We start from the raw sequence: 452,380 nt of genomic DNA, 5'->3' as shown, positions 1-452,380 counted from the left end.
AGGCGTTCACGCCGTTCAGGGTCCTTGGCGGCGAACTGCCAGGAAAGGGCGACGGCGGAGGCGACTTCGATGACCGAGTCCAGTCCGAAGCCGATCAAGGCGGAGGAGTCCGCGACCCCGCCGGCCCGGAGCGCTACGACGGCTTCGATGACGTTGTAGGTGATCGTGGCGGCCGCGAACAGGCGGATGCGACGGCTGAGGACGGCGCGGCGGGCCAGGCCGGGTGCAACCTGGAGCGCGGTCATACCAGGCACTCACCATCCGGCGCACAGCAGGCCGGGTCCACGGCCAGCACGACGCCGATCAGGTCCGTGATCGCATGGCCCAGCTTCGCATCGGCAAGCTCATACCGGCTCCGTCGTCCGTCCGGGACCGCCACCACGAGACCGCACCCTCGCAGGCAGGTCAGGTGGTTGGACATGCTTTGCCGTGACACCCCAAGGGAGTCGGCAAGATCGGAGGGGTAGGCAGGTTCGGCGGCCAGGGCAAGCAGAATCCGTGCCCTGGTCGGATCCGACACGGCGTAGCCGAACCGCGCGAGCACAGGAGCATGCGTGAGGGTTTCCATTCCCTTAAAGTACATCCAACCGTGTATTCACGCAATTGTGTACGCAGCGTGCCGGTGCGGTCCTGCATTTACTTGCAGGATCTTGAGGACCCACCGTTGGGTACGTCGACGCTTACCGAGCGGCGTCGTCGAGCAGCTGCCGGAACTGGGCTTCGGTGTTGAGGGTGAGTTTTTCGCCGTTGAGGAAGAACGTCGGGGTGCCGGTAACACCCAGGGCTTTCCCATCCGCGATGTCCCGGCGGATCCGTTCCTTGGTGTCCTCGGCAACAACATCCTGATCGAACCGGGCCATGTCGAGGCCGAGGCCTTCCGCGTAGGTCCGGAAGAGGGCGGCCTGGGAGTCCTGCTTTTCGCCCCATTCGGGCTGGGTCGCGAACAGCTTCGTGACCATCGGTTCGTAGTGCCCCTGGCGCGCGGCGGCTTCGACAGCGAGCGCTGCGGTGCCGGAGTTCAGGTGTCCGGGCAGGGGGAAGTAGCGGTGGGTGAACGTGATCCTGTCCCCGTACTCCTCCTTCAGCTCCGCCACCAAGGGCTCGGCGGCGCGGCAGGCCTCGCATTCGAAGTCCAGAAACTCGACCAGCTGGGCTTTTTCGGCCGGTGGGCTGGTGAGCCGGTGACTGTCTTCCCTCGCCACCTGGGAATCAGCGGACGCCGGCGGCACGGGCGTGGCAGGTTTGTTTGCGGTAAACACGGCGAACCAGATCACGCCCCCAGCCACAAGGACCGCCATAATAGTCCAGATAGCGACGCGGACGTTGCGCGCGACAGTGACGGCACTCATCGGCCAGTGTTCCCCCTCAGCTCAGAACTCAGTCCCTCGATCATAGCCAGAGCGCCACCGCGCCGACTGCTCTGACCTGCGGCGATTCCGATTCGCGCTACGCGCCGAGGCGCTCCACTAGCCGGCGCGCCACCGCAGCGCCGCGCGTCTCAGGCTTCCCCGCATCCCGGACGTCGGCACCAACCTCCGCGCCGCCGTCGGCCAACACCCGCTCCCACCGGTGCAACTCGTCGACGACGAACCGCCACGCCGCGGGCGGCAGCGCAACGGAAATCTCGTCATCAGCAGGCGGCCAGCCGCCCCAGCCGTCCTTATTCCGCGGGTGGGCGCGGGTTGCCGCCCAGCCCGCCTCACGGATTGCATGGCCCTGCTCGACGACGGAGTCAGCGCCGTCTTCGGCAGCGATGGCGACGGTGTTGTCGATGGTCCCGTCGATGAACAACCAGTCCTCAACGCGCATGGTCAATGCGAGCAGATCCTCCTCGGGGTTGTCCGCTCCGGGGTTCGTCACTGCGTCACTCCAACTATTCGCATGCCAAGAATCTAGCCCAACATCATCCTTCAAAGCTCGAACGGAAACGTGCATCCAGGCCCCGCATGCAAACTCACAAGACACACACCAATGCCGGTCCGAGCATGATCCGCTTCGCACATCACGCCCGGACCGTCTGGGTTGAGCCGTCAGAGAACTTTGGAGAGGAACTCCTGGGTGCGGGCCTGCTGCGGGTTGGTGATGATGTCGCGCGGGTTGCCGCTTTCGACGACGACGCCGCCGTCCATGAAAGTCAGGGTGTCTCCGACCTCGCGGGCGAAGCCGATCTCGTGGGTCACCACGATCATGGTCATGCCGGACTTGGCCAGGTCTTTCATCACGCTGAGCACTTCGCCCACGAGTTCCGGGTCCAGGGCCGAAGTCGGCTCGTCGAAGAGCATCAGTTCCGGTTCCATCGCCAATGCACGGGCGATGGCCACGCGCTGCTGCTGGCCACCGGAGAGCTGCGCGGGATAGTGGTTGGCGTGGTTGGCGAGACCGACACGGTCCAGAAGTTCCATCGCGCGTGATCTAGCCTTCACCTTGGATTGCCGCTTGACTTGGGTGGGCGCCTCGACAATGTTCTGTAGCGCCGTACGGTGCGGGAAGAGGTTGAAGCGCTGGAAGACCATACCGATCTCCCGGCGCTGGGCGGCGATCTCTTTGATGGTCAGATCATGCAGGCGGCCGCGGGTCTCGCGGTAGCCGATCAGTTCTTCGCGGACGTGGATCCGGCCAGCGCTGATGGTTTCCAGCATGTTGATGCAGCGCAGCAACGTGGACTTGCCGGACCCGGACGGGCCGATGAGGACGGAGACCTCGCCCTGCCGGACCGTCATGTCGATCCCGCGGAGCACATGGTGCTCTCCGAAGTACTTATGGACCCCGTCAATACGGACGAGGGTCTCCTTCGTCATGACGTCGTTGGTGATGGTCACGGTAGCTCATCCTCTTTTTTGGGTGCTTTGGCTGCGGCGGCCGCCGGGGTCAGCTTGACCGGGGTCAACTTGACCGGGGCAGGGACGAGGTTGTCCACGCCCTTTCCGAAGTGGCGCTCAACGTAGTACTGGCCCACCATCAGGAGGCTGGTGATCACCAGGTACCAGAGGGCGGCCACGATCAGCAACGGAATGGGCAGGTAGCTGCGGTTGGCGATGCCGTTGGTTGCGAATGTCAGGTCCAGGGTGAATGGCACCGCGAGCACCAGCGAGGTGGTCTTGAGCATCCCGATGGCCTCATTGCCGGTGGGTGGCACGATGACGCGCATGGCCTGGGGCAGAATGATCCGCCACATGATTTTGGACTTGCGCATCCCCAGGGCCTCGGCGGCTTCCATCTGGCCGGAGTCGACGGACTTCAGGCCGGCGCGGAAAATTTCGGCCAGATAGGCTGACTCGTTCAGCCCCAGTCCCAGGATTGCTGCCATGAAGGCGGTGATCACGTCCTGGGTGCTGAAGCTGAACAGTCCCGGTCCGAACGGAATCCCCAGGGCGATCTTGGGATACAGAACGGAAATGAGGCCCCAGAACACCAGCTGGGTGTAGACCGGTGTGCCGCGGAAGAACCAGACCCAGGTCCAGCTCACGCCGCGGAACAGGGGATTGTCCGACTGGCGCATGAAGGCCAGGAGAATGGCCAGCACGATGGCGATCACCATCGAGAGGACTGTCAGCAGCAGCGTCCAGCCGATGCCCTGGATGACGAGCACGTCCATGAAATAGGTGCCGACGATGTCCCAGCGGAAATTGGTATTGGTGACCAGGCTCTGGCCCAGCAGCGCGGCGAACAGCAGGATGAGGACGGCGCCGGCCCAGCGGCCGGGATGGCGGACCGGAACGGCGTCGATCAGTTCCGGTTTCCGGTGCTCGGCACCGGTCCTGCGGTCGCTGGTATCGGTGGGTGCGAGGGTGCTCAATTGCCTACCGCCGGGTTCACTTCAGACTTCGTGACGGCGCCCTTGGTGTTGCTCCAGGTGTCCAGGATTTTCCCGTAGGTCCCGTCGCTGATGAGTTTGTTCATGACGTTTTTCATGAGCTCGGACAGGGCGGTGTCGCTCTTGGCGACCGCGATACCTTGCGGTGCCGCAGCGTAAACATCGCCCAGGGCCTCCAGTTTGCCGCCGGTCTGCGAGAGGGCATAGCCGATGATGGGGGAATCGGCGGCCATGGCGTCGATGCTGCCGTTCACCAGACGGGTGGTCACATCTGTCTGCGTTTTCAAAGTGACGACGTTGACGCCCGGTTTTCCGGCATCCGTGCATGCCTTGGACCGGCCGGAGACGTCGGGGTCCTCTTGGGTGGTGCCGGTCTGCACCCCCACGGTTTTGCCGCAGATGTCATCGACGCTGAAATTCTTCGGGTTGCCCGTCTGGACGGCCCACAACGTGCCGGCATTGAAGTAGCTGACCATGTTGACGGCCTTCAGACGCTCCGCGTTGATGGTGAAGGAGGAGATTCCCAGATCGTACTTGGCACCGAGAGCGGGCAGGATTCCCGTGAATTCCGACGTCTGGACCCGGACCTTCAGGCCGAGGGTCGCCGCGATGGCCTTGGCGAAATCCACGTTGTAGCCCACCGGGGTCTGGCCATCGGCGCCGCCCAGGGATTCGGCCGGTGCGTACGTGGTGTCGGCACCCACCGTGAGGGTGCCCTTGCTCCTGATGGCCTCAGGGACGCTCGCGGCGAGGGCATCGTCCCTGGCCACAGAGGCGGGATCAAAACCAGTGGAACCCGGGGCAGCTCCCCCCATGGTCTGTGATGCATTGGTGCAACCGGTCAGAGAAAGAAGGCCGATGGCGAGACTCGCCAGTGCCTTTGTCCTCTTGGACGGAGAAAACGACATTGTTTACCTCTTGGTTGGTGTGGCCCATGAATGGGATTGTTTTCTGACTGCCTGCACGCAGCTCGGCGTGCGGGCGCGCCTGTACTGGCGCTTGGTCGATCTCCCTACCTGTTTCCGGGTCTGGATGGGTGAAAGATCAGGCCAGGGGTAGGCGGGAACCGTTGAGTTCGGCAGCGGACCTGCTGAACAGGGCGGCCGAAGCGGCTCCGAGATCCTTCACATGGGTGAATCCCGGGAATTTCCGGTCGGGCTGGGAAGCCTTCATCTTGTCGTCGACGAGGGCCTTGACCACGAACACGACGGCAGCCGACCGCTGCGGTTGGGCGTGGTTCGTGCTGCCGGATTGTGAGCTGCGGAAGCCGTCGGCGACCGCCAGCGTCCAGGCCTCGGAAGCGGCCTTGATCGCTGCGTAGGCGGCACCACCTGCTGAGGGATTGGCAGCTGCCTGGGCAGACACGATGGCCAGTCGTCCCGCCGGGGACTTTTCAAGGTCGTCGTAGAAGGCGCGGCTGGTGTTTCGCAGTGTCGTCAGGACGCTGGTGTGCAGAAAGTCCCAGTCAGAGTCCTCCTGCCCCGGTATGCCGTCGCCGCCGCGCCAGCCGCCCACCAGGTGGATCAGGCCATCGAGGGGTCCAAGGTCCCGGCGGACCGAGGACGCCAGTTCCCGCACGGCCGCGGGTTCTGCGAGGTTGCAGGTGTAGCCGGTGACGTTGGGGCAGGACTGTGCGAGGTTCTGCACGCGTTCAGTGTCCAGGTCCACGGCGGCTACGCGGAATCCGGCACCGCTGAGGGCCGATACGACGGCGGTCCCGGCCTCGCTGGTGGAGCCGGCCACCATGACGGTCCTGGGTCCGTCGGGAGCCGTCATGCCGCAGCCTTGAGGCTGTTGCGGCCGTTGGGCTCACCGGTGATTCCGGCCGTGGATTCGATGACGTTTCTCATCTTTTTCTCCAGTGCTTCGTAGAACATTGAAAGGGGGAACTCGTCATCCAGCACCTGGTCGGTCAGGCCCCGAGGTGGGCCGTCTAGGGCCAGCGCGTCGGGGCCCTTGGCCCAGAGGGATGCGGGGTGCGGGGTGACTGTCGCGCTGATGAATTCATAGGCCGCAAGCCAGTGAGCGGTTTTCGGGCGGTCAATTGAACGCCAGTACAGCTCCTCGATCCGCTTGCCAAGTTCGATAACTACTTCGGGCGCTTCCGACCAGTCGATAGACAGTTTCGAGTCCGTCCAATGAAGCACCTTGTGCTGGTGCATCCAGGCGAAAAGGAGCTGACCGCCAAGGCCGTCGTAATTGCGGACCCGGTTGCCTGTCATCGCGAACCGGAAAATCCGGTCGAAGATGACGGCGTACTGGACGAGTTTCGCGTGGTTTCGCGCCTCCGGCGCCGCGTTCTCATCCCTCTCGATACGGACGGATTCACGGAATGCCGTCAGATCGCACCGCAGCTCTTCCAGGGTGTAGAGAAAGAACGGCATCCTCTGCTTGATCATGAACGGATCAAACGGCAGATCCCCGCGCATGTGCGTCCTGTCATGGATCAGATCCCACATCACAAAGGTTTCCATGGCCAGCTGAGGGTCTTCAAGCAGCCGCCGCGCTCCGTCGGGGAGCGTGAGGGACGTGATGTCGCTGGCTGCGGCCACCACCCTCCGGAACCGCTCAGCCTCGCGATCCGCGAAAATACCACCCCAGGTGAACTGCGGGGTTTCACGGACGGCTACGCTCTCAGGAAACAACACGGCCGAGTTCGTGTCATAGCCCGGTGTGAAGTCGATAAAGCGGATGGGTACGAACAGCTGGTTCGAATACTCTGCACCTTCGAGGTCAGCGATGAACTCCGGCCACACTACTTCGAACAGCACGGCCTCCACGAAGCGGTTCGGGCTGCCGTTCTGCGTATACATAGGGAAGACCACCAGATGCGGCAGCCCGTCGATTCGGTGCTGCTGCGGCTGGAATGCGAGCAGAGAATCCAGGAAGTCCGGCACCCCGAACGAGGAAGCAGCCCACCGCTCGAAGTCAACCTCGAGCCGGGCCAGATAGTCCGCATCGTGTGGGAATGAGGGGGCCAAATCCCTGACTGAAGCCGTGATCGTGGCGACCTCGTACAGGGCGCGGTCATGGTCCGCCGGATCAGGTATCGAGCCGTCCTTCACCTGGATCTGCTGCAGTTCTCCGGCGGCCCGTTTCAGCTCGGTCCAGGACGAGTTTGAGGCAAGCAGGGCCCCTATTGAGGAGCGGGATACGTTTTGTGCTTTTGTTGCAGCCATTGCTACGGCGTCCTTCCTTCTCTGTGACCCGCGTAACACTAGTGAACAGAAAGACACCTTTATCTAAAAACACGTACACAGTAAGCAAGTCTTAGCCTACATCCGGGAAATAGAGCTGGTGGCCAAGAATTTCCTGTCATAGACCTCCCGGCGTCGTGTCTACAATAGGTGCATAAGTACGCACATGTTGTTTCGATTGGGGAATCCTCATGATTGAAGTTCTGGCCGTCCGCGCCTACCGGAAGCTCTTCTCTGCCCAGATTGTTGCGTTGCTGGGGACCGGTTTGCTGACTGTGGCCCTCGGACTGCTGGCGTTCGACCTTGCAGGAGCGCAGGCCGGGGCCGTGCTCGGGACAGCGCTGACCATAAAAATGCTGGCCTACGTCTTCGTCGCGCCCGTCATGGCGGCACTGGTGGAAAAGCTGCCAAAAAAGCCGGTCCTGGTTGCCGCGGACCTGATCCGTGGAGGAATCGCCCTGATGCTCCCCGCGGTGGATCAGGCCTGGCAAATCTATATGCTGGTCTTTGTCCTGCAGAGCGCCTCCGCTACGTTCACGCCCGCCTTCCAGTCCCTGATCCCGGCTGTGCTTCCCGATGAACGGCAGTACACGCGGGCCTTGTCACTCTCCCGGCTCGCCTATGACCTGGAATCCCTGGTCAGTCCGGCCCTGGCCGCAGGACTGCTGTCTGTACTTTCCTTCCACGAACTTTTCCTCGGCACCGTGGCAGGCTTTATGTTCTCCGCGGCCTTGGTGGTGACCACCAGACTGCCTGCAACACCGGCAGCCCGTCAGGAAGGATCACTCTGGCGGCGGACCACGCTCGGTGCACGGATCTTTGCGAAGACGCCGGAACTGCGCGGCCTCCTCGCTTTGAATCTGGCCGTTGCGGCCGCTACAGCCCTGGTGCTGGTCAACACGGTGGTATATGCCCGGGACCTGTTCGCAGGTTCCAACGCCGACGTCGCCATCGCCCTGGCCTGTTACGGCGCCGGCTCGATGGCTGTCGCGCTCAGCGCACCCAGGGCGCTGGACCGAATAGCCGACCGTTCGTTGATGATGTCCGGAGCTGCGCTGATTGGCATTGGCCTCGCCGGCACGTTTGCCCTGCTGGCGACAGCCGGGCCGTGGCTCATGCTGCTGGGGCTCTGGGTTGCTCTGGGGGCCGGGACCTCGATGATCAGCACCCCTTCGGCCCGGCTGCTGCGCCGCTCCGCATCGGAAAGCACCCGGACCTACATCTTCACCGCGCAGTTCTCCCTCTCCCACGCGTGCTTCATCATCACTTACCCTGTAGCTGGCTGGATCGGCGCGTCCGCTGGCCAGCCCGCGGCCGCAGCAGTCCTGGCTGTGGTGGCTATGATCAGTACAGCAGCGGCCCTGAAATTCTGGCCGGCTGCCTCCAGAACCGGCTCAGAACCGGCCATCAGGAAAGGGTGATCCGGTGCAAGAGGCCCAGGGCGTCAACACACCGAGCCTTCACCACCCCAGGCTCCCCGATGCCCGCCGGCTGGATGCCGCGACGGCCACGTTCCGGATGCTCTCCGATCCCACCCGCCTGCACGTTCTCTGGCTCCTGACACAGGAACCGGCGGACGTCACCACCCTGGTGGAACGCACCGGAGCCTCCCGGACCTCAGTCAGCCAGCACCTCGCCAAACTCCGCTTCAGCGGCCTCGTCAGCACGCAAAAGGTCAGCCGCAGGGTGGTCTACAGCATCGCGGACGGCCACCTGGCCCGGCTTGTCCTGGAAGGCTTGAACCACGCCGACCACACCGTCACCGGGGAACCCAGCCACGGCTGACTGAAGTGTGGGCATCGGCACATTGCAAGATATACCCCATGGGGGTATTCTCGGGGTGTTGCCAGTGAAGTGGTTTGTCCAGGCCAGCGCGATTCCGGCCCTCACAGCCGTTCAACCCCAGCACCTCATCACGACCTCTCTTGCAAAGGACAGAACTGATATGCGTGCATCCGTGATTCGGACCGAACTGCCCATCGTTGCAGCTGAAAACGCAGGGTGTAGCTGCTGCTCCACCCCTTCGACGGAGCAGCCGTCACCCCAGGCAGAAGGGACGGACTACTCCGTCAACGGCCTGACGTGCGGGCACTGTGTCCAGACCGTTGAAAAGGCAGTCACCGCGCTCGACGGCGTGACGTCGGCCTCCGTCGGACTTGTCGCCGGAGGGACCTCACGCCTGAGCGTCTCCGGACCCCACACGGAGGCATCCGTCCGGTACGCCGTCACCGCCGCCGGGTACAGCCTCAGCGGCAGATAGTCCACCTCCAGCCCTGAGGACACCTTTGCTGACGCCGTCAGGGAACACTTCCACACCGGAGGGCAATAATGGAAAATCACCACGAACACCACGGCGGGGAAGACCACGCCGGCCACCAGGCACCGCAGACCCTACCGGGCCAGGCTACGTCGGTGGCAAGCCCGCCCACAGATCACGCCGGACACGCCCACCAGCAGCATGGTGCTCACGACGATGACCATGCAGTCCACAGCCACGGGCAGCACGCCGGGCACAGCACCGCCATGTTCAAGAACAGGTTCTGGCTCACCCTGGTCCTGTCCGTGCCGGTGGTCTACTTCAGCCCGATGGTGGGCCACCTGCTTGGCTACATGCCACCGGCATTCCCCGGCTCAACTTGGATCCCGGCTGTGCTGGGAACGGTGATTTTCCTCTACGGAGGACAGCCATTCCTCAAAGGCGGCGTCCAGGAGTTGAAGAACCGTCAGCCGGGGATGATGCTGCTGATCGCCATGGCCATCACCGTGGCCTTTGCCGCGTCCTGGGTCACCACCTTAGGCATCGGCGGGTTCGACCTGGACTTCTGGTGGGAACTGGCGCTTCTGGTCGCGATCATGCTGCTGGGCCACTGGATCGAAATGCGGGCCCTCGGTTCCGCGCAGGGCGCCCTGGACGCCCTCGCGGCCCTGCTCCCGGATGAAGCAGACCGCATCACCGACGCTGGCACGGAGACCGTACCCGTCTCCGAACTTCGTGAAGGCGACATCGTCCTGGTCCGATCCGGCGCCCGTATGCCCGCCGACGGCACCGTCGTGGACGGGCAGGCTGAGTTCGACGAGTCCATGATCACCGGCGAATCCAAAACCGTGCCCCGCGCTCCAGGGGACTCCGTGGTGGCCGGTACCGTCGCGACAGACAACACCGTCCGGGTCCAGGTGACCGCCGTCGGGGAAAACACCGCGCTGGCCGGCATCCAACGCCTGGTGGCCGAGGCGCAGGCATCCTCGTCCAGGGCCCAGGCGCTGGCCGACCGTGCCGCGGCGTTCCTGTTCTACTTCGCGGCCGGCGCGGGCCTCATCACGTTCATCGTCTGGGCGCTGCTGGGCAGCGTCCCGGAGGCCGTCACCCGCACCGTCACTGTCCTGGTCATCGCCTGCCCGCACGCCCTGGGCCTGGCCATCCCACTGGTCATCGCGATCTCCACGGAACAGGCCGCGCGGGCGGGGGTGCTGATCAAGAACCGGATGGCCCTGGAACGCATGCGGACCATCGACGTCGTGCTCTTCGACAAAACCGGGACCCTGACCACGGGCGAACCGGATCTGAAGGACATCGCCGCCGTTGCGGGCGGGGATACTGACCGCCTGCTGGCCCTAGCCGCGGCGGTGGAATCCGACAGCGAACACCCCGTCGCACGGGCCATCGTCCGTGCCGCCCGCCGGCGGACCGTGACCATCCCCGATGCCACCGGATTCTCGTCCCTCACCGGCCGCGGCGTCCGGGCCACCATCGACGGACGGACAGTTCACGTCGGCGGGCCCGCGCTCCTGCGCGAGCTCGGCGCCGTCGAGCCTGAACCGCTGGCCCGCTCCACCCGAACCTGGATGGAGCGCGGCGCGGCCGTCCTGCACGTGATCGACGGGAACACTATCCTCGGAGCCGTCAGCCTCGAAGACGCCATCCGACCGGAATCCCGCCAGGCCGTGGCGGCCCTGCAGAACCGGGGCATTAAGGTTGCCATGATCACCGGTGACGCCCGCCAGGTGGCCCAGGCCGTCGCCGAAGAGCTGAACATTGACGAGGTTTTCGCCGAAGTCCTTCCGGCGGACAAGGACAAGAAGGTCGCCGAGCTCCAGGGCCGCGGGCTGAAAGTGGCGATGGTGGGCGACGGCGTCAACGACTCCCCGGCGCTGGCCAGGGCTGAAGTCGGCATCGCGATCGGCGCCGGCACGGACGTGGCGATGGAATCAGCAGGTGTGGTCCTGGCCGGCAATGACCCCCGCGCGGTGCTGTCCATGGTGGACCTGTCGCGGGCCAGCTACCGGAAGATGTGGCAGAACCTGATCTGGGCCACCGGCTACAACGTCCTGTCCGTCCCGTTGGCCGCGGGCGTGCTGGCCTTCGCCGGGGTGGTGCTGTCCCCCGCGGCCGGCGCCGTGCTGATGTCAGTGTCCACCATCGTGGTGGCGTTGAACGCCCAGCTGCTGCGCCGCGTGAAACTCAATCCCGCACAGGTACGTTAGAACCATGGGGATCCTCCACCGTGCAGTGCTGCTGACCGGGCTACTGGCTGTCATCGCCGGGATTTTCGGGATGCACATCATGTCAGGCGCCCACACCATCATGCCCACGGCTTTCTTGGTCGGCACGGACATGACCCTGACGCAGATCCAGGGGCCCCACACCGGCCACGGAGGGCATACGGCCGCCCAGTCCCCCAACGCCGATAGGCCGGCGGCACCGCTGGATCCAGCGGCACCGGTGTCCGGGACGGTGTCTCCCTGCACGACTCCCGGCAGCTGCCCGGCGATGGCGGGCATGGACGCGGCCTGCGTCCTGTCCCCGGCCAATACCTCCCTGTCGGCGCCGCTGCCCGGCACCACGCCGTTCCCTGCCCTTGACGTCACCGCCACAGCCCTGGCCACCGACAGCTATTCCTATCTGCCGGGCAGTCCTTCCCCCGGCGACCTCTGCGTCAGCCGGACGTAGAACTGCCCTGCGCCGCGTCCTGCCCGGCGCCCCCACACCCACACCGCACACATCCGCAACGGCGCCAGACGCCTGCTGATCCTTCCGAAGGACCCTGATTCTCATGAAAAAAACCCTGACCTTGTCCGCCCTTACCATCGCCGCAGCGATTGCCCTGGCCGGCTGCTCCACCGGTTCCGCCGGTTCCGAAGGAACCGGCATGCCGGGCATGACCCACGGCGGCTCCGGAATGCCCTCCAGCTCCGCGCCGGCAGCTGCCGAGTTCAATGAAGCCGACGCCGTATTCGCACAGCTGATGATCCGGCACCACGCCCAGGCCGTGGAAATGTCGGACCTGATGCTGGAGAAGGAAGGCATCCCCGCGACGGTGACCGGCCTGGCCACCAGAATCAAAGCTGCCCAGGGACCCGAAATCGAGAAAATGACCGCCTGGCTCAAGAGCTGGAACCAGCCCACCGAAATGCCCTCCGGCATGGCTGGCGGGCACAGCATGTCCGGCATGATGGGGCAGGAGGACATGACCGCCCTCCGTGCAGGCCAGGGCACTGAAGCGGCCAAGCTGTTCCTGACCCAGATGACCGCCCACCACGAAGGCGCCGTCACGATGGCCAAGACCGAAAGCACCGACGGCAAGTACCCCGAAGCGGTCCAGCTGGCCAAAGACATCGTGACCGCCCAGGAAACCGAAATCCAGGAAATGAAGGACCTTCTGGCCACCCTCTAGCAGCAGCCCCTGAGGCGGCGGTACCAGCACGTGTTAAGTTGAAAGGTACGACGGGCCGCACCGGGTCCGGCGCATCGGCTGGAAAGAGAAGTTCCGTGGAATCCCCCGCATCTGCCCCCGCACCCGTGAGGATCCTGACGGTCTGCACCGGCAACATCTGCCGTTCTCCCGTGGCCGAAAGGCTGTTGCAGGCCGGGCTGGACCAGGTAATGCCGGGCGGATTTGAGGTCACCAGCGCCGGAACGCGGGCCATGGTGGGCGACCCCATGCAGCCGCTGTCCGGCGACATCGTGCGCACCTTCGGCGGGAACCCGGACGGTTTCGTCTCGCGGCAACTGACCAGCAGGATCCTGCGCGGCGTGGACCTGGTCCTCACCATGACCTCGGGCCACCGCGGCGAAGTGCTCCAGCTGGACGCCTCCCTGCTCAAGCGCACCTTCACCATCCGCGAGTTTGCCCGCATGCTCGACGTCCTGGACGAGCGTGCGGACAGTGCCGCAAACGTTCCGGTAGCGGACGACGGCGGCAGTCCCCTCAGTGCCAACACCGCCTTCTGGCGGGGGCTGCCCGCGCGCGCCGCGTCCGTCCGGCACCTGTCACTGCCCGCGGATTCTTCCGAAAACGACATCATCGACCCCTACCGGCGCAGCCCCGAGATCTACCACCAGATGGAGGACGAACTGGCCCCGGCCATCGTTTCCATTCTGCGGCATGCGCGCCTGAACACTCCCGCCTAAACGCTCCCGGGCAAGCCGGCGTTAGCGAGGGGCAGGCGCGGCCTCGGGAGTAACTTCACGCACTTCCACGAACGTGCCGTCTGCCTTCAGCCCCAAGGCAAGATGAGCCCGGCGCACCAAATGCCGGTGAAGAAAGCCGTTCCCGGCGTAGAGCACGAAGGATATGGCGCCGATCAGCAATGCCGTGTCGCTTGCCGCGCGGTACCAGTAGTAGCCCGGGTGGCCAAACGCAATGTCCCCTGCAACCAGGGGGAAGAGCACACCTGCCAGAAAAAGCAGGCTGGTCAGGAATGGGATGAAGAGCAGCCCCTGGACCGTATTCAGCCGCTTGCCCATTCGCCTGTAACGCTCGTACTGCTTCTCCCAGGCCGCCCGGCTGGTGACAAGCAGAATCGGCTTCGTATTTTCCATCAGATCCCCCACAGATATCCCGTTCCTGACCAAGAGCCTAGTCCGCCCCGCACTGCGGGGCTTCCCACTGAACCCGGCGAGCCGCCGTCGTACGTTACGGCTCGGAAACGACACGCTCCGCGTTGTAGCCGGAACCGGGTCCGAGGGCGGACACTAAGTCATGGCGAGCACCCCAAGCGGTCCTGATCCGATCGGCCCGGCCCCTTCCGGCCCCGAGCCTGCTGCGCCTGCCGCGCTGAAACGGCGCCGCTTGATCGCGGTGGTGCTGTCGCTGGTGCTGGTGGCCTTCGTCGCGGTTTCAGCCCTGCTGTTCACCCGGCCTGCCGCGGAAGTTGCGGCCCCGGTGCCCACCATCACTGACACCGCCACCCCCACTCCGTCGGAGACGACACCGCCACCGCCCCCGGCACCGGCCCCTCCCCCGCCACCCGAACCCATCGCGGAACTCCCCGCGGCGCCCATGAACATCCTGGTGATCGGCAGTGACAGCCGCGCGAACGCCCGGGAGCAAGCAGCCCACACCGCCGCCACGGGCGAAACGCAGGACCACCGCGCCGACACGCTCATGCTGGTCCACATCCCGGCCGACCGCCGCAGTGTGCACGTGGTCTCCCTCATGCGGGACCTGTACGTAAGCATCCCCGACTACGGCTTCTCCAAGATCAACGACAGCTTGCAGGTGGGCGGCATCCCGCTGGCCACGCGGACGGTGGAGTCCCTGATGGGGACCCACATCGACCACACCCTCATGCTGGACTTCCACGGTTTCAAGACGCTAACCGACGGGCTGGGCGGAATTGACGTGAACGTCACCCTGCCGTTCCAGTCCACTCACGAAACGCAGCACGTCTTCACACCGGGGGTGAACCACCTCGACGGCCAGGCGGCACTGGAATTCGTCCGCGAGCGCTACGCCTTCGTCGACGGCGACTTCCAGCGGGTCAGGAACCAGCAGACGTTCCTCCGCGCCATCCTCGCCCGGCTCACCAGCGACGGCGCCCTGCATGACGTGACTGCGGTGCGGGCCCTGGTGAATTTCGCATCCGGCTACCTCACGGTGGACCAGGGCTTTGATCCTGTGGGCGTCGCGATCCTGGCCTACGGCATGCGCGGCATTGACCCCAACGCAGTTGTTTCGCTCACGCTGCCGACAGCCGGGGTAGGCACGGCACCAGGAGGGGCGTCGGTGGTGTTCCCGGACTATGGCGGGATCGCCCAGGTGGCCGCGGCAATGCGCGAAGGCCGGCTGCCCGAGTACGCGGGCGGGTAGTACGCCGGGCAACACGGTCCGGGTACTAGCGGGCACCAAGTGAAACGGCCCCCGGCTGTGCCAGGGGCCGTTTCATTGGTGACTTAACTCCGGGTGGGGTCCGGGCGCAACGGTGCCGGCCCCGGATCCGGGACGGGCAGCGGGCCTGGCGGTTCCGGCGTCGGGATGGGGCTGGGCCTGTCCGGTCCCGGGTGGCCGGGATGGGTGGGCTCCGGATTGAAGGGGTCCGGCCCTGGTTCCGGCGGGAACGGCTCTGGTTCGTGCACTGGCGGGATGGTCATGGAACTTCCCCTCTCACGCTGGGCGGGTACGCCTTTGCGTGATCAGGATACCCCCGCGCGCCCACCAACGCTCTCTCACTTCCTGCAGAAATTTCCCGAACGCTCTCTCAATCCCTGCAGTAAGTGCGTACTTGATTGGCCTGCTTCTAGGCCGGCCGGCGCAGTCGGACCGGTCGGGAAACCGGCGCCTTGGCTGCTTCGCCGGCTTCCCGCATCAGCGGGACGGCGAAGCTCACCACCAGGCGAGCGTTGGCGTCGTCCGTGGACCTGATGGTCAGGCTTCTGGTGCCGGGCGGCACGGACGGGGTGAATACCTGCAGGTTCCGCGAGCCCACACTGGCCGAGTCCCGGAACGTGTATTGCGTGCCCCAATGGTCTTCGATGGCAATTTCCGGGATGGCCCTCCCGGCAGCGGACTCCACGTGGATGTTGACCACCAGGCACGTGCTCCAGACTTCGACGGAGAGCACCGTGAACTCAGCGCCCCGTGTCAGGTGCAAGCCGTACGTGGGCGGCAGGAGCACCTTCCGGAGGATGCCTTTCGGAATTAGGTTTCGCATCATCGCCCCCAAAAATTACTAAGAGTGCTTCCAATTAGCCCGCGATTATGACGCCCTGTCAAGGTCCCTGCTCAGCCTTCTGTGGCAAGCCACAACAGCATTGCCAGGGGCGCGAAAAAGTGGTCCCCGGCGAGGCCGGGGACCACCGTATCGGAAGGGTCGCCCGCAGACTGCCGATGCGCTGGCTGGCGCTGTGGCGTGCCGAAACGGCTAACCGCCCTATAAAGGCAGATGAAAAAGAACGCGTCCGGATCCTCCCGGTAATGCCGTTCTAGCACCCGGCGGAGGACGGTTCAAGGGGTTCCGGCCGGTAACTTAGCGGCCCGCCCGGCCCGGCTGCTCCGTTGATCAATCACTTACAGTCGCTTTGCCCCCGGTTTAGGGCCCACAAGTGATAGATCAACAGGGCCGGAGGGCGCTACCCCGGTAGCGAACGGCGGCCATTTTGTCCGCCCGGCTCTATATATTGAAGGCATGACCCAGACTCCGCTGCAGGATTCCGCCACTTCGTCCGCCGCCTCCTCCCCCACGCCCCCAGTGGCCAAGAAGGTCCCGCACGAGCGGACGCACCACGGCGACACTTTCGTGGACAACTACGAGTGGCTGCGCGAGAAGGAATCCGCCGAAGTGGTTGAGCACCTGAAGGCCGAGAACGCCTACCAGGAGGCCGTCACCGCCCACCAGGAGCCGCTGCGCGAGGCCATCTTCCAGGAAATCAAGGGCCGCACGCAGGAGACAGACCTGTCTGTCCCAAACCGCAAGGACGGCTGGTGGTACTTCAGCCGCTCGGTAGAGGGCAAGGAGTACGGCATCCAGTGCCGCGTCCGTGCCCAGGACTCCGGCAACCCCGTGGCCGACTGGACTCCCCCCGCAGTGGAGGCCGGCGTCGACATTCCCGGCGAGGAAGTGCTGCTGGACGGCAACATTGAAGCCGAAGGCAAGCCGTTCTTCTCGGTGGGCGGCTCGGCCGTCACGGTGGACGGAACCCTTTACGCCTACGCCGTGGACAACTCCGGCGACGAACGTTTTACCCTCCGCATCAAGGACCTCCGCACGGGTGAACTCCTGCCGGACGTCATTGAGAACATCTTCTACGGCGTCAGCTTCTCCCCCGACGGCACGCGCATTTTCTACACCGTGGTGGACGATTCGTGGCGCCCATACCAGGTCAAGTCCCACGTCCTGGGCACGCCGGTCACCGACGATGAGGTGATTTACCAGGAGGACGACGTCGCCATGTGGCTGGGCTTTGAGCTCTCCTCTGACAGGCGGCACCTCGTGCTGGGCATCGGCTGCTCCGAGTACAGCGAGACCCGCCTGCTGCGTTTTGATGACCCGACGGCGGCCCTCACCACGGTGATTTCGCGGGACGAACGCGTCCTCTACGAGGCCGAGCCATTCCTGCTCACCGGTCCTGACGGCGGAAAATCAGAACGCATTCTGCTCACCCACAACCGCGGTGCCATCAACTCCATGGTCTCCCTGGTGCACCCCGCCGAACTCACCAAGCCGTTGGCGGAGCAGCACTGGAGTACCGTCGTCGAGCACTCCGACGACGTCCGCGTCAACGGTGCCGGCGTCACCTCCACGCACCTGATTGTGTCCGTCCGCAAGGACACCATCGAGCGCGTCCAGGTGATGGGGCTGGCCGCCCTCGGTACACCCGCGCAAGAAGCTCCGGTGGAGCCCGCGTTCGACGAGGAGCTGTACACAGCCGGCGTCGGCGGTTCGGACTACGAAGCCCCGGTCATCCGGCTGGGCTACACGTCCTACTTCACGCCGTCGCGCGTCTACGACTTTGTGCTGCCCACCCCGGCGCAGCCCGCCGGCGAACTGCTGCTCCGCAAGGAAAGCCCGGTGCTGGGCGGCTACGACGGCAGCGACTACGTGGCCACCCGCGAATGGGCCGACGCCTCGGACGGCACGCGGATCCCACTGTCTGTGCTGCGGCACAAGAACGTGAAACAGGATTCGACGGCGGCGGGCCTGGTCTACGGGTACGGCTCCTACGAGCTGAGCATGGATCCCGGTTTCGGCATCGCGCGGCTGTCACTGTTGGACCGCGGCTTGGTGTTTGTGATCGCGCACATCCGCGGCGGCGGCGAGCTGGGCCGGCACTGGTATGAGGACGGCAAGAAGCTCACCAAAAAGAACACCTTCACCGACTTTGTGGACGCCACCGACTGGCTGGCCAAGTCCGGCTGGGTGGATCCGACCCGGATTGCGGCGCTGGGCGGCTCTGCGGGCGGTCTGCTGATGGGTGCCGTGGCCAACCTGGCACCGGAAAAGTACGCCGCGGTGGTGGCGCAGGTGCCGTTCGTGGATGCCCTCACCACCATCCTGGACCCGGAGCTTCCGCTGTCCGCCCTGGAATGGGAGGAATGGGGCAACCCCATCACGGATCCCGACGTGTACGCCTACATGAAGTCCTATTCGCCGTACGAGAACGTGCATTCAGTTGCTTACCCCAAGGTGGCTGCGGTGACCTCGTTCAATGACACCCGCGTGCTCTACGTGGAGCCGGCCAAGTGGGTCCAGGAACTGCGGAACAAGACCACCGGCACGGAGCCCGTGGTGATGAAGATCGAGATGGACGGCGGCCACGGCGGCGCGTCCGGGCGCTATGTCCAGTGGCGCGAGCGGGCGTGGGACTACGCGTTCATCGCCGATTCCCTCGGCGCCCAGGACCTGCTGCCCGGGGCCGGCCTCAAATAAGCCATCGGACCCCTGGATCTCGACAGGCTCGATCACCGGGCCGAATCCGGTGATCGAGCCTGTCGAAACCCGGATCTCGCGGCTCAGCCGTCATCCCTGCCGTATTCCGGGTGCTCGGCCAGCAGTTCGGCCAGTGTCTCGAGATTGGCGCGGACCGTCCTGGCCTGGGCTTGTTCCACGAACCGATCGGCCAGTTTGCCGAACACCCCGCCCAGGCCAGATGCCGCATCGATCCGGAAGTTCAGGCGGGTCCCGTCACCCTCAGGTTCCAGGACATTGGTGACAGTGAATTCCAGCTTTCCTTCCACCGAGCGGGATACAAAGCGGGTTGGAGGCTGGAATTCGATGACCTCCGTTGTCCAGTCGAACTTCCTGCCCACCACCTTGCTGGCGCCCTTGACCCGGGTGCCGACCGCAACGGGCTCGGTCCCGACCGTTTCGGCATGGACCGCCGAGGAGTCCCAGACTGGAATGTTTTCGCCCTTTGACAGGAAATTGAAGACTTCCTGTGGCGGGCGGGCAATGTAGACGTTTTCTTCCACGGTGGGCATCGGATTCTCCTTGGACACGCCTGTTGCCAGCGCGGCACGGCCGGCAGCTAGGCACAGGAAAAGTCTGTGCCCGGCGCTTGAGGCCGTCAATGGCCATTCGTTTCACCTACGGGCGCTGCGCCCGCCATTCGTCCTCGAGGATCCCGTAGAACACCTCGGTGGCCCACTGGCCTTTGTAGTGCCACTTGTCCACCAGCCGGGCTTCCAACCGCATGCCCAGCCGTTCGCACAGGGCGGCGGAGGCGGTGTTCAGGGCGTCGAGCTTTGCCTCGATCCGGTGCATCCCCAGCTCCTCGAACCCCAGCTTCAGCACCGCATCCGCGGCCTCTGCCCCGTAGCCCTTGCCCCGCGCGGCCGGCGCCAGGGTCCATCCGACTTCGCCCTGGCCGCGCCCCGGAAGCCACTTCAGCACCACTTCGCCCAGCAGCCCCGGCGATCCCTTCGCCTCGATGGCCAGGCATACCCAGTCGTTCTCCTTTTCGAAGACGAAGTTGGCGTACTTGCCCACGGACTCCATGCACTTGGTGTAGCTCTTGGCCTCCCCCGGCAGGAAGCGGGCCGTTTCGGGCAGCGAATGGTAGGCATGGAAGGCGTCCAGGTCCGCAGCTTCGAACCGGCGCAGGATGAGCCGCTCGGTGCGGAGGGGCAAAGTGATCTCAGGCATGAACTGAGGCTACCCCGCAGCCCGGTGATCGAACTCGCCGAGATACGGGTTTCGACAGGCTCAACCACCGACGACGGCGGCAGTTGCTTCTGCGATGGCGCGCTCCTCGTCGGTGGGCACCACCAAAACGGGAATGACGGACGCTGCCGAGGAAATCACCCGCGGTTCCTTGGACCGCTGACTGTTCAGGCCGGCGTCGAGCTCTATACCCAGCGCATGCAGCCTGTCAGTCACCAGTGCGCGGAACTGGTGCGAGTTTTCGCCGATCCCCGCCGTGAACACGAGGGCCTTGGCACCCCCGACGGCCACGTGGTAGCCGCCGATGTACTTTGCCAGCCGGTAGGACGTGACCGCGAGCGCCATTGAAGCCTTGGCGTCGCCAGCCTCTGACGCCTCCACCACCGAGCGCATGTCGTTGTTCCCGGCGATCCCCTTCAGCCCCGATTCGCGGTTGAGCATGGCGTCGATGTCCTCCGGCGTCCACCCGATCCGGCCGAGGAATACCAGGATGGAGGGATCGAGGTCGCCTGAGCGGGTGCCCATGACCAGGCCCTCCAGCGGGGTGAAGCCCATGGACGTGTCCACCGAATGACCGCGGCGGATGGCCGTGACGGAGGCGCCGTTCCCCAGGTGGGCGATCACGCCGTCGAACTCGTCCACGGGCACGTCCAGCAGCGCGGCGGCGCGGTGGGTGACGTACTCGTGCGAGGTGCCGTGGAAGCCATAGCGGCGGATGCCGTGGTTCGTGTAGAGCTCGTCCGGGACGGCGTAGCGCCACGCGTGCTCGGGCAGGGTGCGGTGGAAAGCGGTGTCGAACACGGCCACCTGCGGCAGGTCCGGCCACTTCCTGCTGATGGCGCGGATGCCCAGGACGTTGGCGGGGTTGTGCAGCGGCGCCAGCGGATTGAGGCGCTCGATGGCGCGGGTGATCTCGTTGTCGATCAGCACCGGCTCGGCGAAACGTTCGCCGCCGTGCACCACGCGGTGGCCCACCGCAGCCAGCTCAAGGTCGCCGAGCTCGGCATGGATCGCGGCATCTACCAGTTCCAGCGCCTCCGCATGGTCCCGGGGGCCCTCGATTTCGCCGTCGCCATCACCGCCGTTGCCCATGCCGATCTTCTCGATCAGCCCTTCGGTCAGCACAATCCCGGCGGCCACGTCCCGGACCTGGTACTTGAGCGAGGACGAACCGGAATTGATAACGAGGACAAGCATGGGGCCTCCTGAAGCCTTGGTGCCGCGGGCACAGCTGACGAGGGGTGGTGCTGGAGCCTGGCGCAGCGCTCCCCGGAATCCACTCTATAAGTTGCCCTCCTGGCACGTGAGCTTGGCGACTTGTTTTTGCGAATGATTCTCATTAGAGTGATCGGCATGCATATCACTGTGATCAGCTCCCTGGACGCTCTGTGCCGCCAGCAAGCCTGCCAAGACGCGGCCGCGGCCAATCCCGGCGCCGTGGTGGTCCTGCACGACCTGTTGGAGAACGGCGTGGTCATCCGCCGGATCTCCAGCCAGTCCGGGCTTGTGGAGCGCGCCGAGACGCAGCTGGAACACGGCTGCCTGAGCTGCACCGTGCGGCTGGACCTCGTGCCCACCATCGAGCGGCTGCTGGAACGCGGGGAGACCCAGGCCATCATCGGGCTCCCTCCGGCCGTGTCCGCGGAGGCAGCGATCGGCGCCCTGCGGCGTGGCCTCTCCCGCCCGGTGACGATTGATTCCGCTGTCCTTGCCTGCGCCCCTGACACGCTGGAGGACCACATTTGGGACCACCACACCCTCTTTGAGTCCGGGTTCACGCCGGTCCCGGAGGACCAGCGCACTGCGGGTGAATTCCTTATCGGCGAGCTATCGTTCAATGACACCGTCCTGCTGGCGGAGGTGGACCTGTTTCCGGCCGACCCCGCCCTGCGTGTTCGCGGCGTGCAATTGGTCAGGGAACTGGCCCCTCATGCTGACGTGGCGGAAAACGCCGGCCTCATCCGCCCGGGCCGCCACAACTACCACGACGCGCTAAGCCGGACGGTCCCCGGTTCGGTGCGGATCCCGGCGTCGTCCTCAACGTCACCCTTCACTACCGTCACCCACCGGGCCCAACGGCCGCTGCACCCTGAGCGGTTCCGGCACGCCCTGGCGTCCCTCGCGGAAGGGTGCTGCTGGTTGCGGGGACGCCTTTGGATCGCCGCCGCACCGCAGTGCCGGATCGCCATCCAGGGCATCGGCCCGCGTGTCTGGCTCGAAAATACCGGGCCGTGGCTGGCAGACCAGGACGCGGGCGCCGCGCCCGATCCCCTCAACCATGTGGACGCCCACCTGGACTGGCATCCGGAACACGGGGACCGCGGAAGCGTGCTGGCCGCGACCGGGGAAGGCATGGACCCGGCGGAAATTGCGCAACTGCTCTCCGCCTGCGAACTCACCGATGCGGAAATGGAGGCCGGGTTCGCCGGTCTGACCGACCCGTTCCAGCTCGACCCCGCCCCGTCCTGAACGGCCCCGGCTTCACGCTGCACCTACCCGCAACCGTAAACCTCCAACCGCCACCAACAACAAGGAGCAAACCCATGAAAGTCAGAAATTCCCTCCGCGCCCTGAAGAAGGTTCCCGGCGCCCAGATCGTCCGACGCCGGGGCCGCACCTTTGTGATCAACAAGAAGAACCCGCGGATGAAGGCCCGTCAGGGCTGAGGCTGCGGACCGGCTCACCCCGCGCCTGCCGTTGCGTCAGCCGCGGCAGGCGCTTAGAGTCGGCGGACACGTTGCACTACGCAGAGAGGGACTTCCATGCCGACCGACACCACTCAGCCCGACAACACCGAACCCGGGACCGCAGAACCCGCCCCCGGCACCAAGGACCCTACCGGCGTCGAGGGTTCCAACCCGGCCCTGGACGACACCGGAAGTCCCAAGGTCGACGAAGTGGGCGAGGCTGCTGAGCAACCCCAGGATCCGCAGAACCTGGACCTCACGCCCGAAGGACTCTCCGACGAGCCCGCCAAGGAAGAGGACCCAGACAGCCTGGCCAAGCCGGAAAACAGCTAACTTTCAATCTCCGCGAGACGGCATTTCGCGGCAGTGTTTTCGAGGAACTTTGCCGTGAAGTGCCATCTCGTTGTCAGGAATCCGGCACCTGCGCCTGGATGGCCGTGATGGCCACCGTGTTCACGATGTCCTCCACGGTGCAGCCGCGCGAGAGGTCGTTGACCGGCTTGCGCAGGCCCTGCAGGACGGGCCCGACGGCGACCGCCCCGGAGCTCTGCTGCACCGCCTTGTACGTGTTGTTGCCCGTGTTGAGGTCCGGGAAGATGAACACGGTCGCCTGTCCTGCCACCGACGAGCCGGGCATTTTGGACTCCGCGATGGAGGCGTCCACGGCGGCGTCGTACTGGATGGGGCCTTCGACGGCGAGATCCGGGCGGCGTTCACGCACCAGTTCGGTGGCCTGCCGGACTTCGTCCACGGCCTCGCCGGAACCCGAGCCGCCTGTGGAGTAGGACAGCATGGCCACCCGCGGCTCCACCCCGAACTGCACCGCCGTTTCGGCCGAGGCGAGGGCGATGTCCGCGAGCTGCTCCACGTTGGGATCGGGGTTCACGGCGCAGTCGCCATAGACCAGCACCCGGTCCGGCATGAGCATCAGGAACACCGAGGACACGATCTTCACGCCGTCGCGCGTTTTGACGAACTCCAGCGCCGGGCGGATGGTGTGCGCCGTGGTGTGGGCGGCGCCGGACACCATGCCGTCCACCACTCCCAGCTGGACCATCATGGTGCCGAAGTAGCTGCCGTCCTGCATGATTTCCAGCGCCTTCGGCAGGTCCACGCCCTTGTGCGCGCGCAGCTCGGAGTACTTCTCGGCGAAGCCCTGCCGCAGTTCCGAGGTGGCCGGGTCCACGATGTTGATCCCGGCCAGGTCGACGCCGTTGGCCGCCGCCAATTCCCGGACCTGCGAATCCGGTCCCAGCAGGGTGAGGTCGCAGACATCGCGGCGGTGCAGGATTTCGGCGGCCTGCAGGATCCGGACGTCCGTTCCCTCCGGCAGCACCACGTGCCGGCGCTGGCCCCTGGCCCGTTCGATGAGGTCGTGCAGGAACCGCAGCGGGGTCATCCGCTCCAGGCGCGGCAGGTGGAGGCGTTCCACAAGTTCGGCCTCGTCCACCCGTTTGGACCACAGGCCCAGGGCGGAGGCCACCTTGCGGCGGTGCCCGGACCAGATTTCGCTGCGGACCTCGGAGACCCGCTTGGCGGTGGTGTAGGTGTCCTGGCTGGCGGCAAACACGGGGAACGGCGCCTGCGCCAGGAGCGGGTAGATGTTGGCATCCGGGGACAGTCCGCCGGTCAGGATCAGCGCCGACGGCACCGGGAATTCCGGCGAGAACGACGACGCCAGGCAGGCCACCATCACGTCCGCGCGGTCGCCGGGAACGATCACCAGGGCGCCCTCGTCCAGCACGTTCAGGAAGTTGCCCACGTTCATGGCCGCCACCTTGATGTCCCGCACGTCGCGTTCCATGTCCGCGAGGCCGGCGATCTGGCGCACACCCAGCGCCGTGGCAACCTCGCCGGTGGTGGGCCGGGCGATCTCCTCCAGCTCCGGCAGGACGTACACGGGCCGGTTGGATGCACCGGGCTTGATGGCGGCCGCGATTTCCTCCACCAGGTCCGGGTCCGCGCGGTTCACCATGATGGCCAGCAGCGTGCACTTTTCTGCCACCAGTTCCTTGCGGGCAACCTCCACGGCGGCCGCGGCCTCCGCGACGCTGAGCCCCTTGGCGCCCACCACGGCAACCACCGGCGCGGCCAGGTTGTTGGCCAGCCGGGCGTTGAGGTCAAACTCGACGGCGGCGTCCTGGCCGGTGAGGTCCGTCCCCTCCACGATCACCACGTCGCAATGCTTGGCAATCTCCGCGAAGATCTCCACGCAGCGCGCATCGATGTCGGCGCGTTTTCCGTCTGCCAGGAGGGCACGCACTTCGGTGGACGTCAGGCCGCCACGGCAACGGTCGTCGTCGAGCGCGAAGCGTGATTTCATCAGCGCCACCATGGGGTCGCTGGCGGCGTCCGGGCCGTGGACCACCGGTTTGAAGAAGCCGATCCGGTCCGCGTGCCGGTGGAGCGTGTCCGCGAGGCCCAGGGCCACGAGCGATTTGCCCGACCCCGGGGTGGTCGCGCTCACGTAGATGCCTTTGGCCATGGTCCGCCCTTTGCTGTGCGTGGTGCCGGCCCCTCCATCCTTGCACTTCCGGGCCGGGGGTCCCACCGATCAGGGGCACCCACAGACCGGTCTGCCCTTGACACCGGACCCGCATCTGGGATTACCTAATGAACATTCGGTAAATAAAGCTGGAGGCAATGACGCATGGCTGAAGCAGCACTCTCCGGGGCCACCCACCCCATCCTGGAAAACGACTACGCCTCCGAATGGATGGGCATCGAGGTCCTCGCCGTGAGCGACGGGCACGCCACCATCCGCATGACGCTCCGGCAGGAAATGCTCAACGGGTTCGGCATGGCGCACGGCGGAATGATCTTCGCCTTCGCCGACTCCGCCTTCGCCCTTGCCTGCAATCCGGTCAATCCCACCCCCGAAGAGGCCGACAGCATCACCGTTGCCGCCGGCGTCGACATCAATTTCCTCAAGCCCGCCTACCGCGGCCAGGTGATCACCGCCATCGCGGACCGCCGGTCCAGCTCTGGGCGCAGCGGGCTCTACGACATCCAGATTTTCGCGGCCGACGCCGACGCCCAGCCCGGTGCGCAGCCCGATTCGTTACCCAGCTCCGGCAACCCGGGGGAACTCATCGCCGAGTTCCGCGGACGCAGCCGCACCATTCCCAAGAAGTAGGAAAACCATGACCCTCCACGCCCCCGAAACGCCCAGGCCGCAGTCCACGTCCCAGGGCACAGATCCCATCCTGGACCGCGAGGAGACCATCTCCCGCGACGAACTCGAGGCCCTCCAGCTCACCCGCCTGCAGCACACCGTTGCCTACGCCTACGACCGCGTGCCCCTCTACAAGCGCAAATTCGACGACGCCGGCATCCACCCCACGGACCTCCGCGAACTCAGCGACCTCGGCAACTTCCCCTTCACCACCAAGGAAGACCTGCGCGCCGAATACCCGTTCGGAATGTTCGCCGTGCCGCAGAGCGAAGTAGCCCGCGTGCACGCGAGTTCGGGCACCACAGGCCGGCCCACCGTCGTCGGATACACCAAGCAGGACCTGGCCGACTGGGCCAAACTGGTGGCGCGCTGCCTCCGCGCGTCCGGCGTCCGGCCCGGCATGAAGGTCCACAACGCCTACGGCTACGGCCTGTTCACGGGCGGACTGGGCGCGCACGCCGGCGCCGAAGCGCTGGGCTGCACCGTCATCCCGATGTCCGGCGGGCAGACCGAACGCCAGATCCAGCTCATCCAGGACTTCCAGCCGGACGCCATCCTGGCCACGCCCACATACCTGCTCACCATCGCCGACGCCATGGCCCACATGGGCATCGACCCGACGTCGACCTCGCTCAAGTACGCAGTCCTGGGCGCCGAACCGTGGACGCAGGAGATGCGGCACGAACTCGAAGTCACCATGAACATCAAGGCCTGTGACATCTACGGCCTGTCCGAAGTGATGGGCCCGGGCGTCGCCGGCGAGGCCGTGGAAACCCAGGACGGCAGCCACATCTGGGAGGACCACTTCCGCCCCGAAATCATCGACGCCTTCAACCCCGTAGTGGGCAAGGAAAACGTCCTGCGCGACGGCGAACACGGCGAACTCGTGTTCACCTCGCTCACCAAGGAAGCCCTGCCGATCATCCGCTACCGCACCAAGGACCTCACCCGCCTGCTGCCCGGCACCGCCCGCCCCGCGCACCGCCGGATGGGCCGCATCACCGGCCGCAGCGACGACATGATCATTCTCCGCGGCGTGAACCTGTTCCCGTCCCAGATCGAGGAAATCGCGCTGCGCATCCCCGAGCTCAGCCCCCACTTCCAGCTCGAACTCACCCGCCCCGAGGGCCAGCGGATGGACCAGCTGACGGTCAAGATCGAGCGCCGGGACGCGGTGACAGTTGAGCAAAGTACGACGGCGGCACGCACCCTGCAGGAGCAGATCAAGATCCACGTGGGTTCTTCGTGCGCCGTTGACGTGGTGGAGCCGGGTTCACTGGAGCGGTCAAACGGCAAGCTGCGCCGGATCTACGACCTGCGTCCCAAGGCGTAGCGCGAACGGACACTTGAGGCCCCAGCTGCGCCGCTACAGGGATTACCGAACGTTCGTGGGAAAATAGCCGGTATGCCCACTACAGCAGTCCCCAGCAAGCGCGGCCGTCCCGGTTACGACCAGCAGTCGGTGCTGCTCATCGCCGTCGACGTCTTCAACCGGCACGGCTATGACGCCACGTCCATGGGCATCCTGGCCGAGAACCTGGGCATCTCGAAATCGGCCATCTACCACCACGTGCCGTCCAAGGGCGACCTCCTGAGGCTCGCCCTGGACCATGCGCTCGGCGGACTGGAATCAATCCTCGAACAGCCCGGGGCGCAAAGCGGCGCGGCGGACGCACGGCTGGAATTTGTCCTGCGTCAGACCGTGGCCGTGCTGGTGGAGCGGCTGCCGTTTGTCACGCTGCTCCTACGGTTGCGGGGCAACACTGACATTGAGCGCGACGCCCTGGAACGCCGTCGCGCGTTTGATCACGAGGTGGCCGCCCTGATTTCCGCAGCCCGCGACGAAGGCTCGCTGCGCCAGGACATCGATCCGCGCACCGTCACGCGCCTGCTGTTCGGCACCATCAACTCAATCGTGGAATGGTACAAACCGGGCGGCTCCCTCACGCCGGAAAAACTGGCCGACGACGTCATCACCATCGCGTTCGACGGGCTCCACGCGCAGCACTAGGGAATGCTGCGGCCTGCTGAGTGCGACCTGCTGAGGCGGTCAGAGCTGGTATTCGGCCTGCATTCCCAACGTCTCATGAACGCAGAGGATGTTGTGCTCCGTGTCCATGAACCAGGCGCATTTCTCTGAGTCCGTGGTGCAGATGTGGTTCTCGGTCTTGAGGTTGGGCAGGTCGTAATCCTGGAAACGGACGCCCCTGGCCTCCATGTCCTGCACGATCCGCTCAATGTTGCGCACCTCAAAACTAAGGGCGGTGTGCTCGGAGTGCTTCCCGTCCGAGACCGGCAACAACTGCAGCATCGGGCCGCCGTCGCTACCGAGTAATTCGCTTCCATTGTCTGTCATTCCGCGGTGCGGGAGGCCCAGTTTTTCGGTGTAGAAACTGCGGGCGCGCGCTGCGTCATCGACGGGCAGGATGGTTGTGGCTGTGTTCAGGGCTAGGTTCATTTGGCCACCTCCTACGGTGGAAATTTTACGCCGCAGCAACCCGGAAAGATCCAAACGCTCTCTCACATAATGCGGGAAAACCCCCGACGCTCTCTCACCGGTGCGAGAGCGTCGCCGGAAAACGCACATTGAGTGAGAGAGCGTCCGGGGGTGGGGCTACTTTTCGACGAGGGTGAGGACGTCGTAGGTGGCCACGATCTCGTCGTTCTGGTTGGTCAGGAGCGCGTCCCAGGCCACCTCGCCGTACTCGTCGGTTTCGCGCGGGGTGATCTTCTTGGCCGTCAGGGTGACCCGGATGGAATCGCCGGCAGCCACGGGCGTGATGAAGCGGAGGTTTTCCAGGCCGTAGTTGGCCAGGACAGGACCCGGCGCCGGCTCCACAAACAGCCCGGCGGCCCAGCTCAGCAGCAGGTATCCGTGTGCCACGATGCCCGGGAAGAACGGGTTGGCTTCGGCCGCTTCCTGGTTGGTGTGGGCATAGAAGGTGTCGCCCGTGGAGTTGGCGAACGCGGTGATGTCCGCCAGTGACACTTGACGCAGGTCGGACCGGACGGCGTCGCCGATCCGCAACGAAGCCAACGACTTCCGGAACGGGTGCGTTCCCTCGGTCTCCACGGTAAAGTTCCGGTCCGCCCCGGCGTGCCAGAGGCCGGTCACGGCGGTGAGCATGTTGGGCGAACCCTGGATGGCGGTGCGCTGCATATGGTGCATGACCGAGCGGATGCCGCCCAGCTCCTCGCCGCCGCCGGCGCGGCCGGGACCGCCGTGGACCAGGTGCGGCACGGGCGAGCCGTGTCCGGTGGAGCTGCGGGCGTCCTCGCGGTTGAGCATCAGGACACGGCCATGGTGGGCGGCGATCCCGGTGACGAGTTCGCGGGCTACGGCCGGATCGTTGGTGCACACCGATGCCACGAGGGAGCCGCCGCCCCGGGCGGCGAGGCGGACGGCGTCGGGCAGGTCCTGGTATCCGATCACGGAGGCTACCGGGCCGAATGCCTCCAGCGAGTGGATCGCGTCAGTCTCCGCGTCAGCCCAGCTCAGCACCACCGGCGACATAAAGGCGCCGGCATCCACTACGCCCGTGGCGCCGCCGGCAGAGGTGACCGACGGCGAATCGAGCGTCCCGTACGCGAGCTCACCGCCGGCGTCGAGCATTGACTGCACCGCGGCGCGGACGTCGGTAAGCTGCTCGAGCGACGCCAAAGCGCCCATCGTGACGCCGTCGGCGCGGGGATCGCCCAGCACCACACGCTCATCCACGCGCCTGCCGACAGCGGCGATCACCGCCGGCACCAGCTCCTGCGGGACGATGGCGCGGCGGATGGACGTGCACTTCTGGCCCGCCTTGACCGTCATTTCGGTGACCACTGACTTGATGAACGCGTCGAATTCCGGGGTGCCCTCCATGGCGTCCGGACCAAGGATGGCGGCGTTGAGGGAGTCCGTTTCGGACGTGAACCGGACGCCGCCCTGCACCACGTTGGGATGCGATTTCAGTGACAGCGCGGTAGACGCGGAGCCGGTGAAGGCCACCAGGTCGCGGTAGTCCAGCACGTCCAGAAGGCCGCGGACAGAGCCGGAAATCAGCTGCAGCGAGCCCTTCGGCAGGATGTTGGATTCGATGATCGCCTTCACCACGGCCGCGGCCACGTACCCGGTGGGGGTGGCTGGCTTGACGATGGTGGGGACCCCGGCGATGAATGCTGGCGCCAGTTTCTCCAGCATGCCCCAGACCGGGAAGTTGAACGCGTTGATCTGCACGGCGACGCCAGGGATGCGTGTGTAGATGTGCTCGGCCACGAACGAGCCATCCTTGGACAGCACCTCCATGGGACCGTCCACCACTACCTGCGAATTGGGCAGCTCGCGCCGGCCCTTGGAGCCGAACGTGAAGAGGACGCCGATGCCGCCATCGATGTCGATCATCGAGTCGATCTTGGTGGCACCGGTCTGCGCCGAAAACGTATAAAAGTGCTCGCGCCGGGCGTTCAGGTACTGCGCCAGCTCCTTGAGCTTGAGCGCGCGCTGGTGGAAGGTCAGCTTGCCCAGTTCCGTCTGTCCCGTGGTGCGGCCGTAATCCACGACGGCGGCAAGGTCCAGGCCGTCGGTGCTCACCTTGGCCAGGACTTCCCCCGTGCTCGCGTCCCGCACGGGGACGGCGGAAGCTGCCGAACCGGCGTCGGGAGTCCACCAGGAATCCTGGATGAAACTGGGAACGGTCTGGACGGTGTCGACTGTGGTTTCTGCAGTGGTGGTCATCGTTGACGGGTCCTTCCAAGGCGGGGACAAAACGCGGCCAGGGCTTTACTGACCGTCCGTTCGGTAATATGTCTACAGTACATGACTGTGCCGTGCCGCACACTGGAAGTTCAGCCTCGCCAAAGGAGACCCATGACTGCACCATCCCCCGACGCTGCGCCGGACACCACCCCGGGCGCCACGCCGGTCGCCACACCGGTCGCCACACCGTGGAAGATCGTCCTCGGCGAGCTCGACGAGAAGATGGGCGTGAAGATCCTGGAGGAATCGGTCGAGCGCGTGGTGGCGACGATGCCTGTGGAGGGCAACAGGCAGTCGTTCGGGTTGCTGCACGGCGGCGCGTCGCTGGCGGTGGGCGAGGCGGTGGGGTCCTGGGCGGCCGTGATCCATGCCAGCACGTTGGGGAAAACTGCCGTGGGGGTGGACGTCTCCGCGACGCACCACCGCTCGGCGCGCGAGGGCCAGATCACCATCACCGCCACTCCCATCTACCTCGGCGGCACCCTGACCACGCACGAGGTCCTCATCACCAACGACGCCGGCCAGCGCCTCTGCACGCTGCGCATCACCAACCTGCTGATGAAGCCGAAGAAGCAGCCGTCCCACTCTCCGGTTGCTCTATCACCTAACGTCGCTATTCGACGCTGATGACGACGTTTAGTGATAGATCAACTTGGGGTGGGGCGCTGCCGCTTCCGCCGCCGCTTCGCCAACACCAGGAACACGCCGCCGACGGCGAGCGCACCAGCCGCCAGGCCGGCGAACAGAATCAGCCCGGATGCGCCGGTGTTGGCCAGGTTAGCGGCCCGGCTGTCACCCATCGGAAGTACGACGGCGGCGCTGTCACGTTTTGGGGGCAGCGCACCGTTCGCGGGTGGTACCTCCGCCGGCACGGCAGCAGCAGCAGCAGCAGGGAAAACTACCGGCGCCGGGGCATCAATGACGAACGTCGCAACGGCCGGGGCGGAAGCGATCCCATCAACAGCCTCCGTCACAGACAATGTATGCGTACCGAGAGCCAACCCGGCCGGGAACGGCACGCTCCATCCTCCGCCAGCTACAAGCACCAGCGGAGCCACGGTACGAGCCACAGACCGCGTCCCGGTTCCGCCCCCCGCGGTTGCACTGGGCAGGGGAATGCCGTCCATGGACACTGTCACCTCTGCGCCGCTAACGCCGCTTCCTGAAATGGTTTCCGGCAGGGCGTCCTGCCGGAGGTGTAGCCCGTTAGAGATGCTGGAAACGATTGGGGCCGGCGGGGTTACGGTAAATGTTCCAGTTGCGGGCGGGCTGTCGGCTATTCCGGTGTATGACAGCACTGCCGTCACGTCCACCCTCCCGAAGACGGCCGGGCCGGTCAGGGGAACTGACCAACGGCCCTCCGGTCCGACAAATGCGGACCCTGTCACGTCGCCTGTGAGAGTCACGGTGGCCCCGGGTGTTCCCGTGCCCGCAAGACTCTTCAGCTCTGGCAGCGGTGCGGCTGCCGGCGTCGTGATTGTGGGCGTGGAAAGGGAGGACGGAGCGACGATGGCAGTCAGAGTTGCGGCGCCCGAGCGGCTGAAACCGTTGACGGTTTCAGCCGCGAATGTAAAAGTTCCGGGCGCCTCAGGCGCTGTGAAGAACCAGTTACCTGCGGCATCCACCGGTACCTCGAGTGGCTGCTGGCCTGCCACCGTGATGCGGACCTTCGAATTGGCGGCCACGGTTGAAGCAGGCGCGGCGGCAACACGTCCTGTGACATCTGCCCCGGCAGCGAATGTCAGGTTCACGGGTGCAACGAGTTCGGGCTTGTTGAGGAACAGTTGGAGCTGCACTCCACCAGGGATCGTGGCCATGGAGTCCTGGAGGGTGGCGGCAATGGCCAGGGTCTGTGTTCCATTGAGACTTTCGGCTCCGGTGTGGGTTCCGACGGCAAAGTTGCCACTGATCCACGGGCCGCCGGAGTCGCCGCCGGCTGACTTTACCGACGTCGAATCGAAGGCGCGGACTGGCCGAAGGTCGTTGTCAAAGTTCGGAGGGACGCTGTTCCGTCCCGGCATCATCCAGATACCGACTGAACCAACGGTGCCGCACTTCCACCCCGTTGTGCGCCCGGACCGACACACCTCCTGGCCCTGGAACGGCGCCGTAGTGCCGATGATCCTGACCGGATCCGGGGTACGTGGGTTGCCCCACGTGGTGGCAGCCGGCTGAAGGTTGAGCCCGGGGGCGATGTCCTGGATGACAGCGATGTCGGTGCCCACACTGGATCCGCCCGCCGTGGCTGCCGAGTTGTTTGGACCACCGAACTGGCTGAAGCCGAAAGTGCCGAGCGGGGCCAGTATCGACGGGCGCTGAATAGCGGACCCGCCAGCCGGAGCGGAGGTGGGGGGTTCGATGCCGGCGGCTTTGGCTAAGCCGTCTTCGGCGCAGTGTCCGGCGGTCAGGACCAGCGGCAGTCCGGTGGGGCTGTACGCGCCAAAGCCCGCCGAGCAAATGGCCATGTTGTCAATGAAGTAGCCCTGTCCGCCGAAGATGTCATCTTCCGTCTTGATCGCGGCGCCCTTTTCCAAATGAACGTTGGCGTAGCGCGCCACGAACTCGGCGGGCGTCACCTTCCCGGGGGCTGCAGACGACGACGGCGATGCAGACGCCGTCGGGGCCGTCTCTGTCGGCGCACTGGCGGTTGGGGCGGGGACCTCTGATTCCGGGGTGTTGACGGACCCTGCGCGGATCACAAAGTGCCCATCGGTGTAGGAAACGGCCTGAAGGCCTTGGACTCCGACGTCCCGGACGTAGGCCTGGAACAACTGATCTAAATCCCCCGCAACCAACGCCGGCGTAGCGGGTGCAACAGGTGCGGGAGGACCCACCAGCACAAAATCAGCCGGACCGGGATGGTTCAGCTCATTCACCCTTGCCTGTAGGGCAGGGCCGCCGCCTTCGACCAGGATTTTGCCGGCATTCAGGCTGATACCCACATAGCCCGGCAGTAACTTCAAGGAGCCCGCGGCGTCTGCTGCCCGCCGGCTCAAAGCGCCGGCAGCGTTGAATTCCGTCAGGCTCATGCCGAGGTCACGAAGAACCGCTTCCGAGAGGCCCGCAGCTGAGGGGCCGACCCACGTCGGGACCTCTGTCCCTGTCGATGGTCCAGCTGACGTCTCAGCCGGTGATCCGGCTGCCGGCACTGCCACTGCCGCAACGGCAGGCGAAGCAACCGGAGGCGGCTCAACGACCGGCTGCTCAACCGCGGGCTGTTCAACAGCCCAGGCCGGCACGGCCCCGAGCCCCACCGAAAGTGCCACTCCGGCAGCCGCTGCTGCCGCAAATACGCGTTTCAAACTATGTGCCGTCGCTTTCGTTCTATTCATCTGCATCGCTCCGCCGTGCCATATACGCGGCCACCACCGCGGCCAGGCACAAGACTGCCCCGCCCACCATGAGGAAGATCTGGCCCGGGAGCCACCCGCCGTCGACGGTCCCGTCGCCGAGCCCGAAGTTCTCCTCCGTAGTCCCGAAATCTGAAGCGAGGACGGCCCAGAACGGCCCGGCGACAAGCATCACCACTCCCGCCACCGCGAGCGACGCCGCCACGTACTTCATGGAATTCATGGCGCCACCCGGCTGCCGAGCAGGCTCAGGACAGCGCCCAGATCGGCCTCGGACAGGCCGTTGCGCAGCAGGAAGGTGCGGGTGTCCAGCTCCCGGACAAACTCCACCACGGCCCGGCCGCGCCGCTCCAGCAGGGGTGTCAGGTCGGCGTCGTCGATGTAGCGTTCGCCAGCATGGGGCGGGCCGTGCGTCCGGAAACGTTCGTTGATGCCTCGGGCGGCTTGGGCGTAGCCGTCCGCAATGAGCTGGTCCGGGTCGCCGGCGAGGTCCTGCAGCATGGCCGCCACCATGCCGCTCCGGTCCCGTCCCGCCGCGCAGTGAATGACGATGGCACCGGCCTCGGCTGCCGCGACAGCGCGGAACACCGCCACGAACTTCTCCGGGTAGAGCCGGACGTTGTGCAAATAATGGGCGGGATCATTGAGGTACGGTCCGCAGACAGCGGTGAACCGCGGATCATCGGGTTCTTCAGTGGGTGCGGCGACGATCGTGACGCCGGACCAGGCCGCTTCGGTCACCGCAGGGTCGGTGTCCCGGCGCTGCGCTTCACGGGAGTTACGGAGATCAATCACGGTGCGGACGCCGTCGTCGTACGCCTGCCGCCAACCTGCCTCGGTGAGCCATTCGCGGCGCCCCATCCGGTAAACCCGGCCGGCAACGTGCCAGGCATTCACGGCTCCGTCCCAGCTCACGGCTCCCCCTGTCGTCTCCACCCGGACAGCTAACCACACAGCCGCCACCGCCCGCACGCGATGGGCAGGTACCGGACAGTGTAGCGGCGCAGAAAATCGAGTACTCCGGGCCCGTGACCTGCCTTTGAGCGAGGCGTACGGTGGCTGTTACATGCCTGTGTTAGTTACTCAAATAGATAGTCAAAAGGGGAAAATTCAATGGCACGTTCTGGAGTACGACGACGACGCTCGGCTTTTGCGGCCGGCCTCGCCACCATGGCAATGGCTTTGGGCTTCACGGTCATCCCGGCCGAAGCGGCGACCACGCCACGAATCGACTATGTGGCGCTGGGCGATTCCTACGCCGCGGGGCAGGGCGCGGCACCTTACACAGACCGGACCTGCTTTGTGAGCCGTAAGGGATACCCGGTCATTGCGGACAACCTCCGGGGACTGGAGCTAACGGCGAATGCAGCTTGCTCGGGGTACACGATTGGAGCAGTTGCCGGCAACCTCCCGGCCAGCCTCGCCGGCGCCGAGATCATCACGATCACCGTCGGCGGTAATGACCTCGACACTACGGGTTTGTTGGCCACCTGCTTCGCAGCTCCGGATGCATGTCTGGGGGCCGCTGCAGTTCGTGCTGCAATGCTTCAGGACGCACGCGACAATCCCAGCACAAGCGCACTCGTGCAAGGCTTGGCTGGCCTTAGCCTAGCGGTCGACGCGCAGGCACCTGGCGCACGAATCGTGTTTACCGGCTATCCGATGCTGTTTGATCCGACCTTTCCGGATCCCCGGGCAGGCGTGGTCAATCAACTGACTGCTGGGCTGAACGATGTTATCCGCTTGACCGCACTTGGAACTGGTGCTGAGTTCGTCGATGTCGCACCGGCCTTCGCAGGCCATGGCATTGGCTCAGCCGAGCCCTGGATCAACTTCAATGCCGCCACCATTCAGAATCCCGCCAATTTCCACCCCAACGGAGAGGGCTATCGGCACGGCTACTTTGCATCATTGGCCAGCCAGGGTGCCTTCAGTCGGAACTAGCCCCTCCCGAGTTTTTGTCCAGATAACGCCACTTTGCCCTCGGCTGAGGCGTTTATCTGGACAAAAACTCGGAGATCCGGCCGTCACGCGTGCTTGGCGAGTCGGTGCTCCAGCCCGTTCCGGACCATCGGCCACTCGTGCTCCAGGATAGAGAACACCACGGTGTCGCGCAGGACGCCGTCGCTGGTCCGGCTGTGGCTGCGCAGCACGCCGTCCTGCTTCGCACCCAGCCTGGCGATCGCTTCCCTGGATTGGTGGTTCAGCCAGTGCGTACAAAACTCCACGGCCACGCAGCCCAGGGTTTCGAACGCGTGCCGCAACAGCAGCAGCTTGGAGTCAGGGTTGGTGCCGGTGCCGTGGACCGACGCGGCGTTCCACGTGTAGCCGACCTCCACCCGGGGCGTGCCGGCGTCGATATTGCAGTAAGTGGTCATGCCGATGATCCGGCCCGGGCCGCCGGTGGCAGGATCGATCAGCCGGGTGGTGAACGGCAGCATGGACCCCTGCTCCTGCATGGCCAGCCTGCGGTCGATCTCCGCCGCCATCCCGTCCGGCGCCGGGACGGAGGTGTACCAGAGCTTCCACAGCTCGCCATCCTGTGCGGCCGCCACCAGGCCGTCATGGTGATCGTGCTTCAGCGGCTCAAGAATCACGTGCCGGCCGGTCAGGGTGATGGGTTCAAAGAGGGTCACCCGGAAATCCTACTCAGCCCAGTCGAAGAATCCCTTGCCCGTCTTCCGTCCAAGCTCTCCGCGGGCCACCTTATCCTTGAGGATCTGCGGCGGTGCGAACCGCTCCCCCAGCGTGGAATGCAGGTACTCGGCGATGCCCAGCCGCACGTCCAGGCCCACAATGTCCGTGGTTCGCAGCGGCCCGGTGGGGTGCTTGTAGCCCAGCACCATCGCGGCGTCGATGTCCGCCGCCGACGCCACCCCCTCCTCCACCATGCGCATCGCCTCCAGCGCGATGGCCACGCCCAGCCGTGACGAGGCAAAGCCGGGTGCGTCATTGACGACGACGGCGGTCTTACCGAGTGCCTCGACCCACCGTTTCGCCGCCTCGGCCAGATCCGGGGACGTCTGCTCGCCGAGCACCACTTCGATAAGCGTGGAGGCAGGAACGGGGTTGAAGAAGTGCAGGCCGAGGAAGTTCTGCGGCCGCCTGAGTTCGCGGGCCAAGCCGTTGACGGACAGTGACGACGTGTTGGAGGCCAGGTAGGCGTCGTCGGCCAGGCGCTCCTCGATGCCGCGGAGCGAGGTGACTTTCAGGTCCCAGTCTTCGGGAACGGCCTCCACCACCAGCTGGCGGTCCTTGAAGTCGTCGTAATCGACCGTGATGGCGAGCCGCGACACCATCTCATCCAGGTTGCCGTCAGTGGCTCCGCGTTCGATGCTCTTGGCGGCGGCGGATTCCACGCGTTCCCGGGCGGCTTCGGCGGACGCTTCATCGCGCTCCACCACCAGGACGTTGGCCCCGTTGATCAGGAAGGCGTGGGCGATCCCCGCGCCCATGCGGCCGCCGCCAAGGACGCCGACGGTGGAGGGAAGGTTCGGGTTCGTCATGGTTTCTTCTTCTCTGATTTCTTGTCGAGGAAAGCCTGCATGCGGTCAAACTTGGCCTGGGATTCAAAAAGGATCCCCTGTGCCAGCTGGTCAATCAGCGGGTGGGCTTCGGCCGGAGCGTGGAACACGGACTTTGTAATCCGCACGGCCAGCGGGTCCTGGCGGCCGATCCGGTCCGCCAGGTTGTGCGCGGCATCCATCAGTTCCGGTGCCTCGTGGATTTCGGTGATGAGGCTAGCGGCCAGAGCCTCCTCGGCGCGGAGGACCAGGCCCGCGAGCAGGATCTGCTTGGCCAACGGCTCCCCCACTAGCACCTTGAGGCGCCAGCTTGCCCCGGCCGCAGCGAGGATCCCCAGCCCTGTTTCGGGGTTGCCGATCCGGACACTGGGCGTTCCGATCCGGAAGTCTGCGGCGTAGGCGAGCTCGGCGCCGCCGCCCAGGCAGTACCCGTCCAGGGCGGCAATGACCGGCATGGGCAGCTTCGCGATCCGCACGAAAATAGTGGAATTGATGCCCTGCAACGCATCATCGCGGCGCCGCTCGCGCAGCTGGGCGATGTCCGCACCCGAGGCAAAGACGCCGTCGACCCCTGCAATGATCAGGACTTTGGGATTCTGCTCCAGCGCAGCGCAGACCACGTGCAGTTCGTCCACCATCTGCTGGTCGATGGCATTCCGGACTTCCGGTCGGTTGAGGAGGACCACCACGCGGTCCTCACGCTCCTCGACCAGGAGCGTGCGGAAGTCGCGGGTGCTTAAGTGTCCGTTCGCGCTTTCCGGAGGGGTGCTTAAGTGTCCGTTCGCGCTTTCCGGGGCGGGCATCAGATGCGCTCCAGCAGCATCGCGGTGCCCTGGCCGACGCCGATGCACATCGTTGCCAGCCCGATCTTGGCGTCCTCGCGTTCCATCCGGCCCAGCAGGGTGATGGCAATCCGTGAGCCGCTGGAACCGAGCGGATGCCCCAGACTGATGGCGCCGCCGTCGTTGTTCACGGTGTCCGGGTCCAGCCCGAGCCGGCGCATGCTCGCGAGCGACTGCGTGGCGAACGCTTCGTTAAGCTCGACGGCGCCCAGGTCACCAGCGCTGAGGCCGCTCCGTGCGAGCACTTTCTGCGTCGCCGGGACCGGGCCGATGCCCATGATTTCGGGTTCGCAGCCGGCTGAGGCGCCGTCGATGATCCGGGCCCTCGGCGTCAGGCCCAGCCGGGCGATGGCGGCCTCGGACGCGACGATGATGGCCGAAGCGCCGTCGTTCAGCGTGGACGAGTTCCCGGCCGTGACCACGGACCCGCCCGGAACCACGGGGCGCAGCCCGGCGAGGACCTCCAGGGTGGTGCCGGCCCGCGGGCCTTCGTCAGTGTCCACCACCGTTTCGGCCTTGCGGGACTTCACCGTCACCGGGACGATCTCGTCCCTGAAGCGCCCTGCGGCAATGGCGGCGAGGGAACGCTCGTGGGAGCGGACCGCGAAGGCGTCGGCGTCCTCGCGGGTGATGCCGTCCACGCGTGCCACTTCCTCTGCGGTTTCCGGCATGGAGTAGGTCATCTTGCCGTCCCGCGCCAGCTGGCCCTTCTGGAACAGCGGGTTGACGAAGCGCCAGCCGATAGAGGTGTCAAAGATCCGTCCCGGCTTTGCGAACGCCGTGGCGGGCTTCTCCTGGGCCCACGGCGCGCGGCTCATGGACTCCACGCCACCGGCGATCACCACGTCCGCGGCGCCGGACTTGATCATGTGGCTGGCCTGGATGATGGCGCTCAACCCTGACGCGCACAGCCGGTTAACCGTGATGCCCGGGATGTGGAGGGGAAGCCCGGCCAGCAGGACTGCCATCCGGGCCACGTTGCGGTTCTCCTCGCCAGCGCCGTTTGCGTTGCCCAGGATGACTTCCTCGATACTGTCCGGGTCTAGGCCCGCACGGGACACGGCCTCCCGGATCACCAGTGCAGCCAGATCATCAGGGCGGACCGCCGATAACGCACCGCCATATCTACCCACGGGAGTGCGGACGCCGCCAACAAGAAAAGCCTCGACCATAAGAACAAATCCTTTACGCCAGGGAGCCGGAATCTTCGGGGCCGTCCAGTGACCGCCCTATTTACCGACCGTTCGTTCTATAAAGACTACACTCACAGGACAAGGACGCCGAGGTGCCCGGCCAGGAGCGGCGCCAGCAGGCTCAGCTGATAGTCGTCGATCACCACGCCGGCCAGGCTGCCGAGGCCGCTGATGGTCCGGAAATCCGTGCCGCGAAGATCAAAATCCTTCAGCCGCGAGCCTGTGAGATCCAGGGTGCCGATAGTGCAGTTCTTCAGCGCCACGCGCGTCCCGGAGGCGGAACCGAGGTCCAGTTCGTTGATGATGCAATCGCTGATGACAACGTCCGTCAGCTTGGACCCGCGCAGATTCAGGAAGTCCAGCTTGCCGCCGTCAATCCGGACCGACTGCCAGCCCGTCTCATACAGCTCAGCCGAGCCCAGCCGGGGATTGTTCAGCTGCACGTCCCGCCACGTGGAGCGGGCGGCCCGGAACACCGGCGCGTACAGCTCGGACAGGATACAGTCCCGGAACGTGGCCCCGCGGAGCTGGGTGTCATTGAAGGAGACGCCCTGGAACTCACACTCGGCAAAATCCGTGCCGCTCAGCTCCAGACCATCGGCGACCGCCCGGCTGTACCGGACGCCGTCGTACCTTTCACCACGCTGGAAGTCCGGGGCCGGATCATCCGTGACATCCTGCAGGCTGACCGGCGAGAGCCGGGGAGCCGTTACCTTGGGGGCCTTTGCCGCCACTAGAGCGATTCCGCTTTGGCGGCGATTTCCGCCAGGTCCTTAGCGAGCGCCTTGCGTGTCATGCTCATGCCCAGCTTGCCGAAGAGGGTCATGCCGACCTTGCTGAGCAGGGTGGGCTTGACGACGTCGGCGCCGAAGGTCAGCGTCAGGTCCGTCCCGCCGTCGCGCTCGGCCAGGCTGAAGCGCGACGTGTAATCGGCGCCGCCCTGGAGGGCCTTGACCGTGGTGCTTCGGGGAGGATCGGCCTGCGTCACCCACATCTCCACAGTTTCCGAGCGGCCCATCATGGTCCGCGTTTCCTTCCAGCGCGTTCCCTCGCCGTAGGGCCCGTCGCTGAGCATCTGCACGGCGTCGATGCCGGACAGGGTGGAGGCGGAACCCGGGATGTCCGAGATGACCGCCCAGACCTTTTCCGGCGTGGCATGAATGTGCTGGGTCAGGCTTGTGCTGTGTTCCATGCATCGAGCCTAGCCGGGGGCACTGACATTCGACAGGCCGCCGGAAATCGGGTCCCTGAAATGGTAAGCATGCTTTGTGTTAGGCTGAAAAAGCATTGTCAGATCACGGGAACGAAAGGCGGCCAGACTCATGGGCCTCGGAGATAAGATCAGCAACGAAGCAGAGCACCTGGGCGGCAAGGCCAAGGAAGCGGCCGGCAACGCCACGGACAACGACAAACTTAAGGCCGAAGGCCAGGCGGACCAGGTCAAGGCTGACGCCAAGAAGGTCGGCGAAAACGTCAAGGACACCTTCAAGGACTAGTCCTTCCACATTCGAGCGGCGGCGGATTCCCATGGGGGATCCGCCGCCGCTCTCGCGTCCGCCGACCGCGTCGATGGAGGGGATCGAGGGGCGGCGGCTACCCTTGGCCCATGACTTATGTGGACCTGAGTGCCCAGAGTGCCGCTGCCGGCGGTTCGCCTTCGCTCGGCGGATATCTCGCCACGCCTTCCGGGCCAGGTCCGTTTCCCGCGGTCCTGGTGATCCACGAAGCCTTCGGGCTGAACGACCTCGTTCGCGGGCATGCAGACCGGATGGCCCGCGCCGGGTACCTGACGCTCGCGGTGGACCTGTTCAGCGACGGCGGCCCGCGCCGCTGCCTGGTCAGCACCATGCGGAGCATGCTCCGGGGAAGCGGCCGCGCGTTCACCGACCTCGCCACCGCCCGGTCCTGGCTGGCCACGTCGCCGCTGTCCACCGGCAAGACCGGGGTGATCGGGTTCTGCATGGGCGGCGGATTCGCGCTGCTGGTGGCCCGCGACGGCTTCGACGCGGCCTCGGTCAACTACGGCCGCCTGCCCGGCAACCTCGAGGAATCCCTCCGCGGCGCCTGCCCCATCGTGGCCAACTTCGGCGGCCGGGACCTCACCCTTAAGGGCGCGGCCGGCAAGCTTGAAACCGCCCTGGACAACCTCGGCATCGAAAACAGCGTCAAGGAATTTCCCACCGCAGGCCACGCGTTCCTCAACGAAATCGACCTGGGCCCGGCGGTTTTCCGGCCGCTGATGCGGGTCATGGGCATCGGACCTGACCCGGAGTCCTCCCCCGAAGGCTGGCAGCGGATCGAAGACCACTTCGCCCGGCACCTCAAGAGCGTGGACGCCAACCGACCTCCATCGGTTGCTCCGTAGGCGCCCTTTTCAGGCCCCATAACGGCCCAGGGCCCACGCCTGGGCCCACGCTACCGAGGGGCCCCAATCGAGCTTGCGAGATTGGGGAGGTAGCGGGGAGGGTTCCCTGGCCGAACTTGTGAGGCGAGGGAGCCGGTGGGGATCAATCGATGGGGGTTTCGACATGCTCCGCCGACGACGACGGCGGGCCGCCCCCGAAAGGGTGACCCGCCGACGTCGGAGTTCTCAGCGTCCGCCCGCAGAGCGTCCGGCTGCTGAGGCGAAAAGACCTAGCAGAAGAGCTCGCTCTTGGGCTCGTTGTGCTTGACCTTCTGCCAGCCCAGCCACAGCACCAGTGCGAAGAACGGGATGGTGGCCAGGGTCCAGAGACCGAGGTGGAATACCTCGCCGGTCTTGCTGGTCATGGTGTCGAAGCCGATGAGCACGGTGATGGCCAGCAGGGCAATGAGTCCGGCCCAGCTGCTCCAGGTTCCGCCGGGCGCGGGCAGGGAGGAGACCTTGCCCTTCTTGTGGCGCAGCGCGATCTGGCTGGCGAAGATGGCGCCCCAGGTGAAGATCACGCCGATCGATGCGGAGTTGAGCGCGAGGTCGAAGGCGTGTGAGCCGCCCAGCCAGATGTTCAGCAGGATGCCCACGAGGTAGACGGCCCCGATGGCCAGGATGGCGGCGTACGGCACGTGGCTCTTGGACATCCTGGTCAGCCACTCCGGGGCGTGCCCGTTGTTGGCCATGGTCCGGAAGATCCGGCCGATCGAGTACAGGCCCGAGTTGCAGGAGGACAGCGCGGCGGTGATGACAATCATGTTCATAACATCGCCCATCCACCCGAGGCCCATCTGCCCGAACACTGTGACGAACGGCGAGGTACCGGCCACGTACTGGTCCGAGGGCAGCAGCATCGCCAGGAGGGTCACGGAACCGACGTAGAACACCACGATGCGGAAGACGACGGCGCGGATCGCCTTGGGAACTTCCTTGGCGGGGTCCTGCATTTCGCCGGCCGTGATGCCGACGAGTTCAATACCGTTGTAGGCGAAAATCACGGCGTTCAGGACCAGGATCATTACCAGCGCACCCTTGGGGAACATTCCGCCTTCGGCTGCGAAGAGGTTGTTCACCGAGGCGTTGCCGTCGCCCACCTGGGCGTTGGTGACCACCATGAAGGTGCCCACGGCCAGGAAGATCATGATGGCGCCGACCTTGAGGCAGGAGGCCCAGAATTCAAATTCGCCGAACGCCTTGACGCTCATGAGGTTGACGCCCACGAGCAGCAGCAGCGCTGCGATGGCGCTGAGTTCGACCGGCACGTTGGGGAAGAAGAACTGGAAGTACAGTCCGATCGCGATGAGTTCGGCGATGCCGGTCATGGCCCAGTTGATGAAGTACATCCAGCCGGACAGGTACGCGCCCTTCTTGCCGAACATCTCACCGGCGTAGCTGACGAAGGAACCCGACGTCTGGCGGTACATGATCAACTCGCCCAGGGCCCGCATCAGCAGGTAGGCGATGACGCCGGCAATGGCGTAAGAGAAGATGAGGGCGGGGCCAGTGGAGGCCAGGCGTCCGCCGGCACCCATGAACAGGCCGACGCCGATGGCGCCGCCCATGGCAATCATGGTGACCTGGCGGCCGGTCAGGGACTTCTTGTAGCCCTCGGCGCTGAGGGTGGAGTCGACGACGGCGGATTGCGCCGTCGGGCTCACGAGTTCTGTGGGGGTACTTTGAGGCACAACAATTCCTTGTGGGTAGGGGATTGGCCGGCACCCTTGGCAGGGACATCTCCATCCCGAAAATTCGGTTTCTTGATGCTTCAAGGAATTTTCTGTATGGAAAGTCACAGTACGTCGAAGTTCGCGCGGCCTGTCTATCCTACAAGACTCAAACCGCAGCAAGTGACGCGGGCTACACCCAGCCGGGTTAAGCCAAACTATTGCCACCGATGTGGGGACTTTGCAGAACAATGTTCTGCTCAGCATTTTCCACAACGCTGTACGTGCGCAGAGGTTCGGCACCGGTGCTGGAGCAGCCGGTTTCCAGGCTGAACGCGTGCTGGTGCAGCGGACACAGGACCACGTCCCGGTCGATGGTTCCGTCCGCGATGGGACCGCCCCGGTGGGGGCAGACGGCGGACAGCGCGCGCAAACTGCCGTCCCGCAGCCGGAAGACGGCCACCTGCTCGCCGTCCACCCCGAAGGCCCTCCCCTCACCGAACGGGATCTGGTCCACCGGGCCCAGGATGTGGCTGGTGGTGCTGACGGGTTCGGTGCTGACGGACTCGGTGCTGATCGGGTCGGCGCTCATCGGACCGGCACCTGGGGCAGGACCGTGAGCGGCAGGGAGGTGCGGAACTGGCCCGGTGTGAGTGGATCGTCGCGTTCGCTCCACGGGTCCGCGTAGCTGTCCACGGATGCCTGCATGGCGGCGTCCAGTTGCGCGGCGACACCTTCGGAATCCTCCACGATGACGGCGCGGAGATGCTCGATGCCCACCCGCGGCACAAAGGAGTACGTCCGTTCCAGCCAGTTGGCCTGCTCGCGGTAGTACTGCATGAACCGGCCGGTGAGGACCTTCACCTCGTCGGGGTCGTCCACGGTGGCCAGCAGGTCGCCCTTGCGGATGTGGGCGCCCGCCGCTCCCCCGACGTAGAGTTCCCACCGTCCGCCCTCCACAGCCACCACACCCACGTCCTTGACCAGCGATTCCGCGCAGTTCCGCGGGCAACCGGACACGGCCAGCTTCAGCTTGGCCGGCGACTCGATGCCCTGGAACCGGGACTCGATCTCGATGCCCAGCTTCGTGGAATCGCCGGTGCCGTACCGGCAAAAATCCTTGCCCACGCAGGTCTTCACCGTGCGGAAGCTCTTGCCGTAAGCGTAGCCGGACGGCATGTCCAGGTCCGCCCACACCTGCGGCAGGTCCTCCTTGGGGATCCCCAGCAGGTCGATCCGCTGCCCGCCGGTCAGCTTGATCAGGGGCACGTTGTGCTTTTCGGCGACGTCGGCGATTCGGCGCAGCTGCTGCACCGACGTCACACCACCCTTCATCTGCGGGACCACGGAGAACGTGCCGTCGCGCTGGATGTTGGCGTGCACCCTGTCGTTGATGAAGCGGGCGTCGCGTTCGTCGATGTACCGGTCCGCGAGCATCATTTTCAGCAGCGAGGCCAGACCCATCTTGGACTTCGCATCCTCGGCGCTCCCCGGAGCCAGGGCCGTGAACACCTGGGACACGGAGCGCAGGCCCTGTTTCCGGATGGCGGCCATCAGGGCCGGCTTGTCCAGCGGGATCCCGGGCACGTAGTAGCTGGCCGCCGGATCCTCCTCCACGGCGCCGTCCGCTGCCCATTCCACGACCTGCCGGACCAGGAGTTTGCAGGAACCGCAGCCCTTGCCGGCCCGGGTGGCATCCATGGCGCCGGACACCGTGGAGCAGCCGCCCTTCACAGCGGCCACGAGCGCCCCCTTCGAAACGCCGTTGCAGTTGCAGACCTGGGCGCCGTCGTCGAGCTCGGCCACACCCACCGCCTCACCCGGCCCGCCGACGTCGAACATGAGGGCGATCCGTTCGTCGGGCAACGGCAGCCCGCGGTCGTAGGCCTGCGTCAGGTAGGCCACCTTCCGGCTGTCGCCCAGGAGCGTGGCGCCAACCATTTTGTTGTCGCGGACCACGATGGACTTGAAAATGCCGCGGCTGGGCTCTGAGAAGACGATGTGCTCGTCGGTGTCGAACTCGGGACCGTGCAGTCCCATGGATGCGACGTCGACGCCGGCAACCTTCAGCTTGGTGGCGGTCCGCGAGCCGAGGTAGGCCGAGGATGTGTCGACGCCGGTCACGTGGTTGGCAAGCACCATGGCCTGTTCCCACAGCGGCGCCACCAGCCCGTAGACCTCGCCGCGGTGCTGGACGCACTCCCCCACCGCATAGATATCGTCTTCGTCTTGGACCCGCAGCCGGTCATCCACCACAATGGCCCGCTCCACCGGCAGCCCGCTCAGGACGGCCACGTCCACGTTCGGCCGGATGCCCGCGGCCACCACCACCATGTCGCAGGCGATGTCCTCCTGGTCCCGGAGGCTGACGCCGCTGACCATGTCCCTCCCGAGGACGGCAGTGGTGCGGCTGGACGTGTGCACTCGGATACCCAGGGCCTCCACGCTCCTGCGCAGCACCGCGCCGCCGTCGGGCCCCATCTGCGCATTCATGAGGTGCCCGCCGGAGTGCACCACCTCCACATCGATCCCGTGGCTTTTCAGGCCATAGGCCGCCTCCAAACCAAGCAGGCCGCCGCCGATCACCACCGCCCGCCGGTGGTGCTCCTGCTGCGCATGCTGGACCATCCGTCGGGTGTCATCGATGGTGCGGAACCCGAACACACCGTGCTTCACGGACCCGCCAGGTGTGTACAGCCCGTCCATCGGCGGCATGTGGGAGCGGCTCCCGGTGGCGATGATGAGGGTGTCGTACGGTGTCACGCGGCCGTCATTGGAAAAGACGTGCTTCGTGAACTTGTCGATCCGGTCAACCCGGACCCCGGCGTGCAGCGTGATGCCGTTCTCGCGGTACCAGGGCAGGGAGTTCAGGAAGATGTCGGCGTCGCTTTCCTCGCCGGAGAGGACGTGGCTGAGCATGATCCGGTTGTAGTTGCCGTACGGCTCGTCGCCGAACATGGTGATGGTGAACTGCTCGGCGCCGCCGCGGGCCAGGATCTCCTCCACGGCCCGGGCGCCCGCCATCCCGTTGCCCACCACCAGCAGCCGACGGCGCGGCGCGGCACCTGAGTGCCTGCCTTGCGGCCGCTCCAGCACGCTGGTCATCAGTGCTCCACCATGCCGAGGTCCACCACCACGGATCCCCCAACACCATCCGGGGCGGCAAGATAGAGCTCCACCACCGATCCGCCGTCGATGTCCTCCACCACCCGCAGCGGCACATGCACATCACTCTTGGCGCCGATTGGGAAATAGCGCATGGGCACGCCATTGCGCATCAGCACCACCGTGATGAGTTCACTGCTCGAGTTGCCGCCCCGGAAATACAGCGTCTGGTTAATGACGCCGTCAGGAACGTAGTGCGAGAGTTCGCGGTGGATGGGGACGGGTTTCTCCAGCCCGGTGCCCACAAACGGGAAGATGCCCTGCAGGAAAAGGTTCTTGGTGATCACGGACAGATCCTTTCGGCCGGCGGGAGACTGCCATAGGCCTATCTTCCGCCGCCGATGTTTCCGCCGGCCGGTCGGTGCGTAACTTTTCCTTTGCGCAAATCTCACCGTTTGCGGGCATGGCGGAGTCAGGCCGGAGCCAGCACGCCCTTGTCCATCGAGTACCGGATCCAGCGCCCGGCGTCGTCCGTCCGCGAGGTCTCGCTCTTCTTCGCGCACCGGGCAAACCAGTCCCGGAGGGCGCGGTCGTGGCTGACCATGACCAGGGTCCCGGCGAAGCCGGCGAGCGCCTCCTCGAGCTGCTCCACCAGGACCGGCGCCAGGTGGTTGGTGGGTTCGTCCACAATCAGTGTGCCGTAGCCGCCCAGCAGCAGCCGGGCCAGGGCAAGCCTGCGCTGCTGGCCCGCGGACAGGCTGCCTACCGGGACGTGGAACTCGCTGGTGCGGAACAGCCCCAGGCGCAGGAGTGCCTCGGCGTGCTCGTCGATGTTGCCGCCGAGGCCCGCCGCGAAGGCCGGCAGCAGGCGGAGGGTGGGCCGTTGCGGCAGTTCGAGTTCCTGCTGCAGGTAGCCAATCCGCGCAGGCCGCTGAACGAGTCCTTCGGTGGGCTCCAGGGTTCCCGCCAGCACGGAGAGCAAGGTGGATTTGCCGGCGCCGTTCGGGCCGGTGATGAGTATCTTCTCGCCCGTGCCGGCCGCGAAATCAGTGACGCCCAGGCGGCCGGGAACCGCGACGCCGCGGGCCACGAGGACCGCCGAAGCCGCCAAGTCGTAATCGTCCCCGGATGCGGTGGTGGCCACGGAGGCACCCGAAGGAGCCTCCGGTTCCACGGCCAGCTCCGCCGCAAGCCGCAGCGGCACCGGCGGGCGGTCAATGGGGCTCGCTTCCAGCCGACGGAGCCGTTCCTGCGCGTTGCGGACCTTGCTGGTGGCCGCTTTCTGCCAGGTGCCGGCTTTGAAGTCGAAGCCCACCTTGTCATTGTCGCGCTTGCGGGCATAGCCCATCCTGTCGGTGACGGTGTCCGCCTGCCGCTGCTCGGCGTCCATCGCGTCGATCCACTCGTGGTACTGCTGGACCCAGCGCTGGCGTTCGGCGGACTTCTCGCGGAGGTAGCCGTCGTAGCCGTTGCCGTAGCGGGTCACGGCCAGGCGCTCGGCATCAACCTCAATCACTGTGCTGGCCACTTTGCGCAGCAGCACACGGTCGTGGGACACCACCACCACTGTGCCGCGGTGTGCCGCCAGCCGGTCCTCCAGCCAGGCGGTTCCCCGGGCATCGAGGTGATTGGTGGGTTCGTCCAGGAGCAAGATGTCCGCCGGATCGGCCAGGACACAGGCCAGCGCCACGCGTTCCTGCTCGCCGCCGGAGAGCGACCCCAGCGTCCGCTTCCGGTCCAGGCCGCCCAGGCCCAGCCGGTCCAGCGCCGCCTCCACGCGGGATTCCGCGGCGTAGCCCTCACGCAGCTGGTACTCGGTCTGCAGCCGGCCGTAGGTTTCAAGCTCGTCGTCCTCGGCATCGGCGAGGCCTGCCTCCAGCCGGTCAAGCTCGGCTTCGAGGGCGCGCAACGAGGCCAGGGAAGCGTCGACGGCGGCTCCCACGGTGAAGGATTCGGGCAGGCCGTGCGTCTGGGCAAGGTAGCCCACGCGGCCGTGGCTGGCCACAGTTCCTTCGTCGGGCGCTTCCAGCCCGGCCAGGATCCGGAGCAGCGTGGATTTGCCGGCGCCGTTTTCGCCGACGATGGCAACATGCTCGCCGGCCGTGATGACCAGGCCGATTCCGTCGAGCAATTGCCGGTCGCCGTAGCCGTGGGAGACGCCGGAAAGGTTCAGGTGTTCAGTCAAGGTAAGTCCTCGCAGGATTCCGCAGTGTGGCCGCAGGAGCTGGTGCTCGACGGCGGCCCTGGATTCGGGGAACAGTCCGGCATTGCCGGGCTGTTGCTCAGGACTTCATCGCTCCAGCTTCCCCGTCGGAAGCCGCAGCGTCAAGCCGGGACACCACCGGCGACACCACTTTTCAATAGACGGTCTTGACGCGACACCACTCTGACGTCAGAATGGTGTCATGCAATTGAACCAGTACGTTTCCACCGTCCAGCAGCAGCTGGGCGTCGCCGCCGAAGCCGGCGGCCCTGATGCCAGGGAACTCAGCGACCGCCTTACCGCCGCGCTCGAGTCCACCGTCCGGCTCGTCCTCCTCGAAGCCCTCTCCGACGCCGCCAGCGAGATCACCCTCGAGCTGGCCCCGGCGTCGGTGGAAGTACGGCTCCGGGGGCGCGATCCGGAATTCGTGGTCACCAGCCCGCCCGCCGCCAGCGACTTCGAAGCGGTGACGGAACGCTCCGGCCAGCCGCTTCGGCAGGCCCGGGAAGAGCTCGACGGCGGCAGCACCTCCCGCACCACGCTCCGCCTTCCGGACCACCTCAAGCTGCAGGTCGAAGTGGCGGCGGGCGTCGAGGGCCTGTCGGTGAACTCATGGCTGATCCGGGCCGTCGCGGACGCCCTCAACGGGAGCATATCCCCCCAACGGACCAATCGCCGCGATCCCGGCGAGCAGCACTTCACAGGATGGGCACGCTGATGACAACCTTCCAGACCCCCCAACCAATCGCCGTCGTGGTGGACGTGTCCGTCCGTGCCGACATTCTTGTTGTGGCCGGCAACCGCACCGACACCGTGGTCAACGTCCGGCCCCGCGAAGCAACCCGGGCCCTGGACATCAAGGCGGCGGAGCAGACCACCGTGGACTATACGGATGGACGCCTGCAGGTAAGGCTGCGTCCGCAGCGCCGCCACACCTGGTTCAGCGACGGCGGCGCCGTGGACATCGCAGTTGAAGTGCCCATCGGCTGCAGCCTGGAGTTGAAGTCCGGAATGGGCGACCTCCGCTGCGAGGGTGAATTCAGCTCCGCCGAACTGAAGACGGACCTGGGCCACGTCCACCTCGACCACTCCACGGAACTCCGGGTCCACACGGGCATGGGCGACGTGACCGTGGAACGCGTCGCTGGCCGGGCCGAAATCAAGACCGGCTCGGGCAAGATCCGGATCCGTGAAATCGATGGGACCGCCAGCGTCAAGAACGGCAACGGCAGCACTTACATAGTGGATGCCGCTGGTGAACTCAAGGTCAGTGCCGCCAACGGGGACGTCTCCCTGGAACGCGCCGGCGACTCCACCACCATCAAGGCCTCCAACGGCGACATCACCGTGGGCGAGGTGGCCCGCGGAACCCTCACCCTCCAGACCGCTGCGGGTTCGTTGGCCATCGGCGTCCGCGAAGGCAGCGCCGCATGGCTGGACCTCAGCACCAAGTACGGTCGCGTCCGCAACGGACTCGATGCCACCACCGGGCCACGCGAGACGGACCCCAAAGTGGAGATCCGCGCCCGCAGCGCCTACGGCGACATCACCGTGCGGCGCTCCCCCGTTCCCACGGCGTAACCCCGGATAAAACCGGAAAACCCAGGGAAGGCCCAAGCAGCACCCAAAAACAAAGGAAAAGTCATGGCAAGCACCCCAACGGCCATCACCGTGGCCGGACTGCGGAAGGCATACGGCAGCAAACAAGTCCTCGACGGCGTCCACCTCACCGTGCCGAACGGATCCGTCTTCGCCCTGCTGGGTCCGAACGGAGCCGGCAAAACCACCATCGTCCACATCCTCTCCACGCTGATCCCCGCCGACAGTGGGGAGCTCGCCGTAGGAGGGTTCGACGTCGGGCGCCAGGCCGATGAGGTGCGCGGCAAGATCGGCCTTACCGGGCAATTCTCGGCCGTGGACAGCCTGCTCACCGGCGAGGAGAACCTGGCGCTGATGGGCAGGCTCCGGCACCACCCGGCGGCCGAGATCAGCCGCCGCACCGCGGAGCTGCTCGAACGGTTCGACCTCGTGGAGGCGGCGAAGATGCCCCTGGCCACCTACTCGGGCGGCATGCGGCGGCGCCTGGACCTGGCCATGACGCTGATGGGCGATCCGGAGATTATCTTCCTGGATGAGCCAACCACCGGCCTGGATCCGCGCAGCCGCCGCACCATGTGGGACATCATCCGGAGCCTGACCGAACGCGGCGTCACGATCTTCCTCACCACCCAGTACCTGGAGGAAGCCGACCAGCTGGCGGACAGGATCGCAGTGCTGGACCAGGGCAGGATCGTGGCCGAGGGCACCGCGGCCGAGCTCAAACGACTGGTCCCCGGCGGACACATCCGCCTCACCTTCGGCGACATGGCCGCCTTGGAGCGGGCCGCCGTCGTACTCGATGCAAAGAACCGCGACGACGACTCCCTCACTTTGGAGGTGGCAGGCGGCGACGGCGTCCGGTCCCTGAAGGACGTGCTGGACCGCCTGGAGCGCGCCGCGATCGAGGTCAGCGACCTCTCCGTCCACACCCCCAACCTGGACGATGTCTTCCTCGCCCTCACGAGCCAGAAGGAGAACGTACGATGAGCACCCTCAGCTATGCCGCGTCCGATGCGGCCACCATGCTGCGCCGGAACCTCAAGCACGTGCAGCGCTACCCCTCGATCCCGCTGTTTGTGGCCGGGACCCCCATCATTTTCCTGTTGCTGTTCGTGTACGTGCTCGGCGGGACCCTGGGCTCGGGCCTGGGCGGCACTCGGGATGACTATCTTGCCTACATCGTGCCGGGCGTGCTGATGCTGACCCTCACCGGGGGCGCCACGGGCACCGCCATCTCGGTGGCCACGGACATGACCGAGGGCATCGTTGCACGCTTCCGCACCATGGCGATCTCCCGGGGTGCAGTGCTCACCGGCCATGTCCTGGGCAGCCTCATCCAGACCATGGCCGCCATGGTGCTGGTGGCCGCCGTGGCGCTGCTGATCGGTTTCCGGCCCACCGGCTCACCGGCCGGCTGGCTCGGAGCCCTGGGCGTGCTGACGCTGATCGCGTTCTCCGTGACGTGGCTGTCCGTGGCCATGGGCATCAACGCCAAGAGCGTCGAAACGGCCAGCAACCAGCCCATGATTTTCCTGCTGCTGCCGTTCCTGGGCAGCGGCTTTGTGCCCACGGATTCGATGCCGGATGCCCTGCGCTGGTTCGCCGATATGCAGCCCTTCACCCCCTTCATCGAAACGGTGCGCGGGCTCCTGATGGGCACGCCCGTGGAAGCCGGCACCCTGCTCGCGGCACTCATCTGGTGCGCGGTCATGAGCCTGGGCGGATACGTGTGGGCGCTGTGGCTCTACAACCGCAAGTCCGTCCGGGCCTAACCCACCAGAACCGCGGCGGCCTTCCGGCGGCGGGCCTTCGCCAACCTGGTGCCGATCAGTCCCTGCCGGGGGCTGAACAGGTAGACGGCGGCGAACACCACACCCTGCGTGAGCACCACCATGGCGCCCGACGCCGTGTCCAGGTAGTAGCTGAAGTAGATGCCGGCGATGGAGCACACCGCTGAAATCACCGGGGCGATCACCAGCATCCGGTTGAAGCGGTCCGTGAGCAGGTAGGCCGTGGCACCGGGGATGATGAGCATGGCCACCACCAGCACCACACCCACGGTCTGCAGCGCCACCACCGACGTCAGCGCCAGCAGCCCCATCAGCAGCGCCCCCAGCCGTTTCGGGGAGAGCCCGATCGCGTGGGCGTGGGTGGGGTCGAACGCGTAGAGGGTCAGGTCCCGGCGCTTCAGGATCAGGATCACGAAGGCGACGACGCCGAGCACCAGCACCTGGATCAGGTCCGGGATGCTGACGCCCAGGAGGTTGCCGAAGATGATGTGGTTCAGGTCCGTCTGGCTGGGGGTGACGGAGATCAGCACCAGGCCCAGCGCAAACAGCGAGGTGAACACAATGCCGATGGCGGCGTCCTCCTTCACGCGGCTGGTGTTGCGGACGACGCCGATCAGGGTCACCGCGATCAGCGCGAACACCAGCGCACCGAGCGCAAACGGGGCGCCAACAATGTAGGCCAGCACAACTCCGGGCAGCACGGCGTGGGAGACGGCGTCGCCCATGAGGGACCAGCCGATCAGCACCAGCCAACAGCTGAGGACAGCACAGACGACGGCGGCGAGCGCGGTGGTGACGATGGCGCGGACCATAAAGTCGTAGCTCAGCGGTTCGAGCAGAATGTCGAGGAGTTCCATGGGTCAGCCCCTGCTCTCGGTGCCGGCGGGATGGACGGTGGCGGGGTGGGCAGGTTCCGGGAGATCGCGGTTCAGGACGTCCAGGCCGAACGCCATGGCCAGGTTCTCCGGCTGCAGCACCAGTTCCGGGGCGCCGTGCATCAGGACGCGGCGCATGAGCAGCACGGCTTCGTCGCACAGGTTGGGCAGCGCGTGCAGGTCGTGGGTGGAGATCAGGATGGTGCAGCCGTCGGAGGCGAGCTCGCGCAGCAGCCGGGTGATGGTGGCCTCGGAGCGCTTGTCCACGCCGGCGAACGGCTCGTCCAGGAGCATCATGGTGGCGCCCTGGGCGATGCCGCGGGCCACAAAGGCGCGCTTCTTCTGCCCGCCGGACAGCTGCCCGATCTGCCGCTCCGCGTACTCGCCCAGTTCCACGCGGTCCAGCGCCAGATCGACGGCGGCGCGGTCCGCCTTGGAGGGGCGCCGGGTGAAGCCCTGGTGCCCATAACGGCCCATCATCACCACATCCCGGACGGACAGCGGGAACTGCCAGTCCACATCCTCGCTCTGCGGCACGTAGCCGATCCCACCCTCCTTGCGCGCCTTGGTAGGTGACTGTCCGCCGATCAGCACGCGGCCGGCGTCGGGCTTGATCATTCCCATGATCACCTTGAACAGGGTGGATTTCCCGGACCCGTTCATGCCGATCAGGCCGCAGATCCGGGCGGCGTCCACGGTGAGCGAGGCGGAATCAAGCGCCAGGACCTCGCCGTAGTGGACGGTGACGTTTTCAACGAGGATGGCCGGGGAGCTCATTACTTCGCCCCTGCCGGGGCCCCGGTGGAGGTGCCGGCCAGGGCCTTGGTGATGACATCGGCGTCGTGCCTGATCAGGTCCAGGTAAGTGGGTACGGGACCGTCGGCTTCGGACAGCGAATCCACGTAAAGGGTGCCGCCGAACTTCGCTCCGGTGGCGCCCACCACCTGCTGCATGGGGGCATCGGACACTGTGGATTCACAGAACACCGCGGGAACCTGGTTGGCCTTGACGTACTCGATGGCGCGGGTGATCTGCTGCGGCGTGGCCTGCTGTTCGGCGTTGACCGCCCAGATGTAGACCTCTTTAAGCCCTGCATCGCGGGCAAGGTAGGAGAAGGCGCCTTCGCAGGTCACCAGGGCGCGCTGGTTCTCCGGGAGGCCGGCGAGGCTTGCCTTCATCTCGTCCTGCACACCCTGCAGTTCGGCCTTATACGCGTCACCGTTGGCTTGGAATACCGCGGCGTTCTCCGGGTCAAGCTTGCTGAACGCCGTCACCATGTTGTCCACATAGATCTGCACGTTCACGGGTGACATCCACGCATGCGGGTTCGGTTTGCCCTGGTAGGAGTCCTCGCTGATGGACATGACCTCCACACCGTCACTGACCACGGCGTGCGGCACGTCCAGGCCCTCCACGAACTGCCCAAACCAGGCCTCGAGGTTCAGGCCGTTGTCCAGGATGAGGTCCGCCTTGGCTGCCTTGCGGATGTCGCCGGGGGTGGGTTCGTAGCCGTGGATTTCGGCGCCCGCCTTGGTGATGGATTCCACCGTGAGCTTGTCCCCCGCAACGTTCCGGGCGACGTCGGCCAGCACCGTGAAGGTGGTCAGGACCACGGGCTTGTCACTGTCGCTGTTGCCTGACGCCACACCCCCGCACGCGGTAAGGGAGAGGGACAGAAGGACGACGGCGGCGGCGCCGGCAGCGCGGAACGCCGCCGTTCCCCGGGCGAGGGTTCGGGCGGCGACTTTGGCGCGCCGAAACAAAAATTTAGGCATACCGAACATTCTACGCGACGCCGATCCGGCCCCGCAATGTGACGCTCACCCGCACTCAGCCCACGAACCCCGGCGGCCCCACTCCCGTTGCTCTATCACTTTTGGTCGCTTTGCCCCCGGCTTGGGGACCAAAAGTGATAGAGCAACGGGTGGGAAGTGGGGAGCTAGGCTGACTGTATGGCCACCACACACCGGAAACCACCCGCGCCGCAGCCCGAGCTTTACCGGTTTTCCGCCCTTGATTTCACCGCCGTCAGCCTCTATGTGGCCGCGGCCGGGCTCTTCGCCGTGGCCGGGGAACTGCTGGTCCCGTTCATAAGCCAGCTTGCCCCCAGCCCGGCCGCGGCGTCGTACGCCGTGAACCTCATCTTCTACGGCTCGATCGGGATCCTGGCGCTGGCCGCCGCCCGCCGGGTCGTGGCCCGGGACCTGCGCGTGCTGGCCACCCGTCCGTGGTTCACGCTGCTGATGGTGCCCGCGGCGGTGGTGGCCATGATGATCCTCACGGCCGCGGTGGTGTCGGCCGGCGGCGGAGTGGAGACCTCGGCAAACCAAGCCGGGCTGCAGGCGCTGATGCAACAGGTCCCTGCCTGGCTGATGGTGCCGGTCCTGGTGGTGGTGGGCCCGTTTGTGGAGGAGTACATCTTCCGGCACCTGCTGATCGGCAAGCTCAGCCGCCGGCTCAATATCTGGCTGTGCTGTGCCCTCTCTGTGGTCCTCTTTGCCGGCATCCATATCGCAGGCCAGGAAGCCATCACGCTCAGTGCGTTGCTCCCCTATCTGGCCATGGGCGGCACGCTGGTGTTTGTCTACGTGTGGACCGGGAAGAACCTGATGTTCTCCTACTTTGTGCACGCGGCCAAGAACCTGCTGGCGGTCATCTTCATCTACGCCATCCCGCCCGAGCTATTCGAGCAGTTGCAGCAGGTCCAGCCCTGACAGCTGCCCAGCCCGGGGGCAACGAGTTCTGCATCAGCTGACCCGATTACTAGACTTGTCCGGTGAGCAACCAACTTCCCGCCAAGGTGTCCGACGTCTTTGACCCCACCCGCTGGCGCACCGTGTCCGGTTTTGATGACTTCCAGGACATGACGTACCACCGGCAGGTGGAGCGTGTTTCGACGGGCTCAACAACCGGCACGGAAACCAGGGACCTGCCCACCGTCCGCATCGCCTTCAACCGCCCGGAAGTCCGCAACGCCTTCCGCCCCGGCACAGTGGACGAGCTCTACCGCGCCATGGACCACGCCCGCATGACCCCGGACGTCGCTACGGTCCTGCTCACCGGCAACGGCCCCTCCCCCAAGGACGGTGGCCATTCATTCTGCTCCGGCGGGGACCAGCGCATCCGCGGCCGCGACGGCTACCGCTATGCCGACGGCGAGACCCAGGAAACCATCGACCCCGCCCGCGCCGGGCGCCTCCACATCCTCGAGGTCCAGCGGCTCATGCGGACCATGCCCAAGGTGGTAATCGCCGTCGTGAACGGCTGGGCTGCCGGCGGCGGGCACTCCCTGCACGTGGTCTCGGACCTGACCATCGCCTCCCGCCAGTACGGCAAGTTCAAGCAGACGGACGCCACGGTGGGAAGTTTCGACGCCGGATACGGCTCTGCGCTGCTGGCCCGCCAGATCGGCCAGAAGTCCGCCCGCGAGATCTTCTTCCTGGCCCGCGAGTACTCCGCGGACGACATGGTCCGCATGGGCGCCGTGAACGAGGCCGTGGACCACGAACGCCTCGAAGAGGTAGCCCTGGAATACGCCGCGGACATCGCCCGGCAGTCACCGCAGGCCATCCGGATGCTGAAATTCGCCTTCAACCTTGCCGACGACGGTCTGGCCGGCCAGCAGGTCTTCGCCGGCGAAGCCACCCGCCTGGCCTACATGACGGACGAGGCGGTGGAAGGTAAGGAAGCCTTCCTAGAGAAACGGGACCCGGACTGGTCCCGCTTCCCGCACTACTTCTAGGCACCACGCCTAGGCACAAACTTCCAAGCCGGCCGGCCCCAGGCCCCGGCTGACTTCAAAGGCAGGACGGCACATGAATCTCGGAACCCAGACCATCGGTCCCACGGACATCGACCCGGTGCTCAAAGCCCTGGCCGCCGCCCTCCACGGTGAGGGACCCGCCGTCGAACTTTCCGCGGGCCCCAACGGCGAACTGGTGGTGGGGCACACCGAGACGCCCGGCTGCGATGACGCCGTGGCGGTGGTCCGCACGTCCGGCTCGACGGGCGCGCCGAAGGCCACCATCCTGACCGTCGAGGCGCTGGCGGCCTCATCCATGGCCACCGCCCTGGCGCTCCAGGGCGAGGGCCAGTGGCTCCTGGCCCTTCCCGTGCAGTACGTGGCAGGCGTGCAGGTCCTGGTGCGGTCGCTGTTCGCCGGCACGCGCCCGTGGGTGATGGACATGTCCGGCGGTTTCACCTCCGAGGCGTTCACGGCCGGCGCCCTGGAGCTGACCGACAAGTTCCGCTTCACGTCGCTGGTGCCCACACAGCTTCAGCGCCTCCTGGACGCACCGTCGCCGGAGACCCTGGCCGTCCTGCGGCGGTTCAACGCCATCCTGCTGGGCGGCTCACCGGCGTCGGCTGAACTGCTGGACGCGGCCCGCGAGGCCGGCGTCCGGGTGGTCACCACGTACGGGTCCGCGGAAACCTGCGGCGGCTGCGTGTACGACGGCGTGCCGCTGGAAGGCGTCCAGGTCCGGGTAGCCGAGGACGGCCGCATCCTGCTGGGCGGCGACACCGTGGCCGCCGGGTACGTGGACGCGCCCGAAGCCACGGACACCTTTTTCGAGGAGGACGGCGTCCGCTGGTACCGCACCAATGACCTCGGCACGCTGGACGCGGACGGCCGGCTCACCGTGCTGGGCCGCGCCGACGACGTCATCCTCACCGGCGGGGTCAAGGTCTCCGCCGCGCATGTGCAGGAAGAGCTGGAAAAGTCCGACGGCGTCGCGGCGGCTTTTGTGGCGGGCGTCCCGTCCACGGAATGGGGCCAGGCCGTGGCCGCGTTTGTTGCGCTCGACGCCGCTGCCTCTGGCGCCACCGCGGACTCGGGTGCGGCGGGCACCCCAGCAGGGGATCACGCCGTCGTACTCAAGGAGGAATGGCACCGGCGGCTGGGCCTCCTGGCGCCGAAAACCGTGCTGGCTGCCCCGGAACTGCTGATGCTTCCCAACGGCAAGCCGGACCGCCTGGCGATGATCGAACGGCTCAACGCGCTGCATCAGGGAAAGTAGAGTAGAGCTGCACCGGCGGCCCGTTCGCGGCCGCCGACACCGTTTCACCGTTCTCCCGACCCAACACGAGGTACTGACCGTGGCCACAGCCGCACAATGGATCCAAGGCGCCCGCCTCCGCACTTTGCCGGCCGCCATCGCCCCGGTACTTATCGGCACCGCCGCCGCCTACGAGCTGGATTCGTTCCGCCCCGTTAATGCCGTGCTGGCCGCCCTGGTGGCGCTGCTGCTGCAGATCGGCGTGAACTACGCCAACGATTATTCCGACGGCGTCCGCGGCACCGACGAGGACCGCGTGGGACCGCTGCGGCTGGTGGGTTCCGGCGCCGCCCAGCCGGAACACGTCAAATATGCGGCGTTCGGCGCCTTTGCCGTGGCCATGCTGTTCGGCCTGGCGCTGGTGGTGATCACCCAGAGCTGGTGGCTGATCCTGGTGGGAGTCGGCTGCGTTATGGCCGCATGGGGCTACACCGGCGGCAAGAACCCGTACGGCTACATGGGCCTGGGCGACGTTTTTGTGTTTGTCTTCTTCGGCCTGGTGGCAACACTCGGCACCACCTACACGCAGGCCGGCCAGGTCAACCTGCCGGCCGTTATCGGCGCGATCGGCACGGGTCTCATTGCCTGCGCCCTGCTGATGGCCAACAACGTCCGCGACATCCCCACCGACATCCAGGCCGGCAAAAAGACCCTGGCCGTGCGCCTGGGCGACAAGCACGCCCGCGAAAGCTACGTGCTGATGCTCGCCGTGGCCATCCTGCTCGTGGTCATCCTGGCTCCCGGGCGGCCGTGGATGCTGATCGTGCTGCTGCTGATCCCGGCCTGCCTGATGCCCGCCTGGCTGATGATCAACGGCCGCAAGCGCAAAAGCCTCATTCCCGTGCTGCAGCAGACCGGCCTGATCAACCTCGGCTACAGCCTGCTGTTCTCACTGGGATTGGTGCTCAGCCACGGATTCTAGGCCGAATCGGGGCGGGGTCCAGGACTCGGGCTCGAGGACTCGGGTTCTAGGACTCGGGGGCCTTCGGGGCCGGTGTTCCGGTTTCGGGTGCCTTCGGGCCGCTGTTCCGGATGGTGACATCCGGGTTGGCGTCCAGGAGGCTGTCCTCGGCTTCGGCGTCGGCCACCTCGCTTTCACTGCGCAGCGGCTTGGCCTTGCCGGAGAGCCGGCCGTGAATGGCGGCAGCGGCGGCGTCGCGCTGCTTCTGGAAGAAAAGGTAGCTGACCGCAAACGCGATCAGCGCTGCGCAGATGACTGACAGCACCGCCCCCAGCTGCAGGAACATAAAGAGCACAAAGAGCGGCGCAAACAGCGCCAGCCGGATCAGGGAGTATTTCAGAAAAGCCACGGTCCAAGTTTAGCCGCCCTGCCTGAACGTCCCCGGCCTGCGGACGATAGACTTAATGCCATGCTCTTCCGTGTGGTTCTGGCCGTTGCAATACTCGTCATCTATGTGTATGGCCTGGTGGACGTGATCCGTACTGACCGCCGCCTCACCCGCGGGATCTCCAAGCCGGCCTGGCTCATCGTGGTGACTGTCCTTCCGGTGATCGGCGCCATCCTGTGGCTGCTGATCGGCCGTCCACGTGACTCAGCCCCGGTCCGCCAACCGCGCAGCCACCCCACCGCGCCGGATGATGATCCCGATTTCCTCCGCAACCTGGAAATGCGCCGCCGCAACCAGGCCGACGCTGCCCGCCTCAAGAAGCTCAAGGATGGCCTTGAGGCGAAAGCCAAGGCGGACGGCGGTCCCGCTCGCACCGGACAGGACAATGCCGGTACGCGGGGCAAGGATGGGATCGGCCACGACGAAGCCGGCGGTGCCAGCACGGGAGACGCGGACACCCACGATACCGGCGACGTAAAGTAGGCAAAACATGGCCCAGCACCCCGACGGAGAATCCCAACAGCCAGTTGTATCCGCCGGGGCTGCGACGCCCCCACTGCCGCCGCCGCGGCCCGGGCTGTCCTACGCCGCGCCGGCGCCCATCGTTGTCATTCCGCCGGCACCGCGGAGCGTCCGCCTGGCACGGACCTTTTGGCTGCTCAGCTTCGTTGCCGGCCTCGCCGTACTCATCGGCTCCTTCCTCACCCTCGACTCACACCTGGAGCGGCTCCGCACCGTGGTGGACCAGATGTCCCCCGGCGGCGGACCTGACGCTGTGACCACGTCCGCGGCCATTGTTTTCTGGGGCAGCCTGGCCGCCCTGCTGCTGGTGATCCTGTTTGAAGCGGCGGCGCTGGCTATTTTCTCAGCGCGCCGCGGCTGGTCCCGCTGGCTGATGATCCCGCTGCTGGCCGGGCAGGTAATGGTCATGGTGGTGGCCGCGGCTTTCCTCGTCCCTGAGGGCGACGCCGGCAGTTACGTTGTGATGCTCTGGGGATCCCAGCTACTCCTTGCGTTCTTCGGCCTGGTGGCAGTTTTTATGCCGTCGGCGGGCAGGTGGCTCAAGGCAGCGCGGATCCAGTCGGCGCAGGTCAGGCCGGCACGGACGCGGCAATAAGGGCTGACCTCAGGCGGACTGCGGGTGCAGCTGCAGGGCCGAGCATTCAGCCACGACGCCCTCACAGCTGCGCATCACCACGCGGCAGGCCTCCACGGCTGAGCGCTCCGTCAGCGGGTTTTCCGATACCGTCCGCCACCGGTTTAGGAAGCGGCGGGCTTCGGCCAGGACTACGTCCGGTCCGGCATCCGGAACCAGCCCCATCCTCAGGGCGGGCGCCGCACCCCAGCCGCCGACCAGCATTTCAGCCTCCGCCGCCAATTCATCACTGAGGGATACCCCCGTGGTACGGATCGTGGCCAGCAGGCGGAGCTCACGGAACTCATGGGCGTTGGCCTGAAGGCGTTCCAAGGCTGCCGCCAGGCGGCCGGCCCCCTCCCTGGGTGCGGTGCGCAGCAAGCTTTCCACTCCCACCAACGCAGTGCGGGCTTTGAGGGCATCCCCGCGGGCCTGGAACTGCCGGGCCACAAGGTGCAGCAACGGGTCCAGCCCGCTGCGCCGGGCCAGCTCATGCGCCAGCGGCGTGGGTTCCGTGAAGCCACTCCGAATCAGCACCACGCCCAGCCGTATCCCAAACAGCCCGAACCGCTCAAGAAGGGAGGCACGGGCTTCGGCGCCCAGGCCTTGCGGGACAGTGGCCCTGATGAACCTGTCCGCCGAGAGCAGCATCCGCTCCCGGGCCGACCGCTCCATGCTGGCCAGGACCTGCATGGACTCGAAGTCCGACTGGCGCATGCTGCGTGCGCTTTGCGCCAGCAGCCCGGCCACCGGGACCACCCCCAACGCCAGCTTCCGCAGGCTGTGGTCCCGGCGGTACCGGTCAGCGATGTCACCCGCGGAGAGCAGCGAATCAATGCGGCCCGCACCGATCTCGTCGGCACGGGACAGCACGGCAAGGGCATTCACGGTTCCCGACCTACCCGCCTCGGTATCCCTGAAGGATTCGAGGAACCGCAGGTCCGAGGCGTGCATGTGGCGCATCAGGTAGATGATGGCATCGGCCTCGGAGGGCGCGTCCGCGGGGATGAGGAAATCGGTGGACCGGGCAGAGACGTCTTCGGACAACGAGGCAATTCCCGGGGTGTCTATCAAGGTGAGCTCGCGCAGGGCCGGCGAGGGCCACTCCACCACCAGCCGTTCCATGTCCTCGGCGCGGGCGTTGCCCAGGACAAACACCAGGCGGCCGTCCACGCGCTTCAGCGGCAGGATATGCGGTTCCCCGGCAATGGGGTAGGCCGTGATCCGCGGCGTGTGCCCGTAGCGGTACCAGGTCACAATCTTTGTGCATTCCCCGGTGTCGGTCGGGGCGATCTCCTCCCCGATGATGGCGTTCAGCAGCGTGGATTTTCCCGCCTTGATCATGCCTGCCACCGCGAGCCTGAGGGGCTCGGACAGCCGCCGGGCATAAGTCTCCAATGCCGCAGCCGCAGCGGGGTCGTCCGCATACACAAGCAGGGCGTCCTGGATCAGGTCCGCCACACCCGCGCTGATGGACTCCTTCATCTGCCCACCGCACCTACCGGCGCCGTGCCCACCGACTGGCTGCCCACCGACTGGCTGCCCGTCGTCGGACTTCCCGACGCCGGACTTCCCGACGCCGTGTTTCCCGACGCCGTGCCGCGCCCGGACGGAGACTGCGCGGCCTGCGGCCCCGGGGATTGGGCCACTTCGGCGGCCACCAGGCCGGCGGCATGGTGCAGGGCGTCCACCTTCTTGAGCTCGGCCTTGATCTCGCGGATGCGGATGTCCTTTTCCAGCGTGTAGGTGGTGGCTGCCTTCTGGGCCGCCGCCACCGAATCCGCCAGGGAGCGATGGTGTTCGTCCGCGATTTCCGTGAAGTGGTCCCGGGTTGAACGCTGCACCAGCCGGAGCCGGTCCTTGAGCTGCTTGCCCACCTGGAAGGTGACATCGTCCAGCTGCCGGCGGACCAGCGCCTTGGCTTCGGCCTGCCGGCGCTTCAGCCGTGCTTCCTTGTCCTCGCGGTACGCCTTGCGGCCCAGCAGCAGGCCCGCGCCCACTGACAGGGGATTGATCAGGGCCATGCCGAAAATCCCGGTCAGGAGCCCGAACATCAGCACGCCGCCGTAGGATCCGCGCATGCCGATCAGGACCTTCTGCAGGGGGTTGATGTGCCCGTCGTCGAGCCTTGGCATGTTGTCCACCGGGTCCAACGCGTCGTCGGTGTCCGAGATGTGGAGCACCGGCAGGGCCACTTCGTCCTCTGAAAAATGCTCCGCCACCTGTGCGGCCAGCCACTGCGCGCGTTCGCTGGTCCACACAAACGTGTCCGAGATCGCGGCGGCGGCGCACTCCTCGAGCCACGCGGAAAACTGGGTCCAGGTGGGGCCGGGATCGCCCTGGTCAATAGCGGCCTCGGCTTCGCGCTGGATGCGCCGCAGGCGGTCCCGGAGGTCGTACTCCATGTCCGCGATCAGGTCGCCGATGCCGTCGTTGAGCGTAATCTGCCACCTGGCGGAACGTTTGCGCAGCTCATCGGCCTGTGACTTCGCCTCCTCCAGCCCTGCAATCATCCGCGGCGTCCCCTCCGGATCCTCAAGCGCTCCCAGCTCGGACCGCAGGGACAGGCGCAGGTTCTCAGTGACGGAGAGCAGGTCCTGGCTGACGGAGCGCCGTTGCAGCCGTTCCGCCTTGCCCACAATTTCATTCCGGAGGTGGCCGATCAGTACGGGGAAACCCGACTCGGCGTTGAGTTCGCTGTCCTGCAGGCGTGCAGCCTCCAGCCGGAGATCCGAGGAAACCGCGAACAGCGGGATGTCCGGCGCCACCTGTGCGAGCTGGGCACGGTCCATGGCCTCCACACGCCGCCAGTCCGGATACAGGTCCGTTTTGGACAGGATGCCCGCAACGCTCGGGGTGATCCGCATGGCCTGGCGCAGGAACCGCATTTCAGGCTCGGTGTATTCCTGCGAGGCATCTGAAACCAGCAGCATGGCGTCCGCTGTGGGCAAGGCTGTGAGGGTGGTCAATGTGTGCGAGGAGCCCAGTCCCCCCACACCGGGCGAATCGATGACCGTCAGCCCGCCGCCCAGGACCTTGCGGGGCAGAAAAACTTCGGCCGCTACCAGCTTCTTAACGTTTCCGGGGTTGCCCCGCTCGGAAACGTAAGCCGCCAGATCCGCTATGTTGATGGGCTGCCGCTCCAGCGCGGCGTCGTCGCCGGGCTCTGTGCCGGCTTTGGGCAGCAGGATGGCGGCGGACGCGGGTTCCCCGTGGCGGACCACGGTGGGCACCGAAGTGGCGATGTCGTCGTCGACAGGGCACACCGGGGCGTTCACCAGGGCGTTGATAAGTTTGCTTTTTCCTTGCTTGAATTCCCCCACCACGATCACGCGGATACTCGGATCCTTCAGCCGGCGCAGGGTCTGGTCCAGGCGTTTCCTCAGGTCCGCGCGGTCCCCTGTCCCCACCAGCTCGATGCCCTGCTCCACCAGCAACGCCAGCTGGCCGGCGTTCATCGGCACCGGCGCACGTCCAGGGCCTCCCGGTCGTTGCGATTCAGCCATGATCTGTCCTTTGCAGCAGGGGTGCGGGTGGGGCGGGGGATAATCCGCGAAGAGCCCGGCAGGAGGTCGATGGCCTCCTGCCGGGCGCTCCCGGTACCCGGAACTTGATGTTTATAGGCTGATCTCCGAATCTTCGACCGTGACGTCGGTCTCCACAGCCACGTCAGTGTTCGTCGAGTTGTCTTCGGTGGAGTTGTCCTGGAAAGAATCCTCAACCACAACCTCAACCGGGTTGAAGGAATCAACCACCGCCACCTCGGTGGTCTCCGCCTGCGAGTTGTCGTTGAAGGAGTCCTCAACCACAACCTCGGTGTTGGTGGTGTTATCCGAGTTGTCCTGGAAGGAATCCTCAATCGCAACATCGGTGTTTGTGGAGTTGTCTTCGATGGAGTTGTCCGAGTTGTCGTTGACTTCGACGGTGTTGTCCTCGGTGGAGTTAGCGGAGTTGTCCTGGAAGGAATCCTCAATCGTCACCGAGTTGTCTTCCGAGTTATCCACGGAGTTATCCGAGTTGTCCGAATTATCGGAGTTATCGGAGTTGTCCGAGTTGTCGTTGAACGAATCAGCGACATCAAGGTCAACGTCGGTGTTGAACGAATCGGCCACATCCAGATCGCTGTTGCCGATGTTGACGTCGCCGCCGGCGGTGATCGAGTTGTCCGTGGAATTGTCCGTGGTGTTGTCCGTGTTGTAGGAGTCGGTGGTGTTGTAGGAGTCCCGGACGTTGTTGTCGTCGCCGGCAGCCAGGGCCTGATCGCCGGATGCGATGACAGCCTCGTTGTCGAACCACTGGTTCACGTCGCCGTCGGCCCAGATGTTCTGGTTGACCGACTGGTCCGTGATCGTGTCCCGGTCATCCACCGTTGAGGTGTAGGAGTAGTTGTTCACCACGTGGTGCAGCTGCTGGACGGCGTGGGCGTGGTCGTCATGGTGGTCGTGCCCCGGGATGTGTCCTGCGCCGCCGCCTGCAGGAGGCGGGGTGTGGCCGGCGCCGCCGTTGCCGCCGGTCCACGAGGTGTTCCCGCCGGTGTTGTACTCCCGGTCGAAGGAAGAAGCGTTGACAGTGATGGGTGCGTAGTCCAGGACAACCGGCATAGCGGCGTCAACATCGGCGGAGCAGATTTCGCGCAGGCCGGCACCCTCGAGTGAACGCTCCGGATCGTTCAGGAACTCCTGTGCAGCGGCGGGGTTGTTGAACAGGCCCATCAGGAACTGGACGAGCTGGTTTGCGAGTGTAGGCATTGGATGGTCCTCAAATCTTCTCGGAGTTGTGGATCGCCAGGCCTCGGTGCCGGGCTTAAATCAAACCTAAGGTCCTTCGTAGGGGCCGGGCATCGGGTTGTGTCCCCGTACCCGGATGCCCCGCATTAGGGGTTTGCCTGTTTCGTGGCTAGGGGCAGCAGGGCTCAGTCCGGGCCCTGATGATCTGCACTTAGCGCCAGCCTCAGGCGCACCAGCAGATCGGAGCGGTTTTCGGCCCCAAGCCTCCGCCGCATCCTGGCAATGTGATGTTCAGCGGTCCGGGGGGAAATGTAGATGGCTTCGCCGATTTCCCGGTACGTCTTCCCTTCCAGGACCAACCGCGCCACTTCCTTTTCGCGTTCGCTGAGGCCCGAGGCGTCAGGGTGCGCGCCATGGTTGTTCTCGGCGGCGCTGCGGCGTACTTCCGGTGACAGCCCGTCGGGCGGCCCGGTGGGTCCGCCCTGCGGGTGGAGGTCCCTGGCGCAGGCAAGGAGCCGCACCATGTCCCTGCGCTCGTCTGCCTGCGCGGCCGCATGTCCTGCCAGCCGGGCCCCTTCCCATGGCATGCCCACCGCTTTCAGTCCCCGGGCTGCGTTCTCCACATCCGTCGCCTGGAACCGGCCGGCGAGGACGCTGACCCAGGCCTTGCCTGCGGCGGCGAACACAGCGGCCATGTGACTGTATTCCGAGGCCCGCACCAGCGCTGCTGCGTGCGGGGCAAGGTCGGCCGGGCTCTTGTTCAGCAGGGCAGCCTGGACCGCCGCCCAGTGAAGCGGAACGGCCCACAGGGGCGGCTCCCCCAGCTTGGTCAGCAGAGCCCACGCTTCATCCAGATAGTGCGCGACGCGCCGTGTCTCCCGCAACCGGGCGGCAGCAATCATCAGTTCGCCCCACGGCAGCAGGCTGTAAAGGTCGACGGCGGAGTGCAGCATCGCTTCGCGGGCGCGCTCCCAGGCCATCACCAGGTCATGGACGTCGCCGCTGCGCCGCGCAAGGCCCACTTCCAGGGCCGCGCACAGGAACTCGTCCCTGGGCACCAGCGGCCAGTGGTTGGCTTTGGAGGCTTCGTTGATGGCTAGCCGTGCTTCGCCAGCATCGTCCTGCTGCATGGCCGACCACGCCTGCAAGAGGTGGAGCCGTGGCTTGGCGGCGTCACCGCCCTGTCTGGCTGCGACGGCGGAGCGGATGATGGTGTCCGCGACGTGGGATTCACCGCTGTGGAGGGCCAGTAACGCGGCCAACGCTCCAGGGGTGTCCGGAAGGGGCAGCGCTGAACCGGACGCGTTGAGCATGTCCGAAGCATGGATCAGCAGGGGAAGGCCCTTGTGTGGATCCCGCTCCATCGACTCCATCACGCCTTTGCCCGTTTGCGTAAGCGCCACCGCCAGTAAGGTGGGCGACACCGGTGCCGACCCGGCGGGAAAGGCCTCTTCCGCGCCTGCCCGGTCGCCGCTGCCGATCATGGCCACCGCGGCAAGCGGGGCGGACCGGCCCATGTTCGCCGGACCAAGCCAGGCATAGAGGTCGGCACTGCGGACCAGCAGCCCGCGCTGTGCCCAGACGGAAGCAGCAACATCCACGCCAAGTCTGACATCCGGCGGATCAGAGCTCACCAGGAGCCCGTCAATAATCCGGCCGGCGGCGTCGAGGTCGCCCGTGGCGGCTGCGGCCTGGGCGCGGCGGGCAGCGATGCGCAGTTCGTTCGCCCCTGCCAGCAGCGCTTCGCTGTACAGCTGGGCGGCCAGACCGGGGTTGTGCGGCAGCGCTTTGTCCGCTATGGCTTCGAGTTCGTCGGCGACCCTCGGGTCCGACAGTCCGCCCCTCGCCAGCTCGCGGGCAAGGTCGCCGAAGGGCCGGCCCTCGGCCGAAACAAAACCGACGAGTTCCCGCTGCAATGCATGCACACGGGCTGTGGGGGTGCCGTTCAGGAGCGCGTGTTGCGCGGGGCCGACGACGGTCCCGTCGGCAAGCAGCAGGCCCGAGGCCTCGGCGCGGTTTACCACGCCGTCCAGGCCCGGACTGTCCGGGCTTTCCAGCTTGTGCGCCAGCTCACCGGGCAGCGGACCGGGCAAGGTGAACCCCACGGACAGCGCCAGCAGGAGTTCACGGACTGCCGCATTCTCGCCCCGCAACTGCTGCGCCATGTCAGCGGCTCCGGCGGGAGCCGAGGTCCCTGCCTCGTGCAGTTCCCGTTCGGGCTGCGTATGATCGGCGGCCATGCCTCAGACCGCCGGTTCGGTGGTTGGAACAGGATCCGTGGTGGGGGACGGTTCCGCGAACGGGTCGGGCACCGGCGCAGAGGCCGTTGTCGGATCGGGCTCCGGCGCAGGTGCCGACGACGGCTCGGGAGCCGGGTCGGTGGTCGGATCGGGAGCCGGGTCAGTGGTCGGATCCGGCGCAGGGTCGGTGGTCGGATCCGGCGCCGGGTCAGTGGTCGGATCAGTGGTCGGATCCGGCGCAGGGTCGGTGGTCGGATCCGGAGCCGGATCGGTCGTGGGATCCGGGGCCGGGTCAGTGGTCGGATCAGGTACAGGATCGACGGGCAATGGGACCGGGCCCGGCGCCGGTTCTGTCGTCGGGTTGGTCACCGGACCCGGGGTGGAGCCTCCGGAACCCTGTGCAGGCTCACCAGACGTGCCCGTCCCGGCAGCGGCCCCGCCGGCGGCTGGCTGGACTGCTTCGGTAAGTGGCCTGCTGGTGGACGAGGCAACAATGTCCAGTCCCGTGGAACCGGCCGGCGCGCCGCTGTCCTGCAGCTGAGCGCTGGCTTCAATCCCCTGCACGGGTAGCTGCGCCGCGCCTGCTCCTGCCGCGGGGCCACCGGAGCCAGGTCCGCCGGTTCCGTCAGGAGGAGCAGCGCTTGGGGTGTCCTTCGCCGCATCTGCCGGCGGGGCGAGCATCGCCGAGAGGCTGCCGAGTCCGTCCGGGCTCTGGGCTGCAGTCGCTGTCAGCCCGGTGAAGAGCGCCACTACCGCTGCTACCGCAGTCAGCCGCACGGTCGGACGTGGCCCGTGCGCGCCGCCCTTGCGCCCAGGAGCATGGGCGCCGGCGGCATGGGCGCCGACGGCGAGTGCTGCAGCACCGGCGTCGGCATGCCGGGACCAGCTGGCTCGTCGGCCAGCAGTTCCATGATGCCCGTCAGCCTGCGTGAGCACGACGGCGTCAGCCAGCGGTGCGGTCAGGGCAGCGGGCTGCGCGGCCCCCTCCGGCTGGGCACGGAGAGCGGCAACCGCCGCGCCGAGGCAGATGGATGACTTCGGATCGGCGTCCACGGCGATCGGCCGGTCCAGCTGCTCCGAAATCAGCTGTGCCACCAGAGGAATGCGCGATGAGCCGCCGATGAGAAGCACCGCGGATAGGTCGTCCGGCGTGAGTCCCAGGTCCTGCAGGGAACGCTCCAGGGCGTCCACTGTTTCCCGGATGGGCTCGCTGATCATCGCCTCGAAGTCGGACCGGACCAGCCGCACCTGCTGCTGGATTCCCGGCAGCAGCACCGAAATGCTCGCCTCGCTGTCCGCGGACAGCGCCTCCTTGGCTTCCACACACTCCCGCCGCAGGCGCGACAGGGCCGCCAGGGCGCCGGGCGCCGACGGGTCAAGATCGGCCAGGCCCTGCCCGGCGTGATCGGCAACGTACCGCAGGACGGCTGCGTCGAAGTCGGCGCCGCCCAGCCCCTCGATCCCTTCGGGCCGGCCCAGCAGTTCAAAGTGGCCGGCGTCCGTTTTCTTCAGGACGGCGGTGTCAAAGGTCCCGCCACCGAGGTCGTAGACGGCGATGGTACTGCCAGCCTCCACCCGCACCTGGGCGGCGTAGTGCAGCGCCGCTGCTTCCGGTTCGCTGATCAGCGTGACCTTGGTCAGGTCTTTTGAGGCCAGGGCAGCGAGGATGAGCTGCGTTCTGTGCACACCCCAGGAGGCAGGGTGGGAAAGGATAATGTCCGACGGCGGGGCTCCCTCGCGTTCTTCAGCCCGGTCTGCGACCCATCGGGCCATAGTGGCGAAGACGTCCTCAGCTGGGAGGGAAAGCGTGCCGACGGCAATGGGGACGTCGTCTCCGACCCGCCTTTTGAACTCCCGCACCACGCGCTCCGGGGTGTCAAGGCCGCGGCGCTCGGCCGCCTCCCCCACCAGGATGGGGCCTTCCTCGGGGTAGTAGACCACCGAAGGCACAGCCGTTCCGCGGAGCCCCAGCGGCAGGCTCTCCGGAACGCGTGAAGCATCGTGATCAATTCGGACTATGGCGGCGGCGGTGAAACTGGTCCCGACGTCAACGGCGAGGACATAGTTCATGGGCACCTCGGCAAAAACGCAACTAGCTGTCTGCGAGCTTCATCACTGACAACTCCCACCAAGGTAGCATCACCGTCTGCGGGGCAACACCCTTATTCATACATCGATTGGCGTATCAGTGCACTGTTGCCAAGGCGAGCCGGAGAAACCCCAGTTCAGAGGCCCGAATAGGAGTGCAGACCGTTAAAGAACTGGTTGACGATGGTGAAATTGAAGACCACGCAGAGGTAGCCGACGATCGACAGCCACGCGGCGCGGGTGCCGGTCCAGCCACGCGTGGCGCGGGCGTGCAGGTAGCCCGCGTAGACCACCCAGATCACGAACGTCCAGACTTCTTTGGTGTCCCAGCCCCAGAACCGGCCCCAGGCTTTTTCAGCCCAGATGGCACCGAACATGAGGGTGAAGGTCCAGCCGATGAAGGCGATGGCGTTGATGCGGTAGGACAGGTTTTCCAGGCTCAGTGCCGACGGAACCAGGCGCATAAAACCAAGCTTGTCCGCACCACCGGCTGCCACCGTCTTTTGCCGGTGGGACTGCACGAGTTGCAGGGCGGACATGGCGAACGTGAGGGTGAAGAGCGCGGAGGAGAGCACCGCGATGGAGACGTGGATGATCAGCCAGTAGCTCTGCAGCGCAGGGACCAGGTGGCCCACGGGGGTCCAGTAAGCAACCGAGGCGGCCACCAGCATGATGATGGCCAGGCCCACCACAAACGTGCCCAGGAACCGCAGGTCGCGGCGGATCAGCACCAGCAGGAAAACCGCCACGGCCACAAAGGCGCCGGTGGTCAGGAACTCGTACATGTTGCCCCACGGCACCCGGCCTGCACCCACGGCACGCGTGATGACGCCGGCGGCATGGATCAGCACGCCGAGGACGGTGAGGGCAACGGCGACCCGCGCCGGAACGCGGCGTTCCGCCGCATAGCGCATATCGGCGTCGGCCGTCTGCCCTGCCCCGGAAGCGTCGCCGCCCCGCTTGGCCACGGACGACGACGGCCGCTCGGCCCGGCCCACAGGTCCGGCCAGGTGCGAGTCCACCCTGTCCGCTGCCACATTGCCGGCTGCCGCGGCAGAACCAGCAGACGCACCGGCGCCGGCCATCGCGGGCACCTTGGTCCCGGCAACCTCGGCCGCCTTCAGGTCAATGGCGCGCAGCGCCTTGCTGCTCTTCGCGAGGTCCCAGGCGAAGGCGATGAAGGCCACGGTGTACGTGCCGGCGGCGAGCAGCATAAACAGCTCGCTGTACTGGCCCATGGTTTCGTTGATGGCGAACGGCATTACTGGTCCTTTTTCGGCCCGGTGGGGCCCGCTGGGGTGGTGACAGAGTCTGCGCCATTATCGCCCTGGCGGCTGGGAGTTTGCTGGGTGACGCTGGAATCGGAACCGTCAGCAGATTCGCCGGAATCGGAATCCGCAAGCTGCCACTCTTCGGACAGCAGCTTCCTGACGGCAACCGCTTCCGCGGCGAGCCGGTGGTCCTCACCGCGGGCAAGCAGGCCGTACTCCACCATGGTGCGGCCGTCCTCGTGGGTCCCGGTCCGCACCCAGACGCGGCGCCGGTTGACGTAGAGCGAGACGATCAGGCCGCCCACGGCCAGCAGCGCGAAAATTAGGGCGTAGAGCTGGCCCGGGTTGTGGTGGATGTCCACGCCCACGTACCGCTTGACGCTGTCAAAGCTGATGCTGCCCTTGCCGTCCGGCAGGGTGTAGGTGCTGCCCGGAGCCAGGGTGATGCCGCCGGCGTCCAGGTTGCGGGCGTTCAGCGGCGTGAGGTCACTGACGTCGAGTTCAAAGACGTTCTGCGGCGAGCCGGCGTCCAGGCCCAGGTCCCCGAAGTAGGAGTTCAGGGTCAGCTGCGGGTTGAACAGGTCCGGATCGCCGCTGAAGGACACGCCCTCCTCGGTGATAAACGCCGTGGGCAGGAAGAACCCCACGAAGCCCAGCTGGTCGGGCCGGGCGTCGGGGACCTTGATCACCAGGGACGAGTAGTAGTTGTCGCCCTGGAGCTTGGCCACCACGGGACCCTGCATGGCCACGTTGCCGGCGCCGTCACGGATGGTCACCACGGGCGCGTAGCCGTTGCCGGTGAGGTAGATGCTGGTGCCGCCCAGGGTCACGGGATCGTTGACCTTCAGGACTTCCTGCTTGGCGGGCGAGTCCGGGGTTTCCCGGGTGGTGACTTCGGCGTTGAAGTCGATGGGCTGACCGATTTTGCCCGGTGATTCGCGGTCAAACAAGACGTCGAATTTGTCCAGCTGAATGGAATACGGCTGCAGCTGGCTGGACTGGAAGTTGGTGCCGGGGGTGAACTGGTCGTAGCCCACCAGGGTGTTCACGAAGGTGTCGCCCTCCACCAGGATGCGCTGGCCGCTGTAGCCGAACAGGCCGCCCACGGCCACCGAAACCAGCACGCCGATCAGCGACGTGTGGAACACCAGGTTCCCCACTTCCTTGGCAAAGCCGCGCTCGGCACCCAAAGACGGCCGCGCGCCGTCGTCCCTCACTTCAACGCGGTAGCCGCGCTTCTTCAGCACCCCGGCGGCGCTGCGGATGGCGTCCGACGCCGGGAGGCCGGCGTCGGCGGGAACCACCAGTGTGCCGTACTCGGGAAGGCGGGAGAGACGTTTGGGGGTCCGCGGCGGCTGGGAGCGCATCGCCTTGTAGTGGGCGATGGCGCGCGGGACCACACAGCCGATCAGCGAGATGAACAGCAGGATGTAGATGGCCGAGAACCAGGCCGAGGAGTAGACGTCGTAGAGTTGCAGGATATCCAGCAGCTTCCCGTAGTCCGGGTTGTCCTTGATGTACTGCGTCACGATGGACGGGTTGGCCGGGCGCTGCGGGAACAGCGATCCGGGCACCGCGGCGACGGCCAGGAGCAGCAGCAGGAACAGCGCCGTGCGCATGCTGGTCAGCTGGGTCCAGGCCCAACGCAGCATCTCCACCGGCCCCAGGACTGGCAGCGCCGCCTCAGTTTTGGCGGCGGCAACGGGTGCCGGGGACTTTTTGTTTGCTTTCACGCGCTCGCTCATCAGATCGGCAACTTCACATCGGTTTGGAACCAGTACTGCAACTCGGTGACCCAGGTGCCCCAGACGCCGCTGGCCATCAGCAGGCCCAGCACCACCAGGATCCCGCCGCCGATCCGCTGGATGGCCAGGCGGTGCGTGCGGAAGAAGGACATCACGCCCATGCCGCGCCGCACTGCCAGGGCGATCAGCAGGAACGGGATGCCCAGGCCCAGGCTGTAGACAAATGCCAGTAAGGCACCCTTGGCTGCGGAGGAACCGCCGGACAGGCTCAGGAGCTGGACGGCAGAGTAGGTGGGCCCGATGCACGGGGCCCAGCCCAGGCCGAACGTGAGGCCCAGCAACGGCGCGCCCCACAGGCCGGCCGGCGGCTTGGCATGGATCTTCGCATCACGCTGCAGCCAGCCGAAACCGCCCATAAATACCACGCCCATGAGGATGACCAGGAGCCCCAGCAGCTGGGTGATCCAGGCATTCTGCGAGCCGGTGATCAGGGTGCCGAGCTGGCCGAACGCGCCGCCCAGAAGCACGAAAATCACCGAGAACCCCAGCACAAAAAGCCCGATGCCCGCCAGCATCCGGCCGCGCTTCTGCTTCTCCAGGTCCACGCCGCTCAAGCCGGTGACGTAGCCCAGGTAGCCGGGCACCAGGGGCAGCACGCACGGCGACAGGAAGGACACCAGACCGGCGAGCAGCGCCACCGGGATGGCAAGCAGGAGCGAGCCGTTCAGGATGGTTTCGGCGAAAGGGCTGTTCACGGTCCGGGGCCGCCGCTACTCTGCCACGGCGGCGGTGATGAGGGCTTTGAGGGTGCCCTTCTGGATTTCGCCCAGCACGCGGGAGGCAACGCGGCCCTGCTTGTCCAGGACAAGAGTGGTGGGGACCGCACCCGGCGGGACCAGCCCGGAGACGGCCAGGAGCACGCCGCCGTTCTTGTCGTCGAAGCTGGGGTAGGTCAGGTTGAAGGTCTTGTCGAAGGCCTCTGCGGTGCCTTTTTCATCGCGGAGGTTGACGCCAAAGAACTGCACGCCCTGGTCCTTGAAGTCCTGGTGCAGCTCTTCCAAGATGGGTGCTTCAACGCGGCAGGGTGCGCAGGCGGCGAACCAGAAGTTCAGGACGGTCACCTTGCCCTGGAAGTCCGCTGGGGCTATCTGGGTGCCGTTGAACAGCGTGCCGTTAATCGCGACGGCGGCCTTGCGGTCCGCCGCGGTGAACTCGGTCACCGAGCCGTCCCCGGCCACGTAGTTCTTGTTGTCGCCGGCCTTGGCCTGCTTGGCGAGGGCGTCTTCCTGCGCACAGGCGGACAGCCCCAGGGTCAGGGCGGTCAGGGCGGCGCCGCCGGCCGCGAGAACGGCACGGCGGGACGCCGTGCCTGAAATTGCGCGGGATGTTGCGCGAGGGTCAGCCATGTCAGGCTCCGGGGGTGCTGGCGGCACCGGGAAGAAGTACGGCAGCGGGCTCACTGTACTCAACGCGCAGGAGCGAGCCGTCGTCGTCGAACACCAGGGAGGTGATGGACGTCAGCGTGCACTCGCGTTTGCGCGGGTCATGCCACAGCGGCCTGCCTTCGGCGCTGAGGCGGGTGGCCCAGATGGGGAGCTGGTGGCTGACCATGATGGCTTCCGGGCCGCCGGTTCCGTAGTCGCCGGCGGCCAGTTCGATGGCCCGGAGCCGGGCGTCCTCAACAGCTGACATAACGCGCGCGGCCTGCGCCTTGTACGGTTCGCCCCAGGACGGCCGGAACGGGTTGACCAGGTGGGGCCAGTGCTTGGGCTTCCGGAGCTCGGCCTTGGTGACCTTCATGCCCTGGAAGTAGTTTTCCGCTTCAATGATGCGGCTGTCCGTGTGGAGTTCCAGACCAAGCGCCTCTGCCGTGGGGGCCGCTGTTTCCTGCGCCCTGACCAGCGGCGACGCCGCAAGATAGACGATCCTGGCCCCGCGCGCGGCACGTTCGGCGAAGTGTTCGGCGAGCATCTGCGCCATTTCCCGGCCTAGCTCGGAGAGGTGGAATTCGGGCAGCCTGCCGTACAGAACGCGGTCAGGATTGTGGACCTCGCCGTGGCGGAGCAGATGGACAGTGGATTGGGGCATGTTTACCAGTTTCTCAAAGATGGCGTGCGATCCGAAATCTTCTACATCCAGTAGAACTCAAATTTTTGGAAAAATGTTCCGGAACCGGGAACAAAACATGCAAACGCATGTTTATACTGGATGCAGCGGATAGTTGATGATTCAACAGATGAAGCGTCAAGCTATCCGGAAGCACCACCCGACAAACCCAAGGAGAAACACCATGGCTCTTCCCGCAGACGTCACCACCGGCACCTGGACCCTCGACAACTCGCACAGCGAGATCGCCTTCACCGTCCGGCACGCAGGCATCAGCAAGGTCCGCGGCCAGTTCAAGGATGCCGCGGCAACCCTGGACCTCGCCGACAACGTGGCCGATTCCAAGATCAGCGCCACCATCCAGACCGCCAGCTTCGACTCCGGCGATGTCAACCGCGACGGCCACGTCCGCGGCGAAGACTTCTTCGACGTCGAGACCTTCCCGGAAATCTCCTTTGTCTCCAACGGCCTCGTGGCCAAGGGCAACAGCTACGAGCTGACCGGGGACCTCACTATCAAGGGCGTCACCCGCGCCGTTGCCCTCGAGACCGAGTTCAACGGCGTGGCCGTGGACCCGTTCGGCCTGACCCGCGCCGGCGTCTCCGCCGAAACCACCATCAGCCGCAAGGACTTCGGCCTGACCTGGAACGCTGTCCTGGAAGCCGGCGGCGTGCTGGTCAGCGATAAGGTTGCCGTCAATCTGGAGCTCGCGTTCATCGCGCCCGCAGCCTAGCTTTTCTCCCGAAGCACCCCGGCCGCCACTTCCCCGGAATCTGGCGGCCGGGGCGCTTTGTTTAATCCCCTAGATACAGGCGGACACGCGGTCTACAGTGAGACCCATGAGCAACAGTGAAGTACCGCAGCCACAGCAGCCCCAGCAGCCCGGCGCCCAGCCGCCCGGCGCCCAGCCGCCTATCTCTCAGCCGCCTGTCACTAACGTTCCCCCTGCCGGCAGTGTTCCGCCGGCGGGCTACCAGCCGCCGCAGGCCTACCCGCAGCCGGGCCCGACTTATCCCCAGCCGGGACAGGCCTACCCGCAGCCCGGCCAGCCATACAACCAGCCCGGCCAGCCATACAACCAGCCGGGCCAGCCGGGCGGCTTCCGCTTTGAGATGCCAACCGACGGCCCCCGCAACTTCAACGACGTTATGCCCAAGGCCGGGTTCTCCGGCATGTTCAGCGTGACCGGGCTGCCCACCGAGCTCAAGGTCTCGTACTGGATCTGGCTCATCGGCGGCATGCTGGGTGTGTTGGGCGGCCTGTTCGGAGGGCTTGTCACCCTTGCAATGTTCACCGTGGCGCCCGGATTGGCTGCGGTGATCCTCCTTCTGGTCCTGGTGGCACTGGCCCTGGCGGCGGCCCAGATTGTCCTGGTCCTGAAGATGAAGGAGGGCAAGGAATGGGCAAGACTTGCGCTCACCATCGTGGCCGGCGTTTCGCTGGTGCTCGCCGTGCTTGGCGGCAGCGTGGGCGGCGGCGGCATGGGCCAAGGCATCGGCAACAACTGGCTGGGCTTCCTCATCAGCGCCGCGGCAACGGTGCTCATGTGGCTGCCGAACTCGCAGGCCTGGTTCAACTCCGTCAAGGGCCGCGCGTAGACCGGATCCAGTAGAAACACAGTCTTGCGCAACCCCGCTGAGTTCTGTGGGAATACCTCTCCGGAATGATCCCCCGCGGCACGCGCCGGGGGTACGGTGGGAACTAAGCCGTACTGGGGGCAGGCCAGTTGGACTGCACCCAGCAGCCGAACTGACATCCGACCTGCAAAGGACCGCTCATGAGCACGCCCGTCCCGCCTCCCGTCCCGAACGAGCCCGAGCCCGGCAACCAGCCGCCGGCGCCGCAGTACGGGCAAAACGCCCCGCAGTATGGCCAGCAGACTCCCCCGGCGCCGCAGTACGGGCAGAACGCCCCGCAGTATGGGCAGAACACCCCGCCGCAGTTCGGCCAGCCCACACCTCCGCCCTATGGCCAGCAGCCGTACGGACAGTCCCCCTACGCGCAGTACCCGTCCGAACAGCCGCAGGCCGCGGGATCCAACGGGATTCCCCAGCTGGTCAACATCTCGTTCTGGCTGCTGATCGGCGCGGGTGCTGTGTATGTCATCAGCCTGCTGATGGGCATTGGCATGCTCGATGACCCGGCGATGCGCCGCGCCTTCGAAGACGCCATGCGCAGCGGTGGCGCTACCGGCACGGAGTTTGCCTTCGACGATTTCAAGGGTGTCCTCGCCGGATCGCTCGTGGTCTTCGCCATCATCGGCGCTGGGTTGTACGCGCTGGTGGCGTTCTTCGTCCGAAAGGGCAAGAACTGGGCCCGCATCCTCGGCACCGTTTTCGCGGCACTGTCCATTTTCGGCCTCTTCGGACCACCGAGCCTCGGAACCGTGGGGACGCTGGCCGGGATCGCAGCTATCGTGCTGCTCTACCTGCCGGCCGCGGCCCCGTACTTCCGCAAGCAGCAGCCGTTCGCTAACCCGTACGGCGCCCCGGGCACCACGCCTGGCAACCCCTACGGGCAGTAGTACCAACGAGCCGCATCCACACCCTAACGGGCGTGGGCCCCATCAGCCGCCGACGAACTAGGCGGTCTGGTCTGGGGTCTGCGCCCGTTGTGCGTGATAGGCGAGGATCTGCAGTTCAGTGGCCATATCCACCTTGCGGAGGTTGACGCCCTCGGGGACCTGCAGCATAACGGGGGCGAAGCTCAGGATGCTGTGGACACCCGCCGCCACCACGCGGTCGCACACGGCCTGCGCCACGTGGGCCGGAAGTGCCAGGACCACCATGTTGGCGCCCGTCCGCTGCAACACGGCCTCCATGTCCGCAGCGTCGCTGACGCGCAGCCAGCCCACCTCATTGCCCACCACCATCTGGTCGGCGTCGAAAATTGCCACGACGTCAAACCCGCGGGACTCGAAGCCGCCGTAACGGGCCAGGGCCTTGCCGAGGTTACCCGCGCCAACAATGGCGACCTTCCAGTCATGGGTCAGCCCCAGGGCCGCGGAGATGTGACGGCTCAGGTACTGCACTTCGTAGCCCACTCCGCGCGTGCCGTAGGAACCCACATAGGAAAGGTCCTTGCGCAGGGTTGACGAGCTCACTCCTGACGCTTCCGCCAGCGATTCCGAAGATACCCGTTCGATGCCGTCGGACAGCAGCGTGTTAAGGGCGCGCAGGTAGATGGTCAGCCGGGCCACTGCTGCGGGCGGTATTTGCTTGGTGGACTCGGCGCCATGGACGGGCTGTGTACTGTGGCCAGCCTCTGCACCTTGGACAGCATGGGGAGATGAATCCAGTGAAGTCACTATCCCCTCCATTCCATCGCGTCGTGACTCCACTCTAGAGCCCCGCCGCTGGTGCCAACAAAGCCGGTGTCATTCTGCGTGGCCGCTTTCCTATTGGGCCATGGCGCGTTTGAGGACGCGCTCCAGCCGGGCTTCGTCGATCTTCCAGAAATCGCGTTGGATTCCATCCACCAGGACTACGGGGATTTCCTCCGCGTACCGCTCACGCAGTTCCGGCAGCTCGTCCACCTGCTGTTCCGTCCACCCGAGTCCCAGCGATGCAGTAACGCGTCCGACGGCGTCGCGCGCCCCTGCACACAGGTGACAGTCTGCTTTGGTGATGAGGACTACCTCGGGTTTTGCCATGCATTAACCGTATCGCCCTTCAGGGCAGAGAGCAGGGCAGAGGACTGCGGCCGACGGCGAGGCGTACGGCGACGCGGGTATCCGGGCGAGCGCTGGCACTCGTGCTGCACTGAAATCCTGGTCACCGAGTATTGACTAGACTCGTGGACATGCCCGAGGAGAAGTACGTCGCTGTGGTGACCCAGCCGGATGCGTTGATGCAGACCGGCGAAGCCGCCTTCTTCGACGTCGATAACACCCTCATGAGGGGCGCCAGCCTCTTCCATGTTGCCCGCAAGATGCACCAACGCGGCGCCTTCACCCTGACGCAGGCCGCGGGGTTCGCGTGGAAGCAGTTCAAATTTGTGGCGCGCGGCGAGAACATGGACGATGTCCACGCTGTCCGCGACTCCGCCCTCACCCTCGCCGAAGGCATCACCGTGGAGGACGTCAAGGCCCTGGGCGAAGAGGTCTACGACGAAATGATCGCGTCCAGGATCTGGCCCGGCGCCAAGGCACTGGCGCAGCAGCACCTGCGCGTGGGCCGGCGGGTCTGGCTGGTTACCGCAACCCCCATCGAGGTTGCCGCGGTCATTTCCACCAGGCTCGGCCTGACCGGAGCCTTGGGCACCGTGGGCGAGGTTGCCGACGGCATGTACACCGGCCGGCTGGTGGGCGACATCCTGCACGGTTCCGCCAAGGCAGTGGCAGTGCAGGCCCTGGCCCACGCCGAAGACCTGGACCTCAAGCGGTGCTGGGCCTACAGCGACTCATACAACGACATCCCGCTGCTGACCCTGGTGGGGCACCCGGTAGCCATCAACCCCGATGCCAGGCTCCGCCGCCACGCGCGGGACAACAACTGGCCGGTCTACGACTTCCGTTCCGGCCGCCGCGCCGCCACCCTGGGGCTCAAGGCAGCAACGGCCGGCGGCGTAATTTACGGACTTTGGAAAGGCTTCGCCCGCATCCGCGGCCCCCGGGCGTAGAAGGCACTGCCCGCCAGCTGCTGCGCCTCGCGTAGGAGCGCATCGCGGCCGAACGCGGGACGAAGGTCGCTCAGCGACCGTAGGAGCGCCTTTCGGACGTGTCTAAGCGACGGCGAGGCACAGCCGCTGGCACCAGACACAAAAAAATGCCCGCTGCCGGGAAGGCAACGGGCATTTCACGCTTGTCGAAGTATCTCTACTTCTTATTGCGGCGCTGGTGACGGGTCTTACGAAGCAACTTGCGGTGCTTCTTCTTGGCCATACGCTTGCGACGCTTCTTAATAACTGAACCCACGAAAGTTCCTCACAAACTAGATGCAGTACCTGTCTGATGGAAATGGTCCGTGGACAGAGCTACAGACTGAAACAACTGACAGATTCTTACAATGACGTAAAACGTTCCTTAACAGGGTACCGCTTCTTGGCGATGCCCACTGACCGCAGGTAATGCTCAGGCGGTTTCGGAGTGCCCGTCCACCACAGCACCCTTGAGGTACTGCTCGACGGCGCTCTCCGGCACCCGGTACGACCGGCCGAAACGCACCGCAGGCATTTCGCCTGAGTGGACCAGCCGATAGACGGTCATTTTGGAGACGCGCATGACCTCGGCCACTTCGGCCACGGTCAGGAACTTCGCGTTCGAGAAGTTCTGTTCTGCGGACATTTCCCTATTCCTTTGCTGATGGATGACGACAGTACCCCAGCTTTGATTCATATGCGGTGTGCCGATGCTGAGCCATCCACCAACCATGTGTTAGATACTCTAGAGGTTCATGGGGCTGTAGTGAAAGTCATCCGGGCAATCATTAAGCGGTCCGGCGCTTCCGGGCGGACGCCGCGAGCTGATCGAGGACCGAAACGGAGACGTCCCAATCCATGCACGCGTCCGTGACACTCTGCCCGTAGACCAGTTCCGCCCGGCCCGCCGCATGCTCGCCGACATCAAGGTTCTGGGCACCGCCCACCAGGAAGCTCTCCAGCATGACACCCGCGATGGCCTGAGCCGCCTCGCCGCCGTCCTCCAGCTGTGCGCCGATTTCCAGCGCCACTTCCGCCTGCCGGTGGTGGCTCTTGCCGCTGTTGGCGTGGCTGGCGTCCACGATCAGCCGGGGGTTGAGCCCCTTGCCGGCCAGCTTGGCGGAGGCGCTTTCGACGTCGGCCGCTGAGTAGTTGGGCCCCTTCCGTCCACCGCGGAGGATGACGTGGGTGTCCGGGTTCCCGGCGGTGGCCACCAGCGCGGCCCGGCCGTCGCCGTCGATCCCCAGGAATGCCTGGGCGGCAGCGGCGGCGCCGCACGCGTCGAGCGCTACCTGGAGGTCGCCGTCGGTCCCGTTCTTGAAGCCGATGGGCATGGAGAGACCGGAGGCAAGCTGGCGGTGGATCTGGCTCTCGGTGGTGCGCGCCCCGATGGCTCCCCACGAGATGAGGTCCGCCATGTACTGGGGGCTGATGGGTTCCAGGAATTCGGTGGCGGTGGGCAGCCCCAGCGCGGTGACCTGCTGCAGGAATTCCCTGGCGGTCCGGAGCCCGGTGACCATGTCATGGCTGCCGTCCAGGCGAGGATCGTTGATCAGGCCCTTCCAGCCCACCGTCGTGCGGGGCTTTTCGAAGTACGTGCGCATCACGATCAGGAGGTCGTCACGGTGCTTCTCGGCCTGGCTGACCAGCCGGCGGGCGTATTCCAGCCCAGCCTTGGGGTCGTGGATGGAGCAGGGGCCCACGATGACCAGCAGCCTGTCGTCCACGCCGTCCATGATGGCCCGCACTTCGTCGCGTCCACGCTCGACGACGTCCGTCACCCGGGCGTCCATGGGCAGCTCGGCGATGAGCTCCTGGGGCGAGGGCAGCGACGTGAATTCGCTGACGCGCAGATTGGACGTGGATTTCGAGGGAATGGCTGTCGCGGTGCTCATGTTCGGGTCCTGTTCCAGATAGGAAAGCGGGCCCAGATCAGAACCCGCCGGAGAAATGGCGAAGGGCAGAGAATGATCTCTGCCCTGTTGGCTCTGAAGGAAGATGGATGCGTGTCAGTTAGACGCGGGCTCCTCCAGAGCCAACGAAAAATACGCATACCAACGGTTTGTCATAGGCAAACCATAACCGCGCGCTGCGACCGCCGCAAAATCACGGCCGTCACACATGGAAATCCGGGGCGGGCGCCTTGTTTCAGCCCAGGAGCTCGCGGAGGTACTGCAGTTGCCTGATCCAGTGGTGCTCCTGGCCGCCCTCGTGGTTGTTGAACCGGTAGACCTCGATGTCCTTTTGTGCCGAGGAGTCGCTGCCGTAGGCATTGAAGCTGGCGAACACGGTGGAGGGCGGGCAGACATCGTCCATCTGCGCCACCGAGTACAGGGCCGGTACGGTGGCCGCCCGGGCGAGGTTGACGCCGTCGAAATAGTTCAGGACCGCCAGCATCGGCTCGTACCGGTCACGGTGCCTGCCCAGGAACGCCGCGATTTCCGGATAGGGGCCGCGGGCCGCGATGTCTATGGACCTGGGAAAGTCCTGCAGGAAGGGGACGTCGGGCAGCGCGGCGATGACGCCGTCGAGCCTTCCCGCCACCAGCCCGGCAACCGCCACCGCAATGCCGCCGCCCTGGCTGATCCCGGCCACGACAACGCGCGCAGGATCGACCTCCGGGTGGGACTGCGCCGCTTCCACCGCGCGGAACGCGTCCACGTATACGCGGCGGTAGTAGTAGTCCTCGCGGCTGTTGGCGCCCCTGGTCATGAGCCCCGCGTAGGCCACCTCGCCCGCAGACGGGTGGGGATCCGCCGTCTCGCCGAGGATCCCGCCGTAACCCTGGCCGCGGGTGTCCATGATGAACTGCGCATAGCCGGCCTGCGCCCATTTTGTGTCCTGGTTGACCAGCCCGCGGCCGCCCGAGTAACCGATGTACTGCACGACGACGGGCAGCCGGGTTCCGGCGCGCCGGTTCGCCGGGAGGTGCAGCCAGCCCTTGATGGGTGCACCTCCGTAGCCGGCGAACGTGACGTCGAAGGTGTCGACGACCGACAGGTAGTTCTCAACCGGCTCGAATGTTGCGTTGAGCGGGAACGTCCGGGCCTCGTCGAGGGTGACGTCCCAAAAGTCCTGCAGGTCGGCGGGCGGCGTGACCCTCGAGGTGTAGCTGCGGAGCTGGTCAAGGGGAAGGTCGAAGAGGGGCATACTGCTGTCCGGTCCTGTCTCGTCGGGTTGCTTTCGGAGATCCTACGTCACACAAGCCGCGTAGGGGCACCCGGCCTGACTCGAAAGGATCCTTCTATGGTTGTCAAGCGTGGCCGGGGTCTGGGTTTGCGGCGTTGAGTATTCGGTAGATCCGTCGGGCGAGATAGCGTTTCAGGCACCGGCGGATCTCCTTTTTTGTTCGTCCTTCGGCTTGGCGTTTCTGGACGTAGTCGATGGTGGCGGGCTCGAAGGTCATCCGGCTCAGGGCGATGATGTGCAGGGCTTTGTTCAGGGTTCTGTCGCCGCCGCGGTTGAGTCTGTGCCGGACGGTGTTCCCTGACGAGGCGTGGATAGGGCTGGCTCCGGCCAGGGACGCGAAGGCGGCCTCGGAATGGACGCGTCCCCGGTGGGACCAGACGCTCAGGCAGATGGCGGCCGTGACGGGACCGATCCCGGTCTCCTTGAGGAGGGGTGCGGCTTCGCTGATTTCGACCAGTCCGGTGATTTGGTCGTTGTTGGTTTTGATGTCCGCGTCGAGTTCGGTGATGTGTTTGGCCAGCCGGACTGCTTCGGCGCGGGCAACGGACTGAGCCAGCGGTTCTTCCCGGGCCCGCCAGCGGGAGGCTTCGGTGATCTGGGTTCCGGTCAAGGGTTTGCGCGCATCCAGGCCAAGGTCGTTGACCCGGAGCAGGGCGGTCAACGCGTTCACGCCCCGGGTACGGTCGGTGGTCATGGATTCCCGTGCGGTGACCAGGATCCGCAGGGCAGCTCGGACTCCTTCGTTCAGCCGTGGCTGGCGCAGTTGCTGCTCATCCAGGGGCAGGACGGCTGCGGCGATCCGGTGCGCGTCGAGCGGATCTGATTTGCCGACCCCGTGATGGGCTCGGGCATCCATGCGTGCGGCTTCGGCGACCGTGTAGCCGGCGGCGCCGACGGAACCGGCCAGCAGAGCGCCGTAGGAAGCAGCACCCTCGATCACCCACAAGGTCGCCAGATCAGCGCCGGTGCGGCGCGCGACCCAGGCGATTGCGCGGGTAATGCCGGCCCCGGTGGTGGGGAAGTCCCGGGTGGCGGTCAGCTCACCGGTGTTGCCGGTGATGATGGCGTAGACATGGTTCTTGGCGTGCGTATCGACGCCGACGACAAAAGGGCGGGAATGAGCAACGATAGTCATAGCGGTTCTGGCACCTTCCTCTATTCGCGGATATGGTCAGGGCCGCGCACGGCCGGTACCAGTCCGGGTAGAGGTCACTTCGGAACAACACTGTGACGAGCCACGCCCCCAAAGAGGCGGACAACCTTCTGATCAAGTTACCGAGGTGGGCCGGGTGGTACCGGCCGCCACCCCCGCGGATGGACAGATCCATTCAAAGACACCCCTTGCAGGGCCAAACACTTGATGAGTCACATCCACGGGGCTGAACGGCCAATACCCACTCTGCCAGCCAGTCCCAGACCAGCCACTAAAATCCTCACAGACACTTGGGGCCTCCACCCTTCAGGCGTGAACCGGCAGCTAATAACCTCAAATCCGCAACTTGAGGTCATTAGCTGCCTGTTCGCGCGGGCTGGTGGGGGCTTACAGGCGGGAGAGCTGCGGCGTGAACGTCTGCAGCTCGTGCGATGACACCACCAGCCGGCGCAGTTCCGCGAGCCCGCCGCTGACGTGCCCGGCAGCACGGGCCTGCACCAGGACATTCCCGACGGCGGTGGCTTCTACGGGGCCTGCCACCACTTTCTTGCCGGTGGTGTCGGCCGTGAGCTGGCAGAGGAGCCCGTTCTGGGAGCCGCCGCCAACGACATGGACCACGTCCACGCTGCGGTCCGCCAGGCGTTCGGCGTCCGCGATGGCCCGCGCGTAGCCGGTGGCGAGGCTGTCCATGATGCACCGCGTAATGGCCGCCGGGTCATCAGGCAGGAGGCCCCCGGTGTGGCGGACCGTGGCGCGGATGCGGTGGGGCATGTTGTCCGGGGCGATGAACGCGGAATCGTCCGGATTGATCTGCGGGCCGCCCGGGGGCAGCGCCGCTGCGGCGTCGAGCAGATCAGTGAGTTCCGGGGTGAAGCCTTCGGCGGCCCAGGTCCGCTGGCATTCGCTGAGCAGCCACAGCCCGCCCATGTTGCGCAGGTAGCGGATGGTGCCGTCCACGCCGCGTTCGTTGGTGAAGTTCGCTTCCCGGCTGGCCTCGGTCAGGACCGGATAGCTCAGTTCCAGCCCCACCAGGGACCACGTGCCGGAGGAGATATAGGCAAAGTTCTCCTCCTGCGCTGGGACGGCGGCGACGGCGGAGGCCGTGTCGTGCGAGCCGACGGCCACCACCTTGGTGCCGGCCGGCAGTCCCACCCTGGACGCGATCTCCGGCAGCAGCGTGCCCACCGTTTCGCCGGGCTCGATCAGCGGCGGGAATGAGTCTTTCCGCAGGCCCAGAGCGCTGAGGAACTCGGTGGCCCACTCCCCCGCGACGGCGTCATACAGGCCTGTGGTGGAGGCGTTGGTGGATTCCGTGCGCCGCTGTCCTGTCAGGAAGAAGGCGATGAGGTCCGGGATGAGCAGCGCCTGCAGACCGTCCAGGTCCCGCTCGGTGGCCAGCTGGTACAGGGTGTTGAACTGCAGGAACTGCAGCCCCGTGGTGCCGTAGAGCCGGGCAGGGTCCAGTTTCCGGTGCACGGCCGCGACGGCGGCGCGGCTCCGGTCATCACGGTAGCTGTACGGCTGGGCCGTCAGTTCGCCCGCGGTGTTGACCAGGCCGTAGTCCACCGCCCAGGTGTCGATCCCGATGCTGGTGATGGTCTCGTCCTGCAGCGCCGCCACGGTGCCGGCGGCAGTGAGTCCCTTCAGCACCTCGGCGAACAGGGCGTCGAAATCCCAGCGGAGGCCGCCGTCGAACTCCACCACACCGTTGGGGAAACGGTGCACGGTTTCCAGCTCCACGCTGGAATCCCTGACCCGGCCCAGGATGACCCGGCCGGAGGAGGCGCCGACGTCGACGGCGGCGAACACCGTACCGCCGTCGACACCGCCCTGTGCATGGGATGCGGTGGCGTTCATCGCAGGAAGGCTGCGGCCACCCCGGCGTCCACGGGGATGTGGAGGCCGGTGGTGTGGGACAGTTCGTTGCTGGTCAGGACCGCGGCGGCGTTGGCCACGTGCTCGGGCAGGACTTCGCGCTTGAGCAGCGTGCGCTGGGCGTAGTACTTGCCCAGTTCCTGCTCGTCCACACCGTAGACGGCGGCGCGCTTGGCGCCCCAGCCGCCGGCGAAGATACCGGAGCCGCGGACCACGCCGTCGGGGTTGATGCCGTTGACGCGGATGCCGTGCTCGCCGAGCTCGGCCGCGAGAAGCCGGACCTGGTGCGCCTGGTCGGCCTTGGTGGCCGAGTAGGCGATGTTGTTCGGGCCCGCGAACACGGAGTTCTTGGAGGAGATGTAGATGATGTCCCCGCCCATGTCCTGGCCGATCATGACCTTCGCCGCGGCCTTGGAGACCAGGAAGGAACCCTTGGCCATCACGTTGTGCTGGAGGTCCCAGTCCTTTTCGGTGGTTTCCAGCAGCGGCTTGGAGATGGACAAGCCGGCGTTGTTGACCACCAGGTCCAGTCCGCCGAACGCCAGCACCGCTTCCTGGATCGCGGCCGCGATCTGTGCTTCATCGGTCACGTCTGCCTGGACACCGATGGCGACGTCCGCGCCGCCGAGCTCTGCGGCGACGGCCTGGGCGTTCTCCAGGTTCAGGTCGGCAATGACTACGCAGGCGCCCTCGGACGCCAACCGGGTGGCGATCGCCTTGCCGATGCCCGACGCCGCGCCGGTGACCAGCGCGATGCGGGAGGCGTGGGACTTCGGCTTGGGCAGGCGGGCGAGCTTGGCTTCCTCCAGCGACCAGTATTCGATGCGGAACTTCTCGGATTCCTCGATCGGGGCGTAGGTGGAGATCGCCTCGGCGCCGCGCATCACGTTGATCGCGTTGAGATAGAACTCGCCGGCAACACGGGCGGTCTGCTTGTTCGCGCCGTACGAGAACATGCCCACGCCCGGGACCAGGACGATGGCCGGGTCCGCGCCGCGCAGTGCCGGTGAATCAGCAACCGCATGGCGGTCGTAGTACGCCTGGTAATCCTCGCGGTAAACGGCGTGGAGTTCCTTCAGCCGGGCCACCGAGTCCTCGATGGAGGCATCGGCAGGCAGGTCCAGGATCAGCGGCTTGACCTTGGTGCGCAGGAAGTGGTCCGGGCAGGACGTGCCGAGCGCGCCGAGGCGCGGGTGTTCGGCGGCTTCCAAGAAATCAAGCACGACGGCGTCATCACTGAAGTGCCCCAGCTGCGGTTTGTCCGTGGATGCCAGGCCGCGGATCACCGGGGCGAGTGCGGCGGCCTTCGCTTTCCTTTCAGCTTCGGGGAGAGCGCCGTAACCGGCCAGTTGCGCTCCGAAGGGTTCGGCCTTGCCGTTCTCTTCGATGAACTTCTCGGCCTGTTCAATGATCCACAGCGAGTTCTGCTCGGCTTCTTCGCTGGTGGCGCCCCAGGCGGTGATGCCGTGCCCGCCGAGGATGGTGCCGATGGCCTGCGGGTTGGCGTCCTTGATCGCGGCGATGTCCAGGCCAAGCTGGAAACCGGGACGGCGCCACGGAACCCAGAGAACTTTGTCGCCGAAGACCTTGGTGGTCAGGGCCTCGCCGTCCACGGCGGTGGCAATCGCGATGCCGGAGTCCGGGTGCAGGTGGTCCACGTGCGCGGCGTCCACCAAGCCATGCATGGCCGTATCGATCGAGGGAGCGGCGCCGCCCTTGCCGTGCAGGCAGTAATCGAAGGCGGCCACCATTTCGTCTTCACGCTCGACGCCGGGGTAAACGGCCTTGAGTGCCTGCAGGCGGTCCAGGCGCAGCACGGCGAGGTTGCCGGCCGTCAGCGTGCCCAGGTCCCCGCCGGAGCCCTTGACCCAGAGCAGCTGGACGTCCTCGCCCGTGACCGGGTCCTTCTCGGTGCCCTTGGCCGAGGTGTTGCCGCCGGCAAAGTTGGTGTTCCGCTTGTCCGCCCCGAGGCGGTTGGAACGCGCAATCAGCTCTTCAACAGTCGTGTTGCCCGTGTTCAGGGTCTCTGTGTTCTGCGTAGTCATTGTTAGGCGCCCCATCCGGCTTGCTGGCCGCCGACGCGGTCCTCGTTGATCTGTTTCTGGTAACCGCTGGCCTTGAACGCGGCCATCGGGTCCGCGGGCAGGCCGCGGGATTCACGCCATTCGGCCAGGATGGGCCGGACGTCGGTGTAGAAGGCGTCGTTGAACACGCCGTTGGCGGCCAGGACATCCCCGGTCCGCTGGGCCTCGCCCAGGGCGGCGGTGTCAACCAGCAGGGCGCGGGCCGTCATTTCCTGGACGTTCAGGACCGAGCGGATCTGGCCCGGGATCTTCTCCTCCAGGTTGTGGCACTGGTCCAGCATCAGGGCCACACCGGAATCCTTGCCAAAGCCGCCGCCACGGATGACCTCGTACATGATCCGGAACAGCTGGAACGGATCCGCGGCCCCCACGATCAGGTCATCGTCCGCGTAGAAGCGGGAGTTGAAGTCAAACGAGCCCAGCTTGCCCAGACGCAGCAGCTGCATCACGATGAACTCGATGTTGGTGCCCGGCGCGTGGTGGCCGGTGTCCAGGCAGACCATCGCCTTCTCGCCCAGCGCCAGGGTCTGCGCGTAGGAGGTGCCCCAGTCCGGAACATCGGTGTGGTAAAAAGCCGGCTCGAAGAACTTGTATTCGAGGACCAGCCGCTGGTTCTCGCCCAGGCCGGCGTAGATCTCCTGCAGCGACTCGGCCAACCGGTCCTGACGCCCGCGGAGATCGTCCTGGCCCGGGTAGTTGGTGCCGTCCGCCAGCCAGATCTTCAGGTCCTGCGAGCCCGTGGCGTGCATGATCTCGATGCACTCCAGGTGATGGGCGATGGCCCGGCGCCGCACCGACCCGTTCGACGACGTCAGGGAACCGAACTTGTACTCGTCATCCTGGAACGTGTTCGAGTTGATGGTGCCCAGGCCCACACCCAGGCCGGCCGCGTACTCCTTGAGGGCGGCGTAGTCATCCACCTTGTCCCACGGAATGTGCAGGGCCACCGTCGGGGCAAGGCCGGTCAGCTCGTGCACCTTGGCGGCGTCCGCGATCTTCTCCTGCACAGACCGCGGTGTACCCGGCGTGCCGAACACCTTAAAGCGCGTGCCTGAATTGCCATAAGCCCACGAGGGGACCTCGATGGCAAGCTCCCCGAGCCTGCCCAGCGCCGTTGCTACGTCATTCATGTTGGTTCTTCCCGGTCTTGGTGATGTGGTCTGTTGTTCTGTGGTCTGTCTCAGGTGCTGTGATCCGAGTATTTGCGTCCCGCCAACGGGGCCAAGTGCGTCAGCTGCTGGTGTACTCCGCCGCCGCGAGCTGGTCGTCAAGATTGAACACTTCCTCGAGGACCTGGAAGCCTTCGTCGGGCGCCTGGTCCGGATTGTCGAACAACGTGGCCATCTCGGCCTGCCAGCGGGTGTTGACCTCGGTCAAGGCCATCCGCGCCCGGACGGCGTCGAAATCGTCGCATTCCAGGTAGCCGATGAGGAGCCCGTCCGCGCCCAGGAACAGCGAGTAGTCGCGCCAGCCAGCGTCTTGGAGCGCGCGGAGCATTTCGGGCCACACAGCCGCGTGCCGCCGTCGGTATTCGTCGATCAGCCCTGGCTGGACTGAGGAGCGGAAACACACCCTCATCTGCAACTCCCCTGAACTTTCCATGTTTTGAATCGTTTCATTAATACGATTCAAAGTACCCTTGAGACAAGTAGGTGTCAAGCAATTTCCCGGCCCCGGTCCCGGGACCAGCGAAAAGTACAGCACGCGGGCATATCAGCACGGAGAAACATGAATCGCTCAGCCAGCATCAAGGACGTCGCCAACCATGCCCAGGTGGCCGTGGGCACGGTATCCAACGTCCTGAACTACCCGGACAGGGTCTCGCAGCGGACCAAGGAACGGGTGCTGCGGGCCATCGAGGAGCTCGGCTTCGTCCGCAACGACGCCGCCCGTCAGCTGCGCGCCGGCCACAGCAGGACCATCGGGCTGATCGTGCTCGACGTCGGCAACCCCTTCTTCACGTCGGTGGTCCGTGCCGCGGAGGATGCCGCGGCACTCCAGGGCAGCGCCGTGCTGCTGGGCGACAGCGGCCACGATGCCAGCCGGGAATCCAACTACATCGACCTGTTCCAGGAGCAGCGCGTGCAGGGCCTCCTCATCTCGCCCGTGGGTGACGTGACCGCGCGCATCGACCAGCTCCGCGAGCGCGGTGTCCCTACCGTTCTGGTGGACCGGCTCGCCGATGAGAGCAAGTACAGCTCCGTTTCGGTGGACGACGACGCCGGCGGTTACCTCGCCGCCCGGCACCTACTGGACACCGGCCGCCGTCGGCTCGCCTTTGTGGGCGGCCCCACCTCCATCCGCCAGGTGGCGGACCGACTCCAAGGCGCAGAACGTGCCGTGAAGGAGGAATCGGATGCCACTCTTGAAGTCCTCGATTCCGACGGACAAACGGTGCTGGCAGGCCGGAGTGTTGGCAACCTGCTGGTGGAGCGGGGGCCCGGCGAGCTGCCGGACGGCATCTTCTGCGCCAACGATCTGCTTGCCCTGGGTGTGATGCAGTCACTGACCATGACGCACACGTTGCGGATCCCGGAGGACATTGCGCTGATCGGGTACGACGACATCGACTTCGCCGTCTCCGCCGTGGTCCCCCTCTCCTCCATCCGGCAGCCAACCGAGGCCCTGGGGCGCACAGCCATCGATCTGCTGGCCGAGGAACTCGAGTCCGGGAATCCAAAGCACCGGGCGGTCATCTTCACCCCCGAACTCGTGGTGCGCCAGAGCACCGGCCGGGCGAAGGGATCCTCCGCCGGCTAGGGACCTCCGCTTCCATCAGCTCCGGATTCGGGCAGTTTTGTATTCGAGCAGTTCTGGAGAAGCCTCCTTGACGCCCGGACACTAGCGTGGACCCCAAGAGACCGCCAAGGAAGGAACCCGCAATGACGGACACGAACAAGACCGGCACGAGCACCAAGTCGTACGACGGCTTCGATGCGGAGGAACGCGCCGCAATGAAGGAACGGGCCCAGGAGCTCAAGGCCGCATCGCGAAAGGATGCCCGCGCCGCTAAGCCGGATGGCGAAAGCGATGTGCTCGGGAAGATCGCCGAGATGTCGGACCCGGACCGCGCAATCGCCGAACGGCTGCATGCCATCATCAAGGAGAACGCGCCGGAGCTCGCGCCGAAGACCTGGTACGGGATGCCTGCCTACGCCAAGGACGGCAAGGTGGTTTGTTTCTTCCAGCCCGCCGACAAATTCAAGGCACGGTACCCGACGCTCGGATTTAGCGACCCCGCAAACCTCGACGACGGCAACATGTGGCCCACCTCGTATGCCCTGACCAAGCTCACTGCCGCCGACGAGGCCAAAGTCATTGAGCTCGTGAAGAAAGCAGTCAGCTAGCGGCTCAGCCTGCTCCGGACGGGGCGCCCGGGCTGCGGCAATTTCCTCTTGCCAGTTCGTGCCAACGGTGGGACTCTGCTGGAAGAGCGAGAGGTCCGTGAGTCCCATGGCACAAAGCACGGAGATCGACGGCGTTGCGGTCGATGAATTACAGACATCCTTTCGGGGCGACCTCGTCCGTCCGGCTGACGCTGGTTACGATCAGCATCGCAGGGTGTGGAACGGGTCGATTGACCGCCGTCCCGCACTTATAGCCCGCTGCACCGGCGTCGCAGACGTGCGAGCCGCCATCCGGCTCGCCCGCTCGCAGAACCTGCGGGTCGCCGTGCGGGGAGGCGGTCACAGCTTCCCCGGGCTGTCAGTGTGCGACGACGGAATGCTCATCGATCTCGGGCCCATGAAGGGCATCCGGGTGGACCCCGAGGCGAGAACGGCACGTGTCCAGGCCGGCGTACTGCTCGGCGAGCTCGACCGGGAGACGCAGGAGTTCGGCCTCGCCGTACCGTCAGGAATCGTCACCCATACCGGGGTTGCGGGCCTGACACTGGGCGGCGGCATCGGCTGGGTCATGCGGAAGTACGGACTCGCGATCGATCAGCTGCTGTCCGTGGACGTGGTAACCGCCGACGGCGAGCTGGTCAGGGCGAGCGAGAACGAGAACGCGGACCTTTTCTGGGGCGTGCGGGGCGGCGGCGGGAACTTCGGCATCGTCACAGACTTCGAGTTCCGGCTTAACCCCGTGGGCCCGTACGTGATGGCCGGCCCCGTGTTCTGGCCGATGGAAGATGCCCCGAAAGTTCTCCGCTTTTACCGGGATTGGATCGGGGACTGCCCCGACGAACTGATGACCATCGCCGTGCAGCGGCGGGCGCCGGCACTGCCGATCGTCCCGCCGGACCTGGTGGGCAAGCTCGTCCTTGCGGTCACCGCCTGCTACGCCGGCCCGGTTGAGGAGGGCGAACAGGTCTTGCGCCCGCTCAAGGACTTCGGTTCGCCCGTGCTCGATTTTTGCCGGCCCAAGCCGTTCCTGGAGCATCAGCGAACCTTTGATCCGTCGTTCCCGCACGGCTGGCATTACTACGTCAGGTCCTGTGACGTTGCAGCCCTCAGCGACGACGTCATCGACGTAGTGGTGGAGTACGGCAGCCGCATCACCTCGCCGGTCACGAGCGTCGCCCTGTGGCAGATGGGCGGCGCTGTGGGCAGGATCGACGACGGTGCTACCGCCTTCAACGGCCGCCAGGCCGGGTTCACGTTCAACATCAACGGCAACAGCAAGACCGCCGATGGTTTCGCCGCCGAGCGCCAGTGGGCCCGCGACTATTGGTCTGCCCTGGCGCCCCACCACACCAGCGTCTACGTGAACTTCCTGATGGAAGAGGGCGAGGAACGCGTCAGGCACGCGTACGGCGCCGCCAAGTACGACAGGCTGAAGGCACTCAAGCGCACCTACGATCCCACGAACTTCTTCAGGCTCAACCAGAACATCAGGCCCTGACTGATGACCTTGCTATCGGATCGGAGAACATCATGCTCAAAACCCTGCTCTGCAAGATGAACCTGCGCGACGATTGGCACATCCAAACCACGGACGACGGCGGCCGCTACCGGCGCTGCACACGCTGCGGTAAGTACCAGGAAGGCGGCAGTGGCGGCCGGAACGGCAACTGGGCAGCGCCACTGGGAATGTAACAACAGCCTGCAGGACGCACTGGACTATCACCATGGTTATGCCGCACACTGGATTCGGGAAAGCGCTTACCCAACCTTAGTGTCCTCCGGGGCAGGAACGGAGCCCCATGGCAACACCACCTTCCGCCGCGTCACAGTCCGGCCATCACGGACACGCCGGACACGCGGCATCAGCGGCGAGGGTGGCGCTGGTAGGCGTCCACGGCTTCGGCGCCCACCACCTGGGCAACCTTGAACGGCTGCAGGCCGCCGGCGTCGTCGACCTCGTAGCGGTAGCCGATCCCCAGCCGCCGGAACCGGGGTCCGTGCCGGCAGCAGCCGCAGTGTTTCCTGGGCTCACGGAACTTCTGGCGGGCACCCCGGACCTGGACGTGATCATCGTGGCCACCCCCATCCAAACCCATGCTCCGCTGGGCCGCGCCGCCCTGGCCACAACAGCGGACCTCTATCTGGAGAAGCCCCCGGTCGCTTCCCTGGCTGATTTCAACATCCTGTGTGACGCCGCACAGGCGTCCGGGCGAAGCGTGCAGATCGGCTTCCAGAGCCTGGGCTCGCACGCACTGGCGGCCCTTGAGGAACTCGTCGCCAGCGGCACCATCGGCACCCTCGAAGGCATCTCGGCAACCGGCCGTTGGGTCCGCGACAAGGCCTACTACAAGCGCTCCCGCTGGGCCGGGAAGCGGAGCATTGACGGGATCGACGTGGTTGACGGGGTCGCCACCAATCCCCTGGCCCACGCCGTGGCCACCGCGCTGCGGATCGCCGGCGCCCGGACCACGGCCGACGTTGCGTCGGTGGAAACAGACCTGTACCGCGCCAACGACATCGAATCCGACGACACATCCGTGATCCGGGTCCGCACCGCAACGGGGCTGCCCATCACCTGCGCCCTGACCCTCTGCGCCAGCGAATCCGTGGAGCCCTATGTCACGCTGCATGGCTCGGCGGGCACAGCTGTGTTCCACTACACCGAAGACCGCCTCACCGTGACCACTCCTGCCGGGCAGACCGAGCAGGTCTTCGGCCGGGACGACCTCACAGAGAACCTGCTTGCGCACCGCCGCGAAGGCAGCGAACTCATCAGCCCCATCACGGACAGCGGCGCTTTTATGCTGGTCCTCGAAGCCATCCGGACGGCACCGGCGCCCACGCCGATCGGGCCGCAGTACCTGCGCTGGGAGGGCGACGGCGACGCGGCCCACGCCGTGGTCATCGGCATCGAAGGCGCCCTGGAGCGTGCCACGCGTGAGCACGCAACCTTCAGCGAACTCGGCGTGCCCTGGGCCGTTTCGGCAGTACTTCCGCCGCCGGGTGCGGTTCGCATCCGGCGTCGTCCGTTTCTGGGTCGTCCGTTTCCGGAGGGTCGTGCCTCGCCTAGTTGAGCGAGCTCTTGATCTCCTCGATCGATTTCCTCGCCGCGTCCTGCGGGGAAATCCTGCTGAAGTGAACCTCGTTGGCGTACCGGGTCAGGACTTCGGAGACCGAACTGGATCCGGCGGGAGGCACGGCAGGGGCCTCCCCTACTTCATCGGCAATGTCATCGATGAACTTTGCCGTCAGCGCATCCGTGGGCGTCAGCTTCGGGCCCACGGCCGCGCGGACTTCCGAGTTGCCCGGGATGCCGCGGTCTGCCAGCCCGATTTCGCCGGCTTCGACGCTGTTGGCCAGGAAGTCGATGAACTTCTGGGTTTCGACCGGATGCTTGGACCGCGAACTGGCAGACCAGAACTGCGATGCCTTGTAGAACTGTTCGGCCTTGGACGCATCGCCCTCGACGCTCGGCGGCCGGTGGATCTCCAGCGCTTGCCCTGACGCCTTGGTCAGCGCAGCCAGCTGGTTGGACCACACCCAACCCATGGCGAAGCGGTTCGTTGCCAGGCCCTGCTGGTCCAGCGGTGCGCTGCCGTCTTCGGTCATCACCGACGCGGGCGGAACAGCTTTGGCGTCCCGCATCTTGGCCTGCATCTCAAAGTACTTGGTGGCGTCGGCCTCATCAAAGCCCAGGCCGCCGTCCGTGGCGAAAAGGGACTTGCCATGCTGGCGCATCCAGAGGTTGAAGGAGGCGTCACCTGTAAAGGCCCCGGAGCCGTAGATGCCTTCCTTGCTCTTGCTGGTGATGTCGGCCGCGGTCTTCATGTATTCGTCCCAGGTCCAGCTGGAATCATCAGGCAGGGACACCCCGCTGGCGGACACCAGCGCGGGATTGGCCAGGACCACCAGGGCATTCATGCCGGCGGTCACGGCGTACTGGCCGCCCTCGGTCTTTCCAGCATCTGCGGCGGCCTGGTCAAACTTGGACAGATCCACGTCTTTCAGCTCCAGCAGCGCCCCCCGTTCGGCGTATTCACCGAGGTACTGGGCATCCATCTGGATGATGTCCGGCGCGTCCTGGGAGGCCACCTGGGTGGCCAGTTTGTCCCAATATCCGGACCAGTCGCCGTACTCCCCCTCGATCTTGATGTTCGGGTTCTTCGCTTCGTAAGCGTCGATCAGCTTCTGGGTCATCTTGTGGCGGGTATCGGAGCCCCACCAGCTGAAACGCAGGGTGACCGGTCCGTCGGAGGCAGCCGGCGAGCTCCCGGCGCAGCCCGAAAGGGCCAGCGCCAGGACGGCCATGGCAGCCGCAACTTTGGGAATTCTGGATTTTCGGGCACGTGAAAGCATTCGTTGGTCCTTTGATCTGACAGTCGGGAGCGTCTCAGAAACCGCTTTCTCACAGAGTAGGTGTGAGCCGCACCACGCGTCAAGAACTCACACAAAGTTACTTTTCCTCACAGGACTGTCAGTTCCGCACCCGCCGCGAATTCAGCCACAGCAAGAGTCCCACAACGGCCGCGGACAGCATGGCCAGCGCACCGGTAACCACCAAGCCTGTCCGCACACCAAATTCCTCTGTCAGCCAGCCCGCCAGCAGGCCACCCAAGGCATGCCCGCCCAGCAGCAACGGCAGGTAAAGCGCCATCACCCTCCCCCGGACTTCGGGGCCTGCCTCCACCTGGACGGCCGTGGCGGCGCTCGTCAGGAACACCAAGGTCATTAAGCCCACCACAGCAAGCATCACGGTGAAAGCGACCAGGTTGGGCATCAACGCGGCAACCAGCTGCGAAAGCCCAAAGAGCCCGGCCGCGGCCACGATTCCCTTGCGGCCCATGGTCCTCAGCCGCGCGGCGAGCAGCGCACCGGCCAGGGCGCCGACGGCACCCACGGTGTTGAACAGGCCGAACCCCGCCGCACCGTTGTGCCACACCCGCTCGGCGAAGGCCGTCAGCACCACCGGACCGTTCATGCCAAAGGCCCCCAGCAGGCCGGCAAGGACGATGATCAGCAGCAGCGATGGCCGTTCCCGGACGTACCCGAAGCCGGCCAGCAGCTGGCCGCGCCCCCGGGATGCAGGGGCCGTCAGGTGCAGGAGCGCCGGCCGGACGGCGGCGATCATGACCAGCACCAGCACGGAAAGCAGGGCGTTCGCGGCGAAGGCGGCGGCGGATCCGGCCTGGGCGATCACCATTCCGCCAACGGCCGGTCCCACCATGGCGCCAAACTGGCCGATTGCGTTGTTGACTCCGATGGCCGGCCTCAGCCCGGCGTCGCCCACCACTTCGTTGATAAACACCTGGCGCGCCGGACCGTCGACGGCGGACGTCACTCCCAGCGCAATGCAGCTTCCGTACACGGCCCACACGGTGATGTTTCCGCCGGCGTCCCACGCAGCAAGTCCCAGGGCCAGCAGCGCGATCACTGACTGGCACACCATCATGACGCTGCGTTTGGGAAACATGTCCACCAGCAGGCCGCTGAGCGGACCGATGACCAGCATCGGCAGGAACTGCAGCGCCACGGCGATCCCCACGGCCGCCGGGCTCCCGGTCAGCTGCAGCACCAGCCAGTCCTGGGCCAGCCTCTGCATCCACATACCCATGCTGCCGGCGAAAGTCATGCCCATGTACAGGCGGTAGTTGTGCTGCGTCAGCGGCTGGAACCAGCGGAGCGGAGTTTGGGAGGTTTGTAGGGATTCTGCGGACTGCGGGTTGTCGGAAGACACGTCTGGCTCAACTCGGTAGTAAAGGTGAAATGCAGAGAAATGCTAGGCGCGGCTGGACCGCATCTTGACGGCAGCGGAGGCCAGGATCAGCATGCCGGGCACCACCACAAACCGGGCCGCGAGCATCCAGACAAAAACCACGGACGCGAACAACGCCGCGGCAAGGAGGAGCGAGCCCGTCCAGTCACGCAGCGAGAGTGCTTTGGCGGTGCCAAGGGCCGCGGACCAGGTTCCCGGCACAGAGGATTCCTCGCCATCAACGTCGGACCCGGCAACGTCTCGCCAGGCAGCAGCGGTGCGCAGGAGCAGGACCGCTCCGGCCGCCGCCAGGATCAGCGTGGCCGGAAGGACAACCGCACTGCCCGGCAGCTGACCCACTGTTGCGAGCAACAGGTTAAGGACAATCACGACGGCGGCTCCCGCCGTCGTGATTCCCAGCTTCCAGCTGCCCGGGAGGGCGGACCGGAACGTGCCCCAGAGGCCGCGCAGGGAATCGTCGCGGCCGGCGAGGTGCCGTTCCAGGTGCGCGATCCCGGCCGCGTACGCCGCGGGGATGGTGACCAGCGGGATGGACAGCACAAGCACCAGCACCCCGGCCAGGAGGGTCTCGGAAAACAGGGCGAAGCGGTTGACCGGGATGGGTTCATTGCGGCCGGATGCGGGTGTGGCGCTGTCCATGATGCTCATTTTCTGTATCCGTCAGCCCTTCAGGCCCTGGGTGGAGACGCCCTCAACAATGTAGCGCTGGAACACCAGGAAGAACACCAGCACGGGGAGCAGTGCCAGGACGGACATGGCGATCATGGCTCCGTAGTCCGAGCTTTGGGTCTGGTCCACGAACAGGCGCAGGGCCAATGGCAGCGGGTACTTTTCGGGGGTGTTCAGGTACAGCAGCGGGCCCAGGAAGTCGTTCCAGCTCCAGATGAAGGAGAAGATCGACGTCGAGATGAGCGCCGGTTTCATCAGCGGCAGCATGATGGAGCAGAAGATCCGCACGTGGCCGGCACCGTCGATGCGGGCCGCCTCGTCCAGTTCGGCCGGGAGGTTGCGCATGAACTGGACCAACAGGAAGACGAAGAAGGCGTCGGCCGCGAGGAACTTGCCGATGAGCAGCGGAACATAGGTGTCCACCAGGCCCAGCTGCTGGAACACGATGTACTGCGGGATGATCACCACGTGGAACGGCAGCAGCAGGGTGGCGATCATCATCCCGAACAGCACGCTCCGGCCCGGGAACTTGATCCGGGCGAAGGCATAGGCCGAGACGCTGGCCGAGAGGATGGTGCCCACCACCGCACCGATGGCCAGGACCAGGGAGTTGGTGAAGAACTGCAGGGTGGACACCCCGCCGATCCCGTCCATCGCCGTGACGAAGTTGTCCAAACTGAAGTTGTTGGACCACAGCGACGTGTTGGCGCCGCCGATCTCGGCATTGGGCTTGAAGGCCGAGGCCACCATCCACAACGCGGGGTAGAGAACCACGGCTGTCAGGCCGAGCGCCACCAGGTGGAAAATCAGGCTCTTCACCCGTTTGGCCACCACGGATTCGGACTTCGGGTTGTAGTCCTGCGCCTGGAGCATCGGGGCCGACTGCTTGGGGGTTGCCATAATTGTCATTTCGAATCACCGCTGTAGTGGACCCAGGACTTGGAGGTTTTGAAGAAGATCAGGGTAATGATGCCCACCACGATCACCAGGAGCCAGGCCATCGCCGAGGCGTAGCCCATCCGGAAGTCGCTGAAGCCCCGCAGGTACAGGTAGAGGGTGTAGAAGAGGGTGGAGCCGGCCGGGCCGCCTTCACCGTTGGAGATGATGTAGGCCGAGGCGAAGATCTGGAACGCGTGGATGGTTTCCATCAGCAGGTTGAAGAAGATCACCGGGGAGAGCATGGGCCAGGTGATATTGATGAACTTCCGCACCGGGCCGGCACCGTCCATGGACGCTGCCTCGTACAAGTCAGCCGGGATCTGCTTGAGGCCGGCCAGGAAGATCACCATCGGGGCGCCGAACTGCCAGACGGTCAGCAGGATCATCATGGGCATGGTCATGGAGGGGTTGCCCACCCAGCCGCCCAGGTTGATCCCGAAGAAGGACAGGCCCTGATCCACCGGGCCGGAATCGCCGAACATCGCCTTCCAGACGATCGCGATGGAGACGGACGCGCCAATTAGGGACGGAGCGTAGAACGCTGAGCGGTAGAACCCCTGGCCCTTGCGCTTGCTGTTGAGCAGCATCGCCACTGCCAGGGCCGCCGCCAGCTTCAGCGGGGTGCCGAAGACCACGTAGCTGAGGGTGACGCCCACCGACTGCAGGAACCTTTCGTCCTGGAACAGGGTGGCGTAGTTGTCCAGCCCGATCCACTTGGGCGGTTCGAAGAGGTTGTAGTTGGTGAAGGACAGGTACAGCGAGGAGATCATCGGGCCCACGGTCAGGGCGATGAATCCCAGCAGCCAGGGCAACAGGAAGGTGTAGCCGGCGCGGGCATCCGCACCGCTCCGTTTTGATTTCAGCTGCCGCGGCGTGCGCTGCGGCTTGGGAGCGGACGACGACGCACGCCGGCTCAAGGTTGGGCTTTGGGTCACGAGATTAGTCCGTCAGTTGGGGCCTGGATCAGGCGTTCTGCTTGATGAGGTCTTCGGCTTCCTTGAACCACGCGTCCGCTGCGCCGTCGATGGTCACTTTGCCGTAGTTGAGGTCGGAACTGACCCGCTTGAACGATGCTTCCAGCGTGCCGAATCCAACGATGGGCGGCTCGGGCGCGTCCTTGAGGTACTGCTCGATGGACTTCTCGTAGTCAACAACGAGCTTGTCGGTGCCTTCGAACGTGGTGCCGTCGCGCTGGGTCTTGGAGGCCGGGACACCGCGGGAGGTCTTGAAGATCTGGCCCACCTGGGGATCGTTGACCATAAAGTCGATGAAGCGGGCGGCAGCATCCTTGTTCTTGGTCTTGGCGCTGGCCACCATCAGCATGGAGGGCTTCAGGAACAGGCCCAGGTTGTCCGGGTCATCGGACGGAACGGGGACGAGCTTGAGCTCCTTGGCGCCGCTGTCACCGAGGTAACCGGCCATAAAGTTATCCCAGGTGACTTCCGTGGCGGTCACGTTCGAGCCAAAGGGTGACTTGGGTGCCAGCTGGGTCACGCGCTCCTCGGAGACGACGGCGGAGGTTCCGCGGAGTTCGCCGGTCAGGTTCCACCACTTCTTCAGGTCGTCCTTGGTAAAGCCGAGCTTGCCGTCCTCGGTGAAGGCTTCAATGTTGCTCTGGCGCAGCCAGATGTTGAACATCCACCAGACAGAGGTGTAGTCGGTTGACCCGAAGAGTGTGCCGTTACCCTTGGCGCCCACTTCGGTCAGGAAGGCGTTGAAATCCTTGTAGGTCCAGGAGCCGTCCGGCTCGGCAATGCCGAGGGTGGCGAGCTTGGCGGGATCGTAGTAGACGGCGAACGCGTTGGTGCTCGTGGGGATGCCGTAGGTCTTGCCCTTGATCTGGCCGGACGGCAGGAGGGACTTCTCGAAGGCGGAGGTATCGATCTTGACGGTGCCCAGGTCCAGGAGCTGATTGCGCTGGCCGTAGTCCCGGAGGTAGGAAAGGTCCCACTGCATCACGTCGGGGAGGCCTCCGCCGGCAGCTTCCGTGGCCCGCTTCTGCCAGTAGCCGGCGAAGTCCGTGAAGTTGCCGTTGACCTTGATGTCCTTGTTCTTTTCCTCGAACAGGGCGATCGCCTTGCGGGTCCGCTCGGCGCGGTCATCGTTGCCCCACCAGGTGTAGTTGATGGTGACCGGGTTCTCCGCTGAACCGGTCTGGCTGGGTGCGGGTGAGCCGCATGCTGCCAGGGCTGCCGCGGATGCGGTGCCAATGGCCACGGTGGTGAGGAAATGCCTTCTGTTGATCATGGGAGCCTCCTTGCTCGATTGGTACAGGCCGCTCGCTTCTACAACGTAAGTAGTGAGCTGGCTTACACGCTCTGAAACGATACAATATCGGTATTCCCGGAATTGGGCAAGCGTTTTCCCAAGTTCGGTTCTCAGGTACGTTTAGTCCATCCCGTAGACAAAGGAGTCCCATGAGCGCGCAGCGTAATTCCGGCCCGGCCAGCGTTTGGAGCAACGTGGAAGGGATCGCCTACGGCGGTGATTACAACCCCGAACAGTGGCCCGCGGACGTCCGGCTGGAAGACCTGGAGCTCATGAAGGAAGCCGGCGTCAGTTTCCTGAGCGTGGGCATTTTCTCGTGGGCCCTGCTTGAACCGGCTGAGGGCGAATACAACTTCGGCTGGCTGGATGAAGTGATGGACAACCTCGCCGCCAACGGGATCAAGGTTGCCCTGGCGACTGCCACCGCTGCTCCCCCGGCCTGGCTGGTCCGCAAACACCCGGAAATCCTGCCGGTCACGGCTCACGGAACGGTGCTGGGACCGGGCTCCCGGCGGCACTACACACCGTCGTCGGCCGTTTACCGCCGGTATGCCACCGGCATCACCCGGGTGATCGCCGAGCGATACAAGGACCACCCTCCGCTGGCGTTGTGGCATGTGGACAACGAGCTCGGCTGCCACGTCTCCGAGTTCCATGGCGCGGAGGACGCCGCTGCCTTCCGCACCTGGCTGGAACGCCGGTACGGCAGCATCGAGGCGCTCAACGCCGCCTGGGGCACGGAGTTCTGGTCCCAGAACTACGGTTCCTTCGAGGAGATCCTGCCGCCCGGCGTCGCCCCTTCCACGCTGAATCCGGGCCAGCAGCTGGACTTCCAGCGGTTCAACTCGTGGGCGCTGATGGACTACTACCGCGAACTTGTGGCGGTCCTGCGGGAGGTCACGCCCGGGGTCCCCTGCACCACCAACCTGATGGCGTCCAGCGCCACGAAGGCCCTGGACTATTTCGAGTGGGCCAAGGACCTGGATGTCATCGCCAACGACCACTACCTGGTGGCAGCGGATCCCGAGCGGCAGATCGAACTCGCGTTCAGCGCGGACCTGACCCGGGGAATTGCGGGCGGTGACCCGTGGATCCTGATGGAACATTCGACGTCGGCCGTCAACTGGCAGCCACGCAACCAGCCCAAGATGCCCGGCGAAATGCTGCGCAACTCCCTGGCCCACGTGGCCCGCGGGGCGGATGCTGTGATGTTTTTCCAGTGGCGGCAGAGCTTTGCCGGATCCGAGAAATTCCACTCCGCGATGGTCCCGCACGGCGGCCGTGACACGCGAGTGTGGCGCGAGGTGGTAGAGCTCGGGTCTGTGCTGAAGCGGCTCGCTCCGGTGCGCGGCTCGCGGGTGGAATCCCGCGTGGCGATCGTCTTCGACTACGAAGCCTGGTGGGCCAGCGAAATCGACTCCAAACCGAGCGAGGACGTGAAGTACCTGGACGTGCTGCGGGCGTTCCACCGGTCGCTGTTCCTGCGCGGGATCGCGGCGGATCTGGTCCATCCTTCTTCGCCCTTGGAAGGCTACGGCCTGGTCCTGGTGTGCACGCTTTATTCGGTGACTGACGCGGCCGCTGCGAACATCGCTGCCGCGGCGCGGGCCGGAGCCACGGTGCTGGTCACGTATTTCAGCGGGATTGTGGACGAACAGGACCATGTCCGGCTGGGCGGCTATCCCGGCGCCTTCCGGGAGTTGCTGGGGATCCGCGTGGAGGAATTCCACCCGCTGCTGGCCGGCGGGCAGTTGAAGTTGAGCGACGGCGGGGTCTCGTCCGTGTGGAGTGAGCACGTTCACCTCGCCGGCGCTGAGGCCGTGCAGACTTTCACCGAGTATCCGTTGGAGGGCGTGCCGTCCGTGACGCGGCATGCGGTTGGTGCGGGCGCTGGTTCCGGTGCGGCCTGGTACCTCGCGACGTTCCCGGACCGCGACGGCATTGAAGCGGTCGTGGACCGGCTGCTGGCCGAGTCCGGCGTCGCTCCTGTTGCCGCCGCCGACCGCGGCGTGGAACTCGTACGTCGACGGACCGACGACGGCGGCAGCTTCCTGTTCGCGATCAACCACTCACGCTCAGCCGCGGCGGTGGAGGCCGCCGGCGTTGACCTGCTGACAGGCGCGCCGTTTGCGGGGACCGTTGAGGCCGGTTCCGTTGTGGTGATCGCGGAGGACTGATGTGGCGTAGCTGATCAGAGGAGGGACTCCTGGTGCCTTGTGGTTGAGCCGAGTTCCGGCTGTGCCCTCAGTTCCAGTTCCAAGCCAAAATTCTCGAGTTCCAAGACGACGATGGTGTTCTCGCCGGGTGACAGCAGCGGGCCCGGAACGTAGAGGGTGACTTGGGGTCCCTCCTGCCAGTAGCGGCCAAGCAGTACACCATTGATCCATAGGAACCCCTTAGCGAAGCCGGGCAGGGCAATGAACGTGTCGGCCGGTTCATCGATGAGGAAGGTGGCCGTCGCCAGGCCGTTCGGGGTATGGGTCTCCGGCGTCTGAGTCTCCGGGGTGGAACCGCTTGCTGCCGTCTGGAGTTCTGCCAGCCGTACGGCGTCGAAATCGGCGAGGGCAACCGGCGTCTGGTCCCAGTGGAACACATAGCGTTGGTCAATGAGGACGCCGCCCAGAATGCCCTTCCGCTCTCCGTAGCGTGGTCCGTAGTTGATGTAGCCCTGGTTCTCGACCACAATTTCGAGCTCCACCGGGGATCCGTCGCCCCTGACGGTTACACCGTCCCAGCCGCTGTTGGCGTCCAGCAGACCAACGAACTGCCCGTTGACATGGACGTAGGCGCGGTCGTGCAGGTCCACGATCCTGATGGTGGTGTCGCGGTCAGGCAGGGTGGCCTGAGCTCGATAGAGGATCAGGCCGGCGGGCAGCCCCAGGTCTTCGAAGCTGAGTGGCCGAAGACTCCGTACCGGGGCGGCCGCATGGCGGACCACGTCCAACATCCGTGGCCCGCGGGCGATGGCCAGCTTCCGGGGAGCGAGCGTGGGCGCCGGGGCGAGGAGCTCGGCTGGTATGTCCTGGCTCCCTGTTCCCAGCCGCTGGAACTCGGCCCGGAGCGCGTGGAACTTCTCTGTCAGTGCACCGTGTTCGGCCACCGGAGCGTCCGAATCATAGCTCGTCACGGTGGGCTGCAGTTTGGTCCCGTCGTGGTTGCTTCCGGAGCCGAGGCCAAAGTTGGTGCCGCCGTGGGCCATGTACAGGCAAATCGAACCGCCGCCGTCGAGGATCTTGCGTATTTCCGCTGCGGCATCCGCAGCGTCGCGGGTGTTGTGCTTTTCGCCCCAGTGGTCAAACCAGCCGTTCCAGAACTCGATATTCAGGAAGGGCTCACCGGGGCGGCGCCGTTTCCAGATTTCGATGGCCTCGTCCCCGCGGCTGCCCAAGGTGGCTGCCGCCAGTGTGCCTTCGATGGCGCCGCCGTCGAGGTAGTAGTCGGTGCCCCCGTCCGCGGTGAAGAGGAGCTCGGTAATGCCGCGGTCCCGGAGTGCGTCGCGGTTCCAGCGGATATAGCTGTGGTCATCCCCGTAGCTGCCGTATTCGTTTTCGATTTGAACGGCGACGACGGGGCCCCCGTTGGCGGCCTGCTGGCGTTCGATGATCGGGAGAAGGTGGTCGAACCACTCTTCGACCTGGGACTGGAAAACGGGGTCACTGCAACGCAAGGCGATGTCGTCGCGGCCTGTGACCCAGTTCGGCAGGCCTCCGTTGTCCCATTCTGCGCAGATGTACGGACCGGGCCTGACGATGACGTCCATGCCGAGGTTTCCCGCGAGTTCCATGAAGCGTTCCAGATCGCGCCAGCCGCTGAAGTCCGGCACGTCGGTTGCGCGCGGCTGGTGGAAATTCCAGGCTACGTAGGTATCGACGGTGTTCAGGCCCATGGCCTTGAGCCTGGACAGGCGATCCTCCCATTGGCCGGGATGGACGCGGAAGTAGTGGATGGCCCCGGCCAGGATTCTGTGGGATCGGCCGTGGCGGAAGAATCCGTTCCCGTCATACGTGAGCGCGGCCGCTGTTGGGAATTGTCCGAGCTCGCCCGTGTTCGGTTCATCGCCGAGGTTTGGCCGGGTGGATGTGGTGGTGCTGGTTGTCATTTGACAGCTCCCGCGGTGAGTCCGGCCCGCCAGAAGCGCTGGAGGCACAGGAAGGCGACGATGAGGGGAATGATGGACAGCAATGCGCCGACGACAACTGTCGCTTGGGGTACATTTCCGTTGCTGCCGTTCCACGCAACGAGTCCTACCGTGACTGGTTGCAGGGCCGAGTCGTTCAGCACCATGGCGGGCAGCAGGTAGTTGTTCCATATTTCAACGAAGTTGAAGAGGAAAATCGTGACGAGTGCTGGCGCCATGACGCGAACGGAGATGTCGGAAAAGATCCGGAATTCACCCGCTCCGTCGAGCCGCCCGGCTTCAATGAGCTCATCGGGAACTGACTGCGCAGCAAATACCCGCGAAAGGTATACGCCGAAAGGGCTCACGATGCTCGGGAGCAGTACTGCCAGGGGGTTATTGATCAGGCTGACGTTGCTGAACATCATGAACAGCGGAAGCGTAAACATGATCTTGGGAATCAGTACTGCTGCGAGGATCGTGGAGAAGATCAGGCCGCGGCCCGGAAAACTGTACTTCGCAAGCGCATAGCCGGCCATGGCGGACAGGACCGTTCCGACGGTGGCTCCCAGCCCGGCATAGAGAATACTGTTCAGCATCCAGCGCAGGAAGATCCCATCCCCCTCCGTCATGAGGATGCGGACGTTTTCGATGATATGGACGCCATCGAACCAGAGCCCGGATCCGGAGAATTGTTCTCCATGCTTTTTGTTGGCGGCAACAACAAGCCACCAAACCGGCAGGAGGAAATAGAGGGCGGAAACGAGCATGACGGCAAGGACACCAACACGGCTGGTCAGGGTGGTTTCGCGGTCTGAACCCTTGCCGGTCTTCCTTGGCTTGCTTGGACGGATGTTTGACGGGGTCGAAGCGATGACCCTGTCCCTGGTGCGCAGAGTCACTTTTCACCTCGGGTGGTGAGCTTGAAGAAGGCAAAGGAGAGAACACCAACGAGAACGGCAAGCACCACGGACTGGGCTCCGGCGTAGGCATAGTCCTGGGACTGCACTGCGGCGCGGGCCGACATCAATGGTGTGAATGCCGAGTTGATGGAGCCGCCCGAAATTGCCTGGAGGACCGTTGGTTCGTTGAACAGTTGCGCGGTGCCGATGATGGAGAACACCGCCGTGAGGACGATCGCCGAGCGGACCATGGGGATCTTGATGTTCCAGGCGATGCGCGCGGGTGAAGCCCCGTCGAGCCTGGCAGATTCCAGCACCTCGGCGGGAATGGTCTGGATGGCTGAATAGATGATGATCATGTTGTAGCCGGTCCATCCCCAGGTCACGATGTTGGCCACCGCCCACAGAACCAGTTCCTCGCTCATGAAGGCGATGTCGATTCCCAGTGGTGCGAGCGCGTTGTTAATGGGGCTCGAGGACGGCGAGTAGAGAAAGGACCACATGAGGGCGGCGATGACACCGGGCACGGCGTAAGGCATGAAGCTGGTCAGCCGGAAGAACGACTTGCCGCGGATCGACTTTGAATCGAGCAGCAGGGCAAAGCCCAACATGAGGGGGACCTGCACCACGCCGAAGAGAAGCACTCGCCCCATGGATGCAATGAATGCCTCGTCAGTGAAAATGCGGCCGTAGTTGAACCAGGGGTCGAAAACAGGAGTGGACGGCCCGCCCAGCCCCAAACCCGAGCGCTGGGTCCTAAGAAAGCTCTGCTGGAGGGCAAATCCGATGGGAACCAGGTACATGGCTACGAAGATGACCAGGAACGGTGCCAGGAACATTACGGGCGTGCGGAGGCTTCCGCTGGTTCGTGCCTTTGGCTTGGGCCTGGGCTTCATGCCCGAGGCATGGCCCAAACTGGTCGACGCACTCATGGTGCCTCCCCTTGGTAGAAATCGTGATGGCTTTCAGCGGCGGTGTGGCCGGCCGCACTCTGGAGGCCGGCCACACGTCGTCGGCCGTGTTTACTTGACGCTCAGGCCCTGGGCCTTGAGGGCATCGACTGTCTTGGTTTGTGCGGCGCTGAAGGCGTCGGCGAGTTTTCCGGTACCGGCCCAGGCCTTGGCGAGTCCGTCGTCCAGGTCTTTGGTTGTCTGGGGCATGTTGGGTCCCCAGACCCAGCTGGTGTCCACGTTGTTCGAGGCTGCCTTGAAAACGTCAAAGATCTTTTCGCCGCTGAAGTACTCATCGGGCTTCGTCAGGGACGGCAGGTCAAGAAGTGCTTTCGCGGCCGGGTACAGGGCGGCCTCTTCAATCAGGGCAGAGTAGGCGTCCTTGTCGGTGCTCATCCAGTGGGCGAAGGTCCAGGCAGCCTCAGGAGTGTCGCAGCCCTTGAGTACTGCGGTGGCCGAGCCACCCGCATTGCCCACCTTGTCCTCGCCGGCCGTCCACTGGGGCATAGGCGCTACAGCCCATTTGCCGGCACCGGCTTTGGCGTCACCCTTGATGACGCCGGCTTGCCATACGGGGCCCACGAGCGTGGCGATGGAGCCGTCACCCAGTCCCTTGAACCAGGCAGGATCGTACATGGGTGCCTCGCTGATGACCTTGGCGTCCACCAGACCCTGCCAGTAATCGGCAACCTTCTTGTTGGCGTCCGAGTCGAGCGAGACGTCCCAGCTGTCGCCGTCGATTCCAAACCACGGCGCTCCGGCCTGCCAGGCCAAGCCGGCGTAGTCGTAGTTCAGGTAAGGCGAAGAGATGGAGATGTTGCTGTCCGAGGCTTTGAGCTTCTCCGCGGCCTGCTTGTATTCATCCCACGTTGTGGGCATTGCGACGCCGTGCTTGGCAAAGAGCTCCTTGTTGTAGAAAAGCGCCATCGGAGCCGTGTCAACAGGTGCGGCGTAGACCTTTCCGCCGGGGCTGACCGCCTTCCAGGTCCAGTCAACGTACTCGCCCTCGTTCTTACTGGCGTAGTTGGTGACGTCTTCCAGGGCGCCTTGGGCTGCGAAGCTTGTCAGGGTTTCATACCCAACCTGTCCCAGGCAGGCTGCGCTGTCGGCTTTGACGGCGTTGAGCATTTTCTCGTAGCCGCCCTTGGCGCCTGGCTGGACCTCTTCGTAAACAACTTTGATGCCGGGGTGGGAGGCGTTGAAGGCCTTGACGGCGTCAGCATAACCCGGGGCCCAGCCCCAGAATTTTACTTCCTGAACGCTCGCGGTCGAGCCGGACGATGCTGGCTCCCCGCTTCCCCCGGCACCGCAAGCCGTCAGGGCCAAGGCTCCGACTGCGGCCACACCCGCAGCCCAAATGGTTGACTTCTTCATGTTTTCTCCTTGTGACCGCAGCAGGACAGCCCAAACGGGCCGAAGTGGCTTGAGCAGCAGAATCCGGAACGGTTCCAGTTTCGTTGGCTGAGGGTACTGGCAGATTCAGCCGGTCCCTGTAAGTGATGAGTATTACACGCAATGTTACCCATAACAACCCCTGCTGATAGGACTTTGCGATCACTTCTGCGCCAACAGGGTTACGGATAACAACTGTCTTATACTGGCTGGGAAGGCTAAAACTAGGGGGAAACGTTGACAGCACAGGCAGGACGACGCGGCGTTGCCATGCGCGATGTGGCTCTGGCTGCGGGGGTTTCGGCACAGACCGTTTCCAGGGTTCTAAGCGATCACCCCAACGTTCAGGAGCGCACCCGCACTAAGGTCCTGGCCGCGGTTGAACAGCTGGGATACAGGCTCAACCACATGCCCCGCGCCCTCGCCACTGGGCGTTCGATGACGGTCGGGTTCGTCACGCTTGCTTCAGGTTTTTACTCCCGGGCCGCTTTGGCCCTCGGGGTTGAGCAGGCTGCTCGGGAGTCAGGCTATACCGTCAACACGGCCACGACAGCCTCGCTGGATGCATCGGCGGTGAGTGTGGCCATCAACAGACTCATCGAACAGGGTGTTGACGGCCTGATTGTTGCTGTCCCGCTCATCGATCTCGACGAGGCGCTGGAAAAGCTCATCCGCGTTCTTCCCACGGTCACCTTGGACGGATCCCACACTTCCTCGGCCGACGTTGTCGCAATTGACCAGTCCGTCGCTGTCCGCCTCGCGACCGAGCACCTCCTTGGTCTTGGACACCGCACCGTCTGGCATGTGGCCGGACCGCCCCAATGGTCGGATGCGATCAGCCGCGTTGCCGGCTGGCGGGCGGCGCTGAATGAGGCAGGACGTGAGATTCCCCCGGAACTTTACGGAGACTGGACCCCCGAATCGGGCTACCGCAATGGCCTCCTGCTGGCCAGGATGCCGGACGTCACCGCTGTTCTGGTTGCAAGCGATGAGATGGCTTTTGGCCTGATGCGGGCCATGAGCGAGCTGGGTCGGCGCATCCCTGAGGACGTATCGGTTGTGGGAATCGACAACATTGCCCTGGCCGCCTACGCGAATCCGCCCCTCACCACGGTGAGCCAGTCCTTCGAGCAGACAGGGCGCCGGGCTGTTGTGCACCTGCTGCGTCAACTGCAGGAGCCGGGGACCACTTTCGAAGCCGAAGTCGTGGCACCGGAGCTGATCATTCGCGCCACCACCTGCCCTCCCGGACGTTGATCTTCGGCTCTACGTAGGCCTGGCCTCCTCCTCGGCTCCGCGCGGTCCATCCGCATCGTTCGAACACGACCCCTTGCCAAATGAGTTTTTGACCCGCACTCTTTTAACGATGCAAGTGCATGAGCGATATTGCCCCTAAAAAATCGTTAAGGATCATTTATGACCAATATTTTGTCGCCGCGACGGCTCACCAGTTTGAGCTTGGCGTGCGTTTTGGCCTCTGCTTCCCTGCCATTCCTGCCGATCTCAGCCGCTCAAGCTGCTCCGCTGCCGGGAACCGAAACAATCACCTCCGATCAGATTTCCGTCCTGGTATCCGATTCGTTTCCGCAGGTGCTCACGTACACGGATGTGCGCACTGGCGCCATACTGAGCGGCACCGAAGAGCAGCTGAACACGATCACCATCAACGGCACGGAACAACCTGTTTTGACGACGTCAGCGAAGACCGACGCCGGGTCGGTGAACTATGTCATGACCGTTCCCGGAATGGGTGGCATCACGCTGGAGGCCCGCCTCTCGGTAGAGGGGAGCGCCGTCAACTTCAACGTTACGAAAATCAATGACACCGCGGAGAACAAGGTGTCGACGCTGCAGCTGCCCAAGCTGAATCTTGCAACTGTGTCTTCGGCTGAACCCTCGGCGCAGGTCTCTGCGGCCAACCTTTCAGTGGACCGGGGCGCCACCGGTGATGAATTTATTCCGGTAACCGGTGCAACTCCCCTGGATGCTGTTGCCAGGAGTTCCGCCTACGTGCTTGCGAACACTTCCCAAATCGCGGCCGCGTTCGAATCCAACGCCCTTTACGACACTTCCTCCGGCCCCGGCGCCAAGGACAAGGGGCGCTTTTGGCGCCAAGCGGTCAGCGACGGTGCCGGCGGGGTGAAAATCGGCGTTGCCAGCGGACAGTGGCTCTACCGGACCGCCGGTTCCGATAAGACCGAGGAACTGCCGTGGACACGGGTGGCCATCACCGCGGACGCCAATGCGGATTCCGTCGTTGACTGGCAAGACGCGGCGATCGCCATGCGGTCGATTGAGGTCAAGGCCTTCAAGGGCGAACAGACTCCTGACAACGTCATCACGCACATTCCCTTCAACTTCGCTTCGCAGGCGACGCACCCGTTCCTGCGCACCCTCGATGATGTCAAGCGCATCTCCCTGGCCACCGACGGCCTCGGACAGGTGGCGATGCTTAAGGGCTTCACCAGCGAAGGCCACGACTCGGCCAACACGGACTATGGCGACAACTTCAACACCCGGGCCGGCGGCCTGGAAGACCTCAACAAGCTGGTCTCGGCAGGCAAGGCCTGGAACGCCCGGTTCGGCGTGCACATCAACGCCACGGAGATCTACCCCGAGGCCAAGTCCTTCAGCGAAGATCTCCTGACGGCGGACAAGCGCCTCGGCTGGAACTGGCTGGATCAGTCCTACATGATCAACCAGCGCCAGGACATCAACTCCGGCAAGCTGGCCCAGCGCATCAAGGAACTCGCCGACGCCACCGACGACAACCTCGACTTCGCCTATGTGGACGTCTACTACGAATACGGCTGGCTCGCGGAAACCCTGCAGAAGGAGCTCGTGAAGAACGGCTTCCGTGTGGGCTCCGAATGGGCCGACAAGCTCTCCCGCAACAACACCTGGTCGCACTGGGCCAACGACGAGAATTACGGCGGCAGCACCAACAAGGGCGTCAACTCCCAGATCCTGCGCTTCATCAACAACACACAGTCCGACGTCTGGAACCCGGACGCCAAGCTGGGCGTCTCGCACATTGTGGAATTCGAAGGCTGGACCGGGCAGAACGACTTCAACGCGTTCTACAGCAACATCTGGACCGCCAACCTGCCAGCCAAATACCTGCAGCACCACGAGATCACCAAGTGGACCGCCGACCGCATCGACCTCGCCGACGGAGTGGCAGTCACCGGCGACACCGCCGCGGCCCGCGACATCACCGTCAAGGGCGTCTCCGTGCTTCAGGGCGACAAGTACCTGCTCCCCTGGGCCTCCACCCCGGGCGGCGCACTGGACAAGCTCTACCACTACAACCCGGCCGGCGGCAGCACCATCTGGACGCTCACCGATGCCTACCGCAACGCCACCAGCCTCCAGCAGTTCAAGCTGACGGACAACGGACGCGTCAAGGTGGCCGACATCCCGGTGGTCAACGGCCAGGTCACCCTCGCCGCCGATCCCGGCCAGCCCTACGTGCTGACCACCAACGCCGCCACCGTCAGCGTCCCCGCCGACGCCTCCTTCGGCGAAGGCACCCGGATCAAGGACCCCGGCTTCAACGCCGCGGACCTCAAGAAGTGGAGCCCCAACGGCACAGCCGCGATTGTCCGCGATGCCAAGGGCCGCCGCTACGCCGAACTCGGCGCGGGCGCATCCTCCATCTCCCAGCAGCTGCTGCCGTTCAATGCGGGCACGTACTCCGTCAGCGCCCTCGTCGAAATCGAGCCCGGCCAGACCCGCCCCACCACCTTGAAGGTAGAGGTTCCGGGAGGCAAGACCGAGACCATCACCGTGGACAGCTCCAACGCGACGAACTCCGTCGCGGCCGATGAAAAGACCGGCACCAACTTCCAGCGCCTCCGTGTGCTCATCGATGTCCCCAAGAACGGCACCCGCCCCACCGTCATCTTCCAGGCCGGGGAGGGCACAGCGAAGGTCCGCGTGGACGACTTCCGGGCCGTGGAAACGAAACGTGTTCCCACCACCGGGGTCCTCAGCGAGGACTTCGAGAACGTCGACCAGGGCTGGGGCCCGTTCGTGAAGGGCGATGCCGGCGGTTCCACGGATCCGCGCACGCACATCACCGAACGCAACGAACCCTTCACGCAGAAGGGCTGGAACACCAACGTCATCGACGAGGTCCTGGGCGGCACCTGGTCCCTCATTGCGCACGACGAGAACCTCGGCCCCAACGGCGGCCCCGGCATGGTCTACCGCACCACCGGATACACCATGCCGTTCCAGGCAGGCCACAAGTACAAGGTCTCCTTCGACTACCAGAACTCCAAGGCAGGGCAGTACGCCTGGGTTTCCGGCTACGACTCCCAGGCAGGTCCGGCAGTGACCGGAAGCCAGCCCCTCGGCGAGCAGACCACCACGGCACGCTTTGAGCAGGTCCTGGACACCGGCTTCTGCGGCGACTACTTCGTTGGCCTGCAGCGCACCGGTTCCGCGAACGGTTCGGACTTCACCCTGGACAACCTCCTGGTCGAAGACCTCGGCGCGTCCGAGGCCGTGCCGGCCTGTGCCCAGCTCAGCGCGACCCTCCAGGGCGATGTGGTGCAGCAGGGCAAGGCCCAGGACTTCGTGACCACGTTCGTCTCCGATGAACCGGCCGCGATCGCAGGCCTGGCCGTGGAGCTCGAACTGCCGCAGGGCTGGACGGCGACCCCGGCCACTCCGGCCACCGCGGCCACGCTCCCCGCCGGCGGACGCCTGGCCACCACGTGGAAGCTGACCGCCCCGGCGGATGCCGATGGCGACTACACCGTCAAGGCCACGGCCCGCTACGCCACCACTACGGAGCCGGCCGGTGCCCGCACCATCAGCACGAGCACCTCGGTGCGCACGCTGCCTAAGCCGCCGCAGGCCACGATCTTCGCCAGCGACCACCCCTGGGTGAGCGCCACGAATGGCTGGGGCCCGGTGGAGAAAGACATGTCCAACGGCGAACAGGGCAGCGGCGACGGCCGCCCGCTGAAGCTCAACGGCACGGCCTTCGCGAAGGGCCTCGGCACGCACGCCAACAGCACGGTCCGCTACTACCTCGGCGGCTACTGCACCTCCTTCACCGCCGTGGTGGGCATCGACGATGCCCAGGCCACGCGCGGCAGTGTGAAGTTCTCCGTGGTGGCCGACGGCGCCACGAAGGTCACCACCCCTGTCCTGGGTGCGCTGAGTGCCCCGCTGCCGCTCACCGTGGATGTCACGGGAGCCGCCTACGTTGACCTGGTGGCCAACGATTCAGGCGACTCCAACGGCAACGACCACGCCGACTGGGCGGACGCCACGTTCACCTGCTCCACGACGCACCACGATGTCCCGGCTCCCGGCCTGAGCGGCACCGTGTTCGCCTCCGACCTGCCCTGGACGGCCAGCACGAACGGCTGGGGGCCCGCCGAGCGGGACCGCGCCAACGGTGAGGCGAACGCCGGCGATGGTCCGGCACTCCGCCTGGACGGCGTCACGTACGCCAAGGGGATCGGCGCCCACGCCGACTCCCAGGTCGCCATCGCCACTGAGGCGAAGTGCAGCGCCTTCACCGCCCTGGTGGGTGTTGACGACGCCAAGCTGAACAAGGGACTTCACGGGTCCGTGGTGTTCATCATCAAGGGTGACGGCCGCGAGCTGCTCCGGACCCCGGTCCTCAGCGCGGACTCGGCGGCGCACCCGGTCTCGGTGGACATCACCGGCGTCCAGAGCGTTGAACTGATCGCCGACAAGAACGGTGACGACGCCGGCGACGACTGGGCAGACTGGGCAGACGCCAGGTTCGTCTGCAATACCTAAACACGAACAGAACGCAAAACGCTCGGCTGGGTTACCCCAGCCGAGCGTTTTGTGTGTGCGGCCGGGCGCCAGCCGCGGCTGGTTCACCGCGGCCTGCAGCCCTGAATCCCTATGAAGCGACGGACACTTTGGTTCCCGTGGCTTCGAAGGCGGCACGATCCTTGGCCGAAATGCCCGCATCCGTGAGCAGCCGCGCGAACGTATAGCCGGCCATGGTTGCAAAAGCTCGCTTGCCGACCTTGGATGAATCAGCGAGTACGTAGGACACCGCTGCCCGGCGGGCCATCAGGATGTTGATTGCGGCTTCACCTTCGTCGGAGATTGTGGGACCCAGGACGGGATCGATGCCGTTTACCCCAATAAATGCCATGTCAAGGGCGATCCGATCCATCAGGAGCTCGGTGTACGGACCGACGAGTTCGTAGGAGCGCGGGCTCAGGATCCCTCCGGTGACCATGACCTTGATGTTTGGCCGGACAGCCAGGCGTGCCGCAATATTTATGGCATTCGTTACCACCGTCAGCATCGGACGGTCCGATCTGACGCTGAGGTCCGGCCGGGTGGCCAGCACCTGGGCAAGGGCCGTCGTCGTGGTTCCGCCCGAAAGACCAATGACCGACCCCGGCACAACAAGGGCGGAAGCTGCCAGGGCGATACGTTGCTTGGCGTCGGCGTTGTCGTCCCTGTTGTAGCGGCCAGGCAGGTCGTAGGCAACCGAACCGGTTGTTGCTCCCCCGTGGGTGCGGGTGAGGAGCTGCTGCTTGGCGAGGCTGTCAAGGTCGCGACGGGCTGTGGCCGGTGAGACACCGAGTTTCTCAACAACCTCTTCGATCTCGATTTCCCCCGACTCGGCGAGCAGATCAAGTATCGCTGCGAGCCGATCGGTGCGGGTCATTCGAAGCCTTTCAGGCATGGGGCCTATCCGCGAACAGCCTCAACAGCCGGGAAACTTCCGGCACTAAGGCTGCGCGTCCGGCCTTGAAGTATTTTCGCGAGTCTACAGCCGCCGGGTCTGCGACCAGATACTCTCGGACGGCCCGGGTGAAGAACCCGTTCAAATGGGTGGACACATTGATCTTAGTCATGCCGGCGGTGATGGCGGCGACGATGGCCGCGTCGGAGACGCCGGACGAACCGTGCAGCACGAGGGGGACGTCCAGGGCCGCTTTCAGCCGGGCGATGAGCCCAAGGTCCAGTGAAGCACTTCGTTCTGTCATGGCATGCGATGAACCGACTGCGACAGCCAGCGAGTCCACGCCGGTCGCTGCCACGAAAGCCGCGGCCTCGGCCGGGTCCGTGCGCACACCGGGGGCATGAGCCCCGTCTTTCCCGCCGACCTTGCCCAACTCAGCCTCGATATATACACCGCGGGCACGGGCATAGTCACTGACGCGACGGGTAGCTGCGACGTTTTGCTCATAGTCCAGCTGGGATCCGTCGAACATCACGGAACCAAAACCAAGGTCAACAGCCTGGCGCGCGAGCTCTTCAGACTCGGCGTGGTCCAGATGGAGGGCAACGGGAACGGATGCCTTGTCGGCGGCTGCCAGCGACGCCAGGGCCAAGGGTTCAAGGCCGCCGTGGAAATTGGCGCAATTTTCGGAGATCTGGAGGATCACTGGGAGATCGGCTTCCTCCGCTCCAGCAATGAGAGCCTCCAGCGTCTCCAGGTGGATGACGTTGAACGCACCCTGTCCGGCCCCGCGCGTTGCGGCATGGTCCATCAGCTCGCGGGTGGTGGCCAGTGTCATGGGATCTCCTTCTGCGTCACGATCAGTTGATCGGCAAGTTCTGCGTATTGGGGTGAGATTTCCCCCGCGGCCGGCATAAGGACGGCCGCGGCCGACCATGCGGTCGCCGCCCGGAGAATGCCGTCGGGGCTCGAGATGCCCTCGGAAAGGCATGTTGCTGCGGCGGCCACGGCTGCGTCCCCGGCGCCAGTGGGATTGCCGCCCAGGCCGTAAGGAAGCCGGGCATGCCAATACGTGGCCGGATCAGCCGCGTCGAACATCATCATTCCTGCCGCACCGGAGCTGACCAGCACCCGGCGGGCCCCCATCTGGATCAGCTGGCAGGCGGCCAGGACTGGGTCGTCTTCGCCCGTGGCCTCCCTCAGTTCGTGATGGTTCGGCTTGATCAGGTCAGCTCCTGCCCTGGCAGCTGACACCAGGCCTGGGCCCGACGTGTCGATGATGGCCCGTACACCTGTGTGATGTGCCAGCGTCACCAATGAGGCATAGAAGTCAGGGTCCGCCCCGGTAGGGAGGCTCCCCGATCCGACGAGGATCCCTTCGCCCGGAACGAGGGAATCCTTCACCGCCGCCCGAAGGCACTGCCATTCGGCGGCGCTGAGGTGGTGCCCCGGTTCGTTCAGGATGATGGTGTCGGCTTTCGCCGAGTCCACGACCGCGATGCTCCGCCTGGTGTCTGCTTCGACGGCGATGATCCGGTGGGGCATCCCGCTGGATGAAAGTTCGGCCTTGAATTCAGTGCTGGTGGCACCCTGCCCTGCCGGGGCAAGTGCAAGGACCGGAAACCCCAGTTGGTGGGCAACCCGCGCCACGTTGAGGCCCTTCCCTCCAGCCCTGACCAGGGCGGTGGCTACGCGATGGGTAGACCCGGGCGTGATCCGCTGGACGTGGTATGTCATGTCCACGGCCGGGTTCGGGGTGACGGTAACTATGCGCCTCATGCTGGTCCTGACTCGGCGGCCAAGAGTGACCGTGCACCCAAGGCGGCGCCGATGAGGCCGGCGTCCTGGCCAAGCCTGGCCGGGAGGATCTCGGGGCGCCGGTGAAACGTCAGGTGCTCCCCGACCCTGCGGCGCAGCGGTACCAACAGCTCATCACCCGCCTCGGACAGGCCGCCGCCGACGATGACTGCTTCCGTGCCGAGGACGGTGATGCATTGTGAAACAGTGAACGCCAATGCGTCGATGGCTTCGTCCCAGGCTTGTCTGGCAGCGATGTCGCCGGCCTGCATGCGTGTCAGGACCTCCCTGGCACCATCTACGGCATTGCCGGAAATTCGCGTGTACCGTCGGGCGATGGCAGCAGCGGACCCCACCGATTCCAGGATGTCGGTCCCGGTTCCGGAGGGATCGGGAACTAGGGAATGCCCGAATTCTCCCGCATAACCACCGGCGGTCACCGGCAGTCCGCCGGCAAAAACAGTTCCGGCAATTCCTGTACCGATGATGATCACCACCACGTCGTCGAATCCGCGGCCGGCACCCAGCTCGAATTCAGCTATGCCTGCCGAAGTCACGTCGTGGCCGAAGGCGACGGGCAGCCCTACGCGTTTTTCGCACTCTGCCCTGAACGGGAAGTTGGTCCATCCGAGATTCGCGGAGAAGACGCCAACTCCTGCACGCGCGTCCACGATCCCCGGAACGACAAGACCTGCAGCTTTCGCCTGCAGCCCGGGTGAGCGCTCAGAGAGTTCCTTGCCCAGCTCGCGGACCCGGTCCAGGACAGCTTCCGCCGTCCGCGCTCCGTCCCGCGGTGTGGGGACACGCAGTACATCAAGCAAGTCACCCGATGCGCTCAGCATTGTTCCTTTGATGTCGGTTCCCCCGACATCAAAGGCCATAACATCGGCCGGGGCAGGTCCGAGCAGGTTTCCTCGCTGCGGCATCAGATTAGGGACCATGACCTGCCTATCCGGCGGTGGCAGCAAGGATGACGGAGCGTGACAGGTTCCGCGGAACATCAGGGTTCAGGCCGCGGGCCCGGGCTCGTTCCAGCGTGACTTTGTGCACGCGGGCCAGCTGTGCCAGGGGGTGCTGTCCGCCATGGATGTACAGTGCGCCGGTCTCGGCCACGTCAGCCTCGAGCCCGGCCGGCTCATCCCCCAGCAGCCAGACGACCCGTCCCGGCGCGGCGATGGAAATGGGACCGTGGCGGTACTCCATGGCCGGATAGGACTCCGTCCACCCCTGGACTGCTTCGCGCATCTTCAGCCCGGCCTCGTGGGCCAAACCGACCGTCCACCCGCTGCCAAGGAACGTGAACTGCTCCGCGTCCAACAGCTCATGCGGAACGTCAGCGCTGACAGCATCCCGGGCGTCGGCGACTGCCTCGGCCAGGTCGACGCCGAGGTTGGTCAGCAGGTACGCCAGTGCAGCGGTAGCGAACCGCGTCTGCACGACGGATTTTTCGTCGGCGTAAGGCAATCCGATCACTGTATCGGCGAGACCCACCAGGGGTGAATCCACATCGCCGATCAGAGCCACCGTGGGGGACCTTCCCACGCAGGCCGGAGACTACCTCCAGCACCTCGGAGGTGGTGCCGGAGCGCGTAATAACGACTACGGCGTCATACTTCCGGGCAGCACTGTTGTGATTGAGGAAGGCTTCGGAGGCAGCAAACGCATCCGTCAGTCCTTTGCCCAGCCGCTCCCGCATGGCCGCATAACTTTGGGCCATGAACCAGGACGTTCCGCAGCCGATGACAGCCACGGCAAGCCCATCTGCGGGCAACAGGGCTTCGGACGTCGACTGGTTGATGGCCCGTGTCCAAATTTCGGGTTGGGACAGCAGTTCCTGCTCCATAAACGTCCCCAGCACGGTCTCAACCATTGTTTTCTCCTAAGCGAACGCCGATCCGGACGCAGTCCAGAATCAGCTTTGAGTAGTTATGACTTTTTTACAGCATATACGCTCATGAAATGTCTAGGCAATAGCGCTTCCGGATTGACCAAGCGCAGCCGAACAATCGCGATAAATCGCCAGCTGGAGCCGCCAAACACCGTCAGCGCGGCCACTTACCTCGGATGACCGTCAGTGAACCTGGCCGCCAAGCCCGGCCAGGCTCATGACGAAACGTGATCTTTTTAAGTAAATACGATCATGATCTTGCACATGAGACATGGATCACTTATGTTGGTTAAACGATTAAAGACCAGCCGTGCACAACAACGCACGGCTACACAGCAATCCAGTACCCGAGGAGACGTATGAAATCGACGACGGAAGAACGTCCGGCACCGCCGGTAGTGCGTCGGCCGGGAGGACAGGCGCCGGAAGCCGGCATACGCAAAGTCAAGCCCGGCAAAGTGCCCGCGCAGAGTTTCCGGTCCCGACTGCGCCGTGACAGGCAGATGGTGCTCATGATGGTGCCGGGGGTGGCGTTCCTGCTGCTGTTCTTTTACATCCCCATCCTGGGCAACGTGATCGCGTTCCAGGACTACCAGCCCTACCTCGGCATTGGCGACAGCCTCTGGGTGGGGTGGCAGAACTTCGTGGACCTCTTCGGCAACCCCGATTTTGTCCATGCGTTCTGGAACACGCTGTACCTGGCGGCCTGGCAGCTCGTCTTCCTGTTTCCTGTACCCCTGGTGCTGGCGCTGGTGGTCGATTCGCTGGTGAGTACCCGGGTCCGCCGGGTCTTCCAGAGCATCGCCTACCTGCCGCACTTCCTGTCCTGGGTCCTGGTGATCGCCTTTTTCCAGCAGATGCTCGGCGGAGCGGGCTTTGTTAACAACACCCTGCGGCAACTGGGCATGGAAGCCGTGCCGTTTATGACCAACCCGGAAACATTTCCCCTCCTGGTAGTGGTCCAAATGATCTGGAAGGACGCCGGCTGGGCCATGATCATCTTCCTGGCCGCCATGGCCAGCATCGACAACTCCCTTTACGAGGCGGCAGCAGCCGACGGCGCCGGGCGCTGGCGCCGCTTGTGGCACATCACGCTGCCGGGGCTCCGCCCGGTCATCGTCCTGCTCCTGATCCTGCGGATCGGCGACATACTCTCGGTGGGCTTCGAACAGTTCATCCTGCAGCGCGACGCTGTTGGGGCCGGAGCCGCCGAGGTCCTGGACACCTTCACCTACTACACCGGCGTGGTGGGCGGAGGCTGGAGTTCCGGCGCCGCGGCAGGCCTGGCCAAGGGAGTGGTCAGTGCCCTGCTGATCTACGCCGCCAACAAACTTGCCCACCGCTTCGGCGAAGACGGAATTTTTGCGAAGAAGGTCGGCTAGCCAGCCCGGCTGCCGGACAAGGAGAGCACACGATGGCAACCACACTATCCACCAAGAAACCCCAGGCCATGCGCAAGGTCAAGGCACTGAGCTACAACCCCAAGCGCCCTGTCTGGAAAGAGCGGCCCTCGCCCCTCTACCAATCCGTCAAGGCCCTGGTGCTGATCGTCTTCAGCATTTCCATCCTGACCCCGATCCTGCTGGTTGTATCCACCTCCCTGGCGGACAACGAACAGCTGACGCGGGCCGGCGGCTTCGTCCTCTGGCCCGAACGGCCCACCCTGGAGGCCTACACCATCATCTTCAGGGGCCCCCATGGTCATCCAGTCCCTCGGCGTCAGCCTGTTCATCACCGTGGTGGGCACCCTGCTGGCCCTCTTCCTCACCATCACCATGGCGTACGCCACCAGCCGGTCCGTGCTGTTCGGCCGGCCGGTGATCCTGGCGATCCTCTTCACGCTGCTGTTCGCCCCGGGCCTCATTCCGTCGTTCCTGATGATCCGCCAACTGGACTTGCTGGACTCGCTCTGGTCGCTGATCCTGCCCGGCATCTTCGGGGCCTTCAACTTCGTGGTCATGAGGTCCTTCTTTATGAACATTCCCGGTGAGCTGATCGAAAGTGCAAGGATCGACGGCGCCAGCGACTGGCAGATCCTCTGGCGCATCGTTATGCCGCTCTCGAAAGCCGTGATCGCCGTCGTCGGGCTGTTCTATGCGGTTGGCTTCTGGAACTCCTTCTTCAACGCGCTCCTCTACATCAACGACCACAGCAAGTGGCCCATCCAACTGCTCCTGCGCAACTTCGTTGTCCAGGGCAGTGGCGCTGCGGAACAGCTCGGCATCAGCACAACGCCGCCGCCACAATCCGTCCAGATGGCTGTGGTGGTGGTGGCCCTGGTTCCAATCCTCATGGTTTATCCATTCCTGCAGAAGCACTTCGCCAAGGGCGTCATCACCGGGGCCGTCAAGGGCTGACCCTGGCTGCGCCCACCTCGAGCTATGCCCTCCACGCAAGAAGCACCCCTTTAGAAAGGTTCCTTCCATGACCAGCACCATCTCAGCCGCGGCCGGCGTCAGCCGCCGCGGATTCCTTGGCCTCGCAGGCCTTGCCATTACCACCGCAGGACTCGCCGCATGCGGCGGAGGCGGGGGCTCCACCAGCGGAGGCGCCTCTGCCTCATCCTCGGTCAAGTTGCCCACGTACAAGGAATTTACCGGCCTGACCCCGGACCTGGCGGGCAACGCCAAGGGCCTGCAGGCTGCCTACTTCAAGCTGCCCAAGCCTGTGCAGTCCGTCAAGAACGCACCGCTCAAGGGCAAGGTGACGGGGCTGACCGAAACCTTTGACACCATGAGCCCGGCCATGAAGGACAACCCCTTCTGGCAGCGGCTGAACGCCAAGCTCGGCGGCGACCTGGAACTGCAGATCGCCGAGGACATCGGCGACGGCTACCCTGCCAAGTTCGCCACCGTCCTTGCCAGCAACGACCTTCCTGACATGATGTGGGTGCCGCCGAACCAGGGCATTCCCAACATCGGCCCCATGCTGGAAGCCAAGTTCCAGGATCTGACCCCGTATCTCTCCGGGGACGCAGTGCTTGAGTACCCCAACCTGGCGGCCCTGAAACCGGACTCCTGGAAGACCGCCGTCGTCAACGGCAAGATCTGGGGCGCACCGATCCCCAGCACCCCGTTCGGACAGGTCTACATCGGCAACCGCGAGACCTGGGCCGAGGTGGGCGGCTTCGGGGCCAGCAATGCGGAGGAATTCCTGGCGAAGGCCAAGGAAATCACCCGTCCCGGCGAGCAGAAGTATGCGCTGGAGCCGTCCTATATCAACGCCCTGCACATGGTGGGTGAATGGTTCGGCGCCCCCAACGGCTGGGCCGTGAACAAGGACCGCACCCTGACCAACCTCTACGAGACGGACGAGTACGCGGCCAGCGTGGAATTCGTGGCCAAAATGTTCGCGGCCGGTGTGTTCTACCCTGATGCCCAGGCCACGGACATCCGGGCCCGCGTTGCCAACGGCAGCGTCGGCGCCCAGGTGGTCAGCGGACCACACGACCTCAACGACTACCGCGCCCTCAACGAATCCGCCGGGTTCGAGATCCTGGTTCCCTTCAGCGCCGACGGCAAAGTCACGCCGACCTACGACATGGGCTACGGAACAGTGGGCTTCACCCCGTTCAAGAAGGCCGACGAGGCCAAGATCCGTGAGCTCCTCGCGCTGATGGACTACCTCTCCGCCCCCTTCGGCACGGTCGAATACCTGCAGAAGAACTACGGCGAGCTGGGCCAGGACTACACCCTGGACGGAAACGGCAACCCGATCCGGACCGAAACGGGCACCACCAACGCCCCGGGCCTGGTCTCGGCGCTGACCATCATGTCCAGCCCGGAGAACGTCAACTTCAACCCCGGTTTTGACGATGACACCCGCTACGTGAACCAGCAGCAGCAAAAGCTGCTCGAGATCGCCTGGCGCAACCCCACCAACGGGTCCTACTCGGACACCAACGCCAAGGTTGGCGCCAAGATCGGAAAGCAGCTGCGCGACAAGATCACCGACGTTGTCACCGGCCGCGCCAAGATCAATGAACTCCAGAACGCCGTCAAGCGCTGGAAGAGTGAAGGCGGGGACAAGATCCGCGACGAATACCAGGCAGCCCTGGCCTCCGACGCACCCGTCTTCCGCACCTAGTCCGGTCCCCGCGGCAGCGGGCACCAGGACCAGCAATGACCGGCAAGCCAAGGAACGATCAAGGGGAAACCATGGCAAAGACAACAGGCACGGGCCAGCGGCCCACCATCCGCATGGTGGCGGACCTCGCGGGGGTGTCGACGGCCACGGTCTCCTATGTCCTGTCCGGGCGCAGCGGAGAAGGCGGGCCCCGGGTTTCGGACCCGACGGCGGACAAGGTCAGGTCCGCGGCCGAGAGGCTGGGCTACCGGCCGAACCAGGCAGCACGCGCCATCCGGACCGGACGCACCAACACCGTGATCCTGTCCTTGACCATGCTCTCCGACCCGTGGTCGCTCTCGGTCATCGAGGCCGTGCAGCGGGCCGCCGCACCGTTGGGAATCACGCCGATGATCCTCGGCGACGCCGAGTGGGTCAAGGTCCTGGCCACACACAACGCGGACGCCGTCTTCGTGGACGCCGTGGGCGAGCGGGACCGGGATGAACCGCGCCGGCTTGCCGCCCACGGAACCACCCTGGTGGTCTTCGACGAGCTGCTGGAACCGGACGGCTTCGACGTGATCCGTTCGATCGCCGGACCCGGCTGCGCCCTGGTGATGACGCATCTGCTTGAGGGACACCGCAAGATCGGCTGCCTGACCACCTCGACGGCGTCCGGCTCGCGGGGTGCCCCGCGTTACCTGGCCTACGTCGATGCCCTCCAGGCTGCCGGGCTTCCGGTGCAGGACGAGTACGTGGGTGTCTTCGACGGCACCATGGCCGGAGCGTATGCGACAGCCACGCGCTTGCTCGGCCAGCGGGACCGGCCCACAGCGCTCTACGTCACGACGGACTACGCGGCCATCAGTGCCATAAACGCCGCCCAGCGGCTGGGCCTGACCGTGGGTCAGGACGTGGACATCATCGGTGTCGGCAACACGGTCGAAGGCGAACGGATGTCCCCGTCGCTGAGCACCGTAGGTCCCGTGGACCTGTTTGACCGGCTCGCGCGGCTGCTGCTTCACCGGGCCACCGGTACTGGTCCGGACACCGAACCCGGGGTCCTGGACTTCCCCTGGCAGCTATTCGTCCGGGAATCGGCACCGCACCGCGGCGCCGCAACAAGACTTTACTGAGAATCGACAGAAGGTATGCACACCATGGAGAAGGATTTGAAGGTCGGCATCGTAGGATTCGGGCTGCGTGCCGGGCTGTGGCGCCACGCGCATAAACCGGGCCAAGGCTCGGAAGTCACCATCGTGTGTGACGCGAGCGAGCGTGGCCGCGCAGATGCGGCGGAACGCATTCCCACCACACGGATAACGGCGGACCTTGAGGAGTTGCTGAGCAGCGGCATTGACGCCGTCCTGGTGCTCACACCGGACAACCAGCACGCCGTCGTCGCGGTCCGCACGCTAAGGGCCGGAATTACCACGTTCTGCGAGAAGCCCCTGGATGTCACCATCGAGGCTGCGGACCTCATCCTGCAGACCGCCTATAAGACCGGCACGCGGCTCTACGTCGGCCACAACATGCGGCACATGCCGGTGGTGGTCCAGATGCGCGAGCTCATCGAGGAAGGCCGGATCGGCGAGGTCAAGGCCATTTGGTGCCGGCACTTCGTTGGCCACGGCGGAGACTTTTACTTCAAGGACTGGCACTCCGAGCGCAAAAACGTCACGTCCCTGCTGCTGCAAAAGGGCGCGCATGACATCGACGTCATCCACTGGCTCGCCAAGGGTTACACGCAGCGTGTGTCCGCTGTCGGCGACCTGGCAGTCTATGGCTCGGTGACCACGCGCAGCGACAACAGCGGTAAGCGGATGGGTGACTGGTATTCGCTGGGGAACTGGCCGCCGAGCGAGCAGCAGGACCTGGCCGCGACAATCGACGTCGAGGACATCTCCATGATGAACATGGTGCTGGACAACGGCGTGCTTGCTTCCTACCAGCAGTGCCACTTCACGCCCGACTACTGGCGGAACTACACCATCATCGGAACCAAGGGCAGGATCGAGAACTTCGGTGACGGACCCGGCGACAAGATCAAGGTCTGGACCACTCGCACGTCCGGTTTCGCGGAGCCCGATGATGTCATCGACATCCTGGACGGCGAAGGCGGCCACGGCGGCGCCGATCCAAACCTGATCGCCGAATTCCTGCGCTTCGCAGCCGACGGCGGCCGGACCCAGACCAGTCCCATCGCGGCCCGGCAGGCGGTGGCCGCGGGTGTCCTTGCCGCCGAATCGCTGCGCGGCAACGGCTCGGCCCGGGAAGTTCCTGCCCTTTCCGCAGAGCTCATGGACTACTTCGACGCCGGCCAGCCGTCCAGGAGCCCGGAATTGGTGCTGTGACCGGAAAATTGAGCGCGCCGCCCGAGTGGGTCCGGTTCCGGACAGCTACTCGGCCGCGGCCAGGACTGCGCCCGCCCGTTCACCCATAGCGCCGCCGGCCGTGAAGCCCATGACCTCTATCAGGACTTCTTCTTCGCGGTGCACATCTGTGACGTTCACGGAGCGGGCCGATCCCTCACGCATGCCTGCCGGGATACCGTCAACAGCCACTCCCCATCTGTAAACCGCGGGGTCACTGGATTCCCAAATGACTCTGATCTCACTGATCGTCCCCACCGTAGAGAGGACCTCGATACGAACGTTTGAGGCCGCTGCCAGATACCGGGGTGTAGTGCTGATGCGAACGGGGGTCTCCAAAACGTCGGTGCCGCCGGCAATCCCTGTCACCCGCAGGATCATGACTCCTTCAAACTCTGCCTCGTAAGTGTGTTTGAGGACAGGGTCAGTGGTGGTCCGGTCGTAGCTTCCGTCGCCGTCCAAATCCCAGTCATACTTGACCACGACGCCTGCGGACTCTGAGGCATCGTAAGTAACTTGCGAACCGGGAGGCCCGGAAAAGCCGCTGATGGACAGCCATGCCTCGACACCAGTCTGCTTCCGCTTACCCAGCGGGATGGTGATCGCTTGAACCGGCGCCCCTGAGGCCCGAGCGGATGAAGTCGGACCGACAGTGGGGACGGCACTGGGCGGACTAACTTCCAGTGTGTTCGGGGTCGGATGCCCGCTGGGCACACCATCTGCGCAACCGGTCAATATCAGCAGTGCCGCCGCAGCGGCGGTCCAAGCAGATGCCTTCATGTTCTCCCCCATGAATTGAATTGATCCCAGTGGACCACGCGGACTGGCACCCGTCTAGCACTCATGGCTGCCGGGAAAAGCAGGACCCAGTACACGGACCTTAAACGCCACAGTCCCGGCCGGAAACAAAGGTTCCAGTCGGGACTGTGGTGACCACTCGCCGTCGTACGCTTCCCGCTGAAGCTTCCTTCAGAAGCTGCACTCGGAAGAGCCCGACGGCGGCGCTGGACTTAGCTGATAGCGGACTTCATCTCGTCCACGGCCTTCTTGCCGGCCTCGTCTGTGGACAGGCGGTTGAAGAGGATCTCGGAGGTGTAGCGCTTGACGATTTCCTGGATGGCGCCGGCGCCCTTCGGCGGCGGGGCCGGAGCCTCGCCGAGTTCGCCCTTGATCTGGTCGATGAACTTGACCACCTTGATATCGGCGGGCGTCAGCTTTGGCTCGATGGCGGCGCGGACGTCGGAGTTCGGGTAGACGCCGCGGTCGGCAAGCAGGGCCTCGCCTGCCTTGGTGTTGTTGGCCAGGAAGTTGATGAACTTGGCCGTTTCCACGGGGTGCTTGGTGCGCGATGAAGCCGACCAGAACTGGGATGCCTTGTACCAGAGCTTGGCGTCGGCAGCCTTGCCTGTGGTGGACGGGAAGCGCAGGATCTGCAGCTCGCTTCCGGCGGCCTTCTCCAGCGCCGGCAGCTGGTTGGACCACCAGAAGGCGAGCCCGTTCTTGCCCGTGGCCAGGCCACTCTGGTCCAGCGCTGCGGCCTCAGCTTCCACAACTTCCGATGCAGACGGCACAGCCTTCTTCTCGCTGAGCTCCTTCAGGAAAGCCCACCAGTCGGCGATGTCCGAGGGCTCGAATCCCAGCTTGCCGTCGGACGTGTACAGGGACTTGCCGTTCTGCCGGAGCCAGACTCCCAGCGAGGCCTCGTCCGTTCCGTAGGCGGCAGAGCCGTACGTACCCTTCGGGGACTTCTCGGTGAGTTCGGCGGAGATGCGGCCGAAGTCTTCCCAGGTCCAGGTCTTGTCGTCGGGAAGGTCAACGCCTGCAGCCTTGAAGACAGCCGGATTGGCCAGGATGGTGGCCGCGTTGATGCCGGCGGGGATGCCGGTCAGGCCGTCTTCGCTCTTGCCGGCATTGAGGGCTGCTTCGTCCAGCTTTGACGTGTCGATCTGGTACTTGGAGAGGTCAAGCAGCGCGCCGCGGGTTGAATACTCCGTGATGTATTTTTCGTCCATCTGGATGATGTCCGGGGCGTCGTTGGCGGCGACCTGGGTGGCCAGCTTGTCCCAGTATCCGCTCCAGTCGCCGTACTCCGGCTTGATCTTGATGTTGGGGTTCTCGGCCTCGAACGCCGCGATGGCCGCCTGCGTCAGCTGGGCGCGCTTGTCGCTGCCCCACCAGGAGAAGCGCAGCTCAACGGGTCCGCCGTCGCTCTGCGGGGCCGCTCCTCCGCCGCAGGCACTCAGGGCAAGCACGACGGCGGCTGCGGCGGCAACCACACCCGTCTTGCGGAAACGGCGGGGTGCGCCGGTGGATGGCAACTCTGCCGTACGTTTTTTGGCATCTGACTCAGTGCGGTGAAAAAGCGCCACTGGGTACTCCGATCTTCATTGATCTGGCTAGGGGGAAAGTAAACGAGAAAGCGTTTTCTTAACTCTCATACTACAAGTACACGACTTGTATTACAAGATGTTTTTTTGCCTTGGCCTCGGTGGATCTTCGACGCGGCCCGGCACGGCAGGATACGCCAAATGGCCCGTCCTCGGGGGACGGACCACTGGCTGGAGCAAGGTGCTTCGCTGGATCTACTTGACTGGATCTACTTGATACCGGTGGTGGCGATGCCCTTGATGAGGAACCGCTGGCCGAAGAGGAAGACCAGGAACACCGGGAGCAGGGACACGATGGACATGGCGAACAGCGATCCCCAGCTGGTGGCGGACTGCGAGTCCACGAAGGCGCGCAGCGCAACCGGAACGGTGAACATGTCCGGATCCGTCAGGTAGATCAGGGCGCCGAAGAAGTCGTTCCACGTCCAGATGAAGGTGAAGATGGTGGTGGTGGCCAGGGCCGGAACCATCAGGGGCAGGATGACCCGCAGGAAGATGCGCGGGTGGCCGGCGCCGTCGATCCGTGCCGCTTCATCCAGGTCCTTGGGGATGCCGCGGATGAACTGGACCATCAGGAACACGAAGAATGCATCGGTGGCCAGCAGTTTTGGCACAATGAGCGGCCAGAAAGTGTTCACCCAACCGATCTGCGAGAACAGGATGTACTGCGGCACGATCACCACGTGGAATGGGAGCATGATGGTCAGCAGCATGATCCCGAAGAACAGCTTCTTGCCCGTGAACTGGAGCCGCGCGAAGGCGTAGGCGGCCATGGAGCAGGAGATCAGGTTTCCCAGGATGGAGCCGATCACCACGATGGCCGAGTTGAGCATGTAGTGCCCGAACGGGTGCGTCAGCGCGGACCAGCCGTCCGTGTAGTTGCTCATCTCCAGGCTGTTGAGCCACAGGCCAGGCTCGCGGAAGATCAGTTCATTGGCCCGGAGCGATGAGACAACCATCCACAGCAGCGGGTAGATCATCAGTCCGCCGGCGAGGATCAGGATGCCATGTTTGATCAAGGCCTTCGTGCGGGCAGCCCTGCTGAAGGCGAGCGTGCCACGGGATTCGCGGCGTTTGGTGGGCTTGCGGTGATTCGTTGGCTTACCGGGGCCGGCGGTCTTTTTGTCCGGGGCGGGCAGCGTCTCAAGCTTAGTCGTCATAGAAAACCCAATACTTTGCAGCGATGAAGTTGATGGCGGTGAACACACCGATGATGACCAGCAGGAACCACGCCATTGCGGAGGCATAGCCCATGTCGAACTGGCCAAAGCCCTTCTGGTACAGGTACAGCGTGAAGAACATCGTCGAATCCGAAGGGCCGCCATTGCCGCCGGAAACGATGAACGCCTGCGTGAAGGACTGGAAGGATCCAATGATCTGGAGCACCAGGTTGAAGAAAATGATGGGGCTGAGCATGGGAAGCGTGATGCGCCAGAACTGCTGGAGTGTGCTGGCGCCGTCCACCTTTGCGGCTTCGTAATACATCACCGGAATCTGGCGGAGTCCGGCCAGGAAAATGATCATGGGGGCGCCGAAGGTCCACACGTGCAGCAGGACGATGGAGCCCAGCGCGGTGCTCGGATCGGAAATCCAGCCGGGACCCTGAATGCCAAACATGGCCAGGGCCTGATTGACCAGGCCGGTGGTGCCGAAGATCTGCTTCCACAGGATGGCAACTGCCACGGAACCGCCCAGCAGGGACGGCAGGTAGAAGACCGAGCGGTAGAACGGCAGCCCGCGCAGGCCCTTGTCCAGCACGAGCGCGATCAGCAGCGCGACACCGAGCTGCAGCGGGACGCCTACAAAGACGTAGGTGAACGTCACACCCAGCGAGTTGTGCAGCCGTGCGTCGGCGAACATGCGGATGAAGTTGTCCAGCCCCACCCATTCCGGCGGCTGGAGCAGGTTGTAATCCGTGAAGGACAGGTACAGGGACATCAGCATCGGACCGACGGTGATGGCAACAAGGCCCACCAGCCACGGCAGCAAGAAGATGTACGCGGCCTTATTGTCCCGGCCGTTCGCTTTTTTCTCCGCTGCCGTCATGGGGCCTTTGCGGCGCTTGAGGGTGCTCAGTTCACTGATGGCACTCATTGCGGCAACTCCGTTTCACGCAGCAGACCCGCTGCAGCCGGCATTCTTGCCGGGCACGGCGTCCTGGGTATGTGTCTAGCGGCCATGTGGCCTCCTTTGGTCATCGTGGCCCTCCACGTCTGGGTTGATCGCACTGGGCGATCCATGTTTGCACCGTCTCCGGCGGCGGACTCACTTCATGTGCAGCTGTCCGGATCCGGCCTCCGTCACGCGGGACGTTGAAAGCGGCTCCGTACCAAAGTAAACGGTTTCTTGACTCCTGTATAGCCCTTTGTTAGTTTTTGAGAAAGCGTTTTCTGCAACCGGATCACTTTACCCACAGTTCAACATCCGTCCCGATCCGCCGCGCCTTCAACCCTCCCCGTCCACCCGAAGAACAGGCAGGTCAGTGAGCAAGGATTCCCGGCCGGTCCGGCCCAGCGCAATTGCAGGCTATGAGAACTGGCCTGGCTACGTCCGTGACCGGCCGCGCCACCAGGCAGCCACCCCGGCGGCGCAGGAGCTTTCGGACGCCTTGGGCGTTCCGGCAGTCGTTCCCCCGGCGGACATCACCGTCCACTGGGAGGAAACGTACGACGGCGTCACCACCTCCCAGCTCAGCTGGCAGTTGGGCTTCGGCCCCCGCACCACGGGCTGGCTGATGCGGCCGGCCGGGAGTTCCGGGCCGCTGCCCGGCGTGTTGGCCCTGCACTGCCACGGCGGAAACAAGTTCGGCGGAGCGGACCGGCTGGTCACGCTTCCCGAGCCCCACCCCTCCGCCGCGGAAGCCCCCACCGGGCACTACGGAGGGCGCGCACTGGCCACGGAGGTCGCCCGCGAGGGCTTCGCCGTCCTGGCCCACGACACCTTTACCTGGGGCAGCCGGCGCTTCGATCTGTCCACCCCGCCGTGGCGGACGGAATCCGCGCTGGTGGCGAGGAAGTCGCAGTGGCGGGAGGCCGGCGTCGTACCTTCCGATGCCGAACTGTACAACGCCGCCGCGGGAATCCACGAGGACACCGTGGCCAAGGCGGCGGGCCTGCTGGGCACCAGCCTGGCGGGGACGGTGGCCCACGATGACCTGGCCGCCCTGGAGATCCTTGCCGGCCTGCCCGGGGTGGACGCGGAGCGGCTGGGCTGCATCGGGTTCTCCGGTGGCGGCGGCCGGGCACTGGCTTTGGCAGTTCTCAGCCCGCGGATCCGGAGCTATGTGGTCACGTGCATGATGGCCACGTTCCAGTCGCTGCTGCCCGCCTACCTGGATGCCCATTCCTGGCTGCTCCAGACCCCGGGCCTCTGGAAGCTGGGCGACTGGCCGGAACTGACCGGACGGTCCGGCGCCGACGGACTACTGGTGCAGTACGCGCTGGCCGATGAGCTGTTCCCGGAAGAGGGGATGCGGGACGCCCACCGGATCCTGGAGTCCCTGCACCCGGCCGGCTCCTACACCGGGCGTTTCTGGCCAGGCGGGCACGTCTTCACGGTCGAGATGCAGAATGAAGCCATCAGCTACCTGTCCAGGACCCTGGGCGCAGCGGGACCCGCCCGCCCCCAGCCTTTCGCCCCTAGCAACCCCTTAGCCACCGAGGACCCCAGATGACTCAGCAATCCGCCCCCGCGGCACCCGCTAGCTCTGCAACGGCAGGTGAGGTTCCGGCAGCCCTCCCGCGCATTGCCCTCGTGGGTGTGCACGGTTTTGGCGAATCGCACCTGGCCAACCTCGCCAGGCTCGAGCAAGCCGGGGCCCTGCACCTGGTGGCAGTGGCGGACCCCAACCCACCGGAAACGGGCACGCTGGCCGGGTCCGTGGCCGTATTCAACACCCTGGACCAGTTGCTGGAAGCCGGGCCGGTCCCGGACGTGGTCATCCTGGCCACCCCCATCCAGACGCACGCTCCCCTGGCCGTGGCGGCGTTGGCCGCCGGTGCCGACGTGTACGTGGAGAAGCCGCCCGTGGCATCCATGGCCCAGTTCCAGGAAGTGCTGGCCGCCGCCGAATCCGCCGGCCGGCTCGTCCAGGTGGGGTTCCAGAGCCTGGGCTCGCTGGCCCTGCCGGAAATCCGGAACACCATCGAATCCGGTGATATCGGAGACGTGCTGGGACTCAGCGCCACCGGCATGTGGCTGCGGACCAGGGGCTACTTCAAGCGCTCCCGGTGGGCCGGCAAACGTAGCCTGGACGGCATCGATGTGGTGGACGGCGTGGCCACCAATGCCTTGGCACACGCCGTGGCCACCGCCCTGAACATGGCCGGCGCCCACACGGTGGCCGACGTCGCCTCCGTGGAAACGGACCTCTACCGCGCCAACGACACCCAGAGCGATGACACCTCGGTGATCCGCGTCCGCACGGTGGCCGGACAGACCCTGTTGTGCGCGCTCACGCTGTGCGCCCCCGAACAGCAGCGGCCTTCCGTCACGGTCCATGGGACGCGGGGCGAGATGACGTTCTTCTACACCGAAGACGAACTGGTCACCACGACGGCGGACGGCGAGCGCCGGGAGACCTTCGGCCGGACCGACCTGCTGGAGAACCTGCTCGCTGCCCGGGCGGCCGGCACTCCCCTGCCCGGCACTCCCCTGCTCAGTGCACTGCCGGATGCCGGCGCATTCATGTGTGTGCTGGAAGCCATCCGCACCGCCCCCGCGCCGCGGGAAATCGACGCCGGCCATGTCAGCTGGGAGGGCGACGGCGATGATGCCCACCCGGTGGTCCACGGCATTGCCGCGCTGATCGAGCGCGCCACCAAGGCGCAGGCCACCTTTGCCGAGCTAGGCGTCCCCTGGGCGCGCAGCCTGCCGCCGGTCCGGACCTTCGACCTTGCCGGGCATCCCGTGGCGGACTATCAGGGCGGCAGCCGCATCCGCGCCGTGTCCTCTCCCCGCCCGTACCTGCACCCCGTCCGCACGCTGGCCGGGACCGTTGTGACGGACCACCAGCCGCTGGACCACGTGTGGCACCTGGGCGTGGGGGTGGCCCTCCAGGACGTGGACGGCGTCAACTTCTGGGGCGGGCGCACCTACACCCGGGCGGCCGGCGAATACGTCTGGCGCCCGGACCACGGCAGCATCGACCGGGCCGGCGAACCAACCGAACAGGATGGCGAGCTGACCGAGAACCTCTCCTGGAACGGGCCCGACGGCGCTCCCATTCTGACCGAACAGCGCACCTGGACGTGGGCCGCCGTCGGGCCTTCCGTCTGGCGCCTCACCCTGGACTTTGCGCTCTCCCCCGCCGGCAACCAGCCGGTGAGCCTGGGCAGCCCGGGTTCCAACGGCCGGGTTGGAGGCGGTTACGGCGGGTTCTTCTGGCGCCTTCCCGAATGTTCCGGGGCGCGCGTCTGGACGCCTTCGGAGGCGGGTGAGTCCGCCGTGCACGGCAGTGTTACGCCGTGGCTCGCCTGGTCGGGCGGCTTCACGGGGGGAACGTTCGACGGCGGCACTGACGTTGGCGCCGTTCGCGACGGCGGCGCGGCCACACTCGTATTCGTCGCCGCCGCGGATTCAACGGACCCGTGGTTCGTCCGGGTGGACGGATATCCGGGAGTTGGCCAGTCGCTGGCCTGGGACGCGCCCGTCATCGCCGAACCCGGCACCCCGGTTCGCCGCAGTGTGACCGTGTTCGTTGCCGACGGGATTTTAGGTTCGGAAGACATCGAGACATTGATCAACACACAGGGGGACAACTCATGAGCCAGACAACCACCGCTGCAACACTGCCGTCGCAGCTGACTGAAGCCGCAACCTTTGCGGGCCAGGGCCGCCGCACGCCGCCCGCCTCTACGGCGGACCGTGCCATCAAGCGGCGACGCGTCCTGGACATTCTCGATGCCAAGGGGCAGGACTCGTTGCTGCTGACCACGCACACGTCGCTGGCCTGGTACCTGGACGGCAGCCGTGTCCACATCAGCCTGGCCGGCGACCCCATCGCCGCGCTGCTGGTGGACCGGGACGGCGACCACCTGGTGACTTTCAACAACGAGGCGGGGCGGGTTGCGGCCGAGGAGCTCCCCGCCGGGGTTGCCCTCCACGCCGTGCCCTGGTACGGGAACCTGCATGAGGTTGCAGCCGCCGTCGGACGTTCGTCCGGAGTGGGCTCCGGCACCCCGCTGGCCGAGGCTTCGGTGGCCACAGAACTGAGGGCTGCCCGGCAGCAACTGCTGCCCGGCGAGAGCGCCCGGTACGCCCACCTCTGCGCGGAACTGGCCGGCATCATGACCGATGTGCTGTCCACCGCCCGGCCGGACACCACCGAATTCGAACTGGTGTCCGCCCTGGCCGCCCGCGTGGTTGGAGCGGGCGCGGAGCCGCTGGTACTCCTGTGCAACGGCAGCTCCCGGAGCGACTACCGGCACCCGTTGGCCACACACGCGCCCCTCGGACGCCGCGCCATGGCCGTGGTGTGCGCTCGCCGGGACGGCCTGGTCGCGAACATCACCCGCTGGGTAAGGTTCGACGCCGGGACCCCCGAAGAGCGCGACGCCGAGTCCCGGATCGCCGCCGTGGAAGCGGACATCTTCGACGCAACGGTTCCCGGTGCACTGCTGGACCACGTCTTCGGCGAGATCAAGGCGGCCTACGTCCGCCACGGTTTCGGCGCCGAGCAGTGGGAGCAGCACCACCAGGGCGGACCGGCAGGCTATGCCGGGCGGGATCCGCGCGTCACCGCGGCAGCCACCGACACCGTGGTCCTGAACCAGCCGTTCACCTGGAACCCATCGGGACCCGGCGTGAAGATCGAGGACACGGTCCAGCTCACGGAGTCGGGCATGAAGGTCCTGACGCTGGATGACCGCTGGCCCGCTGCTACCGTGAACGGCCTTAAGCGGCCGGTGACGCTGCAGCTGTAGGCCCTGCCGTTAGATGGCATAAAGAAGCCCCGGGACGGTCGTCCGGGGGCTTCTCCAGGGTCGGTGATCGAACTGGGGGTCTTGTGGCACAGGCTGTCTTGAGCGAGACTCATTGAGCACGCGATGAACTCATCATTTGGATTGCAGGACAAAACCAGCGGGAAGGGGACGCAACGGCGCGTCCGTTTCTGCTCCGTGGCAACGACGCCGCGGGGCGGATTCCGCAGACCGGGAGGATTTGCTATGGCCGGAATGTTCGAACTGTTCATTGACGCGGAGTCGTATTTCAGGTTCCGTCTGACCGCGCCGGATGGCACCGTGATGGCAGTGTCCAAGGCCTTTGACAACAAGACCGCAGCTGTTGCCGGGATCGCCGCCGTGCGTGAGTACGCCGGCATGGGACTGATTGCCGATGTTTCCCCAACGGAAAGGCGGGCCACGCCGCCGGAGGCACGTGACGTCACTGTCCAGGTTCGTGAAGTCCGGCGCATTCCGGCTGCTGACCTTCACGCACGTTCCCGGGAAATCCATCGCGCCACCAGCGACCGTCGATTGGCCGGCGCAGTTTAACGCTCTCGACTCCGACAGCCCGGCCCGGCCCGGGGCAGCGTCAAGGACTCTACCTGGTTAGTGCGCGCTCCAGCCATCGGGCTGCAAACCATCTATGTCGGTGAATCCATACTCTCTGGCAAGTTGAGCCGAGCTGACCGACTGCTGATTCCATTTCGCGCGGTCAGGGTCCGCTGCCACCGCAGCTACGGCCCGACCGACATAGCGGGGTGACTCCGAGAAAGCGAAACCTGCGGGGGCGTCTGGGTATCCGCCCGCCAGGCCGGGGTCCAAAGCGTCGCGCCAGTTGGTTTCGGTGACTCCGAAGCGATCGAGCATCATCTCCGACCGTAGCCATCCAGGCGTGATGGCGATCGCTGTGACGCCGTGCGGTTCCAGTTCGTGGCCTTGAGAAAAGGCCAACCGATTGACCGCGACCTTGGCCAGGTCGTAGAACACCGAGATCCGGTACTCAGTGGCGTTGAATTTGGTAGTCCCATCGGTGACTTCAATGAGAAGACCCCCACGCTTGGTGATTAGCAGCGGAAGCAGATGGTGCGAGGTGATCAGATGAGTGTCAATGCCTAGTCGCAGGATGCGCAGCCCTTTGTCTAGGTCGTGCTCCCAGATAGGGGTGTTCCACTCGGCTGGGCCACCTTTCAGGACCTCAGCACCCCAGATGTCGTTGACCAGCACATCGAGACCGCCATATTCAGTTCGGATCCGTTGGGCCAATCTTCGGACCTCTTCGGAGTCGAGATGATCGACCTGGATGGCGACCCCGGCGCCGCCGAGCCGTGTGACCAGATCGGCTGTCTCCTCAATGGTCTCGGGCCGGTCGTAGTCCGACCTGCTTCTGCCGGCCGCGCTGCTGCGTCCAGTGCAGATTACCGTCGCCCCGGCCTCACCCAGAGCAGCGGCTATGCCGCGTCCAGCACCTCGGGTAGCTCCTGCAACAACTGCAACTCGGCCTCGCAGGGCATCAGGATCCGGGGACCATTGCATGGTTTCAGTGTGGCGACAGGATGCAGGGCAAGCAAGACCGCCTGCCTCATTGATGTTTCGGCGGCTGAGCGTCTTCATCGTTCCGTAAGCCCATCGGCTTGGGGCAATCGTCCCGGAACTTGTTCAGTCGAGTCCCGGCTCGCCACTGGAGCTAATCGGTCCGCCTTGGTAGCTTCAACGCATGGCCATCAAACTTGAGAACGTCGGTATCGCCGTTCGCGACCTCGAAGCTACCATCGCTTTTTTCACCGACCTCGGGCTCACGGTCGTCGGCCGTGACACCGTCAGCGGCGAGTGGGCCGACACCGCCGTCGGACTTGATGGCAACCACGCAAAAATTGCGATGCTCCAAACCCCGGATGGTCAGGGTCAACTGGAACTCTTCGAATACATCCACCCCAAAGCGATCGAGACGAACCCAACTCGTCCCAACGACATCGGCATGCACCGCGTGGCGTTCTCGGTCGACGACATCGACAAAGCCCTTGAGATAGCTGCGAAGCACGGATGTACACCGCTACGCGGCGTGGCGACCTACGGCGACGTCTACAAACTCACCTACCTCCGCGGTCCCAGCGGAATCCTCGTAATGCTCGCGGAGAAACTGAAGAAAGACTGACACCGCCGATCGGCCCAATTAGCCTGTGTTGAGGTTCCGCAGGATCACCCCCTGCGACGCGACCAGCGGTGATCATTCTTCTCTCGCGCCGGCGTCCCCACGGCATCCGTTGTGGAACGGTTCGAAGGGCCGAGCCGTAGCATTGGGCAGATGAAGGTTAGCAAGGTCCACGGACGCTCAGAGCGGAAACTGCAATGACCGGCGACAGGGATCGCGATGCTTCAAGCCGCCCGCGGCAGGCCCGGCCACGTGACGCTCTTGGACGGCCGCTGCCGTACGGAAGCGCTGGCGTGGAGCCGGTCTCCGAGGAGCCGCTGCCGCCGGCGGAGACGTTGGTCTCGGCCCGGAGCTTGGTGGAAGCGGGCCGGCCCTTCGCCGCGCATGAGGTACTTGAGGCCCGATGGAAAGCTGGGCCGGCCCAAGAACGCAACCTTTGGCAGGGTCTCGCCCAGATCTGCGTCGGGCTCACCCACGCCGCCCGGGGGAACAGCGTTGGCGCGCTCCGGCTCTTCGAGCGCGGTGCGGCCCGACTCGAGGAGTACGGTTCAGGCGACGGGCCGACCTACGGGCTCGATTTGTCCGCCGTTGTGAGCTGCGCGCGTGATCGGATGGACACCGCCCGCTGAGCTCGCGACCATCCTCGCGGCAGCTCGAGTGTGCGAAAGGGATCCTCAACGGGCTATCCCTTACGCGGTTCGCGTCGTCGGCATGGATTAGGGTGTCGGTATGGAGTGCCGGATTAACGAAGCCCTGGTCCATTACGTCGAGCATGGCGTGGGCGTGCCGCTCGTTGCGTTGCACGGCGCCGGTGTTGATCATCGCGAGATCGAGGCGGCGATCGAGGCCATCCTTCCCGACACGCGATACCGGCGGATCTATCCGGATCTGCCGGGGATGGGCCTCTCGACGGCCGACGGCCTGACCTGCAACGACGATGTGGTGACGCTGCTCGGCGATTTCATCGATAACCTGGGCGCGGGACCGGTGATGCTGCTCGGGCACTCTTACGGCGTCTACCTGGCTCGTGGAGTGGCCGCACGGCGACCAGACACCGTGCTCGGTCTGGCGTTGTTGTGCCCTGTCGCCGAGCGGTCGCGAAGCGTGCCTGGCCACGACGTGGTTCGCCAGGACGCCGACGCGTACGACGAACTCGAACCTGCCCAGCGGGCGGGGTTCGAGGACTACTTTGTCTTGCGCACACAGGCCACGGCTCGCCGGTACGGCGACCGCGTTGCGCCGAGTACGGCGCTTGTGGACGAGGCTGCGCTGGGGCGCATCTTCGCCGGGTGGACGGTCGACGTCGGGTCGACCGCGTTCTCTGCGCCGACCTTGGTCGTGGCGGGACGGCGAGATTCGGTCGTCGGGTATGCCGATGCGGCCGAATTGCTCGAGTGCTACCCGCACGCCACCCTGGCTGTCATCGAGGACGCCGGCCATGCGCTCATGCACGAGCGGCCCGAACTACTCGCCGCGTTGTTCGGCGACTGGCTCGATCGAGCTCGACCAGAAGACGAGTGACCCACCTTGCTGCAATTCATCAGGCCTGACTGACGACAAGAGGAACCCTAAACGGGACACGTCCGCCTCAAAGTATGCCAATCGCTAGGATTCAAGACACCACAGGTTACGGCCCGTTCCAATTGGGGGAGTTTTGAAGATGGTCATTCTTGCAATCGCCGCGTGGGTCCTGACCGGCCTCATCGCACTGCTTGGTATTACCGCTGGTGCCACCATTTGGTCCTACATGGAACCCGTCGTCGATAGAGTGCCTGAGCCAGGAAGCTACTTTGTCGCGGTCGCTGCCGGGTTCCTAGCACTGTTCTTTAGCTTGGTTGTCAGCATTGGCGCTACAGTGCACGCAGCTCGATGCAGCGCCAGCCGGATGCCGGATTCATCTGAGAACCGCCGTCTCGCTTAGGGAACCAACTACGGAACAGGGCTAAAGAAATCGATAGCCATTGGTCCTAATGAGTGGCCACAAGCTCAATTTCGAAGCCGTCTGAGTTCGTGAGGTAGGCGGCGTAATGGTCCGGTCCGCCTGCGTGTGGATACTTCTCCGGGAAGAGCGGCGCCCAGCCGTACTCAGCACTGTCAACAGCCAAGGCATCCACGCGTAATCGGCTACCAGCGTTGAATGCAAGGTGATTCAGACCGGGCGCTGTTCGATGATGATGCCTGCCACTCAAGTCCGGCGACTCTTCCAGAACTATGTAGGTTGAGCCTCTCATCCAACTGATTCCATGCGGCCAAGTCTGATAGGTCTTGTACCCCAAGGTGGACAAGATCCAGCCCCACTCAGACGTGGCTCTTTGGAGATCAGGCACCCACAGTTCGATATGGTGCAAGGCACCTTCTGACTCGTCATTCACTGTGCGAGTCTTTCACGCTGATTTGTCTGCTGCTCTCAGTTATGGGACCGAGCCATTCAATCGCTGGCTCCCCACGTCGGAGTCCCGGTGGGGAACCCCAACCGGGTATTTTAAGCGTTTGCTTCGGCACCTCGTCCAGGAGAGGGGGGACGGGCACCGATGCGTTCCCGAGTGGATGCTCCCGGGTGGTCCTTGACGCCGCCTTTAGGCGCAGTGCATGGCTATCAGGGGTAGGAACCAGGCGGCTAAAGGTCAGGCTTTGATGATGGGCGTGTTCGCGTCATTGCCATTCATCAGCCAAATGGTGGCGCTTTGCCGAACCCTCTACGGGTTCAATTTGTTACCGCCTCTAATCGAAGTTTCCATGCCGTTTTCGGGGCTTTCACATCCCTTGGCTCCAACCGCCAGGCTTGAGGAATCCATGGTTATTGTCTGGGAGCCTATTGCTGCCGGAGCCGAGATGGGGTTGCACGGTGTCGTGAGAGAAACGACTACCGACCCCGGCACCTGGTCCACGTGCAGGGTCACTGGCCGCTCCGCGACCCACTCCATAGTTCCGGATGCACTGACGCTTCTGTAAGCACCGCAGGCGACCATGAATTCATTCGGTATTGAACAAGCAACGGGCGGGGCAGTTCGTTGCGCTGTCGCCGGAGCCGTGTCACGTGCAGCGGGAGCCTCGGAAAGGCTTGTCCTACTTTCTGGAACGGACTGCATTGCGCATGCGGAAAGGCCCAGACCAAGGCCGGCCACTGCGCAGAAGGTCAGACGTCGGATACTCATAAAGCCCCCAATAGCCAGCATTGAGGCAATACTACGTCGGTGCGAGAACCGCGGCGAAGAAGAAACTCTCGCCGAGCGACCTTCCTGCGCAACAGTTACGGCAGAACCAGCTCGCCGTCCACGCGGCGCGGGATGCCCAGCGGGTTGCTTTCGCGCAGTGCCGGGTGCAGGACCGTTTCGGGGGCATCCTGGTAGGCGACGGGGCGCTGGAAGCGGCGGACCGCCGTCGCGCCTACCGAGGTGAACAGCGACGTGGTGGCCGGGTACGGACCGCCGTGCTGCTGCGCCCAGTTCACTGCCACGCCCGTGGGCCAGCCGTCGAAGAGGACCCTGCCGGCCAGGCCGGACAGCTGCTCCACCAGGTCCGCAATGTCCTCGCCCGGGTTGGCGTGGACGGTGGCGGTCAGGCTGCCGGGAACCGTGGCCAGGACCGCGGAAAGCTCATCCTGGTCAGCGTATTCGATCAGCATCGTGGTGGGGCCGAAGCACTCCTCCAGCAGCTCGTCCGGGCGCTCCAGGACGTTGGCGGCGGAGGTCGAGAACACCACGGGCGCGGCACCGTTGAGGGTGGCGTCCTGGTCCGCGGTGCCGCTGACGATGGTCACGTCGGGCAGCGAAGCCACGTTGCGCAGGCCCTCCGGGTACGCGTCGGAGATCCTGGTGGTGAGCATGGCCGCTGTCGGCTTGTCCTTGCTGGCTTCAGCCAGCTGTGCGGCGAAGCTCGTCCCCGCCGGAATGAAGACCAGGCCGGGCTTGGTGCAGAATTGGCCGGCGCCCATAGTGAAGGATGCGGCAAGTCCGGCCGCGAGCTGGCCGGAGCGCTCCGCCAGCGCGGCCGCGGTGATGACCACCGGGTTCAGGCTGCCCAGTTCGCCGTAGAACGGGATGGGGTCGGGCCGCGAGACCGCGAGGTCAAACAGCGCCCGGCCGCCGGGGCTGGACCCGGTGAAGCCCACGGCCTTGATGGCGGGATCCTGCACGAGGCCAGTTCCCACCTCTCGGCCGCTCACCAGGGCGAACAGGCCTTCCGGGGCTCCGGCGGTACGCAGGGCTTCGGTGACCACTTCGGCCGTCCGCTCGGACAGGTTCAGGTGGCCCGAGTGGGCCTTGACGATCACGGATGAGCCCACGGCGAGGGCTGACGCGGTGTCGCCGCCGGCCACCGAAAACGCGAACGGGAAGTTGGAGGCCGAAAAGACTGCCACCGGGCCGATGGGACGCAGGATGCGGCGCAGGTCCGGCTTCGGCGGGGTGGCGTTAGGGTCCGCGTGGTCAATCACGGCTTCGAGGTAGGAGCCTTCGGTGATCACGCGTGCGAACAGCCGCAGCTGGCCGGAGGTGCGGGCCACCTCGCCGGTCAGCCGGACGGTGCCGAGGCTGGTCTCCGAATCGGCGATCTCCACCAGTTCGGCCACGTTGGCGTCCAGGGCGTCGGCGACGGCGTTGAGCCAGCCTGCGCGTTCGGCGTCGGACGCGGCGGCCGCGACGGAGGCGGCCCGGGTGGCGGCGGCCGTGAGCTCGGAGAGGGAAAGGGTTGCAGTTGTCACTGGGGATACCTGTATTTCGTCGGGAGGTGTCGTGTCTGCGGTCAGTCGTGATTGCAAGCTGTCAGCCCTGCGGGTTCTCGGTGAACCGGAATCCCAGCCCCGGCTGGTCCGTGAGCGTGAGGCGGCTGTTGCTGAAGCGGACCGGTGCGGGCCCGGCCAGGATGCCCAGCTGTTCGAAGGACGCGTCTTCCACGTCCTCCACCAGCGTGGGTTCCGCGAGGGTAAGGGCCAGCTGCCCGGACAGCTCCGGCAGCAGGTGCGGCATCACGCGGATGCTGTTGGTCCGGGCCAGTTCCACAATCCGCCGGAAGGGCGTGATGCCGCCGACCCGGATGATGTTCGGCTGGATGATGTCCACCGCCTCCGCCTCAATGAAATCGCGGAACCGGTAGATGGTGTGCAGGTTTTCGCCCAGGGCGATGGGCACGGGTGAATGCTTGCGCAGCCTGCGGTAGGCCCAGAGGTCGTCCGCGCGGAGGGGCTCCTCGAGCCATTCCAGCCCGTACTCCGCGAGCACGTCCAGGGCCTTGAACGTGGCGGGCAGGTCCCAGCGCTGGTTGGCATCGATCATAAGCTTCCGGTCCGGTCCGAGGACGGAGCGGACTGCGGCGACGCGCTCGGCGTCCTCGCGGATATCGGGCTTGCCCACCTTGATCTTGACCGCCCGGTGGCCCGCGGCAATCCAGCGTTCGGTCTGGGCCACCAGCTCCTCCAGCGTGTAGTGCAGGTTCACCCCCGAGCCGTACACTTCGGCGGACTCCTGCCGCTGGCCCAGCAGGCCCGTGACTGAAGTACCGGCACGCCGTGCCTGGAGGTCCCAGAGGGCAAGGTCGACGCCGGCCATCGCGATGGTGGTCAGTCCCCCGCCGCCGGCCTCATGCAGCCGCTTCCACAACGAGTCCCATACCGTCTCGGGATTGGCAGGCAGCCCCGTAATGAAAGGCGCGATGTCGTAGTCGAGGAGCGCTTTGACGGCCTGCGGGCCGATGGTGGGCGTCCACGAAAAACCGTGCCCCGCGCCGCCGTCGTCCGTCTGGATCTCCGTAACGATCACGTGGTTTTCCGGTGCCTCCACTCCCCAGCTGCGGCGCAGCGGGACGGTCAGGAGGCGGGTGGTAATACCGGTAATGAGCGGAGCGGTCCTAACGGAATCGAGCGCGGGCGCACTCATCAGCGGCCGGCCAGCTCGTAGCCCTTGGCCAGGATGGCCTTCAGCTGGACCAGCTGGTCCTCGGTGGGGTCCACCAGCGGCGGCCGGACCGGGCCGACCGGAAGTCCGCCCAGCCGCAGGCCGGCCTTGACCAGCGAGACACCGAAGCCGGGGGTCTGGTCCCGCAGCCGCACCAGCGGGGCGTAGAAACCCTCCAGCAGGGCGTTGCGGCGGTCCTCATCACCGGACATGTAGGCGTCGTAATAGGCCTTGGCGATCTCCGGTGCCATGGCGAACGCCGCCGAGGAGTAGAGCGGAATGCCGAGTCCGCGGTAGGCGCCCTGGGTCAGTTCGGCGGTCAGCAGTCCGTTGAAGAAGGCGAAGTCCTCACGTCCCGTGGCCCGGACCGCGGACACGATCTCCTGGGCCAGGCCCACATCGCCCAGCCCGTCCTTGAAGCCGATCACCTTGGGGTTCGCCGCGAGGCGCACCATGGAGGCGGCGGTGAACTTGGCGTTGCCGCGGTGGTAGACGATCACCGGCAGGCTGCTGGCGTCCGCCACGGCCTCGATGTACGCCACCAGGCCGTCGGTGGGTCCGGCGACCAGGTACGGCGGCAGGACCAGGAGTGCGTCGGCGCCGGCTTCCTCGGCAACCCGGGCGGCAGCCAGGGCGTGGCCCAGGGGTCCGCCGGCCCCGGCCACCACGGGAACCTTGCCTGCTACAACCTCGACGGCGGCGGTCACCACGGTGCGCACCTCGTCGATGCTCAGGGCGTGGAATTCGCCGGTGCCGCAGGCAGGAAACATGCCGCCGGGTCCGAACGGAAGCCGCGACCCGATGTGCTCCTTGAGGAGCTCCACGTCAACGGTGCCTTCCGGCGTGAACGGGGTGACAGGGAAGAACAGTATGCCGTCGAATTTCATGATGTCTCCTTGGATCCGGCTCCGGCTGTGACCAGCTGGGCGGACGTCTCGTCGTTGAGGGTGGAATCGGTCTTCAGCTCGGTCCGCCAGCTGCGCTTGGGTTCCCAGCCAAGTAGTTGACCCGCCTTGGCGATGGAGAAGGCGGGGCTGGTGCCGGTCAGTCCGGCGGCCAGGGCCTCGCTTCCCGGCAGGAAGCGGGGCATAAGTTCGGCCAGGGGCGCCGTGGCGAGGGCATCCGCGGCTCCCACAAAGAAGGTTTCCCCGTTCGGGATGGTGTCCATCTTCTGCAGGAGCGCGTCCAGGAAATCCGCCACATCGCGGGCGTCCACATAGTTGAACAGCGCGGGCGCTGACAGTGCGGGATCGGCCAGGCGTTCGGCCAGGGTGTGGCCCTGCTGTGTGGGCGCGCCGTCCCATTCCTCCGGTGAGATGACGTAGCAGGGCCGGAAGGCGGCGTAGCGGATCTTCGCCCCCTGCGCCGCGGCGAACATCTGCACGGTCTGTTCGGCGATCAGTTTGGACAGCGCGTACGCGTTCCAGGGCTTTGGCGTGCTGCGTTCATCCAGCGGGAAGCCGTCCGGCAGCCAGCCCGCCGGGCAGCCGTAGCCGAGCACCGTGGGGCTGCTGGCCGTGACGATCTTGCCGATCCCCAGTTCCGTGGCCGCGCTGATGACGGCGAAGGCCATGCGGGTGTTGGTGGCGAAGATGACGTCCTCCGGCGCGCTGAACGGAACGGCAATCGCGGCGAGGTGGATGACGGCGTCGGGGCTGGTCTCCCGGAGGAGGCGCAACGCCTCGCCCGGGGCCAGCAGGTCGCCGGTTTCCTGCACAACGCCGGCCGGCAGCTGGTCCGCCGGGATGGCGTCGCGGTCCACCGAGATGACCTCGTGGCCCGCTTCGGCGAGCCCCGCCACAACGCTGCGCCCCAGCCGGCCGGAGCCGCCGGTGACAAAGATCCTGCTCATGTTTTTTCCTTTGGGATTTCGGGCGGCGGACTAGGCGTCGCGGCGAAGGTCTGCGCCGAGGTGGAGATCCTCGATGCGGACGGGAAGGGAGGACTCCAGCGACAGGTTGCCGGCGATGCCCACGGACACGGAGCGGAGGCCGTCGAGGTAGCCGGACGGACGGCCCAGCGGGTCCTCGCCGGGACCGTTAAAGAGGTCGGAGAGGAGCAGGTCGTCGCCGCCGCCGTGGCCGCCTTCGCCGTTAAGGATGGGCACCTCGTAGGCTGCCTCCCAGTGGCGCTGGACCACCAGGCGTTCACCGTTGCGGCGGACGGCGTCTTCCTCCTCGATGGGGGTGGCGCTCGGGTCCACCACGGTCTTTTTGTCCGTGCTGTTGAGGACGGCGGCGCGTTCCACCACTTCAAGTTCGGCCCGGCCTTCGGTGCCGTTGACGGCCACGCGGTAGCCTTCCCACGGGCTGTGGGCGTTCAGGGAGTAGCTCAGGCGCGGGCCGCCCTGGTACTCCACCACGAGTGCCAGGTTGTCCTCGATGGTGATGCCGCCGGTGAAGACGTCCTGGTCACGGCGGTAGCCGTCGTAGTGCTCGTTGTCCAGGAAGAGGGCCTTCAGGCGCTCATCCCCACGCAGGTCCAGCGCGAACGGATCCTTTTCGGCGGCGGCGGGAGTACCGGCGTCGGGCGTTCCACGTTCCGGACGGGGACCCAGGCCGCGCTCGGCCGCATTCTTGTCGCCATAGAACTTGAGGCCACCGGAAGCGAACACGCGCTCCGGGACGTCGTTGATCCACCAGTTGACCAGGTCGAAGTGGTGGGATGCCTTGTGGATCAGCAGGCCGCCGGAGTTCTTCTTTTCGCGGTGCCAGCGGCGGAAGTAGTCAGCGCCGTGGACGGTATCCAGGACCCAGCTGAAGTCGATGGAGGTGACCTTGCCGATCACGCCGCTCTGGATGATTTCCTTCAAGGCGCTGTTGCGCGGTGAGTAGCGGTAGTTGAAGGTGACCACCACGTTGCGGCCGGTTTCTGCAACGGCCTCGGTGATGCGGCGGCAGCCTTCGGCGTCGATGGTGAGCGGCTTTTCGACGACGACGTCGGCGCCCGCCTCGAGTGCCTCCACGATGTAGTCCGCGTGGGTGTAGTCCGGCGTGGTCACCACAACGCGGTCGATGTTGTTGGCCTGGATGAAGGCGGTGAGGTCGGCTGGGGCAAAGGATGCGACAGGTCCGGGCGCACCGAGTTCCTGGATGAGCTTCTGGTAGAACTCCACGCGGCCGGGGTTGACGTCGGAGAAAGCCACCAGTTCCGCGGTATCGGAGTGCTTGCCGAAGATGGCCCGGATGTACATCTCGGAGCGGCCACCGGTGCCGATGAGGGCGATGCGGGCCTTGGTGCGCGCTCCTGGCTCCGGAGCGGACGTGAAGGCAGCGGTAGCAGAACTCGATTCGGCTGTGTTGACCATGAGGGTCCCTTTCGAAGGCTTCAATACTCGGCCGCGCTGCGGCCGCTGGTGGTGCGCTGGGCTGTGGTGCTCTGGACTGTAGTGCTTGGAACGCGTGCTGCTATGGACCGTGGTCCGGAAGTCGCTGCGGCAGGTGAGAAAGCGTTTTCTCAGTGCCGCTACATGATTTCTATCAATAGACGCGCGGTCCCGTCAACCCTTATCCTCTCTAAGAGAAAGCGCTTTCTGGCTGAAAGGCCCGTTTCTGCGGCGGCGCAGCCATCATCCGGCGCGCCGAACGAATGGAAACCGGTTTCCGAGAGCGTTGTATGCTGTCCCACGGGCGCCGGTAATCACGGGGACCGGGACTTACGAAAGGCAGGGCCATGGCCAGGAAATCGGCAACCGGCAGGATCGGCATTGCGGACGTTGCCGTGAAGGCAGGGGTTTCGCACGCCACTGTTTCGCGCGTCATGAACGGCAACTTCACCGTGGACCCGGACATCGCGGCACGGGTGAGGGCGGCCGCCGTCGAGCTCAAATACCAGCCCAATCCCGTGGGTCGCAGCCTCGCGCTGGGAAAAACGGACACCATCGGCATTGTGGTGCCGGACCTTGCCAACCCCACCTTCCAGGCGATCCTGCGCGGCTTGAGCCGGGCTGCGGCGGAGGACGGCTACCGCGTCCTGATTGCCGATTCCTTCGAAGTCTCCAGCGAGGAAGCCATCCTGGCCGGCGAGGCCCGCCGGCGCTGCGACGGCCTGGTGCTCTGCGCCCCGCGCATGAGCGACGCCGAGCTCGAGGAAATCGCGCCGTCGCTGCACCCGCTGGTCCTGATCAACCGGACGACGGCGGCTGCCGGGATTCCCAGCCTCGTGGTGGACTACGGGCGGGGGGTCCAGGACCTCGCCGAGTACCTGGTGGGCCTCGGCCATACACGCCTGGCCTTCCTGGCCGGCCCGGCAGGCAGCGCCTCCAACGGCCTCCGGCTCGAGGGCCTGGAGGCGTTCAAAACCCGGCACCCGCAGGTGGACGTCACCATGCTCGACGGCGGCTCGGACTTCGATACCGGCCACGGGGCAGTGGACTCGGTCCTGGCCAGCGGCGCCACCGGCATCTTGGCCTTCAACGACCTCGTGGCCATGGGCCTGATGAGCGGCCTGCACGAGCGCGGCGTTGACGTGCCGGGCGACATCTCCGTCACCGGCTTCGACGACATCCCGTTCGCCCGCTACACCACACCCACTCTGACCACCGCGGCGGTTCCCATTGCCGAGCTCGGTGGCCAGGCCTGGCGTGAACTGCGGGCACTCATCCGCAAGGAAGACCACGACGCCCCAGGCAGCCGGTACCAGCCGCGCCTGGAAATCCGGGCCAGCAGCGGCCCCGCCAAGGCTCCACGAACTGCGGCCCACGGCTGAGTTGCCCGGTTCCCTCCGCGAGATGGCAGTTCGCGGCAGTGTTGTTCGCTGACACTGCCGCGAACTGCCATGTCGATCCGCCGTCAGCCGCCCGCCGGGCGCCCAACCCCTCCCGCGCGGTAGTACCCCTCGATGTGGGCAGCCACCAGCGCGGCCGCACGCGCGCCGTCGTCGTTCCTGATGGCGGCCAGAATCTCCCGGTGCTCCGCCTGCAGGCGCGATGCCGTGGCATCCCAGTCCGGGAGATTGGCCGTAAACCGGGCCGTGTAGCCCTGGATGGATTCGCGCAGCGAGCCCATCATGGCGCTGACCACGGCATTGCCGGCGGCGCCCGCGAGGGCCAGATGGAACCGGATGTCCAGCGCCAGGAAGTCATCCGCTGTCCGGGCAACGCGTTCGACGGCGTCCATCTCGCCCAGGAGCGTGGCGGCCAGGTCCAGCTCCGGAGCGTCGGGCTTGGCCCGGGCAGCCGCCCAGGTCTCCAGCAGGATGCGCGTTTCCACGATGTCGGACACGGGCAGATGCTGCGTGGCAACGTGGAGCCGCAGCGCGGAGCCGAGCGCCGCCGTCGGATCCGAAATCACCACCGTCCCCGCTTCCGGGCCGGAGCCAACCCCGGCCCGGACCACGCCCATGGCCTCCAGGATCCGGATGGCCTCCCGCACCGAAGTCCTGGACACCGCCAGCTGCTCGGCGAGCGTCCGTTCCGCGGGCAGGCGTCCGCCCACACTCAGCTGTCCGTCGGAGAGCTGCTTTTCGATCCAGGTCAGGACAAGTTGGTGCGTACGCATATCGCTATCGTAGTTGATGTGGTTGGACCACATGGCCTAGAGTGTGGTTAGACCACAGCCCGATCCCCTGCACCAGGCCCACCAACGGAGGCAGCCATGACCCACACCATCCAGCCGAACAACCCCGAGGTCACCCCGGCCCCGGATGCCACGGACGTCCCGGCCGCCACGGCGCCCCGCCCCGCCGGCCCTTCGGCGGTGCCGGCTGCGCTGAAGCGCCGCCTCCCCAAGTACTCGGATCTGGCCCCGCTGATGCAGTTCAAGAAGCCCGAGTTCAGCAAGGAAGCCCGGCTCAAGCGTGCCAGCACCATCTGGGACCTGCGGGACATGGCCAAGCGCCGCACACCGCAGGCACCGTTTGACTACACGGACGGCGCTGCCGAGGGCGAGATTACCCTGCGCCGCGCCCGCGAGGCCTTCCTGGACATCGAGTTCCGGCCCGGCATCTTGCGCAACGTCTCCAAGATCGACCTCAGCACCGATATCCTGGGCAAGCCATCCCGGCTTCCCGTGGGCATCGCCCCCACCGGCTTCACCCGCATGATGCAGTCCGAGGGCGAATACGCCGGTTCGCAGGCAGCCGAGGCCGCAGGCATTCCGTACACCCTTTCCACCATGGGCACCGCGTCCATGGAGGACGTGGCCGCCGCCGCCCCGAACGGCCGCAACTGGTTCCAGCTGTACCTGTGGACTGACCGCGACCGCTCGCTGGAACTGATCGAGCGCGCCGCCAAGGCCGGCAACGATACGCTCATGGTCACGGTGGACACCGCCGTCGCCGGCGCCCGCCTGCGCGACGTCCGCAACGGCATGACCATCCCGCCGGCACTGACCATCAAGACCGTGCTGGACGCTTCCTACCGCCCCGCCTGGTGGTTCAACTTCCTCACGCACGAGCCGCTGACCTTCGCCTCGCTGTCCCGCTACACCGGCACCGTGGCCGACCTCATCAACTCGATGTTCGACCCAACCCTGACGTTCGAGGACCTGGACTGGCTGCGTGAAACCTGGAAGGGCAAGCTCGTGGTTAAGGGCATCCAGACCGTGGAGGACGCCCGCAAGGTGGTGGACCACGGCGCCGACGGCGTGGTGCTGTCCAACCACGGCGGCCGCCAGCTGGACCGCGCGCCCATCCCGTTCCACCTGCTGCCCGGCGTCAAGGAAGCCTTCACCAAGGACAACTCGGACGCGGCCATCATGCTGGACACCGGCATCATGAGCGGCGCGGACATCATCGCGGCGCTGGCCCTGGGCGCCGACTTCACGCTCATCGGCCGCGCATACCTCTACGGTTTGATGGCCGGCGGCCGCGCCGGCGTGGACCGCACCCTGCAGATCCTCGAGAAGGACATGGCCCGCACCATGGCACTGCTGGGCGTCAGCAAGATCTCCGAGCTGACCCCGGACCACGTGCGCCTGCTGAACAAGTAGCGCACGTGCGGTGGTTGAGCCGGGCCCACGGCCGCAGGGTCCCCTGACCGAGCTTGCGAGGTGAGGGAGCGGCTGGGGAGCGAAACCTGGATCTCGACAGGCTCGATCACCGGTGGGTGGTCTACTTTTTGCGGCCGAACTTGGGGAGATTCGGGAGGTTGGCCAGCAGGTCCGCGGCCTTGGTGGCGGCGCGGCCCACAGTGCGGCCGATCTGCTGCGGCACTGTGTCGTCGCTGAGCGGGGCCACCGTGCCGCCGGGAATCACGACGGCGGGGCTCAGTTCGGCGCCCGGGCGCTCAAGGACGGCGGCAGCGGCCACGTTGTCCGACAGCGGAGTAGCCACGGGCCGCTCCGTGCCGGCGTCCGCCTCCGCGCGTGGTGACTTGGCGACGGCGGCCGCCGGGCCGACGTCGAACGTCTCCAGCCAGCTGACGATCCCCTCAAGCGGTTTGGCGTTCAGCGCGTAATAGCGCTTTTGGCCCTGCGCCCGCATGCTGACCAGCTGTGCCTCGCGGAGGACTTTCAGGTGCTTGGAAATGGTGGGCTGGCTTGCGGAGAGTTCTTCCACCAGCTCACCCACTGCCTTGTCCCCGGCGCGCAGGGATACCAAAATGTCGCGCCGGGTTGCTTCCGCAATGACGGCAAATACGTCGTCTGTCACCATGCCTCCCACCCTAGCGACATATACGCCGCCAGGCATCAACTATTTCGCCCGTGACCGCCCCGCGTGGGTCGAAGAAGGATCAGTCGAACCAGGGATCAAGTCCGTGCAGCGGGAAAACGGCTTTGCGGGTGGCCATCACGGTGCGGTCGACGGCGTCGTTGGGGTCAAAGCCCACTTCCCAGGACCGCCACCAGAGCTCCACATCGTCGCCCATCAGGCCAGGGGTGTCCATGCCGAACTTGTCCGAAACATACGTGCGCCAATCCTCCGGCACCGGGGTCTGGAGCGGAACGGGGCGCCCGGCGGCGATGGCGATAAGGTGGCTCCAGGAGCGCGGCACAACGTCGGTGACGCTGTACCCGCCGCCGCCCGTGGCGATCCAGCGGCCCTCACAGTGCCGGGCAGCGAGATTCCCGACGGCGGTGGCTGCCTCGCGCTGGCCGTCCACGCTGATGTTCAGGTGGGCCAACGGGTCGAGGCGGTGTGAGTCGCAGCCGTGCTGGCTGACGATGACTTCGGGCTGGAAAGCGCCCACGAGCTGCGGCACCACGGCGTGGAATGCCCGCAGCCAGCCGGCGTCGCCGGTGCCCGACGGCAGGGCAACATTGACGGCGCTGCCCTCAGCCTGCGGACCGCCGATCTCGTTCGCGAAACCGGTCCCGGGGAAAAGTGTGAGTCCGCTTTCATGCAGCGAAATGGTCAGGACCCGGGGGTCGTCCCAGAAGATGCTTTCCGTCCCGTCCCCATGGTGCGCATCGACGTCGATGTACGCCACGCGGCTGATGCCGCCGTCGAGCAGTCTCTGGACGGCCAGGGCGGAGTCGTTGTAGATGCAGAAGCCGCTGGCGCGGTCACGGGCAGCATGGTGCAGGCCCCCGCCGAAGTTCACGGCGTGGAGCGCGGAACCGTCCAGGATGGCGGACGCGGCGGCCAGCGATCCGCCGGCGAGCCTCGCGGCGGCGTCGTGCATGCCAGCGAAGGCCGGGTCGTCGTCGGTGCCCAGTCCGCGGGCTTCATCCGGCGAGGCCGGGTCGTCGCTGACCCTGCGGACCGCAGCCACAAACTCAGGCGAGTGCACGGTTTCCAGTTCGGCATCGGACGCAACCTCCGGAGCCTCCACGGACACGTGCGCCAGGTCCAGCAGGCCGAGGCTGCGGGAAAGCCGGGCCGTCAGGTCCAGCCGTGCCGGAGCCATGGGGTGGCCGAGACCAAAGTTGTAGGCCGTCATGGCCGAATTCCACACCACCATCGTTGGTGGCGCTGGCTGGCTGAGACCGGGCAGGAATGTCATCAATGACAGGCTACCGGAGGACGCCACTGCCCCGGCCCGGCCATTACGCGGGCATTAGTGGTTTACTACTGGAGGAAACAGTTTCAACCGAGGAAAAGCCCCCATGACGCAACGCCAGTCGAGGCCCCGGAACCCGGCCAGCTGGCACCCCGCCGCACCGGAGCGCGAAGGTCTCTGGATCTTCACGCGCGTGCGCGACTTCGTTGACGATATTGCCAATACGTCGCCCGCCCGGCTTGCCCTGAGCGCCTTCGGGGCGGTCTGCCTGGTCTTTACGTTCGTCCTCTCGCTGCCCGTCTCCTCCGCCACGGGCACAGCCACTCCGATACACCAGGCGATGTTCACGGCGGTATCGGCGGTCTGTGTGACCGGCCTGACGGTTGTTTCGACGGCGGTGCACTGGTCATTCTTTGGCCAGCTGGTCATCCTGATCGGCATCTTCGTGGGCGGCTTGGGCACGCTGACGCTCGCGTCGCTGCTGGCCCTCATGGTGAGCAAGAAGCTTGGCGTCCGCGGCAAGCTGATCGCGCAGGAGGCCATGAACAACGCCGGCCGGCTCGGTGAAGTGGGTACGCTGCTGCGGATCGTCATCGTGACGTCCGTGGTGATCGAGGGCGTCCTGGCGCTGGCGCTGATCCCCCGGTTTATGACGTTGGGTGAGCCCTTCTGGCAGTCGGTGTGGCACGGCGTTTTCTACTCGATCTCGGCCTTTAATAACGCCGGCTTCACCCCGCATTCGGACGGCATTGTTCCCTACGAGACCGATCTCTGGATCCTCATCCCGCTGATGCTCGGTGTGTTCCTGGGCAGCCTGGGTTTTCCCGTGGTTATGGTCCTTCAGCAGAACGGGCTCAACTGGAAAAAGTGGAACCTGCACACCAAGCTCACCATCCAGGTGTCCTTCATCCTGCTGGCCGCCGGCACGGTGCTGTGGGGACTGATGGAGTGGGACAACATGCGGACCATCGGCCACATGGACCTCGGCGACAAGATCACCCACTCGCTTTTCGCCTCCGTCATGACCCGCTCGGGCGGGTTCAACCTGGTGGACCAGAACCAGATGGAATCCACCACCATGCTGCTCACCGACGCACTCATGTTCGCCGGCGGCGGTTCGGCGTCGACGGCGGGCGGCATCAAGGTGACCACCATCGCCGTCATGTTCCTCGCCATCGTCGCGGAGGCCCGCGGCGACTCCGACGTGAAGGTCTACGGCCGGACCATCCCGCAGGGGACCATGCGGGTGGCCATCTCAGTGATCGTGGCCGGCGCCACCCTGGTCTCCGTCTCAGCCTTCCTGCTGCTGCAGATCAGCGGCGCGTCCCTGGACCGAGTGCTGTTCGAGACAATTTCCGCCTTCGCCACCGTGGGGCTGAGCACGAACCTCAGCGCCGAGCTGCCGCCGTCGGGCGTTTATGTCCTGACTGCCCTGATGTTCGCGGGCCGCGTCGGCACCGTCACCCTTGCCGCTGGGCTGGCACTGCGCCAGCGCAGCCAGCTGTTCCACTACCCGGAAGAGAGGCCCATCATTGGCTAATTCCTCAGGCGCCCCCAACCGCCCCGCCCACAACGCGCCGGTCTTGGTGATCGGGCTGGGCCGCTTCGGCTCGTCCACCGCCGAACAGCTCGTGAAACAGGGCCGCGAGGTGCTCGCAATCGAGCGCGACCGGTCCCTGGTCCAGAAGTGGGCGCCGCTCCTCACCCACGTCGTGGAGGCCGACGCCACCAACATTGATGCGCTGCGCCAGCTCGGCGCTCAGGAGTTCAGCTCCGCCGTTTGTGGGGTGGGCACCTCGATCGAGTCCTCCGTGCTGATCACTGTGAACCTGGTGGACCTGGGCATCGAGCACCTCTGGGTCAAGGCCATCACGCCATCACACGGCAAGATCCTCACCCGGATCGGCGCGAACCACGTGATCTACCCCGAGGCTGACGCCGGCGTCCGCGCCGCGCACCTGGTCTCCGGCCGCATGCTGGACTTCATCGAGTTCGACGACGATTTCGCCATCGTGAAAATGTACCCGCCGCGCGAGACGGTGGGCTTCACACTGGATGAGTCCAAGGTGCGGTCCAAGTACGGCGTGACCATCGTGGGCGTGAAGTCTCCCGGCGAGGACTTCACCTACGCCCGCCCTGAAACCAAGGTGTCCGCCCGCGACATGCTGATCGTGTCCGGGCACGTGGACCTGCTGGAACGGTTCGCCGCCCGGCCTTAGGCACGGGTGGGCCCACGCCCGCCGGGTTCCCTGGCCGAGCTTGCGAGGTTAGGGAGCGGGTGGGGACTAACCGAGCTGCCTGGTGATCTCCGCGGAGCGGTCTGCTGCGGCGCGGGCGCCGGCGGCGATGATGGCCGGTATGCCCCGGTCGTCGAAGGTGGCGATGGCCCGTTCCGTGGTGCCGTTGGGGCTGGTCACTCCCTTGCGCAGGGCCGAGGGATCGGCGCCCGGCTCGGCAAGCATAAAGCCCGCGCCTGCGACCGTCTCCCGTGCCAGGAGCAGCGACAACTCGGGATCCAGGCCCAGCTCGACGCCGGCAGCTGCCATAGCCTCGGCCAGGTAGAACGCGTAGGCGGGACCCGAGCCGCTGATGGCCGACAACGCATCCACCTGATCCTCGCGCACCTCCACCACGGTGCCAGTGGCCCGAAGGATGTCCTTGACGGTCTGGAGCTGTTCCGGCGTGCAGTTGGTTCCGGGTGAGACGGACACGACGCCGCGGCCCAGCTTGGCAGGGGTGTTCGGCATAGCGCGGATCACCGGCTGTCCGGGAGGCAGCGCGGCTTCCAGTTGCGCCAGAGAGACGGCTGCGGCCACGCTGACAACGATGGCGTTCGGGGACAGGGAACGGCTGATCTCGCGCGCCAAGTCGACGATGCCCACCGGTTTGACGCCAAGGATTACGACGGCGGAGCCCTTGGCCGCCTGCTTGTTGTTGTCCGGTTCCTCTTCGCCGGCGATGGCCGTGATGCCGTGATGACGCATGGCCAGTTCCGCAGCGCGTTCAGCACGCCTGACTGTGGCCACGACGTCGGCGGGGTCGGTTCCCCCGCCCAGCAGGCCGGACAGGATGGCTTCGTTCATGGATCCACAGCCCAGGAAGGCGATTCGGTTGCTCATGCTTCCATCATTGCAGTTCGGGTGGGCCGCTGCAGAAATGGAAACGAATCGGAAAAAGCGGGAACCCGCCGAAACCGATTCACAGCCGACTCCCATGTTCGCTGCAGCTTGCACACAACTTCGCCGCCTAACGTAGTTATTACCTCATTGAGGGTGCGAGTGATGCGGCAAGCATGGGGATGTTTGCCCGAGGCGCCGGTGGTCCGCAGCAGGTTTTCCCCCATTTTCCTGCTGCGGACGCCGGCGCTTTCGCGTTTAACACGATGTTCAGGTCAGATCGGCACAGGTCCCGGCATACGGTTTCTCAGACAGCGAAGGTGTCTGCGATGTCCAGCACTTCGTCCAGGATCGCGAGGCCGGCCACCAGGTCCTCCACGCTGATGTTGCATGGCGGGACCACGTGGATGCGGTTGAAATTCGCGAACGGGATCAGGCCGCGGGACTTGCAGGCGGCAATGAGCTGGTTCATCTCCGGGCTGGAGGCACCGTACGGGGCCAGCGGCTCGCGCGTCGCACGGTCCTTGACCAGTTCAATGGCCCAGAAGACACCCGTGCCGCGGACTTCGCCCACGGACTTGTGCCGTGCGGCGAAACCGGCCAACGCCGGGCCGATGATGTCGTCGCCCAGGGCGGCTGCATGGTCCACGATGCCTTCCTTTTCCATCGCGTTGATGGTGGCAACGGCTGCCGCGGTGGCCAGCGGGTGGCCCGAATACGTCAGGCCGCCCGGGTAGGGCTTGGTGGCGAACGTCGCCGCGATTTCCGGGCTGATCGCCACGCCGCCCAAGGGAACGTAACCGGAGTTGACGCCCTTGGCGAAGGTCAGCAGATCCGGGACGACGTCGAAGTGCTCCACGGCGAACCACTTGCCGGTGCGGCCGAAGCCGGCCATGACCTCGTCCGCGATGAACATGATGCCGTACTTGGTGCATAGTTCCCGCACCCCCTGCATGTACCCGGCGGGAGGCACGTAGATGCCGGCCGAGCCTGGGATGCTCTCCAGCATCAGGGCCGCGATGGTCGCGGCCCCTTCGAGCACGATGAGCTGTTCGAGGTGCTGCAGGGCGCGCTGGCTCTCCTCCGCTTCCGTGGTGGAGTGGAAGGCCGTGCGGTACAGGTACGGCGGGAAGAAATGCACCGTGCCGGTGCTGGCGGTGTCATTGGCCCATCGGCGCGGGTCGCCCGTGATGTTGACGGCCAGCTGCGTGCCGCCGTGGTAGGAGCGGTATGCCGAGAGGACCTTCTGCCGGCCGGTGTGCAGCCGGGCCATGCGCACGGCGTGCTCGTTGGCATCGGCGCCTCCGTTGGTGAAGAAGATTTTGTTCAGCTCGCCCGGGGTGCGCTCGGCGATCAGCCGTGCCGCCTCGGAGCGGGCCTCGTTGGCGTAGCTCGGGGCGATGGTGCACAGCTTGGCCGCCTGGGCGGCTATGGCCGCAACCACGGCAGGGTGCTGGTGGCCGATGTTCGTGTTGACCAGCTGTGAGGAGAAGTCGAGGTACCGGGTGCCCTCTCCGTCCCACACGTACGAACCCTCAGCAGCCGAGATGACCATCGGGTCCAGCAGTTCCTGGGCGGACCAGGAGTGGAAAACGTGCTTGCGGTCCAGCTCGTAGGCCCGCCGGGCCGCGGCGGTGTCGACGGCGGGGTGCGGCTCGGTCCGTTCGGGAAGGAGCACGCTGTCTATGGTGGAAATCATGTCACTGTCTCCTGTTCGAATGGCGCGGATCAGGCGTTCTGCGGGAAGCCGAGGTTGATGCCGCCGTGGCTCGGATCCAACCAGCGGGTGGTGACGGCTTTGCCCCGGGTGAAGAAGCCGACGCCCTCGGCGCCGTGCGCGTGGGTGTCTCCGAACAGCGAGTTCTTCCAGCCGCCAAAGGAGTAGTAGGCCATGGGGACGGGGACGGGGACGTTGATGCCCACCATGCCGACCTCGACCTCGTTCTCGAAGCGGCGGGCCGCTCCGCCGTCGTTGGTGAAGATTGCGGTGCCGTTCCCGTATGGGTTGGCGTTGATGGTGGCGAGGGCATCGTCGTAGCTGTCCACGCGGACCACGGAGAGGACGGGGCCGAAGATTTCGTCGCGGTAAATGGTCATGTCGGTGGTGACGTTGTCAAACAGCGTGGGGCCGAGGAAGTAGCCGTCGCCTTCGGCGTCGGGCGCAATGGTGCGGCCGTCGACGACGAGGGTGGCACCCGCAGCTTCGCCGGCGTCGACGTAGCCTGCCACCTTGTCGCGGTGCTGGGAGGTGACCAGCGGGCCCATGTCGCAGCCGCGAAGGCCGTCGCCAGTGCGGAGTCCCCGGGCGCGCTCGGCGATCTTGGCCACGAGCTCGTCGGCGATGTCCCCCACGGCGAGCAGGGCGGAGATGGCCATGCAGCGCTCACCGGCGGAACCGAAGCCGGCGTTGATGGCGGCATCGGCGGCGAGGTTCAGATCGGCGTCGGGCAGCACGATCATGTGGTTCTTGGCGCCGCCCAGGGCCTGGACGCGCTTGCCGTTGGCCGTGGCGGTCTCGTAGACGTACTTGGCGATGGGAGTGGAGCCGACGAAGGAGACGGCCTTGACGTCGGGGTGGGTGAGCAGGGTGTCGACGGCGACCTTGTCGCCCTGAAGGACGTTGAAGACGCCGTCCGGCAGGCCGGCTTCCTTCCACAGCTCGGCCATCCAGTTGGCGGCCGTGGGGACCTTTTCGCTGGGCTTGATGATCACGGTGTTGCCGGCGGCGATGGCGATGGGGAAGAACCACATGGGCACCATGGCCGGGAAATTGAAAGGGCTGATGATGGCCACCGGGCCCAGGGCCTGGCGGATGGAGTGGATGTCCACCTTGGTGGAGGCGTTCTCCGTGTAGCTGCCCTTGATCAGGTGCGGGATGCCGCAGGCGAATTCCACCACTTCCTGGCCGCGGGTAACTTCGCCCATGGCGTCGTCCAGGACCTTGCCGTGCTCCGAGGTGATGATGGCGGCGAGCTCGTCCTTGCGTGCGTTCAGCAGCTCGCGGAAGGCGAACATGATCTGAACGCGGCGGGCCAGGGAGGTGTCCCGCCAGGCCGGGAAGGCAGCCTTGGCGGCCGCGACGGCGGCGCTGCCGTCTTCCATGCTGGCCAGGGCGACCTGGGCGGTGACCTTGCCCGTCGCCGGGTTGGTGACGGGGGCGGTGCGCCCGCCGGCGGGGACGTAGCTGCCGTTGATCCAGTGCTCGATGGTGTTCAAGGGTTCTCCTTGTTGTTCAGAAAAGGGGTGGTTGCCGTGTGTGTTGCGTCCAGTGTGTCTGCCGCCGAGGCCTGACGTAAGCTGCGGCCTGTAAAGGAAATGGCATACTGCCTTACACTTTGTAAATGCTTCCCACCGTCCGCTCCATCCTTGAGCTCCCCGTGCTGCGGGAGGCCAGTCCGCAGCTTCTGGGCGCTACCAGCGGCCTGGACACCCCCGTACGCTGGGTCCACGTGACCGAAGTGCTCGACATTTCCGGACTGCTGTCCGGCGGAGAGCTTGTGCTCACGACGGGCCTGGAACTGGAAAAGAACCCCAACCAGACGGCGTCGTTCATCCAGTCCTTGGAGGACGCGGCAGTCTCCGGCCTGATCGTGGAAGTCATCGGAAACCGGCAGCGCAGCCTGGACGCCCTGCGCATGTCGGCGCTGCGCAGTGCTCTGCCCGTGATCGTGGTGGAACGGCGGGTGCGTTTCGTGGAGATCACGGAGATCGTGCACCGGATGATCGTTGCCGAGCAGCTGCAACGGGTGGAACGGGCCCGCGACGTGCACGAAGCTTTCACGGTGCTGAGCCTGGAAAGCGCCGGGACCCAGGAAGTCGTGGAACAGGCCGCCGCCATGATCGGCGCTCCGGTGGTCCTGGAGGACCTTTCGCATCTTGTCCTCGCCTATTCGTCCCGGCAACTCCGTACTACCGAACTGCTCGCCGACTGGGAGCGGCGGTCGCGGACCACGCCGTCCCCGTCGGCCACGTCCCGGACCGGTCCGGAGGCGTGGCTGCAGACGCCGGTCGGAGTGCGGCGGCAACTGTGGGGCCGGCTGGTGGTGCCGGTGGCACTGGAGGACGACGAAGCGGCGGCCATGGTGCTGGAACGCGCCGCCCAGACGCTGGCCATCAACCGCCTGGCTGAACGGGACCGGCGCGAGCTGAGCCATCAGGCGCAGGCCGGGCTCCTGAATGCCTTGCGTCAGCCCCGCGGGCTGAGCGAGGGCGAAGCGCAGGCCCGCGCCGCCGCACTGGGCCTCAGACGCTCACCCTTCTACGTGCCGATAGTGTTCCGGAGCGGCGGATCAGCTTCTGGTGCCTCGCCGGAAGAAGCGGATCCGGCCGGCGACCCACTCGCCGGGCAGCAGGAGGAGCGTGCGCTGCTCGAGCATCTCGCCCGGGCCCTCAAGTCCGTTTCGGGTACCGCCCTGACCGCGAGTATCCGGTCAGGCTCGGTCGGCATGATCCTGGCAATCCCGGCGAAGCAACTCGAAGACTCGACGCTGCAGCGCCTCGCCCATGCTCTCGCGGGGGACAGTCCGGAGTCCGGTCCGCCCGGCCCGTCCATGGACGGAAACGGGTCCGGCAGCCACACGGAGGTGGCGTGGAGCATCGGCGTCGGGCGTCTGCAGGGCTCCCTGCTTGAGGCGGCGGCGGGCATTGACGAGGCCTCCCACGTGGCCGAAACGGCCGCGACCCTGTCGGGTGATCGCAAGCCCTTCTACCGTGCCACCGACGTCCGCCTGCGGGGACTGTTGGCCCTGCTGCGCAAGGATCCGCGCGTTCAGCAGTTCGTCGAGTCCGAGCTGGCCGGCGTCCTGCACGCCGAAGCCAGGGGCGCGGGCGGCTACTTGGAACTGCTCGGGCAGTACCTTGAGCTTGGCGGCAACAAAGCCGCCCTCGCCCGCAGCGGCTACCTCAGCCGGCCGACGCTCTACGCCAGGCTGGGCCGGCTCGAGGAACTCCTCGCCGTGGACCTCGACGACGCGGAATCCCGGACCTCGTTGCACGTCGCCCTCCTTCTGCACCGGCTCCGAACCTTGTGACCGCGCGGATCTGCGCAGAATGCGAGCATTGACGAATGGCGAAACCCTTTACCCTGACCCAACTGCGGTATTTCGCGGTGGTGGCAGAGCTCGAGAACATGACGGCGGCGGCCGAACGGCTGCTGCTGACCCAGTCCGCCCTGTCCACGGCGATGGCCCAGCTGGAAGCCAGCCTGTCCACACAGCTGTTCGTGCGGCTCAGGACGCGTGGTCTGCGGCTGACGGCGTCAGGCCGGCAGTTCGCCCAGGACATCAAGGTGTTGCTGGAACACGCCGATTCCCTGTACGAGTCGGCGCGGGGGCTTGCGACGAGCCTTGTCGGCGAGCTCAAGGTGGGGGTATTTGCGCCACTGGCGCCGTTCAGGCTGCCGGCAATCCTTCAGACCTTCGAAGTTCAGCACCCCGGTGTTGCAGTCTCCTTCCTCGAAGCCGACCTGGCGAGCCTGCAGACGGCCCTCCTGGAGGGGCAGTGCGACGTGGCGCTGATGTACGGTCTCGGCCTGGGCCGGGGGTTCACCCGCACGGTGCTGGAGCGGGTGCCGCCACATGTGCTGGTCCATGCCGAGCATCCTGCGGCGTCCCGCCCCGGGCGGACCATCGCGCTGAAGGATCTCGACGGCGAACCCTCGGTGGTGCTGGACCTTCCGCACAGCCGGGAATACTACGAGCAGCTCTATGCAATCGCAGGGGTGGTACCCAATGTCCGGCACCGCTTCGCTGGTTATGAAACGGTCCGCTCCTTTGTGGCGAAGGGGCACGGCTACGCCATGCTCAACCAGAGACTCCACAGTGACCTGACGTACTCCGGGGGCCGGGTGGTGGCTCTCGCTCTGTCGGACGATTTTCCGCCGATCGAGGTGATGTTGGTCCGGCCGGAGGGTGTCCAGCCCACGCGCAGGGCCCTCGCCTTTGAGGAGACGTGTATCCGCCTCTACGGAGCGGCGCGACACTAGCCGCGCGGCGGGCAGGAAAGTCCCGGCACATTTGGCATTGATAAAATCTATTGGTTCGCCAAAAACTATCAATTGGACAGATGTGAAGCGGATCACACACAGTTGGGTGCAGCGCGGTGGTGCCGGAGACCGTCCGGCGACAATCCCGCAGTGACGGCCTTGGCCGCATCCCGAAGCGCGACAACCATGTTGATCAAAGGAGATTCAATGGTTCCGATTAACCCCCAACGTGTCCGAAGCATGTCCGGACACAGGCATGCCCGCAACACCGCGGTTATGTCCGCAGAGTTCATTTCCCACGGCCGTAACAACTCAGCGTGGCTGTCATGACGATCAACGACCTCAAGGACCAGTCACCGGACCCCGGAACCACCTCGACGACTACGACCCTGGACCAGGACGCTTCCCTGCCCGGAACCCCCCGCATCACCAAGATGCAGAAGCGGGTCCTGGCCGGCGGCAGCATCGGCCAGTTCATCGAGTTCTACGACTTCACACTTTACGGCCTCACCGCCGTCATCTTCTCGCAACTGTTCTTCCCGGGCAGCAATCCTGTCACCGCCATGCTCGCCACCTTCGCCACCTTCGGCGTCGCCTTCGTGGTTCGCCCCATCGGCGGGCTGTTCTTCGGAGCTCTGGGTGACCGGATCGGCCGACGGCGCGTCCTGACTATCACCCTCATCGCCATCGGCGGCGCCACCGCACTGATGGGGCTGCTCCCGACCTACGGCCAGATCGGCGCCTGGGCACCTGTCCTGCTGGTCCTTTGCCGCCTCGTCCAGGGATTTTCCGCGGGCGGCGAGTCCGTGGGAGCGCCATCGTTCGTCTTCGAGCATGCCCCCGTCAAAAGCCGCGGGTTCTGGCTCAACATCACCATCGCCGCCACCGCGCTGCCGTCGGTGGTTGCCGGGTCGATGATCCTGATTCTCAGCCAGTCGATGCCCAACGAATCCTTCATGGCGTGGGGCTGGCGGCTGCCATTCCTGCTGGCACTGCCACTGGCCCTCTTCGGTGTTTGGATCCGCAGCCGCACGGTGGAAAGCGACGCGTTCAACGAGGCCAAGGCGTCCCGGACGAAGGAATTCAGCCCGGTCCGTGAGGCTTTCCGCGAAAACAGGCTCCGCATGGTGCAGGTCATCTTCGTCATGGGTCTCACCGCGATGGGCTTCTATTTCCTCTCGGCCTATTTCGTGTCCTACGTGCAGACCACGGGCCACTTGAGCCGCGAGCAATCACTCCTGGTCAACGCCGCCGCCCTCGCCCTTTACGCTGTCCTGCTTCCCATCGGTGGCCGGATCGGCGACCGCTTCGGCCGCAAACCAATGCTCATTGCCGGTTCCGCCGCCCTGGCATTGCTTTCAGTGCCGAGCTTCATGCTTGTGACCAGCGGCAGCCTTCCCCTCGCCCTCCTGGGACAGGCAGTCTTCGTGGTGGCGCTGTGCATCTACGGCGGCGGCTGCTACACCTTCTTTGTCGAAATCTTCACGACCCGGACGCGCTTCACCTCGGCGGCGATCAGCTACAACGGCGCCTACGCGCTCTTCGGCGGCACGGCACCGTTCATCGGCACGGCCCTCGTCGGCGGCACCGGAGTGCCGCACGCCCCCGGCTTCTACATGGCCGCCGCTGCCGCCGTCGTGCTCCTTCTGGTGCTGTTCACCAAGGTTCCCGAGACGCGCGGCCGCATGGGCTAAGCCCGCCGCCTGCTCCATGTCACCGCAACATATAAAGGACTTCCCATGAACTCAGCAGCATTCCTCCAAGACTTCCACCATGTGGCCACCATCGGCGCCACCTCCAACAATGGCGTAGACCGCCAAGCAGCCACGGCGGAGGATGCGCGGACACGCGACTGGTTCGCCGCCTGGGTGCGCGACGCCGGGTGGGAACTCCGGGTGGACGGAATTGGCAACATGTTCGGGCTGCTGGAGTGGACGCCCGGGGCACCGTATGTCCTGATCGGTTCGCATCTGGACAGCCAGCCGCTCGGCGGGCGCTTCGACGGAGCCTACGGTGTCATTGCCGCGATGCACGCGGCCCGGCGGGTTGATGCCGAGGTCGCGGAGGGCAGTGCTGCGCCCCGGTTCAATCTGGCGGTGGTGAACTGGTTCAACGAAGAGGGCGGCCGCTTCGCACCGAGCATCATGGGTAGTTCGGTCTTTGCGGGGCTCCTGCCGCGCGAACAGATGCTGGATGTCGCCGACCTGCAGGGGGTCACGGTCCGCGAGGCCCTGGACGGCATCGGGTACCTCGGCACGGACGAGGGGCCCGAGGTTGCGGGCTACGCGGAGATCCACATCGAGCAGGGCCGGATCCTGGAGCGGGAAGGGATGTCGATCGGCCTGGTGGACAGCAGCTGGTACACCCAGAAGCTGGACATCGAGGTGCTTGGAGAACAGTCACACACCGGCGCCACCGCCATGGCCGACCGCCACGACGCCCTCGTGGCAGCGTCCAAGATCATTCTTATGGTGCACGATGTCACGAAGGACTTCGCGGACGAGGCCCTCGTCTCGTCCGTGGGACAGCTGACACTGGAGCCGAACTCACCCATCGTGGTGGCGCGCCGCGTACACCTCGTGGCGGACCTCCGATCTGGCGATCCGGACATCGTCAAGGCAGCACGCGCCAAGCTCATCAAGGACATCGACGTGCTGGCACGCGAGCATGACATCAAGGTCAACATAAAGGACTTCGATATCCGCCCCATCCGCCGCTTCTCCGAGGCCGGCCTGGAACTCGCCGACAAAGTGGCGGCTGATCTGGGGCTCTCGGCGCGGCGGATCCAGACCATGGCCGGGCACGATTCCGTTGCCATGAACACGGTGGCACCGTCCGTGATGCTGTTCATCCCCAGCGTGGACGGCGTCTCGCACTGCGAACGGGAGTTCACCACGGACGCCGACATGGTTGTCGGTGTGGACATGCTCACCGGCGTGGCCCGTGAGCTTACCTGCGGGGCCCTCGCAGGGTCCTCCGCGCTGCCGGCGGAGGCGCTCGCATGACCGAACTGCACTACCTCGACGCCGCCACGGCCTTGCGGCTCTTCCGTGCCAGGGAGCTCTCTCCCGTGGAGCTCCTGGACGCGGTGATCGCGAGGACGGAAGCCGTCAACGGCCAGATCAACGCCCTGACCGAAACCCTCTTCGAAGAAGCGCTGCCCGCCGCACGTCAGGCAGCCGCGAAATACGCGCGTGGCCGGGACCTGACGCCGCTGCTGGGGCTGCCGGTCGCAGCAAAAGAAAAGCACGGGATCAAGGGACGCACCCTCTCGCAGGGACTGGTGGCCCGCAAGGACGAACTGGCGCAGGCGGACCATCCCGTCATCGACCGGATCCGCCGGGCGGGCGGAATCATCCACATGCGCACCACCACGCCGGAATACAGCTGCGCCACGGTCACCCACAGCCCGTTGTGGGGTGTCACCCGCAACCCGTGGGACCAGCGGTTTTCCCCAGGTGGCTCCTCGGGCGGCTCGGGGGCGGCCCTGGCGGCCGGGCTCACGCCGCTCGCCACCGCCTCCGACATCGCCGGCTCAACCCGGCTGCCGGCGTCGTTCACAGGAACCGTCGGCTACAAGGCACCCTACGGAAGGATTCCCGGCCTGGCCCCGCTCTCCGCGGACCACTACCGCGGCGACGGCCCGATGGCCCGGACTGTGGCGGACGCGGCCTTGCTGGCGAACGTCATGGCGGGCCGGCATCCCGGGGACCACACTTCCCTCGGCGACAGTCCGGCACTGTCCTGCCCTCCGGGTCCCGTTGCCACCGCTTCTGTGGCGGGCATGCGGATGGCACTGTGCATCCGGCTGGGGAATTACCCCGTGGCCGCGGACATAGAGGCCAACACCCGCGCCGTGGCCTCCGCCCTGCGCGCAGCCGGAGCTGTGGTGGAGGAGATCGAACTGCCCTGGACCACCGAAGATATCAGCGCAACGATGTTCACGCACTTTGGCTACCTCCTGGGCCCGGCCATGGAGGATGACACCGCAGCCGCACCGGAGCTGCTTGCTGCCTACACCCGACGCTTCATGGCGGACGCTCGCAAAGCTGCGGACGAAAACCGCTTCGTCGACGGCATCAGGGCGGAGACGCGCATCCAGGCTGAACTGGCCGCTGCGATGGCCGGCTTCGACGCCTTGATCTGCCCGGCCTCCGCCATTGCCGCGCTCGACGCTGACGGCATGTACCTTGACGGCATTGAAGCCGGCGAGGTGCATTTGGAACATTACTGGCAGGGCCACATGACGGCGCCGTTCAATATCGCCAACCGCTGCCCGGTGCTGGCCGTGCCGAGCGGAATGGCAGACTGTGGCATCCCCACCGGGGTACAGATTGTGGGCCACCCGTTCGACGACGCCACGGTCTTCGCCGTTGGCGCCGCCGTGGAAGCTGTGCGGCCCTGGGCAGCACGCCGTCCGGAGCTCTTGCTGATGAGTCACTCATAAGCCACGCGACCCCGCTGTCTGCGCCCTGGGCTAGCCCGGGTCTCAGGCCGGTGAAGCCTCGATCGTCTGGCGTGCCGCGGCGGGCTCCACGATATGCGGGGCCGGACCCAGCGGACCGGCGAAGACCAGCTGGTCGAGCCGGCGCAGGATCAGCCCTTCACGCAGCGCCCACGGGCAGATCCTGATCTTCTTGAACTTGAACATTTCCAAGGCAGCCTCGGCCACCAGAGCCCCGGCGAGCAGCTGGTGCGCGCGGGCCTCTGACACGCCCGGCAGAAAGAGCCGGTCCTCGGACTTCATGGCTGAAATGCGCTGCGCCCACACGCCCAGATCCGTGGCGTTAAGTGTGCGCTTCACGTAGGGCCCTGCGGCGCTCGGGGCTGCTCCGGCGACCCTGGCGAGCGACCTGAAGGTCTTGGAGGTTCCGGCCACAACGTTGGCGCGGCCCAGGCCGTCGAACTGCCTGACCGCCGGGGCGAGGGTGGCCCGGATGTAGCGGCGCAGCTCTTTGACGCTCTTGGCGGAAGGCGGGTCCTCAGCCAGCCAGTCGCGGGTCAGGCGGCTGGCGCCCAGCGGCACGGAAGTGGCCACTTCGGGCAGTTCGTCCTGCCCGAAGGCCATTTCGAAGGAGCCGCCTCCGATGTCCAGGTTCAGGATCGGTCCCGCACCCCAGCCGTACCAGCGGCGGACGGCGAAGAAGGTCATGGAGGCTTCTTCGCTGCCGGTCAGTTCCTGCAGGGTGACAGTGGTTTCGTGCTTGACCCGGGCCAGCACGGCAGGGCCGTTAGTGGCTTCACGGATGGCAGACGTACAGAAAGCCAGAAGGTCGTCCGCTTTGTGCCTGGCGGCAAACTCCCAGGCTTCAAGGACGAATTCGGTCAGCTCGTGCTGCCCTTCGTCGGTGATGTTGCCGTCGGTATCCAGGTATTGGACCAGGGATATGGGCCGTTTGTGCGACGCGAAAGGCACCGGACGCGCGCCAGGGTGGGCATCCACCAGGAGAAGGTGGACAGTGTTTGACCCGATATCGAGGACGCCTAGCCGCATCCTGCCATTATTCCCCTGCCCCGGCCCTCACTTACAACCCTGCGCAAAAGATGTCAGTTTGCGGAGGCGTCCTCGGGTGCGCCGTCGGGAAGCTCATCCGCCCGCTTGAAGTCGCGCTTGATGTTGGCTACGCCCTCCGGGTTGATCTCAAACCCGTATGCAGCGCCGGGGTTGATCACCATGCCCAATTCCTCGCCAATGTTGGCGATGATGGCTGCACCCTGGGTCCCCAGGACGTTCGGGGCCGCCTCAAGATACTGCTCGTCAACGCGGCTGGGGTGCGAGAACACCGCAAGGACGGGCTCGCCGTCGGCGTTCGCCAATACCAGCGGCTCCACCTGGGAATCCTCCCCTTCGATGCCGTCGGTGCTGATGACGTAGACCTCGCTGTTGAGGAAGGACAGGATGACGTCCACCGGGCTGCCCTCGGGCTGGCCGCCCAGGGCGAGCTTCTCTTCGAGGTCGTTGAGCGGCGTGAGATCGGCTGTGCCGGGCTGTTCAGTCATGTATCTACTCGACCACGTTGTGCCCGGCACCGCAATTCCGAGGATGACACACGGGCCGGGATGGGAGGAATCCGGCAGCGTGCGTCTAAGCGAGGAACGAGCGAGCACGCCGAGGATTTCTGCCATCCCGGTCCTGACTTACTTCTTGGCCGGGGCCTTCTTCTTTGCCGGGGCCTTGCGGGCCGTTGTGGTGCGCTTGACCGGACCCTTGGCCCGCTTCTCGGCGAGGAGTTCAATGGCCTGTTCGCGGGTCAGTTCCTCCAAGGATGTGGACCGCGGGACGGTGATGTTGGTGATGCCGTCGGTGATGTACGGGCCGAAGCGGCCTTCCTTGACCACGATGTTCTTCTCGGAAACGGGGTCCGGTCCGAACTCGGCCAGCGGCGCCACGGCGGCACGGGCGCCGCGCTGCTTGGGCTGGGAGTAGATGTCCAGTGCCTGCTCCAGCGTGATGGTGAAGATTTCCTCTTCGGTGCCGATGGAGCGGGAGTCCGTGCCCTTCTTCAGGTACGGGCCGAAGCGGCCGTTCTGCACCGTGATGAGGTTGCCTTCGGCGTCCTCACCCAGGGCGCGGGGCAGGCTCATCAGCTGCAGCGCTTCGTCCAGGGTCACGGAATCCACGGTCATGGACGCGAACAGCGAACCGGTGCGCGGCTTGGCCTTGACGGGCTTCTTCGGCGGCTTCGGCTTGCCGTTCTTGTAGTACTCCACGGGCTGGTTGGCCAGCTGTTCCTCGGTCATCTCGGGGATGACTTCGGTGACGTACGCGCCGTAGCGGCCATTCTTGGCCACAACGCTGTGCCCGGTGTGGGGGTCGTCGCCGAGGACGCGTTCTTCCGGCGCAGCCGTTTCCATGAGCTCGATGGCCTTCGCCGCCGTCAGTTCGTCCGGTGCCAGGTCCTCGGGGACGTTGGCGCGGGAGTTCTCCACGATTTCGCCGGTCTTGGCGTCCACCGTGGCAGCGGAGCTTTCCAGGTACGGGCCGAATTTGCCCACCCGCAGAGTGATGTCATCCGTGATGGGAATGGAGTTGATTTCCCGGGCGTCGATCTCGCCCAGGTTGTTCACGATGCTGAGCAGGCCCGGATCGGAATCTTCACCGTAGTAGAAGTGCTTGAGCCAGGCGGATCCAACGGCCTGGCCGTTGGCGATCTTATCCAGGTCGCCTTCCATGTCCGCCGTGAACTCGTAGTCCACATAGTCCGTGAAGTGCTGCTCGAGCAGGCGGATCACGGAGAACGCGATCCAGCTGGGCACCAGCGCGGAACCCTGCTTCCGGACGTAGCCGCGGTCCTGGATGGTGGAGATGGTGGAGGCATAGGTTGACGGTCGGCCGATGCCCTTCTTCTCCAGCTCGGCGGTCAGCGAAGCTTCGGTGAAGCGCGGAGGCGGCGAGGTCTCGTGGCCCACGGCCACAATGTCCGACGCCGTGAGGGCATCGTCCTTGGCCACGTTCGGCAGCCGCCGGGCTTCGTCGGAGTCGTCGTCCCCGCGGCTTTCGTCCTTGCCTTCTTCATAGGCGGCCAGGAAGCCCGGGAAGGTGATGACGGTACCGGAGGCGGAGAACTCAGCGTCCCGGCCATCGGTGGCCACGGCACCCAGGCGGATGGTCGCCGTCGAGCCCTTGGCGTCACCCATCTGGGATGCGACGGTGCGCTTCCAGATCAGTTCGTACAGGCGGAACTCGTCGCCGGAGAGCTGTTTGGCCACCTGCGCGGGGGTGCGGAAGGAGTCACCGGCGGGGCGGATGGCCTCGTGGGCTTCCTGCGCATTTGCAGCCTTGCTGGTGTACATGCGGGGCGACGCCGGGATGTACTCCGGGCCGTACAGCTCGGAGGCCTGGCGGCGGGCGGCCGTGACGGCTTCGTCGCTCAGCGCCGAGGAGTCGGTACGCATATAGGTGATGTAGCCGTTTTCGTACAGCCGCTGGGCCACCTGCATGGTGCTCTTTGAGGAGAAGCGGAGCTTGCGGCCGGCCTCCTGCTGCAGCGTGGACGTGGTGAACGGCGCGGCCGGACGGCGTGTGTACGGCTTGGTGTCCACGGACCGGACGCGGAAGTCCGCATCCTGGAGACCGGCGGCCAGCGAGGTGGCGAGTTCCTCGTTGAGGTGCGCCGCATTGCGCGAGGTGAGCACGCCGTCGTCGTTGAAGTCCCGGCCCGAAGCGACCTTGGCCCCGTCAACCGCAGCGAGTTTCGCCTTGAACGAACCGGCGCCTGCCCCGAACTGGCCCGTCAGGTCCCAGTACGAGGCGGCCTTGAAGGCCATGCGTTCGCGTTCACGGTCCACCACCATGCGGGTGACCACGGACTGCACGCGCCCGGCGGACAGGCCGCGGGCAACCTTGCGCCACAGCACTGGGGAAATCTCGTAGCCGTAGAGCCGGTCCAGGACGCGGCGGGTTTCCTGCGCGTCCACCAGGGCCGTATCAACATCGCGCAGGTTGTCCATGGCGCGGTGGATGGCTTCCTTGGTGATTTCGCCGAACGTCATCCGGTACACCGGGACCTTGGGCTTAAGCACTTCCAGCAGGTGCCACGCGATGGCCTCGCCCTCGCGGTCCCCATCGGTTGCGAGATAGAGGGCGTCGGCATCCTTGAGCGCGGCCTTCAGCTCGGTGACCTTTTTACGCTTGTCCGCGGACACCACGTAATACGGTTTGAAGTCGTTTTCGATGTCGACGGCGAACTTGCCCACCGAGGTTTTCTTCAGTTCTGCAGGAAGCTCAGACGGCTGCGGCAGGTCGCGGATGTGACCAATGGAGGCCTCTACGATGAAGCCCTCGCCGAGGTACTTGGCGATGGTCTTGCTCTTGGCCGGAGACTCCACAATCACGAGTTTCTTGCCTGTTTTGGCCTTGCTTGGCACGGTGCTCCTACAGAAAAAGGTTGCTCGGGCAGATGAGCCCATATTGGCCTAGTTCACCATATTTTGGACAATAGTGCGCATTCATGTGGAAAACCAGTTGACTCATCAGGCACATCCGGGATCCCGATGTGGGGTGTTCCGGGGCCCGCCGAACCACTATTCAGCAGGCTCGGAAGGAACCAGGAAACCGTCGCTGACCAGGTTCGCGACGTCGTCGAGCAACCCGGTCCGGAACGCGTCGCCGTCGAACCCGTCCTCCCCGGCGAGGCTCCCGCCGAGCAGCGCGGCAAGGGCTCCGATGATCTGGCCGACGGAGAGGTCACCGTCGCACGCGGAGACAAATCCGGCGAGTTCGGTGCTGAGCAGATTGGTCCGGCGCAGGCCCGCACCCTGGCGCAGCAGGATCACGCCGGGGTGCTCGGCGCCGGGGCGCTGATGGCGCTCCTCCGTGACGTCGTCCGCCACGAGCAGGTGCGCGTCCGCCAGGCTGTTGGCGGCCAGCCAGTCGGAACGCTCGACGGCGGCGCCCAGGTGGGGCCCGATGGGCTGCTCAATGGGGTACGTGATTTCCTCGAAACGGCTGATGGAGGCGGCGGGTCGTCCCGCCGTCGGCCGGCGCAGCCAGATCATCCCGAAGCCGATCCCCGCCACGTTCCGGGAAGCGAAGTCCGCCAGGTAGGCGGCGTAGGCGTCCCGGTAATGCATCCGGTCGCGGGATTCGGACGCGTCCTGCAGCCACGTTTCGGCGTACTGCTCCGGGCCCACCTGCTCGCGCTGGATGAACCAGGCATCCGCGTCCGGACCGATCCAGCTCTTGGGCCGCTCGTACCACTCGGTCCCCGCGGGAATTTCCCAGTTGCCCAGCAGCTGCGCGGTGCCGCCCGGGGCCAGGGCACCGAGCAGCGCCGCCACGAGCGAGGACACAATGTCATCGCCGGGCAGGCCGCCGTCACGGTAGGTGAACTGCCCGGACGCGGCTTCGCCCAGGGTCCGCGGGGTGATGACGAACGGCGGGTTGGATACCACCAGTTCGAATTCCTCCCCCGCCACCGGCTCCAGGAGCGACCCCAGCCGAAGGCTCACCCGGTCCTCCAGGTGCTCCGGGTCCAGGTGCAGGGCCTCGGCATTAAGGAGGAGATTAAACCGGGTGAAGGCCAGCGCCCGCGTTGAGATGTCCGTTGCCGTCACGTGCTCGGCATGGTGCAGGAGGTGGAAGGACTGGATGCCGCAGCCCGTACCCAGGTCCAGGGCCTTGGCGACGTGGCGGCGGACGGTGGTCTGCACCAGCGTGGTGGACGCCTGCCCGATGCCCAGCACGTGGTCGTGCCGCAGCACGCCGGCCTGCTGGTGCGCGGCGAGGTCGCTGGCCACCCAGAGCTCGGCGCCTCCGCTGCCGTCCTCATTGGCGTCCCAGCCGTACGGCCGCAGATCCGCCTTTGCCTGTAGCACGTCCGCGCCCACGGCAGCGCCGGGCAGCTCAGGGCCGGGCCGATCTGGGCCGGGCACGGGCTCGAGCAGCCCCAGCTCGATCAGGCCGTCGGCCCGTACTCTCGGCAGGGCGGCGTCGAGCGTTTCCCGCGTCTGCGGTTCCGCCAGGAGCCAGAGACGCACGACGGCGGCGAGCGCCGCCGTCGTCTTCTCACCGTTCGCTGCGCCACTCTCTGCGGCATCATTCTGGAGGGCAGGTTCGGTGGCCAGCAGCGCCGGGATGATCTGGTCCCGGTTCAGCGCGCGGTAGGCCGACTCGCCCAGCAGCCCGGCCACGCCGTCAAGCGTGTAGTCCACCCGGCGCAGGTCCGCGGCGAGCGCCGTCAGCAGCCCGGGGAGGTCGCTGCGCGGGGCATCGGGGGTGTTGCCGGCCAGGAAAAGCGTGGAATCAGTCACCGCCCAAGTCTATTGGCGGGCACGCTTCCTCCTGACGGGCTACAGGTTCTCCGCCGCGTAGATCTTCAGGGCATCCCGGACGAAGCCGGCACCGTCCGCGCCGCCGTAGTTCTTGGCGAACCGAGGGTCAGCAACGTACATTTCGCCGAGTCCGGTGACGTATGCCTGGACGTCAGCGTTGCCCTTGCGGTCAGCCTGGCCGCGGGCGTCCGACGCCGGGGTGCCCGGGATGCCGGTCAGCCATTCGACGTGCCGCCTCGCGATGGCCTGGGCCTCCGCGCTGTCCGGTGCGATACCCGCCGTGGCGGCGGCGATCCAGTCCTCGCCCAGCTGCTGCGAGCGCTGCTTCCACGCGGCCTTCTCCTCGGTGCTCATGCCGCGCCACCACGAATCCCCCTTCGCGTAGGCGTCCTTGCCCCAGCGTTCCTCCACTTCGTCCTTGTACTGCGTGTGGTCGAAACCGTTGAACATGTCTTCTGCCATGATTTCGCCACCTCCTTTCACTGCTTCGATGGTTTGGGTGACCGACGCGATCTGCCGCGCCAGCCTGTCCTGTTCCTGCTTCAGCCATTCGAGATGCCCGGTGAGCGCCTTCGCTGCGTCCGCTTCGTCGTCGAGCACCTGGCTGATCACCGGCAGGCCCAGCCCCAGCCCGCGCAGGAGCAGGATGCGCTGGAGCTGCACCATCGCCGCCTGGTTGTAGTAGCGGTAACCGTTGTGGCCGGTGCGGCTGGGCTTGAGCAGGCCGATGTCGTCATAGTGCCGCAGCGTCCTGCTGGTGGTCCCGGCGATCCGGGCGATGTCCTGGATGGACCAGTCCATGTGTCCTCCTTCCTGCTCTGTTGCGGGATGGTCCGGACGTTCTGGTCCGGCTGATGGTTCAACGATAAATGTTGACGTAGCGTCAAGGTCAAGGGACTGAATCACGGAGCACAGATGGCGCCGGGTAAGTTGGAAGCATGGTTCCGTTTCCTTCCTCCATGCCGCGTGCCCTCTCCGCTGTGGCTGCAGCAGCTGTCCTCCTGGGTGTCTCGGGCTGCGCGCAGCAGCTTTCGGTGGAGAACGCGGATGTGCCGGCCTGGAAAGCCACGGCGATGCCGTCGGCCAGCGGCATTGTTGCCGAGGATTCCGGCAAGATTCTCAACGCCCAGCCCATTGACCATACGGAGAACGTGCCGGCAGGCAAGTACACGCTGACACTCGTCTGCGAAGGCGGCGGCAAGGCCTTCCTGGCAGTGCGGTCCGGCGGCAAGGAACTCGCCGACCTCGGGGCCGCCTGCTACGGCACGCCGGAGTCCCGCAAAATCACGCTCCCGGAATCCGGACCGCTGGAGCTCAGCGCCTCCAGCGTCGACGCACCGCTGATCTACGCCTACCAGCTGGTAAGCAGCAGCCCCTAACCCCCTCCCCTGACCAGCCTCCCCCGCACTTCCTCGAGGCTCTGGATTGGGGTCCGTGCCGGGCATAGAGTCGGAATATGCCCGCAAGCCAGGGGGCGCCGCCGCCCCGCAGGGCGGTACTTCGTCCGGGCACTTGCCCGTCCCGGTCAGTCTCCGTGCGCACCCGGGTGAGGGCCGCCGTCGTACTCTGGACGGCGGGCGCACTCGTTGCCGGAACTGCGCTCACCGGATGTGAATACACGTACGACGAAGGGTGGCGGCCGGCCGAGAACGCCCCGTCCGCGCCGGAGGTGACCGAGCCGGGGCCACGCGCTGAGCTGTGGCGGAACGATCCCGTCAGCGAGGCTGAAATGGAGGCCTGGTTGACGGAGTCCCAGGTGGGGCCCGGCCTGCAGGTGGCGCATAGGACATTCGGCCTGTTGCGCGCGGAGGAAATCCGAACGGACGCGACGGCGCCCCTCCCCGCCGGAACCTACGTCCTGGTGCTGGTGTGCCGGAGCCAGCGGCGCGTCGACTTCAAAGTCCGCAATGACGAATTCACCATGGTGGACCTCAGCCTGCGCTGCGGATCGCGGCGCGAAAGCGTGATCTACCTGTCCAAGGAAACGGTGCTGCATTTCCAGGTCGAAGCGCCGTCCCCCGCCAATTTCGCCTTCCGGCTGGCCCGGCTCTGAACCGTGCGAGCCGTCAGGCCGCGCAGCCTTCGGGGCAGCGCAGCGTCTCCGGACTGGCGGCACACTCGGTGCAGTACAAGGTCAGTGTGCGGCAGCTCAGGTTGGAGCAGTTCTCGAACTTGCTGGTGGGCGCGGCACAGCGGACGCACTCACCGATGGTCTTGGCGTCCTCGCTGAATTCCAGGTGCATGCGCTTGTCGAACACGTACAGCGAGCCTTCCCAGAGGCCCTGGTCCTTGAACGTTTCGCCGTAGCGGACGATGCCGCCGTCGAGCTGGTACACCTGCTTGAAACCGCGGTTCACCATCAGGCTGGAGAGCACCTCGCAGCGGATGCCGCCGGTGCAGTAGGTGACCACCGGTTTGTCCTTGAGGGCGTCGTACTTGCCGGAGTCGAGCTCCTTGATGAAATCGTGGGTGGTGGCCACGTCCGGGACGATCGCGTCCTTGAACTTGCCGATCTGGGCCTCGAAGGCGTTGCGGCCGTCGAAGAACACCACGTCCTCGCCGGCCTGTTTCGTGGCTTCCACCAGTTCATGGAGTTCCTCGGGCTTGAGATGGGTGCCGCCGCCCACCACACCGTGCTCATCCACCTTGAGTTCGCCGGGCGCGCCGAAGGAGACGATCTCGTCCCGGACCTTAACGCTCAGCCGAGGGAAGTCCTCCGCGCCGCCGTCGGACCATTTCACGTCGATGCCGTGGAAGCCCTTGTATTCGCGGGTGGTCTTCACGTACTGCTTGACGGCGCCGATTTCGCCGCCCACCGTGGCGTTGATGCCGTCCTTGGAAAGGAGGATGCGTCCGGTCAGCCCGAGTTTTTCGCACAGGGCACGCTGCCAGAGCCGCACCGCGTCCGGATCAGCGATGGGAGTAAAGCCGTAAAAGAGCACAATTCGGTTCAAAGCCACGTATTTAAGGGTACTGGGTTGCCGGGCACCGGTCCCGCCCGGTGGCCGGGGCTAAGGTTGGCCCGCCGCGATAGCGGCGTCGCGCCTGTTCAGGGCAGTTTCGGCCGCCCGATAGCCCATAACGACGACGGCGAAGGGCACCGCGGTTGCCGTCACGGCGGCCGCGAAAGCATCAGCGCCATTGTTGAGGGCGAGTTCCGCCGCACCGTCACCAACGAGGCGCGGCACCACAAACAGGACCACGGCAGTAAGAAAACCACCAGGTCCCGGCCGGTGCGCTCCTTCGGGCTCGGAGCGCGAACCCAAAAAGTCGAGCGGGCGCTTCAAATTCCGGTAGGTCAGTGCGCCGGCCACCAGCGGGATGAGCCCGCAGGCAAGCCAGACCCAGTAAGCCACGCCCGTGGCCGTCTCCCAATACCTGGCGCCGCCCACCATGGCCACCATTAAGGCGACGCAGACCAGCAGGGACCGCGGAAAGGTGTTCTTGGACAGTTCCTTGGCGGCGGGCATTCGGTCAGTCTTGTCCTGTCACGATTGCATAAGCAAGTCACATCGGGGGCACCCTACCCCTGTTGCTTGTGTCGGGGCTGGAATACTCTCATGACATGAGTCCGGACGCCTTGGTTGAAGACATCACGCGCCTTCTTGAAGTCTGGGTAGCTGGCTGGGCCGGCTGCCGCGGTTACCAGACAACGGTTGAGGGCCGATTCCCCGCCGCACTGCGGGCCGACACCACCGGGGAATGGGAATACTTCGCCCATGACCCCTCCGCTGACGAGTTCGCGGCCCTGGCTGCGAAGACTGCCGAGGCACCGCCGAGGGTCCTGACCATCCTCACCAACGACGTTGCCCGTTTCACGGCGCTGGCCCAAAAACACGGGCTGAACGTCACGTCCGCATCGCAGGCCATGATGATTGTGGACATGGCCACCCAGGACACGGAGGATCCCTGGCTCTCCGACGACGATTTGAACCTGGTCACCTCCGAACTTGACGGCGTCCACCACGCGGTGGTCCGATCGGGTGACACGGTGGCGGCGAGCGGCAGGGTTTTTGTGGTGGGCGAGACAGCGGTGTTCGACAAGATTGTGGTCCAACCCGCGTTCCAGCGCCGCGGCCTGGGCAGCTTCATCATGAAGGCCCTTGCGGCGCAGGCCATCGGACCGGATGTGGAGAACGGCCTGCTGCTGGCCTCCATCGACGGCCAGAAGCTGTACTCCCACCTGGGATGGTCCACTGTTTGCCGCGTGCTTTTGTTGTCCACCTCCGATGAGGGTGCTGACCTTTCCGTGGGGTGATTTTTCCCCGGGTGAAAGAATGTTGGGGTGAACCCCCATGACTCCCTGATTCCATTGCTGGGCCGAGGCCCGGACCCGGAACAGCTGCGTCATGTCCGCACCATCCCAGCCCGGCAGGCAGTCCACGCACCGTGGCCAACGTGGGCACACCCGGATCTGGTGGCCGCTTACGGCTCCCTGGGCATCCACGAGCCGTACCGGCACCAGATCCAGGCCGCCAACTTGGCCCACGGCGGCGAGCACGTGGTCATCGCCACCGGCACGGCCTCCGGAAAGTCCCTGGCCTACCAACTGCCGGCGCTGGACGCCATCCACCGCTCCGAGCTGCGCGTCCTGTCCGAACCGGGAAAGATCCACGACGACGGCGCCGTGACGCTCTATCTCTCCCCCACGAAGGCACTCGCTGCCGACCAGCTCGCAGCCATCCGTTCCCTGAGTCTGCCCACCGTACGGGCCGAGACGTACGACGGCGATACCGACCCCGCGTCCCGCCGGTGGATCCGGGACCACGCCAACTTCATCCTCGCGAATCCGGACATGCTCCACTTTGGCATCCTCCCCAATCACGCCTGGTGGGCCAGCTTCTTCCGGCGGCTGCGGTACGTGATCGTGGATGAGGCCCACAGCTACCGCGGGGTGTTCGGCTCGCACGTCGCCAACCTGATGCGCCGGCTGCGACGCATCAGCGCGTACTACGGTGCCGGGACCACCCACCCCGGGCCGGTGTTCATCGCCGCCTCAGCCACGGCTTCCGAGCCAGGCACATCCTTCGGCCGCCTGATCGGGGCGCCGGTCCGGGCCGTTGCCGAGGACTGCTCGCCGCACGGTTCCACTACGGTGGCTTTCTGGGAGCCTGCGCTGACCGACCTCAAGGGCGAGAACGGCGCCAGGGAACGCCGCACCGCCGTTGCTGAAACGGCCGATCTGCTGGCGAACCTGGTCTCGTCCCGCATCCGGACCATCGCCTTCATCAAGTCCCGCCGCGGAGCGGAGACAATCGCTTCGATCACCAAGCGCCTTCTGGACGAGGTGGACCCCAGTCTGCCCCAGCGCGTGGCCGCCTACCGTTCCGGCTACCTTCCGGAAGAACGCCGGGCCCTGGAAAAGGCACTCCGCTCCGGCGAGCTGCTGGGTGTCTCCAGCACGTCCGCCCTGGAACTGGGCATCGACATTTCCGGGCTGGATGCCGTCCTGGTCGCGGGCTGGCCAGGCACTAGGGCGTCGCTGTTCCAGCAGATCGGCCGGGCCGGGCGCGCGGGCCAGGATGCGATTGCCGCGTTTGTGGCCAGCGATGATCCACTCGACACCTACCTGGTGAACCATCCCGAGGCGATTTTCGATGTGTCGGTGGAGGCGACCGTCTTTGATCCCTCCAATCCCTACGTGCTGGGGCCCCATCTTTGTGCCGCCGCCGCGGAGCTTCCGCTGGGCGTGGCTGAGCTGGGCCTGTTCGGCGGCACGGCAGAGAAGTTGTTGGGGCAGCTCGTGGCGCAGGGCTATTTGCGCCGCCGGCCTGCGGGCTGGTTCTGGACGCACTCCCAGAGCGCTGCGGCCATGGTGAACCTTCGCGCCGACGGAGGCGGACCGGTGAGCATCGTTGACGCCGACACCGGTTCCCTGCTCGGGACCATGGATTCGCCCCAGACGCACTACCAGGCGCACACAGGTGCCATCTATGTGCACCAGGGCGACAGCTATGTGGTGGAGGACCTGAATGAAGACGACCACTGCGTGGTGGTCCGGCGCGCCAACCCCGACTACTACACAACGGCCCGGGACGTGACCCAGATCGAAGTGCTCGAAACACTCCGGACCGAGCACTGGGGCGATATCGCCGTCCACTTCGGCGATGTGAAAGTGACAACACAGGTGGTTTCCTTTCAGCGCAAGGCCTTGATTTCAAACGAAATCCTGGGCGAGGAGCCGCTGGAGCTGGGCGCCCGGGACCTGTTTACGAAGGCCGTCTGGTTTGTGGTTGAGAACCGTTCGCTGACGGGCGCCGGGCTCATCGAGGCGCAGTTCCCGGGGGCCCTGCACGCCGCCGAACACGCAGCGATCGGCCTGCTGCCGCTCGTGGCCTCCAGCGACCGCTGGGACATCGGCGGAGTATCCACCGCAATCCACGCCGACACCGGCGTGCCCACCATCTTTGTGTACGACGGCCACCCCGGTGGTGCCGGCTTTGCCGAACGCGGCTTCGACAAGGCAAAGGTGTGGCTCTCGGCGACGCGCGACGCCATCAAGGCGTGTGAATGCGAGGCGGGCTGCCCGTCCTGCGTCCAGTCCCCCAAATGTGGGAACAAGAACAATCCGCTGGACAAGGCTGCCGCCGTCACGCTCATCGACGTCCTCCTCAAAGATGCGCGCGAAATGCCTCTCCGCAGTGCGGAATTCCTGCCGAGCACGGAGCCGTTCAGCACCACAGCCGCTCAGGGCGGCGGTCCGGCCCGCGACTGACCGGTGGCGGCGCCAACCAGTGTGCGTGCATTCAGCTCCGTTCGGACCCTGACGGTCTGGCCGGCCCCTTCCGTACAGCTGACGAGTGCCGCATCATGGCGGGCTGCTACCTCGGCGGCCACGGTGCAGGGGTCTCCGGACGTGATCCCGCGCAGGGCATCGGCCGCGGCAAGGGCAGCGAGGTCCGCCGCTGCCGCTGCCCTGCTGGCCATCACCGCGGACTGGGCGAACAACAACATCAGGGCCATCGCCATGATGACAACCAGCGCCAGTCCCGCAGCCAGCACTGTCCCCGAACCGCGCTCCGGATTGTCCCGGAATTGCCTGTTCACAACGGCGCCTCCTCCGGGGCCCCGACCGGCTCCAACCCCGGATTGGCCGCGGCAGCTGGCGTTTCGCTCCGCGTGGTGGCCTTGGCCGTGAGCGTCCAGGGCACAGTTGCCCCCAGTGGCCCGCCCACACCGTCGGCCACCGTAACGCTGAGCCACTCACCTTCAGTCCCGACAGACGCCGTTGCCGACGTCCCCGCCAAGGTCCTGACGATCCCCTGCACGGAAGCCGCGTCCTCGCCACGGGCCAGCGCCCTGGCGCCGGCCCGCGCCGCCTCCTCGAGCCTGAGCTGCGTGACGCCCGCGGAGGCTCCCGCCAGGAGCAGTGCGAGGAGCAACAGTACTGCCGGCAGCGCTACCGCGAACTCCGCCGTCACGGCGCCGTGGGCAGTCCCCGGCCCACGGCGCCAGCGACGGAACCGGCGACGTAACGCCGCCGCCGGTCCCAGCGCCCCGCGGGTTTCCACGCCCTGGTTCCGGCAGCGGCCACAGCGGCTGCTCCGGTCATCGGCCCGTGGCAGCGCTGCCGGCGGCAGACTCATGGCAAGGCCAGCGCCGTGCGGATGAGGTTCAGCAGGAATCCGCGCACTTCGTCGCTGCGGAGAATGAAGACGAGAAGTCCGGCGAAGCCAACCGCGGCAAGGGTGGCTATGGCGTATTCGGCCGTCGCCATTCCGGCCTCTGAAGCTGTGAGCCGGGGCCGGCGCGTTTTCGCCTCGCTGGCACCGGGGTAAAGCTCCACGACGTTGCCAGCGGCCTCTGGGGCCTCCTCCCGTTGGCAGGTACAAGCGCCCAGTCCTGCAGTGGCAAGTACTACGGAGTCCCATGCGGGGGTACCCGCAACTCCCGTGCTGAGCTCCGGCGCAGGGGCGGCGGAAAGGCTGTTTTGGATGATAGTCATGGTGACGGTTTCCCTTCTGTGCTCCGGCCGAGTTGCCGGCTGATTTCGACTCTTCCCGGCTCCGCAGATCTCGGTAAGTGCAAACATCCCGTAAGTGGATAAGCGCCGCTTTGAGCGGATTGTGGAGGACGGGACGGGGTGTGGAGGAATGGACCGTAGCTCAAATCCCGCGGTCAGGACCCGGACGGCACCAGTGCCAGCAGGACCGGGACTACGCCCAGGCAGATGAAGGCCGGGAGCGAGCACAGGCCCAGCGGAATGACCAGCTTCACGCCGAGCGAGGCCGCCCGTTTCTCCGCAGCGCGGAATCTTTCCCGGCGCAACCTCGCGGCCTGTGCGTAAAGGATGGCCGACGACGGCGCTCCGGTCAGGGCGGCGAATCCCAGTGCGTCACGCAATTCCAGGATTTCAGGAAGACGGACTTCGGAACTGCGCCAGGCTGTCTCCCAGTCGGCTCCGATGGCGAGCGCAGACACCACCGGACGCAGCGCCTTGCCGTAGTCCGCGGAGGCCGAGGCCGCGACGAGTTCCAGGGACCGGCCAATGCCAGACCCCGCGTCCAGCATCGCGGCCACGAGCTCAAGCATCATGGCCGTGTCACGCAATCCGTGAAGGCGGCCGCCTTGAGTGAGTGCTTCAGCGGCCCCATGCGGCCCGGCGCCCACGTCCCCTCGCAGTCTGAGCAGTCGCTTTCGGACCCGGCTTGGCTGCGAAAGGGCAAGGCAGGCGGCAGCAGCCAGAACAACGGCCAAGGCAAGCCCCGGCACAAGAATGTCCGTCATGGCACACCGGCCCCGGCGGCAGCACCGACCAGGCGGGCGGACCAGATTCTTCCGGCGATGGTGAGGCCCACACCCGCGGCGAGGGCCGCCAGTCCCAGCGGCGTCCCGATCAGGATGGCCAGGGGATCCACCCCCAACGCTATTCCCAGGCCCAGTCCCATCAGCGGGAGCCACGTCAGGAGACCGACCGTGGCCTTCGGCCCGGCGAGTGCTGTCTGCCGCGCGGCCTCTGCGTCGTCTTCCACCTCCAGCTGTGCCGCAAAGCGCGCCAGGACATCGGCCAGAGGACAGCCGCTGGCTTCGGCAATATCAAAGCAGGCGGCCAGCTCGCACCAGATCCGTAACTCCCTGCCGTCGGCGCGCGAATACTCCGCCAGCGCGGTCTTCCGGATCGCCTCAGACACGGGTGCGCCCCGGAACGCTGCTGCCCGGACGGCGCCAAGCATCACCAGGGAGCCTGTGCTGAGGCTCGGACCGCTGCGCCCGGCCGCTGACCCGCGGATTGGTTCCGCCCTTCCGCCAAGGTCCTGCGATGCGCGTGAACCTGCGCCCGCTTTTGCGGTTCCTGGCTCCGGACGGAGACCGTGGACCAGCCACAGTTCATCCCATAGCCGTGCCGGAGTGCGGCCGCCCTTCAGCAGCGCAGCAAGCTGCTGCACCACAAGGGTCAGTGACAGGTCATTCCGTTCCGGTCCGGCACGGAGCAACTTGCGCCACGAGCCGCCCGTCCTGCTGCCACCAGCCCCGCCGTAAACCCGAGAGGCGAAGCCTGGTCCTGCACTCCCCACGGCCCGCCGGAAACGGCCTGTGGCACCGCCGGGCGGGCTGAAGAGCAGCACGACCGCCAGCACGAGGACCACGGCCAGAACAAGTGTCATGCGGCGGCACCCGCCTCGAGGGACAGCTCCAGCCGCAAGCTCAGCGCTTCCCAGGCAGGACCGGTACAGAGCTGGCCTCGCCTGGTCTCCAACGCCGGAACCACGGTCAGTCCGCCGGGACCGTCCTGCACCACGCCGACGCAGGCCACGTGCCGGCCGTGGCCGGACCGCTCCACGTGGACCACAACGTCCAAGGCGCTGGCTGCCTGCAGCCGGACCGCGTCCTGGCCCATGCCTGCCAGAGCTCCCAAAGCTGTCAGGCGGGCCGGGACAGCGGTGGCAGCGTTCGCATGGATGGTCCCTCCCCCACCGGTGTGGCCTGTGTTCATGGCGGTCAGGAGTTCCCGCACCTCGGCACCACGGCATTCCCCCACCACCAGCCGGTCCGGCCGCATCCGCAGTGCCTGCCGGACGAGTTCGCCGAGGTCCACCTCGCCGCCGCCTTCGAGGTTTCCGTGACGGGACTCGAGCGACACAATGTGCGGATGGACGGGATTCAGTTCGGACGCATCCTCGATCAGGACCAGCCGTTCCGCCGGGGAGCACAGCCCCAGCAGGGTGGACAGCAGCGTGGTCTTTCCGGAACCCGTGGCCCCGCTGATCAGGAAACTCAGCCGCTGCTCAACAACCCGTTCAAGGACCTCCTGGACGGTGCTGCCGAACATGCCGCCGGCACGGAGTTCGTCCATGGAGAAGACCTGCTCCCGCCGGATCCGGACGCTCAACAAGGTGCCGGCGGTGGAAATCGGCGGCAGGACTGCGTGGACGCGGTATCCGCCCTCAAGCCTGACATCAACGCACGGGGACCCGTCGTCCAGCCGCCTGCCGCCGGCGGCCACAAGCCGCGATGCCAAGGCCCGCACCTGTGCCTCGCCGGAAAACGAAACCCCTGCCGGTTCGAGGCCCTGACCACGGTCGATCCAGACCGAGTCCGGGGCGTTGACGAAGATGTCGGTGACGTGCACGTCCCGAGTCAGTTCCTGGAGCGGGCCAAGCCCGTTCAGCTCGGCGCTGATCCGTTCCACGGCAGCGAGGGAGCCGGCGGTCCCCAGCAACCGCCCGGTGGCCTGGACGGCGGCGGCGACCCTGGACGGGGTGACAGGTCCGGCGTCGGCCATGACTGACTCACGGACCGTTTCCAACAGCGCCGAATCCAGAAAGCGCGGATCCAGGACGCGGGCCTGCCGACGGCGTGCCCCCGTCCGCTGGTCCTGGGGCGACGGGGGCGGGGGCGGGACGGGCCGCTGCGCGCTCACGGCAGGTCTCCGACAGGGATGTCGCCGTCCAGCAGATCGAGCACTGAGGCGGCGAAATGCCTGACACTCCGTCGTTTGCCTACGTCAAGGAGCCTGCCGTTTTCCCCGGCAGCCGTAACGCCGCGCAGCTCCGGAACCCGGCCTTGGACCGGCAGCCCGACGGCGTCCGCAATCAGTCCGGCGTCCAGCGCGGCACCGGCCTTGCCCCGGACCAGGAGGGCCGCCTCGACCGGCGGAAGTTCGTGCAGCAGCCGGGCCGTGGCTACCGCGGCCTTCAGCTGCGCCGGCACAACCACGAGGATGCGGTCGCAGTCCCAGGCAAACATGCGCACGGGTTCGGCGCCCCGGCCGATGTCCACCACCACCAGTTCATAGCCCCGCCGGGCCGCATCCAGTACGCCACCTGTGGTGGCGGCATCCACCGGTGCCTGGCGGTCGCGGCTGCCGGGCCAGGACAGGAAGGAAAACCCGCCGGCGACCGGCAGTGAGTCGGCCAGCTGCTCGGGATCGATGCTTCCGCTCGCGTCGGACAGGTCAGGCCAGCGCAGACCCGGCGTCTCCTCAGCCGCCAGTGCCAGTTCCAGGCCACCACCCCACGGGTCGCCATCAACCAGCAACACGCGCACACCCAGCCCGGCTGCCGCCTGGGCGATCCAGATTGCCGCGGTGGTGGCACCGGCACCGCCGCAGCCCCCTGTTATCCCGAGGACGAGCCCTCCCGCTTCGGGTGACCGCGACCGGCTCAGGTACTCTGCCAGCCAGGCCGCGGCATCCGGAAGCACCGCCACCCGCTCCGCTCCAAGGGCTGTGGCCAGGTGCCAGAGACTGTCCCCCTCCCCGTTCAGGCCCACCAACACGGCAGGGGCCCGACGCCGCGGCGGCAGCTCGCGGACATCGCTCCCCACCAATACTGCGGCCGCGGCGTCCCAGTACTTGGCGGCATCAGCCACGTCCGCCACCACCCGCAGCTGGCCGCCGGCGGCAGCCACAATCCGCTCCACTTCGCCCTGCAGAAAGTCGTAGCCGGTGACCAGGAGAACCTCGGCACCAGCGGGGTCCGGAAGCCAGGCTCCAGCAGCCCGCCCCGAGGCAGACGCACGGGCCTGGGAACCACCGGATTCAGGTCCTTGGGGAGGGGAGGGCCGGGCACGGGACAACTGGGCGGAAGGCCGCTCGGAAGGGGGTGGCGATAGCTGGTGCCTGCTCATGCAGCAACTCTCCACCGAACTCAAGGGGGAGAAACAGTGCCATGCCACCGTATGTGGACAACTCCCCAACGCGGCCGGAAGGCCGGACAGAAAGACGGGCCGAACGGTCGGACCGGTTACTGCTTACCGTATTTGCGGTGGACGGCCTGCTTGCTGACCCCCAGGCACAGGGCAATGGCCTCCCAAGACAGACCGGTCTGCCTCGCCTTGCGGACCAGGGCCGCTTCGGCGCGGCCGACCTCCTTCTGCAGTTCCGCCACCGCGTACAGCGCTTCAGCAGGGCCTTTCCCGTCCATTGATGCGACCAGCGTTTTCATCCGTCCTACTTCCATTCGTCAACTTTAGTTGACGAATGGAAGGGCGTCAACACATATTGACGGCATGGGATTGGGGCATGAATGTCCCCGCCACAGGGCAGAATTGGACCTATGTATCTGCTGCTCGCCGCCCACGCCCACGGCGCAGCCCTCCAGCAGATCACCCAGGCGGGCGATCCCCACCCCGACCGCCCCGAACCTCGCCTCATCAGCGCAAGCGAGCTGGCCGGCGTCGTACGCCAGCTGGAGAACCGGCCCCGCGAGGCGCCGCCCCGCTGGATCTGGAACCGGACGCAGGACTGGTACCCCGCCCTGCTGGCGGCCGGCGTGGAACTGGAGCGCTGCTATGACCTCGGTTTGTGCGGCAATATCCTGGTGTATTCGCAGTTCACCGCCCACACGGAGTACGCGAAAAACGCCGACAAGGAATCGTTGGACGATCCCCAGGAAACGCCCCGCGCCCTCCAGCCGCCGCCCCCGCCGGCGGATCAGGGCGCCCTCTTTGACGATGTCCGCCACCGCGCCCCACGGCAAGGCCTGGCAGAGCTCCGCGCAGAATACGCCGCCCAGCAGGCTGCCATGGCCGATGCTGCACCGGAAGAAAACAAGCGGAAACGGCTCCAGCTGCTGCTGGCCGCCGAGTCCGCCGGCGCAATGATCGCCGCGGAGATGCAGCACACCGGCGTCCCTTGGCGCGAGGACCTGCACGAGCAGATCCTGGCCGGCCACCTCGGGCCGCGCCCGCCGTCCGGTCACCGCCCCGCGAAGCTGGAGGCCCTGAACACCGAACTGCGGGGGCTGCTCAACTCGCCCGGACTGAACCCGGACTCGCCGCAGGAACTGATGCGCGCCCTGCACCGCAACGGCATCGAGGTGAAAAGCACGCGGCAGTGGGAGCTGATGGAGTCCAGCCACCCCGCCATCGAACCGCTCCTCGCCTACAAGAAACTGTCCCGCCTGCACACGGCCAACGGCTGGGCCTGGCTGGACGCATGGGTAGCCAAGGGCCGCTTCCGGCCCGAGTATGTTGTGGGCGGTGTGGTGTCCGGCCGCTGGGCCTCGCGGGGCGGCGGGGCCCTGCAGATCCCGCGGCAGATCCGCGGCGCCGTCCATGCGGATCCCGGCCACAAGCTCATCGTCGCGGACGCCTCCCAGCTGGAACCCCGTGTGCTGGTGGCGCTGGCGCAGGACTCCAAAATGGCGGAAGCAGCGCGCGACAAGGACCTGTACGCCGGCATCGCCGCCCAGGGTTTCGGCGGCGATCGCGCGAAAGCGAAGGTCGCCCTCCTCGGCGCCATTTATGGCGCCACCACGGGCGAATCGGGGCGCCTGATGCCGCAGCTGGCACGGACCTACCCCCGCGCCGTCGGCTTCGTGGAGCAGGCGGCGCGCGACGGCGAGGCCGGCGGCACCGTGACCACCCGGCTTGGCCGGAGCAGCCCGCCCCCGTCGGAAGGGTGGTACCGGAGCCAGCAGTCGGCCACTGCCGAGGAGCAACGCCGCGCGGAATCCATTGCCCGTTCCCGCGGCCGCTTCACCCGCAACTTTGTGGTTCAGGGATCCGCCGCTGACTGGGCGGCGTGCTGGCTGGCGGAATTACGACGACGGCTGCGGGCCTTGCGTGCCGACGGTTCCGTTCAGGCGGAACTGGTGTTCTTCCTGCATGACGAGGTGATGGTCCACGCCCCCGAGGCCGGCGTCCAGGCCTGCATCCGGGCCATCGAGGAAGCTGCCGCCGCCGCGAAGGAACTGCTCTTCGGGCCCATTCCGGTGGAATTTCCGGTCAGCGTGGCCGTAGTGGACTCCTACGACAACGCAAAATAGCAAATTCGGTTAGCCGGAAGAAACCTACCCGTGAGTAGCTGGTCGAAGCGCTGTGACCATGGTTACATCAGTGCAGGACTGAAGCAGACGGTCCAGCTATTCATGCAAAGACGCATATCAGGGGAGGTCCGGCATATGGCGGGCAGGTTTGAAATACATCGCGTAAGTGACGAGTGCTATCGGCTGAGGCTCACCGACTCAAACGGGAATATCGTGGCAGTTTCGCCCGACTTCAAGCATCTCGGTGCTTTGAAGGACGGCATCAATGCCCTGCGTGAAAACGCGGCCACCGGCATTGTTGTTGATCTTAGACAGCAGCCGATCGCCAGCTAAGCCGGTGTGCGCGAGCTAAGCCGGCGCACACATGGTGCACACCCGGCGGGTTCAGTCCCGCCGGGCCACACGCACCCTACGGACCGCACCGAGGCTAAAAGACCACCTCGTGGAGCCGGGTCCGGTCCCACGGCACGGCCCAGCCCAGCTGCTCAAAGAGTCCATCCAGAATGATCCCGGTGAAGCCCCAGACCAGCACGCCGCTGACGGTGAAGGCGGGGCTGCTGAAGGTCCTGCCATCGCGGCTGACCGTGGCTGTCACACGGTTGGCCGGGTCCAGCAGGTCGCGGACGGGGATCCGGAAAACCTGGGCGGATTCGGCGTAGTCCACCACGTGCACCGGCGACGGCGACGCCCACCATCCGAGCACCGGCGTCACCAGGAAGTTGCTGCGCGCCAGCCCAAGCTCCTGCAGCACGCCCAGGACCTCCACACCGGCGGAGGCCAGTCCGGTCTCCTCCTCGGCTTCCCGAAGGGCTGCGGCAACCGGGGTTTCGTCCTCGTCGATGGAACCGCCGGGAAAGGCGACCTGGCCGGGGTGGGAATCCAGGGTGTGCGCGCGTTCCAGCAGCAGGACATCAAGATCCGCCGCGGCCAGGGGTTTGCCGGAGGCCGCTGGAACGTCGTCCAGCACACCGAAAAGCATCAGGACTGCCGCCTTGCGGGCTATGGTTTCGTCCACGGTCAGTGCCGCCCAGGCAGTGTTCGGCGCGGTGACGTCGCCGCTGTCCGATCTGCGCACCAGGTCGATCAGGTCCTGGCGTGCGCTCACGGGAGCCGCCTCTGCGATTCCATCCGGATTTCAGCGGCGCGGTGCGTCTCGGCCAGCAACCGTTCCAGGAGGCTCTCGCTCCCGGGCGCCAGCTCGTATTTAAGGAGCTTGGCGGCTTTGACGGGATCGGTCTCGCCCAACCCGTAGCTGGGGCACCAGTTCGCCACCGGACACGCGCCGCAGGCTGGCTTCCGTGAGTGGCACACCCGCCGCCCGTGGAACACCACACGGTGCGAGAGCATGGTCCAGTCCTTGGGCTCAAACAGTTCAGCGACGTCGAATTCGACCTGTACCGGGTCCTCGGACGTGGTCCAGCCGAAGCGCCGTGCGAGCCGGCCGAAGTGGGTATCCACAGTGATCCCGGGGACGCCGAAGGCATTGCCGAGCACCACGTTGGCAGTCTTACGCCCCACTCCCGGCAGCGTCACCAGGTCTTCCAGACGGCCGGGGACCACGCCGTCGTACTCGTCAACCAACCGGGTGCTCAGGGCCAGCACGCTCTTCGTTTTGGCCCGGAAAAAGCCGGTGGGCTGCAGGATCGCTTCCAGCTCGGCGGGATCGGCCTCTGACATGGCCCGGGCGTCCGGGTACCGCGCGAACAGGATCTTGGTGACCTGGTTGACCAGCACATCGGTGGTCTGGGCCGACAGGACGGTGGCCACGACCAGCTCGAACGGGTTCCGAAAATCCAGCTCCGCGTGGGCATAGGGATACTTCTCCGCCAGGGCCTTGTTGATCCGCCGCGCCCGGCGCTTCAACGCCAGCAAAGACTCCGGGACTGTTGGGGCCGGGCCGGATCCGGGTCCACGGGACGTGGCCACGGGCCGGCTAGCCGCGCTCGATGTTGCTGAGGTCGCGCAGCACGCCCACTCGTCCGTCGGTGTGCTGGACCAGGAATTCGTGGCCCCGGTCTTCCAGGGCCAGCACCCAGCCGCCCGGTTCAATCACAAAGGCGGGGGCGCCGGTCTGGGGGTCCACCGCGGTCCGGTGCTGTGCCACGGCAAACCAGAACGCCTCATGCGCCGGCTCTTCGTACGATTCTTCCGGCCTGGATGCCGGATCCACGGTGGCGCCGATGGGCTCCACGCGGCGCACCTGCTGATGCACGGCCGTCGCTGCAGGTTCCGCGGCAGACTGGCGAGCCGAGGCAGCGACGCCTGTGCCGGCGTCGTGGGTTGCTGCTTCAGGGGCAGCGGCGGCGGACGCCGTAGCGGTCGGCGCAGGGGCAGCCGCAGCCGCCGTCGGGATGTCACCCGCAGAAGTCTCCGTAACGGCGGGCGCCGTAGAAGTGCCCGTCGCTGAAGGGGAAGGCACGACGTCGGCCGCCTGGGTTGCGGGGCTCGGGTCGCCGGCAGCTGTCCACTCGTTGACCTCCGGGGCGGAAGAGACGGCCGCTGACGCAGCCGGAGAGGAGGTGGGCGCGGCGGCGGAAAAGGCCCCGGCCGAAGCGGCGGCGGCGGCACGCGCAGAGGTTGCCGCTGCAGGTGTGGCGGTAGGCGCGGCAGCCTCCGGAACGGGCACGGCCGCAGGCTTGGGTTCCTTGGGCGTGTGCGGCTTGGGCAGCGGGATAGCCGAGTCGCGCGCCATCACGTGGGCCGGGGTTTCGTCGCGCCCCAGGAAGTCGCCGGCGAAGTACGGGATGAACCGGCTCAGCACGGTCCCCGCGAACAGCACGACGGAACCTATCAGGCCCACCAACAGGCTGGGCACATAGCCCGCGGCCGTGGAAACGAAGAAGAACGCCAGTGCAAAGGAAGCCACCACGGACGCGAACTGGTCGATGGACAGCGAGCCGATGCGGACCTTCGTGGCGGGAGCGAGCCGCCGGGCAGCAAAGAGTGCCGTGACAATCATGGGCAACACAATGCCGAGGCCCAGGAAGAACAGGCTGCCCGCGTTCCAGAGGTTAAACCGGCCGAAGAAGATGGGCAGCAGCGAGGCGACCAGCAGGATGAGGGTGGCGGCGAAAACTGTCAGGTCCCGCAGGGTGAACGGACCCAGCACGGCCTGGTTGGTGGTGCCCGGCTTCGCGCCGGCCGGCTTCTGCATGCCCTTTGCTGAGCCGCCTCCCGGTGTGGTGCCAGGCCCTGCCTCGGGTGCGCGGCCAAATTTCTGGCCGAAGCTTTGCTGGTTCATTCTGTACTCCTTAGCGTGGCGGCACCGGGACGGTTCCGTCCCAAAACTGTGCCGTCCGAAACGGCGGAAACGGCCAGGCCCGGCAGTGATACACCGGATCCGACAGCTCCATAGAAAGTCACAATTCAATCTCAGCCTAGTCAACCGCATGGCCGATCACTAGCTGATCCGCAGCGGCGGGACGCCAGCGGGCAGGCTCCTTTAACCATTCACCGCTAAATAAATGCCGTTCGCGGGGGCCTTTGTGACAGCGAACACGTCGCGGCCCCGGCGCGTATTAGGCTTGATTCCGGAACAGCTCTTTGCGGAATGTCCGTGATCGGCCGCTGCCTGATGCCGCGCAAAGCGGCGGAGGACGGCCGGCAACGGCAGCCGCTCAAAAGACCGATGAATGATGAGGTTCACCATGTCTCAGGACACTCCCGGCTCCACGGCCACCGCCCCCGCAGCTTCCGTGCAAAACAACCTGCAGGACGGCCAGCAGGGCGACGCCATCGAAAACCTGCTGCACGAAAACCGTACTTTTGCCCCCAGCCCCGAATTCGCTGCCGACGCCGTTGTCACCGCCGCTGATTACGCAGAGGCCGACGCCGGCCGCCCGGCTTTCTGGGCGAAGCAGGCCCGCGAACTGCTCACCTGGAGCAAAGACTTCGACCAGGCACTGGACTGGTCCAACCCGCCGTTCGCCAAGTGGTTTGTGGGCGGAGAAGTCAACGCCGCGTACAACGCGCTGGATCGGCACGTGGAGAACGGGCTCGGGGACCGGGTGGCCATCTACTTCGAGGGCGAACCCGGCGACACCCGCACCTACACGTACGCCCAGCTCACTGAAGAGGTGAAGAAGGCCGCCAATGCCTTCGAGTCCCTCGGCGTTGGCAAGGGTGACCGGGTGGCCGTCTACCTGCCCATGATCCCCGAAGCCGTCATCACGCTGTTGGCCTGCGCCCGCATCGGTGCCGTGCACTCCGTGGTGTTCGGCGGCTTCTCCGCGGACGCCCTGCGCTCCCGGATCGAGGACGCCGAAGCCAAGCTCGTGGTCACCGCGGACGGCACCTACCGCCGCGGGAAGCCCAGCGCGCTGAAGACCGCCGTGGACGACGCCCTCTCCGCCAATGGGCACACGGTCCAGAACGTTGTGGTGGTCAAGCGCAACGGCCAGAACGTGGACTGGCACGAAGGCCGGGACCACTGGTGGGCGGACACCGTGGAGCTGGCCTCCGCCGAGCACAAGGCGGTAGGACACGACTCCGAGCACCCGCTGTTCATCCTGTACACGTCCGGCACCACGGGCAAGCCCAAGGGCATCCTGCACACCACCGGCGGCTACCTCACCCAGGGCGCCTACACCCACAAGGCCGTGTTCGACCTGCACCCCGCAACGGATGTCTTCTGGTGCACGGCCGACGTCGGCTGGGTCACCGGCCACACGTACGTCGCCTACGCGCCCCTCATCAACGGCGCCACCCAGGTCATGTACGAAGGCACCCCGGATTCCCCGCACCAGGGCCGCTGGTGGGAGATCATCGCGAAGTACAAGGTCTCCATCCTCTACACCGCCCCCACGGCCATCCGGACCTTCATGAAGTGGGGCCGGGAGATCCCCGACAAGTACGACCTGACCTCCCTCCGGGTCCTCGGCTCCGTGGGCGAATCCATCAACCCCGAAGCCTGGATGTGGTACCGGGACGTCATCGGCGGCAACAAAGCACCCATCGTGGACACGTGGTGGCAGACCGAAACCGGCGCCCAGATGATCGCCCCGCTGCCCGGCGTCACCGCCACAAAGCCCGGCTCAGCCCAGACCCCGCTCCCCGGCATCGCGGTGGACGTCGTCGATGAGCAGGGCGAATCCGTGCCGGACGGCCACGGCGGCTTCCTGGTGATCCGGGAGCCCTGGCCCGCCATGCTCCGCGGCATCTGGGGCGACCCGGAGCGGTTCAAGGAGACCTACTGGTCCCGCTTCGAAGGCATGTACTTCGCCGGCGACGGCGCCAAGAAGGACGAGGACGGCGACGTCTGGCTCCTGGGCCGCGTGGATGACGTTATGAACATCTCCGGGCACCGGCTCTCCACCACCGAAATCGAATCCGCCCTCGTGTCCCACCCCTCCGTGGCCGAAGCCGCCGTCGTAGGGGCCGCGGACGAGACCACCGGCCAGGCCGTCGTCGCGTTCGTCATCCTCCGCGGCGACGCCGTGGACTCCGGCGACGCCACGATCCTGGAACTCCGCAACCACGTGGGCAAGGAAATCGGGCCCATCGCCAAGCCCAAAACCATCCTGGTGGTCCCGGAACTGCCCAAAACCCGCTCCGGCAAAATCGTCCGCCGCCTGCTCAAGGACATCGCCGAAGGCCGCGAATCCGGCGACGCCACCACCCTGGCCGACCCCACCGTCATGGCCCAGATCGCGGCGTCCCTCCGCAAGTAGGTGCTTCGTGGGTCGGTGAGGAGCGGCAGTCATCCTCCGCGTGCTGCTCGTACCTCGCTCTGACGCACGCTTCCGGATAACTCCCGCCCCTCGCCGACGGCGCCGCTCACCCTCGTGGGCGGCGCCGTCGCCGTATGCTTGGTGCAGTTCTGTCCCCCGGCTTTAAGGATGGCTTTTAGATGCTCCCCGCTGCACGACATCAGGCGATTGTGGATGCTGTCCAGCGTGAGCGGGTTGTTCGCGTGTCCGACTTGGCGCAGCAGCTTGGTGTTTCGCTGATGACGGTGCGCCGGGACATCGAACTGCTGGAGGACGGCGGCCGGCTGGAGCGCATCCATGGCGGCGCCAAGCTCCCGGGGGATGTCAGCACGCATGAGCCCGGCTTCGAGCTCAAGTCCACCCAGCTGACCGCGGAGAAGCGGGCCATTGCGCTGGAGGCCGCCGGCCTGGTGCAGGAGGGCATGGCCGTTGGACTCAGCGCCGGGACCACCACCTGGGCCCTTGCCAAGGAACTGGTCAACGGCCCGCGGATCACGGTGGTCACCAACTCCGTGCGCATCGCGGACCTCTTCCACCACGCCGCGTCCGGCGGCTCGGCCCGCTTCGCGTCCACCGTGATCCTGATCGGCGGCGAGCGTACGCCGTCGGACGCTTTGGTGGGACCCATCGCGACGGCGGCACTCAAGCAGCTGCACCTGGACGTGCTGTTCCTGGGCGTGCACGGCATGGACGCCGACGCCGGCTTCACCACCCCCAACCTGTTGGAGGCCGAGACGGACCGGGCGTTCGTCGCGGCCGCCCGGAAAACCGTGGTCCTCGCCGACCACACCAAGTGGGGCCTCCTGGGCATCAGCACCATCGCCCCGTTGGACGCGGCCGATGAAGTCATCAGCGACGCGGGGCTGGGTCCCGAAGCCCAGCGCATCCTCGGCGAACGCGTGGGCAAGATCCGGATCGCGGGCTAGCGAACCAACAGCTGCTTCAGGGGCAGCCGCAGGACTGGCGGATGCGCAGCGTTGTGGGAAACACCCGGTGCTGCGGTGCCGCCTTGCGCCGGGCGCCGAGGATGCCGTCGACGGCGGCCACGGCCATTTCCCGGACCGGCTGTTCCACGGTGGTCAGCCCCGGCCACGTGTACTCCGCTTCGGCCGAGCCGTCGAAGGAGGTCAGCGCAATGTCTCCCGGCACCGCGACTCCCGCTTCATGGAGGGCGCGCAGAATGCCCACTGCCTGCATGTCTGAGCTCGAAAAGATGGCCGTTGGCCGGTTGGCGGAGGCCAGCAGCCGCTTTCCCGCTTCGTAACCGCCCTCACGGGTGAAGTCACTGCGCGCGATGGGCCCCTCCGGGAGACCGGCCTCCTTCAGTGCCTTCAGCCAGCCGAGTTCGCGGCCATCGATCTCGTTGCCCACGTTGGTGCCCATGGCCAGGCCGATGTTGGTGTGCCCATGTCCCAGAAGATGTTCCACGGCAATCTGCGCCCCGGTCGCTAGGTCCACACCGATGCTGCTGATGTGCGGCGCCTCGCTGTCATTGTTGAGCAGGACCCAGGGGATGTCGGCCCTCTCCAGGTCTTCAAGGTCCGGCTGGAACAGGACGCTGGCAAGCAGCACACCGTCCACCTGCCGCGCCGCCAGGTTCCTGACGTTCCGGCGTTCCTTGGCGAGGTTGCCGTCCGAGTTGGTCAGCAACAGCGCGTAGCCCCGCTCGGCGGCGGCGTCCTCCACTGCGTGCGCCAGGAGCGAGAAGAACGGGTTCGAGTTGTCCGGCACGATGAGCCCCAGCGTCTCGCTGGATCCGAGCTTGAGGGCCCTCGCCGCCGCGTTGGGGCGATAGCCCAGGACGCGAATGGCGTCCTGGACCTTCGCTTCGGTGGCGGGAGCCACTTTCTTGGGCCCGCCGTTGACCACATAGCTGACGACGGCGGTGCTGACGCCAGCGTACCGGGCAACGTCCTTGCGGGTCACCGGGCCGCGCGGGGCCTGCACTACGGGAGTCGTCATGGAGTACATGCTAGCTATCAGATCCCCGGAGCGTCGCCGAAATCACGGATGGGCAACCGCTCGCCGCCGCGGAGGGCGGACTGGTGCGCCACAATACCGGGCAGCGTGAACCGCGAGGCAACCCATGCGTTGACCGGCGGCAGGGTGCCGGTGTTGACCGCTGTCACGAAGTCATCCACCAAGAAGTGGTGGCTTCCCTCGTGGCCGTTCGGTGCACCGCGGAACTCCTCCGGGAGCCGGTCAGCGTCATGGACCGGCGAGAGTCCAGAGACGAAGGCATCCCTCAGTTCCGGCGCAACGTTGGCCAGCGACGGGTCATCCAGGGACATGCTGGGCCGTGATTCCAGCTGCTCGGAAATGTCATGGACGTCTTCCTTGTCCTGCCAGACCGAGACGTTTGCGAGCTGTTCAAAGCTGGCCTCCGTCCCGAAAAACCGGAACCGGGACTCCCTGATGTGTGAGGGGTAGCCCACGCGGCGCATCTCGTTGGTGCGCATGACGCCGCCGTCGTTGAGTTCAAAAAGTGCGGTGGCGTTGGAGAAGTCGTTGCCGAACATACTGACCTCCTTGTCGAAGACGCCGTCATTGCGGTCATCCTTGACTCCGACGCAGCTGACGCTGACGGCATGGGCCGGGACGGCACCGAGGACTCCGCCCACCGCGTGCGTCGGGTACAGCATCGGCGGGTAGCTGGCGGTTTCCTTCCAGCGGTCACCGCCGCTGTACTGGTAGGCATCGTAGAAGCCCAGGTCCATGTCGTGGACGTAGTCCCCTTCGCTGTAGAAGATCCGCCCGAAGCTGCCGGCCGCATGCTGCTTGCGTGCATAGACGGTGGCCGGGTTGTAGTAGCTGGTCTCCCCCATCATGTAGACAAGGCCGGTTTCGCGAACAGCGCCGATAATCCGGTCGATTTCCTCCTCGGAAATGGCCATGGGGACGGCTGAGTAGACGTGCTTGCCGGCGCGGAGCGCCTGCTCCACCAGCGGACCGTGCGTCCAGCGTTGGGTGAAGATGGCCACGGCGTCGACGTCGGAGGCAAGGAGGTCTTCGAAGCTCGCCTTCGACCCCGCCAGGTGGTACCGGTCCACGGCCTCGGCCGCCCGTTCCGGAAGCTCATCCACTACGTAAACGGCGCTGACGCCGGGGTGGAGATTGAAGAGGTGCGCGAACTGGCCGCCGAACTGGCCGACTCCTACTACGCCGATTGAAAACGTCATTGTCTACCTTCCGTGGGTGCTGTGAAGGAGCGCCAGGCAAGCGCTGTCCATCAGAATTCCCAGTGTTTCATCTGAATCTACTCGAGTCAATGCCCCAGTCGCTGGATAAATCCCCTTGAATAAAGCTCGAAAATTAGCACTTGCCACCACCGATCTACTCGTGTAGATTTCTCAGCAGTTGTTATCCACATCACAGTCAGGAAAGGGTCGACGATGACCACCCTTGCCAAACACGCGAGATCCGCCCCGCCCCAGCCGGGAGCCCCCAAGCCGCGCGGCGGTTACCGCCGGCTCGGCGACCTCAAGATCGCCCTGTTCTTCATCGCCCCGGCCATGATCGGGTTCATCTTCTTCTACGTTGTCCCAACCATCCGCGGCGTGTACCTGAGTTTCACGGAGTACAACATCCTCGGAGACCCGACATGGGTGGGGATGGACAACTACTCGGCGATCGCCAAGGACCCGCTGTTCTGGAATTCCCTGGCCGTCACAGGCCAGTACGTCTTCCTCAATATCGTCCTCCAGACCGCCCTGGCCCTTGGCCTGGCCCTCCTGATGCACAAGGTCGCGAAGTCCACCCTCATCCGCGGCGCCCTGCTGCTGCCCTGGATGATGTCAAACGTCATCGCGGCACTGCTCTGGTTCTGGATGCTCGACTACCAGATCGGCGTCGTCAACCAGTTCATCGAATGGGCAGGCCTCCCCCGCGTCGCATTCTTTGGAAGCGAGGAGTGGGCCATCCCCACCCAGGCCCTGATCAACACCTGGCGCCACATGGGCTACACCGCCCTGCTCATCTTCGCCGGCATGCAGGCCATCCCGGGCCACATCTACGAGGTAGCCAAACTCGACGGCGCTTCACCGTTCCAGACCTTCCGCAAGATCACCATTCCGCTGCTGCGGCCGGTCCTGGTCCTCGTCCTTGTTGTCACCGTGATCGGCTCCTTCCAGGTCTTCGACACCGTCTCCGTCACCACCGGCGGCGGGCCCGTCAACGCCACCCGCGTCATCCAGTACTACATCTACCAGCGCGCCTTCACCGAGTCGGACTTCGGCTACGGATCCGCCATCGCCGTCATTCTCTTCCTCATCCTCGCCCTGGTGGCCTTCATCCAGATGAAGTTCCTCAAGGGCAACGAGTCGGACCTGGACTAGGAGCCCCGCATGACCACCACCACCAGCCGCGCACCGCTGCAGGCCGCAACCCGCCGCCGTCGTCCGTTCAACCCCCGCCGCGCGGGAGCCTGGGCCCTCCTTGCCCTGGCCATCGCCGTCTCCGTCGTCCCGTTCCTCTGGGTGCTGCGCACGGCGCTGTCCACGAACTCGGCACTGGCTTCCAATTCGGCCAGCCTGCTTCCCGCGGAATTCACCTTCGGCGCCTTTATGCGGGTTTTCGGGCTGCAGAGCCCGGCCGACGCCGTCGCAGAAGGCGGTTCCGGTGCCGCCATCGATTTCTGGCTGTACCTGAAGAACTCCATCATCTTCTCCTCCATCACCACTGCCGGGGCCGTGTTCTTCAGTGCGATGGCTGCGTACGCCTTTGCCCGGCTGCGCTGGAAGGGCCGGAACGTGGTGTTCGGCCTGTTCCTGGGCACGATGCTGGTCCCGCCGATCTTCACGGCCCTGCCGAACTTCCTGCTGATCAAGAACCTGGACCTGCTCAACACGATGCTCGGCATGGTCCTGCCATACGTCTTTATGACGCCGTTCGCCATCTTCTTCCTGCGCCAGTTCTTCCTGAACATGTCCCGGGAGGTCGAAGAGGCAGCCATGCTCGACGGCGCCAAGCACCTCCGCATCTTCTTCCAGATCGTGCTCCCCAACGCCGCGGCACCGCTCGCCACGCTGGCCCTGCTCACCTTTATCGGCCAGTGGAACGAGTACTTCTGGCCGCTGCTGGTCGGTTCGCAGGATGACGTGCGCGTCCTGCAGGTAGGCCTGGGCGTCTTCAAATCGCAGTCCCCCCAAGGCGCCCCAGACTGGTCCGGCCTCATGGCCGCGGTCCTGGTTTCGGCCCTTCCCATCCTGATCCTCTTCGCCGCCTTCGGCAAGAAGATCGTCAACTCCATCGGCTTCTCCGGCATCAAGTAACCTCCCGAACCTCCCGCTTCTCCCAACTCCCGAACGGAAAGTAGAACCATGAAGAAATCCCTCGGCGCCGTCGCCGTCGCTGCTGTAATGGCACTGTCCCTGTCCGCATGTGGCGGATCCTCCTCCTCGGCAGAGTCAGCCAAGGGCGAGATCAACTACTGGCTGTGGGACGCCAACCAGCTGCCCGCCTACCAGCAGTGCGCCGACGACTTCACGAAGGCCAACCCGGACATCTCGGTCAAGATCACCCAGCGCGGGTGGGACGACTACTGGAGCACACTGACCACCGGCTTTGTTGGCGGCACCGCCCCGGACGTTTTCACCAACCACCTCGGACGCTACGGCGAGCTCGCCGAAAACAAGCAGCTGCTGGCCATCGACGAGGCCGTCACGAAGGACAACATTGACCTGTCCAAGTACAACGAGGGCCTCGCGGACCTGTGGGTTGGCCAGGACGGCAAGCGCTACGGCCTGCCGAAGGACTGGGACACCATCGGCCTGTTCTACAACGAGGCCATGCTCGCCAGCGGCGGCGTCACCGAAGACCAGATGAAGAACCTCACCTGGAACCCCCAGGACGGCGGCACGTACGAACAGGTCATCGCCCACCTGAGCGTTGACAAGAACGGCAAGCGCGGCGACGAGGCCGGCTTCGACAAGAACAACGTCGCCGTCTATGGCCTAGGCCTCAACGGCGGCGGCGACTCCTCCGGGCAGACGGAGTGGAGCTACCTCACCAACACCACCGGCTGGTCCCACACGGACAAGAACCCGTGGGGCACGCACTACAACTACGACGACCCCAAGTTCCAGGAAAGCATGGAGTGGTTCGCGGAGCTGGCCCAGAAGGGCTACATGCCCAAGCTGGAGACCACAGTCGGTGCGGCAATGGCCGACACGTTCGCAGCGGGCAAGTCCGCCATCAACGCCCACGGTTCGTGGATGACCGGGCAGTACACCGGCTACAAGGGCATCGAGGTTGGCATCGCCCCCACTCCGGTGGGCCCTGAAGGCAAGCGTGCCTCGATGTTCAACGGCCTGGCCGACTCGATCTGGGCCGGAACCAAGAAGAAGGACGCCTCGATCAAGTGGGTTGAGTACCTCGCCTCCGCTGACTGCCAGGACGTCGTAGCGTCCAAGGCCGTCGTCTTCCCTGCGCTCAAGGCTTCCTCCGACAAGGCTGCCGCCGCCTTCGCCGCCAAGAACGTGGACGTCTCCGCGTTCACCGAGCACGTCAAGAACAAGAGCACGTTCCTGTACCCGATCACGGACAACACCGCCAAGGTCAAGGGCATCATGGAGCCCGCCATGGACGCCGTAGTGTCCGGCAAGGCCCCGGCCAGCTCCCTGACCCAGGCCAACGAACAGGTCAACGCCCTCTTCAAGTAGGCCACCAGCTTGACCGGCTGTGCGCCGCGGGCATCGTTCCCGCGGCGTACAGCCTCATTACTTTCTCCCACACCGCAAAGGACAGCATTTTATGGACCCCCTCCACCTCCGTTCCGCCGGCACCAGCCTGGTGATGGGCTTCGACAGCGGGGAGGCCGAGGTCATCCACTGGGGCGCGGATCTTGGCAGCACCCTGCCGGACCTCGCCATTCTGGGCGAACCCATCCCGCACTCCGCCATCGACGCCAACGTGCCAGCAGGGCTCCTGCCGCAGGCATCCTCCAGCTGGCGCGGCCGTCCCGCCCTCCGCGGCCACCGCATCACAGACGGCGTCTCCGGCCTGGATTTCTCGGCCCGCCTCCGCACCGTGACAGCGACTGCCGAGGGCAGCTCCGCCGTCGTTATTGTCCAGGCCGATCCCGACGCCGGACTGACCGTTTCGTCCGCACTGACACTGCACGACGGCGGCCTGCTGGAGCTGCGCCACACCCTCACCAACGACGGCGACACGCCGTACCAGCTCGACGAGCTGGCCACCGTCCTCCCGGTGGCTCCGGACGCCGTCGAACTCCTTGACCTGACCGGGCGCTGGTGCCGGGAACGCCACCCGCAGCGCCGCCCCATCCAGCAGGGCACCTGGGTCCGCACCGGCCGGCACGGCCGCACGGGACACGATTCCTCGCTGCTGTTCGCCGCCGGCACCCCCGGCTTCGGCAACCGCCACGGGAAGGTCTGGGCCACGCACCTGGCCTGGAGCGGCAACCACGAACAGTTCGCCGACAGCATCGGCGACGGCCGCACCATGATCGGCGGCTCCGAGCTCCTGGGCCCGGCCGAGGTCATCCTTGCACCCGGCGCCAGCTACACCACGCCGGCGCTCTTTGCCGCGTACTCGGACCGCGGCCTGGACGGCATCAGCGAGGCGTTCTACAGCTGGTTCCGGTCCCGCCCCCACCACGTGCTCCCCGCAGCCGGCACCGCCACATCGCGCAAGCCCCGTCCTGTGGTGCTCAACACCTGGGAAGCGGTCTATTTCGACCATAACCTGTCCACCCTGATCGAGCTGGCTGACTCCGCCGCCGAACTGGGCGTGGAGCGGTTTGTGCTCGACGACGGCTGGTTCCGCGGCCGCCGCGACGACCACGCCGGCCTGGGCGACTGGTACGTCGACGAATCACTCTGGCCCGATGGCCTCACTCCCCTGATCGATGCCGTGACGTCGCGCGGGATGGAATTCGGGCTCTGGGTGGAACCGGAAATGGTCAACCTGGACTCCGATATTGTCCGCGCGCACCCTGAGTGGATTGTTGGCCCTTCGGTCCAGAGCTACAAGGACGGCGGCCGCCTGCCGATTGAATGGCGGAACCAGCATGTGATCGACCTCGTGAACCCGGACGCGTGGCAGTACATTTTCGACCGCGTCGACGCCCTGTTGCGCGAGAACAACATCAGCTACCTCAAGTGGGACCAGAACCGGGACCAGTTGGAGCACGGCCACGCCGGCCGCTCCTCGGTCCACGAACAGACCCTCGCCGCGTACCGGCTCTTTGACGAACTCAAGAAGGCCCATCCCGGCGTCGAAATTGAAAGCTGCTCCTCCGGCGGCGCCCGCGTGGACCTGGGCATCCTGGAACGCACTGACCGCATCTGGGCCTCGGACTGCAACGACGCCCTGGAACGGCAGACCATCCAGCGCTGGACCGGGCTGGTGGTCCCGCCGGAGCTCGTGGGCGGTCACGTTGGCCCCACCACCTCGCACACCACGGCCCGCACGCACGATCTGTCCTTCCGCGCCATCACGGCGCTGTTCGGCCACTTCGGCATGGAGTGGGATGTCCGCGGGGTCCAGGGCGCCGAGCGCGAGGAACTCAAACGCTTCATCGCCCTCTACAAGGAACACCGCGGCCTGATCCACTCCGGGCGTATGGTCCGTGCGGACGTCCCCGGCGATTCCCTGATGCTGCACGGCGTGGTGGCCCCCAGTGGCGCCTCGCAGGGCACCGTTCGCCCAGGCACAACCGCGGCGCTGTTCGCCCTGGTCAGCACGGGCACCGCGTTCGCGGAACAGACCGGACGGATCACCATCCCCGGCCTGGAACCGGACCAGGACTACCGGGTGGAAGCCATCTTCCCGGCGCCCGGAGACGCCGACTACGCCCACACGTTCACTCAGGTCCAGCCGCCGGCCTGGCTGGCGGACGGGGCGGTGGCCGGTGGCCGCTTCCTGGCCGAAGTGGGCCTGCCGATGCCCATCCTCAACCCCGAGCACGCCCTCGTCGTGAGGTTCACGGCCCTCTAGCATCGATTGCTCCAAGGGTGCCCTTTTGCCCGTAGAAAAGGGGCACCCACGGAGCAGTCGATGCGCTTGGCGGAGCAACAATGCGCGGCAGGCCCTCCCAGGCACTAGATTTGCATCCATGACTGAAGCCACCAACGCTGCCGGGCGCGGCACGATCCTTGTGATCAACGGCCCCAACCTCAACCTGCTGGGCACCCGTGAACCCGAGAAGTACGGCACCTCCACCCTCGCGGACGTGGAACAGCTGGCAGCCACCACGGCGCAGGCCCACGGCTTCACGGTGGAATGCGTCCAGTCCAACCATGAGGGCGTGCTCCTGGACGTCATCCACGCAGCCCGCGGCACCGCCGTCGGGATTGTGCTGAACGCCGGCGCCTTCACGCACACCTCCGTGGCACTGCGCGACGCCCTGGCAGCGGTGCAGCTTCCCGCCGTCGAGGTCCACATCACCAACGTGCACCAGCGCGAGGAATTCCGGCACCACTCTTTCTTGTCCCCGGTGTGCGCCGCGGTGATCGTGGGCGCCGGGGTCTTCGGCTACAAGCTAGCCATCGACTACCTGGCCGAAACGCTGTAGCCAGGCGCCGGGTGGCTCAGGCTCGTGTGGCTCAAGCCGCCCGGGCTACTTCTGGATGCACTGCCCGGAGGAGACCGGAGCGCTGAGGCTTGCGGCCTGGGATGCGACCGGGAAGAGGTCATTCATGGTGATCGCGAAACCCATTTCGGTGTCCGAGGTTGCCTTGGCGAAAATGACGCCGGCCACCAGGCCCTCCATGGTCAGCAGCGGGCCGCCCGAGTTCCCGGGCTGGACGTTGCCGGCCAGGCGGTAGATCTCTTCCGGGGCCGGGTTTTCGCCGTAGATGTCGGGCACCAGAACCGAGGTGATGTCCTGGACCGTGGCGGGGTTGGACTGGAACGGACCGCCGTGAGGGTACCCCGCGAAAGCGGCCGGGCTGCCGTTAGGCAGGTCGGACGTCAGCGTGAGTGGTTCGGAAGGCAACCCGTCAACGGCCAAAACGGCGAGGTCGTGCCTGGTGTCGAAGTACACCACCCGCCCGGGCAGCGCGCCGCCGTCGGGAATTTCAACCACAGGCTGCGACACGCCCGCCACAACATGGGCATTGGTCACAACCCGGCCGGGGGAAACCACAAAGCCGGTGCCGGTCTGGTTCTGCCCGCATTGGTAGGCGGTTCCGGCTATTTTCAGGACTGACTGTGCGGCCCGGTTCAGCGCCGGAGTATCGGTGCTGGCATTGGGCACCGCCACTGGCTGCCCCTGGTCCAGGCCTTCCAGCAGCGTGGGGATTCCGTTGCCGATCACCGTTGACCGTAGCTGCGCCATGGTGGTCTTCAACGGGACAGGGGTCAGCCCGTCGATGTACCGGATGACTTTGGACTCGGCCAGTTGCTGGGACACAAACGGAACGCCCAGGGCGCTGACGCTGAAGGCAAGCATGGACATGACCAACGCCGAGACCACCACATTGACGGCCCCGCCCACCAGCCGGTCCACAGCACGCAGCGGCTTGATCCGCACGGCGCCGCGGATTTTGCGCCCGATCATGGTCCCGAGGCCATGGCCCAGAGCCATCAGAACGACGGCGGCGGCCACGATGGCGGTCAGCCTCCAGCCGGAGTCTTCCACGAAGTTGCTGACCAGTGGGACGGCAAAGAAGGCAGCCACGGCGCCTGCGGCAAAGCCGGCGATACCCCCGAGGGTTACCAGGAAGCCGTTGCGCAGGCCATAGATCAGGTAAGACAGCAGGGCCAGGATCAGCGCCAGGTCCAGAACAGTCAAGCCAAACACTGAGCGCTCCTCTAATACGGTTGAGACCCAATTCTAGTGGCGCAGGCTGACATTATTCTGTGGGCGCCAGTCTCCCGCCTATTGGGGCCCGGTTCGCCTCACGTTCAGTCGTCAAACTCACACCCCGGGCGCCGCCGGGCGACGGATAAGGCCCGCATTACACACTGTCCGCGGCGTTTCCGCTGCCAAGTACGTCACAGAACCTTGAAAATTCTGAAACAATGGCAAAAGCGCCACAGCCGACACTTTTTATTCAGGAGATTTCATGGACATCGAGGTACTGCGCCGAGCACCCCTATTTGCCACGCTCGACGACGAAGCATTCCGCCTGCTGACGGACGAGCTGACCGAGGTGGACCTCTCCCGCGGTGCATCGGTATTCCGCGAGGGCGACCAGGGCGACCAGCTCTACTTCATCGTCTCCGGCAAGGTGAAGCTGGGCCGCACGTCCCCCGATGGCAGGGAGTCCCTGCTCGCCATCCTGGGCCCGGGTGAACTGTTCGGCGAAATGGCACTCTTTGACCCCAGCCCCCGCACGGCAACGGCCACGGCTGTCTCCGAAACCCGCCTTGCTGGCCTGAAGAACGAAAGCCTCAACGCCCTGCTGCGGACACGCCCCGAGGTTTCGGCGCAGCTGCTGCAGGCCCTGGCCCGTCGCCTGCGCCGCACCAACGATTCGCTCTCGGACCTGGTGTTCTCCGACGTCCCCGGCCGCGTGGCCAAGGCCCTACTGGACCTGGCCGACCGATTCGGCCGCCCGGCAACCGACGGTGTCCTGGTAGCCCACGAGCTCACGCAAGAAGAGCTGGCCCAGCTGGTAGGCGCCTCCCGCGAGACGGTCAACAAGGCCCTGGCAGAGTTCGTTCAGCGCGGCTGGCTCCGCCTCGAAGCCCGTGCCGTAGTGATCCTCGACATGCAGCGCCTCCGCCAGCGCTCCCGCTAAGCCAAATAACAAAGCCGCTCCGATTCTGAACCGGAGCGGCTTTTGTTGTTAACTCACCTCCGGCGGAAGACGGCCCTTCGCCGTCGCTTAGACACGGCCGAAGGGCACCACTCCGGTCGCGGGGCGACCTCCGCGCTGCGATCGACCGCGATGCGCTCCTCTGCGAAGCCCCGCAATCCGCCTCGATTAGGACCCCCAGTACCGACCGACCTACTTCCGCAGCACCGGAAGTGAGAGAGCGCTGCCCAAAAACCCGCATTAGGTGAGAGAGCGTTCAAGCCGGACGGCGGTCTTTCGCGTAGGAGCGCATCGCGGCTGCACCCAACCGCACCGGGAAGTCACCCGAGCGGATCGGAAATGGGGATCCGGCAGCGTGCGTCAGAGCGACGAAGGAGCAGCGCGCAGAGGATGTCCATTTTCGGTCCGCGGACCCAACTGATCCGCGGACAGGCTAGCGTTCGCGCTGGGGGTCTCCGGCTACGGTTTTGGCGGCCTCGACTTCGAGCATGAGCGTGCCCTCTTCATCGACCAGCCGTGCCTGGTACACGTGGGGTTTGCGCTTGTAGCTGAGGTAGGCGATGCAGCCGTTCGCTGCGGCCATCTTCTCCAGCATGATCTCCGACCCCGGCACCAGGAGCTGGCCGAGGGTAAGGCCAACGGTGTTCTCCTGGCCCACTTCATCGCCCAGGGCCGTGGTGCTGCGCGCGGCGATGGCCTTGGTGGCGCACACCCAGCGGCCCCAGACGCCCTTGCTCTCCAGCAGGCTGGGCTGCTGGTTCATGGGGACGGTGGCGGCGAAATAGCGGGTGTCGAAGCGGCGGTGCGCGAAGTCGGGGCTGCGCCAGTTGACGAGCGGCTTCAGCAGGTCGGTCCGCAGCGAGAGTCCCCGCTTGGCGAGCAGCTCCGTGAAGGTCTTCTCCTGGTCGGCAACGGCCACGCGGGCCCGCATCCAGTCGTGCGTTGACGTGTTTTCCACGGTGGTTGACATATCCGGCCCGGCAAGGAGCACGCCGGCTTCCTCAAAGAGTTCGCGGATGGCGCCCACCACGTGGCGCCGCGCCAGCCCGACGTCGTCCGTCCCCATCTGCTCGGCCCAATGCTGGGGTGAGGGGCCCAGCCAACCGACGGCGTCGTCGTCGGACGCCTCCAGGGAACCTCCGGGGAAGGCGAGGACGCCCAGCGGCGAGGAGCCGGGCCGGTACCCCAGCCACGTCTCCAGGCCGGTGGGCGAATCCCGCAGAAGCACCACGGACGATGCGTAGCGGGCGGCACGCGGTGTCCGCTCGCCGTGTTCGAGCCAGCTTTGGGCAGCCCCTTCAAGATCCGGAGGAAGGGCAAACAAGCGTCGGGCGAGCTGAGGCAATTGAGTGAACCGGGTCCTTAGCTGAATTCAGCGATCAGTTCGACCTCTACGGGAGAGTCGAGCGGAAGAACGGACACGCCGACGGCGGAGCGGGCGTGCTGGCCTGCGTCACCAAAGACCTGGCCGAGGAGCTCGGACGCACCGTTGATGACGCCCGGCTGTCCGGTGAAGGCCGGGTCGGAGGACACGAAGCCCACCACCTTGACGATGCGGGTGATGCGGTCCAGATCGCCGATGACGCTCTTGATGGCCGCCAGCGCGTTGATGGCGCAGACAGCGGCGTAGGCCTTGGCGTCCTCCGGGGACACGGTGGGCTCGTCGGAGGCGCCCTCTGTGCCGGTGGAGACCTTGCCGGTTGCTTCGAGTTTGCCGTTAATAAAGGGCAGCTGGCCGGAGGTGTAAACATGGCTTCCGGTGATGACGGCCGGCACGTAAGCGGCGACGGGAGCGGCCACCTCGGGCAGGGTCAGTCCCAGCTCGGCGAGGCGCTGTTCTACGGCTGAAATCGGCGCGGTTTCCGCGCCGGACGTGGTCTCTGCGGGGGTGCTCATCGCTACTGCTTCTCCCTCTTGAGGTAGGCAACGAGGCCGTTGCCGTCGGGTCCGGTGATTACCTGGACGAGCTCCCAGCCGTCCTCTCCCCACTGGTCCAGAATCTGCTTGGTGGCGTGAATAATGAGCGGAATCGTCGCGTACTCCCATTTGGTCATGAGCTAAAGACTAGTCCTTGCCGGTAAAGTGGAAAACATGGTGACTCGTAAGAACCCCATTTTCGACACGGCCACTACCCTCGGAAAGATATTTGGTTTCCTCGGTGTGAGCGCGATTTGTGGTGTCCTGGTGGCGGGCCTGCTGGTCCCGGCTGCGGCCGTTTCCGGCAGCGCGGCAAGCGGTTCCATCGAGTTCTTCGATACCCTCCCGGCAGAGCTGCAGGTGGACCCGCCCAGCCAGTCCACCCGGATCCTCGCCGCTGACGGCAGCCTGATCGCGAACCTCTACGAGGAAAACCGGACCAAGGTTGCCCTCGACCAGATTTCGCCGTTCATGAAGGAAGCGATCATCGCTGTCGAGGACAGCCGGTTCTACGATCATGGCGGTGTGGACACCACCGGCATCCTCCGCGCCATGGTCAGCACGGCCCGCGGCAACAAACAGGGTGCCTCCACCATCACCCAGCAGTACGTGAACAACGTACTCAACGCCAACCTCGCCGCCGAGGGAAACACTGATGACATCAAGCTCAACGGTGTCAACAAGGGCGTGGGCGACAAGCTTCGCGAAATGAAGCTCGCGATCGCCCTGGAGAAGAAATTCTCCAAGGAGCAGATCCTCGAGGGCTACCTCAACATCGTCTTCTTCAACCGCGACGCTTACGGCATCGAGGCCGCGTCCAAATTCTTCTTCAGCAGCACCGCGAAGGATCTGACTCTCCCGCAGGCAGCACTCCTTGCGGGGCTCGTGAACAGCCCGTCGGCCTTCGACCCGATCACCAACCCGGAGAACGCCAAGGAGCGTCGCGACCTGGTCCTGGGCCTGATGCTGAACCAGGGAAAGATCACGCAGGTTGATCACGACGCCGCCGTGGCCACCCCGGTGGAGCCGAAGGTCACCCCGTCACGCCAGGGCTGCGCGTACGCCTCCACGGCACCCTATTTCTGCGACTATGTGCTGCACCTGCTGCTCAACAACCCGGCCTACGGCGCCACTCCCAAAGAGCGTGAGCAGATGGTGTTCCGCGGCGGCCTGACCATCGCCACCACGCTGGACGTCAATGCCCAGAACGTGGCACAGGCCGAGTCGGATGCGGCGGCCGGCGTCAACCCTGACAACTGGGGCGCGTCCATCGTTTCCGTGCAGCCCACCACCGGCAAGATCCTGAACATGGCGCAGAACACGTCGTACCTGCCCACCGAAGGCAAGTTCAACCAGACGCAGAACTTCAACGTGGACAGCCTGGACAAGGAAGGCAACGACCTCAACGGCCTGGGCGGATTCCAGCCCGGTTCCACCATGAAGCCCTTCACGTTCGCCCAGTGGCTGAACGAGGGCAAGTCCATGAACGCCAACCTCAACGCCGCCACGCGCAAGTACCCTCAGGCCTTCCCCTGGAGGAACACGTGCCCGGAACCCACCGTGGGCTGGTATGACGCCCGGATTCCCGGCAGCTTCGACCTGCAGAACTCCGACGACGGCTACTACCGGAACATGACCGTCCTGTACGGCCTGCAGAACTCAATCAACACGGCCACGTTCGCGTCGGCGGCGCAGGTTGACCTCTGTGGCATCCAGAAGATCGTGGACGCTGTCGGTATCCACGGTGGCCTGCCCTCGGCTGACGATCCCAACCCGCAGGTCAAGATGACCACTTTGGCCAACCTGATCGGCTCAACGCAGACCGCCCCGCTGACCATGGCCTCCGCGTTTGCCACGTTCGCAAACGACGGCAAGTACTGCGAGCCCATCGCCATCACGTCTGTCACGGACCAGACCGGCGCACAGCTCCCGGCCCAGTCCTCCAACTGCAAGGATGCCGTCAAACCGGAGGTCGCCCGGGGCGTTGCGTATGCCTTGCAGAAAGTTCTGGATGAGGGGTCAGGATCCCTCATCAAACCCCGGATCTCCACCAAAACCAACTTCCCGGTGGCTGCCAAGACCGGTACCAACGACACCAACGGCTCCACCTGGGTGGTCGGTTTCACCACCGGTGTGGCCACTGCAGCATGGTTCGGCGACCCGCTGGGTGACCAGCTTCGCCCTGGCCGTAACTTGACGATCAACGGACAGTTCTACAAGGCGATCGACGGCTACATGATCGCCGGACCGATGTTCTCCAAGTACATGGCCCAGGTCGCTCCGGCGTATGGCACCAACGCGTTCACGGCCCCGCCCACCAACATGGTGAGCGGAACGCCTGCCCGGACCACGCCGTCAACGCAGGCCACCGCGCCTGCCACGGCTCCAGCCCCGCAGCCGTCCACGGACCCTGCACCGGGCAACAGCGACAAGAAGAACTAGCCTCCCATGGCAGTCAGCCCTGCATTGGCCAGCCGCGTCCGGAACATCGGGCGCGGCTTTGCCGTCACCGCCGGCGCGGGCACCGCGGCGGGTCTCGCCGCCTTCGGATACGGGCTGTGGGAGAAGAACCAGTTTGTCCTGCGCGAGGAAACACTGCCCATCCTGCCGGCAGGGCACGCGCCCTTCCGCGTCCTGCACCTGAGCGACATTCACTTCGTCCCGGGCCAGGACACGAAGGCCCGCTGGCTTGAGTCGCTGGCGTCGCTGGAGCCGGACCTGGTGGTCAACACCGGGGATAACCTCAGCCACGTCAAGGCGGTGGAGCCCCTGCTGAACGCACTGCGCCCGCTCCTGGAATTTCCCGGCGTTTTCGTCCCGGGGTCCAACGACTACTACGGCCCGAGCTTCAAAAACCCCGCGTCCTACCTGCTGGGCCCGTCCAAGATCAAGCCCAAACCAACCGAACTGGACTGGCCACGGCTGCGGTCGGGCTTCGGCATGGGCGGCTGGGTGGACCTCACCAACCGGCACCAATCGGTGGTACTGAAGGGCATCCGTTTTGACTTCTCCGGCGTGGACGATCCGCACTTGGGCCGGGAGCGCTATGCGGGCTGGCCCCGCGGCACCCGTGACCAGGACGAGAACGCGCACCTCCGGGTTGCGGTCATCCATGCCCCGTACCAGCGGGTCCTGGACCACTTCACGCAGGACGGCGCGGACCTGCTGCTGGCGGGCCACACCCATGGCGGCCAGCTCTGCATCCCCGGCTACGGCGCCCTGGTGTCCAACTGCGACCTCCCCACGTGGCGGGCCAAGGGACTCAACAACTGGGAAAGCAACGGACGTACGACGCCGGTCAACGTCTCGGGCGGCATCGGCACCTCCCGGTTCGCTCCCATCCGCATCGCCTGCAAACCCGAGGCCGTCCTGCTGACGCTCACCTCCCCCGAATAGCCCACTTGCTCTATCAGTTCGAGTCGCCAACAGGCTCGGCAAAGTCAAGTAGTCGGAGCAACGCGGGGGTTTATGCCGCGTGTAGCAGCTGGTTCAGCCGGTTGGCTGGGGTCTCGAGGTTAAGGGTGGGCCGGGGCCGGCGGTTGAGTTTCGCGGCGACCCGGCGGAGGTCCTCCGGGGTGTGAACGGAGAGGTCAGAGCCTTTCTCGAACCAGAACCGCAGGAGCCGGTTGGTGTTCTCGTTGGTCCCGCGCTGCCAGGGTGAGTGCGGGTCGCAGAAGTAGAGCGTGGTCTCGAGTGCGGTCTGGATTTGGGCGTATTCGGCCAGTTCCGTGCCGCGGTCCCAGGTGATCGACCGTCGCAGGTGATCCGGGAGCTGGCCCATCTCCCGGATCATCGCGGCGGCGACAGTCTCAGCGGTGTGGTCCCCGGCGAGGTGGAGGAGGATCGTGAACCTGGTCGAGCGTTCCACGAGTGTTCCGATCGCGGTCCCGTCGCAGCCGATGATGAGGTCACCTTCCCAATGCCCCGGCACCGCCCGGTCCTGGACCTCGGCCGGGCGCGCACTGATCTTGAACGCCTCCTTGTAAGGGCTGTTCTTGTGCCGGTCCGCGGCGTGGGGAACGCGCTGCTTCCGCTTCAGGCTGAGCTTCTCGGCCAGATCTGCCCGCAGACTTCCGCGGGATTGAACATACAGCGCCTGGTAGATCGTCTCGTGGCTCACCTGCATAGTGTGATCACCGGCGAAGTAAAACGCCAACATCGCCGAGATCAGTTTCGGACTCCACCCGTCATCCATCCACACGCCGATCAGCCGGCACAGATCCTCGTCCTCGACCAGCTTCAACGCCTTGGGCCGGCGCCTGGCCTGATGCGCCCTCGTATGGGCGACCGAGGCGTAATACACCCCGTCCGCGCTGGCGTTCCGGTTCACCTCCCGCCAGACCACCGACTTGTCCCGACCAATCGCCTCACCAATGTCGGCATAGCTGAGTCCCTTCCGCCGACCCATCTGGATCATCCCCCGATCAGCCAAGTTCAACGCCCGGCCACCCGGACCGTCCGCCGTCGGTGCCGGATCCGAAAGACCCCCAACAGCGCCCATGTTCACAGTCATCATGTGGCCAGACTGGGCCCACCAGTTCCTCCCAGCCCCATGCGTGACTCCGACACGCCGCGCGGCAGCGACAATCGACATCCCGCCACACACCATGTCAACGAACTCGGTGCGGGTATTCGGAGGAAATGATCTGGCCATGAAAACGCTCCATCAATCAGAGCGTTGCTACGACCGTATGACTCTGCCCTCGGATAGCAACCGGAAGTGATAGAGCAACCGGGGGCGGAAGGTGTGAACCTGCTCACGCCATGGCATAGGGTAGTTGCTAAGGGAAACTACATTCGATTTAGAGCTTGAGAAGCGGGCATGGCCAAGCAGACCTCATTTTTCAGATCCATCAGCCGTCTTTACCCTCACGTGAGGCCGATCATCCCCCGGCTGGTGATGGGGCTACTCTGCGCACTCCTGGCCAGTGTCGTGGCGCTGACCATCCCGCAGGTGCTGCGGGTCCTCGTCAATGAGTCCCTCAAACCCGGTGGCGCGTCGGACGCCGTTTGGACTGCCGCCGTCGTCATCCTGGTCCTGGGTATCGCCGAGGCGGGACTCGTGGCCCTCCGCCGGCAGTTTGTGATCAACCCGGCCACCACCGTGGAAACCCGGATGCGGGTCTCGCTGTACGGGCACCTGCAGGACCTGACCGTGTCCTTCCACGACCGCTGGGGCTCCGGCCAGCTGCTGTCGCGCGCCATGACGGACCTGAACTTCCTGCGCCGCTGGATGGCGTTCGGTGCCATCATGCTGGTGGTCACCACGCTCACGGTGGTCATCGGCATTGTGGTTATGTTTTCCATGAGCTGGCAGCTGGCCCTGATCTTCCTGGCCGCCGCGGTGCCCATCATGGCCTACGGGTTCCGGTTCCGGACGCGCTTCAGCAAGGTGGCGCGGCGGAGCCAGGACCAGGCCGGCGACCTCGCCACAACGGTGGAGGAATCCGTCCACGGCATCCGCGTCCTGAAGGCCTTCGGCCGCAGCCGCGAGGCCCTGGAGAACTTCAACGAGCAGGCCGAGGAACTCCGCCAGACCGAGATCGTGAAGGCGAAGCACCAGGCGACGTTCACCATGGTGGTTACCCTGCTGCCGGAACTCGCGCTCGGCGCCGGGCTCGTGGTGGGTGTGATGCTCTGCGCCAGCGGCCAGCTGAGCATCGGCGCCCTGGTGGCTTTCTTCGCCACCGCCGCCGTCATTGCGACGCCGGTGGAGTTCTCCGGCATGCTGCTGGCCATGGCACTCACCGCCAAGTCCGCCGTCGACCGCCACTTCGAGGTCATGGATTCGGTCAACACCATCACCAGTCCCCCGGCGCCGCGCACCCCCTCCCACCTGAAGGGCGCGCTCAGCTTCAAGAACGCCACATTCGCGTTCGAGGACGCGCCGGACAAGCCCATCCTCAAAGAGATCAACCTGGACGTCCGGCCGGGCGAGACCATGGCTCTGGTGGGTATCACGGGAAGCGGCAAGAGCGCGCTGATCCAGCTGGTCCCGCGCCTGTTCGACGTCACCGACGGCTCCATCACCATCGACGGGGTGGACCTGCGCGAGTTCGACGTCGACGGGCTCCGGCGCGTGGTGGGCGTCGCGTTCGAGGACACCACGCTGTTCTCAAGTTCCGTCCGCGACAACGTGCTCCTCGGGGCGCCGGACCGGACCGAGGCAGCCCTGGATGAAGCCCTGGATGTAGCGCAGGCGCACTTCGCGTACTCGCTGCCGGAGGGCGTGGACACGCTCATCGGAGAGGAGGGCCTGAGCCTGTCCGGCGGGCAGCGCCAGCGGATTGCCTTGGCCCGGGCCATCGCGGCGCGGCCCCGGGTCCTCGTGCTGGACGATCCGCTCTCGGCCCTGGACGTGCACACCGAAGAGCTCGTGGAAACCCGGCTCCGCGCGGTCCTGAAGGACACCACTACGCTGATTGTCGCGCACCGCCCGTCCACCGTGGCGCTGGCTGACCGGGTGGCGCTGCTCGAGGAAGGCCGGATCGCCGCCGTCGGAACCCACACGGAGCTTCTGGCGCACAATCCCCATTACCGCTACGTCATCGCCAGCCTGGACCAGGAACCACGGGACCTGGATTCGGAACTGTCGGAGCTTGAGGACGAGTCAGAGGACAGCATCCGATGAGTAACGCAACCTTCGGCACCGCCAACGAGGACAACACCCACCTCAGCAAGTCGGACAGTAAAACCGTACGACGGCGGTCGCTCGCCCTTTTGGCAACCCTGATCCGTCCGGTGCGGCTCAGGTTCTGGCTGACCATCGCCACCGTGGTCCTGTCCCAGGCCGCGCGCGTGGCCGGGCCTGCACTGATCGCGTTCGGCATCGACCACGCGCTCCCGTCGTTGCAGGCGGGCGACAACCTCCCTCTGGTGCTTACCGGCGTCGCCTACCTGCTCGCAGCGATCGCGACGGCGGGACTCACCGCCCTCTACGTCACCTCCACCGCGCGGCTCAGCCAGGCGATGCTGCTGGACCTGCGCGTCCGGGTCTTCCGGCACACACAGCGCCTGAGCCTGGAGTTCCACGAAAAGTACACGTCGGGACGCATCATCGCCCGGCAGACCTCGGACCTGGAGGCGCTGCGGGAACTCCTCGACTCCGGTGTCAGCTCCCTTGCCTCGGGGCTACTGTTCATGGTCTTCACGGCTGTGACGGTGTTTGCCTTGGACTGGCGCAGCGGGCTGATCGTGCTGGCCGCCGGCGTCCCGATGTACTTCCTGTCGCGCTGGTACCAGAAGCACTCCCAGATCGTGTTCCGCGAATCCCGGGTGGTGTCCGCCCGGCTGATTGTGCACTTTGTGGAGACCATGACCGGGATCCGCGCCGTGAAGGCCTTCCGCAAGGAAACTGAAAACGCCGAGACGTACGGCCAGCTGTCCGAGGACTACCGGCTGGTCACCGTGCGCTCCATCAACCTTCACGGCGTTTTCCAGCCCGGGCTGGTGCTGATCGGCAACGTCTGCGTGGCCGTGGTGCTCCTGTTCGGCGGGTTCCGTGTGCTGGGCGGGGACCTTGCCGTGGGTGTGCTGCTGGCACTGATCCTTTCCACCAAACGCTTCTTCCAGCCGGTGGACCAGATGGCCATGTTCTACAACTCCTTCCAGAGCGCCCAGGCTGCCCTGGAGAAGGTGTCCGGCCTGCTGGAGGAGGTTCCCACGGTCCGTCCGCCCAAGAACCCTGTTGCGCTCCGCGATGCCAGGGGCGCCGTCGATTTCAAGGGTGTGGAGTTCCGCTACGGCGACGGCCCTGTGGTCATCCCCACCATGGACCTGCACATCCCCGCTGGCCAGACCGTTGCCCTGGTGGGGCAGACCGGCGCCGGGAAATCCACGCTTGCCAAGCTGATCGCCCGCTTCTACGACGTCTCCTCCGGCTCCCTGACCCTGGACGGGGTGGACCTGCGCAGCCTCACCACCACGGACCTGCGCCGGAACATCGTGATGGTCACGCAGGAGGCGTTCCTGTTCAGCGGTTCCGTGGCGGACAACATCGCGCTGGGCCGGCCGGAGGCTTCGCGGGCGGAGATCGAGGATGCTGCCCGGGCCGTGGGCGCCCACGAGTTCATTACCGAACTCCCCGAAGGCTATGACACGGATGTCAACAAGCGCGGCGGCCGGGTGTCCTCCGGGCAACGGCAGCTGATCAGCTTCGCCCGGGCGTTCCTGGCCCGGCCGGCGGTGCTGATCCTGGACGAGGCCACCTCCTCGCTGGACATCCCCTCTGAGCGGCTCGTCCAGAGCGGCCTGGCGCGCCTTCTGCGGCCAACGTCCGACGCCGGCAGTCCGGCAGGTGCCCCCGGTTCGGCCGGTGGGGGCCCCGCGGCTGCGGGCTCTGCTGCTGCGGGCGCCGGCCGGACGGCGCTGATCATCGCGCACCGCCTCTCCACCGTTGAAACTGCCGACCGCGTCCTGGTGGTCCACGACGGCCGCGTGGTTGAGGACGGCACCCCTGCGGAACTCATCGGCGGCGGCGGACGCTTCGCAGACCTCCACGGCGCCTGGAAGGACTCCCTGGTCTAGGGATCTGGCCCGGCATGCGCGGCCGATTTCGCATCCGGGCCCGGCGTCGGCTATTCTTGTAAAGTTGCTTTTGCAGCGGATCGGGATGTGGCGCAGCTTGGTAGCGCGCGTCGTTCGGGACGACGAGGTCGCAGGTTCAAATCCTGTCATCCCGACCAATTGAAAGAGGGTCTCCCCCAGGGAGGCCCTCTTTTGTGTTTCCCGGCTGTCAAGGGCCCGGGCTAGGAACGGTCAAGTGCCCGGACAAAGAAATAGCCCCGAGGCATGATGACCATGCCCCGGGGCCGTGCCTCCTGCGAGGATTCCTTACATCGGGTCGGGCCAGTTGCCAACGTTGGTGGTGTACGTGCCCCCACCGGTCTTGCCCTTGACGGGCTTGGACATGGGATCGGGCCAGTTGCCAACGGCTACGGCTACGCCGGTGGTGTCGGCGATGGAACCTGCCGACAGGACAGCCGGGGCCGCCGCAGAAAATGCCAGGGCAGCAGCGAGTACGCCAGCGGCCGCAATCTTCTTCAACATATAAGTTCCTCAATACGAGTCGGATTCGTTACAAAGTCAGCACTGTCCTTGTTGACATACATTGTAAAATGTTTTCCACAGGGACTGTCAAGCATTGAGTACAAAGACTGTCCAGAATTAGGAGGAAATCCCGTGGGCAACGGATTCGGGGAGAAGCTCCGTGCGGAGCGTCTCGAACGTGGGCTGACACAGGCGGAACTGGGCAAGGACCTGTATTCCCCCAGTTACATCTCCCTCCTCGAAACCGGCCGCCGTGAGCCGACGGCCGAAGTGATCGAGGAGCTCGCCCGCAGGCTGGAGCTCGCGCCCAAGGCGCTGGAAGCCTGGAGCCAGCCCATCACAGTCAGCGACGCCGAGTACGTCCTGGCCGGCCTCTACGCGCGCCAGGCCTGGGACCTCAGGGACTATCCTCTGGCCGCCACCCACGCAGCCAACGCGGCCCAGATAGCCCTGGAAGGCAAGAACACCAGCGCGTGGTGGAACATGACCTACATGCAGGCCGAATGCCTGATCAAGCAGGGCAACTGGCAGGAATGCCAAAAGATCATGCAGCACCTCCTGGAGCACCCCATGGCCACGGAATCTGCCGGCCTCGCCGTCCGTGCCCGCCAGATGCTCGCGGCGATCTGCCAGGGACAGGGACAGCTGAGCACTGCCGTGGAACACGCATTGGCGGCCGTCCAACTCTGCGGCCAACTGCCCAACGGTTCCACGCTGATCATCGGCGCCTACCGCGCGCTGATCGGCGCGCTGGCGGAGAGCGGACGCCTGGACGAGGCCTGGAAGTACTGCCAGGCCATGAATGACCAGATGGACGAGCACTCCATGTCCCAGCTTGCCGGTGAGGTTGCCTGGGTGATCGGCAACGTCGCCTTTATGCGGCACGACTACCCCGAGGGCATCAAGTACCACGAGCGCGCCGCCCGGATGCTGTCCCCTGCCAACGACATTGATCTGTGGGCCCGCTTCAACAAGGCCTCGGCCGCCGTGCGGCTGTCCTCCGGAATCGTAGAACCGGAAACACTTTCCAGCATCGAGCGCGCTGAACTGGCGCTGTCCATTGTGGGCGGCAACAAGAGCGACCAGCTGGAAGTTGCGTTCATCCGCGCGCGCTGGCTGTATCTCACCGGCGACATCGTGGCCGCCATCAACAAGCTCCGCGAGATCCACTCGGAATTAGGGGCTCTGGCCAAGCACACGGCAGGCGAAGTTTCACTCCTGCTGGGCAAGTCACTGAAGGCCGCCGGCGAGTCTGACGAAGCCCTGGTCTACCTCGAAGAAGCGCAGAAGGCCTTCAGCGCCGCGGGAGCCTCGGACCGCGTCCAGCAGGCACTGGACGCGGTCCTTGAGATCAGGCTTGCCCAGCAGCGGGCCGCAGCAGCAGCGAAAGACGTCAAAGCAAGCTAGGCCGGGCCCGGCCCGAAGCCGGGCCCGGCCCGAAGCCGGGCCCGTCAAGAACGCTTTAGGCGAACGTCCTGCCGGTAATTTTCTCGTAGGCCTCGACGTAGCGGCTGCGCGTCCTGGCTACGACGTCCGTCGGAAGGGCGGGCGGCGCCACGTCGGAGTTCTTGTCCCAGCCGGATTCGGCCGACGTGAGCCAGTCGCGCACATACTGCTTGTCATAGGAAGGCTGTGCCTTGCCCGGCTCATACGTGGCCGCATCCCAGAAACGGGAGGAATCCGGCGTCAGGACCTCATCGCCCAGGGTGATGGCCCCGGACACGGCGTCGTAGCCGAACTCCACCTTGGTGTCGGCCAGGATGATGCCGCGTTCGCGGGCGATCTTCTCGGCGCCGGTGTAGATCTTCAGGGTCAGCTCGCTCAGGCGTGCGGCGATGTCGTCGCCCACCATGGCCACAACATCGTTGTAGGAGATGTTCTCGTCATGCTCGCCCACCTCGGCCTTGGCAGACGGTGTGAAGATGGCCTGTTCCAGCCGGGACCCGTCCACCAGGTCCGGCGGCAGCGGAATCTCGCAGACGGTCCCCCGGGCCTTGTACTCCAGCAGTCCGGTGCCGGTGAGGTAGCCGCGGGCGATGCACTCCACGGGGAACATATCCAGCTTCCGGCAGATCATCGCGCGGCCTTCCACAGCCGCGGGAACCCCGTCCTCCACGGTGGATGCCAGCACGTGGTGGACCACGTCAAGCTGGTCGAACCACCACAGGCTCAACTGCGTGAGGATGCGGCCCTTGTCCGGGATCTCGCTGGCCAGTACGTGGTCGAAGGCGCTGATGCGGTCGCTTGCCACCACCAGGACACAGTCCTGGCCCACCTGCTGGCGGATGGCTTCGTCCGCCGGCTCGTAGAGGTCGCGGACCTTGCCGGAGTAAACGTGCGTCCAGCCCGGCAGGTCCAGGGTTTCGGTGCTGAAGCCGCGGGGCTGCTGTGGTTCCTGGGCGGAGTTCTCAGTCATGTTATGCCTTCGCCTTCGTGATGGGGAGCGCTCCGGTGGCGCCGGAAGCAACCTTGATTTCGCCGCGGGCGGCCTTGCGGCCGATGTCCGTCCGGAACTGGGAGCCTTCCAGCTGAACCAGCTCCACGCCGTCGTACGCCCGTTCCCGGGCCTCCACCAGGTCGCTGCCGAGGGCAACGACGGCGAGCACCCGGCCGCCGGCGGAGATCACCTTACCGTCGTCGTCGAGCGCGGTGCCTGCGTGGATCACGTGCACGCCGTCGAGCTCATCCACCTTCTTGAGTCCGCGGATGCGGTCACCGGTGCGCGGGGTGTCCGGGTAGTTTTCGGACGCGACGACGACGGCGACGGCGGTCTCCTTGGACCAGCGCAGCTCGTCCGCCTTGTCCAGTTGGCCCTTGGCGGCTGCCAGCAGCAGCGCACCGAGGGGGGTTTTGAGCCGGGCCAGTACGGCCTGCGTCTCGGGGTCGCCGAAGCGGACGTTGAATTCGATGACGCGGGTGCCGCGCGTGGTCAGCGCCAGGCCAACAAACAGCACACCCACAAACGGAGTGCCGCGGTTGGCCATCTCGTTGACCGTGGGCTGCGCGACGCGGTCGATGACTTCCTGGACCAGCCCGGCGGGAGCCCATTCCAGCGGCGTGTACGCACCCATGCCGCCGGTGTTGGGGCCTTCGTCGTTGTCGAAGATGCGTTTGAAGTCCTGCGCCGGGGACAGTGCCACGGTGTTGCGGCCGTCGCAGAGGACAAAAACGGAAACCTCGGGGCCATCGAGGAACTCCTCGATCACCACGGTGCCGGCGGCGTCGAAGCAGGTCTGGGCGTGGGCCAGGGCTTCGTCGCGGTTGTTGGTGACCACCACGCCCTTGCCGGCCGCGAGGCCGTCATCCTTCACCACGTAGGGCGCGCCGAAGGTGTCCAGGGCCGCGGCGGCTTCCTCGGCGTTCGTCGCCACCATCGCCATGGCCGTGGGGACTCCCGCTTCGGCCATAACTTCCTTGGCGAACGCTTTGGAGGCTTCCAGCTGGGCTGCGGCCTTGCTGGGGCCAAAGACCGGGATGCCGGCGTCGCGGACGGCGTCGGACACTCCGGCAGCCAGCGGTGCCTCGGGGCCTACCACCACGAGGTCCACGCCGAGCTTGGTGGCCAGCGCCGCGACGGCGTCGGGGTCATTCCCGTCAATCTTGTGGGTGGGGACCAGCTTGCTGATGCCGGCGTTGCCGGGAGCCGCATGGACCTCGGAAACGTTGGGGTCGGCGAGCAGGGAGCGGACAATGGCGTGTTCGCGGCCTCCAGGGCCAATGACGAGTACCTTCACAGTCTCCAAGGGTACTTTGTGCACCCGGCCCTTTCCTAAGGGGATGTTCCTAAGCTGTGTCCACGCCCGGCCATCCCTGCGGCCCGCCGCAACGAATCCAAGGCATGAAGAAGCTTCTGAAGTGGCTCAAGGACCCCGCCGCAATGGCCGCGCTGGCAGGCGTGGCGGCTGCCGCCGTCGTACTTTCCGTTGCGGAGCTGATCGGAGCGTTCTTTACCGCCCGGGCAACTCCGGTGATCGCGTTGGGGTCCACGTTCATCGACTTCACGCCGCCGTGGATGAAGGACTTTGCCATCGCCACGTTCGGCACGAATGACAAAGCCGCGCTGTTTGTGGGGATGGGCCTGACCATTTTCCTGCTGGCTTGCGTGCTGGGTGTGGTGGCCTACCGCAAGTGGGCGCTGGGCGTTGCCGGTGTGCTGCTGATGGGCGCGGTGATCGTGGCCAGCGTGGTGACACGGGCCAGCGTGAAGCCGCTGGATGCCATCCCCACCGTGCTGGGCACAATTGCCGGGCTGGTGGTGCTGCGGCTGCTGGTCGCCCCGCTCTGGCGGCTGAAATCCTGGCCGGAGGCGCCTGCCGACACGGGCGCCGCGGAACCTGACCGTCCCGCCACCAGCCGCCGACGTTTCTTCGCCGCCGCCGGGATCACCGTGGTGGGCGCCGGGATCGCGGCCACGGGCGGCCGCCTGCTCAGTGCCGCACGCAGCAACATCTCCAAGGCCCGCGAGGCCCTGCAGCTGCCCGCCCCGGCAAAGGCCGCCGCGGCTGTGCCCGCCGGAGTCCAGTCCCCCGCGGCCGGCGTGACGCCCTGGATCACGCCTAACGGGGACTTCTACCGGATCGACACCGCCCTCAGCGTCCCCGAAATCAACGCCGACGACTGGGAGCTCCGCGTGCACGGGCTGGTGGAGGAAGAGCTCCGCCTCACCTTCCAGGACCTGCTCGACGCCGACCTCATCGAATCGCACGTGACCCTCACCTGTGTCTCCAATCCCGTGGGCGGAAACCTCGCCGGGAACGCCCGATGGCTCGGCCTGCCCATCCGCGAGGTCCTCAAGCGGGCACGTCCCAAGGACGGCGCGGACATGGTGCTGTCGACGTCGATCGATGGCTTCAGCGCCTCCACGCCGCTGGAGGTCCTGCAGGATGACCGCGACGCCATGCTGGCGATCGGCATGAACGGGGAGCCCCTGCCGCTGGAGCACGGCTACCCGGTGCGCATGGTGGTGCCCGGGCTGTACGGTTTTGTCTCCGCCACCAAGTGGGTGGTGGACCTGGAAGTGACGCGGTTCGCCGACAGCAAGGCCTACTGGACCCAGCGCGGCTGGTCCGAGCGTGGCCCCATCAAGACCATGGCCCGGGTGGAAGTCCCGAAGTCCTTCGCCAAGGTGCCCGCCGGCCGGGTGGCGATCGGCGGCACGGCATGGGCGCAGACCCGCGGCATCACCAAGGTGGAAGTCCAGATCGACAACAACCCCTGGGCCGAGGCCGTCCTGTCTACCGAGGCGTCCCTCATCACGTGGCGCCAGTGGTCCTTCGACTGGGAAGCCACACCGGGACCGCACTACATCAAGGTCCGCGCCACCGACGGAACGGGCGAGGTCCAGACCGATCAGCGGGCCGATCCGGTGCCCGACGGCGCCTCGGGCTGGCAGTCCGTCATGGTCACCGTGGAGTAGCCCGGCATTAGAGGATTCCGCCCCTAGACTGGCAACATGCCGCACAACCCGCATGCCACGTTCACCGTGGACTCCGCCGTCGAACTCGCCGTTATTGAACGAAGCGGTTTTGTGGAGTCCCGGCACATCGGCTCAGCCGTCGTACTGTCCGCCGACGGGTCCGTCGTCACAGAACTCGGTGACATCCGGACTCCCTTGTACGCACGGTCCGCGCTCAAACCGCTGCAGGCCCTGGCGGCCATGCAGTCCGGAGTTCCGCTGCGCGGCGCCCAGGTGGCCATCGCCTGCGGCAGCCACGTGGGCTCCCTGGACCACATGGACGTGGTGGAGGGAATGCTCAAGGCCGCCGGCGTCCGGGAGGACCAGCTCCAGTGCCCCGCCGCCTGGCCGCAGGACGAGACGGCCCGCAACTGGCTGGTCCGGTCCGAAAAGGGCAAATCGAAGCTGGCCTTCAACTGCTCCGGCAAGCACGCCGCTTTCCTGTGGGCCTGCACCGAAAACGGCTGGGATACCCACAGCTACCTGGAGCCGAACCATCCGCTGCAGCAGCGCGTCCGCAGCGTGATCGAGGAGTACAGCGGCGAGCGCATCGCCCACCTGGGCATTGACGGCTGCGGTGCCCCGGTGGCCGCTATTTCGCTGACCGGGTTGGCGCGAGCGTTCTCGATGCTGGCCAAGGCCCCGGGCGACAAGAACTACAACGCCCGAGCCGCCACCATCGCCACGTCCATGCTCGACTACCCCTGGGCCGTCCAGGGCCGCGGCGAAGCCAACACCATCGTGATGGACGAACTGGGCATCATCGCCAAGATCGGCGCCGAGGGTGTCCTGGCCATGGCCACACCCCAGGGTGTCTCGGTGGCCATCAAGATGCTGGACGGGAATCTGCGGGCCACGTCCCTGGTGGGCCTGACCCTCCTCGCCGCGGTTGGCGCCGTGGATATTCCGGGCGTCTCCAGCGTTCTCGAAAAAGTGGTGGCCCCGGTGATGGGCGGCAGCCACGAGGTGGGCAAGATCCGCCTTGGCCCTGCCGTGTCCGCGCTCCTGGACTGATGGCTGTAGCACGCCGTCGGATCGGCATTGAAGAAGGCACAGCGGCAGTGGCCGCGTGGCAGGAAGCCGCCGCATCGCCGTCGGACGTTCCGCTCCCCCGCAACGTCACGGCCACGGCCGTGCGGTACACGCTGGAGGAGGTGACGGCGCGGGCGCCGGGGAACTCGGTGGAGGTGCGGGTGCCGCCGTTCGGCGTCACCCAGTGTGTGGAGGGGCCGCGGCACACCCGCGGGACCCCGCCCAACGTGATCGAGTGCGACGCCGCCACCTGGCTGGGCATGGTGACCGGCCAGTTGAGCTGGGCGGACGCTGTCGCGGCACACAGGGTGTCCGCCTCCGGTCTGCGCGCTGACCTCTCAGCCCTGCTCCCCCTCTAACCGTCCCCCCTCCCAAGCGTCCCGGCACCAGCGCGAACGGACAGTTAAGCCCCCGCGGGCAGGGCCGCAAGTGTCCCCTCGCGCTGTTAGGCGCTGGCGGGGTTCGATTCCAGCGTCAGCAGCCTGCCGATGGCGCTTGCCTGAAGGTTGTCCAGGAGGTCCCGGGGGCCGTTGTAGACCTCGGCCGCGCCTGCCTCGCGGAGTTCGGCGGCGCTGGTCCCGCCGCAGGTGACGCCGATGGCAGGGATTCCCAGCGCGGCAGCAGCTTGCATGTCCCACACCGCATCCCCCACGTAGACTGCTCCGGCCGCGGCCACACCAACTGCTTCAAGCGCGGCCACGAGGATGTCCGGGGCCGGCTTGCTTGCCTTCGCATCGTCCGCGCTGGTGGCGGCATGGATGAACGCGTCCGCACCGAGGGCTTTGCGGGTGGCCGTCAGATCCTGCGTTCGTGCCGATGATGCCAGGGCGACGGCGAGTCCCCCGGCGTGGCACTGTGCAAGCAGCTCCTTGGCGCCGTCGAACGGACGCAGCGACGGCCAGCTCTGCGCGAAGACTGCCGCATGGCTGGCCAGGATTTCGGCGTCGGCCTCGCGGTCCCGGCCAGCGGGAAGAAGCGTGTCCACCAAACGGTCGCCACCCATCCCGACGCACCGGTGAATGGCGGCCATGGGGACGTCATATTGGTGCTGGCGGAACGCCTGCCACCACGCGAGCGTGTGGATGTAGGCGGAATCCACCAAGGTTCCATCAACGTCAAAAAGGACGCCGAACCGCCGCCCGCGGACCAAGGCGTGACTTTGGGTGATCACCCGGCTACAACGCGAGCGGCCCCGGACACTTTCTTGGCGCGGGCAGCCGCATTGTCTTTCGGGGAGGACCCGGGGCCAACCCGGTCCCGGATGACGGCTCCGGCACCGTTGCTGCTGAAGTCCCTGATCAGGCCTGTGCCGGCAATCTCGCGGGCCATCGCAATCCCGGCCACCGCCGCGCGCTTCGTTGGGAAGGTCACGGAGATAGCCATCAGGCTTCCTGAACCATCCAACATCCGCAAGCGATAGCCGCCGTCAGGCGCATCCACCAGCTCAAAATGTCCGGCCATTACAACCACCCCTCTTTCAGTCGCGGCGCTGTGCCTAAATAGGAGCGCTCCGCGAGTCTAGTAAGTATACTTACCTCTCTCCCGGACGTGAAGGGCGGGGCAGGCCCTCATTGCCCTACCCGTTCGGTCTCCGGGGGAATAGGTGTGTCACTTCGGCGAACTGTATCCTGATGAAGCTCAAGAGCGCTTGTCACAAGCGCGAAGTGGCTGAAAGCCTGGGGTGTATTGCCCAGCTGCCGCCCCGCCCTGACGCCCCACTCCTCGCTCAGCAGACCCACATCGTTGCGGAGTTCCAGCAGCCGTTCGAAGAGTTCGGTGGACTCCTCCCTGCGCCCAGCGCCCAGCAGGGCCTCCACCAACCAGAACGAGCAGGCCAGGAACACCCCTTCGTCCCCCGGGAGGCCGTCGTCGCTGTCGGCGGGACGGTAGCGCAGCACAAAACCGTCTTCGGTCAGCTCCCGCTGGATCGCGTCGATGGTCCCCAGCACCCGGGGATCATCCGGCGGCAGGAAGCCCACCCGCGGGATCAGCAGCAGGCTGGCATCCAGTTCGGGCCGGCCATACGCCTGCACAAAAGTGTTGCGGACGGGGTCGAAGCCGTTGGCCATGACGTCCCGGTGGATGGTGTCGCGAAGGGCCTCCCAGCGTTCCACGGGGCCGGGCAGGCCGAAATCGCGGACGCCCTTAACCATCCGGTCTGCGGCCACCCAGGCCATTACCTTGGAGTGCGTGAAATGGCGCCGCGGCCCGCGCATCTCCCAGAGTCCGTTGTCCGGCTGGTCCCAGATGGTCTCCAGGTGCTGCATCAGAGCCACCTGAACGTCCCAGGACTCGTCCGTGTGTTTCAGCAGGGAGTTCCTGGTCAGCGCCAGGCAATCCAGGACCTCGCCCCAGACGTCCAGCTGAAGCTGCTCGGCTGCGCCGTTGCCGGTCCTTACCGGTTTTGAATTCTCGTACCCGGCAAGCCACGGCAGTTCCATTTCCGGAAGCCTGCGTTCGCCGTGGATTCCGTACATGATCTGCAGGTCGGCCGGATCGCCCGCCACAGCGCGGAGCAGCCAGTCACGCCAGGCGGCAGCCTCGGTGGTGTAGCCGGCGGCCAGGAGCGCCTGCAGCGTCATGGTGGCGTCCCGCAGCCAGCAGAAGCGGTAATCCCAGTTGCGGGGACCGCCCAGCTGTTCCGGCAGGGACGTGGTGACCGCAGCGACGATGCCGCCCGTGGGAGCGTAGGTCAGCGCCTTCAGGGTCACCAGCGAACGGACCACGGCATCCTGGTACTTGCCTTGCACGGTGCACTGGGATGCCCAGCCGCGCCAGAAGGCCAGGGTGGTGCCCAGCACTACCTCGGCGTCCACCGTGTGCGGGCGGGGAACGTGGCTGGGGGCCCACGTCAGGACAAAGGGGATGCGCTCCCCTGCCTGGACTGTGAAGTCACTGACGGACTGCATGTCCTCGCCGTGAAGCGGCGCCTTGGTGACGAAGTAGACGGAGTCTGGGCCGGCGATGGCATGCAGGCCGTGCTTGTCGCGCCGCACCCAGGGAACGATATGCCCGTAGTCGAACCTCAGCGCCAGTTCACCGTGCATCCTGACGCTTCCGCTCACGCCCTCGACGATCCGCACGATGTCAGCCACCGCGTCACGTGGCGGCATGAAGTCAATAACCCTGACGGTACCCTCCGGGGTTTCCCATTCTGTTTCCAGGATCAGGGTCCCCTCCCGGTAGCCGCGCCTGGTGCAGGTGCCGCCGCTCTCGGGTGCCAGTAGCCAGCGTCCGGCCTCCGGCGTATCCAGGAGCGCGTTGAAACATGCCGGCGAGTCGAAGCGCGGCAGGCAAAGCCAGTCGATGGAACCCTCGGTGCTGACCAGGGCGCCGGTGTGGAGGTCGCCAACAACTGCATAATCTTCAATGCGCGCCATTCCCATACACTGCCACAAGGATTGCCGCTGGGGTTGGGTGGGCACTCCGCGTTCCTGATTAAGGACTCACGTCACGCACGACGGCGGGACCGCCAAGGTGCCCGTCGCGCGGTTGCGCTGTGGCAGAGTGGAGGCATGGACAGGGCTCCTCAGAATTCACCGCAGAACACTCCGCATCCCGCACCGCTGTCCGGTACCCGGATTCTCCGCCTGGCACACCGGATTTCCGACGTCGTCAATGCCGTCCGCATCGAGCTCGCCAAGCACTGGAATTTCACGTCACAGACCATTGCGTACCAGGGCTACGGTTCAACCAGCTGGGTACGTGTGCTTGGCCGCGTCCTGTTGACCAGGAATCCCGCCCCGGGCAGCCGGGCCGAGCACGCAGCCCGCAACGGCACACAAAACGTCCGCGGCTGGCGGGCCTTCACCAGCGTCCCCCTGCAGTTCATCGAGGTGGAAATTACCATCGGCGGCGTCACCACCCGGGTCCGGGCGGACCGGGGCGGCCTGATCGACACTGTGGTGGACGTGCAGCTCCCGCCGGGCTGGCACACGGCCATCCTGCGGGCTGACGGGACCGAACCCGTGGAGACGCTGATCCAGGTGATCGATGCCGATGCGAAGTTCGGCATCGTGTCCGACATCGACGATACCGTGATGGTCACCGCCCTGCCGAGGCCGTTCCTGGCCCTGTGGAACACGTTTGTCCTCAGCGAACGGGCCCGGATGGCGACGCCGGGGATGGCGGTCCTGCTGGAAAGGCTCACCATTGAACACCCGGACGCGCCCGTCATCTACCTGTCCACGGGTCCGTGGAATGCTGCCCCCACCCTGGCGCGGTTCCTGGGCCGGAACATGTATCCATCCGGCGCCCTCCTGCTCACGGACTGGGGCCTGACCCAGGACCGCTGGTTCCGCAGCGGGCAGGAGCACAAGCACCGCAACCTGGAGCGCCTCGCCAAGGAATTCCCGGACATGCGGTGGCTCCTGATCGGCGACAACGGCCAGCACGACGAACAGATCTACTCAGGCTTCGCCCAGGAAAACGCCGACAAAGTGGCCGCCATCGCCATTCGGCAGCTCTCCGTCAGCGAGTCCGTCTTCGCCGGCGGGCACTCCGAGGACGGCGACCACACCACGTCGGTGGTCCCCTGGATCTATTCGCCGGACGGCGCGGGGATGGCCAAACAGCTTAAGCTCCTGGACCTCCTCTAGATGAATCACCACACACTTTCAGGCGGATAGGCGACACGCATGAGCGACACCGACGGCGATGCGCGGCGGCGGGAACTTGGCGACAATCCAGGCCCGGTTGAGGAGGAGGTGGAGGAATCCTTCGACCGCACGGTTGAGGAAGGCGCGCAGCGGCTGAACCGCTCCTTTCGGGACGTGCTCATCACCGGCTTGTTCGGCGGGTTTGAAATAGGCGTTGGCATCATGGCCTACCTCGGCGTTCTCTATGAGACCGGGAACCACCTTCTCGCGGGACTGGCCTTCAGTGCAGGCCTCATTGCCCTCCTGCTGGCCAAGAGCGAACTGTTCACAGAAGGCTTCCTGGTACCCATTGCCGCCGTCGTCGCACGGGAGGCAAGCTACGCGCAACTCGGCAAGCTCTGGGGCGGCACACTCATTGCCAACCTGGTGGGCGGTTGGCTGTTCATGGCATTGATCATGACAGCGTTCCCGCAGTGGAGCGAGACCATCACGAAGGAAGCCAACCACTATCTGGACGCCGGGTTTGACTGGAAAACCGTGTGTCTTGCTGTGTTGGCGGGGAGCACCATCACGTTGATGACCCGCATGCAGCACGGGACTGACAGCGTCACCGGCAAGATCGCGGCCGCCGTCGTTGGCGCTTTCCTGCTCTACGGGCTGCAGCTCTTCCACTCGATCCTGGACTCGCTGCTGATCTTCGGTGCCATCCACACGGGTGCTGACATCAGCTACCTTGAATGGCTCGGCTGGTTTTCCTATGTAGCGGTCTTTAACATGCTTGGCGGGATCCTGCTGGTGACAGCGCTGCGGCTGGTGAGCGCCAGCAAGCTGGTGAAGGAACGGCGCGATGACTCACCCGAGGACCCGGAGGACGCACACCACAACAGTTCCCCACGAGGCTAGGCGGTGGCACCCGAGGTGGTCACGCCGTCGTCGGGAGATACCGGCGTTTCAGGATCAGCGGCAGTGTCCGGCTCCTCACTGGCGGCCTGCGCGACGGCGGCACTCGCCGCTGCGGCGAGATTCCGCTCCTCGATGAGCTCCTGAAGCCAGAAGTAGGACGCCTTCGGCGTGCGCTCCTGGGTCTCGAAATCAACATGGAGCAACCCGAACGGCTGGTTGTAGCCTGCCGACCATTCGAAGTTGTCCAGCAGCGACCACACGTAGTATCCGCGCAGGTCAATGCCCTCGGCGTCACCGCCGGGAGCCGTGGCCTTCAGCGCGGCCTCGATGTGGTCCGACAGGTACTTCAGCCGCCGCTCGTCCGGGATGAAGGTGGTGTTGGTGGACTTGTCCCGGACGATGATGTCCTCAAAACTGGCCCCGCCCTCGGTGATGATCACCGGCGGGAGATGCGCGTACCGCTCCGCCATTTCCTTTAGCGCCACCCCGATGTACTCCGGTTTCACCGGCCAGCCGTAGGCGGTGATGTCCGCCTCCGGCCAGGCCACGACGTGGAACGGCGTGGCGCCATTGCCGGCCGCACTCAGGTCACTGCCCATGGCCTCCGCCATGGTCGCCGGCACGGCCCCGTCACCGGGGCCGACCGCTACCTTGGTGGGCATGTAGTAGTTCAGGCCGTAGAAATCCAGCGGCTGGGAGATGATCTCCATGTCCTCGTCCGGATGGTCAAAGGAGCCGAAGAACTTCGCAGCGCGGATGATGTCCGGATACTGACCCGTGAGGACGGGGTCCGCGTACAGCCGGTTCTGGGCGATGTCCATCAGGCCCGCACTCATCCAGTCCAGGGGGTTGATGGAGTTCGGGACCATGGGCGAGTACACGTTGGTCATCCCGATCTCGCCGGGGACCCCGGCCGCCCGCAGCGCCTGCATCGCGAGCCCATGGCCCAGAAGCTGGTGGTGCACGGTGGGCAGTGCGTTGAGCATGAGCGCTTCGCCCGGTGAGTGCAGGCCCATGGTGTAGCCGTTGGTGCTGACCGTGGCGGGCTCGTTGATGGTGACCCAGCGGGCAACGCGGTCGCCGTAAGCAGCGGCGGCGATCGCGGCGAACTCCCCCAGGCGGTAGGCGGTATCGCGATTCATCCAGCCGCCGGCGTCGTCCAGTGCCAGCGGGGTGTCCCAGTGATAGAGGGTGACCATGGGCGAAATCCCGTTGGCCAGGAGCTCGTCCAGGAGCCGGTCATAGAACGCCAGCCCGGCCGGGTTCACCGGCCCGCTGCCGTTGGGCTGGATCCGGGGCCAGGACAGTGAGAACCGGTACGAGTCGACGCCCAGCTGCTTCATCAGGGCAACGTCGTAGGGCATGCGGTGATAGTGATCGCAGGCAACGGCCGGGCTGTGGCCGTCCACGATGGCACCTTCCTTGGCCGAAAACACGTCCCAGCCCGCCGGGCCCCTGCCGTCCTCGGTGAGCGCGCCTTCGATCTGGAAGGCCGCGGTGGCCACTCCCAGGGTGAAGTCCGCAGGGATGAGGGCGGCCAGGTCCTTGGCGGAAATGTGCATCGAGTCAGCCCTTATGAAGGAGGAAGCGTGGAACGCGTACATCCCAGAATGTCACACGGCCGGGCTGCTGACGAGCGTCGCTGCTAGGGTCTGTGCATGGATGAAAACTGGGGAAGTTCATCGACGATTTTTCCGAGCTCGTTCAGCTGGCGCAGGCCGGAAACCACCGGCAGCAGGCGGGCAAACAGCTGCTTGAGGCCTTGACGGAGCACTTGGGAGAGCCAGCTGAAGGCCTCGCCGTGGTGGTGGAAAACATCCCGCCGCACCGGTTTGTGGACGCCGACATCCTGATGGCCGAGTTTGCTGGTCAGGATCCGGACAGCCGGCTGGTGGGCATCGGCGGCGGTGGCCAGCGGCACCACCAGTCGCTCAGCGACATGGTGCAGCAGTCGCAGCTGTTTCCCCAGTTCCCGCTCTCCCAGCCCGAGTACACCAACCTTGCCGTGGGACCTGACCAGCAGCGCCAGGCGGTGGCCATCGGGCTCTGGCTCTTCAGCCGCGAAGGGCACAAGCTGGCCGTGTTGCAGCGCGACGCGGCCCCGCAGACCGGGCGCCAGTCCGCCACCTTGGAACTGCTGGCCGCCCGGCCGGAAACAGCCACCGGATTCCTGGCCGAGTTCCGTCTCCGGATGGACAGCAACAGCGTCCTCAAGGGACAGGTCATCTCCCTGGTCATGTCCGAGTATGGGCCAAGCACCGCGGGGGTGACGTTCCACCACCGTCCCATCCTCCCGGCGTCGGACGTCATCATGCCCGACGGCCTGCTGCAGAAGGTCGCGGACCACACCGTGGGCATCGCCACGCACCGGGCGTCCCTCAAACAGCACGGCCAGCATCTCAAACGGGGCATCCTGCTGTACGGCCGCCCGGGGACCGGAAAGACCCACACCGTGCGCCACCTGCTGAGCCAGAGTGAAGGCTCGACGGCGATCCTCCTCTCGGGCGGATCGCTCGCCAGGATCTCCGAGGCGGCCCGCATGGCGCGGGCGCTGCAGCCCTCGATCGTGGTGCTGGAGGACTGCGACCTGATCGCCGAGGACCGGAGTTTCGGGCACGGGCCGCAGCCGCTGCTTTTTGAGGTGCTGGACGCGATGGATGGCCTGGATAACGACGCCGACGTCGCGTTCGTCCTCACCACCAACCGGCCGGACATGCTGGAGCGGGCGCTGGCGCAGCGCCCGGGCCGGGTGGACCTGGCGGTGGAGATCCCGCTGCCGGCCCATGCCGAGCGGGTCCGGCTGCTGGAACTGTACGGCCGACTGGTGGCGTTCAGCCCGGCGGCGCTCGATGCTGCCGCGGAACGGACTGCGGGAACCACCGCCTCCTTCGCCCGGGAACTGGTCCGGCGGGCGGTGGTGGCGGCGGCGCTGGATAACACGCCGGTGTCCGATTCGCACCTGGCGGCCGCCGTGGAGGACCTGATGGCCGACGCCGAAACCCTCACCCGCAGCCTGCTGGGCAGCGGCACGGACGCGGCCGGCGCGCCTGGTTTCCCGGGGCCGGGCTTCCCCAAACCGGGCTTTCCAGGGCGGGGCCGGTCAGGACCCTAGCCCGCCTGCCAGCCGGTAGGACTCCTCCAGCAGTTCTCCGAGTTCCTCAGTTCCGATGCGGGCCAGCCGGACCAGCACGAGCTGCGGCGATCGCTCATGGTGCGGGGTCCAGAAATACGTGTCGGGCTCCGTGCCCGCCAAGGCCTCCCGCTCGGTGGTCTTCACCGTCAGCACACCGTCCTCCCACATGCGCGCCATCAGGGTCTTTGCGAACCACGCCGGCTGGTCCCAGCTACTGCGTTCGGTGACACCGGGCAGGGCGAGGCACATGCTGCGGACATCCGACTCGGTTGTCATCGCGGCTAATCCCCCGGCGCGTCCGCTTTGGAGAGCTCGCCCGTGATCCGTTCACCGGGGATCCGGGCGGTCCGCCACGTATCCAGGGCGATGACGGCACCGAGGATCAGCAGCGAGAGGGAGACTGAAGCCATGGCGTCGCTGAGCCAGTGGTAGCCGAGGTACAGGCGGCTCAGCGCGGCCAGGACAACGCCGATGCTCGCACCAACGAAGCCAAAGACGGCCGACCTCGGATTTTTCCGCCGCGAGAACACCAGGAAGGTGGTCACCAGCAGGAAGTCACAGGCACCCAGCACATGGCCGGACGGAAATGAGTAGGTGTGGTCGGCGCCGAACAGCATCAGTTCCACCGGCGGCCGCGAGCGCTGGACGATCGCCAGGATGATCTGCGATGTCACGACGCCGCTGAGCATCGCGGCGGCGAGCACAATGGGCCGCCAGGCGTGCTTGGCCACGAACCCCCAGACCACCGTCACCACCAGCACGATGATGGGCAGGGCAACAGGGCCGAAGATCACCGCGAGGAAGATCATCACGGCAGTGAGGGTCTCGGACCGGAGCGAGAGCAGCCAGTCGCGGATGGATTCGTCGGGACCCCAGGGCCCGGTGTTGGTCTGCAGAACGCCCACCAGGGTGGCGATAAAGAGCAGCGCGCCTACGCCAATGAGCACCACAGCCGTCCGGTACAGAGCCTTGCGCGCGGCCGGCTCCATAAAGCGTTCCTCCACCACGAACTTGGCATTGAAGGTCCGCCAAAGACTGGTCTTGCCTGCCTGCTCTGCCACTGTGTTTCCGTCCGTGCGCCGTTGAGTGTGCCTAAGGTGAAGAGTATCCTTTCTGCCCGTTTGTTGGCCCTTCTCTGCACATGGTTTGCCCTGCCGCCTGGCATGTCAGCCTGCCGGGGTAGCCTGACTGAATGGGCGTGATGAATGAGCTGATCAACCGGCAGGGCGTGGAAACCCTGGCCCGGATCCTGGCTGAGGCCGCTCCCGGATCGGACTGGCCGCACGTCACCGCAGCCGCCGCACAGTTGGACGAGCTGAGCCTGCGCGGCCGGACGGACGTGGTGAGCAGTGCTCTGCTGGCGGACATGCGGCAGCTTCCGGAACCGGGATACCCGACGGCGGCGCGCATCTTCCGGACCGCCCTCGCCGGCGCCGGTTTCACGGGGTGGATCCTCTGGCCGGTATCCGAGGCCGCCGTCACGCTGGCCCTCGAATCTGGCGCCGCACCTGACTTTGACGACTGCCTGGCCCTCCTGGCTGAACTGACCCCGAGGCTGACCGGCGAGTTCGCCATCCGCCGGCTGCTGGCCGCGGACCTGGAGCGTTCCCTCGAGATCATCCAGGGCTGGACCGCGCATTCGGACGAGCATGTCCGCCGCCTGGCCTCCGAGGGCACCCGCGCGTATCTCCCCTGGGCGGTGCGGGTTCCCGCCGTCGTGCTTCATCCGGAGGCGTCCCTCCCCATTCTGGACGCCCTGTACCGGGACCCTTCGGAGTACGTGCGGCGCTCGGTGGCAAACCACCTGAACGATCTGGCCCGGCATGCGCCGGAGCTCGTGGTGGCGACGGCGGCTGGCTGGCTGGCCGCGCCGGACGCCAACACCGCATGGGTGGTCAGGCATGGCCTGCGGACCCTGATCAAGAAGGCCCACCCCGGTGCGCTCGCGCTGCAGGGGTTCACGCCGGCGTCGGTGGCTGTCACGGGGCCCACGCTGGACCGAAGCTCGGTAGCCATTCCGGGTGAACTGGCTTTCGACTTCTCGATCGCCAACACGGGGAACCACGATGCCAAGCTCGCCGTGGACTACGTGGTCCACTACGTCAAAGCCAACGGCACGCAATCGGCCAAGGTCTTCAAGATCGCGGCGCTCACCCTCGCCGCCGGTGAGACCCGCGCCTTGTCGAAGAGTCATGCCTTCCGGCAGATGACCACCCGGGTGCACCACCCGGGGGTCCATGCCCTTGAGCTGCAAATCAACGGGATCCGGCACGGGCACACGGAGTTTGAGCTGCACGTCTGAGGTGGGAGGCACTGCGGGTACCTGTATCAACAGCCACTCCCACATGTGCGGAATGTGCGGTTGGCTAATAAAGGAACACCCGGGCTCCAGCCCCTGACGAAGTGATGAGGAAACGAAAATGCGAGCAACCATGATGTATGGCGCCGGCGACGTGCGCGTGGAGAACGTGCCCGATCCCGTCATCCAGAATCCGACCGACGCCATCGTGCGGATCGTCAATTCCTGTATCTGCGGCTCCGACCTGCACCCCTACCACGGCATGCCCTCGTCCAGGCAGGGCAGCCCCATGGGCCACGAGTTCATCGGCGTCGTCGAGGAAACGGGCAAGGACGTGTCCACCCTGAAGAAGGGGGACTTCGTCATCGCCCCGTTCGCCTGGTCCGACGGTACCTGCGATTTCTGCCGTGAAGGCCTACAGACCTCCTGCCGCCACGGCGGGTTCTGGGCCTCCGGCGGAATCGGCGGCGCCCAGGCCGAGGCCGTCCGCGTCCCGTTCGCCGACGGCACCCTGGTCAAGGCCCCGGTGGGTGAGGACAGCGAGCTGCTGCCCTCGCTCCTGACCCTCTCCGACGTCTACGGCACCGGCTACCACGCCGCCATCAAGGCAGGCGTCAACGCCCGGACCACTGTCACGGTCATCGGTGACGGCGCCGTCGGGCTGATGGCTGTGCTGTCCGCCAAGCAGCTCGGTGCCGAGCAGATCATCCTGATGGGCCGCCACAAGGCCCGCACCGACCTGGGCATCGAATACGGCGCCACCGACGTCGTCGCCGAGCGCGGCGAGGCCGGCATCGAGAAGGTGCGCGAGCTCAGCGGCGGCGACGGAACGCACACCGTCCTCGAGTGTGTGGGGCACCGCCCAGCGTACGACCAGGCCCTCGGCGTGATCCGCCCCGGCGGCGTTATCAGCCGGGTGGGGGTCCCCCAGTACGAGGACGCTCCGATCGGCTTCGGCTCCATGTTCGGCCCGAACATCACACTCACCGGCGGCCCGGCCCCTGTGCGCGCCTACATCGAGACGCTGCTGCCCGGCGTCCTTGACGGCACCGTAAACCCCGGCAAGGTCTTCGACCGCACCATCAGCCTGAACGACGTCCCCGACGGCTACCGCGCCATGGATTCCCGCGAGGCCCTGAAAGTCCTCGTCCGCCCGTAACGTCACCCCCGAAAGGAAACACGCCATGACTACCTGGCTCATCACAGGCTGCTCCACCGGACTCGGGCGCGCACTCGCCCAAACCGTGCTCGCCAACGGCCACAACGCCGTCGTCACCGCCCGCAACGTCACCGCCGTGGAAGACATCGCGGCTGCCTACCCGGACACCGCCCTTCCCCTTCAGCTCGACGTCACCAACACCGCCGAGATCAGCGCGGTTGTCGAGCAGGCCAGGGCACGCTTCGGCGGCATCGATGTGCTGGTCAACAACGCCGGCTACGGTTACCGTGCCGCGGTTGAAGAAGCGGACGACGCCGACATCCGGCAATTGTTCGACACCAACTTTTTCGGCGCCGTCAGCATGATCAAAGCCGTCCTCCCGGGAATGCGCGCCAACAGGGCCGGGTCCATCCTGAACATCTCCTCCATCGGGGCGCGCATCTCACCGGCCGGATCCGGATACTACTCCGCCAGCAAGGCAGCCCTGGAGGGCCTGTCCGGCTCCCTCCACAAGGAACTGAAGCCACTCGGGATCAACGTGACCGTCATCGAGCCCGGCGCGTTCCGCACCGACTTCGCCGGCCGCTCGCTGACCCAGTCAGCGACGCCGATCGGGGACTACGCGGAGACAGCCGGGAAGCGCCGCAAGGAAAATGACACGATGCACGGCACGCAACCGGGCGACCCTGCCAAGGCGGCGGAAGCCATCCTGACGGTCGCCGAAAGCCCCAACCCGCCAGCCCTGATGGTGCTGGGCAACGACGCGTTTGACCTGTTCGCCGCCGTCGCGCAGGCCGAGCGCACCCAGCTGGACCAATGGCGGGACGTCAGCCTCAGCACCGGCATCGGAGCAGACCAACGATGAGCACGCGGAAGCAAGGGCCGGCTAAGGCAGCTTTACAAGACTATCGAGGCGCTCCCAGGTATTCGTCTCATTGTTGAGAACGGTCGTCTCCACACCGGAGCCTTTCGCCTCTCTAAGCCCGAACTGAAACCCGTCCATGAAATATTCGTGGAGTTTTCCATCTTTGGAGGACTGCGGCGAGAGGAAGACGACATATTCTTTGCCGGCCTCGATGTCGACATCGTCGAGGACCTTCTCTTGGATGTACTTCTTCGCAGCCGGCTTGTGGCCGTTATTCAGATGGAGCATCTTATCTCTCTGCTGCTGATTTAGGCTGCTCCAGTACTCATCGAAGGTTACGGTCCCACCGACTCGTGAATAGTTCAACTGGTCACCGGGCTTTACGTCACCCTTGTAGACGTCGCGGACCGTCATCGTCCCGATTGTCTGCGGGAATACGTACTGATCAGAGATGGGGCTGAAAGCCCGTCCACCGTCGATGGAGTCGATGTGCACGCGGGCAACGACGGGAACCCTGTTGTATCCGTAATAGGGGTCCTTCGCGTCCCAAATAAACTCAACCTCTGTTACAGCGTGCTGAATTTCGCCACTTGGGATGCTGGCGTACGCATTGTTGGAACTCACTGTTTCAGCCTGTTTCACCTGCTGATTGGGCGCAGGATCGGCAGGCTTGGGTGCATCGGATGCGCAAGAAGTTACCCCGGCAAGTAGCCACATGGCCGCAATCATGAAAGACACTTTCGGCTTGTTCATTCTGTTGGCCTCCCCTACTGCGGGTGCTTGGCAGTTGGTGCAGGTTCGGCGAACGAGTCATCGTGCGTGGCAGCCCAGGAGGCCAAAAGCTGCAAGGCATCAGCCGTCGGGGAGCCGGCAGGAGCGGTGTACACGTTCAGCACCAGGCCCGGCTCGCTGGGCAGCTCCATGGACTGGTAGTTCAAGTCGAGGTCACCCACCACCGGGTGGTGCAGCCGCTTGAGCCCGCTGCGGTGGAAGACGACATCCCGGGAAGCCCACCGGTCCCTGAACAGCTCGCTCTGCGTGGACAGCTCGCCGACGAGCCGGATCAGCTCGGGGTCGTGCGGGTGGCGGCCTGCTTCAAGCCGGAGCATCGCCGCGGCATCGTTGGCGATCTGATCGTAATCGCGCCAGAACTCCTGGGCCGCCGGGTCAAGGTACGTAAACCGGGTGGTGTTCACGGGCCGGTGCGCACTTTTGAACACAGGTGCGTAAAGTGCCCGCCCCATGCGGTTGGCAGCCAGGATGTCGTGGCGGCCGTTGCGGACCCACGCCGGCGCGTCAGCCATCGCGTCGAGCACCTGCTGGACTTCAGGCCGGACAGTACCGGAAGGTTTGCTGCGGCTCCTGCGGACCGGTCCGGCGGCGCGGGCGAGGTCAAAAAGGTACTCCCGCTCGGCCTCGTCCAGCTTCAGCGTGCGTGCGAGGGCATCCAGCACGCTTTCGGACGCCCCGGCGAGGTTGCCGCGTTCCAGGCGCACGTAGTAGTCCACGGACACACCGGCCAGCATCGCCACTTCCTCACGCCTCAGGCCGGCGACCCGCCGATTCCCGCCGTACGCAGGCAACCCCGCTTCCTCGGGCGAAATCCGCGCCCGCCTGGAACTCAGAAACTCCTTTATGTCCGCGCGCACGTCTCCCATACCCCTACGGTAAGCGCCAGCGGTCCCGGGCGGCAGGCACTGTCAGTACCTGCCTGCTCCGCGCCCGGGGAATGCGAGCCCAAGGGATGGACGCCCCGACACCGGGTTTCGACAGGCTCAACCACCGGGCGCAGTCTCAACAAGCCGGCCGCTACCGCTGGGTGGTTCCGCTGGCGGTGGCGCCCAGCATGGCGAGCTCGGCCCGGCTGGGCAGGCCCTCCCAGTCACCGGCAGTGCTGACGGCGAAAGCCCCCATAACGGCGCCGCGTTGCAGCCGGCCGGCAACGTCCTCGCCGTCGAGCAGGGCAGAGAGGTAGCCGGCCGTGAAGGCGTCCCCCGCGCCCACGGTGTCGATGCTGGTCACGGCGACGGCGGGCGCCTCGAGCCGTCCGGCGGCGGTGTGGACGCCGGCGCCGGCGGATCCCCGCTTGACCACGACTTCCCCAACCCCTTGCTCCAGCAACGAGGCAGCGAGCGCGGTTTCGGCGTCGTCGTTCCCCCGGGAATCGGAGCCGCCCAAGGCGGCGGACGCCACGACGTCCAGTTCGTCGTCGGACGCTATCAGGATGTCGGCGTGCCGGGCGATGGGGCCCAGCACGGCGCGGGCCTCGTCCCTGGTCCAGAGCCGGCTGCGGTAATTGACGTCGAGGGAGACCACCACTCCATCGGCTGCGGCGCGCTCGGCAGCGTGTTCAAACGCCTTCCGGGCTTCCGGGCTGAGGGCGGGGGTGATGCCGGTCAGGTGCAGCACGCGCGGTCCGGCAGCGAGGGCACTGTCCACGTCGTCCCGGCTGACGGTGGAACCGGCCGAACCGGCGCGGTAGTAGAAGGCCCGGGTGACGTCCGCGGTCCGCTGCTCGAGGAACATCACGCCCGTGCTGCGGGACGGATCCACCCGGCACTGCGTGCCGATGCCCTCGGAGCGGAGCTGCCGCAGGATGAACTCGCCGTGCGGATCGGCGCCAACTGCACCGGCCCACGTGACTGTGTGTCCCAGCCGCGCGACGCCCACGGCGACGTTCGATTCAGCACCGGCCACGTGCATGGCCAGGCTGCCGCCGGCGGACAGCGGCCCGGCTGACCGCAGCGACACCATGGATTCGCCGAAGGTCAGAAGGTCGACGGCGGCGCTCACCGCACGCCCGCAGCGGCGGTTGCCGCTGCAGTCGCTGCGGCCGTCCGGCGGGCAAAGGAGTCCGCCAGGTCCACAAATGCGCGGGCCCGCCCGAGCATCGGGGCGAGGTCACCGCCGGAGCCGGCATCGCCGAACAGCGGCCCGCCAAGCCCGACGGCGATCGCGCCGGCTTCCCAGTAACCCGCGGCCTCGTCCAGGCCCACGCCGCCCACGGCGATGAACGGAATCCCGGGGAAGGGATCGCGCAGCGCCTTGAGGTAGCCGGGGCCGCCGATGGAGGCGGGGAACAGCTTGATGGCTGTGGCCCCGCGGCTCATCGCTTCGTACGCCTCGCTGGGCGTCAGGGCCCCTGCCAGGACCGGGATTCCCTGCCGCGCCGATTCGTGGATGGATGCGGCCAGGGACGGCGTGACCATAAACTGGCCGCCGGCCTCGGCGACGTCGTCCACGTCCTGCACGGTCAGGACGGTTCCGCCGCCGACGTAGCAGCCCGCCGGTGCGGCGGCGCGGACCTCGCGGATGGCCTCCAGCGCCCCCGGCGTGGTCAGTGCGATCTCGACGAAACGGAACCCTTCCGCCATTGCGGCGAGGGCGGACTGCGCCGCGGCCTTGCCGTCGGTGCCGCGCACGATTCCCACGAGCCGCGACTCCCGGATTCCGGCCAGCAGGCTTTCGGGCGTGATGTCCGTGCTGTCAGAAACGTCAGTGCTGTCAGTCATGTTATTTACCATTCTGCAAATGCTCCGTCCGAGTGGCGCCAGACCGGCCCGCGCCAGGCGTGGCCGCGCTTGTCCGCAGCGCGGACCACGGCCTCGTCGATTTCAATGCCGAGGCCGGGACCGGTCAGCCGTTCGATGTGGCCGTCCACGAACTTCAGCGGGGATTTGTCCACCACGTAGTCCAGGACTTCGGCACCCTTGTTGTAGTGGATTCCGATGCTCTGTTCCTGGATCAGGAAGTTGGGCGTCGCGAAGCCCACCTGCAGGCACGCTGCCAGCGCCAGCGGCCCCAGAGGGCAGTGCGGGGCCAGCTGGACGTCGTAGATTTCCGCCAGCGAGGCGATCTTGCGGACCTCGGTGATGCCGCCGGCGTGCGAAAGGTCAGGCTGGGCCACGGCGATGCCGGCCTGCAGGGCGGGCAGGAATTCCTGCCGGCTGTAGAGCCGCTCACCGGTGGAGACCGGCGTCGTGGTCGAAGAGGTGAATTCGCGCAGCAGGTGCGTGTTTTCCGGAACCACGGGTTCTTCGAGGAAGAACGGCCGGTACGGTTCCAGCAGCGGCGCCACCCGGCGGGCATTGGCCAGGCTGAAGCGGCCATGGAAGTCCACTGCAACGTCGCGGTGGTCCCCCAGCACCTCGCGGGCCGCGGCAACACGGCGGACGACGCCGTCGATCTCGGCCACCGAGGCGACGGGGCTCATCCGGCCGCTGGCATTCATCTTGACGGCGGTCAGGCCCACCTCCAGCTGGGCGCTGATCTGGTCCGCCACCTCGTTCGGCTCGTCCCCGCCCACCCAGCCGTACATCCGGATCCTGTCGCGGACGTGGCCGCCCAGGAGCTGGTGCACGGGGGTGTTGAAGTGCTTGCCGGCGATATCCCAGAGGGCCTGGTCCAGCCCGGAGACGGCGCTGGCCAGGATGGGTCCGCCGCGGTAGAAGGAGCCCTTGGTCATGACCTGCCAGTGGTCTTCGATCCGGAGGGCATCGTTGCCGATCAGCAGCTCCGAGAGCTGTCCGACGGCGGTGCGGACCGTTTCGCTGCGCCCCTCGCAGGTTGCCTCGCCCCAGCCGACAATCCCGCTCTCCGTCTCGATCCGGACAAACAGCCACCGCGGCGCTACGAGGAAGGTTTCAATTCTGCTGATGAGTGTCATGCCGGACCTAGCCCTTGGTAGCTCCGGCGGTCATGCCGGAGACGATGTACTTCTGCGTGAAGAGCGCAATGATCATGATGGGGATGGTCACCACGGTGGCGGCCGCCATGAGTCCGCCCCAGTCGATGCTGGCGTAGGAGACGAAGTCGAAGATGGCCACCGGCAGCGTCTTGGTCTTGGACCCGGAGAGCACCAGGGCGAACATGAAGTTGTTCCACGAGAAGATGAAGGACAGGATGCCTGCGGTGGCCATGCCGGCCACGGACAGCGGCAGCGTGATGCGCTGGAACGCGCCGATGGGCGTGAGCCCGTCCACCTGCGCCGATTCCTCCAGTTCCAGCGGGAGCGAATCGAAGTAGCTCATCATGATGTAGACGATCAGCGGCAGGGCAACGAACATGTGGCTGAGGATCAGCACCTCGAACCCTCCCACCATTTTCAGGTTGGAGAACACGTAATACCAGGGCACCAGCAGGGACACACCCGGGATGACGCGGGCCATCAGGACCACCAGGGCCGAGCGGTGCATGGTGAAGCGGCTCATGGCGTACGCGGCCGGGACGCCCAGCACCAGCGAGAGTGCCGTGGAGACAAAGGCCACCCAGAAGCTGTTGAAGATGAAGACGAAGTAGTTGTTGCGCTGCAGCACGTTTGCGTAGTTCTCGAACGTGGGGCTGAAGATGAACGACTTGGCGGTGTCGTAGATGTCAACGTTGGTCTTCAGCGAGGCCAGCAGCATCCAGAACAGCGGTGCCACCAGGAACAGCACCACGGCGATCAGGGCGGCGACGCGGAAGACCTTGTAGGCGCGGGTGCCGAGGGGCTTCTTCGGGCGCCGGACCGACCGGGGCTGCCGGGCTGGGGTTGCGGTCCGGGTTTCTGTGTTTTCTGTGTTTTCTGACAGGACGGTCATTTGCTTACCGCTTTCTTGCGCATGGTCAGGAGCCACATGGAGCCGATGATGATCATGAAGAACAGGATCAGCACCGCAGAGGACAGCCCGTACTGGTTGTAGTCGAAGCTCAGGCCGTAGGCGTACACGTTCAGGGTCTCCACCTCGTGGAAGGACCCGCCGCCCTTGCCCTTCGTGGCGTACAGGATGTCGAAGGTCTTCAGGGCGTCGATGCCCCGGAGCAGGATGGCCACAATCACCGTGGGCATCATCAGGGGCAGCGTGATGAAGAAGAAACGCTGGAACGCGTTGGCTCCGTCCATGCGTGCCGCCTCGTCGGGCTCCTCGGAGAGGGAGGTCAGGCCGGCGAGCAGGATCAGGACCACCATGGGGGTCCACTGCCACACGTCCATGAAGATGGTGGTGCCGAGCGCGGTGTCCTGGCCGGACAGCCAGGGCTGGGCGGGGATGCCCACAGCGGCAAGCAGCTGGTTCGCGAACCCGATGTTGGGGTCGAAGATCAGCCGCCACATCATGCCGACGGCTACCGGGGTTGCCACGAGCGGCAGCAGGATGGCCACGCGGACCCACTTTTCGCCGCGGAAGGGCCGCCACAGCAGCAGGGCGATGCCCATGCCGAGCGCCACTTCGCACACCAGGGCAATGCCGGTGAAGGTGAGTGTGCGGCCCACAGCGGGCCAGAAGCGTTCGACGTCGGACAGGACCGTCAGGTAGTTTTCCAGGCCGATGAATTCGGTGGCTGCCCGGACGGAGCCCTGCGAATCGGTGAGGCTCAGGTACAGCGTCCAGGCCAGCGGAAAGATGATCAGGACGCCGACGAAGGCCATCGCCGGGGCTGCGAAGAGCCATTTGCGGTGCCGGTTGGCCCAGTCAGAGAATTTTTCGCGGGCACCGGGAGCACGGCCTGCGTTCCGGGCTGCGCTGCGGGGAGGAGTCATTACAGACATGGTTCACCTAAGGAGTTGGGGGGTGAAGAATGGCCGGGGCGGGACGGCAGCGTCGCTGCCGTCCCGCCGGGGCTGTTGCGTGCACCGGGCCTCATTGGCGGAGGCCCGGTGCGCCGCGTGCGTTACTTCTTTTCGCTGTCCAGGAACTTCTGGAAGGCCACGTGGGCCGAGTCTGCTGCGGCGGAAGCGTCGGCGCCGGTGATGCTGGCGACGATCGGCTCGCCCACGATTTCGCGGGCCTTGCCAACGGTGACTACCTCGGGACGGTCGTGGCCCACACCGTTTTTGGCGCTGGCGGCAATGGCTTCGGCCAGGTCCTTCGGGTAGGTGGAGGTTCCCGCGGAGTCAGCCCAGACGGAGGCGCGGGGTCCGGGGACGCCGGCCTTCTGTGCGGCCAGGGTGCGTTCCTTGCTCGTGGCCCACTGGATGAACTTCCAGCCGTTGTCCTGGTTGCCCGAGGCCTCGTTCACTGCCAGGCCCCAGGACGGGATGTTGTACGGCTTGGAGCCGGCGGGACCGGCGGGCAGGGCGGCGAACCCGACAGTCTCGGCCACCTTGGACTTGGCCGGATCGGTGGCGTTCTTGTAGAGCGAGTCTGCCTCGGTGTAGAAGGCGGCCTTGCCCTGGGTGAAGATTGCCATCGCCTCGGGCCAGCTCATGTCCGTGCTGACGTTGGCGGGGCCGTAGTTCTTGATCAGGCCGCCGTAGTACGCGTAGGCCTCTTTGGCAGCTGCCGAGTTGACGGTGGACTTGCCGCTGGAATCGGTGAAGTCGCCGCCGAAGCTGTACAGGAAGCTGGAGAACTGGGTGACGGCGGCGGACTTGCCGGTGCGGGCCACAAAGCCGGCCGTGTCCGGGTTGGATTCCTTGATGGCCTTGGCGGCCGCTTCAAGCTCCTCCATGGTCTTGGGGACCTCAAGGCCGGCGGCCTTCAGCAGGTCCTTGCGGTAGTAGAGGACTTCGCGCTCGGTGATGATGGGGACGCCCACAACCTTGCCGTCAGCGGTGGTGGCCTTAACCGGGCCCTCCTGGTAGTCCTTCCAGTCCCAGCCGGAATCCGAGGAGACCTTGCTGGTCAGGTCCGCGAGGTAGCCGTTCTTCGCGAACGCCCTGCCTTCCTGGAGCGGGCGGTACATCATCACGTCGATCTCGTCGCTGCCTGCGTTGAGCTTGACGTTGTACTGGTCCGAGAGCTGGTCTTCACCGAGCTGGGTCAGTTCCACCTTGAGCCCGGAGGACTTTTCAAATTCCGGGATGGCCGCCTTGATGCCTTCGGTCCAGACGTGGTTTGCGAGAGTTACCCGGACGATGCCGGATTCCTTGGCGTCGCTGCTGCCGCTGCCGCCGCCGCAGGCGGTGAGCCCCATGGAAAGTGCCGCGGCGACTGCCGCGTACTTCATTACTGAACGTCGCTTCATGACGACTCCCTTGCTTCCAGGCTGACGTCACTGTCCAGCCATCTACAAATGCATCTTTACATCTGCTCTGGAAGAGAGCATAGGTAAATAAGGCAGACTTAAACAACCCCTTTCGGCGACCAGTATGATTTATCTATGAAAACCCCAAAGGCGGAGTCCCCTACAGACCGGCATACTGCGTTGGTCCAGAGCCTGGGACTCGCCATTACGGAGGGGTCCCTCGCGCCGAACTCGGTGGTGCGGCTGGACGAGCTGGAGGCGCAGCACAAGGTCTCCCGCTCCGTGGTCCGGGAAGCCGCCCGGGTTCTGTCATCCAAAGGCATGCTGGCATCCCGCAGGCGGTTCGGCACCGTGGTGCAGCCCGAAGAGGCCTGGAACCTTTACGATCCCCAGGTGATCCGCTGGCGGCTGGCCTCGTCCCGCCGGCTGGAGCAGCTACAGGCACTCAACGAGCTCCGTGGCGCGATCGAACCGCAGGCCGCCCGACTCGCCGCCGAACGGGCGTCCTGGGATGCCGGCAGCGACCTGGTCTCCCTGGCAGCCCGGCTGTGGGCGGCCGGCCAGCGCGGCAACAGCGACGACTTCCTCCGGCTGGACGTGGAGTTCCATGCCGCCGTCCTCAACGCATCAGGCAACGCCATGTTTGCGCAGTTCCAGTCACTTGTGACAGAGGTCCTCACCGGCCGGACGGAGCACGGCCTGATGCCACACCTGCCCCACCACGAAGCGCTGCAGCTGCACGTTGACGTGGCCAGCGCCATCCAGCGCGGTGAGGCCGGCGCCGCGCATGCGGCCATGAGCAGGATCGTGGAACAGTTCGCTGAAGAGGTGGGCCATATCTGGTCCGAGCACCACCAGGGCGTGACGCCGGATGCTTCCCCTCAGCACACAACCCCGCAGCACACAACAGAGGCCGACGGCGCCCCCCAATTGCCGCCGTCGGCCTCCACTTCCCTCGCGGACGGCTAGAACGAACCCGTGGTGAACTGCCACGTCTTCGTGGCCAGCTGATTGCCTGCGAGGTCGCGGATGGACGTCCCGCCGCCGGTCACGGTCACCGTGTATTTCGTCTTCGCTGCCAGGGTGTTCTGCGGGTCCAGGATCCACTGGTTGCTGGTGCCGTTGCGGAAGACCGTGGCCGGGACCACGGCCCCGGTGGCGGCGTTCTTCACAGTGAACGTGGCGGCGCCGACGCCCTGGACCGGCTCACTGAAGGTCACCGAAAGGTTGTTGTTCCGCCGGACCAGGACGGAGTTGCTGCCCGGCGTGAACCCCGTGACCGTGGGCGCGGGGCCGGTGGTGAACGTCCAGCTCGTGCTGGCCAAGGGCGTGCCTGCGGTGTCGCGGATGGCGGTGGCGCCGCCCACCAGCGTGGCGGTGAAAGTGACATCCGCGGCCAGGTTGGCGGACGGGTCGAGGGTGGCCGTTTTGGTTGTGGCGTTGTAGCTGACCGTTGCCGGGATGGCGGTGCCGGCGCCGTTCCGGAGCACAAATGTTCCGGCGCCAACACCCTGGACAGCCTTGCTGAACGTGGCCGTCACGTTGCCGGCAACGGGCACCGCCGTCGACTGCGGTGCGGGTGATTTGGCCGTAACGGTGGGGGCAGGTGCCACGGGAGCCGGCGCGGGTGCAGGTGCCGGTGCCGGGGCCGGTCCCGCGGCGTACAGCAGGCGGTTCGGCGTTCCGGTTCCGACGCCCGTGATGGCGCCGGCAGTGGCGTTCGAGGTCAACGCCGAAGCAACCTGGGCCGGTGTGAGCGCCGGGTTCTGGGACAGCAGCAGCGCCGCTGCGCCTGCCGTGTGGGGCGCTGCCATGGACGTGCCGGACATGGAGGCGGTTGCGGTGGCCGAGCTGTACGAGGCGGACATAATGCCGACGCCGGGTGCATACAGATCCACGCAGGAACCGAAGTTCGAGAAGGAGGCCTGACGGTCGGCGGAATCGCTGGCTGCCACCGTGACCGCTGCGGCGAGCCGCGCCGGCGAGCTCCCGCAGGCGTCCGCGGCAGAGTTGCCGGCGGCAACCACTGCAGTAACGCCGTCGTTAATGACACCCTGGAGCGCCGAATCCACGGCCGCGCTGGCCACTCCGCCCAGGCTCATGTTCACCACGGCGGGAGTTCCCGCGGCGTGGTTGGCGGCGATCCAGTCCAGGCCGGCCACGACGTCGGAGTTGAAGCCGGAGCCGGTGCAGTCCAGGACCCTGACGGGGACGACCGTCGCCGCCTTGGCCACGCCGTAGGTGGTTCCGGCCACCGTTCCGGCCACGTGGGTGCCGTGGCCGTTGCAGTCGCCGGATCCGCGGCCATCGGCCACTGCTGTCCAGCCTGCTGCCACGCGGCCGGAAAACTCTGTGTGCGAGGCGAGCACGCCGGTGTCCACCACGTACGCGTTGACTCCGGCACCGGCGGCGGTCCACGTGTAGGAACCAGAGAGCGGCAGGGGCCGCTGGTCCACGCGGTCCAACCCCCATGGCGCGGGCTGCTGCGTCGCGGAGAGTGTGATGGGCGCATCCACCTCAACCGACGCGACGCCCGCCGAGCGGGACAATGCCGCGGCTTGCGCCGGCGTCGCCGTGACCACGGCGCCGCGCAGGGCGTGCGAAAAGGAGCGTCCGACGCCGAGGCCCTGGGACTTGAGGCGCGCCGCCTCGGCCGGGACGTCCGTTTCCGCGGTGAAGCGGACCAGGTAGCGGACGCTTGCGTCCTTGCCGCCCGGGGCAACGGGCGGTGCAACGGCTGCGGCGGGCAGGCCCGAGGCCGTCAGTGCCACCGCAGAAATCAGCATTGCGGCAGCGGTCAGCCCAAAACGGAAGGTGCGCATGGCGGGGTCCTAGTGTGACGGTCTGGATTGATGCTGGCGGCAACAAATCCCCGCCTATCACCAGATTAGGAGCCCGCCACGCGCCGCGGCCGGGAATTGAGCTGATCCTGCGCCAACCTTTCGGCGCCTGCGGAATTCTTGAGGGACCGCCCTCCTCCGCCGACCCTTCCGTTCAGCCTTCCGCGATTCAGTCTTCCGTGGGCGTGGTCCTGTTGGAGTGGTAGGTCCGCCACGTGTGTTCAGGTCCGTAGCCCAACAGGCGCCTGGCCTTGTCGATGGACAGCATAGTCTCGTGTTCGCCCAACTCCTTGGTCACGGTGACGTTGGGGAACACCTCCGCGGCGAGGCTGGCGCTGGAACGCGTCATGACAGTGTCCGCGTTCGCGATGATGAAAGCCTGGAACCCGGGCTGGCCGTTTTCCAGCGCACGCGCCACAGCCTGTGCGCCGTCGCGCCCGTCGATGTAGCCCCAGAGGTTCCACTTCCGCGCACTGGCGTCCGAATCAAATGACGGGAACCGTTCGTAGTCCTCAGGATCCATGACGTTGGAGAACCGCAGGCCCGCAATGCTGAGCTCCGGATCCCAGCGCGTCAGCTGGATCGCCATCTGCTCCTCAAGGTGCTTCACGAGTGAGTACGTGCTCTCCGGCCGGGCCGGGTATTCCTCATCCACCGGGATGTAGGGCGGGTCGACGTCGAACGGCAGTCCCAGCACCGTCTCGCTGGAGGCGTAAACCACCTTCTTGATGCCGGCCCGCCGCGCCGCCTGGAAGACGTTGTAGGTCGAGAGCATGTTGTTCTCGAAGGTGGCGGCATCCGGGATGATGCCAGGCGCCGGAATGGCTCCCAGATGGACGATTGCGTCGAAGCCGTCATGCCGGTCGTCGAGACCGAGGAACACGTCAAGGACCTGGCCATAGTTGCGCAGGTCCACAATTGCCAACCCGCGGTGCCGCTCCCCCGCCCGGTCCAGGTTCAGCACCTGGTGGCCGTCGTCGGTCAGTCTGCGGACCACATGCCGTCCCAGTTTTCCGCTGCCGCCGGTCACTGCAATTCTCATGGGGACACCCGGGTGGCCAGGAACTTTTCGACGGCGGCAATGGCACGTGTGGTGATGGCACTTGGGTCACCGCTGCCATCCACCGAAACCAATATGCCCCGGCCGGCGTAGACCGCCACGACCTCGTGGGTTTCGCGGTGGTAGAGGTCCAGCCGGTGCCGGAACACTTCGATGGTGTCGTCCTTCCGGCCTTGTTCCTTGGCCCGCCGCAGCATCCGTTGCTCCAGTTCGGAATCCGGTGCGCGGAGTTCCACCACGGCGTCGAGGCGGTGGCCCTGGGACGCCAGCATGTTGTCCAGTTCCATGATCTGGGGAGCTGTCCTGGGGTATCCGTCCAGCAGGAAACCGGGCTGCAGATCGGCGTCGAGGAGCCGGTCCTTGACCAGGGCGTTGGTGAGATGGTCCGGGACAAAAGCGCCGTCGTCGAGATACTTGGCGGCCTCTACGCCCAGCGGCGTCTCGTCGCTGACGTTGGTCCGGAAGATTTCGCCCGTGGATACGGTCGGAATGCGGAAGTGCTTGGCGATCTGCACCGCTTGGGTGCCTTTCCCTGAGCCCGGGGCCCCGATGATGAGCAGTCTGGTCATTTTCCTGTCCCTCCACGGCGTCCTTGCCGGCTGGTCTCGGGTCCACTGTCGGCTGCGCCAACGTGTGCTTCATTCTGCCCACAAGTCGCAGCACAACGCCAGCCTCCGGGAAGGGAGCCGGAGGCTGGCGCTGGATTGGGGGGGACGTTAGAACTTGGAGTTGCTCCCTGCGAACGGCGTCGTGGCCAGCGGGTAGCCAACTTTGTCTGTCAGCCCGGCAGCCGGGGTGTACGTTGGCATGACGTTGCCATTTTTCGTATCCCGGATGCCAGTGATCAAGCTGCCGAGGGTGACGGTAAGTTGCGAAGTGCCGGGGTTCCAGGCCAGGACGGCGTTGAAGGTCAGGTCGCCTCCCGTCGAGTAGCTGGAGTTCAATGCCACCGTCCCGAACCTGACTGACGGGCATCCAGGGTCGGTGCTCGCAAATTTCAAGGAGTTGCCAGCCGTCATAGTGACGGTGCCGTTCACCGTTTGACTGCCGGGGACGTCCTGCCAAGTGCTGCAAATACTCGCAGGAAGTAACCGTTCTGAGAATGTCAGAGTCACTTTGTCGCCAGCGTCAGGAGTGAAGTGAGTTCCTCCATTATCGAGCGCAACCGCTGTGACCTTTGGCGCGGTAGTGTCCTTGCTCGACGTCGCAGTCGCCGCCGTAAGACTGACGTTGCCTGCCGCATCTTTGGCCACCGCCGAATAGGAGATTGTTGGATCGTTGAACGTGGACAGGTTGAAGATGGCCGACCACGCGCCGCTTTCCGCAACCACCGTCTGCGAAGTGGTGTGTGCGGCGCCAGCGTCCTTGACGGTGATAGTCACCGATGCCCCTGCCTCAGCAGTGCCGCTGACCGTAACGGAGCCCGCCGTTGCACTAGTGATCATCGCCGGCACCGTAATATTTGGCGTGTTGGGCGGAGTGGTGTCCGCGGCCGCAACACCCCCACTGCGGGCAGACTCCGGCCCCGCCCATGAGCCGAGCACAGGTGTAACCGTGTAATACCAGGTTCCGGCCGGTAAGGCAGCTTCGCTGCAGCCCAGCGCTGTGACAGTGCCCAAACAGCCACCCCCCGCTGCAACCTTGGTGCCGTCGGTCTCGGACGAATAGCGGGCAACGGTGTAGCCGGAGACCGACTTGCCGCCCGCCGTCGTGCTTGACGGCCAGCTGACGGAGGCGGCACCTGCCGAAGCGGACGCCGTCGGCGCGGCGATCCCAAGGATTGAATCGGCCCTGGCGCCACCGTTGTTGCTGCTCAGCGTCTGCCAATAGGCGTTCGCTGCTGGCCCGCCCCAGGAGATAACGAGGGCCGCTGCGAGAACTCCGGCCAACCGGGCCTTACGCTTCTGCGGTGTCTGGATGGGTCGGCTCATTTCCGTGCCTCCAAGGTGACGGGCAGGCCGAACGTCGCGCCCTGGCAAAGTGACGGGGAGTCCAAGGACATGGCGGCAGCGCCCGGCAGCGTGATCACAATGGATGAGTTCGGGGGAATGGTGACCACCGGGTTTAGCGGGGCGGCAGGACTGGTGAAGGTTACTCCGCTGCAGGCAGAGTGGTTCGCGTCGACCGTCGCGGCCCCATCGCCGCGGATGGCATGAACCTGCACGGCGTAATCGTTGGGGTTGTGCGCCCGGACGGCAACATCGGCGGTGCCGCCCGGGACGAGTGTGGCCTGCGGGCTGTCGCCGGCCACGAGGGCCTCTACGGTGACGGTGGCCATGGTGCCGTTGGTGGCAGCGCCGGATCCGGCACCCACCGTGGCCCAGTAGGCGTACGCTCCGCCCACTCCCGTGGCGAGGCAGAGGGTGACCGTTGCTGCCGCAGTCCTGGCAGCCAGCCGTCGGGAGGTGGTTTTCGTTGTGCGTGTCATCTCAGTTCCCCTCTCCTGCTCCGGAGTAGGAGAACTGCAGGGTGACACCCTTACAGCCGTCCTGGTTCAGCGCCGTGTCCAGCATGGCGATTTTGGGCCACAGTGCCGGAGCGATGCCGAGTGATTGGAGCGAGCTGGAGCCCACAGGAACCGTGAACGGATAGGAGCCGGCGTAGTTGGTCACCACGTAGTCCGACGCCGTGCAGGGAAGCGCTGCTGCCGCTGCCGCCTGCGTCCGGGTGATCCCGGTGATGGCGACGGACAGGCTGGTCAGCGCCAGGCTCTTGTTGTTGGGATTGGCAAAAGAAAGATTCAGCGGCAGCGTGGCACCCGGCGTGAGCTGCGTGCCCAGATTCCCGGAAATGGTGAAGGACTTCTTGGACGAAAGGACGTGCAGTTGGACCACGACGGCGGCGGCCTGGCTTGCGCCGGCCGCCGTGCCGATGGTCAGGTCCGCTTTGCCGTCCGGAGTGGTTGCCGACGTCGCCACCGTGAGCGTGACGGTGGCCGTCTTGCCCGACGCGAGAGTAACCGACGCCGGTGCGAAGGCCGCCGTCGTACTGGCCGGCAGGCCCGAAACAGTGGGGGTGACGCTGCCGCTGAACCCGTTGGTGGAGGTCAGGGACACCGAATAGTTGACCGGGTCGCCCCGGTCAACCGTCCGGCTGGAGGGATTCACCTGGACGGTGACGCCCTTTGTGTTGTTGCCCTGGCTCCCGCCCTGGCTGGCCGCGAAGATAGTGCCCGCCGAAACGAGCATCACCACAAGACCCACCAGCAGCACCTTGGCTACGGTGGTGGTTCTTCGCATGACTGTGCGGAAGTACCCAGAATCATTCTGCACGTTCAGCCCTTCTGGCCTGTTCTGAATTGAGCGGGAGGAGGTGGAATTCGCCGGCGGGGAGGTTCTGCTCCTCCCCGCCGGCGAAGACTATTAGACGCTGCCGACTGTGATCTTGACGACGGCACCCTTACAGGCCTGCTGATCGACCTCTGCCAGGTCGTAGAACGTCAGGGTTCCGCTGCCCACCTGGGTGCCCGTATCGAGCTTCGCGACGGTGGTGTTGCTGGTGTAGGCCGTAACGCTGAACCAATCTGAATCGCAACCGGCTTTGTCGGTGCTCACGCTGGCGGTCAGTTCCCCGACCTTTGTGCTGGTGGTTGTGCTTGGGTTGTCGGCCGTGTACGTCACAACACGTGAGTCACCCGGGGCCAGGCCAGTGGTGAAATTCGCGTGCAGGGCAACGGTGCCGCCGCCTGCCGAGTTAGCTGCTTCGCCGGAGCCGGAACCCAGGGTGGTCCAGTAGGCGTAGGCCGCACCGCCGCTGCCGGCTACCAGTGCCAGTGCACCGGCTGCTGCGAGGACCCGATTCTTCTTGGTCATTTTGCGCATGAGAGAGACTCCTTTGGGCTGGGGGTAAAGACAGATGCTGAGACGCACAGCCATCGGGAACCACTAAGGGACCTTGCTTCCGGCTGATCGATGACGCCCATACTTCCCGGCCCCATTGGTCCCAACAACGCGTAGCAGTACTGGACTTTTGCGGGGCTCCCCGGCCACGACCTCTTGGATGACGGGCAGGGTACTCAGTTTTCGTCGACGAGGCGTGAGGTGTCCGATGTGCAAGGACTCTCGTGCGGGCGCTCGGGAACCCGCCGCACTCCTTGTAGTTTCAAGCCCAGAGGCCTCACTGCCGGATCCCCGGCGGTGCCACCCGCACGGTAAGCAGGTAGTCCTTGAGTCCTCCCTGGCCTGGCCGCCTTGTGGCGCTTCCCAAGGCTCTGGCCTGTATATACTTCTGGATATCGGTTTAGCAGCAGGCCGTTGGACAGTTCGTCGATCCAGCGACCGTCGCCACCCTTTTGCCACTACGGCAGGGTTATGCGGAGGGTTACCGGGTCGTTTGACCTGAGCGAATGGCACTAAGAACCGTGGCCAGCGAGTCAACAGCAAGAACAGCTACATCAATCACCGAGCACCTCCACGAAGAACTCCTCAACAGCTCCGATGTGGAGGAGTTCCTGGATGAGCTTGCCCGGGTGTCGGCCAGCACCCTTTCCGAACCCGGCGACGAAGTGCTGTGCGGCATTACTCTCCTGCGCCAGCGCAAGGCGGCCACCATTGCCAGCAGCGGCGCCGCTGCCCGCGCTGTCAGCCAGATTGAATGCCAGTCCGAGCAAAGCCCGGGGATGGCTGCCTCGCTGGAGCAGGTGACGGTCCATGTTGCTGACGTGAAAGACGAAGCGCGCTGGCCCGAATACTGCGACGCCGTCCTGGACCAAGGCATCCGGTCAGTCCTGGCCATCCCGTTCCGGCTGGAGGGGGAAACCAAAGCCACCCTGCTCCTGTACTCCCACCGGACCTCCCGCTTCGAAGGCCGCGTCCTGAAGGCTGCCGAGGATTTCGTCCGCCAGACCTCCCTGGCCCTGCGGCTTGCGGTGCGTTTCGCGCATTACAGCGAGACGGCGGCGCATCTGCGTGCCACCCTCGAATCACGCACGGTGATCGACATGGCGGTGGGCATCATCATGGCCCAGAACCGGTGCAGCCAGCAGGACGCGTTCGAGCTTCTCAAAGCGGCGTCCAGCACCCGTAATTCCAAGCTGCATATCGTCGCCGCGGCCGTGGTGAATGCGCTGGGCCAGGGGCCGGCCCGGACCCAATACGACGGCTGAACCCGGCCCCGCCGGCGGCGGCCATCGAGGTGTCCGCTGAGATGACGGACGGGCGGTTTGCGGAATATGTCATTGTGGCGTTTTTCGTCCCACCGGCCCCGTACACTGGTGGCAAAGCTGGCTGAGAGGCTTTCATGGAAACAAAACGCATCTGTCTTGTCATCGAGGACAACGACGACATCCGCGGTCTGATCACGGTGGTCCTGACCCGCGCAGGCTTTTCCGTACGTTCGGTTGCCAACGGTGCCGAAGGAATTGCCGCGGCCGCTGAACCATCGGTTGCGCTGATCACCCTGGACCTTGGCCTGCCGGACATGGACGGGCACGTCGTAGCCCGGGCAATCCGTGCCTTAAGCACGGCTCCCATGCTGTTCCTCACGGCCAGGTCCGAGGAGGACGACATCCTGGCCGGAATGGCCTCCGGCGCTGCTGCCTACCTGACCAAGCCATTCCACCCCAAGGAACTGCAGGAGCTCGCACTGCGGCTCTGCCCGGCGGATGCCCCCGCCCGCCAGCAGTCGACACCGCAACGGCAGCAGTAAGCCGCACCTCGCGCCTGCCCGCTCTGCGCGAACTCGCCGGAGAGCTTCCCGTTCGCCGGAGCGTTCCGGCGTGCGGGACGCTGACCGGCGATTTCGGCGCCGTCGGCCAACTGCGCACCCTTTCACAGCCTCAGCACATCCTCAGCAAATCGAAGCGATAGCTTGGCTGCCTACAAATGAGGCATGACTCCTCTCAAGAACAAACCACGCAAGGGCGGCCGGGTCCGGCGCGCCGTCGTCGCCGGGGCCGTGGCCCTCACGCTTTCGGCAGGGGGTGCCACGGCCTGGGCGCTGGACCGTTTTGTGGCCCAGCACGTGGAAATCTCGGACGTCTCCGCGTACCAGGCCAGCCAAACGGGAACCAGCCAGGGCACGACGGCGGACACCACCACTGATTCCGCCGCCAGCGCCGTCACCACGGACACCTCCTACGTGTCGGACAGCTCGAACATCAACATCTCCACGGTGACCACCGGCAGCGGCGACAGCACCGTCACCTACTACGTTGCCGACGTCGTGCTTGATGATGCCACCACCCTTGAGTCCGCGTTCGCCAACGACAGCTTCGGCGAAAACATCACCGAAACCACCTCGGCCATCGCCGAAGCCAACAACGCCGTGTTCGCCATCAACGGCGACTACTACGGCTTCCGCGACACCGGCATCGTGATCCGCAACGGTGTGGTGTTCCGCGACGAAGGCGCCCGACAGGGCCTGGCCTTCTACCGCGACGGCACCGTCAAGGTCTACGACGAAACCACCACCACCGCCGAGCAGCTCCTGGCCGACGGCGTCTGGAACACCCTCTCCTTCGGCCCGTCCCTGCTGGACAACGGCGAAGTCGCCGAAGGCATCGAGGACGTGGAGGTGGACACCAACTTCGGCAACCACTCCATCCAGGGCGAACAGCCGCGCACCGCCGTCGGCATCATCGACGAAAACCACCTGGTGTTCGTGGTGGTGGACGGCCGCAGCCCCGGCTACAGCGCCGGCGTGACCATGACCGGGCTGGCCGAAATCATGCAGAGCCTCGGGGCAACCACCGCGTACAACATCGACGGCGGCGGATCCTCCACCATGTACTTCAACGGCGAGCTCGTGAACAACCCGCTGGGCGAAAACAAGGAACGCGGCACCTCCGACATCCTCTACATCGCGGAATAGGGCCCGCCATGATCATCCTGATCCCGGCCTACGAGCCGGACCAGCAACTGCCTGCCCTGATCCGTTCCATCCGGGACGCCGAACCGTGGGCCACCGTGGTGGTGGTTGATGACGGCAGCGGGCCCGCCTACAAGGACGTGTTCGACGGCGTCAAGGCACTCGGGTGCCACGTCATCGGGTATGCCCGCAACCGGGGAAAGGGCTTCGCGCTGAAGACCGGGTTCGGGTTCATCGCCGACCACCTGCCGGACCGGAACGTCGTGTGTGCTGACAGCGACGGCCAGCACACCATCGTGGACATACTCCGCGTTGCGGCTGCGGTGCAGCCCGGCTCACCCGCCATGGTGCTGGGGACCCGGAACTTCACCGGCAACGTCCCCGCCCGCAGCAAATTCGGCAACAGCGCCACACGGCTGCTGTTCACCCTGGCCACCGGCGAGCGCATCTCCGACACCCAGACAGGCCTCCGCGGCTATCCGGCCGCTATGCTCCCGTGGCTTCGCTCTGTCCGTGGCGAGCGCTACGAGTACGAACTGAACCTGCTGCTGGAAGCGAAACCGGCCGGCTACGCCATAAGCACGGTGGACATCGCCACCGTCTACCTGGACCACAACTCGGGGTCCCACTTCCGGCCCGTGGCGGACTCGGTCCGGATCTACGCGCCGCTGCTGAAGTTCCTGGCGTCCTCCTTCACGGCGTTCCTCGTGGACACGGTGGTTTTCCTGCTCCTGACCCTGGTGACCGACTCGCTGCTGGTGGCCGTGGTGGGCGCCCGGGCCGTGAGCTCCGCAGTGAACTTCCTGGTCAACCGGCGCATGGTGTTCGAGCACGGCCGGGACAGGCCTGCCGCCGCTGCCGGGGTGCGGTACTTCGGCCTGGTGACGGTCCTGCTGGCCGCCAACTACGGCCTCATCTCGGCCCTGGACTCGCTGTCCGTGGCCGCCCTGCCGGCGAAGATCCTGGCCGAAATCGCGCTCCTGGCCGTCAGCTATGTGGTGCAGCAGCGGTTCCTCTTCTCCCGGAACGCTGCAGGGAACACGGCCGGAAGCGCCGCACAAGAGGCTGAGGATCAGGCCCTGGGCCTGAACCGCGGCCACCAGCCCGGGACGCTGCGCCGGTAGTCGAGGTACTGCGCGCGAGAAGGCAGCAGCCGCCCCGTCTTATCCGGTGATGCCCCTCTTATCCGCTTGTGCCCGTCTTTCCTGCGTAGGACGTGGCCTGGCGGCGCACCTGGTCCACGTAGGAATCGGACTGGTTGTAGGAGTAGATGGCCCGAGTCCATCCGTTTGCGGTGGTGAGGTCGCGGCCGTGGGCGCATAAGTAGCCGGCGGCGCTGAGGGCGGCGTCGTCGATGTTGAAGGGATCGGCAATTCCGTCACCGTTCCCGTCCCGTCCCGCAAGCTCCCAGGTAGTGGGAATGAACTGCATGGGCCCGACGGCGCGGTCCCAGCGAGCGTCTCCGTCCAGGACGCCGGCGTCCGTATCAGCGATGGCGGCAAAGCCGTTGCCGTCCAGGCTCGGGCCCATGATTGGCCCGCTCGCCTGCCCTGCGGGAGTCAGGCTTCCGCCGCCGTAAGCTCCGTGGGCGGATTCGATGAAGCCGACCGCCGCCACCGTATTCCAGCCGATCCCACACCCCGGAGCGGAATGATTGACCGCGCTGGCCGCACCCACGTAGGCCCGAAGCGCGCGGGCGGGTATACCGGTTTGTGCGGCAGCCAGGTTGAGCCACTCAGCGTCCGCGTTCCGGGTGATATTCACGGCAGTGGTAAGGCCGGTGGAGGACGTTTCGAATTTCGCCTCTGACCGGGGCGGCGGAAGAAGGGCTCCCCGGGCATCCGCGCCGGACTGTCCGCGTGCCCAGAATGCCAACGCGGTGACGACGCAAATCGCGAACACGCAGAAAACCGCAAGGCGTTTGAGTCGGAGCACGGGTCTGATCCTATCGAGTCGAAGTCCGCCGGGAGGAACGGCCGCGGCATGGCGCCCCGGAAAACAGCGCCTCGGGAAACCGCAGATGAACTCAGGGAAAACACTCATATTCGGACCTAGGTTCCGTCACAGCACCCGCACAGTATCGCCCGGGATCGTAGAGAACAGCCCACCAACAGATTCCGGAGAATCCCGATGACTTCCCTCATTTTCATCGCCGCAGACCTCGCGGCCATTAGCATCCTCACGTTCGTCCTCTACCTCCGCCGCCACCGCCGCCGCGACCTGGTGGTCTCGTACCTGGGCATGAACGTGGGCGTCCTGGCCGTGGCCACCGCACTGTCCGGCTCCGCTGCCGGGATTGGCCTGGGACTTGGCCTCTTCGGCGTCCTGTCCATCATCCGGCTCCGCTCCACCGAGCTGGCGCAGCACGAGGTGGCCTACTACTTCTCGGCCCTGGCGCTGGGACTCATCGCGGGCCTTGGCTTCGAACCCGTCTGGCTCACCGCCTCGCTGATGGGCCTGATCCTGCTGGTGATGTTCGTCGGCGACCACCCCCGTGTCCTGCCCGCCCACCGGCACCAGACGGTCATCCTGGACCAGGCGCTGGCGGAGGACGGCGAACTGTACGCACGGCTCGAGGAAGTCCTGCACGGCAAGGTCCACTCCGCCACCGTCCAGGAACTGGACCTGGTCAACGACAAAACCATCGTGGACGTCCGCTACGCCTACACCCCCGCGGCCGCCCCGGCAGCCGTGGCGTACCTTCCGGCCATGACGACGGCGGCACCCCGGCACGCAGTACCGGCACCTCCGGTGCCGTTCCCCGCAGAGGAACCGGTGCCGACGTCGTCCGCTCCCGCCCGTGCGGCAGAAACCGAGCGTGCAGCAGAACCCGTCCACGCTTCGGCAGGTGCGGCATGAGCGCCCCCGCAGGCGCCGGCGTCGTCAGCAGCCTCAGCGGGCTACCGGCCGTGGGGCTGGACGAACTGAACGCCGAAGCCGCGCTGCAGACCCGGGTGGACCGCAAGTACGTGGTCCCCGAGGACCTGGCCCAGGAGCTCCTGGCCACGCTCGATGCCGAGGTCCGGGTCCTGGAGATGGACGGCTCCCGCTGCTTCGCCTACGACTCCGTGTACTTCGACACCGCACAGCTGGACAGCTACCTCCTGGCCGCCCACGGCCGGCGGCGCCGGTACAAGGTCCGCACCAGGACCTATGTGGACAGCGCCATCAGCTTCCTCGAGGTCAAGACCGAAGGCGCCCGCGAAGCCACCGTCAAGGAACGCATCCCGTACGACCTCACTGACCGCTCCCGGCTGACTGCAGAGGGCCTGGACTACGTCCACGAAACCCTCTGCGCCGCGGTGGGCGGAGCGCCCGCCGGACCCCTCGGGCCGGTCCTCGAAACCCGCTACCACCGCACCACGCTCTATCTCCCGGAATCCGGCAGTCGGGCCACCATCGATACCGACGTCACCTGGCAACGGCCCGGCGAGCAGGCCTGGGTCCTGGACGGTGCCGTGATCCTGGAAACCAAGTCCGGCTCGGCGTCCGGCCCGCTGGACCGGCACCTCTGGGCCTACGGGATCCGGCCTTCCCGGATCTCCAAGTTCGCCACCGGCATGGCCGCGCTCTGTCCGGACCTGCCAGCCAACCGCTGGAACCGGACGCTCCGCAGCACCATGAACCTCCGCCCGGCCGCCTGACCCACCTCCCCCACTGACTTCGAAGGAACACACCATGAACCGTTTCCGCACCGCCCTGTCCGTCACCGCCCTCGCCCTCGCCGTCGGCCTGGCCGGCTGCTCCGCCGCCGGCACCGCCACGGGGACCTCCATCACCGGGACCACCTCCAGCTCGACCGGCAGTTCCAACTCATCCACCACGTCCGGGACCGCCCAAGCCGCGGTGTCCCTGGACACGCTCGCCGCCGACACCCACTACGACGCCGACGACCTCACCAGGGACGCGGCTTCCGAAGTAGCCGTGACCCTGGCGGACGGTGGCAGCAAAGTAGCCTCCGGCTCGTCATCGGACGCTGTAACGGTCGACGGCGACACCGTCACCATCAGCGCGCCCGGCACCTACCGCCTGACCGGGTCGCTGTCCGACGGGCAGGTGGTGGTGGCCGCCGGCGAGGAGGACGTGGTCCGCATCATCCTGGACGGCGCCGAGATCACCAGCTCCACCGGCTCGCCGTTTGTGGTCCAAAGCGCCAACGAAGCCATCGTGTTCCTGGAGGACGGCACATCCAACTCCCTGAGCGACGCGTCCGCGTATGCGGACACCGCCGAGGACGCCCCGAACGCGGCGCTGTACTCCCAGGCGGATCTCACGATCGCCGGCACCGGATCGCTGAGCGTGGACGGTAACTTCAACGACGGCATCTCCTCCAAGGACGGCCTGGTGCTGGCCGCCGGCACCGTCACCGTGAACGCCACGGACGACGGGATCGTGGGGAAGGATTACGCGGTCCTGCTCGACGGCGCGTACCAGGTCACCGCCGGCGACGACGGCTTCAAGTCGGACAACGAGGAGGACGAAGGCCGCGGCTGGGTCCTTATCAACGGCGGCACCCTGAACGTCAGCGCCAGCGACGACGGCATCAAGGCCTTCAACACGCTCACCATCGCCGCCGGCGTCACCACCGTGGAGGAGTCTGAGGAAGGCCTGGAGGCCCAGCACATCGTCATGTCCGGCGGCACGGCCAACGTCACCGCGAACGACGACGGCGTGAACGCCTCGGGCGGGGCCTCCACCTCCACTTCCGGTGGCGGGATGGGCGGGGGCGGCGAGATGGCCGTGGGCGACTACACCGTGGACGTCACCGGCGGCTCGCTGACCATCAATGCTCAGGGCGACGGCCTGGACTCCAACGGCAACGCCAGCATCTCCGGCGGCACCGTCGTCGTCAACGGCCCCACCAACTCCGGCAACGGGGCCCTGGACGTCAACGGCGAGCTGACCGTCACCGGCGGCACTGTTGCGGCGGCCGGCAGCGTGGGAATGGTGGTCACGCCGGGCACCTCCTCGACGCAGTCCGGCGTGCAGGTGACGCTCGGGTCATCGGTTCCGGCCGGCACCGTGGTGCAGATCGCTGACTCCAGCGGCACTGTGGTGGGTGCTTTCGTGACCACCAAGACGACGGCGTCGCTCGTGTTCTCCTCGGCAGCGATCACCGAGGGTGAGGAGTACACCGTCTACACCGGCGGCACGGCCACGGTCAGCGCCGGCGTAGGCGAGGGTGCCCTGGACGGCGCCGATCAGGTGGGCACCGTGACGGCCGGCGAGTACACCGCAGCCCAGGGCCCGGGCGGCGGGGGCGGCTTCGGCGCCCGCCCCTAATCCCACCCCCTGCCCCCTGCCCCCTGCCGACGCTCTCTCACTCTTCTCAAGAAAGTGAGCGAGCGTTGCAAAAACGCCGCCATTTATCGCTGCGATTCACATACATAGATAGCAGACACGGATCATGAGACAGGACAGGCCGTAGATGCGATCAGTCGTCAGAGGCGTCTCACGAACGGTCGTTTATGTCCTGTCCGAAAAAGTGCCGCAGGACATGGGCCGCTGCATCGCGAGGCTCGGCTGTTGACGTGTCAATCGTGGCCTCGTCAAGATTAGTTTGCTCCATTTTCAAGCTGAGGTCTCTGTAGCGGTCGAGGTGCCAGCTAAGAGCCGGCTCTTGTTCTGGTGTGTAACGACTATGAAGTCGTGACTGCATCACGGATTCGTCAGCAATGAGGCGTACCGGTCGAACGCGCATGTCTAGGGCGGCTTCGTACCGTTCAAGGTCTTGTGAAGTTGCAAGTACGCCGCTAACAACGAGTTGTCGGGGGCCTGATCTTCTGTAGTTCTGCCACACCAGTGCCATGTTGGCGGCCTCGGTGATGGTGTTGTTTGGGTCATGTTCCCCTGGCGGCCAGGATCGATGGAACCAATCCACATCCATCAAGCTGAAAGGCATGGATGCTTCAGCTAGAAGGTCACCAACATGCCCCAATGTGGATGTCTTGCCCACGCCATAGGAGCCATTCAGGAAAATGGCGAAATCGGTCTGGTTCAAAGCAAAGCTCTCCTCAAAGGCTGAGTTGATTACGAACGCTTGCCCATTAACACAACCTTAGTGACTGAGGGACGCCGCCGCGCCATGCCAGAAGACCTGCGGAACTGCGCCGGTGACCTCTTTCCGGAGTCCCCCGCACTGAATGTCAGAAAACGGTGCACACCGATGACGGGGCTGATTCCATGATCTAGCGCGGCTGGGCGCCGTCCTTTGTGGAACGCTGGATGCGTGGACTACGACAACGCAATCGATACTCTGACCGCATGGGCCAAGAACAACGAGAACGTGCGGGCGATGGTGATGACTGGTTCAGCCGCAGCGTATGAGACGCACCCCCTGTCGGATCGCGATATCGAGATCTACGCTACGGACCCGACACCGCTCCTTGCAGATGATTCCTGGTGGGATCACCTCGGGGACGTGCTCGTTGTCGAACGCCTGGCTACTCCCGGCTGGCACCCGGCTCGTCTGGTGTACTACATCGGAGGCAAGCTGGACCTGACCGTTATCAGCGCTGACGCGCTGCAAACGATCCGCCGTGAGCGGCCCTTCACCGTCCTCGTGGACAAGGAGGGTATTACCGGTTCACTGCACCTGGAGGCGGCGGGGACTTCGTTGCCCGACGAAGCGGCATTCCAGGAGCAACTGAATTGGGGGTACGCGGCTGCACTGATGTGCGCAAAGGCAATCGTCCGGGACGAGCCATGGTCAGGCAAGATTCGGGACAGAGACCTGAAAGCATCCCTGCTGACTTTCATCGAGTGGGATCATCACGTGCGTCACGGGCTTGACCACGATGTGCGCTTCCTGGGCTCCCGCATGCGGCAATGGATGGACGCCGACACTCAGCAAGCGCTTGAACAGTGCTGGGGGCATTTCGACGCAGCGGACTCTGCCAAGGCCCTGCGCGCTTCGATCGCCTTGTTCGCCAAGCTCGGCAGGCGCATCTCAGACAGCGTTGGCTTCCGGCCCTTCAACCACGACCGTGTCCACCGCGAAGTCGAAGCCGTCCTCGAAATGCATCCGTATGCCCGCTAAGACGATCGCCTAGTGAGACGCCGATGTCGGGGGCGGGAGGTCGCTCTGGCAGGCTAGGAACGTGATTGCAATCCTGTCTGCACCAAGTAACCTCGGCCTGCGGCCTCCAAGACGCGGCAGTGTGCCCGGCACAGCCAAAGCACCCGAGGCCCTAAGAGAAGCCGGTCTATTCAAGCGGCTCGCACAAGTGGGGGCGATTGACGCTGGCGTAGTCCTTCCAGGTCGGTACGTCGATGACGACACCACTCGTTCGGCTGGCCATGTTCGCAACGAGGCTGCGATGGCCGAGCACGCCCATCGACTTGCCGATCGTCTGGCGCGTGTTATCGAAGCGGGAAACACTCCGTTGGTGGTCGGCGGAGATTGCAGCGTCCTACTCGGAATCGGCCTCGCTCTCTCGCGGCGCGGCCGGACTGGCCTGGTTCATGTAGACGGCCACACTGACTTTCGGCACCCTGGCAACAGCGAGGAGTGCGCTAGCGTCGCCGGTGAAGACCTTGCCGCTGCCGTTGGCCTGCACTGGCCAGCAATCGCGAATATGGACGGATTCGGGCCGTACTTCCCCCCTGCTCGTACCGTCCACATAGGGCACCGAGACGATGATGCAGAGGCTTCCGAAGCGCGTCGGAAACTGGGCCTCGTCGTCTCCGCTCAAGAAGCCCTTGCTCAGACCCCGGACGCCATCGCCGCTGCAGCTCTTGCAGTTGCGGGCGCTGGCTACTGGCTGCAGATCGACGTCGACGTACTCGATCCCAGCGTGATGCCAGCCGTAGACAGTCCCGACCCAGGAGGATTCGCCGCGAATGAACTGACGGAACTTCTGGCTCAGCTCGCCCCATGGGCCATCGGGGCGTCAGTGACCGTGTTCGACCCTGACCTCGACCCCGACGGACGGTACTCCCGCGTAGTTACCGACGTCATTGCGGACGGTCTCGCGCGATTAGGTGCGGCTGCCTTACCTCCCCACCCCCAGTAAGGGATCCCCTACCGGCCAACCGGGCGTGTCATTTACCGCTGAAGAAACGCCGCCATTTAGCGCTGCGATTCACAAAAGTGAGAGAGCGTCCGGGGGTGGGTAGGGGGCGGCGTTTTTGGGTCCTGTGAGCTTTCCGGTTATCGGCGCATACTTGAACGCACAGGCCACGCCATGGGAGGACACCATGAAGTTTCTCGGAGCACTGATTGTCATCTGGCTGATCATCGGAGGAATCGCCGCCTGGCAGCGCGGCTATTTCGGCGGGGCTCCAGGGTCCTGCGCCGCGGCGGGAACGGTGGCCGTGACCATCGTCGCCGGGCCCTTAAACTACCTGGGCGTCAACCCGCAGATCAACTGCGAGCTGCCCCAACCCACCCAGTAGCCACATCCTTGGTGCCCCGGCGGGCGGTCCCTAGAGTAGGGAATGCCGGGTGCTGGCTTTTGCTTGCGCCCGAAACTGATCCCGAAGCTTCGAAAGGACCGCCGAGATGGCATTCGTCACCGTTGGAACCGAGAACAGCACCGATACCGAGCTCTACTACGAAGACCACGGGAGCGGCCAGCCCGTTGTCCTGATCCACGGCTACCCGCTGGACGGATCCTCCTGGGAAAAGCAGACCACCGCCCTTCTGGAGGCCGGCTACCGCGTGATCACCTACGACCGCCGCGGCTTCGGCAAGTCCAGCAAGACCACCCGCGGCTACGACTACGACACGTTCGCCGCCGACCTCAAAACCCTCCTGGAATCGCTGGACGTCAACAACGCCGTGCTGGTGGGCTTCTCCATGGGTACCGGCGAGGTTGCCCGTTACCTGAGCACGTATGGCTCCGCCCGGGTGGCCCGCGCAGTGTTCCTCGGATCGCTGGAACCGTTCGTCCTGAAAACCGAGGACAACCCGGAAGGCGTACCGCAGGACGTTTTTGACGGGCTCACCGAAGCCGTCACCGCGGACCGGTACGCGTTCTTCACGGAATTCTTCAGGAACTTCTACAACTCGGACACCTTCCTGGGCACGCCACGCCTCAGCCAGGAAGTCCTGGACGCCAGCTGGAAAATCGCCGCAGGAGCCGGCGCCACCGCATCAGTCGCCGCGCAGCCCACCTGGCTGACCGACTTCCGCGGCGACATCCCCCGGATCGATGTCCCCGCGCTGATTGTCCACGGCACCGAGGACAACATCCTCCCCATCGACGTCACCGGCCGCCGGTTCGCCAAGGCCCTGCCGTCGGCGGAGTATGTGGAGATCGACGGCGCCCCGCACGGGCTACTGTGGACGCACGCCGCGGAAGTCAACGAAGCCCTGCTCGCCTTCCTGAAGAAGCAGACCGGGTAACAAAAAAGAGTGGAAGGGCCAGGCGTTTCGCCTGGCCCTTCCACTCTTTAAGGCTTAGTCAGCTCAAGCCCTGGCAGCCTTGCCCGGCAGCGCCAGCTTGAAGACCTTCGCCCAGGACGATCCCACCTGCTTCAGCAGCGGACCCGTGGTGTACTTCAGGCCGTAACGCTGGCAGATCTCGCGGACCCGCGGAGCTACCTCGGCGTACCGGTTGGACGGCAGGTCCGGGAAGAGGTGGTGCTCGATCTGGTGCGACAGGTTGCCGGTCATCAGGTGCATGAACTTGGAACCGGAGATGTTGGCGGAGCCGATCATCTGGCGGACGTACCAGTCACCACGCGTTTCGCCTTCCACCATTTCCTCGGTGAAGGTGTCAGTGCCTTCCGGGAAGTGGCCGCAGAAGATCACGGCATGTGCCCACACGTTGCGGACAGCGTTGGCGGTCAGGGTGCCGTAGAGCGCCTGCTTGCCGGAACCGGTCAGCATGGCGACCGCCGGGGTGGCGGCGTAGTCCTTGGTGAACTGGGTGACTACCTTGCGGCCCAAAGCCTTAAGGTCCTTGACGAGCGCTTCCTTTGACTTCTTGCCTGCCTGGTACTCAGCAAGCTCAAGGTCGTAGATGGCGATGCCCCATTCGAAGAGCGGGGAAAGGATGGCGTTGTACAGCGGGTTGCCCAGGTTGTGGGGCTGCCACGGCTGGTTCTCGTCCATGCGCAGGAGGTTGTACCCGACGTCGTTGTCCTTGCCTACGACGTTGGTCCAGCGGTGGTGGAGGTCGTTGTGCGTGTGCTGCCAGGCGCGCGACGGGGTGACGAAGTCCCACTCCCACGTGGTGGAGTGGATGTCAGGATCCCGCATCCAGTCCCACTGCCCGTGGAGGATGTTGTGGCCCAGTTCCATGTTTTCCAGGATCTTGGCGAAGCTCAGCAGCGTGGTGCCGGTGACCCAGGCTGCCTTGTTCTTGCTGACCAGCAGTGCCGCGCGGCCGGAGATCTCCAGCCCGCGCTGGATCTTGATCATGCGGCGGATGTAGGCGGCGTCGGAGGCGCCGCGCTTGGCCAGGATTTCGTCGCGGATCGCGTCGAGTTCGCGGCCCAGCTCAGCCACCTGTTCGTCGGTAAGGTGCGCGGCGGCAGGAGGGCGGACCAGGGGGCTGCCGGACTCGGCCAGCGCTCCGGGGCGCGTCTTTGCCGCTCCGGTGGGGGCGGTGTTGGAAACTTTCTTGCTTTCTGAAACTACTGACATGCGGTATTGCTCCTCAGAGTTCGAGGTTGACGGGTCCGGCGGCTGCCGAGACACACGTTTGGATTAGTTGGCCGGGTTCGCCGTGGACCTCGTTGGTGCGAAGGTCACGGACCTGTCCGGCCAGGAGCGGAGTCAGGCAACTGTGGCAGATTCCCATCCGGCAGCCGCTGGGCATCAGCACCCCGGCGTCTTCGCCGACGTCGAGCAGCGGAGTATCGCCGTCGGCGTCAACTTCCCGGTCCGACGCCTCAAAGGTGACCAGGCCGCCGTCGTGCCCTACACCCCCGGCGAAGGTGGTGTTGAACCGCTCAATCATGAGGTTGCCGGGATCGCCGGCGAGCGCAACATCGGAGCCGGGGGCACCGGCGGTGAGGGACGCCTGCTTCCACAGGGCCTCGGCGTCGTCCAGGAAACTGTCCGGGCCGCACGCGTAAGCGGCCCGTTCCTTCCAGTCCGGGCAGATCTCATCGAGCTCGGCCGTGTTGGTCAGGTCCATCCGGCCCTGTTCGCCGGTGTACCAGTGGGCAAGCCGGAAGTTGGGGAACTGGTCAGCCAGTTCGGCGAGTTCCTCGCGGAAGAGGCTGTCGCCGGGCGTGCGGGCGGAGTGCACCAAGACGACGTCGGCATCCGGACGGCGGGGAACCAGGGTGCGGATCATGGACATCACCGGAGTGATGCCGCTGCCGGCGGTGACCATCAGGAGCGGCCTGGGGTGCTCGGGCAGGACGAAGTCGCCTTGCGGGGGTGCCAGGAAAAGGACGTCGCCCGGTTTGGTGGTCCGGACCAGGGTTCCGGAAACAGCGCCGACGTCTGTGACGGTGATGGCCGGGTCCTTGCCGGCGGGAGCACTCAGCGAATAAGAGCGCCAGTGGCGGACGCCGTCCAGCTCAACGCCGATGCGCGCCCACTGGCCAGCCAGGTGGGAATGCCAGCCGCGGCCCGGACGGAAAAAGATGGTGGCCGACTGTGCCGTTTCCTGGACCACACGGGTCACCACTCCACGCAGCTGGCGCGCCGAGAAGACAGGGTTAAAGAGCGCCAGAATATCTTCCGGTGCCAATGGCGTGGTCAGTACGGAAGCCGCCTGTGCCAGCTGACGTAGCCGGATCATGCAGTAAAACCTAAAGCGGCGCGAGCCATATTTCTCTCTCCTGACCGTTCCGCAGTCACGCAGTAATCGTAGGGCGCATTGCCCCCAAAGCCCGCTACAAGCCTAACGGCTGTGGCTTGTGGATGGTTCCCGTGTCAGCGGCTGTCCCGGTCTTCGAATTCCTCATCGAGGTCGTGGTGCCTGAACTCCGTCTCCGGATTCGGCTCGCCGTCGGCCACGTACTCGTAGTCCAATTGGCGTTGCACCTGGCTGTCCAGAACCTGCAGTTCCCGGTCCGGAACGGTGGAAAGATCTTCCGGGAACTCATCTTCCGGTGTCAGGTGGAGCTTTTCGGACATGTTAAGCCTCTCTGGGCCGTGACAAAAAGCCGGGCCACCGTGGCCCGTACCTTCTCAGGATATTCCCTTCCGGGCGGATCACCCAGCGGAAATTACGCCGGATCAGGAACGGGCCGGGGTCCAGCCGACGGCGGGCGCAATGTACCGGGCGATGTTTCCCAGCATTTTGGCATTGAAGTCAACGCCCAACTGGTTGGGCGTTGTCACCAGCAGCGTGTCCGCGGCCTGGACCGCGGCGTCGGCCGCCAACCGTTCGGCCAGGACATCCGGAGCGCCCGCATAGGTCTTGCCAAAGCGTGCCGTCAGGCCGTCGATGACGCCCACCTGATCCCGGCTGTCCCGCAGCGCGCTGCCCGCAAAGTACCTGCTGTCCTCGTCATCCACGATTGGCAGGATGCTCCGGCTGACAGAGACCCGCGGCTGATGGCTGTGTCCTGCCGCGGCCCAGGCGTCCCTGAAGAGTTGGATTTGCTCCGCCTGCAACTGGTCGAAGGGGACGCCGGTGTCCTCGGTGAGCAGGGTGGAGCTCATCAGGTTCATGCCCAGGCCAGCCGCCCACACGGCGGTGTTGCGGCTTCCGGCGCCCCACCAGATCCGCTCTGTGAGGCCCGGCGACTGCGGTTGGACCGGCAACAGGCCGATGGCTCCCCCGGCGTAGCGCGGGTCCGCCTCGGCCACGCCGGCGCCGCTGATGGCGTGCCGGAACTGGGCTGTGTGCTGGTGGGCCATGTCCGCGTCGGTCTCCCCTTCTGCCGGTTTGTGGCCGAAGGAAGCGGCCCCGTTCCGGGCGGGCTCGGGTGAACCACGGCTGATGCCCAGCTGCAGCCTGCCGCCGCTGATCAGATCCGTGGCCGCGGCTTCCTCGGCCATGTACAGCGGATTTTCGTACCGCATGTCGATGACGCCGGTGCCGATCTCTATCCGGCTGGTCCGGGCGGCGATGGCTGCCAGCAACGGGAAGGGCGAGGCCTGCTGACGGGCGAAGTGGTGCACCCGGAAGAAGGCGCCGTCGATTCCGAGGTCCTCGGCGGCCACCGCCAGCTCAATGCCCTGGCGGAGGGCCTCGCCGGCGGTTCTGGTGCGGGAGCCCTGGCCGGGGCCCCAGTGGCCGAAGGACAGGAATCCGATGCGTTGCATGTAAGGCCCAACCTCCCGCCGGGTGGCCGCATTCCCGGCTGGCATGATGAGACTGTGAGTATTCCTGCTGAAACCGTGGCGGTCGCCAAAACGACCGTGCTGTTCATCCTGGCCGCTGCTGCCGAGATTGGCGGCGCGTGGCTCGTGTGGCAGTCAGTCCGTGAGGGCAAGGACTGGTGGTGGGCAGGGCTGGGAGTGATTGCCCTGGGCCTCTACGGTTTTGTGGCCACCCTGCAGCCGGATGCCCATTTCGGCCGGATCCTTGCCGCCTACGGCGGCGTGTTTGTGGCTGGTTCGCTGGCGTGGGGAATGGTCTTCGACGGTTTCCGCCCGGACCGGTGGGACATCGCGGGCTCCGTCATCTGCCTGGTCGGGGTGGCTGTGATCATGTTTGCCCCGCGAAACGCGGGCTGACCCGCTCCGGCGGGGGCCGCCGTCGTACGCTGACTCAGCCGCTGCAGACTCAGCCGCTGAACGTCAGAACATCGGCAGCAGGTTGCCCGCGATGAGTGCCACGACACCGATCCCGGTGAGCACGCGGCCAAGCACGACGGCGGTCCGCCCCACCGGTTCGGGCGCTGCGGTCTGCCACTGCGTGGGGCGCTTGGGGTGGTAGTAGATCGGCAGCGTGTCGCCCACGGCCAGGTCCTTGATGTCGTGGGGTGACATCGGGGCGTGGTGGACCTGGAACTTGCGGTCAAACCAGCGGAAGCCCGTTCCGGTAGTGTCCGCGTAGACCACCGCTTCCGCAACGTTCCAGGGGTGCACAAACCGCCGAAGGATGCCCGAGTAGAACAGCAGGGCAAGCCCCGGCGGAAGGCACAGCCAGGTCATCATTTCCAGGATGGGACCTGCCATTTCAAGCGCAGTGGGCATAGCAATGATGCTACCGGGAGTTGCGACCTCCCGAGTGCCCCCGCCCGGCGGAATCAGCCGATGGGCTCGGCCATCTGCTCCACCACGTACTGGGCATCCACGGTGGATCCTGTCACGGGGTCTGTCATCTCCACTTTCCAGCTGCGGGCGAACTGGTTTACCCCGCTGGTCATGGCCACCGTGCCGGAAATGAGGACCGTCCCCGGCTCATTCAGGCCGCGCTCGGTCAGCACCTCCAGCCAGTAGTCCGGGGTCAGCAGGGCTTCCAGCGAGCTGTCCTGGATCAGCGTGTCCGGAGTTTCCCCCTGCCCCACCCAGCCCTTCAGCGTGATCTGGTCCAGGTGGTCGCGCACGTCGTCCAGCCGCCACGCCTTGCGGCCCAGGACGTCGGGGCTGGCATTTTTGCTCCAGGCCACTCCATGGACCTCAAGCTCGCGGTCGGTGTGGTCGCACGCGACCGTCAGCAGCACGCCGTCGTCCGTGATGACCAGCGCCCATTCGGCTTCCCCGGAGGTCCGGGCATGCTGCACGCGGACTTCGGAAACCTGCTGCGCCAGGTACGGCGAGACCGGGTAGAGCGCCGGGGTGGTGGCGGGGCCCGGAACGCCCAGTTCTGCCAGCTCGGCAATGTGGGCCTGCACTTCCTCCTGCTCCCGCCCGGCATAACCGGCGTTCAGGAGGTGCTTGACCTGGACTGTCCGGGTGCTGCCGTCGGGAAGTTCGAAGCTCAGAGTCGTCATGTTCTGTCCATCCTTTGCGTGTCCTGCTGGAGAAATTTACAAACTGGAAACCGGAAACGGTGGCCAATGTACATCCAGTATGCGTAATGTATACATTTAACGCCAGCGTGACAGGCGTCACCCGTAAACATCTCGTGGAGGTCAACACCCATGGCTAACGTCCCAGTTCCGGCTTCCGGCGCAGCGCCGCGTCCGGACAAGCCGATTCACCCCAAGGGCCTGTACAAGGCCTTCGCTGCCAGCCTCACCGGCACCGCCCTCGAGTGGTATGACTTCGCCGTCTACTCGGCCGCGGCCGCCGTCGTATTTCCCCTCGTCTTCTTCCCGTCATCCGATCCCCTGACGGGCACCATCCTGGCCTTCTCCACGTATGCGGTGGGCTACGTGTCCCGGCCTGTTGGTGGCATCATCTTCGGCCGCCTGGGTGACCGGATCGGACGCAAGAAGGTGCTGGTGTCCACCCTCATGATCATCGGCGTGGCCACCGTCCTGATCGGCGTGCTCCCCGGTTACGACAGCATCGGCATCAGCGCGCCGATCATCCTGGTGCTGCTGCGGTTCGCCCAGGGCGTGGGAGTCGGCGGCGAATGGGGCGGCGCCGTGCTGCTCTCCAGCGAATACGGCGACCCCCACCGCCGCGGGTTCTGGGCGTCTGCAGCCCAGGTGGGCCCGCCCGCCGGCAACCTGATGGCCAATGGCGCCCTTGCCGTCCTGACCCTCGCACTGACCGAAGAACAGTTCATCGGTTTCGGCTGGCGCATCGCGTTCCTGGTCTCGGCCGTGCTGGTCGGTTTCGGTCTCTGGATCCGCCTGAAGCTGGAAGACACCCCCATCTTCAAGGCCATCGAGGCCCACGGCGAACAGCCCAGCGCCCCTGTCCGCGAGGTCTTCAGCAAGGAACTCCGGCCCCTCATCGCCGCCACACTGTGCCGGGTGGGCCCGGACGTGCTCTACGCCCTGTTCACCGTTTTCACGCTCACCTACGGCATCCAGGCCCTCGGCTACGACCGCAGCCAGGTGCTGACGGCAGTCCTGATCGGCTCAGCATTCCAGCTCTTTATGATCCCGCTGGCCGGCGCCGTATCCGACCGGTTCAACCGCCGTAAGGTCTACGGCACCGCAGCAGTGGTGGGCGCGGTGTGGACGTTCGTCTTCTTCGGCGTCCTGGGTGCCGACAACCAACCGATGCTCATCATCGGCATTGTGCTCGGCCTGATGGCGCACTCGTTTATGTACGGCCCGCAGGCCGCCTTCATCGTGGAACAGTTCTCACCCCGGCTCCGCTCCACCGGCAGCTCCCTGGCCTACACCTTCGCCGGCGTGATCGGCGGCGCCATCGCACCCCTGATGTTCACGCTGCTCCTGGCCCAGTTCGGCACCTGGATTCCGGTGGCTATTTACGTGGCAGTCGCTGCAGGCGTCACCGCCGTGGGCCTGGCCATGGGCCGCGACTCCAACACTGTGGAGGATGAGGACTACCGCCTGCTGCTGGAAGGATCCGCGCTGGAGCGCCAGCAGGCGGCCCACGGCAAAGGCCACTGACGATTCCCACTCCCAAGACCGGAGTTTTTGTCCACATAATGCACCCAAAACGACTCTCATCTCGCGTTATGTGGACAAAAACTCCCTCAGGTGCGGAGCAGGATATCCCGGGTGATAGCCAGGTGATGGTCAATGGCCTCCTGCGCCTTCGCGGCGTCGCCGGACATCAGGGCATCGAGGATGTCCTGGTGTTCGGCGCACACCTGTCCGCGCCGGTCTCCGGTGCGGAACAAGGCCGAGACGCCCACCAGGATCTGCCGGACATGGAGCTTGCTGTACGTTCGGGAGATTAGCTCATTGCCGGCGGCGTCGATCAGAAGCTGATGGAAGAGGGTGTCCAGCCGGATGAACTCCTGCGCAGCCTCCGCATTCAGCAGCCCGGGAAGCTGGGCCTGCTGGTCCAGGGTGTCCTGCATCGTTTTCGCAGGAACGCGGTTCTGTTCGATGACCAGGCGGGCGGCATGGCTTTCCAGCACACCCCGGAGTTCCATCAGTTCCGACATTTCACGGCCCGTCACCGGCGGAACATAGGCCCCGCGCTGCGGAATCAGTTCCACCAGGCCGTCGGAGACGAGCAGCAGGAGCGCCTCCCGGACCGGAGTTCGCGAGACGCCGATCTCGGCGGCCAGCTCCTGCTCATTCAGGAACTTCCCCTGCACCGCCGGGTCAACCAGGATGTTTTCGCGCAGGTACGCGTACGCCTTCTCGCGGCCGGAAGCCGCCGTCGCCGAACTTTTTCGCATACATTATGTATACAACAGACTGGAGTAATTTCATGCGTTTAGCAGTGGCCCAAATCATCACCGGAGCCGATCTGGCCGCCAACCTGGAGCTCATCAGAGACTACGCCACGCGGGCCAAAGCCGCCGGAGCGGAGCTCGTGGTGTTCCCGGAAGCCGCCATGCGCGCCTTCGGCAACAGCCTGAAGGACATTGCCGAGCCGCTGGACGGGCCGTGGGCTGCCGCCGTCCGCAGCATTGCCCAAGAGCTGGACATCACGGTGGTGGCGGGCATGTTCACCCCGGGCGACGGCGGCCGCGTGCGGAATACCCTGCTGGTCACCGGCCCCGGCGTCGAGACCTCCTACGACAAGATCCACCTCTTTGATGCGTTCGGATTCGCCGAGTCCGATACCGTGGACGCCGGAACAGCCCCCGTGACCTTCGAGGTGAACGGCACCACCTTCGGCCTGGCCACCTGCTACGACGTGCGCTTCCCGGCACTGTTTACGGCCAACGCCAAGGCCGGCGCCCAGGTCAACATTGTCTGCGCCTCATGGGGCGCCGGCGAGGGCAAGGCAGAGCAGTGGGACCTCCTGGTCCGGGCCCGCGCGCTGGACAGCACCACTTTCGTGGTGGCCTGCGGACAGGGCGACCCGGCAAGCGTCGGCATCGGCTCCGCCGGCAAGGCTCCCACCGGCGTCGGCCACAGTGCCGTCATCTCTCCCCTGGGCGCTGCCTTGGTGGCCCTCGGCGGCGAACCGGAACTCGCCGTCGTCGACATTGACCCGGCCGTCATTGCCGAGGTCCGCGGCCAACTGCCCGTCCTGGCCAACGCCCGGACCTTCTGACCCCGCGGGGCCAGCACCGCGGATTCTCCCCGCGAGGGCTGGCCGCCACGGCGGTGAGCCGCCGTTCACTTTCAGGAAACGTTGCCCTTTCAGCGTCCGACGGCGGCTTCTCACCACGTGCGCGGACCGGCCCCCGCCGTCGCTGGCATCGGAGTCTCAGGGCTTCCCATCCCGGCGCCGTTCAACAGGTCCCGTTTACACGCCGGAAACATCACCGTCATGCGATCTTCACGTAAGCCGCCGGGCCGTAACGTATCCGCAACCTGGCGAAGCGCAAACGGAAACACGCGGCGACAAATATTGATCAGGGGATTGCGCGGGCCACGTAGGAAGAGTCCCCGTATTCAGGATCAATGAAAGGGACCCACCGGTGGAGATCACTGCGCAACACGTCTGGATGATGATCGCGGCGGCAATGGTGCTGCTGATGACACCCGGACTTGGCCTCTTCTATGGCGGCATGACGCGCGCCAAGGCAGCGCTGAACATGATCATGATGAGCTTCATCTCCGCCGGCATCGTAGGGGTTGTGTGGGTCCTGTGGGGATACTCGATGACCACCGGCGAGGGAATCCTGGGCATTTTCGGCGACCCTTTCGCCAACTTCGGGCTGCAGAACCTCATGGGCTCCCCTGACCTCATCAAGGCCGGCTTCAGCGCCACCTTCGCCATCATCACGGTGGCCCTTATCAGCGGGGCCATCGCGGACCGCGCCAAGTTCAGCGCCTGGGCAGTGTTCGTGCCGCTGTGGATCACGCTGGTTTATTGCCCCTTGGCCTACATGATCTGGGGCGGCGGGCTCATGAGCGCCGGCGGAGCCATCACCGAGACCTTCGGCCAGGTCATCGACTTCGCCGGCGGTGCAGTGGTGGAAATCAGCTCCGGTACGGCCGCCCTGGTCCTGGCCCTGGTGGTTGGCCAGCGCCACGGCTTCGCCAAGGATCCCAACCACCGCCCGCACAATGTCCCCTTCATCATGCTGGGTGCGGCCATCCTGTGGTTCGGCTGGTTCGGGTTCAACGGCGGCGCCGCCACCACCGCGGAGCAGGCCGGCCTGATCTGGATCAACACCCTGGTCACCCCGGCCGCGGCCATGCTCAGCTGGCTGCTGGCTGAGAAGATCCGCCACGGCCATCCCACGTCCCTGGGCGCAGCCTCCGGTGTTGTCGCCGGCCTGGTGGCCATCACACCGTCCTGCGCCAACATCAGCCCAGTGGCCGCCATCGGCCTGGGCCTGGTGGCCGGTGCAGCATGCTGCGTGTTTGTTGACCTGAAGTACCGGTTCGGGCTGGACGACTCCCTGGACGTGGTGGGAGTGCACCTCGGCGCCGGGCTCATCGGCACACTCGCCCTGGGCTTCGTCGCTCTCCCCGTGGACGGCCAGGGCGGGGGCCTCTTCTACGGCGGCGGTCTCCAGCAACTGACGGCGCAGGCCGTGGCGGTAGTGGTCACCGTAGTTCTCTCCGGCGGTGTAACCCTGGTGATCGGCCGGGCCATCAACAGGACCATCGGGTTCCGGGTGAGCCATGAGGCCGAGATGGCAGGGGTGGATCTCTCCGAGCATGCCGAGACCGCCTACGCCTTCGGCGGGCTGGGTAGCCACTTCAACCCGCTGGGCCGCGGCGTCCCGGCACCTGCTGCCGCTCCCGCCAAGGAAGACACGTTCGCCTGAGGCCACAGTGTTCAAAAGCGCTCAGTCGGCCAGGATCCGGTAGAGCGCGCGGCGGGTTTCGTCGAGCTTTTCCACCGCAGCATTGCGCTGTTCTTCCGTAGCGGCCGTGCGGAACTGATGAATGACCCCCATCAGCTTGCCCACACTCTGGTGGAAGGCGGGTCCGGATCCTTCCGCATCGCTGTTCCATGCGTTCTCCAGTTCCTCCGCGTGCTCGGCCACGTAGGCCTTGCCGGCGTCGGTGAGGGTGAAGTCGGTCCGCCGGCCCTCGCTGAGGGGCGCAATGAGGTCCTCGTCCACCAACTGCTGGAGTGTGGGGTAGATCGATCCGGGGCTGGGCCGCCATGCGCCAGATGTTTTCTCCGCGATGGTCTTGATCAGGCCATAACCGTTGGACGGGGCCTCGGCCAGCAGTGACAGGATGGCCCACCGGACGTCCCCCCTGCTTGCCCGCCGGGGACCGGGCCCAAAGCCGGGACCGAATCCTCCGCCCGGTCCAAAACCGGGACCAAATCCGCCCCGTGGGCCAAAGCCCGGGCCAAACCCTCCCCCGCGGTGCCCGTGCGGTCCGCGGCGGCCCATGCCGCGCTCAAACCGTCCCCGCCCAAACTGTCCCCGCCCGAACGGCGGTTCCAAAAACTTGTCGTCGTGAATGCCTTTCATGGTGGCATCGTCCCTTCTCTTGTCTTTTGAATGCTTTTTGGCCCTTGTTGAATGGTTATCGGTCAACTACTCACCGACACTTAACGATATATCGGTATGTATCGCCGTGACAAGACCCGGAACGGACTTAGGGACGGAAAATACCGGCTTGGCATCAGTTGGTCCAGCATCTGGATGCTGCAGGTGCAGCGGCGTATCCTGTTCACACGTCGCGAGCTTGGGGCTGAACAATGGCGCAGCAAAAGAAACGCAGGCATCGGTTGGCCGCCACCCTGGGAAGGGTCATCGGATTCTTTGCTGCGAGCGCCATGTGCGGCGTACTGGCCGCAAGCCTGGTGGTCCCCGCTGTTGCGACTGTCGGCTACGGAGTCAGCACCTCCATCAGCTACTTTGAAAATCTGCCCTCGGAACTGATCGTCGCGCCGCCGTCGCAATCCACCAAAGTCCTCACCTCCGACGGCCAGCCGATCGCCACGTTCTTTACCGAGAACAGGATCAGGATCCCCCTGGACCGGATATCGCCTTTGGTCCGGGATGCCATCGTGGCCATCGAGGACAGCCGCTTTTACGAGCACCCGGGCATCGACCCGCAGGGGATCGTCCGGGCTGCGATCTTCAACCTGACGAATGAGGGCAGGCAGGGCGCCTCCACCATTACCCAGCAGTACGTCACCAACGTGATCAACGAGTCCTTCGTGTCCCAGGACAAAACCGACGAGGTGATCCTCAGCGGCCAGAAGAGCATCGGGGACAAGCTCCGGGAGATGAAGCTGGCCATCGCGCTGGAGAAAAAGTTCAGCAAGGACCAGATCCTCGAGGGCTACCTGAACATCGTGTTCTTCAACCGCGAGGCGTACGGAATCGAGGCTGCGGCCCGGTATTTCTTCAGCACCACGGCCGCCGATCTCAACCTGCCGCAGGCGGCCCTGCTGGCCGGGCTGGTCAACAGCCCCAGCTACTACAACCCCGCCGTCAATCCGGAGCAGGCCACAGGCCGCCGGAACCAGGTACTTTCCGAGATGCTGGCCACGGGCAAGATCACCCAGGCGGACCACGACGCCGCCGCGGCCACGCCCATCGAACTCAAACTCAGTCCGGGGAAGCAGGGCTGCGCCCACGCCCAGATGGCGCCGTACTTCTGCGACTACATTTCGCATCTGATCCTGAACAACCCGGCCTACGGCACCACCCTGATCGAGCGCGAGCGGAAGCTGTACCGGGGCGGGCTCACCATCGTCACCACGCTGGACGGCCGGCTCCAGGTGGCGGCCCAGACGCAGGTGGACGCCACCGCCGGGGCGAATCCCGACCGTTGGGGCGCCTCCCTCGTGACGGTGCAGCCGGGCACCGGGAAAATTCTGGCCATGGCGCAGAACACAGCGTTCCTGCCGGCCGAGGGCAGGTTCGATACCCAACTGAACTTCAACGTGGACTCCCGCGATCCGCAAGGCAACGACCTCAACGGGGCGGGCGGCTTCCAGCCAGGCTCCACCATGAAGCCCTTCACGTTCGCAGAGTGGCTAAACGAGGGCAAGCCGCTGACCGGCGTGGTGGACGCCTCCCGCCGGGTGTATCCGCTGGGCTTCCCGTGGCGTTCCAGCTGCGGAAAGGTGCTGGGCGCCTACAGCACGGCCCAGAACAACCCTGAGCTGGGCGCCGCCGATGACCTGCAGAATGCCGATCAGGGCTACTACCGCCCCATGCCCGTGAACTACGGGCTGTACAACTCGATCAACACGGCCACCTTCGCCTCGGCCACCCAGCTCGATTTCTGCGGCATCCAGAAGATGGTGGACAGCGTGGGGCTCCACAGCGGACTCGATGGCGCGCAGATCAACATGCATCAGCTGGGCAATCTCCTCGGCGCCATCGGCGTCGCCCCGGTCCATCTGGCCAACGCCTTCGCCACCTTCGCGAACGACGGCCGGTACTGCGCCCCCATTGCCGTGCTTGAGGTGACGGACATGTCAGGCGGGAAACTCCCGGGCCAGACCAGCGAGTGCCGCGACGCCGTCAAACCTGAGGTTGCCCGAGGCGTCAACGCAGTGCTCCAGGACGTGCTGAAGGTCGGCTCCGGCGTGTGGATCAACCCCAAAATCCACACCCTGATGCCCGTTGCCGCCAAGACCGGCACGTCCAACAACAACGGCTCCACCTGGGTGGTGGGCTATACGTCGGGGCTGGCTACAGCGTCTTTCTTTGGCGACGCATTGGAGGGTCAGAACCGCCCCGGCCAGAACGTCACTATCAACGGCCAGTTCTACCCCCGCCTTGACGGCTTCATGATCGCCGGGCCGCAGTGGGTCAACTACATGCTCCAGGCCGCCCCGCTCTACCCGGCAAATCCGTTCCCGGCCCCGCCGGCATCCATGATTGCTCCGCCGAAACCGACCCCGGCCCCGGCCGCGCCGAGGCCTGCACCCGCCCCGGCGCCCGCACCAGCACCCGCTCCCGCGCCGGAGCCCGCACCCGAGCCACCTCCTGCCCCCGCTCCTGAGCCCGCGCCCGTCCCGCCGCCCATGCCCGAGGTTCCGGGCATTCCGCCTCAGAACGGCTTCCCGGGCGGAAGACGCTAGGAGCCGACGACCCTGACAGCCGACGACGGCGGGAGGCGCCGCCGTCGTCCGTTGCCTATATCGCGCGTTCCCCTCGCCCGCTCAGCTAAGTGGTGCCGCGCCAGAGCCGCTGCCACCAGGAGCGCTGCGGCTCCGGTTCAGGTAGGGCGTCCTGTGCGCGGGCGGCGCGGCGTTCGTGCCAGCGCGCCACCTCGGCGTCGACGTCCCGCGTTTTGGTGACGACGGGCGGGCCGCCCTGGAGCTGGCGGCGGGCGTCGATCACCCGGGCATTGAAGTCGGCGAGGATGTCCCGGACCTGTTTTTCGGTGAACTGCGCATCAAGCCGGCCGTCCAGTTCGGCGTCTTCGGTGCGGAGCAGAATGGCTTTGGGGCCCAGCCCGCTGATGTTTTCGCGCTGGATCAGGCCCTTGACCCACCAGTCAGGATCGTAGGCCTCGCCCAGCCCGGGGATGGGCTTGCCGGCGTATTTGAGGTTGTCGAATCTGCCCTGTGCCATGGCGTCCCGGATCAGGTACTCCGCCCGCCGCGCATCGTCGACCTTCTGGCGTTTGTCCCGTTCCTTGACCTCGGCCGCCTCGAGTTCGGCCTCTTCCTCGGCACTGATGCCGGCGCCCCGGTAGGAGCGCACTTCCGCAGCCCGTTCCAGCCGGCGCTTGAAGGCACTGTCCCCGCCGCCCATAACCCCTTCACCGCCTCCTTGACCGTCCCAACCCTTCAGACTTCCAGTATTCAGACGTGGACCGCAGGTTTCAACGGAGCGGACACCGGCGGCGGGCACCACGGCTCATTGGAGCCCCAAAGACGGCAGCTCCGTGCCCGAGACCACCACCGCGCCGCTTGCCGTCGAATCCGGGTTCAGCATCCAGCCCACCCGCTTGGCGGTGTTCAGGATCACGACGCTCTCCACGAGCTCGATCTGCGGGATGCGTTGCTGGAGGGCCAATTCGGCGTTCATCACATCGGCCAGCGAATGCAGCCACATGAGGATGACAAAATTTGTGCTCCCCGTAGTGGACGCGCTGAGCCGGACCGTGCGGAGGCTGCGGAGTTCGGCGGCAGCAGCCTCGTGCTGGCCCGCCGGCACGTTGGCGAACCACTGGCAGCTCACCGGATAGCCGGAGAGCTTCTGGGCAATTTCACAACGGAAGGACAGCAGCCCGCTGGCCAGCACCCTGTTAAGCTGCCGCTGGACTGTCGCCGGGCTCCTGCCCAGGCTCCGGGCGATGTCCGCGGCGCCCGCGCGCCCGTCCCGCGCAAGGAACGGGATCAGATCCAGGTGGCTGGGCGGCAGTGGAGCTCCGGTCATCGGGGCCGCCGAACCGGCCGCCTCGGGGCCGGCTAAGGCATACAGCGCCTTTTGCTTCGCCTTGTCCAGAATGTTGAGCCGCCACGTATAGCCACCGGAGTGCAGGCGGGTACACAACGAGGTCCGGTACTTCAGCAGTCCGGGGATCTCCTTGAACCGCGGAAGCACCTCCTCCGTGAACCGGGCCAAGGTGGGCGCTATGACTGTCAGCATGAGGTCCCGGTTGCTTGCAGCTTCCTCCACCGTGACCACTTCCGGGATGGCGGCGAGCGCCGCGGTCACCTCGTCCCGCAGCCGCATTTCGCAGTCCACGTCCACCAATGCCAGGCACATCTGCTTGGGATCGCCGATCAGGTGGGCCGTCGTCCAGGCCGCCCCTGACAACTTCAGCCTGTCCCAGCGTGCGGCCAGCGTGGTGGCGTGCACTCCCAGCACGGTGGCCGCATCGGACCAGCTGATCCTCGGTGCAATCTGCAGCGCGTTGATCAGGGCCAGGTCTTCCTCGCTGAGCACCACCTCGCCACCCCCCCACGCTTCAGTGAATGAATCCTGCCATTTCCATCATACTTTTGATTTTTTCCAGCTATTTCGCAGCTTGTGAACCGCATCACTTCACAATGGAAGCGGGTCACTGACCAAACGTTCAGAAATTAGGAGAGCAGATGTCGATCACCACCGACGCCAAGGAACTGCAGGGCGAGATCGCCCGGTTCCGCCACGAGCTGCATCAGGAGCCGGAAATCGGACTGGACCTCCCCCGGACCCAGGAAAAAGTCCTCAAGGCGCTCGACGGCCTGCCGTTCGAAATCACCCTGGGCAAGAGCACGACGTCTGTCACCGCGGTCTTGCGCGGCTCGGCACCGCACGCATCGGCAACCAAACCAGCGGTCCTCCTGCGTGCCGACATGGACGGCCTGCCTGTCCAGGAGCGGACCGGTGCCCAGTTCTCATCGAAGATCGACGGCGCCATGCACGCCTGCGGCCACGACCTCCACACCGCCATGCTCGCCGGAGCAGCCACCCTTTTGGCGGAGCGCCGGGACCAGCTGGCCGGCGACGTTGTGCTGATGTTCCAGCCGGGCGAGGAAGGCTTTGACGGAGCAAGCCACATGATCCGCGAGGGCGTGCTGGAGGCGGCCGGGCGCCGGGTGGATGCCGCCTATGGGATGCACGTCTTTTCCGCCTTGGAGCCGCACGGCCGGTTCTGCACCAAGCCAGGGGTGATGCTCAGCGCATCGGATGCCCTGACTGTCACGGTTCTTGGCGCCGGCGGCCACGGCTCGGCTCCGCACGCGGCCAAGGACCCGGTCACGGCGGCCGCAGAAATGGTGACTGCCCTGCAAGTCATGATCACGCGCCAGTTCAACATGTTCGATCCAGTGGTCCTGACCGTGGGCGTCCTCCAGGCCGGCACAAAACGCAACATCATTCCCGAAACGGCGCGCATTGAAGCCACCATCCGGACCTTCTCGGACGCCGCCAGGGAACGGATGATGATCGCCGCTCCCACGCTGCTGAAGGGCATCGCCGCTGCCCACGGCCTCGAGGTGGACGTCGATTACCGTCACGAGTACCCCCTCACCGTCAACGACGACGACGAGACACGCACGGCGGAGAAGACCATCGAAGACCTCTTTGGAACCTCCAGGCTCACCCGCTGGGCCACCCCGCTCAGTGGCTCTGAGGATTTTTCGAGGGTGCTGGCGGAAGTACCCGGGACGTTTATCGGGCTCAGCGCCGTCGCCCCCGGCGCCGACCACACCGAAACCTCCTTCAACCACTCCCCGTACGCAGCCTTTGACGACGGGGTGCTGTCCGACGGAACCGCTCTCTACGCAGAGCTGGCCGTCTCCCGCATCGCGGCCCTGGCCTCGGCCAACTAAACTTCCCCCACTTCATGGAGCACACGATGACCACCACTGCAGGCGTCCCAGCCGACGTCCAGGTTCACAAGTCCCACCTGCGCACCCTCGTTGGCACCGGCATCGGCAACGCCGTTGAATGGTACGACTGGGCCATCTATGCCACGTTCTCGCCGTTCATCGCGAGCGCACTGTTCAGCAAGGCGGATCCGACGTCGGCCTTCCTCGCCACCCTGGCGATCTTCGCCGTCGGCTTTGTCGCCCGTCCGTTCGGCGGCTTCGTGTTCGGTTGGATCGGTGACCGGATCGGCCGCAAGACGTCCATGACGTTCGCGGTGGGCCTCGCCGCCCTGGGCAGCCTGATCATCGGCGTCGCCCCCACTTTCGAAGCCGTGGGGGCCTTCGCCTCGGTCCTGCTGCTGCTGGCCCGGCTTATCCAGGGCCTAGCCCACGGCGGCGAGCTGCCGTCGTCGCAGACCTACCTCTCGGAAATGGCGCCCAAGGAACAGCGCGGCTTCTGGGCAACGCTCATTTATACGTCCGGCACGGTCGGCATCCTGGCCGGAACCATGCTCGGGGCCATCCTGTCCAACGTCTTGAGCACGGCTGACATGAACGCCTGGGGCTGGCGGGTGCCATTCCTTATCGGCGGCGCCATGGGCCTCTACGCCCTGTTCATGCGGGCCCGGATGAAGGAAACGGCGGCGTTCGAGGCAGAATCGCCCAAGGAAAAGCACGAGCCAATGTGGCCACAGATCTACCGGCACCGCAAGCAGGCCCTGCAGGTGATTGGCCTGACAGTCGGCCTGACTGTGACCTACTACATCTGGGGCGTCGTGACTCCCAGCTATGCCGCGTCGGTCCTCAAGATGGACCGTGGCGAGGCCCTCTGGGCCAGCGTGATCGCCAACGTGCTGTTCATCGCCGCGCTGCCGTTCTGGGGCAAACTCTCGGACCGTATCGGCCGCAAGCCCGTTATGATCATGAGCGCTGCCGGCGCCGCGCTGTTCCACTTCCCCATGACCTGGCTGTTGAAGGACTCCCCGTGGCAGCTCGCGGTCACGATGTCCGTCATGCTGTTTTTCATCGCCGGCAGCGCAGCGATCGTCCCGGCCGTATACGCCGAACTGTTTCCCACCAAGATCCGCACGGTCGGCGTGGGCGTCCCGTATTCCATCTGCGTCGCAGTCTTCGGGGGTACCGCACCGTACCTGCAGGCCTGGCTCGGGTCCATCGGACAGGGCAACCTTTTCAACGTGTACGCGGTGGTCCTGCTGGCCATCAGCATCGCGTTTGTGTTCACAATCCCGGAGACCAAGGGCAAGGACCTGACACACTAACCGACAACGCCGCCTCCGTAGGAGCGGCCACCACGTCGCGCGAAAGGACACTTGAGGCCCCGGATCCTGGGGCCTCAAGTGTCCTTTCGCGCTAGCCTTTGCGTGAAAGCGTCAGCGTTACTCAGGCGCGGACGTGCTCCGCGAGCAATGCGTCGATCTGGCCGGCGGCCTCCTTCATGCCTTCCTCCATGCCCATCTTGACCATTTCTTCCATCTGCTCTTCGGAGTCGAACGTGGACATGATGGTCATCCGGGTGCGGCCACCGAGATCCTCGAGGTCAACAGCGGCGTGGGCACTGCCCATGGCATCCACTGGCGCACCGGTTTCGTCAGCGAAACCGTCATCAAATTCGAGCTTGCGCGGCGCCTCGATGGTTCTGAATTTCCACCAGCCTCGGGGCTTCTCGCCTTCGGGCGTGGTCATGTAATAGTCGGCCTTCCCGCCGGGCTGGAAGTCGAACCGGTCAAACGTGGCCGGATAGTTGGGCGGACCCCACCAGCGCTCGAGCTGCCGGGGGTCTTCCCAGATCTGCCAGACGCGTTCGACGGCGGCATCGAACTCGGCAACGAGGGTGAGGCTGAGTGCCTCGAGATTCTTGGTGGAACTGATAACAGGCATTGCAAAACCTTCCTATCCTTCAGCCAGAATGTCCGCGATCCGCCCGGCCCGCTGCCGCCAGATCGCCTCGTACTCATCGAGCAGCAGGCGGGCCTTCTCCAGACCTTCGTGATTACCCCGCACGATCTGCTCCCTTCCGCGCTTCTCTTTGGTGACCAGAAAAGCGCGCTCCAATACCGCCACGTGCTTTTGGACGGCGGCGAAACTCATGGCGTAGAGCGCGGCGAGGCCGGAGACGGAGTATTCCGCCACCGTCACGCGCCGGACAATGTCCCGGCGGGTGGTGTCCGCGAGGGCCTGGAACAGGCGGTCAACGTCCGCGTCTCTGAGCTGATCTACAACCATTTGGTTGTACGATACGCCCGTGGCGTAGGGGTGTCAAGGCTTAAATGCGGTCCGCGAGATGGCATATAACGGCGGTTCCGCCGGTCACTATTGCCGCGAAATGCCATCTCGAAGAGACCCTGACGGAGACCTCCCATGCCTCCGGGTTTGACGCGGGTACCCGCCGTTGCGCACAGTGGGTCAGTGCCTGCCACTATCCCTTCCCACGCCCCGGATCCGGCCGTCCCGGGCGGGCCATCAGCATGGCGGCAGTTCGCCGCCCTGGTCGGCTTCCTCGCGCTTTCCTGGACCGTGTCGTTCGTGGGGTCCCTCCCGATCCGAACGGCTGCCGGCGGCTGGTACGCCCTGGCGGACAAAGCCCCTTGGACGCCTCCCGGGCTGATGTTCACGTCGGTCTGGCTGGTCCTGTACGCGGCAATGGCCGTGGCGGCCTGGCTGGTGTGGCGGCAGCGGCGCCTCCCGCGCCGCCGCGCACTCACGCTCTACGGGCTCCAGCTGGCCCTGAACCTGCTCTGGCCCATGACGTTCTTCGGCCTGTATCCCGTGCTGGGAACCGCGGCGCTCTGGCTGGCCCTGGCCGTCCTCGCCGCCCTCTTCCTCACAGCGGTCCTGACAGTCCTGCGCTTCGGACCCATCAGCCAAACCGCCGGCGTCTTGATGCTGCCGAACGTCTCGTGGCTGGTGTTTTCGGCGTCCCTGAACCTTTACGCCGCCGTCAGCAACTAAGGCCGGCGCGGGCGTGTAATCGCTCACACTTTCGCCATTTCTGTTGCAAATGCCGGCGGCGACCATGAAGCATGAGATCGGGACCCCGTTCCCGCACTACCAAGATCAGCAATCCTCACCGACGAGGATGCGGCCCCCTCAAGGACGACGCGGAGCCGTTAACTGCATGAGCGAAAGTACTGACAATGACGTTTGAAAACACTGACTCCATCACGCTGAAAATCTGGGACCGGTCTGCGATTGAGCACACCCTGGAGAGCATTGTGCACGACCTCTCGGTCAAGGCGAACACCACCAAATGCCGCATTGCGGTCCAGTGCAGCGGCCCCAACACTTTCACGGTCAGCGTCCGTGGCCAGGAACGCCAGCTCGCCACCGTCTGATCGGTTCACGGCCAAAAACTGAAGCGGACGACGGCGGGAGGTTCCCGGCGTCGTCCGCTTTCGTTTTGCTTCCGGGCTGACAGCCTTACGCGGTGGCCTGGCGGCTCACCATCTCGTTGATCCAGATCGGCGCGAACGGTGACGTGCAGTTCGGGGGCGTCGGGTAGTCCTTGAGGACCTCGAGCCGTTCGCCGATATCGAGCGCCCGGGCCCGGTGCTCGGGATGCTCGATCCCGATGAAGGCCAGCGTGTGGTTCATGGCCCACTGCAGCCGATCCGGGGCGTCCTTCATCTGGGCCTCGATAGTGTCCAGCAGCCCAGGGAGGTCGAGCCCTGCGGGCTTTTTCGCCACCCGTTCGCTGGTCAGGGCCCAACCGGCGCTGGCGACCACCGGATCCGGGTCCGCAGTCCAGGCCACCCGGAGGTCCTCCGCGTGCGGGCTCTTCTTCACCACGTAGTTGACCAGCCAGTCATGCACCTTGGGTGCCCGCGCCTCCCGCAGCATGGTGTCCAGTTCGTCGCATTCGAAGGCCTTCGGCCGGCAGATCAGCAGCGCCACCAACCTGGCCGGAGTGTCATTCGTGGCCCAGAGTTCGCGGGCGAGTTCCTGCTGGGTCTTCAGCCGCTTCGCGACGGCGCGCAGCTTGGACAGGTTCACGCCGTGGTCGTCGCCGCGCTTCTCGTTCGCCTCGCGCATCTTCGGGTCTTCAAGCACGGCCAGCTCGGCCATCACGTCGCCCAGCAGCCCGGCGGTCATCGTCTCCGGCATTGTCACCCCTTCGGTCACCTACTTGTGGGTTCCAGCCTACGGCCGCTGGCGGGTTTGCAGCAGATTACCGACCGCCGGTGGCCACCCAGGAGCCGAGCGGCTGCTCCGCCACTTCCGTGTCCTCTTCTTCGGTCCCGCACGGCACAAACCCGCGGGACTGGTAGTTTGCCAGGGCTGCGGGACCGTCCAGCGTGCAAGTGTGGACCCAGACGCGGGACACCTGCGGGAGGTCGAAGCGCTGGGTCAGCGACCATGCAGCCGTGATGCCGTGTTCCAGCAGCCGGCCGCCAAGACCCCGCCCGATCGCCTGCTCGGAGAGGCCGAAATACCTGATCTCGACGTGCGTTGCATCCCCTATAACGACGGGCTGAAGGTGGACATAACCCCACGGCATGCCCTCCCCATAGAGGACCCAGAATTCCGTCCCCGGTACGGCGAGCTCCCCGGCCCACTGCTGCCGTGTCCACTCGAGCCGATCCGTCCAGTGCCACGGCCCGCCCACCAGGCCATAGAGGAAACGGGCATATTCCGGCGTGACCCCGTCAGCCCGGTCCAGCCTCGCCTCATCCGGCAGCGGGCGCGCCGTCCAGGCGGGCGGACGGAGCATCTGGAGCGTTGTGGTGGTGACCTTCATGGACGGCTAAAACCTTTCGATCCCGACAGTCCGTCAATCCTATTTGAGACCGAAAGTAGGGCGTCTACTCTTCGCCGGTGTCCCGCGCCTCCAGGTGTTTGGCCATGGCCTCGCAGGCCTGGTTCCAGCGCGCCGTGAGGGCCTGCCGGTTCAACGGTTCGAACATGCTGTTCAGGACTTTCTCCACTGCATCGTATGCGGCGTCACGAACCCGTTCCTGCGCCGCTGGGCTGTAATAGTTCATGACAGGGATTCGTCACCGGGATGCCGGAAGATGGTGTTTCAGGGCTACGAGGTGCGGAGCCGGTCCAGGCAGTAGTTCTTGACGAAGTGCCGGACCGGCCGCGGCAGCCGGGGATAGACCAGGGCAGACCACCGGGTGGCCCTGTCGAACAGGCGGCCGTGGCGGTCGCTCCAGGGCAGCCCGAAGCCGGCGCGCAGGTGGTCCGGCAGCTGCCCGGCGGTGATGAACCGGATCAGCGGCATACTCATCCGCAGCCAGAGTGGCCCGGCTGGCGGGTACAGGAGGTCGCGGCCGACGCCGGCGGTGACGGCGTCCAGCTCCAGCGTCAGCAGGGACGTGTCCCAGTATGTCCTGAAGGCTGCGCGGTCTGCCGGCCACAGGTTCGCCGGCACTTGCAGGACGGTGCCGATTCTTGCGTAATCGCTGTACATGAGGTCTGCCGCTTCGTCGTCGAGCGGGCCGTAGATTTTCTCGTAAATGGTGATGGCGGTGTCGTACAGGGTTGCCACCACCCATAATTGCGCCTGGGCATCGAACGCGCTGTACCCGCGGGAGCCGGCGTCGGGCTTGCGGCGGACCGCGGAGTGGGCCCGGTTAACGCTGCGGCGAACGGCCGCAACCTGGGCGTCGGTTCCGTAAACCACAGCGTAGACGTAGGTGACGGTGGCGCGGAAACGGTCCAGCGGCCGGGCTATGAAGTCGCTGTGTTCGGCGACGCCATGGCCCACTGCAGGGTTCGCGATCTGCAGCAGAATGGCGCGGCCGGCCCCGGCGAGCAATACGCCTTCAGCTCCGATATCGGCCAGGTTCCGCACCATGGACCCACGATACCGGAGAAGGCCGCTACGCCCGGGGCCGCTCCCCGGAGATGCCCGGGAACAAAGGGCATCACGCGGGCCGTTGACATACTGCGACCCGCCGCCCGCACAGCCGGCGGCCTCCTACAGAACGGAACCACATGGTCAGGGCTATCTGGAACGGACAAGTCATTGCCGAGTCCACGGACACGGTAGTAGTGGAAGGCAACCACTATTTCCCGCGCGACGCCGTCAATGCGGGCTATCTCAAGGACAGCGACATGTATTCCGTCTGTCCGTGGAAGGGCCAGGCCAGCTACCACACGCTGGAGGTGGACGGGAAGCTGAACGTCGACGCCGCCTGGTTTTACAGCGAGCCCAAGACGCGGGCCAAGCCCATCGAGGACCGGATCGCGTTCTGGCGCGGCGTGACTATCGAGGAGTAGCCCCCACTTGTGGAAGCGGACGACGGCGGGACAACCCGCCGTCGTCCGCTTTCCTTGCAGACAGCACCCCTGCCCGAGCGGACGGGCTAGCATCAAGACGACAGGGGGCACTGGATGACGGCAACACCGGGCGGCGGCCACGCACTGCTTCTGGTCAACCCAACGTCAGGCCGGGGCAGGGGCCTTCGCCTTTGCCCCGCGGCCGCCGAGGCGCTCCGCGCGGCCGGCTTCAGGCCCGCCGTCGTCATCACGGAGAGCCTGGCTGAGGCCACGTGGAAGACCCGCGAAGCCGCGGCGGGAAGCCTTGTGGCCGTCCTGGGCGGTGACGGTTTCCTGGGGGCGGCCGCTTCGGGAGCGCGAGAGTCGGGCGCCGTGCTCCTGCCGCTGGCCGGCGGCCGCGGGAATGACACCACGCGCCGGCTCGGGCTGGGGTCTGACCCCGTCCAAGCAGTTCGCAACATCCCCCAGCTGGTGGTGCGGGACCTCGATCTGGGCGTGGTTAACGGACGCCCCTACTTTGGCGTGGCCAACGTCGGATTCGACGGAGTCGCCAATGAACTGGGCAACAGCACAAGACTGAACCTCGGCTCCCTGACCTACCTCTACGGCGGGCTGAAGGCATTCGCCGGCTGGAAGGACGTGACCTTCACCGTTACGGTGGACGGCAAGGAGACTTCCTTCCCCGGCTGGTTTGTCGCGGTGGGCAACGTGGGCCAATACGGCGGAGGGCTGCGCATCTGCCCGGAGGCCAAGGTGGACGACGGCCTCCTGGACGTGGTCATGCTGGGGCGGGCCTCCGCCCTCCGCGTCGCGGCCACCTTCCTCCGCTCGTTCCGGGGCACGCACCTGAACACTCCGGGCGTCAGCTTCACACGAGGCAGCAGCGTCACCATCAGCGCCAACAAGCCGTTGAACATCTACGCCGACGGCGAGATGATCGCCCCGTTGCCGGCCACCGTGGAGATTGTCCCGGCCGCGGTCAAAGTCCTGGTACCCCGGAACTCCCCGGTGTTCTCCTAACGTCCGGCGGCCAGGGCGCCCACCAATTCGGGGAGGTCCTTCACGCCGGGAAGTATCCGCAGGTGCGGGTGGCGGCCCAGCTCCTCCGCGCCGAGCTTCCCGGTCAGGACGCCAACGCCGGCCACGCCGGCGTTTGCCGCGGCTTGCAGATCGACGACGGTGTCGCCGGCCGCCAGCACGGCGCCCACGTTCAGGACACCGGTGCGCTCCATGGCGCGGTGGATCATGTGGGGAGCCGGGCGTCCGCGGGGCACTTCGTCGGAGGTGACCACGGCGTCCAGCAGCTCGCCGTCGCCCACGCGCCAGCCCAGCGTGGCCAGCAGCGGATCGGCCACATCCCGCGAGAATCCGGTGGTCAGGGCCACCTTGATGCCCATGGACTTCAGGGTCCGCAGCGCGTCCTCAACACCGTCCAGGGGAACGGGTGCGTTCGCGGCGTAGAGGGCCGCCAGGATCTCCTGGAAGCGGACAAACGTGTGCGCAACGAACCCGGATTCGGCGGCGATGCCGCCAATTTCCAGCAGCGCTGCGATGGCTTCGGTCTTGTCCGCACCCATCCAGGCCTGGAGGTCCTCGGGGGTTACCTCGGCGCCGGCCTCGCGGACGGATTCCCCGAGGGCGCTGTAGACATCCCCGTGTTCGTCGATGGTGGTTCCGGCCATGTCGAGGGCTACAAGTTCAATCATTATGATGTTTCCTTAGGCTGTGGTTGGCACGCGGACCAGGTTGGCGCGGTGCTCGCTGGTGTTTTCGATGGTGAAGTTGGTCAGGCCGGGGATGTACCTGTCGTCGGAGTATTCGATCGGCTCCCCGGCTGCGGATGAGGTCAGGCGCCGCTCGCGGAGCAAGGGTGCGCCGGGTTCGACGCCGAGCAGTTCCACGTCCAGTCCCTCGGCTGCCACGGCGTCGATGGTGTGCCGGCCCCGGCTCAGGTCCACGCCCTGGCTTTTCAGGAAGCTGAAGATGGAGCCGCTGTCCGTATCAAAGTCGAACAGCAGCCGGCCGACGTCGAGGACAAAGCTGGTCCGCTCCACCATGGCCGGCGCGTCCCCGAGGAGCCGCAGCCGCAGGACCTCCACCACAGGCTCGCCCGCTTTGATGCCCAGCTGGGCTGCCACTTCGGACGAGGCCGGGCGGCGGGCAATCTCCCGGGTCTGCTGTCCCGGGGACTTGCCAATGGATCTTGCCCACTCCGTAAACGACATAAACGTGGTGAACGGCTGGGACAGCGCTGCCCGGCCGGCCACCGGCTGCTTGCCGCGCCCGCCCAAAATGAGGCTCTCGGTGCGCAGCGCCGCGAGAGCCTGCCGGACGGTTCCCCGGGAGGCTTCGAATTCCCGGCAAAGCTCTGCCTCGCTGGGAATCTGGAACCCCTCAGGCCACATGCCCGACGTGATCCGGGTACGAAGCTCGGCGGTCAAGCGCTGGTGGAGAGGCTGAAGCTGCGAAAGGGACATGACTTGATCATACAAGTTGGATTGGCGGGATTTCCAAGGATTTCGGCCCCCTCGAATGAACACGGCATTAACTCCGCGGGCTTTCAATGAACAAATCGTAAACTTGTTCAAACAAGTGCCAATCTGGCTTGATCGGCCTGCCCCCGGGCGGCCACTATCGATCTTGTGAATACCGAAAACCTTCAAAACCAAGCCGCCAGCAGCCTCCCGTCCTCCGTGGACGTGGTGGTGGTCGGGGCCGGCATCGTGGGCCTGGCCCACGCCGCCCTTGCCGCCGATCGGGGGCTCTCCGTGCTGGTCATTGATCGCGATCACCGCGCAGTGGGCGCCTCCGTCCGGAACTTCGGACACTGCTGCATCACCGCCCAGACCGGCGACTTGTATGAACTTGCCATCACCGGCCGCAAGCACTGGCTGGACTTCTCCGAACGAGCCGGCTTCTGGGCCACCGAATCCGGAGCCGTGGTGGTGGCGAGCACCGCAACAGAACTTCGCGTACTGCACGAGCTGGCAGAACACCGCGAGCCCGGCCAGATCGTTCTGCTCAGCGCCGCGGAAACGTCCGCCCGGCTGGGGCGGGCGGCTGCTGGTGAGGGTCCGGACGCAACGACAAGCCCCGTCGTCGTCGGCGGCGCGTGGCTGCGCGATGACCTCAGAGTCGATCCCCGGACCACGGTGGCGAGCCTCGCCGCCTGGCTGGATTCGCGTCAGGACACATCCGTGCGTTGGAACGCCTCCGCCCTCGGGTTTGGCGCGGGGACCGAACGGACAGCCCTGGTCCGGACAAGCCGCGGCGAGGTGGAAGCCGACCACGTGTTTGTATGCGTGGGCCACGACGTGGACCTGCTCTTCCCGGAACTTGCCGAAGGGCACAAGATCGAACGCTGCTCGCTCCAGATGGCGGCCGCGGCAGGCCCGGAGGGGCTGGATCTCCAGCCGGCGGTACTGACCGCCACGTCGATGCTCCGCTACGGCGCCTTTGTGGAGATGCCGTCCGCGGGGGAGCTCCTCGCAGAGGTCCAGGCGCAGGATCCGGGTCTCCTGGACATCGGCGCCAACGTCATGTTCACCCAGCGCCCGGACGGCACGCTGCTGTTGGGTGACTCGCATGCCTACCAGAAAACCGCCGACCCCTTCCTGGCAGAGTCCACCACGGCGCTCCTGCTGGACCGGATCCAGGGCGTCCTGGGGGTCGAATCCCTCGACATCACCGAACGCTGGCAGGGCATTTACGCCTCCAGCGAGGTGGGCCCGCTCCTTGTTGCCGGCATTACCCCCGGCGTCACTGCCGTGTCCGTCACCGCGGGAATCGGCATGACCGTTTCCTTCGGCCTGGCGGCGCGCAACGTCGCCGTCCTCCCCTAGACCAACTCCCCCGCTTCCTCCCCCAAGACCCCCAAGACCCCCAAGGATCCCCATGAAAACCCGCTACCTCGCCCTGATTCCGGCTGCCCTGCTCGCCACCGTCGGCCTGTCCTCCTGCGCCAGCCCGGCCGTCCAGAACGCATCAGCGAACACCCCCGCCTACTGCGCCGAGGGCCCCATCAAGTTCGGCATCGAGCCCTATGAGGACCCGGCCAAGCTCGAACCCGCCTACCGCGTCCTCGCGGACGCCATGGCGGAGAAGCTGGGCTGCGAGGTGGAGGTCCAGGTTGTGGAGGACTACTCGGCCGAGGTGCTCGCCATGGCCAACAACCGCCTGGACATCGGGCAGTTCGGGCCCATGGGTTACGTCTTCGCCAGCACCAAGGCGGGAGCGGAGCCCATCGCCTCCTTTGGAACGGCCGACGGCGAGCTCAGCACCTACACTGCCGGCATCTGGGTGCCCAAGGACTCGGCCATCCAGTCGATCAACGACCTCAAGGGCAAGGATGTGGCACTCGGCGGCATCGGCTCCACCTCCGGCGATGTCCTCCCCCGCTATGGCCTGAAGAAGGCCGGCATCAGCGAATCCGACCTGGACATCAGCTACGCCGGCGGGCATCCCGAAGCGCTGCTGGCCCTGACCAACGGGACGGTGGACGCCGCCGAGATCAACTCCCAGACCCTTGCCTCAGCCACCGCCGCGGGCACCTTCAAGCCGGAGGACTTCCGCCAGGTCTGGATCTCGGACGCCATCCCCAACGATCCCATCACCATCCGCGGCAACGCTGACCCGGCCCTCAAGGAAGCCGTCCGCGACGCGCTGGTGAATCTCCCCGCCGAGGCCATCGCAGAAGTGGGCGCCTTCCTGGACGTCACGCCTCCGGGACCGCTGCTGGCCGTCACCAAGGAGACCTACCAGCCGCTGTTCGATCTCGCCGCCACCATGGGGCTCACCGAGGAAGACCTGTGACCGCTGTCCAGGTAGCAGGCCTGACCAAGGCCTACGGCGGGACCACGGTGCTGGACGGCGTCGATTTCACCGTCCGGTCAGGGGAACTGTTGGCCTTCCTGGGTGCCAACGGTTCGGGAAAATCCACCACGCTCAAGTGCGTCATCGGGCTGACCCGTCCGGACGCCGGCACCATCCGCGTCCAGGGCAAGGACCTGGGGACGCTCCAGGGCCGGGCCCAGATCTTGGCACGCAGCCAGGCCGCCATGGTCTTCCAGAAGATCCATCTTGTCCCGCGCCGGACGGCCCTGGACAACGTCTGCTCCGGCGGACTCCTGCGGGTTCGCGGACTCGCGTCAGTCAGCCCGGCGTTTTTTGCCAAAGAATTGAAGGAGGAAGCCATGGCATGCCTGGACCGCGTAGGCCTGGCCGGAGTTGCCCTTGAACGGACCGGGAAGCTGTCCGGCGGGCAGCAGCAGCGCGTCGCGATTGCCCGGGCCCTCTGCCAGCGCGCTTCGGTGCTGCTCGCGGACGAACCTGTCTCCGCCCTGGACCCGCACGCGGCTGAACAGGTCATGGCGCTGCTGGCCGAGCTTGCCCACACGGAGAACCTCGCCGTCGCTGCGGTGCTCCACCAGCCGGACCTCGCGATCCGTTACGCGGACCGCGCCATCGGTCTCCTCAAGGGAAGGATTGTGTTCGACGGCGGCCTGGCCGGCTTGACGGACGATGTCCTGGACACGCTGTACGCACCGGACAGGGTTGCGGCATGAGCGCCCCCGCGCTCCCCCGGGCACGGCGTCAGTGGACCCGCACCGGGACCACCGCCACCGCCGTCGTGGTCCTTATTCTCCTGCACGTCATCGCCCTCGAGAGCACCGAGTTCAAACCGGCGCTGCTGGTTGACGGCGCCCAGGGCATGGGACGGTTCCTCGCCGAGGCGTTCCCGCCGGACCTGGACTGGGAGAAGGTGCTGAAGCCCAGCCTGGAAGCAACGCTTGTGACGCTGTGGATCGGGCTGCTGGGCACCACCCTGTCCATTCCCACCGCCCTCCTGCTGGCCGCGCTGGCGTCGGAAACCACTACTCCGCATCCCGTCGTATACCAGGCGGCGCGTGCCGTGCTGTCCTTCTTCCGGGCGGTTCCTGACGTTGTTTTTGCCCTGATCTTTGTCACCGCTGTGGGCCTGGGCCCGTTCGCCGGCGTGCTGGCCCTGATCTGCCACAACACCGGTGTGATGGGGAAGCTCTGGGCCGAAGCGATGGAGGAGAGCGATCAGGGGCCGGTCCAGGCGCTTGCCTCCGCCGGTGCCAGCAAACTGCAGCAGACGTTCCACGCGAGCATCCCGCTGGTGGTCCCCCAGTTTGTGGGCCTGCTGCTCTACCGGTTCGACGTGAATGTGCGTTCCTCGCTGGTCCTGGGCCTGGTGGGCGCCGGCGGCGTGGGCCTGCTCATCAACCAGGCAATCAAGTCGTTCCAGTTCGATCAGATGCTCACGCACATCATCGTGGTGCTCGTCCTGATCGTGGTGGTTGACCAGGCGTCGGCCCTGATCCGGCGCAGGCTCGCCTGAGCCGCGCCCCCTGGAACAGCAACAGCGGACGACGACGGGACCTCCCGCCGTCGTCCGCTTGCGCCCGCGCCCGGGAACCTTGAGCGCATTTACCTTGAGACGGGCGCCGAGGACTGCTCCGCTTATGCAGGCAGGAGAGTTGACGGGGCACACCACAACAACGGCCACGGTGCTCAGGCGGCGAGATACATCATGGTGGCATGTTCGAGTGGGCTGGGAGCGTGGGGTGTGCAGCCAGGTGGCCAGTGCGTAGGTTCACGGTCCTGTTGTTCGGGTGGGTAGTGCCGGCCGGTTGGTGAAATCCAGCCAGGTGGTTCATTGTGCGTTGCCTGCGCAGGCGTCCAGGCGGATGTGTGTTTGAGGCGGTGGTGTTTCGGGCAGACCTGTCCGAGGTTGCTGATCCCGGTGGTCCCGCCGTCCTGCCAGGCTGTCAGGTGGTCGTTCTCGTTGTCCAGGGACTGGTTGCTGCAGCCGGGGAAGGTGCAGGCACCGTCCCGCATCCTGAGCCACCGTTTCAAGGATTCGGGGAGCCGGTAACTCGTGCGGCCGATCTCCAGTGACGCTCCATCCCGCGGGTCAACCAGGACCCGGTAGAACGAGCTGGCACCATCGGCAACGAGCCTACGCGCGATCGACGCCGGGACCGGCCCGAACCCATCCACCTCCGCGGGTTCCTCAGTGAGCCCGAGGAGGGAAAACACGGGGACGGTCACCAGGACGTCAGCCTTGCGGGAGGTCACCTCACCTGGCTGCTGGCTGGCACTGCCCAGCAGCAGCCCCGCAGCCATGTCAGCCCGGATCTGGGTGAGTGTGCGCGACTCGTCAGCGCCCTGCAGCCCACGGCCCAGGGCAGAGGCCTTGTTCCATATTGCGCAAGCCGTGTCACCGGGAAGGTAGAGCGAAATCCAGCCCATGCCGTCCCGGTCCGGGGTATATTCCATTCGACGGTCCGCCACGCTCTTTGCATGTCGCTTCTCCAGGGATTCGGGGTGGTGGCGTTCGCGCCATGCCCGGACTTTCCGCCGGAACCGGGAGGGCACCAATTCGCCGGGCGTGGCACAGCGGGCGCCGTCCGGCGCCCCCGGGTCGAAGAAATGCGATTCCAAGGCCGAAACGGCCGCCGGGGGTAGGCCAGCGGTTTCGTCGACCATAATCCGGGCGTGCTGCCAGGCGATGGTCCCGGCCTGAAGCGCGTCCAAAGCGGCCGGCAGGGACGTAGTCAGCGCATGGGCCTCCCCCAAAAGGGAGGATGAGGCGCGTTCGCCGATGGTGAGTACGCACGCCACTTCTGCCACCAAGGACATCTCCTGCGCCGACGCCTCATATGCACTGGCGGGCGGGGCCTCCAGCGCTGCTGCGGCCTCCGCGTAGGCGGCCAGCAGCCGGATCTTCGCCGCCGCCGTCGCCGACTCGACCCGCGCCAGTACGCCCAGCCCTTCCAGGCATGCCTCCGAGAACTCCCGCAACGGATCAACATCAGCGGTGTGGTCCGTGTGGTTTGGCAGGGACGAAGGGCAGGCAACAACCCCGGCAAGCTGACCGGCCAGTCCGGCCACCGACACGACGGCAGCCGTCACTGCGGCCCTGCCTCCCGCACCGATAACCGCACCGATAACCGCACCGATTTCCATAGGCACAGCATGGCAGAGGGGTCCGACATTCATGTCGGACCCCATTCCGGCGAACGTGCGCAGGGGAATCTCCTGGCCCATCTCGGCAAAACCGTCCTCAGCAGTGACAAAACGCAAGACGGACGACGGCGGGGACCTCCCGCCGTCGTCCGCTTCCTGTTCCCGTATTACTCAAGCCGCGCCCCGGCAGTTGACACCAACAGGCACGTGCGGTTGACTTTTGCATATGCTGAAATAACAGTTCCATGATGCGGAATCAGTGTCCGCATAGCCCTACACCGTGGATGCCAGCATCAAAACACGAGGATCTGTTTTATGCACCTTGAACAGTTCAACACGGCCGCCCGCCCGGAGGCTGCCGATTTCCTGCGTCCCTGCCTGGACATCCAACGCTGGATCGACGAGCTCGCCGACGCGCGGCCCTATTCCAGCCCCGATGCGCTCCTCGCGGCGGGCGGCGGCGCAGCCAACCCCTTCACTCCGGCGGAGATCGAAGCGGCCCTCGCCCACCATCCGCGGATCGGCGAGCGGGCGCAGGGCGACAGCGCCGAAGCGAAGCTGTCCCAGTCGGAACAGGCCGGACTGGGCGTGGCCGACGCGGCCGTCGCCGGGGCCCTGGCGGAAGGCAACCGGGCCTACGAGGAAAAGTTCGGGCAGGTGTTCCTGATCCGCGCCGCGGGCCGCAGCCGCGAGGAGATCCTGGCCGTCCTCAACACCAGGCTCGGCAACACCCCCGAAGCAGAACAAGCAATCATTGGCCAGCAGTTGCGGGAAATCGCAGTGCTCCGACTCGAAGGACTGATCGGCAGATGAGCACCTCCCACGTCACCACCCATGTACTCGATACCGGCTCCGGAAAGCCGGCGGCCGAGGTCCCGGTTACCCTCCACGTGCTCGACGGCGAGCGCTGGGTCCCGATCGCAGAGGGCGCCACCGACGCGGACGGACGCATCAAAGAGCTGGGGCCGGAGCGGCTGCCGTCGGGGACCTACCGCCTGGCATTCGACACGGGCAAGTACTTCGCCGCCAGCGGCACCGAAACGTTCTTCCCGGAGGTGACCCTCACGTTTGGCGTGGTGGAATCGGAGGCGCACTACCACGTGCCGCTCCTGCTCAGCCCCTTCGCCTATTCCACGTACCGGGGCAGCTGAGCCCACCGGCGCTACTGGAACTGCGACAACAGGAAGGGTCCGCGGCGATGCCGCGGGCCCTTTCGCGCGCCCAGGATCCACACACCGGCCGCAGTCACAATCGGTGATTTGGCCCGGGTGGGCCATAACGGAACAAATTCCTTGACAGTGGTACGGGTCACTTCTATTCTGAATTTTGGGATCCCAAATTGGGATCCCAAAAGATCGCGAACCGGATCCCAGGCCACAGTTCATGGCCCGGCTTCTCCGGATTTAGGCTCCAGGACGCCCCACCAGCGGCCTCCTGCCCCGCGAACACCCAAGCCTTTCTTCCCGTCTGCAATCTCCCTCTCTGCAAAGGAGAAGTTGTGTCTCTTCAAAATACTGAAACCGCTGTACCGCTCCCCGACGACAAAACCGGCAAGGACGGCGTGCAACGTCGCACCAACGTCCGCTGGAAAATGTTCCTGCTCCTGCTGGTCCTCGTCGCCGTCAACTACATCGACAGGGGCTCCATCTCGGTGGCCCTGCCCATCATCCAGAAGGAATTCAATCTCGCCCCCGAGCTCGTGGGCCTCCTGCTCTCCGCCTTCTTCTGGACCTACGCGCTGATGCAGGTCCCGGTAGGCCTCTTGATCGATAAGTTCGGTCCCCGCAAGGTCATGACGGCGTCCTGCGTCGGCTGGGGCGCCGCCACGGCCGCCTCGGGCCTGGCCGGCGGCTTCCTCAGCATGTTCATTGCCCGGCTGGGCATCGGCGTCACGGAAGCCGGTGTCATGCCGGCCGGCGGCAAGCTCAACGCGATCTGGATGCACAAGTCGGAGCGCGGACGCGGCGCCACCATCCTCGACGCCGGCGCGCCTCTTGGCGCCGGCCTGGGCGGCATCATCATTGCCGGCCTGATCGCCTCCACCGGCAGCTGGCGCCTCGCGTTCATCATCGCCGGCGCCGCCACGGTCCTGATGGGCCTGGCGGTCTGGTGGTACGTCCGCGACAATCCCCGCCTGCACCGCGGGGTCAACGACGCCGAGGCCGAATACATTGAAGCCTCCCACGCTGCAGAGGACGCTGCGGCCGAGCTCGACGGCAGCAAGGGCAAGCGCGCCCTTCTGCCGTACCTGAAATTCCGCTCCTTCTGGGCCATGTGCCTCGGCTGGCTGGGCTTCAACGGCGTCTTCTACGGACTGCTGACCTGGGGACCGCTGTACCTGGCCCAGGACAAGGGCTTCGACCTCAAGACCATCGGCTGGTCCACGTTCGTGATCTTCGGCGCCGGCTTTGTCGGCGAAATCCTGGGCGGTGCGATCGCCGACAAGTGGCAGTCCACCGGCGCCTCCGCCAACCGTGTGATGCGCACGCTTCTGGGCACTTCCAGTGTGGTGGTGATCGGCGGCCTGATCGGCGTCACCGTCGTGTCCGACCCCACCACCGCCGTCGTCCTCCTGTCCGTGGTCATGTTCTTCCTCCGCTGGGTGGGCCTGTTCTGGAGCATCCCCTCCATCCTGGGCGGCCGGACCAACGCCGGCGTCCTGGGCGGGGCAATGAACTTCAGCGGCAACATCTCCGGCTTCGTGACCCCGATTGCGGTCGGCCTGATTGTCGGCGCCACCGGCTCCTACACCTGGGCGCTGCTGTACTTCGTGGGATCCGCGATCATCATGGGGGTATCCGTCCTGACCCTGAACTACAACAAGCGGCTACCTGTCTAAGCTAGCCACACGCACCTGTTGCTGAAGCCGGGAACGCAACGCCAGACAAGAACCGAAAGTGGAGAAGCATGCACAGCGCAGAAGAAACCCAGGACAAGGAACGCCCCCTTCGGGAGGCTGTCCGGGACACCCTCCGCAACAGGATCTTCGAAGGGCATTACGTTCCCGGCACCAGGCTGGTGGAACGCGACCTCGCCGCCGAATTCAACGTGTCACGGCTTCCCGTCCGCGAAGCGCTCCGCATGCTGCGCCAGGAAGGGCTCATCAGCGACAGGGGCGCCCGCGGAGCCGAGGTCAGCACCCTGAGTCCCAAAGACGTCGAGGACCTCTTCGATGTCAGGCAGTCCCTTGAGGTGCTTGCCTGCCGCCTGGCCGCCTCCCGCGCCACGCCCGAAGACCTCAGCGGCCTCAAAGGGCTGCTGGACGAAGCAGACCGCTGCCTGGCCAAGGGTGCCATCATGGAAGCCCACCGGGCCAACAGCGAATTCCACGATGCCATCACCCGGATCGCGGACAACGGCTTCCTCAAGTCCGCGCTGGAACCGCTCCAGGGCCGCATGCACTGGCTCTTCCGCCACGTCAGCGACCTTCCGGAGCTGATCGAAGAACACCGCGACCTCTACGCCGCCATCGCCAGCGGCGACCCGGAACGGGCAGCCGCCCAATCGGCGTCGCACATCGGCAAATACCGCGAACAGTTTCCGGAGGATTTCAGCCGGACAGAACCCGCCCTTCATCGGAAGAACTTATGAAACTCCTTGTCATCAACCCCAACATCAGCGACGACGTTACCGCCCTGATCGAAGCGGAGGCCCTCCGCTCCGCCTCCCCCGGAACAGAACTTGTGGTCCGGACCGCCGGGTACGGCGTGGAATACATTGAAACCCGCTTTGAATCCCTGGTCGCGGCCGGAGCCGTCGCCGAAATCGTCGCCGAGTACACCCGTGACGGCGCCAGCATCGACGGCGTTGTGGTGGCCGCCTTCGGCGACCCCGGGATGCCCGCACTGAAGGAACTCACCGACATCCCCGTTATCGGAATCACCGAGGCGGCACTCTGCGCAGCCGCCCTGCAGGGCCACCGGTTCTCCATCATCGCCATCTCGGACCGGATCCGGCCCTGGTACCAGGACTGCGTGGAGCGCTTCGGGCTCGGCGGCCGTCTGGCATCGATCCGCTCCATCAACGAAGCCCTCCACGGCATCGCCTCGGTACAGCAGGACTTCAAGGCAACCCTGCTGGCACTCAGCCACCAGGCCGTCACGGAGGACGGGGCCGACGTCGTGATCCTCGCCGGAGCACCGCTCGCCGGCCTGGCCCGCGAACTCCGCGGGCAGATCGGCGTCCCCGTGGTGGACGGTATCTCCGCAGGCATCCGCATGGCAGAAGCGGTTGTTGGGCTCGATTCCGGACCGCACCGCGCAGGCGCCTTCGCACCGCCGCCGGCCAAGTCCCGCCGCGGCCTCACCGAGAACCTGGACGCCGCACTCACTACCGCGCAGAATGCGTCCGCGCACGATCCTGCCCGGCGCGGCGTCACCCAGCCGGCCGCGCCCGCACAGGCCAACTAGCCACTTTCTATTTAGGAGGACACCGATGTCCGACACCCCAGAACTCGTCATTGCCAACGGCACCGTGGTCAACAGCTTCGGCCGCCACCGGGCCCACGTTGTGGTCCGGGAGGGCCGCATCGACCAACTGGTGGACGCCGCCGAGCCCGTCCCCACCGCTACGCGCGTCATCGATGCCGCCGGCCTGCTGGTCATTCCCGGCGGCGTGGACGGACACTGCCACGTGGCCCAGATAACCGGGCGGTTCCGCACCCTCGATGACTACCGGACCACGTCGACGGCCGCTTTGTGGGGCGGCACCACCACCATCATCGACTTCGGCATTCCCCGGGACGCCCGGGAAACCCCGCTGGACGCCGTGCTTTCCAAGAAGGCGCTGGCCCGGGAGTCCCGGTGTGACGTCGCGCTGCACGGCTCCGTGGTCAGCTGGGACGAAACGGTGCCCTGGCAGCTGGAGCAGCTCGCCGCCGAGGGCGTCCGGTCCGTCAAGATGTACACCACCAACCGCGGCACCACCATGGCGGACGGGGACACCATCCTGAAGGTCATGCGCGAGATGGTCCGCCTGGACGGCCTCACCTACATCCATGCCGAGCACGACCCCATCATCGCGGACTGCACGCAGCAGCACGCGGACGACGGCCGGATCGGCGTCGAACACCTGCACCGCACCCGCCCGGAACTGGCCGAAGAGGTCTCGGTCAAGGAAACCCTGGCCATGGCTGAATACGCCGGCGCGCCCGTCTACTTTGTGCACCAGTCCACTCCCGGAGCCGTGGATCTGGTGACCGAGGCGCGCGGCCGGCGCCAGGAGGCCTACTCCGAGACCTGTCCCCACTACCTCACCCTCGACGACAGCGTCTACGGATCGGTGATGCCGGAGTGGTACGCCTGCTGCCCGCCCATGCGCAGCCCGCAGACCGTCGCCGCGCTCCGGGAACGGCTTGCCGACGGCGCCATCCACACCGTTGCCTCCGACCACTCCTGCTACGACCTCACGCAAAAGCGGGAGCGCCCGGACGACATCCGCGAAATGCCGCACGGACTCCCGGGCGTCGAAACCCGGATGCCCGTCACATTCACCGCCCTGATGGAAGGAGCCCGCGACGCCCGGGTCGAGGACTTCGTCGAAGTCTTCGCCGCCGGCCCCGCCCGCATCAACGCCCTTCCCCGCAAGGGAACTATAGCCCCCGGGTTCGACGCCGACCTGGTCATCTTCGATCCAGCCGAGGAAAGAACCGTCGACGGCGACGCCCTGCACATGGGCACCGACTTCTCCCCGTTCGACGGCCGGACGCTCACGGGCTGGCCCGCTGTCGTTGTCTCCGCCGGACGCGTGGTGGTGGACAGCGACGGGTTCCACGACCCCGGTCCCGTGGGCCGCTTCGTGCCCCGACTCGGCTTCCGCGAACATCTGGCCGCGACTTCCGTCCGTCCTGCCGCCACCCAGGCCACCCGCTAGGAGCCCCCAATGCCTTCCACAACCCGCCCCAAGCGCATCGGCATGATCGTGCCGTCCTCCAACACCTGCCTCGAACCGCAAAGCTACCGGATCCTGGGCGACCGGGACGACGTCACTATCCACTTCGCCCGGATCCCGGTCACCCGGATTGCCCTGGACAAATCCTCGGACAAGCAGTTCGATGCCGCGGTCATGCGTTCGGCCGCCGAACTCCTCGCCACCGCCGATGTGGACGTCATCGCCTGGAACGGCACCTCCGGCTCCTGGCTCGGCGCCGACCATGACCGCCAGCTCGTGGAGGAAATCACGGACGCCACGGGCATCCCGGCCACCACGTCCACCCTGGCGTACATGGAAGCGTTCCGGACCTTCGGCACCGAACGCATCGGGCTCTTCACTCCGTACACCGGGGACGTCAACGAACAGATCGTGGCGTCCTACCACCGGGACGGCATCAAGACCCTCGACCACCGCTTCCTTGGCCTGAGCGACAACGAGTCGTTCGCCCGGGTGGCGGATGAGGAGATGCGTCCGGGGTCGCTGGAGCTTGCCGCGTCCGGGCCGGACGCCGTCATCTACCTCTGCACGAACCTCTACGGCGCCAACATCACCGCGGAAATTGAGGCCGAGACTGACGTTCCCGTGCTGGACTCGGTGGCCGTAACGCTGTGGCATTGCCTCAGGATGGCGGGCGCACCGCTGCTGGACCCGCGCTGGGGCAGGCTCCTCACGTCCGCCTGAGCCGGCGCTGCGGGAACTCACCGTCGGCTGCCGGGGCTGTACCCCCTGGCAGCCGATTGTGACCGTCCGCTCGCCTTGACGCGCGGATCGCGGCTTAGATAATCTCGAGATGCAATAAAGTTTTCTCACAGAACGAAAACTTGAGCCAACTATTCAACGATGAAAAGAGGCTGGACGTGGCTGCAGGAGAAGAGACCTCCCATATCCTCAGCGGGTTGACAAACCAGCTGCCCGATCGTGATCCGGAAGAGACCGCCGAATGGCTGGAGTCCCTGGATGCCCTGATTCAGGAACAGGGTACGGAACGTGCCCAATACATCATGCGGAGCCTGCTCCAAAGGGCGGGCGCGCAGAGCGTCGGCGTGCCGATGGTGACCACCACGGACTACGTGAACACCATCCCGGTGGACCAGGAAACGGCGTTCCCGGGGGACGAAGAGATCGAACAGAAGTACCGGGCGTACATGCGCTGGAACGCCGCCATCATGGTGCACCGGGCACAGCGGTCCGATATCGGAGTGGGCGGGCACATCTCCACGTACGCCGGCGCCGCCACCCTGTACGAGGTCGGCTTCAACCACTTCTTCCGCGGCAAGGACCACCCCGGCGGCGGCGACCAGGTCTTCTTCCAGGGCCACGCCTCCCCCGGCATGTACGCCCGCGCGTTCATGGAAGGCCGGCTCGCCGAGGAGGACCTGGACGGATTCCGGCAGGAAAAGTCCAAGAAAGGCCACGCGCTCTCCTCCTACCCGCACCCGCGCCTCATGCCGGAGTTCTGGGAATTCCCCACGGTCTCGATGGGCATCGGCCCGATGAACGCGATCTACCAGGCCCAGTCCAACCGGTACCTGCACAACCGCGGCCTCAAAGACACCTCGGACCAGCAGGTCTGGGCGTTCCTGGGCGACGGCGAAATGGACGAGCCCGAGTCCCGCGGCCTGCTCCAGCTCGCCGCGAACGACAAGCTCGACAACCTGAACTTTGTGATCAACTGCAACCTCCAGCGCCTGGACGGTCCCGTCCGCGGCAACGGCAAGATCATGCAGGAACTCGAAGCATTCTTCCGCGGCGCGGGCTGGAACGTCATCAAGGTCGTCTGGGGCCGGGAGTGGGATGACCTGCTCACCCAGGACGCCGACGGCTCGCTCGTGAAGATCATGAACGAGACCCCGGACGGGGACTACCAGACCTACAAGGCAGAATCCGGCGGGTTCGTCCGCGAGCACTTCTTCGGCAAAACCCCGCAGACCAAGGACATGGTCGCGGACCTCTCCGATGACGAGATCTGGAACCTCAAGCGCGGCGGCCACGACTACCACAAGGTCTACGCCGCGTATAAGGCAGCCACCGAATTCAAGGGCAAGCCCACCGTGATCCTGGCCAAAACGGTCAAGGGCTACGGACTCGGACCCCACTTCGAGGGCCGCAACGCGACCCACCAGATGAAAAAGCTCACCCTCGATAACCTGAAGAAATTCCGCGACCACCTCCGGATCCCCATCACGGACGAACAGCTCGACGCGGACCTCTACCGGCCCCCGTACTACCACCCCGGCATGGACTCCCCCGAGATCCAGTACCTTATGGAACGCCGCCGCGCCCTGGGCGGTTTCGTCCCCGAACGCCGGCCGGAGCACGCTCCGGTGGAGCTGCCGGACGCCAAAACCTACGAGGTCGCCAAGCGCGGTTCCGGCAAGCAGCAGGCGGCCACCACCATGACCTTCGTGCGCCTGCTCAAGGACCTGCTCAGGGATAAAAAGTTCGGACATCGCATTGTCCCCATCGTTCCGGATGAGTCCCGAACCTTCGGCATGGACGCATTCTTCCCCACGGCCAAGATCTACAACCCGGACGGCCAGGCCTATCTCTCCGTGGACCGGGACCTGGTCCTGGCCTACAAGGAATCGGCCCAGGGCCAGCTGATCCACCCCGGCATCAACGAAGCAGGCGCGGTCGCGGCGTTCACCGCCGCCGGCACCGCCTACGCCACCCACGGCGTACCGCTGATCCCGATCTATGTGTTCTACTCCATGTTCGGGTTCCAGCGCACCGGCGACGCCTTCTGGGCAGCGGCGGACCAGATGACCCGCGGGTTCATCATCGGCGCCACCGCCGGCCGGACCACCCTGACCGGTGAAGGCCTGCAGCACGCCGACGGCCACTCCCCGATCCTGGCCTCCACCAACCCGGCCGTCCTCACCTACGACCCCGCGTACGGGTACGAGATGGGCCACATCATCCGGGACGGCATCGAGCGCATGTACGGGCCGGCCGCAAGCGGCGATGGAACCGGACCTGCATCCGATAAGAACCTCATGTACTACATCACGGTCTACAACGAGCCGATCTCCCAGCCGGCCGAACCTGAGAACCTCGACGTCAACGGTGTGCTGAAAGGCATCTACCGGGTGTCGGCGTCGGGTATCGAAGGGCCCAAGAGCCAGATCCTGGCCTCGGGTGTCTCCGTCCCGTGGGCCCTGGATGCCCAGCGGATCCTCGCCGAGGACTGGGGCGTCTCCGCCGACGTCTGGTCCGTCACGTCCTGGAACGAACTGCGCCGCGACGGGCTCGCCGCCGAGGAAGAGGCCTTCCTGAACCCGGGCCAGCCCGCCCGAGTACCGTTCGTCACGCAGCAGCTCGCCGATGCGCAGGGGCCCGTGGTGGCGGTGACCGACTACATGAAGGCCGTCCCGGACCAGATCCGCCAGTTCCTCCCGCACCAGTTCGCCACGCTCGGAGCCGACGGCTTCGGCTTCTCCGACACCCGCGCCGCAGCCCGCCGCTTCTTCAAGAACGACACCCACTCGATTGTGGTGAAGACGCTGCAGCTGCTGGCTTCGCGCGGCGAGGTGGACGGCGGCGTGCCCGCCTACGCACTGGACCGCTACAAGCTCCTGGACGTCAACGCCGGGACCACCGGCGGCACGGGCGGCGACGCCTGACCCCCTTCATCGAGACAACAGTTGACGGCAGTGTTCCCCTGGAACATTGCCGTCAACTGTCATGTGGCTGGATAGGCTGGGGCGATGGCTGACCTGGACAAACAACGCACGACGGCGGTGCTGCTTGCCGCCGGCGCCGGAACGCGGCTGGGGCTCGGCCCCAAAGCGCTACTCCGGTTCCAGGGCCGAACGCTCGTTGAAGTCCTGGCCGACGTGCTGCTCGCCGGCGGCTGCCGCGAAGTGGTGACGGTGCTCGGCGCGGACGCGGCAACCGTCCGGGCCGCCGCCGATCTCAGCCGGCACCGGATCATCAACAACCCGGCCTGGGCCAGCGGAATGGGAAGTTCGTTCCGGGCGGGAGTCACCGCAGCAGCCCCGGGGGACCATGTGCTCATCGCACTCGTGGACATGCCCGGCCTGACCGCAGAAGCCGTTGCCCGGTTGCTGGCATCCCACCGGCCAGGCCGGGTGACGGCGGCCGCCTACCGTGGCAACGATGGAAAACAACAGCGGGGACATCCGCTGCTCCTGGATTCCAGTCTCCGCGCTGAGGCCACGGAAATGGCAACGGGCGACGCCGGGGCCCGCTATTTCCTCCAGGCCCATCCCGAACTGATAGATCTCATCGATTTCAGTGACCTCTCCGCCGGTGAAGACCTCGACACCCCCGGTCAGCTGCACCTTCTGGAGTAACGCCAGCCTAGTAATCCACCTGCCGCTTGAGCTTGTTGCCGAGCCACAGCATCGCCAGGCTCACCACCAGGAAGCCGACGGAAATGGCGAGGGCAAACACCACCACTCCGCCCCAGCCACCTGCCCGTGCGGGGTCGACGAACCAGTACGGGTACCAGTTCACCAACGCCCCGCGGACCAGGCTGTAGACCAGGTAGCCGACGGGGTAGAGCAGCCAGTACCAGATGTGCTTGACCGTGAGCGTGGCCCGCGGCGGTTGGAAGAGCCAGTCCACCACCATGACCACCGGGATCAGGTAGTGCACCACGAAGTTGACCCACGGCAGCAGCGAGCCGAGATCTTCCCCCGCGAGCAGCGCACCGAACACGAGTCCCACCACGGCCATGGCGATGGTTGCCGTGCCGCGGGTAACGTCGTCGATTTCGCTGGGGCGTTTGCGGATCAGCACCCTGTAGCCGCTGATGAGAAGCACCAACGCAGCGAAGATGTTGGACAGATTAGTGAAGTAGCTGAAAAAGTTCCAGACGTCGTAGCCCATGCCCAAATGAACTGTCAGCTGTGTTCCCACTGCCACCAACGTCAAAAGGCCAAAGAAAAAGCGTCCCCCGATAAGCACAGATCTCTTGGTCATAGCCCCAATCCTTGCCGAATCCCCAGCTCAGACGCGGTTCGACACTCCGAAGCTGAACGGGCGCCACGTGATCGGCAGCGCAAGCGCCTCGGCCAAGTGGCCTACTTCATGTACTAAGAATCCTTCCAAACATGCAAAATCCGCCACGGAAACAGACGCCCACCCGGGAAAACCCCGGTGCGGACGTCCGCTTCCACAGCGGAAGGGTGTGGATTATTCTTTGTCAGCCCCGACCGATGAACGGCATTCCCGCAGCAGTGATCACCACTGAGCCCACACTGGCCGACGGCGGCATGCCTGCCATCAGGAGCACAGCGCGCGCGGCGTCCTGCACCGGGAACGTGGGCTCCACCCTGCGGCTGCCGTCAGCCTGCAGGGCGCCGGAGTCCACGCCGATGGTGGACATGATGTCCGTGGCCGTGTTGCCGATGTCGATCTGGCCGCAGGTGATGCCAAAATCCCTGCCGTCCAGCTCGATACTCTTGGTCAGGCCCGTCATGGCGTGTTTGGTGACCGTATAGGCCACCGTCCGGGGCCGCGGCGAATGCGCCGCTATGGAGCCGTTGTTGATGATGCGGCCACCCTGCGGCTCCTGCGACTTCATGGCCCGTACTGCAGCGGCGGCGCAGAGCAGGGAGCCGGTCAGGTTCACCGCCACCACCGCGTCCCAGTCGGCCACGCTGATTTCATCCACCGACGCCGCCGGGCCGAACACGCCCGCGTTGTTGAACAGGACGTCAACCCTCCCCCACTTGCCGAGAGCCACTGCGAAAAGGCGCTCGACGTCGTCGGGCACGCTCACGTCGCAGGGAACCGTCAGCGCCTGGCGGTGGCCGGCCGCGGACTCCAGCAGCGGAGCCTCACGGCGGCCGGCCAACACCACGCGGTACCCGTCGGCCAGCATGAGCCGCGCCACCGCCCTGCCAATCCCGGAGCCTGCACCGGTCACGACGGCGACCGGTGCCGGCCGGTGGGGATGTGCGGGCCGGTGGGTTGCAGTCATGGGGTCGCTCCTTGAGTTGATGGCCGGGCTGTTGATGGCCTGCTTAAGGCGCAGCGGGCACATCCGCTGCCGTTATTGGCCAGCCTATGACTGTCTTGGGCCGCGGGGTGGCGTAGGTCCGGACCTTTGAGGTGCTCAGCCGCAGCCGGACCAGCGATTCAGCGATGGTGACCGCAGCCGCCACACCGTCCACCACGGGAACGCCGGCACGCTTCCGGATTTCCTCATCCAGACCGGCCATGCCGCCGCAGCCCAGGACAATGACTTCCGCCTTGTCCTCACGGACAGCCAGCAGCGCCTGTTCGATGATGGCTTCCACAGCGCGCTCCGGCTCCTCCTCCAACTCCAAGACGGCCATGCCGCTGGCCCGGACCGAGGCGCACCGGGCGTCGAGGCCGGCCAGCTTCAGCCGGTCCTCGATCAGCGGCACGGCCCGGTCCAGGGTGGTGATCACGGAGTACTTGTGGCCCAGGAACATCGCGGTGCTCGCGGCCGCCTCGGTGATGTCCACTACCGGAACGTCAAGGAGCTCCTGGAGCCCTTCGCGGCCGTGCTCGCCGTAGCCGGCTTGGATGACGGCGTCGAACGGCTCCTGGTAGTTGACGACGGCGTCCATCACGGCGATCGCCGCGAGGTAGCTCTCAAAGTTTCCCTCGCAGGAGTCTACGCCGAAGCGCGGAGTGATTCCCACGATCTCCGTGTCCGGCAGCGCGGCCTGTGTTGCCTGCGCGGCGATGGAATCGGTCATGGACTGTGTGGTGTTGACGTTGGCCACCAGGATGCGCATGGTGCTTTCCTCTTTCAGGACGGGTCGGTCAGTGGGCGCTGGCGACGGCGATGGATTCGCCGTCGACGTCGTCGAGCCGCTGCCTGCGGTCCGAGATGACGTAGTAGACCACCGCGGCGATGCCGGCAGCGACGAACCACGCGAACGGGGCGGCCGCTTCCAGTGCCGGAACAAAGGCGATCAGGAGTGCAATGGCGGCAGCAGGCACCATGGCAATGATGGCCCGGGGGTTGTAGCCCTTTTTGTAGTAGTAGGCACCTGCCGGGTCCTCGGAGTAGAGCTCAAGGACGTTGACCTTGCCGCGGCGCAGCAGCCAGTAATCGGCCATGACAACGCCGAACAGCGGGCCGAGCAGGGCTCCGAGTCCGCCCAGGAAGTACACGATGACCAGCGGGTTGTTGTACAGGTTCCACGGCAGGATGATGAGGCCGATGGTGCCGCTGACCCAGGCCGCCTTGCGGAAGTTCAGGTGCTTCGGGAAGAGGTTGGTCAGGGCGTAGACGGGGGCCACAAAGTTGGCCATCAGGTTCACGGCGATGGTCAGGATCAGCAGGGCAAGGCAGGCCAGGACAAGGAACAGGGTGTTCGGGATGGTCTGGACGATGTCCGACGGGCTCTGGATGACAGTGCCGTTGATCTTGAACTGTCCACCGGCCATCACCACAACGATCGCGCCGAAGAGGAGCATGTTGATGGGGATGCCCCAGAAGTTGCCGCGCACGACGGCCTGCTTGGAGACGGCGGACCGGGTAAAGTCGCAGAAGTTCAGGACGAACGTTCCGTAAATGGCCACCCACAGGGCACCGCCGGCGAAGATGGTGCGCCACATGTCGCCGCCTTCGAGGGCGTTGTCCCCGGCCCAGGCGATGGAGCCGCCGGCTTCGACGAAGATCCAGACGGCGATGGCCGCCATGGTGACCAGGATGATGGGGCCGGCGAAGGCCTCATACTTGCGGATCATCTCCATGCCGAAGCTGACGATGACCAGCTGGACAATCCAGAGGAATACGAACGAAGCCCAGCCCAGCGTGGACAGGCCGAGAATAGAGTTGGTGTCGAGCTCCTGCAGCGAGGGAACCATGGCGACGAGCATGACCCTGAGCACCACGGACGCGAGGTACGTCTGGATGCCGAACCAGGCCACGGCCACTGCCCCGCGCAGGAGGCTGGCAATCTGGGCGCCCCTGATGCCGAAGCTGATCCGGCTCATGACGGGGAACGGGACACCGGTTTTTACGCCCATAAAGCCGGACAAGCTGAGGAGCGCAAACAGCAGGACGGCGCCGACTCCCAAAGCGAGGAGGATCTGCCAGCCGCCCAGCCCGAGGGCGAAGAGGCCAATGGCGAAGGCGTAGTTGCCAAGGCTGTGGACGTCGTTGGCCCACAGGGTGAAGATACTGTAGCCGGTCCAGCGGCGGCCTTCCCGCTTCGTCGGGGCAAGGTCGATGTTGTAGAGGGAGGGGCTGATGGTTGTGCCGGAAGCGGCGCTGGCTACATCGCAAAGCGCGTCGACACCCACGGAGGGATGGGCTGCTTTGCCCAGGCCAACCTCTGTCTCGGGTGCCGGTTCAACGCCGGTCAACGGGGTTGTCTGCATCGTGATCTCACTTCTTGAAGATGTTTTCCATATGTTCCGCTGTGGGGTTTATGCCGGAACTACCGGCAGAAGCGTCGTTGCTTTTTCCACAATGCGAAAAATAGGTATCGAGTAGTGAAATAACGGTATGACCTGGGTCACGCATCAGTCAAGGGGTCGCCGAAACACGGCCGGTCACAAACGGTTGCTTCGCCAGCAACGCGGGGTCAGATACGGCCCAATAAACCCCGCCCCATGGGCCGTATCTGACCCCGCGTTGGTCTTAGCGGGAGAGGACAGGCCCTCCTTCCTTCAAACCCAGGTAGATCTTGTCCCGCCCGATCGGCAGCTCCGCGAACCGGACCCCCGTGGCATTCCGGATCGCATTGGCCAGGGCCGGGGCCACCGGATTGAACGGGCTTTCGCTCATGGACTTCGCCCCGAGCGGGCCCACCTGGTCGTTGGTGGAGGCGAAGTAGACCTCGCTGCGCGGCACGTCCGCGAAGGACGGGATGTGGTACTGCCGCAGGATGTCCGTAGTGACCCGGCCGGCGTCGTCCACGCGGACCTCCTCATACAGTGCGGCACCCAGCGCCTGCGCGATGCCTCCCTCGATCTGGCCGCGGCACTGCCGCGGATTAACCACCACGCCGGCGTCGGCAGCCTGGACACTCTGCAGGATCCGCAGCTCCCCGGTGCCGGTGTTGACCGCCACCCGGAACCCGTGGACGTTGAACGCCACAGATCGCGGGGTCCCGTCCCAGCTGCCCTCGACGGCGAGCTGCACGCCCTGGTGCCGCGCGGCGTCGTGGATGTCCGCGAGCAGAACCCGCCGTCCGGCACAGACCACGCCGCCGTCGTCGAGCACGCATTCGGTCTCCGGCACACCGGTCAGCGCCGCGGCGACGGTGACGATCCGGGAGGCCAGCTCGGTAGCCGCCATCAGGGTGGCCTTGCCGGCCACCACCGTCCCGGCCGAGCCGAACGCGCCGGTGTCGTGCTCCACCAGGTCGGTATCGGACTGCCGCACGGCCACTTTGGCTGCCGTGGTGGACAGCGCCGTCGCGGCCAGCTGCGCGTGCACGGTGGTGGTGCCGTTGCCGAATTCGGCGGTCCCGACGTCGGCCGCGAACGTGCCGTCCGGAAGCAGGCTCACGCGGGTGTGGGCGAAGTGGCCGCGGGGCGGGACGGTGTCGATCATGGACAGCGCGGAACCCTCCCCGGTGACCCAGTCAGGACCGAGGTCATCGAGCCCGGCGTCGCGGTAGCGCTGCTTGCCGCGGTCCAGGGCATCACGCACCAGGGAGATGCACTGGTCCAGGCCGTAGCTGCCGTAGTGGACGTCCTCCTCGGGCTCGGGGTTGGTGGAGAGCATGTCGTCGCCCTCGCGCACCATGTTCCGGCGCCGGAATTCCAGGGGATCCATGCCGATGCCGACAGCCAGCTCATCGATGGCCGACTCGATCGCGAAGATCATCTGGCTCAGCCCGTAGCCGCGGAACGCCCCGGCCGGCACGGTGTTGGTGTAGACGGCATGCGCGTCCACTTTTTTGTTGGCGCACTTGTACACGGCCAGCGATTCGCCGCAGCCGTGGAACATCACACCGGGGGCGTGGTTGCCGTAGGCGCCGGTGTTGGTGACTACGTCCAGCTGCAGCGCGGTGAGGAGACCGTCCTTGCTGGCACCCGCCTTGAGTTTGATGGCGAAGGGGTGCCGCGTGGTGGTGGCGGTGAACTGCTCCGTGCGCGTGAACTCCACCTGCACGGGCCGGCGCAGCGTGAGAGCGGCGAGGGCAACGAGGTCCTCGGTGAGCACTTCCTGCTTGCCGCCGAAGCCGCCGCCCACGCGCCCGGCCACCACGCGGATGCGGTCCTCCCGCAGGTCGAACACCCGGCCCAGCGTGCGCCGGACCAGGAACGGGACCTGGCTGGAGGTGCGGACCACGAGGCGGTCTTCCTCGTCGAGCCAGGCGATGGAGGAGTGCGTTTCCAGGGCGACGTGCTGCACGCGCTGGGTCCTGTACGTGTGCTCGTGGATGAAGTCGGCAGCGGCGAAGCCGTCCGCCACGCTGCCCAGCTCCGAGTGCAGCTCGGCCACGACGTTCTGCCGGGGACGCGAGATCCTGGCCTTCACGGCGTCCTTGTCCCCGTGCAGGGCCGGAGCGCCGGGAAGCATGGCGTCCTGCGGGCTGAAGACAGTATCCAGCAGCTCGTATTCCACCTCCAGGGCGCGGGCCCCGGCCTCGGCGGCACCCACCGATTCGGCCACGACCGCGGCCACCCGCTGTCCGATGAACCGCACCACGTCATCGAGGACGCGGGTGTCGTCGGGATCGTCCGTGTAGAGCTCGTGCTGGGCGGTGGAGAAGTGCTGCGCCGGGGCATCCTCATGCGTGAAGACCGCGACGACGCCGGGCACCTGGAGCGCGGCCGTCCTGTCGATGGAGACAATCCGGGCGTGCGCGTGGGGTGAGCGCAGCAGCTTCAGGTGCAGCAGGCCCTCCAGCTCGTCGTCCGGGACATCGAGTGTGTAGCGGGCGGTTCCGGTGACGACGGCGAGGCCCGCCGGGGCGGGCACGTTGTCGCCGAGCTGACCGGCCCGGGCTGCCGTGGTGCCGGCGGCGGTGGTTACGTCCGCGGTGGTTCCGGCTGCGGAAGCCGGACGGACCGCGCCAGCTGCCGCGCCGCCGTCGTGCGTGTGGGTCCCGCACACTGCGTCCGCGATGGAACGGTAGCCGGTGCAGCGGCAGAGGTTGCCCTTGAGGCTGCGGGGCAGGTTGGCTTTCTGGTCGTCGTCGAAGGTGGCTGCGGTCATCATCATGCCGGCGGTGCAGAAGCCGCACTGGAAGCCCTGTTCGGCCAGGAACTGCTCCTGCACGGGGTGCAGCGCACCGCCGTGGGCGAGGCCTTCGATGGTGGTGACGGCCTTGCCCTCGGCACGGACGGCCGGGTAGATGCAGCTGTGCACGGGGGTGCCGTCCACGTGCACGGTGCAGGCACCGCAGTCGCCGCCGTCGCAGCCTTTTTTGACGCCGAAATTGCCTTGTTCACGCAGGAAGGTGCGCAGGCACTGGCCCGGGCGGGGGGTGGCCGGGGTGGTGGTGCCGTTGATTTCGATTGCCATGCTCAGGCCTCCTTCTGCCGCTTGTTCTGTGTTGTTTCGGGTTGCGCGCTCGGCTGCGGCGACAAGGCGTGCGGCCGGCCAGCCCAGAAATCGCCCGACACGGTGAGCCGTTCCTCCAGCAGTTCCGCACGGATCTCCTCCGCGAGCCGGAGGGTCATGTCCCGGCGCCATTCGGGCAGCCCGTGGATGTCGTCGTGGTACAGCTCCGCGGGAATGGCCTTCCCGACGGCGGCCGCCAGTGCCGCGGGGCCAGCCATCTTGGCAGCGGTGAACCGCAGCTGCACGGGGCGTTTGGTGGCGGCGGTGACGGTGAGGACCAGGCCGCCGTCGGCTTCCCGCCGGCCGATCAGCAGCACCCCGGACCGGCCGAGGTTGCTGAGCGAGAGCCGCCGGAAGGCCACCTTCGAAGACAGGGCCGACGCCGGCAGGTGGATGCTGCGCAGGAGCTCCCCGGGTGCCAGGCTGTTTTGCCCGTCCCCGGTGATGAACGTGGCCACCGGGACCGTGCGGCTGCTGCCGCCGGGGCCGAGGATGGTGGCGGTGGCGTCCAGTCCTGCGCAGAGCGAGATCATGGGCCCGGCCGGGAGCGAGGTGCACAGGTTGCCGCCCACGGTGGACATGTTCCAGACCTTGAAGGATGCCACGAAGGAGTCGCAGCATGGACGGAACAGGTCCAGGCCCGGCCACTCCCTGCCGGCAACTTCGTCCGAGCCCGGCAGGGCGTAGAGCTCCGCGACGGTGCATGTGGCGGCCAGTTCAATCCCTGCATCGCTCACGGTAACGGCGGGCCAACCCGCTTCGCCAAGGTCCAGCAGCCGCTTCAGGACGGTACTCCCGTAGGAGAACAGCACCGTGCCGCCGGCCAGCCAGGCATCACCGTCGCGCCATTCGGCGGGGTCTGTCGTGGGCACGACGGCCTCGATGGTGTTCATGTCCATGGGTTCTCCTGGCGGGCTTCGTGGGTGGAGCGGGGTTCTGATGTGGGGTGGATGGGGCCGCTGCCGTCCTTGAGCGAGGATGCCTTGAGCGGCGCCGGCGTGGTGCTGCTGCCCCGTCCGGCCCGGCCACGGGAGGCGATGATCTCGGCCGTAATGGACACAGCGACCTCGGCCGGGGTGACCGCGCCCAGATCCAGGCCGATGGGCGAATGGAGCCGCTCCAGCGCTTCCACCGGCGTGCCATCCGCGAGCAGCGCGTCGATGCGCTGGCGGTGGCTGCGCCGCGAACCCATGGCGCCCACGTAGGCGAGGCCCAGGCCGAGGGCGGTTTCCAGCAGCGGGATATCGAACTTGGGGTCGTGGGTCAGCACGCACACCACGGTGCGGCCGTCCACGCGGCCCGCGGCTGCTTCTGCGGCAAGGTAACGGTGCGGCCAGTCAGTGACCACCTGGTCAGCGGCGAGGAAGCGGCTTTGCCGGGAGAACGCGGGGCGGGCGTCGCAGAGCGTGACGTCATAGCCCAGGAGATTCCCGGCCGGGAGCAGCGCGGCGCCGAAGTCGTTGGCGCCGAAGATGAGCATGCGCGCGGCGGGGAGCCGGCTTTCCACGAACAGGGTGATGGGTTCGGGTTGCGTTTCGCCTTCCCGGCCCCAGCCGTCTATGCAGCCCTCGGGTGGTGCCAGCCGGACAAGGCCCGCGCGACCGCCTTGGAGCAGCGGCTCCACTTGGGCTGCCGCCGCAAAAACAGTAGCGGGATGGTCGCCCACCAGCATGGCGAGTTCCGGCGACTCCATGGCGCGGAACCTCACAGGATCCTGCACGACGACGGCTCCCCCGCCGGCGTCGAGCCTGCGGATGACTGCCAGGGCCGAAGGTGCACCTGCGTGCGCGAAGCCGCGCAGGGCAGCCAGGTCCAGGCCAGCGGTTCCGAGCGGCTGGATGTGGACTTCCAGCTCTCCTCCACAGGAGAGTCCGACGGCGAACGCGTCCTCGGCACTGTAGCCGAACGACTCAAGGCGGCTGCCGCCGTCGCGAATGGCCTCAAGGGCGGCGTCCACTACGGCGCCTTCCACGCAGCCGCCTGAGAGACTGCCGAGGACGTCCCCGTGTTCCGACACAAGCATGGAGGTGCCGAGCGGCCGGGGCACGGAGCCGCCCGCGGCCACGATGGTGGCGACGGCGCAGCGCTGGCCGGAGACCGCGGGCCGCCAGCCTCCCAGTGAAGGTATTAGGTCCAGCATGGCAACACGTCCTTTACCACTGGGGTTCCGGACGGGAAGCCTGTCCGGAACAGTGCGCGGTCTTGCCTCATAATCTCATTCCTTGCTGGTGTAGAGGGAAAGTCAGGGGAGTTGTTTGAGCGGACCGGGGCGGGGCCTCTAATCCCGCCCCGGTCCGTGACGGAGCATCCGCACTCCACCGCCGCCCGCCGTCGTGGGTTCCGGTGCTGCGAACCACGGCGGCGGACGCCTACTCGATGCGGTGGGTGCGGATGGACCGCCGTTTAAGGCGCCCGAATGGGCGGTTACGCCGGGGGCCTACGCGCCCAGCAGGGCGTTGATCGGCCCGCGGGCGAAGTAGATGATGAAGCCCGCGGTGACCACCCACATGAGCGGATGGACCTTCCTGGCCCGGCCGGACGCCGCACTGATGACCGCGAAGGAGATGAATCCGACGCCGATGCCGTTGGCGATCGAGTAGGTCAGCGGCATGGTGATGATGGTCAGGAAGGCCGGCAGTGCGATCGAGAACTTGCTGAACTTGATCTCGCGGATCTGTGCCATCATCATGGCGCCCACCACCACCAGGGCGGCTGCTGCCACTTCGAGCGGCACCACCGAGGTCAGCGGCGTAAAGAACATCGAGCCCAGGAACAGCACGCCGGTGACCACGGAGGCCAGGCCGGTACGGGCACCTTCGCCGATGCCGGCCGCGGAATCGATGTAGACGGTGTTCGATGACCCGGACGTCGCGCCACCGGCCACTGCGCCGAGGCCTTCGACGATGAAGGCCGACTTCAGCCTGGGGAACGTGCCGTCCTTGTGCGCCACTCCGGCGCTCTTGGCGAGCCCGGTCATGGTGCCCATGGCGTCGAAGAAGTTGGTGAACACCAGGGTGAACACCAGCATGGTGGCGGCCAGGCCGCCGATCCGTGAGAACGAGCCGAAGAGATCGAACTGGCCCACCAGGCTGAAGTCCGGGGCGGAGACCAGCTGGCCGGCGAGCACGGGCACGTTGAGGTGCCAGCCGCCGGGGTTGTCGGCGCTGCCGGGACCGATATGCATGGTGGCCTCGACGACGGCGGCGAGGGCTGTGGTGGCGACGATTCCGATCAGGAGACCGCCCTGGATCTTGCGGGCCACGAGGATTCCCATGACCAGCAGGCCGACGATGAAGACGAGGGTGGGGATGGAGGTGATGGAGCCGTCGTTGCCGAGCTGGACCGGCGGGCCGCCTTTGGTGGGGCGGACGAAGCCGGAATCCACAAAGCCGATGAAGGCGATAAACAGGCCGATGCCGACGGTGATGGCAGCCTTGAGTTCCTTGGGGACTGCCTTGAAGATCGCCGTCCGGGCACCCGTGGCGCCGAAGAGGACAATCAGGACACCGTTGATGACCACCAGGCCCATGGCTTCAGGCCAGGTGACGTCCTGGATGACGGCCACTGCCAGGAACGAGTTGATGCCCAGGCCCGCTGCGAGCCCGAATGGCAGGTTGGCGACGAGGCCGAACACGATGGTCATAACGCCGGCGGTGAGCCCGGTAACGGCCCCCACCTGCGCCGCCGAGAGCCAGCCGCCGGCGACGTCCGTTGGGGCGTTCTCGGCCGAGAAACCGCCCAGGATCAGCGGGTTGAGGATCACGATATAGGCCATCGTGAAGAACGTGACAATGCCGCCGCGGAATTCGCGGGCCAGCGTGGAGCCACGCTTGGTGATCTGGAAGAAACTATCCAGGAAGGATTTCGACGCCGGGGGACGGGGTGCCGCCGTGTGCTCTGCGCCTTCGGGCGCAGCCTGCTTTTCAGCTGCGGTTCGCATTTCTGCGGGGTCCAGGATTGTCATGTCAGCCACCGGCCCTAGTAGTCAATCCTGGAATCAAGCGTGTTCCAGGTGTTGAACGGTTCCAGGATGGTGGGAGCCTGGGGGTCGCCCAGTTCCAGCTTGGCGACCGGCATCAGTGCATCCCGGTCCTCGTTCTCGAAGTACTCGTAGAAGACCGCGTCATCGAAGCCGACGGAGGCTGCGTCGTGCCGGTCAGCGGCGAAGACCACGTTGCCGATCCGTGCCCACAGGGCCGAGGCCAGGCACATGGGGCAGGGCTCGCAGCTGGTGAAGAGGGTGGCTCCGCTGAGATCGAACGTGCCGAGTTCGCGGCAGGCATTGCGGATGGCGGTGACCTCGGCGTGGGCGGTGGGGTCGTTCGTGGCGGTGACCCGGTTGACGCCTTCGAAGGCGTGGCCATCCGCGGTGACAACGACGGCGCCGAACGGACCGCCGCTGTTCAGGACGTTGGCTGTCGCCAGTTTTATGGATGCGGCCAGAAAATGTTCGGCCGTGACGGTTGTACTCATTTTTGCGACTTCCTTAGTGGCAAGGAAGCCCAGTAACCCTGAGACGGGAACGCGCCAGTGATACGGCTACCAGGCTTCAGCATGTGCTTTTGAAGGTTCGCCTGGTAGATAGCTTCCCGGAGTCCGGGTGCCCGCCTTTGGCAAGATCGAGATTAGCACCGGACCTGTGATCAGCGCCATAGTTTCTGGAAACTTAATTTCGTGATGTGAAATTCAGGGTTTCAGGCGGGTCACATTGACGCGCTTCCGCGTGCGTCCTACGCTGATTGCCACCGGCTACCCATGGGCAGGCCGGCATCCTGGATCAGCAGACAGGGCCTAACTGAGCTGGAACGCATTTGTTGCCGACCAGACAAGGAGCCATCCATGGCCCACCCGCATATCCCGTCCCCGTCCAGGCTCTGGATCAAGAACCCACTCTCCGTTTTTACCGCCAACGGGCTCGACGCCGGTGGCGGCATCGTGGTCAGCGGAGGCATCATCGCCGAGCTGGTTCCGGCCGGCGGGCATCCGTCCGCACCCTGTTCCGCCGTGTTCGACGCCTCCGCGCATGTCCTGATGCCGGGCCTGATCAACACGCACCACCACTTCTACCAAACGCTCACGCGGGCCTGGGGTCCGGTGGCTAACGCCCCGCTGTTCCCGTGGCTGCAGAACCTCTATCCGGTCTGGGCGCGCCTGACTCCGGGCAGCCTCGAACTCGCGGTGAAAGTGGCCCTGGCCGAGCTGCTGCTTTCCGGCTGCACCACGGCAGCCGACCACCACTACCTGTTCCCCGCGGGACTCGAGGACGCGATCGACGTGGAGGTCGGCGTCGTACGCGACCTCGGCATGCGGGCAACCCTCACGCGCGGCTCCATGACTTTGGGAACGGACGACGGCGGCCTGCCGCCGCAGTCCACGGTGCAGCGGCCGGAGATCATTCTGGCGGACAGCGAGCGACTCATCTCCCGGTACCACGAGCGCGGCGACGGCGCCGTCATCCAGATTGCGCTGGCCCCGTGCTCGCCGTTCTCGGTGACCAAGGAAATCATGGCCGAGAGCGCCCTGATGGCCGAGCGGCTCGACGTCCGGCTGCACACGCACCTCGCCGAAACCATCGACGAGGAAGACTTCTGCCTGTCGATGTTCGGCCTGCGCACCGTGGACTATCTGGACAGCGTCGGCTGGCTGGGCAACCGCACCTGGCTGGGCCACGGCATCCACTTCAACGACGACGAGATCGCTCGGCTGGGAGCCGCTGGCACCGCCGTCGCGCACTGCCCGACGTCGAACATGAGGCTCGCGTCAGGCACCGCACGCGTGCTGGAACTCGAGGCAGCCGGGGTCCCGGTGGGGCTGGGAGTGGACGGATCGGCGTCGAACGATGCCTCCAACATGATCCTCGAGGCCCGGCAAGCGCTGTACCTGCAGCGGCTGCGCTACGGCGCTTCCGTGCCGGTGGAGCGCGCGCTCGGCTGGGCGACCCGGGGCTCGGCAGCCGTGCTGGGGCGCTCCGATATTGGTCAACTGGCGCCGGGGATGCAGGCCGACTTGGCACTCTTCCGCCTCGACGACCTGCGGTTCTCCGGCAGCCACGACCCCATTGCGGCGCTGCTGCTGTGCGGCGCCGACCGCGCGGACCGGGTGATGGTGGGCGGCGAATGGCGGGTGGTGGACGGGCAGATTCCGGGCCTGGACGTCGCCGGGCTCATCGCGGAACACTCGGCTGCGGCGCGGAAGCTGATGAACGGCTAGGCACTCCGCCCTGCTCGCCCGGCTCGCCCGCTCCGCCCGGACCGCGCCCCGACGAGTCCGCGCCGCCGTTTCGATGGTTCCCTGCGCAGACGATGGTTCGAACCATCGAGTATGCAGGGAACCATCGAATTGGCCTTGTCTAGCCTGCATTTCGGAGGGCCCGCAGGACGCGCATCTTGAACTCGTGTTCCTGGAACAGGTCTCGCCACTTGATCCGGATGAAAGTCCACCCCTCCTCGGTCAGCGCCTTTTCCCGTTGCCGCTCCTTGTAGATGACCTCGTCGGTGGGCTCGTAGTCGAAGCACTTCACCCTGCCGTCGAATTCCAGTGCAACCTTCTTCTCCCGCCAAGCGAAGTCCATCCGGTGCTCTCCTTCCGCCGACCATGCGACTACCTGGAGCTCGGGCGGTTCAATGCAGAGCCGGTGAATCAACTCCCGCGTCAGCGTCTCGCCCGGTGACTCCGACCGCGCGTCGGCGTTCTCAATGGCGCGACGCAACGTCCGCACGCCGTTGCGTCCCGCCAACGAAGCACTCATTAGACGGATTTTCTCCAGATCAGCGCCCATCCTGAGTGCATGATCCATGAGCACCAAGGCCTGCCTGCAGGTCAGCATGAGGCAGCAATCCACCACGGTGCGCTCCAGCGAGGTGCAGGGCATGCCGTCCACGAAGCCAATGTCCGCTGTCTGCAGCACCCTGGTGTGGGCAACTACGTCGCGGCCATGGGAAGTGCGCGAAGGAGCCGACTCCTGGGAGATGTGCACATAATCGTCAACGTCCCACAGGTACAGCCGGTGGAGGCGGGCCGCCGAGGTGTGGCTGTACACGAAGCCGCCGCCCGACGTCGTGAGCGTTCCGTGGGCGTGCGCGGCGATCAGTTGCCGGCTGCGCACCCAAGGTTTTTGGCCCGCCCATGTGCTGCCGCGGATATAACAGCCTCGGCGGAGCCGGACTAAGTCGCCGGCCCGCACCAAAGCCGATACTTTGCGGGCATTGAGCCCGGATTCCTGCAGCTCGCCGGTGCGCCACAGGTCCATTCCGGTGGGAAGTATGCCACTCGGCGGCATCGTCAACTGCTCGTTGTTCGTCATGGGGCAAGCCTCGGACGGCACCCCCAGCCGACGACAGCCGGAGTTCGTCCTATGTGGATAACGCCGGATCGATGGTTCCCTGCGCACAAGACGGTTCGAACCATCGAGTGCGCAGGGAACCATCGAATCGGGGCAGGTGCGGAGGCTCGTGAACGGCCGGGCACGCAAAAGCGGGCGGCACCTCCCCAGGTGCCACCCGCCCGTTGGCTCTGTTGCGCAGAGTCCGCCCTGAACAGGGCCCACAGCCGCAGGGTTCCCTGTCCGAGCTTGCGAGGAGAGGGGCTGCTGGGGATGGACTCTTAGGGACGCTGCCGGCCGAATACCGGGAGCGCGCGCATCCAGCGGGAGAACCCGCCTGCACGGTCACAGTCGGCCGGAATGTAGAAGTCGGGATCCGTGGCGCCGAACGGCAGGTACAGCTCCTGGCCGGGGGCCGGGAAATCCACGACGTTGTTCTTATCCTTCGAGTCCATCTGTTCCTCCTCGTTCTTGCTGCCTGGCTTTTCCGTAATTCGGAAAACTTTTATTGTTATGTGGAAATTCTATGAGTGTCTGGGATCGGCGTCAAGACCTCGGCCGCAAGGACGCACCCCCGCCGGTCACAATCGGAAAGTACATAACAATTCCCGAGAAGTGATGTACACCACTGGCTGCAGTGGGCTACGCTTTTCTCACTTCGTGGCGCAGGTCACGTAACCTGGGAGCAGCAGGCAGGGTCGTAATGAGCTGGCATCAATGGATGCCGGCTCTTTTTTGTTGGGTCGGCTCCACCAGAAACGCGTTGGAAATACGCGCTTAATTTCGTTGGTGGACCTTGAAGGTTCCACCTCGTAGAAGTTGGGATATGACCATGAGCAACAAAATCGTCCTCGGCGACAACCAGTACGGCAAGGCAGAAGTCCGCGTCGTCAAAGTCACCCGCGACACCGACCGCCACCAGATCGAAGACCTGAACGTCACCTCGCAGCTGCGCGGTGACTTCGAGGCTGCGCACCTCCAGGGCGACAACGCCCACGTCGTCGCCACGGACACCCAGAAGAACACCATCTACGCCTTCGCCCGGGCGGGCGTCGGCTCCCCCGAAGCCTTCCTGCTTCGCCTCAGCGAGCACTTCACGTCAGGCTTCGACTGGGTTACGGGCGGCCGCTGGGAAGCCGAGTCCTACACCTGGGACCGCATCCAGTCGCACGGCTCCGAACACGACCACAGCTTTGTCCGGAACGGGCAGGAAGTCCGTACCGCCGTCGTGGTCCGGGACGGCAACACCACGCACCTGATCTCCGGGCTCAAGGACCTGACCGTCCTGAAGACCACCCAGTCCGGCTTCGTGGGCTACCCGCGAGACAAGTACACCACCCTGCCCGAGACCACGGACCGCATCCTGGCCACGGATGTTTCCGCCCGCTGGCGCTACAGCACAGGCCTGGACCACACGGCCACGGACTTCAACAAGAGCTACGAGGACATCAAGGCCCTGCTGCTTGAGGGCTTCACGGAGAACTACTCACACGCCCTGCAGCAGACCCTGTTCGACATGGGCAAGAAGGTCCTGGAAGCACACGGCGAAGTGGACGAGATCAAGTTCTCGATGCCCAACAAGCACCACTTCCTCGTTGACCTCAGCCCGTTCGGGCTCGACAACCCTAACGAGGTCTTCTTCGCCGCGGACCGCCCCTACGGCCTGATCGAGGCCACGGTCCAGCGCGAAAACTCAGGCACGGCCCCCGCCGCCTGGAACGGCATCGCCGGCTTCTGCTGATCTGCCACCGGGTCTCGACGGGCTCGACCACCGGGCCACCCCCGGTGGTTGGGCCCGTCTCCGGTGATTGAGCTTGTCGAAATCCACCGGCCCCAAAGCTCCAAATTGTTAGCCAGACATTGTTAGCCAGACGAAGGCGTCTGCCATGAACCAAGAAGGTCTGCCATGAACAGCAAGAAGAAATCCCGCCCCGCGTCGACTAGTTCCGCGGCCCGCCCCGAGGACAAGCGCCTCCCCATCGGAAGCACGTTCGCGTACGGCTTCCAGCACGTTTTGACCATGTATGGCGGCATCATCGCCCCGCCGCTCATCATCGGAGCCGCGGCCGGCATGTCCGCCACGGACATCGGCCTGCTCATCGCGGCCTGCCTGTTCGTCGGCGGCCTCGCCACCATCCTGCAGACCGTGGGCATCCCGTTCTTTGGGTCGCAGCTGCCGCTGGTGCAGGGCGTCTCGTTCGCCGGCGTGTCCACGATGGTGGCGATCGTCCAGGGCGGCGGCGGCATCCAGGCCGTCTTCGGCTCGGTCATTGTGGCGTCCCTGATCGGCCTTGCCATCACGCCGCTCTTCTCCAAAATCATCAAATACTTTCCGCCCGTGGTCACCGGCACGGTCATCACCACAATCGGCCTGACCCTCATGCCGGTCGCCGCCAACTGGGCCATGGGCGGCAATAGCAAAGCCCCCAATTACGGGAGCATGGCCAACATCGGCCTCGCCGCAGCCACCATGGGCGTCGTCCTGCTGCTGAGCAAGGTCGGCAACGCCGCCATCTCCCGGCTGTCCATCCTGCTGGCCATGGTGATCGGCACCGTGATCGCGCTGTTCACGGGCATGGCCGATTTCTCCAAAGTGGGCCAGGGCGACGTTGTCGCCTTCCCCACGCCGTTCGCCTTTGGCCTGCCGACCTTTGAGATTGCGGCGATCATTTCGATGCTGATTGTCATCCTGGTGACGCTCACCGAGACCTCCGCGGACATCATCGCGGTCGGCGAGATCGTGGACACCAAGGTGGACTCACGCCGCATCGGCGACGGCCTGCGTGCAGACATGCTCTCAAGCGCCATCTCGCCGCTGTTCAACTCCTTCACCCAGAGCGCCTTCGCCCAGAACGTGGGCCTCGTGGCCATCACCGGCATCAAGAGCCGCTTCGTGGTGAGCGCCGGCGGGCTCATCCTGGTGATCCTGGGCCTGCTGCCCATCCTCGGCCGAGTGGTCGCAGCGGTTCCGACACCCGTCCTGGGCGGCGCCGGCGTCGTACTCTTTGGAACGGTGGCCGCCAGCGGCATCCGCACACTCGCCAAGGTGGAGTACAAGAACAACATGAACCTGGTCATCGTGGCCGCATCCATCGGCTTTGGCATGATCCCGATTGCGGCCCCGAAGTTCTACGACCAGTTCCCGTCCTGGTTCTCCACGATCTTCCACTCGGGCATCAGCTCGGCCGCCGTTATGGCCATCCTGCTGAACCTGCTTTTCAACCACCTCAAGGCCGGCAACTCGGACAACCAGTCAGTGTTTGTGGCCGGCACCGCCAGGGTGGTCACCGAAGCCGACTTGAAGATCCTGGCCGACGGCGACCGCTACGAGGGCGGCAAGCTGATCGACGCCGAGGGCAAGGAAGTCCCGGTGGAGTCGTCGTCGAAGTCTGACCACTAGCCCCGTCCAAATGACAGTTGACGGCAGTGTTCCACGTGAACACTGCCGTCATCTGTCATCTCGCGCAGATAGTACGACGGCGGCACTCACCACCGCGCGACACTCGCCGTAGGCTCAAGCCATGACCGAACAGACACCCTGCTTCCGTTCACTCGCCCTTCGGGAGATCCCGGAGCCCGACTACGCCGACGTCTGTCTGGCCACCCTCCCCGCGGGTGCCAGCACGGACCCTGCGGAATGGGCGCAGCGCCTCTTCTCCATGGAATCGATGCCCCGATGGATCTCGGGAGCGATGCGGTTGCGCCAGGCACTTGTACCCCTGATCGGGATACCGCGTGCACCGCGGGACGTGTTCACCGTGACCGAGCAGTCGGGCGAAGAAGCCCTGATCTTTATCCCTGACCGGCACCTGGACTGCGCGATCGCCGTCGGGGTGGATCCGGTGAACCGGATCCTCAGGGTGACAACCGCCGTCGAGCTTAAGGGGTGGCGCGGGCGACTGTACTTTGGCGTCGTGCGGCCGCTTCACCCGATCGTTGTGGACTCCATGCTGCAGCGGCACACCCATCCAAAGGCACGCCGAAATGGCAGATGACGGCAGTGTTTTGAACAAACACTGCCGTCATCTGCCGTCTCGCGGGGAGCGAAACTCAGTTCTGGTTGAGCTCCGCCGAGATCGCCATCGCGGCCTGGCGCAGCAGCGGCACGGCACGGTCCGCGAAACTCTGGTCCACGCGGCTGATCGGCCCGGAGACCGAGATGGCGGCAGGGGTGGGCGCGTTGGGCACGGCCATCGCGAAGCAGCGCACGCCAAGCTCCTGCTCTTCCTCGTCGATGGAGTAGCCGCGTTCACGGATCAGCTTCAGGTCGGCCAGGAGGGAGTCGATGTCGCCGATGCTCTTGGCCGTGGGGGTGGGCATGCCGGTGCGGGCCACGATGCCGCGCACCACGTCGTCGTCCAGCTGGGCCAGGATTGCCTTGCCGACGCCGGTGTCGTGCGTGTGGGCGCGGCGGCCCACCTCGGTGAACATGCGCATGGAGTGCATGGACGGTACCTGGGCCACGTAGATGACCATGTCCGAATCCAGCACGGCCATGTTGGAGGTTTCGCCGAGGCGCTCCACGAGGTTCTTCAGCTGCGGGCGGGCCACGGCTCCCAGCTGCTTGCTGGCGCCTTCGCCGAGCCGGATCAGCCGGGGGCCCAGTGCGTAGCGGCGGTTGGGCAGCTGGCGGATGTAGCCAAGCGAGACCAGGGTGCGCAGCAGGCGGTGGATGGTGGGCAGCGGCAGGTCCGTGGAGGAGGAGAGCTCGCTGAGCGTCACGTCTCCGCCGGCGTCTGTGATGAGTTCCAGCAGTTCGAAGACGCGCTCGACGGACTGCACGCCTCCGGAGGCTTTTTCAGCCATTCCGTTGTCTCCTTGTGGCTCAGATTCTGACAACTCTTATCCACATCGTGAAAAGAGTTGCTTAGAACACTCAACATACAGCACCACAGGGCCGTACGCGATGCCCCCAAACATGACCGTCAGGGGGTTGCATTTCCACTTCGCAGATAATAATATCCATAATACGAAAACATTCGGTTGCATAAGCGGTCCGGAAACGGACCCCACGAGGAGGAAATTCAATGGCGAACCCGAGCCCCGGAAATTCGATCACCCTGCGCGTCGCGGCGCCGTCGAGCTTCACCGCCACGAGTGAACTCGCTGCCGCCGTCGGCGCAGCCGGCGCAGCCATCACGGCGCTTGACGTCACGGAATCCCACCACGACACCCTTGTTGTGGACGTCACCTGCAACACCACCGACGACGACCACGCCGCCCGCGTCAAGGACGCCCTGAACGCGCTCGACGGCGTCACGGTCCAGCATGTCTCGGACCGCACCTTCCTCATGCACCTCGGCGGCAAACTCGAGGTGGTCCCCAAGGTAGCCCTGCGCAACCGCGACGACCTCTCCCGTGCCTACACTCCCGGCGTCGCCCGCGTCTGCCTCGCCATCGCGGAGGACCCGGCAGCGGCCCGCAACCTGACCGTCAAGCGCAACACCATCGCCGTCCTCACCGACGGTTCGGCCGTCCTGGGCCTGGGCAACATTGGCCCGGCCGCGGCGCTGCCCGTTATGGAAGGCAAGGCCGCGCTGTTCAAGCAGTTCGCCAACGTTGACGCCTGGCCGGTCTGCCTGGACACCCAGGACACCGAGGAAATCATCATGATCGCCAAGGCCATGGCGCCCGTCTACGGCGGCATCAACCTCGAGGACATCGCAGCCCCGCGCTGCTTTGAAATCGAGAAGCGCCTGCGCGATGAACTCGACATCCCCGTCTTCCACGACGACCAGCACGGCACCGCCATCGTTACCCTCGCGGCCCTCCACAACGCCCTGCGCGTGGTGGACAAGAAGCTCTCCGAGGTCCGCATTGTTGTCTCCGGCGTCGGCGCCGCAGGCTCGGCCATCATCCAGCTCCTCAAGGCCCAGGGCGCGCAGCACATCGTCGCCGCCGGCCGCTCCGGTGCCATCCACTCGGGCGAGCAGTACGACGACGAGCACCGCGCCTGGATTGCCGAAAACACCAACGAGGAAGGCTTCTCAGGGACCCTGCACGAAGCCATGGCCGGTGCCGACGTCTTCATCGGCGTCAGCGCCCCGTACGTGATCGGCGAAGAGCAGGTTGCCGCCATGGCCGAGAACGCGATCGTCTTCGCCATGGCCAATCCGACGCCAGAGATCGACCCCGTCATCGCGGCCAAGCACGCCGCCGTGGTGGCCACGGGCCGCAGCGATTTCCCCAACCAGATCAACAACGTGCTGGCCTTCCCGGGCTTCTTCCGCGGGCTGCTCGACGCCGGCGCGAGCGACATCACGCCGGAGATGCTGGTGGCCGCCGCAGACGCCATTGCCAACCGGGTAGCTGACGACGAGCTCAACGCGAGCTACATTATCCCCAGCGTCTTCGATCCTCATGTAGCCGCCGATGTGGCTGCCGCAGTGGCAGGCGCCGCTCACGCCGCCCGCGCTCTCTAGAAAAGGACTTACGAATATGGCTATCACTGTTACTGACCGTCAGCCGGTCGCCCGTGCGGAACAGATCCTCACCCCCAAGGCCCTGGCCTTCGTCGAGGAGCTGCACCGGCGCTTCGCCGGAACCCGCAACGAGCTGCTCGAGGCCCGCCAGGCCAAGCGCGACGGCGTCGCCCGCACCAGCCGCCTGGACTTCCTCCCGGAGACGCAGGAAATCCGCGACGGCGACTGGAAGGTCGCCGAGGCGCCCGCGGCGTTGCGGGACCGCCGCGTTGAGATGACCGGCCCGGCCACGCCGGCCAAGATGGCCATCAACGCCCTGAACTCCGGCGCCAAGGTGTGGCTGGCGGACCTCGAGGACGCCAGCACGCCCACGTGGCCCAACGTCATCGACGCCATCCTGAACCTGCGCGACGCCGCAACCGGCACCCTGGCCTACACCTCGCCCGAAGGCAAGGAATACACGCTCCGCACCGACGCGCCGCTGGCTGTTGTGGTGGCCCGCCCCCGCGGCTGGCACATGCCGGAAAGGCACCTGCTGATCGACGGCGAACCCGCCGTGGGTGCGCTGGTGGACTTCGGCCTGCACTTCTTCCACACCGCCAAGCAGCTGTTGCTCAACGGCCACGGCCCGTACTACTACCTGCCCAAGATGGAATCGCACCTCGAGGCCCGCCTCTGGAATGACGTGTTCGTCTTCGCCCAGGACTTCCTCGGCATCCCGCAGGGCAGCGTCCGCGCCACCATGCTGATCGAAACCATCCCGGCCGCCTTCGAAATGGACGAGTTCCTCTACGAACTCCGGGACCACGCCTCGGGCCTGAACGCCGGCCGCTGGGACTACCTGTTCAGCATCATCAAGTACTTCCGCGACGCCGGCGAGGAGTTTGTGCTCCCGGACCGCGCCTCGGTGGTTATGACGGCTCCGTTTATGCGCGCCTACACCGAGCTGCTGGTGAAGACCTGCCACAAGCGCGGTGCCTTCGCCATGGGCGGCATGGCCGCCGTCATCCCCAACCGCAGGCACCCCGAGGTCACCGAAGCAGCCTTCGCCAAGGTCCGTGCGGACAAGACCCGTGAGGCCAACGACGGGTTCGACGGCTCCTGGGTGGCCCACCCGGACCTCGTCCCCACCTGCCGCGAGGTGTTCGACGCCGCGCTCGGCGAGCGACCCAACCAGCTGGACAAGCAGCGCCCCGAAGTTTCGGTTACTGCGGACCAGCTGATCGACATCGCCTCGGCTGACGGCCAGGTCACCGAGGGCGGGCTGCGCCTGAACCTGTATGTCGCCGTCGCCTATACCGCCGTCTGGCTCTCCGGCAACGGCGCCGTGGCCATCCACAACCTCATGGAGGACGCCGCCACCGCCGAGATCTCGCGCTCGCAGGTCTGGCAGCAGATCCGCAACAAGTCCGTCCTCGCCGACACCGGAAACACCGTCACCCGCGAACTGGTCGAAAAGATCCTGGGCGAGGAAACGGAACGGCTTCGGACCGAATTCGGCGACGAGGCGTTCCGCCTGTACTACCAGCCGGCCAGCAAGCTGATCGCCGAGATCTGCCTGTCCGAGGACTACACGGACTTCCTCACCACGCCGGCCTACGAACTGGTGGGCTGAGTCATGGCGGTCTCCCCCACGCCGTCGCTCTCCGCGGCGGACCTTGCCGCCATCGACGCACAGCTGGCCGCCACCGACCAGCTGCTGGAACGCAATTACCCGGGCGACGACGGCACGCGCCAGCCCGTGCACACCGTGTACGTGCCGGCGGACCGTTTCACGCCGTCGTTCGCTGCCGACTGGGGTGCCCAGGCGCTCACGACGGCGGAGGCCCACGGCGGGCTCGAGAAGCTCGGCGCGCTGCTGGGCCAGGAGCCGGAGCTGGCCGCCGCCGTCGCCGCACGGGTCGGCGCCAAGCTGCGCGCGGAACCGATCGAGGACCTGCGCCTCGACTTCGAGGATGGCTTCGGCGACCGCGGCGATGAGGCAGAGGACGTGGCAGCGGTCGCCGCGGCCAACGCTGTGGCCACCGCCGTCGCGGCCGGCACCGCGCCGCCGTTCATCGGCATCCGGTTCAAGTGCTTCGAGGCGCCTACCCGGGCCCGCGGCCTGAAAACACTGGATCTGTTCGTCTCCACGCTCGCGCAGGCCGGCGAACTTCCTGCCGGACTCATCCTGACCCTGCCCAAGGTCACCACCGTGGCCCAGGTCCAGGCGATGGACTTCGCCGTGTCCCGGCTGGAGGAAATCCACGGGCTTCCCGCCGGCCGGCTCCGCTTCGAGGTCCAGGTGGAAACACCGCAGCTGATCCTCGGACCGGACGGCACCTCCCCCGTGGCGCAGTTGCCGCACGTGGTTCCGGGACGCATCAGCGCCCTGCACTACGGCACCTACGACTACTCCGCCTCGCTGCAGATCTCGGCCGAATACCAGTCCATGGAACACCCGGTGGCGGACTACGCCAAGGAAGTCATGCAGCTGGCCGTCGCCGGCACGGGCATCCGCCTCTCCGACGGTTCCACCAACATCATCCCGGTGGGCGACGCCGTCGAGGATGCCTGGAAGCTGCACGGACGCCTCGTCCGCCGCTCGCTGGAGCGCGGCTACTACCAGGGCTGGGACCTGCATGCCGCCCAGCTGCCCAGCCGTTTCGCCGCCACGTATGCGTTCTACCGCGAGGGGCTCCCGGCCGCAGCGGCACGCCTGCGCAACTACGTGGAACGCACGGAAGGCGGGGTCATGGACGAACCCGCCACCGCCCGGGCCCTGGCCGCATTTGTCCTGCGCGGCGTCCAGTGCGGCGCGGTGGGGACCGAAGAGGTCCAGACGCTGGCCGGCGTCGAACTTTCCCAGCTGACCGCACTGGCGCACCCGCGGCTGGCACACTCCACTTCGAAGTAAGGATCCAATGATGGGCAAGTACTACTACCCCCAGGGCGGGCTGCCGCCGCAGACGCACCTCACCACGGAGCGGGCCATCGTCACGGAGGCCTACACGGTCATCCCCAAGGGCGTTATGACCGACATCGTGACCAGCACGCTGCCGGGTTTCTCCAACACCCGCTCCTGGATCCTGGCCCGCCCGATCTCCGGGTTTGCCACCACGTTCTCCCAGCTGATCGTGGAGATCGGCCCCGGCGGCGGCGCTCCGAAGGCCGAGTTTGAGCCCGGCGTTGAGGGCGTTGTTTTTGTCACCAAGGGCAAGGTCAACCTGACCCTCGACGGCGAACTGCACCAGCTGGAGGAGGGCGGCTACGCCTACCTGGCCGCCGGTGCCACCTGGGGCCTGGAAAACGTCTCGGATGACATTGTCTCCTTCCAATGGATCCGCAAGGCCTATGAGCGGCTCGAAGGTTACGAGGCCAAGTCCTTTGTCACCAGCGATGCCGAGGTGGAACCCACCGCGATGCCGGATACCAACGGCGCCTGGAAGACCACACGCTTCACGGATTCGTCCGACCTGGCCCACGACATGCAGGTGAACATCGTGACGTTCCAGCCGGGCGGGGTTATCCCGTTCCCGGAGACCCACGTCATGGAGCACGGCCTGTACGTCCTGGAGGGCAAGGCCATGTACCTGCTCAACAACGACTGGGTTGAGGTGGAGGCCGGCGACTTCATGTGGCTGCGCGCCTTCTGCCCGCAGGCCTGCTACGCCGGTGGCCCCGGCGAATTCCGCTACCTGCTCTACAAGGACATGAACCGCCAGATCAAGCTGACCTAGGCCGCCGTCTACCGGCCGCCTCTTACCGGCCAGCCGCCGAAATCGCCGGAACCATGCCGGGTCGCTGCAAATTTGCGGCGACCCGGACATGGTTCCGGCGATTTCGCGTTAACCGACTCATTCCCACCCCACGGAAAATAAATTCCCACGCCATGGGAACTCTTTAATGCCATCTGTGATTCCAGCCACTAACGTCAGTGTCATGCCTACAGTTCCGAACCATTCCGTGATAACGGAAGGCAACGCCTCGCGGTTCGTCGACATCCTGCTCGAATTCGCGCGGCACCGGACTCTGACCGCAGCCCAGATCAGCAAAACAACAGGCATCCCCGCCAGCGCCGTGTACCGGCACCTGGCACTTCTGGTGCAGTCCGGGCTGGTGGCGCAGACCAGGCGCCGCGGCCAGTACAGCGCCGGCCCGGAAACCCTGCGCCTCGCCGCCAACTTCCACCAGGAGGCCATGGTCAAGGGCCGCATCTCGGAGCAGCTACAGCTGCTCTCGGATGAAACCCAGGAACTGGCCGCCTACCTGGTGGTCCGCGGTGCGGAAGCCCTCTGCGTTGATGCCATCGAAGGCCCCCAGATGCTGCGCTGCAGCTATTCGCCGGGCCGCTCGCTCCCCCTGCTGAAGGGCGCCAGCGCAATGGCCCTGCTGGCGCACCTGGACCCCCAGGAGCAAAGCACGATCGTGGCCGGCCTCGGACTGGGCGAGGAGGACGCTGACAACCTGAACCACGAGCTCCGGCTCGTCCAGGGCCGCGGCTTCGGCCTCAGCTACGGGGCGGTGGATGCGGGCGTCTGGGGCGTCAGTTTCCCCGTGTTCGGCGACGGCGGCCGGCTTTTGGGTGCCGTCAGCACCATGGCCCCGGCGGACCGGGCGGTCCGGCGCGAAAAGCAACTCATAGCAAGCACCCGGGACGCCGCATTGGCGCTCGGACACGGAGAAGGATCCCGATGACCAACCCCACCCTCCAGCACACGTGGACGGGCCGCGACGACGGCCCCGGCCCAGAGCACCGGCGCTGGCACCACGCAGTAAACACGGCCCAGGCCGGCACCACGGGAATCGCGGTCCTTGGGTTCCGCAGTGATGAAGGCGTCCGCCGGAACAAAGGCCGGGTCGGCGCCGTCGACGGTCCCGCAAGCATCCGCTCCGCCCTGGCACCCATGGCCGCACCGGCGGAACTCCTGGTCCATGACCTTGGCGACACCAGCGTTGTGGACGGAAACCTCGAGGACGGCCAGGAGCGCCTCGGTGCGGCCGTCCGCCAGGCCCTGGACGCAGGCCACCTGCCCGTCATCCTGGGCGGCGGCCACGAAACCGCCTTTGGCACCTACACGGGCCTCCGCGCCAGCCAGGTCACCGACGGACGCCGCATCGGCATCATCAACCTGGACGCGCATTTCGACCTCCGAGCGGAGGAAATCCCGTCCTCTGGCACGCCGTTCCGGCAAGTGGCCGAGGCCGAGCGTGCCCTCGGCCACCAATTCAGCTACACGGTGGTGGGCATCAGCCAGCCCGGCAACACCGAGGCCCTGTTCCAGACAGCACGGGAGCTCGGCGTCAAATACATCCTGGACGAGGAATGCACGGAGTCCAGGACTGAACAGGTCCGGCAGTTCACGCAAGACTTCATCGACTCCGTGGACGTGGTCTACCTGACCATCGACCTCGACGTCCTCCCCGCGTACGTCGCCCCCGGTGTCAGCGCACCGGCGTCGTACGGGGTTCCGTTCTCCGTCGTGCTGGACGTATGCCGTCAACTGGCCCGCTCCCCCAAGCTCGCGGTGGTCGACGTCGTCGAACTGAACCCCCGGTTCGACATCGACTCCCGCACGGCACGCACGGCCGCACGCCTCATCCACACGATCGCCACAGAGCGATCCGGGCACCGGCATGCGTAGCCGGAAGCCCGCCTCCCCTCCCCAGAAACGAGCACACATGAAGAACCGATTCTCGCGATTCGGATGGGCTGCCACGACGGCCGCCCTTCTGGCCGCGTTGCTGGGGCTGGCCGCGCCGGCAGCCCAGGCCGAGACGACGCCGGCAACCCCGTCGGCCGGCAAGATGGCGGACCTGCGCTCCGGCAAGACCACCCTCAAGGTGGGCACCGACGCCTCCTTCCCGCCGTTCGAATTCACCGATGCCAACGGCACCAAGATCGGTTTCGACATCGACGTTGTGCGGGACCTCGCCGCCAAGGCGGGCATCAAGAACGTCGAGTTCGTGCAGATGCCGTTCGGCAACATCGTCCCCGCGCTGCAGGCAAACCAGATCGACGTCGGCGCTTCCGCCATCTACATCAGCCCCGAGCGCGCCAAGGTGGTGGACTTCTCCGAGATCTACTACCCCGGCGGGCTGGGCATGTTCGTTTCCACGTCCAACGACACCGTCAAGTCGCTGGCCGACCTCGCCGGCAAGAAGGTTGCCGTGCAAGTGGGCACCAAGTCCGTTGAGTGGCTGCGCCAGAACCAGCCCCAGGCCGAGCTCGTGCAGGTCCAGACCAACGACCAGATGTTCTCCTCGGTCAAGCTCGGCCAGGCAGACGCCGTGGTCACGGGGCAGCCCGGCGGCCGGTACTTCATCCACGAGCAGGGCGGCCTGAAGCAGGTCGGCGAGCGCCTGACGAACGAGAACTACGGGTTCGCGTTCCAGAAGACCGACTCGGACATCCGCGAGGCGTTCAACACGGCGCTGAAGGGCATGCAGGACTCGGGCGACTTCACCAAGGCCTCCACCAAGTGGTTCGGCGACGAAACCAGCACCGCCACCGGTCCTGCCAAGGAACGCAGCATCTTCAACGTAGCCTCAATCACCAATTCCTGGGGCCCGCTCATGCAGGGCCTGGGGACCACGCTGCAGATCATCGCCCTGTCACTGGCCCTGAGCCTGCTGTTCGGCATGCTGGGCGGCTTCGCCAAACTCTCGCACATCCGGCCCATCCGCTGGATCGGCAAGGTGTACGTGTCCGTGGTCCGCGGTACGCCGTTCATCGTGCAGCTGTTCTTCATCTACTTCGGCCTGCCGCAGCTGGGCATCCAGCTCTCGCCGATGGTGGCCGGCATCCTGGCCCTAGGCCTCTACAGCGGCTCGTACGTCACGGAAATCGTCCGCGGCGCCATCCAGTCCGTGGACAAGGGCCAGATGGAAGCCGCGCGGTCCTGCGGCATGAGTTCCGCCTCCGCGCTGCGTCACGTGATCATCCCGCAGGCCTTCCTGCGCATGCTCCCGCCGCTCGGCAACGAGTTCGTGTCCCTGACCAAGAACTCCGCCCTGGTCTCCTTCGTGACCATCAGCGAACTGTTCCTGGTGGGACAGACCATCATTTCCCGCACCTTCGATGCACTGACCGTGTACGTCTTCATCGGCCTGGTGTACTACGTCCTCACCAACATCATCGGCCTGGCCGCAAACGCAATCGAGAAGAAGATGGCGGTTTACATCTAATGGCACTCCTGGAAACGAAAGAGATCACCAAGTCCTACGGTGACCACCACGTCCTCAAGGGCATCGACTTCACCATCGAGCCCGGCGAAGTTGTCGCCGTCATCGGCCCCAGCGGCGGCGGCAAGTCCACCTTCCTACGCTGCCTGAACCTCCTCGAGACGCCCACGTCCGGCCACGTGGTGTTCGACGGCGAGGACCTCCTGGCGCCGAAGGTGGACCTGGACCGTCTGCGCTCCCGCATGGGCATGGTGTTCCAGCAGTTCAACCTGTTCCCCAACATGACGGCCCTGAAGAACGTCATGCTTCCGCAGATGGATGTGCTGAAGCTCAGCAAAAAGGACGCGGAAGCGCGGGCCATGGAGCTGCTTGAAAAGGTCAACATGACCCACCGGGCGCACGTCTACCCGAACCGGCTCTCCGGCGGCCAGAAGCAGCGCATCGCCATCGCCCGCGCCGTGGCCATGAACCCCAAGGTGATGCTCTTCGACGAGCCCACCAGCGCCCTGGACCCCGAGGTGGTCCACGATGTCCTGGACGTCATGGCCGGCCTCGCCGCCGACGGTATGACCATGGTGGTGGTCACCCACGAAATGGGCTTTGCCCGCAAGGTGGCCGACCGCGTGGTTTTCATCGACGGCGGCAAGATCGCCGCCGACCTGCCGCCGGAAGAGTTCTTCTCCGAAAGCAACACCAACCCACGCATCCGGTCGTTCCTAGAGAAGGTTCTGTAACCCGGGACCATCCCCCGAACAACCCAAAGATGAGGGGCGGTGGCACCGGATTTCCGGTGCCACCGCCCCTCAGGTTTTGGCCGGTGCCGTTTGCCTGTGTGGGGCGTGCCTCAGGGTCAGGGCTCAGTAGCCGTCCGCGGTTCAGGTTCAATTGCCCACGCGGCTTCGTGCAGGAGACTGGCCAGCCGCCGCTGGAAGCGGGCCAGTCTCCTGCGTGCGCGTCCGGCTTGCCGTGGTGGCACAACGGGGGCATCGGGCAGGGCGCTGCGGCTGTCGTCGTTTATGAGGTGGACGACTGCCCATGCCATCATCAGCGAATTATCCATGGTTCTCTTCTTGTCATTTGTGGCGGGCACTGAACTTGTGCCCGCGGTTGTTCGGTGGTGCGCTGGCTTTCGGGTTTGCACTTCTCAGGTGCGGATTGGCTACATTTGGCTGTGCGCGGCGACGGCGGGATCCCCGCCGGTGCGGGCGCCGGACTCCAAATCCGTGATTGCGGCTACCTCCGCCGGCGTTAGCGATACGGCGGCAGAGCCCAGGTTTTCCCGCATGCGTGCGGCCTGGACAGACTTCGGGATGACGATGGTGCCCTGACTGAGATGCCACGCGAGCACAATCTGGGCAGGTGTGGCACCGTATTTCGCGGCCAGGGATTTCACGGTGCCCGCCGCCAGGGCGGCGCCCTGTCCCAACGGACTGTATGCCTCCACCGCAATGCCCAGGGAGCGATTCTTAGCCGCCAGTTCCTGCTGCTGGAAGGCGGGGTGGATTTCGATCTGGTTGACGGCCGGGACAATGTCCGACACCGGCAGGAGCATGTCCAGGTGGTCAGCCAGGAAGTTCGAAACTCCGATGGCGCGGATCTGGTTGTTTGAGTACAGCTTTTCCATGTCATTCCAGGCCTCGGTGAAGAGTCCCTGTGCGGGCACGGGCCAATGGATCAGGTAGAGGTCCAGGTAGTCCAGGCCCAGGGCTTGGCGGCTGTTCTGGAAGGCCTGCTGGGCCGTTCCTTGTTCACCGTTGCGCAGCTTGGTGGTGATGAAGAGTTCCTCGCGGGGTATGCCCGATGCTGCAATGGCTGCCCCGACGCCGGCCTCGTTCCGGTAAGCCGCGGCAGTGTCGATGTGGCGGTAGCCGGCTTCGAGGGCGTTCTCGACGATGCGCTGCGTTTCTTCCGGTGGGACCTGGAATACGCCGAAGCCGAGTTGCGGGATCTGGACGCCGTTGTTGAGGGTCACGGTGGGGATGGTAATTTCCTGTGGCTGGGACATCATCAGTTCTTCCGGTGGTGGTGGTGTTTGCTCGAACAGCCCTGCACGGGCGGGCTATTGCATTCAACGCTAAGCACGCCTGCAGGCCGTGTCAGCAGGTAAGCCATTCCCTCCTTTTCCTAGGACTGGCAGTCCTACCTTCGTCACTGGAAAGCTGGGACGCAGGCTTGGACAATGGAACACATGGGTCAGAGCGCGGAGTTTGGAAAGTTCCTGAAGGCTATGCGGTCGCGGCTGACGCCGGAGCAGGCCGGGATAGCCGCGACCTCCGGTGGCAGGCGTGTCCCCGGGCTGCGACGCGAGGAAATCGCGCGCCTGGCGGACGTGAGCACCGACTACTACACCCGGCTCGAACAAGGCCGGAACATCCACCCCTCCCGGGCGGTGATGGATTCAGTGGCGCGGGCCCTGCGCCTGGATCCTGGCGAGCAGGCGCACATGTTCGACCTTCTGGAGAACTGCGCGAAGTCCCAGCATTCACCCATTCCGGAACAGGGTGTTCGGCCGGCGCTCCGCCAACTCCTGGATGCCGTGGGCAACGTTCCCGCCCTGGTCCTGGGCCGGCGCACAGACGTTCTGGCCGGCAACCGCCTGGCGTTCCTTCTGCTTGCCGATTTCCCGGCCATGCCGGCAGCGGAGCGGAACCTCACCCGATGGGTTTTCCTCGATCCACGCTCCCACGATCTCTTCCGGGACTGGGAGACCGTGGCGGCCGAAGCTGTCGGGACCCTGCGCGCGGATATCGGCCGCCACCCCAACGACCCCCAGGCCAATCAACTCGTCGGCGAACTCGCAGTGCACAGCGAACGCTTCCGCCAATGGTGGGCCGGACACCGGCTGGCCACGGGGTCCGCAGGCAGCGTTCGGCTGCACCATCCCGTCGTCGGGGACCTGGAACTGAACTTCGAAGACCTGACGCTTCCCGACGATCCCGACCAGGTGCTGCGGGTGTATTCGGCGAAGCCGGACTCGCCGTCGGCTGATTCCCTGACCCTGCTCGGCAGCTTCGGTGCCGAAGTGCCGGCCGCTGCGGAAGCCTCACGGGCAACGGAGAACACAGACGCTTCCGGCGCCAGCACGGCGCCCTGACTTCCGGAAGGCCGTGGTGATGGCCACCCCGGTGTCACATCCTGCGGTGAGCCTCTGTGACAAGACCTGCCACCGGCCCCCCGTGGTAGTCGTCGTAGGTCCGCACCGGGCTCTCCGGTGCGGACCTACACGACCCGAAGGATGGAAATGCGCAGCGCCAAAGTAATGACCAGGAAGTCTTTGATAGTTGGATCCGGGCTGGGGCTGCTGGCACTTGTCACCGGCTGCAGCAGGTCCGCCGCCGGGGCCGCGGCACCCTCGCCGTCGGCCTCCGCAGCTCCCCATGCCTGGTCCTACGACGGCGCCGAGGGTCCCGAACACTGGGGCACCTTGAGCTCCGATTTCGGCTCCTGCTCGTCGGGCACCGCCCAGTCCCCCATCGACGTGGGCGGCGGTTCCGGCCTGTCCCCTGCACCGCTCGCCGTCGACTATTCCGCCTCGGAAGGCGAGATCACCGATAACGGCCACACCACCGAACTGCGTGCACTGACGGCCCAGGGCATCACGGTTGGCGGCAAGCAGTACGCCTTCAAGCAGATGCATTTCCACGCCCCGTCCGAGCACACGCTGGGCGGTGTACGGCACGAAGCGGAGTTCCACTTCGTCCACCAGGCCGACGACGGCGGGCTGGCCGTCGTCGGGATCCTCGCCACGGTGGGGGCTGCCAATGCGGCGTGGGCGCCGTTCACGGACGGCGTGCCGGCCGCAGCCGGTGGGCAGAAGGTGCCGGCCGGCGTCGTGGACTTCCCGGCGCTGTTCCCGGCGTCGCTGGACCACTTCGCGTATGACGGCAGCCTGACCACTCCGCCCTGCTCGAAAGGCGTGCGCTGGCTGCTCCTCGACACCCCCATTGAGCTGGGAGCCGGACAGCTTGCCACACTGCGCGCGGCGCACGCGGGCAACAGCCGGCCGGTCCAGCCGCTCAACGGGAGGGACGTCGTCGCGGTGGACCAGTAGAACCTCAGACCGTGGCGGGGTCCGTGTTGGCGCCGCAGAGGATCACGGCCACGCGTTCGCCGTCGGCCGGGACGTAGGCGCCGGCGTGCAGGGCGGCGAAGGCCGTGGCCGCCCCGTGCTCCACGATAATCCGGTACTGCTCCCACAGCAGGGAGCGGGCGGCCACGATGTCCTCGTCGGAGACCAGCACGGCGCGGACGCCGGTACGGACGGCCACGTCGAAGCCGATCCGGCCGATCTGCCGGGCCCCGAGGGAGTCGGCGGCGATCCCCGAGACGGCCACGTCCACGGGGGTCCCGGCCGCGAGCGCGGCGTGCAGGGTGGGCGTGGTTTCGGACTCGACGCCCACCACTTTGGCCCGGCCCTCCACGGCGGCCGCGACTCCCGCCATAAGCCCGCCGCCGCCCACGGCCACCACCACGGTGTCCACGTCGCCCAGCTGCTCCAGCAGCTCGGTTCCGATGGTGCCGGCCCCGGCTGCGATCTCGGCCTGGTCGTAGGCGTGGCAGTAGACCGCGCCGGTTTCGGCGGCGTAGGCCATGGCGGCGTCGTAGGCCTCGGAGTATTCGGCCCCGCGCTGGACTACGTTGGCGCCGATGGCCCAGAGCTTCTTGACCTTCACGGCGGGGGCGGACTCGGGCACGAACACGGTGGCGGGTACGCCGGCTTCCCTGGCAGCGTAGGCGTTGGCCAGGCCGGCGTTGCCGCCGGAGGCCACCACGATGCCGACGTCGTCCTTCAGCTCGCCGCGCTCCCGGCAGGCCAGGACCCGGTTGAACGCACCCCGCGCCTTGAAGGTGCCGGTGTGCTGCATGAACTCGCATTTGAGCCACACCTCGCCGGGGAACTGGCCGCGGTCTGCCGCCAGCACGGGCGTGACGCGGATCCTCCCCGCAATCCGGGCAGCGGCTTCGTCGACGTCGGTGCGTGTGATCATGGGGAAATCCTCGTTCCGGGGTGGGGCTGGGTTCAACGTTCAGGCTATCGCCCGCATAGACCTTCGCCGGGCATCCGGCGATAGAATCCCCCCAAACACGAGGCAAGGTACAGGGTGATTCCGTGGCACGTGCTGCAGGGCCTCCGGCGGTGGCCGCAACAAGGGAAGTCAAGCCGGCCGGAGTATGGCGGCGGCTGCTCGCCTTGCTGCTCGACTACGTCGTTATCCTCGCGTGGATGGCTTTCCTGGGGTTTCTCTCGTTCCTGACCCATGTCGTCATGGGATCTCTGCCGGACACCCTTGGAACCCTTGGGCCGCTCGGCAGCCAGGTGCTGTACTTCTTTCTGCTGACCTTCGTTGTTGGTGTCTATCTGTATCGCTGCGAGTCGGGTCCGCACCATTCAACCTGGGGCAAGCGCCGGCTGGGGCTGGCGGTGGTGGGTGTCGACGGCGCGGCTCCTTCCCGCAGCCGGATCCTGGTCCGCACAGTGGTGAAGTTGCTGCCGTGGGAGGCAGCCCATTTCTTCGTGTGGCAGATGATGTGGACGTTCTACCAGCATGGCTATGATGCCGCGCCGCCCGTGTGGATTTTTCTGGGGTTGCAGGCTTCAACTGCCGCGGCATTGGTATACATCGCCATGGTGGTGTTCACAGGCCGTGGACCGCACGATCGCGCGGCCGGGACGGTGGTGGTCTGACGGCACCCAGCAGGAACTGAATCAGCGAGGAACGGGATGCGAAATATCCCCACGGGCGCCGGTGTTTCCCCGGATATGACAACCATCGGAATCATCGGCGCAGGACACATTGGCAGCGAGGTTGCCCGCAAAGCGGTGGAACTCGGCTACGACGTGGTGATCAGCAATTCGCGCGGCCCCGAAACGCTGGCCGCACTCGTGGCGGAACTGGGACCCCGTGCCCGGGCCGCGACGCCGGCCGAAGCAGCAGCGGCGGGCGATTTCGCCGTCGTGACCATTCCTTTCAGGAGCCTCGGCAGCATCCCTGTGGAGCCGCTCGCGGGGAAGATCGTGATCGATACCGGCAACTACTACTGGAAGCGCGACGGCCATGTTCCGGCCCTCGACGACGGCGAAACCACGTCCTCCGCGCTGTTGCAGGAACACCTGCCCACGTCCAAGGTGGCGAAGGGCTTCAACCACATCCGGTACAGCGAGATCACGACGGACGGCACGCCTCCCCGCACCCCGAACCGCCGCGCCCTGGTCACCGCGAGCGACCACGCCGAGGCCAGCGAGCTCGTGACGAAGCTATATGACGAGTTCGGCTTCGACACGGTGAACCTCGGCCCGCTCTCCGAGAGCTGGCGCGCGGAGCCGGGCCGTCCGGCGAATGTGGTGCGGCAGAACGCTGCTGAACTCAGCGAGACCCTGGCCAAGGCGCCGCGGACCGTCTAACGCTTGGCGGGCGGTGCGGGGCGGTTTCGGCCGGTGCCGGCCTGCGGTAATTAATCCATTCGGCGTAGTATTTAGGGTGATCCACGTTCTCTTGGCCCAGACGCGGCCCAACCCTGATCCCTGACACCGAAGGATTTCCGTGAGCCACCTCAACCACGACCAGGCCGCGCGGCCGGCCCCTGGCGCCGAAATGCCACCCCACGCCATCGGCAAGGACGTAGCACTCGCCTTGTTGATCGGGCTTCTGGCGGGTTTGCTTGGGCTGGCCCCGTGGCTGGTCACCGGCGCGCAGCTTCCTCTGCAGAACCTTTGGGGCGCGGAAGTGCTGCCGCAGCAGATGCCCCTGTCGCTTCTGCCGTTGAGCCAATACGAACTCACCACGCTCGTTGCGCTGATGACCGTGGGCGGGGCAGCCGCCGGCCTGGCAGTGCGGCTCTCGTCACCGGCCCGACGACGGCTGGTTAAGTGGTGCGCGGCGGCTGGTGTTCTCGCGGTGCAGGCCACTGCGGCGGTTCAGGCGTTCATAGTGCTCGCCGGCGGCTTGGCCGGCGGAACGACGTCGGGAGTCTATTTCGCCGGGCTGCTCGCAGGGGTCATCGCATCCATCGCCGCGAGCATGGTGGCGCTCCTGCTCGGCTCGGCGAAATCCAGGGGCCTCACGGCCCTGGGTATCGGACTCGTCGCCGTGCCCTTTGGCTCGTGGGTCGGCGAGTGGGCGGGGAACCTGGCCGGAGCGGGCAATGTGTCGCCAGCGGTATTGACGCTGCTGCGCTGGTTGCCCGCGGTACTGGTTGGTGTGGCGCTGGCATGGTGCGGCCTCCGTCCCGCCCGCCGCGCATTCGTTTGGCTGGTGAACCTGGCTGCCCTTTGGGTGGTTCCGGCGTTGTTCATCTCCGTCAATTACGTCCTGGGCACACGATTGCCGGAGCGGGACCCGCAGGAATTGGCCCTCATGATCCGACAGATCCTGACTGCCACACTCGGACCCGACGGCGGCGCCGGCCCGACCGTCCTCCTGGCACTGGCCATCGGCCTGGCAGGCGCAGCCGTCCCGGAGTTCGTCCGCCGGCGTCGGCGCAGCTGAAGGCGCCCGAACTCAGCCGCGGGGCCGGTACCAGAACTACCTCGATCCCCCGCATTCCCGCAGATCTTTTTGGGCTGCCCACAGGTCCGAGGGGGTCATTCCTTTCTACAATTTAAGTGGCGGCATAGGCGGCAATCAGCCGAACCTGCCGCACCACAAGGAGGACCGCAATGGGTTTGGGTGACAGGATCCACAACGCCGCGGAGAGGCTTCACGGCAAGGGAAAGAAGGCCGCCGGTGAGGTCAGCGGAAACGACCGCATGAGGGCAGAAGGCAAGGCCCGCGCAGTCCGGGCCGACCTCAAGCAAGCGGGCGAAAAGATCAGGCACGCCTTCAAGCGGCACTAAGTACAGTCAATCGAACGGGCGGCTCTGCCAGGAGCCGCCCGTTCTTTATGCCCGGTCGGGAAGAGAATACTGTCCCCACCCCCTCCCAACCCACACACCCCCTTGACTCGCGCGCCCGCCTTCCCTAAACTTTTCATAAAGCAGAATCTAAATTCCACAAAGCGGAAACTCGAGAAGAGCCAAGCAAGCGGGAAGATAGATCAAAGCCCTCCTCGGAAGGACCTACGATGACGTACACAGTGAACTGCTCCATCCTCTTGACGGAGCTTCCCCTGCTCGAGCGCCCCGCAGCCGCAAAGGCTGCCGGCTTTGACGCCGTCGAGTTCTGGTGGCCCTTCGACACCTCCGTCCCCACGGACGCCCAGGCCACCGGGTTTGAGAACGCCATCAAGGATGCCGGCGTACAGCTCACCGGCCTGAACTTCAACGCCGGCAACATGCCGGGCGGTGACCGCGGCCTGGTCTCCTGGCCCGCGCGTTCCACCGAATTCCTGGACAACATCGACGTCGTCGCCGGCATCGGCGAGCGCCTCGGGTGCAAGGCGTTCAACGCCCTCTACGGCAACCGCGTCGACGGCGAATCGGCCGAGAAGCAGGACGCCATCGGCGCCGAAAACCTCGCCGCGGCAGCTGCCGGCGTCGCAGGCATCGGCGGCACCGTCCTCCTCGAACCCGTCAGCGGCGCCGCCAGGTACCCGCTCCTCACGGCAGCGGACGCCCTCAAGGTGATCGCCCGCGTCAAGGCTGAATCCGGCGCAGAGAACATCAAGCTCCTCGCGGACTTCTACCACCTGGCAGTCAACGGGGACGACGTCGCAGCCGTCATCGAAAACCACGCCAAGGACTTCGGCCACATCCAGATTGCCGACAACCCCGGCCGCGGGGCTCCCGGAACCGGCGAGCTTCCCCTCGGCGAATGGATCGCCCGCAGCCGCGAACTCGGCTACGACGGCTACATCGGCCTCGAATACAAGGAACCGGCGGAAACCGCGTTCAGCTGGGCCATCCGCCAGCGCGTCGCCAACTAACCGGTGATCGAGCCTGTCGAGATCCAGGGTTTCGACAAGCTCAACCACCGGCACCCGCACCACCACACAGACTTTCAGTAAAGGAACCACAATGAGCAACGTTGCAGTCATCGGGCTCGGAATCATGGGCCTGCCCATGGCCATCAACCTCGTCAAAGCCGGCCACGCCGTCACCGGCTTCAACCGCAGCCAGGACAAGATCGACAAGCTCGTCTCCGAGGGCGGCCAGGGTGCCACGAGCATCGCGGACGCCGTCAAGGACGCCGACGTCGTCATCACCATGGTGCCGGACTCCCCTGACGTCGAGGGCGTAGTCAGCGGCAAGGACGGCGTCTTCGCCAACGCGAAGAAGGGCACCTTGTGGATCGACGCCAGCAGCATCCGCCCGGATGTCGCCAAGCGCCTCTCCGAGGAAGCAACCGTAGCCGGCATCCGCCCCCTCGACGCCCCGGTCTCCGGCGGCGAACAGGGCGCCATCAACGCCGCACTCTCCATCATGGTGGGCGGCGAGGCAGCAGACTTCGAGGCAGCACAGGATGTCCTGAACGCCGTCGGCAAGACCATCGTCCACGTCGGCCCGTCCGGCTCCGGCCAGACCGTCAAGGCAGCCAACCAGCTGATCGTCGCCGTCAACATCCAGGTCCTCGGCGAGGCCATCGCCTTCCTCGAGGCCTATGGCGTGGACACCGACGCCGCCCTCAAGGTCCTCGGCGGCGGCCTGGCCGGCTCCAAGGTCCTCGACCAGAAGGGCCAGAAGATGCTGGACCGCAACTTCGACCCCGGCTTCCGCCTGGCCCTCCACCACAAGGACCTCGGCATCGTCACCTCGGCAGCCCGCGAAGCCAACGTCGCCGTCCCGCTCGGCGCCGTCGTCGCACAGCTCGTCGCCGCAACCGTCAACCAGGGCGACGGCGGCCTCGACCACTCCGGCCTCTTCAAGCAGGTCCTGCAGCTCAGCGGCCGCAAGTAGGAGCAGCCCCGTAATGGGGCACTTCGACACGGACACGCCGGCCGCCGTCGTAATTTACGACGCCGACTCCCCCAAAGTGCCCCGCGACGGTTCGCCGGGCCTTCCCTCAGCACACCCAAAACAGACTTTTCAAGGAGTACACAATGACTAAGATGCGCACCGTTGACGCTGCCGTCGCAATCCTGGTTAAGGAAGGCGCCATTGAGGCGTTCGGCCTGCCAGGCGCGGCAATCAACCCGTTCTACTCGGCAATGCGGAAGAACGGGGGCGTCCGCCACACGCTGGCCCGCCACGTAGAAGGCGCCAGCCACATGGCGGACGGCTACTCCCGGGCCAAGGATGGCAACATCGGCATCTGTATCGGCACCTCGGGCCCTGCCGGCACGGACATGATCACCGGGCTGTACGCGGCCTGGGCGGATTCCATCCCCATGCTCTGCATCACCGGCCAGGCCCCTGTTGCCAAGCTGCACAAGGAAGACTTCCAGGCCGTGGACATCCAGACCATCGCCGCCCCCGTCACCAAGATGTCCATGACCATCATGGAGCCCGGCCAGGTTCCGGGTGCCTTCCAGAAGGCCTTCCAGCTGATGCGCTCCGGCCGTCCGGGCCCGGTCCTGCTGGACCTGCCGTTCGATGTGCAGATGGCCGAGATCGAATTCGACATCGACGCCTACGAGCCCATCGTTGTCCAGAAGCCCACGGCCAGCCGCAAGCAGCTGGAAAAGGCGCTGGACATGCTGACCGCAGCCGAGCGCCCGCTGATCGTGGCCGGCGGCGGCATCATCAACGCCGGCGCCTCCGCGCAGCTGGTGGAACTGGCCGAACTGCTGAACGTTCCGGTCATCCCCACTCTGATGGGCTGGGGCACCATCCCGGACGACCACGTCCTGATGGCCGGCATGGTGGGCCTGCAGACCAGCCACCGCTACGGCAACGAGACCATGCTGGCCTCCGACTTCGTGATCGGCATCGGCAACCGCTGGGCCAACCGCCACACCGGCGGCCTGGACACCTACACGGCCGGCCGCAAGTTCGTGCACATCGACATCGAGCCCACGCAGATCGGCCGCGTGTTCTCGCCGGACCTGGGCATCGCGTCCGACGCCGGTGCGGCGCTGGACGGGCTGATTGAACTGGCACGCGAGCGCCAGGCAGCGAAGTCCCTGCCGGACTACGCCGGCTGGGTTTCCGAATGCACCGCACGCAAGGGCTCCCTGCAGCGCAAGACGCACTTCGAGAACGTGCCGATCAAGCCGCAGCGTGTGTACGAGGAGATGAACAAGGCGTTCGGCAAGGACACCACCTACGTGTCCACCATCGGCCTGTCGCAGATCGCCGGTGCACAGCTGCTGCACGTTTTCGGCCCGCGCAAGTGGATCAACGCCGGCCAGGCAGGCCCCCTGGGCTGGACCGCCCCGGCCGCCCTCGGCGTCGTTCGCGGCAAGCCGGACGAGACCGTTGTTGCCCTGTCCGGTGACTACGACTTCCAGTTCATGATCGAAGAGCTGGCCGTGGGCGCGCAGTTCAACCTGCCGTACATCCACGTGGTGGTGAACAACTCGTACCTGGGCCTGATCCGCCAGTCGCAGCGCGGCTTCGAGATGGAACAGAACGTGTCCCTGGCGTTCGAGAACATCAACTCGCCGGAGACCAACGGCTACGGCGTGGATCACGTCAAGGTGGCCGAGGGCCTGGGCTGCAAGGCCATCCGCGTGGAAAACCCGTCCGATCTGCCGGCGGCCTTCGACAAGGCCAAGGCACTGATGGGCGAGTTCAAGGTTCCCGTGGTGGTTGAAGTGATCCTGGAAAAGGTCACCAACATCTCCATGGGCGTTGAAATCAACGGCGTGAACGAATTCGAAGAGCTGGCCGAACGCGGCGAGGACGCCCCCACCGCCATCATCGCCCTGCTGGACTAGTAAGAAACTGAGAGGAGGTACCGGAATGCGTGTGGTCATCGCCCCGGACAAGTTCAAGGGCTCGCTGTCCGCCCCCGACGTCGCCAGCCGCCTGAGCGCGGGACTGCAGTCAGCTGTGGCGGACCTTGAGACCACCCTCATTCCGGTGGCCGACGGCGGCGAAGGCACCCTCGATGCCGCCGTCGGCTCCGGTTTCACCCGCCGGACCGCCACCGTCACCGGCCCCACGGGCCAGCCGGTCCGGGCCGACTTCGCGGTCCGCGGCAGGGAGGCCGTGATCGAAATGGCCGCCGCATCCGGGCTCGCGCTGCTGCCCTCCGTCATCCAAGGCGGCGGCCCGGACTCCGGAACGGCCACCACCGCCACCAGCCTGGGCACCGGCGAACTCATCCGCGCCGCCCTGGACCTGGGCTGCCGGCAGATCATCCTGGGCGTTGGCGGCAGCGCCAACACCGACGGCGGCGCCGGCGTCCTGCAGGGCCTCGGCGCGGTCTTCCTCGACAAAGAGGGCAACGAGCTCCCCGGCGGCGGGGCCGCCCTGGCCCGCCTGGACCGGATCGATTTCTCCGGCCTGGACGTCCGGCTGGAGGACGCCCGCTTCACCCTGGCGTCCGACGTCGACAATCCCCTGCTGGGGTCCAGCGGCGCCGCCGCGATCTTCGGACCGCAGAAAGGCGCGACCCCGAGTGACGTCGTCGCCCTCGACGCCGCCCTGACGAATTTCGTCTTGGTCCTTGCCGGCGAGATCGGCATCCGCGCCGAGAGGGCCGCCGTCGCACCCGGTGCAGGAGCAGCCGGAGGGGTCGGCTACATTGCCATCGCGGCGCTGGCCGCGGCACGCAGGCCGGGCATCGACGTCGTCCTCGAATTCACTGAACTGGAGCAGCGGCTGGCCGGCGCGGACCTGGTGATCACCGGCGAAGGAAGCCTGGACGAGCAGAGCCTGCTCGGCAAAACGCCCATGGGTGTGGCCCGCGCCGCGGCACGTGCCGGAATCCCTGTGATTGCCGTCTGCGGCCGCAGTACGCTGAGCCCGGAACAACTCACCGAAGCCGGATTCAAGGCCGTTCACGCCCTGACCGATTTTGAGTCCAATGTAGAAAAATGTATGGCCGAAGCAGGCCCGCTGCTTGAAGAATTAGGTAAGCACATCGGCGTGCACCTGCCTACGAGTGCAGCGCGTACCGACACCAAGGAGAACGTCCATGTCTGAAGAAACCACCCCGGCGGCCGGCGCGTTTGACCTGGTCATCCGCGGCCAGCGCATCCTCACCACTGCCGGCATCACAGCCCGCGAAGTGGGCATCCGAGGCGGCGTGATCGTCGCCATCGAACCGCTCGGCAACGGCCTCACCGGCACACAGGTCATCGACCTGGCCGACGACGAAACCCTCATCCCCGGCCTCGTGGACACGCACGTCCACGTCAACGAGCCCGGCCGCACCGAGTGGGAGGGCTTCGCGTCCGCCACCCGGGCCGCCGCCGCGGGCGGCGTCACCACCATCATCGACATGCCGCTGAACTCCATCCCGCCCACCACCACGGTGGAGAACCTCAAGCTCAAGCGCGAGGTGGCCGAGGACCAGGCGTTTGTGGACGTCGGTTTCTGGGGCGGCGCGGTGCCGGGCAACAAGAAGGACCTCCGCGGCCTGCATGACGAAGGTGTGTTCGGCTTCAAGTGCTTCCTGCTCCACTCCGGCGTGGACGAGTTCCCGCACCTCGAAGCGGACGAGATGGAGGAGGACATGGCCGAGCTCAAGTCCTTCGACTCCCTCATGATCGTCCACGCCGAGGACTCCCACGCGATCGACCGCGCCCCGCACCCAGGCGGCGACCACTACGAAACGTTCCTGGCCTCCCGCCCGCGCGGCGCCGAGAACAAGGCCATCGCCGAGGTCATCGAGCGCGCCCGCTGGACCGGCGCCCGCGCCCACATCCTGCACCTGTCTTCCTCCGATGCGCTGCCCATGATCGCGAGCGCAAAGCGCGACGGCGTCCACCTCACCGTGGAGACGTGCCCGCACTACCTCACCCTGATGGCCGAGGAAATCCCCGACGGCGCCACCGCCTACAAGTGCTGCCCGCCGATCCGCGAGGCGTCCAACCGCGAGCTGCTCTGGAAGGGCCTGCAGGACGGCACCATCGATTGCATCGTCTCGGACCACTCCCCCTCCACACTGGATCTGAAGGACCTGGAAAACGGCGACTTCGCCGTGGCCTGGGGCGGCGTCTCCTCGCTGCAGCTGGGGCTGTCCCTGATCTGGACCGAGGCCCGGCACCGCGGCATCACCCTGGAACAGGTGGTTTCCTGGATGGCTGAGAAGCCCGCCGCTTTGGCCCGCCTGCACAACAAAGGCCAGCTGGCCCTCGGTTACGACGCGGACTTCTCCATCTTCGCGCCGGACGATGCGTTCGTCGTCGACGTCACCAAGCTCAAGCACAAGAACCCCATCACGCCCTACGACGGCAAGGCGCTCTCCGGCGTCGTCCGCAAAACGTTCCTTCGCGGCAACGAGATCGACGGCCGCACGCCCAGCGGCAAGCTGATCCGCCGCGGCGGCGTCTGAGGCGCAGCGCGATGGCCGTCAACGTCCATGCACCGTACCCGGGGCGCGCCGGCTCCCGTGTTGGCGTCAGTCCGGGCGCCCGTCCCGGCCTCCAGCCGGGGCTTCAGCCGCGCGGCCTGGCGGTGTGGCTCCAGCCCTGTGAGGGCCAGGACATCGACCCGGCGGTCTGGGCCCAGGCCGCCCAAGCGGTCCTGGCGCGTGCCCGGCAGCTCGCTCCGGAGGCCGGAATCCATTTGTGGACCGCAGCCGGAACCTCCGGCGTCGAGGGTTCAGACGGTCCCGACGTTTCCGACGTTTCCGACGGCGGAGCTGATGTTCCGGAAACGGCGTCCGACGCCGGAAACGGCACCGCCGCCGTCGTCGCCCCGCCAGTCTCCCTGGCCGGGCGGCGCAGCATCGTGGCAGTGGATCTGGCCGCGGACACCGTCCTTCTGGATGGTGTCCCGGTCAGCTTCACCCACATGGAATTCAGCCTCCTGAGGTACCTCGTGGAAAACCAGTCGCGGACGATTCAACGTGAAGAACTGCAACGCGTCCTCGAGTCCCTGGACTGCCCCGGCGCGGCATTCCGCTCCATCGACGTGTATGTTGGACGCGTCCGGCGCAAGCTGGGCTCGGCCCGCCACGCCATCGCCACGGTTCGCGGGGGCGGCTACCAGTTTGTGCCCGGACCGGGCAGCACGGTCCGCGGACCCGCGGAATACTGCATCTAGGCAGCCCGTTGCACCCATAGATTGATCGCCGGTCACGGCGGTTGCCCCACAAGTCAAGGATCCTTACATGACCCAGAAACTCCTCGCCGGAACCCAGGCCCCCGATTTCGCCCTGCTCAACGCAGACGGCCACAAGGTCTCCCTCTCCGATTACCGCGGACGCAACGTCATTGTGTACTTCTACCCTGAAGCCGCCACCCCCGGCTGCACCACCGAGGCCTGCGACTTCCGCGACAACCTGGCCAGCCTGCAGTCCTCGGGCTACGAGGTACTGGGCATCTCCCCGGACGCGCCGGAGAAGCTGGCTGCCTTCACCGGCGACTTTGCCCTGACGTTCCCGCTGCTCTCCGACGAGGACCACGCCGTGGCGCTGGCCTACGGCGCCTGGGGCGAGAAGCTGGTGAACGGCGAAGTGGTTGACGGCCTGGTGCGTTCCACCGTGGTGCTCGACGCCGAAGGCAAAGTCACGCTCACGCAGTACCAGATCAAGGCCCAGGGCCACGTCGCAGCGCTGAAGGCAGAGCTGGGCGTCTAAGGACGCACCGGACGCTCATAGGTCCTTCTCGTTGCGGCACGGTTCCGCGGTGATAAAATTCAGCGTCCTCCTGACGTCGCGGACGATCCATCACATCTGCCTTCGGGGGAACACCTTCACCATGCTGCACACCCGCCACCGCGTCGGACCCGAGATACTTCCGGCCACCGCATTCCCGGCAGCCTCCTAGGATGCGCTCGGCTGTTAGTGCCGGTGCTGTCCCGCAGCTCAGATCGGCAGCACGGGTACTGGCCGTTGGCATCCCGCTGGCCGTCACCGCTGGCCTGACCCTGCCACTGCAGGCCCGGATCAACGGCGAGCTGGGGCAACGACTGCAGGATCCGCTGCTGGCAGGGTTGTTCAGCTTCGGCGGTGCCGCGCTGATCATGGCTGCCGCCACACTGGTCCTCCCCAGCGGCCGCGCGGCCTTCGTGAAACTCCTCTCCGGCACACGGGAGGGCTCCATCCCCTGGTACTTCCATGCCGCCGGAGTCGTCGGCGCGTACTTTATCTTTGCCCAGACCAGCTTTGTCGCAGGCGTCGGGATCGCCATTTATACGGTGGCGGTGGTGACCGGGCAGACGGTCAGCGGGCTGGCCGTGGACCGCGTCGGGCTGGGTCCCGGCGGCAAACGGGCCATTACGGCGCTGCGGGTGATCGGTGTGCTGCTCACGGTAGGCGCGGTGTTCTGGGCTGTGTCGCCCCGGCTCTCCGGCGTGCCGGATCCCGCGGCAATGCTGGTCCCGCTCGCCCTGGTTGTCCTGGCCGGGATTCTGATGACGTTCCAGCACGCGGTAAATGGCAAGATCGCCGCGCAGGTTCGGTCGCCAATTCCGGGGACCCTGATTAACTATGTGGTCGGTAGTTTCGGGCTGGCGCTGATCTGGGTGCTGAAACTCGCCCTTACCGGCGGGATGCCCACGCTGCCGGCCGAGCCCTGGCTCTACACCGGCGGAGCGCTGGGCTGCATTAACCTGGTGCTGAGCGCCCTGCTGATCCGGCATATCGGCGTGCTGCTGACCGGGCTGAGCATGATCGCCGGCCAGCTGATCGGCGCACTGCTCATGGACTGGCTGCTGCCAGTGGCCGGCAGCGCCATCTATCCACAAACCGTGTTCGGCACCCTGCTCACACTCGCCGCGATCGTGGTGGCCGCACTCCCCGGATCAGCACTGCGGAAGTTCTGGCAGCCCGGATCCGGGCCGCTCCGATCCCGTCAGCGCCGCCGGCCCTAGCGATCCTTGGGCAGATCCCTGCTGCGCCCTCGCCCAATGCCATCCACCGTGAGTCGCATCCAGGGGTTTATTTGTTCCGTCCGCGTGCAGCCACGCGCCAGCGGTCCACGATTTCGCCGCCGCTGACCACGGTGACTTCGTCTACGAGGTTCATGGCAATGCAGACGTGATTGGGGACCACCCGCAGCCGGTCTCCGAGAGCCGGCAGCGTCGCCTCCGCCGGCCATACGACGGTGGCGTGGTGTTCTGACAGTGCGGAGATCCGGGCTTCCGGGTGGTCCAGCAGCCGCCCGAAGCCGGTGGCCCAGCCGGGCCGGTCCCCGCCGAGGATTTTGCTGCCGGAGTCCAGGATGATCCTTCGCGGTATGACGTCGGTGCCTTCATGGCGGCTGACGACCGTTGCCGCGATGGTCAGTGCGATGTCTTCGGCCGCACAGCGTTCCAGTTCCAGTTGCTGGGCATCTCCGAAGACGTACACGCCGGGCCGGACCTCCGTCGCTCCGGACGTGCCGGTGAGGGTCGCTGTGGGTGTGGACCCGCCGCTGACGTTGGTGATGGGGAAGCCTGCCGCGATGAGCAGGTCAGCGGTTTTGCCGAGAGCCAACCGTTCCTCGTCCGCAGCCTTTAACGGCATGCCCGGGGCATAGCTGTGCCCCGGAAACGTGAAAATTCCGGTTACGCGCAGCCCTGCCCGCGCTGCGGCCTGGGCGACGTCGACAGCGGCGTCCGGTGATATCCCGCTGCGGTGGTGGCCGCTGTCGATCTCCAGCAGGGCTTCAATCTCACCGACGGCATCGCCCAGGGACGCGGCCATGGTTTCGGCTGCTTCCCGTGAGTCCAGACCTACTGCGATCCTGGCTTTTGTTGCAAGGCGTTGGAGCCGTTCAGCCTGTCGGGGACCGACCCAGAGCGGATACGCGATGAAGATGTCTTTGGCTCCGTGCTCTGCAAAGACTTCGGCCTCTCCGAGGGTGGCCACAGTCAGTCCGACGGCACCGGCTGCCAGCTGCATCTGAGCGATTTCGGGGACTTTGTGTGTCTTGACATGTGGCCGAAGATGCAGGCCCTTGGCCTGGACGGCCGTTGCCATGCGGTCGATGTTTCGCTGGAGCACGTCCCGGTCGATGATGATCTCAGGTGTGTCGATTTCCTCTGGGATGGTCATCCTTACACCTTATGCGGAACCCCTCGCATACCCTATGTATACAACACTGACCATCGGTGGGGACTGAAGGAGATGCAATGCGCAAACCAGAGCTGGAGTTCCACGAACCACTCGTTGACTGGCAGAAGACGAACGGCGACGCCGAACACGGAATCTGGGAGCAGATTCTCGCTGCGGACCCCCTCAGCGGAGATTCGACACTGCTCCAACGCTATGAGCCCAGCGCCGACACCATAGCGAGCGGCGTGATCGTCCACGACTACTGGGAGGAGGTCATGATTCTCTCGGGCGAACTCACCGATGTGACCCTGGGGAAGACTTTTACGGCCGGCATGTACGCGTGCCGTCCACCTGGCATGCGCCACGGACCCTACGCCAGCGGCGCCGGCTGTCGCATGCTCGTTATTGTTCGGCATTCCCCGGAAGCCGGCGCGAACGGACACTTGGCGCCCTAGCCGAACGGACACTTGAGGCCCTGGCCCGGCGGACGTACGACGGCGGGGCCTCCCGCCGTCGTCCCCTTTTCGTTAATGCCCTAACCCGGTCCGCAACGGAACGGACATCTGCCCGAGTGCGGGTCCGGGTACATGATGATGTCCACGGGCGATTCGCCGATGGCGGTGATCATGCTCAGCGGCCGGGGTAGACGACGGCTTTGAGCTGGCCAGCCTGCTTGCCCGCTTTCAGGGCTTCTTCGGACTCGGCGAGGGTGAACTTTCCGGTGACGAGAATGTCCAGGTCCACCTTTCCGTCGGCGATCAGTTGGATCGCCAGCGGCCAGGTGTTGGTGTAGCGGAACACGCCGGAGAGCCAGATCTCCCGGTTCTGGATGTACGAAACAGGGAGTTCGACGTCGTCCGCCCCGAGCCCCACCAGGATGACCCTGCCTGCCGGACCCACGGCTTTGATCCCGGAACGGACGGCCTGAGGTGCGCCGGAAGCGTCAATGAACGCGTCGACGTCGAGCCCTTCAACACTGTCCGTCCGGGCGTTCAGCGCACGAGTCGCGCCATGCTTGAGTGCGAAGGCGAGCCGGTCCTCGGCGATGTCAGTGATGTAGATTTCGGTGGCGCCGAACGCGCGTGCGGCCTGGGCGGCGATGATGCCGATCGGGCCGGCGCCGGCGATCAGGACCCTGCTGCCGGGCTTGATCTCTGCACGCTCGCAGGCCCAGAGCCCAACGGAGAGGGGCTCGATCAGGGCGGCCGCCTCGTCGCTGACACTGTCCGGGATGTCGTAGGCGAAGTCGCTCTGGATGGTGACGTATTCGGCGAAGGCGCCGTCGATCGGCGGGGTGGCGTAGAACTCGATGTCCGGGCACAGGTTGTAGCGGCCGGCCTTGCACTGCTTGCAGGTGCGGCAGGGGCGCTGGGGTTCGACGGCGACGCGGTTGCCGATGCGGGCGGGGTCAACGGCGCTTCCGACGGCGGCGATCCGGCCGGAGAGTTCGTGGCCGAGGATCAGCGGGTGGTCCACCACATAGTCGCCGATCCGGCCGTGCTCGTAGTAGTGGACGTCGCTGCCGCAGACGCCGACGGCGGCCACCTGCACCAGGACCTGGTCGGCGTCGATCTGCGGCAGGGGAAGGGTTTCCATGACCATGTCGCCCTGGCGCTTCAGAACGGAAGCCCGCATGGTGGCCGGCAGTTCGGCGGGGGCAAGGGTGGTGGACTGGGCGGTGGGTGTTGTCATTGGAGTGGTCCTTTCGGGAATTCGGAAGTGGTGGTCCGGGTGCCGTGCGGCGTTATTTCACGGCGCCCAGGGAGAGGCCCTGGACGAGCTTGTCCTGGGCGGCGAACCCAGCGAACAGCACCGGGAGGGAAATCACGACGGCGGCAGCGCACACCTTGGCGAGGAAGAGGCCCTGGCCGGAGACGAAGCCGGTCAGGAAGACTGGTGCTGTTCCCGCCACCACGCCGGTGAGGACCCGCGCCAGGAGCAGTTCGTTCCAGCTGAAGATGAAGCAGATCAGCGCGGTCGCGGCGATGCCGGGCATCGCGACAGGTGCCACCACCTTGCGCAGCGTGAGGAGCAGCCCGGCGCCGTCGATCTGTGCGGCTTCCAGCATTTCGGCCGGTACCTCGGCGAGGAAGGACCGCATCATCCAGACCGCGATGGGGAGGTTCATGGACGTGTACATCAGGATCAGGAACCAGATGTTGTCCAGCGCACCGACGGTCCTGGCGAACAGGTAGAGCGGCAGGATCGCCGCCACCACGGGCATCATCTTGGTGGAGAGGAAGAAGAACATCACGTCGGTCCATTTCTTCACCGGCCGGATGGACAGGGCATACGCGGCGGGAATGGCCAGCACCAGGACGAGAACCGTGGACAGGATGGATGCGGTGGCGGAGTTGATCAGCGACGGCCACGGGCTGACGCCGGACGTTTCCCCGAAGAACTCCCGGTACGCGTCCAGGGTGAGGTTCGCGGCGATGGACGGCGGGTTGGTGGCGGCGTCGGTTTCGGAGTGGAAGGAGGTCAGGATCATCCACATCACCGGGGCGGCGAAGAGCAAGGCGAGCAGCCAGGCCCCGAGGCCGGCGGCGGTGTTGTTGCGGGTGGGGTCCATGCGTGACTTTCCGCGCCGGAGCGTTCCGGTCGCCTGTGCGGTGGGGCCGGTGGTTGCCTTGCGGTGTGCGGCAGGAGTGAGCGTGCTCATCGTGCTGCCTCCTTCTTGAAGAGCGAAAAGACGGTGCGGAGGGCAAAAGTGGCCACGACGATGGTGCCGATGACCACTACGACGCCGGCAGCAGACGCCAGGCCGTATTCGTTGGCGAAGTAGAACGTCTGGTAGATGGCGTAGGGCAGGTTGGCCGTGCCCAGTCCGCCTGCGGTGAGGGTGAAGACGGCGTCGAAGTTCTGCACGATATAGATGGCTCCGAGCAGGCCGCCAAGCTCCAGGTACTGGCGCAGATGCGGCAGGGTGAGGTGCCGGAAGATCGCCCACGGTGTGGCGCCGTCCATCTGGGCAGCTTCCACGGTGTCCATGGGACGGGACTGCAGGCCCGCCAGCAGGATGAGCATCATAAACGGTGTCCACTGCCAGACCAGCGAGACGATGACGGCCATCATGGGTGCCTGGGACAGCAGGTCCAGCTGGGGCGCCGTGGTGCTGCCGAAGAGGGACCAGACCCAGGTCAGGATGCCGTTGATCAGCCCGTACGTGGGGTTGAGCAGGGCGTGCTTCCAGATGAGGGCAGCGGCTACGGGCACCACCAGGAACGGTGCGATCAGGAGGGTCCGGGCCAGTCCGCGCCCGATGAACTTCTTGTCCAGCAGCAGTGCCAGGCCCAGCCCGATGACCAGGCTCGCCATGACTACCGAGACGGTGAGGAGGATGGTGGTGAGGATTGCCTGGCGCAGGTCCGGGTCGGTGAGGACCGTGACGTAGTTCTCGAGGCCGGCGAAGGCGGTCTTGTCAGGGCTGAGGCTGTTCCAGTTCAGGAACGAGATGATCAGCGTCACCACGAATGGGAGCTGGGTGACGAGAATGAGGAAGATCAGGGCCGGAAGCAGCGGTGCACGCCGGGCCCAGGCCAGGGCGCGTTCCCGCGACCGGGCATTCCTTGGAAGTTTGGCTGCGTGGTGTCCCGGGCGGGAGATGCGCGCCGTTGCGGTAGTCATGAGGTTCTCCTGCGGTTCGGTTCTGGCTACTTGTACTTGTTGCCGACTTTTTGGGCGGCTTCCTGGCCCTTGGCCAGCGCGTCGGCCACGGTGCCCTGGCCTGCGATGGCGGAGCTGACGCCTTGGGAGACGTTGGTGCCCAGGGCAGCGAACTCGGGAATGCCCACGAACTGGATGCCGACGGCGGGACGTTCCTGGGCGCCGGGGTTCTTCGGGTCGGCGTTCTCGATGGCGAAGCGTTCGGCCTCGAAGAACGGTGCCGCCTTCTGGAAGTCGGTGTTCTCGTAGGTGGAGATGCGTTTGCCGGAGGGAACCTTCGCCCAGCCGAGCTTGGAGGCGACCAGATCTTCGTACTCCTTCGAGCTTGCCCAGGCGATGAACTTCCCGGCCGCGTCCTGCTTCTTTGAGGCCGCCTGCATAGCCCAGGACCAGGTCCAGAGCCAACCGGAGGATTTGGTTTCCTTGACCGGGGCCTGGGCGTAGCCGATCTTCCCCTTCACGGGTGACGTATCGGCTTCCAGGGCGCCCGCGGCCGACGTGGCGTCGTACCACATGGCCACTTTGCTTTGGCTCATGTTGTTCAGGCATTCGGTGAAGCCGGCCTGCGCGGCCCCTGCTTCACCGTGCTCCCGGACCAGTTTGGTGTAGAAGTCGACGGCTGCTGTGAACTTCGGGGAGTTGACCTGGGCGTTCCAGTCCTTGTCGAACCAGGTCCCGCCGAAGGTGTTCACCACGGTGGTCAGCGGCGCGAAGACCTGTCCCCAGCCGGGCTGGCCGCGCAGGCAGATGCCCTTCATTCCTGGGGCTGCGCCGTCCACCTGTGCTGCTATGTCCGCCACCTCGTCCCAGGTGGGCTTCGCCGGCATGGTCAGGCCCTTGGCGTCCATAATGTCCTTGCGGTACATCAGGAAAGAGGATTCGCCGTAGAACGGTTCGCCGTAGAGCTTGCCGTCCTCGCCGGTGAGGGAGGCCGTGTAGGCGGGCAGGATGTCGTCCTGGTCAAACGCGGCGTCCTCGGCAACATTGTCCAGCGGCGCGAGCCAGCCGTTGGCGGAATAGAACGGGATCTCGTAGTTGGACAGTGACGCGACGTCGTACTGGCCGGCCTGGCTGGAGAACTCCTGGCTGATCTTGGCCCGGACGTCGTTTTCCGGCAGGATCGTGTAGTTGACCTTGATGCCGGTTTCCTTGGTGAAATTATCCGCGGTGAGCCGCTGCAGGTCCTCCATCTGGGGGTTGTTCACCATCAGGACATTGATGCTGTTGGGGTCTCCGGCGGAATTGCCTCCGCCGGCGCCGGCACAGGCCGAGGCGCTAAGGGCCACACACAGGGCGCCGGCGGCAATCGCGGCAGCGCGCGTTTTTGGGCGCATTGAGGACTCCTTTGTTCTTCAGGGGGTGCACAACCGGCTCGCGTCGACTGCCGTGTCGACGTACTCGGCTGGGGCGGCCCGGTCATCGGGATTTCGATGTGCCGGGCTGGTATTCCTCAACTTTAGGTGTGTGGGGTAGGGCACAACTAGCGCCCTACATGCCAGTTTCTGATACTAATTTTCCCTATCGGCCTTCCGGGCGCACGCGCTACTGTGGGAAAGTGCCATTGGCGCTGTCCATATTTCATGAACCCGGATACCTGGAGAACCACCATGAGTGCTGCGGATCCCGGCGACGGGGCATCGGCCAGGCTTGCCGAAAGGCTGCTGGGCATGCGGGCCAGCCGGGAGGTCATCCCGGTGGACCCGAACCATTCGGTCCGGTGGCACGAGCATGACTACCCCACCGCGGCGGCCCGCTGGAATTACCACCCCGAGTACGAGATCCACCTGATCAGGAAAGGCACCGGCAAGTTCATTGTCGGGGACCACATCGGCACGTTCGAGGCCGGGCATGTGTCCCTGGTGGGATCAGGCCTGCCCCACGACTGGGTCAGCGACCTTGAGCCCGGCGAGGTCATTGCCGGCAGGGACGCCCTGATCCAGTTCGATGGAAAATGGGTGGAGCAGACCACGGCCCTGGTTCCGGAGCTGGCCGAAATCGAACCCCTGCTGGAACAGTCCGCACGCGGTATCGAGTTCCTCGGGAGCACAGCCCGGGCTGCGGCCGCATCCATCGAAGCGATGGGCACCTCCACCGGGTTGGGGCGGCTGCACCACCTGCTGGAACTGTTTGCCATTCTTGCGCGCTCACCGCAGGAGGACCGGCGCTACCTCGCTGACGAATGGTTCAGGCCGCAGCTGGACGGCCAGGCCGCGGCGGTGGTGGACATCGTGCTGGAGTACGTGTTTGGCAATCACGCCGGCAACGTCAAAATGTCCGAGGCGGCGGCTCTGGTGGGAATGTCCGAGCCGACCTTCTCGAAATACTTCAAGCGCGCCACCGGCCAGAACTTCAGCGATCTGGTCCGCAAACTCCGCCTGGCCCATGCACGGCGGCTGCTCGAGCGCAGCGACAAACCCATCTCGGACATTTGCTACGAGGTCGGGTTTTCCAACCTGTCCAACTTTAACCGGCATTTCCTGAACGACGCCGGCGAAACGCCCCGGAGCTACCGGCAACGAATGCAAGGCTGACCCATATCCGGCGTGCGCAAAGTGGTTGCGAGCTAGATTGGAAGCCCACTTTCGAGGAGGCTGCATGGAGAAAGAACCAATGTCGTCGCATGCCAAAGACCCCGGGCCCTTTTACCACGGCACCAAAGCTGACCTGAAGCCTGGGGACTTGCTGAAACCCGGCAACACGTCGAATTACGGCGAGCGGAAGACGGCGAACTATGTCTACCTGACTGCCACGTTGGATGCGGCTACCTGGGGAGCCGAACTCGGCCTAGGCGAGGGACCGGGCAGGATCTACCGCGTGGAACCCACGGGCTCCTTTGAGGATGACCCCAATCTGACGGACAAGAAGTTCCCGGGCAACCCCACTAGGTCCTACCGAACCCAAGAGCCCTTGCGAGTAGTTGACGAGATCTTGGATTGGCAGCCGCATTCCCCCGAGGTGCTTCAGAACATGCGGAACCACCTTGAAGAACTCAAACGGCTGGGCATCGAGGCAATCAACTGACTCCCGCCGCGTGCCGGCGCTGAGGGCAGTCCGGCCGTCACGACCGGGTGCCAGCGCCGGGTGGTGGGATGGTTGGCGTGCTGGAGTCACCTTGAGGCGATTCAACCGGGCGCTTGTTGGTGGTGCTCCACATGGTGAGGAAGTCTAGTTTTTCCTGTGATTCGCTGCCCGTTTCGGCCGTGTAGGCGATAAGGGTCAGACCGTCTCCGGGGAGTTCAAGTGAATCGCCCGTGAGTTCGAGGTCGCCGACTATCGGGTTGTGCAGCGTCTTGCGGGCTGAGCGGTGGAAGCGGACGTTGTGCCGGACCCAGCGTGTCGAGAATTCCGTGCTTCCCGCGGCCAGGTCACCGATGAGGGTGTTCAGGGCCCGGTCGCGGGGGTTGCGTCCCGATTCGGTGCGCAGCGCTGCGGCGAGGTCATCGGCGATGGTTTCCCATTCGAGAAAGAAGTCTCGGGATCTGGGGTCCAGGAACATGAACCGTGCGAGGTTCAGCGGCAGCGTATCGGCGTTGAGGATGTCCGTGTACAGGGCGAAGCAGAGGTTGTTAGCGGCCACGATGTCCATGCGTGAGTTGCGGACGTAGGCTGGGGTGCCGGTCATACCGGCCAGGATCCTTTGCACGCTGGGGCGTACTTCCGCCCTGACCTTGCGCGTTCCTGATGTTTGCGAGGGTGCAGCCGCCTTGGCCAGGTCGAATAGGTGGGCTCGCTCGGCCTCGTCGAGTTGGAGTGCGCCGGCGAGGGATTCGAGGACACTGTCGGAGACTCCCCGCAGGTTTCCCCGTTCGAGTCGGGCGTAGTATTCCGTGCTGACGCCGGTGAGCATGGCCACTTCCTCGCGTTTGAGACCGGCCACTCGCCTGGTCCCGCCGTAGGCGGGCAGCCCGGCTTGGGCCGGGGTGATTCGCGACCGCCGACTCATGAGGAACTCGCGGACGTCCTTGCTGTTCTGCATGGCTTCTACGTTACGACGGAGCTGGGCTGGCCTAACAGGAACTGGCAGAACACCGCACAGCAGTGACTCCCCCGCGTGGGAAAGGGCTGGTTTTCTTGAATGCAGTGGACCAGCCGCGGCGGTCGAACTCCTAAAAATGGATGGCGGGAAAGCCCCTATCAAGGACGCCAGAATGCAACTCATATCTGGCCTTGGTCGAGCAGCACCACGGACAGGGCGCCACGTGGCTGGAACCCGTCAATGACCAGGACTACGAAACCGCCCACACGATAGTCACCCACCAAACTAAGGAAACTCATGAATAGCGTGACCCTCAACAACGGAATCCAGATGCCCATCCTGGGCTTCGGCGTCTTCCAGATCCCCGACGCGGAGACCCAGCCTGCCGTCGAAGCCGCCCTCGCCGCCGGCTACCGGCACCTGGACACGGCCGCCTCCTACGGCAACGAAGCGGCCGTAGGCGCGGCGATCAAGGCCAGCGGTATCCCCCGTGAAGACCTTTTCGTCACCACCAAACTCTGGATCCAGCACGCCCCGACCGGCAGCGTCCAAGACGACACGAGGCGTGCTTTTGAAAACTCTCTCGACAGACTCGGTCTGGACTACGTCGACCTCTACCTGATCCACCAGCCGCTCGGGGACTACTACAGCAAGTGGCGGGCCATGCAGGACCTCAACAAGGAAGGCCGGGTCCGGGCGATCGGCGTATCGAACTTCCATTCCGACCGGCTTGTGGACCTCATCGAGCACAACGAGATTCTCCCCGCCGTCAACCAGATCGAGACCCACCCCTTCCACCAGCGCGCCGCTGACCAGGCGGTGATGCGCGAAGGCGGCGTCCAAATTGAGTCTTGGGGGCCGTTCGCGGAAGGGCGGAATGATTTGTTCACGAACCCGGTGCTCACCGCCATCGCAGAGGAACACGATAAGTCCGTCGCGCAGGTGGTACTCCGTTGGCTCATCCAGCGCGAGGTCGTCGTTATCCCGAAGTCCGTGCGGCCGGAGCGGATGGCCGAAAACCTTGAGGTGTTCGACTTCGCCATCTCCGAGGAGCAGATGAGCCGGATCGCGGCCCTGGACACCGGCGCGAGCCTGTTCTTCGACCACCGCGACCCTGCGATGGTGAGCTGGTTGAGTGGTCGCAGAATCGACTGATCCCGTGATGACCTCAAACCGCAGGACTATCGGCCGGCGCTCCGTACTTCGTGCAGCCGTCACCGGCCTGGGTACCGCCATAATCACCACCGGAACGTCAGGGTGCACCACGGGAGAACGGAACGAACCCATGCCCGCGCAAGAAACCGCCCCGTCCCCCACCGCGCTGAGCACCCCGGCTCCCGCTGAAAACGCGCGGGTCCTGCTGGCCTACTTCTCCCGCGCCGGGGAGAACTACTACTACGGCGGACGCACTGACCTGGACACCGGCAACACCGAGGTCCTCGCTGGAATGATCAGCAAGCTCATAACGTGCGATGTGCACCGCATCGATGCCGCCGACCCCTATCCCGAGGACTACGACGCCACGGTCGCACGAAACGTCCGCGAGCAAAGCACTGATGCCCGCCCGGCCTTGGCCTCGTCGTTGGCGTCCATCGACCAATACGACACCGTGTTGCTGGCAAGCGGGATCTGGAACGTCCGGGCACCAATGATCATGACGACATTCACCGAAAGGTACGACTTCGCCGGCAAAACAATCCATCCCGTCACCACGTACGCCATGAGCGGGCTCGGCACCGCCGTTCGCGACTACACAAGGTCCTGCCCAGGTGCGGTGATTGGCGAAGGACTGGCCGTGCGGGGCGAGGAAGTCCAAGATGCCGAACCGGACGTCAAATCCTGGCTACAGCGCACCGGGCTGCTCAAAAGCTAGCCACTTGCCAGCTTGGCCACCAGCGGCAGCACGGAACAGCTCCGAGGACATCTCGTCCGCACTGTCCGCCATCACGGTAGCCAAGGAAATCTTTCGCTCCTGAATCCGCGCCCCGCCGCGAAGCGCACGACGGCGGGACCTCCCGCCGTCGTGCGCTCTCCGTTTCAGAGGGCTGCTTTAGCGGCGATGAACTGCCGGATCCACGGGATGGTTTCCGGACGGTCCAGGTGGAGGCCGTGGCCGGCGCCCGGGACCTTGACCAGCGTGGAGCAGCGGATGTGCCGGTGCAGCTGGACGGCGTTGGGCATGGGTTTCAGGGCGTCGTCGGTGCCGTGGAGGATGAGTGTGGGCGATTCGATGGAGCCGAGGCGGCTCCACGCATCGTGGTCCCGGCTGGCGCGGAAGTGGCGCGCCTTGGCCCAGGCGGAGGCCCGTGAGTTGAAGAAAGTGAGGACCGCCTCGGGGTGGTCCTCAGCCCATTCCGGGGCGAAGAACAGAGGCTCGAGCCGCGACATGTCGCCGCTCAACAGCGCTTCCATAGCGTCCCTCGCGGGCTCGGCCCCGCCCAGTGTTCCTCCGCTCGTCGCAGCAAGGATCAGCGCACGAACACTCTTCAGGTGGTCAATCGCGAGCCACTGGGCCACCCGCCCGCCCATGGAGTGCCCGTACACGTGAGCGCTGTCCACGTTTGCCGCTTGGAGGACAGCTACCGCATCGGCGGCGAGGAGCCGCGTGGTGTAGCGGCCGGCGTCGCCATCGCTGCTCCCGCCGATCCCCCCGTGGTCGAAGCGAATGACGCTGAAATGCTGTGCCAGGGCCGCCGCCGTTGGTCCCCAACCGTCCATGGCAGTTGCCTCGCCCGCGATCAGGAGCAGCGACTGGCCGGTACCCTCTTCGGCCCACGCCAGTTCGGCGCCGTCGGGAGCCAGGGCAATCTTCACCTTATTTGGCCACTACCCAGATGGCCTCTGCTGCGGAGGGACCCAGATCAACGTCGCGGTCCCCGACCCGAATCGTGGTCACGTCCGCATACGGGCGGTGGGCCAAAACTTGGAGCTGTGTGTCCGGTCCCAGCCCGAGCTGGGTGAAGTACCGGAGCATGTCCGGGTCCGCGTCCGAGATCCTTGTGATAGTAACCGTCCGTTCCGGTTCCACGGATGTCAGGGGATCCCCTTGCGGGGGGTGCGGTACCCCATTTCCGGAGGGGATTGGGTCGCCGTGTGGATCCCTGGTGGGGAAGCCGAGCTTCTCGTCGATGCGCTGGATCATGGTGTCGGAAACGGCGTGCTCGAGGATCTCGGCCTCGTCGTGCACCTCGTCCCAGCCGTATCCCAGAATCTGCACGAGGAATGTTTCCAGGAGGCGGTGCCTGCGCACCATTTCGACGGCGTGTGCCCGGCCGGCGGGCGTCAGTTCGATGCTGCCATAGGGGGCATGGGTGACCAGGCCCTGCTTTGCCAGCCGACGGATGCCGTCCGAAACGGTGGACGGTTTGACCGCCATCCGCTCGGCCATGGCGCCAACGGTGATGGGAGCCTCGGCCCATTCCGTTGAGGACCAGATCATCTTCAGGTAGTCCTGCGCGGAAGCTGTCAGCTCGGAGACGGTCATATCCCCATATTACCAGCCGAACATAAATGTTAGACTGGCCTAACAAAAGTGTTTGATCAATGGAGATGAAATGGACGGCACGCCGAAAACCGAAGGAAAGACGATGCCGACGCGGCGTGCCATGCTCTCGGGAGCCGCGGCCTTCGCCACAGTGCCTGCGCTTGCCGGCTGGGCGCCGTTGGATTCCAAGGATCCCGGGCAGCACGCCGGACACGGCACCATGTCAGGTCAGGCAGCGAAGACTTCCACGGACGGTTCCTCAGCGGCAGGCGCTGGTTCGCCCCGCACGGACGCTGGCCACGTGGCGAACCACGCCGGTCACGCAGGCTTCGCCGGCGGTTCGGTCCCGCCGGACCGCGCCGGGATCGACCCGACCGCGGTCCTGCACGATTTCGACCGGGGCAAAACCAGCACGCTTCCGGACGGCCGCACCCTCCGGGAATGGGACATCGTCGCGGTGGATAAAGATTTCGAGATCGCGCCGGGGGTGACGTTCCCGGGCTGGAGCTACAACGGCCGGATCCCCGGTCCGACCCTCTGGGCGCAGGAAGGCGACGCCCTCCGGATCCACTTCACCAACGCCGGTGCGCACCCCCACACCATCCACTTCCACGGGATCCACCGGGCCGAGATGGACGGCACCCCGGGGATCGGCGCCGGGTCCATCGCTCCGGGCCAAAGCTTCACCTACGAATTTGATGCCACACCATTCGGCACGCACCTCTATCACTGCCACCAGTCACCGCTGGCGCCGCACATCGCCAAGGGCCTCTACGGCGGCTTCATCATCGAGCCCAAAGAAGGCCGGTTGAAAGCCGACAACGAAATGGTCATGGTGATGAACGGCTACAACACCGACGGCGGCGACGACAACGAGTTCTACTCCGTCAACGGCCTGCCGTTCCATTTCATGGACTTCCCCGTCCAGGTCAAGCAAAACGAGCTCGTCCGGATCCACCTCATCAACGTTCTCGAATACGATCCGATCAATTCCTTCCACGTGCACGGGAACTTCTTCCACTACTACCCCACCGGGACCTTGCTGACTCCCAGTGAGTTCACGGACACGATCTCGCAGGTGCAGGGCCAGCGCGGCATTGTGGAACTCCGCTTTCCGTACCCGGGCAAGTACATGTTCCACGCCCACAAGACCGAGTTCGCTGAACTGGGCTGGATGGGCTTCTTCGAGGTGAGCCCATCATGAGCCTTGACGAAAAGTCAGCTGCCGCTCTGGCCGCAGCACCCCACAGGCGGCCGCCGGTGCCGCGGTGGATGCTCGGCATTGGACCGCTGGTCCTGATCGCCATCCTGCTGGGCCTGTTTACCTTGCTCAACGCACCGGGTCTCAACAACTTCTCCGAGGGCGTTCCGCCGAAGGAGGAGGTAGCCGTCGAAGACGTTCGCCTGACTGCCGGCCAGATCGCCATCACCGTCCGGAACGAGGGACCGGATCCGGTGTCCATCGCGCAGGTCAATGTCTCGGACTACTACGCCGTGTTCACGCAGACCCGGGAAACCATGGCGCCGCTGGAGTCCACCACCCTCACCATCATCTACAACTGGGTGGAGGGGGATCCCTACGAGGTGGCGCTGGTGACCTCGAACGGCGGCAAGATCCCGGCGGTTATTGACGCGGCCGCCTTGAGTCCGGAGCGCGGGAGCTCCTTCTTCGGACTTATGTTGCTCCTGGGGATCTATGTTGGCGTGATACCCGTGGCCCTGGGCATGCTGTGGATGCCGTTCGTGCGCCGTTCGTCCGCGTCCTGGGTCCGCGTCCTCTTGGGAGTCACCGTCGGGCTGCTGGCCTTCCTGGCCATCGACGCGACCCTCGAAGCCGTGGGACTCGTGGCCGGCAGCGGCGCGTTCGGCGGCCCCATGGTCGTCTTCCTCGGCGCCGTGACCGCCTACCTCATCCTCGAGGGAACGGATGCCTGGATGCGCCGGCACCAGAACCCCAGCGCTGCCGGCCAACCTTCAGCCCCGCCGCCGCAGCGCCTGGCGCTGCTGATCGCCATCGGCATCGGCCTCCACAACTTCGGCGAAGGACTCGCCATCGGATCCGCCTACGCGGTGGGCTCACTCGCCCTGGGCGCGTCCCTGATTGTCGGCTTCGCCATCCACAACACCACCGAGGGCCTGGCGATCGTCACCCCGCTCGCCAAACAAGCCCCCGGCCTGGGCCGCCTGGTGATCCTGGGGCTCATCGCAGGGGCCCCCGCGGCCGCCGGGGCCCTCCTCGGGGTGACCGTGTACCAGCCGGCCCTTGCGGCCTTCCTGCTCGGCATCGGAGCCGGAGCCGTGGCCCAGGTGGCCGTCAAACTCCTGCCAATGCTCAGGGACACCGCGGGCAAGACCTTCACGCCGCTCACCGGCGCCGGCATCGTCCTGGGCATGGGACTGATGTTCGCCACCGGCCTCCTCGTCCAGGCCTAGGCCAGGAAGCGGACGACGGCGGGACCTCCCGCCGTCGTCCGCTTGTGTGATGCCAGGGGTATTTACCCCGCCGTGTTCCAGGCTTCCTCGGACACGGGAATCCACCAGTCGCGGGCCTTGCCCTCGCCGATGTATTCGGGCCAGCGGAAGTCCGTGGGCGCGCTGAATTCGGCGGGCAGCAGCGGGGCCACGGAGCCGCGCCGAACCTTCTCGGCCTCAACTCGGACTTGGCCTCGGCCAGGGTCTCCGGGGAGGTCACCAGGTCCAGAACCATGCCGGCGATCATCTTGCCGGTGACGGTGATGGTGGGGTCAATGGTCTCCGGGATGCCGCCCATCGCCGTCATGGCCCAGCCCGGGTACGGAGTCCCGGCAGGGTCCGGAGCCAGCGTTGGGCGGGCGGTGTAGAAACGGATGGTGGGCGCGTACCAGGTCATCTCCACATAGTCGTCGCTGGTCCAGTTCTGCTGCGTTGCCGGAAGGTGCCGGCGCAGTTTCGTCTCGGCGTCCTGCGGGCTGATCAGCTCCGCCGTCGCCGGGTGGAACGGGTTCTCCATGGGCTCCACCCCGCACGAGGCCTGGATTTCGCGGCCGATCTCCCGGGCCCGCTCGTCCAGGACGGGTGCGCCGACGGCGGCGATGTTCTCCCACGCAAGCTGCGCCACGGTGTGGTTGGCGATGCCGGGCCGGTTGCGCGCCACCCAGCGCGAGCTGACGGTGCAGTGCGAAGCAGCCGCGGCCAGCTCGGCGTTACGGTCCAGCACGGCGAGCACCGAGTCGGCTTCTGCGAGGCTGGGGCAGCGCCAGGAGTACTGGATCTGGGCCAGTCCCGCGGGCTGATTGTCCGCCGTCGCCTGCCCCGCGGTGAGGATCGCCTCGGACAACGACCAGCCGCCGGCCTGCGGCAGCATGGAATCCTGGGTGGTCTTGGTGAGCGAGAACATAGTGAACAGTGCCGCATCGGCCCCGGGAGCCCGCGCCGCGGAGTGCGAGGACGGGATGGGGCTGTCGCCGTAGGTGTTGTTCCAGCCTTCGGGGTTGTCACACGTGAACGTGTAGATCTTGCTGTAGTACGAGCCGCAATGGGTGTCCCAGCGCGCGGTGTTGCACAGCGGCATCATGTAGAAGGGGTGGTACGAAATGATGGCGTCCAGGTTGTCGTAGTAGCCGCGCAGGCCGTGGACCACCTTGGATCCCTGGACCTTCTCCGCCGGTTCGCCCGTGTACACGAGTGTCCCGGGGATGTTGTGCCGTTCCATGGCATCCTTCGCCGCGAGGAACCCGGCGAGCGTTGAGATGCCCAGTGCCGAGTGCGGGTCCGTGTGGCCCGGCGCGAACCGGGACATACCCGTGCGGGGCTCGCGCTTGGTGGAAGCTGCTTGGCAGTTGCCGGGAATGGCGTCGTATTCGGCGTAGCCCAGGATCCGAGCTCCGGGGCCGGCGGGGCTGGTCCACTCGGCGGCGAAGGCGGTGGGCATGCCCCCGCTGCCCTCCTCCACGGTGAAGCCGTGTTCGCGCAGGATTTTCACGTACCAGGCGCAGGACTCGTACTCCCGCCAGGCGGGTTCTGCGAGCTCCCAGATGTTGGTGTGCCACGCGGAGAGCTGTTCCTTCTGCCCCTCAACCCAGCCCCACGCGGCGGTCTTCAAGTCTGCATTCTTGAGCGTCTCGCTCATGGCTTTCCCTCCAAAAATTTAGCGGACTACAAGTTTTCGGTTCACGAATTCGTCCATGCCAAGCGGCCCCAGTTCGCGCCCGACGCCGCTGTTTTTGACCCCGCCAAAGGGCAAAGCAGCCGACGACGGCGCGAGCCGGTTGACGCTGACCATCCCAACTTCCAGCCGCTCGGCGATGCGGTCTGCCCGCCCGGCGTCGGCGGTAAAGATCGAGGCGCCCAGGCCGTACGGCGAATCATTGGCCAGCCGGACGGCGTCGTCCTCGTCCTCCGCCCGGTACACCACTGCCACCGGGCCGAAGAGTTCCTCGCGGTAGGCGCGAGTGCCCGGCCGCACATCCGTCAGCAGCGTAGGTGACACGTAGGCCTCCCCTGCCGCCGTGCTGAACCCTCCGCACAGCAAGGTGGCACCTTCGGCGACGGCGCCGTCCACCTGCGCAAGCAGTGTCCGGGCCGCCGCAGCGGAGGACATCGGCGCAAGCGTGGCGCCCGGGTCCCGGGGATCCCCCGGTACGTATCCAGCCAGCTTGGCGGCAAGTCCGGCAACGAAGTCGTCGTACATCGATGCAGCCACGATGAAGCGCTTGGGCGACGTACAGGCTTGCCCCGCGTTTTCCATCCGCGCCGCCGCCGCGAGGTCAACCACGGAATCGAGGTCTTCGGTGTCCAGGACGATGAAGGCATCCGAGCCGCCCAGCTCCAGCACTGACTTCTTTAGCCCTGCCCCGGCGAGCGTGCCGACGGCGATGCCAGCCCGCTCGCTGCCGGTGAGCGAGACCCCCTGGATGCGGGGATCGGACACCAGCGCGGCGGTCTGTTCCACGCCCGCCAGTACGGTCCGGTAGGCACCTGCCGGCAGGCCGGCGTCGAGCAGCAACTCTTCGAGGGCGAGCGCCGAGCGCGGGCAGGCCGGTGCCGGCTTGATGAGCAGGGCGTTGCCCAGCATCAGGTTGGGCGCCGCGAACCTGGCGATCTGGTAGTACGGGTAGTTCCACGGCATGATGCCCAGGATCGGGCCGAGGGGGCGCCGCTGCAGCACCGCCCCGGGGTGGTCCAGCGGCTCGTCGGCGAGGAAGCCCGGCCCGTGCTCGGCGTAGTACGCGAAGATCTCGGCGCACAGCTCCACCTCGCCGACTGCCTCGGCCAGCAGCTTGCCCATTTCCTCCGTGGCAAGCCGGGCCAACCGCTCCTTCCGTTCGAGCAGCCGACCGGCGGCGCCCCGCAGCACCGCGGCACGCCGTTCCGCCGTCGTTGTGCCCCAGCCGGCAGTCTTGCCCCCGCCGATAAAGGCGCGGCGCGCAGATTCGACAGCATCCTCTACATCCGCGGCCGTGGCCTCGGCGTACTCCGCCAGGACCTCGCCCGTGGCCGGGTTGAGCACCCGGAACGCTGCCTCCAGGACCGGCATCAGATGCTCACGTGGATGAGGCTGGGGCCCTTGACCGCGAGCGCCTGGGTGACGGTGTCGGCCAGGACGTCGAGGGACTCCACGTTGAACGCCGTGAGGCCAAAGCCTTCGGCCATGCGGACCCAGTCGGGCTGCACCAGGTCCACGCCGACGGGCGCCAGATCGCGGTCCTGCATGTTCTGCCGGATCTCACCGTAGCCGCCGTTGTTGATGCAGATAATGGGCAGGTCCACCCCCTGCTCCACGGCGGTGATGAATTCCTGGACGGCGAACATGAGCGCGCCGTCGCCGATCAGGCCCACCACAGGACGGTCGGGAGCGGCCACCTTGGCGCCGATCGCGGCCGGCAGCCCGTAACCCAGCGTGGCGTAGGCCGGCGTGTAGAGGAGCTGGTGCGGCTGCTGCATGGGGAAGAAGGACGTGGTGCCAAAGTAGGTGATCTGCGAGGAATCGCCGGCGATGACGGTGTCCGCCGGAAGGGTGGCCGCCAGGATCTCGTTGATCTGTGCCAGGACCGGCGCCATGGCGCGGGCTTCGGCCTGCAGCTCGGCACGCAGAGGCGCCAGCTGCGGCGCCAGCTGCGGCGCCGCCGCGGCGACGTGGCCCGTGAGGGCGGCGAGCAGTTGGGGAACGACGGCGGCCGCGTTGCCCAGGAGTTCCAGTTCCGGGCTGAGGTTGCAGTGCAGCTGGAGGGGGTCAATGTCGATCCGGATGGAGCCGCCCTGCGGGAGGATCTTGCCGCCCCACATTTCGGACTCGCCCAGCTTGCTGCCGATCACCAGCAGCGCATCGGAGGAGTTGCACAGGTCCTGGGCCGAGGCGAACCGGATCTCGGAGCCGAGGGACAGCGGGTGGCCCTCCGGGATGGCGGCCTTGCCGTTGATGGTGGTGACCACGGGCGCCTGCAGCAGCTCGGCGAGTTCAAGCAGGGCAGCGCCGGTTCCCAGCGATCCGCCGCCGGCCAGGATCACGGGGTTGGACGCATCCCGGAGCAAGGCAGCGGCGGCCGCAACGGCGTCGTCGTCGGCTTTCTTCGGCGCACCCAGGGGGCGGGCCTCCAGTGCGGCGGGGTCGACGTCGGAGGCCGACTCCAACAGATCCAGCGGGATCTCGATGTGGACGGGGCGCGGGCGTCCGTGGGCGAAGGACGCGAAGGCCTGGTGGATCAGTTCCACGGCTTCGCTGCCGCTGGAAACGCGGGTGCTGCGTCCGATCAGCGCCCGGACCGCGCCGGTGGGATCCTTGGTTTCATGCAGAAGCCCGACGTCCGAAAACTCGCTGCCGCGCGGGGCACCCGGGGACAGGATGATCATGGGCCGGGACTCGCAGTAGGAGGTGGCGGCGGCGGACATCGCGTTCAGCAGCCCGGGTCCGGAGGTGGTGATCACGACGCCGGGAAGCCCCTTGAGCTGGCTCCAGCCGTCGGAGCCGTACCCGGCGCCCTGCTCGTGGCGGGTGGTGACCGGGCGGATGCCGAGCGGCTTCAGGTGCCGGTAGAACTCCAGGTTGTGTGTGCCGGGGATCCCGAAGACGGCGTCGATCCCGTAGTTCCGCAGCGTGGTCATGACGGCGAGGCCGACGTTGTTGGTGGGGATGGTGCTGGTCATGGCTAAAGTCCTTTGCTGGCTGGGAGGGCGGGCGGTCAGCGCTTGTAGACGCGGGTTCCGTCCACCCAGGTCTCCACAACGTCGATGCCGCTGATGTCGGCTTCGTGCGCCGCCAGCGGGTCCGCAGCGAGGATCACGAAGTCGGCGAGCTTCTGCGGTTCCAGGGAGCCCAGGTCCTGCTCGCGTCCCATGGCCCGTGCGCCGTTGATGGTGTGGGCGCGGAGGGCGGCGACGGCGTCGATCTTGAGGTCATCCGAGCCCAACTGCACTCCCGAGCGGGTCTTGCGGGTCACGGCGGTCTGGATGGCTTCGAGGGGACGCGGATCGGCCACGGGGGCATCGGAGCTCATGGTGACGGGCACGGCCGCGGCCACGAATTCACCCAGCGGGTTGAAGCGCTCCCCCGGGCTGCCGATCGCGTCCGTGACTCCCGGGCCCCAGTTGTAGTAGTGCTGGGGCTGGTTGACCGGGAGGATCCCCAGTTCGGCCATTTCCGTGATCTGTTCCGGCGTGGGCAGCCCGCAGTGCTCGATCCGGTGGCGGTGGTCCGCGCGCGGCGAGACGGCGGTGGCTTCCTTCACGGCGTCGATCACCATCTGGATGGCCGTGGGTGACTGCGCGTGCGTGGCCGTCTGCAGCCCGGCGCTGTGGGCCCGGACCACCAGCTCCCGGTAGTCGGCGGGATCGTGGTAGAGCGAGCCGGTGCGGCAGGGATCATCGCGGTAGCCCTCCGGGAAGTACGCCGTCCAGCCGCCCAGGGTGCCGTCGGCGTAGAGCTTGATGCCGGCAAAGGACAGGAGCGAGTCGCCGAAGCGGTCCACCAGACCCAGCTGCAGGACCTCGTCCAGGAGGCTGGAAAGGAAGTACGCGTTGATCCGTGTGACCAGTTCCCCGCGCTCCACGAGGTCCAGGTAGGCCGCGAATTCGCGCTTGGTGACTTGGCAATCGCCGATCATGGTGACGCCGTGGCTGAGGAACTCGTGCTGGGCGTGGAGCAGCTGGCCGCGGTGCTGTTCCTTGCTGTCAGCCAGGTGGAAGTTGGGGCCGTGGTGGCCGAGCTTGACGCCGTCCTCGCCGGTGAGGATATCGCAGGCGGCGTCGGAGAGTTCACCGGTCAGATCGCCGTCGGCGTCGCGGAAGAACGTGCCGCCGGCCGGGTTGGGGGTGTCCGAATCGATGCCTGCCTTGGCCAGGATAAAGGAGTTCACGACGCCGCCGTGGCCGCTGGCGTTCATCACGTAGACCTCGCGGGTGGTGGACACCGTGTCCAGTTCCTGCCGGTTGGGGTGGCGCTGTTCGGCCAGGTTGCGGTGCTCGTAGCCGTAGCCGCGGATGGGGCCGTCGCCGGGGTTTTCCGCGGCGGCCTTGGCCAGGCGTTCGAGCATGGTGGGGATGTCCGGAGCGGCTTCCGGCCCGCAGTCCACCCAGGACAGCAGCTGCCCGTACATGAGCGGGTGGGCGTGCGGGTCCACGAAGCCGGGAACCAGGGTGCGGCCCTGGAGGTCCGCAACCTCCGGAACCGAGGTGCTGAGTTCACGGGCCGCGGCGCGGCATTCCTCGGGGGTTCCGACGGCGGCGATGCGGTTGCCGATCACCAGCATCGCCTCTGCGACGGAATTGTCGGCGTCGACCGTCCGGATGGGGCCGCCGAGGAAAAGGGTTGCCGGCGGTGCTGCGGCGGATGTTTCAAGGTGCGTCGGGAATGACATGGGGATGACCTTTACAAGTAGAAGGAGTGCGGTGCCGCTGCGAGCCGGCACCCAGCCTGCGGGCACTTAGACGGCGGGTTCCAGCTCGAACAGCGGGGTGTCCGGGGTGCCGGTACGGGCTTGGGAAATGACGTTCTGCGCCTGGATCCTGATGTATTCGGCCAGGGTGTGATCCGAGAGGAACCCGATGTGCGGGGTCACCAGGATCCGGGGGTGGCCCATCAGGGGGTGGTCCGAAGGGGCGGGCTCGACGTCGAGCACGTCCAGGGCCGCCGCGCGGATGTGTCCTGAGTCGATGGCGACGCGGAGGGCGCCATTGTCGATCAACTGCCCCCGGCTGACGTTCACCAGGTAGCTGCCGGGCCGCATGGCCGCGAGGCTTCCGGCGTTGATGATGTGCTGCGTTTCGTCCGTGAGCGGCATATGCAAGGACACGACGGCGGACTCCGCCAGGACCTCGTCCAGTCCGGTCCGGCGGATGCCGGCCTTCGCCAGCATGGCCCGGGTTGCCGGGGTGTCCGGGAGGTAGGGGTCGTAGCCGATGACTTCGCCGAAGACGCCGGAGGCCAGTTCGCCGAAACGGCTGCCGATCCTGCCGAGGCCGATCAGTCCCAGCCGTTCCTGGCTGAGCCGGAACACCGTGGTGTCCGGCCGGCCGTTCCAGTCCCCTTCGGCCACCCGGCCCTGGAAGAACGGGATCTCCCGGGTGATCGCCAAAGCGAGGGCCAGCGCGTGGGAGGCCACTTCCTCCGTGGCCACGCCGGGCAGGTTGCTGACCCAGATGCCGCGCTCCTTGGCGGCGTCCAGATCCACGTTGTCGTATCCCATGGAGAGCAGGGCGATGATCTTCAGGCCCGGGATGGCGTCCATGACCTCGGCGGTGACGGAGGCGTAGCCCACCAGCAGGGCCTCGGCGTCCTGGGCCTGTTCCATGATGACGGCGGTGTCCTGGCTGCCCAGGTACCGGACGTCGTAGCCGTGCTTCTCCAGCAGGGCGACACCTGCGGAGTGGTCGATGTCGTCCATGTCCGTGTAGACAGCGATGGGCCGCTGTGACGGGTGCGGGTTAGTGGACATGGCTGAGGAACTTCCTGGTGCGCTCGTGCTGGGGGTTGTCGAAGAACTCGTCCGGGGTGGCCTGTTCCACGATCACGCCGCTGTCGAACAGGGTGACCTGGTCGGCAACGCGGCGGGCGAACCGGACCTCGTGGGTCACCACGATCATGGTCATGCCGTCATGGGCAAGGCCTTCCATCACGTCCAGCACCTCGCCCACCAGCTCGGGGTCCAGGGCCGACGTCGGCTCGTCAAAGAGCAGCACGGACGGGTTCATCACCAGGGCGCGGGCAATGGCCACGCGCTGTTGCTGGCCGCCGGAAAGCTCGGAGGGGTAGTGCCCGGCGCGGTGGGACAGGCCCACGCGTTCGAGCATGGCCATGGCGCGTTCTTCCGCTTCCTTGTGCGGGACGCTCTGGACCGACGTCAGGCCGAGCATCACGTTCCGGCAGGCGGACAGGTGGGGAAACAGGTTGAACTTCTGGAACACCATGCCGATGTCCCGCCGTTCCTTGGCGAGCTCCCGCTCAGGCAGCGGCACGGTGGTGGTGCCCCGTTCGCGGACGCCGAGGCGCCGGCCACGAAGGAGGATTTCGCCGTCGTTGGCGGGTTCCAGCAGAGCCATGAGGCGCAGCATGGTGGACTTTCCCGAGCCGGAGGGCCCTAGGACGGCCTTCACCTGCCCCTGGTGGATGTCGAATTCAACGCCGCGGAGAACGTGCTGGTCTTCGTAGCTCTTGTGCAGGTTCCGCACCTGCAGCACGGGGTCGGCGGACGTCCAGGCCGCGGCCTCCATCAGCTGTGGCATCTGGCTCATGCGTGTACTCCTTGGCCGATCGGTTCCAGCGTGGTTGGCTTCTTGGATTTTGATCGTGAGGTCCATAGGAATTTCTTCTCCACGTAGTTCTGGAGCAGGGTCAGCAGGCTCACGATGATCAGGTAGTAGATGATGGCGGCGGCGTAGTACTCGGCGTAGCGGAAGGTGATGTTGACGCCCACCTGGGCGGTGGTCAGCAGTTCCTGCAGGGAGATGACGGACGCCAGCGAGGAGAATTTCACCAGGCCGATGAACTCGTTGCCGGTGGGCGGCAGCGCGATGCGGATGGCCTGCGGCAGGACCACTTTGACCATGACCTTCGCCGGAGACATGCCCAGGGCGCGTCCGGCCAGATTCTGTCCTTCGTCGACGCTCAGGAGAGCGGAGCGGATGATTTCGGCCATAAAGGCTGCTTCCACAATGCCCAGGCCGATGAACGCCGCGATGAACGGGGTGAACCAGTCCTGGCGCAGCACCGGGAACAGCTGCGGCAGCGCGTTCCAGATGATGAGCAGGACAAGCAGCGCCGGAATGGCCCGGAAGAACCACGTGTAGAAACCCGCCGTGCCCTGCGCGATGCGGCTTTGGGACGTGCGTCCCATGGCTACGGCAAACCCGACGGCGGTGGCCAGTATCAGCGCCAGCACGGCAACCGCGACGGACAGGAAGGCGCCGTAGAGATAGCTCGGGTTCACGAGTTGTTGGACGAAGATGCCGATATCGAATTCCATCGGGTTCTCCTTTCGAGTGGGGCCGGGACCACGGCTCCGTGGTCCCGGCGCGGTAACTAGTGAACGTCGACGATGGCGGGATCGAGCTTGTTGTCCGTGGCGATCCGGGCCAGGGTCCCGTCCTTGTGGAGGGCCTTCAGGGCTTCGGCGAGAACCGGGGAGATCTGATCGTTCTTGCGGGTGAAGACGCCGAATGTGGTGTCCGTTTCGAAGACATCCTTGGCGAGGGCCAGCTTGCCCTCGTTCTGGGCGGCCATGTAGGAAGCGGCGACGTTGGTCTCGATCAGGGCTTCGGATTTGCCGTTCATAACGGCGAGGACGGTTTCTGCTGTCTTGGGGTATTCCGTGAGCTTCGGTTCGTCCTTGCCGGCAGCTTTGCACTCGTCCTTGAGTGTGTTGATGCGTGCGGCGTTGGACGAAGCCGTCTGCGCCGCGACGCTGCGGCCACAGAGGTCGAGGGGCTGCTTGAACTGTCCCACCGTTGCGGGACCGGCCAGGATGGACGGGCCGGCGTTCATGACCGGGGCGGCGTCGGCCACGGCCAGGCGCGCCTCGCTCATGTACAGGCCGCCGAAGATGGCGTCGCAGCGGCGGGACTGGAGTCCTGGCATCAGGCCGTCAAAGGTGGTGACTTCGAACTTGGCCTCAAGCCCCCAGTGCTTGGCCAGCGCCCTGGCGGCGTCGGCGTCGAACCCGATGATGTTGCCGCTTGAACCGTTTGCGTAGTACTCCAAGGGCGCGTATTCGGGGTCGATGCAGAGGGTAAGCTTCCCGCTCGTTGCCAGCCACTTGGGGGCTTCGGCGGCAGCCGGCGCCTTTTCTTCGGCAGTCGTGGACGCGGCAGCGGAACAGCCACTCAGGAGCAGGGCCAGTGCGGCCGCCGCCATGGCGGCCTTCGTGAACTTGGGCATGTGCAGATCTCCAATGAACATCTGAATCGTGGTTGGGGAGCGACACCCGGGCGGGGCCGATGTGGCGCTGGTCACGATACTAGCCAAGTTCCACCCAAATGCAAGCGAATCATTCGTTCATGGACAGACAAACGCGTTATTTGCTGGAATATGACCGTGATTATCTTCAAATCCATCGTATTGACGCTGGCCTGTGGAACACTTGAAGGCGTCGGAGGGTCAACTGCGCTGACATGCCGTGGCGCACGGCGACTGCGGCCAACTGGAAGAGGCGTTTACTGTGAAGACCATGCAAGATCTGGACAATCGGCTGATCCGATTACTGCAGGCCGACGGCCGCGCCTCTTTCAGCGACCTGGCCAAGCAGCTGGGCGTGACCCGCTCAGTGGCAACGGCCAAGGTCAACGAACTCATCTCTTCCGGCGAGCTGCGGATTGTCGCGGCCGTCCACCCGCGACTGCTGGGGCTGACCGCCGTCGCGCACGTCTCCATCCAGCTCAACGGTTCAGCCCAACCGGCCCTGGACAAGCTGAGCCAGCTGGACGGGGCAGTCTTCGCATCCCTGACCACCGGCCGGTACGGCATCATCGCCGAACTGCGCCTGCCCACGGTGGAGCGGCTGTACGCGGATGTGGAGGCCATCCGCGGGTGCGAGGGTGTGGCCGCCGTCGACGTCCTGATGTACAAGGAAGTGGTCCGCAGCCTCTTCCTCGGCAAGGAGCCGCCGGATCCCGGTTTGGAGCTGGACGCCGCGGACCTGCTGATCCTGGGCGAGCTTCAGGTGGATGGCCGGCTGGGATTCGAGGCGCTCGGCGAGCGCGTTGGACTCTCTGCAAGCGCCGCCCGGAACCGTGTGATGCGCCTGCTGGACGCCCGCGTTATGCAGATCGGCCCCATCCGCAGCCGCTCCGGTTCTTCCCGTGCCCTGGCCTTTGGATTCGGCATCACGACGTCGGGAGGAACAGAGGAAGCCATCGACTTCTTCTCCGCCACCCCCGGCGTGGAGTTCATCGCCAGCTGCTTTGGAAGGTATGACCTGGTGGCCACCCTCGGCGTGGGCGCCCTGGATGAGATGCACGATATTTTGGACAAGGTCCGCGCCATGGAGTCAGTGGCCAGCGTCGAGTCCTGGCTCCACGTCCGGATCGTCCAGGAGCGGTACGCCAAACCTTTGGACAAGATGCTGGCCAAGCGGACATCCGCCAACGGCCAGGTGGGAGGCTCCTCCAAGGGGGTCACCAAGATGTTGCACGGCGCCTAGGACGGTGCGCGAGGGGACGCGCGGACGACGACGGGACCTCCCACCGTCGTACTCTGACGTTTAGCTGGGCTCCCCAGATTTTTCGGTCCACCTATTGCCCAGGGGCCAACGCTTCAGGCACACTGGCTACAGATCCGCAGGAACAAACGCTTCCGCCGATCCAGCCCGCCGGACAATTCGGCCGGCCACCGCCCCATCAGAGATGCCGGGCAACCCCTCTGGAACCACCGATTTCCGCCTCCCCCGGGTACGCCCGGCCCCGGAAGCCTGCGCCGACCCAGAGTCCCGGGATCCCGCCGAGAAAGAGACCACCATGATCAAGCGCCACTCTGACCTTGTCCTGGCAATCACTGCCCACGATCCTGACACCATCGAGAACGACCTCAACACCGCCGTCGAAATGGCCCGCGAACACGCCATGCAGGAGAGCCGCCATGGCATCCTCGTTACACAGCACAGCTACACCAGCTACACCGTCGCCGTCAGCCGCGACGTCCCCTACGGCCTGACCCACGAAAGACGCGAGCTGCACGCGTAGCACCGAAGCAAGCGGACGACGGCGGCGGCCTCCCGCCGTCGTCCGCCTGCGTTTGGGACCGTCCCCCACTGCGCGAACGGACACTTAAGCCCCCGCGGGAATCCTCTATCGGCGCGCTGGTGATGCTCGCGGGGCATGAGGAGTCAGCGGCGGTGCGCGGCGACCGCTGTGCGGGCTGTGCGGGCAAAGGCGGGGGCGACGCGGTCCTGGCCATCGAGGTAGCCGCCCACCAGCGCGGCATCTCGCAGGAGGACGAGGGATGCCGCCACCTCGTCAGGCTCCGACAGCCCTGCGGCGGCGGCCAACTTCTCGAGCGTCGAGCGGAACCACTCCCTGTGTGCGGCGATAAGCTCGCGCACCGGCCCCTCACCGGGGTACTCGGCGGCGGCATTGATGAAGGGGCATCCCCGGGTGTGGCGTTCACGGATGTCGGCCTCGATGCCGGCGATGACGAGGTCGAGCAGCACCGCGGGATCGGACGAGACCTGCGTGGCCTGGGTGAACAGCCCGCGCAGCTGCTCGTCCTCTCCCCGAAGGTACGCGAGGACGAGCCCCTCTTTGCCCTCGAACTGGTTGTACATCGTGGCCCGGGTCACGCCCGCCCGCCCGATGATGCGGTCGACCCCGACGGAGTGGATGCCCTCGCCGTAGAAGAGGTCGGTCGCGGCATCCAGCAGCCGCTGACGTGCCGACGGGCGCTGCTGGAGGGTGGATGCCGAGCGCGGCGCGGCGGTGGTACTCATGGATCCTCCAGTGGACTTTTTCATTCCTAATCGCTCTGGGAATAGTATTGCATAGATAGAACGTTCGGTCTACTATCGAAGCATCAACCACCCCACCCCATCGAGGAGATCGATATGAGCACCACGACCAAACCCCCCATTGTCCTCATCCACGGTCTGTGGATGACTCCGAAGAGCTGGGACACCTGGGCCGAGCGCTTCCGCGCCGCCGGCCATCGGGTGATCGTGCCCGGCTGGCCCGGCATCGACGACCGCAGCGTCGAGGACATCCGCCGCAACCCGGAGCCCCTCAAGGGGATCGGGCTGAAGCAAATCGCTGACAACTACGAGCGGATCATCCGCGAGCTGCCCGAGAAGCCGATCATCATGGGCCACTCCTTCGGCGGCGTCCTCACTCAAATGCTCGCCGACCGCGGCCTCGGCGTCGCGTACGTGGGCGTCGCGCCGGGCCAGACCGCTGGCGTCACGACGCTGCCGCTGTCGACCCTGTGGACGGGCACGCCGATCCTGTCGAACCCCTTCGGACGCAACGGCGCCAAGCCGCTGTCGAAGCGCCACTTCCACTTCACGTTCGGTAACGACGTCTCCCGTGCCGAGTCCGACAAGCTGTGGGAGGAATCCGCGGTGAACTCCTCCAACCGGGTCTTCTTCGAGGGCGTCCTGTCGGTGCTGAACGAGAAGGGCGGCATCACCCACGTCGACTACGGCCGCACCGACCGTGCACCGCTACTCATCATCACGGGCGAGATCGACCACGTCGTGCCGCCGGCCATCGGCGAGGCAATCGTGAAGAAGTACAAGAAGTCGGGGAGCCCCGCGATCGTCGAGTACAAGACGTACCCCGGCCGCACCCACCGCTTGGTCAGCCAGGACGGCTGGGATGAGATCGCCGACTACGCCCTCGAGTGGGCGACCACCCACGCGGCGGCCGACGCAACGAACTAGCCCACACCCGCGCGTACGGCTGGTGTCAACGATTCCACGAAAATTAGGGAACTGCCGTCCTTGCGGTCGTTCAGTTGGCGAGACGTCTAATGTCCCTAGGGTTGCACGACGCATTCCATAGTGCCGCACGATTAGAACCGGGTAGCGCGCGAGAGCGATTGATGATTACCAATCGGATGTTAGGTTGAGCGTCATGACTGATCCCAACACGCCACCCGCCAGTGGCGGAGCGTCCGTTCTCAGAACCAATTCGCCGATCGGACGGCAATCCTTCGACCGCTTGATCAACGATCTCGCAACTAATCGACCACGAACGGTCTTGGACCATGGGTGCGGATGGGGTGGAATGCTCCTGGACATCCTCGAGGCGATGCCGAATACCAGCGGCACGGGCATTGACATCAAGGAGTCCTACATTGATCAGGCACGCATGGCAGCTAAGCAACGGGGGCTTGCTGACCGGGTCGTATTCCAGGCGGAATCGTCTGCGGATTACGCGGGGAGCGCCGACCTCGTCCTCAACGTAGGTTCGTACCAAGCTTTTGGGACGATCAGCGAAGCCCTGTCCCGTCTTCGCAGCTCCACCACACCTTCCGGACATCTGGTTTTTGGTGCCGAGTTCTGGTCTGCTGTCCCAACCGATAATCAGTTGGCTCACATGTGGCCAGGGACAACGATTGATGATGCTTTACTCCTCCCCGACCTGGTCGACAAGGTCACCAGCGCTGGGTGGCGCGTTCTGGATCTGCGGACCTCAACCAGTCAAGAATGGGAAGAATTCGAGTGCGGCCACCTCCGAAATCGGGAGCAGTGGCTTGTAACTCACCCCGAGCACGAGTCGGCGACAGAAATTCGGGACGAGTTGGACAAGGCAAGAATGATGTGGTTGCGCGGCCACCGGGACGTCATGGGCTTCGTCACCTTCATCCTTGCCAAGGACGGGTGATCAGACGCTGAACGACCCCTGTGATGCGCGGGTCATTCTTGGTTGTCGACGATTCCCCGATTTAGCTGACTCCCTGTTGGGCGATGGTGTGGTCGACGAAATGCCCTGAATCCTTGAAGACATTCCAGGAATGTGCAGCCTCGGCCACGTTCTACCCGGTCTTCTCGCCCGTATCGCCGATCTCGGAAACGCTGGTATGCGGCCGCAGATGCCTGCTCTGGTTGGCCTTGACGTGGATCTGGTCTCCATCGACCCTGCGAAGACGCGCTCCGGAAGGTCCACACTCGGCGCGAGCGGTCACTTAAGCCCCCCGCCCGGCGGAGTAGTTTTGTGGCATGACGGAAACCTTTCGGTACGACGTGGAGGTCCTGCATCTCCTGGTCTCGCCGGCGCACGCCTACTTCGGCCGGGCCCGCGAGGGTGCCGCGGATGTCCCCACCACGGATGCCGGGCGGGTGGAGCTCGTGGCGGGCAAGGGCATCGTCGGGGACCGGTTCTTCGGCAAGGCCGCGCACATGGACGCCGCCGTCACCCTGTTCTCGATCGAGTCACTTGAGGCCATCGCCGCGGAGCTGGGAACGGCACGCTTTGACCCGCTCCTGACAAGGCGCAACGTTGTGCTCCGAGGCGCCCATCTGGCTCCGTTGCTGGGACACGACTTTGCCCTGGAATCCCAGGGAGACCTGGTGCGGCTCACGGCCGGGCGGCCCGCCCACCCCTGCGTCTGGATGGACGAGATGCTCGCCCCGGGCGCACACAAGGCAATGCGCGGCCGGGGCGGTGTGCGCTGCCGGGTAATTTCCGACGGAGTCCTGCACCGCGGGCCGGCGGTACTGGTCAGCCCCGTGCCGCTGGAGCCCGAGCGCGCCGGCGAAGCCACGATGTTGCGCGCATCGCGGCTGCCCTAGTTGGACGCCGCCTTAGTGAGACGCCGCCCTATGAGAGTGGGCCGCTGGTAGGTCAGACGTGCTGATCCACGAGGACCGGGTTGCCGTCCGGATCCACGACAATAAAGCTCCCCGGCCCGTTGGTGGCCTCGTCTGCCTCGGCAACGAACTCGGTGCCTGCAGCTTTGAGTTCCCGCTGGAGGTCGCGCACATCGGTGAAGGAGTCCAGCGCTTCCGCGTTCTGGCTCCAGCCGGGGTTGAACGTCAGCATGTTCTTCTCAAACATCCCCTGGAAGAGGCCAATAACGGTCTCGCCGTTCTTGAGGATCAGCCAGTTCTGGGTGATGTCGCCGCCGAAACTGGTGAAGCCCAGTTTCTCGTAAAAGGCAGCTGACGCCGCGATGTCCTTGACGGTGAGGCTGATCGAAAAAGCGCCGAGCTGCATGGGTAACTCCACTCTCAAAGGGACGGGTTTTCCGATGATACCCACAGACGCAAGCGGACGACGGCGGGAGGTCCCGCCGTCGTCCGCTCCCGGTCATCCCCGCTCGAGTCGGGCGGCTGTGGAGCTGTAATCCCGCTGGTGCAGCCGTTCGATGCCGTCGAGGAGGAGGTCCAGGGCGAACTCGAACTCGAACTGGTCGTCGCAGCCGCTGCCGACTACCGAACCGTCATCGTGGCTGGCAGCAGTCGCCACTTGCAGGACGTTCGGGTAGTTGGCGGACATTTCCTGGTACATGGCGGCCTGGACTTCCGGTGCCACCGCAGCGGGAGCGTCGCCCTCTGAAGTGGCCGTGGCGTCGAACAGTTCCTGCGTGAAGCCCCACATCCGGCTGCCGATGGCATGCATCACGTGGTGCGTAAGGTCTACGGAAAAGCCCCCGGCGAAGAACATGCCGATGAACGAGTCCATGTAGCCCAGGACGGCGGGGGTCGGGTTGGTGCGGGTTTCCAGGACGCGCCTGGCCCACCTGTGGCGCTGGAGGACGCGCCTGGCCGAGAGCACCCGCAGCCGCACCATGCTCTTCCAGTCAGCACCGGCAACGGGAGGGTCAATCTCGCCGATGACCACGTCCACCATGCCGTCAAGGAGCTCCTCCTTGTTGGCCACGTGCTTGTACAGCGCCATGGGCACCACGTCCAGTTCCTGGGCGAGGCGGCGCATGCTCAGCGGGCCGATCCCCACCTCATCAGCGAGGGAGACGGCCGCCTGCAGCACACGACCCCGGTTCAACCGAGGCCGGCGTTCCACGGCAATCTGCTGAGTCACTATTCCCTGCTTCCGACGCTGCAAACATCTTCCATTGACAAGTGTACTAAGTACACCTAGTGTCAGTCCCATCAGATAGGTGTACGACGTACACCTCATGGAAAATCGAGGAGCCAAACCATGAACCCAAGCCAGCCGGCGGCCGCTACAGCCGCGGGAGCACGGACCATGAAAGCCGCGACCTACCGCCGGTTCGGCGGGCCGGACGTGGTCCGCGTCGAGGAGATCGCACAGCCGGCTCCGCGCGCCGGAGAGGTGCTCATCAAAGTCATGGCCAGCACCGTAAGCGTCGCCGACCACCGCGTCCGCAGCCGCAATGTCCCCAGGGGACTCGTGGCACTCACGGCCCTGACCCTCGGCCTCTTCCGCCCGCGGACCCGGGTCCTCGGCATGGACGTGGCCGGCGTGGTGGAGTCCGTCGGCCAGGGCGTGACCGCGTTCCGGCCCGGCGACGAGGTTATTGCGATGCTCGGCGCAAAATTCGGAGGGCATGCGGAGTACGTGTCCGTTCCGGCGAAGGGGCCCATCGCCACCAAACCCCGGAACATGGGCTTCGAGGAAGCCGTCACGCTGCTCTTCGGCGGACTCACGGCGAAATCCTTCCTGGGCATGGCGGCCATCAAGACCGGCGACACGGTTCTTATCAACGGCGCCTCCGGAGCGGTGGGAACGGCCGCCATCCAGCTGGCCAAGCACCTCGGCGCCCACGTTACCGCTGTGAGCAGCGGGGCCAACAGGGAACTGGTGGAATCCCTCGGCGCGGAGAGCTTCATCGACTACACCGCAGCGAATTTCACCGCAGACGGCACAACGTACGACGTCGTCATGGACTGCGTGGGGAACGCCCCGTTCGCGAGGGTGCAAGGGAGCATCGCGCCGGGAGGTGCCCTGCTCCTGGTTATTGCCGACCTCAAAGGCATGCTCGGCGCGCGAGGACAGAGCCGCCGAAGCGGCAAGCTGGTCACTTTTGGCGGCCTCAAGCTCACGTACACCGCCGACGACGTAGCCTACCTCGTGAGCCTCGCGGAGGAAGGCAAGTACCGGGCAGTCATCGACAGGACCTACAACCTCGCCGACGTCGTCGAGGCCCACCGCTTCGTGGACACCGGACGCAAGCGGGGCAATGTGGTCCTGCGGGTCCCCTAAGCAGCGTGCCCCGGATCACTTCTCCGCTGGGGATCCTTCGCCCCCGTTATCCACCGGACCGGCCCCTTCGGACTCAGACACCGCATCGGGGTGCGCATCGTCTTTGTGGCGGGCTTCCTGGAGGTGGTGCTCCAATTTCTCCTCCGCCTCCCGGCGGCGTTGACCTACGGTCCGCATTTGTTGCGTTGTCGGAGCGGCGTGGGCGTGCTGGTGTGGGCCGTGATCCTGCAGGCCGTCAGAGATCTTCTCACTCATACTGAAATGGTCCCACCGTGCGTCAGTGTCGGGAAGGTGCCACGAACGACGGCGGGAGGTCCCGCCGTCGTCCGCTTGCGTTGGGTGCCGCTGACCTGCAGCGCCTTCCAGTCAGTAGACGGCTCGGCCTCCGGAGAGGTCGAAAACGAAACCCGTCGTGTAGGAGGCCTCCGGCGACGCGATGTATTCAATCAGTGCCGCCGCCTCTTCCGCAGTGCCCAGGCGCCGCATCGGTATTCGCTGCAGGTCCTCTGCGGTCGGGGGTTTGCCGCTGATCAGCGGGGTGTCGATCTTGCCCGGCGCTATGGCGTTGATCGTGACGCCGGTGGTGGCGTACTCCTTCGCCAGCGCCTTGACCAGTCCGGTGATGCCGGCCTTGCTCGCCGAGTATCCGGTCATCCACGGGACCCCCTCCTTGCCCGCAGTGGAGGAGAAATGGATGAGCCGACCGAAGCCGTCCTCGGCCAGGAGCGGCAGCACCGCCTGGGAGAGGGCGAACGCGCCGGTGAGGTTGATGCTGACGAGCCTGGCGAACTCCTCAAAGGTTTCCTCCGAGGAGGGCTGAACCTTCCCGAGGATTCCCGCCGTATTGACCACGACGTCCAGGCCGCCCAGCAGGGAGGCCGCCTGGTCGACGGCGTCCCGGACGGAATGCGGGTCTGCGATGTCGATGGCCAGCTGCGGCTGACTGCTGTCCGGGCCGGGCCAGTTCGCTGACGGAAGGTCGGCACTGACTACCCGGTTTCCGTTTCTGCTGAGCCGTTCCGCGGTTGCCAGGCCGATGCCGGAGGCCGCCCCCACCACCAGGCACCGGAGGGTCGCTGCCTGGTGGGTTCCGGCGTCGGCGGTGCTGTCACTGGACATGGTTCAGAGCCCCTGGGCGCGGAAGTATGCGGACGCCCGGGCTGCCGCTGCCTGGGGATCCGGGAACAGCCCGATGCCGTTCGCCGCTTCGAAAAGGTCAGCGAGATGCACCAGTGATCGGCCGGACTCAAAGCCGGCCAGCAAGCGGAAGTGGCTCTGCCATCCCGTCAGGTAGCTCAGCCAGACCACGCCCACCTTGTAGTACTGGGTGGGGGCTTCGAAGATGAGGCGGCTCAGCGGGACGGTCGGCTCGAGGATCTGGCGGAAGCCGGCAACATCTCCGCGGTCGAGCTTGACGAACGCGGCCGAGGCAAAACGGGGCACGGCGGCAAACGCCCCCAGCAGGGCATCGCTGTGCCCGTGTTCGTCCCCGGCGATGAGATCGGCGTAGTTGAAGTCGTCCCCGGTGAAGAGGCGGACTCCTGCCGGGAGCCGGCGCCGGAAGCTGACCTCGTGGTCCTTGTCGAGCAGGGAGATCTTGATGCCGGCCACCTTGTCCTTTTTCGACCCGATGAGTCCCAGGACGGTTTCCGACGCTTCCGCAATGGACCGGCTGCCCCAGTAGCCGGCCAAGGCAGGATCGAACATCGAGCCAAGCCAGTGCAGGATGACCGGCTTCGTTGCGGCGTCCAGCACCTTGCCGTAAACCTCGAGGTAGTCGTCCGGACCCGTCGCGGAAAATGCCAGGTGGCGGCTGGCCATCATGACCACGCTTCCGCCGGCCTCCTCGACTTCGCCCAGCTGCTCGATGTAGGCATCAGCGATTTCCGTCAGCGGATGTGGCCCCGGGCCAAGCTGGTCGGTGGCGATTCCGACGACGACGGACCCGCCGACGGCGCGCGCTTCCGCCAGGGTGCGCCGGGCGAGGGTAAGTGCTTCCTTGGGGCCGAGGCCCATCCCCCGCTGTGCGGTGTCCATGCTCTCGGCAACGCCAAGTCCCAGGTCCCACAGGGAGTGCCGGAGCTTGAGGGTCGCGTCCCAGTCAATGGCCGAGGATCCGGCGCTGGCCAGGAGCGGATCGGCCACAACGTGACCGGCGGCGTACACAATCCGGGCCACGGGCCGGGTGCTGCTGGTTGCAAGGGCTGCCGGGGCGGCGAGTTCGATGGTGCGGTACTGCCCCTTGAGCGAAGGCAGCTCGATGGTGTTCCGGGTGTTCATACGAGTTCACGCTCCAGTGGGTTGACATGTTCACTGACGGGTTCGGTGACGTGGCGGTTGAAGCTGGCCACGGTGCGGTCGATGATCGTTTGCAACGGCAGCTGCCAGATGTCGTCGTTGAAAATCTCCACCTCAACAGGGCCCGTATAGCCGGCACGGATGACCGATGCGGTCAGGGCGGCAAGGTCGATGTTCCCGTCTCCGGGGAAGAGCCGCCCGTTCATGTTTTCGGGAACCGGCAGGGGCAGCGCGAAGTCGCTGACCTGGTAGCCCGCGATCCGCGGGCCGGCCGCCAGGACGTCGTCGTCGAAATTGGGGTCCCAGGACGTGGCATAGGCATCAATGAGAATCCCGACGGTTTCGGCCGGAAAATCACTGATGACGCGCAGCGCCTGCCCAATCGTGGTGACCATGCTGCGGCTGTCCACGAACAGGGGGTGCAGCGGTTCGAGCGCCAGCCGCACCCCGGCCGCACGGGCGTGGGGTTCGAGTTCCTCGAGCGTGGTGCGCAGCCGCTGTTCCGCGTGCCGGATGCTCCGGTCGTGGCCCGGAAGTCCGCCGGCGATGAGGGTCAGCATCGGGCTGCCGACGGCCTGCGACAGGTCGAGTGCCCGCTTCACGCCGTCGATCGCCGCGCGCAGTTCTGCGCCGTCCTTGTCGGCTAGGAATCCGGCCCTGCACACGGAGCTGACGGACAGGCCGGTGTCGGCGAGCAGCTGCTGGGTGCGGGCAATGCCGATCTCCTCCACCGGTTCGATCCACAGGCCGATGTGCCGGATCCCGGCCCGCATCGCGGCTTCCGCGGTGGCGATCAGCGGGTAGGGGCGGGTGGTGGCCTGGTTGAGGCTGAGCTCCACGGTGTTCTCCTGGTGCGTCTGGTGTGTCATCGGGATGCTCCGGAGCCGGCCAGTGCGCCCGGCAGGTGGGCGAAGCGGGGCGCTTCCGCAGAGGTGGTATCGATGCGAACCGGCAGTCCCGTGCGGGCCGATTCGTAGACGGCGGCCACGATCTGCAGGGACTTCATCGCCTCGCGTCCGCTGACGGAGGGCGCCCGGCCGGCCCGCACAGCATCAACGAAGTCTGCGACCTGGAGTTTGTGCAGCGGCAGGAGCTTGGCGTTGACTTCGGATACGGGGATATCCCCGGTGAGGCCGTCCGCGAACACCGTGGATGCACGCTCTTCGCCCGGCACGGCCCAGAGGTCGTTGATGGCATCCGAGCCTTCCGGGTATTCGGTGACGTTCACGGTGGCGCCGTTGCTGCCGGTGACCACGATGCGGGTTCCGAGGTTCGGTGAGGCCGCCACGGTGGCGCTGAGGGTGGCGATGGCACCGGACGCGAAGGTGATGAGCGCCGCTGCGGTGTCTTCGACTTCCATGGTGTCCCCGAGGACGAAGGTCCCTGCTTTGGCGCTGACTTCGACGGGATCGCCCATGAACCACTGGAGGAGGTCGATGTTGTGGATCGCCTGGGTCATGAGCACTCCCCCGCCGTCGGCGGCCCAGGTGCCGCGCCAGGCGGCAGCGTCGTAGTAGTCGGTGCCGCGGTGGAGCAGCACCTGGCAGTGGCCCAGCATCGGCTGGCCGAGGCGGCCGTCGTCGATGGCTGCCCGGAGGGCCTGTGCCCCGGGCCAGAAGCGGCGCTGGAACACCACTCCGAAGGTGACATTGTGGCGTTCGGCGGCCGCCACCATCCGCTCAGCTGCGGCGACGTCGGTGGCGACCGGCTTTTCGCACAGGATATGCACGCCAGCTGCCGCGGCTTCGGACACCACGGCCTCATGGGTGGGATGCGGTGTGCAGACGCTCAGCGCATCGATGCCCAGGGCGATCAGCTCGCGGACGGACCCGACGGCGTGGGCGACGCCGCGCTCGGCGGCAAACGCCTCGGCACGTCCCAGATCGACGTCGCAGACGCCGGCAATTTCGACGTCCGGCAGGGCGGAGTAGGACTGGAAGTGGTTGTCGGCGATGTTGCCGCAACCAACGATTCCGACGCGGAAGGGGTGGCTCATGACTGTTCTCCTGAAGGGACGACGGCGGCCTGGGGCTTGGGTGTGGTGATGGGCGCTCCGAGCTGGTCCAGGGGAACCCTGAAGGTCTCCTTGGCAGTCAGGGCGCTGCCCACGGCGATGAGGGAAATGATGGCGGAGATGACCGCGACCGGCAGCCAGTCTGACGGGTTGCCTGCCGTGAGGGCGGTGTAGAGGCTGGGGGCGAAGCCCGCGGCGATCAGGCCGATCTGGAGGCCCAGGGCCATGCCCGTCTGGCGGACCTTGAGGTTGAACATTTCCGCAAAGAATGACGGGTACGTGGCGTTGATGGCGGCGTAGGCGAACGACATCGAGAGGATCCCGGCGAGGAACAGCAGGGGAACGTTACCGGCCTGGATGGCGGCGAAGTAGGCGAAGATCATGGCGGCGCAGCCGAGGTTGCCGGCAATGAACACCGGCTTTCGCCCCACCCGGTCTGACACCATCGCGAACAACGGCTGGGTCACGAGTGCGAGGACATGACTGACGATGAGGACCCACAGCATGGTGCTGCGCGGGATGCCGTAGACGCCGGTGGCCAGGGACAGTGCGAAGACTTTGACCACCGTGTCAACAGCGAAAGCGAGCGAGCAGAAGGTGACCCGGACGATCGCGCCCCAGTGGGACCGGAAGACTTCGACAACCGGCACTTTCACCAGGGCGTGCTCCGCCTGGGCTTCAATGAAGGCTTCAGGCTCGTCGAGCTTTGCCCGGATGATGAACCCGGCGACAGTAACTAAAGCGCTCAGCAGGAACGGGATGCGCCATCCCCAGCTCAGCAGCTGGTCTTCCGGCAGCGCCGAGATGGGCACAAAGATGAGTGTGGCCAGGATGAATCCGGCGACGATGCCGTTGGGCGCCCAGCTGGTGAAGAAGCCACGGCGGCCCTCGGGTGATATCTCGATGGTCAGCACTGTGGCGGCCGCGGTCTCGCCGCCCACGGAGATTCCCTGGAGGATACGGAGCGTGATCAGCAGGACCGGTGCCCAGACGCCAATTTGCGAGTATTCGGGCAGGCAGCCGACCAGGAAGGTGGACGTTCCCATCAGGATCAGGATGAAGACGAGGACCTTCTTGCGGCCGATACGGTCGCCGAAGTGTCCCAGGAGGATCGCGCCGAGCGGCCGGGCCACGTAGGAGACGGCGAAGGTGGCCAACGCCGCGATGGTGGCGACGGCACCGGCGTCCGGGAAGAAGATCTTCCCGAAGACGAGGGCCGCGGCCAGGGCGTAGATGTAGTTGTCGTAGTACTCCAGCGTTCCGCCGGCCATGCTGGCTACGGCGGCACGTACGGGGCTGTTCTTGGCACGGGGCGGGTGGACCGCCGGGTCTTGCAGGGTGGTGTTCACTGATTTCTCCTTCATTGCAGATTCAGCCGTTGATGCCCGGGAGGGCTAAGGGATGATGATGGTTTTGCCGCGCCCGAGGTGGCCGCGGGCAAACGCTTCGATGGCGGCGGGTGCCTGGTCGAAGCCGTGGATGAGGTCGTTGGGAAGTGCGGCGAGGCCGTGGGTGGCCACTAGTTCGGCGGCCGTGTGGAGGTCCGCCGAGGTGTAGCAGAAGGTGCCGGTGAGCGTGAGTTCGCGCCGGACGAGCTCCGTCGCCGGAGGGAGCGTCCCGCCCTGGGCGAGCCCGGCGACGCAGATCGTCGAGCCCGGTTCCATCAGGTCCATGACCGCGCTGATGGTGGCACCGTTGCCCACGGTGTCGATGGCGATGGTCCACCGCTGTTCGGGCACGTCCCCGGGGGCAATCGCGCTCACGCCGTGCTCTTGGATGGTTGCGCGGCGGAGGGCGTCAGGCTCGACGACGGTGATGCTTCCGGCGCCGAGGCTGCGGGCCTGCAGGGCGCAGGCCATGCCGATGGCGCCGCCGCCGATGATGCCGAGCCGGGCACCGGCGGTGACTCCGGCCCGTGTACAGGCGTGGACGCCGACGGCGAGCGGTTCGATCAGGGCAAGAGCCCGCGGGTCCGGTGTCCCGGGAATGGGGATGGTCTGGGCAACATCAACGGCAAGGAAGCTTTGCAGGCCGCCGTCGAGGTCCCGGCCCATGAGCCGGCGCTCGCTGCACAGGCCGCGGGAACCGGTAGCGCATGCCGGGCAATTTCCGCAGACCAGGTTCGGATCGACAGCCACCAACTGGCCGGTGACCAGGTCTGTGACGTTCGCCCCGACCTCCACCACTGTGCCCCCGAATTCGTGGCCGAGGACGGTACCGGCGGCGACGCCGTCGTGGTTTCCGCGCCAGATGCCCACGTCCGTGCCGCAGACGCCGACGCTCTCAATCCGGATCACCACTTCGTCCGGCGCCGGCGACGGCCACGGACGGTCCTCGACAGTGAGCTGTTTGGGTCTGCCCCAAGCCACCGCACGGCCAAGCGTCACGATACTCACGGGACTGAAACCAGTTCGTTTCCAGCCAGCGATTCGGCGCCCCGCAAGGCTGCGTCTGCCGCACGTCGGCCGAATACGAAGCCAAAGACGATGCCGCCGACGTAGCGGAGGTCCTGGGCGCCGCCCGCGTCGGCTCCCGCGGCAAACAGTCCGGCCACTTGACGGTTGTCCCTGTCCAGGACCTGGCAATCGCCGTTGACCCGCAGCCCGCCGAAAGGGATGGTGATGCACGGTTGGAACTCAACGGCACGGAACGGGCCCTTCTTGAGCGGGCTGGGACGCTCCGGCAGCGGCGCGTCGAGGCTGACGGATTCGCCGTTGGACGCACGCTGGTAGTTCTCCAGCGTCGCTGCGAGCCCCGCACGGTCCACGCCCCAGCCGGCCACTACTTCGAGCAGTTCTTCCAGGGTCTCGGTTTCCGCGGTACGCGCGCCGAGTTTGGTTGCTTCGGCGTGCCGGTCAAGGGCCATGCCGCTCGGATATGGCACGGCCAGCGCACGCTTCTGCTGGACTTCGTCATCCCAGATCAGGACACCCCGCCGGCCCGGTTCACGGACAACGGCCTGGTTGGAAACCTCGTCGCCCAGCGACTCGTCCGTGAATCGCCTGCCGAGCCGGTTGACCATGATCCCGTAGGCGGAGAAGTAGAGGGTGAGCCGGAGGAACACCTCGGGCGAAACAGGCAGCGGGCTGGGAAGAGTGTGGCCGTAGAAGCCTGAAAGATGCCGGCTGGTGGCCCCTCCTGCGGCGGCACCCAGGCGGAAACCGTCACCGACCGATTGCGGGTTGCTGCGGACAGCAATGTCATCGGCGCCGTTGCCAATGAACTTCTGCTTCAGCTCCGGATCGCCCTGGAATCCGCCGGTGGCCAGGACGGTCGCCTGGCCGAACGCCGTCTTCCGTTCGCCGTTGTGCACAAAGGTCGCTCCGGCCACGCGGCCGTCTTTGAGGATGAGTTCAATGTCGGTGACGCTGGTGAGAAGGGCGCCGCCGGTGGCATCAACCTTCGCCGACCACTTCGCGATCAGGTCGAGAATGTCCACCTTGCACGCGCGCCCCCACTCCAGGTGGTCGAGCCATTCGTCGCTGACTTTGACGCCGGCGTCGCGCACGTCCTGGACGGCCTGCTCATAGCCTTCGACGACGAGCGGCCCAAGTACAGGATCGCCGTCGGGCTGGATCCGGCGAAGAACCTCAAGGTTCGGTGCCGTCCAGAGAATGCCCGCCGAAAGGGCAGCGGAACCGCCCGCAGCCTGGCCCTTCTCGAGCACCAGAACGCGTCCGCCGAGATCCGCCGCACGGTTCGCGGCGGCAAGTCCGGCCGCGCCGGCTCCGACCACAATCACGTCGAAGGGTTTTGTAAGGTCAGTCATTGCATCTCTCCTTTGAGTCTGAACGGATAACGTTTGCCACTATATCCAAATGAGTGCATCTGGCAATGGCAAAGGTTTACCATTACGCTAATGGGACGTGGGCCACACTGTCAAGAAGTTATTTTGCGGCGGCCCGAAGCAGTGCGTGGTGCCAGCTAGGCTGGAACGACGCATCCACCGAAGGAGTCTGGACTATGGCCACATTGCGCGAAGTAGCCGAGCTGGCGGCCGTCTCAGTGGCCACGGCTTCGCGTGTGCTCAACGGTTCGGATCATCCGGTATCGCGCGACGTTCGGGAGAGTGTGCGGACGGCGGCCGAAACTTTGGGCTACACGCCGAGCGCCGCCGCCCAGGCGTTGAAGCAGCAGCGCAGCAAGATCATCGGGGTCATTGCCAGCGACATCCTCGACCCCTACTTCGCCGAACTGACCCGGGGCATAGAGATCGAAGCGGCCAAGTACGGGTTCGTGACAATTCTGGCCAACGCCAACAGGGACCCCGAGCAGGAACGGATGAAATTCCGGGTACTTCGGGAACACCAGGCGTCCGGGATCGTCTTTTGCGGCAGTGACATCGAAGGCGCACCCGGCACTGCCCAGCTGGCGCGGGAGGTCAACCTCGCGGTGAGGTCCGGCACCAAGGTGGTGGCGCTGGCACCGCGGGGGTTCGATTCGACGAAGATCATCATCGACAACGACGCCGCGTCCTACGAACTGACGCGGTACATGCTGTCGCTTGGCCACCGAAGCATCGCGTTCATCGGCGGCATGCCCGGACTGACCGCGGTGGAACAGCGGACGGTCGGCTATCGCCGCGCGATGTACGAGGCACACGCACTCCCCCACGTCGTCGGCGGGACGGGAATGCGGCAGGAATCGGGGCGGGATGCGATGGCGCGGCTGGTTGCAGCGGGGCAGCTGCCGAAGGCGATCGTGTGCGCCAACGACGAAATCGCGGTGGGCGTCCTCGCCTACCTCTGGACCAACGGCTACAAGACTCCCAACGACGTCTCTGTCGCCGGCATCGGTGGCACCCGCGGCGGCGCCGTGTTCGGACTGACAACCATGACCCTGCCGCTGGTGGAGCTCGGGGGCCTGGCCGCCGGGTACATCGCCAACGCCAGCGATTCGCCTCCCGTTCCGGACCCTCCGCGTTTTGAGCTGAGCCCCGGCGTCACCACAGCCAAGGCCACGTCGCTGACCGCTGCGCCCGGCGGCTGAGCGCCGTCCCGGTGGGCGCGGACGGTATCGACTGACGGTCTAGCACCCTCCGAGGCGCCTCTTCATGACGATTCGTGGCCAGCATCCAAACCATGAGCACGTTCTGATTGCACGATCCGACGTAGACCGCCCGACCACTCGTGTTCGGGCGCCGCAGTCGCGGATCACCCTTAAAACTCAATCCCTCCCAGGCACGTTAAACCCCAAACGGCTACCGGCCGGACCGTGCCCGGCCAGTAGCCTTGAACACAGACGAACCCAATACGGAAGGAGGAACACCATGAGCGCAGCATCCCGCGGGCCCGTCACGGCGTTCCTCCTCCGCGCCGGCATCGTGGCGGGGATCCTGGCCATCATCGCGGGGATCTTCGGCATGCACGTCATGACCGGCAACCACATCATGCACTCCCCCGCCGCAGCGCAGACACCAGCCGCAGCCGTGAGCGTCGGTGACAGCCACGCCAGCCACCAGAGCACACCCCACCAGGGGCTCCCTGACACGTCGACAGCCGGAGCCACCGGGCACCGGGTTGCCGGCGGTGTGGGTGCAGGGCAGGCGGCGTCGTGTCCGTGTTCTGCCCAATGCACCAGCGTCCAGGCGATGAGCGCGGCATGCATCCCCTCAACCAACGCAGGGGCCCTGACCGCGCCTGAGCCGGGTCAGGGAACTCTGGGTTCCGACAGCCGGGGCGGGCTTCGGGTCCGGGCCGGTGCTTCCAATGCCTATGTCCCCGGCAGTCCTTCACCGGGTGAGCTGTCCATCAGCCGGACGTAAAACAGGGCACACCGCCGCCCACGCGGCGCAACCCCGTTTTGAAGCGCGACTACCGTGCTTCCCGGCATCCCCCGGAATGCTCCCCCGTTCACCGGCCCGGCGCGGCCGAAACTTTGAAGGACCGATTTCCCATGAATAAGAAACTGTTGACCCTTTCGACAACCGCCATCGCAGCAGCCATTGCCCTGGCCGGGTGCGCGTCCGGTTCCGGCTCCGAGAGCATGCCCGGGATGACCCACGGCAGTTCCAGCAGCGCACCGGCTGCCTCGACGGAGTACAACTCCGCCGACGTGACGTTCGCGCAGATGATGATCCCCCACCACGCCCAGGCCGTGGAGATGTCCGACATGATCCTCGCCAAACAGGGCATTCCGGCCCCCGTCACCGCACTGGCCACCAAAATCAAGGAAGCCCAGGGCCCGGAGATCCAGACCATGACTAGCTGGCTTGAGGGCTGGAACGAACCGACCGAAATGGCCTCCGGCCACGACGGTCATTCCATGACCGGCATGCTGGATGAGACCGCGCTGAAGGAACTTGAGGCCGCGCACGGCACCGAAGCCGCCAAGCTGTTTTTGAAGCAAATGATCGCCCATCACGAGGGTGCCATCATGATGGCCAACGCGGAAAATACCGACGGCAAGGATCCCAAGGCCCTAGATCTGAGCAAGGAAATAGTGTCCGCGCAGGATGCGGAGGTCAAGGAAATGCAGGACCTCCTGGCCACCCTGTGAAACTAGCCGGGCCAGGAGTGGATCGGGTGTAACGTCACTGCATATAGCCCTTCCGACTCACGGAGAAAACCGATGACGGACACTAACGAGTCGTTTCCCCTGCTTGGTGCCGTTCGTGCGGGACAGGCATCGCTGGGCAGCAAAGCGGCGGCGCTCCATGAGCTCTCGAAGGTCGGATTCCGTGTTCCGCCAGGGTTCGTCGTCACGGCAGAGGCCTGTGACCGGCCCGGCCGGATCCTCGCCGATGCCTTGCACGAAGCCGCCGACAGGATCGGCCCGGGCCCCTTTGCCGTCAGGTCCTCCGCAGCCGCCGAGGACCTGCCCGGCGCCTCGTATGCAGGCCTCTACGAGACCTTCCTCAACGTTCCACGCGATGACCTTGAGGATGCAATCAGGCGCTGTCTGGCGTCCGCTGCCCACGAGAGGGTGGCGGCGTATGAGTCAGCGCGCGGAGCTTCGGGTCAGGCACAACCGGCCGCGTCTGCCATGGCGGTACTCGTGCAGCAGATGGTCCAGCCCCTTGCCGCCGGCGTCGCTTTCACCGCTAATCCTCTTACCGGGGACCGTGACGAAACCAGCGTCACCGCCGTCCAAGGACTCGGCGAATCCCTTGTGGCCGGTGAGGCCATCGGGGAACAATGGACCGTCCGGGATCAGGACGCAGTCTGCATCCGGAGCGCCGGCACCCTCACTCCAGCCCAGGCGCTGGAAGTCGCGGAGCTGGCCCGCCGTGTCGCGGCCCATGCCGGGGTCCCTCAGGACATTGAGTGGGCCATCGACACAGATGGTGTCCTGTTCCTTCTGCAGGCGCGGCCCATGACAGCCCTGCCGGAGGCTGTTGATTGGGTGGCGCCCGGCAAGGGACTGTGGTCCCGGAACTTCCGTCTCGGTGAATGGCTGCCGGACCCAATGACCCCGCTGTTCGAGGAATGGCTCCTGCCCCGGATCGAAATCGGATTCCTCGACGGTATGCAGGCCGACGCCCGCGTGCGGGTGCCCTTCCGCTATGCCTCCGTCAACGGTTGGTACTACAACGCCCCGCCGGTGCCCTCCCCGAGGTTACTCGCGCGCGTAATTCTAGACAGCCGCGGCCGGGCACCCTGGTTCCTGTTCAACGCACTCATCCGCGTCTCCACCAATCCTGCCGCGGCACACCGGGCAGTTCTCAGCGGTCTGGAACTACGATGGCGCAACTACCTGCTGCCCGATTACCGCCAGCTCGTCCGGAAGGCGGAACAGGAGGTTGATTCAGCATCCCCGGGCAGGCTTGTCGAGCTCGTGGATGCTGTGTGCAACCAGGCAGGAATCTATCTTTGGTCCCTGTCCATCGTTGGCGGATCTGCCTGGAAAATGGAATCCGCGCTGGCCCGGTTCTGGCACAAGCATCTGGCAGGCCCCCTGAGCGGGACGGCGGCAGGAGAAACCGGCCACCAGGTCCTTCTTCGCGGCCTGCCCGGAACCACACCGGCACAGGCTCCCCACGCTGTCTACTCCCTGGACTGGTATCACCCGACTGCCGGCGAATCGTGGCCTGGGCACACGAGAGCCGGACAACTGCCGACAACTGGGAAGGCCGAGGCTCTTAGCGCCCAGCGAGCGGCCGCCGAAGCGGCCGCACGCACGACGCTCAAGGATCAGCCACGGCTGCTCACACACTTCAACGCCCTTCTTGAGGTCGCCCAGCACTACGCGGCCCTGCGGGAAGAACAGTCCCGCGACCTAAGCCTGGGATGGCCGCTCCTGCGCCGCTGCGCCCGCCACCTCGGCGAACAGCTGGCCGCCACCGGTCTCGTCGAAGATCCAGCGGACCTGCACTTCCTGAAACTGAATGAGGTCACCGGCCCATCAACGGGTACGCGGCCACCTGTGACCAGCCGGCGCGACGCTTGGCAGCAGCAGCGCAACGTAGCCGCACCGCTGACACTCGGCAAGCCCGCCAGGTTCATCGGCGATCCGATCGCCCGAGCGGTGAAAGCGGCAAGAAGTTCACATGACCTGCCGGAAGGCGCAATCGTAGGACATCCCGCCAGCACCGGACGGGTCACAGGGATCGTCCGCGTCATGCATGGACCGGAAGACTTCGACTCCTTCCTCGCAGGCGAAGTCCTGGTTGCCAAGTCAACAGCGCCGGCATGGACACCTCTCTTCGCACGCGCCGCAGCTGTCGTCACAGACGGTGGCACCCTGGCAGCTCACGCTTCCCTGGTTGCCAGGGAATTCGGACTCCCAGCCGTCGTAGGAACGGGAGACTCAACCCTCCGGCTCCGCACAGGACAACGCGTCACTGTCGACGGCAGTGCAGGCATCGTCGTGCCGATTCAGGCGGACCTCTGAATCGCCGTGACACCCAAGGACCTACGTCTCGTCCGAAACAGTGCCTGGACATCAACGCGATGACGCGGACTCGCCGACCGCCCCTGGATTAGTCCAGAGACAGTTGATCCCGCTGCATCCGTCACTGACCATCCAAACGATGCCAGTGGGCAGATAACCAGGCACGGCACGTGGAAGTATTCAGGTATGACAATCGATAATGATGCTGCCAACACTCCGGCGCCAATGGACCCACCCGGCCCAGACGCCTCAACTGAAGTCAGCCGTGGCTGGGACCACATCGGGGCCATCATTGTGGATGCCACGCTCCAGCGCCGCCAGAACTACAACGAAACCGTCAAGCCGCGCGTCGAAGCCCTCGTCGCGGAATGGCCGGATGCCGCCACAACCAGTGGATTCCGCCAGCACCTCGATAAGGGGAAGCTCTCGGAAGTCATCGACTGGCCATCGCCTGGCCGCCTGGCCCAGATAGAGGACATCACGCAAGTATTCGAGCGTGAGGGCATCGAAACGGTAGCGGAGCTCCGAGGCACGCTCGAGGACCACACCCAGGGTGCCGATCTTCGGGCAGCCCTTGCGCTCGTGCGGCACGTCAGTCCCAAAACGCTGGATTACATTGGCACATTGAGCGGGATCTCAAATAGCTGCTGCCGCCGACGGGGCTGCCGGCGTGGAGGACCTGACCTAACCGCACATCGCTCGTAATCTGCAGGTCAGACAGTGTGTTCAGGGCTGTCTGGCCGACGTCTGAGGGCAACCCATAAACCGCAGCGCCGGCAAATGTAGGCGGGTTCGGTTCCGAGTGCATGAAGCTTCTTGCGACTCATCACCCTGCCGCAGCAGGAGCATCTGCAGGTCCCTTCAGAGTCCATTGTTTTTGAGCGCTTCGGTTATTTGGCTGATCGTCGGAAGGCCCGCCAGCCCGCTTGGAGTCGCGTATATCCGGCAGGCCAGGTCGTCTGCAGTGGCACCGGTCGGAAAAATGTCGGACCCATTGAGGGTGATCGTGGGGGAACCCGCGAATCCCGTGCCCGCTGTATCCGGCGCGGACTCCAGGAGTCGTATGGTCACTGGAATATCGCGGTGTCCCAAGGCGGTCAGGGCTGATTCCAGTCGCTCCTGCGCCTTAGCAAGGTTGGGGCACTCGTCGATGTGGAGCAGTTCGATCCTCATAGAATCATTCTCCACCCCCCAGCATCAGCCCCCGGGACGCGCCGGCCGCGACTCTTGCCAACCCTACGTGAGCGAATTTACGACAACCTCAAATACATTTTGTTGTTTCATCAACTTCGCTCGTCGCTGCGCTACGGTAAGCATCACCATCAATTTTTCAAGGGGGAAAAATGGAGTTTGCAGAAAAGCTCTCGGCTTTGGCAGCAAAGGTGCGCCAGCAGCGAGAGGTAATCCAGACCGAAGAGGCAACAAAGAATGCGTTTGTGATGCCCTTCATTTCAACAATCCTTGGCTACGACGTCTTTAATCCAATGGAGGTCGTGCCGGAATTCATCGCGGATGTCGGCCTGAAAAAGGGCGAGAAGATCGACTACGCGATCGTCAAGGACGGCGAAGTCCAGATCCTCATCGAGTGCAAGAAGTCCACGGAGCCGGTGAAAATCGAGCACGCGTCGCAGCTTTTCCGCTATTTCGCCGTGACGAACGCGCGCATAGCGATCCTCACCAATGGCGAGGTGTACCAGTTCTTCACGGACCTCGATGCTCCGAACCGGATGGACGCGAAGCCGTTCCTGGTCCTGGACCTCACGGACATCGATGAGTCCTTGATCCCCGAGCTGCAGAAGCTGTCCAAGGACGTCTTTGACCTCGATTCGATCATCAACGCCGCCGGTGAACTGAAGTACATCGGCGAGTTGAAGCGGACCCTGGCAGCGCAATTCAAGGAACCGGAGGATGAATGGATCAAGTTCCTCACTGGCCGCGTCTATCCCGGCGCGTATACACAGAAAGTGCGTGAGCAGTTCACGGCGCTGGTGACCAAAGCGTCCAAGCAGTTCCTTAACGACCAGGTCAACGAGCGTCTGAAGAAAGCCCTCGGCGCCCCTGGCTTCCCACAGACTGAGGTCGCGGCCGCAAGTGTCACCAGCGCGCCGGTGGCCGAAGCCGACCTGGCCGACGCCGAAGCCCTCGAGACCACCCTTGAGGAGATCGAGGGCTACCAGATTGTCCGCGCCATCGTCTGCAGCGAGGTCAAGCCGGCCCGCGTAGTCCAGCGCGATGCCAAGTCCTACTTCGCGGTGCTGCTGGACGACAACAACCGCAAACCGATCGCGCGCCTGCACTTCAACCGGACGCAGAAGTACATCGGGATCTTCGACGACAACAGGGAAGAAACCCGCGTCCCGATTTCCTCCCTCGAAGAGATCTACGAGCACACCGAGGCCCTGCGCGCCAGCGTCAAGAGCTACCTGAGCGCGTCACCCTCAAGCAACTAAGGGGCACGGCGAAGCTTCGTTAAACAGCAGAAGCGGACGACGGCGGGACCTCCCGCCGTCGTCCGCCCGGTGGTTGAGCCTGGCGAAACCTGCCGCTCGCCTACGCCCCGGCGGAGGCGGGAACCTTCAATGGCTCCACCTTGCCCAGGACGAACAGGTAGTTCGCCGCACCGGCCAGCGAAACCAATCCGATGACCGCGAGCGGCGCCACGTAGGATCCCGTCTGGTCCACCAGGACACCGATCAGGACCGGGGTGAAGATGCCTGCCAGGTTGGAGGCGAAGTTCTGGAGCCCGCCAATGGATCCAACGTGGCGGGAGCTCGGGGCAACGTCCGCGGGGAGCGACCAGATGCCGGTAGCAGCAACCGTGAGACTGGAGTACGCCACCGACAGGAGGGCAAGTGCCATCCATGCCTCCGGGACAACGGCGGCGAACATGATGACCGAGCCGCCGATCAGACCGCCGGCTATGGCGGTCTTGCGGACACGTGTTACCGAGACGCCGCGCTGGACGGCCCGGTCTGCAACATAGCCGGCCAGCCAGCCGAAAGCCACCGCGCAGATGCCCGGGATGGCGCCGAAGAGGCCGAGCTTGAGCAGGTCGAAGCCGCGTTCCTTCACGAGGTAGCTCGGGAAGAAGGTGATGAAGAAATAGATGGCGCTGTTCAGGCAGAAGAAGCCGAACATCATGCTGAGGATGGTGCGGTACTTGAAGAGTGAGCGCCAGGGAAGCTTCGCTGCGTCGGCGTCGTCATTTGCCTCGCTCCGGGCACCGCCTTCCCGGATGTAGGCCCGCTCCTCGTCATTGGCCGTCGGGTGATCCTCGGGGCTCCGGTACATCTTCCACCACACGACGGCCCAGATCAGGCCGGCCACACCAATGATGATGAAGACCGCGTGCCAGGACGTGAAGGCGACGATCAACGTGACGATCGGCAGCGCGATGACCGCGCCCACACGGGAGCCTGAATCCCAGATGCTGGTGGCAAAGGCCCGTTCGCGGACCGGGAACCAGGTGGCCACCACCTTGGCGGCGGTGCTGGGGGCCGGACTTTCACCGACGCCGAGCAGGAACCGCGCGGCGAACAGCGACCAGAAATTCTGCGCGAAGGCGGTGACCATGGTGAAGACGGACCACCAAACCGCTGCCAGGGTGAAGGACTTCCGCGGCCCAACCTTGTCGACGTACCACCCGGCGGCCAGCTGGCAGAAGTCATACGCCCAGAAGAAGGCGGCGAAAATGAGGCCCTGCTGGGTTGCCGAGAGCTCAAAATCCTTACCCATAAACGGCAGGGCCACACTGAGGCTGGAACGGTCAAGGTAGTTAATGCTGAGCCCGACGAAAGCGAGCCAGATGATCACCCAGCGCTTGCGGGTCATGGTGCGGGGAGCCTTGGAGGAAGAATCGGGCGAAGAATTGGGGGCGAGCCTGCTGCCTAGGACAGTCATACCGTCTCCTTTGACGTAAACGTGGCTTCGGGTGCCTGGACACCGGGGAAGACGCCGAGGATTCCGGCGCAATATCATGTAGGAATCGGAGTAATCATATAGTTAATGTGATCCAGAGCAACTTCTGGACGAAAACGCCCCACCCCGGCCGCCCCCACCCGTGGAATATGATTCCCACAGCGACTCCACCAACCAGCACAAAGAGGTAACCGCGTGCCCACACGTCAATCGTCCGATGCAACCAAAGGCAAGGCAGCCGTCAGTGACGTCTACGCCGCCATGCGGGCCTCCATCCTCAAGGGCGAAATTGCACCCGGCGCACGGATCAATATTGATGCGGTCTCCCGCAGCCTAGGCGTCTCACAGACCCCGGTCCGCGAAGTTCTGCAACGGCTGGAGGGTGACAACCTGGTGGTCTACAGCCCCGGCCGAGGATACAGCACCACACCCCTGCTGGACCTGCCCGCGCTGCGATCGCTCTTTGAGTTCCGGCTGCTGGTGGAACCGTGGGCCGCGCGGTCCGCGGCCGTGGACCGCCTCGCCAACCCAGCCGCGGCCCTGGAGAAGGAACTGTCTACTATCCGCAACTCCATGAAGACCACCAGCGGCGACGCCCGTCAGGACCTCGTGGCCCATGACACCCGCTTCCATGACACCATCCTGCTGGCAGCGGGGAACCCGGTAGTCCAGCATGCCTTCGCCCAGACCCACTGCCACCTGCACACCTTCCGCCTCTACCCGGCAGACATCGACGGCGCCATCACCATCGCCGAGCACGCCACCGTACGGGAGGCCATCGCATCCTGCCTGCCCGACCGCGCCGAGGAGGCCATGGCCGAGCACATCAGGAATTCCTTCGCCCGGTTCGCCAAGGCCTTCGAAGGCAAGGCGGACCTCTCACCACTGGAGAGCGACGGGCCGCCAAGAAGGCATATCGTCACCTGAAATCGAAGCTCCGGCCTGCTGGCCGGGGCTTCTTTTTTCTCCGGCACTTGATCTGAATCACTGTTCCTATATGATTATGAGAATTCATATAGGAATCGTGTCCAACGAAGTGAATTGACCAGAGAGAGAAGAAACCCATGACCTCCATCATTTCCATCCACACCCAGGACGTGCGGTTCCCCACGTCCCTGGAGCTCGACGGTTCCGACGCGGTCAACGTTGACCCGGACTACTCCGCCGCGTACGTCGTCATCCGCACCGACGCGGGCGACGAAGGCCACGGCTTTGTTTTCACCTGCGGCCGCGGCAACGAAATCCTCACGCACGCCATTGACGCCTACGCCGGCCTGCTCCTCGGCCGGGACATCGATGAACTGATCTACGACCTCGGTGGCGCGTCGAAGCGGCTCATCCACGATTCCCAGCTGCGCTGGCTCGGCCCCGAGAAGGGCGTCACGCAGATGGCGGCCGGCGCCCTTGTCAGCGCACTCTGGGACATCCGCGCACGGCGCGAGAACAAGCCGCTGTGGCTCCTGCTCAGCGAGATGCCCGCCGAGGAAATCGTCGACGTCGTTGATTTCACCCACATCCGCGACGCGCTGAGCCCCCAGCAGGCGCTGGACATCCTGCGCGCCGGCGAAGACGGCAAGGCCGCCCGGATCGCCGCCCTGAAGGTGGACGGCTACCCCGCCTACACCACCTCGCCGGGCTGGCTGGGCTACAGCGACGAGAAGCTCGTCCGCCTGAGCAAGGAAGCCGCCGCGGACGGCTTCTCCATGATCAAGCTGAAGGTGGGCGGCGACATCAATGACGACCGCCGCCGCATGGCCCTGGCCCGCAAGGCCGTGGGCGACCTCCCGATCGCCATCGACGCCAACCAGCGGTGGGAAGTCTCCGAGGCCATCGAGTGGGTCAACCAGCTCTCCGAGTTCAACCCCTACTGGATCGAAGAACCCACCAGCACGGACGACATCCTGGGCCACGCGGAGATCCGGAAGGGCGTTGCCCCTGTCCGTGTCGCCACCGGCGAGGCCGTCGCCAGCCGCATCGTGTTCAAGCAGCTGCTCCAGGCCGGTTCCATCGACGTCCTCCAGCTGGATTCCACCCGCGTGGGCGGCGTCAACGAGAACATCGCCAACCTCCTGCTCGCTGCCCGTTTCAACGTACCGGTCTGCCCGCACGCCGGCGGCGTGGGGCTGTGCGAACTCGTCCAGCACTTCTCGTTCTTCGACTACGCGGCCATCACCGGCAGCCAGGACGGCCGGATGATCGAGTACGTTGACCACCTGCACGAGCACTTCGCCGAGCCGGTCCGCATCGTCAACGGCCGCTACGCCGCCCCGGAACTCCCGGGCACCGGCGCCGAAATGCTCAGCGCCTCGCGGGCCCGCTGGGAGTTCCCCGCCGGGGCCGGATGGCTCGAAGTGGGCGATCGCGCCGCGGTGACGGGCGCCTCCGTGACGGGAGCCGGTGCGCTCCGATGACAACCACGGTCCATGACCTCAACGCGAGTGTCGACGCCGCCCACGCAGCCTTCGAAAAGGGCCGCGCCGCAGACCCCGGCACCCGCGCAGCCTGGCTGGAGGCGATAGCAGCCGCACTGGAGAACGACGCCGATGCGCTGGTGGAGATCGCTGTTCAGGAAACCCATCTGGGCGAGCCACGGCTCCGGGGCGAGCTCAAGCGCATGGTCTTCCAGCTCAGGCTATTCGCCACGGAGGTCCGCGACGGTGAGCACTTCGACGCCACCGTCGATCATGTGGACGCGGACTGGGGCATGGGCCCGCGGCCGGACCTGCGCCGGCTCAACGTGCCCATCGGCGTTGTGGGCGTCTTCGGGGCCTCCAACTTCCCCTTCGCCTTCAGCGTGATGGGCGGCGACAGCGCCTCGGCACTCGCCGCCGGGTGCGCCGTGGTGCACAAGGCACACGACGGGCACCGGAACCTCGCGCTCCGCACCGCCGAGACCGTCATCGCAGCACTCGATGCCGCCGGAGCACCTTCCGGGCTGTTCTCGCTGGTCACCGGCCGGCCTGCCGCGGAGGCCCTGGTGGACCATCCTGCCGTGAAGGCCATCGGGTTCACGGGTTCGACGGCGGGCGGCCGGGCATTGTTCAACCGTGCCGCCGCCCGGCCCGAACCGATTCCCTTCTTCGGCGAACTGGGCGGCATCAACGCCGTGTTCGTCACCAAGAACGCCTGGGCGGTGCGGCGCGACGAAATCCTCAGCGGATACGCCGCTTCGTTCACGATGGGAATGGGACAGTTCTGCACCAAGCCGGGGCTGCTGTTTGTTCCGGCTGGAGAGGCCGACGGCGTCCGGCAGGTTCTGAGCGCCGCGCTGGGGGACTTTGCCGCAGCACGGCTGCTGAGCCCGCGGTTGCACGAGGGCTACCGGCAGTCAGTACAGGATTTGCGGGGCACTACCGGCGTGGAGACGCTCGTGGAAGGAGATTTCGACGAGGCGCCGGCGCCAACCGTGCTCCACACGACTTCCGCGGCTGTCCGCAGTGATCCGCCAATTCTGCGGCAGGAAATGTTCGGGCCCGCCAGCCTGGTGGTGGAGTACGGCGACGAATCGGAACTCCTGGAACTCACCGGACTGCTGGAGGGACAGCTGACCACCACGCTCCAGGCGGAGCCGGAGGATGACGTGTCAGAACTGGCCGCACGGCTGACGGACATCAGCGGCCGGGTCCTCTGGAACGGCTGGCCCACGGGGGTCACGGTCAGCTACGCCCAGCACCACGGCGGACCGTACCCCGCCACAACGTCGGCCACCACCTCTGTAGGAACGGCCGCGATCCGGCGTTTCCTCCGGCCTGTCGCCTACCAGTCGTTCCCGGAAGGTCGCCTGCCCGAACCTCTGCAGGACGCCAATCCCTGGCGCGTTCCGCAGCGAGTGGATGGGGTGTGGCAGCGGCCCACCCAGCAGGGACAGACTGCAGGAATCGAGGTCCAGCCATGAGCGCCGCACTGGACCTCGGCGGGGCCTCGGTACTCCCGGAAGACGCAGCACGGGCACTCCTGATCGGCCGCGTCTGGGACGTCGAAACCGGCGGACCACGCGTGGTCGCCGTCCAGGAGCAGGACGTCTTCGACCTCCAGCATCTGGCCGAAACCGTCTCCGAGCTCCTGGAACGGCCGGATCTCGTGGCGGCCGTCCGCGCCGCCTTGACGCTGCCCCGGTGGAAGACCAGCGAGATCATCCACGCGTCGCTGACGCGGGACGCGGCCCGTCCGCATTTCCTGGCTCCGGTGGACCTTCAGGTCATCAAGGCCTGCGGCGTGACGTTTGTGGACAGCATGATCGAACGGGTCATCGAGGAGCGTTGCGGCGGCGACGCCAGCCGCGCGGCCGAGATGCGGGAACTGGTGGGCCGTGCCCTCGGCGGCAGCATCAGCTCCATCCGGCCCGGCTCCCCCGCGGCTGCCGAAGCCAAGAAGGTGCTCATCGCCGAAGGGCTCTGGTCGCAGTACCTGGAGGTCGGGATCGGGCCGGATCCCGAGGTCTTCACGAAGGCCCCGGTGCTCTCCTCGGTGGGGCTGGGCGCGGGGGTCGGGATCCCTGCGTTCTCCTCCTGGAACAACCCGGAACCGGAACTGGTGCTAATTGCCACCTCGGCCGGCACAGTTGTGGGGGCAACCCTGGGCAACGACGTGAACCTCCGCGACGTGGAGGGCCGGAGTGCCCTGCTGCTGGGGAAGGCGAAGGACAACAACGCCTCCAGCGCCCTAGGTCCCTTGATCCGGTTGTTCGACGACAGTTTCACCCTGGAGACGCTGCGCCAAGAGGAAATCCTGCTGCGCGTTGAAGGCGAGGACGGCTACTCGCTGGAGGGACGCAATTCCGTGTCCCGGATCAGCCGTCCGTTCGAAGAGCTCGTCGCCGCGACGGTTGGGAAGCACCACCAGTACCCGGACGGCTTCGCCCTGTTCACCGGCACGCTGTTCGCGCCGACCCAGGACAGGGACCATCCGGGACAGGGGTTCACGCACCACATGGGCGATACGGTGACCATTCGCAGCCGCCACCTCGGCGCCCTCGTGAACGTCGTTGGGCCCGCGGAACAGTTGCCGGCATGGTCGTTTGGCCTGCGGCAGCTGTTCGGCTATCTTCAGGCCCAACGCGAAGTCCGCGCATCAAGCAGTAAGGAATATGCCTCATGAAGTTCGCCCAGATTGGCGCCCCGGGCGCCGAACAGCCCGTCCTGGTCCACGGGGACCGGCACTACTCGCTCCAGAGCATCACCCCGGCCATCAACGGTGACTTTCTGTCCAACGGTGGCCCCGCGGCTGCCGCCGCCGCACTGGCCGCAGGCACGCTGCCGGACGTCAGCTCCGACGTCGTACGCTACGGCGCCCCGGTGGTGCGCCCGTCCGCCGTCGTCTGCGTTGGCCTGAACTACGCTGCCCACGCAGCGGAATCAGGTGCCGAGCCGCCTGAGTATCCGGTCATCTTCCTCAAGACACCCAATACGGTGAGCGGGCCTGACGATGCCGTGGCCATCCCTCGGGGATCGACCAAGACTGACTGGGAGGTGGAGCTCGGGATCATCATCGGCAAACGCGCCTCATACCTGGACTCCCCCGCAGCCGCCCGGGACCACATCGGCGGGTTTGTGGTGGTGGACGATCTCTCCGAGCGTGACTTCCAGCTGAGCGTTTCCGGCGGCCAGTGGTCCAAGGGCAAGAGCTCACCGGGGTTCTGCCCCACGGGTCCCTACCTGGTCACCCCCGACGAGATCGACGCCGGCAATCTGCGGCTGCGCAGCTGGGTCAACGGCGAAATCCGCCAGGATTCCTCCACGGCGGACATGATTTTCGACGTCGAGACCATTGTCTGGAACCTGAGCCAGTACATGGTCCTCGAGCCCGGCGATCTCATCTGCACCGGCACCCCCGAGGGCGTCGCGCTGTCCGGGCGGTTCCCGTACCTGAAGGCCGGCGACGTTGTGGAAATCGAAATTGACGGGCTGGGACGGCAGCGCCATGAATTCATCGCATGAACGGAGACCCAGCAATGGAGTTTGAAGGCATCCGTGCCATCGTCACCGGCGGGGCTTCCGGCATCGGAGCGGCCACAACGGCGCATCTGACCCGGCGCGGAGCGAAGGTGGCGGTGCTGGATCTGAATCCCGAGGCAGCATCCGAAGCGGCGCTGTCGATCGCATGCGACGTGGCCGATGACGCTTCGGTGCGTGCCGCCGTCGAACGCGTTGCCCGGGAATTCGGCGGGATTGACGTCGTGGTCAACAACGCAGGCATTGGAGCCCAGGGAACCGTTGCGGACAATGACGACGCCGAGTGGCAGCGCGTTCTGGACGTCAACGTGATCGGCGCGGTGCGGGTGAGCCGTGCCGCCTTGCCCCATCTCCGGCAGTCCCCCGCCGCCGCGATCGTCAACACGTCCTCCATCGCCGCCACGGCCGGGCTGCCCGCCCGCGCACTCTACGCGGCCACCAAGGGCGCCATCCGGGCGCTGACGCTCAGCATGGCGGCCGATCACGTCCGCGAAGGCATCCGGGTCAACTGCGTCAACCCGGGCACGGCTGACACGCCCTGGATCAACCGGCTGCTGAGCCAGGCGGATGACCCGGTCGCGGAACGCGCGGCGCTGGAGGCCCGCCAGCCGCACGGCCGGCTGGTGACGCCGGAGGAGGTTGCAGCGGCGGTGGCGTATCTGGCCAGTCCGCTGGCCGGTTCGACGACGGGCACTGAACTGGCGGTCGACGGCGGCATGCAGGCCGTTCGTCTGCGTCCCGTCGAGTAACGTCCCGGCGGGTAGCGTCCCGCCGGGGTAACTCCCGCCGGAGCAAGAAGCTGCGAGGCGCCGTCGTGTCCTGATTTATCGGGGCACCGCGGCGCCTCTGGCGTTTCAGGAAGGAGGCGCGGTCCCCTTCCGGCGAGCGTAGGCAAGCGGTTTTGAGGAGGGGCTTGACCTGTGTCACATTCCCTATATGATAGTGCGTATTCCTATATGATCTTCGACGGCAAGCGACCGGGATCCCCGGACTCCGTCACCCCCGCATCCGATCCGCATCAATAATCCCCAGGAGAGCACCATGTTCAAAGCAACACCGAAGTTGCTTCTTGTACCGGCTATCGCGTTGGCCCTCACGCTGGGAGGCTGCTCCTCCGGCGGCGCCTCGGCCGGCGCTGCGAGCGCAACAGGAGCCGTGGCGGACAGCCACCTCACACAGATCCTCAAGACGAAAACGATCAAGATCGCCGTCAGTGCCGACTCTCCGGGATACGGCGTTATGACGTCATCCGGTGAGCACGAGGGTTTCGACATTGATGTCGCGAACGCGCTCGGCGCCTCGCTGGGCGCAAAGGTTGAGTTCGTCACGGCCACGAACGAAAGCCGCATCCCGCTGCTGCAGACCGACAAGGCGGACGCCGTCATTGCAACCTTCACGGCATCGGACGCGCGCGCCCAGGTGGTGGACATGTCCGAGCCGTACGCCGCCAGCTCCACCGTCTTTATGGTGCCCGCGGGAAGCCCGATCGGCAGCTACGCGGATCTGGACGGGAAATCCGTGGCCACGTCCCGCGGAAGTGTGGGCGAGCAAATCCTCAAGGCCACCTTCCCGAACGCCAAGATCGCCGGCTTCAACACCACGGCCGATTCCATCCAGGCCCTCAAGAGCGGCAAGGTGGACGCGCTGATTGAAAACAACGCGATCATCGGCGGGCTCGTGAAGAGCGATCCGTCCGCATTCCAGGTGCTCAAGGGCGACCCGATCAAGCCGGCGCTGTTCTCCATCGGCGTCAAGCAGGGCGACCAGACATGGGTTAACTACATCAACAACTTCATCCGGAACTACACCATCTCCGGACAGAACGAGGCCTCCCTGCAGAAGTGGTTCGGGCTGGAACTTCCGCCCTTCCTCGCCCACTAACAGTATTCGGACGCACTCCCCGGTGTGGGTGGAGGACAGGCAGTCATTCACCCACACCGCCGTTCACGGATAGGACCCTTTGCTCATGGCTTTATATTTCGGAGACCTTCTCCCGTTCAGCTCGCTATTGCTTGAGGGGCTCTGGACAGCTCTATACATCACGCTCGTGGCCATGGTGGCGGGAAGCGCACTCGGCGTCTTCCTGTACCTGGGGAAGGTCGGGCCCGGAAAAGCAGTCAGCATCTTCTGCACGTGCTACATCGAGGCCATCCGCAACACGCCTCTGCTGGTGCAGCTGTACCTGATCTACTTTGCCCTTCCCGCGCTGGGCATCAACCTCGAACCCATCTGGGCCGCCCTCATTGGCCTGACCCTCAACAACGCGGCATACACGGCGGAAATTTACCGGGCCGGCTTCGAGTCGGTGCCCCACGGCCTGCGTGAGGCCGGCAAGGCGCTGGGCATGAAGAACGCCCAGATCGTGCGCTACATCGTCCTGCTGCCGGCCACCAGGAACGTTTTCCCTGCACTGACCAACCAGCTGATTCTGCTGTTCCTGGCTTCGTCGATTGGATCCATCATCTCGCTTCCTGAACTGACCAACGCGATCATGAGCGTCAGCAACACCACGTACCGGACCATCGAGGTGCTCGCAGTGGGCGGGCTGCTCTACCTTGGTGTATCCGCCCTGCTGTCCCTGGCCTCGAAACGGGCCGAAACGACGCTGTTCCGGTGGGCGGTGGGCGCACGTGTTTAGGGCCTTTGATTGGCAGGACCTCATTCCGCTGGCCAAGGGGGCCTGGCTGACCATTCAGCTCTGCGCCATGTCCGGCATTCTCGGCATCATCTTCGGACTGATCGTCGGCATTGCCAGAACCTCCCCCAGCAGGATCGCCCGGTGGATCAGCACCATCTACATCAGCTGCGTCCGCGGCATCCCGATTCTGGTCATCATCTTTTTCATCTTCTTCGGGATCCCGCTGCTGTTTCCCGGCCTGGAACTGGACAAGTTCACCTCGGCCGTCATCGCGCTGACCTGCTTCGCCGCCGCCTATGTGGCAGAAATCGTGCGGGGCAGCATCGAAGCCGTGCCCCGGGGACAAAGTGAAGCGGCGGATGCCCTCGGCCTCAACTACTGGGCGAAACTCCGGTATGTGGTCATGCCGCAGGCCAGGAAGATCATGGTTCCGCCCGGCGTCGGCTTCATCATTGGCCTGGTGAAGGATTCCTCCCTGGTGACGGTGACCGGGCTGGTGGAGCTGACGCACGCGGGCAACATCGTCACCAACCTCACCGGCGACCCCATCATGACGTTCCTGACGGTAGCCGCCATGTACTTCGTCATTTGCTACAGCATCTCCCTGCTGGGGCGCCTGTACGAGAAACGGACCGGCATCCAGGTGGACCCCCTCAAACTTCCCGAGCCCGCGAGCGTTTAGATCGGAATATGACAGTGATTTTTGTTGAGAATTTGAATAAGAAGTTCGGCCCGAACCACGTCCTCAAAGGCGTTGACTGCCACATCCGTGAGCGCGAGGTGGTGTGCGTCATCGGCCCCTCGGGTTCAGGCAAGAGCACGTTCCTGAGGTGCATGAACGGCCTGGAATCGATCACGTCCGGCAGCATCGTGATCAACAAGCACCGGTTGGACGATTCGAAAACGAACATCAACCTGGTCCGGCAGGAAGCGGGAATGGTCTTCCAGCATTTCAACCTGTTCCCGCACCTGAAGGTCATCGACAACGTTATGCTGGCCCCGCTCAAGGTGGCCAAGGTCAACAAGGACGAAGCCCGCGCCAAAGCCGAAATGCTGCTGGCAAAGGTGGGACTGGCCGAAAAGATGGAGGCCTTCCCCGGGAGCCTGTCCGGCGGTCAGATGCAGCGTGTGGCCATAGCCCGCGCGCTGGCCATGGATCCAAAAATCATGCTCTTTGACGAGCCCACCTCAGCCCTGGACCCGGAAATTGTCGGCGAGGTGCTGACCGTCATGAAGGACCTGGCCAATGAGGGCATGACCATGGTGGTGGTCACCCACGAAATGGGCTTCGCCCGGGAAGTGGCCGACCGGGTGCTTTTTATGGACCAGGGACTGATCGTCGAGGAAGGCTCCCCCGATGAGATCTTCTCCTCGCCGCGGAACGCCAGAACCCAGGGGTTCCTCAGCAAGGTTCTGTAACGAAGACAGACAGTGAGCGGACGACGACGGGACCTCCCGCCGTCGTCCGCTCGGTGGTTGAGCTTGTCGAAACCTTGGTGCCGTGCCCGGCTTGGTCAGGATGGATGCTTCCCGCAACCGGAATTAGTAGGTAGACTGGTCTACCTACTAACCAGTGAGTGAGGACCGGCCATGACGGCGAAGCAGACTGCAGCGGCAACCCGCCCCTCCCGGAGGCCTGCCCGGGAAGCGCTCCTCGAGGCGGCCGCCAGGCGTTTCTATGCCCATGGCCTGACCGGGACGGGCATTGACACCATCACGGCCGAGGCCGGCGTGGCCAAGAAGAGCCTCTACAACAATTTCGCGTCAAAGGCCGACCTGGTCACGGCCTACCTGTACGCCCGCCACGAGGAATGGCTCGCACTTTACCGAGCGCGGCTCGAGAAGGCGGCCACTCCACAGGACCGCGTGCTGGCCGTCTTCGATGCCTATGCCGACCACGCCGACCTGGCGTACGAGCATGGTTTCCGCGGCTGCGGGCTGCTCAATGCGGCCGCCGAACTGCCTGCCGGTGACCCCGGACGCGCAGTGGTCCGGCGGCACAAGGAGGAGGTGGAGGCGTTGCTGGCTGAGCACCTGGCCGAGCTTCTGCCGGACGCTGCCGAGCAGACCGCTCCCCTTGCGCAGCACTTGGCATTCCTCCTCGAAGGATCCATGGTCCGCGCCGGCCTTGAGGGTGACCACCGCTGCGTCCTGGAGGCACGGCGGATTGCGGCCACTATGATCGGCACCCTGTGAAGACGCCGGGTTTTCGCGGGACCACGTGGGGTGCGCTGTTTGTGCTCACAGCGTCCGTCCTGTGGGGCACCACCGGGACGGCGGCCACGTTCGCCCCGGATGTGAGTCCGCTGGCGATCGGCGCAGCGGCCATGGGCTTCGGCGGCCTGCTGCAGGCGGCGATTGCGGGGCAGCCCATGATGGCGTTCCGCGCTGCCCTGCGCAGCCACTGGCGCTCGGTGGCCTTGGGTTCGCTGGCCGTCGCCACGTATCCCCTCGCCTTCTACTCGTCCATGCACCTGGCCGGCGTGGCGGTGGGGACGGTCGTGTCCATCGGCTCGGCTCCCCTGGCGTCCGCGGTTATTGAACGCATCGTGGACAAGCGGCCGTTCACGAGCCGTTGGATTGCCGGCGCGGTTCTCGGTGTCACCGGTGCCGTGCTCTTGTGTATCGCCGATGCCGGTCACGCGGATGCAGCTCCTGCATCCGGCACCGGGTGGTCCACACCTGCGGGCATCGGACTGGGGCTCATGGCCGGGCTGACGTACGCTCTCTACTCCTGGGCCGCGCACCGCCTCATTAGCACAGGCGTGCCGTCGCGGGCGGTGATGGGCACGGTCTTCGGGACCGGCGGCCTGCTGCTGATGCCTGTACTTGTGGCCACGGGAGCTCCCTTGGTTGCGTCCTGGCAGAACCTTGCGGTGGGTGTGTACATGGCGCTCGTCCCCATGTTCGCCGGGTACGTTCTGTTTGGCTGGGGCCTGGCCCGCATCCGCGCCAGCACGGCCACCACCCTGTCCCTCGCGGAGACAGTGGTCGCGGCTGTCCTCGCAGTGGTGGTGGTGGGCGAACGCCTGCCGGCACTCGGCTGGGCCGGCGCCGCGATGATCGCCGGCAGCCTGTTCGTGCTGACACAGCCAGCGCCGAGGAGTCGCGCCCAACCGGCTGTGGCTACCGAAGTGACGCACGACGGCGGCCCCACCTCCCAGCCTCAGCCCACCTCTGTTGCGGCCCCGTCGGCGACGCCGGAGTAGTCAGGCCGCCAGCGGCAAGTCGAAAAGCTGCTCGGCAAGCCGGATGAGGTGCCCGGGTGCATCGGATTCATCTCCGCGGCGTCCGTTCCCGAGGAACACTGCCGTCCCGTTGAGGGTGTCAACGAGATAGACGCCTGCTTCGCGGATGAGCACTTCGGCCCGGTCATTCTGGGGCAGGCGGTAGCCCTCGTCGTTCAAGTACACATGCCAGTCCCTGCTGGTGATGGATTCAATGTTTCCAGCAACGAGTTTCTGCAGTGCCGGCATGCCCGTGTCCACGGTTGCGATGCGCACCGGTTGGGTGAGGTGCGCCGGGACGATCAGGGCGTTGTAGGTGGTGTTCATGGTCTTGTCCTTGTCACTCAAACGAATGGCGTGCGGTCCCAGCGGCAGCGGGAGTGGTGGCGGGCAACCGAATGGGCCCAGGAGTCTCGCATTCGGCTGCCCGAGTTTATTAGCGCTGGTTTTTGCGCGGCTTTGCGAACAGAGTTTCGCTGGATTCGTTTTTAGCTCTTTTATCAGCTCTTTTTTCGAGAATTGATTTTCCCGCTTTTTTGGCGCTGATGCTCTTGGGCGATTTTCCTGACAATGGAATCACACCTTTCTATTCTTTGTGTCTACCCGATACCATACACACTTATATTTTTAATGCCAGTTTCCAGAAAAAGCACCACAAAGCGGAATATTAATCTCCGTTAGATAAATTGCACGCCGCATAAATGCGGCATGGACAGGGCCTTGACAACAGCTCCTGGCGTGGCGCCGCCTGAACGGTCGCCAGTTCGCACTGTTCCTGCCACACTGGGCCAATGAACGAGGCCGTCTCACCCTCCCGCAGGCCAGGCATCAGAGCTGCGATGTTTGTTGATTTCGACAACGTCTTCACCGGCCTGCAGGCGCTGGATCCTGTCGCGGCGAAGCGCTTTGCCGAAGACCCGAAGCACTGGGCCGACGCGTTGTCAGCCGGCGGTTCCGGAGAGGACGCCCGCAGGTTCCTGATCCGCAACTGCTACCTGAATCCGGTGGTGTACTCGAAGTACCGGACATACTGGACCCGCGCCGGCTTCCGCGTGATCGACTGCCCGTCGCTGACGCAGCGCGGCAAGAGCAGCACGGACATCAATCTGGTTCTCGATGCAATGGACGCGCTGTCCGGAAATGTTGGCATCGAAGAGTTCTTCATCGCCTCCGCTGATGCCGATTTCACGTCCCTGATCCAGCGGTTCCGGGCCGCTGACCGGATGACCACAGTCATCGCGGCCGGCGCCGTGGCCTTCGCGTACCGGGAGATGGCGGACCATGTGGTGGAATCCCACGACTTCGTCGCCATCCTCAACGGCTCAACCGTGGAGCCGGTTCATGCGGTGGCGGCCGGGAAGCAGCAGACTGTCCCGCCGGCGGGGAAGGTGAAGGCCAAGTCCGCCTCGCCCGCCATCCGTGAGGTCCTCGAGTTTGTCCGCGCCGCTCCGGGACCGGTAAACGGCGCGATGGTGGCACACCGCGCGCTCACGGCAGAGCCATCCCTGAAGACGGACTGGGGCGGCTGGGGAAAGTTTGGGACGTGGGTGTCCCAGATCGGCCAGGGCGTCGAATATTCCCCGGCACAAGGTGGCTGGGTCTGGGACGCGAAGCGCTTCTCGAGCGAGGACCTACCTGCGCCCGCGGACCTGCAGCCGGGCATCGAGGAACAGGTCACCAGGGTGACGGACGTGCCGGCCCTTTCCGCAGCCCAGTTCCGCCAGATGTTCCAGTCCATGGCAGCCAGGCTTCGTGAGCAGCCACTCAACCGCACCGAACTGTCCCGGCAGGTGAGGGACGACTGCGTCAACGCGGACCAGCCGGTCTCCCGCAACGCCGTGAGCTTTGTCCTTCAGGGCCTGGTCTACGTCAATTTCCCGCTCACCGACGAGGCGACGGCGGAAGGCCTCGCGGCAGCCTGGACGGCAAACGTCGAGGAACTCTGCCGCGTGGCTCTGCTGGAGTTCGACGCCGCCGAGAAGCTCGCCGTACGGCGCTGGGCCAGCGGAGGACTGCTGGACAACTGAACAACGGGAGAAGCGGACGACGGCGGGACCTCCCGCCGTCGCCCGCTTGCATTTTGTCAGGCGTCGGCGGGGGTCCCCGCGCCAGAGGGCCCGGCGGAGGCGGGCCGCCAGCCGTCCAGCTTGAGAAGCCGCGCGGCATTTCCGCCGAAGATCTGCTGAAGCCCGGCGGCGGGCATTCCCATTTCCCAACAGATCCTGAGCTGGTCCACGAGGTACCGCCGCGCGAAACCGCGCGGGAACCACGACGAGTCGGAGCCGAAGATGATGCGTTCGGATCCCATGGTTTCGTAGAAGCGGCGGAAGAGGTCCTCCAGGGTCAGCCGATGCGCCATGTATCTGACCCACTGGTTGGAACCGGAAGTATCCACCACCACGTTGGGGCAGGCCCACATCAGGAAGAGCACCTCCTGGACGTGCTGGATTCCGAAGTGCGGGATCACGAAGGTGACTTCCGGGTACCTCTTGGCGGCTCGTTCGAGGCTGGCGGGGTTGCTGTACGCATTCTGCGCGATGCCGCCCGCTGATCCGCAGTGGCCGAAGTGGATCAGGACGGGGACGTTGTTGCGGGACGCGACGTCCCACACGGGGTCTGCCGCCGGATCGTCCATCCGCGACGACGCCAGGGGCGCGAACAGTTTCAGCCCGCGGAGTCCCCTGGCCACTCCGTTTTCGAACTCCCGGGCAGCTCCCGGCGCGAACGGGTCCGCCATAGCGGCCAGGCCCAGGAACCTTCCGCCGCCACGCTCAACCAGGTCCACCATCGCGTCGTCACCGCCGGCGGTCACGACGGCGGCATGTTCGATCCCGTTGTCGTCCAGCTCCCTGATCCAGCGGTCAGCTTCCGTCTCCCAGCCGGCATCCGCCGACAACGGTTCGGGGTCGGCAAAGTCCCAGCTCCGGCGCCACTGGGCCGAGGTCCTGGCGACGGCGGCGGAACGGGTGGCCTGACCGGCGTCGTATTCCTCGCAGCCGCTTCTGTCGTCGGCGCCGCCGTCCGGCCCGAACTGGCCGCCTGCCAGGGAGCGGGTCAAGGGGTCGTGGGGCATCCGGAAATGCAGGTGGAAGTCGATGATGGAAAGCCCCTGGACGGTGGGGCGGCCATTAATGATGTCCGTTTGCACTGTGTTTCCCCTCAGCTCAGTGTCGCGGTTGGAAGTACGACGGCGGCCCGGCGTTCCGGTGCGGTGGCCACCATTTCGGTGGCGTAGCCAACCCCGGATGCCAGGGCGTCCGGCCAGACTGCGCCGCGTGCCGCCGAGACGAGGAATGCCGCGTTGAACCCGTCCCCCGCCCCCGTTGAATCGACCACGTCAACGCGTGCCGCCGGCTGGGCGGACCATCCCCCGTCAGGGGAGGCCAGGCCGGCGCCACGGGCGCCCATCTTGACTGCAACGAGCGTATTCGTGGTGACGGACAACCGGCGGGCGGCCCGCTCGGTGTTCCCGTCATCCATCAGGCCGTGCAGTTCGTCGTCGTTGGGCAGGAAGATGTCCACCAGGGCAAGGGCGCTGAGCACTTCCTGCCGCGTGGCCGGGGTCCAGCCCTCCGGTGGCCAGCCGGTGTCCAACACCGTCCGGGCGCCCGACAGTCCGGCCCGTCCGAACAGTTCCGCCGACGCGGGGCCGCGCATCCCGGGCAACAGGAAGTAGCCGGCCAGGGCGACGTACCTGCTGGAAAGCATGTCTTCCGTGATGTCGTCAGGGGTCATCGACGCCATGGCGCCCAGGGAGGAGATGAAGGCACGGTCGCGCCCCGGAGCCTCCACGGCAACGGTGATGCCGCTGGGTTCACCGGGGGTCCGAAGCAGCCGCGCCTCGAGCGACGGCAGCCGGAGTTCCGCTTCCAGGACCATCACCGACGCGTCGTCGCCAACGCGGCTGACCAGGGTGGTGGGGAAGTCCAGGCCGGCGCACCGGACAGCGAAGTTACCTGCCGAGCCACCCAGCCGGAGGGAGACCGAGGACACCACGCGCTCGGTTCCCGGCTCGGGCAGGTCCCGGGTGTCGGCCACCACAACATCGATATTCGTGTTCCCGATGATGGTGATTCCATCAGTCACCAATGGCCTCTTCCGGCGTCCGCGGCGGCTGCCATCAGCCGTTCCCTGGCCGAGTCAATCTGGCTCCGTCTGCGCTGGACGTCACGGCCGAAATCATCTGCGCGCTGCTGTGACTCGGCGGCGTTGCGGCGCACGGCCTCGCTGCCGGGACTTCCGCCCTGCTTCCGGGCGAGGATCAGTTCCGGCTGCTGTCCGGCGCTCAGTGTCGTGGCCACCAGCTCCTCTGCGGCGTCGATGCCGGCGTCCGCGAGGGCCTTCGCGACACCGTCCGCGGTCCAGTCCGCCGGCGCGTCGGCGCGCACCAGCCGGCCGACGACGTCGTGGGCCGTCCGCCAGGGGATGCCACGGGCGGCGAGCGCCTCCGCAACGGCGGTGGTGGTGGCCCCGGAGGCGACGATTTCCGCATGGTCCGGCAACTGGAGCACCTTCAGGTCCAGCAGCAGCCCGTCCATCATCCGCATAAAACGGACCACGCGTTCCCCGGCGCGCCACAGGTGCTTTTGCACATCAGTGGTGGCGTTGTTGGAGTCCTCGTACCAGGCCGAGCCGATGTTCGCGTAGGTGGCTGCCATGTCCGCCGCGGTGACACCGGCCATGGACACCATGTGCTCCAGCACTACCGGGTTCTTCTTCTGCGGCATGATCGACGAGCCCTGGGTGTAGGCCGTTGGCGTTTCCACCCATTTGAAGGTCATCCACTCAAGCAGCACCCGGGCGAAGCGGGCGCCGGTGGCGGTGATCCGGGCCTGGACCGCGGCCAGCCGCATGAAGTGCTCCGCTCCCGCCACGGCCTCGTAGCTGGAGGTGAAGCTGGAATCGAAGCCGGTCAGCTCGCCCACCATCAGCGGGTCGATCGGCAGGTCGGTGCCGGTGAACGCGGCCGATCCCAGCGGCGAAACGTTCAGTTCGTCGTAGATGCTGAGCATCTCCTTCGCCTGGCTGAGCATCGCTTCCGAGAGACCGGCGAGGACGTGGCCGATCGTCGTCGGCTGGGCGGGGCGGCGGTGCGTGAACCCGATGATCAGGCTGTCCGCGTTCGCGGCGGCCTGCACGGCCGCGTCGGTGGCAGCCTGGACCACCAGGGCGGCCTGGTCCAGCAGTTGGCGGCGGAGGACCATCCGGAACACCCCGGCGTCGAGATCGTTCCGGCTCCTGGCCAGCTGGACGTCGAGTTCGGAGGTTGGGATCCCGCACTCGGCGGCGAGCTGCTGCTCCAGGAAGTAATACGGATCCTCGACGCTGCCATCGAAAACGTACGCCTGTTCGCCCGATTCGGTCCTGGCCCACAGTGTCAGCAGCCCCTTCAGCAGGACTTCCCCCCGGCCACGCGGCAGGATGCCCTGCCGGGTCAGCATCAGCACGTGCGCCAGGCTTGCTTCGACCATGCCCGGGTAGATATGCGGTGCTGCTTCGTCGAAGGCGTCCCGCAGGTGGTTGTCCCAGTAGATGCTGAGGTTTTCCTGGTCCTTGAGGTCGGGGCGCGGCATGGACGGCTCGGTTGCGGTGTTCATTCGTATCTCCGGTTCCATGGATCAGGTGGGTGTGGGGGCCATAACGGGAGTGAGGGGCGCGCCGGCGGGCCGCTCGCCCCGTGCCTTCCGGTCGCGGCGGGGTGTCTCCAGCCGTTGGGCGATGACCAGCACGATGAGGATCAGCGCCATCTGAAGCGTGCCGTAGGCCGCGGCCGTGCCGAACTCGTTGGAGTAGATGCGGTTGTAAATCTCGACGGAAAGCGGGGCGTAGCGGGCCGGGTAGACCACCACGGACGCCACGTACTCACCGAAGCCTTGGATGAACGCCATCAGCGCACCGGCCAGGATGCCGCGGGACATCAGGGGCACGGTCACGGTCCGCAGGGCACGCCAGGGGCCCGCGCCAAGGTTCCGTGCTGCTTCCTCGACGCTGGGGTCGATCTGGGCCAGCGACGCGTTGGCGGAGCGGAATACCAGGGGCAGGAACCGGACAAAATAGGCCACCGGGAGGATCCAGAGGGATCCGATCAGTACCTGGCCGAGATTGAACGGGCCCGGGGTGGCGAAAGCCGTCACGATGTTGACGCCGATGACGGTGCCGGGGAGCGCCCACGGGAGCATCACCATCACATCGAGCAAACCCCTGCCCGGCCCTTTCCACCGGGTGACCACCCAGGCGGCGAGGACCCCCACCAGGATGCAGCCGATCATGGCCACGAAGGACATCTGGGCACTGACCAGGATGGGGCGCAGCGTGACGGGGTCCGTGAAGATCCGCGTGAAGTTGTCCAGGGTGTAGTCCGGCGGCAGGATCTGCGTGGTCCACGACCCGTCCACGGTGAAGGACAGCAGGGCGATCGTGGCCGGCGGCGCCATCAGGAACAGGACCAGCAGCAACGATCCGACCCCGGCAAGGGTGCGGGGCAGCACACCGTGCAGTACCTTCACGGCCTGGGGCGTTCCCTTGGAGGAACCTCGGTGGAGGCGCCGGTTTTCGTACCAGCGCATGGCCAGCAGGAAGAAGATTGACACGACGGAGAGGACCACCGCCTGGGCCGCGGCGACATCGTACGCGCCGCTGGTTCGAGAGGCGACGATCTGCATGGTCAGGGTCTGCACGTTGTAGAACTGGGGCGCGGTGAAGGATGCCATCGAGACCATGAAGGTCAGCAGCGTTCCGGAAACCAGCGCCGGGGTGAGCATGGGCAGGAGTACCGTGCGCCACATGCGGAAGCGGCTCGCGCCCAGGTTCAGCGCTGCCTCCTCCATGGAGGCGTCGGATCCGGCCAGCGCCGAGGAGACGGCGAGGTAGAAATAGGGGTACATGGTCATGGTGTGGACCAGGAGCACGCCCCAGACGCCGTTGGCGGACACCGCCGCGGCGTCGGCGCCGAAGTAGCGCTCCAGGAAGCGCGGAACAATGCCGCTTTCGGCGTACAGGAAGTAGAAGGACACGGCGCCGATCAGCGGAGGCAGCGCCATGGGCAGCAGCGCGAAGAGCCGCAGCACCCTGCGGCCCGGAAAATCAAAGCGCGACAGCAGGACGGCGAGCGCCGTGCCGAGTACACCGGTGGTCAGGACCGATCCCACCGAGATGCCTACCGAGAGTCCCAGCGCCGTGCCGGATGAGCCGTTGATGAATCCCTTGTAGGCGCTTCCTCCGCTCTCGGCACTGGTGGTGGCGGTGGCCAGCATCGGCACCACGATGTACACCAGGAGCACCAGAACCACCGGGGCGGCGAGGAAGTAGACGAACCGGTCCGACGACGTGAGGGAGGACCGGTTCCGCAGCCTCGGAACGGCGACCGTCACGGCTCCACCAGCCACACGCGGTCCTGGTGCGGTGCCATCGATACGAGGTCCCCGGGTTCGGCGCGGTCCACGGTGTCCGGCGCAGAAACAACGATCTGCTCGCCGTGCCAGTCGATCTCGTAGATATTGACGGCGCCGGTGAACTCCGCGGTAAGGACCCTCCCGGCGAGCTGGCCCGACGCTTCCTTTCCCGGGAGGACAGTGAGGCCGATGGATTCCGGCCGGAGCGACACCGCGGCCTTGTCCCCGGCAGAGACCCGGGCCGAGATCGATCCTTCCACCCGGGGTGTTTTGAGGACTGTGCCGTCGGCCAGGGAAATGCTGACGGAGCCGCCGTCGACGCCGTCGTCCACACCCAGCACGGTACAGGGCAGCACGTTGGACCGGCCGATGAATCTGGCGACGAATGCCGTGGCGGGCCGGTTGTAGACCTCGCGGGGTGACCCGACCTGATGGAGCTCGCCTTCATTAAGCACCGCCACGCGGTCGCTCATCGCCATGGCCTCGGCCTGGTCATGGGTGACGTAGAGGCAGGTGGTGCCTGCCGCCTTCTGCGTGGACCTGATTTCGGTACGCGTTTCCTCGCGCAGCTTCGCGTCCAGGTTGGAAAGCGGCTCGTCCAGCAGCAGGGCCGCCGGGCGGATCACCAGGGCCCGGGCCAAAGCCACGCGCTGCTGCTGCCCGCCGGAAAGCATGTCGATCCGGCGGTCGCCGAACTCCTGGAGTCCCACCTGGGCGAGCGCCTCGTCGATCCGCCTGTTCTTGTCCTGCTTGGGCACGTTGCGCGCATTCAGGCCGTAGGCAACGTTTCCCCGGACGGTCATGTGCGGGAACAGGGCGTAGTTCTGGAAAACCATGCCGGTGTCCCGTTTGTTGGGTGCGGCGTTGGTGACGTCCTTGTCGCCGAAGTGGATGCTTCCACTGGAGGGCTGGATGAATCCTGCCACCATCCGCAGGGTTGTTGACTTGCCGCAGCCGGAAGGACCCAGCAGGGTGAAGAATTCGCCGTCGTCAATGGTGACTGTCAGGTTGGATACCGCAGGCTTGGCCCCCGGGTACTGCTTGCTGATGGCGTTGAGGAAGACGCGTGTCATGGTTGGCTCCACGGTGGTGGTAGGTGCGTGCTGGCCGGGGGGTGGTTTCGGCCATGGGGTGGTCCGGCGGGGCAGCCGGTGGCCGCCCCGCCGTGCGCGGTGCTATTTGTTGCCTTGGCCCTTGATGTTCGCGGCCCAGTAAGCGCTCCATTCGGGCTCGCTCTTGTTGACGCGTTCCCAGTTGACCTTCATTTCCTTCAGGTCCAGGTCAGCCAGCCAGGACGGTTCCTTGGGCAGTGAGATCGTCGGGATCTGGAAGTACGTTTCTGACAGCTTGGTCTGTTCGTCCTTGCTCATAAGGAAGGACAGGAAGGCGTCCGCTCCGGCAGGAGACGGGCCGTCCTTGATCTTTGCCACACCGTCAATGAGCATCGGCGCACCGGATGCAGGCACCACTGGTGTGAAAGGGGCCTTCTGGTTCTTAATCTGCAGCATGACATCCTGCAGGTTCCAGGCAGTCACCGCAGCTTCCTGGCGTGTGATCCTCAGGTAGAGGTCCGTCGGGTTGGCGGCGTAGACCTTGGTGTTGGCATCGAGTTTCTTGAGCCACTCGTAGCCTGCGTCGGGGCTGCCCGCGGCGTCGAATTGGCGGTCAATCATCGCCGCATAAATGCTGCGCATGGTGCCGGATGCCAGGACGTCGCGGATCGCGATCTTGTCCTTCATCGCGGGGCTGATGAGGTCATCCCAGTCTTTGGGAGCCTGGTCTGCGGTGAGCATGTCCTTGTTGTAGAAGATGACCTCGGCCAGCTTCATCTCCCCCACCCAGAGACCCTCAGCGTCGCGCTGCTCGGCGGGGACGGCGTCGATAACGTCCTTCGGCGCAGGAGACAGGACCTGCCCGGCGGCGGCCTGCTGCATCTGCTGCTGGGTGCCGCCCCACCAGATGTCGCCCTGCGGGTTGGACTTCTCGGCCTTGACGCGTTCCAGGGCCTCCTGGGCGCCAAGTGTCAGCAGTTGGACTTTGCCCGCGTACTTCGGATTGGCCTTTTCGAAATCTGCCACCACTTCCGTAGCAAGGGCTTTGTCCCGGGCCGTGTAGATGGTCAGGGTTCCGGTGTCTTCGGCACCGGCCGACGTTCCCGAGGGCTGCGGCGAGTCCAGTCCGCAGGCAGACATTCCAAGCGTGAGTGCGAGACCGCCGGCTAGCAGCGCGAATCGCAGTGGACGTGACGTCATTAGTTTCTCCTAGTAACTTTTGTCTGGCTGATGGGTGGAAAGGATTCCTGGTTAGCTCATCCGGCGACCTCGGTGAAGAGGGTTGCGGGGCTCTTCATCACCTTCGCGATGGCGCCATGCAGGATTGCCTCGTGTCCGAGCTCGGCGAAGACGACGTCGGTCAGGGACGGCGCGGACCTCTGGACGGTGCCGCGGAGCTTTTCCCGCGCATCGCGGGTCAGGAGAACGGCGTCGCCGGAGAAGATCACACGCGCCGGGTTGACGACGCAGGCGCAGATGATGGCTGCGAAGGCCCAGGCCTGGATAACGTCATCAAGAAGCGTGGCAGCGGCCGGCGAATCGGCGCTGCAGAGGGATTCAACCACCGTCTCCTCTGGCAGCGACAGACCGAGCAGCGCTCCGGACTCGCGGATGCCGGCGGCGGTCCAGCGCCGTTCGTAGTCTCCGCGTTCCCCGCGCGGGCTGGCCGCAAGGCTCTGCGGAAGGAAGCCGATTTCGCCTGCGGAACGGCTTGATCCCTCCAGGACCTCTCCGCCGGCGATGATCGTCGCCCCGATGCCTTCGGCAACATGGATCAGGACCAGGTCCTCCACGCCGTTGCCCGCGCCGTCCACCCGCTCCCCCAGGGCGATGAGGTTGACGTCATTTTCCACCGTGGTGCGGAGCCCTGTTGTGGCTTCGAGTTCGTCCACGAGGCGGAGGTGGGCAACGGGGCCGAACGCGGGCGCCAGGGCCACGGACCCGTCGGAGGCGACGACGCCGGGGAGTGCCACCACCACGTGAACGGGCGGAATCAGCGCCCGGCGGTGGAGTGACATCACGGTGCTCGCGGTGCTGCCCACCGGGTCCTCGGGATCGAAATCCTGTTCAGCGGCATCCAGGCGGTTGCCGTCCAGGTCCACCAGGGCGCACCAGATCCGGGTGCCGCGGAGACCGACGACGGCGATGGTCACCGAGGAGCGGTTGAGTTCGATCAGGGTCCGCCGCCGGCCGCCGGTCGATTCCTGTTGCCCCACAACCCGCAGGTAGCCGGCCTCGCTGAGGTCCTGGACGATGCCCGTGACCGTGGAGGGGCTGTAACCGGTCCGGTGCGCCAGGTCTGTCCGGGCGAGGGGTCCGGCCTCCAGCAGGGTGCTGAAGATGGCGCTGACCCGGATTCTGCGCAGCGCATCCCTCCCCGTCGGGGCGCCGCGGTGTGATCCAGGTAACATACTTACTTTATACGGCGAATAAAGTAAGAGTGCAAGGGCACAGCCTGGGCGCAAAGTGCGGACCACCCCGCCTCGAATGTGCCGCAGGCCTCAAAATCGGTGATCCGATGCACCTCGTGCAATCGCTTGCATGGCCAAGCCCCATTTCCAGCGGGGTGCCTTATTTCTACAAAGCAAAATCAGATACCTCAGAGGTATTGTCGTGCAAACGTTTGCATGTCAGTGTGTTCCCTATCACCTCCCAACCGCGCTTCTAGGAGAATCATGCACGCATTGGACTGGATCGTTTTGTCTGGATACTTCCTCGTGATGGTGGGCATAGGGTGGTGGTCGAAGCGCAGGGTCCATAACGCGGCCGACTTCTTTACTGCCGGCGGCAAGATGCCATGGTGGCTCGCGGGAATTTCGCACCACATGTCGGGGTATTCGGCCGCTGTATTCGTCGGCTACGCTGCACTCGCGTATACAACGGGATTTGCCGTTTACGTGTGGTGGGCACTGAGCATCACTTTCGCTTGCGTCGTCGGATCGTTCCTGTTCGCGCCACGCTGGCCGCGGCTGCGCCAGCGCCTGGGTATCATCTCTCCGCTGGAGTACCTCACCACCCGCTACAACCTACCGGCCCAGCAGGTTCTGGCATGGTCGGGAACTCTCCTCGAAGTTTTCGATGTTGCCGCCAAGTGGGCAGCCAGTGCCATCCTGCTCGATGTCTTTGCGGGAGTCCCGTTGTCTGTCGGCATCATCCTCGTGGGCGGCGTGACCATGGTCTACTCGACCATTGGCGGCCTTTGGGCGGACGCGTTGACCGACTTTGGGCAGTTCGTCATCCAGTTCGTGGCCGCATTTGCACTGCTGATTGCCGCTATGGCGAAGCTTGGCGGGATCTCCTCGATCTTCGGCATCTGGGAGCAGTTGCCGCCGTCCCACTCCGCCCCGTTCGGCGGGAATCTGACGATCGCATTCTTCCTTGCATACATCGTCATCAGCACTGTTTCCTACAACGGCGGTACGTGGAACCTCGCCCAGCGGTTCATTGCAGCACCCACGGGATCTTCGGCCAGGAAATCGATCCTTCTCTCTGGTGGCCTCTACCTTGTGTGGCCTCTGGTCCTGTTCTTCCCGATGTGGGCAGCACCGCTTCTTCTGCCGAACCTGGCGCAGCCGGAGCAGTCGTATGCGCTGTTGACTCAAATGTTGCTGCCTGCGGGCCTGGTCGGGCTGGTTCTTGCCGGCATGTTCTCGCACACGATGGCCATGACATCCTCGGACGCCAACGCAATTTCTTCAGTGATTACGCGCGACATCATTCCGGCGCTGCGGCGGTCCAAGAAGCCGTTGACCTCGAAGACCGAGCTGGCGGCAGGCAGGCTGTCGGTGTTCCTGTTCATTGGACTCTCGATGCTTATCGCACTGTCGGCCGATTCTTTCGGCGGCGTCCTTGGCCTCCTGATCCTGTGGTTCGGCGCCCTTGTCGGTCCAATCGCCATTCCGATGCTGCTGGGCATGCTTCGGCCGTTCAAGCGCTGCGGTCCGTCAGCTGCGTTGTTCTCCTGGGCCGCAGGCTTGGTCGTGTTCGCAGTCAACAAGTACGTGCTCACGGCGCAGATCGCAGCGCTGGGTGACCTTTCCCAGGCGGTCTCGGTCGCTGCTCCGATCCTCGCCTCCATCGCGGTCTACTGCCTCATGGGAGTCATTCGTCCATGGCGCAACGAGGAGTCCGATGCCCTCGTCGATTCCCTGAGTGTCGATGCTCCCGTGGACGTTGAAGATCAGGCGGTCGCGCCGGGTGTTCGGGCATGACCCCTATGGGAGTCCCGTCGACCCGCGCGAAACACGGCATGACCGGATCCGGCATTTCACCGCGCGACCACCTGCAGCAAACAATCCTTCCCTGGTGGGACAAGAACGGCGCGGATGATCTTAACGGCGGCGTCCTGACCTGTTTTTCCAACGCGGGGGTGCTCCAGTCCACGGATAAGTACACGTGGTCCCAGGGACGCTGGGCGTGGCTGTGTGCGGAACTCGCCGCCGATGCACGCTTGGGAATCCTGGATGTCGACAGCGAAAAATGGTCGAGAAGAGCAATCCAGACCGCCGAGTTCGTCCAGACGCACTCAGTGCTGGAGGGCGGGCTCACGGCCTTCCGGACAGGCCAGGCCGGGGGCGCTTTGCCATCGGGCCCGAACGGTGAGCTCGCCACCAGCGTTTTTGCCGACCTGTTTGCGGTCCTTGGTCTTGCAGGTACGGCGAAGCTGCCCGGATGCCCGGAGCTTTTGAGGTCCCGGATTTCAGCTACCGCCCACGAGGTTCTGGCCAGTTCCCTGGCGAGAATGAAATCACGAAATGCCCTGACTGCGCCCTATCCCGTCCGGCCGGGGTTCAGCGACCTGGCCGGGCCCATGACGCTGCTTCACGCGGGATCCGAGCTGTTCAGGTCAACTGGCTCGGAAGGTGCTCGGGACGCCGTGTCCTTTGCGCTGGCCGAGCTCATTGAGGGGCAAGGCCGGGCACCAATGTTGCAGGAAACGCAGTGGTGGGAGTTCAGACCGGACTCCGTTCAGGACGCGGAATCCCTCTTGGCGAGGCACCGGACGCCCGGACACTTGTTGGAATGCCTATGGATGCTGATCCACGGACAGGAGGCAGTGGGTGGCTCCGCGGCCCTCCCCCAGTGGCTGCCGGGACTTGCCCTGCACGCGCTGGAGCTTGGCTGGGACGAAGAGTACGGCGGGCTACTCCGCTACGTCGACAAGGACGGCGGCGTACCATCCGGCGCACTTTTCGGCGGCGACCCTTATGAGGATCTTGTTCAGTCCACCTGGAGCACCAAGCTGTGGTGGGTGCACGCAGAAGCCATGTACGCCACGAAACTGCTGGCCCGGCGCTACGGCGGCTACGGATTCGAAGAGTGGAATACCAAGATCACCGACTACACACTCGCAACTTTTCCAAACCTGGATGGGCATGAATGGACGCAGATCCGGGACAGGCGGGGAGCACCCTTGGACATGGTGGTGGCACTCCCCGTCAAGGATCCGTTCCACATTGCCCGGACGCTGATGTTTCTCAATCGACTCGAAAAGGACAACTAATCATGACGCACTATGGCCTCGACGTAAGTCCGGCAAAACAAGGGGGCCTCACGGTCCGCGCCTATCCAACAAGGGAGGACCTCGGAAAGGCAGCCGGAGAGCACGCCGCGCAAATAATCGCTGACGCAATCGCCGCCAACGGCACGGCCAGAGTCATGCTGGCCGCCGCGCCCAGCCAGCAAGCTACCCTGGCGACGCTCATCGCCGACCCCGGCGTCGACTGGTCCCGTGTGGAGTGCTTTCACATGGACGACTATGTCGGACTCAGTCCTGATGCGCCTCAGGGTTTCGGAAACTGGCTGCAGCGTCTGGTATTCAGCTCGGTCAGCGCCAAAGACTTCCACCGTATGAATACGGCCGGCGACCCTACTCAAGGAGCGGAGGACTACGCCCGCATCATGGGCTCAGCGCCATTCGATCTTGTGCTGTGCGGCCTCGGCGTAAACGGACACCTTGCCTTCAACGACCCGCCCGCTGACTTCAACGATCAGAAGGCTGCCCGAGTGATCGAGCTGGATGACGTCTCAAGGCAGCAGCAGGTCGACGAGGGTCACTTCGAACGGCTGGAAGACGTGCCCACGCAGGCCGTGACCGTGACCATCCCGCGTTTGGTCAACGCGGCGGTGATCATTGCCTCCGTTCCGGGTAGGGCGAAGAGACAGGCCGTTGCCGATACCCTCGGCATGCCCGTTACCGGGGAACACCCCGGCACCATCCTTCGAACCCATCCCGGGGCGTCCCTCTACCTTGACAAGGAGTCTGACCCGCGGTGACTTACGTAGACGAACTGGGCGCCGAGTACCTGGCGCACATCACAGCCCTCTTGGCGCGGATTCATGCAGAGGAGCAGGCTTCCATTTCCAAGGCGGCGTCGCTCCTTGCCGAACAAATAGCATCTGATCGGCTCATTCACATCTACGGACCCGGCGGCCATTCCAATCTGGCCAGCCAGGAAGTGTTCTTCCGCGCCGGCGGACTGATGCACATCTCGGCGATTCTGGACGAAGGGACCATGCTCTCCGGCGGGGCACTGCGCTCAATGGCGATGGAGCGGACGCCCGGGTACGGCCGGATAGTGATAGAAAATGCGGGTCTGGTGCCGGGTGATGTGTTGATTTTGGTGAACGCGTACGGAATCAACACCGCCCTCATCGACGCCGCGCTGATGGCCAACGAATTGGGCGTCAGGACAATTGGCATGTCCTCACGAGAGCACGCCGACCAGACAACAGCCGACCACCCTGCCAGGCACGCTTCCCGGTCGAACCTGCACGACGTCGTCGACCTCCACATCGACACTAAGGTCCCGGTTGGAGATGCCGTCGTTGAGCTGCCCGGCGTAAGTGAAAAAGTCGGCGCCATTTCGACGTTCGCCAACGCCTACAGCCTCAATTGGCTCGTGCAATGCACCATCAGGGAATTGCACGAGCGGAACATCGAACCGCCCGTCTGGCGGTCCGGAAACGCCCCTGGCGGGGACGAAGCGAACAAGAAGTTCCTCGACCGGTTCAAAGGCAGGGTGCATTCCTTATGACAGCGCGCACAATCAAGGGCCGGGATGCCACTCGCGGGGACGTCCTGACTGTCCACTATGACAGCAAATACATCCTGTCCGTCGAACGCAAGCACGATCCGAACGCTTCGGACTTGCCCGTGCTGGCACCTGGATTCGTCGACGCGCAGGTTAATGGTTACCTGGGCTTGGACGTCAACGGGCCGGACGCCGACAGCTCAGTTATCCAGGGAATCACCGAGGAACTGGCGCGGATCGGAGTAACCACGTGGGTACCAACCATCGTCACCGCCAGCGAGGAAGCGATTATCCATGCGCTCACGTGCGTGGAAAAGGCCCGAAATGAGGATGCGCGGGTGCGGGACGCCATCCCCAGCGTCCATGTTGAAGGCCCCTTCATTTCGGACCGCGATGGTCCCCGTGGAGTTCACGACGCCAGCCAGGTCCGGGCCATCGATCCCGAGGAAGTGCGTCGGTGGGGCGCGATCTCCCGTATAGGCGTGGTGACCGTGTCTCCACACTGGTCCGACGCGTCCAAGGGCATCCAGGAGATTTGTGCCATGGGGATCAGAGTTTCGATAGGCCACACCCACGCGACCGCTGCCGAGGTTCTCGGTGCCATCGACGCCGGGGCAAGCCTGTCAACCCATTTAGGCAACGGAATTGCTGCAATGATTCCGCGCCATCCCAACGCCATCTGGACCCAGTTGGCCGACGACCGAGTGACCTGCGGCCTGATAGCCGACGGCCACCATTTGCCCCCCGAAACCATCGAGGTCATGCTGCGCGCGAAGGGTCCCCGTGGGGCATTTCTCGTCTCCGATATGACGGCAATCGCCGGGAAACCTCCAGGGCGGTACGCAACACCTGTGGGCGGAAGCGTTGACCTCGATGAGCATGGGCGGCTCTCGCATGTGGGAACCGAGTTTCTGGCCGGCGCCGCGGCCAGCCTTCCCGACGGCCTCCGGTACGTTCTCAGGTCGACGAGCGTGGGTCTTGGACAGGCGCTCAAACTCGTTACCGAAAATCCGGCCCGGACACTGCCGGGAGCCCGTCCAGGACTCGGCACGCTGCAGCCCGGCGCTCCTGCCGACATGGTCCTGGTCTCGGATTCGGGGTCGGTGCTCGAGGTTCTCAGGTCCGGTCCCCGGATGAAGAACGCCGGCCGATGAGCGACTCATTCATGACTGCAGCCAACGGAAGCAGCAACCCGCTGCAGGTGGGCGCCGCCGCCGTCGAGGTTTCCGTTCCGCCCGGCACGATGATGTCCGGGTTTGCGGCCCGTGTCGAGCCAAGCGTTGGAGTCCACGACGCCCTGACTGTGCGTGCCCTTGTGATTGACGACTTCTGCTGGGTGACTGTGGACGTCTGCGGTCTCGATGAGGCCACCTGCCGGACCATTGCGGACCGAATCCCGTTCCGGAAAGGCCACGCGGTTATCAGCGCCACCCACACCCATGCAGGACCGTGCGCCACGCCTGGCCGTTTGGGGAACTGCGACACCGAAATCCTCGAAGCGATCACCGCGGCCGCAGTGACCGCGGCCGAGAATGCCGCAAACGCGCGGGTACCGTCCGATGCCTATTACGAGTCCTTCTCAGGCCTTGGTATTGCCCGGGACCGGCGGCGCCCTGAGCGGGCAATAGATCCGGCCCTGCAGGTTGTTGTCTTCAAGCGGTACGACGGGACTGTCAACGCCTGGCTGGTGCAGTATCCGTGCCATCCTGTTGTGCTGGGCGCGGACAACCTGCTGGTCTCCGGCGACTACCCGGCTTTCGTTCGCAGCCATCTTGAGCGCGCCGCCCCGGGTTCCACCGCCGTCTTTCTGACGGGGGCCGCCGGCGACGTGAACACGGGTCATTCAGCCGAAAGTTCGTATTCCCGGACATCGGCGCAGCACCGAACGTTCGCGGAAGCCGAACGGATAGGAAGTCTACTGGGCGAGGCTGCGGCCAAGGGGAGGGAATCAACCAGGCCGCTTGGCAGCGCCAATCTGGCAGCAACGGCTTCCGTTGAGCTTTGCTTCGAAGTACTCGACGCTCGCAGCCCTGAGGAGTCGGCGGCCCACTGGACTAAGCTCATGGTGGACGCTCCGCCGGGGCAGCGGGCCCTGCTGCAGAACTGGATTGACTGGGCGGCCCTGGACCACACGCTTACGGACATGAAATGGACAGGCACGGTGACAGTTCTGCAGCTGGGCAGTTTGCTGTTGGTAGCGCTGCCGGGGGAACCCTTCCTCGCGTGCGCCGAGCGCATTCAGGAAGCCTTCGCCACGCCAGTCGTTGTAGCGGCGTACAGCAACGGCTGTCCAGGGTACTTTCCGACCTCAGATGAGTATGACCACGGAGGATACGAGGTCACCGACGCCCACCGCTACTACGGAATGCCCGCCCCCTTCAAACGGGGCAGCGCCGAGCAGCTGGTGGCAACCGCGATCGACCTGGGACGGGGATTGCTGTGAAGGCCCGTTCCACAATCATCCAGGTTGCGAAACTGATCGGCGTGGCACCGTCCACGGTGTCCCGCGCATTCACGGATCCCGGAAAGCTGAAGCCAGAAACCGTTCAACGCGTCATGGATGCAGCTGCAGAGATCGGGTACGTACCCAACCGCCACGCCCGCGCCCTGATCACCGGCCGCTCCGGTGCAATCGGCCTGGTGCTTCCTGATGTTGCCAACCCGTTCTTTCCCCCGCTGATCCGCTACGCCCAGTTGGCGGCTGAGGACTACGGGCTGGCGGTCTTCGTTGCCGACACAGCCGAGGACACCAAGCGGGAACTGCAAATGATCGAGCGGCTTTCGCCGCAGGTGGAGGGGCTGATCATTGCTTCCTCCCGGCTTTCGGATCGGGTTCTGCAGACGATTGCTGAACGTCAACCGACCGTATTGATCAACCGCGACGTCGCTGGCGTCCCACGGGTCCTCATCAGCACCACCAAGGCCCTGTCGGACGGGCTCCGCCACCTCGTGGATGCCGGCCATACCCGCATCGCATACGTTGGCGGCCCGGCGAGATCCTGGTCGGACGCCCAGCGTCGTGGCTGCGTGCAGTTAGCGGTGGAAAGCTTCGGACTCGAAGGGCATTTCTTTCAGGCTAAGTCCGGGAACTACGCGGATGCCCTTGACCTCAGTGGCGAGGTGGAAGCCGCCGGAGCTACCGCCGTCGTCGCCTTTGACGACGTTGTTGCCCACGGCTTGATGTCCGGCTTCCGGGCACACGGTCTGCGCGTCCCGGAGGACATCAGCGTCCTTGGGTGTGACGACACGCTGGCAATAACCACCCATCCTCCGCTCTCGAGTATTTCGTTGGATCTGGCGTCCGCCGCCCGCAGCGCGGTCACTATCCTGCGATCGGCAGGCAGGCCTGGTGCCAGCAGCGACCAGCGATTCGAGCTCGAAGGGTCCCTGGTGCTTCGCGGAACGACGAATTGAGCGAGTTCCGCCGCCCTGAGGATGTCGTAGAAAATAGACCCTAATGACCGTGTCCACGACCGTCGATTGTCACTAAACTGGGACGCATGACCGAGCACGAACCGGCCCCCGCCGGCGTCGCAGCGGCTGCAGGCTTGGCCGATTCCGACGCCATCGACACGTCCTTACGCACTCCGGCGCAGCGGTCCCGCACGTTCGCCGGGATCCTGGTGAACACCGCCCTGGCCAACATCACCACCAGCTACCTGTGGTTCGCCCTGACGTTCTGGGTGTACCTGGAGACGCGGAACGTGATCGCCACCGGGGTGATCGGCGGCGCGTACATGCTGTTGATCGCTGTTTCCAGCATCAGCTTCGGCACCTTCGTGGACCGCTACCGCAAGCTGGCCGTGATGCGGTTCGCCGCCGGCTTCACCCTGGTGATGTTTGTGCTGTCCGGGGTCATGTTCCTGCTGACACCAGCCGCCAGCATGCTGGACCTGACACAGCCATGGTTCTGGATCTTCGCCGTGATCATCCTGGTCGGTGCGGTGGTTGAGAACATGCGCAACGTCGCCCTCTCCACCGTTGTCACCATCCTCATCGACCCGGACCGGCGGGCCAACGCCAACGGGCTGGTGGGCATGGTGCAGGGGCTGGCATTTATCGTCACCTCCGTGCTCTCGGGGCTGTCGGTGGGATTGCTTGGCATGGGCTGGACGATCGTCGTCGCTCTGGCGATGACGGCCCTGGCCTTCGCGCACCTGCTCACGCTGCGCATGCCCGAGGAAGTGCGGGTGGCCGCCACGGACGCCCACGGCGCGTTCGACCTGCGCGGATCCCTCGCCGCAGTGCTGGCCATTGCCGGGCTGTTCGCGCTGATCCTGTTCTCCACGTTCAACAACTTCATCGGCGGCGTCTACATGGCGTTGATGGATCCCTACGGCCTGGAGATGTTCCCGGTGGAACTGTGGGGAACCGTCTTCGCAGTCGGCGCCACCGGGTTCATCCTGGGTGGCGCGGTGATCGGCAAATTTGGGCTCGGGTCCAACCCGTTGCGCACCATGCTCATCGCGGTGATCCTGATGGGGGTCCTCGGTGCGGTGTTCACGGTGCGGGAGTGGGCGTGGCTCTACATCGCCGGCATCTGGCTGTACATGCTCCTGATCCCCTTCGTGGAGGCCGCCGAACAGACGGTCATCCAGCGGGTGGTGCCGTTGCCGCGTCAAGGCCGGGTGTTCGGATTCGCCATGGCGTTCGAGTCCGCGGCAGCGCCGATCACCGCGTTCCTCATTGCGCCGATCGCCCAGGTGTGGATCATCCCGTATGCGCGGTCCACGGACGGCGCCGCCCAGCTGGCCCCGCTACTGGGCGAGGGCGTCTCCCGCGGCATCGCCCTGGTGTTCCTGGTGGCCGGGATCATCATGATCGTGGCCGCGTTGCTGGCCTTCCTGACCCCGGTCTACCGCCGGGTCTCGGCGACGTATGCGCAGGCGGCTGCCGAAGAGTCAGAGTCGGCGGAATCGTCCGCTGTGGATGAGTAGGGGCGGACAGGAAGCGGACGACGGCGGGACCTCCCGCCGTCGTCCGTTTGCCTATGTTGCTGCTTCTGCCTCCGCCAGTCTGATCATGCGGAGTTCGCCGGCCACCGCGCGGGACGGCCAATAGTCATTTGCCTTTTCCCTCACCTGGCTTTGATCTGCCGACGGGAAGATCCTCCCGAGCATCTCCGCCGAGTGGAGCAGCGCAATCAGTGCGGTGGTACGCGGATCGGAGGATCCGCCGCTGAGCGCGGCCTCGATCCTTTTCAGCAGCGCCGCCTCCGGAGCGTGGTCCTTCTCCGGATACCGTGTGGTCCTGAACAGGCCAAGGTGCCTTTCTCCTACGTGGTCCACGATGCCCAGCGCCGCCATGCCCTCATAGATGCGGTGCAGTTCGGCGCGGCTCTCCAGCATGGAAACGCACTTCTTGGGAGTATGCAGCCCCGGCCTGTCCCGGATGATTTCCAGCTGGTGCTGGAAATCCGTCTGCGGGGTGGAGCCGGTTGCCACGACGTGCTTCCCCTGCAGTTCGATGGCTCCGAGCAGATCCAGCTCGGCCAGGATCGCGCCGGCCACGCCAGCCCTCAGGACGGCCGACGGCACCTCGGTCCCGCCGTCCATGTCATTTGTCGCCAGGAGGAGGAAAGCCTGGGGCAGGCTTAGCTCCCCGTCCTTCTGAATGTTGGCATCCATATGATCATGGTCGCGCAGCTGGGCACCCACCACAACGATGATTTACAAACCGGAAACGGAAACCACTGGTCGCAAACGAAATTGCAGAGTACATTTAATGCAATCAGCCTTGCAGAGTGATCCACGTTACAGAAAGGGTCCGGCATGAACACCAACGCGGTCGATCTTGAAGCCGGCGCGGCAGGCGTCAACAGCGCCGGGACTGCCGCCCACGCGTGGCTCCGTGACGTGCTGCCGGACGTTCCGCTGTCCAAAGCCCAGAGCCGGGTGGTGGATGTCATCGGCCGCAATCCGCAGCTCTCCTCGTACGCCGACATCGCCGAAATTGCCCAGCGCGCCGACGTCAACAACTCCACAGTGGTCCGCGCCGCCCAGCACCTGGGCTACCGCGGCTGGCCCGACCTCCAGCGGGAACTGCGCTCCCGGTACCTCGTGATGATCTCCACCGAAGACACCCTGACCGAGCACGGCGAACACCGCAGCCCCCTGCACGACGCGATCAACCACGACATCGAGAACCTGCGCCTGACGCTGGACTCCAACACAGCCGACGACGCCGAGGCGGCCATCGCTGCCATGGCCGCCGCGAAGTCCATCACCGTCGTCGGGCTTGGCTCGTTTGCCGGCCCCGCCAGCGTCATGGCGCACCTGGGCTCCACGATGGGCTACCCCATCACCCTGGAGAACCGCGGCGGCGTCCACCTCGCCTCCAGCACCAATACCCTGGGCGAAGGGGACGTCCTGGTGGTCATCAACATGTGGCGGTCCATCCGGCAGATCATTGTCACCGCCGAAGCCGCCAAGCAGGCGGGCGCCACAGTCATTGCCATCAGCGACATGCGCCGCGGCCGCCTCGCAGCAGCGGCCGACCACCTCCTGGTGGTGGCTTCGGAAGGGATCTCCTTCTTCCAGTCCGTCACCGGCGCAAACTCCCTGGTCTACGGCCTGCTCGCGGGCATGGAGGCGGCATACCCCGAACGTAGCCGCACCGCCATCCGCCGCACCCAGCAGCTGTGGAAAGACCTCGACATCTACCTCGACTGACCACTGCCCTCCCCAAGCCCCGAAAATTTCAGGAGTACTTCATGAACACAAGCACCGATCGCCGCGTGGCTGTCATAGGCCTCGGCGCCATGGGCGGGGCGATGGCTGCCACCCTCCACCGCGCCGGCTGGAACGTCACCGGCTTTGACCCTTCCGAGGCAGCCCGGGCCGCCGCCGCAGAAACAGGGATCGCCACCACAGCCAACCTCGCGGACGTCGCCGGCACCCCCTACGCAGTCCTCTCGCTCCCCGCGGCCAGCATCGTGGAAACCACCGTTCCGCAGCTCCTGGCAGCACCGGGAACCGTCGCCATCATCGACACCACCACCTCCGAACCGGGCACCAGCAAGCACATGGCCAGCCTCGCCGCAGCCCAGGGGGCGGCCTTCGTGGACGCCCCTGTCTCCGGCGGCCGCGACGGCGCAGCAACGGGATCCCTGAGCGCCTTCGTCGGCGCAACCGATACGGCGCTGGCGGCTGCGGAACCCGTCCTGCTCGCCCTCACCGGCGGCAAGTTCAGCCACATCGGCGGCCCCGGCAGCGGCAACGTGGTCAAGCTCCTCAACAACGTCCTGGCAGCGGCCAACCTGGTCTCCGTGGGTGAGGCCCTCGGCGTCGCCAAGGCCTACGGCATCGATCCCGCCACGGCCGCGGCCAGCATCAGCGAAGCCTCCGGCGGCAGCAAAGTCTCCGCCAACATGTACCCCAACTGGGTCCTCAGCGGCACCCACAATTCGGGCTTCTCGCTGGGCCTGATGGCACGCGATGCCGCCCTCGCCGTGGAGGTCGCCGCCCAGATCGGCGAAAAACCGGCACTGCTCGCCGCCGTCGCAGGCCAGTGGCAGGATGCCCTGGCCGCCCTCGGGCCGCGTGCGGACTTCACCGAAATCGCCAGGACCGTCGCCCCGGCCATCACCCCCGCCGGCGCACCCAACACCGCCGTCGCCTAAGCACCGCTCCCCCCGCCCCAGCGTCAAAGGACCACCACATTGAGCATCACCACAGCACCCACCTCCTCCTCGGCGGCAGCCGCCCGGACCGTCCTGGACGCAGCCTTCCCCGCCGGCCTCGGCGCCTTCGTTGACGGCCGGGTTGCCCCCGGCAGCGGCGAGAGCATCACGCTCACCGCGGCCGCCACCGGCGAACCCTTTGCCACCTACGCCGACCCCGGCGCGGAGGGTGCCCACGCCATCCTGGAAAGCTCGACGGCTGGTGCGGCCGTTTGGGCCGCGCTGAACGGCTTCGAACGGGCAGCCATCCTCCGCAACGTCAGCCGCGTCGTCGAGGCGCACGGCGAGGAACTCGCCATCCTCGAGTCGGCCACCACGGGAAAGCCCATCCGTGACGCCCGCGTCGAAGCCGCCAAGGTGGCCGAGATGTTCGGTTACTACGCCGGCTGGGCGGACAAGCTGACCGGCCAGACCATCCCCGTCCCCGGCAACTGGCACACCTATACCGAGCGTGTGCCGTGGGGCGTCGTCGTCGCCATCACCCCGTGGAACGCTCCCCTGTTCACGGCCGGCTGGAACTCCGCCGCCCCGCTGGCCGCCGGCAATGCCGTGATCATCAAACCCAGCGAATTCACTCCGGCCTCCTCGGTCCGGCTCGCCCAGCTGGCCCACGAAGCGGGGCTGCCTGCGGGCGTGTTCAACGTCGCGGCAGGGCTGGGCCAGACCGTGGGCGCCACCCTCACCACCGACCGTCGCGTCGGCAAGATCAGCTTCATCGGCTCCGTCCCCACCGGACGCCGGGTGGCCGTCGCGGCCGCGCAGGCCGGGATCCCCGCCCTGCTTGAACTCGGCGGCAAGAGCGCCAACATCGTGTTCGCCGACGCCGACCTGGACCGGGCCGCCGACGGCGCCGTCTCGGCGATCTTCTCCGGCGCCGGCCAGTCCTGCGTCGCCGGCTCACGGCTGCTGGTCGAGCGGAGTGTGCACGCACAGTTCATCGAAATGGTCGCCGCGAAGGCCGCACGGCTGCGCGTCGGCGACCCGCTGAGCGCAGACACCGAGGTGGGCCCCATCATCACCGCCCAGCAGTTCGCCACGGTCAACACTTTGATTGAGGCCGGAATGCACGACGGCGGCCGCCGGGTCACAGGCGCCACGCTTCCGGACGCCCTGGCCGGGTCCGCGCTGGCCGGCGGGCACTGGGTCATGCCCACACTGCTCGACGGCGTGACGCCCCAGAACCGCCTCGAAACCACGGAGGTCTTCGGCCCGGTGGTGGGCGCGGACGCGTTCGACACGGAGGCGGAAGCCATCGCCCGCGCCAACAACACGAACTTCGGCCTGGCCGGCGCGGTGTGGACCTCGGATGTTTCCCGGGCGCACCACATTGCCCGCGAGGTGAAGGCCGGCACGTTCTGGATCAACTCCTACAAGACCATCCACGTGGCCGTCCCGTTCGGCGGCTTCGGCGATTCCGGCCACGGCCGGTCCTCCGGCCCCGGCGTCCTGGACGAGTACACCCAGACGAAGGCCATCTGGGTGCCCACCCGCGCGGCAGGCTCCCCCTTCCCGTCGCTGTCCTACTGAAGCGTCCTCCTCATGCATCCAACTGAAGCAGGCAGGTACTTATGGAACTGACAGACACAACCCCGGCGATGGCGACCCTCCGCGCCGCCCTCGCAGACGGCGTCGAAAAGTGGAAGCCCCGGGTCCAGGCCCTGGCGCGGGAAATCCACGCGCACAAGGAGATCTCCTTCGAGGAGGTCCGCTCCGCCGAAGCGATCGCGGCCCTGCTGGAAGAGGGCGGGTTTGCGGTGGAACGCGGCACCGGCGGCCTGCCCACCGCCTTCACGGCGAGCGCCGGCGGCGGCGAACTGACTGTTGCGCTGTGTGTGGAATACGACGCACTCCCGGACATTGGCCATGCGTGCGGGCACAACCTGATCGCCGGCGCCTCCGTGGCAGCGGCCCTTGCGCTGCAGCCCTACGTCGACGAGCTGGGCATCACGCTGAAGGCCATCGGGACGCCCGCAGAGGAACATGGCGGCGGCAAGGTGCTCATGCTGGAAGCGGGGGCGTTCGACGGCGTCGGGCTGGCTTTGATGGTCCATCCCGTCCAGGACGGCCTGACGTACAACCCGGCGGGGACCAGCGCCCAGGCCGTGGGCCGGTACAAGGCGACCTTCACCGGGAAGGCCGCCCACGCAGCGGCAGCCCCGCACCAGGCCGTGAACGCGGCAGACGCCGCCGTGCTGAGCCAGGTGGCCGTCGGCCTGCTGCGCCAGCAGATCCCCGGGGACCACCGCATCGCGCTGTACGTTGCCGAGGCCGGCCACGTCACCAACATCATTCCGGACCGGGCGGTTGTCCAGTTTGAGTGCCGGGCCTTTACCCTGCCGGAATACGAGGCGCTACTTGAGCGCGTCCGCCGCTGCTTCGAAGGGGCCGCGCTGGCCACCGGAACCACGCTTGCCATCGAGGCGACGGAACCGCTCTACGAACCGCTGCTCCAGGACAACGTCCTGGCTGCGCACTGGACGGCGGCGATGGATGCGTTCGGCAAGGACACCTCACCCTCGGCCGGCATCAGCGGCGGGTCCACCGACATGGGCAACATCTCCCAGGTCATCCCGTCCCTGCATCCCTGGCTCAGCATTCCCGGGGCCAACGTAGCCATCCATTCGCACGCGTTCGCCGCGCTGGCCGACACCCCCGAGGCGTATGGCGTGATGTTTGAGGCAGCCACCGCGCTGGCCTGGACCGTCGCGGCCGCGGCCTCAACCCCCACCCAACGGGAACGCTTCACCACAGCGGCATACCGCCGTCGTACTTTCACCCAGGAAGGCACCTCATGAGTACCAGCACCACAACCGCGCGGATAGACAAAGCTGGTGCCCGGCTGACGCTTCCGGTCGCCGCCTTGGCCTTTGTCATTGCGCTGGCCGTCCAGTTCATCGGCCAGGCCAAGATTGACCTCGGGATCGGCGCAATCGTCATCTTCCCCATGGTCTGGGGCCTCATCCTGGGCCTTCTGGTCTCCATCCAGAAGTTCAAGCCCCTGGGCCTGGACCTGCAGCGGATCGCCGCCGCCCTGGTGGGTGTGGCCGTGCTGCTGCTGGTGGCCCGGCTGGCGTTCAACATCGGCCCCAGCCTCCCCAGCCTGATCAAAGCCGGGCCCGCCCTGCTGCTGCAGGAAGTGGGCCACCTGCTGGGCACCATCATGCTGGCCCTCCCGCTGGCCGTCCTGCTCCGGATGGGCAAGGCAACGGTGGGGGCCACGTTCTCCCTTGACCGGGAGCCGTCCTTCGCCATGGTTTCCGAGAAGTACGGCCCCGATTCGGACCAGTACCGGGGCGTGCTGGCGATGTACGTTTTCGGCACGCTCTTCGGCGCCGTGTTCATCACGCTGCTCACCTCTCTGGTAGCCAACTGGAAGATCTTCGATCCGCTGGCCCTGGCGATGGGCGCCGGGGTGGGATCCGGCTCCATGATGGCGGCGTCCTCGGCCAGCATCATCGCGGCCTACCCCGCGGACCAGGAAGCCATCCTCGGCATGGCCGCGGTGTCCAACCTGATCACCACCATCCTCGGCGTGTACGTGGGCATCTACATCGCCCTGCCGCTGGCGGACCGCTTCTACAAAGTCCTCACCCGCAAGCAGACCCGCGAAGCTGCCGCGGTTGCAGCAGGAGCCGGCGCACCCGGGGCCCCCGCCGTGCCCAGCCAGGCCGACATTGATCGGGACGATGCCCAGGCTGAAGAAAACCGGCGCTTCCGCGAGCAGGTGGCCGAATCCTCGGCAGCCATCAAGCTCCCGCTGTGGCTGTCCCTGTCAGTCCTGACGGTCCTGGGCATCGGCACGGCGTCGGTGGCCGCCAAGGGGTTCAGCCTGACGATCGTCGGCGGGTACGGGATCATGCTGGCCCTGGTCCTGGTCAGCATCGCGCTGGCGAAGGTCACGAAGAAGATCTCGGCCATCGTTTACATCACCACCATCGGCGCGTACATCTCCAGCCCGTGGTTCTTCGGGGCGGAGGCGCTGACCACGGTCATCAAGACGGTCGACTTCCTGTCCATCGCCACTGTCATGCTGACGCTCGCGGGCCTGTCTTTGGGCAAGGACATCCCCTTGCTGAAGAACATCGGCTGGAAGATCATCCCCGTGGGCCTGGTGGCCATCACCGCGTCATTCCTGCTCTCCACGGTGATCGCGGAGTTCGCCCTGGGGCTCTGGCACTAAGGCATGCAGCCTCAGCGCCGCCGTTTGCGGCGTAGGTGAGCGGACGACGGCGGGACCTCCCGCCGTCGTCCGCTTGCGTTAGGAGATGTTCCCACGGCGCCGGCACAAAGCAGCGTCAACAATATTGACGGTCAGCTTTCGGGGAGGCGCCCGGCCAGTCCTTGGAGCGACGGTTCACGGCCCAGCTCCACGTGTGCGAAGGCCAGCGCCGCCGCCAGGTCCGCCTTGCCGTCATAAATGGCCTCGCACAGGCTCAGGTGCTCCGCGCACTGAACCTGGGGGTCACGGTGCCCGGTCAAGGTGAAGAGCCACTGCATCCTGCCCAGCAGGGGCTTCATGGAGGACTCCAACAGCGAGTTGCCCCCCATCGCTACGATCTCTGCATGCAGGGCAGTATTGCTGAGCGGTATCTGCGCATGGTCGTGGCGCAGGGTTGCTTCTTCCGCCTGATCCATCATCTGCCGCAGCCGCGACGACGACTGGCCTCCTGCGCCGGCCTGGGCAGCGAGGCGTGCGGCGAGGACTTCCAGGCTGAGCCGCACATCAAAAAGTTCGTTGACGTCGCGCAGGGTGATCTGCTTGACGGTGGCACCACGCCGGGGGGAGGTGTCAATGAAGCCTTCGGCTTCGAGCTGCTGGAGGGCTTCCCGGACGGGTACCCGGGAAACAGCCAGAGTCTGGGACAGCTCACGTTCCCTGAGCCGGGACCCTGGTGCGAAGTCACCGGAGATGATCAACTCCCGGATCCGAGCCCGAGCAGCGTCAGCCGAGGACGCGGGAGCTTCCGCTTGGACTGTCATTCATGCCTCCCGTTAGTGCATACTTCCGCGCTTGCTCAGTTATTCAGCTCCACGCGGGTGCCAACCCCCTGATGGAGCGCAGCGTCGTACAGGAGCCGCCCGATGGCAAGATCCTGCAGACCGATACCAACCGAGTTGAACAAGGTTACGTCCTCATCACCAAGGCGACCTGCTTTTGTCCCCGCCGCCACGTCACCAAGCTCGGCCACCACGTCCTCAAAGCTCATCACACCTTCGGCCACCGGGATGATCAGCCCGCCGGATTTGGCTCTGGCCGTGGCCAGGCTGTCCACGAAGACCTGCGCCCTCACCATGCCCGCCGAATCAATCTCCCGGTGGTCCGCCCGCGGACGGGATCCGACGGCGTTCACGTGCAGTCCGGGCTTGAACCACTCGCCCTCAACCAAAGGCTCAACGGCCGGCGTGAGGGTGCACAGCACGTCGGCGGCCTCCACAACGTCCCGGACGCTGGCCGCCCGCGTGACGTTCAGGCCGTAATGGGAAATCTCGCCGCAGAAAGCGGCGACGGTGTCCGCGGAACGGGACCACACCACCACTTTTTCAATCGGGAGGACGGCCAGCATGGCTTCCACGTGTGCCACGGCCAGGGCGCCGGCACCTACCAGTCCCAGCGTGGTGCTTCCGGGCCTCGCGAGGAGCTTCGTCGCCACGGCACTGGCGGCGGCAGTGCGGACCCGTGTGGGGACCTTGCCGTCCAGGATGGCCAGGGTTTCGCCGGTTAGCTGGGAGACAAGCATGATCGTGGACCGCTGCGTTGGCAGGCTGGACTCCCGGTTCGCCGGTATGTCCGCCAGTAACTTGACGGATGCCAGCTCCTCGGCGCCGGACAGCGCAGCCATCGGCAGGAACCTCGCGTCCGAGGACGGCAGGAGGAGGGAATCCGGCGCAGGCTGAACGGCGGTGCCTCGGCTGAGGCCGGCAAAGACGCGTTCGACGGCGGCAATCGTCTCGGGCATGTCGGCCAGGGCCTGGAGCTCGGAGGCTTTAAGAATCAGGGTCATGGGTGGCTTTCTGGATTAGGCGGGCGCGTTGCCCGGGCAGGAGGACTGTGGAGGGACAGCGTCGCGCTTATCCCAGGCCGGTCAGAGGTCATTCCGTACCAGCACCCCCTGCGCCACTACCGCGCTGATTTCTTCCAGGGCCGAGGCACTGTTCAAGGGGTCAGAGTCCACGATGACGGCGTCTGCAAAGGAACCGCGCACCAGGCGTCCTGCGTTCTCACTCCAGCCGAGCAGGGCGGCGGCATTGACTGTCGCGGCCCTTAGCGCGTCCAGTGGTGAAAGCCCGGCCTCAGCCAGCAGACGTGCTTCGGTGCCTATCGGGGTCACATCGGATCCGAAGGAGTCCGTCCCTGCGACCACCGTCACGCCGGCTTCATGGGCAGCCTTCACTGCCGCTTTGATGATGGGCGTGTACTCCCTGCCGCGGGCGGCAAGGATCGGGTTGGAGGAGCCTGCCATGCTCGTGATGGCGTCCAAGGTGGGGGTGAAGTAAGTGCCACGGCGGGCCATCCGGGAGATGGTCTCCTCGCTGACGAAGACGCCGTGCTCGATGCTGCGCACACCGGCCCGGACTGCACCGTCTATCCCCTCGGCGCTGTAGGCGTGGCACAGCACGCCTGCTTTGCCTGCGGCCTTGACCACCGCGGAGAGCTGTTCGTAGTTGTAGACCAGTTCGCGGGGGTCTTGTTCCGGCAGGCCCGCCCGGGGGTTGGCTCGGGTCTTGATCACCTGGGCACCGCGTTTCAGGTTGACGCGGGTGAGGTAGGCAAGGTCCGTCGGTTCTGTGACTCCCCCGGACAGGGACGCGAGCGGCGCAAGGTCCGGGTCTGCGAGAAGCGAGTCCCCAAGATCGGGTGAGATGAACAGGCCGGCCGGGCTCATCCGGGGCGAGGCGCCGGCGGCCCAGGCAGGCAGGGCAGCGAGGGCGACGTCCTGATAGAAGCTGCTTGAACCGCTTCTGACGCTGGTCGCTCCGCCCTGCAGGATGGCCCGCGCATCCGAAAGCGCATTCGCATGAACATGCACGTCGATGAGGCCGGGAAGGACCCACCGACCCGAGGCATCCACGGTGCGAGCGCGGCCTGCAAGGGCGGCCACTGCACGCCGTGTTTCCTCCCGGGTGCCCACCGCGGTGACCTTCCCTTCTTCCAGCACAAGGACCCCGTCCTGCACTGCATTGCCCGTCCTGGGGTCCACTATGGTGCCGCCCTCGATGATCATGGGCGGGGGCGAAGCGGGACGGTCAGGGTAGCCGGGGCCTGATGCGTTGCCCGCTGCCCTCGCTGCCGGGGCACTTCCAAGCTGGGCAGCCAGGCTTGCCACCGAGATTCCTGCCAGGGCGGCCGCCCCGGCCAGGATGCCGCGGCGTGGAACGGCAGTTGGAGGCAGGGCATCAGCGGTGTGATCGTGCAGGCACATTGTTCTCTCCAATGAGAAGGGCGCTGCCGGAGTAGCGCGGGTCCGGTGTCAATAGGTCAAAGTCGTGGTTCCAACGAGGGCGGCTGAGCTTCCCGACAAATGTGCTGGCCTCTCGCGTGCCCTCATCATATCGCTTTTGGTATACCAAGCCAAGATTTGATCAAATGATAAGTCGAGAATCCCGGCCGTCACCGGGCAGCGACCGACTGAGAGATTTCCGCGCGTGGATAGGTGGGCGGAAACAGCTCGTCAGGCTCCCGGAGCTGGACGTCCCGTACGGAGTAGGCCGCCCGCATCCCGTCGAAAAGCCGCTGCCCCTCAACCCGCAGCGCGTCGAGGTCGATGCCGGGCAGGGCGCCGCCGACTACGACGGCGCGCCCTGCCACGAACGTGTCGGTCACCTGGCGAGCCGTCCCGTTGAGCACGAGCGTGCGCAGCGGGTCCTCGACCACACCGTCGCCGAAATTGGCCAGGGAGACCACCGTGATGTCGGCCTGCATGCCGGGGGCAAGCCTCCCCAGGTCAGCCCGTCCGAGGGCGCGCGCGCCGCCAAGGGTCGCGGCGTCGAAGTAGTCGGCGAGGGCCCCGACGTCGGGCCTCCCCTCGACCAGCCGGGTCAGGTGCATGCCGGCGTCCATGCCGCGCACAAGATCCGGCGGGAAGGAGTCAGTACCCAGGCAAATGTTGATGCCCGCCTGGCGGAAACGGTCAAACGAAACAAGCTGTTTCTGGTAGCGGAACGATGTCAGCGGGCAGTGGACAATGCTGACGCCGTGGCGGGCCAGTGTGTCAAGCGGGCCGCCCGGCGCTGACGCGGCCGGGTCCTTGCCGTTGATCACCACACCATGCGGAATGAGCAGCCGTGTGCCGAACAGGCCGGTGGATTCGAGCAATTCCAGGACGCCGCGTCCAGTTGAATGCTGCAGGAGCTCGTCCTCCAGCGGGGACTGGAGGCAGTGGAGGCGGACGAGCGCGTCCCGCTCCCTGGCGATCCGCGCCGTCTCCCGCATGAGGTCTTCGGACAGCGTCTCAATGCGGCACGGCAGCAAGGCCCCGGTGACGAGCGGGTCTGCGAGACCCGCGGCGTAGTCCATAAAGCGCTCTGCGTCGCGCAGGCCTGCAAGCCCGCGGGCTTCGTCGAAGTGGACCTGGCGGTCGCCTGCGGCGGTGATGACATGGACCCCGGAACGGTAGGCCGGCCCAAGGTAGCCGCGCAGTCCGATCCGCCGGCTTGTCTCTGCCATGTCCACGAGTTCATCGAGGCCCTCAGCCCAGGAACTGTGGATTTCCGAGGCGATCGGCATATAGGTCGTGATGCCGTGCAGGGCGAGCTGCGCCAGGGCGAACTCGCGGACCGTGGCGCGCTCCGATGGCGTGAACACGTCCCGGCGACGGTTGGTGAAGTAGTCCTCCGACCACAGGTGGCCGGCGGCGACGTCGGGCGAGGGCCACGAGTCCAGGATGAGGTGATCGATGTCGGCGAGGGCGTCCAGGTCTATCAGGCCAGGCATGACCAAACTCTGGCCATAGTGGCGCTCCTCATCCACCGGGCCCCCGTAGTTGCGCCCCACAAAGACGATGGAATCCCCCTCGAAGACGACTTCGCCGTCCTCGATAAGCGTGTGCCGTGTTCCGTCGAACCCCAGAACGTACCGGGCCGAGATTTTCTTGTACACCGTGCCTCCTTGGCGAACTGCCGATAAATGTGACTTGCCTCTCAATGGGTACGAGTATACAGTCACTTGGTATACCAAGCGTCGGATTCCGCGATGCAGGATGTTTTTGTTCTGATCCCCGATCCCCCCTCGAAAGGCCTGCGTCATGCGCAATGAAGCGAAGACCACAGGCGGCTCCGTGTCCGCCCTACTGGATGCGCCGCCGTCCCGTTCCTTCCGTGCCCGCCCCGCCATGTGGCTCGCGATGATCGCACTCTCCACCGCCATCTGTGCCGTGGCCATCACGATTGGAACGCATAAGTTCCACCTCGGCCCGGCCGCCATCGTCCTGATGCCCATCCTGTGGACCGTGCTCATTGGCGGATTCCTTGGTGTCCAGAGATGGAAACCGATTGAAGGGCGTGCCCGTGCCGTGTCAACGCACCTGATGGACGTATCCATTGTTTTCTTCCTGGCAGGCCTCGGCACTCAAATCGGACCATCGCTGACGAAGTTCACAAACATTGGCCCTGCGATCCTCCTGCAGGAGGTCGGCCACGTGGTGGGCACGGTGATCCTGGCACTGCCGGTCGCAGTTGCGCTGGGCTTGGGCCGCACTGCGATCGGCGCCACGTGGTCGATCGACCGTGAGTCCTACCTTGCCTTCGCCATCCAGCGCTTCGGCGTCCGCTCCCCCGAGTACCGCGGCGTGTTCGCCGTGTGGGTGCTGGGCAGCGTCTTTGGCGCCGTGTTCATCTCCCTCCTGGCCGGTCTGCTCGGCGGAATGGACTTCTTTGATCCCCGGGCCCTCGCGTTGGGCCTTGGACTGGGGTCCGCCTCGATGATGCTCGGGGGCGTGGGCGCCCTGTCCATCCTGTATCCGGAGATGGCAGGGGAGATCATGGCCCTCGCCGCACTGTCCAACCTCGTCACCAACATCGTCGGGTTCTACGCAGGTGTCTTTATCGCGCTGCCGATGTGCCAGAAGCTTTACAAGATGTGGTCCCGCATTTTCGGGCGGGACGACCTTGGCCGCCGTGTCCGCCGCGGCGCCCTCCTTGGCGCTGCGGCTGGAACCCAAGCGGGCAGCTCAGGCTCGGCACGCCCGGGCGGCGCAGTGATCGACTCCGGTGAGGCGCCGGGCATCGACACCGTGGACGTCAACAGCATCGAAGAGGACCCCACTGTTGTCCGGACACCCTGGACATGGCTCATAGCCTTCGCCGCAACCGGCGTGGCCGGCGTGCTGCTGAACGCCCTCGGCACCGGTTCCACGCGGCCATTGGATGTCCTCGGCGTGCTCATCCTCCTCACGCTTACCGCCGTCGCGCTCGTTCTTGCGAAGCTAGTCCCGGCGGTCCCGTCCAGCATCTGGGTCCTGGCCTTGGCCACCATTGCCTCTGCGACCTTCATGCCCACCGGCCCCTTCATCGCCTCCACCACGCAGCACATCAACGTCCTCTTTGCTGGCTTGCCCATGATCGCCCTGATTGGCATGTCCCTCGGGCGCGACGTCAAAGCGCTGCGCTCACTGAGCTGGAAGATTGTCATTGTCGCCCTGATGACGTTCACGGCGAGCTTCATCGCCGCGGCAGTCATCGCCCAGGTTGCCTTGAACTTCTAGTACACGCTGCGGCAGCGGAGGCACCGGTCCCGAGGGATCGGTGCCTCCCCTGCCGTTATTCTTAGCCCAGCCGAAAGGAATGAACAATGCTCATTACCAACGTCCGCCCCTGGGGCGGGGACGCGGTAGACCTCGAGGTTCGGCAGGGGCGAATTGCGGCCGTACACCCCGCGGGGACCGCCGTCGCAGACGCCGCCGGCGGGGCAGTCGAGGGACGGGGCCGGATCGCCGTGCCCGCTTTCACCGATGTGCATGTCCATCTCGACTCGACCCGGATCGGGCTGCCGTTCCGGGAGCACACAGCCTCGCCCGGTGTGTGGAACATGATGTGCAACGACCGGGAAAACTGGCGCGACACCCCCATCCCCTACCGGGATGTAGTGGTTGGAACGCTGGAACGAATGATTGCGCGGGGCACCACCCGCGTTCGCTCCTACGCCCAGATCGACGTGGACTGCAAGCTTGAGCGCTTCGAGGCGGTAATGGCCGCCAAGGAGCACTTCGCCTACGCCGCCGACGTAGAAGTCATGGCTTTCCCCCAGGCAGGCCTCCTGCTCGAGGACGGCACAATCCCGCTCCTCGAGGCGGCCCTCCGCGCGGGTGCGACGACCATCGGCGGCATTGATCCCTGCCAGCTGGACCGGGACCCGGTTCGCCATCTCGACATCGTCTTCGGTCTGGCGGAGAAGTACGGCGTCGACGTCGACATTCATCTGCACGAGCCTGGCCACCTGGGGGTCTTCAGCGCGGAACTTGTCTTCGAACGCACGCGCGCGCTGGGTATGGAGGGACGCGTCTCGCTGTCCCACGCGTACGATCTGGCCAATGTCCACCCTGACGTGACCGCCCGGCTCGTGGAGCAGATGGCCGAGCTCGATGTTGCCTGGGCGACGGTCGCGCCGGCAAGCGGCGGCACGCAGTTCGACCTCGCCCGGATGACGGAGGCGGGGATCCGTGTCGGTTTGGGCGAGGACGGGCAGAGGGACTACTGGAGCCCCTACGGCAATTGCGACATGCTCGACCGCACGTGGCAGTTGGCGTTCACACACCGGCTGCGCAAGGACCGGCTGATCGAGCACTGTGCGGCGATCGCCACCATTGGAGGCGCGTCCATCATGGACCGTACCGTCCAGCGCCTCACGAGTCCCGACGACCGGCCGGGGCTGGCTCCCGGAGATCGGGCCGACATCGTCCTGGTTGACGGCGAAACCATCACGAGCACCGTCATGGACCGCGGCACCGACCGCACCGTCATCCACGAGGGCAGGCTCGTCGCCGACAACCTGGTCGTTCTGCCGAACCCAGCCGCGTAGTCAGCGCGCCGCCTTCGCACAGCGCCGACCAGCCGCCTACTTGTCGACCAGCGTGATGTCGAACGAGTACAGGTCCGGACGGTAACAATGGCGGCCGATCTCGACTGCCTTCCCGAGGCTGTCATAGACCCGGCGGTTGACGGTAAGCACGGGAGCTCCGGGAGGCATTTCGAGGAGCCGCTCCTCGTCTGGCTCGGCTGTACGGGCGCCGATGTTCTGCTTGGCCACCCGCATGGTTGCGCCGCGGGCTCGCATCAGCCGGTAGAGGCTGCCTTGCTCCAACTGTCCGCGCGACAAGGCGGCGAACCGTTCCGGCAGGTAGTTCTCGAGTATGGCGAACGGGACGCCGTCGGCGAGACGTATCCTGCGCAGGTGCAGGACCCTGGCGCCATGTCCCGTGCCGAGGGCTTCGGCAACGTGCCGAGGGGCTGTTACGAGCTCGTGCGTCAGGACGCTGGAACTCGGGCGCTTGCCAAGCCTGGACAGGTCTTCAAAGAGGCTCGACAGTGCCACATCCCGGGTGAGCTGGCCATGGACAACCTGGGTGCCGATTCCCCGGCTTTTCACCAGGAGTCCCTTGTCTACGAGCTCCTGGATCGCGTGGCGGATGGTTGGCCGTGAGAGGCCCAGCCGTCGCCCCAGAACCATCTCGTTCTCCAGGCGTGCACCGGCGGGCAGGTGGCCGGTGAGAATTGCTTGCTCAATGCAGGACGAGACCTGGAAGTAGAGGGGAACGGGACCTGCGCGGTCAACATCCACGAAAAGGTCCTCGGGCAAGACGATGTGATCCTGCAGCATTGTGGTCCCTCCGGAATGACGTTGCGAACGGGTAGGGGCCGGAGTCCTGCTCGACTCGACGGCCCTGCCGCCCCGTAGGCAGGGCCGTCGCCGAGCCGGCTCGTCGGGTCAGGCCGCGGTGGCGTTCTCGCGGTATCGGCGGATGCCGAGTTCACCTTCGACGACGGCGGCTGTCAGTTCCTCGACGCTCGTGTCCTCGCGGCGAACGTCGAGGATCTTGCGCCCGTGGTTCATAACGATGTGTCGATCGCAGACTTCGAAGGCGTGGTGGAGGTTGTGCGTGACCAGCACCGAGCTGATTCCGTCGGCTTTCAGTGCCCGCAGATAGTCCAGCAATGCTTCCGTGGCGCGCACCGCGAGCGCGGACGTAGGCTCGTCGAGGATCAGCAGGCTGCGCTTGAAGTGGACGGCCCGGGCAATGGCCACCGCTTGCGCCTGACCTCCGGACAGCGACGAGACAAGCTGCTTGGAGCTCTTGATGCCTTCAATGGTCACCACCGAGTCCAGGATTTCGGAGGTGATGGCATCCATCTCCTTGATCTTCATCAGACCAAGGCGGTTCGTGATCTCACGGCCCATAAAGATGTTGCGGCTAATGGACATCTGCGGGACCAGTGCCGAGTCCTGGAAGATCGTTTCGATCCCCAGGCTCTCGGTCAGGGCCCTGTTCACGTGCGGGTGCTTGGTGCCGTCCCAGGAGAAGTCGCCTGCGGTGGCCGCGACCACGCCTGACATGATCTTGACCAGGGTCGACTTGCCGGCACCGTTGTCGCCAAGCAGGCCCACAACCTCGCCTTTTCCGATGTCGAAGGACACGTCGTCCAGGACGGTGTTGACGCCGTACTTCTTGGTGATGCCCTCAATCCGGAGCAGGTAGTCCTCGTTGATGGTCATGATGCTTTGCCTTCCATGAGCTTGTTGAAGATAGCCGCGACCACGATGATCAGGCCGACGAAGAGCTGGATGTAGAAGCCGGGCGCCTTGCCCAGGATCAGGCCGTTTTCGATGATGCGGATCAGGGCTGCGCCGACGATCATGCCGATGATGGTCCCCCGTCCTCCGAGGAGAGAGGTTCCGCCCACCACGGCAGCGGCTATCGCCATCAGGGTGTAGTCCTCCGTGGAGCCGGGCTGCATGGAGGAGGTCCGGACCGAGATCAGGATGCTGGCCAGGCCCACCATCGCCCCGAACAGGGCGTAGGAGAGGAGCTTGACCTTGAGCGGGTTGATGGAGATCGCCCTGGCGGCAGACGCGTTGCCGCCGACGGCGAAGATGTGGTTGCCGAGCTTGTGGCGGTGCAGGAAGAACCACGCCACGACTCCCACCACGATCATCCAGACCAGCTGCGAGCGGAAGAAGCCGAAATCGCCGGCGAAGAGGGTGACGAGTGCTTCGTCTTTGCCCTTGCGCAGCAGCGCCGGCGCGGTGCCGTTGATGAAGATGCTGGCGCCGGTCCAGAAGAACGCCATGCCCAGAGTGGCGATGAAGGACGGGATGCCGGTGACGACCACGATCAGTCCGTTGATCAGGGCAATACCGGTGGCCGCGGCGATTGCGGCCAGGACCCCCCAGCCCCAGCCGAATGAGTTGGAGACGTGAATGAACGTGATGGAAGAGAACCCGATACTCGCGCCCAGGGAGAGGTCGAATTCGCCGGCGATCATCAGGATCCCGACTCCGATGGCAAGGATGGCCAACACCGGGATGCTCTGGGAGATGACGCCCGAGAGGTTGTTGGCCGAAAGGAAGGGGAAGGCGGGGCTAGCGATGCTGGCGATGACGAAGCCGATGATGACGACCGCCAGGATCGCACCGATTTCGAGGGCTCCGCGGCCACGGGTGTAGCGGATGTAGTCCTTGAATTTCTCGGCCGTTGTGACGGGTTGGTTGTCGGCAAGACGGCGGACTTTGGTGATGGCCCCTGTTTCCAACGGCGCCGTGAGGACGTGTTGGCCGGTGCCTGTGTCGTGTGGTGACATGACCTGATCTTTCGATGACAGCGGCGTCGGTGCCGCGGAATGGAAGAGGTGGGCGCTGAGGCCCAGGAAGGGAGACGGAGCGGGGGCGTGGCCGCCGCTCCGTCCCCCTATGACGCAGTTACCAGCGGACGCCCTGGAGGTCCGGCGCTTCGAGGTTTTCCACGTTTGTCTTGTCGATGAGGGAGACGCCGCCGGAGTTGATGTTTGCCGGTGCCAGGCCGAAGTCGATGGCAAGGGCGCTCTGCATCAGCGACTGGAATCCCTGGACGAAGCCCTGCTGGTCAGCCGTGGCGATGATGTCCCCGGCCTTGATGCCGTCGATAACCTGCGGGGAGGTGTCAAAGCCGACGATAGGAACCTTCACGCCGGCTGCCTCCATGGCAGCCAGGATGTTGCGGTGCGGGGTGCCTCCCAGGGGCGCCACTGCCTTGACGTCCTTGTTGGCGATGAGCCATGAGGTGAGGGAGTTCAGAGCTTCCTCATCGGAAGCGGAGGTCCGGAGGTACTCGCCCTTCGCACCCACCTTGTCGAGCGCTTTCTGCACGCCGCCGCCCCGCTGGATGGCGTAGTTCTGCTCGGGCTCTTCCGCCGGGAAGAGGACCTTGTCGCCGGCGCCCAGCTTGGCCTCCGCAGCGAGGCGCTCGCCAACGAGCGTGCCGACCTCGAAGAAGTCCTGGCCGACGAAACCGCTGACGCAGTCGGCGGCACTCTCGGGTGCCGGCACGTTGTAGGCAACCACCTTGATGCCTGCCTTGGAGGCGTCACACGCCACCTTGACCCACTTCTCGCCTTCGTTGAAAGGCATCACGATGACGGCGGGTTTGGACGCGGTAGCTGTTGCCACGAGGTCCACCATCTTGTCCGGATCGGCGTCGGCAGTCTGGTGCGTCAGCTGCAGGCCGCCGAGGGTGGAGGCGTCTTCCGCTCCCTCGAGGATCTGGGCCCAGAATGCGTCGCCGGCAGGGTTGTAGTAGGTCAGGAAGTACACACTGCGGTTTTCGGCGCGGCTGCCGAACTTGTCGGACAGGCCGGTGGTTGATGATGCATTGGACGTTGCGGTGCAGCCTGCCAGCGCCAGCGTTGCCACGCCCGCCATGGCAATTACGCCGAGTCCTCGCTTGAACGTAGAAATAGGTTTCACTTCGTCGTGTCCCTCTCATAGGTGCCGAAGCCTGCCTCCATCCAGAACTGATGCTCCCGGGGAGTGCCGATCTTCGACTTATTGTCAGGACATTCTTACGCGCAATAACTGGCACGTGCAAGACCTTTCGAGAAAAAACCTGTCTCGTGCCAGTTTTGTGACGCAGGGCACATGTCGGGAATTGGGGCTGCGGGCATACACCTCCCGCGAAAGACGCTGCGCCTGGACGTCGGCGTCAGCGCCGGCTCACCTGGGGTGGAGCTGCGCCTCTGACCGGGGCTGTCCCGTGCTTCCCCGGATGACCAGCGTGGGAACGATCATGCGTTCCTGGGGCGCCGACTCCTGGTCTGACATCATCTGAACTGCGGCCTCGACGGCGGCCGTGCTCATTTCCTCGGGATCCTGGCGGACGCTCGTCAGGTCAACAAACGACAACCTGGCGATGCGGCTGTCGTCGTAGCCCGTGACCGAAACATCCTCGGGCACCCGCAAGCCGGCACGCAGGAGCCTATTGATGAGGCCCATGGCAGCATGGTCATTCGAGCAGACCACCGCGGTGGGCATGACCGGCTCCGCGAGAAGCGACTCGGCGGCACTGGCACCGGATTCCTCGGTGAAGTCCCCGCCAATCTCCCGGACTCGCAGGGGCAGCCCGTGCCTATCCATGGCTGTCACGTATCCCTGGTGTCGGGCAGCGAATTCAGGAAGTGACCGCGTCAGGACGTAGGCAATATCCCGGTGCCCGAGTTCCACCAAATGGTCCACGGCCGCCGCGATCCCCCGTTGCCCGTCTGACCGGACAGCACTGCAGACACCCTGCGGCAGAGGTCTGCCGATGCTGATCACGGGCAGCCTCTTTGCCAGTTTCCGCAGCTCGTTTACAGGCGTTTCCGGCGAAATCAGGATGACGGACTCAGTGCGGAACCCGAGCAGTTCCGTGATGGCATCCCGCTCGTCCCGCGTTGCCGTCAAAGCACCGAGAATCAGGTTGTAGCCACGCTCGTGGGCTGCCGCATAGAGGGCTTCCACAATGTCGTCCGCGGATGAGTGGGCGGGGTTGAAGAGCACGCCGATGTAGTTGCTGCTCCGCCGGCGAAGTGACCGCGCTGCGATGTCAGGGCTGTATCCGAGCTCGGACGCCGCCTCAAAGATGCGTTCCCGTGTGGAGGAACTGACGCCCGCTTCATTGCGGAAGGCGAGCCCCACAAGCTGCCGTGAAACGCCGACGCGAGTGGCGACGTCCATCATGGTCGGCCGTTTAGAGATCACTTGGACATCCTATACGCGGAGGGTTGATGGCCCTCCGACGGGTTTGTCAGGACATCCCTTGACGAAAAACTGGCACGTGCTAGTCTTTAGGAAATTCCGCTCAGATCCCCCTTCCTCACACGGGCTGAGGTCTCGTTCCCTCATCCACGCAAACCCCCGAAAGCAGGGCCTACCAATGTCGCTAGCCACTGATCCGAACACCACCGACATCCAGCAATGCCCGTTCAGCGGCGCCTCCCTCGCCGGCGAAGAAGAACCTACGCCGGACCCTTTCGCGGCGCCCGGGATGGGCCCGAAGCCCGCTCTGGAGACAGATCCCGGCGTCTTCTACGACCCGCTCTCCTACGCCGCATATGACCATCCCTACGAGCTGTACAAAATCCTGCGGGACAAGGCGCCGGTCTACTACAACGAGCGCCGCGACCTCTACGTCGTCTCGCGTTACACCGATGTCCAGGCAGGCCTGCGAAACCACGGGCAGCTTTCCAGCGCACTGGGCAACGACATGGACGGCACGCATGCGTCCTACGGGGCGGGCAACCTGATCATGGTCGACGCTCCCCGGCACACGTCGCTGCGATCGGCCGTCCGCCGCGTCTTTATCGGACGCGAAATACTGTCCAAGGAAGACGGCATCAGGGAACTGGCCCGCCACCTGATCACGGAACTCCGCGAGAGCGGCGGCGGAGATTTTGCCACCGAGGTGGCGCTTCCGCTGGCCATCGGTGCGGCGACGAAAATGATCGGCATGGCCGTCGAGGACAGCGGAATGCTGCAGGAACATCTCCTGCGCTCCATGGTGCGGACAGTGGGCGAGTTCGGCGTGCCGGACGATGCCGCCGTCTCCAACCAGGAAGCCGAAGGGCACCTCGCGGACGTGTTTGGGAAGCGGAGCGAAGAGGTCGAAGCCGGCGGTGCCGCCACAGGGTCGGATGCCATCACCCAGATCATCCTCGGCATGCACGCCGGGAAGGTGGAGCCGGATGAACAGGTGGGCCTCGCCCATCTGATTCTGTCGGCAGCCATCGATGCCCCCGCCGCCCTCCTCACCAACCTCGTGGCAACCCTCGACAAGTTCCCGGCGTTCCAGCGCTGCCTTGCGGAGGACCCGGCCGCCATCCCGGCCTTTGTGGAGGAGACACTCCGCTTCGACACTCCCGGCCAGAACCTCTGCCGGCAGACCACCGCCGAGATCACCATCGCCGGCGTGACCATACCGGCGGACTCCCGGGTGATGTTCCTGCTGGGCTCCGCCAACAGGGACGAAAGGGTCTTCCATAACCCGGACTTCTTTGATATCAGCCGCGAGTTGACGCCGGAGAACCGCATCATGACCTTCGGCGACGGTATCCACGCCTGCCTGGGCGCACCCCTGGCCCGGCTTGCCGGGCGCGTCCTCGTGGAGACTCTCCTCGAAGGCCCTGAGATCCGCGTCGTCGGGCTGCCCGAGCGCTGGGCCAAGCAAATGGTCCGCGGCTTCGCCAAGCTTCCGGTGAAGTTCGTTGACTGAGGTCAGCGGCTGGGAGGACCTCTCCGGCCTCCTGCCGGAGTCACGCGGCTGGATGCACTCCGGCGTCGCCGTGCTCAGCGACGGCAGAGTCCTCTGCGCCCACCCGGAAGGCCGCGACCTGTTGGTTATCGACCCTTCAGGTCGCGCCGAAACCATACCAACGTCCCTAACCGAAATGCACAGCATTTTCACCTGCGAGCGCGACGGCGAGGAAGTCATCGCCGTGGCCGACCCCGGGCACCGCTTCGTCGAGGATCCCGCCGACCCGTCGGCCTACGGCGATCATTTCTCGCCCGGACGCGCAGTGATCCTGAACAGGGACGGAAGCGTCCTCCTCGAACTGGAATGCCCGCCACTGCTGGACTATGCAGCCGAGTCGTGGCGCCCGACGTCGATCGCCGTCGACGACTCCCGGTACACCGGTAGCGGTGACATCTGGGTAGCCGACGGGTACGGCGCCAGCCTGGTGCACCGGTTTGACGCCTCGGGCCACTACCTCGGAACGCGGGACGGGGCAGAAACGGGCACCGCCTTCGCCTGCCCCCACGGGTTAGTGCTGCGGACCGACCACGGGCGCCTCGAAATCTACGTGGCGGACCGCACCAACCGCAGAATCGTGGTCATGGACCCGAACGGAGTTCAGTCGCGGATCCTGGGCGAAGGAGTCCTGGACAGCCCGTCCTCGCTCGTTCTCGTCGGAGACCGGATCTACGTCACCGAACTCTTCGGCGGAGTCGCGAGGTTCGATGGCGATGCGTTCACCCGCGTCCTGGAACAGACGCGGCGCCGGTCGAACGAGGACGATGCCTGGCCCAACCGCCGCACTCCCGGGGGCCTGGACGGACCGGTTGTGGACCCGGGGTTCTTCAACAGCCCCCACGGAATCGCTGCTGACGGCCACTGGCTCTACGTCACCGAGTGGTTCATCGGCGGGCGGCTCAGCCGACTGGCACTCACGCAGTACTAAAACACACTTCCCCCACCGCACCCACGCGACGACTTTCAGATTGAGAGCAGGACCATGAGCACAACAGAGACCATCTCCGGGCCGATTTCGGACCTCACCCTCGAAGAGGCCCATTTCGTTGCCCGCGTCGCGGCGAAGACAAACGCAGCCGACGACGTCGTACTCCTCACCCTCCAGCACCAGGAGGGCGAAGACCTTCCGCCGTGGCGTCCTGGCGCCCACATCGACCTGGTTCTTTCCAACGGCCTGACGCGGCAGTACTCCCTCTGCGGCGATCCGGCAGATCGGAGCAGCTACGTTGTGGGTGTCCTCAACGCGCCCAACAGCCGCGGCGGCTCACAGTTCGTTCACGAGTCGCTGGCTGCCGGCGATTCGGTGACTGTCCGCGGTCCGCGGAACCACTTCCGGCTGGTCGATGCCCCCAACTACCTGTTCGTCGCCGGTGGCATCGGAATCACCCCCATTGCCGCGATGATCCGTGAAGTACAGGAGCGGGGAAAGCCCTGGACCCTCGTCTACGGCGGCCGGACACTTTCCTCCATGGCCTTCAGGGATGAGCTGACAGCCCACGGCACCCGAACCACGCTGTGGCCCCAGGACCAGAAGGGGATCATCGATCTGCCCACGGCCCTGGGCTCCCCGGACAGCCACACAGCCGTCTACACCTGCGGTCCGGAACCGCTCCTGGCCGCCGTCGAGGCAATCTGTGCCGAGAAATGGCCTTCCGGGTCCCTGCACCTGGAACGGTTCACGGCAAAGAAGGTGGACACCGCGCACGATGTGGCGTTCGAAATCGAACTGGCAACGAGCGGCGTACGGCTGACCGTCCCGGCGGATAAATCGGTCCTGCGAGTCCTCGAAGAAGCCGGCACACGCATCCTTTCCTCCTGCGGCGAAGGGACCTGCGGTACCTGCGAAACCACGGTCATCGAGGGAACTATCGACCACCGCGACTCCGTCCTCACCCACGAAGAAAAAACCGAGAACAGCTGCATGATGGTCTGCGTCTCCCGCGCCACGTGCCCCGTTCTGGTGCTGGACCTCTAACCTTCCTGCCGCCCAGTTAAGCGGACGACGGCGGGACCTACCGCCGTCGTCCCCTTCCGTTTGGTGCCCACCAGGCAGCTGTGCTCCGCACATCCGGTCCGGTCCAGTCACGCCGCGGCTCCGAATCCTTGGTAG

At 65.8% G+C, this 452,380-nt stretch carries 420 protein-coding genes, 1 tRNA gene and 3 pseudogenes (1 of these 424 cut by a window edge); 202 read left to right on the top strand and 222 right to left on the bottom strand.

The features are described 5' to 3' along the window. The 9 genes from MUN23_RS13675 to MUN23_RS13635 all read right to left on the bottom strand — a co-directional run. A protein-coding gene (locus MUN23_RS13675; protein WP_248759002.1) for a cation diffusion facilitator family transporter crosses the window boundary here: on the bottom strand, window positions 1–245 show its 5' end (the start). It extends 574 nt beyond the left edge of the window; only the first 245 of its 819 coding nucleotides appear in the window; the start codon lies at window positions 243–245; the stop codon falls past the left edge of the window. After that, window positions 242–568, bottom strand: coding sequence for a helix-turn-helix transcriptional regulator (locus tag MUN23_RS13670; RefSeq protein WP_248759001.1), 327 nt, complete (start codon window positions 566–568; stop codon window positions 242–244). The genes MUN23_RS13675 and MUN23_RS13670 overlap by 4 nt, the downstream gene beginning before the upstream one ends. Window positions 569–680: 112 nt before the next feature. Beyond that, the gene (locus MUN23_RS13665) at window positions 681–1,349 is read right to left on the bottom strand and encodes a thioredoxin domain-containing protein (RefSeq protein WP_248759000.1); all 669 of its coding nucleotides are present in this window, start codon (window positions 1,347–1,349) and stop codon (window positions 681–683) included. Between the two features lie 97 nt (window positions 1,350–1,446). Further along, window positions 1,447–1,860, bottom strand: a complete 414-nt coding sequence (locus MUN23_RS13660; RefSeq protein ID WP_248758999.1) for a hypothetical protein — start codon at window positions 1,858–1,860, stop codon at window positions 1,447–1,449. 170 nt (window positions 1,861–2,030) lie between these two features. Continuing rightward, window positions 2,031–2,798 (bottom strand): amino acid ABC transporter ATP-binding protein, encoded by a 768-nt coding sequence (locus MUN23_RS13655; RefSeq protein WP_248764085.1) that lies wholly within the window; start codon window positions 2,796–2,798, stop codon window positions 2,031–2,033. 17 nt (window positions 2,799–2,815) lie between these two features. Then, window positions 2,816–3,796, bottom strand: coding sequence for an amino acid ABC transporter permease (locus MUN23_RS13650; RefSeq protein ID WP_371875909.1), 981 nt, complete (start codon window positions 3,794–3,796; stop codon window positions 2,816–2,818). Next, window positions 3,793–4,629, bottom strand: a complete 837-nt coding sequence (locus tag MUN23_RS13645; RefSeq protein WP_248758998.1) for an ABC transporter substrate-binding protein — start codon at window positions 4,627–4,629, stop codon at window positions 3,793–3,795. Before MUN23_RS13645 ends, MUN23_RS13650 begins: the two co-directional genes overlap by 4 nt. A gap of 229 nt (window positions 4,630–4,858) precedes the next feature. Continuing rightward, window positions 4,859–5,590, bottom strand: a complete 732-nt coding sequence (locus tag MUN23_RS13640) for an SDR family NAD(P)-dependent oxidoreductase (RefSeq protein ID WP_248758997.1) — start codon at window positions 5,588–5,590, stop codon at window positions 4,859–4,861. After that, on the bottom strand, window positions 5,587–6,993 hold the full coding sequence (locus MUN23_RS13635; protein WP_248758995.1) for a DUF6421 family protein: 1,407 nt from the start codon (window positions 6,991–6,993) through the stop codon (window positions 5,587–5,589). The genes MUN23_RS13640 and MUN23_RS13635 overlap by 4 nt, the downstream gene beginning before the upstream one ends. 209 nt (window positions 6,994–7,202) lie before the next feature. Here MUN23_RS13635 and MUN23_RS13630 point away from each other — a divergent pair, with 209 nt between their 5' ends. From MUN23_RS13630 to MUN23_RS13600, 7 genes are all read left to right on the top strand, one after another. Next, window positions 7,203–8,432, top strand: coding sequence for an MFS transporter (locus MUN23_RS13630; RefSeq protein WP_248758990.1), 1,230 nt, complete (start codon window positions 7,203–7,205; stop codon window positions 8,430–8,432). Between the two features lie 4 nt (window positions 8,433–8,436). After that, complete coding sequence (locus tag MUN23_RS13625; protein WP_058931441.1) at window positions 8,437–8,796, top strand: metalloregulator ArsR/SmtB family transcription factor; 360 nt, start codon at window positions 8,437–8,439, stop codon at window positions 8,794–8,796. Window positions 8,797–8,956: 160 nt separating this feature from the next. Beyond that, the gene (locus tag MUN23_RS13620; protein WP_248758988.1) at window positions 8,957–9,271 is read left to right on the top strand and encodes a heavy-metal-associated domain-containing protein; all 315 of its coding nucleotides are present in this window, start codon (window positions 8,957–8,959) and stop codon (window positions 9,269–9,271) included. Between the two features lie 68 nt (window positions 9,272–9,339). Next, a complete protein-coding gene (locus tag MUN23_RS13615; protein ID WP_248758986.1) occupies window positions 9,340–11,493 on the top strand; it encodes a heavy metal translocating P-type ATPase in 2,154 nt (717 codons plus the stop codon). A gap of 4 nt (window positions 11,494–11,497) precedes the next feature. Beyond that, window positions 11,498–11,959, top strand: coding sequence for a hypothetical protein (locus tag MUN23_RS13610; RefSeq protein WP_248758984.1), 462 nt, complete (start codon window positions 11,498–11,500; stop codon window positions 11,957–11,959). Window positions 11,960–12,062: 103 nt separating this feature from the next. Continuing rightward, window positions 12,063–12,683 carry a DUF305 domain-containing protein gene (locus MUN23_RS13605; protein ID WP_248758982.1) on the top strand — a complete coding sequence of 207 codons (621 nt, stop codon included), beginning with the start codon at window positions 12,063–12,065 and terminating at the stop codon, window positions 12,681–12,683. Between the two features lie 95 nt (window positions 12,684–12,778). Continuing rightward, a complete protein-coding gene (locus MUN23_RS13600) occupies window positions 12,779–13,420 on the top strand; it encodes a low molecular weight phosphatase family protein (protein ID WP_248758981.1) in 642 nt (213 codons plus the stop codon). Window positions 13,421–13,441: 21 nt separating this feature from the next. Here the strand turns inward: MUN23_RS13600 and MUN23_RS13595 are convergent, their stop codons facing one another. Continuing rightward, window positions 13,442–13,831 carry a hypothetical protein gene (locus MUN23_RS13595; protein ID WP_248758979.1) on the bottom strand — a complete coding sequence of 130 codons (390 nt, stop codon included), beginning with the start codon at window positions 13,829–13,831 and terminating at the stop codon, window positions 13,442–13,444. A gap of 160 nt (window positions 13,832–13,991) precedes the next feature. On the opposite strand from MUN23_RS13595, the gene MUN23_RS13590 reads away from it, so the two are divergent. Next, window positions 13,992–15,101 (top strand): LCP family protein, encoded by a 1,110-nt coding sequence (locus tag MUN23_RS13590; protein ID WP_248758977.1) that lies wholly within the window; start codon window positions 13,992–13,994, stop codon window positions 15,099–15,101. Between the two features lie 427 nt (window positions 15,102–15,528). On the opposite strand, the gene MUN23_RS13585 is transcribed toward MUN23_RS13590, so the two are convergent. Then, window positions 15,529–15,945 (bottom strand): hypothetical protein, encoded by a 417-nt coding sequence (locus tag MUN23_RS13585; protein WP_248758975.1) that lies wholly within the window; start codon window positions 15,943–15,945, stop codon window positions 15,529–15,531. 471 nt (window positions 15,946–16,416) lie between these two features. Here MUN23_RS13585 and MUN23_RS13580 point away from each other — a divergent pair, with 471 nt between their 5' ends. After that, window positions 16,417–18,657, top strand: coding sequence for a S9 family peptidase (locus tag MUN23_RS13580; protein ID WP_248758973.1), 2,241 nt, complete (start codon window positions 16,417–16,419; stop codon window positions 18,655–18,657). Between the two features lie 83 nt (window positions 18,658–18,740). Here MUN23_RS13580 and MUN23_RS13575 read toward each other — a convergent pair whose 3' ends face one another. The 3 genes from MUN23_RS13575 to MUN23_RS13565 form a co-directional block, all read right to left on the bottom strand. After that, complete coding sequence (locus tag MUN23_RS13575) at window positions 18,741–19,208, bottom strand: SRPBCC family protein (protein WP_248758970.1); 468 nt, start codon at window positions 19,206–19,208, stop codon at window positions 18,741–18,743. Between the two features lie 106 nt (window positions 19,209–19,314). Beyond that, window positions 19,315–19,872 (bottom strand): GNAT family N-acetyltransferase, encoded by a 558-nt coding sequence (locus tag MUN23_RS13570; RefSeq protein ID WP_248758968.1) that lies wholly within the window; start codon window positions 19,870–19,872, stop codon window positions 19,315–19,317. A 60-nt stretch (window positions 19,873–19,932) separates the two neighbouring features. Then, the gene (locus MUN23_RS13565; protein ID WP_248758966.1) at window positions 19,933–21,087 is read right to left on the bottom strand and encodes an acetate kinase; all 1,155 of its coding nucleotides are present in this window, start codon (window positions 21,085–21,087) and stop codon (window positions 19,933–19,935) included. Between the two features lie 156 nt (window positions 21,088–21,243). Here MUN23_RS13565 and MUN23_RS13560 point away from each other — a divergent pair, with 156 nt between their 5' ends. The 3 genes from MUN23_RS13560 to MUN23_RS13550 all read left to right on the top strand — a co-directional run bounded on the left by MUN23_RS13560 (window position 21,244) and on the right by MUN23_RS13550 (window position 22,910). Further along, the gene (locus tag MUN23_RS13560) at window positions 21,244–22,359 is read left to right on the top strand and encodes a GTP-binding protein (RefSeq protein ID WP_248758964.1); all 1,116 of its coding nucleotides are present in this window, start codon (window positions 21,244–21,246) and stop codon (window positions 22,357–22,359) included. A 74-nt stretch (window positions 22,360–22,433) separates the two neighbouring features. Continuing rightward, window positions 22,434–22,556 (top strand): type B 50S ribosomal protein L36, encoded by a 123-nt coding sequence (gene ykgO / locus MUN23_RS13555; protein ID WP_058931424.1) that lies wholly within the window; start codon window positions 22,434–22,436, stop codon window positions 22,554–22,556. A 96-nt stretch (window positions 22,557–22,652) separates the two neighbouring features. Then, a complete protein-coding gene (locus MUN23_RS13550; RefSeq protein WP_248758963.1) occupies window positions 22,653–22,910 on the top strand; it encodes a hypothetical protein in 258 nt (85 codons plus the stop codon). Window positions 22,911–22,983: 73 nt separating this feature from the next. Here MUN23_RS13550 and pta read toward each other — a convergent pair whose 3' ends face one another. Next, window positions 22,984–25,062 carry a phosphate acetyltransferase gene (gene pta, locus MUN23_RS13545; RefSeq protein WP_248758961.1) on the bottom strand — a complete coding sequence of 693 codons (2,079 nt, stop codon included), beginning with the start codon at window positions 25,060–25,062 and terminating at the stop codon, window positions 22,984–22,986. 165 nt (window positions 25,063–25,227) lie between these two features. Between pta and MUN23_RS13540 the strand changes: the two genes are divergently transcribed. From MUN23_RS13540 to MUN23_RS13530, 3 genes are all read left to right on the top strand, one after another. Then, complete coding sequence (locus tag MUN23_RS13540; protein ID WP_248758959.1) at window positions 25,228–25,713, top strand: hotdog fold thioesterase; 486 nt, start codon at window positions 25,228–25,230, stop codon at window positions 25,711–25,713. Between the two features lie 7 nt (window positions 25,714–25,720). Continuing rightward, window positions 25,721–27,085, top strand: a complete 1,365-nt coding sequence (paaK, locus tag MUN23_RS13535) for a phenylacetate--CoA ligase PaaK (protein WP_248758957.1) — start codon at window positions 25,721–25,723, stop codon at window positions 27,083–27,085. Window positions 27,086–27,157: 72 nt separating this feature from the next. Beyond that, window positions 27,158–27,763 carry a TetR/AcrR family transcriptional regulator gene (locus tag MUN23_RS13530; RefSeq protein WP_248758956.1) on the top strand — a complete coding sequence of 202 codons (606 nt, stop codon included), beginning with the start codon at window positions 27,158–27,160 and terminating at the stop codon, window positions 27,761–27,763. A 39-nt stretch (window positions 27,764–27,802) separates the two neighbouring features. Here the strand turns inward: MUN23_RS13530 and MUN23_RS13525 are convergent, their stop codons facing one another. Next, entirely contained in the window at window positions 27,803–28,210 is a 408-nt protein-coding gene (locus tag MUN23_RS13525; RefSeq protein ID WP_248758955.1) for a VOC family protein, read from the bottom strand. 156 nt (window positions 28,211–28,366) lie between these two features. Continuing rightward, the gene (paaZ, locus tag MUN23_RS13520) at window positions 28,367–30,469 is read right to left on the bottom strand and encodes a phenylacetic acid degradation bifunctional protein PaaZ (RefSeq protein WP_248758953.1); all 2,103 of its coding nucleotides are present in this window, start codon (window positions 30,467–30,469) and stop codon (window positions 28,367–28,369) included. A gap of 132 nt (window positions 30,470–30,601) precedes the next feature. Between paaZ and MUN23_RS13515 the strand changes: the two genes are divergently transcribed. Then, on the top strand, window positions 30,602–31,117 hold the full coding sequence (locus MUN23_RS13515) for a PaaI family thioesterase (protein WP_371875908.1): 516 nt from the start codon (window positions 30,602–30,604) through the stop codon (window positions 31,115–31,117). A gap of 20 nt (window positions 31,118–31,137) precedes the next feature. Here the strand turns inward: MUN23_RS13515 and MUN23_RS13510 are convergent, their stop codons facing one another. From MUN23_RS13510 to MUN23_RS13500, 3 genes are read right to left on the bottom strand one after another with little or no spacing between them, the layout of a single operon-like run. Further along, window positions 31,138–33,792 carry a hypothetical protein gene (locus MUN23_RS13510; protein ID WP_248758951.1) on the bottom strand — a complete coding sequence of 885 codons (2,655 nt, stop codon included), beginning with the start codon at window positions 33,790–33,792 and terminating at the stop codon, window positions 31,138–31,140. Between the two features lie 22 nt (window positions 33,793–33,814). Continuing rightward, window positions 33,815–34,063, bottom strand: coding sequence for a hypothetical protein (locus MUN23_RS13505; protein ID WP_248758950.1), 249 nt, complete (start codon window positions 34,061–34,063; stop codon window positions 33,815–33,817). Next, window positions 34,060–34,755, bottom strand: coding sequence for a tyrosine-protein phosphatase (locus MUN23_RS13500; RefSeq protein ID WP_248758949.1), 696 nt, complete (start codon window positions 34,753–34,755; stop codon window positions 34,060–34,062). Before MUN23_RS13500 ends, MUN23_RS13505 begins: the two co-directional genes overlap by 4 nt. Before the next feature lie 198 nt (window positions 34,756–34,953). On the opposite strand from MUN23_RS13500, the gene MUN23_RS13495 reads away from it, so the two are divergent. After that, entirely contained in the window at window positions 34,954–35,784 is an 831-nt protein-coding gene (locus tag MUN23_RS13495; RefSeq protein ID WP_248758948.1) for an SGNH/GDSL hydrolase family protein, read from the top strand. Between the two features lie 83 nt (window positions 35,785–35,867). Here the strand turns inward: MUN23_RS13495 and MUN23_RS13490 are convergent, their stop codons facing one another. From MUN23_RS13490 to MUN23_RS13465, 6 genes are all read right to left on the bottom strand, one after another. Then, window positions 35,868–36,476, bottom strand: a complete 609-nt coding sequence (locus MUN23_RS13490; RefSeq protein WP_248758947.1) for a GNAT family N-acetyltransferase — start codon at window positions 36,474–36,476, stop codon at window positions 35,868–35,870. Between the two features lie 9 nt (window positions 36,477–36,485). Then, window positions 36,486–37,346, bottom strand: coding sequence for a 3-hydroxyacyl-CoA dehydrogenase family protein (locus tag MUN23_RS13485; protein WP_248758945.1), 861 nt, complete (start codon window positions 37,344–37,346; stop codon window positions 36,486–36,488). Further along, window positions 37,343–38,167, bottom strand: coding sequence for an enoyl-CoA hydratase/isomerase family protein (locus MUN23_RS13480; RefSeq protein ID WP_248758944.1), 825 nt, complete (start codon window positions 38,165–38,167; stop codon window positions 37,343–37,345). The genes MUN23_RS13485 and MUN23_RS13480 overlap by 4 nt, the downstream gene beginning before the upstream one ends. Continuing rightward, a complete protein-coding gene (locus tag MUN23_RS13475) occupies window positions 38,167–39,378 on the bottom strand; it encodes a thiolase family protein (protein WP_248758943.1) in 1,212 nt (403 codons plus the stop codon). Before MUN23_RS13475 ends, MUN23_RS13480 begins: the two co-directional genes overlap by 1 nt. 92 nt (window positions 39,379–39,470) lie before the next feature. Then, complete coding sequence (locus MUN23_RS13470; protein WP_248758942.1) at window positions 39,471–40,133, bottom strand: pentapeptide repeat-containing protein; 663 nt, start codon at window positions 40,131–40,133, stop codon at window positions 39,471–39,473. Continuing rightward, the gene (locus tag MUN23_RS13465; protein WP_248758941.1) at window positions 40,133–40,591 is read right to left on the bottom strand and encodes an SRPBCC family protein; all 459 of its coding nucleotides are present in this window, start codon (window positions 40,589–40,591) and stop codon (window positions 40,133–40,135) included. The genes MUN23_RS13470 and MUN23_RS13465 overlap by 1 nt, the downstream gene beginning before the upstream one ends. A 130-nt stretch (window positions 40,592–40,721) precedes the next feature. Between MUN23_RS13465 and MUN23_RS13460 the strand changes: the two genes are divergently transcribed. Both MUN23_RS13460 and MUN23_RS13455 read left to right on the top strand, forming a co-directional pair. Then, window positions 40,722–40,895 carry a CsbD family protein gene (locus MUN23_RS13460; RefSeq protein ID WP_058931408.1) on the top strand — a complete coding sequence of 58 codons (174 nt, stop codon included), beginning with the start codon at window positions 40,722–40,724 and terminating at the stop codon, window positions 40,893–40,895. A gap of 110 nt (window positions 40,896–41,005) precedes the next feature. Continuing rightward, on the top strand, window positions 41,006–41,764 hold the full coding sequence (locus tag MUN23_RS13455; RefSeq protein ID WP_248758939.1) for a dienelactone hydrolase family protein: 759 nt from the start codon (window positions 41,006–41,008) through the stop codon (window positions 41,762–41,764). A 269-nt stretch (window positions 41,765–42,033) separates the two neighbouring features. Here MUN23_RS13455 and MUN23_RS13450 read toward each other — a convergent pair whose 3' ends face one another. The 5 genes from MUN23_RS13450 to MUN23_RS13430 form a co-directional block, all read right to left on the bottom strand. After that, window positions 42,034–43,494, bottom strand: coding sequence for an amino acid permease (locus MUN23_RS13450; RefSeq protein ID WP_248758938.1), 1,461 nt, complete (start codon window positions 43,492–43,494; stop codon window positions 42,034–42,036). A 187-nt stretch (window positions 43,495–43,681) separates the two neighbouring features. Next, window positions 43,682–44,065 (bottom strand): Rieske (2Fe-2S) protein, encoded by a 384-nt coding sequence (locus MUN23_RS13445; RefSeq protein ID WP_248758936.1) that lies wholly within the window; start codon window positions 44,063–44,065, stop codon window positions 43,682–43,684. Next, window positions 44,062–46,578 (bottom strand): nitrite reductase large subunit NirB, encoded by a 2,517-nt coding sequence (gene nirB / locus MUN23_RS13440; RefSeq protein WP_248758934.1) that lies wholly within the window; start codon window positions 46,576–46,578, stop codon window positions 44,062–44,064. Before nirB ends, MUN23_RS13445 begins: the two co-directional genes overlap by 4 nt. Next, a complete protein-coding gene (locus MUN23_RS13435; RefSeq protein WP_104060431.1) occupies window positions 46,578–46,925 on the bottom strand; it encodes a molybdopterin oxidoreductase in 348 nt (115 codons plus the stop codon). The genes nirB and MUN23_RS13435 overlap by 1 nt, the downstream gene beginning before the upstream one ends. A gap of 125 nt (window positions 46,926–47,050) precedes the next feature. Then, window positions 47,051–48,763 carry an ABC-F family ATP-binding cassette domain-containing protein gene (locus MUN23_RS13430; RefSeq protein WP_248758933.1) on the bottom strand — a complete coding sequence of 571 codons (1,713 nt, stop codon included), beginning with the start codon at window positions 48,761–48,763 and terminating at the stop codon, window positions 47,051–47,053. 220 nt (window positions 48,764–48,983) lie between these two features. Between MUN23_RS13430 and MUN23_RS13425 the strand changes: the two genes are divergently transcribed. The 4 genes from MUN23_RS13425 (at window position 48,984) to MUN23_RS13410 (ending at window position 52,152) form a co-directional block, all read left to right on the top strand. Further along, window positions 48,984–49,499, top strand: coding sequence for a histidine kinase (locus MUN23_RS13425; RefSeq protein WP_248758931.1), 516 nt, complete (start codon window positions 48,984–48,986; stop codon window positions 49,497–49,499). Further along, window positions 49,499–50,362, top strand: coding sequence for a DUF4097 family beta strand repeat-containing protein (locus MUN23_RS13420; RefSeq protein ID WP_248758929.1), 864 nt, complete (start codon window positions 49,499–49,501; stop codon window positions 50,360–50,362). The genes MUN23_RS13425 and MUN23_RS13420 overlap by 1 nt, the downstream gene beginning before the upstream one ends. 63 nt (window positions 50,363–50,425) lie before the next feature. Beyond that, a complete protein-coding gene (locus tag MUN23_RS13415; protein ID WP_248758928.1) occupies window positions 50,426–51,367 on the top strand; it encodes an ATP-binding cassette domain-containing protein in 942 nt (313 codons plus the stop codon). After that, window positions 51,364–52,152: an ABC transporter permease gene (locus MUN23_RS13410; RefSeq protein WP_248758927.1), complete on the top strand. Its 789-nt coding sequence runs from the start codon at window positions 51,364–51,366 to the stop codon at window positions 52,150–52,152. The genes MUN23_RS13415 and MUN23_RS13410 overlap by 4 nt, the downstream gene beginning before the upstream one ends. Here the strand turns inward: MUN23_RS13410 and MUN23_RS13405 are convergent. Genes MUN23_RS13405 through MUN23_RS13395 form a run of 3 tightly spaced genes read right to left on the bottom strand, consistent with a single transcriptional unit; the run spans window position 52,149 to window position 54,820 of the window. Further along, window positions 52,149–53,027 (bottom strand): metal ABC transporter permease, encoded by an 879-nt coding sequence (locus MUN23_RS13405; protein ID WP_248758922.1) that lies wholly within the window; start codon window positions 53,025–53,027, stop codon window positions 52,149–52,151. The two genes, MUN23_RS13410 and MUN23_RS13405, sit on opposite strands and share 4 nt — an antisense overlap. A gap of 3 nt (window positions 53,028–53,030) precedes the next feature. After that, the gene (locus tag MUN23_RS13400) at window positions 53,031–53,822 is read right to left on the bottom strand and encodes a metal ABC transporter ATP-binding protein (protein WP_248758919.1); all 792 of its coding nucleotides are present in this window, start codon (window positions 53,820–53,822) and stop codon (window positions 53,031–53,033) included. Further along, entirely contained in the window at window positions 53,822–54,820 is a 999-nt protein-coding gene (locus MUN23_RS13395; protein ID WP_248758913.1) for a metal ABC transporter substrate-binding protein, read from the bottom strand. The genes MUN23_RS13400 and MUN23_RS13395 overlap by 1 nt, the downstream gene beginning before the upstream one ends. A gap of 177 nt (window positions 54,821–54,997) precedes the next feature. Here MUN23_RS13395 and MUN23_RS13390 point away from each other — a divergent pair, with 177 nt between their 5' ends. The 4 genes from MUN23_RS13390 to MUN23_RS13375 all read left to right on the top strand — a co-directional run bounded on the left by MUN23_RS13390 (window position 54,998) and on the right by MUN23_RS13375 (window position 59,024). After that, a complete protein-coding gene (locus tag MUN23_RS13390) occupies window positions 54,998–55,759 on the top strand; it encodes a CPBP family intramembrane glutamic endopeptidase (protein ID WP_248758911.1) in 762 nt (253 codons plus the stop codon). 62 nt (window positions 55,760–55,821) lie between these two features. Then, window positions 55,822–56,787 (top strand): 1,4-dihydroxy-2-naphthoyl-CoA synthase, encoded by a 966-nt coding sequence (locus MUN23_RS13385; RefSeq protein WP_193341776.1) that lies wholly within the window; start codon window positions 55,822–55,824, stop codon window positions 56,785–56,787. A 73-nt stretch (window positions 56,788–56,860) separates the two neighbouring features. After that, complete coding sequence (locus tag MUN23_RS13380; RefSeq protein ID WP_248758910.1) at window positions 56,861–58,063, top strand: AMP-binding protein; 1,203 nt, start codon at window positions 56,861–56,863, stop codon at window positions 58,061–58,063. Window positions 58,064–58,142: 79 nt separating this feature from the next. Continuing rightward, window positions 58,143–59,024 carry a 1,4-dihydroxy-2-naphthoate polyprenyltransferase gene (locus MUN23_RS13375; RefSeq protein WP_248758909.1) on the top strand — a complete coding sequence of 294 codons (882 nt, stop codon included), beginning with the start codon at window positions 58,143–58,145 and terminating at the stop codon, window positions 59,022–59,024. Window positions 59,025–59,070: 46 nt separating this feature from the next. Here MUN23_RS13375 and MUN23_RS13370 read toward each other — a convergent pair whose 3' ends face one another. After that, a complete protein-coding gene (locus tag MUN23_RS13370) occupies window positions 59,071–59,412 on the bottom strand; it encodes a DUF4229 domain-containing protein (protein WP_248758906.1) in 342 nt (113 codons plus the stop codon). A 60-nt stretch (window positions 59,413–59,472) separates the two neighbouring features. Between MUN23_RS13370 and MUN23_RS13365 the strand changes: the two genes are divergently transcribed. Continuing rightward, a complete protein-coding gene (locus MUN23_RS13365; RefSeq protein WP_248758904.1) occupies window positions 59,473–59,934 on the top strand; it encodes a PLD nuclease N-terminal domain-containing protein in 462 nt (153 codons plus the stop codon). Between the two features lie 7 nt (window positions 59,935–59,941). Further along, entirely contained in the window at window positions 59,942–60,568 is a 627-nt protein-coding gene (locus MUN23_RS13360) for a DUF6264 family protein (RefSeq protein WP_248758899.1), read from the top strand. A gap of 9 nt (window positions 60,569–60,577) precedes the next feature. Here MUN23_RS13360 and MUN23_RS13355 read toward each other — a convergent pair whose 3' ends face one another. From MUN23_RS13355 to MUN23_RS13310, 10 genes are all read right to left on the bottom strand, one after another. After that, on the bottom strand, window positions 60,578–62,071 hold the full coding sequence (locus tag MUN23_RS13355; protein WP_248758897.1) for a dynamin family protein: 1,494 nt from the start codon (window positions 62,069–62,071) through the stop codon (window positions 60,578–60,580). Beyond that, window positions 62,068–64,044 (bottom strand): dynamin family protein, encoded by a 1,977-nt coding sequence (locus tag MUN23_RS13350; protein ID WP_248764082.1) that lies wholly within the window; start codon window positions 64,042–64,044, stop codon window positions 62,068–62,070. Before MUN23_RS13350 ends, MUN23_RS13355 begins: the two co-directional genes overlap by 4 nt. 159 nt (window positions 64,045–64,203) lie before the next feature. Continuing rightward, window positions 64,204–65,334 carry an IniB N-terminal domain-containing protein gene (locus MUN23_RS13345; protein WP_248758895.1) on the bottom strand — a complete coding sequence of 377 codons (1,131 nt, stop codon included), beginning with the start codon at window positions 65,332–65,334 and terminating at the stop codon, window positions 64,204–64,206. 164 nt (window positions 65,335–65,498) lie between these two features. After that, window positions 65,499–67,553: a LuxR C-terminal-related transcriptional regulator gene (locus MUN23_RS13340; RefSeq protein WP_248758894.1), complete on the bottom strand. Its 2,055-nt coding sequence runs from the start codon at window positions 67,551–67,553 to the stop codon at window positions 65,499–65,501. Window positions 67,554–67,556: 3 nt separating this feature from the next. Beyond that, the gene (locus tag MUN23_RS13335) at window positions 67,557–69,623 is read right to left on the bottom strand and encodes an Hsp70 family protein (protein WP_248758893.1); all 2,067 of its coding nucleotides are present in this window, start codon (window positions 69,621–69,623) and stop codon (window positions 67,557–67,559) included. 155 nt (window positions 69,624–69,778) lie between these two features. After that, window positions 69,779–70,903: a c-type cytochrome biogenesis protein CcsB gene (gene ccsB, locus MUN23_RS13330; RefSeq protein WP_248758892.1), complete on the bottom strand. Its 1,125-nt coding sequence runs from the start codon at window positions 70,901–70,903 to the stop codon at window positions 69,779–69,781. Continuing rightward, on the bottom strand, window positions 70,903–72,657 hold the full coding sequence (locus tag MUN23_RS13325; RefSeq protein ID WP_248758887.1) for a cytochrome c biogenesis protein ResB: 1,755 nt from the start codon (window positions 72,655–72,657) through the stop codon (window positions 70,903–70,905). The genes ccsB and MUN23_RS13325 overlap by 1 nt, the downstream gene beginning before the upstream one ends. Beyond that, a complete protein-coding gene (locus tag MUN23_RS13320) occupies window positions 72,657–73,412 on the bottom strand; it encodes a cytochrome c biogenesis CcdA family protein (RefSeq protein WP_058931385.1) in 756 nt (251 codons plus the stop codon). Before MUN23_RS13320 ends, MUN23_RS13325 begins: the two co-directional genes overlap by 1 nt. Before the next feature lie 15 nt (window positions 73,413–73,427). Then, window positions 73,428–74,063 (bottom strand): TlpA disulfide reductase family protein, encoded by a 636-nt coding sequence (locus tag MUN23_RS13315; protein ID WP_248758885.1) that lies wholly within the window; start codon window positions 74,061–74,063, stop codon window positions 73,428–73,430. A 1-nt stretch (window position 74,064) separates the two neighbouring features. Further along, window positions 74,065–74,745: a histidine phosphatase family protein gene (locus tag MUN23_RS13310; RefSeq protein ID WP_248758883.1), complete on the bottom strand. Its 681-nt coding sequence runs from the start codon at window positions 74,743–74,745 to the stop codon at window positions 74,065–74,067. Between the two features lie 202 nt (window positions 74,746–74,947). On the opposite strand from MUN23_RS13310, the gene MUN23_RS13305 reads away from it, so the two are divergent. The 3 genes from MUN23_RS13305 (at window position 74,948) to MUN23_RS13295 (ending at window position 77,287) form a co-directional block, all read left to right on the top strand. After that, the gene (locus MUN23_RS13305; RefSeq protein WP_248758882.1) at window positions 74,948–75,496 is read left to right on the top strand and encodes a YceI family protein; all 549 of its coding nucleotides are present in this window, start codon (window positions 74,948–74,950) and stop codon (window positions 75,494–75,496) included. A gap of 106 nt (window positions 75,497–75,602) precedes the next feature. After that, on the top strand, window positions 75,603–76,361 hold the full coding sequence (locus tag MUN23_RS13300) for a hypothetical protein (protein WP_248758881.1): 759 nt from the start codon (window positions 75,603–75,605) through the stop codon (window positions 76,359–76,361). A 179-nt stretch (window positions 76,362–76,540) separates the two neighbouring features. After that, the gene (locus tag MUN23_RS13295; protein ID WP_248758880.1) at window positions 76,541–77,287 is read left to right on the top strand and encodes a hypothetical protein; all 747 of its coding nucleotides are present in this window, start codon (window positions 76,541–76,543) and stop codon (window positions 77,285–77,287) included. A gap of 57 nt (window positions 77,288–77,344) precedes the next feature. Here MUN23_RS13295 and MUN23_RS13290 read toward each other — a convergent pair whose 3' ends face one another. Then, complete coding sequence (locus tag MUN23_RS13290; protein ID WP_371875907.1) at window positions 77,345–78,070, bottom strand: redox-sensing transcriptional repressor Rex; 726 nt, start codon at window positions 78,068–78,070, stop codon at window positions 77,345–77,347. Between the two features lie 90 nt (window positions 78,071–78,160). Beyond that, on the bottom strand, window positions 78,161–78,415 hold the full coding sequence (locus MUN23_RS13285) for a glutaredoxin family protein (RefSeq protein WP_104060455.1): 255 nt from the start codon (window positions 78,413–78,415) through the stop codon (window positions 78,161–78,163). Between the two features lie 149 nt (window positions 78,416–78,564). On the opposite strand from MUN23_RS13285, the gene MUN23_RS13280 reads away from it, so the two are divergent. Further along, window positions 78,565–79,383: an HAD family phosphatase gene (locus MUN23_RS13280; protein WP_248758878.1), complete on the top strand. Its 819-nt coding sequence runs from the start codon at window positions 78,565–78,567 to the stop codon at window positions 79,381–79,383. A gap of 196 nt (window positions 79,384–79,579) precedes the next feature. Here MUN23_RS13280 and MUN23_RS13275 read toward each other — a convergent pair whose 3' ends face one another. The 9 genes from MUN23_RS13275 to MUN23_RS13235 form a co-directional block, all read right to left on the bottom strand. Then, window positions 79,580–79,678 (bottom strand): 30S ribosomal protein bS22, encoded by a 99-nt coding sequence (locus MUN23_RS13275; protein ID WP_003792170.1) that lies wholly within the window; start codon window positions 79,676–79,678, stop codon window positions 79,580–79,582. A 156-nt stretch (window positions 79,679–79,834) separates the two neighbouring features. Continuing rightward, window positions 79,835–80,047: a helix-turn-helix domain-containing protein gene (locus MUN23_RS13270; protein ID WP_058931377.1), complete on the bottom strand. Its 213-nt coding sequence runs from the start codon at window positions 80,045–80,047 to the stop codon at window positions 79,835–79,837. 142 nt (window positions 80,048–80,189) lie between these two features. Further along, window positions 80,190–81,296 (bottom strand): 3-deoxy-7-phosphoheptulonate synthase, encoded by a 1,107-nt coding sequence (locus tag MUN23_RS13265; protein WP_248758877.1) that lies wholly within the window; start codon window positions 81,294–81,296, stop codon window positions 80,190–80,192. A gap of 253 nt (window positions 81,297–81,549) precedes the next feature. After that, the gene (locus MUN23_RS13260) at window positions 81,550–82,551 is read right to left on the bottom strand and encodes an acetylxylan esterase (RefSeq protein WP_248758874.1); all 1,002 of its coding nucleotides are present in this window, start codon (window positions 82,549–82,551) and stop codon (window positions 81,550–81,552) included. A 103-nt stretch (window positions 82,552–82,654) separates the two neighbouring features. Then, on the bottom strand, window positions 82,655–83,725 hold the full coding sequence (locus MUN23_RS13255) for an IS110 family transposase (protein WP_248758872.1): 1,071 nt from the start codon (window positions 83,723–83,725) through the stop codon (window positions 82,655–82,657). Window positions 83,726–84,130: 405 nt separating this feature from the next. Further along, window positions 84,131–85,600: a rhamnulokinase family protein gene (locus tag MUN23_RS13250; protein ID WP_248758865.1), complete on the bottom strand. Its 1,470-nt coding sequence runs from the start codon at window positions 85,598–85,600 to the stop codon at window positions 84,131–84,133. Further along, a complete protein-coding gene (locus MUN23_RS13245) occupies window positions 85,597–87,678 on the bottom strand; it encodes a bifunctional aldolase/short-chain dehydrogenase (protein WP_371875906.1) in 2,082 nt (693 codons plus the stop codon). The genes MUN23_RS13250 and MUN23_RS13245 overlap by 4 nt, the downstream gene beginning before the upstream one ends. After that, entirely contained in the window at window positions 87,666–88,832 is a 1,167-nt protein-coding gene (gene rhaI / locus MUN23_RS13240) for an L-rhamnose isomerase (RefSeq protein WP_248758859.1), read from the bottom strand. Before rhaI ends, MUN23_RS13245 begins: the two co-directional genes overlap by 13 nt. Window positions 88,833–88,932: 100 nt before the next feature. Beyond that, the gene (locus MUN23_RS13235; protein ID WP_248764081.1) at window positions 88,933–89,280 is read right to left on the bottom strand and encodes an L-rhamnose mutarotase; all 348 of its coding nucleotides are present in this window, start codon (window positions 89,278–89,280) and stop codon (window positions 88,933–88,935) included. Between the two features lie 150 nt (window positions 89,281–89,430). Here MUN23_RS13235 and MUN23_RS13230 point away from each other — a divergent pair, with 150 nt between their 5' ends. From MUN23_RS13230 to MUN23_RS13210, 5 genes are all read left to right on the top strand, one after another. After that, the gene (locus MUN23_RS13230; RefSeq protein WP_248758857.1) at window positions 89,431–90,462 is read left to right on the top strand and encodes a LacI family DNA-binding transcriptional regulator; all 1,032 of its coding nucleotides are present in this window, start codon (window positions 89,431–89,433) and stop codon (window positions 90,460–90,462) included. 122 nt (window positions 90,463–90,584) lie between these two features. Continuing rightward, window positions 90,585–91,049 (top strand): iron chaperone, encoded by a 465-nt coding sequence (locus MUN23_RS13225; RefSeq protein WP_248758854.1) that lies wholly within the window; start codon window positions 90,585–90,587, stop codon window positions 91,047–91,049. A 106-nt stretch (window positions 91,050–91,155) separates the two neighbouring features. After that, window positions 91,156–92,547 (top strand): FAD-binding oxidoreductase, encoded by a 1,392-nt coding sequence (locus tag MUN23_RS13220; protein WP_248758852.1) that lies wholly within the window; start codon window positions 91,156–91,158, stop codon window positions 92,545–92,547. Between the two features lie 32 nt (window positions 92,548–92,579). Then, on the top strand, window positions 92,580–92,741 hold the full coding sequence (locus MUN23_RS13215; protein ID WP_248758850.1) for a hypothetical protein: 162 nt from the start codon (window positions 92,580–92,582) through the stop codon (window positions 92,739–92,741). Window positions 92,742–92,848: 107 nt separating this feature from the next. Beyond that, entirely contained in the window at window positions 92,849–94,123 is a 1,275-nt protein-coding gene (locus MUN23_RS13210; RefSeq protein WP_371875905.1) for a Gfo/Idh/MocA family protein, read from the top strand. Here MUN23_RS13210 and MUN23_RS13205 read toward each other — a convergent pair. The 6 genes from MUN23_RS13205 to MUN23_RS13180 all read right to left on the bottom strand — a co-directional run bounded on the left by MUN23_RS13205 (window position 94,116) and on the right by MUN23_RS13180 (window position 100,677). Further along, window positions 94,116–95,405, bottom strand: coding sequence for an ABC transporter substrate-binding protein (locus MUN23_RS13205; RefSeq protein WP_248758848.1), 1,290 nt, complete (start codon window positions 95,403–95,405; stop codon window positions 94,116–94,118). The two genes, MUN23_RS13210 and MUN23_RS13205, sit on opposite strands and share 8 nt — an antisense overlap. A gap of 118 nt (window positions 95,406–95,523) precedes the next feature. Continuing rightward, complete coding sequence (locus MUN23_RS13200) at window positions 95,524–96,783, bottom strand: MFS transporter (protein WP_248758846.1); 1,260 nt, start codon at window positions 96,781–96,783, stop codon at window positions 95,524–95,526. 42 nt (window positions 96,784–96,825) lie between these two features. Continuing rightward, a complete protein-coding gene (locus MUN23_RS13195) occupies window positions 96,826–97,470 on the bottom strand; it encodes a Poxvirus protein I5 (protein ID WP_248758845.1) in 645 nt (214 codons plus the stop codon). A gap of 12 nt (window positions 97,471–97,482) precedes the next feature. Then, window positions 97,483–98,400, bottom strand: a complete 918-nt coding sequence (locus tag MUN23_RS13190) for a carbohydrate ABC transporter permease (RefSeq protein ID WP_248758843.1) — start codon at window positions 98,398–98,400, stop codon at window positions 97,483–97,485. After that, on the bottom strand, window positions 98,397–99,365 hold the full coding sequence (locus tag MUN23_RS13185) for a carbohydrate ABC transporter permease (RefSeq protein WP_248758841.1): 969 nt from the start codon (window positions 99,363–99,365) through the stop codon (window positions 98,397–98,399). Before MUN23_RS13185 ends, MUN23_RS13190 begins: the two co-directional genes overlap by 4 nt. A gap of 28 nt (window positions 99,366–99,393) precedes the next feature. Beyond that, window positions 99,394–100,677 (bottom strand): ABC transporter substrate-binding protein, encoded by a 1,284-nt coding sequence (locus MUN23_RS13180; protein ID WP_248758837.1) that lies wholly within the window; start codon window positions 100,675–100,677, stop codon window positions 99,394–99,396. 170 nt (window positions 100,678–100,847) lie between these two features. Here MUN23_RS13180 and MUN23_RS13175 point away from each other — a divergent pair, with 170 nt between their 5' ends. Beyond that, entirely contained in the window at window positions 100,848–102,875 is a 2,028-nt protein-coding gene (locus MUN23_RS13175; protein WP_248758835.1) for a beta-galactosidase, read from the top strand. A 14-nt stretch (window positions 102,876–102,889) separates the two neighbouring features. Here MUN23_RS13175 and MUN23_RS13170 read toward each other — a convergent pair whose 3' ends face one another. The 4 genes from MUN23_RS13170 to MUN23_RS13155 form a co-directional block, all read right to left on the bottom strand. Then, window positions 102,890–104,797 (bottom strand): glycoside hydrolase family 35 protein, encoded by a 1,908-nt coding sequence (locus MUN23_RS13170; protein WP_248758829.1) that lies wholly within the window; start codon window positions 104,795–104,797, stop codon window positions 102,890–102,892. Then, window positions 104,794–105,717 carry a carbohydrate ABC transporter permease gene (locus MUN23_RS13165; protein WP_248758828.1) on the bottom strand — a complete coding sequence of 308 codons (924 nt, stop codon included), beginning with the start codon at window positions 105,715–105,717 and terminating at the stop codon, window positions 104,794–104,796. The genes MUN23_RS13170 and MUN23_RS13165 overlap by 4 nt, the downstream gene beginning before the upstream one ends. After that, window positions 105,714–106,649 (bottom strand): carbohydrate ABC transporter permease, encoded by a 936-nt coding sequence (locus MUN23_RS13160; RefSeq protein WP_248758826.1) that lies wholly within the window; start codon window positions 106,647–106,649, stop codon window positions 105,714–105,716. The genes MUN23_RS13165 and MUN23_RS13160 overlap by 4 nt, the downstream gene beginning before the upstream one ends. Window positions 106,650–106,739: 90 nt before the next feature. Then, window positions 106,740–108,041, bottom strand: coding sequence for an ABC transporter substrate-binding protein (locus MUN23_RS13155; RefSeq protein WP_248758824.1), 1,302 nt, complete (start codon window positions 108,039–108,041; stop codon window positions 106,740–106,742). A gap of 255 nt (window positions 108,042–108,296) precedes the next feature. Here MUN23_RS13155 and MUN23_RS13150 point away from each other — a divergent pair, with 255 nt between their 5' ends. Further along, entirely contained in the window at window positions 108,297–109,316 is a 1,020-nt protein-coding gene (locus tag MUN23_RS13150) for a LacI family DNA-binding transcriptional regulator (RefSeq protein ID WP_248758822.1), read from the top strand. 159 nt (window positions 109,317–109,475) lie between these two features. Further along, window positions 109,476–113,846 (top strand): endo-alpha-N-acetylgalactosaminidase family protein, encoded by a 4,371-nt coding sequence (locus MUN23_RS13145; RefSeq protein ID WP_248758819.1) that lies wholly within the window; start codon window positions 109,476–109,478, stop codon window positions 113,844–113,846. Window positions 113,847–113,955: 109 nt separating this feature from the next. Here MUN23_RS13145 and MUN23_RS13140 read toward each other — a convergent pair whose 3' ends face one another. From MUN23_RS13140 to MUN23_RS13120, 5 genes and pseudogenes are all read right to left on the bottom strand, one after another. Continuing rightward, window positions 113,956–114,741: a DeoR/GlpR family DNA-binding transcription regulator gene (locus MUN23_RS13140; RefSeq protein WP_248758816.1), complete on the bottom strand. Its 786-nt coding sequence runs from the start codon at window positions 114,739–114,741 to the stop codon at window positions 113,956–113,958. A 10-nt stretch (window positions 114,742–114,751) separates the two neighbouring features. Beyond that, the gene (locus tag MUN23_RS13135; protein ID WP_248758815.1) at window positions 114,752–115,597 is read right to left on the bottom strand and encodes a class II fructose-bisphosphate aldolase; all 846 of its coding nucleotides are present in this window, start codon (window positions 115,595–115,597) and stop codon (window positions 114,752–114,754) included. Continuing rightward, on the bottom strand, window positions 115,594–116,538 hold the full coding sequence (locus tag MUN23_RS13130) for a 1-phosphofructokinase family hexose kinase (RefSeq protein ID WP_248758814.1): 945 nt from the start codon (window positions 116,536–116,538) through the stop codon (window positions 115,594–115,596). The genes MUN23_RS13135 and MUN23_RS13130 overlap by 4 nt, the downstream gene beginning before the upstream one ends. After that, on the bottom strand, window positions 116,535–117,497 hold the full coding sequence (locus MUN23_RS13125; RefSeq protein WP_248758812.1) for an ROK family protein: 963 nt from the start codon (window positions 117,495–117,497) through the stop codon (window positions 116,535–116,537). The genes MUN23_RS13130 and MUN23_RS13125 overlap by 4 nt, the downstream gene beginning before the upstream one ends. A gap of 7 nt (window positions 117,498–117,504) precedes the next feature. Then, window positions 117,505–118,426, bottom strand: a pseudogene (locus tag MUN23_RS13120) (SIS domain-containing protein). A 377-nt stretch (window positions 118,427–118,803) separates the two neighbouring features. On the opposite strand from MUN23_RS13120, the gene MUN23_RS13115 reads away from it, so the two are divergent. The 5 genes and pseudogenes from MUN23_RS13115 (at window position 118,804) to MUN23_RS13095 (ending at window position 124,863) form a co-directional block, all read left to right on the top strand. Beyond that, the gene (locus MUN23_RS13115) at window positions 118,804–119,826 is read left to right on the top strand and encodes a sugar ABC transporter permease (protein WP_248758811.1); all 1,023 of its coding nucleotides are present in this window, start codon (window positions 118,804–118,806) and stop codon (window positions 119,824–119,826) included. 32 nt (window positions 119,827–119,858) lie between these two features. Next, window positions 119,859–120,801 (top strand): annotated as a pseudogene (locus MUN23_RS13110) (carbohydrate ABC transporter permease). Window positions 120,802–120,868: 67 nt separating this feature from the next. After that, window positions 120,869–122,530 carry a sugar ABC transporter substrate-binding protein gene (locus MUN23_RS13105; RefSeq protein ID WP_248758809.1) on the top strand — a complete coding sequence of 554 codons (1,662 nt, stop codon included), beginning with the start codon at window positions 120,869–120,871 and terminating at the stop codon, window positions 122,528–122,530. Window positions 122,531–122,601: 71 nt separating this feature from the next. Then, entirely contained in the window at window positions 122,602–123,645 is a 1,044-nt protein-coding gene (locus tag MUN23_RS13100; protein ID WP_248758808.1) for a LacI family DNA-binding transcriptional regulator, read from the top strand. A 15-nt stretch (window positions 123,646–123,660) separates the two neighbouring features. Continuing rightward, complete coding sequence (locus MUN23_RS13095) at window positions 123,661–124,863, top strand: Gfo/Idh/MocA family protein (RefSeq protein ID WP_248758806.1); 1,203 nt, start codon at window positions 123,661–123,663, stop codon at window positions 124,861–124,863. Between the two features lie 45 nt (window positions 124,864–124,908). Here MUN23_RS13095 and MUN23_RS13090 read toward each other — a convergent pair whose 3' ends face one another. The 4 genes from MUN23_RS13090 to MUN23_RS13075 all read right to left on the bottom strand — a co-directional run bounded on the left by MUN23_RS13090 (window position 124,909) and on the right by MUN23_RS13075 (window position 129,362). Continuing rightward, entirely contained in the window at window positions 124,909–125,364 is a 456-nt protein-coding gene (locus MUN23_RS13090; protein WP_248758804.1) for a hypothetical protein, read from the bottom strand. A 527-nt stretch (window positions 125,365–125,891) separates the two neighbouring features. Continuing rightward, window positions 125,892–127,199: an ABC transporter substrate-binding protein gene (locus MUN23_RS13085; protein ID WP_248764080.1), complete on the bottom strand. Its 1,308-nt coding sequence runs from the start codon at window positions 127,197–127,199 to the stop codon at window positions 125,892–125,894. Between the two features lie 278 nt (window positions 127,200–127,477). Continuing rightward, window positions 127,478–128,428 (bottom strand): carbohydrate ABC transporter permease, encoded by a 951-nt coding sequence (locus MUN23_RS13080; RefSeq protein WP_248758798.1) that lies wholly within the window; start codon window positions 128,426–128,428, stop codon window positions 127,478–127,480. Continuing rightward, window positions 128,418–129,362: a carbohydrate ABC transporter permease gene (locus tag MUN23_RS13075; RefSeq protein ID WP_056346294.1), complete on the bottom strand. Its 945-nt coding sequence runs from the start codon at window positions 129,360–129,362 to the stop codon at window positions 128,418–128,420. The genes MUN23_RS13080 and MUN23_RS13075 overlap by 11 nt, the downstream gene beginning before the upstream one ends. Before the next feature lie 388 nt (window positions 129,363–129,750). Between MUN23_RS13075 and MUN23_RS13070 the strand changes: the two genes are divergently transcribed. From MUN23_RS13070 to MUN23_RS13055, 4 genes are all read left to right on the top strand, one after another. After that, window positions 129,751–130,941 carry an acetylxylan esterase gene (locus MUN23_RS13070; RefSeq protein WP_248758796.1) on the top strand — a complete coding sequence of 397 codons (1,191 nt, stop codon included), beginning with the start codon at window positions 129,751–129,753 and terminating at the stop codon, window positions 130,939–130,941. Next, window positions 130,938–133,034, top strand: coding sequence for a DUF6807 family protein (locus MUN23_RS13065; RefSeq protein WP_248758793.1), 2,097 nt, complete (start codon window positions 130,938–130,940; stop codon window positions 133,032–133,034). Before MUN23_RS13070 ends, MUN23_RS13065 begins: the two co-directional genes overlap by 4 nt. Then, a complete protein-coding gene (locus tag MUN23_RS13060; RefSeq protein WP_248758791.1) occupies window positions 133,031–134,191 on the top strand; it encodes a Xaa-Pro peptidase family protein in 1,161 nt (386 codons plus the stop codon). The genes MUN23_RS13065 and MUN23_RS13060 overlap by 4 nt, the downstream gene beginning before the upstream one ends. Window positions 134,192–134,434: 243 nt before the next feature. Next, entirely contained in the window at window positions 134,435–134,761 is a 327-nt protein-coding gene (locus tag MUN23_RS13055; protein WP_248758788.1) for a DUF1508 domain-containing protein, read from the top strand. A gap of 57 nt (window positions 134,762–134,818) precedes the next feature. On the opposite strand, the gene MUN23_RS13050 is transcribed toward MUN23_RS13055, so the two are convergent. Then, window positions 134,819–135,745, bottom strand: a complete 927-nt coding sequence (locus MUN23_RS13050) for an SDR family oxidoreductase (RefSeq protein ID WP_248758785.1) — start codon at window positions 135,743–135,745, stop codon at window positions 134,819–134,821. Between the two features lie 181 nt (window positions 135,746–135,926). Between MUN23_RS13050 and MUN23_RS13045 the strand changes: the two genes are divergently transcribed. From MUN23_RS13045 to MUN23_RS13035, 3 genes are all read left to right on the top strand, one after another. Further along, complete coding sequence (locus MUN23_RS13045; protein ID WP_248758784.1) at window positions 135,927–136,364, top strand: VOC family protein; 438 nt, start codon at window positions 135,927–135,929, stop codon at window positions 136,362–136,364. A 194-nt stretch (window positions 136,365–136,558) separates the two neighbouring features. Beyond that, on the top strand, window positions 136,559–136,990 hold the full coding sequence (locus MUN23_RS13040; protein ID WP_248758782.1) for a DUF309 domain-containing protein: 432 nt from the start codon (window positions 136,559–136,561) through the stop codon (window positions 136,988–136,990). 100 nt (window positions 136,991–137,090) lie between these two features. Continuing rightward, a complete protein-coding gene (locus MUN23_RS13035; RefSeq protein ID WP_248758781.1) occupies window positions 137,091–137,882 on the top strand; it encodes an alpha/beta fold hydrolase in 792 nt (263 codons plus the stop codon). Between the two features lie 446 nt (window positions 137,883–138,328). On the opposite strand, the gene MUN23_RS13030 is transcribed toward MUN23_RS13035, so the two are convergent. From MUN23_RS13030 to MUN23_RS13005, 6 genes are all read right to left on the bottom strand, one after another. Next, window positions 138,329–138,733, bottom strand: coding sequence for a VOC family protein (locus MUN23_RS13030; RefSeq protein ID WP_256468618.1), 405 nt, complete (start codon window positions 138,731–138,733; stop codon window positions 138,329–138,331). Between the two features lie 878 nt (window positions 138,734–139,611). Beyond that, entirely contained in the window at window positions 139,612–141,063 is a 1,452-nt protein-coding gene (locus MUN23_RS13025) for an aldehyde dehydrogenase (NADP(+)) (RefSeq protein ID WP_248758779.1), read from the bottom strand. Between the two features lie 61 nt (window positions 141,064–141,124). Next, the gene (locus tag MUN23_RS13020) at window positions 141,125–142,234 is read right to left on the bottom strand and encodes a mandelate racemase/muconate lactonizing enzyme family protein (RefSeq protein WP_248758778.1); all 1,110 of its coding nucleotides are present in this window, start codon (window positions 142,232–142,234) and stop codon (window positions 141,125–141,127) included. Next, window positions 142,234–143,139: a 5-dehydro-4-deoxyglucarate dehydratase gene (locus MUN23_RS13015; protein ID WP_248758777.1), complete on the bottom strand. Its 906-nt coding sequence runs from the start codon at window positions 143,137–143,139 to the stop codon at window positions 142,234–142,236. The genes MUN23_RS13020 and MUN23_RS13015 overlap by 1 nt, the downstream gene beginning before the upstream one ends. After that, window positions 143,136–144,104 carry an NAD(P)-dependent oxidoreductase gene (locus MUN23_RS13010; protein WP_248758771.1) on the bottom strand — a complete coding sequence of 323 codons (969 nt, stop codon included), beginning with the start codon at window positions 144,102–144,104 and terminating at the stop codon, window positions 143,136–143,138. Before MUN23_RS13010 ends, MUN23_RS13015 begins: the two co-directional genes overlap by 4 nt. 30 nt (window positions 144,105–144,134) lie before the next feature. After that, window positions 144,135–145,559 carry a Gfo/Idh/MocA family protein gene (locus MUN23_RS13005; RefSeq protein WP_248758766.1) on the bottom strand — a complete coding sequence of 475 codons (1,425 nt, stop codon included), beginning with the start codon at window positions 145,557–145,559 and terminating at the stop codon, window positions 144,135–144,137. A 365-nt stretch (window positions 145,560–145,924) separates the two neighbouring features. Between MUN23_RS13005 and MUN23_RS13000 the strand changes: the two genes are divergently transcribed. Beyond that, entirely contained in the window at window positions 145,925–146,959 is a 1,035-nt protein-coding gene (locus MUN23_RS13000; RefSeq protein WP_248758765.1) for a LacI family DNA-binding transcriptional regulator, read from the top strand. 83 nt (window positions 146,960–147,042) lie between these two features. Here the strand turns inward: MUN23_RS13000 and MUN23_RS12995 are convergent, their stop codons facing one another. After that, window positions 147,043–147,750 (bottom strand): FadR/GntR family transcriptional regulator, encoded by a 708-nt coding sequence (locus tag MUN23_RS12995; RefSeq protein ID WP_248758762.1) that lies wholly within the window; start codon window positions 147,748–147,750, stop codon window positions 147,043–147,045. A gap of 96 nt (window positions 147,751–147,846) precedes the next feature. Between MUN23_RS12995 and MUN23_RS12990 the strand changes: the two genes are divergently transcribed. After that, window positions 147,847–149,181, top strand: coding sequence for an alpha-hydroxy acid oxidase (locus tag MUN23_RS12990; RefSeq protein ID WP_305886563.1), 1,335 nt, complete (start codon window positions 147,847–147,849; stop codon window positions 149,179–149,181). Window positions 149,182–149,302: 121 nt separating this feature from the next. Here MUN23_RS12990 and MUN23_RS12985 read toward each other — a convergent pair whose 3' ends face one another. Further along, on the bottom strand, window positions 149,303–149,845 hold the full coding sequence (locus MUN23_RS12985; protein WP_248758761.1) for a helix-turn-helix transcriptional regulator: 543 nt from the start codon (window positions 149,843–149,845) through the stop codon (window positions 149,303–149,305). A gap of 79 nt (window positions 149,846–149,924) precedes the next feature. Then, the gene (locus MUN23_RS12980; RefSeq protein ID WP_248758760.1) at window positions 149,925–151,136 is read right to left on the bottom strand and encodes an acetoin utilization protein AcuC; all 1,212 of its coding nucleotides are present in this window, start codon (window positions 151,134–151,136) and stop codon (window positions 149,925–149,927) included. A gap of 103 nt (window positions 151,137–151,239) precedes the next feature. Here MUN23_RS12980 and MUN23_RS12975 point away from each other — a divergent pair, with 103 nt between their 5' ends. Then, on the top strand, window positions 151,240–152,673 hold the full coding sequence (locus MUN23_RS12975) for a TrkH family potassium uptake protein (protein WP_248758759.1): 1,434 nt from the start codon (window positions 151,240–151,242) through the stop codon (window positions 152,671–152,673). Beyond that, the gene (locus MUN23_RS12970) at window positions 152,666–153,352 is read left to right on the top strand and encodes a TrkA family potassium uptake protein (protein ID WP_104060499.1); all 687 of its coding nucleotides are present in this window, start codon (window positions 152,666–152,668) and stop codon (window positions 153,350–153,352) included. The genes MUN23_RS12975 and MUN23_RS12970 overlap by 8 nt, the downstream gene beginning before the upstream one ends. A gap of 66 nt (window positions 153,353–153,418) precedes the next feature. On the opposite strand, the gene proC is transcribed toward MUN23_RS12970, so the two are convergent. The 3 genes from proC to MUN23_RS12955 all read right to left on the bottom strand — a co-directional run bounded on the left by proC (window position 153,419) and on the right by MUN23_RS12955 (window position 157,465). Further along, complete coding sequence (gene proC, locus MUN23_RS12965) at window positions 153,419–154,252, bottom strand: pyrroline-5-carboxylate reductase (protein WP_248758757.1); 834 nt, start codon at window positions 154,250–154,252, stop codon at window positions 153,419–153,421. A 304-nt stretch (window positions 154,253–154,556) separates the two neighbouring features. Then, complete coding sequence (locus tag MUN23_RS12960) at window positions 154,557–155,948, bottom strand: aspartate aminotransferase family protein (RefSeq protein WP_248758754.1); 1,392 nt, start codon at window positions 155,946–155,948, stop codon at window positions 154,557–154,559. Window positions 155,949–155,977: 29 nt separating this feature from the next. Then, a complete protein-coding gene (locus tag MUN23_RS12955) occupies window positions 155,978–157,465 on the bottom strand; it encodes a CoA-acylating methylmalonate-semialdehyde dehydrogenase (protein WP_248758751.1) in 1,488 nt (495 codons plus the stop codon). Window positions 157,466–157,590: 125 nt separating this feature from the next. Between MUN23_RS12955 and MUN23_RS12950 the strand changes: the two genes are divergently transcribed. The 5 genes from MUN23_RS12950 (at window position 157,591) to MUN23_RS12930 (ending at window position 164,679) form a co-directional block, all read left to right on the top strand. Next, the gene (locus MUN23_RS12950) at window positions 157,591–159,279 is read left to right on the top strand and encodes a PucR family transcriptional regulator (RefSeq protein WP_248758748.1); all 1,689 of its coding nucleotides are present in this window, start codon (window positions 157,591–157,593) and stop codon (window positions 159,277–159,279) included. 35 nt (window positions 159,280–159,314) lie between these two features. Further along, window positions 159,315–160,232, top strand: coding sequence for a LysR family transcriptional regulator (locus MUN23_RS12945; RefSeq protein ID WP_248758745.1), 918 nt, complete (start codon window positions 159,315–159,317; stop codon window positions 160,230–160,232). Window positions 160,233–160,558: 326 nt separating this feature from the next. Next, window positions 160,559–161,926, top strand: coding sequence for an MFS transporter (locus tag MUN23_RS12940; RefSeq protein ID WP_248758743.1), 1,368 nt, complete (start codon window positions 160,559–160,561; stop codon window positions 161,924–161,926). A gap of 45 nt (window positions 161,927–161,971) precedes the next feature. After that, window positions 161,972–163,237 (top strand): M20 family metallo-hydrolase, encoded by a 1,266-nt coding sequence (locus MUN23_RS12935; RefSeq protein WP_248758742.1) that lies wholly within the window; start codon window positions 161,972–161,974, stop codon window positions 163,235–163,237. Continuing rightward, window positions 163,234–164,679 (top strand): amidase, encoded by a 1,446-nt coding sequence (locus tag MUN23_RS12930; RefSeq protein ID WP_248758741.1) that lies wholly within the window; start codon window positions 163,234–163,236, stop codon window positions 164,677–164,679. Before MUN23_RS12935 ends, MUN23_RS12930 begins: the two co-directional genes overlap by 4 nt. 42 nt (window positions 164,680–164,721) lie before the next feature. Here MUN23_RS12930 and MUN23_RS12925 read toward each other — a convergent pair whose 3' ends face one another. From MUN23_RS12925 to MUN23_RS12905, 5 genes are all read right to left on the bottom strand, one after another. Beyond that, on the bottom strand, window positions 164,722–165,726 hold the full coding sequence (locus MUN23_RS12925; RefSeq protein WP_248758740.1) for a Ppx/GppA phosphatase family protein: 1,005 nt from the start codon (window positions 165,724–165,726) through the stop codon (window positions 164,722–164,724). Between the two features lie 53 nt (window positions 165,727–165,779). Continuing rightward, a complete protein-coding gene (locus MUN23_RS12920) occupies window positions 165,780–166,232 on the bottom strand; it encodes an SseB family protein (RefSeq protein WP_248758737.1) in 453 nt (150 codons plus the stop codon). 138 nt (window positions 166,233–166,370) lie between these two features. Further along, on the bottom strand, window positions 166,371–169,100 hold the full coding sequence (topA, locus tag MUN23_RS12915; protein WP_248758736.1) for a type I DNA topoisomerase: 2,730 nt from the start codon (window positions 169,098–169,100) through the stop codon (window positions 166,371–166,373). Window positions 169,101–169,256: 156 nt separating this feature from the next. Next, entirely contained in the window at window positions 169,257–170,984 is a 1,728-nt protein-coding gene (locus MUN23_RS12910) for a methyltransferase (protein ID WP_248758735.1), read from the bottom strand. Between the two features lie 39 nt (window positions 170,985–171,023). Beyond that, window positions 171,024–171,806 (bottom strand): MerR family transcriptional regulator, encoded by a 783-nt coding sequence (locus tag MUN23_RS12905; RefSeq protein ID WP_248758733.1) that lies wholly within the window; start codon window positions 171,804–171,806, stop codon window positions 171,024–171,026. Between the two features lie 137 nt (window positions 171,807–171,943). Here MUN23_RS12905 and MUN23_RS12900 point away from each other — a divergent pair, with 137 nt between their 5' ends. Both MUN23_RS12900 and MUN23_RS12895 read left to right on the top strand, forming a co-directional pair. Next, window positions 171,944–172,384 (top strand): hypothetical protein, encoded by a 441-nt coding sequence (locus MUN23_RS12900; RefSeq protein ID WP_248758732.1) that lies wholly within the window; start codon window positions 171,944–171,946, stop codon window positions 172,382–172,384. Window positions 172,385–172,461: 77 nt separating this feature from the next. Continuing rightward, the gene (locus MUN23_RS12895; RefSeq protein WP_248758730.1) at window positions 172,462–173,058 is read left to right on the top strand and encodes a hypothetical protein; all 597 of its coding nucleotides are present in this window, start codon (window positions 172,462–172,464) and stop codon (window positions 173,056–173,058) included. 13 nt (window positions 173,059–173,071) lie between these two features. Here MUN23_RS12895 and MUN23_RS12890 read toward each other — a convergent pair whose 3' ends face one another. Together MUN23_RS12890 and MUN23_RS12885 are read right to left on the bottom strand one after the other, a co-directional pair. Next, window positions 173,072–173,965 carry a rhodanese-related sulfurtransferase gene (locus MUN23_RS12890; RefSeq protein ID WP_248758728.1) on the bottom strand — a complete coding sequence of 298 codons (894 nt, stop codon included), beginning with the start codon at window positions 173,963–173,965 and terminating at the stop codon, window positions 173,072–173,074. A 51-nt stretch (window positions 173,966–174,016) separates the two neighbouring features. Then, window positions 174,017–174,475, bottom strand: a complete 459-nt coding sequence (locus MUN23_RS12885) for a hypothetical protein (RefSeq protein ID WP_248758726.1) — start codon at window positions 174,473–174,475, stop codon at window positions 174,017–174,019. A gap of 95 nt (window positions 174,476–174,570) precedes the next feature. On the opposite strand from MUN23_RS12885, the gene MUN23_RS12880 reads away from it, so the two are divergent. Both MUN23_RS12880 and MUN23_RS12875 read left to right on the top strand, forming a co-directional pair. Next, window positions 174,571–175,263, top strand: coding sequence for a GNAT family N-acetyltransferase (locus tag MUN23_RS12880; RefSeq protein ID WP_248758724.1), 693 nt, complete (start codon window positions 174,571–174,573; stop codon window positions 175,261–175,263). A gap of 27 nt (window positions 175,264–175,290) precedes the next feature. After that, complete coding sequence (locus tag MUN23_RS12875) at window positions 175,291–177,720, top strand: DEAD/DEAH box helicase (protein ID WP_248758722.1); 2,430 nt, start codon at window positions 175,291–175,293, stop codon at window positions 177,718–177,720. Here MUN23_RS12875 and MUN23_RS12870 read toward each other — a convergent pair. The 8 genes from MUN23_RS12870 to MUN23_RS12835 form a co-directional block, all read right to left on the bottom strand. Beyond that, entirely contained in the window at window positions 177,693–178,052 is a 360-nt protein-coding gene (locus MUN23_RS12870; RefSeq protein WP_248758721.1) for an Rv3654c family TadE-like protein, read from the bottom strand. The genes MUN23_RS12875 and MUN23_RS12870 overlap by 28 nt on opposite strands. Further along, window positions 178,049–178,591: a TadE family type IV pilus minor pilin gene (locus MUN23_RS12865; RefSeq protein WP_248758719.1), complete on the bottom strand. Its 543-nt coding sequence runs from the start codon at window positions 178,589–178,591 to the stop codon at window positions 178,049–178,051. The genes MUN23_RS12870 and MUN23_RS12865 overlap by 4 nt, the downstream gene beginning before the upstream one ends. Beyond that, window positions 178,588–178,950: a DUF4244 domain-containing protein gene (locus tag MUN23_RS12860; RefSeq protein ID WP_248758713.1), complete on the bottom strand. Its 363-nt coding sequence runs from the start codon at window positions 178,948–178,950 to the stop codon at window positions 178,588–178,590. The genes MUN23_RS12865 and MUN23_RS12860 overlap by 4 nt, the downstream gene beginning before the upstream one ends. Window positions 178,951–179,123: 173 nt before the next feature. Then, window positions 179,124–179,732 carry a type II secretion system F family protein gene (locus MUN23_RS12855; RefSeq protein ID WP_248758712.1) on the bottom strand — a complete coding sequence of 203 codons (609 nt, stop codon included), beginning with the start codon at window positions 179,730–179,732 and terminating at the stop codon, window positions 179,124–179,126. Then, entirely contained in the window at window positions 179,729–180,610 is an 882-nt protein-coding gene (locus MUN23_RS12850; protein ID WP_248758711.1) for a type II secretion system F family protein, read from the bottom strand. Before MUN23_RS12850 ends, MUN23_RS12855 begins: the two co-directional genes overlap by 4 nt. Continuing rightward, on the bottom strand, window positions 180,607–181,866 hold the full coding sequence (locus tag MUN23_RS12845; RefSeq protein ID WP_371875904.1) for a TadA family conjugal transfer-associated ATPase: 1,260 nt from the start codon (window positions 181,864–181,866) through the stop codon (window positions 180,607–180,609). The genes MUN23_RS12850 and MUN23_RS12845 overlap by 4 nt, the downstream gene beginning before the upstream one ends. After that, window positions 181,863–183,074, bottom strand: coding sequence for a septum site-determining protein Ssd (gene ssd, locus MUN23_RS12840; RefSeq protein WP_248758710.1), 1,212 nt, complete (start codon window positions 183,072–183,074; stop codon window positions 181,863–181,865). Before ssd ends, MUN23_RS12845 begins: the two co-directional genes overlap by 4 nt. A gap of 116 nt (window positions 183,075–183,190) precedes the next feature. Further along, window positions 183,191–183,406 (bottom strand): AsnC family protein, encoded by a 216-nt coding sequence (locus MUN23_RS12835; RefSeq protein ID WP_248758709.1) that lies wholly within the window; start codon window positions 183,404–183,406, stop codon window positions 183,191–183,193. Between the two features lie 96 nt (window positions 183,407–183,502). Between MUN23_RS12835 and MUN23_RS12830 the strand changes: the two genes are divergently transcribed. Further along, window positions 183,503–185,215 carry a bifunctional 3'-5' exonuclease/DNA polymerase gene (locus tag MUN23_RS12830; protein WP_248758708.1) on the top strand — a complete coding sequence of 571 codons (1,713 nt, stop codon included), beginning with the start codon at window positions 183,503–183,505 and terminating at the stop codon, window positions 185,213–185,215. Window positions 185,216–185,245: 30 nt separating this feature from the next. Then, complete coding sequence (locus MUN23_RS12825; protein ID WP_371875903.1) at window positions 185,246–185,548, top strand: YegP family protein; 303 nt, start codon at window positions 185,246–185,248, stop codon at window positions 185,546–185,548. Window positions 185,549–185,642: 94 nt separating this feature from the next. Here MUN23_RS12825 and MUN23_RS12820 read toward each other — a convergent pair whose 3' ends face one another. Genes MUN23_RS12820 through MUN23_RS12810 form a run of 3 tightly spaced genes read right to left on the bottom strand, consistent with a single transcriptional unit; the run spans window position 185,643 to window position 188,456 of the window. Beyond that, the gene (locus MUN23_RS12820; protein WP_248758707.1) at window positions 185,643–186,320 is read right to left on the bottom strand and encodes a CoA pyrophosphatase; all 678 of its coding nucleotides are present in this window, start codon (window positions 186,318–186,320) and stop codon (window positions 185,643–185,645) included. Continuing rightward, window positions 186,317–187,141: an endonuclease III gene (nth, locus tag MUN23_RS12815; RefSeq protein WP_248758706.1), complete on the bottom strand. Its 825-nt coding sequence runs from the start codon at window positions 187,139–187,141 to the stop codon at window positions 186,317–186,319. The genes MUN23_RS12820 and nth overlap by 4 nt, the downstream gene beginning before the upstream one ends. Window positions 187,142–187,148: 7 nt before the next feature. Beyond that, window positions 187,149–188,456: a hypothetical protein gene (locus tag MUN23_RS12810; protein ID WP_248758703.1), complete on the bottom strand. Its 1,308-nt coding sequence runs from the start codon at window positions 188,454–188,456 to the stop codon at window positions 187,149–187,151. A 406-nt stretch (window positions 188,457–188,862) separates the two neighbouring features. Between MUN23_RS12810 and acs the strand changes: the two genes are divergently transcribed. Next, window positions 188,863–190,884 carry an acetate--CoA ligase gene (gene acs / locus MUN23_RS12805; RefSeq protein ID WP_248758701.1) on the top strand — a complete coding sequence of 674 codons (2,022 nt, stop codon included), beginning with the start codon at window positions 188,863–188,865 and terminating at the stop codon, window positions 190,882–190,884. Between the two features lie 179 nt (window positions 190,885–191,063). After that, complete coding sequence (locus tag MUN23_RS12800) at window positions 191,064–191,849, top strand: DeoR/GlpR family DNA-binding transcription regulator (RefSeq protein WP_248758699.1); 786 nt, start codon at window positions 191,064–191,066, stop codon at window positions 191,847–191,849. A gap of 16 nt (window positions 191,850–191,865) precedes the next feature. Here the strand turns inward: MUN23_RS12800 and MUN23_RS12795 are convergent, their stop codons facing one another. Further along, window positions 191,866–192,885: a LacI family DNA-binding transcriptional regulator gene (locus tag MUN23_RS12795; RefSeq protein ID WP_248758697.1), complete on the bottom strand. Its 1,020-nt coding sequence runs from the start codon at window positions 192,883–192,885 to the stop codon at window positions 191,866–191,868. A 17-nt stretch (window positions 192,886–192,902) separates the two neighbouring features. Continuing rightward, complete coding sequence (locus tag MUN23_RS12790) at window positions 192,903–194,102, bottom strand: Gfo/Idh/MocA family protein (RefSeq protein ID WP_248758695.1); 1,200 nt, start codon at window positions 194,100–194,102, stop codon at window positions 192,903–192,905. Between the two features lie 213 nt (window positions 194,103–194,315). On the opposite strand from MUN23_RS12790, the gene MUN23_RS12785 reads away from it, so the two are divergent. The 5 genes from MUN23_RS12785 to aroQ all read left to right on the top strand — a co-directional run bounded on the left by MUN23_RS12785 (window position 194,316) and on the right by aroQ (window position 200,458). Further along, a complete protein-coding gene (locus tag MUN23_RS12785; protein WP_248758693.1) occupies window positions 194,316–195,257 on the top strand; it encodes a carbohydrate ABC transporter permease in 942 nt (313 codons plus the stop codon). Window positions 195,258–195,266: 9 nt separating this feature from the next. After that, complete coding sequence (locus tag MUN23_RS12780) at window positions 195,267–196,193, top strand: carbohydrate ABC transporter permease (RefSeq protein WP_248758691.1); 927 nt, start codon at window positions 195,267–195,269, stop codon at window positions 196,191–196,193. Between the two features lie 48 nt (window positions 196,194–196,241). Then, complete coding sequence (locus MUN23_RS12775) at window positions 196,242–197,582, top strand: sugar ABC transporter substrate-binding protein (protein WP_248758689.1); 1,341 nt, start codon at window positions 196,242–196,244, stop codon at window positions 197,580–197,582. Between the two features lie 91 nt (window positions 197,583–197,673). Next, on the top strand, window positions 197,674–199,881 hold the full coding sequence (locus tag MUN23_RS12770) for an alpha-galactosidase (RefSeq protein ID WP_248758687.1): 2,208 nt from the start codon (window positions 197,674–197,676) through the stop codon (window positions 199,879–199,881). Between the two features lie 118 nt (window positions 199,882–199,999). Continuing rightward, the gene (gene aroQ, locus MUN23_RS12765) at window positions 200,000–200,458 is read left to right on the top strand and encodes a type II 3-dehydroquinate dehydratase (protein ID WP_248758684.1); all 459 of its coding nucleotides are present in this window, start codon (window positions 200,000–200,002) and stop codon (window positions 200,456–200,458) included. Between the two features lie 45 nt (window positions 200,459–200,503). On the opposite strand, the gene MUN23_RS12760 is transcribed toward aroQ, so the two are convergent. Beyond that, on the bottom strand, window positions 200,504–201,688 hold the full coding sequence (locus MUN23_RS12760) for a MarP family serine protease (RefSeq protein ID WP_248758682.1): 1,185 nt from the start codon (window positions 201,686–201,688) through the stop codon (window positions 200,504–200,506). A gap of 265 nt (window positions 201,689–201,953) precedes the next feature. Between MUN23_RS12760 and MUN23_RS12755 the strand changes: the two genes are divergently transcribed. Then, window positions 201,954–202,631 (top strand): Crp/Fnr family transcriptional regulator, encoded by a 678-nt coding sequence (locus MUN23_RS12755; protein WP_011693220.1) that lies wholly within the window; start codon window positions 201,954–201,956, stop codon window positions 202,629–202,631. Between the two features lie 451 nt (window positions 202,632–203,082). On the opposite strand, the gene MUN23_RS12750 is transcribed toward MUN23_RS12755, so the two are convergent. Genes MUN23_RS12750 through MUN23_RS12740 form a run of 3 tightly spaced genes read right to left on the bottom strand, consistent with a single transcriptional unit; the run spans window position 203,083 to window position 204,703 of the window. Next, the gene (locus MUN23_RS12750; protein WP_248758680.1) at window positions 203,083–203,994 is read right to left on the bottom strand and encodes an NUDIX hydrolase; all 912 of its coding nucleotides are present in this window, start codon (window positions 203,992–203,994) and stop codon (window positions 203,083–203,085) included. A gap of 17 nt (window positions 203,995–204,011) precedes the next feature. Continuing rightward, window positions 204,012–204,545: a RidA family protein gene (locus MUN23_RS12745; RefSeq protein WP_058931305.1), complete on the bottom strand. Its 534-nt coding sequence runs from the start codon at window positions 204,543–204,545 to the stop codon at window positions 204,012–204,014. Between the two features lie 2 nt (window positions 204,546–204,547). Continuing rightward, entirely contained in the window at window positions 204,548–204,703 is a 156-nt protein-coding gene (locus MUN23_RS12740; protein ID WP_099093395.1) for a DUF4177 domain-containing protein, read from the bottom strand. Window positions 204,704–204,740: 37 nt separating this feature from the next. On the opposite strand from MUN23_RS12740, the gene MUN23_RS12735 reads away from it, so the two are divergent. Continuing rightward, window positions 204,741–207,008 (top strand): transglycosylase domain-containing protein, encoded by a 2,268-nt coding sequence (locus MUN23_RS12735; RefSeq protein ID WP_248758678.1) that lies wholly within the window; start codon window positions 204,741–204,743, stop codon window positions 207,006–207,008. A gap of 6 nt (window positions 207,009–207,014) precedes the next feature. Continuing rightward, on the top strand, window positions 207,015–207,962 hold the full coding sequence (locus MUN23_RS12730) for a metallophosphoesterase (RefSeq protein ID WP_248758669.1): 948 nt from the start codon (window positions 207,015–207,017) through the stop codon (window positions 207,960–207,962). A gap of 70 nt (window positions 207,963–208,032) precedes the next feature. Here the strand turns inward: MUN23_RS12730 and MUN23_RS12725 are convergent, their stop codons facing one another. Then, window positions 208,033–209,220, bottom strand: coding sequence for an IS30 family transposase (locus MUN23_RS12725; RefSeq protein WP_371875902.1), 1,188 nt, complete (start codon window positions 209,218–209,220; stop codon window positions 208,033–208,035). 168 nt (window positions 209,221–209,388) lie between these two features. Here MUN23_RS12725 and MUN23_RS12720 point away from each other — a divergent pair, with 168 nt between their 5' ends. The 3 genes from MUN23_RS12720 (at window position 209,389) to MUN23_RS12710 (ending at window position 213,250) form a co-directional block, all read left to right on the top strand. Further along, entirely contained in the window at window positions 209,389–211,197 is a 1,809-nt protein-coding gene (locus MUN23_RS12720; RefSeq protein ID WP_248758667.1) for an ABC transporter ATP-binding protein, read from the top strand. Beyond that, a complete protein-coding gene (locus MUN23_RS12715; protein ID WP_248758666.1) occupies window positions 211,194–213,092 on the top strand; it encodes an ABC transporter ATP-binding protein in 1,899 nt (632 codons plus the stop codon). Before MUN23_RS12720 ends, MUN23_RS12715 begins: the two co-directional genes overlap by 4 nt. Before the next feature lie 81 nt (window positions 213,093–213,173). Continuing rightward, a tRNA-Pro gene (locus tag MUN23_RS12710) sits at window positions 213,174–213,250 on the top strand. Window positions 213,251–213,398: 148 nt separating this feature from the next. On the opposite strand, the gene MUN23_RS12705 is transcribed toward MUN23_RS12710, so the two are convergent. Further along, the gene (locus MUN23_RS12705; protein ID WP_248758665.1) at window positions 213,399–213,614 is read right to left on the bottom strand and encodes a hypothetical protein; all 216 of its coding nucleotides are present in this window, start codon (window positions 213,612–213,614) and stop codon (window positions 213,399–213,401) included. 132 nt (window positions 213,615–213,746) lie between these two features. Between MUN23_RS12705 and MUN23_RS12700 the strand changes: the two genes are divergently transcribed. Continuing rightward, window positions 213,747–215,021 carry a helix-turn-helix transcriptional regulator gene (locus MUN23_RS12700; protein ID WP_248758664.1) on the top strand — a complete coding sequence of 425 codons (1,275 nt, stop codon included), beginning with the start codon at window positions 213,747–213,749 and terminating at the stop codon, window positions 215,019–215,021. Between the two features lie 55 nt (window positions 215,022–215,076). Here MUN23_RS12700 and MUN23_RS12695 read toward each other — a convergent pair whose 3' ends face one another. Together MUN23_RS12695 and purD are read right to left on the bottom strand one after the other, a co-directional pair. Next, on the bottom strand, window positions 215,077–216,030 hold the full coding sequence (locus tag MUN23_RS12695; RefSeq protein WP_248758663.1) for a phosphoribosylaminoimidazolesuccinocarboxamide synthase: 954 nt from the start codon (window positions 216,028–216,030) through the stop codon (window positions 215,077–215,079). Window position 216,031: 1 nt separating this feature from the next. Beyond that, a complete protein-coding gene (gene purD, locus MUN23_RS12690; protein ID WP_248764076.1) occupies window positions 216,032–217,348 on the bottom strand; it encodes a phosphoribosylamine--glycine ligase in 1,317 nt (438 codons plus the stop codon). Between the two features lie 104 nt (window positions 217,349–217,452). Between purD and MUN23_RS12685 the strand changes: the two genes are divergently transcribed. The 3 genes from MUN23_RS12685 to MUN23_RS12675 are packed head-to-tail and all read left to right on the top strand — an operon-like array spanning window position 217,453 to window position 220,460. Further along, window positions 217,453–219,030: a molybdopterin-dependent oxidoreductase gene (locus MUN23_RS12685; protein ID WP_248758662.1), complete on the top strand. Its 1,578-nt coding sequence runs from the start codon at window positions 217,453–217,455 to the stop codon at window positions 219,028–219,030. Window positions 219,031–219,066: 36 nt separating this feature from the next. Further along, window positions 219,067–220,083: an asparaginase gene (locus MUN23_RS12680; protein WP_248758661.1), complete on the top strand. Its 1,017-nt coding sequence runs from the start codon at window positions 219,067–219,069 to the stop codon at window positions 220,081–220,083. After that, window positions 220,083–220,460 (top strand): sterol carrier family protein, encoded by a 378-nt coding sequence (locus MUN23_RS12675; RefSeq protein WP_248758660.1) that lies wholly within the window; start codon window positions 220,083–220,085, stop codon window positions 220,458–220,460. The genes MUN23_RS12680 and MUN23_RS12675 overlap by 1 nt, the downstream gene beginning before the upstream one ends. A gap of 86 nt (window positions 220,461–220,546) precedes the next feature. Here the strand turns inward: MUN23_RS12675 and MUN23_RS12670 are convergent, their stop codons facing one another. The 3 genes from MUN23_RS12670 to MUN23_RS12660 all read right to left on the bottom strand — a co-directional run bounded on the left by MUN23_RS12670 (window position 220,547) and on the right by MUN23_RS12660 (window position 223,481). Continuing rightward, window positions 220,547–221,272, bottom strand: coding sequence for an HAD family hydrolase (locus MUN23_RS12670; RefSeq protein ID WP_248758659.1), 726 nt, complete (start codon window positions 221,270–221,272; stop codon window positions 220,547–220,549). Beyond that, a complete protein-coding gene (locus MUN23_RS12665; RefSeq protein WP_371875901.1) occupies window positions 221,269–221,484 on the bottom strand; it encodes a hypothetical protein in 216 nt (71 codons plus the stop codon). Before MUN23_RS12665 ends, MUN23_RS12670 begins: the two co-directional genes overlap by 4 nt. 185 nt (window positions 221,485–221,669) lie before the next feature. Further along, a complete protein-coding gene (locus tag MUN23_RS12660; protein ID WP_248758657.1) occupies window positions 221,670–223,481 on the bottom strand; it encodes a glycoside hydrolase family 15 protein in 1,812 nt (603 codons plus the stop codon). Window positions 223,482–223,616: 135 nt separating this feature from the next. On the opposite strand from MUN23_RS12660, the gene MUN23_RS12655 reads away from it, so the two are divergent. Both MUN23_RS12655 and MUN23_RS12650 read left to right on the top strand, forming a co-directional pair. Continuing rightward, window positions 223,617–224,699, top strand: a complete 1,083-nt coding sequence (locus MUN23_RS12655; RefSeq protein WP_248758656.1) for an App1 family protein — start codon at window positions 223,617–223,619, stop codon at window positions 224,697–224,699. Window positions 224,700–224,738: 39 nt separating this feature from the next. After that, on the top strand, window positions 224,739–225,602 hold the full coding sequence (locus MUN23_RS12650; RefSeq protein ID WP_248758655.1) for a formate/nitrite transporter family protein: 864 nt from the start codon (window positions 224,739–224,741) through the stop codon (window positions 225,600–225,602). Here MUN23_RS12650 and MUN23_RS12645 read toward each other — a convergent pair. Then, entirely contained in the window at window positions 225,599–227,164 is a 1,566-nt protein-coding gene (locus MUN23_RS12645; RefSeq protein WP_248758654.1) for a GH1 family beta-glucosidase, read from the bottom strand. The two genes, MUN23_RS12650 and MUN23_RS12645, sit on opposite strands and share 4 nt — an antisense overlap. Before the next feature lie 212 nt (window positions 227,165–227,376). Here MUN23_RS12645 and MUN23_RS12640 point away from each other — a divergent pair, with 212 nt between their 5' ends. Further along, the gene (locus MUN23_RS12640) at window positions 227,377–228,714 is read left to right on the top strand and encodes an ATP-binding protein (protein WP_248758653.1); all 1,338 of its coding nucleotides are present in this window, start codon (window positions 227,377–227,379) and stop codon (window positions 228,712–228,714) included. Here the strand turns inward: MUN23_RS12640 and MUN23_RS12635 are convergent. Beyond that, window positions 228,703–229,011 (bottom strand): MmcQ/YjbR family DNA-binding protein, encoded by a 309-nt coding sequence (locus tag MUN23_RS12635; RefSeq protein WP_248758652.1) that lies wholly within the window; start codon window positions 229,009–229,011, stop codon window positions 228,703–228,705. The two genes, MUN23_RS12640 and MUN23_RS12635, sit on opposite strands and share 12 nt — an antisense overlap. 5 nt (window positions 229,012–229,016) lie before the next feature. Then, window positions 229,017–229,796 (bottom strand): phosphatase PAP2 family protein, encoded by a 780-nt coding sequence (locus MUN23_RS12630; protein WP_248758651.1) that lies wholly within the window; start codon window positions 229,794–229,796, stop codon window positions 229,017–229,019. Window positions 229,797–229,927: 131 nt separating this feature from the next. Between MUN23_RS12630 and MUN23_RS12625 the strand changes: the two genes are divergently transcribed. The 3 genes from MUN23_RS12625 (at window position 229,928) to MUN23_RS12615 (ending at window position 233,058) form a co-directional block, all read left to right on the top strand. Next, complete coding sequence (locus MUN23_RS12625) at window positions 229,928–231,037, top strand: DNA alkylation repair protein (RefSeq protein WP_248758650.1); 1,110 nt, start codon at window positions 229,928–229,930, stop codon at window positions 231,035–231,037. 118 nt (window positions 231,038–231,155) lie between these two features. Beyond that, complete coding sequence (locus tag MUN23_RS12620; protein WP_248758648.1) at window positions 231,156–232,193, top strand: zinc-dependent alcohol dehydrogenase family protein; 1,038 nt, start codon at window positions 231,156–231,158, stop codon at window positions 232,191–232,193. A gap of 25 nt (window positions 232,194–232,218) precedes the next feature. Then, window positions 232,219–233,058 carry an oxidoreductase gene (locus MUN23_RS12615; RefSeq protein ID WP_248758646.1) on the top strand — a complete coding sequence of 280 codons (840 nt, stop codon included), beginning with the start codon at window positions 232,219–232,221 and terminating at the stop codon, window positions 233,056–233,058. A gap of 21 nt (window positions 233,059–233,079) precedes the next feature. Here MUN23_RS12615 and MUN23_RS12610 read toward each other — a convergent pair whose 3' ends face one another. The 8 genes from MUN23_RS12610 to MUN23_RS12575 form a co-directional block, all read right to left on the bottom strand. After that, window positions 233,080–233,811 (bottom strand): hypothetical protein, encoded by a 732-nt coding sequence (locus MUN23_RS12610; RefSeq protein ID WP_248758644.1) that lies wholly within the window; start codon window positions 233,809–233,811, stop codon window positions 233,080–233,082. Between the two features lie 14 nt (window positions 233,812–233,825). After that, the gene (locus MUN23_RS12605; protein ID WP_248758642.1) at window positions 233,826–234,716 is read right to left on the bottom strand and encodes a helix-turn-helix transcriptional regulator; all 891 of its coding nucleotides are present in this window, start codon (window positions 234,714–234,716) and stop codon (window positions 233,826–233,828) included. Window positions 234,717–234,867: 151 nt separating this feature from the next. Next, entirely contained in the window at window positions 234,868–235,851 is a 984-nt protein-coding gene (locus tag MUN23_RS12600) for a sugar kinase (RefSeq protein ID WP_248758641.1), read from the bottom strand. Beyond that, the gene (locus MUN23_RS12595; RefSeq protein WP_248758640.1) at window positions 235,848–236,570 is read right to left on the bottom strand and encodes a bifunctional 4-hydroxy-2-oxoglutarate aldolase/2-dehydro-3-deoxy-phosphogluconate aldolase; all 723 of its coding nucleotides are present in this window, start codon (window positions 236,568–236,570) and stop codon (window positions 235,848–235,850) included. Before MUN23_RS12595 ends, MUN23_RS12600 begins: the two co-directional genes overlap by 4 nt. A 5-nt stretch (window positions 236,571–236,575) precedes the next feature. Then, window positions 236,576–237,724 carry a galactonate dehydratase gene (gene dgoD / locus MUN23_RS12590; RefSeq protein ID WP_058931277.1) on the bottom strand — a complete coding sequence of 383 codons (1,149 nt, stop codon included), beginning with the start codon at window positions 237,722–237,724 and terminating at the stop codon, window positions 236,576–236,578. Window positions 237,725–237,731: 7 nt separating this feature from the next. Next, the gene (locus MUN23_RS12585; protein WP_248758639.1) at window positions 237,732–238,637 is read right to left on the bottom strand and encodes a carbohydrate ABC transporter permease; all 906 of its coding nucleotides are present in this window, start codon (window positions 238,635–238,637) and stop codon (window positions 237,732–237,734) included. After that, the gene (locus tag MUN23_RS12580) at window positions 238,634–239,575 is read right to left on the bottom strand and encodes a carbohydrate ABC transporter permease (RefSeq protein WP_141141625.1); all 942 of its coding nucleotides are present in this window, start codon (window positions 239,573–239,575) and stop codon (window positions 238,634–238,636) included. The genes MUN23_RS12585 and MUN23_RS12580 overlap by 4 nt, the downstream gene beginning before the upstream one ends. A 131-nt stretch (window positions 239,576–239,706) precedes the next feature. Further along, window positions 239,707–241,002, bottom strand: coding sequence for an ABC transporter substrate-binding protein (locus MUN23_RS12575; protein WP_248758638.1), 1,296 nt, complete (start codon window positions 241,000–241,002; stop codon window positions 239,707–239,709). A gap of 135 nt (window positions 241,003–241,137) precedes the next feature. On the opposite strand from MUN23_RS12575, the gene MUN23_RS12570 reads away from it, so the two are divergent. Next, window positions 241,138–241,971, top strand: coding sequence for a FadR/GntR family transcriptional regulator (locus MUN23_RS12570; RefSeq protein ID WP_248758637.1), 834 nt, complete (start codon window positions 241,138–241,140; stop codon window positions 241,969–241,971). Here MUN23_RS12570 and MUN23_RS12565 read toward each other — a convergent pair. From MUN23_RS12565 to MUN23_RS12535, 7 genes are all read right to left on the bottom strand, one after another. After that, window positions 241,968–243,824 carry a S8 family serine peptidase gene (locus tag MUN23_RS12565; protein ID WP_248758633.1) on the bottom strand — a complete coding sequence of 619 codons (1,857 nt, stop codon included), beginning with the start codon at window positions 243,822–243,824 and terminating at the stop codon, window positions 241,968–241,970. The genes MUN23_RS12570 and MUN23_RS12565 overlap by 4 nt on opposite strands. Before the next feature lie 187 nt (window positions 243,825–244,011). Then, a complete protein-coding gene (locus MUN23_RS12560) occupies window positions 244,012–244,884 on the bottom strand; it encodes an NAD(P)-dependent oxidoreductase (RefSeq protein ID WP_248758632.1) in 873 nt (290 codons plus the stop codon). Further along, on the bottom strand, window positions 244,881–245,471 hold the full coding sequence (locus MUN23_RS12555; RefSeq protein WP_248758631.1) for an adenylate kinase: 591 nt from the start codon (window positions 245,469–245,471) through the stop codon (window positions 244,881–244,883). Before MUN23_RS12555 ends, MUN23_RS12560 begins: the two co-directional genes overlap by 4 nt. Window positions 245,472–245,618: 147 nt before the next feature. Then, on the bottom strand, window positions 245,619–246,833 hold the full coding sequence (locus tag MUN23_RS12550) for a hypothetical protein (RefSeq protein WP_248758629.1): 1,215 nt from the start codon (window positions 246,831–246,833) through the stop codon (window positions 245,619–245,621). After that, window positions 246,830–247,330, bottom strand: coding sequence for a hypothetical protein (locus tag MUN23_RS12545; RefSeq protein WP_248758628.1), 501 nt, complete (start codon window positions 247,328–247,330; stop codon window positions 246,830–246,832). Before MUN23_RS12545 ends, MUN23_RS12550 begins: the two co-directional genes overlap by 4 nt. A gap of 1 nt (window position 247,331) precedes the next feature. Then, window positions 247,332–248,174 (bottom strand): hypothetical protein, encoded by an 843-nt coding sequence (locus MUN23_RS12540; RefSeq protein WP_248758627.1) that lies wholly within the window; start codon window positions 248,172–248,174, stop codon window positions 247,332–247,334. Between the two features lie 90 nt (window positions 248,175–248,264). Further along, on the bottom strand, window positions 248,265–248,723 hold the full coding sequence (locus MUN23_RS12535; protein ID WP_248758624.1) for a hypothetical protein: 459 nt from the start codon (window positions 248,721–248,723) through the stop codon (window positions 248,265–248,267). A 539-nt stretch (window positions 248,724–249,262) separates the two neighbouring features. Here MUN23_RS12535 and MUN23_RS12530 point away from each other — a divergent pair. The 4 genes from MUN23_RS12530 to MUN23_RS12515 all read left to right on the top strand — a co-directional run bounded on the left by MUN23_RS12530 (window position 249,263) and on the right by MUN23_RS12515 (window position 252,833). After that, complete coding sequence (locus MUN23_RS12530) at window positions 249,263–250,006, top strand: GAF and ANTAR domain-containing protein (protein ID WP_248764075.1); 744 nt, start codon at window positions 249,263–249,265, stop codon at window positions 250,004–250,006. A 134-nt stretch (window positions 250,007–250,140) separates the two neighbouring features. Continuing rightward, window positions 250,141–250,548, top strand: a complete 408-nt coding sequence (locus MUN23_RS12525; RefSeq protein ID WP_248758623.1) for a response regulator transcription factor — start codon at window positions 250,141–250,143, stop codon at window positions 250,546–250,548. A 183-nt stretch (window positions 250,549–250,731) separates the two neighbouring features. Continuing rightward, entirely contained in the window at window positions 250,732–251,712 is a 981-nt protein-coding gene (locus MUN23_RS12520) for a phosphodiester glycosidase family protein (RefSeq protein WP_248758622.1), read from the top strand. Between the two features lie 8 nt (window positions 251,713–251,720). Next, on the top strand, window positions 251,721–252,833 hold the full coding sequence (locus MUN23_RS12515; protein ID WP_248758620.1) for a bifunctional glycosyltransferase family 2/GtrA family protein: 1,113 nt from the start codon (window positions 251,721–251,723) through the stop codon (window positions 252,831–252,833). A 58-nt stretch (window positions 252,834–252,891) separates the two neighbouring features. On the opposite strand, the gene MUN23_RS12510 is transcribed toward MUN23_RS12515, so the two are convergent. After that, the gene (locus MUN23_RS12510; protein ID WP_248758617.1) at window positions 252,892–253,644 is read right to left on the bottom strand and encodes a lytic transglycosylase domain-containing protein; all 753 of its coding nucleotides are present in this window, start codon (window positions 253,642–253,644) and stop codon (window positions 252,892–252,894) included. A gap of 195 nt (window positions 253,645–253,839) precedes the next feature. Here MUN23_RS12510 and MUN23_RS12505 point away from each other — a divergent pair, with 195 nt between their 5' ends. Genes MUN23_RS12505 through MUN23_RS12495 form a run of 3 tightly spaced genes read left to right on the top strand, consistent with a single transcriptional unit; the run spans window position 253,840 to window position 256,992 of the window. Continuing rightward, complete coding sequence (locus tag MUN23_RS12505) at window positions 253,840–254,568, top strand: DUF4956 domain-containing protein (protein ID WP_248758615.1); 729 nt, start codon at window positions 253,840–253,842, stop codon at window positions 254,566–254,568. Continuing rightward, window positions 254,565–255,353 (top strand): polyphosphate polymerase domain-containing protein, encoded by a 789-nt coding sequence (locus MUN23_RS12500; protein WP_248758613.1) that lies wholly within the window; start codon window positions 254,565–254,567, stop codon window positions 255,351–255,353. Before MUN23_RS12505 ends, MUN23_RS12500 begins: the two co-directional genes overlap by 4 nt. 34 nt (window positions 255,354–255,387) lie before the next feature. After that, window positions 255,388–256,992 carry a carbohydrate-binding domain-containing protein gene (locus MUN23_RS12495; protein WP_248758610.1) on the top strand — a complete coding sequence of 535 codons (1,605 nt, stop codon included), beginning with the start codon at window positions 255,388–255,390 and terminating at the stop codon, window positions 256,990–256,992. A gap of 169 nt (window positions 256,993–257,161) precedes the next feature. Here the strand turns inward: MUN23_RS12495 and MUN23_RS12490 are convergent, their stop codons facing one another. Then, entirely contained in the window at window positions 257,162–257,710 is a 549-nt protein-coding gene (locus MUN23_RS12490; protein ID WP_248758608.1) for an AAA family ATPase, read from the bottom strand. Between the two features lie 228 nt (window positions 257,711–257,938). On the opposite strand from MUN23_RS12490, the gene MUN23_RS12485 reads away from it, so the two are divergent. The 4 genes from MUN23_RS12485 (at window position 257,939) to MUN23_RS12470 (ending at window position 261,058) form a co-directional block, all read left to right on the top strand. Continuing rightward, window positions 257,939–258,748, top strand: coding sequence for an aminoglycoside 6-adenylyltransferase (locus tag MUN23_RS12485; RefSeq protein ID WP_248758607.1), 810 nt, complete (start codon window positions 257,939–257,941; stop codon window positions 258,746–258,748). Window positions 258,749–258,809: 61 nt separating this feature from the next. Further along, window positions 258,810–259,724 (top strand): arginase family protein, encoded by a 915-nt coding sequence (locus MUN23_RS12480; RefSeq protein WP_371875900.1) that lies wholly within the window; start codon window positions 258,810–258,812, stop codon window positions 259,722–259,724. Window positions 259,725–259,908: 184 nt separating this feature from the next. Further along, the gene (locus MUN23_RS12475; RefSeq protein ID WP_058931260.1) at window positions 259,909–260,106 is read left to right on the top strand and encodes a hypothetical protein; all 198 of its coding nucleotides are present in this window, start codon (window positions 259,909–259,911) and stop codon (window positions 260,104–260,106) included. A 106-nt stretch (window positions 260,107–260,212) separates the two neighbouring features. Next, window positions 260,213–261,058, top strand: coding sequence for an alpha/beta fold hydrolase (locus MUN23_RS12470; protein ID WP_248758604.1), 846 nt, complete (start codon window positions 260,213–260,215; stop codon window positions 261,056–261,058). Window positions 261,059–261,121: 63 nt separating this feature from the next. On the opposite strand, the gene MUN23_RS12465 is transcribed toward MUN23_RS12470, so the two are convergent. The 4 genes from MUN23_RS12465 to MUN23_RS12450 all read right to left on the bottom strand — a co-directional run bounded on the left by MUN23_RS12465 (window position 261,122) and on the right by MUN23_RS12450 (window position 264,889). Further along, window positions 261,122–262,303 carry an acyl-CoA desaturase gene (locus MUN23_RS12465; protein WP_248758603.1) on the bottom strand — a complete coding sequence of 394 codons (1,182 nt, stop codon included), beginning with the start codon at window positions 262,301–262,303 and terminating at the stop codon, window positions 261,122–261,124. Between the two features lie 13 nt (window positions 262,304–262,316). Then, entirely contained in the window at window positions 262,317–263,414 is a 1,098-nt protein-coding gene (locus tag MUN23_RS12460) for a ferredoxin reductase (RefSeq protein ID WP_058931257.1), read from the bottom strand. Window positions 263,415–263,548: 134 nt separating this feature from the next. Next, on the bottom strand, window positions 263,549–263,752 hold the full coding sequence (locus MUN23_RS12455; RefSeq protein ID WP_248758602.1) for a hypothetical protein: 204 nt from the start codon (window positions 263,750–263,752) through the stop codon (window positions 263,549–263,551). A 102-nt stretch (window positions 263,753–263,854) separates the two neighbouring features. After that, a complete protein-coding gene (locus MUN23_RS12450) occupies window positions 263,855–264,889 on the bottom strand; it encodes an LLM class flavin-dependent oxidoreductase (protein WP_248764074.1) in 1,035 nt (344 codons plus the stop codon). A 75-nt stretch (window positions 264,890–264,964) separates the two neighbouring features. On the opposite strand from MUN23_RS12450, the gene MUN23_RS12445 reads away from it, so the two are divergent. Continuing rightward, window positions 264,965–265,303, top strand: coding sequence for a YnfA family protein (locus MUN23_RS12445; RefSeq protein ID WP_305886590.1), 339 nt, complete (start codon window positions 264,965–264,967; stop codon window positions 265,301–265,303). A 63-nt stretch (window positions 265,304–265,366) separates the two neighbouring features. Here the strand turns inward: MUN23_RS12445 and MUN23_RS12440 are convergent, their stop codons facing one another. Continuing rightward, window positions 265,367–265,765 carry a hypothetical protein gene (locus MUN23_RS12440; protein WP_248758598.1) on the bottom strand — a complete coding sequence of 133 codons (399 nt, stop codon included), beginning with the start codon at window positions 265,763–265,765 and terminating at the stop codon, window positions 265,367–265,369. 53 nt (window positions 265,766–265,818) lie between these two features. Next, window positions 265,819–266,505, bottom strand: coding sequence for a DUF2848 domain-containing protein (locus MUN23_RS12435; RefSeq protein ID WP_248758597.1), 687 nt, complete (start codon window positions 266,503–266,505; stop codon window positions 265,819–265,821). A gap of 150 nt (window positions 266,506–266,655) precedes the next feature. Here MUN23_RS12435 and MUN23_RS12430 point away from each other — a divergent pair, with 150 nt between their 5' ends. After that, window positions 266,656–268,047, top strand: a complete 1,392-nt coding sequence (locus MUN23_RS12430; RefSeq protein ID WP_248758596.1) for an MFS transporter — start codon at window positions 266,656–266,658, stop codon at window positions 268,045–268,047. A gap of 86 nt (window positions 268,048–268,133) precedes the next feature. On the opposite strand, the gene MUN23_RS12425 is transcribed toward MUN23_RS12430, so the two are convergent. Further along, the gene (locus tag MUN23_RS12425; RefSeq protein ID WP_248758594.1) at window positions 268,134–268,790 is read right to left on the bottom strand and encodes a GntR family transcriptional regulator; all 657 of its coding nucleotides are present in this window, start codon (window positions 268,788–268,790) and stop codon (window positions 268,134–268,136) included. Between the two features lie 32 nt (window positions 268,791–268,822). Here MUN23_RS12425 and MUN23_RS12420 point away from each other — a divergent pair, with 32 nt between their 5' ends. Together MUN23_RS12420 and MUN23_RS12415 are read left to right on the top strand one after the other, a co-directional pair. After that, window positions 268,823–269,617 (top strand): carbon-nitrogen hydrolase family protein, encoded by a 795-nt coding sequence (locus MUN23_RS12420; protein ID WP_248758593.1) that lies wholly within the window; start codon window positions 268,823–268,825, stop codon window positions 269,615–269,617. Between the two features lie 370 nt (window positions 269,618–269,987). Then, complete coding sequence (locus MUN23_RS12415; RefSeq protein WP_248758589.1) at window positions 269,988–271,289, top strand: ammonium transporter; 1,302 nt, start codon at window positions 269,988–269,990, stop codon at window positions 271,287–271,289. Window positions 271,290–271,310: 21 nt separating this feature from the next. Here MUN23_RS12415 and MUN23_RS12410 read toward each other — a convergent pair whose 3' ends face one another. After that, window positions 271,311–271,952, bottom strand: coding sequence for a PadR family transcriptional regulator (locus tag MUN23_RS12410; RefSeq protein WP_248758588.1), 642 nt, complete (start codon window positions 271,950–271,952; stop codon window positions 271,311–271,313). 230 nt (window positions 271,953–272,182) lie between these two features. Between MUN23_RS12410 and MUN23_RS12405 the strand changes: the two genes are divergently transcribed. Beyond that, entirely contained in the window at window positions 272,183–274,528 is a 2,346-nt protein-coding gene (locus MUN23_RS12405; protein WP_248758587.1) for a transglycosylase domain-containing protein, read from the top strand. Window positions 274,529–274,613: 85 nt separating this feature from the next. Here the strand turns inward: MUN23_RS12405 and MUN23_RS12400 are convergent, their stop codons facing one another. Both MUN23_RS12400 and MUN23_RS12395 read right to left on the bottom strand, forming a co-directional pair. Continuing rightward, window positions 274,614–275,207, bottom strand: a complete 594-nt coding sequence (locus MUN23_RS12400) for a DUF1992 domain-containing protein (RefSeq protein WP_248758585.1) — start codon at window positions 275,205–275,207, stop codon at window positions 274,614–274,616. Between the two features lie 105 nt (window positions 275,208–275,312). Then, the gene (locus MUN23_RS12395; RefSeq protein ID WP_248758584.1) at window positions 275,313–276,350 is read right to left on the bottom strand and encodes an Lrp/AsnC family transcriptional regulator; all 1,038 of its coding nucleotides are present in this window, start codon (window positions 276,348–276,350) and stop codon (window positions 275,313–275,315) included. A 146-nt stretch (window positions 276,351–276,496) separates the two neighbouring features. On the opposite strand from MUN23_RS12395, the gene MUN23_RS12390 reads away from it, so the two are divergent. Together MUN23_RS12390 and MUN23_RS12385 are read left to right on the top strand one after the other, a co-directional pair. Further along, window positions 276,497–277,717: a M20 family metallopeptidase gene (locus MUN23_RS12390; protein WP_248758583.1), complete on the top strand. Its 1,221-nt coding sequence runs from the start codon at window positions 276,497–276,499 to the stop codon at window positions 277,715–277,717. 26 nt (window positions 277,718–277,743) lie between these two features. Beyond that, window positions 277,744–279,036 (top strand): MFS transporter, encoded by a 1,293-nt coding sequence (locus MUN23_RS12385; RefSeq protein ID WP_248758582.1) that lies wholly within the window; start codon window positions 277,744–277,746, stop codon window positions 279,034–279,036. Between the two features lie 121 nt (window positions 279,037–279,157). On the opposite strand, the gene MUN23_RS12380 is transcribed toward MUN23_RS12385, so the two are convergent. Then, the gene (locus tag MUN23_RS12380; protein WP_248758581.1) at window positions 279,158–279,655 is read right to left on the bottom strand and encodes an SRPBCC domain-containing protein; all 498 of its coding nucleotides are present in this window, start codon (window positions 279,653–279,655) and stop codon (window positions 279,158–279,160) included. Window positions 279,656–279,667: 12 nt separating this feature from the next. Beyond that, on the bottom strand, window positions 279,668–280,000 hold the full coding sequence (locus MUN23_RS12375) for a helix-turn-helix domain-containing protein (RefSeq protein WP_248758580.1): 333 nt from the start codon (window positions 279,998–280,000) through the stop codon (window positions 279,668–279,670). 183 nt (window positions 280,001–280,183) lie between these two features. Between MUN23_RS12375 and MUN23_RS12370 the strand changes: the two genes are divergently transcribed. Both MUN23_RS12370 and MUN23_RS12365 read left to right on the top strand, forming a co-directional pair. Beyond that, window positions 280,184–280,726, top strand: coding sequence for a TspO/MBR family protein (locus tag MUN23_RS12370; protein WP_248758579.1), 543 nt, complete (start codon window positions 280,184–280,186; stop codon window positions 280,724–280,726). Between the two features lie 185 nt (window positions 280,727–280,911). Continuing rightward, window positions 280,912–281,109: a hypothetical protein gene (locus MUN23_RS12365; RefSeq protein WP_058931239.1), complete on the top strand. Its 198-nt coding sequence runs from the start codon at window positions 280,912–280,914 to the stop codon at window positions 281,107–281,109. Window positions 281,110–281,194: 85 nt separating this feature from the next. On the opposite strand, the gene MUN23_RS12360 is transcribed toward MUN23_RS12365, so the two are convergent. The 4 genes from MUN23_RS12360 to MUN23_RS12345 all read right to left on the bottom strand — a co-directional run bounded on the left by MUN23_RS12360 (window position 281,195) and on the right by MUN23_RS12345 (window position 283,574). Next, complete coding sequence (locus MUN23_RS12360) at window positions 281,195–281,878, bottom strand: DNA alkylation repair protein (protein WP_248758572.1); 684 nt, start codon at window positions 281,876–281,878, stop codon at window positions 281,195–281,197. Between the two features lie 64 nt (window positions 281,879–281,942). Continuing rightward, window positions 281,943–282,512, bottom strand: coding sequence for a GNAT family N-acetyltransferase (locus MUN23_RS12355; RefSeq protein WP_248758570.1), 570 nt, complete (start codon window positions 282,510–282,512; stop codon window positions 281,943–281,945). A 64-nt stretch (window positions 282,513–282,576) separates the two neighbouring features. Next, on the bottom strand, window positions 282,577–282,756 hold the full coding sequence (locus MUN23_RS12350; protein WP_160674609.1) for a hypothetical protein: 180 nt from the start codon (window positions 282,754–282,756) through the stop codon (window positions 282,577–282,579). Between the two features lie 44 nt (window positions 282,757–282,800). Further along, window positions 282,801–283,574, bottom strand: a complete 774-nt coding sequence (locus MUN23_RS12345) for an oxygenase MpaB family protein (RefSeq protein ID WP_248758568.1) — start codon at window positions 283,572–283,574, stop codon at window positions 282,801–282,803. A gap of 140 nt (window positions 283,575–283,714) precedes the next feature. Between MUN23_RS12345 and MUN23_RS12340 the strand changes: the two genes are divergently transcribed. Next, entirely contained in the window at window positions 283,715–283,999 is a 285-nt protein-coding gene (locus MUN23_RS12340) for a DUF427 domain-containing protein (RefSeq protein WP_248758562.1), read from the top strand. Between the two features lie 114 nt (window positions 284,000–284,113). Further along, entirely contained in the window at window positions 284,114–285,019 is a 906-nt protein-coding gene (locus tag MUN23_RS12335; protein WP_248758560.1) for a diacylglycerol kinase family protein, read from the top strand. Here the strand turns inward: MUN23_RS12335 and MUN23_RS12330 are convergent. Together MUN23_RS12330 and MUN23_RS12325 are read right to left on the bottom strand one after the other, a co-directional pair. Next, window positions 285,016–285,705 (bottom strand): phosphonatase-like hydrolase, encoded by a 690-nt coding sequence (locus tag MUN23_RS12330; protein WP_248758558.1) that lies wholly within the window; start codon window positions 285,703–285,705, stop codon window positions 285,016–285,018. The two genes, MUN23_RS12335 and MUN23_RS12330, sit on opposite strands and share 4 nt — an antisense overlap. A 12-nt stretch (window positions 285,706–285,717) precedes the next feature. Continuing rightward, on the bottom strand, window positions 285,718–286,476 hold the full coding sequence (locus MUN23_RS12325; protein ID WP_248758556.1) for a GntR family transcriptional regulator: 759 nt from the start codon (window positions 286,474–286,476) through the stop codon (window positions 285,718–285,720). Window positions 286,477–286,641: 165 nt separating this feature from the next. Between MUN23_RS12325 and MUN23_RS12320 the strand changes: the two genes are divergently transcribed. From MUN23_RS12320 to phnE, 4 genes are read left to right on the top strand one after another with little or no spacing between them, the layout of a single operon-like run. Further along, entirely contained in the window at window positions 286,642–287,841 is a 1,200-nt protein-coding gene (locus MUN23_RS12320) for a TIGR03364 family FAD-dependent oxidoreductase (protein ID WP_248758551.1), read from the top strand. A 52-nt stretch (window positions 287,842–287,893) separates the two neighbouring features. Next, a complete protein-coding gene (locus MUN23_RS12315; RefSeq protein ID WP_248758549.1) occupies window positions 287,894–288,811 on the top strand; it encodes a phosphate/phosphite/phosphonate ABC transporter substrate-binding protein in 918 nt (305 codons plus the stop codon). Continuing rightward, window positions 288,808–289,563 carry a phosphonate ABC transporter ATP-binding protein gene (locus MUN23_RS12310; RefSeq protein WP_248758547.1) on the top strand — a complete coding sequence of 252 codons (756 nt, stop codon included), beginning with the start codon at window positions 288,808–288,810 and terminating at the stop codon, window positions 289,561–289,563. The genes MUN23_RS12315 and MUN23_RS12310 overlap by 4 nt, the downstream gene beginning before the upstream one ends. Beyond that, window positions 289,560–290,363 carry a phosphonate ABC transporter, permease protein PhnE gene (gene phnE, locus MUN23_RS12305; RefSeq protein WP_248758545.1) on the top strand — a complete coding sequence of 268 codons (804 nt, stop codon included), beginning with the start codon at window positions 289,560–289,562 and terminating at the stop codon, window positions 290,361–290,363. The genes MUN23_RS12310 and phnE overlap by 4 nt, the downstream gene beginning before the upstream one ends. A 173-nt stretch (window positions 290,364–290,536) precedes the next feature. On the opposite strand, the gene MUN23_RS12300 is transcribed toward phnE, so the two are convergent. Further along, window positions 290,537–291,994 carry an HNH endonuclease signature motif containing protein gene (locus MUN23_RS12300; RefSeq protein ID WP_248764073.1) on the bottom strand — a complete coding sequence of 486 codons (1,458 nt, stop codon included), beginning with the start codon at window positions 291,992–291,994 and terminating at the stop codon, window positions 290,537–290,539. A gap of 315 nt (window positions 291,995–292,309) precedes the next feature. Here MUN23_RS12300 and uraD point away from each other — a divergent pair, with 315 nt between their 5' ends. From uraD to nboR, 9 genes are all read left to right on the top strand, one after another. Further along, window positions 292,310–292,807: a 2-oxo-4-hydroxy-4-carboxy-5-ureidoimidazoline decarboxylase gene (gene uraD / locus MUN23_RS12295; RefSeq protein ID WP_248758543.1), complete on the top strand. Its 498-nt coding sequence runs from the start codon at window positions 292,310–292,312 to the stop codon at window positions 292,805–292,807. Further along, the gene (gene uraH / locus MUN23_RS12290) at window positions 292,804–293,145 is read left to right on the top strand and encodes a hydroxyisourate hydrolase (RefSeq protein ID WP_248758541.1); all 342 of its coding nucleotides are present in this window, start codon (window positions 292,804–292,806) and stop codon (window positions 293,143–293,145) included. Before uraD ends, uraH begins: the two co-directional genes overlap by 4 nt. A gap of 347 nt (window positions 293,146–293,492) precedes the next feature. Continuing rightward, window positions 293,493–294,833, top strand: coding sequence for an MFS transporter (locus tag MUN23_RS12285; RefSeq protein WP_248758539.1), 1,341 nt, complete (start codon window positions 293,493–293,495; stop codon window positions 294,831–294,833). A gap of 68 nt (window positions 294,834–294,901) precedes the next feature. Then, the gene (locus MUN23_RS12280; protein WP_248758536.1) at window positions 294,902–295,585 is read left to right on the top strand and encodes a GntR family transcriptional regulator; all 684 of its coding nucleotides are present in this window, start codon (window positions 294,902–294,904) and stop codon (window positions 295,583–295,585) included. Continuing rightward, window positions 295,582–296,403: an aspartate/glutamate racemase family protein gene (locus MUN23_RS12275; RefSeq protein ID WP_248758534.1), complete on the top strand. Its 822-nt coding sequence runs from the start codon at window positions 295,582–295,584 to the stop codon at window positions 296,401–296,403. The genes MUN23_RS12280 and MUN23_RS12275 overlap by 4 nt, the downstream gene beginning before the upstream one ends. A gap of 25 nt (window positions 296,404–296,428) precedes the next feature. Beyond that, on the top strand, window positions 296,429–297,865 hold the full coding sequence (locus MUN23_RS12270) for an amidohydrolase family protein (RefSeq protein ID WP_248758531.1): 1,437 nt from the start codon (window positions 296,429–296,431) through the stop codon (window positions 297,863–297,865). A gap of 9 nt (window positions 297,866–297,874) precedes the next feature. Then, window positions 297,875–298,606, top strand: coding sequence for an aspartate/glutamate racemase family protein (locus MUN23_RS12265; protein ID WP_248758527.1), 732 nt, complete (start codon window positions 297,875–297,877; stop codon window positions 298,604–298,606). A 176-nt stretch (window positions 298,607–298,782) separates the two neighbouring features. Then, window positions 298,783–301,548 (top strand): pyruvate dehydrogenase (acetyl-transferring), homodimeric type, encoded by a 2,766-nt coding sequence (gene aceE / locus MUN23_RS12260; protein ID WP_248764072.1) that lies wholly within the window; start codon window positions 298,783–298,785, stop codon window positions 301,546–301,548. 84 nt (window positions 301,549–301,632) lie between these two features. Next, window positions 301,633–302,241, top strand: a complete 609-nt coding sequence (gene nboR / locus MUN23_RS12255; RefSeq protein WP_248758526.1) for a nicotine blue oxidoreductase — start codon at window positions 301,633–301,635, stop codon at window positions 302,239–302,241. 7 nt (window positions 302,242–302,248) lie between these two features. Here the strand turns inward: nboR and MUN23_RS12250 are convergent, their stop codons facing one another. The 9 genes from MUN23_RS12250 to MUN23_RS12210 all read right to left on the bottom strand — a co-directional run bounded on the left by MUN23_RS12250 (window position 302,249) and on the right by MUN23_RS12210 (window position 313,874). After that, window positions 302,249–302,872 carry a Pr6Pr family membrane protein gene (locus tag MUN23_RS12250; RefSeq protein WP_248758525.1) on the bottom strand — a complete coding sequence of 208 codons (624 nt, stop codon included), beginning with the start codon at window positions 302,870–302,872 and terminating at the stop codon, window positions 302,249–302,251. Between the two features lie 223 nt (window positions 302,873–303,095). Beyond that, window positions 303,096–303,875, bottom strand: a complete 780-nt coding sequence (locus MUN23_RS12245; protein ID WP_248758524.1) for an SDR family oxidoreductase — start codon at window positions 303,873–303,875, stop codon at window positions 303,096–303,098. Window positions 303,876–303,918: 43 nt separating this feature from the next. Next, window positions 303,919–304,662 carry an aspartate/glutamate racemase family protein gene (locus MUN23_RS12240; protein WP_248758522.1) on the bottom strand — a complete coding sequence of 248 codons (744 nt, stop codon included), beginning with the start codon at window positions 304,660–304,662 and terminating at the stop codon, window positions 303,919–303,921. Window positions 304,663–304,690: 28 nt separating this feature from the next. Next, window positions 304,691–306,259, bottom strand: coding sequence for an NCS1 family nucleobase:cation symporter-1 (locus MUN23_RS12235; protein ID WP_248758518.1), 1,569 nt, complete (start codon window positions 306,257–306,259; stop codon window positions 304,691–304,693). 262 nt (window positions 306,260–306,521) lie between these two features. Further along, window positions 306,522–309,362, bottom strand: a complete 2,841-nt coding sequence (locus MUN23_RS12230; protein WP_248758515.1) for a molybdopterin-dependent oxidoreductase — start codon at window positions 309,360–309,362, stop codon at window positions 306,522–306,524. Window positions 309,363–309,364: 2 nt separating this feature from the next. Continuing rightward, entirely contained in the window at window positions 309,365–310,300 is a 936-nt protein-coding gene (locus tag MUN23_RS12225; protein ID WP_248758509.1) for an FAD binding domain-containing protein, read from the bottom strand. Next, a complete protein-coding gene (locus tag MUN23_RS12220) occupies window positions 310,291–311,541 on the bottom strand; it encodes an XdhC family protein (protein ID WP_248758507.1) in 1,251 nt (416 codons plus the stop codon). Before MUN23_RS12220 ends, MUN23_RS12225 begins: the two co-directional genes overlap by 10 nt. Window positions 311,542–311,838: 297 nt before the next feature. Next, window positions 311,839–313,365, bottom strand: coding sequence for an NCS2 family permease (locus MUN23_RS12215; RefSeq protein ID WP_248764071.1), 1,527 nt, complete (start codon window positions 313,363–313,365; stop codon window positions 311,839–311,841). A 14-nt stretch (window positions 313,366–313,379) separates the two neighbouring features. Next, window positions 313,380–313,874 (bottom strand): nucleoside deaminase, encoded by a 495-nt coding sequence (locus tag MUN23_RS12210; protein WP_248758505.1) that lies wholly within the window; start codon window positions 313,872–313,874, stop codon window positions 313,380–313,382. 366 nt (window positions 313,875–314,240) lie between these two features. Between MUN23_RS12210 and MUN23_RS12205 the strand changes: the two genes are divergently transcribed. After that, window positions 314,241–315,611, top strand: a complete 1,371-nt coding sequence (locus MUN23_RS12205) for an 8-oxoguanine deaminase (RefSeq protein ID WP_248758503.1) — start codon at window positions 314,241–314,243, stop codon at window positions 315,609–315,611. A 139-nt stretch (window positions 315,612–315,750) separates the two neighbouring features. Here the strand turns inward: MUN23_RS12205 and MUN23_RS12200 are convergent, their stop codons facing one another. Then, a complete protein-coding gene (locus MUN23_RS12200) occupies window positions 315,751–316,704 on the bottom strand; it encodes a type IV toxin-antitoxin system AbiEi family antitoxin domain-containing protein (RefSeq protein WP_248758501.1) in 954 nt (317 codons plus the stop codon). Between the two features lie 299 nt (window positions 316,705–317,003). Next, on the bottom strand, window positions 317,004–317,177 hold the full coding sequence (locus MUN23_RS12195; RefSeq protein ID WP_167349832.1) for a hypothetical protein: 174 nt from the start codon (window positions 317,175–317,177) through the stop codon (window positions 317,004–317,006). A gap of 371 nt (window positions 317,178–317,548) precedes the next feature. On the opposite strand from MUN23_RS12195, the gene pucL reads away from it, so the two are divergent. The 3 genes from pucL to MUN23_RS12180 all read left to right on the top strand — a co-directional run bounded on the left by pucL (window position 317,549) and on the right by MUN23_RS12180 (window position 320,717). Beyond that, the gene (gene pucL / locus MUN23_RS12190) at window positions 317,549–318,463 is read left to right on the top strand and encodes a factor-independent urate hydroxylase (RefSeq protein ID WP_205630577.1); all 915 of its coding nucleotides are present in this window, start codon (window positions 317,549–317,551) and stop codon (window positions 318,461–318,463) included. A gap of 165 nt (window positions 318,464–318,628) precedes the next feature. Next, window positions 318,629–320,122 (top strand): nucleobase:cation symporter-2 family protein, encoded by a 1,494-nt coding sequence (locus MUN23_RS12185; protein ID WP_248758499.1) that lies wholly within the window; start codon window positions 318,629–318,631, stop codon window positions 320,120–320,122. Window positions 320,123–320,243: 121 nt separating this feature from the next. Next, on the top strand, window positions 320,244–320,717 hold the full coding sequence (locus MUN23_RS12180; RefSeq protein WP_248758497.1) for a DUF2867 domain-containing protein: 474 nt from the start codon (window positions 320,244–320,246) through the stop codon (window positions 320,715–320,717). A 55-nt stretch (window positions 320,718–320,772) separates the two neighbouring features. On the opposite strand, the gene MUN23_RS12175 is transcribed toward MUN23_RS12180, so the two are convergent. Then, entirely contained in the window at window positions 320,773–321,528 is a 756-nt protein-coding gene (locus MUN23_RS12175) for an IclR family transcriptional regulator (protein WP_248758495.1), read from the bottom strand. Between the two features lie 221 nt (window positions 321,529–321,749). On the opposite strand from MUN23_RS12175, the gene MUN23_RS12170 reads away from it, so the two are divergent. The 8 genes from MUN23_RS12170 (at window position 321,750) to MUN23_RS12135 (ending at window position 331,042) form a co-directional block, all read left to right on the top strand. Then, a complete protein-coding gene (locus MUN23_RS12170) occupies window positions 321,750–323,144 on the top strand; it encodes an NAD-dependent malic enzyme (protein WP_248758492.1) in 1,395 nt (464 codons plus the stop codon). A 16-nt stretch (window positions 323,145–323,160) separates the two neighbouring features. Then, a complete protein-coding gene (gene aceB / locus MUN23_RS12165) occupies window positions 323,161–324,759 on the top strand; it encodes a malate synthase A (protein ID WP_248758489.1) in 1,599 nt (532 codons plus the stop codon). A 3-nt stretch (window positions 324,760–324,762) separates the two neighbouring features. After that, a complete protein-coding gene (locus MUN23_RS12160) occupies window positions 324,763–326,040 on the top strand; it encodes an aldolase (protein WP_248758488.1) in 1,278 nt (425 codons plus the stop codon). 10 nt (window positions 326,041–326,050) lie between these two features. Further along, window positions 326,051–326,863: a bifunctional allantoicase/(S)-ureidoglycine aminohydrolase gene (locus MUN23_RS12155; protein WP_058931199.1), complete on the top strand. Its 813-nt coding sequence runs from the start codon at window positions 326,051–326,053 to the stop codon at window positions 326,861–326,863. A 202-nt stretch (window positions 326,864–327,065) separates the two neighbouring features. Then, window positions 327,066–327,821 (top strand): IclR family transcriptional regulator, encoded by a 756-nt coding sequence (locus tag MUN23_RS12150; protein ID WP_248758487.1) that lies wholly within the window; start codon window positions 327,066–327,068, stop codon window positions 327,819–327,821. Further along, window positions 327,818–328,768, top strand: coding sequence for a formimidoylglutamase (gene hutG, locus MUN23_RS12145; RefSeq protein WP_248758484.1), 951 nt, complete (start codon window positions 327,818–327,820; stop codon window positions 328,766–328,768). The genes MUN23_RS12150 and hutG overlap by 4 nt, the downstream gene beginning before the upstream one ends. Window positions 328,769–328,805: 37 nt before the next feature. Continuing rightward, window positions 328,806–330,311, top strand: coding sequence for an ABC transporter substrate-binding protein/permease (locus tag MUN23_RS12140; RefSeq protein ID WP_248758482.1), 1,506 nt, complete (start codon window positions 328,806–328,808; stop codon window positions 330,309–330,311). After that, window positions 330,311–331,042 carry an amino acid ABC transporter ATP-binding protein gene (locus MUN23_RS12135; protein WP_160674730.1) on the top strand — a complete coding sequence of 244 codons (732 nt, stop codon included), beginning with the start codon at window positions 330,311–330,313 and terminating at the stop codon, window positions 331,040–331,042. The genes MUN23_RS12140 and MUN23_RS12135 overlap by 1 nt, the downstream gene beginning before the upstream one ends. A 116-nt stretch (window positions 331,043–331,158) precedes the next feature. On the opposite strand, the gene MUN23_RS12130 is transcribed toward MUN23_RS12135, so the two are convergent. Continuing rightward, the gene (locus MUN23_RS12130) at window positions 331,159–331,368 is read right to left on the bottom strand and encodes a hypothetical protein (protein WP_248758480.1); all 210 of its coding nucleotides are present in this window, start codon (window positions 331,366–331,368) and stop codon (window positions 331,159–331,161) included. A gap of 99 nt (window positions 331,369–331,467) precedes the next feature. Continuing rightward, window positions 331,468–332,313, bottom strand: coding sequence for an aldo/keto reductase (locus MUN23_RS12125; RefSeq protein WP_248764070.1), 846 nt, complete (start codon window positions 332,311–332,313; stop codon window positions 331,468–331,470). A 183-nt stretch (window positions 332,314–332,496) separates the two neighbouring features. Here MUN23_RS12125 and MUN23_RS12120 point away from each other — a divergent pair, with 183 nt between their 5' ends. Next, window positions 332,497–333,402, top strand: a complete 906-nt coding sequence (locus tag MUN23_RS12120) for a helix-turn-helix transcriptional regulator (protein ID WP_248758478.1) — start codon at window positions 332,497–332,499, stop codon at window positions 333,400–333,402. Between the two features lie 147 nt (window positions 333,403–333,549). After that, the gene (locus MUN23_RS12115) at window positions 333,550–334,359 is read left to right on the top strand and encodes a carbonic anhydrase (protein WP_248758476.1); all 810 of its coding nucleotides are present in this window, start codon (window positions 333,550–333,552) and stop codon (window positions 334,357–334,359) included. A 4-nt stretch (window positions 334,360–334,363) separates the two neighbouring features. On the opposite strand, the gene MUN23_RS12110 is transcribed toward MUN23_RS12115, so the two are convergent. Further along, complete coding sequence (locus tag MUN23_RS12110) at window positions 334,364–335,296, bottom strand: threonine/serine dehydratase (protein ID WP_248758475.1); 933 nt, start codon at window positions 335,294–335,296, stop codon at window positions 334,364–334,366. A gap of 122 nt (window positions 335,297–335,418) precedes the next feature. Between MUN23_RS12110 and MUN23_RS12105 the strand changes: the two genes are divergently transcribed. From MUN23_RS12105 to MUN23_RS12050, 12 genes are all read left to right on the top strand, one after another. Next, window positions 335,419–335,994 (top strand): RDD family protein, encoded by a 576-nt coding sequence (locus tag MUN23_RS12105; protein ID WP_248758474.1) that lies wholly within the window; start codon window positions 335,419–335,421, stop codon window positions 335,992–335,994. Between the two features lie 36 nt (window positions 335,995–336,030). Then, entirely contained in the window at window positions 336,031–336,711 is a 681-nt protein-coding gene (locus MUN23_RS12100; protein WP_256468616.1) for an NADPH-dependent F420 reductase, read from the top strand. 139 nt (window positions 336,712–336,850) lie between these two features. After that, window positions 336,851–337,795 (top strand): hypothetical protein, encoded by a 945-nt coding sequence (locus MUN23_RS12095; RefSeq protein ID WP_248758469.1) that lies wholly within the window; start codon window positions 336,851–336,853, stop codon window positions 337,793–337,795. 170 nt (window positions 337,796–337,965) lie between these two features. Continuing rightward, window positions 337,966–338,142: a CsbD family protein gene (locus tag MUN23_RS12090; protein WP_056340807.1), complete on the top strand. Its 177-nt coding sequence runs from the start codon at window positions 337,966–337,968 to the stop codon at window positions 338,140–338,142. Between the two features lie 227 nt (window positions 338,143–338,369). After that, on the top strand, window positions 338,370–339,170 hold the full coding sequence (locus MUN23_RS12085; protein WP_248758467.1) for a hydroxypyruvate isomerase family protein: 801 nt from the start codon (window positions 338,370–338,372) through the stop codon (window positions 339,168–339,170). A gap of 13 nt (window positions 339,171–339,183) precedes the next feature. Then, a complete protein-coding gene (locus MUN23_RS12080; RefSeq protein ID WP_256468747.1) occupies window positions 339,184–340,140 on the top strand; it encodes a 2-hydroxy-3-oxopropionate reductase in 957 nt (318 codons plus the stop codon). A 143-nt stretch (window positions 340,141–340,283) separates the two neighbouring features. Further along, window positions 340,284–342,062 carry a glyoxylate carboligase gene (gcl, locus tag MUN23_RS12075; RefSeq protein WP_248758463.1) on the top strand — a complete coding sequence of 593 codons (1,779 nt, stop codon included), beginning with the start codon at window positions 340,284–340,286 and terminating at the stop codon, window positions 342,060–342,062. A 25-nt stretch (window positions 342,063–342,087) separates the two neighbouring features. Beyond that, the gene (locus tag MUN23_RS12070; RefSeq protein ID WP_248758461.1) at window positions 342,088–343,275 is read left to right on the top strand and encodes a glycerate kinase; all 1,188 of its coding nucleotides are present in this window, start codon (window positions 342,088–342,090) and stop codon (window positions 343,273–343,275) included. Then, window positions 343,268–344,629 (top strand): allantoinase AllB, encoded by a 1,362-nt coding sequence (gene allB, locus MUN23_RS12065; RefSeq protein WP_248758459.1) that lies wholly within the window; start codon window positions 343,268–343,270, stop codon window positions 344,627–344,629. The genes MUN23_RS12070 and allB overlap by 8 nt, the downstream gene beginning before the upstream one ends. An 11-nt stretch (window positions 344,630–344,640) precedes the next feature. After that, on the top strand, window positions 344,641–345,342 hold the full coding sequence (locus MUN23_RS12060) for a winged helix-turn-helix domain-containing protein (RefSeq protein ID WP_248758457.1): 702 nt from the start codon (window positions 344,641–344,643) through the stop codon (window positions 345,340–345,342). Window positions 345,343–345,409: 67 nt separating this feature from the next. Continuing rightward, window positions 345,410–345,877 (top strand): thioredoxin-dependent thiol peroxidase, encoded by a 468-nt coding sequence (gene bcp / locus MUN23_RS12055; RefSeq protein WP_248758455.1) that lies wholly within the window; start codon window positions 345,410–345,412, stop codon window positions 345,875–345,877. Between the two features lie 191 nt (window positions 345,878–346,068). Next, window positions 346,069–347,112 carry a DMT family transporter gene (locus MUN23_RS12050; RefSeq protein WP_248758453.1) on the top strand — a complete coding sequence of 348 codons (1,044 nt, stop codon included), beginning with the start codon at window positions 346,069–346,071 and terminating at the stop codon, window positions 347,110–347,112. A 67-nt stretch (window positions 347,113–347,179) separates the two neighbouring features. Here MUN23_RS12050 and MUN23_RS12045 read toward each other — a convergent pair whose 3' ends face one another. Next, a complete protein-coding gene (locus tag MUN23_RS12045) occupies window positions 347,180–348,277 on the bottom strand; it encodes a D-TA family PLP-dependent enzyme (protein WP_248758451.1) in 1,098 nt (365 codons plus the stop codon). A 77-nt stretch (window positions 348,278–348,354) separates the two neighbouring features. Here MUN23_RS12045 and MUN23_RS12040 point away from each other — a divergent pair, with 77 nt between their 5' ends. Next, on the top strand, window positions 348,355–348,732 hold the full coding sequence (locus MUN23_RS12040; protein ID WP_248758449.1) for a cupin domain-containing protein: 378 nt from the start codon (window positions 348,355–348,357) through the stop codon (window positions 348,730–348,732). A 175-nt stretch (window positions 348,733–348,907) separates the two neighbouring features. Here MUN23_RS12040 and MUN23_RS12035 read toward each other — a convergent pair whose 3' ends face one another. The 4 genes from MUN23_RS12035 to MUN23_RS12020 are packed head-to-tail and all read right to left on the bottom strand — an operon-like array spanning window position 348,908 to window position 353,277. Beyond that, window positions 348,908–349,969, bottom strand: coding sequence for an NAD(P)-dependent alcohol dehydrogenase (locus MUN23_RS12035; RefSeq protein WP_248758448.1), 1,062 nt, complete (start codon window positions 349,967–349,969; stop codon window positions 348,908–348,910). A 52-nt stretch (window positions 349,970–350,021) separates the two neighbouring features. Then, window positions 350,022–350,939 (bottom strand): carbohydrate ABC transporter permease, encoded by a 918-nt coding sequence (locus MUN23_RS12030; protein ID WP_248758447.1) that lies wholly within the window; start codon window positions 350,937–350,939, stop codon window positions 350,022–350,024. Next, window positions 350,936–351,904: a carbohydrate ABC transporter permease gene (locus MUN23_RS12025; protein WP_248758446.1), complete on the bottom strand. Its 969-nt coding sequence runs from the start codon at window positions 351,902–351,904 to the stop codon at window positions 350,936–350,938. The genes MUN23_RS12030 and MUN23_RS12025 overlap by 4 nt, the downstream gene beginning before the upstream one ends. A 26-nt stretch (window positions 351,905–351,930) precedes the next feature. Next, on the bottom strand, window positions 351,931–353,277 hold the full coding sequence (locus MUN23_RS12020) for a sugar ABC transporter substrate-binding protein (RefSeq protein WP_248758444.1): 1,347 nt from the start codon (window positions 353,275–353,277) through the stop codon (window positions 351,931–351,933). A gap of 273 nt (window positions 353,278–353,550) precedes the next feature. On the opposite strand from MUN23_RS12020, the gene MUN23_RS12015 reads away from it, so the two are divergent. Together MUN23_RS12015 and arr are read left to right on the top strand one after the other, a co-directional pair. Continuing rightward, window positions 353,551–354,474, top strand: coding sequence for an AraC family transcriptional regulator (locus MUN23_RS12015; RefSeq protein ID WP_248758443.1), 924 nt, complete (start codon window positions 353,551–353,553; stop codon window positions 354,472–354,474). Between the two features lie 64 nt (window positions 354,475–354,538). Further along, complete coding sequence (arr, locus tag MUN23_RS12010; RefSeq protein WP_248758441.1) at window positions 354,539–354,964, top strand: NAD(+)--rifampin ADP-ribosyltransferase; 426 nt, start codon at window positions 354,539–354,541, stop codon at window positions 354,962–354,964. Between the two features lie 37 nt (window positions 354,965–355,001). On the opposite strand, the gene MUN23_RS12005 is transcribed toward arr, so the two are convergent. Further along, window positions 355,002–355,919 (bottom strand): helix-turn-helix transcriptional regulator, encoded by a 918-nt coding sequence (locus MUN23_RS12005; protein ID WP_248758439.1) that lies wholly within the window; start codon window positions 355,917–355,919, stop codon window positions 355,002–355,004. 297 nt (window positions 355,920–356,216) lie between these two features. On the opposite strand from MUN23_RS12005, the gene MUN23_RS12000 reads away from it, so the two are divergent. Further along, window positions 356,217–357,074: an aldo/keto reductase gene (locus MUN23_RS12000; RefSeq protein WP_248758437.1), complete on the top strand. Its 858-nt coding sequence runs from the start codon at window positions 356,217–356,219 to the stop codon at window positions 357,072–357,074. Window positions 357,075–357,081: 7 nt separating this feature from the next. Then, on the top strand, window positions 357,082–357,792 hold the full coding sequence (locus tag MUN23_RS11995; RefSeq protein WP_248764068.1) for a flavodoxin: 711 nt from the start codon (window positions 357,082–357,084) through the stop codon (window positions 357,790–357,792). Window positions 357,793–357,956: 164 nt separating this feature from the next. Here MUN23_RS11995 and MUN23_RS11990 read toward each other — a convergent pair whose 3' ends face one another. Beyond that, window positions 357,957–358,733: an alpha/beta fold hydrolase gene (locus MUN23_RS11990; protein WP_248758435.1), complete on the bottom strand. Its 777-nt coding sequence runs from the start codon at window positions 358,731–358,733 to the stop codon at window positions 357,957–357,959. Window position 358,734: 1 nt separating this feature from the next. Then, window positions 358,735–359,403: a metal-dependent transcriptional regulator gene (locus MUN23_RS11985; RefSeq protein WP_248758434.1), complete on the bottom strand. Its 669-nt coding sequence runs from the start codon at window positions 359,401–359,403 to the stop codon at window positions 358,735–358,737. Between the two features lie 70 nt (window positions 359,404–359,473). On the opposite strand from MUN23_RS11985, the gene MUN23_RS11980 reads away from it, so the two are divergent. After that, complete coding sequence (locus tag MUN23_RS11980) at window positions 359,474–360,607, top strand: multicopper oxidase domain-containing protein (RefSeq protein WP_248758432.1); 1,134 nt, start codon at window positions 359,474–359,476, stop codon at window positions 360,605–360,607. Beyond that, complete coding sequence (locus tag MUN23_RS11975; RefSeq protein WP_248758431.1) at window positions 360,604–361,836, top strand: ZIP family metal transporter; 1,233 nt, start codon at window positions 360,604–360,606, stop codon at window positions 361,834–361,836. The genes MUN23_RS11980 and MUN23_RS11975 overlap by 4 nt, the downstream gene beginning before the upstream one ends. Here the strand turns inward: MUN23_RS11975 and MUN23_RS11970 are convergent. The 8 genes from MUN23_RS11970 to MUN23_RS11935 form a co-directional block, all read right to left on the bottom strand. Next, window positions 361,769–363,511 carry an amidohydrolase gene (locus tag MUN23_RS11970; protein ID WP_248758430.1) on the bottom strand — a complete coding sequence of 581 codons (1,743 nt, stop codon included), beginning with the start codon at window positions 363,509–363,511 and terminating at the stop codon, window positions 361,769–361,771. The genes MUN23_RS11975 and MUN23_RS11970 overlap by 68 nt on opposite strands. 18 nt (window positions 363,512–363,529) lie before the next feature. Beyond that, window positions 363,530–364,918, bottom strand: coding sequence for an NAD-dependent succinate-semialdehyde dehydrogenase (locus tag MUN23_RS11965; RefSeq protein ID WP_248758429.1), 1,389 nt, complete (start codon window positions 364,916–364,918; stop codon window positions 363,530–363,532). Further along, window positions 364,918–366,525, bottom strand: a complete 1,608-nt coding sequence (locus tag MUN23_RS11960) for a thiamine pyrophosphate-binding protein (protein ID WP_248758428.1) — start codon at window positions 366,523–366,525, stop codon at window positions 364,918–364,920. Before MUN23_RS11960 ends, MUN23_RS11965 begins: the two co-directional genes overlap by 1 nt. A 35-nt stretch (window positions 366,526–366,560) precedes the next feature. Further along, window positions 366,561–368,234 carry an amidohydrolase gene (locus MUN23_RS11955; protein WP_248758427.1) on the bottom strand — a complete coding sequence of 558 codons (1,674 nt, stop codon included), beginning with the start codon at window positions 368,232–368,234 and terminating at the stop codon, window positions 366,561–366,563. A gap of 66 nt (window positions 368,235–368,300) precedes the next feature. After that, window positions 368,301–369,311, bottom strand: coding sequence for a C-terminal binding protein (locus MUN23_RS11950; RefSeq protein ID WP_248758426.1), 1,011 nt, complete (start codon window positions 369,309–369,311; stop codon window positions 368,301–368,303). Continuing rightward, window positions 369,301–370,107, bottom strand: a complete 807-nt coding sequence (locus tag MUN23_RS11945) for an amino acid ABC transporter ATP-binding protein (protein ID WP_305886562.1) — start codon at window positions 370,105–370,107, stop codon at window positions 369,301–369,303. Before MUN23_RS11945 ends, MUN23_RS11950 begins: the two co-directional genes overlap by 11 nt. Then, entirely contained in the window at window positions 370,104–370,838 is a 735-nt protein-coding gene (locus MUN23_RS11940; RefSeq protein WP_248758425.1) for an amino acid ABC transporter permease, read from the bottom strand. Before MUN23_RS11940 ends, MUN23_RS11945 begins: the two co-directional genes overlap by 4 nt. A 56-nt stretch (window positions 370,839–370,894) precedes the next feature. Further along, window positions 370,895–371,749 carry a transporter substrate-binding domain-containing protein gene (locus MUN23_RS11935; RefSeq protein ID WP_248758424.1) on the bottom strand — a complete coding sequence of 285 codons (855 nt, stop codon included), beginning with the start codon at window positions 371,747–371,749 and terminating at the stop codon, window positions 370,895–370,897. A 289-nt stretch (window positions 371,750–372,038) separates the two neighbouring features. Here MUN23_RS11935 and MUN23_RS11930 point away from each other — a divergent pair, with 289 nt between their 5' ends. Beyond that, window positions 372,039–373,010 carry an Lrp/AsnC family transcriptional regulator gene (locus MUN23_RS11930; RefSeq protein ID WP_248764066.1) on the top strand — a complete coding sequence of 324 codons (972 nt, stop codon included), beginning with the start codon at window positions 372,039–372,041 and terminating at the stop codon, window positions 373,008–373,010. A gap of 313 nt (window positions 373,011–373,323) precedes the next feature. Next, entirely contained in the window at window positions 373,324–373,548 is a 225-nt protein-coding gene (locus tag MUN23_RS11925; protein ID WP_248758422.1) for a hypothetical protein, read from the top strand. A gap of 143 nt (window positions 373,549–373,691) precedes the next feature. Here MUN23_RS11925 and MUN23_RS11920 read toward each other — a convergent pair whose 3' ends face one another. Next, window positions 373,692–374,291 (bottom strand): TetR/AcrR family transcriptional regulator, encoded by a 600-nt coding sequence (locus MUN23_RS11920; protein WP_248758420.1) that lies wholly within the window; start codon window positions 374,289–374,291, stop codon window positions 373,692–373,694. 114 nt (window positions 374,292–374,405) lie between these two features. Between MUN23_RS11920 and MUN23_RS11915 the strand changes: the two genes are divergently transcribed. Then, the gene (locus tag MUN23_RS11915; protein ID WP_248758417.1) at window positions 374,406–375,236 is read left to right on the top strand and encodes an alpha/beta hydrolase; all 831 of its coding nucleotides are present in this window, start codon (window positions 374,406–374,408) and stop codon (window positions 375,234–375,236) included. Window positions 375,237–375,429: 193 nt separating this feature from the next. Further along, entirely contained in the window at window positions 375,430–376,182 is a 753-nt protein-coding gene (locus tag MUN23_RS11910; protein ID WP_248758415.1) for a cyclopropane-fatty-acyl-phospholipid synthase family protein, read from the top strand. A gap of 70 nt (window positions 376,183–376,252) precedes the next feature. Here the strand turns inward: MUN23_RS11910 and MUN23_RS23655 are convergent. Then, window positions 376,253–376,390 (bottom strand): annotated as a pseudogene (locus MUN23_RS23655) (type 1 glutamine amidotransferase domain-containing protein); the annotation flags it as partial. Window positions 376,391–376,517: 127 nt separating this feature from the next. On the opposite strand from MUN23_RS23655, the gene MUN23_RS11905 reads away from it, so the two are divergent. After that, on the top strand, window positions 376,518–377,090 hold the full coding sequence (locus MUN23_RS11905) for an MOSC domain-containing protein (protein WP_248758413.1): 573 nt from the start codon (window positions 376,518–376,520) through the stop codon (window positions 377,088–377,090). Between the two features lie 52 nt (window positions 377,091–377,142). Here the strand turns inward: MUN23_RS11905 and MUN23_RS11900 are convergent, their stop codons facing one another. Both MUN23_RS11900 and MUN23_RS11895 read right to left on the bottom strand, forming a co-directional pair. Then, entirely contained in the window at window positions 377,143–377,514 is a 372-nt protein-coding gene (locus MUN23_RS11900) for a VOC family protein (protein ID WP_248758408.1), read from the bottom strand. A 93-nt stretch (window positions 377,515–377,607) separates the two neighbouring features. Beyond that, the gene (locus tag MUN23_RS11895) at window positions 377,608–378,339 is read right to left on the bottom strand and encodes a TetR/AcrR family transcriptional regulator C-terminal domain-containing protein (RefSeq protein WP_248758406.1); all 732 of its coding nucleotides are present in this window, start codon (window positions 378,337–378,339) and stop codon (window positions 377,608–377,610) included. A 120-nt stretch (window positions 378,340–378,459) separates the two neighbouring features. Here MUN23_RS11895 and MUN23_RS11890 point away from each other — a divergent pair, with 120 nt between their 5' ends. Continuing rightward, window positions 378,460–379,485: an NAD(P)-dependent alcohol dehydrogenase gene (locus MUN23_RS11890; RefSeq protein WP_248758404.1), complete on the top strand. Its 1,026-nt coding sequence runs from the start codon at window positions 378,460–378,462 to the stop codon at window positions 379,483–379,485. Between the two features lie 15 nt (window positions 379,486–379,500). Here the strand turns inward: MUN23_RS11890 and MUN23_RS11885 are convergent, their stop codons facing one another. The 8 genes from MUN23_RS11885 to MUN23_RS11850 form a co-directional block, all read right to left on the bottom strand. Further along, window positions 379,501–379,740 carry a hypothetical protein gene (locus MUN23_RS11885; protein ID WP_058931165.1) on the bottom strand — a complete coding sequence of 80 codons (240 nt, stop codon included), beginning with the start codon at window positions 379,738–379,740 and terminating at the stop codon, window positions 379,501–379,503. Window positions 379,741–379,851: 111 nt separating this feature from the next. Further along, complete coding sequence (locus MUN23_RS11880; RefSeq protein ID WP_248758403.1) at window positions 379,852–380,604, bottom strand: SDR family NAD(P)-dependent oxidoreductase; 753 nt, start codon at window positions 380,602–380,604, stop codon at window positions 379,852–379,854. Between the two features lie 3 nt (window positions 380,605–380,607). Further along, window positions 380,608–381,765: a dihydrodipicolinate synthase family protein gene (locus tag MUN23_RS11875; RefSeq protein ID WP_248758400.1), complete on the bottom strand. Its 1,158-nt coding sequence runs from the start codon at window positions 381,763–381,765 to the stop codon at window positions 380,608–380,610. Further along, complete coding sequence (locus MUN23_RS11870) at window positions 381,762–382,652, bottom strand: sugar phosphate isomerase/epimerase (protein WP_248758399.1); 891 nt, start codon at window positions 382,650–382,652, stop codon at window positions 381,762–381,764. Before MUN23_RS11870 ends, MUN23_RS11875 begins: the two co-directional genes overlap by 4 nt. Further along, window positions 382,649–383,779 carry a Gfo/Idh/MocA family protein gene (locus tag MUN23_RS11865; protein ID WP_248758396.1) on the bottom strand — a complete coding sequence of 377 codons (1,131 nt, stop codon included), beginning with the start codon at window positions 383,777–383,779 and terminating at the stop codon, window positions 382,649–382,651. The genes MUN23_RS11870 and MUN23_RS11865 overlap by 4 nt, the downstream gene beginning before the upstream one ends. Further along, entirely contained in the window at window positions 383,776–385,146 is a 1,371-nt protein-coding gene (locus tag MUN23_RS11860; protein ID WP_248758395.1) for an MFS transporter, read from the bottom strand. Before MUN23_RS11860 ends, MUN23_RS11865 begins: the two co-directional genes overlap by 4 nt. A gap of 45 nt (window positions 385,147–385,191) precedes the next feature. Next, window positions 385,192–386,193, bottom strand: coding sequence for a zinc-binding dehydrogenase (locus tag MUN23_RS11855; RefSeq protein WP_248758394.1), 1,002 nt, complete (start codon window positions 386,191–386,193; stop codon window positions 385,192–385,194). After that, on the bottom strand, window positions 386,190–387,566 hold the full coding sequence (locus MUN23_RS11850; RefSeq protein WP_248758390.1) for an FAD-dependent oxidoreductase: 1,377 nt from the start codon (window positions 387,564–387,566) through the stop codon (window positions 386,190–386,192). The genes MUN23_RS11855 and MUN23_RS11850 overlap by 4 nt, the downstream gene beginning before the upstream one ends. Before the next feature lie 194 nt (window positions 387,567–387,760). Between MUN23_RS11850 and MUN23_RS11845 the strand changes: the two genes are divergently transcribed. The 4 genes from MUN23_RS11845 (at window position 387,761) to MUN23_RS11830 (ending at window position 392,629) form a co-directional block, all read left to right on the top strand. After that, the gene (locus MUN23_RS11845) at window positions 387,761–388,786 is read left to right on the top strand and encodes a LacI family DNA-binding transcriptional regulator (protein ID WP_248758389.1); all 1,026 of its coding nucleotides are present in this window, start codon (window positions 387,761–387,763) and stop codon (window positions 388,784–388,786) included. Window positions 388,787–389,066: 280 nt separating this feature from the next. Beyond that, a complete protein-coding gene (locus MUN23_RS11840; RefSeq protein WP_248758387.1) occupies window positions 389,067–389,561 on the top strand; it encodes a hypothetical protein in 495 nt (164 codons plus the stop codon). Between the two features lie 131 nt (window positions 389,562–389,692). Beyond that, window positions 389,693–390,295 (top strand): DUF305 domain-containing protein, encoded by a 603-nt coding sequence (locus MUN23_RS11835; protein WP_248758386.1) that lies wholly within the window; start codon window positions 389,693–389,695, stop codon window positions 390,293–390,295. A gap of 72 nt (window positions 390,296–390,367) precedes the next feature. Beyond that, window positions 390,368–392,629: a PEP/pyruvate-binding domain-containing protein gene (locus MUN23_RS11830; RefSeq protein WP_248758385.1), complete on the top strand. Its 2,262-nt coding sequence runs from the start codon at window positions 390,368–390,370 to the stop codon at window positions 392,627–392,629. Window positions 392,630–392,878: 249 nt separating this feature from the next. Here the strand turns inward: MUN23_RS11830 and MUN23_RS11825 are convergent, their stop codons facing one another. Both MUN23_RS11825 and MUN23_RS11820 read right to left on the bottom strand, forming a co-directional pair. Next, entirely contained in the window at window positions 392,879–393,220 is a 342-nt protein-coding gene (locus MUN23_RS11825) for a hypothetical protein (protein ID WP_248758384.1), read from the bottom strand. Between the two features lie 270 nt (window positions 393,221–393,490). Beyond that, a complete protein-coding gene (locus MUN23_RS11820; RefSeq protein ID WP_248758383.1) occupies window positions 393,491–393,802 on the bottom strand; it encodes a thioredoxin family protein in 312 nt (103 codons plus the stop codon). Window positions 393,803–393,972: 170 nt separating this feature from the next. Between MUN23_RS11820 and MUN23_RS11815 the strand changes: the two genes are divergently transcribed. Continuing rightward, window positions 393,973–395,079 (top strand): type I restriction endonuclease, encoded by a 1,107-nt coding sequence (locus MUN23_RS11815; protein ID WP_058931162.1) that lies wholly within the window; start codon window positions 393,973–393,975, stop codon window positions 395,077–395,079. A gap of 100 nt (window positions 395,080–395,179) precedes the next feature. On the opposite strand, the gene MUN23_RS11810 is transcribed toward MUN23_RS11815, so the two are convergent. After that, on the bottom strand, window positions 395,180–396,529 hold the full coding sequence (locus tag MUN23_RS11810) for an MFS transporter (protein ID WP_248758382.1): 1,350 nt from the start codon (window positions 396,527–396,529) through the stop codon (window positions 395,180–395,182). A gap of 213 nt (window positions 396,530–396,742) precedes the next feature. On the opposite strand from MUN23_RS11810, the gene MUN23_RS11805 reads away from it, so the two are divergent. From MUN23_RS11805 to MUN23_RS11750, 12 genes are all read left to right on the top strand, one after another. After that, on the top strand, window positions 396,743–397,474 hold the full coding sequence (locus tag MUN23_RS11805) for a GntR family transcriptional regulator (protein WP_248758381.1): 732 nt from the start codon (window positions 396,743–396,745) through the stop codon (window positions 397,472–397,474). A 137-nt stretch (window positions 397,475–397,611) separates the two neighbouring features. Further along, window positions 397,612–398,958, top strand: a complete 1,347-nt coding sequence (locus tag MUN23_RS11800; RefSeq protein ID WP_058931159.1) for an enolase C-terminal domain-like protein — start codon at window positions 397,612–397,614, stop codon at window positions 398,956–398,958. Next, window positions 398,955–400,442, top strand: coding sequence for an aldehyde dehydrogenase (NADP(+)) (locus MUN23_RS11795; protein WP_248758380.1), 1,488 nt, complete (start codon window positions 398,955–398,957; stop codon window positions 400,440–400,442). Before MUN23_RS11800 ends, MUN23_RS11795 begins: the two co-directional genes overlap by 4 nt. Continuing rightward, entirely contained in the window at window positions 400,439–401,644 is a 1,206-nt protein-coding gene (locus MUN23_RS11790) for a fumarylacetoacetate hydrolase family protein (RefSeq protein ID WP_248758378.1), read from the top strand. Before MUN23_RS11795 ends, MUN23_RS11790 begins: the two co-directional genes overlap by 4 nt. Beyond that, complete coding sequence (locus MUN23_RS11785; protein WP_248758375.1) at window positions 401,641–402,483, top strand: fumarylacetoacetate hydrolase family protein; 843 nt, start codon at window positions 401,641–401,643, stop codon at window positions 402,481–402,483. The genes MUN23_RS11790 and MUN23_RS11785 overlap by 4 nt, the downstream gene beginning before the upstream one ends. Window positions 402,484–402,497: 14 nt before the next feature. Then, window positions 402,498–403,247 (top strand): SDR family NAD(P)-dependent oxidoreductase, encoded by a 750-nt coding sequence (locus MUN23_RS11780; protein WP_248764065.1) that lies wholly within the window; start codon window positions 402,498–402,500, stop codon window positions 403,245–403,247. A 292-nt stretch (window positions 403,248–403,539) separates the two neighbouring features. Continuing rightward, window positions 403,540–404,379 carry a transporter substrate-binding domain-containing protein gene (locus tag MUN23_RS11775; RefSeq protein WP_248758374.1) on the top strand — a complete coding sequence of 280 codons (840 nt, stop codon included), beginning with the start codon at window positions 403,540–403,542 and terminating at the stop codon, window positions 404,377–404,379. An 85-nt stretch (window positions 404,380–404,464) separates the two neighbouring features. After that, a complete protein-coding gene (locus MUN23_RS11770; protein WP_248758372.1) occupies window positions 404,465–405,136 on the top strand; it encodes an amino acid ABC transporter permease in 672 nt (223 codons plus the stop codon). Continuing rightward, window positions 405,129–405,818, top strand: a complete 690-nt coding sequence (locus tag MUN23_RS11765; RefSeq protein ID WP_248758370.1) for an amino acid ABC transporter permease — start codon at window positions 405,129–405,131, stop codon at window positions 405,816–405,818. The genes MUN23_RS11770 and MUN23_RS11765 overlap by 8 nt, the downstream gene beginning before the upstream one ends. Window positions 405,819–405,826: 8 nt before the next feature. Continuing rightward, window positions 405,827–406,555 carry an amino acid ABC transporter ATP-binding protein gene (locus tag MUN23_RS11760; RefSeq protein ID WP_256471159.1) on the top strand — a complete coding sequence of 243 codons (729 nt, stop codon included), beginning with the start codon at window positions 405,827–405,829 and terminating at the stop codon, window positions 406,553–406,555. 171 nt (window positions 406,556–406,726) lie between these two features. After that, window positions 406,727–407,332 carry a TetR/AcrR family transcriptional regulator gene (locus MUN23_RS11755; RefSeq protein ID WP_248758369.1) on the top strand — a complete coding sequence of 202 codons (606 nt, stop codon included), beginning with the start codon at window positions 406,727–406,729 and terminating at the stop codon, window positions 407,330–407,332. Then, window positions 407,329–408,345, top strand: a complete 1,017-nt coding sequence (locus tag MUN23_RS11750) for a DMT family transporter (RefSeq protein ID WP_248758367.1) — start codon at window positions 407,329–407,331, stop codon at window positions 408,343–408,345. Before MUN23_RS11755 ends, MUN23_RS11750 begins: the two co-directional genes overlap by 4 nt. On the opposite strand, the gene MUN23_RS11745 is transcribed toward MUN23_RS11750, so the two are convergent. Beyond that, the gene (locus MUN23_RS11745) at window positions 408,346–408,690 is read right to left on the bottom strand and encodes a DUF3846 domain-containing protein (protein ID WP_248758366.1); all 345 of its coding nucleotides are present in this window, start codon (window positions 408,688–408,690) and stop codon (window positions 408,346–408,348) included. Window positions 408,691–409,154: 464 nt separating this feature from the next. On the opposite strand from MUN23_RS11745, the gene MUN23_RS11740 reads away from it, so the two are divergent. Beyond that, window positions 409,155–410,390: an NYN domain-containing protein gene (locus MUN23_RS11740; RefSeq protein ID WP_248758364.1), complete on the top strand. Its 1,236-nt coding sequence runs from the start codon at window positions 409,155–409,157 to the stop codon at window positions 410,388–410,390. Window positions 410,391–410,446: 56 nt separating this feature from the next. On the opposite strand, the gene MUN23_RS11735 is transcribed toward MUN23_RS11740, so the two are convergent. The 7 genes from MUN23_RS11735 to MUN23_RS11705 all read right to left on the bottom strand — a co-directional run bounded on the left by MUN23_RS11735 (window position 410,447) and on the right by MUN23_RS11705 (window position 419,217). Continuing rightward, on the bottom strand, window positions 410,447–411,511 hold the full coding sequence (locus MUN23_RS11735; RefSeq protein WP_248758363.1) for an amidohydrolase family protein: 1,065 nt from the start codon (window positions 411,509–411,511) through the stop codon (window positions 410,447–410,449). Window positions 411,512–411,522: 11 nt separating this feature from the next. After that, a complete protein-coding gene (locus tag MUN23_RS11730; protein ID WP_248758362.1) occupies window positions 411,523–412,449 on the bottom strand; it encodes a carbohydrate kinase family protein in 927 nt (308 codons plus the stop codon). Continuing rightward, the gene (locus MUN23_RS11725) at window positions 412,446–413,960 is read right to left on the bottom strand and encodes a lyase family protein (RefSeq protein ID WP_248758361.1); all 1,515 of its coding nucleotides are present in this window, start codon (window positions 413,958–413,960) and stop codon (window positions 412,446–412,448) included. The genes MUN23_RS11730 and MUN23_RS11725 overlap by 4 nt, the downstream gene beginning before the upstream one ends. Before the next feature lie 21 nt (window positions 413,961–413,981). Beyond that, complete coding sequence (locus MUN23_RS11720; protein WP_248758360.1) at window positions 413,982–415,748, bottom strand: iron ABC transporter permease; 1,767 nt, start codon at window positions 415,746–415,748, stop codon at window positions 413,982–413,984. Beyond that, the gene (locus MUN23_RS11715; RefSeq protein WP_248758359.1) at window positions 415,730–416,827 is read right to left on the bottom strand and encodes an ABC transporter ATP-binding protein; all 1,098 of its coding nucleotides are present in this window, start codon (window positions 416,825–416,827) and stop codon (window positions 415,730–415,732) included. The genes MUN23_RS11720 and MUN23_RS11715 overlap by 19 nt, the downstream gene beginning before the upstream one ends. A 102-nt stretch (window positions 416,828–416,929) precedes the next feature. After that, window positions 416,930–418,006: an extracellular solute-binding protein gene (locus tag MUN23_RS11710; protein WP_248758357.1), complete on the bottom strand. Its 1,077-nt coding sequence runs from the start codon at window positions 418,004–418,006 to the stop codon at window positions 416,930–416,932. 56 nt (window positions 418,007–418,062) lie between these two features. Beyond that, window positions 418,063–419,217 carry an ROK family transcriptional regulator gene (locus tag MUN23_RS11705; RefSeq protein WP_248758355.1) on the bottom strand — a complete coding sequence of 385 codons (1,155 nt, stop codon included), beginning with the start codon at window positions 419,215–419,217 and terminating at the stop codon, window positions 418,063–418,065. Between the two features lie 264 nt (window positions 419,218–419,481). On the opposite strand from MUN23_RS11705, the gene MUN23_RS11700 reads away from it, so the two are divergent. The 8 genes from MUN23_RS11700 to MUN23_RS11665 all read left to right on the top strand — a co-directional run bounded on the left by MUN23_RS11700 (window position 419,482) and on the right by MUN23_RS11665 (window position 428,777). Beyond that, the gene (locus MUN23_RS11700) at window positions 419,482–421,017 is read left to right on the top strand and encodes a sodium:solute symporter family protein (protein WP_248758353.1); all 1,536 of its coding nucleotides are present in this window, start codon (window positions 419,482–419,484) and stop codon (window positions 421,015–421,017) included. Then, window positions 421,014–422,309, top strand: coding sequence for an AGE family epimerase/isomerase (locus tag MUN23_RS11695; protein ID WP_248758351.1), 1,296 nt, complete (start codon window positions 421,014–421,016; stop codon window positions 422,307–422,309). The genes MUN23_RS11700 and MUN23_RS11695 overlap by 4 nt, the downstream gene beginning before the upstream one ends. Before the next feature lie 2 nt (window positions 422,310–422,311). Then, entirely contained in the window at window positions 422,312–423,082 is a 771-nt protein-coding gene (locus MUN23_RS11690; RefSeq protein ID WP_248758350.1) for a 6-phosphogluconolactonase, read from the top strand. Further along, entirely contained in the window at window positions 423,079–423,843 is a 765-nt protein-coding gene (locus MUN23_RS11685; protein WP_248758349.1) for a sugar isomerase domain-containing protein, read from the top strand. The genes MUN23_RS11690 and MUN23_RS11685 overlap by 4 nt, the downstream gene beginning before the upstream one ends. Continuing rightward, window positions 423,840–424,994, top strand: coding sequence for an N-acetylglucosamine-6-phosphate deacetylase (locus tag MUN23_RS11680; protein ID WP_248758345.1), 1,155 nt, complete (start codon window positions 423,840–423,842; stop codon window positions 424,992–424,994). Before MUN23_RS11685 ends, MUN23_RS11680 begins: the two co-directional genes overlap by 4 nt. An 11-nt stretch (window positions 424,995–425,005) precedes the next feature. Beyond that, window positions 425,006–426,283 (top strand): neutral/alkaline non-lysosomal ceramidase N-terminal domain-containing protein, encoded by a 1,278-nt coding sequence (locus MUN23_RS11675; RefSeq protein WP_248758342.1) that lies wholly within the window; start codon window positions 425,006–425,008, stop codon window positions 426,281–426,283. After that, window positions 426,280–427,254, top strand: a complete 975-nt coding sequence (locus MUN23_RS11670; protein ID WP_248758341.1) for a LacI family DNA-binding transcriptional regulator — start codon at window positions 426,280–426,282, stop codon at window positions 427,252–427,254. The genes MUN23_RS11675 and MUN23_RS11670 overlap by 4 nt, the downstream gene beginning before the upstream one ends. A gap of 86 nt (window positions 427,255–427,340) precedes the next feature. Next, entirely contained in the window at window positions 427,341–428,777 is a 1,437-nt protein-coding gene (locus MUN23_RS11665) for an MFS transporter (protein ID WP_248758339.1), read from the top strand. Between the two features lie 51 nt (window positions 428,778–428,828). Here MUN23_RS11665 and MUN23_RS11660 read toward each other — a convergent pair whose 3' ends face one another. Further along, window positions 428,829–429,467, bottom strand: a complete 639-nt coding sequence (locus MUN23_RS11660) for a GPP34 family phosphoprotein (protein WP_248758337.1) — start codon at window positions 429,465–429,467, stop codon at window positions 428,829–428,831. Window positions 429,468–429,611: 144 nt separating this feature from the next. Here MUN23_RS11660 and MUN23_RS11655 point away from each other — a divergent pair, with 144 nt between their 5' ends. Genes MUN23_RS11655 through MUN23_RS11635 form a run of 5 tightly spaced genes read left to right on the top strand, consistent with a single transcriptional unit; the run spans window position 429,612 to window position 435,701 of the window. Beyond that, window positions 429,612–430,511, top strand: coding sequence for a MurR/RpiR family transcriptional regulator (locus MUN23_RS11655; protein WP_248758335.1), 900 nt, complete (start codon window positions 429,612–429,614; stop codon window positions 430,509–430,511). Window positions 430,512–430,552: 41 nt separating this feature from the next. Next, window positions 430,553–431,461, top strand: a complete 909-nt coding sequence (locus tag MUN23_RS11650; RefSeq protein ID WP_248758333.1) for an NAD(P)-dependent oxidoreductase — start codon at window positions 430,553–430,555, stop codon at window positions 431,459–431,461. A 39-nt stretch (window positions 431,462–431,500) separates the two neighbouring features. Beyond that, window positions 431,501–433,048, top strand: coding sequence for an aldehyde dehydrogenase (locus MUN23_RS11645; protein WP_248758331.1), 1,548 nt, complete (start codon window positions 431,501–431,503; stop codon window positions 433,046–433,048). Window positions 433,049–433,089: 41 nt separating this feature from the next. Further along, entirely contained in the window at window positions 433,090–434,316 is a 1,227-nt protein-coding gene (locus MUN23_RS11640) for an amidohydrolase (RefSeq protein ID WP_248758330.1), read from the top strand. Next, the gene (locus MUN23_RS11635; RefSeq protein WP_248758328.1) at window positions 434,313–435,701 is read left to right on the top strand and encodes a DUF3100 domain-containing protein; all 1,389 of its coding nucleotides are present in this window, start codon (window positions 434,313–434,315) and stop codon (window positions 435,699–435,701) included. Before MUN23_RS11640 ends, MUN23_RS11635 begins: the two co-directional genes overlap by 4 nt. A gap of 131 nt (window positions 435,702–435,832) precedes the next feature. On the opposite strand, the gene MUN23_RS11630 is transcribed toward MUN23_RS11635, so the two are convergent. From MUN23_RS11630 to MUN23_RS11615, 4 genes are all read right to left on the bottom strand, one after another. Continuing rightward, window positions 435,833–436,501, bottom strand: coding sequence for a GntR family transcriptional regulator (locus MUN23_RS11630; RefSeq protein WP_248758325.1), 669 nt, complete (start codon window positions 436,499–436,501; stop codon window positions 435,833–435,835). Window positions 436,502–436,536: 35 nt separating this feature from the next. Further along, window positions 436,537–437,523 carry an ornithine cyclodeaminase family protein gene (locus tag MUN23_RS11625; protein ID WP_248758323.1) on the bottom strand — a complete coding sequence of 329 codons (987 nt, stop codon included), beginning with the start codon at window positions 437,521–437,523 and terminating at the stop codon, window positions 436,537–436,539. A gap of 81 nt (window positions 437,524–437,604) precedes the next feature. Next, on the bottom strand, window positions 437,605–438,942 hold the full coding sequence (locus MUN23_RS11620; protein ID WP_248758321.1) for an amidohydrolase family protein: 1,338 nt from the start codon (window positions 438,940–438,942) through the stop codon (window positions 437,605–437,607). A gap of 188 nt (window positions 438,943–439,130) precedes the next feature. Next, window positions 439,131–440,618: an amidohydrolase family protein gene (locus MUN23_RS11615; protein ID WP_248758319.1), complete on the bottom strand. Its 1,488-nt coding sequence runs from the start codon at window positions 440,616–440,618 to the stop codon at window positions 439,131–439,133. A 145-nt stretch (window positions 440,619–440,763) separates the two neighbouring features. Here MUN23_RS11615 and MUN23_RS11610 point away from each other — a divergent pair, with 145 nt between their 5' ends. Then, window positions 440,764–442,221: a DUF3100 domain-containing protein gene (locus MUN23_RS11610; protein WP_248758317.1), complete on the top strand. Its 1,458-nt coding sequence runs from the start codon at window positions 440,764–440,766 to the stop codon at window positions 442,219–442,221. An 86-nt stretch (window positions 442,222–442,307) separates the two neighbouring features. Then, window positions 442,308–443,534 carry an amidohydrolase family protein gene (locus MUN23_RS11605; protein ID WP_248758316.1) on the top strand — a complete coding sequence of 409 codons (1,227 nt, stop codon included), beginning with the start codon at window positions 442,308–442,310 and terminating at the stop codon, window positions 443,532–443,534. A gap of 36 nt (window positions 443,535–443,570) precedes the next feature. On the opposite strand, the gene MUN23_RS11600 is transcribed toward MUN23_RS11605, so the two are convergent. The 5 genes from MUN23_RS11600 to MUN23_RS11580 all read right to left on the bottom strand — a co-directional run bounded on the left by MUN23_RS11600 (window position 443,571) and on the right by MUN23_RS11580 (window position 448,721). Further along, a complete protein-coding gene (locus MUN23_RS11600; RefSeq protein WP_248758315.1) occupies window positions 443,571–444,332 on the bottom strand; it encodes a GntR family transcriptional regulator in 762 nt (253 codons plus the stop codon). Between the two features lie 108 nt (window positions 444,333–444,440). Beyond that, complete coding sequence (locus tag MUN23_RS11595; RefSeq protein WP_104061666.1) at window positions 444,441–445,226, bottom strand: ATP-binding cassette domain-containing protein; 786 nt, start codon at window positions 445,224–445,226, stop codon at window positions 444,441–444,443. After that, window positions 445,223–446,311 carry an ABC transporter permease gene (locus MUN23_RS11590; protein ID WP_248763944.1) on the bottom strand — a complete coding sequence of 363 codons (1,089 nt, stop codon included), beginning with the start codon at window positions 446,309–446,311 and terminating at the stop codon, window positions 445,223–445,225. The genes MUN23_RS11595 and MUN23_RS11590 overlap by 4 nt, the downstream gene beginning before the upstream one ends. Window positions 446,312–446,429: 118 nt before the next feature. Beyond that, window positions 446,430–447,452 carry a substrate-binding domain-containing protein gene (locus MUN23_RS11585; RefSeq protein ID WP_248763943.1) on the bottom strand — a complete coding sequence of 341 codons (1,023 nt, stop codon included), beginning with the start codon at window positions 447,450–447,452 and terminating at the stop codon, window positions 446,430–446,432. Window positions 447,453–447,698: 246 nt separating this feature from the next. Continuing rightward, window positions 447,699–448,721 carry a LacI family DNA-binding transcriptional regulator gene (locus MUN23_RS11580; RefSeq protein ID WP_248763942.1) on the bottom strand — a complete coding sequence of 341 codons (1,023 nt, stop codon included), beginning with the start codon at window positions 448,719–448,721 and terminating at the stop codon, window positions 447,699–447,701. A 175-nt stretch (window positions 448,722–448,896) separates the two neighbouring features. On the opposite strand from MUN23_RS11580, the gene MUN23_RS11575 reads away from it, so the two are divergent. Genes MUN23_RS11575 through MUN23_RS11565 form a run of 3 tightly spaced genes read left to right on the top strand, consistent with a single transcriptional unit; the run spans window position 448,897 to window position 452,245 of the window. Continuing rightward, window positions 448,897–450,231: a cytochrome P450 gene (locus MUN23_RS11575; RefSeq protein ID WP_248763941.1), complete on the top strand. Its 1,335-nt coding sequence runs from the start codon at window positions 448,897–448,899 to the stop codon at window positions 450,229–450,231. Continuing rightward, complete coding sequence (locus MUN23_RS11570; RefSeq protein WP_248763940.1) at window positions 450,224–451,198, top strand: hypothetical protein; 975 nt, start codon at window positions 450,224–450,226, stop codon at window positions 451,196–451,198. Before MUN23_RS11575 ends, MUN23_RS11570 begins: the two co-directional genes overlap by 8 nt. Window positions 451,199–451,252: 54 nt before the next feature. Further along, entirely contained in the window at window positions 451,253–452,245 is a 993-nt protein-coding gene (locus tag MUN23_RS11565) for a PDR/VanB family oxidoreductase (RefSeq protein ID WP_248763939.1), read from the top strand. Window positions 452,246–452,380: the final 135 nt, after the last annotated feature.

This window comes from Pseudarthrobacter sp. SSS035 (genome assembly GCF_023273875.1).
In the GTDB taxonomy this organism is placed as follows: Bacteria; Actinomycetota; Actinomycetes; order Actinomycetales; family Micrococcaceae; genus Arthrobacter.
The sequence above is the reverse complement of the archived record's forward strand: the minus strand, read 5'-3'. Positions and strand labels throughout refer to the sequence as shown.

Excerpts from the sequence above, each read along its gene's own strand:
- MUN23_RS13670 (WP_248759001.1), bottom strand. The coding sequence starts at position 568 with ATGGAAACCCTCACGCATGCTCCTGTGCTCGCGCGGTTCGGCTACGCC.
- MUN23_RS13665 (WP_248759000.1), bottom strand. The coding sequence starts at position 1,349 with ATGAGTGCCGTCACTGTCGCGCGCAACGTCCGCGTCGCTATCTGGACT.
- MUN23_RS13655 (WP_248764085.1), bottom strand. The coding sequence starts at position 2,798 with ATGACGAAGGAGACCCTCGTCCGTATTGACGGGGTCCATAAGTACTTC.
- MUN23_RS13645 (WP_248758998.1), bottom strand. The coding sequence starts at position 4,629 with ATGGGGGGAGCTGCCCCGGGTTCCACTGGTTTTGATCCCGCCTCTGTG.
- MUN23_RS13640 (WP_248758997.1), bottom strand. The coding sequence starts at position 5,590 with ATGACGGCTCCCGACGGACCCAGGACCGTCATGGTGGCCGGCTCCACC.
- MUN23_RS13635 (WP_248758995.1), bottom strand. The coding sequence starts at position 6,993 with ATGGCTGCAACAAAAGCACAAAACGTATCCCGCTCCTCAATAGGGGCC.
- MUN23_RS13630 (WP_248758990.1), top strand. The coding sequence starts at position 7,203 with ATGATTGAAGTTCTGGCCGTCCGCGCCTACCGGAAGCTCTTCTCTGCC.
- MUN23_RS13620 (WP_248758988.1), top strand. The coding sequence starts at position 8,957 with ATGCGTGCATCCGTGATTCGGACCGAACTGCCCATCGTTGCAGCTGAA.
- MUN23_RS13615 (WP_248758986.1), top strand. The coding sequence starts at position 9,340 with ATGGAAAATCACCACGAACACCACGGCGGGGAAGACCACGCCGGCCAC.
- MUN23_RS13610 (WP_248758984.1), top strand. The coding sequence starts at position 11,498 with ATGGGGATCCTCCACCGTGCAGTGCTGCTGACCGGGCTACTGGCTGTC.
- MUN23_RS13605 (WP_248758982.1), top strand. The coding sequence starts at position 12,063 with ATGAAAAAAACCCTGACCTTGTCCGCCCTTACCATCGCCGCAGCGATT.
- MUN23_RS13595 (WP_248758979.1), bottom strand. The coding sequence starts at position 13,831 with ATGGAAAATACGAAGCCGATTCTGCTTGTCACCAGCCGGGCGGCCTGG.
- MUN23_RS13590 (WP_248758977.1), top strand. The coding sequence starts at position 13,992 with ATGGCGAGCACCCCAAGCGGTCCTGATCCGATCGGCCCGGCCCCTTCC.
- MUN23_RS13585 (WP_248758975.1), bottom strand. The coding sequence starts at position 15,945 with ATGATGCGAAACCTAATTCCGAAAGGCATCCTCCGGAAGGTGCTCCTG.
- MUN23_RS13580 (WP_248758973.1), top strand. The coding sequence starts at position 16,417 with ATGACCCAGACTCCGCTGCAGGATTCCGCCACTTCGTCCGCCGCCTCC.
- MUN23_RS13575 (WP_248758970.1), bottom strand. The coding sequence starts at position 19,208 with ATGCCCACCGTGGAAGAAAACGTCTACATTGCCCGCCCGCCACAGGAA.
- MUN23_RS13570 (WP_248758968.1), bottom strand. The coding sequence starts at position 19,872 with ATGCCTGAGATCACTTTGCCCCTCCGCACCGAGCGGCTCATCCTGCGC.
- MUN23_RS13565 (WP_248758966.1), bottom strand. The coding sequence starts at position 21,087 with ATGCTTGTCCTCGTTATCAATTCCGGTTCGTCCTCGCTCAAGTACCAG.
- MUN23_RS13560 (WP_248758964.1), top strand. The coding sequence starts at position 21,244 with ATGCATATCACTGTGATCAGCTCCCTGGACGCTCTGTGCCGCCAGCAA.
- ykgO (WP_058931424.1), top strand. The coding sequence starts at position 22,434 with ATGAAAGTCAGAAATTCCCTCCGCGCCCTGAAGAAGGTTCCCGGCGCC.
- MUN23_RS13550 (WP_248758963.1), top strand. The coding sequence starts at position 22,653 with ATGCCGACCGACACCACTCAGCCCGACAACACCGAACCCGGGACCGCA.
- pta (WP_248758961.1), bottom strand. The coding sequence starts at position 25,062 with ATGGCCAAAGGCATCTACGTGAGCGCGACCACCCCGGGGTCGGGCAAA.
- MUN23_RS13540 (WP_248758959.1), top strand. The coding sequence starts at position 25,228 with ATGGCTGAAGCAGCACTCTCCGGGGCCACCCACCCCATCCTGGAAAAC.
- paaK (WP_248758957.1), top strand. The coding sequence starts at position 25,721 with ATGACCCTCCACGCCCCCGAAACGCCCAGGCCGCAGTCCACGTCCCAG.
- MUN23_RS13530 (WP_248758956.1), top strand. The coding sequence starts at position 27,158 with ATGCCCACTACAGCAGTCCCCAGCAAGCGCGGCCGTCCCGGTTACGAC.
- MUN23_RS13525 (WP_248758955.1), bottom strand. The coding sequence starts at position 28,210 with ATGAACCTAGCCCTGAACACAGCCACAACCATCCTGCCCGTCGATGAC.
- paaZ (WP_248758953.1), bottom strand. The coding sequence starts at position 30,469 with ATGACCACCACTGCAGAAACCACAGTCGACACCGTCCAGACCGTTCCC.
- MUN23_RS13515 (WP_371875908.1), top strand. The coding sequence starts at position 30,602 with ATGACTGCACCATCCCCCGACGCTGCGCCGGACACCACCCCGGGCGCC.
- MUN23_RS13505 (WP_248758950.1), bottom strand. The coding sequence starts at position 34,063 with ATGAATTCCATGAAGTACGTGGCGGCGTCGCTCGCGGTGGCGGGAGTG.
- MUN23_RS13495 (WP_248758948.1), top strand. The coding sequence starts at position 34,954 with ATGGCACGTTCTGGAGTACGACGACGACGCTCGGCTTTTGCGGCCGGC.
- MUN23_RS13485 (WP_248758945.1), bottom strand. The coding sequence starts at position 37,346 with ATGACGAACCCGAACCTTCCCTCCACCGTCGGCGTCCTTGGCGGCGGC.
- MUN23_RS13480 (WP_248758944.1), bottom strand. The coding sequence starts at position 38,167 with ATGCCCGCCCCGGAAAGCGCGAACGGACACTTAAGCACCCCTCCGGAA.
- MUN23_RS13475 (WP_248758943.1), bottom strand. The coding sequence starts at position 39,378 with ATGGTCGAGGCTTTTCTTGTTGGCGGCGTCCGCACTCCCGTGGGTAGA.
- MUN23_RS13465 (WP_248758941.1), bottom strand. The coding sequence starts at position 40,591 with ATGGAACACAGCACAAGCCTGACCCAGCACATTCATGCCACGCCGGAA.
- MUN23_RS13460 (WP_058931408.1), top strand. The coding sequence starts at position 40,722 with ATGGGCCTCGGAGATAAGATCAGCAACGAAGCAGAGCACCTGGGCGGC.
- MUN23_RS13455 (WP_248758939.1), top strand. The coding sequence starts at position 41,006 with ATGACTTATGTGGACCTGAGTGCCCAGAGTGCCGCTGCCGGCGGTTCG.
- MUN23_RS13445 (WP_248758936.1), bottom strand. The coding sequence starts at position 44,065 with ATGAGCGCCGACCCGATCAGCACCGAGTCCGTCAGCACCGAACCCGTC.
- nirB (WP_248758934.1), bottom strand. The coding sequence starts at position 46,578 with ATGACCAGCGTGCTGGAGCGGCCGCAAGGCAGGCACTCAGGTGCCGCG.
- MUN23_RS13425 (WP_248758931.1), top strand. The coding sequence starts at position 48,984 with ATGCAATTGAACCAGTACGTTTCCACCGTCCAGCAGCAGCTGGGCGTC.
- MUN23_RS13420 (WP_248758929.1), top strand. The coding sequence starts at position 49,499 with ATGACAACCTTCCAGACCCCCCAACCAATCGCCGTCGTGGTGGACGTG.
- MUN23_RS13415 (WP_248758928.1), top strand. The coding sequence starts at position 50,426 with ATGGCAAGCACCCCAACGGCCATCACCGTGGCCGGACTGCGGAAGGCA.
- MUN23_RS13410 (WP_248758927.1), top strand. The coding sequence starts at position 51,364 with ATGAGCACCCTCAGCTATGCCGCGTCCGATGCGGCCACCATGCTGCGC.
- MUN23_RS13405 (WP_248758922.1), bottom strand. The coding sequence starts at position 53,027 with ATGGAACTCCTCGACATTCTGCTCGAACCGCTGAGCTACGACTTTATG.
- MUN23_RS13400 (WP_248758919.1), bottom strand. The coding sequence starts at position 53,822 with ATGAGCTCCCCGGCCATCCTCGTTGAAAACGTCACCGTCCACTACGGC.
- MUN23_RS13395 (WP_248758913.1), bottom strand. The coding sequence starts at position 54,820 with ATGCCTAAATTTTTGTTTCGGCGCGCCAAAGTCGCCGCCCGAACCCTC.
- MUN23_RS13390 (WP_248758911.1), top strand. The coding sequence starts at position 54,998 with ATGGCCACCACACACCGGAAACCACCCGCGCCGCAGCCCGAGCTTTAC.
- MUN23_RS13380 (WP_248758910.1), top strand. The coding sequence starts at position 56,861 with ATGAATCTCGGAACCCAGACCATCGGTCCCACGGACATCGACCCGGTG.
- MUN23_RS13365 (WP_248758904.1), top strand. The coding sequence starts at position 59,473 with ATGCTCTTCCGTGTGGTTCTGGCCGTTGCAATACTCGTCATCTATGTG.
- MUN23_RS13360 (WP_248758899.1), top strand. The coding sequence starts at position 59,942 with ATGGCCCAGCACCCCGACGGAGAATCCCAACAGCCAGTTGTATCCGCC.
- MUN23_RS13355 (WP_248758897.1), bottom strand. The coding sequence starts at position 62,071 with ATGAAGGAGTCCATCAGCGCGGGTGTGGCGGACCTGATCCAGGACGCC.
- MUN23_RS13350 (WP_248764082.1), bottom strand. The coding sequence starts at position 64,044 with ATGAACGCCGGCCAGCTGGCGTTGCTGGTGGAGCAGGGCATCGAGCTG.
- MUN23_RS13345 (WP_248758895.1), bottom strand. The coding sequence starts at position 65,334 with ATGCCTACACTCGCAAACCAGCTCGTCCAGTTCCTGATGGGCCTGTTC.
- MUN23_RS13340 (WP_248758894.1), bottom strand. The coding sequence starts at position 67,553 with ATGGCCGCCGATCATACGCAGCCCGAACGGGAACTGCACGAGGCAGGG.
- MUN23_RS13335 (WP_248758893.1), bottom strand. The coding sequence starts at position 69,623 with ATGAACTATGTCCTCGCCGTTGACGTCGGGACCAGTTTCACCGCCGCC.
- ccsB (WP_248758892.1), bottom strand. The coding sequence starts at position 70,903 with ATGCCGTTCGCCATCAACGAAACCATGGGCCAGTACAGCGAGCTGTTT.
- MUN23_RS13325 (WP_248758887.1), bottom strand. The coding sequence starts at position 72,657 with ATGAGCGAGCGCGTGAAAGCAAACAAAAAGTCCCCGGCACCCGTTGCC.
- MUN23_RS13315 (WP_248758885.1), bottom strand. The coding sequence starts at position 74,063 with ATGGCTGACCCTCGCGCAACATCCCGCGCAATTTCAGGCACGGCGTCC.
- MUN23_RS13310 (WP_248758883.1), bottom strand. The coding sequence starts at position 74,745 with ATGCCCCAATCCACTGTCCATCTGCTCCGCCACGGCGAGGTCCACAAT.
- MUN23_RS13305 (WP_248758882.1), top strand. The coding sequence starts at position 74,948 with ATGGCTCTTCCCGCAGACGTCACCACCGGCACCTGGACCCTCGACAAC.
- MUN23_RS13300 (WP_248758881.1), top strand. The coding sequence starts at position 75,603 with ATGAGCAACAGTGAAGTACCGCAGCCACAGCAGCCCCAGCAGCCCGGC.
- MUN23_RS13295 (WP_248758880.1), top strand. The coding sequence starts at position 76,541 with ATGAGCACGCCCGTCCCGCCTCCCGTCCCGAACGAGCCCGAGCCCGGC.
- MUN23_RS13285 (WP_104060455.1), bottom strand. The coding sequence starts at position 78,415 with ATGGCAAAACCCGAGGTAGTCCTCATCACCAAAGCAGACTGTCACCTG.
- MUN23_RS13280 (WP_248758878.1), top strand. The coding sequence starts at position 78,565 with ATGCCCGAGGAGAAGTACGTCGCTGTGGTGACCCAGCCGGATGCGTTG.
- MUN23_RS13270 (WP_058931377.1), bottom strand. The coding sequence starts at position 80,047 with ATGTCCGCAGAACAGAACTTCTCGAACGCGAAGTTCCTGACCGTGGCC.
- MUN23_RS13265 (WP_248758877.1), bottom strand. The coding sequence starts at position 81,296 with ATGAGCACCGCGACAGCCATTCCCTCGAAATCCACGTCCAATCTGCGC.
- MUN23_RS13260 (WP_248758874.1), bottom strand. The coding sequence starts at position 82,551 with ATGCCCCTCTTCGACCTTCCCCTTGACCAGCTCCGCAGCTACACCTCG.
- MUN23_RS13255 (WP_248758872.1), bottom strand. The coding sequence starts at position 83,725 with ATGACTATCGTTGCTCATTCCCGCCCTTTTGTCGTCGGCGTCGATACG.
- MUN23_RS13250 (WP_248758865.1), bottom strand. The coding sequence starts at position 85,600 with ATGAACGCCACCGCATCCCATGCACAGGGCGGTGTCGACGGCGGTACG.
- MUN23_RS13245 (WP_371875906.1), bottom strand. The coding sequence starts at position 87,678 with ATGGGGCGCCTAACAATGACTACGCAGAACACAGAGACCCTGAACACG.
- rhaI (WP_248758859.1), bottom strand. The coding sequence starts at position 88,832 with ATGAATGACGTAGCAACGGCGCTGGGCAGGCTCGGGGAGCTTGCCATC.
- MUN23_RS13235 (WP_248764081.1), bottom strand. The coding sequence starts at position 89,280 with ATGAGGGTGTGTTTCCGCTCCTCAGTCCAGCCAGGGCTGATCGACGAA.
- MUN23_RS13230 (WP_248758857.1), top strand. The coding sequence starts at position 89,431 with ATGAATCGCTCAGCCAGCATCAAGGACGTCGCCAACCATGCCCAGGTG.
- MUN23_RS13225 (WP_248758854.1), top strand. The coding sequence starts at position 90,585 with ATGACGGACACGAACAAGACCGGCACGAGCACCAAGTCGTACGACGGC.
- MUN23_RS13220 (WP_248758852.1), top strand. The coding sequence starts at position 91,156 with ATGGCACAAAGCACGGAGATCGACGGCGTTGCGGTCGATGAATTACAG.
- MUN23_RS13215 (WP_248758850.1), top strand. The coding sequence starts at position 92,580 with ATGCTCAAAACCCTGCTCTGCAAGATGAACCTGCGCGACGATTGGCAC.
- MUN23_RS13210 (WP_371875905.1), top strand. The coding sequence starts at position 92,849 with ATGGCAACACCACCTTCCGCCGCGTCACAGTCCGGCCATCACGGACAC.
- MUN23_RS13205 (WP_248758848.1), bottom strand. The coding sequence starts at position 95,405 with ATGCTTTCACGTGCCCGAAAATCCAGAATTCCCAAAGTTGCGGCTGCC.
- MUN23_RS13195 (WP_248758845.1), bottom strand. The coding sequence starts at position 97,470 with ATGAGCATCATGGACAGCGCCACACCCGCATCCGGCCGCAATGAACCC.
- MUN23_RS13190 (WP_248758843.1), bottom strand. The coding sequence starts at position 98,400 with ATGACAATTATGGCAACCCCCAAGCAGTCGGCCCCGATGCTCCAGGCG.
- MUN23_RS13180 (WP_248758837.1), bottom strand. The coding sequence starts at position 100,677 with ATGATCAACAGAAGGCATTTCCTCACCACCGTGGCCATTGGCACCGCA.
- MUN23_RS13175 (WP_248758835.1), top strand. The coding sequence starts at position 100,848 with ATGAGCGCGCAGCGTAATTCCGGCCCGGCCAGCGTTTGGAGCAACGTG.
- MUN23_RS13170 (WP_248758829.1), bottom strand. The coding sequence starts at position 104,797 with ATGACAACCAGCACCACCACATCCACCCGGCCAAACCTCGGCGATGAA.
- MUN23_RS13160 (WP_248758826.1), bottom strand. The coding sequence starts at position 106,649 with ATGAGTGCGTCGACCAGTTTGGGCCATGCCTCGGGCATGAAGCCCAGG.
- MUN23_RS13155 (WP_248758824.1), bottom strand. The coding sequence starts at position 108,041 with ATGAAGAAGTCAACCATTTGGGCTGCGGGTGTGGCCGCAGTCGGAGCC.
- MUN23_RS13145 (WP_248758819.1), top strand. The coding sequence starts at position 109,476 with ATGACCAATATTTTGTCGCCGCGACGGCTCACCAGTTTGAGCTTGGCG.
- MUN23_RS13140 (WP_248758816.1), bottom strand. The coding sequence starts at position 114,741 with ATGACCCGCACCGATCGGCTCGCAGCGATACTTGATCTGCTCGCCGAG.
- MUN23_RS13135 (WP_248758815.1), bottom strand. The coding sequence starts at position 115,597 with ATGACACTGGCCACCACCCGCGAGCTGATGGACCATGCCGCAACGCGC.
- MUN23_RS13130 (WP_248758814.1), bottom strand. The coding sequence starts at position 116,538 with ATGAGGCGCATAGTTACCGTCACCCCGAACCCGGCCGTGGACATGACA.
- MUN23_RS13125 (WP_248758812.1), bottom strand. The coding sequence starts at position 117,497 with ATGGTCCCTAATCTGATGCCGCAGCGAGGAAACCTGCTCGGACCTGCC.
- MUN23_RS13115 (WP_248758811.1), top strand. The coding sequence starts at position 118,804 with ATGAAATCGACGACGGAAGAACGTCCGGCACCGCCGGTAGTGCGTCGG.
- MUN23_RS13105 (WP_248758809.1), top strand. The coding sequence starts at position 120,869 with ATGACCAGCACCATCTCAGCCGCGGCCGGCGTCAGCCGCCGCGGATTC.
- MUN23_RS13100 (WP_248758808.1), top strand. The coding sequence starts at position 122,602 with ATGGCAAAGACAACAGGCACGGGCCAGCGGCCCACCATCCGCATGGTG.
- MUN23_RS13095 (WP_248758806.1), top strand. The coding sequence starts at position 123,661 with ATGCACACCATGGAGAAGGATTTGAAGGTCGGCATCGTAGGATTCGGG.
- MUN23_RS13080 (WP_248758798.1), bottom strand. The coding sequence starts at position 128,428 with ATGACGACTAAGCTTGAGACGCTGCCCGCCCCGGACAAAAAGACCGCC.
- MUN23_RS13075 (WP_056346294.1), bottom strand. The coding sequence starts at position 129,362 with ATGAGTGCCATCAGTGAACTGAGCACCCTCAAGCGCCGCAAAGGCCCC.
- MUN23_RS13065 (WP_248758793.1), top strand. The coding sequence starts at position 130,938 with ATGACTCAGCAATCCGCCCCCGCGGCACCCGCTAGCTCTGCAACGGCA.
- MUN23_RS13060 (WP_248758791.1), top strand. The coding sequence starts at position 133,031 with ATGAGCCAGACAACCACCGCTGCAACACTGCCGTCGCAGCTGACTGAA.
- MUN23_RS13055 (WP_248758788.1), top strand. The coding sequence starts at position 134,435 with ATGGCCGGAATGTTCGAACTGTTCATTGACGCGGAGTCGTATTTCAGG.
- MUN23_RS13050 (WP_248758785.1), bottom strand. The coding sequence starts at position 135,745 with ATGCAATGGTCCCCGGATCCTGATGCCCTGCGAGGCCGAGTTGCAGTT.
- MUN23_RS13045 (WP_248758784.1), top strand. The coding sequence starts at position 135,927 with ATGGCCATCAAACTTGAGAACGTCGGTATCGCCGTTCGCGACCTCGAA.
- MUN23_RS13040 (WP_248758782.1), top strand. The coding sequence starts at position 136,559 with ATGACCGGCGACAGGGATCGCGATGCTTCAAGCCGCCCGCGGCAGGCC.
- MUN23_RS13035 (WP_248758781.1), top strand. The coding sequence starts at position 137,091 with ATGGAGTGCCGGATTAACGAAGCCCTGGTCCATTACGTCGAGCATGGC.
- MUN23_RS13020 (WP_248758778.1), bottom strand. The coding sequence starts at position 142,234 with ATGAGTGCGCCCGCGCTCGATTCCGTTAGGACCGCTCCGCTCATTACC.
- MUN23_RS13015 (WP_248758777.1), bottom strand. The coding sequence starts at position 143,139 with ATGAAATTCGACGGCATACTGTTCTTCCCTGTCACCCCGTTCACGCCG.
- MUN23_RS13010 (WP_248758771.1), bottom strand. The coding sequence starts at position 144,104 with ATGAGCAGGATCTTTGTCACCGGCGGCTCCGGCCGGCTGGGGCGCAGC.
- MUN23_RS13005 (WP_248758766.1), bottom strand. The coding sequence starts at position 145,559 with ATGGTCAACACAGCCGAATCGAGTTCTGCTACCGCTGCCTTCACGTCC.
- MUN23_RS13000 (WP_248758765.1), top strand. The coding sequence starts at position 145,925 with ATGGCCAGGAAATCGGCAACCGGCAGGATCGGCATTGCGGACGTTGCC.
- MUN23_RS12995 (WP_248758762.1), bottom strand. The coding sequence starts at position 147,750 with ATGCGTACGCACCAACTTGTCCTGACCTGGATCGAAAAGCAGCTCTCC.
- MUN23_RS12990 (WP_305886563.1), top strand. The coding sequence starts at position 147,847 with ATGACCCACACCATCCAGCCGAACAACCCCGAGGTCACCCCGGCCCCG.
- MUN23_RS12985 (WP_248758761.1), bottom strand. The coding sequence starts at position 149,845 with ATGGTGACAGACGACGTATTTGCCGTCATTGCGGAAGCAACCCGGCGC.
- MUN23_RS12980 (WP_248758760.1), bottom strand. The coding sequence starts at position 151,136 with ATGACATTCCTGCCCGGTCTCAGCCAGCCAGCGCCACCAACGATGGTG.
- MUN23_RS12975 (WP_248758759.1), top strand. The coding sequence starts at position 151,240 with ATGACGCAACGCCAGTCGAGGCCCCGGAACCCGGCCAGCTGGCACCCC.
- proC (WP_248758757.1), bottom strand. The coding sequence starts at position 154,252 with ATGAGCAACCGAATCGCCTTCCTGGGCTGTGGATCCATGAACGAAGCC.
- MUN23_RS12960 (WP_248758754.1), bottom strand. The coding sequence starts at position 155,948 with ATGATTTCCACCATAGACAGCGTGCTCCTTCCCGAACGGACCGAGCCG.
- MUN23_RS12950 (WP_248758748.1), top strand. The coding sequence starts at position 157,591 with ATGCTTCCCACCGTCCGCTCCATCCTTGAGCTCCCCGTGCTGCGGGAG.
- MUN23_RS12945 (WP_248758745.1), top strand. The coding sequence starts at position 159,315 with ATGGCGAAACCCTTTACCCTGACCCAACTGCGGTATTTCGCGGTGGTG.
- MUN23_RS12940 (WP_248758743.1), top strand. The coding sequence starts at position 160,559 with ATGACGATCAACGACCTCAAGGACCAGTCACCGGACCCCGGAACCACC.
- MUN23_RS12935 (WP_248758742.1), top strand. The coding sequence starts at position 161,972 with ATGAACTCAGCAGCATTCCTCCAAGACTTCCACCATGTGGCCACCATC.
- MUN23_RS12930 (WP_248758741.1), top strand. The coding sequence starts at position 163,234 with ATGACCGAACTGCACTACCTCGACGCCGCCACGGCCTTGCGGCTCTTC.
- MUN23_RS12925 (WP_248758740.1), bottom strand. The coding sequence starts at position 165,726 with ATGCGGCTAGGCGTCCTCGATATCGGGTCAAACACTGTCCACCTTCTC.
- MUN23_RS12920 (WP_248758737.1), bottom strand. The coding sequence starts at position 166,232 with ATGACTGAACAGCCCGGCACAGCCGATCTCACGCCGCTCAACGACCTC.
- MUN23_RS12905 (WP_248758733.1), bottom strand. The coding sequence starts at position 171,806 with ATGGACTGGTCCATCCAGGACATCGCCCGGATCGCCGGGACCACCAGC.
- MUN23_RS12900 (WP_248758732.1), top strand. The coding sequence starts at position 171,944 with ATGGTTCCGTTTCCTTCCTCCATGCCGCGTGCCCTCTCCGCTGTGGCT.
- MUN23_RS12895 (WP_248758730.1), top strand. The coding sequence starts at position 172,462 with ATGCCCGCAAGCCAGGGGGCGCCGCCGCCCCGCAGGGCGGTACTTCGT.
- MUN23_RS12885 (WP_248758726.1), bottom strand. The coding sequence starts at position 174,475 with ATGCCCGCCGCCAAGGAACTGTCCAAGAACACCTTTCCGCGGTCCCTG.
- MUN23_RS12880 (WP_248758724.1), top strand. The coding sequence starts at position 174,571 with ATGAGTCCGGACGCCTTGGTTGAAGACATCACGCGCCTTCTTGAAGTC.
- MUN23_RS12865 (WP_248758719.1), bottom strand. The coding sequence starts at position 178,591 with ATGAGTCTGCCGCCGGCAGCGCTGCCACGGGCCGATGACCGGAGCAGC.
- MUN23_RS12860 (WP_248758713.1), bottom strand. The coding sequence starts at position 178,950 with ATGACTATCATCCAAAACAGCCTTTCCGCCGCCCCTGCGCCGGAGCTC.
- MUN23_RS12855 (WP_248758712.1), bottom strand. The coding sequence starts at position 179,732 with ATGACGGACATTCTTGTGCCGGGGCTTGCCTTGGCCGTTGTTCTGGCT.
- MUN23_RS12850 (WP_248758711.1), bottom strand. The coding sequence starts at position 180,610 with ATGACACTTGTTCTGGCCGTGGTCCTCGTGCTGGCGGTCGTGCTGCTC.
- ssd (WP_248758710.1), bottom strand. The coding sequence starts at position 183,074 with ATGAGCAGGCACCAGCTATCGCCACCCCCTTCCGAGCGGCCTTCCGCC.
- MUN23_RS12835 (WP_248758709.1), bottom strand. The coding sequence starts at position 183,406 with ATGGAAGTAGGACGGATGAAAACGCTGGTCGCATCAATGGACGGGAAA.
- MUN23_RS12830 (WP_248758708.1), top strand. The coding sequence starts at position 183,503 with ATGTATCTGCTGCTCGCCGCCCACGCCCACGGCGCAGCCCTCCAGCAG.
- MUN23_RS12810 (WP_248758703.1), bottom strand. The coding sequence starts at position 188,456 with ATGAACCAGCAAAGCTTCGGCCAGAAATTTGGCCGCGCACCCGAGGCA.
- acs (WP_248758701.1), top strand. The coding sequence starts at position 188,863 with ATGTCTCAGGACACTCCCGGCTCCACGGCCACCGCCCCCGCAGCTTCC.
- MUN23_RS12800 (WP_248758699.1), top strand. The coding sequence starts at position 191,064 with ATGCTCCCCGCTGCACGACATCAGGCGATTGTGGATGCTGTCCAGCGT.
- MUN23_RS12795 (WP_248758697.1), bottom strand. The coding sequence starts at position 192,885 with ATGACGACTCCCGTAGTGCAGGCCCCGCGCGGCCCGGTGACCCGCAAG.
- MUN23_RS12790 (WP_248758695.1), bottom strand. The coding sequence starts at position 194,102 with ATGACGTTTTCAATCGGCGTAGTAGGAGTCGGCCAGTTCGGCGGCCAG.
- MUN23_RS12785 (WP_248758693.1), top strand. The coding sequence starts at position 194,316 with ATGACCACCCTTGCCAAACACGCGAGATCCGCCCCGCCCCAGCCGGGA.
- MUN23_RS12780 (WP_248758691.1), top strand. The coding sequence starts at position 195,267 with ATGACCACCACCACCAGCCGCGCACCGCTGCAGGCCGCAACCCGCCGC.
- MUN23_RS12775 (WP_248758689.1), top strand. The coding sequence starts at position 196,242 with ATGAAGAAATCCCTCGGCGCCGTCGCCGTCGCTGCTGTAATGGCACTG.
- MUN23_RS12770 (WP_248758687.1), top strand. The coding sequence starts at position 197,674 with ATGGACCCCCTCCACCTCCGTTCCGCCGGCACCAGCCTGGTGATGGGC.
- aroQ (WP_248758684.1), top strand. The coding sequence starts at position 200,000 with ATGACTGAAGCCACCAACGCTGCCGGGCGCGGCACGATCCTTGTGATC.
- MUN23_RS12755 (WP_011693220.1), top strand. The coding sequence starts at position 201,954 with ATGGACATCGAGGTACTGCGCCGAGCACCCCTATTTGCCACGCTCGAC.
- MUN23_RS12745 (WP_058931305.1), bottom strand. The coding sequence starts at position 204,545 with ATGAGCACCCCCGCAGAGACCACGTCCGGCGCGGAAACCGCGCCGATT.
- MUN23_RS12740 (WP_099093395.1), bottom strand. The coding sequence starts at position 204,703 with ATGACCAAATGGGAGTACGCGACGATTCCGCTCATTATTCACGCCACC.
- MUN23_RS12735 (WP_248758678.1), top strand. The coding sequence starts at position 204,741 with ATGGTGACTCGTAAGAACCCCATTTTCGACACGGCCACTACCCTCGGA.
- MUN23_RS12730 (WP_248758669.1), top strand. The coding sequence starts at position 207,015 with ATGGCAGTCAGCCCTGCATTGGCCAGCCGCGTCCGGAACATCGGGCGC.
- MUN23_RS12725 (WP_371875902.1), bottom strand. The coding sequence starts at position 209,220 with ATGGCCAGATCATTTCCTCCGAATACCCGCACCGAGTTCGTTGACATG.
- MUN23_RS12720 (WP_248758667.1), top strand. The coding sequence starts at position 209,389 with ATGGCCAAGCAGACCTCATTTTTCAGATCCATCAGCCGTCTTTACCCT.
- MUN23_RS12715 (WP_248758666.1), top strand. The coding sequence starts at position 211,194 with ATGAGTAACGCAACCTTCGGCACCGCCAACGAGGACAACACCCACCTC.
- MUN23_RS12705 (WP_248758665.1), bottom strand. The coding sequence starts at position 213,614 with ATGTTGAAGAAGATTGCGGCCGCTGGCGTACTCGCTGCTGCCCTGGCA.
- MUN23_RS12695 (WP_248758663.1), bottom strand. The coding sequence starts at position 216,030 with ATGACTGAGAACTCCGCCCAGGAACCACAGCAGCCCCGCGGCTTCAGC.
- MUN23_RS12685 (WP_248758662.1), top strand. The coding sequence starts at position 217,453 with ATGAAGAAGCTTCTGAAGTGGCTCAAGGACCCCGCCGCAATGGCCGCG.
- MUN23_RS12680 (WP_248758661.1), top strand. The coding sequence starts at position 219,067 with ATGCCGCACAACCCGCATGCCACGTTCACCGTGGACTCCGCCGTCGAA.
- MUN23_RS12675 (WP_248758660.1), top strand. The coding sequence starts at position 220,083 with ATGGCTGTAGCACGCCGTCGGATCGGCATTGAAGAAGGCACAGCGGCA.
- MUN23_RS12665 (WP_371875901.1), bottom strand. The coding sequence starts at position 221,484 with ATGGCTATCTCCGTGACCTTCCCAACGAAGCGCGCGGCGGTGGCCGGG.
- MUN23_RS12660 (WP_248758657.1), bottom strand. The coding sequence starts at position 223,481 with ATGGCGCGCATTGAAGATTATGCAGTTGTTGGCGACCTCCACACCGGC.
- MUN23_RS12655 (WP_248758656.1), top strand. The coding sequence starts at position 223,617 with ATGGACAGGGCTCCTCAGAATTCACCGCAGAACACTCCGCATCCCGCA.
- MUN23_RS12650 (WP_248758655.1), top strand. The coding sequence starts at position 224,739 with ATGAGCGACACCGACGGCGATGCGCGGCGGCGGGAACTTGGCGACAAT.
- MUN23_RS12645 (WP_248758654.1), bottom strand. The coding sequence starts at position 227,164 with ATGCACATTTCCGCCAAGGACCTGGCCGCCCTCATCCCTGCGGACTTC.
- MUN23_RS12635 (WP_248758652.1), bottom strand. The coding sequence starts at position 229,011 with ATGACAACCGAGTCGGATGTCCGCAGCATGTGCCTCGCCCTGCCCGGT.
- MUN23_RS12625 (WP_248758650.1), top strand. The coding sequence starts at position 229,928 with ATGGGCGTGATGAATGAGCTGATCAACCGGCAGGGCGTGGAAACCCTG.
- MUN23_RS12620 (WP_248758648.1), top strand. The coding sequence starts at position 231,156 with ATGCGAGCAACCATGATGTATGGCGCCGGCGACGTGCGCGTGGAGAAC.
- MUN23_RS12615 (WP_248758646.1), top strand. The coding sequence starts at position 232,219 with ATGACTACCTGGCTCATCACAGGCTGCTCCACCGGACTCGGGCGCGCA.
- MUN23_RS12610 (WP_248758644.1), bottom strand. The coding sequence starts at position 233,811 with ATGAACAAGCCGAAAGTGTCTTTCATGATTGCGGCCATGTGGCTACTT.
- MUN23_RS12605 (WP_248758642.1), bottom strand. The coding sequence starts at position 234,716 with ATGGGAGACGTGCGCGCGGACATAAAGGAGTTTCTGAGTTCCAGGCGG.
- MUN23_RS12595 (WP_248758640.1), bottom strand. The coding sequence starts at position 236,570 with ATGACTGACAGCACTGACGTTTCTGACAGCACGGACATCACGCCCGAA.
- dgoD (WP_058931277.1), bottom strand. The coding sequence starts at position 237,724 with ATGACACTCATCAGCAGAATTGAAACCTTCCTCGTAGCGCCGCGGTGG.
- MUN23_RS12585 (WP_248758639.1), bottom strand. The coding sequence starts at position 238,637 with ATGACCGTCCTGTCAGAAAACACAGAAAACACAGAAACCCGGACCGCA.
- MUN23_RS12580 (WP_141141625.1), bottom strand. The coding sequence starts at position 239,575 with ATGACTCCTCCCCGCAGCGCAGCCCGGAACGCAGGCCGTGCTCCCGGT.
- MUN23_RS12575 (WP_248758638.1), bottom strand. The coding sequence starts at position 241,002 with ATGAAGCGACGTTCAGTAATGAAGTACGCGGCAGTCGCCGCGGCACTT.
- MUN23_RS12570 (WP_248758637.1), top strand. The coding sequence starts at position 241,138 with ATGAAAACCCCAAAGGCGGAGTCCCCTACAGACCGGCATACTGCGTTG.
- MUN23_RS12565 (WP_248758633.1), bottom strand. The coding sequence starts at position 243,824 with ATGCGCACCTTCCGTTTTGGGCTGACCGCTGCCGCAATGCTGATTTCT.
- MUN23_RS12560 (WP_248758632.1), bottom strand. The coding sequence starts at position 244,884 with ATGAGAATTGCAGTGACCGGCGGCAGCGGAAAACTGGGACGGCATGTG.
- MUN23_RS12555 (WP_248758631.1), bottom strand. The coding sequence starts at position 245,471 with ATGACCAGACTGCTCATCATCGGGGCCCCGGGCTCAGGGAAAGGCACC.
- MUN23_RS12550 (WP_248758629.1), bottom strand. The coding sequence starts at position 246,833 with ATGAGCCGACCCATCCAGACACCGCAGAAGCGTAAGGCCCGGTTGGCC.
- MUN23_RS12545 (WP_248758628.1), bottom strand. The coding sequence starts at position 247,330 with ATGACACGCACAACGAAAACCACCTCCCGACGGCTGGCTGCCAGGACT.
- MUN23_RS12535 (WP_248758624.1), bottom strand. The coding sequence starts at position 248,723 with ATGCGCAAAATGACCAAGAAGAATCGGGTCCTCGCAGCAGCCGGTGCA.
- MUN23_RS12525 (WP_248758623.1), top strand. The coding sequence starts at position 250,141 with ATGGAAACAAAACGCATCTGTCTTGTCATCGAGGACAACGACGACATC.
- MUN23_RS12520 (WP_248758622.1), top strand. The coding sequence starts at position 250,732 with ATGACTCCTCTCAAGAACAAACCACGCAAGGGCGGCCGGGTCCGGCGC.
- MUN23_RS12515 (WP_248758620.1), top strand. The coding sequence starts at position 251,721 with ATGATCATCCTGATCCCGGCCTACGAGCCGGACCAGCAACTGCCTGCC.
- MUN23_RS12505 (WP_248758615.1), top strand. The coding sequence starts at position 253,840 with ATGACTTCCCTCATTTTCATCGCCGCAGACCTCGCGGCCATTAGCATC.
- MUN23_RS12500 (WP_248758613.1), top strand. The coding sequence starts at position 254,565 with ATGAGCGCCCCCGCAGGCGCCGGCGTCGTCAGCAGCCTCAGCGGGCTA.
- MUN23_RS12495 (WP_248758610.1), top strand. The coding sequence starts at position 255,388 with ATGAACCGTTTCCGCACCGCCCTGTCCGTCACCGCCCTCGCCCTCGCC.
- MUN23_RS12475 (WP_058931260.1), top strand. The coding sequence starts at position 259,909 with ATGAAGTTTCTCGGAGCACTGATTGTCATCTGGCTGATCATCGGAGGA.
- MUN23_RS12470 (WP_248758604.1), top strand. The coding sequence starts at position 260,213 with ATGGCATTCGTCACCGTTGGAACCGAGAACAGCACCGATACCGAGCTC.
- MUN23_RS12465 (WP_248758603.1), bottom strand. The coding sequence starts at position 262,303 with ATGTCAGTAGTTTCAGAAAGCAAGAAAGTTTCCAACACCGCCCCCACC.
- MUN23_RS12460 (WP_058931257.1), bottom strand. The coding sequence starts at position 263,414 with ATGATCCGGCTACGTCAGCTGGCACAGGCGGCTTCCGTACTGACCACG.
- MUN23_RS12455 (WP_248758602.1), bottom strand. The coding sequence starts at position 263,752 with ATGTCCGAAAAGCTCCACCTGACACCGGAAGATGAGTTCCCGGAAGAT.
- MUN23_RS12450 (WP_248764074.1), bottom strand. The coding sequence starts at position 264,889 with ATGCAACGCATCGGATTCCTGTCCTTCGGCCACTGGGGCCCCGGCCAG.
- MUN23_RS12440 (WP_248758598.1), bottom strand. The coding sequence starts at position 265,765 with ATGCCCACTGCGCTTGAAATGGCAGGTCCCATCCTGGAAATGATGACC.
- MUN23_RS12435 (WP_248758597.1), bottom strand. The coding sequence starts at position 266,505 with ATGACGACTCTGAGCTTCGAACTTCCCGACGGCAGCACCCGGACAGTC.
- MUN23_RS12430 (WP_248758596.1), top strand. The coding sequence starts at position 266,656 with ATGGCTAACGTCCCAGTTCCGGCTTCCGGCGCAGCGCCGCGTCCGGAC.
- MUN23_RS12425 (WP_248758594.1), bottom strand. The coding sequence starts at position 268,790 with ATGCGAAAAAGTTCGGCGACGGCGGCTTCCGGCCGCGAGAAGGCGTAC.
- MUN23_RS12420 (WP_248758593.1), top strand. The coding sequence starts at position 268,823 with ATGCGTTTAGCAGTGGCCCAAATCATCACCGGAGCCGATCTGGCCGCC.
- MUN23_RS12410 (WP_248758588.1), bottom strand. The coding sequence starts at position 271,952 with ATGAAAGGCATTCACGACGACAAGTTTTTGGAACCGCCGTTCGGGCGG.
- MUN23_RS12405 (WP_248758587.1), top strand. The coding sequence starts at position 272,183 with ATGGCGCAGCAAAAGAAACGCAGGCATCGGTTGGCCGCCACCCTGGGA.
- MUN23_RS12400 (WP_248758585.1), bottom strand. The coding sequence starts at position 275,207 with ATGGGCGGCGGGGACAGTGCCTTCAAGCGCCGGCTGGAACGGGCTGCG.
- MUN23_RS12390 (WP_248758583.1), top strand. The coding sequence starts at position 276,497 with ATGTCGATCACCACCGACGCCAAGGAACTGCAGGGCGAGATCGCCCGG.
- MUN23_RS12385 (WP_248758582.1), top strand. The coding sequence starts at position 277,744 with ATGACCACCACTGCAGGCGTCCCAGCCGACGTCCAGGTTCACAAGTCC.
- MUN23_RS12380 (WP_248758581.1), bottom strand. The coding sequence starts at position 279,655 with ATGCCTGTTATCAGTTCCACCAAGAATCTCGAGGCACTCAGCCTCACC.
- MUN23_RS12375 (WP_248758580.1), bottom strand. The coding sequence starts at position 280,000 with ATGGTTGTAGATCAGCTCAGAGACGCGGACGTTGACCGCCTGTTCCAG.
- MUN23_RS12365 (WP_058931239.1), top strand. The coding sequence starts at position 280,912 with ATGACGTTTGAAAACACTGACTCCATCACGCTGAAAATCTGGGACCGG.
- MUN23_RS12360 (WP_248758572.1), bottom strand. The coding sequence starts at position 281,878 with ATGCCGGAGACGATGACCGCCGGGCTGCTGGGCGACGTGATGGCCGAG.
- MUN23_RS12355 (WP_248758570.1), bottom strand. The coding sequence starts at position 282,512 with ATGAAGGTCACCACCACAACGCTCCAGATGCTCCGTCCGCCCGCCTGG.
- MUN23_RS12350 (WP_160674609.1), bottom strand. The coding sequence starts at position 282,756 with ATGAACTATTACAGCCCAGCGGCGCAGGAACGGGTTCGTGACGCCGCA.
- MUN23_RS12345 (WP_248758568.1), bottom strand. The coding sequence starts at position 283,574 with ATGGTGCGGAACCTGGCCGATATCGGAGCTGAAGGCGTATTGCTCGCC.
- MUN23_RS12340 (WP_248758562.1), top strand. The coding sequence starts at position 283,715 with ATGGTCAGGGCTATCTGGAACGGACAAGTCATTGCCGAGTCCACGGAC.
- MUN23_RS12335 (WP_248758560.1), top strand. The coding sequence starts at position 284,114 with ATGACGGCAACACCGGGCGGCGGCCACGCACTGCTTCTGGTCAACCCA.
- MUN23_RS12330 (WP_248758558.1), bottom strand. The coding sequence starts at position 285,705 with ATGATTGAACTTGTAGCCCTCGACATGGCCGGAACCACCATCGACGAA.
- MUN23_RS12325 (WP_248758556.1), bottom strand. The coding sequence starts at position 286,476 with ATGTCCCTTTCGCAGCTTCAGCCTCTCCACCAGCGCTTGACCGCCGAG.
- MUN23_RS12315 (WP_248758549.1), top strand. The coding sequence starts at position 287,894 with ATGAAAACCCGCTACCTCGCCCTGATTCCGGCTGCCCTGCTCGCCACC.
- phnE (WP_248758545.1), top strand. The coding sequence starts at position 289,560 with ATGAGCGCCCCCGCGCTCCCCCGGGCACGGCGTCAGTGGACCCGCACC.
- MUN23_RS12300 (WP_248764073.1), bottom strand. The coding sequence starts at position 291,994 with ATGGAAATCGGTGCGGTTATCGGTGCGGTTATCGGTGCGGGAGGCAGG.
- uraD (WP_248758543.1), top strand. The coding sequence starts at position 292,310 with ATGCACCTTGAACAGTTCAACACGGCCGCCCGCCCGGAGGCTGCCGAT.
- uraH (WP_248758541.1), top strand. The coding sequence starts at position 292,804 with ATGAGCACCTCCCACGTCACCACCCATGTACTCGATACCGGCTCCGGA.
- MUN23_RS12280 (WP_248758536.1), top strand. The coding sequence starts at position 294,902 with ATGCACAGCGCAGAAGAAACCCAGGACAAGGAACGCCCCCTTCGGGAG.
- MUN23_RS12275 (WP_248758534.1), top strand. The coding sequence starts at position 295,582 with ATGAAACTCCTTGTCATCAACCCCAACATCAGCGACGACGTTACCGCC.
- MUN23_RS12270 (WP_248758531.1), top strand. The coding sequence starts at position 296,429 with ATGTCCGACACCCCAGAACTCGTCATTGCCAACGGCACCGTGGTCAAC.
- MUN23_RS12265 (WP_248758527.1), top strand. The coding sequence starts at position 297,875 with ATGCCTTCCACAACCCGCCCCAAGCGCATCGGCATGATCGTGCCGTCC.
- nboR (WP_248758526.1), top strand. The coding sequence starts at position 301,633 with ATGGCTGACCTGGACAAACAACGCACGACGGCGGTGCTGCTTGCCGCC.
- MUN23_RS12250 (WP_248758525.1), bottom strand. The coding sequence starts at position 302,872 with ATGACCAAGAGATCTGTGCTTATCGGGGGACGCTTTTTCTTTGGCCTT.
- MUN23_RS12245 (WP_248758524.1), bottom strand. The coding sequence starts at position 303,875 with ATGACTGCAACCCACCGGCCCGCACATCCCCACCGGCCGGCACCGGTC.
- MUN23_RS12240 (WP_248758522.1), bottom strand. The coding sequence starts at position 304,662 with ATGCGCATCCTGGTGGCCAACGTCAACACCACACAGTCCATGACCGAT.
- MUN23_RS12235 (WP_248758518.1), bottom strand. The coding sequence starts at position 306,259 with ATGCAGACAACCCCGTTGACCGGCGTTGAACCGGCACCCGAGACAGAG.
- MUN23_RS12230 (WP_248758515.1), bottom strand. The coding sequence starts at position 309,362 with ATGGCAATCGAAATCAACGGCACCACCACCCCGGCCACCCCCCGCCCG.
- MUN23_RS12225 (WP_248758509.1), bottom strand. The coding sequence starts at position 310,300 with ATGGACATGAACACCATCGAGGCCGTCGTGCCCACGACAGACCCCGCC.
- MUN23_RS12220 (WP_248758507.1), bottom strand. The coding sequence starts at position 311,541 with ATGCTGGACCTAATACCTTCACTGGGAGGCTGGCGGCCCGCGGTCTCC.
- MUN23_RS12215 (WP_248764071.1), bottom strand. The coding sequence starts at position 313,365 with ATGACAATCCTGGACCCCGCAGAAATGCGAACCGCAGCTGAAAAGCAG.
- MUN23_RS12210 (WP_248758505.1), bottom strand. The coding sequence starts at position 313,874 with ATGAGTACAACCGTCACGGCCGAACATTTTCTGGCCGCATCCATAAAA.
- MUN23_RS12205 (WP_248758503.1), top strand. The coding sequence starts at position 314,241 with ATGGCCCACCCGCATATCCCGTCCCCGTCCAGGCTCTGGATCAAGAAC.
- MUN23_RS12200 (WP_248758501.1), bottom strand. The coding sequence starts at position 316,704 with ATGACGAACAACGAGCAGTTGACGATGCCGCCGAGTGGCATACTTCCC.
- MUN23_RS12195 (WP_167349832.1), bottom strand. The coding sequence starts at position 317,177 with ATGGACTCGAAGGATAAGAACAACGTCGTGGATTTCCCGGCCCCCGGC.
- pucL (WP_205630577.1), top strand. The coding sequence starts at position 317,549 with ATGACCATGAGCAACAAAATCGTCCTCGGCGACAACCAGTACGGCAAG.
- MUN23_RS12185 (WP_248758499.1), top strand. The coding sequence starts at position 318,629 with ATGAACAGCAAGAAGAAATCCCGCCCCGCGTCGACTAGTTCCGCGGCC.
- MUN23_RS12180 (WP_248758497.1), top strand. The coding sequence starts at position 320,244 with ATGACCGAACAGACACCCTGCTTCCGTTCACTCGCCCTTCGGGAGATC.
- MUN23_RS12175 (WP_248758495.1), bottom strand. The coding sequence starts at position 321,528 with ATGGCTGAAAAAGCCTCCGGAGGCGTGCAGTCCGTCGAGCGCGTCTTC.
- MUN23_RS12170 (WP_248758492.1), top strand. The coding sequence starts at position 321,750 with ATGGCGAACCCGAGCCCCGGAAATTCGATCACCCTGCGCGTCGCGGCG.
- aceB (WP_248758489.1), top strand. The coding sequence starts at position 323,161 with ATGGCTATCACTGTTACTGACCGTCAGCCGGTCGCCCGTGCGGAACAG.
- MUN23_RS12160 (WP_248758488.1), top strand. The coding sequence starts at position 324,763 with ATGGCGGTCTCCCCCACGCCGTCGCTCTCCGCGGCGGACCTTGCCGCC.
- MUN23_RS12155 (WP_058931199.1), top strand. The coding sequence starts at position 326,051 with ATGGGCAAGTACTACTACCCCCAGGGCGGGCTGCCGCCGCAGACGCAC.
- MUN23_RS12150 (WP_248758487.1), top strand. The coding sequence starts at position 327,066 with ATGCCTACAGTTCCGAACCATTCCGTGATAACGGAAGGCAACGCCTCG.
- hutG (WP_248758484.1), top strand. The coding sequence starts at position 327,818 with ATGACCAACCCCACCCTCCAGCACACGTGGACGGGCCGCGACGACGGC.
- MUN23_RS12140 (WP_248758482.1), top strand. The coding sequence starts at position 328,806 with ATGAAGAACCGATTCTCGCGATTCGGATGGGCTGCCACGACGGCCGCC.
- MUN23_RS12135 (WP_160674730.1), top strand. The coding sequence starts at position 330,311 with ATGGCACTCCTGGAAACGAAAGAGATCACCAAGTCCTACGGTGACCAC.
- MUN23_RS12130 (WP_248758480.1), bottom strand. The coding sequence starts at position 331,368 with ATGGATAATTCGCTGATGATGGCATGGGCAGTCGTCCACCTCATAAAC.
- MUN23_RS12125 (WP_248764070.1), bottom strand. The coding sequence starts at position 332,313 with ATGTCCCAGCCACAGGAAATTACCATCCCCACCGTGACCCTCAACAAC.
- MUN23_RS12120 (WP_248758478.1), top strand. The coding sequence starts at position 332,497 with ATGGGTCAGAGCGCGGAGTTTGGAAAGTTCCTGAAGGCTATGCGGTCG.
- MUN23_RS12115 (WP_248758476.1), top strand. The coding sequence starts at position 333,550 with ATGCGCAGCGCCAAAGTAATGACCAGGAAGTCTTTGATAGTTGGATCC.
- MUN23_RS12110 (WP_248758475.1), bottom strand. The coding sequence starts at position 335,296 with ATGATCACACGCACCGACGTCGACGAAGCCGCTGCCCGGATTGCGGGG.
- MUN23_RS12100 (WP_256468616.1), top strand. The coding sequence starts at position 336,031 with ATGCGAAATATCCCCACGGGCGCCGGTGTTTCCCCGGATATGACAACC.
- MUN23_RS12090 (WP_056340807.1), top strand. The coding sequence starts at position 337,966 with ATGGGTTTGGGTGACAGGATCCACAACGCCGCGGAGAGGCTTCACGGC.
- MUN23_RS12085 (WP_248758467.1), top strand. The coding sequence starts at position 338,370 with ATGACGTACACAGTGAACTGCTCCATCCTCTTGACGGAGCTTCCCCTG.
- gcl (WP_248758463.1), top strand. The coding sequence starts at position 340,284 with ATGACTAAGATGCGCACCGTTGACGCTGCCGTCGCAATCCTGGTTAAG.
- MUN23_RS12070 (WP_248758461.1), top strand. The coding sequence starts at position 342,088 with ATGCGTGTGGTCATCGCCCCGGACAAGTTCAAGGGCTCGCTGTCCGCC.
- allB (WP_248758459.1), top strand. The coding sequence starts at position 343,268 with ATGTCTGAAGAAACCACCCCGGCGGCCGGCGCGTTTGACCTGGTCATC.
- MUN23_RS12060 (WP_248758457.1), top strand. The coding sequence starts at position 344,641 with ATGGCCGTCAACGTCCATGCACCGTACCCGGGGCGCGCCGGCTCCCGT.
- bcp (WP_248758455.1), top strand. The coding sequence starts at position 345,410 with ATGACCCAGAAACTCCTCGCCGGAACCCAGGCCCCCGATTTCGCCCTG.
- MUN23_RS12050 (WP_248758453.1), top strand. The coding sequence starts at position 346,069 with ATGCGCTCGGCTGTTAGTGCCGGTGCTGTCCCGCAGCTCAGATCGGCA.
- MUN23_RS12045 (WP_248758451.1), bottom strand. The coding sequence starts at position 348,277 with ATGACCATCCCAGAGGAAATCGACACACCTGAGATCATCATCGACCGG.
- MUN23_RS12040 (WP_248758449.1), top strand. The coding sequence starts at position 348,355 with ATGCGCAAACCAGAGCTGGAGTTCCACGAACCACTCGTTGACTGGCAG.
- MUN23_RS12035 (WP_248758448.1), bottom strand. The coding sequence starts at position 349,969 with ATGACAACACCCACCGCCCAGTCCACCACCCTTGCCCCCGCCGAACTG.
- MUN23_RS12030 (WP_248758447.1), bottom strand. The coding sequence starts at position 350,939 with ATGAGCACGCTCACTCCTGCCGCACACCGCAAGGCAACCACCGGCCCC.
- MUN23_RS12025 (WP_248758446.1), bottom strand. The coding sequence starts at position 351,904 with ATGACTACCGCAACGGCGCGCATCTCCCGCCCGGGACACCACGCAGCC.
- MUN23_RS12020 (WP_248758444.1), bottom strand. The coding sequence starts at position 353,277 with ATGCGCCCAAAAACGCGCGCTGCCGCGATTGCCGCCGGCGCCCTGTGT.
- MUN23_RS12015 (WP_248758443.1), top strand. The coding sequence starts at position 353,551 with ATGAGTGCTGCGGATCCCGGCGACGGGGCATCGGCCAGGCTTGCCGAA.
- arr (WP_248758441.1), top strand. The coding sequence starts at position 354,539 with ATGGAGAAAGAACCAATGTCGTCGCATGCCAAAGACCCCGGGCCCTTT.
- MUN23_RS12005 (WP_248758439.1), bottom strand. The coding sequence starts at position 355,919 with ATGCAGAACAGCAAGGACGTCCGCGAGTTCCTCATGAGTCGGCGGTCG.
- MUN23_RS12000 (WP_248758437.1), top strand. The coding sequence starts at position 356,217 with ATGAATAGCGTGACCCTCAACAACGGAATCCAGATGCCCATCCTGGGC.
- MUN23_RS11995 (WP_248764068.1), top strand. The coding sequence starts at position 357,082 with ATGACCTCAAACCGCAGGACTATCGGCCGGCGCTCCGTACTTCGTGCA.
- MUN23_RS11985 (WP_248758434.1), bottom strand. The coding sequence starts at position 359,403 with ATGACCGTCTCCGAGCTGACAGCTTCCGCGCAGGACTACCTGAAGATG.
- MUN23_RS11980 (WP_248758432.1), top strand. The coding sequence starts at position 359,474 with ATGGACGGCACGCCGAAAACCGAAGGAAAGACGATGCCGACGCGGCGT.
- MUN23_RS11975 (WP_248758431.1), top strand. The coding sequence starts at position 360,604 with ATGAGCCTTGACGAAAAGTCAGCTGCCGCTCTGGCCGCAGCACCCCAC.
- MUN23_RS11970 (WP_248758430.1), bottom strand. The coding sequence starts at position 363,511 with ATGAGCGAGACGCTCAAGAATGCAGACTTGAAGACCGCCGCGTGGGGC.
- MUN23_RS11965 (WP_248758429.1), bottom strand. The coding sequence starts at position 364,918 with ATGCCGGTCCTGGAGGCAGCGTTCCGGGTGCTCAACCCGGCCACGGGC.
- MUN23_RS11960 (WP_248758428.1), bottom strand. The coding sequence starts at position 366,525 with ATGACCAGCACCATCCCCACCAACAACGTCGGCCTCGCCGTCATGACC.
- MUN23_RS11955 (WP_248758427.1), bottom strand. The coding sequence starts at position 368,234 with ATGTCATTCCCGACGCACCTTGAAACATCCGCCGCAGCACCGCCGGCA.
- MUN23_RS11950 (WP_248758426.1), bottom strand. The coding sequence starts at position 369,311 with ATGTCCACTAACCCGCACCCGTCACAGCGGCCCATCGCTGTCTACACG.
- MUN23_RS11945 (WP_305886562.1), bottom strand. The coding sequence starts at position 370,107 with ATGAGCCAGATGCCACAGCTGATGGAGGCCGCGGCCTGGACGTCCGCC.
- MUN23_RS11940 (WP_248758425.1), bottom strand. The coding sequence starts at position 370,838 with ATGGAATTCGATATCGGCATCTTCGTCCAACAACTCGTGAACCCGAGC.
- MUN23_RS11935 (WP_248758424.1), bottom strand. The coding sequence starts at position 371,749 with ATGCCCAAGTTCACGAAGGCCGCCATGGCGGCGGCCGCACTGGCCCTG.
- MUN23_RS11930 (WP_248764066.1), top strand. The coding sequence starts at position 372,039 with ATGCAAGATCTGGACAATCGGCTGATCCGATTACTGCAGGCCGACGGC.
- MUN23_RS11925 (WP_248758422.1), top strand. The coding sequence starts at position 373,324 with ATGATCAAGCGCCACTCTGACCTTGTCCTGGCAATCACTGCCCACGAT.
- MUN23_RS11920 (WP_248758420.1), bottom strand. The coding sequence starts at position 374,291 with ATGAGTACCACCGCCGCGCCGCGCTCGGCATCCACCCTCCAGCAGCGC.
- MUN23_RS11915 (WP_248758417.1), top strand. The coding sequence starts at position 374,406 with ATGAGCACCACGACCAAACCCCCCATTGTCCTCATCCACGGTCTGTGG.
- MUN23_RS11910 (WP_248758415.1), top strand. The coding sequence starts at position 375,430 with ATGACTGATCCCAACACGCCACCCGCCAGTGGCGGAGCGTCCGTTCTC.
- MUN23_RS11905 (WP_248758413.1), top strand. The coding sequence starts at position 376,518 with ATGACGGAAACCTTTCGGTACGACGTGGAGGTCCTGCATCTCCTGGTC.
- MUN23_RS11900 (WP_248758408.1), bottom strand. The coding sequence starts at position 377,514 with ATGCAGCTCGGCGCTTTTTCGATCAGCCTCACCGTCAAGGACATCGCG.
- MUN23_RS11890 (WP_248758404.1), top strand. The coding sequence starts at position 378,460 with ATGAACCCAAGCCAGCCGGCGGCCGCTACAGCCGCGGGAGCACGGACC.
- MUN23_RS11885 (WP_058931165.1), bottom strand. The coding sequence starts at position 379,740 with ATGAGTGAGAAGATCTCTGACGGCCTGCAGGATCACGGCCCACACCAG.
- MUN23_RS11880 (WP_248758403.1), bottom strand. The coding sequence starts at position 380,604 with ATGTCCAGTGACAGCACCGCCGACGCCGGAACCCACCAGGCAGCGACC.
- MUN23_RS11875 (WP_248758400.1), bottom strand. The coding sequence starts at position 381,765 with ATGAACACCCGGAACACCATCGAGCTGCCTTCGCTCAAGGGGCAGTAC.
- MUN23_RS11870 (WP_248758399.1), bottom strand. The coding sequence starts at position 382,652 with ATGACACACCAGACGCACCAGGAGAACACCGTGGAGCTCAGCCTCAAC.
- MUN23_RS11865 (WP_248758396.1), bottom strand. The coding sequence starts at position 383,779 with ATGAGCCACCCCTTCCGCGTCGGAATCGTTGGTTGCGGCAACATCGCC.
- MUN23_RS11850 (WP_248758390.1), bottom strand. The coding sequence starts at position 387,566 with ATGACTGACCTTACAAAACCCTTCGACGTGATTGTGGTCGGAGCCGGC.
- MUN23_RS11845 (WP_248758389.1), top strand. The coding sequence starts at position 387,761 with ATGGCCACATTGCGCGAAGTAGCCGAGCTGGCGGCCGTCTCAGTGGCC.
- MUN23_RS11840 (WP_248758387.1), top strand. The coding sequence starts at position 389,067 with ATGAGCGCAGCATCCCGCGGGCCCGTCACGGCGTTCCTCCTCCGCGCC.
- MUN23_RS11835 (WP_248758386.1), top strand. The coding sequence starts at position 389,693 with ATGAATAAGAAACTGTTGACCCTTTCGACAACCGCCATCGCAGCAGCC.
- MUN23_RS11830 (WP_248758385.1), top strand. The coding sequence starts at position 390,368 with ATGACGGACACTAACGAGTCGTTTCCCCTGCTTGGTGCCGTTCGTGCG.
- MUN23_RS11820 (WP_248758383.1), bottom strand. The coding sequence starts at position 393,802 with ATGAGGATCGAACTGCTCCACATCGACGAGTGCCCCAACCTTGCTAAG.
- MUN23_RS11815 (WP_058931162.1), top strand. The coding sequence starts at position 393,973 with ATGGAGTTTGCAGAAAAGCTCTCGGCTTTGGCAGCAAAGGTGCGCCAG.
- MUN23_RS11810 (WP_248758382.1), bottom strand. The coding sequence starts at position 396,529 with ATGACTGTCCTAGGCAGCAGGCTCGCCCCCAATTCTTCGCCCGATTCT.
- MUN23_RS11800 (WP_058931159.1), top strand. The coding sequence starts at position 397,612 with ATGACCTCCATCATTTCCATCCACACCCAGGACGTGCGGTTCCCCACG.
- MUN23_RS11795 (WP_248758380.1), top strand. The coding sequence starts at position 398,955 with ATGACAACCACGGTCCATGACCTCAACGCGAGTGTCGACGCCGCCCAC.
- MUN23_RS11790 (WP_248758378.1), top strand. The coding sequence starts at position 400,439 with ATGAGCGCCGCACTGGACCTCGGCGGGGCCTCGGTACTCCCGGAAGAC.
- MUN23_RS11785 (WP_248758375.1), top strand. The coding sequence starts at position 401,641 with ATGAAGTTCGCCCAGATTGGCGCCCCGGGCGCCGAACAGCCCGTCCTG.
- MUN23_RS11780 (WP_248764065.1), top strand. The coding sequence starts at position 402,498 with ATGGAGTTTGAAGGCATCCGTGCCATCGTCACCGGCGGGGCTTCCGGC.
- MUN23_RS11775 (WP_248758374.1), top strand. The coding sequence starts at position 403,540 with ATGTTCAAAGCAACACCGAAGTTGCTTCTTGTACCGGCTATCGCGTTG.
- MUN23_RS11770 (WP_248758372.1), top strand. The coding sequence starts at position 404,465 with ATGGCTTTATATTTCGGAGACCTTCTCCCGTTCAGCTCGCTATTGCTT.
- MUN23_RS11760 (WP_256471159.1), top strand. The coding sequence starts at position 405,827 with ATGACAGTGATTTTTGTTGAGAATTTGAATAAGAAGTTCGGCCCGAAC.
- MUN23_RS11755 (WP_248758369.1), top strand. The coding sequence starts at position 406,727 with ATGACGGCGAAGCAGACTGCAGCGGCAACCCGCCCCTCCCGGAGGCCT.
- MUN23_RS11745 (WP_248758366.1), bottom strand. The coding sequence starts at position 408,690 with ATGAACACCACCTACAACGCCCTGATCGTCCCGGCGCACCTCACCCAA.
- MUN23_RS11740 (WP_248758364.1), top strand. The coding sequence starts at position 409,155 with ATGAACGAGGCCGTCTCACCCTCCCGCAGGCCAGGCATCAGAGCTGCG.
- MUN23_RS11725 (WP_248758361.1), bottom strand. The coding sequence starts at position 413,960 with ATGAACACCGCAACCGAGCCGTCCATGCCGCGCCCCGACCTCAAGGAC.
- MUN23_RS11715 (WP_248758359.1), bottom strand. The coding sequence starts at position 416,827 with ATGACACGCGTCTTCCTCAACGCCATCAGCAAGCAGTACCCGGGGGCC.
- MUN23_RS11710 (WP_248758357.1), bottom strand. The coding sequence starts at position 418,006 with ATGACGTCACGTCCACTGCGATTCGCGCTGCTAGCCGGCGGTCTCGCA.
- MUN23_RS11705 (WP_248758355.1), bottom strand. The coding sequence starts at position 419,217 with ATGTTACCTGGATCACACCGCGGCGCCCCGACGGGGAGGGATGCGCTG.
- MUN23_RS11700 (WP_248758353.1), top strand. The coding sequence starts at position 419,482 with ATGCACGCATTGGACTGGATCGTTTTGTCTGGATACTTCCTCGTGATG.
- MUN23_RS11695 (WP_248758351.1), top strand. The coding sequence starts at position 421,014 with ATGACCCCTATGGGAGTCCCGTCGACCCGCGCGAAACACGGCATGACC.
- MUN23_RS11690 (WP_248758350.1), top strand. The coding sequence starts at position 422,312 with ATGACGCACTATGGCCTCGACGTAAGTCCGGCAAAACAAGGGGGCCTC.
- MUN23_RS11680 (WP_248758345.1), top strand. The coding sequence starts at position 423,840 with ATGACAGCGCGCACAATCAAGGGCCGGGATGCCACTCGCGGGGACGTC.
- MUN23_RS11675 (WP_248758342.1), top strand. The coding sequence starts at position 425,006 with ATGACTGCAGCCAACGGAAGCAGCAACCCGCTGCAGGTGGGCGCCGCC.
- MUN23_RS11665 (WP_248758339.1), top strand. The coding sequence starts at position 427,341 with ATGACCGAGCACGAACCGGCCCCCGCCGGCGTCGCAGCGGCTGCAGGC.
- MUN23_RS11660 (WP_248758337.1), bottom strand. The coding sequence starts at position 429,467 with ATGGATGCCAACATTCAGAAGGACGGGGAGCTAAGCCTGCCCCAGGCT.
- MUN23_RS11655 (WP_248758335.1), top strand. The coding sequence starts at position 429,612 with ATGAACACCAACGCGGTCGATCTTGAAGCCGGCGCGGCAGGCGTCAAC.
- MUN23_RS11650 (WP_248758333.1), top strand. The coding sequence starts at position 430,553 with ATGAACACAAGCACCGATCGCCGCGTGGCTGTCATAGGCCTCGGCGCC.
- MUN23_RS11640 (WP_248758330.1), top strand. The coding sequence starts at position 433,090 with ATGGAACTGACAGACACAACCCCGGCGATGGCGACCCTCCGCGCCGCC.
- MUN23_RS11635 (WP_248758328.1), top strand. The coding sequence starts at position 434,313 with ATGAGTACCAGCACCACAACCGCGCGGATAGACAAAGCTGGTGCCCGG.
- MUN23_RS11630 (WP_248758325.1), bottom strand. The coding sequence starts at position 436,501 with ATGACAGTCCAAGCGGAAGCTCCCGCGTCCTCGGCTGACGCTGCTCGG.
- MUN23_RS11625 (WP_248758323.1), bottom strand. The coding sequence starts at position 437,523 with ATGACCCTGATTCTTAAAGCCTCCGAGCTCCAGGCCCTGGCCGACATG.
- MUN23_RS11620 (WP_248758321.1), bottom strand. The coding sequence starts at position 438,942 with ATGTGCCTGCACGATCACACCGCTGATGCCCTGCCTCCAACTGCCGTT.
- MUN23_RS11610 (WP_248758317.1), top strand. The coding sequence starts at position 440,764 with ATGCGCAATGAAGCGAAGACCACAGGCGGCTCCGTGTCCGCCCTACTG.
- MUN23_RS11605 (WP_248758316.1), top strand. The coding sequence starts at position 442,308 with ATGCTCATTACCAACGTCCGCCCCTGGGGCGGGGACGCGGTAGACCTC.
- MUN23_RS11600 (WP_248758315.1), bottom strand. The coding sequence starts at position 444,332 with ATGCTGCAGGATCACATCGTCTTGCCCGAGGACCTTTTCGTGGATGTT.
- MUN23_RS11595 (WP_104061666.1), bottom strand. The coding sequence starts at position 445,226 with ATGACCATCAACGAGGACTACCTGCTCCGGATTGAGGGCATCACCAAG.
- MUN23_RS11590 (WP_248763944.1), bottom strand. The coding sequence starts at position 446,311 with ATGTCACCACACGACACAGGCACCGGCCAACACGTCCTCACGGCGCCG.
- MUN23_RS11575 (WP_248763941.1), top strand. The coding sequence starts at position 448,897 with ATGTCGCTAGCCACTGATCCGAACACCACCGACATCCAGCAATGCCCG.
- MUN23_RS11565 (WP_248763939.1), top strand. The coding sequence starts at position 451,253 with ATGAGCACAACAGAGACCATCTCCGGGCCGATTTCGGACCTCACCCTC.